Origin of the sequence: Acinetobacter sp. Ac_5812 (genome assembly GCF_013072695.1) — a bacterium.
Taxonomy (GTDB): Bacteria; Pseudomonadota; Gammaproteobacteria; order Pseudomonadales; family Moraxellaceae; genus Acinetobacter.
In genome coordinates, this window is sequence record NZ_LXUK01000012.1 from 115,888 (window position 1) to 577,260 (window position 461,373).

At 39.8% G+C, this 461,373-nt stretch carries 399 protein-coding genes, 7 tRNA genes, 1 other RNA gene and 7 pseudogenes (2 of these 414 cut by a window edge); 258 read left to right on the forward strand and 156 right to left on the reverse strand.

The window, feature by feature from the left end; all coding sequences use genetic code 11:
* Window positions 1–529, forward strand: the end of a protein-coding gene (locus tag A7P55_RS09685; protein WP_171551939.1) for a trypsin-like peptidase domain-containing protein. It extends 659 nt beyond the left edge of the window; the window shows 529 of its 1,188 coding nt (coding positions 660–1,188); its start codon lies beyond the left edge, outside the window; it ends in the stop codon at window positions 527–529.
* A 328-nt stretch (window positions 530–857) separates the two neighbouring features.
* Here the strand turns inward: A7P55_RS09685 and A7P55_RS09690 are convergent, their stop codons facing one another.
* Window positions 858–2,072, reverse strand: a complete 1,215-nt coding sequence (locus A7P55_RS09690) for an MFS transporter (protein WP_171551940.1) — start codon at window positions 2,070–2,072, stop codon at window positions 858–860.
* 177 nt (window positions 2,073–2,249) lie between these two features.
* Between A7P55_RS09690 and A7P55_RS09695 the strand changes: the two genes are divergently transcribed.
* Window positions 2,250–2,837, forward strand: a complete 588-nt coding sequence (locus A7P55_RS09695) for a TetR/AcrR family transcriptional regulator (protein ID WP_171551941.1) — start codon at window positions 2,250–2,252, stop codon at window positions 2,835–2,837.
* Window positions 2,838–2,939: 102 nt separating this feature from the next.
* Here the strand turns inward: A7P55_RS09695 and A7P55_RS09700 are convergent, their stop codons facing one another.
* The 4 genes from A7P55_RS09700 to map all read right to left on the reverse strand — a co-directional run bounded on the left by A7P55_RS09700 (window position 2,940) and on the right by map (window position 7,972).
* Window positions 2,940–4,076, reverse strand: a complete 1,137-nt coding sequence (locus A7P55_RS09700; protein WP_171551942.1) for a porin — start codon at window positions 4,074–4,076, stop codon at window positions 2,940–2,942.
* An 81-nt stretch (window positions 4,077–4,157) separates the two neighbouring features.
* Window positions 4,158–5,504, reverse strand: coding sequence for an MFS transporter (locus tag A7P55_RS09705; protein ID WP_171551943.1), 1,347 nt, complete (start codon window positions 5,502–5,504; stop codon window positions 4,158–4,160).
* A 381-nt stretch (window positions 5,505–5,885) separates the two neighbouring features.
* A complete protein-coding gene (locus A7P55_RS09710; protein WP_171551944.1) occupies window positions 5,886–6,941 on the reverse strand; it encodes an OmpW family outer membrane protein in 1,056 nt (351 codons plus the stop codon).
* A 206-nt stretch (window positions 6,942–7,147) separates the two neighbouring features.
* Window positions 7,148–7,972, reverse strand: coding sequence for a type I methionyl aminopeptidase (gene map / locus A7P55_RS09715; protein ID WP_005202497.1), 825 nt, complete (start codon window positions 7,970–7,972; stop codon window positions 7,148–7,150).
* Window positions 7,973–8,185: 213 nt separating this feature from the next.
* On the opposite strand from map, the gene rpsB reads away from it, so the two are divergent.
* Window positions 8,186–8,938: a 30S ribosomal protein S2 gene (gene rpsB, locus A7P55_RS09720; protein ID WP_004652723.1), complete on the forward strand. Its 753-nt coding sequence runs from the start codon at window positions 8,186–8,188 to the stop codon at window positions 8,936–8,938.
* A gap of 140 nt (window positions 8,939–9,078) precedes the next feature.
* Window positions 9,079–9,954, forward strand: coding sequence for a translation elongation factor Ts (tsf, locus tag A7P55_RS09725; RefSeq protein WP_004652724.1), 876 nt, complete (start codon window positions 9,079–9,081; stop codon window positions 9,952–9,954).
* Window positions 9,955–10,056: 102 nt separating this feature from the next.
* Here the strand turns inward: tsf and A7P55_RS09730 are convergent, their stop codons facing one another.
* From A7P55_RS09730 to A7P55_RS09750, 5 genes and pseudogenes are all read right to left on the reverse strand, one after another.
* The gene (locus A7P55_RS09730; RefSeq protein ID WP_171551945.1) at window positions 10,057–10,521 is read right to left on the reverse strand and encodes a copper resistance protein NlpE; all 465 of its coding nucleotides are present in this window, start codon (window positions 10,519–10,521) and stop codon (window positions 10,057–10,059) included.
* Window positions 10,522–10,629: 108 nt separating this feature from the next.
* Window positions 10,630–10,755 (reverse strand): type B 50S ribosomal protein L36, encoded by a 126-nt coding sequence (gene ykgO / locus A7P55_RS09735; RefSeq protein ID WP_010590029.1) that lies wholly within the window; start codon window positions 10,753–10,755, stop codon window positions 10,630–10,632.
* Between the two features lie 147 nt (window positions 10,756–10,902).
* A tRNA-Gly gene (locus A7P55_RS09740) sits at window positions 10,903–10,978 on the reverse strand.
* 62 nt (window positions 10,979–11,040) lie between these two features.
* Window positions 11,041–12,462: a cysteine--tRNA ligase gene (gene cysS / locus A7P55_RS09745; RefSeq protein ID WP_171551946.1), complete on the reverse strand. Its 1,422-nt coding sequence runs from the start codon at window positions 12,460–12,462 to the stop codon at window positions 11,041–11,043.
* A gap of 102 nt (window positions 12,463–12,564) precedes the next feature.
* A pseudogene (locus A7P55_RS09750) lies at window positions 12,565–13,974 on the reverse strand (cytosine permease).
* Window positions 13,975–14,377: 403 nt separating this feature from the next.
* Here A7P55_RS09750 and A7P55_RS09755 point away from each other — a divergent pair.
* The 11 genes from A7P55_RS09755 (at window position 14,378) to A7P55_RS09805 (ending at window position 25,244) form a co-directional block, all read left to right on the forward strand.
* A complete protein-coding gene (locus tag A7P55_RS09755; protein WP_171552243.1) occupies window positions 14,378–15,355 on the forward strand; it encodes a KpsF/GutQ family sugar-phosphate isomerase in 978 nt (325 codons plus the stop codon).
* A gap of 3 nt (window positions 15,356–15,358) precedes the next feature.
* Window positions 15,359–15,898 (forward strand): HAD-IIIA family hydrolase, encoded by a 540-nt coding sequence (locus A7P55_RS09760; RefSeq protein WP_005202504.1) that lies wholly within the window; start codon window positions 15,359–15,361, stop codon window positions 15,896–15,898.
* A 39-nt stretch (window positions 15,899–15,937) separates the two neighbouring features.
* The gene (gene lptC / locus A7P55_RS09765; protein ID WP_171551947.1) at window positions 15,938–16,489 is read left to right on the forward strand and encodes an LPS export ABC transporter periplasmic protein LptC; all 552 of its coding nucleotides are present in this window, start codon (window positions 15,938–15,940) and stop codon (window positions 16,487–16,489) included.
* Complete coding sequence (gene lptA, locus A7P55_RS09770; protein ID WP_171551948.1) at window positions 16,473–17,021, forward strand: lipopolysaccharide transport periplasmic protein LptA; 549 nt, start codon at window positions 16,473–16,475, stop codon at window positions 17,019–17,021. Before lptC ends, lptA begins: the two co-directional genes overlap by 17 nt.
* Entirely contained in the window at window positions 17,021–17,767 is a 747-nt protein-coding gene (lptB, locus tag A7P55_RS09775) for an LPS export ABC transporter ATP-binding protein (RefSeq protein ID WP_171551949.1), read from the forward strand. Before lptA ends, lptB begins: the two co-directional genes overlap by 1 nt.
* Window positions 17,768–18,102: 335 nt before the next feature.
* Window positions 18,103–19,593 carry a TolC family protein gene (locus tag A7P55_RS09780; protein WP_171551950.1) on the forward strand — a complete coding sequence of 497 codons (1,491 nt, stop codon included), beginning with the start codon at window positions 18,103–18,105 and terminating at the stop codon, window positions 19,591–19,593.
* Window positions 19,593–21,716: a type I secretion system permease/ATPase gene (locus tag A7P55_RS09785; protein ID WP_171552244.1), complete on the forward strand. Its 2,124-nt coding sequence runs from the start codon at window positions 19,593–19,595 to the stop codon at window positions 21,714–21,716. Before A7P55_RS09780 ends, A7P55_RS09785 begins: the two co-directional genes overlap by 1 nt.
* A 17-nt stretch (window positions 21,717–21,733) precedes the next feature.
* Window positions 21,734–22,924: an HlyD family type I secretion periplasmic adaptor subunit gene (locus tag A7P55_RS09790; protein ID WP_016163106.1), complete on the forward strand. Its 1,191-nt coding sequence runs from the start codon at window positions 21,734–21,736 to the stop codon at window positions 22,922–22,924.
* Window positions 22,925–23,016: 92 nt separating this feature from the next.
* Window positions 23,017–23,604 carry a YigZ family protein gene (locus A7P55_RS09795; protein WP_171551951.1) on the forward strand — a complete coding sequence of 196 codons (588 nt, stop codon included), beginning with the start codon at window positions 23,017–23,019 and terminating at the stop codon, window positions 23,602–23,604.
* A 74-nt stretch (window positions 23,605–23,678) separates the two neighbouring features.
* A complete protein-coding gene (locus tag A7P55_RS09800; RefSeq protein WP_171551952.1) occupies window positions 23,679–24,296 on the forward strand; it encodes an acyltransferase in 618 nt (205 codons plus the stop codon).
* Between the two features lie 105 nt (window positions 24,297–24,401).
* Window positions 24,402–25,244: a universal stress protein gene (locus A7P55_RS09805; protein WP_171551953.1), complete on the forward strand. Its 843-nt coding sequence runs from the start codon at window positions 24,402–24,404 to the stop codon at window positions 25,242–25,244.
* 119 nt (window positions 25,245–25,363) lie between these two features.
* On the opposite strand, the gene A7P55_RS09810 is transcribed toward A7P55_RS09805, so the two are convergent.
* The 5 genes from A7P55_RS09810 to mutS all read right to left on the reverse strand — a co-directional run bounded on the left by A7P55_RS09810 (window position 25,364) and on the right by mutS (window position 30,972).
* Window positions 25,364–26,032 carry an O-methyltransferase gene (locus tag A7P55_RS09810; RefSeq protein WP_171551954.1) on the reverse strand — a complete coding sequence of 223 codons (669 nt, stop codon included), beginning with the start codon at window positions 26,030–26,032 and terminating at the stop codon, window positions 25,364–25,366.
* Window positions 26,033–26,168: 136 nt separating this feature from the next.
* On the reverse strand, window positions 26,169–26,882 hold the full coding sequence (locus A7P55_RS09815) for a D-Ala-D-Ala carboxypeptidase family metallohydrolase (RefSeq protein ID WP_216078017.1): 714 nt from the start codon (window positions 26,880–26,882) through the stop codon (window positions 26,169–26,171).
* 124 nt (window positions 26,883–27,006) lie between these two features.
* Window positions 27,007–27,336 carry a ferredoxin FdxA gene (fdxA, locus tag A7P55_RS09820; protein WP_004652744.1) on the reverse strand — a complete coding sequence of 110 codons (330 nt, stop codon included), beginning with the start codon at window positions 27,334–27,336 and terminating at the stop codon, window positions 27,007–27,009.
* 327 nt (window positions 27,337–27,663) lie between these two features.
* Entirely contained in the window at window positions 27,664–28,239 is a 576-nt protein-coding gene (locus A7P55_RS09825) for a GNAT family N-acetyltransferase (protein ID WP_171552246.1), read from the reverse strand.
* A 93-nt stretch (window positions 28,240–28,332) separates the two neighbouring features.
* Window positions 28,333–30,972 (reverse strand): DNA mismatch repair protein MutS, encoded by a 2,640-nt coding sequence (gene mutS, locus A7P55_RS09830; RefSeq protein ID WP_171551955.1) that lies wholly within the window; start codon window positions 30,970–30,972, stop codon window positions 28,333–28,335.
* A gap of 667 nt (window positions 30,973–31,639) precedes the next feature.
* Here mutS and A7P55_RS09835 point away from each other — a divergent pair.
* The 11 genes from A7P55_RS09835 (at window position 31,640) to A7P55_RS09885 (ending at window position 47,543) form a co-directional block, all read left to right on the forward strand.
* A complete protein-coding gene (locus A7P55_RS09835; RefSeq protein WP_171551956.1) occupies window positions 31,640–33,166 on the forward strand; it encodes a TerC family protein in 1,527 nt (508 codons plus the stop codon).
* A gap of 205 nt (window positions 33,167–33,371) precedes the next feature.
* Window positions 33,372–34,316: a DUF4424 family protein gene (locus A7P55_RS09840; RefSeq protein WP_171551957.1), complete on the forward strand. Its 945-nt coding sequence runs from the start codon at window positions 33,372–33,374 to the stop codon at window positions 34,314–34,316.
* A 106-nt stretch (window positions 34,317–34,422) separates the two neighbouring features.
* Entirely contained in the window at window positions 34,423–35,334 is a 912-nt protein-coding gene (mumR, locus tag A7P55_RS09845; protein ID WP_171552247.1) for a LysR family transcriptional regulator MumR, read from the forward strand.
* 332 nt (window positions 35,335–35,666) lie between these two features.
* Window positions 35,667–36,920, forward strand: a complete 1,254-nt coding sequence (locus A7P55_RS09850) for an NRAMP family divalent metal transporter (protein WP_171551958.1) — start codon at window positions 35,667–35,669, stop codon at window positions 36,918–36,920.
* A 35-nt stretch (window positions 36,921–36,955) separates the two neighbouring features.
* Entirely contained in the window at window positions 36,956–37,720 is a 765-nt protein-coding gene (locus A7P55_RS09855) for a 5-oxoprolinase subunit PxpA (protein ID WP_171551959.1), read from the forward strand.
* A gap of 2 nt (window positions 37,721–37,722) precedes the next feature.
* Window positions 37,723–38,538: a putative hydro-lyase gene (locus tag A7P55_RS09860; protein ID WP_171551960.1), complete on the forward strand. Its 816-nt coding sequence runs from the start codon at window positions 37,723–37,725 to the stop codon at window positions 38,536–38,538.
* Window positions 38,539–38,571: 33 nt separating this feature from the next.
* Window positions 38,572–40,155, forward strand: coding sequence for an urea amidolyase family protein (locus A7P55_RS09865; RefSeq protein ID WP_171551961.1), 1,584 nt, complete (start codon window positions 38,572–38,574; stop codon window positions 40,153–40,155).
* A complete protein-coding gene (locus A7P55_RS09870; protein WP_171552248.1) occupies window positions 40,155–41,873 on the forward strand; it encodes a biotin carboxylase N-terminal domain-containing protein in 1,719 nt (572 codons plus the stop codon). Before A7P55_RS09865 ends, A7P55_RS09870 begins: the two co-directional genes overlap by 1 nt.
* Window positions 41,874–43,117: 1,244 nt before the next feature.
* Complete coding sequence (locus tag A7P55_RS09875; RefSeq protein WP_171551962.1) at window positions 43,118–44,134, forward strand: AraC family transcriptional regulator; 1,017 nt, start codon at window positions 43,118–43,120, stop codon at window positions 44,132–44,134.
* Between the two features lie 552 nt (window positions 44,135–44,686).
* The gene (locus A7P55_RS09880) at window positions 44,687–47,029 is read left to right on the forward strand and encodes a TonB-dependent hemoglobin/transferrin/lactoferrin family receptor (RefSeq protein WP_171551963.1); all 2,343 of its coding nucleotides are present in this window, start codon (window positions 44,687–44,689) and stop codon (window positions 47,027–47,029) included.
* Window positions 47,030–47,255: 226 nt separating this feature from the next.
* Window positions 47,256–47,543, forward strand: a complete 288-nt coding sequence (locus tag A7P55_RS09885) for a hypothetical protein (RefSeq protein WP_171551964.1) — start codon at window positions 47,256–47,258, stop codon at window positions 47,541–47,543.
* Window positions 47,544–47,608: 65 nt separating this feature from the next.
* Here the strand turns inward: A7P55_RS09885 and A7P55_RS09890 are convergent, their stop codons facing one another.
* Window positions 47,609–48,535, reverse strand: a complete 927-nt coding sequence (locus tag A7P55_RS09890) for a LysR substrate-binding domain-containing protein (protein WP_171551965.1) — start codon at window positions 48,533–48,535, stop codon at window positions 47,609–47,611.
* A gap of 118 nt (window positions 48,536–48,653) precedes the next feature.
* Here A7P55_RS09890 and A7P55_RS09895 point away from each other — a divergent pair, with 118 nt between their 5' ends.
* From A7P55_RS09895 to A7P55_RS09910, 4 genes are all read left to right on the forward strand, one after another.
* Window positions 48,654–49,634 carry an MBL fold metallo-hydrolase gene (locus A7P55_RS09895; RefSeq protein WP_171551966.1) on the forward strand — a complete coding sequence of 327 codons (981 nt, stop codon included), beginning with the start codon at window positions 48,654–48,656 and terminating at the stop codon, window positions 49,632–49,634.
* A 157-nt stretch (window positions 49,635–49,791) separates the two neighbouring features.
* On the forward strand, window positions 49,792–50,697 hold the full coding sequence (locus tag A7P55_RS09900) for a LysR family transcriptional regulator (RefSeq protein ID WP_171551967.1): 906 nt from the start codon (window positions 49,792–49,794) through the stop codon (window positions 50,695–50,697).
* Between the two features lie 139 nt (window positions 50,698–50,836).
* Complete coding sequence (locus A7P55_RS09905) at window positions 50,837–51,166, forward strand: hypothetical protein (protein WP_171551968.1); 330 nt, start codon at window positions 50,837–50,839, stop codon at window positions 51,164–51,166.
* Between the two features lie 131 nt (window positions 51,167–51,297).
* Complete coding sequence (locus tag A7P55_RS09910; RefSeq protein WP_171551969.1) at window positions 51,298–51,927, forward strand: class I SAM-dependent methyltransferase; 630 nt, start codon at window positions 51,298–51,300, stop codon at window positions 51,925–51,927.
* Window positions 51,928–51,960: 33 nt separating this feature from the next.
* Here A7P55_RS09910 and A7P55_RS09915 read toward each other — a convergent pair whose 3' ends face one another.
* Window positions 51,961–52,896, reverse strand: a complete 936-nt coding sequence (locus A7P55_RS09915) for an alpha/beta hydrolase (RefSeq protein ID WP_171551970.1) — start codon at window positions 52,894–52,896, stop codon at window positions 51,961–51,963.
* A gap of 19 nt (window positions 52,897–52,915) precedes the next feature.
* Window positions 52,916–53,515: a Crp/Fnr family transcriptional regulator gene (locus tag A7P55_RS09920; RefSeq protein WP_171551971.1), complete on the reverse strand. Its 600-nt coding sequence runs from the start codon at window positions 53,513–53,515 to the stop codon at window positions 52,916–52,918.
* Window positions 53,516–53,859: 344 nt separating this feature from the next.
* Here A7P55_RS09920 and A7P55_RS09925 point away from each other — a divergent pair, with 344 nt between their 5' ends.
* On the forward strand, window positions 53,860–54,087 hold the full coding sequence (locus tag A7P55_RS09925) for a hypothetical protein (RefSeq protein ID WP_171551972.1): 228 nt from the start codon (window positions 53,860–53,862) through the stop codon (window positions 54,085–54,087).
* 187 nt (window positions 54,088–54,274) lie between these two features.
* Here A7P55_RS09925 and A7P55_RS09930 read toward each other — a convergent pair whose 3' ends face one another.
* Window positions 54,275–54,505 (reverse strand): hypothetical protein, encoded by a 231-nt coding sequence (locus tag A7P55_RS09930; RefSeq protein ID WP_004652770.1) that lies wholly within the window; start codon window positions 54,503–54,505, stop codon window positions 54,275–54,277.
* Window positions 54,506–54,798: 293 nt separating this feature from the next.
* On the opposite strand from A7P55_RS09930, the gene umuD reads away from it, so the two are divergent.
* Together umuD and A7P55_RS09940 are read left to right on the forward strand one after the other, a co-directional pair.
* Window positions 54,799–55,410: a translesion error-prone DNA polymerase V autoproteolytic subunit gene (gene umuD / locus A7P55_RS09935; RefSeq protein WP_171551973.1), complete on the forward strand. Its 612-nt coding sequence runs from the start codon at window positions 54,799–54,801 to the stop codon at window positions 55,408–55,410.
* A 4-nt stretch (window positions 55,411–55,414) separates the two neighbouring features.
* Window positions 55,415–56,713 (forward strand): Y-family DNA polymerase, encoded by a 1,299-nt coding sequence (locus A7P55_RS09940; protein ID WP_171551974.1) that lies wholly within the window; start codon window positions 55,415–55,417, stop codon window positions 56,711–56,713.
* A gap of 149 nt (window positions 56,714–56,862) precedes the next feature.
* Here the strand turns inward: A7P55_RS09940 and A7P55_RS09945 are convergent, their stop codons facing one another.
* A complete protein-coding gene (locus A7P55_RS09945; protein ID WP_171551975.1) occupies window positions 56,863–57,786 on the reverse strand; it encodes a LysR family transcriptional regulator in 924 nt (307 codons plus the stop codon).
* Window positions 57,787–57,884: 98 nt separating this feature from the next.
* Here A7P55_RS09945 and A7P55_RS09950 point away from each other — a divergent pair, with 98 nt between their 5' ends.
* Window positions 57,885–58,481, forward strand: coding sequence for an NAD(P)H-dependent oxidoreductase (locus A7P55_RS09950; protein ID WP_171551976.1), 597 nt, complete (start codon window positions 57,885–57,887; stop codon window positions 58,479–58,481).
* Between the two features lie 160 nt (window positions 58,482–58,641).
* Here the strand turns inward: A7P55_RS09950 and A7P55_RS09955 are convergent, their stop codons facing one another.
* Window positions 58,642–59,742: an MBL fold metallo-hydrolase gene (locus tag A7P55_RS09955; protein ID WP_171551977.1), complete on the reverse strand. Its 1,101-nt coding sequence runs from the start codon at window positions 59,740–59,742 to the stop codon at window positions 58,642–58,644.
* A gap of 261 nt (window positions 59,743–60,003) precedes the next feature.
* On the opposite strand from A7P55_RS09955, the gene A7P55_RS09960 reads away from it, so the two are divergent.
* The 7 genes from A7P55_RS09960 (at window position 60,004) to A7P55_RS09990 (ending at window position 65,428) form a co-directional block, all read left to right on the forward strand.
* Window positions 60,004–60,651: a hypothetical protein gene (locus tag A7P55_RS09960; protein WP_171551978.1), complete on the forward strand. Its 648-nt coding sequence runs from the start codon at window positions 60,004–60,006 to the stop codon at window positions 60,649–60,651.
* A gap of 16 nt (window positions 60,652–60,667) precedes the next feature.
* A complete protein-coding gene (locus tag A7P55_RS09965) occupies window positions 60,668–61,633 on the forward strand; it encodes a D-glycerate dehydrogenase (RefSeq protein ID WP_171551979.1) in 966 nt (321 codons plus the stop codon).
* Between the two features lie 111 nt (window positions 61,634–61,744).
* Window positions 61,745–62,332, forward strand: coding sequence for a 1-acyl-sn-glycerol-3-phosphate acyltransferase (locus A7P55_RS09970; RefSeq protein WP_004808338.1), 588 nt, complete (start codon window positions 61,745–61,747; stop codon window positions 62,330–62,332).
* A gap of 125 nt (window positions 62,333–62,457) precedes the next feature.
* Window positions 62,458–63,900 (forward strand): M48 family metalloprotease, encoded by a 1,443-nt coding sequence (locus A7P55_RS09975; RefSeq protein ID WP_171551980.1) that lies wholly within the window; start codon window positions 62,458–62,460, stop codon window positions 63,898–63,900.
* Window positions 63,901–63,930: 30 nt separating this feature from the next.
* Window positions 63,931–64,296, forward strand: a complete 366-nt coding sequence (locus A7P55_RS09980) for a GFA family protein (protein ID WP_171551981.1) — start codon at window positions 63,931–63,933, stop codon at window positions 64,294–64,296.
* Window positions 64,297–64,336: 40 nt separating this feature from the next.
* The gene (locus A7P55_RS09985) at window positions 64,337–64,696 is read left to right on the forward strand and encodes a hypothetical protein (protein WP_171551982.1); all 360 of its coding nucleotides are present in this window, start codon (window positions 64,337–64,339) and stop codon (window positions 64,694–64,696) included.
* 60 nt (window positions 64,697–64,756) lie between these two features.
* Window positions 64,757–65,428, forward strand: coding sequence for a hypothetical protein (locus A7P55_RS09990; protein WP_171551865.1), 672 nt, complete (start codon window positions 64,757–64,759; stop codon window positions 65,426–65,428).
* A 52-nt stretch (window positions 65,429–65,480) separates the two neighbouring features.
* On the opposite strand, the gene A7P55_RS09995 is transcribed toward A7P55_RS09990, so the two are convergent.
* The gene (locus tag A7P55_RS09995) at window positions 65,481–65,927 is read right to left on the reverse strand and encodes a GatB/YqeY domain-containing protein (protein ID WP_005295570.1); all 447 of its coding nucleotides are present in this window, start codon (window positions 65,925–65,927) and stop codon (window positions 65,481–65,483) included.
* 29 nt (window positions 65,928–65,956) lie between these two features.
* Window positions 65,957–66,172 carry a 30S ribosomal protein S21 gene (gene rpsU / locus A7P55_RS10000; RefSeq protein WP_004652785.1) on the reverse strand — a complete coding sequence of 72 codons (216 nt, stop codon included), beginning with the start codon at window positions 66,170–66,172 and terminating at the stop codon, window positions 65,957–65,959.
* A 145-nt stretch (window positions 66,173–66,317) separates the two neighbouring features.
* On the opposite strand from rpsU, the gene tsaD reads away from it, so the two are divergent.
* From tsaD to A7P55_RS10015, 3 genes are all read left to right on the forward strand, one after another.
* Complete coding sequence (gene tsaD, locus A7P55_RS10005) at window positions 66,318–67,325, forward strand: tRNA (adenosine(37)-N6)-threonylcarbamoyltransferase complex transferase subunit TsaD (RefSeq protein WP_171551983.1); 1,008 nt, start codon at window positions 66,318–66,320, stop codon at window positions 67,323–67,325.
* 182 nt (window positions 67,326–67,507) lie between these two features.
* Window positions 67,508–68,011 (forward strand): hypothetical protein, encoded by a 504-nt coding sequence (locus A7P55_RS10010; RefSeq protein ID WP_171551984.1) that lies wholly within the window; start codon window positions 67,508–67,510, stop codon window positions 68,009–68,011.
* Window positions 68,012–68,126: 115 nt separating this feature from the next.
* Window positions 68,127–68,450 carry a hypothetical protein gene (locus A7P55_RS10015; RefSeq protein ID WP_171551985.1) on the forward strand — a complete coding sequence of 108 codons (324 nt, stop codon included), beginning with the start codon at window positions 68,127–68,129 and terminating at the stop codon, window positions 68,448–68,450.
* 8 nt (window positions 68,451–68,458) lie between these two features.
* Here A7P55_RS10015 and A7P55_RS10020 read toward each other — a convergent pair whose 3' ends face one another.
* The 3 genes from A7P55_RS10020 to A7P55_RS10030 form a co-directional block, all read right to left on the reverse strand.
* Window positions 68,459–69,385, reverse strand: coding sequence for an EamA family transporter (locus tag A7P55_RS10020; protein ID WP_171551986.1), 927 nt, complete (start codon window positions 69,383–69,385; stop codon window positions 68,459–68,461).
* On the reverse strand, window positions 69,382–69,960 hold the full coding sequence (locus A7P55_RS10025; protein ID WP_171551987.1) for a TetR/AcrR family transcriptional regulator: 579 nt from the start codon (window positions 69,958–69,960) through the stop codon (window positions 69,382–69,384). The genes A7P55_RS10020 and A7P55_RS10025 overlap by 4 nt, the downstream gene beginning before the upstream one ends.
* A 149-nt stretch (window positions 69,961–70,109) precedes the next feature.
* Window positions 70,110–70,649, reverse strand: coding sequence for an HPP family protein (locus tag A7P55_RS10030; RefSeq protein ID WP_171551988.1), 540 nt, complete (start codon window positions 70,647–70,649; stop codon window positions 70,110–70,112).
* 91 nt (window positions 70,650–70,740) lie between these two features.
* Here A7P55_RS10030 and A7P55_RS10035 point away from each other — a divergent pair, with 91 nt between their 5' ends.
* Window positions 70,741–71,301, forward strand: coding sequence for a TetR/AcrR family transcriptional regulator (locus A7P55_RS10035; protein ID WP_171551989.1), 561 nt, complete (start codon window positions 70,741–70,743; stop codon window positions 71,299–71,301).
* Window positions 71,302–71,365: 64 nt separating this feature from the next.
* On the opposite strand, the gene A7P55_RS10040 is transcribed toward A7P55_RS10035, so the two are convergent.
* Window positions 71,366–72,466, reverse strand: a complete 1,101-nt coding sequence (locus A7P55_RS10040) for a DUF6670 family protein (RefSeq protein WP_171551990.1) — start codon at window positions 72,464–72,466, stop codon at window positions 71,366–71,368.
* 101 nt (window positions 72,467–72,567) lie between these two features.
* Complete coding sequence (locus A7P55_RS10045) at window positions 72,568–73,458, reverse strand: ATP-binding protein (RefSeq protein ID WP_171551991.1); 891 nt, start codon at window positions 73,456–73,458, stop codon at window positions 72,568–72,570.
* 174 nt (window positions 73,459–73,632) lie between these two features.
* Here A7P55_RS10045 and A7P55_RS10050 point away from each other — a divergent pair, with 174 nt between their 5' ends.
* The 6 genes from A7P55_RS10050 (at window position 73,633) to A7P55_RS10075 (ending at window position 76,640) form a co-directional block, all read left to right on the forward strand.
* Complete coding sequence (locus tag A7P55_RS10050; RefSeq protein ID WP_171551992.1) at window positions 73,633–75,141, forward strand: DUF3336 domain-containing protein; 1,509 nt, start codon at window positions 73,633–73,635, stop codon at window positions 75,139–75,141.
* Window positions 75,116–75,934, forward strand: coding sequence for a serine/threonine-protein kinase (locus tag A7P55_RS10055; protein WP_171551993.1), 819 nt, complete (start codon window positions 75,116–75,118; stop codon window positions 75,932–75,934). The genes A7P55_RS10050 and A7P55_RS10055 overlap by 26 nt, the downstream gene beginning before the upstream one ends.
* Window positions 75,935–76,040: 106 nt before the next feature.
* Window positions 76,041–76,125 (forward strand) — tRNA-Leu (locus A7P55_RS10060).
* Window positions 76,126–76,193: 68 nt separating this feature from the next.
* A tRNA-Trp gene (locus A7P55_RS10065) sits at window positions 76,194–76,267 on the forward strand.
* Window positions 76,268–76,414: 147 nt separating this feature from the next.
* Window positions 76,415–76,499, forward strand: a tRNA-Leu gene (locus A7P55_RS10070).
* Window positions 76,500–76,566: 67 nt separating this feature from the next.
* A tRNA-Trp gene (locus tag A7P55_RS10075) sits at window positions 76,567–76,640 on the forward strand.
* A gap of 44 nt (window positions 76,641–76,684) precedes the next feature.
* On the opposite strand, the gene A7P55_RS10080 is transcribed toward A7P55_RS10075, so the two are convergent.
* Together A7P55_RS10080 and A7P55_RS10085 are read right to left on the reverse strand one after the other, a co-directional pair.
* Complete coding sequence (locus A7P55_RS10080) at window positions 76,685–77,878, reverse strand: outer membrane protein transport protein (protein ID WP_171551994.1); 1,194 nt, start codon at window positions 77,876–77,878, stop codon at window positions 76,685–76,687.
* 83 nt (window positions 77,879–77,961) lie between these two features.
* The gene (locus A7P55_RS10085) at window positions 77,962–79,326 is read right to left on the reverse strand and encodes a hypothetical protein (RefSeq protein WP_171551995.1); all 1,365 of its coding nucleotides are present in this window, start codon (window positions 79,324–79,326) and stop codon (window positions 77,962–77,964) included.
* Between the two features lie 248 nt (window positions 79,327–79,574).
* Between A7P55_RS10085 and A7P55_RS10090 the strand changes: the two genes are divergently transcribed.
* From A7P55_RS10090 to A7P55_RS10130, 9 genes and pseudogenes are all read left to right on the forward strand, one after another.
* Window positions 79,575–80,477, forward strand: a complete 903-nt coding sequence (locus tag A7P55_RS10090; RefSeq protein WP_171551996.1) for a LysR family transcriptional regulator — start codon at window positions 79,575–79,577, stop codon at window positions 80,475–80,477.
* A 389-nt stretch (window positions 80,478–80,866) separates the two neighbouring features.
* Window positions 80,867–81,910: an arginine N-succinyltransferase gene (astA, locus tag A7P55_RS10095; protein WP_171551997.1), complete on the forward strand. Its 1,044-nt coding sequence runs from the start codon at window positions 80,867–80,869 to the stop codon at window positions 81,908–81,910.
* 452 nt (window positions 81,911–82,362) lie between these two features.
* Complete coding sequence (locus A7P55_RS10100) at window positions 82,363–83,826, forward strand: amino acid permease (RefSeq protein WP_216078019.1); 1,464 nt, start codon at window positions 82,363–82,365, stop codon at window positions 83,824–83,826.
* A gap of 239 nt (window positions 83,827–84,065) precedes the next feature.
* Window positions 84,066–86,830: pseudogene (locus A7P55_RS10105) on the forward strand (type VI secretion system Vgr family protein).
* Window positions 86,831–87,134: 304 nt separating this feature from the next.
* Window positions 87,135–88,094 carry a hypothetical protein gene (locus tag A7P55_RS10110; protein WP_252727848.1) on the forward strand — a complete coding sequence of 320 codons (960 nt, stop codon included), beginning with the start codon at window positions 87,135–87,137 and terminating at the stop codon, window positions 88,092–88,094.
* Window positions 88,095–88,454, forward strand: coding sequence for a hypothetical protein (locus A7P55_RS10115; RefSeq protein ID WP_171551998.1), 360 nt, complete (start codon window positions 88,095–88,097; stop codon window positions 88,452–88,454).
* Between the two features lie 488 nt (window positions 88,455–88,942).
* Complete coding sequence (locus tag A7P55_RS10120) at window positions 88,943–89,713, forward strand: hypothetical protein (RefSeq protein ID WP_171551999.1); 771 nt, start codon at window positions 88,943–88,945, stop codon at window positions 89,711–89,713.
* 16 nt (window positions 89,714–89,729) lie between these two features.
* A complete protein-coding gene (locus tag A7P55_RS10125) occupies window positions 89,730–90,542 on the forward strand; it encodes a hypothetical protein (protein WP_171552000.1) in 813 nt (270 codons plus the stop codon).
* A gap of 119 nt (window positions 90,543–90,661) precedes the next feature.
* On the forward strand, window positions 90,662–91,123 hold the full coding sequence (locus A7P55_RS10130) for a hypothetical protein (RefSeq protein ID WP_171552001.1): 462 nt from the start codon (window positions 90,662–90,664) through the stop codon (window positions 91,121–91,123).
* 145 nt (window positions 91,124–91,268) lie between these two features.
* On the opposite strand, the gene purB is transcribed toward A7P55_RS10130, so the two are convergent.
* The 4 genes from purB to A7P55_RS10150 all read right to left on the reverse strand — a co-directional run bounded on the left by purB (window position 91,269) and on the right by A7P55_RS10150 (window position 95,142).
* A complete protein-coding gene (gene purB / locus A7P55_RS10135; RefSeq protein WP_171552002.1) occupies window positions 91,269–92,657 on the reverse strand; it encodes an adenylosuccinate lyase in 1,389 nt (462 codons plus the stop codon).
* 108 nt (window positions 92,658–92,765) lie between these two features.
* On the reverse strand, window positions 92,766–93,497 hold the full coding sequence (gene hflD / locus A7P55_RS10140) for a high frequency lysogenization protein HflD (RefSeq protein WP_004652818.1): 732 nt from the start codon (window positions 93,495–93,497) through the stop codon (window positions 92,766–92,768).
* 18 nt (window positions 93,498–93,515) lie between these two features.
* On the reverse strand, window positions 93,516–94,649 hold the full coding sequence (mnmA, locus tag A7P55_RS10145; RefSeq protein ID WP_171552003.1) for a tRNA 2-thiouridine(34) synthase MnmA: 1,134 nt from the start codon (window positions 94,647–94,649) through the stop codon (window positions 93,516–93,518).
* Window positions 94,650–94,653: 4 nt separating this feature from the next.
* Complete coding sequence (locus tag A7P55_RS10150) at window positions 94,654–95,142, reverse strand: NUDIX hydrolase (RefSeq protein WP_171552004.1); 489 nt, start codon at window positions 95,140–95,142, stop codon at window positions 94,654–94,656.
* 300 nt (window positions 95,143–95,442) lie between these two features.
* On the opposite strand from A7P55_RS10150, the gene fmdA reads away from it, so the two are divergent.
* Complete coding sequence (fmdA, locus tag A7P55_RS10155; protein ID WP_171552005.1) at window positions 95,443–96,618, forward strand: formamidase; 1,176 nt, start codon at window positions 95,443–95,445, stop codon at window positions 96,616–96,618.
* A 42-nt stretch (window positions 96,619–96,660) separates the two neighbouring features.
* Window positions 96,661–96,957 (forward strand): FmdB family zinc ribbon protein, encoded by a 297-nt coding sequence (locus A7P55_RS10160; RefSeq protein WP_171552006.1) that lies wholly within the window; start codon window positions 96,661–96,663, stop codon window positions 96,955–96,957.
* Window positions 96,958–97,055: 98 nt separating this feature from the next.
* Here the strand turns inward: A7P55_RS10160 and A7P55_RS10165 are convergent, their stop codons facing one another.
* The 4 genes from A7P55_RS10165 to A7P55_RS10180 form a co-directional block, all read right to left on the reverse strand.
* Complete coding sequence (locus A7P55_RS10165) at window positions 97,056–97,826, reverse strand: DUF4262 domain-containing protein (protein ID WP_171552007.1); 771 nt, start codon at window positions 97,824–97,826, stop codon at window positions 97,056–97,058.
* A 65-nt stretch (window positions 97,827–97,891) separates the two neighbouring features.
* On the reverse strand, window positions 97,892–98,434 hold the full coding sequence (locus A7P55_RS10170) for a gamma carbonic anhydrase family protein (protein WP_171552008.1): 543 nt from the start codon (window positions 98,432–98,434) through the stop codon (window positions 97,892–97,894).
* Between the two features lie 92 nt (window positions 98,435–98,526).
* Window positions 98,527–99,675, reverse strand: a complete 1,149-nt coding sequence (gene dacC / locus A7P55_RS10175; protein WP_004808276.1) for a D-alanyl-D-alanine carboxypeptidase PBP5/6 — start codon at window positions 99,673–99,675, stop codon at window positions 98,527–98,529.
* 127 nt (window positions 99,676–99,802) lie between these two features.
* Window positions 99,803–100,204: a hypothetical protein gene (locus A7P55_RS10180; RefSeq protein ID WP_171552009.1), complete on the reverse strand. Its 402-nt coding sequence runs from the start codon at window positions 100,202–100,204 to the stop codon at window positions 99,803–99,805.
* Between the two features lie 335 nt (window positions 100,205–100,539).
* Here A7P55_RS10180 and A7P55_RS10185 point away from each other — a divergent pair, with 335 nt between their 5' ends.
* Complete coding sequence (locus A7P55_RS10185) at window positions 100,540–100,902, forward strand: hypothetical protein (protein ID WP_171552010.1); 363 nt, start codon at window positions 100,540–100,542, stop codon at window positions 100,900–100,902.
* 99 nt (window positions 100,903–101,001) lie between these two features.
* On the opposite strand, the gene A7P55_RS10190 is transcribed toward A7P55_RS10185, so the two are convergent.
* Window positions 101,002–101,376: a hypothetical protein gene (locus A7P55_RS10190; RefSeq protein WP_016163203.1), complete on the reverse strand. Its 375-nt coding sequence runs from the start codon at window positions 101,374–101,376 to the stop codon at window positions 101,002–101,004.
* 337 nt (window positions 101,377–101,713) lie between these two features.
* Here A7P55_RS10190 and surE point away from each other — a divergent pair, with 337 nt between their 5' ends.
* The 3 genes from surE to A7P55_RS10205 all read left to right on the forward strand — a co-directional run bounded on the left by surE (window position 101,714) and on the right by A7P55_RS10205 (window position 104,495).
* The gene (surE, locus tag A7P55_RS10195) at window positions 101,714–102,484 is read left to right on the forward strand and encodes a 5'/3'-nucleotidase SurE (protein WP_171552011.1); all 771 of its coding nucleotides are present in this window, start codon (window positions 101,714–101,716) and stop codon (window positions 102,482–102,484) included.
* 119 nt (window positions 102,485–102,603) lie between these two features.
* Window positions 102,604–103,428 (forward strand): peptidoglycan DD-metalloendopeptidase family protein, encoded by an 825-nt coding sequence (locus A7P55_RS10200; RefSeq protein WP_171552012.1) that lies wholly within the window; start codon window positions 102,604–102,606, stop codon window positions 103,426–103,428.
* A gap of 137 nt (window positions 103,429–103,565) precedes the next feature.
* Complete coding sequence (locus tag A7P55_RS10205) at window positions 103,566–104,495, forward strand: LysR family transcriptional regulator (RefSeq protein ID WP_004808267.1); 930 nt, start codon at window positions 103,566–103,568, stop codon at window positions 104,493–104,495.
* Window positions 104,496–104,540: 45 nt separating this feature from the next.
* On the opposite strand, the gene A7P55_RS10210 is transcribed toward A7P55_RS10205, so the two are convergent.
* Window positions 104,541–107,171 carry an AAA family ATPase gene (locus A7P55_RS10210; RefSeq protein ID WP_171552013.1) on the reverse strand — a complete coding sequence of 877 codons (2,631 nt, stop codon included), beginning with the start codon at window positions 107,169–107,171 and terminating at the stop codon, window positions 104,541–104,543.
* Between the two features lie 186 nt (window positions 107,172–107,357).
* Between A7P55_RS10210 and A7P55_RS10215 the strand changes: the two genes are divergently transcribed.
* The 4 genes from A7P55_RS10215 to rpmE all read left to right on the forward strand — a co-directional run bounded on the left by A7P55_RS10215 (window position 107,358) and on the right by rpmE (window position 111,744).
* Entirely contained in the window at window positions 107,358–109,532 is a 2,175-nt protein-coding gene (locus A7P55_RS10215; RefSeq protein ID WP_171552014.1) for an MFS transporter, read from the forward strand.
* A gap of 2 nt (window positions 109,533–109,534) precedes the next feature.
* Window positions 109,535–109,936 (forward strand): lactoylglutathione lyase, encoded by a 402-nt coding sequence (gene gloA, locus A7P55_RS10220; protein WP_004808260.1) that lies wholly within the window; start codon window positions 109,535–109,537, stop codon window positions 109,934–109,936.
* Window positions 109,937–110,352: 416 nt separating this feature from the next.
* On the forward strand, window positions 110,353–111,321 hold the full coding sequence (locus A7P55_RS10225; RefSeq protein WP_171552015.1) for a bile acid:sodium symporter family protein: 969 nt from the start codon (window positions 110,353–110,355) through the stop codon (window positions 111,319–111,321).
* 198 nt (window positions 111,322–111,519) lie between these two features.
* Window positions 111,520–111,744, forward strand: coding sequence for a 50S ribosomal protein L31 (gene rpmE / locus A7P55_RS10230; protein WP_004808257.1), 225 nt, complete (start codon window positions 111,520–111,522; stop codon window positions 111,742–111,744).
* 88 nt (window positions 111,745–111,832) lie between these two features.
* On the opposite strand, the gene A7P55_RS10235 is transcribed toward rpmE, so the two are convergent.
* From A7P55_RS10235 to epmB, 3 genes are read right to left on the reverse strand one after another with little or no spacing between them, the layout of a single operon-like run.
* The gene (locus A7P55_RS10235; RefSeq protein WP_171552016.1) at window positions 111,833–113,923 is read right to left on the reverse strand and encodes an EAL domain-containing protein; all 2,091 of its coding nucleotides are present in this window, start codon (window positions 113,921–113,923) and stop codon (window positions 111,833–111,835) included.
* Window positions 113,905–115,659: a hypothetical protein gene (locus A7P55_RS10240; protein ID WP_016163211.1), complete on the reverse strand. Its 1,755-nt coding sequence runs from the start codon at window positions 115,657–115,659 to the stop codon at window positions 113,905–113,907. Before A7P55_RS10240 ends, A7P55_RS10235 begins: the two co-directional genes overlap by 19 nt.
* Window positions 115,660–115,672: 13 nt before the next feature.
* Window positions 115,673–116,689, reverse strand: coding sequence for an EF-P beta-lysylation protein EpmB (gene epmB, locus A7P55_RS10245; RefSeq protein ID WP_171552017.1), 1,017 nt, complete (start codon window positions 116,687–116,689; stop codon window positions 115,673–115,675).
* Window positions 116,690–116,775: 86 nt separating this feature from the next.
* On the opposite strand from epmB, the gene efp reads away from it, so the two are divergent.
* From efp to A7P55_RS10280, 7 genes are all read left to right on the forward strand, one after another.
* A complete protein-coding gene (gene efp, locus A7P55_RS10250) occupies window positions 116,776–117,345 on the forward strand; it encodes an elongation factor P (protein ID WP_004808248.1) in 570 nt (189 codons plus the stop codon).
* A gap of 194 nt (window positions 117,346–117,539) precedes the next feature.
* Window positions 117,540–119,642, forward strand: coding sequence for a carbon starvation CstA family protein (locus A7P55_RS10255; protein WP_216078020.1), 2,103 nt, complete (start codon window positions 117,540–117,542; stop codon window positions 119,640–119,642).
* The gene (locus tag A7P55_RS10260; RefSeq protein WP_171552018.1) at window positions 119,642–119,947 is read left to right on the forward strand and encodes a CstA-like transporter-associated (seleno)protein; all 306 of its coding nucleotides are present in this window, start codon (window positions 119,642–119,644) and stop codon (window positions 119,945–119,947) included. Before A7P55_RS10255 ends, A7P55_RS10260 begins: the two co-directional genes overlap by 1 nt.
* A 78-nt stretch (window positions 119,948–120,025) precedes the next feature.
* The gene (locus tag A7P55_RS10265; protein ID WP_171552019.1) at window positions 120,026–120,985 is read left to right on the forward strand and encodes a MoxR family ATPase; all 960 of its coding nucleotides are present in this window, start codon (window positions 120,026–120,028) and stop codon (window positions 120,983–120,985) included.
* Window positions 120,986–120,998: 13 nt separating this feature from the next.
* Window positions 120,999–121,916: a DUF58 domain-containing protein gene (locus A7P55_RS10270; RefSeq protein ID WP_171552020.1), complete on the forward strand. Its 918-nt coding sequence runs from the start codon at window positions 120,999–121,001 to the stop codon at window positions 121,914–121,916.
* Window positions 121,917–121,918: 2 nt separating this feature from the next.
* Window positions 121,919–123,904: a DUF3488 and transglutaminase-like domain-containing protein gene (locus A7P55_RS10275; RefSeq protein ID WP_171552021.1), complete on the forward strand. Its 1,986-nt coding sequence runs from the start codon at window positions 121,919–121,921 to the stop codon at window positions 123,902–123,904.
* A gap of 35 nt (window positions 123,905–123,939) precedes the next feature.
* A tRNA-Val gene (locus A7P55_RS10280) sits at window positions 123,940–124,016 on the forward strand.
* 143 nt (window positions 124,017–124,159) lie between these two features.
* Here the strand turns inward: A7P55_RS10280 and A7P55_RS10285 are convergent.
* Window positions 124,160–125,296, reverse strand: coding sequence for a phage integrase Arm DNA-binding domain-containing protein (locus A7P55_RS10285; protein WP_171552022.1), 1,137 nt, complete (start codon window positions 125,294–125,296; stop codon window positions 124,160–124,162).
* A 105-nt stretch (window positions 125,297–125,401) separates the two neighbouring features.
* Between A7P55_RS10285 and A7P55_RS22800 the strand changes: the two genes are divergently transcribed.
* Window positions 125,402–125,524 carry a hypothetical protein gene (locus tag A7P55_RS22800; protein WP_289847026.1) on the forward strand — a complete coding sequence of 41 codons (123 nt, stop codon included), beginning with the start codon at window positions 125,402–125,404 and terminating at the stop codon, window positions 125,522–125,524.
* A 69-nt stretch (window positions 125,525–125,593) separates the two neighbouring features.
* Here the strand turns inward: A7P55_RS22800 and A7P55_RS10295 are convergent, their stop codons facing one another.
* The 11 genes from A7P55_RS10295 to A7P55_RS10345 form a co-directional block, all read right to left on the reverse strand.
* Window positions 125,594–125,944 (reverse strand): hypothetical protein, encoded by a 351-nt coding sequence (locus A7P55_RS10295; protein WP_171552024.1) that lies wholly within the window; start codon window positions 125,942–125,944, stop codon window positions 125,594–125,596.
* An 11-nt stretch (window positions 125,945–125,955) separates the two neighbouring features.
* Window positions 125,956–126,240, reverse strand: a complete 285-nt coding sequence (locus tag A7P55_RS10300) for a hypothetical protein (protein WP_171552025.1) — start codon at window positions 126,238–126,240, stop codon at window positions 125,956–125,958.
* Window position 126,241: 1 nt separating this feature from the next.
* A complete protein-coding gene (locus A7P55_RS10305; RefSeq protein WP_171552026.1) occupies window positions 126,242–126,463 on the reverse strand; it encodes a hypothetical protein in 222 nt (73 codons plus the stop codon).
* 7 nt (window positions 126,464–126,470) lie between these two features.
* Window positions 126,471–128,135, reverse strand: a complete 1,665-nt coding sequence (locus A7P55_RS10310) for a hypothetical protein (RefSeq protein WP_171552027.1) — start codon at window positions 128,133–128,135, stop codon at window positions 126,471–126,473.
* Between the two features lie 4 nt (window positions 128,136–128,139).
* On the reverse strand, window positions 128,140–128,733 hold the full coding sequence (locus A7P55_RS10315) for a hypothetical protein (RefSeq protein ID WP_171552028.1): 594 nt from the start codon (window positions 128,731–128,733) through the stop codon (window positions 128,140–128,142).
* Window positions 128,734–128,747: 14 nt separating this feature from the next.
* Window positions 128,748–128,936, reverse strand: coding sequence for a hypothetical protein (locus tag A7P55_RS10320; RefSeq protein WP_171552029.1), 189 nt, complete (start codon window positions 128,934–128,936; stop codon window positions 128,748–128,750).
* Window positions 128,926–129,144, reverse strand: coding sequence for a hypothetical protein (locus tag A7P55_RS10325; protein WP_216078022.1), 219 nt, complete (start codon window positions 129,142–129,144; stop codon window positions 128,926–128,928). The genes A7P55_RS10320 and A7P55_RS10325 overlap by 11 nt, the downstream gene beginning before the upstream one ends.
* 80 nt (window positions 129,145–129,224) lie before the next feature.
* Entirely contained in the window at window positions 129,225–129,650 is a 426-nt protein-coding gene (locus tag A7P55_RS10330) for a hypothetical protein (RefSeq protein ID WP_171552031.1), read from the reverse strand.
* A 206-nt stretch (window positions 129,651–129,856) separates the two neighbouring features.
* A complete protein-coding gene (locus A7P55_RS10335) occupies window positions 129,857–130,888 on the reverse strand; it encodes a hypothetical protein (RefSeq protein ID WP_171552032.1) in 1,032 nt (343 codons plus the stop codon).
* A gap of 79 nt (window positions 130,889–130,967) precedes the next feature.
* A complete protein-coding gene (locus tag A7P55_RS10340) occupies window positions 130,968–131,270 on the reverse strand; it encodes a hypothetical protein (RefSeq protein ID WP_171552033.1) in 303 nt (100 codons plus the stop codon).
* A 16-nt stretch (window positions 131,271–131,286) separates the two neighbouring features.
* Window positions 131,287–132,048 (reverse strand): S24 family peptidase, encoded by a 762-nt coding sequence (locus A7P55_RS10345; RefSeq protein WP_171552034.1) that lies wholly within the window; start codon window positions 132,046–132,048, stop codon window positions 131,287–131,289.
* A gap of 125 nt (window positions 132,049–132,173) precedes the next feature.
* On the opposite strand from A7P55_RS10345, the gene A7P55_RS10350 reads away from it, so the two are divergent.
* The 12 genes and pseudogenes from A7P55_RS10350 (at window position 132,174) to A7P55_RS10405 (ending at window position 139,701) form a co-directional block, all read left to right on the forward strand.
* Window positions 132,174–132,365, forward strand: coding sequence for a transcriptional regulator (locus A7P55_RS10350; RefSeq protein WP_171552035.1), 192 nt, complete (start codon window positions 132,174–132,176; stop codon window positions 132,363–132,365).
* Window positions 132,362–132,637 carry a hypothetical protein gene (locus tag A7P55_RS10355; RefSeq protein ID WP_171552036.1) on the forward strand — a complete coding sequence of 92 codons (276 nt, stop codon included), beginning with the start codon at window positions 132,362–132,364 and terminating at the stop codon, window positions 132,635–132,637. The genes A7P55_RS10350 and A7P55_RS10355 overlap by 4 nt, the downstream gene beginning before the upstream one ends.
* Window positions 132,638–132,685: 48 nt before the next feature.
* Window positions 132,686–133,174: a hypothetical protein gene (locus A7P55_RS10360; protein WP_171552037.1), complete on the forward strand. Its 489-nt coding sequence runs from the start codon at window positions 132,686–132,688 to the stop codon at window positions 133,172–133,174.
* A complete protein-coding gene (locus tag A7P55_RS10365) occupies window positions 133,171–133,344 on the forward strand; it encodes a hypothetical protein (RefSeq protein ID WP_171552038.1) in 174 nt (57 codons plus the stop codon). The genes A7P55_RS10360 and A7P55_RS10365 overlap by 4 nt, the downstream gene beginning before the upstream one ends.
* A complete protein-coding gene (locus A7P55_RS10370) occupies window positions 133,341–134,780 on the forward strand; it encodes a DNA cytosine methyltransferase (RefSeq protein WP_171552039.1) in 1,440 nt (479 codons plus the stop codon). The genes A7P55_RS10365 and A7P55_RS10370 overlap by 4 nt, the downstream gene beginning before the upstream one ends.
* A gap of 165 nt (window positions 134,781–134,945) precedes the next feature.
* Entirely contained in the window at window positions 134,946–135,815 is an 870-nt protein-coding gene (locus A7P55_RS10375) for a DNA-binding protein (RefSeq protein ID WP_171552040.1), read from the forward strand.
* 2 nt (window positions 135,816–135,817) lie between these two features.
* Entirely contained in the window at window positions 135,818–137,215 is a 1,398-nt protein-coding gene (locus tag A7P55_RS10380) for a DnaB-like helicase C-terminal domain-containing protein (protein ID WP_171552041.1), read from the forward strand.
* Between the two features lie 88 nt (window positions 137,216–137,303).
* Window positions 137,304–137,462 carry a hypothetical protein gene (locus A7P55_RS10385; RefSeq protein ID WP_171552042.1) on the forward strand — a complete coding sequence of 53 codons (159 nt, stop codon included), beginning with the start codon at window positions 137,304–137,306 and terminating at the stop codon, window positions 137,460–137,462.
* Window positions 137,459–137,680: pseudogene (locus A7P55_RS22585) on the forward strand (hypothetical protein); the annotation flags it as partial. The gene A7P55_RS10385 and the pseudogene A7P55_RS22585, both read left to right, overlap by 4 nt.
* A 447-nt stretch (window positions 137,681–138,127) precedes the next feature.
* Complete coding sequence (locus A7P55_RS10395) at window positions 138,128–138,571, forward strand: hypothetical protein (RefSeq protein ID WP_171552251.1); 444 nt, start codon at window positions 138,128–138,130, stop codon at window positions 138,569–138,571.
* 13 nt (window positions 138,572–138,584) lie between these two features.
* A complete protein-coding gene (locus A7P55_RS10400) occupies window positions 138,585–139,136 on the forward strand; it encodes a hypothetical protein (protein WP_252727849.1) in 552 nt (183 codons plus the stop codon).
* A 283-nt stretch (window positions 139,137–139,419) separates the two neighbouring features.
* Window positions 139,420–139,701, forward strand: coding sequence for a hypothetical protein (locus tag A7P55_RS10405; RefSeq protein ID WP_171552044.1), 282 nt, complete (start codon window positions 139,420–139,422; stop codon window positions 139,699–139,701).
* Window positions 139,702–139,905: 204 nt separating this feature from the next.
* Here A7P55_RS10405 and A7P55_RS10410 read toward each other — a convergent pair whose 3' ends face one another.
* Both A7P55_RS10410 and A7P55_RS10415 read right to left on the reverse strand, forming a co-directional pair.
* Window positions 139,906–140,322 carry a type II toxin-antitoxin system HicB family antitoxin gene (locus A7P55_RS10410; protein WP_171552045.1) on the reverse strand — a complete coding sequence of 139 codons (417 nt, stop codon included), beginning with the start codon at window positions 140,320–140,322 and terminating at the stop codon, window positions 139,906–139,908.
* A gap of 69 nt (window positions 140,323–140,391) precedes the next feature.
* Window positions 140,392–140,559, reverse strand: a complete 168-nt coding sequence (locus A7P55_RS10415; protein WP_171552046.1) for a type II toxin-antitoxin system HicA family toxin — start codon at window positions 140,557–140,559, stop codon at window positions 140,392–140,394.
* Between the two features lie 215 nt (window positions 140,560–140,774).
* Between A7P55_RS10415 and A7P55_RS10420 the strand changes: the two genes are divergently transcribed.
* The 18 genes from A7P55_RS10420 to A7P55_RS10505 all read left to right on the forward strand — a co-directional run bounded on the left by A7P55_RS10420 (window position 140,775) and on the right by A7P55_RS10505 (window position 154,882).
* Window positions 140,775–141,302 (forward strand): hypothetical protein, encoded by a 528-nt coding sequence (locus tag A7P55_RS10420; RefSeq protein WP_171552047.1) that lies wholly within the window; start codon window positions 140,775–140,777, stop codon window positions 141,300–141,302.
* An 11-nt stretch (window positions 141,303–141,313) separates the two neighbouring features.
* Window positions 141,314–141,553 carry a hypothetical protein gene (locus tag A7P55_RS10425; protein ID WP_171552048.1) on the forward strand — a complete coding sequence of 80 codons (240 nt, stop codon included), beginning with the start codon at window positions 141,314–141,316 and terminating at the stop codon, window positions 141,551–141,553.
* Between the two features lie 77 nt (window positions 141,554–141,630).
* Complete coding sequence (locus tag A7P55_RS10430; protein WP_171552049.1) at window positions 141,631–142,200, forward strand: hypothetical protein; 570 nt, start codon at window positions 141,631–141,633, stop codon at window positions 142,198–142,200.
* Window positions 142,184–144,145 (forward strand): terminase gpA endonuclease subunit, encoded by a 1,962-nt coding sequence (locus A7P55_RS10435; RefSeq protein ID WP_171552050.1) that lies wholly within the window; start codon window positions 142,184–142,186, stop codon window positions 144,143–144,145. The genes A7P55_RS10430 and A7P55_RS10435 overlap by 17 nt, the downstream gene beginning before the upstream one ends.
* A 37-nt stretch (window positions 144,146–144,182) precedes the next feature.
* Complete coding sequence (gene gpW / locus A7P55_RS10440) at window positions 144,183–144,452, forward strand: gpW family head-tail joining protein (protein ID WP_171552051.1); 270 nt, start codon at window positions 144,183–144,185, stop codon at window positions 144,450–144,452.
* Between the two features lie 2 nt (window positions 144,453–144,454).
* On the forward strand, window positions 144,455–146,131 hold the full coding sequence (locus tag A7P55_RS10445) for a phage portal protein (RefSeq protein ID WP_171552052.1): 1,677 nt from the start codon (window positions 144,455–144,457) through the stop codon (window positions 146,129–146,131).
* On the forward strand, window positions 146,131–147,003 hold the full coding sequence (locus A7P55_RS10450) for a S49 family peptidase (protein WP_171552053.1): 873 nt from the start codon (window positions 146,131–146,133) through the stop codon (window positions 147,001–147,003). Before A7P55_RS10445 ends, A7P55_RS10450 begins: the two co-directional genes overlap by 1 nt.
* Window positions 147,004–147,615, forward strand: a complete 612-nt coding sequence (locus A7P55_RS10455; protein WP_171552054.1) for a hypothetical protein — start codon at window positions 147,004–147,006, stop codon at window positions 147,613–147,615.
* A 12-nt stretch (window positions 147,616–147,627) separates the two neighbouring features.
* Window positions 147,628–148,047: a head decoration protein gene (locus tag A7P55_RS10460; RefSeq protein ID WP_171552055.1), complete on the forward strand. Its 420-nt coding sequence runs from the start codon at window positions 147,628–147,630 to the stop codon at window positions 148,045–148,047.
* 62 nt (window positions 148,048–148,109) lie between these two features.
* Window positions 148,110–149,171 (forward strand): major capsid protein, encoded by a 1,062-nt coding sequence (locus A7P55_RS10465; protein ID WP_216078023.1) that lies wholly within the window; start codon window positions 148,110–148,112, stop codon window positions 149,169–149,171.
* Window positions 149,172–149,182: 11 nt separating this feature from the next.
* Window positions 149,183–149,392: a hypothetical protein gene (locus A7P55_RS10470; protein ID WP_171552056.1), complete on the forward strand. Its 210-nt coding sequence runs from the start codon at window positions 149,183–149,185 to the stop codon at window positions 149,390–149,392.
* Between the two features lie 2 nt (window positions 149,393–149,394).
* Complete coding sequence (locus tag A7P55_RS10475; protein ID WP_171552057.1) at window positions 149,395–149,784, forward strand: hypothetical protein; 390 nt, start codon at window positions 149,395–149,397, stop codon at window positions 149,782–149,784.
* Window positions 149,781–150,425 (forward strand): hypothetical protein, encoded by a 645-nt coding sequence (locus A7P55_RS10480; RefSeq protein WP_171552058.1) that lies wholly within the window; start codon window positions 149,781–149,783, stop codon window positions 150,423–150,425. The genes A7P55_RS10475 and A7P55_RS10480 overlap by 4 nt, the downstream gene beginning before the upstream one ends.
* Window position 150,426: 1 nt before the next feature.
* Window positions 150,427–150,609, forward strand: coding sequence for a DUF2635 domain-containing protein (locus A7P55_RS10485; protein WP_171552059.1), 183 nt, complete (start codon window positions 150,427–150,429; stop codon window positions 150,607–150,609).
* Window positions 150,606–152,105, forward strand: coding sequence for a phage tail sheath subtilisin-like domain-containing protein (locus tag A7P55_RS10490; RefSeq protein ID WP_171552060.1), 1,500 nt, complete (start codon window positions 150,606–150,608; stop codon window positions 152,103–152,105). The genes A7P55_RS10485 and A7P55_RS10490 overlap by 4 nt, the downstream gene beginning before the upstream one ends.
* Window positions 152,106–152,115: 10 nt before the next feature.
* Window positions 152,116–152,490, forward strand: coding sequence for a phage tail tube protein (locus tag A7P55_RS10495; protein WP_171552061.1), 375 nt, complete (start codon window positions 152,116–152,118; stop codon window positions 152,488–152,490).
* A 3-nt stretch (window positions 152,491–152,493) separates the two neighbouring features.
* A complete protein-coding gene (locus tag A7P55_RS10500; protein WP_171552062.1) occupies window positions 152,494–152,793 on the forward strand; it encodes a phage tail assembly protein in 300 nt (99 codons plus the stop codon).
* A 139-nt stretch (window positions 152,794–152,932) separates the two neighbouring features.
* Entirely contained in the window at window positions 152,933–154,882 is a 1,950-nt protein-coding gene (locus tag A7P55_RS10505) for a hypothetical protein (RefSeq protein WP_171552063.1), read from the forward strand.
* A gap of 131 nt (window positions 154,883–155,013) precedes the next feature.
* On the opposite strand, the gene A7P55_RS10510 is transcribed toward A7P55_RS10505, so the two are convergent.
* Entirely contained in the window at window positions 155,014–155,823 is an 810-nt protein-coding gene (locus A7P55_RS10510; protein WP_171552064.1) for a hypothetical protein, read from the reverse strand.
* A 316-nt stretch (window positions 155,824–156,139) separates the two neighbouring features.
* Between A7P55_RS10510 and A7P55_RS10515 the strand changes: the two genes are divergently transcribed.
* From A7P55_RS10515 to A7P55_RS10580, 14 genes are read left to right on the forward strand one after another with little or no spacing between them, the layout of a single operon-like run.
* Window positions 156,140–157,468 carry a DNA circularization N-terminal domain-containing protein gene (locus tag A7P55_RS10515; RefSeq protein ID WP_171552065.1) on the forward strand — a complete coding sequence of 443 codons (1,329 nt, stop codon included), beginning with the start codon at window positions 156,140–156,142 and terminating at the stop codon, window positions 157,466–157,468.
* Window positions 157,465–158,553 (forward strand): phage baseplate assembly protein, encoded by a 1,089-nt coding sequence (locus A7P55_RS10520; protein ID WP_171552066.1) that lies wholly within the window; start codon window positions 157,465–157,467, stop codon window positions 158,551–158,553. The genes A7P55_RS10515 and A7P55_RS10520 overlap by 4 nt, the downstream gene beginning before the upstream one ends.
* Window positions 158,550–159,083, forward strand: a complete 534-nt coding sequence (locus A7P55_RS10525; protein WP_171552067.1) for a phage baseplate assembly protein V — start codon at window positions 158,550–158,552, stop codon at window positions 159,081–159,083. Before A7P55_RS10520 ends, A7P55_RS10525 begins: the two co-directional genes overlap by 4 nt.
* Before the next feature lie 54 nt (window positions 159,084–159,137).
* On the forward strand, window positions 159,138–159,584 hold the full coding sequence (locus A7P55_RS10530; protein WP_171552068.1) for a phage GP46 family protein: 447 nt from the start codon (window positions 159,138–159,140) through the stop codon (window positions 159,582–159,584).
* Complete coding sequence (locus tag A7P55_RS10535) at window positions 159,584–160,690, forward strand: baseplate J/gp47 family protein (RefSeq protein WP_171552069.1); 1,107 nt, start codon at window positions 159,584–159,586, stop codon at window positions 160,688–160,690. Before A7P55_RS10530 ends, A7P55_RS10535 begins: the two co-directional genes overlap by 1 nt.
* 1 nt (window position 160,691) lies before the next feature.
* Window positions 160,692–161,378 (forward strand): putative phage tail protein, encoded by a 687-nt coding sequence (locus A7P55_RS10540; RefSeq protein ID WP_171552070.1) that lies wholly within the window; start codon window positions 160,692–160,694, stop codon window positions 161,376–161,378.
* A 15-nt stretch (window positions 161,379–161,393) separates the two neighbouring features.
* Window positions 161,394–162,488, forward strand: coding sequence for a hypothetical protein (locus tag A7P55_RS10545; protein ID WP_171552071.1), 1,095 nt, complete (start codon window positions 161,394–161,396; stop codon window positions 162,486–162,488).
* Between the two features lie 3 nt (window positions 162,489–162,491).
* Window positions 162,492–163,454 carry a hypothetical protein gene (locus A7P55_RS10550; RefSeq protein WP_171552072.1) on the forward strand — a complete coding sequence of 321 codons (963 nt, stop codon included), beginning with the start codon at window positions 162,492–162,494 and terminating at the stop codon, window positions 163,452–163,454.
* 59 nt (window positions 163,455–163,513) lie between these two features.
* Complete coding sequence (locus A7P55_RS10555; RefSeq protein WP_171552073.1) at window positions 163,514–163,837, forward strand: hypothetical protein; 324 nt, start codon at window positions 163,514–163,516, stop codon at window positions 163,835–163,837.
* Window positions 163,827–164,999 carry a hypothetical protein gene (locus tag A7P55_RS22470; protein ID WP_216078024.1) on the forward strand — a complete coding sequence of 391 codons (1,173 nt, stop codon included), beginning with the start codon at window positions 163,827–163,829 and terminating at the stop codon, window positions 164,997–164,999. Before A7P55_RS10555 ends, A7P55_RS22470 begins: the two co-directional genes overlap by 11 nt.
* 59 nt (window positions 165,000–165,058) lie before the next feature.
* Window positions 165,059–165,334, forward strand: a complete 276-nt coding sequence (locus tag A7P55_RS10565; protein ID WP_171552074.1) for a holin — start codon at window positions 165,059–165,061, stop codon at window positions 165,332–165,334.
* Complete coding sequence (locus A7P55_RS10570) at window positions 165,318–165,827, forward strand: glycoside hydrolase family protein (protein ID WP_171552075.1); 510 nt, start codon at window positions 165,318–165,320, stop codon at window positions 165,825–165,827. Before A7P55_RS10565 ends, A7P55_RS10570 begins: the two co-directional genes overlap by 17 nt.
* The gene (locus A7P55_RS10575; RefSeq protein ID WP_171552076.1) at window positions 165,827–166,123 is read left to right on the forward strand and encodes a DUF6527 family protein; all 297 of its coding nucleotides are present in this window, start codon (window positions 165,827–165,829) and stop codon (window positions 166,121–166,123) included. The genes A7P55_RS10570 and A7P55_RS10575 overlap by 1 nt, the downstream gene beginning before the upstream one ends.
* A gap of 2 nt (window positions 166,124–166,125) precedes the next feature.
* Window positions 166,126–166,494 (forward strand): hypothetical protein, encoded by a 369-nt coding sequence (locus A7P55_RS10580; protein ID WP_171552077.1) that lies wholly within the window; start codon window positions 166,126–166,128, stop codon window positions 166,492–166,494.
* Between the two features lie 258 nt (window positions 166,495–166,752).
* Here the strand turns inward: A7P55_RS10580 and A7P55_RS10585 are convergent, their stop codons facing one another.
* Together A7P55_RS10585 and A7P55_RS10590 are read right to left on the reverse strand one after the other, a co-directional pair.
* On the reverse strand, window positions 166,753–166,977 hold the full coding sequence (locus A7P55_RS10585) for a hypothetical protein (protein WP_171552078.1): 225 nt from the start codon (window positions 166,975–166,977) through the stop codon (window positions 166,753–166,755).
* 897 nt (window positions 166,978–167,874) lie between these two features.
* A complete protein-coding gene (locus A7P55_RS10590) occupies window positions 167,875–168,252 on the reverse strand; it encodes a DUF6232 family protein (protein WP_171552079.1) in 378 nt (125 codons plus the stop codon).
* 230 nt (window positions 168,253–168,482) lie between these two features.
* On the opposite strand from A7P55_RS10590, the gene A7P55_RS10595 reads away from it, so the two are divergent.
* Complete coding sequence (locus tag A7P55_RS10595; RefSeq protein WP_171552080.1) at window positions 168,483–168,701, forward strand: hypothetical protein; 219 nt, start codon at window positions 168,483–168,485, stop codon at window positions 168,699–168,701.
* Window positions 168,702–169,087: 386 nt separating this feature from the next.
* Window positions 169,088–169,318 carry a hypothetical protein gene (locus A7P55_RS10600; protein ID WP_171552081.1) on the forward strand — a complete coding sequence of 77 codons (231 nt, stop codon included), beginning with the start codon at window positions 169,088–169,090 and terminating at the stop codon, window positions 169,316–169,318.
* A gap of 46 nt (window positions 169,319–169,364) precedes the next feature.
* Here the strand turns inward: A7P55_RS10600 and A7P55_RS10605 are convergent, their stop codons facing one another.
* The 3 genes from A7P55_RS10605 to A7P55_RS10615 form a co-directional block, all read right to left on the reverse strand.
* Window positions 169,365–170,048: a pirin-like bicupin family protein gene (locus A7P55_RS10605; RefSeq protein WP_171552082.1), complete on the reverse strand. Its 684-nt coding sequence runs from the start codon at window positions 170,046–170,048 to the stop codon at window positions 169,365–169,367.
* A gap of 196 nt (window positions 170,049–170,244) precedes the next feature.
* Window positions 170,245–171,588, reverse strand: a complete 1,344-nt coding sequence (gene argG / locus A7P55_RS10610; RefSeq protein WP_171552083.1) for an argininosuccinate synthase — start codon at window positions 171,586–171,588, stop codon at window positions 170,245–170,247.
* Between the two features lie 263 nt (window positions 171,589–171,851).
* A complete protein-coding gene (locus tag A7P55_RS10615) occupies window positions 171,852–172,703 on the reverse strand; it encodes a LysR substrate-binding domain-containing protein (RefSeq protein WP_171552084.1) in 852 nt (283 codons plus the stop codon).
* 166 nt (window positions 172,704–172,869) lie between these two features.
* Here A7P55_RS10615 and A7P55_RS10620 point away from each other — a divergent pair, with 166 nt between their 5' ends.
* From A7P55_RS10620 to A7P55_RS10635, 4 genes are all read left to right on the forward strand, one after another.
* A complete protein-coding gene (locus tag A7P55_RS10620) occupies window positions 172,870–173,787 on the forward strand; it encodes an EamA family transporter (RefSeq protein WP_171552085.1) in 918 nt (305 codons plus the stop codon).
* A gap of 289 nt (window positions 173,788–174,076) precedes the next feature.
* On the forward strand, window positions 174,077–176,107 hold the full coding sequence (locus A7P55_RS10625) for an NADPH-dependent 2,4-dienoyl-CoA reductase (protein WP_171552086.1): 2,031 nt from the start codon (window positions 174,077–174,079) through the stop codon (window positions 176,105–176,107).
* 85 nt (window positions 176,108–176,192) lie between these two features.
* Window positions 176,193–176,282 (forward strand) — tRNA-Ser (locus tag A7P55_RS10630).
* A gap of 168 nt (window positions 176,283–176,450) precedes the next feature.
* On the forward strand, window positions 176,451–177,671 hold the full coding sequence (locus A7P55_RS10635) for an integrase arm-type DNA-binding domain-containing protein (protein ID WP_016541152.1): 1,221 nt from the start codon (window positions 176,451–176,453) through the stop codon (window positions 177,669–177,671).
* A gap of 275 nt (window positions 177,672–177,946) precedes the next feature.
* On the opposite strand, the gene A7P55_RS22595 is transcribed toward A7P55_RS10635, so the two are convergent.
* A complete protein-coding gene (locus A7P55_RS22595) occupies window positions 177,947–178,426 on the reverse strand; it encodes a hypothetical protein (RefSeq protein WP_016660198.1) in 480 nt (159 codons plus the stop codon).
* 450 nt (window positions 178,427–178,876) lie between these two features.
* Between A7P55_RS22595 and A7P55_RS10645 the strand changes: the two genes are divergently transcribed.
* The gene (locus A7P55_RS10645; RefSeq protein ID WP_032860717.1) at window positions 178,877–179,977 is read left to right on the forward strand and encodes an MBL fold metallo-hydrolase; all 1,101 of its coding nucleotides are present in this window, start codon (window positions 178,877–178,879) and stop codon (window positions 179,975–179,977) included.
* Window positions 179,978–180,076: 99 nt separating this feature from the next.
* Here the strand turns inward: A7P55_RS10645 and A7P55_RS10650 are convergent, their stop codons facing one another.
* Window positions 180,077–180,334 (reverse strand): AlpA family phage regulatory protein, encoded by a 258-nt coding sequence (locus A7P55_RS10650; protein WP_016541154.1) that lies wholly within the window; start codon window positions 180,332–180,334, stop codon window positions 180,077–180,079.
* A 193-nt stretch (window positions 180,335–180,527) separates the two neighbouring features.
* Between A7P55_RS10650 and A7P55_RS10655 the strand changes: the two genes are divergently transcribed.
* The 3 genes from A7P55_RS10655 (at window position 180,528) to A7P55_RS10665 (ending at window position 185,276) form a co-directional block, all read left to right on the forward strand.
* The gene (locus A7P55_RS10655) at window positions 180,528–181,427 is read left to right on the forward strand and encodes a hypothetical protein (RefSeq protein WP_016541155.1); all 900 of its coding nucleotides are present in this window, start codon (window positions 180,528–180,530) and stop codon (window positions 181,425–181,427) included.
* A 225-nt stretch (window positions 181,428–181,652) separates the two neighbouring features.
* Entirely contained in the window at window positions 181,653–184,076 is a 2,424-nt protein-coding gene (locus A7P55_RS10660; RefSeq protein ID WP_016541156.1) for a hypothetical protein, read from the forward strand.
* Window positions 184,077–184,358: 282 nt separating this feature from the next.
* Entirely contained in the window at window positions 184,359–185,276 is a 918-nt protein-coding gene (locus A7P55_RS10665) for an inovirus-type Gp2 protein (protein ID WP_016541157.1), read from the forward strand.
* Window positions 185,277–185,393: 117 nt separating this feature from the next.
* Here A7P55_RS10665 and A7P55_RS10670 read toward each other — a convergent pair whose 3' ends face one another.
* The 3 genes from A7P55_RS10670 to A7P55_RS10680 all read right to left on the reverse strand — a co-directional run bounded on the left by A7P55_RS10670 (window position 185,394) and on the right by A7P55_RS10680 (window position 187,360).
* Window positions 185,394–186,158 carry an NYN domain-containing protein gene (locus tag A7P55_RS10670; protein ID WP_016541158.1) on the reverse strand — a complete coding sequence of 255 codons (765 nt, stop codon included), beginning with the start codon at window positions 186,156–186,158 and terminating at the stop codon, window positions 185,394–185,396.
* 166 nt (window positions 186,159–186,324) lie between these two features.
* Window positions 186,325–186,894, reverse strand: coding sequence for a hypothetical protein (locus A7P55_RS10675; protein WP_016541159.1), 570 nt, complete (start codon window positions 186,892–186,894; stop codon window positions 186,325–186,327).
* A 49-nt stretch (window positions 186,895–186,943) separates the two neighbouring features.
* A complete protein-coding gene (locus A7P55_RS10680; RefSeq protein ID WP_016541160.1) occupies window positions 186,944–187,360 on the reverse strand; it encodes a hypothetical protein in 417 nt (138 codons plus the stop codon).
* A 681-nt stretch (window positions 187,361–188,041) separates the two neighbouring features.
* Between A7P55_RS10680 and A7P55_RS10685 the strand changes: the two genes are divergently transcribed.
* The 5 genes from A7P55_RS10685 to A7P55_RS10705 all read left to right on the forward strand — a co-directional run bounded on the left by A7P55_RS10685 (window position 188,042) and on the right by A7P55_RS10705 (window position 192,955).
* Window positions 188,042–188,275: a hypothetical protein gene (locus A7P55_RS10685; RefSeq protein ID WP_016541161.1), complete on the forward strand. Its 234-nt coding sequence runs from the start codon at window positions 188,042–188,044 to the stop codon at window positions 188,273–188,275.
* Between the two features lie 36 nt (window positions 188,276–188,311).
* On the forward strand, window positions 188,312–189,361 hold the full coding sequence (locus A7P55_RS10690) for a DUF932 domain-containing protein (RefSeq protein WP_016541162.1): 1,050 nt from the start codon (window positions 188,312–188,314) through the stop codon (window positions 189,359–189,361).
* 165 nt (window positions 189,362–189,526) lie between these two features.
* Window positions 189,527–190,639: a lambda-exonuclease family protein gene (locus tag A7P55_RS10695; protein ID WP_016541163.1), complete on the forward strand. Its 1,113-nt coding sequence runs from the start codon at window positions 189,527–189,529 to the stop codon at window positions 190,637–190,639.
* A 225-nt stretch (window positions 190,640–190,864) separates the two neighbouring features.
* Window positions 190,865–191,761, forward strand: coding sequence for a hypothetical protein (locus A7P55_RS10700; RefSeq protein ID WP_016541164.1), 897 nt, complete (start codon window positions 190,865–190,867; stop codon window positions 191,759–191,761).
* A 438-nt stretch (window positions 191,762–192,199) separates the two neighbouring features.
* The gene (locus A7P55_RS10705) at window positions 192,200–192,955 is read left to right on the forward strand and encodes a hypothetical protein (protein WP_016541166.1); all 756 of its coding nucleotides are present in this window, start codon (window positions 192,200–192,202) and stop codon (window positions 192,953–192,955) included.
* Here A7P55_RS10705 and A7P55_RS10710 read toward each other — a convergent pair.
* From A7P55_RS10710 to xseA (A7P55_RS10735), 6 genes are all read right to left on the reverse strand, one after another.
* The gene (locus A7P55_RS10710) at window positions 192,938–193,423 is read right to left on the reverse strand and encodes a Mov34/MPN/PAD-1 family protein (RefSeq protein ID WP_016660199.1); all 486 of its coding nucleotides are present in this window, start codon (window positions 193,421–193,423) and stop codon (window positions 192,938–192,940) included. The genes A7P55_RS10705 and A7P55_RS10710 overlap by 18 nt on opposite strands.
* Complete coding sequence (locus tag A7P55_RS10715; protein ID WP_016541167.1) at window positions 193,420–195,183, reverse strand: ThiF family adenylyltransferase; 1,764 nt, start codon at window positions 195,181–195,183, stop codon at window positions 193,420–193,422. Before A7P55_RS10715 ends, A7P55_RS10710 begins: the two co-directional genes overlap by 4 nt.
* Window positions 195,176–196,360 (reverse strand): hypothetical protein, encoded by a 1,185-nt coding sequence (locus A7P55_RS10720; protein WP_016541168.1) that lies wholly within the window; start codon window positions 196,358–196,360, stop codon window positions 195,176–195,178. The genes A7P55_RS10715 and A7P55_RS10720 overlap by 8 nt, the downstream gene beginning before the upstream one ends.
* 1,034 nt (window positions 196,361–197,394) lie before the next feature.
* The gene (locus A7P55_RS10725; RefSeq protein WP_016541169.1) at window positions 197,395–200,130 is read right to left on the reverse strand and encodes a UvrD-helicase domain-containing protein; all 2,736 of its coding nucleotides are present in this window, start codon (window positions 200,128–200,130) and stop codon (window positions 197,395–197,397) included.
* Between the two features lie 93 nt (window positions 200,131–200,223).
* Window positions 200,224–200,418: an exodeoxyribonuclease VII small subunit gene (gene xseB, locus A7P55_RS10730; protein ID WP_016541170.1), complete on the reverse strand. Its 195-nt coding sequence runs from the start codon at window positions 200,416–200,418 to the stop codon at window positions 200,224–200,226.
* A complete protein-coding gene (xseA, locus tag A7P55_RS10735; protein WP_171552087.1) occupies window positions 200,411–201,670 on the reverse strand; it encodes an exodeoxyribonuclease VII large subunit in 1,260 nt (419 codons plus the stop codon). Before xseA (A7P55_RS10735) ends, xseB (A7P55_RS10730) begins: the two co-directional genes overlap by 8 nt.
* A 312-nt stretch (window positions 201,671–201,982) precedes the next feature.
* Here xseA (A7P55_RS10735) and A7P55_RS10740 point away from each other — a divergent pair, with 312 nt between their 5' ends.
* The 4 genes and pseudogenes from A7P55_RS10740 to A7P55_RS10760 all read left to right on the forward strand — a co-directional run bounded on the left by A7P55_RS10740 (window position 201,983) and on the right by A7P55_RS10760 (window position 205,602).
* Complete coding sequence (locus A7P55_RS10740; protein ID WP_016541172.1) at window positions 201,983–202,345, forward strand: DUF2513 domain-containing protein; 363 nt, start codon at window positions 201,983–201,985, stop codon at window positions 202,343–202,345.
* Window positions 202,346–203,003: 658 nt separating this feature from the next.
* Entirely contained in the window at window positions 203,004–204,110 is a 1,107-nt protein-coding gene (locus tag A7P55_RS10750; RefSeq protein ID WP_016541174.1) for an ImmA/IrrE family metallo-endopeptidase, read from the forward strand.
* Complete coding sequence (locus tag A7P55_RS10755) at window positions 204,103–204,609, forward strand: DUF4411 family protein (protein WP_016541175.1); 507 nt, start codon at window positions 204,103–204,105, stop codon at window positions 204,607–204,609. The genes A7P55_RS10750 and A7P55_RS10755 overlap by 8 nt, the downstream gene beginning before the upstream one ends.
* Before the next feature lie 106 nt (window positions 204,610–204,715).
* Window positions 204,716–205,602, forward strand: a pseudogene (locus tag A7P55_RS10760) (IS5 family transposase).
* A gap of 550 nt (window positions 205,603–206,152) precedes the next feature.
* On the opposite strand, the gene A7P55_RS10765 reads toward A7P55_RS10760, so the two are convergent.
* Genes A7P55_RS10765 through A7P55_RS10775 form a run of 3 tightly spaced genes read right to left on the reverse strand, consistent with a single transcriptional unit; the run spans window position 206,153 to window position 207,867 of the window.
* Window positions 206,153–206,743: an MBL fold metallo-hydrolase gene (locus A7P55_RS10765; RefSeq protein ID WP_016660200.1), complete on the reverse strand. Its 591-nt coding sequence runs from the start codon at window positions 206,741–206,743 to the stop codon at window positions 206,153–206,155.
* Window positions 206,744–206,791: 48 nt separating this feature from the next.
* Window positions 206,792–207,439, reverse strand: a complete 648-nt coding sequence (locus A7P55_RS10770; protein WP_016541178.1) for a peroxiredoxin — start codon at window positions 207,437–207,439, stop codon at window positions 206,792–206,794.
* A 32-nt stretch (window positions 207,440–207,471) separates the two neighbouring features.
* Window positions 207,472–207,867: a rhodanese-like domain-containing protein gene (locus tag A7P55_RS10775; RefSeq protein WP_016660201.1), complete on the reverse strand. Its 396-nt coding sequence runs from the start codon at window positions 207,865–207,867 to the stop codon at window positions 207,472–207,474.
* Window positions 207,868–208,567: 700 nt separating this feature from the next.
* Here A7P55_RS10775 and A7P55_RS10780 point away from each other — a divergent pair.
* On the forward strand, window positions 208,568–210,001 hold the full coding sequence (locus A7P55_RS10780; protein ID WP_016541179.1) for a cytochrome ubiquinol oxidase subunit I: 1,434 nt from the start codon (window positions 208,568–208,570) through the stop codon (window positions 209,999–210,001).
* Window positions 209,998–211,002 (forward strand): cytochrome d ubiquinol oxidase subunit II, encoded by a 1,005-nt coding sequence (gene cydB / locus A7P55_RS10785; protein WP_016541180.1) that lies wholly within the window; start codon window positions 209,998–210,000, stop codon window positions 211,000–211,002. The genes A7P55_RS10780 and cydB overlap by 4 nt, the downstream gene beginning before the upstream one ends.
* Before the next feature lie 122 nt (window positions 211,003–211,124).
* Here the strand turns inward: cydB and A7P55_RS10790 are convergent, their stop codons facing one another.
* Window positions 211,125–212,519 (reverse strand): ATP-binding protein, encoded by a 1,395-nt coding sequence (locus A7P55_RS10790; protein WP_016541181.1) that lies wholly within the window; start codon window positions 212,517–212,519, stop codon window positions 211,125–211,127.
* The gene (locus tag A7P55_RS10795) at window positions 212,516–213,187 is read right to left on the reverse strand and encodes a response regulator transcription factor (RefSeq protein ID WP_016541182.1); all 672 of its coding nucleotides are present in this window, start codon (window positions 213,185–213,187) and stop codon (window positions 212,516–212,518) included. The genes A7P55_RS10790 and A7P55_RS10795 overlap by 4 nt, the downstream gene beginning before the upstream one ends.
* Before the next feature lie 109 nt (window positions 213,188–213,296).
* Here A7P55_RS10795 and dsbD point away from each other — a divergent pair, with 109 nt between their 5' ends.
* The 3 genes from dsbD to dsbG are packed head-to-tail and all read left to right on the forward strand — an operon-like array spanning window position 213,297 to window position 216,796.
* Complete coding sequence (gene dsbD / locus A7P55_RS10800; RefSeq protein WP_016541183.1) at window positions 213,297–215,204, forward strand: protein-disulfide reductase DsbD; 1,908 nt, start codon at window positions 213,297–213,299, stop codon at window positions 215,202–215,204.
* Window positions 215,201–216,037 (forward strand): TlpA disulfide reductase family protein, encoded by an 837-nt coding sequence (locus A7P55_RS10805; protein WP_016660204.1) that lies wholly within the window; start codon window positions 215,201–215,203, stop codon window positions 216,035–216,037. The genes dsbD and A7P55_RS10805 overlap by 4 nt, the downstream gene beginning before the upstream one ends.
* 12 nt (window positions 216,038–216,049) lie before the next feature.
* Complete coding sequence (gene dsbG, locus A7P55_RS10810) at window positions 216,050–216,796, forward strand: thiol:disulfide interchange protein DsbG (protein ID WP_016541185.1); 747 nt, start codon at window positions 216,050–216,052, stop codon at window positions 216,794–216,796.
* A 199-nt stretch (window positions 216,797–216,995) separates the two neighbouring features.
* Here the strand turns inward: dsbG and A7P55_RS10815 are convergent, their stop codons facing one another.
* From A7P55_RS10815 to A7P55_RS10840, 7 genes and pseudogenes are all read right to left on the reverse strand, one after another.
* Window positions 216,996–218,453: a GMC oxidoreductase gene (locus A7P55_RS10815; protein ID WP_016541186.1), complete on the reverse strand. Its 1,458-nt coding sequence runs from the start codon at window positions 218,451–218,453 to the stop codon at window positions 216,996–216,998.
* A gap of 2 nt (window positions 218,454–218,455) precedes the next feature.
* A complete protein-coding gene (locus A7P55_RS10820) occupies window positions 218,456–218,803 on the reverse strand; it encodes a rhodanese-like domain-containing protein (RefSeq protein WP_016541187.1) in 348 nt (115 codons plus the stop codon).
* 52 nt (window positions 218,804–218,855) lie between these two features.
* Window positions 218,856–219,608, reverse strand: coding sequence for a glutathione S-transferase N-terminal domain-containing protein (locus tag A7P55_RS10825; protein ID WP_016541188.1), 753 nt, complete (start codon window positions 219,606–219,608; stop codon window positions 218,856–218,858).
* Window positions 219,605–220,126 (reverse strand): hypothetical protein, encoded by a 522-nt coding sequence (locus A7P55_RS10830; RefSeq protein ID WP_016541189.1) that lies wholly within the window; start codon window positions 220,124–220,126, stop codon window positions 219,605–219,607. The genes A7P55_RS10825 and A7P55_RS10830 overlap by 4 nt, the downstream gene beginning before the upstream one ends.
* Before the next feature lie 92 nt (window positions 220,127–220,218).
* Entirely contained in the window at window positions 220,219–221,109 is an 891-nt protein-coding gene (locus A7P55_RS10835) for a LysR substrate-binding domain-containing protein (RefSeq protein WP_228129634.1), read from the reverse strand.
* Between the two features lie 195 nt (window positions 221,110–221,304).
* Window positions 221,305–221,700, reverse strand: a pseudogene (locus tag A7P55_RS22605) (integrase); the annotation flags it as partial.
* Window positions 221,701–222,229: 529 nt separating this feature from the next.
* Window positions 222,230–223,213: a hypothetical protein gene (locus A7P55_RS10840; RefSeq protein ID WP_171552088.1), complete on the reverse strand. Its 984-nt coding sequence runs from the start codon at window positions 223,211–223,213 to the stop codon at window positions 222,230–222,232.
* A gap of 336 nt (window positions 223,214–223,549) precedes the next feature.
* Here A7P55_RS10840 and A7P55_RS10845 point away from each other — a divergent pair, with 336 nt between their 5' ends.
* From A7P55_RS10845 to A7P55_RS10855, 3 genes are all read left to right on the forward strand, one after another.
* Window positions 223,550–223,882, forward strand: coding sequence for a hypothetical protein (locus A7P55_RS10845; RefSeq protein WP_171552089.1), 333 nt, complete (start codon window positions 223,550–223,552; stop codon window positions 223,880–223,882).
* A 288-nt stretch (window positions 223,883–224,170) separates the two neighbouring features.
* A complete protein-coding gene (locus A7P55_RS10850) occupies window positions 224,171–224,437 on the forward strand; it encodes an AlpA family transcriptional regulator (protein WP_005159374.1) in 267 nt (88 codons plus the stop codon).
* 361 nt (window positions 224,438–224,798) lie between these two features.
* Window positions 224,799–225,902 carry an inovirus-type Gp2 protein gene (locus A7P55_RS10855; RefSeq protein ID WP_252727851.1) on the forward strand — a complete coding sequence of 368 codons (1,104 nt, stop codon included), beginning with the start codon at window positions 224,799–224,801 and terminating at the stop codon, window positions 225,900–225,902.
* A gap of 69 nt (window positions 225,903–225,971) precedes the next feature.
* On the opposite strand, the gene A7P55_RS10860 is transcribed toward A7P55_RS10855, so the two are convergent.
* The 3 genes from A7P55_RS10860 to A7P55_RS10870 form a co-directional block, all read right to left on the reverse strand.
* On the reverse strand, window positions 225,972–227,096 hold the full coding sequence (locus tag A7P55_RS10860) for a hypothetical protein (protein ID WP_171552090.1): 1,125 nt from the start codon (window positions 227,094–227,096) through the stop codon (window positions 225,972–225,974).
* Between the two features lie 131 nt (window positions 227,097–227,227).
* Window positions 227,228–227,392, reverse strand: a complete 165-nt coding sequence (locus A7P55_RS10865) for a hypothetical protein (protein WP_171552091.1) — start codon at window positions 227,390–227,392, stop codon at window positions 227,228–227,230.
* A 51-nt stretch (window positions 227,393–227,443) separates the two neighbouring features.
* Window positions 227,444–227,719: a hypothetical protein gene (locus A7P55_RS10870; protein WP_171552092.1), complete on the reverse strand. Its 276-nt coding sequence runs from the start codon at window positions 227,717–227,719 to the stop codon at window positions 227,444–227,446.
* 111 nt (window positions 227,720–227,830) lie between these two features.
* Between A7P55_RS10870 and A7P55_RS10875 the strand changes: the two genes are divergently transcribed.
* From A7P55_RS10875 to A7P55_RS10890, 4 genes are all read left to right on the forward strand, one after another.
* Window positions 227,831–228,082: a helix-turn-helix transcriptional regulator gene (locus tag A7P55_RS10875; RefSeq protein WP_286401082.1), complete on the forward strand. Its 252-nt coding sequence runs from the start codon at window positions 227,831–227,833 to the stop codon at window positions 228,080–228,082.
* Window positions 228,083–228,193: 111 nt separating this feature from the next.
* The gene (locus tag A7P55_RS10880) at window positions 228,194–229,258 is read left to right on the forward strand and encodes a DUF932 domain-containing protein (RefSeq protein ID WP_171552093.1); all 1,065 of its coding nucleotides are present in this window, start codon (window positions 228,194–228,196) and stop codon (window positions 229,256–229,258) included.
* Window positions 229,259–229,423: 165 nt separating this feature from the next.
* On the forward strand, window positions 229,424–230,548 hold the full coding sequence (locus tag A7P55_RS10885) for a lambda-exonuclease family protein (protein WP_171552094.1): 1,125 nt from the start codon (window positions 229,424–229,426) through the stop codon (window positions 230,546–230,548).
* Window positions 230,549–230,630: 82 nt separating this feature from the next.
* Window positions 230,631–231,527, forward strand: a complete 897-nt coding sequence (locus A7P55_RS10890) for a hydrolase or metal-binding protein (RefSeq protein ID WP_171552095.1) — start codon at window positions 230,631–230,633, stop codon at window positions 231,525–231,527.
* Between the two features lie 104 nt (window positions 231,528–231,631).
* Here A7P55_RS10890 and A7P55_RS10895 read toward each other — a convergent pair whose 3' ends face one another.
* The 3 genes from A7P55_RS10895 to A7P55_RS10905 form a co-directional block, all read right to left on the reverse strand.
* Window positions 231,632–231,904, reverse strand: coding sequence for a hypothetical protein (locus tag A7P55_RS10895; protein WP_171552096.1), 273 nt, complete (start codon window positions 231,902–231,904; stop codon window positions 231,632–231,634).
* A gap of 15 nt (window positions 231,905–231,919) precedes the next feature.
* Window positions 231,920–232,801, reverse strand: a complete 882-nt coding sequence (locus A7P55_RS10900; protein WP_171552097.1) for a CopD family protein — start codon at window positions 232,799–232,801, stop codon at window positions 231,920–231,922.
* Between the two features lie 67 nt (window positions 232,802–232,868).
* Entirely contained in the window at window positions 232,869–233,249 is a 381-nt protein-coding gene (locus A7P55_RS10905; protein WP_171552098.1) for a copper resistance protein CopC, read from the reverse strand.
* A 281-nt stretch (window positions 233,250–233,530) separates the two neighbouring features.
* Here A7P55_RS10905 and A7P55_RS10910 point away from each other — a divergent pair, with 281 nt between their 5' ends.
* Window positions 233,531–235,891, forward strand: a complete 2,361-nt coding sequence (locus A7P55_RS10910) for a heavy metal translocating P-type ATPase (protein WP_171552099.1) — start codon at window positions 233,531–233,533, stop codon at window positions 235,889–235,891.
* A gap of 78 nt (window positions 235,892–235,969) precedes the next feature.
* Here the strand turns inward: A7P55_RS10910 and A7P55_RS10915 are convergent, their stop codons facing one another.
* On the reverse strand, window positions 235,970–237,346 hold the full coding sequence (locus A7P55_RS10915) for a heavy metal sensor histidine kinase (protein WP_171552100.1): 1,377 nt from the start codon (window positions 237,344–237,346) through the stop codon (window positions 235,970–235,972).
* Entirely contained in the window at window positions 237,336–238,019 is a 684-nt protein-coding gene (locus A7P55_RS10920; RefSeq protein WP_004722337.1) for a heavy metal response regulator transcription factor, read from the reverse strand. Before A7P55_RS10920 ends, A7P55_RS10915 begins: the two co-directional genes overlap by 11 nt.
* Window positions 238,020–238,169: 150 nt before the next feature.
* On the opposite strand from A7P55_RS10920, the gene A7P55_RS10925 reads away from it, so the two are divergent.
* The 3 genes from A7P55_RS10925 (at window position 238,170) to A7P55_RS10935 (ending at window position 241,457) form a co-directional block, all read left to right on the forward strand.
* A complete protein-coding gene (locus tag A7P55_RS10925; RefSeq protein WP_171552101.1) occupies window positions 238,170–238,520 on the forward strand; it encodes a hypothetical protein in 351 nt (116 codons plus the stop codon).
* An 89-nt stretch (window positions 238,521–238,609) separates the two neighbouring features.
* Entirely contained in the window at window positions 238,610–240,577 is a 1,968-nt protein-coding gene (locus A7P55_RS10930; RefSeq protein WP_171552102.1) for a multicopper oxidase domain-containing protein, read from the forward strand.
* Complete coding sequence (locus A7P55_RS10935) at window positions 240,564–241,457, forward strand: copper resistance protein B (RefSeq protein ID WP_018679569.1); 894 nt, start codon at window positions 240,564–240,566, stop codon at window positions 241,455–241,457. Before A7P55_RS10930 ends, A7P55_RS10935 begins: the two co-directional genes overlap by 14 nt.
* 154 nt (window positions 241,458–241,611) lie before the next feature.
* Here A7P55_RS10935 and cadR read toward each other — a convergent pair whose 3' ends face one another.
* Window positions 241,612–242,016 carry a Cd(II)/Pb(II)-responsive transcriptional regulator gene (gene cadR / locus A7P55_RS10940; RefSeq protein WP_004880426.1) on the reverse strand — a complete coding sequence of 135 codons (405 nt, stop codon included), beginning with the start codon at window positions 242,014–242,016 and terminating at the stop codon, window positions 241,612–241,614.
* Window positions 242,017–242,100: 84 nt separating this feature from the next.
* Here cadR and A7P55_RS10945 point away from each other — a divergent pair, with 84 nt between their 5' ends.
* From A7P55_RS10945 to A7P55_RS22870, 16 genes are all read left to right on the forward strand, one after another.
* Complete coding sequence (locus A7P55_RS10945; protein ID WP_171552256.1) at window positions 242,101–243,381, forward strand: cation diffusion facilitator family transporter; 1,281 nt, start codon at window positions 242,101–242,103, stop codon at window positions 243,379–243,381.
* Between the two features lie 10 nt (window positions 243,382–243,391).
* Entirely contained in the window at window positions 243,392–243,649 is a 258-nt protein-coding gene (locus A7P55_RS10950; RefSeq protein ID WP_004655745.1) for a FeoA family protein, read from the forward strand.
* On the forward strand, window positions 243,639–245,477 hold the full coding sequence (locus tag A7P55_RS10955; RefSeq protein WP_151822001.1) for a ferrous iron transporter B: 1,839 nt from the start codon (window positions 243,639–243,641) through the stop codon (window positions 245,475–245,477). Before A7P55_RS10950 ends, A7P55_RS10955 begins: the two co-directional genes overlap by 11 nt.
* Before the next feature lie 51 nt (window positions 245,478–245,528).
* A complete protein-coding gene (lspA, locus tag A7P55_RS10960; RefSeq protein ID WP_151822000.1) occupies window positions 245,529–246,140 on the forward strand; it encodes a signal peptidase II in 612 nt (203 codons plus the stop codon).
* Window positions 246,141–246,218: 78 nt separating this feature from the next.
* Entirely contained in the window at window positions 246,219–246,623 is a 405-nt protein-coding gene (locus A7P55_RS10965) for a hypothetical protein (RefSeq protein ID WP_005198552.1), read from the forward strand.
* A gap of 80 nt (window positions 246,624–246,703) precedes the next feature.
* Window positions 246,704–248,008, forward strand: a complete 1,305-nt coding sequence (locus tag A7P55_RS10970) for a TolC family protein (protein ID WP_151821999.1) — start codon at window positions 246,704–246,706, stop codon at window positions 248,006–248,008.
* Window positions 248,008–249,498, forward strand: a complete 1,491-nt coding sequence (locus tag A7P55_RS10975; RefSeq protein WP_171552103.1) for an efflux RND transporter periplasmic adaptor subunit — start codon at window positions 248,008–248,010, stop codon at window positions 249,496–249,498. The genes A7P55_RS10970 and A7P55_RS10975 overlap by 1 nt, the downstream gene beginning before the upstream one ends.
* A 14-nt stretch (window positions 249,499–249,512) precedes the next feature.
* Window positions 249,513–252,647, forward strand: a complete 3,135-nt coding sequence (locus A7P55_RS10980) for an efflux RND transporter permease subunit (protein WP_171552104.1) — start codon at window positions 249,513–249,515, stop codon at window positions 252,645–252,647.
* A 33-nt stretch (window positions 252,648–252,680) separates the two neighbouring features.
* The gene (locus A7P55_RS10985) at window positions 252,681–253,043 is read left to right on the forward strand and encodes a copper-binding protein (protein WP_113996873.1); all 363 of its coding nucleotides are present in this window, start codon (window positions 252,681–252,683) and stop codon (window positions 253,041–253,043) included.
* Between the two features lie 146 nt (window positions 253,044–253,189).
* Window positions 253,190–253,624 carry an arsenate reductase (glutaredoxin) gene (gene arsC, locus A7P55_RS10990; RefSeq protein ID WP_113996874.1) on the forward strand — a complete coding sequence of 145 codons (435 nt, stop codon included), beginning with the start codon at window positions 253,190–253,192 and terminating at the stop codon, window positions 253,622–253,624.
* 59 nt (window positions 253,625–253,683) lie between these two features.
* Window positions 253,684–254,004 (forward strand): metalloregulator ArsR/SmtB family transcription factor, encoded by a 321-nt coding sequence (locus A7P55_RS10995; protein ID WP_113996875.1) that lies wholly within the window; start codon window positions 253,684–253,686, stop codon window positions 254,002–254,004.
* Between the two features lie 6 nt (window positions 254,005–254,010).
* Window positions 254,011–254,484, forward strand: a complete 474-nt coding sequence (locus A7P55_RS11000) for an arsenate reductase ArsC (RefSeq protein ID WP_004699737.1) — start codon at window positions 254,011–254,013, stop codon at window positions 254,482–254,484.
* 7 nt (window positions 254,485–254,491) lie between these two features.
* Window positions 254,492–255,532, forward strand: a complete 1,041-nt coding sequence (arsB, locus tag A7P55_RS11005; RefSeq protein ID WP_004699740.1) for an ACR3 family arsenite efflux transporter — start codon at window positions 254,492–254,494, stop codon at window positions 255,530–255,532.
* Window positions 255,533–255,537: 5 nt separating this feature from the next.
* Window positions 255,538–256,242, forward strand: a complete 705-nt coding sequence (gene arsH / locus A7P55_RS11010; protein ID WP_004699742.1) for an arsenical resistance protein ArsH — start codon at window positions 255,538–255,540, stop codon at window positions 256,240–256,242.
* An 18-nt stretch (window positions 256,243–256,260) separates the two neighbouring features.
* On the forward strand, window positions 256,261–257,211 hold the full coding sequence (gene trxB, locus A7P55_RS11015) for a thioredoxin-disulfide reductase (RefSeq protein WP_171552105.1): 951 nt from the start codon (window positions 256,261–256,263) through the stop codon (window positions 257,209–257,211).
* 157 nt (window positions 257,212–257,368) lie between these two features.
* Window positions 257,369–257,527, forward strand: coding sequence for a hypothetical protein (locus A7P55_RS22870; RefSeq protein WP_324097330.1), 159 nt, complete (start codon window positions 257,369–257,371; stop codon window positions 257,525–257,527).
* A 21-nt stretch (window positions 257,528–257,548) separates the two neighbouring features.
* Here A7P55_RS22870 and A7P55_RS11020 read toward each other — a convergent pair whose 3' ends face one another.
* The 3 genes and pseudogenes from A7P55_RS11020 to A7P55_RS22875 all read right to left on the reverse strand — a co-directional run bounded on the left by A7P55_RS11020 (window position 257,549) and on the right by A7P55_RS22875 (window position 259,851).
* Window positions 257,549–258,820 carry a tyrosine-type recombinase/integrase gene (locus A7P55_RS11020; RefSeq protein ID WP_171552106.1) on the reverse strand — a complete coding sequence of 424 codons (1,272 nt, stop codon included), beginning with the start codon at window positions 258,818–258,820 and terminating at the stop codon, window positions 257,549–257,551.
* A 179-nt stretch (window positions 258,821–258,999) separates the two neighbouring features.
* Window positions 259,000–259,385, reverse strand: a pseudogene (locus tag A7P55_RS22610) (site-specific integrase); the annotation flags it as partial.
* 358 nt (window positions 259,386–259,743) lie between these two features.
* Window positions 259,744–259,851, reverse strand: coding sequence for a DUF3606 domain-containing protein (locus tag A7P55_RS22875; RefSeq protein WP_171552107.1), 108 nt, complete (start codon window positions 259,849–259,851; stop codon window positions 259,744–259,746).
* Window positions 259,852–260,842: 991 nt separating this feature from the next.
* On the opposite strand from A7P55_RS22875, the gene A7P55_RS11035 reads away from it, so the two are divergent.
* Both A7P55_RS11035 and A7P55_RS11040 read left to right on the forward strand, forming a co-directional pair.
* A complete protein-coding gene (locus A7P55_RS11035) occupies window positions 260,843–298,933 on the forward strand; it encodes an Ig-like domain-containing protein (protein WP_171552108.1) in 38,091 nt (12,696 codons plus the stop codon).
* 82 nt (window positions 298,934–299,015) lie between these two features.
* A complete protein-coding gene (locus A7P55_RS11040; RefSeq protein ID WP_171552109.1) occupies window positions 299,016–300,272 on the forward strand; it encodes a hypothetical protein in 1,257 nt (418 codons plus the stop codon).
* Window positions 300,273–300,312: 40 nt separating this feature from the next.
* On the opposite strand, the gene A7P55_RS11045 is transcribed toward A7P55_RS11040, so the two are convergent.
* Genes A7P55_RS11045 through A7P55_RS11065 form a run of 5 tightly spaced genes read right to left on the reverse strand, consistent with a single transcriptional unit; the run spans window position 300,313 to window position 308,280 of the window.
* The gene (locus A7P55_RS11045) at window positions 300,313–301,119 is read right to left on the reverse strand and encodes an efflux RND transporter periplasmic adaptor subunit (RefSeq protein WP_171552110.1); all 807 of its coding nucleotides are present in this window, start codon (window positions 301,117–301,119) and stop codon (window positions 300,313–300,315) included.
* Window positions 301,120–303,120: a DEAD/DEAH box helicase gene (locus A7P55_RS11050; protein ID WP_171552111.1), complete on the reverse strand. Its 2,001-nt coding sequence runs from the start codon at window positions 303,118–303,120 to the stop codon at window positions 301,120–301,122. It abuts the gene before it with no gap.
* The gene (locus A7P55_RS11055; protein ID WP_171552112.1) at window positions 303,113–305,281 is read right to left on the reverse strand and encodes a site-2 protease family protein; all 2,169 of its coding nucleotides are present in this window, start codon (window positions 305,279–305,281) and stop codon (window positions 303,113–303,115) included. Before A7P55_RS11055 ends, A7P55_RS11050 begins: the two co-directional genes overlap by 8 nt.
* A gap of 4 nt (window positions 305,282–305,285) precedes the next feature.
* On the reverse strand, window positions 305,286–306,965 hold the full coding sequence (locus A7P55_RS11060) for an efflux RND transporter periplasmic adaptor subunit (RefSeq protein WP_171552113.1): 1,680 nt from the start codon (window positions 306,963–306,965) through the stop codon (window positions 305,286–305,288).
* Window positions 306,966–306,969: 4 nt separating this feature from the next.
* Entirely contained in the window at window positions 306,970–308,280 is a 1,311-nt protein-coding gene (locus A7P55_RS11065) for a TolC family protein (protein WP_171552114.1), read from the reverse strand.
* Between the two features lie 601 nt (window positions 308,281–308,881).
* Here A7P55_RS11065 and A7P55_RS11070 point away from each other — a divergent pair.
* From A7P55_RS11070 to A7P55_RS11095, 6 genes are all read left to right on the forward strand, one after another.
* Window positions 308,882–309,034: a hypothetical protein gene (locus tag A7P55_RS11070; protein ID WP_171552115.1), complete on the forward strand. Its 153-nt coding sequence runs from the start codon at window positions 308,882–308,884 to the stop codon at window positions 309,032–309,034.
* 129 nt (window positions 309,035–309,163) lie between these two features.
* Window positions 309,164–309,613, forward strand: a complete 450-nt coding sequence (locus A7P55_RS11075; RefSeq protein ID WP_171552116.1) for a hypothetical protein — start codon at window positions 309,164–309,166, stop codon at window positions 309,611–309,613.
* A 320-nt stretch (window positions 309,614–309,933) separates the two neighbouring features.
* Window positions 309,934–310,143, forward strand: a complete 210-nt coding sequence (locus tag A7P55_RS11080; RefSeq protein ID WP_016541994.1) for a hypothetical protein — start codon at window positions 309,934–309,936, stop codon at window positions 310,141–310,143.
* 38 nt (window positions 310,144–310,181) lie between these two features.
* Window positions 310,182–312,059, forward strand: coding sequence for a potassium transporter Kup (locus tag A7P55_RS11085; RefSeq protein WP_171552117.1), 1,878 nt, complete (start codon window positions 310,182–310,184; stop codon window positions 312,057–312,059).
* Between the two features lie 526 nt (window positions 312,060–312,585).
* Window positions 312,586–314,247 (forward strand): phosphoethanolamine--lipid A transferase, encoded by a 1,662-nt coding sequence (locus tag A7P55_RS11090; RefSeq protein WP_171552118.1) that lies wholly within the window; start codon window positions 312,586–312,588, stop codon window positions 314,245–314,247.
* A gap of 245 nt (window positions 314,248–314,492) precedes the next feature.
* Complete coding sequence (locus tag A7P55_RS11095) at window positions 314,493–315,113, forward strand: thiol:disulfide interchange protein DsbA/DsbL (protein WP_171552257.1); 621 nt, start codon at window positions 314,493–314,495, stop codon at window positions 315,111–315,113.
* A gap of 215 nt (window positions 315,114–315,328) precedes the next feature.
* Here the strand turns inward: A7P55_RS11095 and xseB (A7P55_RS11100) are convergent, their stop codons facing one another.
* From xseB (A7P55_RS11100) to A7P55_RS11110, 3 genes are all read right to left on the reverse strand, one after another.
* A complete protein-coding gene (gene xseB / locus A7P55_RS11100) occupies window positions 315,329–315,526 on the reverse strand; it encodes an exodeoxyribonuclease VII small subunit (RefSeq protein ID WP_171552119.1) in 198 nt (65 codons plus the stop codon).
* Window positions 315,519–316,778, reverse strand: a complete 1,260-nt coding sequence (gene xseA, locus A7P55_RS11105) for an exodeoxyribonuclease VII large subunit (RefSeq protein ID WP_171552120.1) — start codon at window positions 316,776–316,778, stop codon at window positions 315,519–315,521. The genes xseB (A7P55_RS11100) and xseA (A7P55_RS11105) overlap by 8 nt, the downstream gene beginning before the upstream one ends.
* Window positions 316,779–316,936: 158 nt before the next feature.
* Window positions 316,937–318,295, reverse strand: coding sequence for an amino acid permease (locus tag A7P55_RS11110; RefSeq protein ID WP_171552121.1), 1,359 nt, complete (start codon window positions 318,293–318,295; stop codon window positions 316,937–316,939).
* 285 nt (window positions 318,296–318,580) lie between these two features.
* Between A7P55_RS11110 and A7P55_RS11115 the strand changes: the two genes are divergently transcribed.
* The 9 genes from A7P55_RS11115 to A7P55_RS11155 all read left to right on the forward strand — a co-directional run bounded on the left by A7P55_RS11115 (window position 318,581) and on the right by A7P55_RS11155 (window position 332,378).
* Entirely contained in the window at window positions 318,581–320,284 is a 1,704-nt protein-coding gene (locus A7P55_RS11115; RefSeq protein WP_171552122.1) for a ShlB/FhaC/HecB family hemolysin secretion/activation protein, read from the forward strand.
* Between the two features lie 32 nt (window positions 320,285–320,316).
* Window positions 320,317–326,295 carry a DUF637 domain-containing protein gene (locus A7P55_RS11120; protein WP_171552123.1) on the forward strand — a complete coding sequence of 1,993 codons (5,979 nt, stop codon included), beginning with the start codon at window positions 320,317–320,319 and terminating at the stop codon, window positions 326,293–326,295.
* A 19-nt stretch (window positions 326,296–326,314) separates the two neighbouring features.
* The gene (locus A7P55_RS11125; protein ID WP_171552124.1) at window positions 326,315–327,694 is read left to right on the forward strand and encodes a hypothetical protein; all 1,380 of its coding nucleotides are present in this window, start codon (window positions 326,315–326,317) and stop codon (window positions 327,692–327,694) included.
* Between the two features lie 229 nt (window positions 327,695–327,923).
* Entirely contained in the window at window positions 327,924–328,583 is a 660-nt protein-coding gene (locus A7P55_RS11130; protein WP_216078026.1) for an amino acid ABC transporter permease, read from the forward strand.
* The gene (locus tag A7P55_RS11135; RefSeq protein WP_171552125.1) at window positions 328,573–329,244 is read left to right on the forward strand and encodes an amino acid ABC transporter permease; all 672 of its coding nucleotides are present in this window, start codon (window positions 328,573–328,575) and stop codon (window positions 329,242–329,244) included. Before A7P55_RS11130 ends, A7P55_RS11135 begins: the two co-directional genes overlap by 11 nt.
* Window positions 329,241–329,972 (forward strand): amino acid ABC transporter ATP-binding protein, encoded by a 732-nt coding sequence (locus A7P55_RS11140; RefSeq protein ID WP_171552126.1) that lies wholly within the window; start codon window positions 329,241–329,243, stop codon window positions 329,970–329,972. The genes A7P55_RS11135 and A7P55_RS11140 overlap by 4 nt, the downstream gene beginning before the upstream one ends.
* Before the next feature lie 18 nt (window positions 329,973–329,990).
* Window positions 329,991–330,893 carry a transporter substrate-binding domain-containing protein gene (locus A7P55_RS11145; protein WP_171552127.1) on the forward strand — a complete coding sequence of 301 codons (903 nt, stop codon included), beginning with the start codon at window positions 329,991–329,993 and terminating at the stop codon, window positions 330,891–330,893.
* Window positions 330,894–330,923: 30 nt separating this feature from the next.
* Complete coding sequence (locus A7P55_RS11150) at window positions 330,924–331,790, forward strand: cysteine ABC transporter substrate-binding protein (RefSeq protein WP_171552128.1); 867 nt, start codon at window positions 330,924–330,926, stop codon at window positions 331,788–331,790.
* 141 nt (window positions 331,791–331,931) lie between these two features.
* A complete protein-coding gene (locus A7P55_RS11155; RefSeq protein WP_171552129.1) occupies window positions 331,932–332,378 on the forward strand; it encodes a VOC family protein in 447 nt (148 codons plus the stop codon).
* An 87-nt stretch (window positions 332,379–332,465) separates the two neighbouring features.
* Here the strand turns inward: A7P55_RS11155 and A7P55_RS11160 are convergent, their stop codons facing one another.
* Window positions 332,466–333,245 carry a TorF family putative porin gene (locus A7P55_RS11160; RefSeq protein ID WP_171552130.1) on the reverse strand — a complete coding sequence of 260 codons (780 nt, stop codon included), beginning with the start codon at window positions 333,243–333,245 and terminating at the stop codon, window positions 332,466–332,468.
* 251 nt (window positions 333,246–333,496) lie between these two features.
* The gene (locus tag A7P55_RS11165) at window positions 333,497–335,155 is read right to left on the reverse strand and encodes a GMC family oxidoreductase (RefSeq protein ID WP_354667321.1); all 1,659 of its coding nucleotides are present in this window, start codon (window positions 335,153–335,155) and stop codon (window positions 333,497–333,499) included.
* A 349-nt stretch (window positions 335,156–335,504) separates the two neighbouring features.
* Here A7P55_RS11165 and A7P55_RS11170 point away from each other — a divergent pair, with 349 nt between their 5' ends.
* Window positions 335,505–336,908 (forward strand): molybdenum cofactor biosysnthesis protein MoeA, encoded by a 1,404-nt coding sequence (locus A7P55_RS11170; protein WP_171552131.1) that lies wholly within the window; start codon window positions 335,505–335,507, stop codon window positions 336,906–336,908.
* Window positions 336,909–336,994: 86 nt separating this feature from the next.
* Here the strand turns inward: A7P55_RS11170 and A7P55_RS22615 are convergent.
* Both A7P55_RS22615 and A7P55_RS11175 read right to left on the reverse strand, forming a co-directional pair.
* A pseudogene (locus A7P55_RS22615) lies at window positions 336,995–337,136 on the reverse strand (copper resistance protein CopD); the annotation flags it as partial.
* A gap of 20 nt (window positions 337,137–337,156) precedes the next feature.
* Window positions 337,157–337,606: a helix-turn-helix domain-containing protein gene (locus tag A7P55_RS11175; protein WP_171552132.1), complete on the reverse strand. Its 450-nt coding sequence runs from the start codon at window positions 337,604–337,606 to the stop codon at window positions 337,157–337,159.
* A gap of 97 nt (window positions 337,607–337,703) precedes the next feature.
* Between A7P55_RS11175 and A7P55_RS11180 the strand changes: the two genes are divergently transcribed.
* Window positions 337,704–338,945, forward strand: coding sequence for an MFS transporter (locus A7P55_RS11180; protein ID WP_171552133.1), 1,242 nt, complete (start codon window positions 337,704–337,706; stop codon window positions 338,943–338,945).
* Between the two features lie 69 nt (window positions 338,946–339,014).
* Here A7P55_RS11180 and A7P55_RS11185 read toward each other — a convergent pair whose 3' ends face one another.
* The 4 genes from A7P55_RS11185 to A7P55_RS11200 form a co-directional block, all read right to left on the reverse strand.
* The gene (locus A7P55_RS11185; RefSeq protein ID WP_171552134.1) at window positions 339,015–339,896 is read right to left on the reverse strand and encodes a CopD family protein; all 882 of its coding nucleotides are present in this window, start codon (window positions 339,894–339,896) and stop codon (window positions 339,015–339,017) included.
* A gap of 76 nt (window positions 339,897–339,972) precedes the next feature.
* A complete protein-coding gene (locus A7P55_RS11190; protein WP_171552135.1) occupies window positions 339,973–340,344 on the reverse strand; it encodes a copper resistance protein CopC in 372 nt (123 codons plus the stop codon).
* A 118-nt stretch (window positions 340,345–340,462) separates the two neighbouring features.
* Window positions 340,463–341,650 carry a TCR/Tet family MFS transporter gene (locus A7P55_RS11195; RefSeq protein WP_171552136.1) on the reverse strand — a complete coding sequence of 396 codons (1,188 nt, stop codon included), beginning with the start codon at window positions 341,648–341,650 and terminating at the stop codon, window positions 340,463–340,465.
* Window positions 341,651–341,969: 319 nt separating this feature from the next.
* Entirely contained in the window at window positions 341,970–343,193 is a 1,224-nt protein-coding gene (locus tag A7P55_RS11200; protein ID WP_171552137.1) for an MFS transporter, read from the reverse strand.
* Window positions 343,194–343,342: 149 nt separating this feature from the next.
* On the opposite strand from A7P55_RS11200, the gene A7P55_RS11205 reads away from it, so the two are divergent.
* Window positions 343,343–344,119: a helix-turn-helix transcriptional regulator gene (locus A7P55_RS11205; RefSeq protein ID WP_171552138.1), complete on the forward strand. Its 777-nt coding sequence runs from the start codon at window positions 343,343–343,345 to the stop codon at window positions 344,117–344,119.
* A 95-nt stretch (window positions 344,120–344,214) separates the two neighbouring features.
* Window positions 344,215–345,366, forward strand: coding sequence for a crosslink repair DNA glycosylase YcaQ family protein (locus tag A7P55_RS11210; protein WP_171552139.1), 1,152 nt, complete (start codon window positions 344,215–344,217; stop codon window positions 345,364–345,366).
* Between the two features lie 55 nt (window positions 345,367–345,421).
* Here the strand turns inward: A7P55_RS11210 and A7P55_RS11215 are convergent, their stop codons facing one another.
* A complete protein-coding gene (locus A7P55_RS11215) occupies window positions 345,422–346,612 on the reverse strand; it encodes an acyl-CoA dehydrogenase (RefSeq protein WP_171552140.1) in 1,191 nt (396 codons plus the stop codon).
* A gap of 319 nt (window positions 346,613–346,931) precedes the next feature.
* Window positions 346,932–350,405, reverse strand: a complete 3,474-nt coding sequence (locus A7P55_RS11220; protein ID WP_171552141.1) for an indolepyruvate ferredoxin oxidoreductase family protein — start codon at window positions 350,403–350,405, stop codon at window positions 346,932–346,934.
* Between the two features lie 201 nt (window positions 350,406–350,606).
* Between A7P55_RS11220 and A7P55_RS11225 the strand changes: the two genes are divergently transcribed.
* Window positions 350,607–351,545, forward strand: coding sequence for a LysR family transcriptional regulator (locus tag A7P55_RS11225; protein WP_171552259.1), 939 nt, complete (start codon window positions 350,607–350,609; stop codon window positions 351,543–351,545).
* A 231-nt stretch (window positions 351,546–351,776) separates the two neighbouring features.
* Here A7P55_RS11225 and A7P55_RS11230 read toward each other — a convergent pair whose 3' ends face one another.
* From A7P55_RS11230 to A7P55_RS11250, 5 genes are read right to left on the reverse strand one after another with little or no spacing between them, the layout of a single operon-like run.
* On the reverse strand, window positions 351,777–352,679 hold the full coding sequence (locus A7P55_RS11230; RefSeq protein WP_171552142.1) for a hydroxymethylglutaryl-CoA lyase: 903 nt from the start codon (window positions 352,677–352,679) through the stop codon (window positions 351,777–351,779).
* Entirely contained in the window at window positions 352,676–354,667 is a 1,992-nt protein-coding gene (locus A7P55_RS11235) for an acetyl/propionyl/methylcrotonyl-CoA carboxylase subunit alpha (protein WP_171552143.1), read from the reverse strand. The genes A7P55_RS11230 and A7P55_RS11235 overlap by 4 nt, the downstream gene beginning before the upstream one ends.
* 11 nt (window positions 354,668–354,678) lie before the next feature.
* The gene (locus tag A7P55_RS11240) at window positions 354,679–355,482 is read right to left on the reverse strand and encodes an enoyl-CoA hydratase/isomerase family protein (protein ID WP_171552144.1); all 804 of its coding nucleotides are present in this window, start codon (window positions 355,480–355,482) and stop codon (window positions 354,679–354,681) included.
* Between the two features lie 9 nt (window positions 355,483–355,491).
* Window positions 355,492–357,093: a carboxyl transferase domain-containing protein gene (locus A7P55_RS11245; protein ID WP_171552145.1), complete on the reverse strand. Its 1,602-nt coding sequence runs from the start codon at window positions 357,091–357,093 to the stop codon at window positions 355,492–355,494.
* Between the two features lie 24 nt (window positions 357,094–357,117).
* Window positions 357,118–358,290: an isovaleryl-CoA dehydrogenase gene (locus A7P55_RS11250; RefSeq protein ID WP_171552146.1), complete on the reverse strand. Its 1,173-nt coding sequence runs from the start codon at window positions 358,288–358,290 to the stop codon at window positions 357,118–357,120.
* A gap of 148 nt (window positions 358,291–358,438) precedes the next feature.
* Between A7P55_RS11250 and A7P55_RS11255 the strand changes: the two genes are divergently transcribed.
* From A7P55_RS11255 to A7P55_RS11280, 6 genes are all read left to right on the forward strand, one after another.
* Window positions 358,439–359,056: a TetR/AcrR family transcriptional regulator gene (locus A7P55_RS11255; protein WP_016541043.1), complete on the forward strand. Its 618-nt coding sequence runs from the start codon at window positions 358,439–358,441 to the stop codon at window positions 359,054–359,056.
* Between the two features lie 113 nt (window positions 359,057–359,169).
* The gene (locus tag A7P55_RS11260) at window positions 359,170–360,864 is read left to right on the forward strand and encodes an AMP-binding protein (RefSeq protein WP_171552147.1); all 1,695 of its coding nucleotides are present in this window, start codon (window positions 359,170–359,172) and stop codon (window positions 360,862–360,864) included.
* Between the two features lie 87 nt (window positions 360,865–360,951).
* Entirely contained in the window at window positions 360,952–361,944 is a 993-nt protein-coding gene (gene bioB / locus A7P55_RS11265; RefSeq protein ID WP_171552148.1) for a biotin synthase BioB, read from the forward strand.
* A 24-nt stretch (window positions 361,945–361,968) separates the two neighbouring features.
* On the forward strand, window positions 361,969–362,694 hold the full coding sequence (locus A7P55_RS11270; RefSeq protein WP_171552149.1) for a class I SAM-dependent methyltransferase: 726 nt from the start codon (window positions 361,969–361,971) through the stop codon (window positions 362,692–362,694).
* A gap of 277 nt (window positions 362,695–362,971) precedes the next feature.
* Window positions 362,972–364,258: a DcaP family trimeric outer membrane transporter gene (locus tag A7P55_RS11275; RefSeq protein WP_171552150.1), complete on the forward strand. Its 1,287-nt coding sequence runs from the start codon at window positions 362,972–362,974 to the stop codon at window positions 364,256–364,258.
* A 90-nt stretch (window positions 364,259–364,348) separates the two neighbouring features.
* Complete coding sequence (locus A7P55_RS11280) at window positions 364,349–365,716, forward strand: MFS transporter (protein ID WP_171552151.1); 1,368 nt, start codon at window positions 364,349–364,351, stop codon at window positions 365,714–365,716.
* Between the two features lie 41 nt (window positions 365,717–365,757).
* Here A7P55_RS11280 and A7P55_RS11285 read toward each other — a convergent pair whose 3' ends face one another.
* On the reverse strand, window positions 365,758–366,705 hold the full coding sequence (locus A7P55_RS11285) for a LysR family transcriptional regulator (protein ID WP_171552152.1): 948 nt from the start codon (window positions 366,703–366,705) through the stop codon (window positions 365,758–365,760).
* 96 nt (window positions 366,706–366,801) lie between these two features.
* Between A7P55_RS11285 and A7P55_RS11290 the strand changes: the two genes are divergently transcribed.
* The 3 genes from A7P55_RS11290 (at window position 366,802) to A7P55_RS11300 (ending at window position 371,298) form a co-directional block, all read left to right on the forward strand.
* Entirely contained in the window at window positions 366,802–368,184 is a 1,383-nt protein-coding gene (locus A7P55_RS11290; protein WP_171552153.1) for an aminotransferase class III-fold pyridoxal phosphate-dependent enzyme, read from the forward strand.
* A 61-nt stretch (window positions 368,185–368,245) separates the two neighbouring features.
* Window positions 368,246–369,808: a CoA-acylating methylmalonate-semialdehyde dehydrogenase gene (locus tag A7P55_RS11295; RefSeq protein ID WP_171552154.1), complete on the forward strand. Its 1,563-nt coding sequence runs from the start codon at window positions 368,246–368,248 to the stop codon at window positions 369,806–369,808.
* Window positions 369,809–369,906: 98 nt separating this feature from the next.
* Complete coding sequence (locus A7P55_RS11300) at window positions 369,907–371,298, forward strand: amino acid permease (protein WP_171552155.1); 1,392 nt, start codon at window positions 369,907–369,909, stop codon at window positions 371,296–371,298.
* 33 nt (window positions 371,299–371,331) lie between these two features.
* Here A7P55_RS11300 and A7P55_RS11305 read toward each other — a convergent pair whose 3' ends face one another.
* On the reverse strand, window positions 371,332–372,192 hold the full coding sequence (locus A7P55_RS11305) for an EamA family transporter (RefSeq protein ID WP_171552260.1): 861 nt from the start codon (window positions 372,190–372,192) through the stop codon (window positions 371,332–371,334).
* Window positions 372,193–372,312: 120 nt separating this feature from the next.
* Between A7P55_RS11305 and A7P55_RS11310 the strand changes: the two genes are divergently transcribed.
* Window positions 372,313–372,780: an Lrp/AsnC family transcriptional regulator gene (locus A7P55_RS11310; protein ID WP_171552156.1), complete on the forward strand. Its 468-nt coding sequence runs from the start codon at window positions 372,313–372,315 to the stop codon at window positions 372,778–372,780.
* A gap of 90 nt (window positions 372,781–372,870) precedes the next feature.
* On the opposite strand, the gene A7P55_RS11315 is transcribed toward A7P55_RS11310, so the two are convergent.
* Entirely contained in the window at window positions 372,871–374,379 is a 1,509-nt protein-coding gene (locus A7P55_RS11315; RefSeq protein WP_171552157.1) for a PLP-dependent aminotransferase family protein, read from the reverse strand.
* A 161-nt stretch (window positions 374,380–374,540) separates the two neighbouring features.
* Here A7P55_RS11315 and A7P55_RS11320 point away from each other — a divergent pair, with 161 nt between their 5' ends.
* The 4 genes from A7P55_RS11320 to A7P55_RS11335 all read left to right on the forward strand — a co-directional run bounded on the left by A7P55_RS11320 (window position 374,541) and on the right by A7P55_RS11335 (window position 380,209).
* The gene (locus A7P55_RS11320) at window positions 374,541–375,851 is read left to right on the forward strand and encodes a 4-aminobutyrate--2-oxoglutarate transaminase (protein ID WP_171552158.1); all 1,311 of its coding nucleotides are present in this window, start codon (window positions 374,541–374,543) and stop codon (window positions 375,849–375,851) included.
* Entirely contained in the window at window positions 375,848–377,296 is a 1,449-nt protein-coding gene (locus A7P55_RS11325) for an NAD-dependent succinate-semialdehyde dehydrogenase (protein WP_171552159.1), read from the forward strand. Before A7P55_RS11320 ends, A7P55_RS11325 begins: the two co-directional genes overlap by 4 nt.
* A gap of 248 nt (window positions 377,297–377,544) precedes the next feature.
* Window positions 377,545–379,260: an amidohydrolase gene (locus A7P55_RS11330; RefSeq protein WP_171552160.1), complete on the forward strand. Its 1,716-nt coding sequence runs from the start codon at window positions 377,545–377,547 to the stop codon at window positions 379,258–379,260.
* A 193-nt stretch (window positions 379,261–379,453) separates the two neighbouring features.
* Window positions 379,454–380,209 (forward strand): TorF family putative porin, encoded by a 756-nt coding sequence (locus A7P55_RS11335; RefSeq protein WP_171552161.1) that lies wholly within the window; start codon window positions 379,454–379,456, stop codon window positions 380,207–380,209.
* A gap of 240 nt (window positions 380,210–380,449) precedes the next feature.
* Here A7P55_RS11335 and A7P55_RS11340 read toward each other — a convergent pair whose 3' ends face one another.
* The gene (locus A7P55_RS11340; RefSeq protein ID WP_228129633.1) at window positions 380,450–380,827 is read right to left on the reverse strand and encodes a hypothetical protein; all 378 of its coding nucleotides are present in this window, start codon (window positions 380,825–380,827) and stop codon (window positions 380,450–380,452) included.
* Window positions 380,828–380,831: 4 nt separating this feature from the next.
* A complete protein-coding gene (locus A7P55_RS11345) occupies window positions 380,832–382,190 on the reverse strand; it encodes a hypothetical protein (protein ID WP_252727853.1) in 1,359 nt (452 codons plus the stop codon).
* A 567-nt stretch (window positions 382,191–382,757) separates the two neighbouring features.
* On the opposite strand from A7P55_RS11345, the gene A7P55_RS11350 reads away from it, so the two are divergent.
* From A7P55_RS11350 to aguA (A7P55_RS11370), 5 genes are all read left to right on the forward strand, one after another.
* Window positions 382,758–384,017, forward strand: a complete 1,260-nt coding sequence (locus A7P55_RS11350) for a Zn-dependent hydrolase (protein ID WP_171552162.1) — start codon at window positions 382,758–382,760, stop codon at window positions 384,015–384,017.
* Window positions 384,018–384,093: 76 nt separating this feature from the next.
* A complete protein-coding gene (locus A7P55_RS11355) occupies window positions 384,094–385,494 on the forward strand; it encodes an aminotransferase (protein WP_004808078.1) in 1,401 nt (466 codons plus the stop codon).
* A 207-nt stretch (window positions 385,495–385,701) separates the two neighbouring features.
* Window positions 385,702–387,117: an aldehyde dehydrogenase family protein gene (locus A7P55_RS11360; protein ID WP_171552163.1), complete on the forward strand. Its 1,416-nt coding sequence runs from the start codon at window positions 385,702–385,704 to the stop codon at window positions 387,115–387,117.
* A 116-nt stretch (window positions 387,118–387,233) separates the two neighbouring features.
* Complete coding sequence (locus A7P55_RS11365; protein ID WP_016541065.1) at window positions 387,234–388,562, forward strand: APC family permease; 1,329 nt, start codon at window positions 387,234–387,236, stop codon at window positions 388,560–388,562.
* 67 nt (window positions 388,563–388,629) lie between these two features.
* Entirely contained in the window at window positions 388,630–389,715 is a 1,086-nt protein-coding gene (gene aguA, locus A7P55_RS11370; RefSeq protein ID WP_171552262.1) for an agmatine deiminase, read from the forward strand.
* Between the two features lie 65 nt (window positions 389,716–389,780).
* Here the strand turns inward: aguA (A7P55_RS11370) and A7P55_RS11375 are convergent, their stop codons facing one another.
* Genes A7P55_RS11375 through aguA (A7P55_RS11385) form a run of 3 tightly spaced genes read right to left on the reverse strand, consistent with a single transcriptional unit; the run spans window position 389,781 to window position 391,538 of the window.
* Window positions 389,781–390,095, reverse strand: a complete 315-nt coding sequence (locus A7P55_RS11375; RefSeq protein WP_016541067.1) for an SMR family transporter — start codon at window positions 390,093–390,095, stop codon at window positions 389,781–389,783.
* Between the two features lie 3 nt (window positions 390,096–390,098).
* A complete protein-coding gene (locus A7P55_RS11380; protein WP_016541068.1) occupies window positions 390,099–390,407 on the reverse strand; it encodes an SMR family transporter in 309 nt (102 codons plus the stop codon).
* Window positions 390,408–390,458: 51 nt separating this feature from the next.
* Entirely contained in the window at window positions 390,459–391,538 is a 1,080-nt protein-coding gene (aguA, locus tag A7P55_RS11385; protein WP_252727854.1) for an agmatine deiminase, read from the reverse strand.
* A gap of 668 nt (window positions 391,539–392,206) precedes the next feature.
* On the opposite strand from aguA (A7P55_RS11385), the gene A7P55_RS11390 reads away from it, so the two are divergent.
* The 3 genes from A7P55_RS11390 to A7P55_RS11400 all read left to right on the forward strand — a co-directional run bounded on the left by A7P55_RS11390 (window position 392,207) and on the right by A7P55_RS11400 (window position 394,113).
* Window positions 392,207–392,479 (forward strand): hypothetical protein, encoded by a 273-nt coding sequence (locus A7P55_RS11390; RefSeq protein WP_016660359.1) that lies wholly within the window; start codon window positions 392,207–392,209, stop codon window positions 392,477–392,479.
* Between the two features lie 250 nt (window positions 392,480–392,729).
* Window positions 392,730–393,185, forward strand: a complete 456-nt coding sequence (locus A7P55_RS11395) for a hypothetical protein (protein WP_016541070.1) — start codon at window positions 392,730–392,732, stop codon at window positions 393,183–393,185.
* A gap of 118 nt (window positions 393,186–393,303) precedes the next feature.
* A complete protein-coding gene (locus tag A7P55_RS11400) occupies window positions 393,304–394,113 on the forward strand; it encodes an SDR family NAD(P)-dependent oxidoreductase (RefSeq protein WP_171552263.1) in 810 nt (269 codons plus the stop codon).
* Between the two features lie 55 nt (window positions 394,114–394,168).
* Here A7P55_RS11400 and A7P55_RS11405 read toward each other — a convergent pair whose 3' ends face one another.
* Window positions 394,169–394,981: an IclR family transcriptional regulator gene (locus A7P55_RS11405; RefSeq protein WP_171552165.1), complete on the reverse strand. Its 813-nt coding sequence runs from the start codon at window positions 394,979–394,981 to the stop codon at window positions 394,169–394,171.
* 266 nt (window positions 394,982–395,247) lie between these two features.
* Between A7P55_RS11405 and A7P55_RS11410 the strand changes: the two genes are divergently transcribed.
* The 14 genes from A7P55_RS11410 (at window position 395,248) to A7P55_RS11475 (ending at window position 408,682) form a co-directional block, all read left to right on the forward strand.
* Entirely contained in the window at window positions 395,248–395,553 is a 306-nt protein-coding gene (locus A7P55_RS11410) for a non-heme iron oxygenase ferredoxin subunit (protein WP_004808056.1), read from the forward strand.
* 25 nt (window positions 395,554–395,578) lie between these two features.
* Window positions 395,579–395,878, forward strand: a complete 300-nt coding sequence (locus A7P55_RS11415) for a recombinase-like helix-turn-helix domain-containing protein (protein ID WP_005316479.1) — start codon at window positions 395,579–395,581, stop codon at window positions 395,876–395,878.
* Window positions 395,879–395,895: 17 nt separating this feature from the next.
* Entirely contained in the window at window positions 395,896–396,963 is a 1,068-nt protein-coding gene (locus A7P55_RS11420) for an aromatic ring-hydroxylating dioxygenase subunit alpha (RefSeq protein WP_171552166.1), read from the forward strand.
* Window positions 396,956–397,720: an SDR family oxidoreductase gene (locus tag A7P55_RS11425; RefSeq protein WP_216078029.1), complete on the forward strand. Its 765-nt coding sequence runs from the start codon at window positions 396,956–396,958 to the stop codon at window positions 397,718–397,720. The genes A7P55_RS11420 and A7P55_RS11425 overlap by 8 nt, the downstream gene beginning before the upstream one ends.
* An 11-nt stretch (window positions 397,721–397,731) precedes the next feature.
* Window positions 397,732–398,664 carry a VOC family protein gene (locus A7P55_RS11430; protein WP_171552167.1) on the forward strand — a complete coding sequence of 311 codons (933 nt, stop codon included), beginning with the start codon at window positions 397,732–397,734 and terminating at the stop codon, window positions 398,662–398,664.
* Window positions 398,665–398,691: 27 nt separating this feature from the next.
* Window positions 398,692–399,903 carry an FAD-dependent oxidoreductase gene (locus A7P55_RS11435; protein WP_171552168.1) on the forward strand — a complete coding sequence of 404 codons (1,212 nt, stop codon included), beginning with the start codon at window positions 398,692–398,694 and terminating at the stop codon, window positions 399,901–399,903.
* Between the two features lie 40 nt (window positions 399,904–399,943).
* Window positions 399,944–401,167: an MFS transporter gene (locus A7P55_RS11440; protein ID WP_171552169.1), complete on the forward strand. Its 1,224-nt coding sequence runs from the start codon at window positions 399,944–399,946 to the stop codon at window positions 401,165–401,167.
* Window positions 401,168–401,201: 34 nt separating this feature from the next.
* Entirely contained in the window at window positions 401,202–401,723 is a 522-nt protein-coding gene (locus A7P55_RS11445; RefSeq protein WP_004652930.1) for a cupin domain-containing protein, read from the forward strand.
* 32 nt (window positions 401,724–401,755) lie between these two features.
* Window positions 401,756–402,571: an alpha/beta hydrolase gene (locus tag A7P55_RS11450; RefSeq protein ID WP_171552170.1), complete on the forward strand. Its 816-nt coding sequence runs from the start codon at window positions 401,756–401,758 to the stop codon at window positions 402,569–402,571.
* A gap of 22 nt (window positions 402,572–402,593) precedes the next feature.
* Entirely contained in the window at window positions 402,594–403,388 is a 795-nt protein-coding gene (locus tag A7P55_RS11455) for an SDR family oxidoreductase (RefSeq protein WP_171552171.1), read from the forward strand.
* Window positions 403,389–403,397: 9 nt separating this feature from the next.
* Window positions 403,398–404,189 (forward strand): aspartate dehydrogenase, encoded by a 792-nt coding sequence (locus tag A7P55_RS11460; protein ID WP_171552172.1) that lies wholly within the window; start codon window positions 403,398–403,400, stop codon window positions 404,187–404,189.
* Window positions 404,190–404,200: 11 nt separating this feature from the next.
* Window positions 404,201–405,667, forward strand: coding sequence for an aldehyde dehydrogenase (locus tag A7P55_RS11465; protein ID WP_171552173.1), 1,467 nt, complete (start codon window positions 404,201–404,203; stop codon window positions 405,665–405,667).
* A gap of 38 nt (window positions 405,668–405,705) precedes the next feature.
* The gene (locus tag A7P55_RS11470) at window positions 405,706–407,346 is read left to right on the forward strand and encodes a thiamine pyrophosphate-binding protein (protein WP_171552174.1); all 1,641 of its coding nucleotides are present in this window, start codon (window positions 405,706–405,708) and stop codon (window positions 407,344–407,346) included.
* Window positions 407,347–407,488: 142 nt separating this feature from the next.
* Complete coding sequence (locus tag A7P55_RS11475; protein WP_171552175.1) at window positions 407,489–408,682, forward strand: hypothetical protein; 1,194 nt, start codon at window positions 407,489–407,491, stop codon at window positions 408,680–408,682.
* Between the two features lie 72 nt (window positions 408,683–408,754).
* Here A7P55_RS11475 and A7P55_RS11480 read toward each other — a convergent pair whose 3' ends face one another.
* Window positions 408,755–409,750, reverse strand: coding sequence for an AraC family transcriptional regulator (locus A7P55_RS11480; RefSeq protein WP_171552176.1), 996 nt, complete (start codon window positions 409,748–409,750; stop codon window positions 408,755–408,757).
* A gap of 349 nt (window positions 409,751–410,099) precedes the next feature.
* Here A7P55_RS11480 and A7P55_RS11485 point away from each other — a divergent pair, with 349 nt between their 5' ends.
* Window positions 410,100–411,581, forward strand: coding sequence for an NAD(P)/FAD-dependent oxidoreductase (locus tag A7P55_RS11485; protein ID WP_171552177.1), 1,482 nt, complete (start codon window positions 410,100–410,102; stop codon window positions 411,579–411,581).
* A 99-nt stretch (window positions 411,582–411,680) separates the two neighbouring features.
* Here the strand turns inward: A7P55_RS11485 and A7P55_RS11490 are convergent, their stop codons facing one another.
* The 3 genes from A7P55_RS11490 to A7P55_RS11500 form a co-directional block, all read right to left on the reverse strand.
* A complete protein-coding gene (locus tag A7P55_RS11490; protein ID WP_171552178.1) occupies window positions 411,681–412,610 on the reverse strand; it encodes a metal-dependent hydrolase in 930 nt (309 codons plus the stop codon).
* A complete protein-coding gene (locus A7P55_RS11495) occupies window positions 412,600–413,463 on the reverse strand; it encodes an alpha/beta hydrolase (protein ID WP_171552179.1) in 864 nt (287 codons plus the stop codon). The genes A7P55_RS11490 and A7P55_RS11495 overlap by 11 nt, the downstream gene beginning before the upstream one ends.
* 182 nt (window positions 413,464–413,645) lie before the next feature.
* The gene (locus tag A7P55_RS11500) at window positions 413,646–414,503 is read right to left on the reverse strand and encodes a LysR family transcriptional regulator (RefSeq protein ID WP_065342847.1); all 858 of its coding nucleotides are present in this window, start codon (window positions 414,501–414,503) and stop codon (window positions 413,646–413,648) included.
* Window positions 414,504–414,670: 167 nt separating this feature from the next.
* Between A7P55_RS11500 and A7P55_RS11505 the strand changes: the two genes are divergently transcribed.
* From A7P55_RS11505 to A7P55_RS11515, 3 genes are read left to right on the forward strand one after another with little or no spacing between them, the layout of a single operon-like run.
* The gene (locus tag A7P55_RS11505; RefSeq protein ID WP_171552180.1) at window positions 414,671–415,357 is read left to right on the forward strand and encodes an ankyrin repeat domain-containing protein; all 687 of its coding nucleotides are present in this window, start codon (window positions 414,671–414,673) and stop codon (window positions 415,355–415,357) included.
* Between the two features lie 4 nt (window positions 415,358–415,361).
* Window positions 415,362–415,823 (forward strand): nucleoside deaminase, encoded by a 462-nt coding sequence (locus tag A7P55_RS11510; protein ID WP_171552181.1) that lies wholly within the window; start codon window positions 415,362–415,364, stop codon window positions 415,821–415,823.
* A gap of 19 nt (window positions 415,824–415,842) precedes the next feature.
* On the forward strand, window positions 415,843–417,018 hold the full coding sequence (locus A7P55_RS11515) for a cyanate transporter (protein ID WP_171552182.1): 1,176 nt from the start codon (window positions 415,843–415,845) through the stop codon (window positions 417,016–417,018).
* A 112-nt stretch (window positions 417,019–417,130) separates the two neighbouring features.
* On the opposite strand, the gene thiM is transcribed toward A7P55_RS11515, so the two are convergent.
* Both thiM and A7P55_RS11525 read right to left on the reverse strand, forming a co-directional pair.
* Window positions 417,131–417,946, reverse strand: coding sequence for a hydroxyethylthiazole kinase (thiM, locus tag A7P55_RS11520; protein WP_171552183.1), 816 nt, complete (start codon window positions 417,944–417,946; stop codon window positions 417,131–417,133).
* 24 nt (window positions 417,947–417,970) lie between these two features.
* Window positions 417,971–419,131 (reverse strand): hypothetical protein, encoded by a 1,161-nt coding sequence (locus A7P55_RS11525; protein ID WP_171552184.1) that lies wholly within the window; start codon window positions 419,129–419,131, stop codon window positions 417,971–417,973.
* A 229-nt stretch (window positions 419,132–419,360) separates the two neighbouring features.
* Here A7P55_RS11525 and A7P55_RS11530 point away from each other — a divergent pair, with 229 nt between their 5' ends.
* The 3 genes from A7P55_RS11530 to A7P55_RS11540 all read left to right on the forward strand — a co-directional run bounded on the left by A7P55_RS11530 (window position 419,361) and on the right by A7P55_RS11540 (window position 421,143).
* Window positions 419,361–419,834 carry a DUF2147 domain-containing protein gene (locus A7P55_RS11530; protein ID WP_171552185.1) on the forward strand — a complete coding sequence of 158 codons (474 nt, stop codon included), beginning with the start codon at window positions 419,361–419,363 and terminating at the stop codon, window positions 419,832–419,834.
* 143 nt (window positions 419,835–419,977) lie between these two features.
* Window positions 419,978–420,454: a DUF2147 domain-containing protein gene (locus A7P55_RS11535; protein ID WP_004808019.1), complete on the forward strand. Its 477-nt coding sequence runs from the start codon at window positions 419,978–419,980 to the stop codon at window positions 420,452–420,454.
* A 215-nt stretch (window positions 420,455–420,669) separates the two neighbouring features.
* On the forward strand, window positions 420,670–421,143 hold the full coding sequence (locus A7P55_RS11540) for a DUF2147 domain-containing protein (RefSeq protein ID WP_171552186.1): 474 nt from the start codon (window positions 420,670–420,672) through the stop codon (window positions 421,141–421,143).
* A gap of 58 nt (window positions 421,144–421,201) precedes the next feature.
* Here the strand turns inward: A7P55_RS11540 and A7P55_RS11545 are convergent, their stop codons facing one another.
* Window positions 421,202–421,459 (reverse strand): hypothetical protein, encoded by a 258-nt coding sequence (locus tag A7P55_RS11545; RefSeq protein WP_004652954.1) that lies wholly within the window; start codon window positions 421,457–421,459, stop codon window positions 421,202–421,204.
* Window positions 421,460–421,892: 433 nt separating this feature from the next.
* Here A7P55_RS11545 and pepN point away from each other — a divergent pair, with 433 nt between their 5' ends.
* The 6 genes from pepN (at window position 421,893) to A7P55_RS11575 (ending at window position 429,526) form a co-directional block, all read left to right on the forward strand.
* Entirely contained in the window at window positions 421,893–424,499 is a 2,607-nt protein-coding gene (gene pepN / locus A7P55_RS11550) for an aminopeptidase N (protein ID WP_171552187.1), read from the forward strand.
* 111 nt (window positions 424,500–424,610) lie between these two features.
* Entirely contained in the window at window positions 424,611–425,297 is a 687-nt protein-coding gene (locus tag A7P55_RS11555; RefSeq protein ID WP_171552188.1) for a dienelactone hydrolase family protein, read from the forward strand.
* Window positions 425,298–425,362: 65 nt separating this feature from the next.
* Window positions 425,363–425,800, forward strand: a complete 438-nt coding sequence (locus A7P55_RS11560; RefSeq protein WP_171552189.1) for an RDD family protein — start codon at window positions 425,363–425,365, stop codon at window positions 425,798–425,800.
* A gap of 310 nt (window positions 425,801–426,110) precedes the next feature.
* Window positions 426,111–426,803 carry a hypothetical protein gene (locus A7P55_RS11565; protein WP_171552190.1) on the forward strand — a complete coding sequence of 231 codons (693 nt, stop codon included), beginning with the start codon at window positions 426,111–426,113 and terminating at the stop codon, window positions 426,801–426,803.
* Window positions 426,804–426,859: 56 nt separating this feature from the next.
* Window positions 426,860–427,579, forward strand: coding sequence for an MgtC/SapB family protein (locus A7P55_RS11570; RefSeq protein ID WP_065342838.1), 720 nt, complete (start codon window positions 426,860–426,862; stop codon window positions 427,577–427,579).
* 114 nt (window positions 427,580–427,693) lie between these two features.
* Window positions 427,694–429,526 (forward strand): monovalent cation:proton antiporter-2 (CPA2) family protein, encoded by a 1,833-nt coding sequence (locus tag A7P55_RS11575; protein ID WP_171552191.1) that lies wholly within the window; start codon window positions 427,694–427,696, stop codon window positions 429,524–429,526.
* Between the two features lie 35 nt (window positions 429,527–429,561).
* Here the strand turns inward: A7P55_RS11575 and A7P55_RS11580 are convergent, their stop codons facing one another.
* The 4 genes from A7P55_RS11580 to A7P55_RS11595 all read right to left on the reverse strand — a co-directional run bounded on the left by A7P55_RS11580 (window position 429,562) and on the right by A7P55_RS11595 (window position 433,571).
* Window positions 429,562–430,740 (reverse strand): benzoate/H(+) symporter BenE family transporter, encoded by a 1,179-nt coding sequence (locus A7P55_RS11580; protein ID WP_171552192.1) that lies wholly within the window; start codon window positions 430,738–430,740, stop codon window positions 429,562–429,564.
* A 108-nt stretch (window positions 430,741–430,848) separates the two neighbouring features.
* Complete coding sequence (leuE, locus tag A7P55_RS11585; protein ID WP_171552193.1) at window positions 430,849–431,499, reverse strand: leucine efflux protein LeuE; 651 nt, start codon at window positions 431,497–431,499, stop codon at window positions 430,849–430,851.
* Window positions 431,500–431,571: 72 nt separating this feature from the next.
* Entirely contained in the window at window positions 431,572–432,561 is a 990-nt protein-coding gene (gene tal, locus A7P55_RS11590; RefSeq protein ID WP_171552194.1) for a transaldolase, read from the reverse strand.
* 116 nt (window positions 432,562–432,677) lie between these two features.
* Window positions 432,678–433,571: a LysR family transcriptional regulator gene (locus tag A7P55_RS11595; RefSeq protein ID WP_171552195.1), complete on the reverse strand. Its 894-nt coding sequence runs from the start codon at window positions 433,569–433,571 to the stop codon at window positions 432,678–432,680.
* Window positions 433,572–433,658: 87 nt separating this feature from the next.
* Between A7P55_RS11595 and aceI the strand changes: the two genes are divergently transcribed.
* From aceI to A7P55_RS11625, 6 genes are all read left to right on the forward strand, one after another.
* Complete coding sequence (gene aceI / locus A7P55_RS11600; protein WP_171552196.1) at window positions 433,659–434,090, forward strand: chlorhexidine efflux PACE transporter AceI; 432 nt, start codon at window positions 433,659–433,661, stop codon at window positions 434,088–434,090.
* Window positions 434,091–434,275: 185 nt separating this feature from the next.
* Window positions 434,276–434,671, forward strand: coding sequence for a tautomerase family protein (locus A7P55_RS11605; RefSeq protein WP_004652967.1), 396 nt, complete (start codon window positions 434,276–434,278; stop codon window positions 434,669–434,671).
* 164 nt (window positions 434,672–434,835) lie between these two features.
* A complete protein-coding gene (locus tag A7P55_RS11610) occupies window positions 434,836–435,339 on the forward strand; it encodes a hypothetical protein (protein ID WP_171552197.1) in 504 nt (167 codons plus the stop codon).
* Between the two features lie 138 nt (window positions 435,340–435,477).
* Entirely contained in the window at window positions 435,478–438,936 is a 3,459-nt protein-coding gene (mfd, locus tag A7P55_RS11615; RefSeq protein WP_171552198.1) for a transcription-repair coupling factor, read from the forward strand.
* Window positions 438,937–439,134: 198 nt separating this feature from the next.
* Complete coding sequence (locus tag A7P55_RS11620) at window positions 439,135–439,569, forward strand: HIT family protein (RefSeq protein ID WP_004807988.1); 435 nt, start codon at window positions 439,135–439,137, stop codon at window positions 439,567–439,569.
* Window positions 439,570–439,620: 51 nt separating this feature from the next.
* Window positions 439,621–441,057, forward strand: a complete 1,437-nt coding sequence (locus A7P55_RS11625) for an adenylate/guanylate cyclase domain-containing protein (RefSeq protein WP_004807987.1) — start codon at window positions 439,621–439,623, stop codon at window positions 441,055–441,057.
* Window positions 441,058–441,080: 23 nt separating this feature from the next.
* On the opposite strand, the gene A7P55_RS11630 is transcribed toward A7P55_RS11625, so the two are convergent.
* The gene (locus A7P55_RS11630; RefSeq protein WP_171552199.1) at window positions 441,081–441,527 is read right to left on the reverse strand and encodes an Rrf2 family transcriptional regulator; all 447 of its coding nucleotides are present in this window, start codon (window positions 441,525–441,527) and stop codon (window positions 441,081–441,083) included.
* A gap of 107 nt (window positions 441,528–441,634) precedes the next feature.
* On the opposite strand from A7P55_RS11630, the gene A7P55_RS11635 reads away from it, so the two are divergent.
* A complete protein-coding gene (locus tag A7P55_RS11635; RefSeq protein WP_171552200.1) occupies window positions 441,635–442,516 on the forward strand; it encodes an NAD(P)/FAD-dependent oxidoreductase in 882 nt (293 codons plus the stop codon).
* A gap of 57 nt (window positions 442,517–442,573) precedes the next feature.
* Here A7P55_RS11635 and fdx read toward each other — a convergent pair whose 3' ends face one another.
* The 8 genes from fdx to A7P55_RS11675 all read right to left on the reverse strand — a co-directional run bounded on the left by fdx (window position 442,574) and on the right by A7P55_RS11675 (window position 448,694).
* The gene (fdx, locus tag A7P55_RS11640; RefSeq protein WP_004652975.1) at window positions 442,574–442,912 is read right to left on the reverse strand and encodes an ISC system 2Fe-2S type ferredoxin; all 339 of its coding nucleotides are present in this window, start codon (window positions 442,910–442,912) and stop codon (window positions 442,574–442,576) included.
* A gap of 17 nt (window positions 442,913–442,929) precedes the next feature.
* A complete protein-coding gene (hscA, locus tag A7P55_RS11645) occupies window positions 442,930–444,789 on the reverse strand; it encodes a Fe-S protein assembly chaperone HscA (protein WP_171552201.1) in 1,860 nt (619 codons plus the stop codon).
* A 38-nt stretch (window positions 444,790–444,827) separates the two neighbouring features.
* A complete protein-coding gene (gene hscB / locus A7P55_RS11650; RefSeq protein ID WP_004807979.1) occupies window positions 444,828–445,346 on the reverse strand; it encodes a Fe-S protein assembly co-chaperone HscB in 519 nt (172 codons plus the stop codon).
* Window positions 445,347–445,430: 84 nt separating this feature from the next.
* Window positions 445,431–445,751 (reverse strand): iron-sulfur cluster assembly protein IscA, encoded by a 321-nt coding sequence (iscA, locus tag A7P55_RS11655; RefSeq protein ID WP_004807977.1) that lies wholly within the window; start codon window positions 445,749–445,751, stop codon window positions 445,431–445,433.
* A 29-nt stretch (window positions 445,752–445,780) separates the two neighbouring features.
* Window positions 445,781–446,167, reverse strand: coding sequence for a Fe-S cluster assembly scaffold IscU (iscU, locus tag A7P55_RS11660; RefSeq protein ID WP_004652980.1), 387 nt, complete (start codon window positions 446,165–446,167; stop codon window positions 445,781–445,783).
* Window positions 446,168–446,246: 79 nt separating this feature from the next.
* Entirely contained in the window at window positions 446,247–447,464 is a 1,218-nt protein-coding gene (locus A7P55_RS11665) for an IscS subfamily cysteine desulfurase (RefSeq protein ID WP_004807975.1), read from the reverse strand.
* 1 nt (window position 447,465) lies between these two features.
* Window positions 447,466–447,939 carry an Rrf2 family transcriptional regulator gene (locus A7P55_RS11670; protein ID WP_004807972.1) on the reverse strand — a complete coding sequence of 158 codons (474 nt, stop codon included), beginning with the start codon at window positions 447,937–447,939 and terminating at the stop codon, window positions 447,466–447,468.
* A gap of 107 nt (window positions 447,940–448,046) precedes the next feature.
* A complete protein-coding gene (locus tag A7P55_RS11675; RefSeq protein ID WP_171552202.1) occupies window positions 448,047–448,694 on the reverse strand; it encodes a hypothetical protein in 648 nt (215 codons plus the stop codon).
* A gap of 208 nt (window positions 448,695–448,902) precedes the next feature.
* On the opposite strand from A7P55_RS11675, the gene A7P55_RS11680 reads away from it, so the two are divergent.
* From A7P55_RS11680 to A7P55_RS11690, 3 genes are all read left to right on the forward strand, one after another.
* Window positions 448,903–449,358: a phasin family protein gene (locus A7P55_RS11680; RefSeq protein WP_004807968.1), complete on the forward strand. Its 456-nt coding sequence runs from the start codon at window positions 448,903–448,905 to the stop codon at window positions 449,356–449,358.
* 168 nt (window positions 449,359–449,526) lie between these two features.
* Window positions 449,527–449,799: an HU family DNA-binding protein gene (locus A7P55_RS11685; RefSeq protein WP_004639426.1), complete on the forward strand. Its 273-nt coding sequence runs from the start codon at window positions 449,527–449,529 to the stop codon at window positions 449,797–449,799.
* 139 nt (window positions 449,800–449,938) lie between these two features.
* Window positions 449,939–451,810 (forward strand): SurA N-terminal domain-containing protein, encoded by a 1,872-nt coding sequence (locus A7P55_RS11690; protein WP_171552203.1) that lies wholly within the window; start codon window positions 449,939–449,941, stop codon window positions 451,808–451,810.
* A 62-nt stretch (window positions 451,811–451,872) separates the two neighbouring features.
* On the opposite strand, the gene A7P55_RS11695 is transcribed toward A7P55_RS11690, so the two are convergent.
* The gene (locus A7P55_RS11695; protein WP_171552204.1) at window positions 451,873–452,718 is read right to left on the reverse strand and encodes a YbgF trimerization domain-containing protein; all 846 of its coding nucleotides are present in this window, start codon (window positions 452,716–452,718) and stop codon (window positions 451,873–451,875) included.
* A 324-nt stretch (window positions 452,719–453,042) separates the two neighbouring features.
* Here A7P55_RS11695 and ffs point away from each other — a divergent pair.
* Window positions 453,043–453,139, forward strand: an RNA gene (gene ffs / locus A7P55_RS11700) — signal recognition particle sRNA small type.
* Between the two features lie 10 nt (window positions 453,140–453,149).
* On the opposite strand, the gene A7P55_RS11705 is transcribed toward ffs, so the two are convergent.
* The 4 genes from A7P55_RS11705 to A7P55_RS11720 form a co-directional block, all read right to left on the reverse strand.
* Window positions 453,150–453,632 (reverse strand): regulatory protein RecX, encoded by a 483-nt coding sequence (locus tag A7P55_RS11705; protein ID WP_171552205.1) that lies wholly within the window; start codon window positions 453,630–453,632, stop codon window positions 453,150–453,152.
* 39 nt (window positions 453,633–453,671) lie between these two features.
* Complete coding sequence (recA, locus tag A7P55_RS11710; RefSeq protein ID WP_171552206.1) at window positions 453,672–454,718, reverse strand: recombinase RecA; 1,047 nt, start codon at window positions 454,716–454,718, stop codon at window positions 453,672–453,674.
* A 169-nt stretch (window positions 454,719–454,887) separates the two neighbouring features.
* Entirely contained in the window at window positions 454,888–455,316 is a 429-nt protein-coding gene (locus tag A7P55_RS11715; protein WP_171552207.1) for a S4 domain-containing protein, read from the reverse strand.
* Window positions 455,300–456,004 carry an HAD-IA family hydrolase gene (locus A7P55_RS11720; RefSeq protein ID WP_171552208.1) on the reverse strand — a complete coding sequence of 235 codons (705 nt, stop codon included), beginning with the start codon at window positions 456,002–456,004 and terminating at the stop codon, window positions 455,300–455,302. The genes A7P55_RS11715 and A7P55_RS11720 overlap by 17 nt, the downstream gene beginning before the upstream one ends.
* An 11-nt stretch (window positions 456,005–456,015) precedes the next feature.
* On the opposite strand from A7P55_RS11720, the gene A7P55_RS11725 reads away from it, so the two are divergent.
* Together A7P55_RS11725 and A7P55_RS11730 are read left to right on the forward strand one after the other, a co-directional pair.
* Window positions 456,016–456,873 carry a 3'(2'),5'-bisphosphate nucleotidase CysQ gene (locus tag A7P55_RS11725; RefSeq protein ID WP_171552209.1) on the forward strand — a complete coding sequence of 286 codons (858 nt, stop codon included), beginning with the start codon at window positions 456,016–456,018 and terminating at the stop codon, window positions 456,871–456,873.
* Between the two features lie 51 nt (window positions 456,874–456,924).
* Window positions 456,925–457,656: a phosphoglycerate mutase family protein gene (locus tag A7P55_RS11730; RefSeq protein WP_171552210.1), complete on the forward strand. Its 732-nt coding sequence runs from the start codon at window positions 456,925–456,927 to the stop codon at window positions 457,654–457,656.
* Between the two features lie 147 nt (window positions 457,657–457,803).
* Here A7P55_RS11730 and A7P55_RS11735 read toward each other — a convergent pair whose 3' ends face one another.
* Complete coding sequence (locus A7P55_RS11735; protein ID WP_171552211.1) at window positions 457,804–458,220, reverse strand: hypothetical protein; 417 nt, start codon at window positions 458,218–458,220, stop codon at window positions 457,804–457,806.
* 315 nt (window positions 458,221–458,535) lie between these two features.
* On the opposite strand from A7P55_RS11735, the gene A7P55_RS11740 reads away from it, so the two are divergent.
* Window positions 458,536–461,373, forward strand: the 5' portion of a protein-coding gene (locus tag A7P55_RS11740) for a M66 family metalloprotease (protein WP_171552212.1). The gene runs 276 nt beyond the window's last position; the window shows 2,838 of its 3,114 coding nt (coding positions 1–2,838); its start codon is at window positions 458,536–458,538; the stop codon falls past the right edge of the window.

Below are 461,373 nucleotides of genomic sequence, written 5' to 3' on the forward strand. Positions count from 1 at the left end.
TCAAACCGATGCTGCAATTAACCCAGGTAACTCAGGCGGTGCATTGATTGATGTTGCGGGTAATTTGATTGGGGTGAATACGGCTATCTTCTCGCAATCGGGTGGTTCACTTGGAATTGGTTTTGCGATACCTGCCAAAGTGTGTCAGCAAGTTCTTAATTCAATCTTGAAAGATGGGCGTGTGGTACGTGGTTGGTTAGGGATTAGCTTAATTCCAAATAACATTGATGAAGATGTTTTGACCGCTAAACCGATTGGTGTCACTGTTGCAGATGTATTGCGTGGCGGACCATCTGATTCTGCAGGTATTAAGCGTGGTGATAAAATTATTCAAGTGAATAATGAGCAGATTTCCTCAGCATCGCATTTGATCAATTATGTTGCGTTACAAGCACCAGAAAGTTTAATTGATGTGGTGATTGAGCGTGAAGGTAAACAGCAAACTTTACAGGTTAAAGTTGGAGAGCGTAAAGTGCAACAAAATGCACAATCGCAATATATTCCATTGCCTAAGCGTCAACAACAGTAAGGTCGCTTTGATGACAAATAGAGGCTGCCGATGAGCAGCCTTTATTTATTTAAAGTCATAAAAAAGCGTGTTGATCCACTGATCAACACGCTTTTTGCATTTTATCGACGTTTTTATTTTTCATTAAAGCATCTAAATTTGATGGTTTGATGACGGCGCTTTGATGTTTATATGACAAAGATAAAGCACGAGCGATCTGCTTTAATGTGCACAAAATGCTTGATTAAAGTACTCAAATAAATCAGGGGTTTGAAACCAGATTAAGATTGAAAGACTCATCAAACACAGAAGGGTGACAAACAATAGCAACTTAAAATGACGTTCTATATTAGTCATGAATCACAGCCTCTTCATTCACGAAAAGATGGATGACAACACCAAAAGCACTCAGCACTAAACAGGCGAGCCAGATCATATTATAGTTGCCTGCAATATCATGATTGACCCCACCGAGCCAGCCACCAAAGAATGAGCCGATTTGATGGGTAAAGAACACAATACCACTGAGCATGGATAAATATTTGACCCCAAACATATTGGCCACGATCCCGTTAGTGAGCGGGACAGTGGAAAGCCAGAGTAGTCCCATAATGATCCCAAAACTATAAACGGTCAATGTACTGAGTGGGAGCAAGAGAAAAGCAATAATGGCAATGCCACGTAAACCATAAAGCAGCATCAGCAATCTTGGTTTTGAGTAGCGATCACCTAACCAACCAGCACCATAGGTGCCCACAATATTAAATAGACCGACCAGTGCCAGAAATATCGTACCTGTTGTGGCATCAAAGCCATGGTCAATTAAATAACCAGGTAGGTGTACGCCTAAAAATACTACTTGGAAACCACAGACCAGAAAACCGAGGGATAACCACCAAAAAGGTTTATGTTTTCTTGCGATGTGTAAAACTTGTTTAAAGCTAAGGCTGGGTTGATTCAGCGCTTTAGGTGCTGTGGAAGAAGGGGATTTCAATAACCAAGCCAAGGGAACAATGAATGCAATAGCAAAGGCACTCACCAGTAAAGCAGAAGACCAACCGATGGTTTTAAGAAGTAACAGAGTTGAAGGCAGCATAATAAACTGGCCAAAGGAACCCGCAGCACTGGCAATCCCCATCACCATACTGCGTTTCTCTGGTGGCGCAGCGCGACCAACTGCAGAAAGCAATACTGTAAAAGAGGTCGCAGATAGGGCAAGTCCAATCACGAGCCCTAAGCTGAGGTTAAGTAATAGTCCCGTAGAGCTAAATGCCATAAGGACTAAGCCAATAGCATAGAGTACGCCCCCCGACATCACGACTTTCTTAGTACCGTACTTGTCAGCAATCGCACCGGTAAAGGGTTGTGCTGCCCCCCAGATCAGGTTTTGCATGGCAATCGCAAAACTAAAAATATGATGGCCCCAACCAAAACTATCGCTCATGGGCACCAGATATAAACCAAAGCCATGGCGTACACCCAAGGAAAGTGCAAGAATCAGCGCACTTCCGATCAGCATCATAATTAAGGTTTTAGAGAAATTAGAATCTTGCTTGATGCTCATACACAGTCCATATTTATCATTCGAGACAACGGTAATTTTTGGTGTAATGATTTAATAATATAAAATAGATTATAATCATAATCTATAAAAAGTGTATTGTGAATTCAAGAATAGCTTTTATCATGAGTTATAAAATGTTGTTTCTTTTATTTTCTATTGAGATAAGAAGGTTGATTTATGCCACGTGTATCCAAACATTTAGCCATTGAAAATAGAAAGAAGATTGAACATACGACTTCTCGCTTGATTAGGGAGAAGGGTTTTGCAGTCAGTGTTGCTGATTTAATGAAGGCAGCAGGCTTAACACATGGTGGATTTTACAAACATTTTCAAAACAAAGATGAGTTGATTGATATCGCCTGCAAAGATATTTTTTTGCAATCTGTAAGTAAGTGGGAGCTCATCATAGATGGGACTGATGATGAAAAAACCGCATTGCATGAAATTTTTAAAGCTTATTTATCTGAACGAAACTTGGAAAATCCTGGATTAAGCTGTCCTTTATCTTCTTTAAGTAGTGATGTTGCAAGAGAACCTAATGACAAACCTGTGAAGCAGACATTTCATCAAGGTGTGGAATCATTGCTTTCTATTTTAAGTGGGCTGAACGCTTTAAATCGTAAAGATCAAGCACAGATGTCTGAGCGTGCTATTATTCAGTTGAGTTTGTTATCAGGCGCACTCACATTGGCTCGATCTGTAGACCATGCTTTGGCATTAGCTATACTTGATACCGTCAAGCGTCACTTATTAGAACAATATTAACTATGAATTTTTGATCAATAAGCATGGATTGGTTTTATGACGAATCAATAAAACAGAAATAACTTAAAGTTACTCCTGTTCTATGCCTTTTGATTAACTACCTTAGAATTTCAGTTCCAAGCCTAATCCGACAACAGGTTGTTTGTCTTTTTTATCTGCTTGTTCAAGTGTTAAATAACCTACATAGCCATAGCTTTTCACCTGCTTATTAAAGGCATAGTCAGCGCCAACCATGATTTGCTTGGCTTTAAAATCAGTTGTGTTATTTTTAAAACGGGTATCATTTTGGCTATATTGTGCTTTGAGCATCCATTTTTTTGCGCTTGGAAGAATATATTCGGCACCCAATAACCAGCCTTGAGCATCATCAATATTATTGGCTTTTGTGGCCCATTTTGTTGCTTCAGCGGGGTCTGCATAGCTGGTTTGTTCAACATCGGAACGTTGATATAAGCTTTTAATTGCCAAACCTTCAATTGGATTTAAACGTCCGATGGCACGGATGGTATTTGCTGCGGCAAACGTTTGTGTGTCGGTGGTATAAGCCTGTCCTGTGGCAACATTGAGGAAACCACGTCCTGCAAAAGTACTTGGAATGGCTTTGTCATAGCCAAGACCTGCGACAAAAAATGGATGTTCATAAACCAGACTGGCAGACCATGCATCGCCTAAACCACGACCTGCGACTTTTGCACCGCCGCTGGACGTTTTAATTCCAGAGGATTCTCCAGTGGCGAGCAGAGCATTGAGTTTAAACACACCTTTAGAGAGGTTAATGACTGGCGATTCATATAGAACGACGTTATCGATACGGTTTTCTCCAATTAGAATCCCACCAATATCTGCTTTATTTGCCACATAGTTATTGAAAATATCAACTGTACTTGAGAGCTGTTTGACCGGCGTATCATGTTTTCCTACTTTGAGCGTACCGAATTGACTGTCCTTTAAGCCGACAAAGCGGTTTCGTTGTGTCCAGTCTGTTCCATCTCCGTCAGCACTCAATCCCCATTCAATCGCATAGACCGCACTTAGACGCTCAGTCAGTTTCTCATCTCCTTTAAGACCGAGATAGGAACTATTGGAGCTCACTTCCCAGACATCTTTATCCGAACGATGAGCATTTTTTTCTGGTAAGTAATCGATACTTGCATCAATTTCCCCATAAAGTGTAGGTGCTGCAAAAGTAGTCGTGGTTAAGCATCCAAGCATGGCAAAGCCAAGAAGATTCAATTTCATATTGAGACCCCTGAAAATAGTAAACAGTATTTAATTTAAAATGGGTGTGGAAAGAGCTATCCCACACCGAAATTGATGTAATTAAGCAAGAGAATTGCGTTCGAGTACGGCCTGTTCAAACAGTTGTTGTTCTTTGGCTTTATGCTCGACTGAGAAGCGGATCAAGATGACACTAAATGCTGCAACGGTGACCAGTGCTCCTAAAATCATTAAACAGGTTTGTACGTCGAGTAAGCCTTTCAATAAGAAGCCTGCTGCAACCGCACCGACATTACCACCAGCACCAATGATGCCAGCGACACCGCCCAAAGCATTGCGGTCAATAAAAGGTACAAGCGCGTATGTTGCACCACAAGACATATGGGTAAAGAGAGCAAAAACGGTCATGCTGATAATTGCCAGTGCAACCGTATTCATCTGAGAAAAAAGTATGAGGAATAAGCCTTCACATAGGATCATGATAAACAATACTTTTGTTCGACCATCTAAACCTTTTGATATTGCAACTTTATCTGAAAGATAACCACCTAATGCGCGGGCAAACAGGGCGAGCAGACCAAAAATACCAGCAGTCAAACCTGCTTCTTTAAGCCCCATATTGAAGTGATCGACATAGTACATTGCAGCAATGTTGTGAATGAAAATTTCAATACCAAAGCATGCAGCATAAGAGACAAATAGAATCCAAACACGGTAATTACGGGCTGCTTGCATTAGAATCGCAACACCGCCTTTTTTGCCAGCACCAACTTCGATACCTTGCTCACGAAGCTCTTTAAAGTTTCCTTGCGGGCAGTCTTGAGTGAATTTCCAGTACAACACACCTACGATCAGCATCATAATGCCTGGCACAAGTAACGCAATTCTCCAACCCATTGTTTGTTCTACGCCAAACATGACGATTGCACCAAGGATCAAAGGCATAATCGCTTGGGTTGCGCCGCCACCTGCATTACCCCAACCTGCAGAAGCAGCATTGGCTGTACCTACTACATTGGGTGCAAACATCACACTGGTATGGTATTGAGTGATGACAAAGCTTGCGCCAATTGCACCAATCAATAGTCGGAAGAACAGAAAGGATTCATAGGTATTGGCAGCAGCAACACCAAACACAGGAAGGCTGCCGAGAAGTAGAAGTGCGGTATAGGTTTTGCGTGGACCATATTTATCACAGAGTGGGCCAACAATCAGTCGAATTAAAATGGTAATAGCAACTGCTGCAATATTGATATTAGCGATTTGGTCTTTGGTTAAATTGAACTCGCCTTTGATGACTGGCATAAGTGGTGCGCAGGCAAACCACGCGAAGAAACAGACAAAGAATGCCAGCCATGTCATATGGAATGCACGCATGGCAGGTGTAGAAAAGCTAAATAATTTAATTTCGGTGGCTTTTTTTGCATCAATATTCATTGGTGAAGACATAACTTTCTCCTGAACTGCACGTCATTTATTTTGCTTAGTCATTACGCTGATTAAGCAAATCGAACAGAACGGACGTCGTTGGCCGTCATCAAATATGTTTATGAATCTTCATTGATTCAATTTGTTTGATATATAGCAAGTGCCGTGCCAGAAAAATAAATTAACCAAATGAATAATTTAAAATGTTAATCATCAAGGTATTTATGAGTAGAGTAAGTTAAGCAATAACATTGTTATTCATGTGAAGTCGTTGGGAGTAGCGATCTGTGTCAGACAATCTCCTGAAAATTGCGTTCTTGTAGTGCGTAATTTTTAATCATTCTGCTTTGAAAGATTGCACAATAAAAAAGCAGCGAGTGCTGCTTTTTTATTAAGTAGAATTTAGAAACGGTAACCGACACCGACATAGGTAATCAGTGGATCAATATCAATTTTAGTATTTGCTTTGATGAGTTCTTTACCTGTGTTGCGGTCAGTCACAGAGATTTTAGCCTCATTATTCATTTTGGAATAAGAAACCGAACCGACAGCAAACCAGTTTGGATTAAAATCATAGGTTGCACCTATAGTCACAATCGGGGCAAAGGTGTCCGTTGCTTTGAGTTTAACTACAGGGTCTGCTGAAGATGTTTTACCATCTAGGGCTGCACCTGCTTTTCCATCATGAATGTTTTGAATCATATGACCTGCTTTAATTAAATTTGACTCAATCCCTGAGTTGATTTTTAAATCATTAAAATAAGCATACATGACACCTGCGCCAACATAGGGGCGGAACTTATTCACCCCAGATTTACCAAACTGGTAATGTAGTTCTACAGCGGGTAACCAAGCACGTGCAGTTGCAGCTTTGTCACCTTGGGTTAGATCAGTGATATGGATATCTTGTTTTAAACCAATGGTTCCTAATGCAGTCTCTGCCTGACCTGTTAAGGGTGCATAGATATCACCTTTACCTTTGATATCAACTTTCGGTGGAATACCAGCCTTAACCTCTAAAGAGATGTTATCGGTAAAATGGTAATTAGCCATAATACCAACAGTGTCGACATTATCTGCTTCTAAGCCTGTTCCTTGGCTTTGCCAGTTAGATAGACCGTTGACAGTTGCAGTGCCTGTTAATAGGCCAGGTACTGGGTCAAGGGGTTGTATTTTAATCGCATCATAAAGAAGCTTATTGGAGTCTCGGTCTGCTGCTGCAAGTACAGCTTGTTTAGAGACATCTCCAACCTTGGCTTTAGTCCCTTCAGCAACACTCGTGTTGATATTGACTGGATTTGCAGATCCTTGCGGCATGGCATGTAACCAGCCTGCGGAAACAGAAAAACGTTTAAACCCATCTCCATCTTTCAGACTGAAATAAGGTGAGTCTGCGAAAGTAAGTGTAGGTAGGGCACATACACCTGTAATCAGGCAAGCGAATGATTTCTTCATCATTGTGGGACTCCATGTCCAAAACGTTTGTTAGGATTTTTCTTGCGCCCACCATAACGCTATTTTTAAATAGGCTTTGTTTAGTTAAATTTTATAATTGTTATGCTTATGAATTTTTTTGTTTGATTTAAATAAATTGATGAAGAAAATGTGGATGCGTAAAAAAAGCCACCGGAGTGACTTTTTAAAAATAATTCAAAGGGAATGAATTACATAAAGCGAGATAGATCTTCTTCAGGGCGTGCAGTTAAAACTTCGATGCCTGTTTGTGTTACCAAAATCGTATGTTCATATTGAGCAGATAACTTGTGATCTTTTGTGACAACCGTCCACTTATCACCTAAAAGTTTAGTCTGCCAAACACCTGCGTTTACCATTGGTTCAATAGTAAAGGTCATGCCTGCTTCTAAGCGCATACCAGTTCCTTTTTGACCATAGTGTAGAACTTGTGGTTCATCATGGAACACATTGCCAATGCCGTGACCACAATATTCACGGACAACACTGAAACGCTCAGATTCAACATACTGTTGAATGGCATAGCCAACATCACCTAGATATGAACCATCTTTTACCGTTGCCATACCGCGATACATCGCTTCCTGCGCCACTGAACATAAACGATTTGCAAGAATAGAGGTTTCACCACCCACGATGTACATCATGTTGGTATCACCGTGATAACCATCTTTAATCACTGTTACATCAATATTCAGAATGTCGCCGTTCTTTAATGTTTTATTTTCAGATGGGATGCCGTGACAAACCACATGGTTCACCGAAGTACAAATAGAATGTTGGAACGCAGGGCGGCCAGGTGCAGCACCGTAACCTACACAGGCAGGAATCGCGTGTTGAACATTTTCAATATGATTGCGACAGATTGTATCGAGTTCTAGTGTGCTCACACCCGCTTTAATATGCGGTTTAATCATGTCTAGAACTTCAGCCGCCAATTTCCCTGCAACACGCATCTTTTCAATTTCTTCAGGTGTTTTGATTAATCGGCGTGGGGCTGTATAAGTTGTATTCATGATCTCTAAAAACTTTTGGTAATTTGCAAGTGTCTATGGTATAAATAGCCGCCTATTTTATCAAATGCTTTTCGTGAATATATTTTACGAAAATATCTGATAACAATAGTCGTAAAAAATCCGCACATATATCGACACATTACTCTGGGTGCCTAGCAATAGGTGGAGAATGCGGATATATGGAGGCCTAACCCAAACTTTAAGGTAAAGAAAATGGCAGATTACAACGTAAGCATGCGCGACCTTCTTCAAGCAGGCGCACACTTTGGTCACCAAACTCGTTTCTGGAACCCAAAAATGCGTCAATACATTTTTGGCGCGCGTAACAAAATTCACATCATCAACCTTGAGCACACTGTTCCTGCGTTAAATGATGCTTTGAACTTTGTTAACAATCTTGCAAGCAAAAAGAACAAAGTATTGTTCGTTGGTACTAAACGTGCTGCTTCTAACATCATCCGTGAACAAGCTCAACGCGCTGGTCAACCATATGTAGATCACCGTTGGTTAGGTGGTATGTTGACGAACTGGAAAACACTTCGCCAATCTATCAACCGTTTAAAAGACCTTCAAACTCAATCTCAAGACGGTACTTTTGCTAAGCTTACTAAACGTGAAGCTTTAGAGCGTACTCGTGAGATGGAAAAACTTGAACGTGCTTTAGGCGGCGTTAAGAACATGGGTGGTTTACCTGACGCATTATTTGTAATCGACGTTGATCACGAAGCGATTGCAATCAAAGAAGCGAAAAACTTAGGTATTCCTGTAATCGGTATCGTTGATACAAACTCTAACCCAGACAACGTTGATTACGTTATTCCTGGTAACGACGATGCGATTCGTGCAGTAACTTTGTATGCTTCAGCTATGGCTGATGCGATTCTTGCTGGTAAAGAATACGCTCAATCACAAGCTAATGCACAAGCAAAAGGCGATGATGCTGCGAAAGACGCATCTGAGGCTTAATGCGTTTTTTGACGCAAGCTTGTCATTTTTGCGACATGTAATGGTGGCAAATTAAAGCGTCGAGAGTGCAAACGGCCCAGAGTTTCTTTGGGCCGTTTTTGTTGAACAGATTTATTTTCTACCGATTTTAGGAGATCAACATGACTGCAGTTACTGCGAGCATGGTAAAAGAATTACGTGACCGTACTGGTCTTGCAATGATGGAATGCAAAAAAGCATTAACAGAAGCAGGCGGTGACATCGAACTTGCGATTGATAACCTTCGTAAATCAGGTCAAGCAAAAGCTGCTAAAAAAGCAGGTAACATTGCTGCTGATGGCGCGATCACTATTATTCAAAACGGTAACAAAGCAATTCTTGTTGAAGTTAACTGTCAAACTGACTTCGTTGCTAAAGACGAAAACTTCAAAAACTTCTCTGATAAAGTTGCTGCTGCTGCACTTGCTGCAAACGAAACTGATGCTGCAAAAATTGCTGAACTTAAACTTGAAGACGGCGCAACTGTAGAAGAAGCGCGTGTTGCACTTGTTCAAAAAATCGGTGAAAACATTCAAGTTCGTCGTGCTCAAATCGTTGAAGGCGAAAACTTGGCTGTTTACAAACACGGTTTAAAAATCGGTGTTGTTGTTTCTTACACAGGTGATGCTGACACTGGTAAAGGTATTGCAATGCACGTTGCTGCGTTCAACCCAGTTGCTGTAAATGCAGAAGCTGTTCCAGCTGACTTGATCGCTAAAGAGAAAGAAATTGCTGAAGCGAAAGCCTTAGAATCTGGTAAGCCAGCGAACATTGTTGAGAAAATGGTAACTGGTTCAGTTGAAAAATACTTGAACGAAGTTGCGCTTGATCGTCAAATGTATGTTATCGACAATGATAAGAAAGTTGCTGATGTATTGAAAGCAACTGGTACTGTTGTCGCTCAATTCGTTCGTTTCGAAGTGGGTGAAGGTATTGAGAAGAAAGCTGAAATGAGTTTTGCAGAAGAAGTTGCTGCTGCTCAAGCTGCTGCGAAGTAATTCGTATCTTCTAAAAAAAAACCCAGTCATTTAGACTGGGTTTTTTTATTGCCTGTAGAAAAAGCCCACTATATTGAGTGGGCTTTTTCCGGTAGAAATAACTTATTCAGCTTCTTTCTTGAGTTCGTATTTGTCAGCTAATTCGCCTGTAATCTCTTTGCCTTCCGTGTCGAGGGCTTTTAAGTAGCCTTCAGCAACAAAGTATTTGCGACCATCACCAGCTTTGTCGAGTTCAATAATAGAGGTATTCTTGCTGTCAAAAGTAAAGCTACCTTTGCTTTCAAATGCTTTGCCATCACCTTTGCCAAGATAAGTCTCTTTGAGCTCGTAAGTTTTATCTAGATTAAGTTCAAGTTCGGTTTTAATTCCTTCGCAATCTGCACAAGGAAGTACACCTTTATATGTGCCATTCCAGTCTAATGAGTTTTCTGCTGTGTGTGCACTATCAACAACTTCAGTGCTGCTCGTTGCAGGTGGGGCCTGTTCATCAGTTTTTGGTGTTTCTGCTTTATTGCATGCAACTAAAAAAATAGAAGCTAAAGAAATGGCGATAATTGATTTTTTCATCTTAGATATAACCTTGTGAAAACATTAATATCCAAGTTATTAGATTTTAAAAAGAAATGGTAGTAAAGGAATGTAAGGGTTATTTAACCTTTGGTAAAGCAAGACAAGTTAACCTTGTCTTGCTTTGAAGCGAGGGTTTGATTTGCAAATGACAAATAACTTGCCACGACGTTTGACAATTTGGCAGTCACTGCTGCGACGTTTAGCACTTTTAAGAGATGAGCATACTTTCATTTTGGTTCCTGATTTTGTTTGTAATGTTATAATATTACATTTGATTTTTACTGTAAAGTTTGTCTTATTGTTTAAGGAATAGATGTGGTGAGATAAATAGGGGAAATAAAAAAAGCCCTTATCTTTCGATAAGGGCTTTTTTGAATCTGGAGCGGGAAAGGAGACTCGAACTCCCGACCCCAACCTTGGCAAGGTTATGCTCTACCAACTGAGCTATTCCCGCAATAGGACGCATTATAGAGAGTTTCATTCAAGTGTCAACTCTTTATCATGCTGAGTGTTGAATTAATCAGCACGTCGCCAAATTGTACCTTGACGCGTATCTTCCAAAACAACACCTTGATCTAATAAAGACTGACGAATGCCATCTGCTTGAGCAAAGTCTTTGGCCTTTTTCGCATCAACACGCTGTTGGATAAAGTTCTCAATTTCAGCATCAGAAAGGCTAAGAGCTTCTTGTCCAATATCTGATTTGAGGAATTCATCCACATCATGCTGAACCAGACCAAGAATGTTAGTTAAATGACGCAGAGTAGAGTAAAGCTTTGTTGCTTGTTCCGCTTGCTCTTCTTTCACCGCGCGATTAAGTTCTTTATTCAGTTCGAACAGTACCGCCATGGCTTCAGCGGTATTGAAATCATCACACATCGCACTGTTAAAGCGTTCAACAAAGCTATGTTCTAAGCTCTCAACAGTTTTTTGACCATACGCCTGTTGATAGGCTTTAAATGAATGATAAAAACGGCTCAGGGCTGTTTTAGCTTCTTTTAGGGCCACATCAGAGAAGTTTACTGGACTACGATAATGTGAAGACACAATGAAGTAGCGAATCACTTCGGGATGGAATTTCTCCATGACATCGCGAATGGTAAAGAAATTGCCTAAAGACTTAGACATTTTCTCGCCATCAACATTGATGAAACCAACATGCATCCAATAATTGACATATTGTTCGCCCGTTGATGCTTCACTTTGTGCGATTTCATTTTCATGGTGCGGGAACATCAGATCTGAACCGCCACCATGAATATCGAAATGATTGCCTAGGCAGCAGGTCGACATTGCAGAACATTCAATATGCCAACCTGGGCGGCCATTGCCCCAAGGTGAAGTCCAAGCAGGTTCATTTGCTTTAGCATGTTTCCACAATACAAAGTCAAAGGGATGTTTCTTTTCAACTTCAACATCCACACGCTCAGATGCACCCGCTTGCATATCATCCAATTTACGACCTGATAAACGACCGTATTTATTGAACTTACCCACCTCAAAATAAACATCACCATTGGCAGCAGGGTATGCAGCCCCTTTATCAACCAAGGTGCCGATCATATTTTGCATTTGATCAATATATTCAGTTGCTTTAGGTGCTTCATCAGGTTCAGCACAACCTAAGTTAGCCGCATCTTCATTCATTGCCTGAATAAAACGAGCAGTGAGCTGTTGAATGCTTTCGCCATTTTCATTGGCACGTGCAATGATTTTGTCATCAATATCGGTAATGTTGCGAATATAGCGAACTTTCCAACCTTGGCTGCGTAGGAAGCGAATGATGTAGTCAAATGCAACCATAACCCGAGCGTGCCCGATATGACAGTAATCGTAAACCGTCATACCACAGACATACATATCGATTTGACCTTCTTTGCGTGGGACAAATTCAACTTTTTTACGTTGCTCAGAGTTATATAGAACAAAAGGTTGCATAAGGGTTTTCAAACACTCTACAAAAATCGTTATTCATCATAACGTATGCACCATATTTCATAAAGTTATCAGCAGAAAAAAGATGGCTTTCATTTGCAATATTCATGATTCAAAACCAATTTGACCTGCCATTCGAAGTTGAGCCTTTTTGGCAAAGTAATAATAAATCACCGCTGTTGCTAAAATACCGACCAGCCAAGAGATATCAATACCACCTAATGCTGTGGCGATTGTACCCGTAAAAAACTTACTGTGAATAAAGGGAAGTTGTAGCAAAACACCCATCACATAGCAGCCAATACCAATACTATTCCAGCGCCCATATTTCCCATCTGGATCGTATAACGCATCAACATCACATTCTTCTTTAGAAATGAAGTAGTAATCTACGAGGTTAATTGCACTCCAAGGAATGAAGAAGGTGAGTAGGAACAGAATGAATGCTTTAAAGCTGTTTAAAAAAGTATGTTCACCAGCAATTGCGATGATTGTAGAAATGGCAACCATAGCCAGTACAATACTTAAACGCGTTATTCTTGAAATTTGATAGTGCGGTTTGAAGCTATTCCAAATGGTTGCAATACACATGAAGCATCCATAAGCATTCAGCGTGGAGAGAGTGACCTTACCAAAGGCGATGCTGAAATATAAGAAAGTAATGATCAGTGCGATGGCATTCATCCCCACGACATATTGCACCTCATTTCCGACAAAGCCGCCTTGTGAAATCTGTGCAATCAATACACCCAAAGTCATGGAAAATTGCGAACTGAGGAGTGAACCTAAACCAACAGCCAAAAAGACACGGGTGGAGGAGGTGTTTGACGGTAGGTATCTGGAATAATCGGCTACATAAGGACCGAATGAAATTTGCCAAGAGGCCGAAAGCGAAATTGCTAACAAAAATGAGGACCAGCTAAACTTTTGAACGGCAATTAATGCTGAAAAGTTTGAATGAGTTAAAATTTGAGTCAAAATAATGATAAAGGCAACTATGCCAATAACGCTTGCAACTTTTCCGACTCAGTGGATTAAGCGATAACCAATGGTGGCAAATATCACAATAAACGCCGCATAGATTAAAATTCCAGTGCTATTGCTGACATTGATGAGTTGTGCGATCGCTTTACCTGCGAGGACTTCACCAGTGGCTGTAAACCCAATGTACATCAAGCAAACTAAGAGAATCGGAATGCAAGCACCGTACACGCCAAATTGCACGCGGCTTGAAATCATTTGCGGAAGGCCAAGTTTGGGACCTTGTGCTGCATGTAATGCCATTACGATGGCGCCAAAGCATTGCCCAATCAATAAACCAATAATCGACCAAAATACATCACCACCAAGTACAACGGCCAAAGCACCTGTAACGATTGCTGTGATTTGTAAATTAGCACCAAACCATAGCGTAAATTGGCCAAAAACACTGCCATGTCGTTCATCTTCTGGAATGAAGTCAATACTGCGGTTTTCAACAAACGGGTGCTTTTCTTTCTCATCCAATGAGCTCATCTTTTACTCCTGATCCTTGAAGCATTGATTGTTATACAAAATACATGATTTGGTTTAGGTGTGGTCATGTGTGATCTTATATGTACATGTACATGTACATGTATATGTATATGTATATGTATATGTAACTAGCTTTAATAATAAGCAAGTTTTTCCTGTGACGTATAGAAGGGATGTGCGATTAAGAATGAATGTACATATGCCTAACTAAATTGGGATTCAAAATATGGGTGATAGCCCAAATATAATGAGTCCGATTCCATACTTCATCTCTTCATTTTTCATGAAAACTTATACATTTAGAAACGTGTATGATTTGCAGATATGTTAGAATCGCCACCATTCTTTTGATTAAAATCATCTACCATCAGGTGGATAGAGTATTATTTTGAGTCAAACTCATATGTCACACACCATAGATTTCCAAAAAAGCGCATTAGAAACGTTGCGTGTCGAACAACAAGCCATAGATGTCTTAACTGCGCAAATTGATGAACGCTTCGATATTGCATGCGGAATCCTTTTGCAATGCCAAGGACGTGTTGTTGTAACTGGTATGGGTAAGTCTGGTCATATCGGTCGTAAAATGGCGGCTACCTTTGCATCGACTGGAACACCATCTTTCTTTATGCATCCAGGTGAAGCAGGCCATGGTGATCTAGGAATGTTAGTGCGTGGTGATGTACTGATTGCAATTTCTAACTCAGGTAAGAGTGATGAAATCATGATGTTAATGCCTTTAATCAAGCATTTAGCTGTACCTTTAATTACCATTAGTCGGGATGATAAAGGGCCAATGCCTCAAAATGCCGATGTTGCATTGACACTTGGTGCTGTTGAGGAGGCATGTCCTTTGGGCTTAGCACCAACATCAAGTACCACTGCAACATTGGTATTAGGCGATGCTTTAGCTGTTGCATTATTAGAGGCTCGTGGTTTTACTGCAGATGATTTTGCACGTTCACATCCAGCAGGGGCGTTAGGTAAACGTTTACTCCTTTATGTTAAACATTTGATGCACACTGGTGCAGAGTTACCTAAAGTGAGCCCAGATACCCCAATGAACAAAGTGTTATATGAGATTTCTGGTAAAAGGCTTGGGTTAACTACAATTGTTGATGAAAATGATACCTTGTTAGGTGTTTTCACGGATGGTGATTTACGTCGTATGATTGATCAGCAACAAGGTTTTGATGTGAACTTAGCTGTATCTGAAGTTATGAGTAAAAATCCTCTAACGATTTCTCAGGATGCTCGTGCGGTGAAAGCTCTAGAAAAAATGCATGACAAAAAAGTCAATCAATTTGTGGTCGTAGATAATGCCAACAAGGTTATTGGTGTAATCACTATGCATGATTTGATTGAAGCAGGAGTAAATTAAGCCATGGCATCTTATGCTTTACAAGAACAAGCTCGCCATTTAAAAGCACTGGTACTTGATGTGGATGGCATCTTAAGCGATGGCTTTGTTACATTAACCAATTCAGGTGATGAGATTAAATCATTTGATATCCGTGATGGCTTGGGAATGAAGCTGGTTCAACAAGCGGGTATGAAAGTAATTATTATCACAGGTCGAAAAAGTCAGATTGTTGAAAAACGGATGTCTGATCTTGGTGTTGATCTCGTCTTTCAAGGGCGCGAGGATAAGGGGGTAGCACTGCGCGAAGCTTGTGCTCAATTGGATCTATTGCCTGAAGATTGTATTTATATGGGGGATGACTGGCCTGATCTATCTGCATTTGCGATCGCTGGTATGAAAGTTACGGTGCCCAATGGACATGAAGAAGTACGTCGTCGTGCTAATTTAGTGACCCAAGCGATGGGTGGTCGTGGTGCTGTACGAGAAGTATGCGATATGTTGTTGATGGCAAAAGGTGTTTACCAAGAACTGCTTGAAAAATATCTTGCTGTACCACATTAATATAGTGTTGATTCGCTTAAAGGTTAGGTAACCCTGTTTATGGATACCAAAGTTTTATATGTTGTTGCTGTTGTAGTCGCTTCTATAAGTGGTGGCTACTATTACTACAGTGGCAAAGCAAAAAAGTTGGATGTTGATTCAGCCAAGAATATGACCTATTCAGCTCAGGGTGTTCATTTAACTCAAACTGACGAGCAGGGCAATTTGTATATGCGAGCTGAAGTTAAACAGCTACAACAGAATATGCAACAAAAAACCTCTCAGCTTGATCAACTGAATGCGGTGATGTACAAACAGGGCAAACTGGATGCAACATTCTATGCAAAACAAGCAAATGGCTATGATGATAATAGTAAAGTCATTTTGCTTGGAGATGTTGTTGCAACGAAATTGTCCGATCAAGGTAACAAATTAGAGTTTCATACGGATGAACTCACGGGTTACCCAAAAACAAGAGAGCTTGAAACACAACATCAGGTGATAGTTCAATCACCATCTGCTGAATTTGTGAGCCAGGGTCTCAAGGCTAATTTAAATAATGGTCAATATGAGTTTTATAAAATTCGAGGAAAGTATGCGCCAAGTTCTTAATTCCAAATCTCGTTTTACTTTCCTGAAACAACTAAGCTGTGTTGCTGTGGTTGCACTTTCTTCTGCAGCTAGTTTTGCTTTGCCATCGGATCGTAACCAACAGCTTTCTTTGGTTGCGGACCGTGCAACTTATAATGATAAAACAGGTATAACGACCTATACTGGCAATGTTGTGATCGAACAAGGCACCATGAAGCTTCAAGCTGATTCACTTGTTGCAAATTTAAATAGTAAAAAAGAAATTCAAATCATTACAGCCAAAGGTCAGCCAGCAAAGTTCCAGCAGCAAATGGATACGAATAAGGGCTTAGCTCGAGGTGAAGCACAGACGATCGTGTACAATGCAGATACAGGTATTCTTACTTTAACGGGTAAAGCATACCTTTATCAGGATGGCTCAAGCATTCGTGGTAATAGCTTAAAATACAGCATGAATAAAGGTGATGTAGAGGCACAAGGATCTTCAACTAACCGTGTGCAAATTATTATTCCACCTTCAAGTTCAAAAAGTTTCCCAGGGGCGCGTGATTAATGGAACAATCAATGCAGCAACCACAGACGCTCTGTATCAAACACTTAGCTAAGAACTATAGTAAACGTTGGGTGGTAAAAGATGTTTCCTTTACTATGCAAAGTGGACAAATTGTTGGTTTACTTGGACCAAATGGTGCAGGTAAAACGACGAGCTTTTATATGGTCGTCGGTTTGGTTCGTATGGATAAAGGCGAGATCCATTTAGATAATCTGGACTTGTCTGATCTTGCGATGCATGAGCGTGCACGTAAAGGTATTGGTTATTTGCCACAGGAAGCATCGATTTTCAGAAAGCTTACCATTGCTGAAAATATCATGGCAATTCTGGAAACACGAAAAGACTTAAATAAACAACAGCGCCAGCAACGTCTCAATGAGTTATTAAATGATTTTAAAATCAATCATATTAAGGATTCATTGGGGATGAGTGTGTCTGGTGGTGAGCGTCGCCGTGCTGAAATTGCACGTGCTTTGGCTGCCGATCCTAAGTTTATGCTTTTAGATGAACCATTTGCTGGTGTCGACCCAATTTCTGTTGGTGATATTAAAGAGATTATTCAAACACTTAAGGATCGTGGTATTGGGGTTCTGATTACGGATCATAACGTACGTGAGACTTTAGCAATTTGTGAGAAAGCCTACATTGTGAGTGAGGGTTCAGTGATTGCAGAAGGAACACCACAAGAAATTCTGGATAATGAGCAAGTACGTAAAGTGTATTTAGGTGATGACTTCGTCGTTTAAATCAACCGATTGTCACTTTTTAAAGAAGAACCGCAAGGTTCTTTTTTTATACCGAAATTTTTAAAAGCTTGACTTGTCTAAATGGAAATATGGAAGTTTTTAAATAATCTATTGATAGATAATTATTTTATAAATTTAATTATCTAGGCATAATCTATTAAAATGTGAACTGTTTTACAAAAATATACATATATCTTGCGATGAAATTATGTGCGGAACGTAGTGTTTTTTATAAAAAAATGCTTAAAATGAAAATGCTGAAATGATAACAATACGAAAAAAATATGAACTTGCACAACGATATAAAAGTGAATAATGGATCATGGAAAAAAAGTATGGATTTTAAGTGGTTACTTTATGTAGCAACATTGTCTATGCCAATGACACATGCAACAACTCCAAGTGAACAGTATCACACTTTAAAGAACAATATTTCTAAGCTTTTTGTCCCAAAAAGTAGTGATGAGTTTAAAGTGGCACAAATGCAGAAATTAAGTAATTTTTCTGTTGATGCTTCACTGGGGAGTGATTTGCCTGTGGTTGGATCAGGCCGCCCTCAAGTCGATACAGTTCCGGCTGCGTTCTGGCAGAATCAGCGAAAAGTTCTCAAAGATGCGGTACAGATTGCGGTGCAGCGGAACCCTGAAATTTCGCAAGGAATTTCATCATTAGCCTCGCAAAATGCCAATATTGATGTTGCTAAATCTGGCTACTATCCACAGATAGGTGGTGGGGTCAGTACAGGTGATTTGGGTAAAAAAAGTACTCGAGGTCAACAGCTACTTACATTAAGTGCTGCACAAATGCTTTATGACTTTGGTAAAGTTAAATCGGGTGTTGATGTCGAAAAAGCCAAAGTTGTGGTTGGGCAAGCGAATGTTCTAGTGAAAATTGATGATATTTCATTAGATGTTGCACAAACAATTGTTAATATTCAGCGTTATCAAAAACTCATTCAAATTGCGAATCAGCAGATTGCTGGAATTAAGCGTATCCAAGAGATGGCTAATCTGCGTGCTAATGCGGGAATTAGTAGTCAGGCTGATCCGATACAGGCTCAATCCTATTTGCAATCTGCTCAATCAGCGATGATCGCGCAACAATCTTTACTGAGCCAATATCAGCAGCATTTGTATACCTTATTAGGTTTTGATACACGAAATGTACAATGGGCGATTTCAGAAGATTTTGTAAAACAATCAGATTTATATGCTGCACCGCAGTTCAATACCATTCCACAAATGATTGCAGCTCAGGCTGGAATTGAGGTTGCTCGTAATCAAAAATTACAGACACAGATTAGTAATTACCCGACACTATCTGTAAAAGGAGAACTGAGTCAAGCTTTACATGGTAGGAACCCAGGAAATGATAAAGAGGGTGGGTTCGATAGTGCGATTATGTTGGAAGCTAGTAGCCAGTTCTATCAAGGTGGGGCAACATCCTCGAAAACTCGTGCGGCAAGTTTTGCTGAAGAGGCAGCAAAAGCACAAGTCAATGCAGTGTATTTAAAAGTGTTGGATCAGATTCGAACCAGCAGAGAACAAATTGAAAATAAACAGCGTCAAATGCAGGTTTTAGCAGGACAACAAGCAACAACAATACGAACAAGAGAACTTTATCAAGAACAATATAAGTTGGGAACACGGACTCTGGTTGATCTGTTAAATGCAGAACAGGCGATTCATAGTGCGAATTCAGAAGCAGAAACAGCACGTTATGACATTTACAGCAGTATTGCTCAATATATTGCTGCAACAGGACGTTCTCGCCAAGCCTATGACCTCAATAATATAAAAATCCAAGGATTTGAGGTACAACCATGATTACGACAAAAATAAACTATCAGCCTTGGTTACAAGCCATACTGACCATTGCAAAGCATTATCGAATTGAACCTTCTGAGGAGCGGATTCGCTTACAGCTTGACTGGAATCAAAACCAGAATCTAGATGAAGTTTTAGTGTTAATCAGCAGACAGGTTGGATTAAACCTTAGAAGAGTTGCTTTTAGTGACGACGTGATTAACCCTTGGCGTTTACCTGTACTGGTGGAATTAGCCGACGGGCAGGTTGGTGTTATTGATAAAGCAGACGGTTCAGGCCATGTCAGTGTTCAACTCAGTGGCGATCAAGGTCTATCCCAGAAATTTGCTGTTGGTGCATTGAAGCATATTATTAAAAATGTATATGTGCTTCGTCCAGAACAGTCAGTGCCTGATGCACGTATTGATGAATACATTAAACCGTATGAACCAAGCTGGTTCTGGTCAATTGTATTACAAGACTGGAAACGCTATATCGATATCATGTTGGCCTCAATGATTGCCAATATTTTGGCTTTGGCCACGATTATTTTTTCGATGCAGGTCTATGACCGAGTTGTTCCATCACAGTCGATTCCAACACTTTGGGTGCTTGCGAGTGGTGTACTAATTGCTGCGATTTTTGAGTTTGTATTAAGACTTTCACGGGTTTATATCTCAGATATTATTGGTAAACGGGCAGATTTACGTATTTCTGATCGCGTATTTGGTCATGCAATTCGGATTAAGAATAGTGAGCGCTCTAAGTCAACGGGAACCTTTATTTCTCAGATCCGTGAGTTAGAAGGTGTTCGAGATCTAGTGACCTCAACGACCATGGGGGCCATTGCCGACTTACCCTTTTTCTTTTTATTCCTGATTATCTTCGCAATCATTGGGGGGAACTTATTTTGGGTCATGTTATTGGTCGTGCCTTTAATGATCTTGCCTGCGATTTTGGCACAAAATAAATTGGCACAGCTTGCACAAGAAGGGATGCGTGAATCTTCGATTCGAAATGCAATTTTAGTAGAAGCAGTGCAGGGTATTGAAGATATTAAATTATTACGCGCGGAGTCACGTTTCCAAAACCAGTGGAACCATATGAACGAAGTGTCTGCTGATATCAGTATGCAGCAACGTAAGATTGTGGGGGTACTGACTGCGTGGACGCAAAAGATTCAGGGGTTAACTTATGCAGCTGTGATTTTAGTGGGTTGTTTTGCAGTCATGAAAGGGGATATGACCACAGGTGCATTGGTGGCGTGTTCGATTTTATCTTCACGGATGTTGGCACCGATTTCACAAATCACGGGCATCTTAGGTCGTTTGCAACAGGCAAAAGTGGCGAAGAAAAGCTTAGATGAGTTAATGCAGAAACCTGTCGATCAACCAGATCAAGCGCATTTGGTACATAAAGAAGTGTTGCATGGCGATTATGAGTTGAAAAAAGTGGTGTTCCAATATACGGAAGATGACCCACGCCCAAGTCTAGTGATTCCACAACTTAAGATTCGTGCAGGTGAGCGTATTGCGATTTTAGGGCGCAACGGTGCAGGTAAATCGACCTTATTACAGATTTTGTCTGCGATGCAGTTCCCTAATTCTGGCTCAGTGTATTTGGATGATCTGGATATTAGTTTGATTGATCCAGCAGATGTACGTCGTGATATGGGCTTACTTAATCAGAATGCACATTTATTTTATGGCACCATCCGTGAAAACTTAACCCTTGGCGCACCTCTAGCACGTGATGAGGATATCTTAAAAGTACTAAAAGTGACTGGCGCACTGAGTTTTGTGCATGAAAAGAAAGAAGGCCTAGATCATTTGGTATTAGAAGGTGGCGTTGGTTTCTCTGGGGGGCAAAGACAAGCTTTATTGTTAGCGCGCTTATTAATTCGTCAGCCGAATATCTTACTGCTGGATGAACCCACGGCTGCAATTGATGATGTAGCCGAAAAACAATTGATTGATCACTTAAAAAGCTGGCTCGGTTATCGGACTTTAGTTGTTGCAACGCATCGACGTGCAGTTTTGGAATTGGTTGACCGAATTATTGTCATGAATGAAGGCAAGATCGTCATGGATGGACCTGTAGATCAAGTTTTACAACAATCATCAATAAAACAAAAAATAGTTTAATACTTTGAGGAAATTTTATGAGTGAACAACAACAGAACAGCAGTCGTCCCATGAACGTAACTTATAATGAACCAAAGTTACCTCGTTCGACGCTTGTTGTTTGGATGATTGGGATTGGTTTACTTTCACTCTTAATCTGGGCATGGTTATTTAATCTAGAAGAAGTTTCAACGGGTACGGGGAAAGTGATTCCCTCTTCAAAAGAGCAGATTATTCAATCGCTTGAAGGAGGGATTCTTACTAAGCTGGATGTGAATGAAGGCGATGTGGTTGAAAAGGGGCAAATTCTTGCACAACTTGATCCAACCCGATTTGCATCGAATGTTGGGGAGTCAAAGTCTTTACTGATTTCAGCACAGGCTACCGCAGCGCGTTTACGTGCTGAAGTGACGGGTTCACCCTTAAGTTTTCCTGAAGATGTGCAAAAGAGTCCTAAATTGGTACAAGAAGAAACAGCGCTATATTTGTCACGACGTGCCAATTTGGAACAGTCAATTGAAGGTTATGAACAAGCAGCAAAACTAGTACGACAAGAACTAGCAATGACAGAACCATTGGTGGCAAAAGGTGCGGCCAGTGAGGTTGAAGTCTTGCGTTTAAAGCGTGAAGCCAATGATCTAAACAATAAAATCAACGATACACGCAACCAGTACTATGTCAAAGCACGAGAAGAGTTATCTAAGGCAAATACCGATATTCAAACTCAGCAGCAGATTGTGAATGGTCGAAATGACAGTCTGGAACGTGCGGTGTTTAAAGCCCCTGTACGTGGTGTTGTGAAAGAAATTGATGTTACGACTTTGGGTGGTGTGATTCCTCAAAATGGTAAGCTCATGACCATTGTACCTTTAGAGGATAAATTGCTGATTGAAGCGCGTATTTCACCGCGTGACATTGCGTTTATTCGCCCAGGACAAGAAGCTTTAGTCAAGATTACGGCCTATGATTACTCAATCTATGGAGGGTTAGACGGTAAAGTGACGGTGATTTCACCCGATACCATTCGTGATGAAGTAAAGCAAGATCAGTTCTATTATCGTGTATACATTCGTACGGATTCTGACCGTTTATATAATAAAGCGGGTAAGGCATTCAGTATTACACCAGGGATGGTAGCGACAGTGGACATTCGTACTGGACAAAAAACCATTATGGATTACTTGTTGAAACCGTTTAATAAAGCCAAAGAAGCTTTACGCGAACGCTAATTTTCCATTAATAAAAAACCTTGCCTAGTGCGAGGTTTTTTATTTGTGCTGTAAAAAGCTATAATCGCGTTTTAAATTTTTATTCATGTTCTATGCCATTCACTCTTGCCAGTTCGGTAACTTTTGAAGAAGACATTAAAAAAAGTCGTTTCCAAGCGATTGCAGCAGTTGTTGAAAATGAACAACAAGTGAAAATTTTTTTAGAACATCACAGAGACTTATCCACGACGCATCAATGCTGGGCATGGAAGATAGGCCATCATGTTCGTTTTAATGATGATGGCGAACCTTCAGGAACAGCAGGGCGGCCAATACTTGCCACCATTGAAGGTAATGATCTAACCAATGTCATTGTATTGGTGAATCGTTGGTATGGTGGGATTAAATTAGGGACTGGCGGTTTAGTGCGGGCTTATGGTGGATGTGCAGGACAATGTTTACTTTTAGCTGAGAAAATTGAGCTGATTGAAAAAAAAGAAATTCGTTTTGCTTGTTTATTCAATGAATGGGCGATTATTCAATATGAGCTGATTCAACAGCAGATCGAATATCAAGAGCAATACACTGAAACAGGGGTGGTCATTGAGGCGCGAGTTCAAGTGCATCAGATTGAAGCATTAAAGCTTAAACTCCAAGATGTGAGTAGAGGACGTGAGAAATTACATGTATGTGATGATTGAAATGTATCTATCCTCTCTTGCGAGGCGATGCCTCTCAGGACGTGAGCAAGTGGTGTTGCTCGAGGAACAACAAGATGATGAATGATCCGTTATTAAAATATCGAGAGCAGCATAAGCAACGTTTGAACTATATGCCGTGGTTATATTGGACTTTAAAACCCAAACATCGAGAATGGGCTGAAGCATGGCAAGCCGAGTACCAAGCCTATTTGATGGATATGGAAACGGTTGAAATCGGTCAGAACTGTTTTATATCACCGTTGGCCCATATCTTTGCTGAACGTGGTCGAAAGATTAGTATTGGCGATAATACTTTTATTGCGGCTGATTGTACTTTGCATGGTCCTTTAGAAATTGGCAATGAAGTGGCCATTAACCACCATTGTATTTTAGATGGTGGTCGTACCGGAATTAAGTTGCATGATCAAGTTCGAATTGCGGCCTATAGTCATCTCTATGCATTTGATCATGGCATGGAAATGGATCGTCCGATCTATCAACAACCCGTGACTTCCAAAGGCATTGAGATTGGTCGAGATGTGTGGCTAGGAGCGCATGTCGGGATCAAGGATGGAATTAAAATTGGCGATCATGCGGTGGTGGGAATGAACAGTATGGTGACTAAAGATATTGAGGATTATGCGGTAGTTGCAGGCAACCCTGCCAAACTTATTCGTTATCGAAGCGAATAAAAAGCGTATGAGATTCGATACATAAATTTAACCCACCATGCTTTTATCTATGTTAAGTTAAAAATAAGTAGAAGACCTAAGGTATATACCTAGAGAGAGGCGAAAATGAACCGTGTAATTGCATGTATTGATTCTTCACCCTGCATTGATGCTGTTGCAGAAGCAGCGGTATGGGTTGCGAAACAAACGCAAAGAGAGTTGGTATTGTTGCAAATCTTGGACTATTACCCAGCTAGCTACCATTTAGGTGAAATCAGTGGCGTGATTGGCTTTGAAAGTAATGCCATGCTACTTAAAGAACTCGCAGAGTTGGAACAAAAACAGAGTGAGTTAGCACTCGATTACAGTAATAATTTGCTGAATCACATTTCTGAGTTGATCGAAAAACAATACGGTCTAAACAGTACCAAAATTCAGGAAAAAGGCGATTTTCTTGAGCAAAGCTTTAATCTTCTCAATGAAAATGATGTGGTCATTATTGGACGAGTGGGTGAGCGAGCTGCTGAGAAGAATAAGCCGATTGGAAGTAATGTCGAAAACTTTATTCGTGGTGCAAATTGTACGGTGATTACCGTTGGGGAACATTTCCAGCCACCGAAACGCTTTATCTTTGCTTATGAATATTCACCGACCTGCCAAAAGATGTTGCAACGCATCGCACAGAGTGACTTGTTGAAAACATTACAATGCCATTTGCTCTATGTAGGTGATCATCCGGAAATGTTGACCGAACCTGAAAAGTATCTAACTGATGCAGGTCTAGAAGTTGTCTCAGTATATCGTTATGGTGATGTGGCGCAAAATATTCTTGAATATCAAAGAGAACACGATATTCAATTGATTGTACTGGGTGCATTTAGCCACAGTAAAATTCATCAATTCTTCTTGGGCAGTATCACGACGACGATCTTCCGTAATGCCAATGTGCCACTATTAGTTGCTAAGTGATTCATTTTATTCCATATAGTTATCCGCAATTCCTGTGGATAACTGTATGGAAAAGCACTGGAGATAAATATAATTTGTTGATATTGCACAACTAAATTAAATAGGTTGTTTTTTAATCTCTATTTTACGATTGCAATGGCAAAACCATCATGACCTTTTGAACCAACCGTTTGCAAAGCCGTGCAAGAAAGCAACTGAGGATGATCTTTCAACGCGGTGAATGCTTCACGGATTCCTTCAATGCTGGGTTTCTTGTTATTTTCATCAATGATCGCACCTGCACGAATCACATTATCTAATACAATGATTGTGCCTGAATGAGACAGTTTTAGACTGAGTTCAAAATACTCTCGGTAGCTTTGCTTATCGGCATCAATAAATATCAAATCAAATGCTTCACTGTCTTCAGCAATCAGCTGATTCATAATATCGGCACCACGACCTTTTTTGAGTTCGATGTTGGTTGGCATATTGGCATAATCAATATTTTCTTGAGCGATAACCACGTGAGTATCGCGCCCCTCAACGGTAAGTAGATAACCGTCTTCTGGTAAGGCTTTGGCAAGCCAAATAGTACTGTAAGCACCGAAGGTGCCGAGTTCTAATACCCGTTTGCATTGATTCATCTGAATCAACATTTGCAAAAACATGCCTTGATTAGGCGCAACAGCCAAATGATTAGAAAAACCCTGAATATCAGTATTGTCTAATGCATGTTGAAGTCTTGGATCTGTGGGAATTAAATGTGAATTGATATAGTCATCAATCTCGGTCCACATCTGTTGCATAATCAAGTTTACCTACCAATTTGTTAGCTCTGCATTTTAAACATTTATGCTCAGAGTGCAATTTGATTGCAGCATCAATCATCATTATGAAACAAAAAAGAGATCATTTAGATCTCTTTTTATGGTGATATCTGTTTTAGAAATTACACATTGAACTATTGCGAGTAAGATCCGGCCCCCAAGTACGGTAACCTTGGGTATCAATATGGATTTGACCAGAACTATATAAACCAATGCCTAAATCTAGGCCTTGACCATGCTGAGCCCAGAACTGACATAGTTTAAACTTGGTTTGTTCAATATAGGCATAGTCTTGCGGTTGAGGATATTCAGGCCCAATACGGAAATCGATTGCCGAGTTGAATAAATGTTTGGAAGAACCTGCACCGCCAGCGCACTGGTTCAGTGGTAAATCACGATAGACAGAAGTCACCTCAAAATCCGTTAAGACTTTTGCTGCGACCAGATATTTAAAGGCACGTAAGGTTGGAAGAGCATTGCCCCATAACTCACGGTTAGGCACCATATATTCTGAACGGCCACATTTTTGCCAGTCTCGTGCAGTACGGAGTAGCTCAAAACTTGGAACAATATGAGCCACATTATTACGGTTTAGGAATTGCTCGTATTCACGGACACGTGCGTAGTTATCGCCTTGATTCAGCCATTGGCGGTAAGAGGCTGGTTCAACTTTATTGGGAATCGGGCGTGTAAAAGTGACTTGTTCTTGTGGGATATAAATTCTTTTACCTTGGTTCTGATTTACTTTTGTCGTTGAGCTGGTACAGCCCGCCATCATCACAGGGATGATAAATAATGATAATAGACCCTGTAATTTATTTCGCATCATAAAAAGGCAGTTCAAAATCTGTAGGCGTACTATTTTAATGCAAAATAGCGCATGAATAATGATGTAATTGCAAAGAAATGTGTGGTTCAGGTATAAAAAAGACCAGTAAAACTGGCCTTTTGAATTATTTTTCTAAATATTGTAGCTTGTCTGGCTTACCATTCCATTCTTCACGGTCTGCTGGCTGTTCACCAATTTGTGTGATGTTGTTACCCGCCCATTTTTCTGATAATTCAGCATTGAGTTCGATAAAGACTTCTTGACCTTCTGGTAATTCATCTTCAGAGAAAATTGCATTTGCTGGGCATTCTGGTTCACATAGAGCACAGTCGATACATTCATCTGGATTGATAACAAGGAAGTTAGGACCTTCGTAGAAACAGTCTACAGGGCAAACTTCAACACAATCTTGATATTTACATTTAATACAATTTTCAGTGACAACAAAGGTCATGGCGACAGCTACCTAAAAATACGGTTTTTTGTTTGGAATGAGGTATTGTAGGCAAAAAAGGGGTAAACAAACAATTGCTTTTATTGATATTGTTTATTTATACATATGAAAAATGAATTAATATATTGATAATAAAGAAAATATTATCGGTTGCTAAGACTTTTTGACTAAAAAATAAAGTGATGATCACCTCAATTGCCCCAATCATTGCAACTGAATCTTATTTTTATTCTCAGTTAAAACATGCAATTAAGACACGGAAAATGGTTTATTCATAACTTTTAGCATTCAATTGTTGTTGAGCTCGGAATCCGGATGCGGAAGAAACTAAAGGGTATAGAGTAGATGGATATCTTCAGGCTCTTTTTTGAATAACTCTAGATCAGGTTGTACTAAAAGTTGAGCACCTTGTTTAAGATAAAAGTCTACAGTGCGTTTACTTGGGGTAGCCGAAATATAGAGTTGTTTTGCATTGATTTGCTTTGCAGATACGATAGCAGCTTGCATCAACTGAGTACCGATACCTAAACCTTGGTGATCGGCATCCACATAAAAATATTGCAGTAACTTTGCTTCAGGATAATCAGCAATGTGCTGATTGGAAACGACCTGTATAGCAATCAGCTGATTAGATTCGTCAAATCCACCTATGCATAAAGCCCCTTGTTGATGTAACTTTTTGATTAAAGGTGGATCATTTTCCAAATGATAGGCATCCCAATTTTGCTCATCATAAAAACAATCAATTAATTGTAAATTTAAACTCTGCTGTATATACATTTGAGTGATAAGTTCACGCCGACTAATCTGTTGCCAGATTAAATCAATTTCTGAGTGTTCTAGTGGCTTAAACAGAATATTAATTGTGCTTTCCCTTAAGTTGGATACTGAACAAAAATCTATTCAGTCTTTTTAGGTTGAGTGATATCAGCCAAAAATAAACAGGAAATGGTTCTGGAACAAGCTGAAATGATCAACTTGTTCCAGAACGTACATTTAAGATTTCAGAGCAGCTTTTAGAGAATAAAGCTGCTCTAATGCCTGACGTGGTGTTAAATCATCGACATCAATTTGATGTAATAACTCTAAAGCAGGTGATGGTTTTTCAACTTCAATCACTTTCTCAACGACTTGAGTTTCGATCTCATGTTCAACAGCACTAAACAAATCATTCTGCACGCTATTTTGCAAATGTTGATGCTGTTGTTTTTCCAGAATCTTCAAGCGTTTTTGAGCTTCTTTAATCACGTTGGCAGGGATTCCGGCTAACTTGGCAACCTGTAAACCATGACTTTGGCTGGCTGGGCCATGTTGAACTTTATGCAACAAAATCAAATTGCCATTTAGTTCTTGTGCGGTGACATGATAGTTATCAATGCCAGCTTCGCCACCCAATTCAGTCAACTCAAAGTAATGTGTTGCGAATAGACAGAGGCATTTCACCCGTTTGGTTAAATCAACAACACAGGCCCAAGCCAATGAAAGACCGTCATAGGTACTGGTACCACGGCCAACCTCATCCATCAAGACTAAAGATTGACTGGTGGCATGGTGCAAAATCTGAGAGGTTTCGGTCATTTCCACCATGAAGGTAGATTTACCTGTCGATAAATCATCAGCAGAACCAATACGAGTGAAGATACGGTCAATCGACCCTAGTTTTGCTGCTTTGGCTGGTACAAAACTACCGCAATAGGCAAGCAGGCTAATCAAGGCGGTCTGACGCATGAAGGTCGATTTACCCCCCATGTTTGGCCCTGTAATAATCGCCATACGATGTTGGCTATCCAGGAAGGTATCATTCGGTGTAAAAGGTGCCTTATTTAAAGCTTCAACAACAGGGTGGCGACCTGCCTGAATTTTGATACTGGTTTCAGGCGTATATTCGGGTCTAGCCCAATTGTTGAGTCGAGCTTGATGGGCAAAGTTTGCCAACACATCAATATAGGCAATTGCAGCACTCATCATCTGTAAATGTGCAATGTTTTGACGTAACTCATCCAGTAATGATTCAAACAACAGTTTTTCACGGGCGAGGGCACGTGACTCGCTAGAAAGAACTTTATCTTCAAAGCCTTTGAGTTCAGGCGTGATATAACGCTCAGCATTTTTAAGGGTTTGACGACGAATATAGTCCGCTGGAGCTTGTTCTGCCTGTGCACGGGTGAGTTCAATATAATAACCACTGACACGGTTATAACCGATTTTCAGGGTATTGATCCCAGTACGTTCGCGCTCTTTAATTTCCAAGTCGATCAAGAATTGGCCCGCATGATCACGGATTTTACGTAACTCATCTAGCTCATCATCATAACCTTCTGCAATTACATTGCCATCACGTAGTAATACGGGTGGACTTTCAACAATTGCAGTCATCAGATGTTGATGCAGACTCTTAAAGTCACCAAGTTCTTCATCTAATTGAGTTAATAACTTAGATTGCTGGGGTTTTAAAATAGGATCTAAGGCGTGGCGTAAGAAAGGGATTTGTGCACAAGCTTGACGCAGCTGTACCAAATCTCGTGGACGAGCACTGCCTAGCGCGACACGACTGAGCACACGTTCAATATCGCCAATCTCTTTTAAAACTAAACGAAGTGGTGATTCATGATAGCCCTTTAACAATTGTTCAGTTGCATCAAGACGCGCATCTAAAACAGCAGTATCACGAATAGGCTGCATTAACGTACGGCTCAGTAAGCGTCCGCCCATGGCAGTTTGGCAATCATTAATCAACTGGAACAGTGATGTACCATGATCAAACAACGGTTCAATAATTTCCAAATTACGACGTGTGATTGGATCCAGTGCAATGAAGTCTGTACTTTGTTCAATTTGAATTGAACGAATATGGGGTAAAGCTGTTTTTTGGGTTTCTTTCGCATAGTGAATCAACGCCGCGGCAGCAGCTTTCGCGAGTGGAATCGGATCTAATCCAAAACCAGATAAGGTTGAAACACTCAACTGATCGCACAACGTTTTTTGTGCATTATTTAAATTAAAATCAACATTTGGACGTTTGGTGATTGGACAGTCCAGATTTTTCTTAATTTGTTCAATAATATTTTTATCAATAAGATCTTCATCAATGAGGATTTCGCTTGGCATTAAACGTGCCAGCTCAATTGCGAGTTGTTCAGGTTTATAGTCTTGTTGTTGAACTTTAAAAATACCTGCACTCAGGTCGAGTAAAGCAAAACCAATTTGATTTTGTTGAATACATAGTGCGACCAAATTTGATGATTGGTAACTACCAAGTAACGCATCATCGGTTAAGGTACCAGGGGTTAGAATACGAACCACTTTACGTTCAACAGGACCTTTACCTGTGACTTCACCCACTTGTTCACAAATGGCGACAGTACGCCCAGCTTTGACTAAACGTGCGAGATAACCTTCTGCTGCATGATAAGGAACGCCAGCCATAGGAATAGGTTGACCGCTGGCTTTGCCACGATGGGTGAGGGTAATACCTAAAAGTTTGGCTGCTAAATGCGCATCTTCAAAGAATAGCTCGTAAAAGTCACCCATACGGTAGAACAGCAATGCATGCTGATAGTCTGTTTTGACTTTGAGATACTGCTGCATCATCGGCGTATGAGATGAAAGGTCAGCCATGATTTCAGCGCTATTCATGTATGTTAAATCCTTAAATTTAAATAATAAATAAGTTTAATTTAAACGTTTGGCTGTCTCGCCAATTCTAACAACCACTGTAAAATTCGACTTAATTGTGAAGGAAGTATACCTTTCTAAGGACTTCTTTTCTGTCAAAATTGAGTCAACAGTGTATGAGAAATTGAATGACTTCCTCAGTAACTCATCTTAACAAATTGAGAAAGATTCACAAAAAGGAATCCGTGATGTGTGAAGAAATAAACAGCAAAAAGAAAATTATTTGATCTGCTTGGATAATCGTCCAAGTGTCGTCATAGCATTCAAGTTGCTAAGCAAAAAGAGTTTAGATTGTTTGCTTAGATCGCGTTTTAATCTAAAAACAATGTCCTCAATTGTCTGGTTAAAGGGGCTTTATTGTGAATCTCAGCGCTTAAAAATATGTAACAAATTATTCTAAACCTAATTGAATTATCAAGCTTAATTCTATTTATTATATTGATATTTAACTAATTTATTTGGATTTATTCAGCTTGTATACGATTCTTAAAAAAATAAACTCGATCCCGAAAGATTAGGCATAATCAGAGCAACTATTGTCAAAAAGGTCAACATAAATGGATCCCTCGCCGGGTACAAAGTTAAAATACAATTTCATGACTCCTTGTTTTTGTTTAAGGAGTAAATAATGGAATTTTTATTAGATCCAGGGATTTGGGTAGGTTTGCTTACTCTGATCGTCTTAGAGATTGTTTTAGGAATTGATAATCTCGTCTTTATTGCCATTTTGGCAGACAAACTTCCTCCTTCCCAACGTGATAAAGCCAGAGTCATCGGTTTATCTCTCGCATTGATCATGCGTTTGGGCTTATTGTTCGCCATTTCTTGGTTAGTTACCTTAACTAAACCGCTTATTTTCATCTTTGACTGGTCTTTTTCGGGTCGAGATCTGATTCTTTTATTCGGTGGTTTATTCCTACTGTATAAAGCGGTCAGTGAATTACATGAACGAATGGAAGGCAAAGCGGAAGTCAAAATTACCACCAATGTTGTGTATGCCAGCTTTACTGCGGTCGTCGCTCAGATTGTGGTATTGGATGCCGTGTTCTCATTAGACTCAGTTATTACGGCCATTGGTATGGTGGATAATATCTACGTCATGATGGTGGCAATGGTTGTGGCCATGCTGGTGATGCTATTGGCGTCTAAACCATTAACTGAGTTTGTGAATCGACACCCAACTGTCATCATTCTCTGCTTAAGTTTCTTATTGTTAATTGGTATTAGCTTAATTGCCGAAGGTTTTGGTTTCCATATTCCTAAAGGTTATATCTATTCAGGTATTGGTGTTGCGATTGTGATTGAGGCATTTAATCAGTTTACGCAACGTAACAGATCTAAACATGAGTCGAAGATTCCGCTACGTAATCGAACCGCAGATACGATTTTAAAGCTCATGGGTGGCAAGTCTGAAACCACTGCGACAAATCCGCTGCAACATTTGGAAGCGCAAGACACATTTGATGATCAAGAACGTTATATGATTGGTGGTGTATTAATGTTGGCAGAACGATCTGTCGCATCAATCATGACGCCACGCAGTCAAATTTCGTGGATTAACATCGATGAAACACCAGAGAAAATTCGAGAGCAGGTTTTATCTGTACCGCATAGCTTATTTCCCGTATGTCGAGGCAGCTTAGATAAAGTTCTGAGTGTGGTTCGCGCTAAGGAAATTCTGGACGTGCTGGATGATGAAACGCAATTAAAATCTTTGATCAAAGCGCAACGACCGATTTTTATTTTTGAAAAAATGAAAGTGATCGATGTGATCAATACATTGCGGACTTCCAAAGGCTCATTGGTACTCGTCAATGATGAGTTTGGAAATGTGCAGGGTGTGATTTCACCTCTAGATGTTTTTGAAGCGATTGCAGGTGAGTTTCCAGATGCAGATGAACAGCTTGATTTGATTCAAGTGGATGAAAGCACTTGGAAAGCTTCAGGTACTTTGGATTTGTACCAACTTGAATTACAGTTAGGCGTCGACTTAGTCGATGAAGAGATGGATTATATTACGGTGTCTGGACTTATTCTGGATAAGAGTAATGGCTTAGTGGACGTTGGTTCAATGCTGGATTATCAAGACTTACAGTTTGAAGTAGTCGAGATGGAGAGCAATCGCATTAAAACCGTCATGATTCGATTAAAGTAAATCATCTTGCTCAAAGTAGGGTTCATAATTTGATAAAGTTGTGGACTTGAATGTCAAGAAGCTGAGCCAAAGGAGTAGTTTGTAATCGACAAGCTGCTCCTTTTTAAATGCGGAATAAATAAAAAAAGTGAACATCTGAGGCCTTGAACAGCTATGATTGCTGATAAATCCTGATAATCACAGTTATAAATTGGACGCTTAAAAAATGAAGAATATCCTCTTGGCATTTTCTTTTTTGATTCAAATACCGAGCTATAGTCTAGCCAATGACTCAACGGGTTATGTCGGCACGGGTGGGGTGGCCTATCTTAAAAATGCGCATGTTGCGATGCAAAGTGAAGATTTATTTATTAGCAAAAAGTTGATTAAGGTCAATTATCTCTATAAAAATTTAAGTTCTAAAGATGTGGCAGAAACTGTTTTGTTTCCCTTACCGCGTATCGATAACTTCTTTGAAGCGGATTTTGCCCATACCGAAGCATTGCTAAAAAGCTTTAAAATTATTGTTGATGGTCAAAATATTCAGCCAGAAATGCATGTGCGTACTTTTATCCAAAAGAATGAAAAGTCGCCGTTGATTGATGCAACAGATCTATTTAAGCGATGTGGTTTTAGCCAAACCGACATGCTTAATCCTTGGATGCGTAGCAATGATGACTATAGCTATTTTGTCGATAAATTAAAGCAATGTAAGCAGCCACAAATGCAGAAGATATTGGCGAATTTTAAAAAAGATGATGAAATTCCATGGTCATCTCAAGTGATTTATAGTTGGAAGCAAACCTTTAAAGCCAATGCTCTGACCAAAATTCAGCATCAATATCAACCTTTGGTGGGAGGCGCGGTTGCTCTATATCCTGATGAATATAATCAAAACTTTTGTATGGATGCACAATTTAAGCAGGGCTTAAAAAAAGCCAAAGCAGAGAATTCACCGTTTAATGCTTTAAGCTATATTCTGACCACGGGGGCAAACTGGGCTAAACCGATTGAAAATTTTAAATTGACGATTGAGCGTGATAAGAATGAATTGGTCTCATTTTGTTGGAATGGCAAAGTCGAAAAAATTAGTCCAACGCAATTTCAGATGACCAAGCGCAACTTCGTTCCCAAACAGGATTTAGATATCATCTTTGTGAATGTGAAATAAGTCGGTTTGCAAATGACTGCAACAAAAATCAATAAATAGGTAGCTTAATCAGGCGGATCACTCTCATACTATGCAGGGCATAGGGATGTGGCAGACAGGGCTAAACGTGAATTTAAAAAATCTGGAAGCATTTTATTGGGTTGTGACGCTAAATAGTTTTAACAAGGCTGCAGCAAAATTACAAACCACCCAGCCTGCGGTATCGCAAAAAATCACTGCTCTTGAAAATGACTTAGGATTTAAGGTCTTAGATCGAAGCTTTCGTCAGCTCAAACCGACGCATAAGGGCATGACTTTATTCAAATATGCCGAAAAGTTAATGCGCTTGGAAACTGAACTCATCGAGGAATTAACGGACAATCAACATCTGACAGGCACAATTCGCTTAGGTGTTTCAGAAACGATTGTTTATACATGGCTAGTGGAATATATCGAAAAGGTGCAACAGGAATTTCCAAAAGTTTCGGTCGAAATTGTCGTTGATCTAACACCTAACTTACAGGAAGGTGTCCGCACAGGCGATCTGGACATGGCCTTTTTACTGGGACCCACACTGGCTTTTGAGTGTATTGAACAGGCACTCTGTGATTTTGAACTCAGCTTCTTGGCTTCGCCTTCATTTAAAGGTGGTGTTGGGCAAATGTCATTTAAAACTTTGATGTCGCATACGATTTTAACCTATCCAAAAATTACCTATCCCTATAAAGAGCTCAAGGCAAAGATGAAGGAACAGGGGCTAGATGAGCCGCTTTCCATAACCAGTTATTCTTTAGCCACACTGCTACGTTTGGCTGAGCAAGGTTTGGGGATCGCCGTGGTACCGACCTTAACCGCTTTAAAAGAAATCACCGATGGTAGACTGGAAATATTAAACACACCAATCCAGTTAAAGACTTTTCATTTTACTTCGATCTACATTCAAGGCAACGATTCGGCTTTAAAAGAAAAATTAACTGATGTTGCCGTGATGGTATCCGAAAGTGCGATGCAAAGACTGAATGAACACATCAAAAAATAGAGGCTTACATACTTTTTAGGGTATTTCTCTATTGTAGAAAAGGGTATTTATTGGATGAGCCATAAAAGCAGCTTATGGAACGTGATAAGTAAAATTTATATTGGAAATTTTAAAAAATAAAAAATAAATAAATTCATGGTCTTAGTTTTAATTATTTCTGTAAAAAGTCGTATTGTTCAGCAGGCTGGCTTATGTTTTTATCTTAAATAGAAGATTTGATTACCCAGCTTTGTGGGAGAACAGGGAATCTTTGTGATTTAAAGGGATTGAAGAAGATCATTTGTAAAAATGGTGTTTCTGGATCAAGTTAAAAATAGCGTTATGAAGCTCAAATGGATGAGGAACGCATTAATATGTCTTTACTGAAATCTTCTTTTCTATCAGATCGCCAATGGGCCATTGTTGCCTCGATCTTTATGATGGCAACCTCGGCAATGGGGCCAGGGTTTTTAACCCAAACGGCTGTCTTTACGGTGAAATTAGGTGCCGCATTTGGTTTTGCCATTTTAGTTTCCATTTTGATTGATTATGTGGTGCAGCAAAATATTTGGCGTGTCGTGACTCTTACGCAAATGCGTGCATCCGATATTGCCAATAAGGCTTTACCGGGCAGTGGCTATTTACTTGCATTTCTGGTGATTCTAGGCGGTTTCTTCTTTAGTATTGGAAATATTGCAGGTGCTGCATTAGGTCTCAATGCACTATTTGGTTTGGACACCAAATGGGGTGGTATCCTCAGTGGTGCATTGGCGATTTTGATTTTCGCTTCAAGAAAAGCAACGCTTGCGATGGATAAAAGCATGATCGTATTGGGATTGCTGAAAATCGTCCTAATCATCATCGTGGCAGTGATTGTGATGCCTCCTGTTGAACAAGCAGTACAACAAACCTTTGCACCAGACCAAATTGATTTTGCCATTATTACCACCATTGTCGGCGGTACAGTGGGTGGTTATATCTGCTATGCGGGTGCGCACCGCCTACTCGATAAAGGTGCTGTGGGCCCTGAAAATATTGATGAAGTAGCCAAAGCTGCAACCAAAGGCATTGTGGTGGTTGGCATCATGCGTTATGTCTTATTTTTAGCGTTCTTGGGTGTGGTGGTGAGTGGTGCAAGCATTGATCTCGCCAGTCATAATGCCAATCCAGCAGCTCAAGCATTCCAATATGCAGCAGGTACATTTGGTTATAAATTATTTGGTTTAATTTTCTGGGCAGCGGGGATCAGTAGCACCATTGGCGCAGCCTATACCTCGGTTTCATTCTTTAGTGCATTTAAAAAGAATTTAACGCCAAAGCAAAGCAACTATACCACCATCACTTTTATTGCCTTGGCTTTATTACTCTATGTGGTATTGGGGGCAACGCCAGCAGGTCTACTCATTTTTGTCGGTGGTTTTAACGGTTTAGTGTTGCCAATTGGTCTTACAATTTTTGTGTATGTTGCGGCTTGCCGTAGAGACTTGATGGGCAATTATAATTATCCAAAATGGTTAATTGTTTTAGGTGCACTCACCTGTGTATTGACGTGGTGGATGGGCTATATGTCATTTACGACCGTGTTTAACTATTTGACCAAACTTTAAGCCAGATAATCGTATAGCGAAAAAGGAATGATGCCATGTTTGTAGATTTAAACAGTGATTTGGGCGAAAGCTTTGGCTCATGGAAAATGGGTAATGATGACCAGATTTTACCTGTGGTGACCAGTGCCAATATCGCATGCGGTTTTCATGCAGGGGATCCTTTGGGGATTTTAAAAACGGTTCGTAAAGCCGTTGAATTGGGTGTCACGATTGGCGCACATGTGTCTTATCCAGATCTGGTTGGTTTTGGTCGCCGTAATATGGATGTGTCACGTGATGAACTGATTGCCGATGTGCTGTATCAAATTTCAGCACTGGATGGTTTGGCAAAAGTGGCAGGTTCAAAAGTGCAATATGTAAAACCACATGGCGCGCTCTACAACACCATTGCACATGACCAAGCTCAGGCAGCCGCAGTGATTGATGCGATTAAAATGTATAACCCTGAACTGGTTTTAGTGGCTTTGGCAGATTCAAACTTGGTGGAGCAGGCACGTGCAGCTGGCTTGACAGTGGTATCTGAAGCATTCGCAGACCGAGCTTATAACAGTGATGGTTCATTGGTGTCTCGCCGCCTAGAAGGGGCTGTTTTACATGACTCTGCCTTTGTTGCGAGTCGTGTGGTATCTATGCTTAAACAGGGTGGGGTCGAGTCAATTGACGGTGTCTTTACCCCAATTCAAGCCGACACCATTTGCCTACATGGTGACACGGATGGCGCTTTAGAAATGTCAGCAGCGATTAAAGCCGAGCTTGTAAAGAACAAGATTCAGATTCGCCCGTTTGTAAATAAAGTATAAGGATGAGCACCATGTATAAGGATATTAAAGTCGACCCAGTTCAGCTTGAAGCCGCTTTCGATGCGCGTTTAAAAATCCGTGCTGGTTTTGATCAACCGACAGCAGGCATGGCTGCGGGCATGACACAGGTGAATATGATTTCGGTGCCGAAAGCGTGGGCCTATGACTTTTTGCTCTATGCACATCGCAATTCGCAAAGCTGTCCAGTGTTGGATGTGCTTGAAGAAGGCATCTATGCAACTAAGCTTGCCGCAGATTCAGACATCCGAACCGATTTCCCGCGTTATCGCGTTTGGAAAGATGGAGAAATGGTCGATGAGGTGACTGATGCCAGCGAGATTTATAATGCCCATCCTGATTTAGTGACTTTCTTGATTGGTTGTAGTTTTTCTTTTGAAACCGCTTTGCAAGAAGCGGGGATTGAAGTTCGTCATATTCATGACAACACCAATGTGCCGATGTATCTCAGTAATATTCAGTGCCAGCCAGCAGGGCGTATTTCAGGAAACATGGTGGTTTCTATGCGACCTATTCCGTCACATCAAATTGGTGAAGCAGTAAAAATTACAGCGCGTATGCCAAGTGTACATGGCGCACCTGTACATATTGGGCATCCTGAAAGCCTAGGAATTTTGGATGTAAATAAACCTGATTTTGGTGAGGCGTCTCGTATTGAAGCAGGTGAGATCCCCGTGTTTTGGGCATGTGGTGTCACCCCGCAAGCGGCAGTTATGAACTCAAAAATTCCTTTTGCGATTAGTCATGCACCGGGTCATATGTTGATTACCGATATTCCTGACCGTGCTTGGATGGGCTAATTGGGCTAAAGAACCATTAAAAAGGATAAGCAAATGCGTTTTTTATCGGTAAACGCCGATTGTTTTCTGATTGAGCTTGCGAGCCTAGAAGAAACTTTGGCGTTGTACAATAAATTGCAACATACGCAATTGAATGGAATTAAAGACTTAGTCCCTGCTGCAAAAACAATTTTGGTTTTCTTTAATGAGATCGAAACCAACTTTAAAACGCTGGTTGCTTCAATTCAGAGTCTCAAAATTGATGCTGGATTTGAGCGTAGCGGCCAAGAAGTGATTGTGCCGATTCGTTACGATGGCGAAGACCTTGCCCAGGTGGCAGAGTTGCAAGGGTTATCGATCTCGGATGTGATTAGAACGCATCAGCAAAGCGTGTGGAATGTGGCTTTTATTGGTTTTGCACCAGGCTTTGCCTATATGAGCAGTCCCGATCGACCATTTACCGATATTCCACGCTTAACGGTTCCGCGTAAAAAAATACCCTCAGGATCTTTGGGCTTGGCTGGAAAATACTCTGGTATTTACCCTAAAGATAGTCCGGGTGGTTGGCAACTGATTGGAACCACATCAGAAAAAATGTGGGATTTAGCGCGTAAAAATCCTGCAATGCTGTTACCGGGTATGACAGTACATTTTGAAGATGTCACGCATCGTCCGACAACTGTGAGTGTAGCGCAGCAAATCACGCGTACAGTTGAGCCTCAACAATCGGTGCCACTGTTTACGATTACAGCGCCAAGTTTACAAATGCTGATTCAAGATGAAGGCCGATTCAACCAGACCAATATTGGGGTTGGCGTGGCGGGTGCAATGGACCTATCCGCCATGCATAGTGCCAACCGTATTGTGGGGAATCCAACTGATACACCCGTCATTGAAGTTTTAAAAGGTGGCTTAAAAGCTAAAATGCAGCATGCCGGCATTATTGCGGTGGCTGGAGCGATCTCAAACATTCGTGTGAAATTTGCCGATGGTCAAACCGCCGACTTTGCAAGCGATCAACCGATTGATCTGGATGACGGCGATGAGTTTCATATTCTACCGCCTACAAAGGGGCAAAGAAATTATCTTGCCGTTCGAGGCGGCATCGATATTGAACCAGTGCTCAATAGTGCTTCATTTGATAGTTTGGCGGTGTTAGGGCCAGAACCGTTAAAGCTCGGAGATACCATTTACCAAGGACAGGTTCAAGCAGCTAACATTAGCGTCAATGAAGTGGGCAAAAGTGATTTGCCCAAAGTTGGTGAAGTGGTTGAGCTCGATATTGTGATGGGGCCACGCACTGACTGGTTTGAACAAGACAGTATTGAACTGCTCTGTCAGCAAGAATGGTTGGTGACCAATGAAAGCAATCGCATTGGGCTCAGATTATCAGGTGAGCAGTCTCTAACTCGCAAAATTACCCATGAATTGGAAAGTGAAGGCACATGCATTGGCGCTTTGCAAATTCCACCCAGTGGTCAGCCAGTTTTGTTTATGAATGATCACCCTTTAACGGGTGGCTATCCCGTCATTGCTGCTGTTGCAAAACATCATTGGGATTTGGTGGCACAGATTCCTGCGGGTTGCTGGATTAAATTTAAAAAAATTGCCGAATTTACAGATTTTGAGAATAAATGATGAAAAATGAAAAACTATTGATTGCCAATCGTGGTGAAATTGTCGTTCGTATTATCCATGCTTGCCGTGATATGGGAATTGCATCGGTCGCGTTATATGCAGATGACGATATGGGTAGTCTGCATGTCGAACTTGCAGATGAAGCATGGGGTTTAGCTGGTGCAACCGCCAGTGAAACCTATTTAAATATTGCTGCCATTATCGAGATTGCAAAAAAATCCAAAGCGACCATGGTGCATCCGGGTTATGGCTTTTTATCCGAACGTGCTGAATTTGCCCAAGCAGTGATTGATGCAGGTTTAAAATGGGTCGGGCCATCTCCAAGAGCCATTGAAAAATTAGGCGATAAAATTGAAGCCCGCAAAATTGCGGCTTCAGTGGGCGCACCTTTGGTTCAGGGGACTCAAGACCCACTTAATAATGCCGATGAAGCTTTAGCATTCGCCAAACAGTTTGGTTTGCCGATTGCGATTAAGGCGGCATTTGGTGGTGGCGGTCGAGGTTTAAAAGTAGCGTGGAAACTTGAAGAAGTCAAAGAGCTTTATGAGTCTGCAGTACGTGAGGCCAAAGCTGCTTTTGGTCGTGGTGAATGTTTTGTTGAGCAATATCTAGACCAACCACGCCATGTAGAAGCACAAGTGATTGCTGACCAGTATGGTAACATTGTGGTACTTGGAACGCGTGATTGTTCATTACAACGTCGTAACCAGAAGTTGGTCGAAGAAGCACCAGCGCCATTTATTAGTGATGAGATCTATCAACAAATCTTAAGCTCGGCAAAAAATATCTGTCAGGCAGCCAATTATGTTGGTGCCGGAACAGTTGAATACTTACTAAGTCGTGACGGAAAGCTTTCATTTTTAGAAGTAAATACCCGTTTACAGGTTGAGCACCCCGTGACCGAAGAAACCTCAAAAGTCGATTTGGTGGTAGAGCAAATCCGTGTCGCACAAGGCCATACCTTGTCGATTCAAGAAACACCAAAAGCACAAGGCCATGCCATTGAGTTTCGTATTAATGCCGAAGATCCAGCGCGTGGTTTTATTCCAGCATTTGGTGTGCTGAGCTTATTTGAAGCGCCGTTTGGTCATGGTGTACGCGTCGATACTGGGGTTCGAACTGGGTCATTGGTCTCCAGTCATTTTGACTCTCTTATGGCAAAACTGATTGTGACGGGCCCAACCCGTGAAGTAGCAATTGCCCGTGCTAAACGTGCGTTAAAGCAATTTAAAATTGAAGGGATTGCCTCAGTTTTAGATTTTCATCGTGCGGTACTCAATGAGCCTGACTTTACAGATGAATTTAAAGTGCATACCCGTTGGATAGAAAACGACTTTAAACAAGAGTTGAAGCCAACTAAACGCAGTATTCCAAACCACCAACAACCAATGTTACTCAGCTATATTGAAATTGATGGCAAGTTACACCGTTTAGGCTTACCTGCAGGCATGTTTGCACAAGGTCCAGCAACCGAAATTCAAGCACAAACTGCCGAGCTTGAAGTGAATGCAGAGCATTTACTGGCACCGATTAATGGTGTGATTAACGCATGGAAAGTTGAATGTGGTGAGCAGGTGACGGAAGGCCAAGTCGTTGCGATTATGGAAGCTATGAAAATGGAAGTGCCCGTTGTTGCACATAGAAGTGGGATGCTTAAAATCATCATAGAGCAGGGTCTAACATGTCAAACAGAAACCAGTATTGCCGAAATTACTTAACAACTGAGCACTAGCCTTCCAGTCAAGCCTAAATATTACCTTAGTATCCCACTTGATGAGGCAATATTTGGGCTTTTATCTGTTTACTTTTTAAAGATCGATATTTTTGGTGATAAGAAAAACATATGTATTTCATGTGATTAACTTAAGATTGAAGCCAGTGAAGTTTATGCGTGTTAGAGAATATTTGAAACAGCCACATTTTCTGATACATCTTCTCTTACATCTGTACTTTTGACTGTATATTCATTTATTAAATGAATATAAATAATGAATCTTTATTTATTTTCTGATCGTTAATGATTCTCTGTTCTTAGACAGAAAGATTCGTATTATGCACAAAAAGATAATTTTTGTGAATTAAATGCTAATTATTTTATATTCAAAGGGGGTACTTTTCGTTTCATATTATATAGCCAAGGTATAAAAGTGGTATATAAAAAAAGACTAGTATCAAGTTTTAATAAATTAAGTGGAAAAAGTAAGGAAGGGGCAAGAAAATTTTATATAAGAAATGAGCTATTTTTTTTGTTAATGATGTGTTTAGGGGGAGTAAATATAGGTTATTTTTCTTTGCTTATGTATTTTATATATTTCGTTTTTGCAAAAATGGTTGATTTTTATATTTTACTTATTTTTTCTTTTATTTTTAGTTTTGTCATAATTTTAATCTTACTTTTATTAAGATTTTTATTAGAGTTATTCTTTATCTAAATTTATGCTCGCTGATAATCTAATATAGTTTTTTGAGTATTTGGTAACTCTCTTCTTTTATTCATAAATTTGAACAGAATGATCCTTTATGGTGCAAGTGATAAAAACATGTAAGAGTCTTTTTTATGATCGCTTTTATCTATTGAAATGCTGAGATTGCCGGTAAGGATAGAAACTAAAATAATTAAAAATCTTACAACAATATAATCTTGTTTAAGGCTTTGAATCTAGAATAAAAAACACTTTTACGCACTTCTTTTGTGCAGACACTTTCACAATCTCAAAACTTTCCTTGAAATGATAAGTTTTTTTATACAAATGATAATTTTTTTCTTGAATTTTAAAGTAGATTTTTAGAATTATCTGTGACTAATATCACAAAAAATGGATTTTTTTGCCGTATTTGTAAGAAAAATGGAAAACTAGATTATCGTTAACTTTTAAGATTGATTAAATAATGTACTTACACTGCTAGTTTTTTTGATTCCTTCTCTGATGTGCGGTTTTAGATATGATATGAGTGGGTAGAAATGGTTTTGAGTAATCCTAATCAAGTTAAATTAGTATCTAGTTCGATGCTTAATTTATTGATTTATTTTTGTGTAAAAAATAACCTTAAAAATGCAAAATATTTGAGTGATTATAAAACGAACGAGCTAATTCCAATTGGGGAATGGACAGAACTGTTGGAGGAAATAAACCAGAAAAAACCCAAACCAACACTTGGATTAGAAATATCAAGTTATGTTCAGCCTAAGCATTTGGGTATTTTGGGTTATATCGCTTCCTCTTGTGAAAATCTATTAGAGGTATTAAATCTTTATATAAAATATCAAAGGCTTTTTTGTGAAACAAAACCTGCGAAGATGTCTATTTCTGATCAATTTATTGTGATTAGTTGGGGAGTCGATCCTTATCTAAAGAATAATCAGTTAGTCGATGAGTTACTGATGGGGATACTTTATACATTTCTAGGAAAGTTGGTACATCCCAATAAAATAGAGGTATGCAAAGTCACATTTAGCTCAGAGAAAACAAAGTTTCTTTATAATTATGAGAGTTTTTTCGGATGTCCTGTTGAGTTCGAAGGTGAAGATGTTGAAATATATATTACGATGGCAAGTCTTGATTTGACCGTATCAAATGCTGATCCAGTATTGAATGATATTTTAATTAAGCAAGCAAATTTATTGCTATCAAAGCGTCCAAAGCTTGATGTTTTTGATGAGCTCATTCATAAAACAATTATCCAAGCTGTGCATAAAGGAAATATCAGTGTGGATTATGTTGCAAATAAATTAGGCTTACCATCTCGCATATTTCAACTGAAATTAAAACAACAAGGATATACTTTTAAAGAAAGACTAAATCAAGTTCGTAGAGACTTAGCTTTTGATTATCTTGCAGATCTTAATCTTAGTATTCTAGATATTTCGATGTTATTGGCATATCAAGAGCAAACATCATTTATTCGTGCATTTAAAAGTTGGACAGGGATGAGTCCTTTACAGTATCGCAAGAAAATAATTTTAAATCATCGCTCTTAATTTTAGTTTATGGATTTATACTGTGATAGAAGTTTAATTTATTGGGCTTAATTTTATATTTTTAAAATTTAAGCCCTGTATTAAAAGTCTTTACTAAAATTGGTTTGAATATATTGCTACTGCTATTTATAAAAATAAATCATGATTGCTGATCAAAACTAAATCGTGGGGCTCAAAATAAAGTGTTATATCGATCAGCACGACAGAGAGAATAGCCTGATTCAACATTGGTCATGGCCTGGGATTTAGTGCTCTTTGAAAAATATGTAACAATCCATTTACAAATACCTAAATGTAAATGATAATTACTATTGTTTGTGCTGTTTTGTTGAATTAATGATCGTTATTTCTTTTGTAGTCTCTCCAGTGCTATTGACTCAAAATCTGTCCTTTAATCATCGTGATAAGGGCTTTATAAATGGTTTAGTCAATCTCTTACAGTAAAATGGTAATACATCGCATGTGTTTATGAGGTGTGCTGTATTGCTTTGATTTCGATTTTTGTTATGGCCTATTTAGGCTTATGGTTCGTGTTAATTCTTAGTGTCCTTTATGTCTAAATCTCTCTCGTCTCAAATGATTATCAAACCACATGTATTGGCAGCTGCAATCTCATTATCAATGGGGCTTATGTCACAAGCATTTGCAGATAGCAGTGCAATATCAACAAATGCAGTGCTAAAAACGCCTGCAAGTGCGACTTTGGTGAATGCGAATGCTTTGAACCAAATTTATCAAATGACACCAATTGTTGTACAGGCGGATAAGGAAGATACCATCCAGTTTGGGCAAAGTGTCTTAAATCAAAAAGCCATTGACCGTTATCAGGCCAACAATGTTGCACAATTGCTGGACCACATGCCGAGTGTGGGGTCAGCAGGTTCACCGCGACCAGGTGGGCAAACCATTAATATCCTCGGTATGGGAGGTGTTGAGGATGTTCCGATTACCTTAGATGACTCGGTCAAAAGTTTTGATAAATATCGACAAGGTTCAGTTTTTATTGAACCCGAACTGTTAAAAAAAATTACGGTCGATAAAGGTCCACATAATGTTGAGGTTGGAAATGGTGGTTTTGGAGGGAAAGTCACCTTAGAAACCAAAGATGCCACTGATTTATTGATAGATGATAAAACTATCGGTGCTTTTTTGAAATATTCGCGATTTTCCAATAATTCACAAAATACCTATACAGGTGCAGTGTATGGAAAGAGTGAAAACGGTACTGTTGATGGGATGTTCTACTATACCAATCGAGATAGTGGCGATGTTAAACGACCTGATGGCAGCAAGTTTTTGTATTCTGCCCAGCAGCAGGATACTTATTTAGCCAAACTTAATTTTCATCCGACAGACAGCCAAAAAATTAGTTTGAATGCGATGCAAAGTGGGCATAAAGGCTGGGAACCTTTTGCAGCAATGCGGGATCAAGATGCTGTTCCAACAGAAGCAGATATTCAAAAATATGGATATGAGGAAGCATGGAAACGGCGTTTGGTCTATCGCGATCAAAATGACAGTAGCTATTCAGTTGGATATGAATTAAACCCTGAATCAAACCCTTATATAAATTTAAAGGCAACAGCATCTTATTCAAAGACCGATCAACATGATCAAAGATTACCGAGTGTGGTTGGATCAGCGGCAACATTGGGCAATGAAAGTTGGGTAACTTATACCAATACTGCGTTTAAGCTCAGTAATATCAGTGATATTACAACTGACTATGGCACACATAAATTAAAAGTTGGGGCACAATATCAAAAGATGGAGCAGAACTCGCTCATTTACGATAAGAACAATGCCAAAAAACCAGACTATAATTTTGGTTATTATGAGCCAAATTATATGCCTTCAGGCAAACAGCAAATGCTCAGTGCATTTGTAGAAGATCAATACCAGATTCATAATTTCACCATTACCCCATCGCTTCGCTATGACCATATTACCAATACAGGCAATCCAAACCGAGCATCACGTTATAATGATCCAAGTGCAGGGCATGATTATTCGAGCAAGACCTATACAGGCTGGTCGCCACGTTTAGCCTTGGCGTGGAAGCAAGCCGATTATCTCACTTGGTTTGCCAATATCAGTAAAACATGGCGTGCCCCTCGTGTTGACGAGCAATATTATGTGCAATCGGCAATAACCTCTGTGCCATCAACCAGTCGTTATTTATTGCCTGAAAAGATGCTGGCAATCCGTCTGGGCAATGAGATGAATTTTGATGATATCTTTGCAGAACAGGACCATGTGCAAGTCCGGTTGACCTATCATCATAATCGGGGTGGTGATGAAATTTTCCGCAACCGATCAACCTTCTGTAAGGAACAAGCGGAAAATAATGCCAATGGTGGAAATGGCAGCATTAATGACTGTAATGGAAACTATAAGCATGGCTTTTATCGTAATGTCACTGACTATACCATCAAAGCCTATGAGGCCGAGATTTTCTACAATCAGCCAACTTGGTTCACAGGTTTAACCTATTCTTATATCCGTGGGCAACGTGATAATTCACCGGTAAATCCATGGTTTGAACAAAAAACATGGATGACGGATATCCCTCCGAAAAAAGCAACAGCAACCTTAGGTGTGAATGTGCCTGAACATCATTTAACGATGGGCTGGCGAGGGATCTTTGTTGCTAAACAGGACCGTAGCCTGTCTGATAACGATAAATCGATTGCAGCATCCTCTTTTTCTTTACCCAAAACCAAGGGCTATTCACTGCATGGTGTTTATGCGGATTGGCAACCTGTTGGAGAAAAAGGTCCTACTTTAAATTTCTCAATCGACAATCTGTTTAATCGAGACTATAAAATGTATTTAGGTGAATATATGACTGGTACAGGTCGTGATTATAAGCTCAGTATTTCGCAGAGATTCTAGTGATTGTGATGCGCTGTATTTCAAATAAACTTTAGCTTTTATCCAGCAGATACAGATGTGACGAGTACTCTGAGCATCTGTACCGATACCTAATAGAAGATAACCATGTCCTAATATGCTTAAATATTTAAATTTTCACTAAATGATAATTTTTTAATGCTTTGATGTTAATTTTTCAGTGAATGCTTTTTATACAATAAAGGGAGCTTTTTGCAGAGCATTGATAATGAAAAAATGGATTTGCTTGACCTGTGGAAAGTACAAAAAAATTGACCCAGATAATTTGAAAACAGGCCAAATTGTTTTCTTTTATCAGTTTAAAATTGATGCAGAAGAAATTCAGAAAATAATAAAACACGGCATTATCTTAAAACGGAAAAACAAAATTTTAACCATATTAGATGAAGGAGAAATTTTCTACTTGCTTGATCGGGATGTATATCCGATCGATGCACCGGTTGACTTTATTTATAATATGTTCGGAAAATGTAGCTGTTCCCTATATGACGAATAAGAATAATAGTAATTTGATATTAAATAACATTATTCGGGATGACTGGGTTCAAAAAAAGGAATCACTTAGTCGCTTAATGCTAGATGTAGTTTGTGCCGTAATCGCGGAATTGAAAAATCTAAAAACAGTTTGGTTGTGAGTAATACATTTTGTCGAGTTGGAATAAGTGCATTCAAAAGAGATGCTTGAGGGAACCATGTTGAATGAGCATCAAATACATTGACAAATTGGCCAGATTTTAACTCATCAATACATAAATATAGAGGCAGAACTGCAACCCCCATGTCTTGTTGTACCACTGATTTAAGCACAGACATATTGCCACAGCGAATATAAGGTTCCAGTTGCACTATATTCAGGTCATTATTTGGGTTTAAGAATACTTTAGATACCATGCTGTTTTGAACCTCAAGTGCGATAAAGTTTAAGTCCTTGAGTTGCTCTGGATGCTGAATAGGTTTTTTACCATTCATATAGTGCTGACTTGCAACCAGCACCATTGCTAAATCACAGACTGGGCGAATAATCAGACTAGAGTCATTCAGCAGTTTGGAGGAAATCCTGAAAACTAGATCGACTTGTGCGCTGATCAAATCAATATTGTGGTCTGATGTATTGATGATCAGACGTACTTTTGGATATTCATGCAGGAATAAATCCAGAATAGGCAGCAATGCTTCTTGGGCAAAGGTTGAAGAGCAACCGATTCTTAATGTGCCTTTAGGCTCGCCTGTTAGATCAGTTGCAACAGCATAAGCATTTTGTGCTGCCTGTTTTAATGCTTTTGCATGAATATAAACTTCTTCACCAGCTGGTGTAAGCGCAACATTCCTTGTATTTCGATGTAATAGACGAACCCCAATTCTATTTTCAAGGTCAGCAATATGTCGACTGAGTTTTGAGCGCTGTAAGCCCAGATTACGTGCCGCAGCAGAAAAACCAGCGTGTTCGACAACTTCAGCAAATAACAACAGATCATCCAATTTTTGCATGACGCACTAGGCCTGTATTGTTGCCAATTTTAGGACAGTATATTGTGATTTTTGCGGGTTTTGTCAGGGGGCGGAACTTGTTAGATTGATCTCCGTGAAATCAAGGCAGGTCTTATCGATGGGCACATTTAAAAATCAAAGGATTAGCGCATTTTGGGGCAATAAATTTTTTGTAGCATTATTGCTGTCATTGCCTCTGAGTTCTGCTTTCGCAAAAGATAATGGAATTTCTGTAGATCATTCGCTGTATCAGAACCGTCCTGTGCTAACTGATTTTACAGCAGCCTCGTGTCCAGATAATCCAAGAAGTTTAGTCCAAGTCAAAGGTAATCTATATCGACATACCACGGGCGCAGGCTTAGCCGTACATAGCGGTTTGGTTTTGATCACTAAAGAAGGTGCTTTGGTGATTGATCCAGCGATGACCTGCACATCGACATGGCTAAAAGATGAAATAAAGAAACGTTTTGATGTGCCTGTAAAATATGTGGTCTATACCCATGCACATGCGGACCATATTAGTGGTGGACAGATATTTAAAGCGGATGGTGCAACCATTGTTGCTAATCAACGTAGTCTTGAACCGATCGTGGGGGAAAAGTTAGCCACAGCATTACCAGATCGCGTTTTTGATCAGGACATGAAGATTAGCCTAGGGGGCGAAGAGGTTTTATTACATTACGTTGCACCAAGCCATTCAGACAGTATGGTCATGGTACTGTTTCCAAAATACAAAGCGTTGCAGTGTACCGATGTGTGTGAAAGTAAAAGCATGCCATACAATGATTTCTTAGATTTTTATTACACTGGCTGGATTGATACCTTGGATTGGGTGATCAAGCAAGATGTCGATTTTATTGATGTTGGGCATTATAGCCCTGCCACACGTGAAGATCAGATCGCATTGCGTCAGTATATTGTCGATTTGCATCAACAAGTTTTGGATTTGGTTCGTGCAGGCCAGTCGTGGGATCAACTCTATCGTAATGTCAAATTCAGCTCCGAAGTTCAGAACTGGATTGGTTTCAGTACGATGAAAATACCGAATATTCAAGGCATGTATCGTTGGGTAACCAATCATCGTCGAGGGAACTGGTAGCCCATATGGCTAGATAAAATAAGGGCTTTTCTGTTGAAGCAGGAGTTTGTATCGAGTCTGATGATTTGGTATGAATGAGCAAATTCATGTGGTGCATTATACTGAAATGTAAAGCCAGTGATGGAATTGATTTTGAGCGCGTCTGAACAACAGATGAATGAGTGTTAAAGTGTTAGAAATTAAAGATTTAGAAACGTTTATATATGCTGTTGAAAACTCTTCTTTAACTGTAACTTCAGAAAAACTTGGTATTGATCAATCCACTGTAACCAAACGCATCAATAATATTGAGAAAAAGCTAAAAGGAAAGCTATTCAATCGTAAAAGCCGACCTTTACAACTCACCCATTTGGGAGAGAAAGTCTACTTTAAAGGTCGCTATATCCTCGAGCAAATGGAACAATTAGAGTATTTTCATCAGCAAGAGGTCCTTACAAATCAAGAAAAAATCAACATCGGTGTTCCAATTACCTTGGTGGATGATCTCTCAGAGTATATTTATGAAAGGTATAAGCACGACCATTATTTAACTAGTGTTGAAATACAAAGCGGTTGGGGGCGAAGTCTGATTCAGCAAGTCGCGGAGAGTGAGTTGCCGCTTGCAATTGTAATGATTCCTTCCAATCTTAATCTTTCTAGCCATTTATTTTTCTTGAATATTGGGACTTTACCTTTAGTTGTGGTTTCAGTCAGAAGTGGCGTTAAAGAACATACCAGTTTGGAGCGATGCAGTCGGAAAGGTTGGGTGATCCACCCTGAAGGATGTTGCTTTAGAGAGTGCTTAAATAAAGAACTAAAAGAACGAAAGTTGTTCCTATATGCAAATAAAGAAATTTTTGGGATAGAACCGCAGTTACACAGTATTTTAAATGGAGATGGTTTGGGAATTTTCCCAAAGCCTTTTATTGATCAGCACCCTGCATTTAACTCGGATCTCGAAATTGTGGCGGTCGAAGATTTTAATGTCAGTTTAAACGTAGGGATTGTTTATGCTGATCGAAGCTATTTAAATGAGGTGAATTATTTTGCAAAAATCCTCAGAGAACGCTATTTTTGCGAATAAGTTGGGATATGAATTGAATCCTTTATATCGAGCAGAACAACGTCATTTTTATACAGCTTTATGGAAAATTTAAATCTCCAAATTCAAACTAACATGCTAATATAACGCATTAAAATTAGAAAACAGCTAGGGCATAAGCATGAGAAGAATACTATGTTTGATGTCGGTTCTGATTGTATCAACGGTCATTTGTGCAGCTGAAATGCCAGTAGACATGAACGAAGAACAAAGCCTTTCAAAAAATCCCTTAACAGAAAAACGTGAGAATTCCCTGATTAAGCAGTCGACCAAAAAAGCGGATATTGATGAAGAAGTTGATACTCAGGCCTTAAAACTAGGTGGAATACATCGTCGAGAAGAAGCAAGACAATACCTTGAGCTAAAAAATGAAATGGAAAAAAGTCGAGAACAGTCGGACGATAATACTAAAAATAAAAAACAGACACCTAATGAGATGACACAGAAGTAGATTTTGTTTGATGTCTTGGGACAAATTAATTCGGTAGCTATCACTCTGTTTGCGCCAGTGCCATAATCACAAGATAATTTTTCATTGTGCTGATGATGGAGTGTCCGATCAGTGCTGAGAAGGACACTCAAATGAGCAGAAATTACTGGGAAGATGTCTATCAATTGAAGCAGGCTGATCAAGTCAGTTGGTATCAGCAACAAGATCATAAAACACTAGCGCTGATCCAATCTCAGAATCTATCCCCTGATGCAAAAATTATTGATGTTGGAAGCGGTGCATCACTGCTCATTGATCAGCTGATCGAGTCGGGTTATAAAAATCTGCATGTGCTTGATCTATCTGAAACCGCATTGAAGACAACTCAAGCAAGATTAATAGAGAAGAATTTAGAGAGTAGTCAAATTCATTGGTTGGTTGCAGATGTTTGTACAGTTGAACTTGCGCCTCAGTTTTTTGATGTATGGCACGATCGAGCAGTATTTCATTTTATGGTGACAGAAGAGCACCAAGCGCAATATCTAAAAAATGTACGGCATGCCTTGAAGCAAAATGGATTTTTGATGATTTCTTCCTTTGCCGAAGATGGCCCAACACAGTGTAGTGGCTTGCCTGTAGAGCGTTATAGTGTGGAAAAGTTAGCACAGAGACTTGGCGAGGACTTTAGGCTAATTCATTACGAAAGCTCAATTCATTTAACACCTTGGGATACCAAGCAAAAATTTATTCATACAATGTGGCTGTTTAAAGAACAGAAGTAAATAGAAAGTAATTTGAGCTGTTAGCCGTTGTATTTATTTATAAGCAAACTCTTGGTTACTCGTTTGCTTTCGACTATGGTCTAACCATTTTCCAGCCTCGATTAATGCGTTTCTACTCTCTGGAACAAATGGAATTTGTGGCCATGCATGCCACATTCCGGTCCAAATCGATAAGGTGACCGAAACATCAACAGCCTTCGCTCTTTTTGCAAATTCACGACTATCATCAAGTAAAACCTCCCGAGAACCGACTTGTACCAGTAGCGGTGGAAGACCTGTAAAATCAGCATACAACGGTGATAATAATGGATCATTCCGGATATGGTCTTTGGCATAATGTCTTGCAAAATCCCGTTCCAAAAAATAGGTGCCCAGAAACGGATCGCGTTTGTCTTGTCTGGCATGACTCAATGAGCTTAAGGTCAAGTCTAACCACGGGGATTGTAAGTAGATTTTTTTAGGCATGTTGAGTTGTTTATCTCTCAGGATAATACTCAATGCTAAGGCCAAGTTTCCACCTGCGGAGTCTCCAGCAAGTAAAATTTCATGCGCTGGAAATTTGTCGGATAAACTTTGCCATGCCAACAAGACATCTTCTAGTGCTGCTGGGTAGGGATGTTCTGGAGCTAAACGATAATCTGGTAAATAGGCAAGTTCTGCTTTGGCAAGTTTGCACAAGGTCCCGACGTAGGCACGATAACTGTGTGGGCTACCGATGACGAAACCACCGCCATGAATATAAAATAAAATGCGGCCTTTGACTTTATTCGTCGATTGATTATGGATGCTAAGAATAGGCAAGTTTTCGATATGGCTATGTTCAAAGCTCAACTGACTGGGTATCGGAACAATGCTGGTACCTTGTTCGAAGATTCTCCGCATCAATTTGGTATTATTGGGATGCAATAACAGTAATTTTTTTTGCCAGCCAAATAATGTGATCGCGGTATATGCTCTTAAACTCACCATGCTTTAAGCCCCAAATAGATTAGTCCGAAAATTTCTTTTTGATTCGTGATAGTGACTCTGCTTCTATCCCTAAATACGAGGCCAAATGATATTGAGCCACTTGGTCGACAAGCCACGGTTCATTCGCCAGCACCCAGTGATATCTCTGTTCTGCATTGGCCGTGAGCAGCATTGCTTCCCGTTGTTCATTACGTATAAATAATTCTTTTGCGACTCGACCAATAAATAGTTCAACTTCTGTCGGATACTTTTCTCTTAATGATTCAATCAGCTCAAGGGGGATTTTATAAAGTCGGACATCACCTAATGCCTGAATGCTAAAAGGAAGCGTCTGACAGGTTAAGTATGCACTTAATGAACCAATGAGTTGACCCTGAGTAAAGAAGGCTTTATTTCGTTCTTTACCATCCAACATTGTGTAGTAGTAGCGGACTATCCCTGAGGTAATGATGCTGAATCCATCGACATTCTTACCCGCATAGGCAATCAACTCTCCATCACTAAATTCCTGGTATTCAAGGCAATGAATGACATGGCTCAATAATTCTTGATTGGATATAAGGTATTTGAAAATGGTATTACTCACAATTTCAATATCCTGATGTCTTCGTGTCGTCATAGCGGACCTAGTACTGGATAAGTGCTGGAATTCTAATGTGCTCATTTTGATATGAGCATCTTGTAAATGGCTGAAAATTTCATTGATAAATGTTAAGCAGCTCATTAATTTCAGATGCCTAGTAAAGAAGCCCTGACGAATTATTTTGATACGTTTTTCAGTAAACTGTAACTGCTTGGTTAAATAAATATTAACGAAATTTATAAATTAAAAGTTAATTTCAATGGTTTAGCAATTTAAAAAATAAAAAGATAATACTTATAATTCTTGTTACAACGATTTTATCGACAAGTTATTGAAAATTTCCCATAGTCCTATGAACTATACATATTAGGAGAACTGTTATGGATAAGATTACAGTCATCGTCAAGGACCAAGAAGAAAATGAATCGATTGTCGTTGCACAGCTGAATGATTTAGAAGACCGTGATATTCCTTTTTTTAAACGGGTTGAACATATTGAAGTAGAAGGAAATATCATTTTTCCAAATATTGACTTATTGTTTGAGAGTGATATCGATGGAAAAATCTATAAGTTGGTTGCACCTGTAAATGACAAAAGATTTATCTGAATTTAAACCGATGATTCAACCTTAAAAAAGACCCACTGATGCGATTACAATCGGTGGGTTTTTATTTGAGAGTATTAAAATAATGTACAAGTTGAAGCGTATTTAAGTTGAAAATAAAGAGCTTGTTAAGTGAGATCATGTACAAGCTCTTTTTATAGTCGGGTCATACTGAATCGATATATTTTTATCAATGAATTGGGTTAAGCCCTTTAACAATGTCATTAAACTCTGAACCATTGAGCCAAAAAGATTTCTTTAAAAAAAGTGTGGTCATAATACTTTCTGCGGCTTCACTATTTTGGTTGTCACAAAATAGTCCGTAGCTATCACCTAACACAGTATTGTTCTCGATTAGCCGAATAAAGAAAGCATGTTGTTCGTCAGCATAACCAAGAATAGCATCACGTCGATTGTTCATTTTTCATGTCTCCACATCAAAAATATTTGAATAAAACCTAACTGCTGAGAGATCAAATAGATTAATGAATTAGATCAATGGCTTAACATTTTTAAATTGATCAAAAATACAATAAGTCATTCATTTGAAACATTAATTTTAGTTTGTCTTATACATCCTTGTCTAAGTGAAACAAGCTAAAATCTGATCTATGGATTTATTGTTATGCAAAATTAATTGTACGTCAACTTGAATTTGTAACTTTTTCAAGTTAAATTATTTGAAAGTATTTTAAGCTTGGGTAGGGGGAAGTTATGTCCAAAAAAACTGAATTTGAGCATGGAGGGGCAAGAACCAATGCTGGGCGGAAGGCACAGTTCACTGAGCCAACCAAAGTCATCCGTGTTCCTGAATCTCAAGTTGATTTCATCAAAAATTGGTTACTGAATAATGTCAAAACGGGGACTCAAACTGATTTGACTGCATCAATGAAAATACAGAATGTCCAAGCCAAGAATGATCGACTTTATCATATTCCACTGGCAACAGAACGTGTAGCCGCTGGTTTTCCGTCGCCTGCCCAAGACCATGTTGAACAAGCTTTAGATTTAAATGAATTTTTAATTCGTAACGAAAATTCTACTTTTATTGTGAAAGCTAATTCTTTGTCGATGTTAGATGCGGGCATTGATATTGATGATCCTCTGGTGGTTGATCGTAGTCTTCCTGCCAAATCAGGGGATATTGTGATTGCCTTGATTGACAATGATTTTACCGTGAAGCGTTTAATGGTTGATCACCATTTCAGCCCGCCTAAAGTGTGGTTGAAAGCTGAGAATCCGGATTACCAGAATATTTATATTAGCGAGGGCCAAGAGTTACTAATCTGGGGCGTTGTGACCTATAACTTGAAACCGATGAGATAAGCCAATGAGTCTACCACAACGTATTTTTGCTTTGATTGATGTGAATAACTGCTATGTCAGTTGTGAGCGCGTGTTTAATCCAAAGCTGGAAAATCGTCCTGTGGTGGTACTGTCCAATAACGATGGTTGTGTGGTTTCTCGTTCCTATGAAGCGAAACAGCTTGGTATTCGGATGGCTGTACCCGTATTTCAGATTGAGGACATTATCCAGCAACATCAGGTTGAAGTTTTTTCCAGTAATTATGCCTTGTATGCGGAAATGTCGCGCCGTTTCATGAATATATTGGGCAGCTTTGTCGATCCATGCGAGCAGGAAGTGTATTCAATAGATGAATGCTTTCTAGAGTTAACTGCCTACCAACAAAGTTATGACTTGACTGTGTACGCTCATCAGATTTTGGATACCATCAAAAACTGGTTGGGCTTGCCGTGCTGTATAGGCATTGGCTATTCCAAGACTCAGGCAAAACTCGCCAATAATCTCGCTAAGACCCATGCCTGTTTTAATAGTGTATGTAATATCGTTGTGGAAGATCCCTGCGTGATTGAAGATTTGTTGCAGCATATGCCTGTGGGGGAAGTGTGGGGTGTGGGTCGTAAGATTCGACAACGCTTGGAAAAAATGAATGTCTACTCGGTGATGGATTTGCTGCAAGCAGATGCAAAAATGATGGGAAAGTATTTTTCAGTGCTGATGGAAAATACCGTCAAAGAATTACAGGGCATGGCCTGCTTAGAGATTGAGGATGTCGTGACTGATCGACGACAAGTGTTGAGTAGTCGTTCATTTGGCCAGCCGATTCAAAAGAAAAGTGATTTAAGTGGTGCACTGACCGAATTTAGTTTACGTGCCATAGAGCGCTTACGCCATCAGAAATTATTATGTAAGGCGGTTGGGGTAAGTATTCGTACTAACCGCTTTAATAAGGAACAGTATTATCGACCTTATACGGTCGTATATTTGTCTGACTATAGTGATGATCGTTTAGAAATTATCAAGGCGGTACAGCAGGGGCTTGATCGTATCTTTCAGGCTGGACATCGTTACAAAAAAGCGGAAGTGATTTTATTAGACATTATTCCACAGCATAGTCATGCTGTTGATTTATTCCATGATACCGATGAACTGATTGCTCGTCGCAACCTCTCTACAACCTTCGATGGAATTAATGAAAAGTTCGGACGAGACACCATGACGTTGGGGCGATTAATCACACCTCATGGGCGGGCATGGCGTATGACTCAAAATCATAAATCACCGAGTTATTTGACTAACTGGGATCAGGTTTTAAAGATTGGATAATTGGCTATTTGGTGTTAATCATTACTAAACCCTTATTTACTCATTTTTTGCTGCGTGATAAATCTTGAGTTAGATAATTTTTACAGCACAGCTTTAAATCCAATGATGCGCATCAAAGGCAGGCTTAAACCTGCCTTTTTTATTACAAATTAGTATTGTTGAAAATGTGAGGTTTTCAATTGAGGTGATAGCACCGTCACCAATTGATCAATCGCCAAACGTGTTTTTAATGCCATATAAGACAAACTCGGCCAGACCACATGAATCGGGAAGTCGACACTGGAAAACTCGGGTAAGACTTGAACTAAACTGCCATCCTGCAGCTCTTTATGAATGAGCCAGTCAGGGAGCCATGCAATACCATGATGTGACAATACTGTATTTTTAATCGCCAACATATCATTTAACAACAATTTTGCTTGAGGTCTGATGGTGTACAGTTGTTTTTGTTCATCTTGAAGATGCCACTTCGGTGGGGACCCAGAATAAGGATAAGCAATGGCCGTGTGCTGTTGTAGATCATCCAAGTCCTTTATTGTGCCTGATTGCTGTAGATATTCTAGCGTGGCACAGAGTAGCATTCGATGATCGCCTAGCTTTCTCGCAATCAAATGATGGCTATCTGGCAAAGCACCGATACGAATAGCTAAATCAAAACCATCTTCGACCAAATCGACAGTTCGGTCATTAAAAGAGAGTTCTACCTGCAAATCAGCATGCTGTTGTGCCAGTTCAATCATGATTGGGGCAACATAGAGTTGTCCAAACAGAACTGGGGCCGAAATTCTTAATAAGCCCGTTGCACTGATTTTACCCTGATCCAACAAGCTTTCAGCAGCATGGATTTCTGCAATAGCACGCTGACTGTGTTCATAAAACAGGGTACCTTCGGCTGTTAAGCTGAGAGTTCGAGTGGTGCGCTTAAATAAAGTCACGCCCAAACGTTGTTCTAAACGCGCAATGCTCTTACTCACCGCCGAGCGGGTCAGATGTAGTTGTTCAGCAGCATTGCTAAAGCTTCCTGCCTCGACCACAGTCACAAAGATTGAAATCGTACTCAGCTCAGTTTGCATAATTGTAGAATTTGGGGAATCAATTGAATGAAATAGTATCACTACTGGAGATTAAAATGTAATAGTAAGATAGCTCTATCAAGATATGGAGAACAAACATGGCGAAAGTGTTGGTATTGAAATCAAGCATAATGGGTGATCAATCACAGACTAGCCGTTTGATCGATGCATTTTTAAAACAACGTGCAGAAACAGGCTTACAGGATGAAGTGATCATTCGTGATTTAACCATGCTTAACTTACCTGTACTAGATGCTGAGATTTTCCATGCACTGCGTGGTGCGGAGCATGTTTCAGCACCGATACAAAAGATTGTCCAGTTATCGGATGAGTTGATTGCAGAACTTAAAGCAACGGATCTATTGTTAATCGGTGCGCCGATGTACAACCTGAATGTACCAACACAGTTGAAGAACTGGTTCGATTTGGTGGCGCGTGCTCGCCATACTTTTAGATATACCGAAACTTATCCTCAAGGTTTGGTTGAAGGTGTCAAGGCAATCGTGATGAGCAGCCGTGGTGGTATTCACCTTGGGCAGGTGACGGATGCAGTAACGCCTTATCTACAGTCCGTTTTGGGCTTAATGGGCATCCATGACGTGCGCTTCGTTTATGCGGAAGGTCTGGATATGCCTGCTTTAAAGGTGGATGCATTAAAAGATGCGCATCTAAAAGCCCAACAGGTTGCTGTTTAAAAAAATACCCCTTACTACCGACACTTGGTAGGATCGGACACGCAGGGTGCCTGTTTGTCCGATTTTTTATGTTTAAATGACCACTTTCTATCTCGTGATTGTGTTCAGTCAATTAAAAAGCCCCATGGAAATGAGGCTAAACATTGTTGAGAAAGTTTAATTAGCGGATGTTATGCCACCATTGTTTAAAGGGTTGCTGTTCATTATCCAGTTCAACCAACTCGCCAATCATAGGGGTGGCAAGGCGATATTTTCTATTTTTTGAATATTCGACAATACGGGTAATTGGTTCATCCCATGCGTGCTTGGCCAAACTGAATTTTGAATGATGTACAGGAATCATATTGCGTGCATTCAGTTCTTCAGTCGCTTGCGCCACTTCATCCGGATGGCAATGCACAGAACGCCATGCGGCATCGTATTGACCATTTTCCATCAGCGCCCAATCAAAAGGACCGTATTTCTGTCCAATCTCGATAAAGTGTTTGTCATAACCACCATCTCCCGTATAGAAAATCTTTTTATTGGGAGACTGAATCACGAAAGACACCCAAAGATTTTTGCCACCGTCAAAAGCCCGTCGAGAATCGTGATGCGTGGTTTCGGTAATAATGCTAATACCATCATCAAACTCGATTCGATCACCCCAATCTCTTTCGATCAGTTTATCTTTAGGATAACCCCAGTACTCAAAATGTTCGCCCACACCTAGACCAGTAATGACATATTTGACTTTATCCTTGAGTTTGAGCGTCGTTTCATAATCCAGATGGTCATAGTGATCATGCGAAATCAGTAGATAATCAATATTAGGTAACTCTTCAACGGTATAGATATCAGTCCCTTTATAGGCACGGGTGCCCCAAGGGAACGGAGAGGCTTTACCGCTCATGACTGGATCAATCAAAAAGGTTTTACCATGCAGTTGCATGAATACGGATGAGTGTCCAAACCAAATAATGACATCTTGTTTGGGATCGAGGCTGAGCAAATTGGTTTTAATTGAGGGAATCGGATCAATTGGATTGCGATGAGGAATGGTTTTGATAAAGGTTTTGTAGAGTTCTACCGCGATACTTGAACCTTCACTCATTCCAGATTTTTCGATCAGGTTACGGAATTGGCCTTGTCGATAATTGGGAGAGTTCTCGATCAATTGGAGGCGTTTACCAGAAGGGATTTTACCGAATAGGGGTTGTTGGGTATAGATGGCACTGCCAGCAATGAGCAGAACAACAGCGATAGCAAAAAGAATAAGCATAGAGAGCGTCAACCTTTTCATTTGAGCATTCGATACAACAGTAATAAAAACTAAAAGCGACAAAATGATGAAATATTGTCTAAAAGTCGATGAATGAAAACTTGCTTATAGTTATTGAATACTTGCCTAAACCAACGAGAATCGAATTTGTATTGATGTGATTGAGCAAAAGGAAGTCATTTAGCGGGGCTTGGTTTATGCTAGACTATGTATTGTTACAGTGTTGCAAGTCACTGTGAGTCAAGACAACGAGTAGGTAACATGATCGGGCAGCAAAGAAACATATTGGCAACTTTAGGAATAGATGTTTGGATTCCTAGAGAAGTGGTATGTCAAAAAAATACTGCACCGAGCCTCTGGCGAGATCAAGTGGTTGAAGAAACCGCACAGCCGTTGATGCCGATATTAGATGTCGCACCAACGCCACAAGAAATTCAAGTTGCATCGCGACAAACATTAGCGATCGCCGAAAAAGAAGCTCCTCAGCCTAAAGACATTATTGCAAAGCCTGCTGTTAAAGAAGTTGTTGCTGAAAAAGAACAAGTTGTGATTACAGCACAGATTCAAGCATTTGAACTACAAATGTATGTGCTGGAGAACTGCGCCATTTTATTAGCAAGTAGCCAGCTCAGCGATGCTCAACGCCAACTCTGGCAAAATATTCAAAAGGCAAAACTCGGGCAATATGCTGAATTGAAATGGCCATTTCCATTGACTGCATTTCAAGAGAGCAGAGGATTGTCGTCTTATATCCAAGGTTTCCTGGATGCGACAGCAAATAACAAAAAAATATTATGCTTAGGTCAACTAGACTTTATTCAGCATTTCAATATATTACATTTAGCGAGTTTAGAAGAAATGCTGGCTCAACCTGTATTGAAAAAACGGTTGTGGCAGCTCATGCAATAAAAATCGGAATTTAATCATGAAGAAAGTCGTTGTATTCAGCCAAATAGATCAGGACGTGATAGCGCAGTTACAGCAAGATTATCAGGTGGTGGTGCTCAATCCAAAGCTTGGTGATATCAATGAGCAGATTCGAACCGAAGTGGTGGATGCTGATGCCATGATTGGTGCAGGGCGTTTACTCAATGAGAGTAACTTAGCGCCTGCACAAAAACTTAAAATTATTTCGACCGTATCGGTTGGCTACGATAACTATGATGTCGACTATCTCAATCAAAAGAAAATTTGGCTTGCCAATACCCCACACGTACTGACAGAAACAACTGCTGATCTTGCGTTTACTTTATTGCTCAGTGCCGCACGGCAAATTCCTTACTTAGATGCATGGACCAAACAAGGTCAATGGAAACGAACCGTATCGACTGAACAATTTGGTGTGGATATTTTTGGTAAAACCTTGGGTATTATCGGTCTGGGGAATATTGGTGCTGCCATTGCCCGTCGTGGTTTTTATGGTTTCAATATGAATATTTTGTACCATAACCGCCGTGAAAAAATTGAAGTAGCGCAAGCTTTCAATGCACAATATCGCGACTTAGACCAGTTATTGCAACAATCTGATTTTATTGTGGTTGCAGTCGATTTAAATAGTGAATCAAAAGCACTGATTAGTGTAGAACAGTTTGAGTTGATGCAAAAACATGCGGTCTTCGTCAATATTGCACGAGGGTCTGTGGTCGATGAAAATGCTTTAATCGAAGCCTTACAACAACATAAAATTTTTGCTGCGGGATTGGATGTTTATGCCAAAGAACCGTTGCAAAGCTCTCCCTTATTTGAACTGGCAAATGCAGTCACCGTACCACATTTAGGTTCAGCGACAGCTGAAACACGCCAGAAAATGGTGAAGCTGGCTTATCAGAATTTGATTGATGCCTTAGAGGATCGTACACCTCGCTATTTAGTGAATCCGAAGTTTGAATAATTGCTTACAATGCTGACCATTTGATTGCTGCATTATTGTGCGGCTCCATCTTTTTAAGTTGATTAATATTGGTACACTTGCGCCCTTTGTGACTTCGTCTTGGGGTGTCTGGTGTTCGAGAAATTAGCTGAACAAAGTTTGGGTTTAATGGGTTGGGAAATTGACAATCATTGGGATTTAAATATTGACCAATGTGTGATGATTGCTGCCCCGCACACCAGCAATTGGGATGCGCTCTATGCCCGTTTGGCATTGAAGGCTTTGGGTGTTAATGTTCGTCTCACCATCAAAGACAGTTATATGAAATTGCCATTTGGTCCTTTTGTGCGTGCCATGGGGGGGATCGGCATTGATCGTCGTGCCAAGCATGAAGGTCAAGAACGTCCAAGTATGGTTCAATTGATGAGTGATCTGTTTAAAACTCATCCTAAGTTAGTCATGCTGGTGACCCCAGAAGGGACACGTGCTAAACAAGAACAATGGAAAACTGGTTTTTATCATGTCGCAATAACAGCTGGTGTGCCGATTGCGCTCGCGTATATGGACTATGCCAAGAAAAAAACAGGTGTAGGAAAAATTGTTTATCCTACAGGGGATTATGAAAAGGATATGACCGAGATCATGTCTTTTTATGCCACGATCAATGCGAAATTCCCAGAGAAATTTAGTGTCGATCAGCGTTACGTCGCGGCAGAGTAATTCATTCACTTGCAAAAATCATAAAGTCAGGCAGGATTTTCCTGCCTTTTATAACACTTTGTTGCAATTTTCTCCTTTTTTCAATGCTATATTAAATTTCTTTATTAAAATCATAGAGAAACCACTTGAGATCGTTCCTGCTCGCCTGTGGCCTTTTCGCCACCACTCAACTGAGTCACACTGAGGTTTTTTTGCCTGCGCATAGTGCTGGGCAAACAGAAGTGCCTGAAATTGGCAGCGGTATAGGTTTACTCGATCAGCAAAAAGAAAAATTTATCGGTGAGAAAGTGTATCGCGAAGTGCATCGTCAAATGCCAACGATACAAGATGCATGGTTGGAAGATCAGTTCTTGCAGGTCTTTTCAGGCATTTTAAGCCAGACCCAACTTGGTCAACCGATTGGTTTAGTCATTATCAAAGACCCCCAAATTAATGCCTTTGCCGTTCCTGGTGGTCTATTTGCCTTGAATACAGGTTTGATTACTTCAGCTAAGAATATGGATGAGATTGCAGGGGTCATGGCGCATGAGATTGCGCACGTTGCACAGCGTCACTATAGCCGTTCTCAAGAAGCATTTAAGGGGCAGGGCTTGCTCGCATTGGCGGGAATTCTTGTTGGGGCTGCTATTGCATCTCAAGCCGATGGCAATGCGGGTGCAGCGGTCATGATGGGGACTCAAGCGGCATTGATGGATAAGCAGTTGAGTTATAGTCGTAATCAGGAGCGTGAAGCGGATCGTATCGGTATGCAGTTTATGTATTCCGCAGGTTATAACCCACAGAGCATGGCAGATTATTTTGAAACCATGCATCGTGCCACCAGCCGTGTTAGCTTCTTACCAGACTTTTGGTTTACCCATCCTTTAACCACCGAGCGTATGAGTGAAGCACGTTTGCGTGCCAATCAATTACCGAAAGTGAAATCAAAAATTTATGATCTCGATTTTGAAATTTTAAAACTCTACACTTTGGTGATTTCAAATCAGGCCACAGAAATCCAATTGCAGTCACTGGCGAATCAAAAGAATACTGCCGCTCAATTGGCATTGAGCAAGTTCTATCTTGAACAAGGTGATTATGCACAAGCACAAGCCAATTTGGATTTAGTGAAGCCGAAACTCAAGAATCATGTGTTAATTCCTTTGATCCAAACTGATATTTATTTGGGTCAAAATAAGTTGGATCAGGCCTATGCCACAATTAATCCGATTCAGAAGACCATGCCGGAGAATAGAGCCTTGTCCTATAAGTTGGCGGAAGTTCTGATTCGCCAAGGGCAAGTTGCACAGGCACAAACTTTGGTACAGCGCTTTATCCATAAAAACCAACGTGATATAGAAGGCTGGCAATTACTGCAACAAGCCACCAATTTAGATAAAAGTTCACCATTACAAGCAGTCAATGTATTAGGTTATCGTGCAGAGGCAGAGTATTGGTCGGGTTACGAAGAAAATGCAATTAAGTCGATGCTACACGCACAACGGTTGGCTAAAGGCAATATTGCGATGTCAGCCAAGATAGATGCGCGTTTAAAACAGATGCAAGATGAGCGCCGTATGCGACTCTAATCCCGATTAAAATAATTCAAGGAAAGACACATGATTCAAGGGCAATGTTTGTGCGGTGCAGTGCGGTATCAATATCATGGAGAAATTGAAAACAGCATTTTATGTTATTGCAGCCATTGCCAACAGGCACAAGGTTCAATTGCAGGGTGGAACAGTCCAATTGAGCAAAGCAAATTTGAGCTAATTTCTGGGAAAGAACAACTTAAAGAATATTTTCATACAGTCAACAAGGCGCGTGTATTTTGTCAAAACTGTGCCAGTCCACTCTATTCTTATCGAAAGGATTTGCCTGATGTAATTCGTTTGCGACTCGGTACTGTGACAGCAGGAGAGATACCTGCACCGACAGAAGAATTTTTTCTGGAGCATAAACCAAAGTTTATTGAATTAAGATAAGATGACGAGTGTAAGGATCTGCTGAGAAGTTAAAACATTTATGAAGAAAATTTTAGTTTTTATTTTTGCGATAAGCAGTGTGGGGATTAGCTCAGCAGCATCAATTGAGCAATATGCAAACTCGGTGGATAAAATTCGTGGTGTATATGCACAGGATATCCGTAGCTTTTTACGGAGTCTGAATCCACAAATCTCACAATTTACGCCTGAGCAGCAAGCAAAGTATTGTCAGATTAATCAGCGTTATATTCAGGATATGTCAGATGCGATTGAGCAAAACCGCTCATCATTACCGCAACAGTACGCAAGTATGACTAAACAGGATTTAATCAAGCAGGTAGTTGAATCAAAAGAAATGCAAATGCTGGCGAAATATAATGTTCAGTGTGATTTTAAATAGGAGTAGCCGTTGGGTTCATTGTTGAAATGAATTCAATTTTAAGAATAAGAGAATAAAAAAATGGCAGGATTTGTTGCGGGGACATTGGTACATACCGAAAGAGGTTTAGTTCCAATTCAGGAGATTAAAGTTGGGGATCGGGTGTTGTCCCGTTCTGAATGGGGGAGAAAAGATGCGCTAACTGAATATAAACATGTAACTAGAGCTTTCTGTTCAGGGGACGATACAATTGTTCAAATACCTCATATTAGAGAATCAAACCCTGATTTAATCAATATTCTATATATGACAGATCATTATTCAGTTTGGCTCGAGAATAAAAAAGAATGGAGTGCTGCAATTGATTTAGTTACATCAGATAAATTAGGTTTCATAAATAGTGATGATTTCTCTTATGTTTGGAAGCCATCTGAAGTATTTAGATTACGTTTAGGTGAGAATACAAGCAATTATGGTGCTTGTAATGGTCTTGGCGAAGAGTTTAAGTATGGCAGTAGTGTTTTACTATTTGATGGTGGTGAACTATGCACTTTCAATATTGATGATTATGGATATTGTGATCAGAAATATGTTGATGGTTTTACAAAAAGTAAAATTTTAAAAAATAATATTTTAGAAAATAAGCTTGAACGTCTTGCGATAGGAAGATTTAAACTTCCTGTATATAATATTGAACTGGAAGATTATCAGACGTTTTTTGTTAGTAAAACGGGATTATGGGTTCATTGTTGAAATGAATCCAATTATTTAATAAAGCGAAATATAGAAAGGAGAGTTAAGCGGCTTAGCTTAATTTTGCTTTGATTTTAGCAGATACTTGTGCAGGATCGGCACGCCCGGCTATGATCGGACGTAGAGAATTCATCACCTTACCCATATCTTTCATGCTAGTAGCTTCTTGAGCAGCAATCGTTTGCTCAATGATGGAATCAAGTTCTTCCTCAGTCATAGCGGCTGGTAGAAATTGAGAAATAACCTCAACTTCGGCTTGTTCCTTACTAGCTAAATCATCTCGACCAGCGCCAGAAAAGGCCTTGATCGATTCTTTACGTTGTTTAATTTGCTTTTCAATGACCGCAAGAACCTGAGCATCGTCAAGCTCAATGCGCTCATCGACTTCGATTTGCTTAATTGCTGCCTGTACACCACGAAGAACCGTTACTGTTGCCATATCTTTGGCACGCATTGAGTTTTTTAATACGTCAGTAATCTGGTTTTTTAAAGTATTCATAGTATTTTCAGCAGTCAATCACAAATTAATTAGTAAAGGCGAGTAGTACGTACAGATTCGCGAGTCAATTTCTTTTGATAACGCTTAACTGCAGCAGCTTTTTTGCGCTTACGTTCTTGAGTTGGTTTCTCATAGAATTCGCGCTTACGAACGTCAGCTAAAACACCCGCTTTTTCGCATGAACGTTTGAAACGACGGATAGCTACGTCTACTGGTTCGCCTTCTTTCAACTTAACTTGTGGCATGTAAAATCCTCTAAGATGATGGATAAGATCTAACGCACTATTGCACTAGATCGCAAGTGAAGGTCAGTATTTTACTCATTTACAACTCAGATCACAAGTCTATAATAGCCCTGATATTACTTTTGATCGTTGTAAAGGCAGTTTAATGATTGTTTTGGGCTTAGAAACTTCGTGTGATGAAACTGGGTTAGCACTCTATGATAGCGAGCTCGGCTTACGTGGACAGGTTCTATATAGCCAGATCAAATTACATGCGGAATATGGTGGCGTCGTTCCTGAGTTGGCTTCACGTGATCATGTTCGTAAGATGATTCCTTTGATTAATCAACTGCTTGAGCAAAGTGGCGTCAAAAAGCAAGAAATTGATGCAGTGGCTTATACCCGTGGTCCAGGACTGATGGGGGCATTGATGACTGGGGCTTTATTTGGCCGCAGTTTAGCCTTTGCATTTAATAAGCCTGCAATTGGTGTACACCATATGGAAGGTCATATGCTGGCGCCATTACTTTCGGAAAATCCACCGGAATTTCCGTTTGTGGCTTTATTGGTTTCAGGTGGGCATACCCAATTAATGGCGGCCTATGGAATCGGTCAATATGAATTGCTCGGTGAGTCGATTGACGATGCAGCGGGTGAAGCCTTTGATAAAGTTGCAAAAATGATGAAACTACCTTATCCGGGCGGTCCCAATATTGCGAAGTTAGCCTTACAAGGTGATGCCAAAGCATTTGAATTTCCGAGACCAATCTTGCATCAAGGTTTGGATTTTTCTTTTAGTGGTCTTAAAACTGCAGTTTCAGTACAACTGAAAAAGTTAGGTGAAGAAAACCGTGATGCGGATGTGGCTGCCTCTTTCCAAGAGGCCGTTGTCGATACGCTCGCTAAAAAATCGGTGAAAGCTTTAAAACAAACAGGTTTAAAACGTTTGGTGATTGCCGGTGGTGTCAGTGCTAATTTGCGGTTGCGTGAACAATTAGAAACTTCACTGGCAAAGATCAAGGCGCAAGTTTATTATGCCGAGCCCGCATTGTGCACAGACAATGGCGCCATGATTGCCTTTGCTGGATATCAACGTTTAAAAGCAGGGCAATATGATGGTTTGGCGGTGACGACAACACCAAGATGGCCAATGACTGAGTTACAGCCGACCTAAAATGCAACGCATTCTTCTAAATTGATCCTTAGATTATGGATCAATTTAGACCATTCTTATATTTAAAAATCAAATTCTTGATTTATGTACATGGCAAAGAGTTAAAGTCGACGCTATCGTATTAGAGTATTGGATAAATTATTTATTTTTGATGAGCTAAAACTCATTGTGGAGTACAAAAGTTGAAAATTTCTTATATTTTTACATGTGGCCGATTAGAGTCTTTATTTAAGATTCTCTGCCTCACTCAACAAGGTGAGAAAAAGGTCGAGTCAAAAGAAAAAGTTGTTGAACAATATAGAAAAGATATCGCTTTAGGGCGTCCTTTTGAAGAAACTGAACTTTATCAAATAATTGAGAAAAGTGAAGAAAAAATTGTCATTAATCGCTTGAGCAATATTCTTCGAGAAAAACCTACTCAACAGAAGAGTAGCTTTGATGCAGATGAATATAAAACAGGTGCATGGTCTGAGTTTAATGATTATAAGCTAGCTGTTCGATTCTCAAATGCGAAAACCGAGTTAAGTGAAAAACACTTTGCGAAAACGGGTGAGTATATGACCAGTCGTGGTATTGCAAAATTGACAGGTTTTAATCCAAGCAACATTAAGAATATGTTGCATCATAAAAGAAGTGTGGTGAGAAAAATGCTCACAACTTTAGAGAAATTAGCAAAAGAGTATTAATCTTTTAAGCTCTCTTGTTGTTGCAGAGAAAATTGATTTCTCTGCAACGATGATAATTGTGGCTTAGCATCAAATTTTAGTTTGTATTCTTAATAATAAATAAAAAGGCAAAATAATGTGGTCGGCTAAAGCAGCAACGATAGTTGCGTGGTTAAGTATAATTATTATTGCTGCGTCGGCAGTGTTTTCTATGTATGTTCTAAGCATTCCATGTGTCCCTGATCGAATCTGTGAAATGCCCCCAATTCATTTATTCTTTTTCTTGGCATTAATCATTGCAGTGATTTGTAATGTTATCGGCATCATTTTATCGGTCATTGGATTGAAGAAAGAAGAACCCATTAAAAAATTAGCCAAAGAGGCATTACGTTTTAATGGGAAAATCATCGCTTTTAGCTTTGTAACAACAATGTTGCTACTTTTGATTTTAATGACTTAGGCAGATTGCTAAGTCAATTGTTGTGAACGATCTGCTTTAGACAGTACTGCTAGACAAACAAAAATCAGAACCATACCAACCCAACCAATCGGAGCCAATTGCTCACCGACTAATAAAACGGCAAACAAAGCGGCAACCAGTGGTTCAAATAAGGTCAGTGTGGTCGCGGTACTGGCTGAAATGGTCTTTAAGGCATAACCAAATAACAGATAACCGAGAAACATTGGGATCAGCATCATATAACCGACAACATACAAATTCACAGGCTCATCAAACAGGTTTGAACCCGTAAAAAATAACGTAGGTAATAGAATTAAAGCACCAAAACCAAAAATTAATCCCATCGAAGCCTTTGAGTCGACCCCACGGTCAATCATCTTCTTTGCAGCCCAAGAATATAACGAATAGGTCAGAGCTGCGATCAGCCCAAGAATAATGCCAATGCTTTTCTGATCTGTCGCAATCGTGTGTGCAGATGTTTGGGAGTGTGATTCACCAATCGAGAGCAATAAGACACCAGCGACACCAAAAATAAAGCTGATAAACCACTTGCCTGAAAGTGCTTTTTTATCAAAGAACTTTTCCAGTAATGCCGTAAATAAAGGGGCTGAACCAATTGAGACGACCGTACCAATGGTAATCCCCGCCATACGCATTGATGAATAGAAAGCCAGTGGATAAATCGCAACTGAGACCATACCAATCAACAGCAAGGGATAGTAAGAGCGAATTTGAGGTAAATGACTACGGATATTTTTATGGGCTAATAAAGCTTGTAATAAACCACCGCCACCCATTGCGATTGCGCCAATCGCTAAAGGACTTAGATTTGGGGCATAAGAGGCGGCTGTGCCTGTGGTTCCCCATAAAATAGAGGCAATGAGGACAGCGATAAAGCCAGAATGAGCACTGAGGCTAAAAGAGGTGGTACTCACTTTGAAACCTCTTGCTCTAATAGATTCTGAACCATTTGTTTTGCAGCAAATACTTTGTCACTGGAACTTTCTAAACCAGCACGAGCAATGCAACCTTCCAAGATAAATGAAAGCAGTAGTGCCAGTTCTTTGACTCGTTGTGGGTCGGTGCTGAGTTGCTGCAAATGACCCGCTAAAATCGCTTCAATTTCATCTTTATGCTGTTTAACAGCTAAACGTTCGGGGCTATGTGCGGGGAATTCTGCGGCTGCATTGAGTAGGCCACAACCACGGAAACCCTTTTCATAAGCGAATTCGGCATGATCTTGATAGGCATCAAAAACCGCCAAAATACCTTCAATTGGGGTTTGGATTTGAGCTTTTCTCTTTTCGTATAAATCTAGCCATTCTTGGTGGCGGGCTTCGATATAGCAGGTGATCAGATCTGATTTGGTAGCAAAGTTATTGTATAACGACATTTTGGCGACGTTGGCTTTCTCTGTAATGCTGTTGATGCCTGTATTGCTAATGCCATCGTTATAGAACAGGGTAGATGCTGCATCCAAGATTTTTTGTTTTGCTGATTTCGAGTTCATAAGAAAATATATTTGTGTATACTGACCTACCTAATTTTATTGAAAAGTAAATTATTTGCAAGGGGAAATTGGAATTTCATTGAATTCTGATGAACAGGATGGCATCGATTAAAACGCTGACACTGCGCTTTAATCGATAGATGGATTATTCAATATTTTTTCTTACTGTGGATAAAAGCTAATCCATACACAGGCCATTTCTTTTCTGATTTTAGATTGTTGACCAGCCATGCGATCAATACCAATGCAATTGAACCGAGCAGCACAGGGAAGAATAAGAAACCCCAATGGTATTGAATGGTATTGGCCGTTAGCAAAATCACCAATGGATTTGCGCCAGCAGGTGGATGAACACAACGCAGAAGTTGCATGGCTGCAATTGCACAACCGACCGACAGAGCAATGCTTAAAGCCGATGTACCAAAAACTTTAAGAAACAGTAAGCCAATAAAGGCTGAGATGAAATGCCCCAAAATAACATTGCGGGGTTGAGCCAAAGGCGATTGTGATACGGCATACAAGATCACACAGGTTGCGCCAAAAGGCGCCATGATAAATAGATTGTGGGTGAATTTGCTGAGCAGGATTAAGATCAAGATGCTTAATGTGCCGCCAATCAAACTTCTTATAATATCAATTGATTGGGGCATGGGAGCAAGATGCTCTCTACCGTTGAATAAAGATAACATGGTGATCTCAGGACTGGGTTGCTTTATGACGATAATAGAACTAAAATTACAAATAGTACAGATCTGTACTATTTTGAATGAGTAAATCTTTATGTCGAAGTCAGCCAATAAAATTTTGCATACCGCAGAAAAATTATTTTATGAGAATAGTTTTGTTGGTGTCGGGGTTGACCTTATTCGAGATGAATCTGGCTGTTCAAAAACCACCATGTACACCTATTTCAAAAACAAAAATCAATTGGTGAAGTCGGTCTTAGAGGCTCGAGATGAAAAGTTTAGGCAGCGTCTGTTGGATTATGTGGCGGAGGCAACAGGACGAGAGGCATTGAACAGGTTGATCGATTGGCACTTATTATGGTTTCAAGAAGATAACTTTAAAGGATGTTTATTCGTCAGAGCTGTGGCTGAGTCGCATGTGGGTGATCAAGACATCATCTCTATATCTAAAGAACATAAAGTTTGGATTAGAAACTTGATTACAAAATATTTGCAATCTTATTCAAAGGCAGCAATGTTGGTTGAAGTGACTTATACGCTGATTGAAGGGCTCATTAGCCGATTCTTGGTCGAAGGTTATGATGCAAACGTGGCAGTGGAGATTAAGGATTCAGTCAATCAAATGATTGATACTTTGAACGCTTCGAGCAATTAGATCGTAAAGGGAAATGATGAGTCTTTGACGTTTCAGCAAAGACTCATCAACTTGTTCAGTTCATTTAATCCTTAAATGCGTTCTGATTTTCTACATCCACATATTCGATATAACCACGACCTTGAACAGGGGCATTTAAATATTCACCTGTGAAGGTATAAGCACTGGCATAGCCAATGCCATGACCATAACGGAATGGACTATCAATTTCCGCGGTGATATCTAAAATTTTCTGATCAGCATCGTCTTTGACAGACCAAGTGAACAATTGCGGTAAGCGCATTTTCTTACCACTTGGGGAAACATAATCATCAATTTGATGAGCAATGACCTTGAATTCGACATTGGTGTAGACTTCAGCAGGCTTATCGGTATGACGGACATGCAGACTATAGGCCGCAGGTTGCCCTAGAATATCGGCTTTGGTGAGCAGTAATTGGGTGGTCTCAGTTAAGTTAATAATTTGATAGGTAAAGAAATCGAGTGGTAATTTATACGGTTCAGGCAATAGTTTTTTCACCACACCATGTGCACCTGCTGCACGGGCATATTCATAGGTACATAAGCCTTCAGCGGGAGTGGTTTTACCTTGATATTCAAGTTGACCTTTAAAGCTCGCCAATAAACTAAAATGATCATAAATCGGGGTTTTGATAAACCATGAAATTTGATCGGTGACATCTAAATCAAATTCAAAGCTGAGTCCATGGTAGGCACCTTTGAGATGAATATTCGGTAATGTGCCTTGAATTGAAACTTCTTCGCCAAGTTCAATAGTTGTTCCATTGTCTTGGATATTAGCTTGTTCTGGGATTATGTAGGCTTTTAAAAGATGCTCATCCACAGCAGCGGTACTGGAAAAGAAAGTTGCTGTTTTTCTCGGGTCACCCAAAGTAATGTCATCATGGTCAAAAGCCAATGCGCCAGGCGTACCCAACAAAATCATAATATTTAAATAACGATGAGGTTCTGGGAGGAGTGGAAAGAAAATTCCATAATGCGTCCATGTATAAAATTTTTCTTCAGTACGTGGGCGAATTATGTCTGGTTCTGAAAATGGTGTTGTTGAATATTTTACGGCTTTATCGAGCGTACCTTGTGCCAATAACAGGCTTTTACCCAAAATTTTGCTGGTCAGGGATGTTGGTGGCAATTGTTTCTTCATCTTGTTTCCTAAACTCAATCCATGCTGTGACAGCTAGATTATGAGAAACAATTGCCAATGCTAAGCGGAAATAAGGACAAAGCTACGGCTTTTCAGGACATTTATGCAGAGGCTTTGTTCGATAATTTTTCTAGATTTTGTGAACCAATCCAGTGTTTTGAGAACTGATAAGCAGCACGTCCAGAACGCTGACCACGTGCCTGACACCATTTCAGACTTTCACCACGAACCAGATCGTTATATTCCAAGCCTGCTTTTACAATGTAGTGCTCTACAATTTGTAAATACAACTGTTGATCCATCGGGTAGAAGGAGAGCCACAGGCCAAAACGGTCGGAAAGCGAAATTTTTTCCTCAATCGCTTCCTGTGGATGTAGCTCTGTATATTGCGGCACATCGACTTTACGCACAGGCGTATTTTCATGCATAAATTCAGGCAGTAAATGACGACGGTTACTGGTTGCATAGATAATAAAATTGCTTGAGCCAGATTGTAGTGAGCCATCCAAGACACTTTTTAAACTACGATAATTTTCATCTTCAGCATTGAAGGCCAGATCATCACAATAAACAATGAATTTTTCAGAACGATGTTCAATCAGCTTTTGAATTTTAGGTAAATCAGATAGATCATCGCGCTCAATTTCAATCAAGCGTAAACCCTGATTTGAATACTCGGTGAGAAGGGCACGTACAATGGATGATTTTCCAGTCCCACGAGAACCTGTCAGTAAGACATCATTGGCAGGCAGGCCATTCAGGAATTGTAGGGTGTTTTGAATAATCTTGTCTTTTTGACGCTCAATCCCTTTTAGGTCTTCCAGATGCATTTTCTTGGGTTGTTGTATGGCGACCAGCTGCTGATTTTCCCAACGGAATGCGATTGCTGAAAAGTCAGTGGGTTGCTTGGGTGCAGGGAGAACTTGCTGAAGCTGTGTTAAAACACTCGATAAAGATTGAAGAATAGATTCGGGTAAATCAAGGATAGCCATACATATAAACCAAACTCAATGATGAATAGGGATACTATCACTGCTATTACCGAAATAAAGAAAATATCATCAGAAATATCGAAATAAATCGATTTTACCCTTGATTGTTGTGGCCGCTTTTTGCATTGTATAGGTGCAAGAATATAAAAAATAAGCTGAAAATCAGGATCGCGAATGTTTAATAGAGTTCAAGAGAAAAAGAATACATATCAGACACATAGGGTTGATGTGTTGCAAGAACGCTTAAGGCATGCCAGTTCTTATACCGAATGGAAAGAAATTGCACTTAAACTGGATGAAGAATCAGGTCATGAAGCATGGAAATATGACAATGAATCGCCTTATTATGATGCGGAAATTTTATCTAAACGCTATAACTTATTAAAAAAGTATCGTATGCAGCATCGGACTTTAGACCTGATCTATGTATTAAGAGAAGGTCTGTCTTATGACTTTGCCAATATTGGGCATCCGATGTTGTTTGCACAGACCTATATTGGTACTAAAAAAATCATCGAAAACTATGTTGAGGAAATGAGTGACTGTCTACGTTACTTGGCTTCGAGTGAATGTATTACCTTTCAATTAAAAGAAAAAATCCAGTTTTTTGAAGAATGTCAAAAGGCCTATGGTCAACCCGCTGTAATGTTTTCTGGAGGCGCAACGCTAGGTTTATTTCATACTGGGGTGTGTAAAGCCTTAATCGAACAAGATCTGATGCCTCAAGTTTTATCGGGTTCAAGTGCAGGGGCAATCATGACAGGAATGTTAGGGGTTTCTACGCCAGATCAAGTTCCTGAATTGCTGCAAGGGGAACATTTTTTTAGTGATGCCTTTAAATTTAGGAAAGTAACTGAATTATTGCGGGCGAATGGTGGTATTGCCGATGTGATGTATTTGAAAAAATTTCTAATGCAAAACTTGGGCGATGTCACGTTTGCAGAATCCTATAAGCAATCCAAACGTCATATTAATATTGTGATTGCACCGTATAACACAGCCCAAAATCCACGTATTATGAATGCACTGACCGCACCGAATGTATTGGTGTGGAGTGCGGTATTGGCTTCTTGTGCGGTGCCTGTGTTATTTCCACCTGTGCATCTGACCAGTAAGCGTTATGATGGGCAACATACGCCATATCTCGCCAATACCAAATGGGTGGATGGCAGTATGCGCAGTGATTTTCCGCAGGAAAAGATGGCTCGGCTCTATAATATTAATTACACCATCGCCAGTCAGGTCAATCCGCATATCGTACCGTTTATGCAAAGTGATACCGAACGTTTCCGTCGAGATGTACTCAGTTGGCCTGAACGGATTGTTCGTCGTCAAGGTAAAGCCATTGCAATGGAAGTCATGGATTTAACACGCAGCCATATGGGCAGTTTCTTCCCGATTCGTCGTGTATTGGATCACGGTTATGGCATTTTGGGGCAACGTTATTATGGCGACGTCAATATTATTGCCAAATATGGACTCAGACATTATAGCTATATGCTGAAAAACCCACGCCCAAAATTGTTTAAAATCTTGCAGCAAGAAGGTGAGCGTGCCACATGGCCGAAAATTGCATCTATCGAAATACATGCACGAATTGGAAAAACCATTGAGCATTGTCTAATATCGTTGCGGAAGCAGGAAGAAAAGCAGCAGAATGAGTTTTACTACGTGGATCTCTAATCCAAAGATTCAACTTAACGATGTAAACTTAGTGACCAAAGCGCAAAGTTATGCCTTTGGGCGACGTGTCTACACCTTTCAAATTGATCAACAACGGTATTGGCTGAAATTCCATAAAACCAATGATCAGCCTGTTTTGGCACAGGCTTTCCAACGAGAGTTAGCTTTTTATCAGCACTGTCAGCAGCTAGAACAACAGTTTTTATTACCATTCCAAATGATTCCATTGCGTCATCTTATAAATGAATTAGATCAGGATGGAATAGGGGTGATCACAGTCGATTCGCATGATTTTTTTGCCGACGCTCCTATTTATGAGAATATTGAACAAATCAAACAAAAGATATTTTTGGTCTTAGATGCGCTTGATACATTGCACCAACTCGGGTGGGTGCATGGTGATTTGAAAGCAGAACATTTCCGTTTCTATGGAAACTCATGTCGGCTGATTGATTTTGAGCAATCTTTTCGGATAGGGCATCCGATTCAAACCTTAGATGCAACACCACATTATATGGCGCCAGAGCTTTTTCAGGGGGCAGAGAAAAGTATTCAAAGTGATTTGTATGCTTTGGGGATTATTGTGTATGAATGGCTCACTCAATCTCGATTAAAGGCGAGGACTTATCACGATTGGGCAGTATTACATTGCCAGCAACTACACATTCAACTTCCATCTACATTGCAATACTTTTTTCCTTTCCTTAATGGCCTCACGCAAAAGCATATTAAACAACGCTTTAATTCAGTTTTAGAGGCAAAAGATTGCCTAAAACGACTTGATATGTTGTAAAAATAAACATAAATGCGTGATTTGAATATTATCTGTTCATTTGAACGGTTTTTTTAATAGAAAGACTTGTCAGAGAGTATGTTTCTCACTAATATGCATACCCATCGGGGGCGTGGCGAAATTGGTAGACGCACTGGATTTAGGTTCCAGCGCCGCAAGGTGTAAGAGTTCGAGTCTCTTCGCCCCCACCATATTTAAAAAGCAAGAGTATCTTGCTTTTTTTATGATTAAACGAAATAGAGTTTAATCATGTGGTTATAGAGGATTGGTGTAATGGTAGCATGACGGTCTCCAAAACCGTTCGTCAAGGTTCGAGTCCTTGATCCTCTGCCAAATTCAAAGGAACTTTATTTAAAGTTCCTTTTTTTGTGTCTGTTGTTTCGATCTGTATATTAAAAAAGCATTAGCTTTCATAAACATAGTTTTTTTATAAAAAGGGCTTGTCAGTAGAAAGGTTTATCTCTAATATACACACCCATCGGGGGCGTGGCGAAATTGGTAGACGCACTGGATTTAGGTTCCAGCGCCGCAAGGTGTAAGAGTTCGAGTCTCTTCGCCCCCACCATATTTAAGAAGGTAAGCATTTCTTATTTTCTTATGATTAAGTCAAATATGATTTAATCATGCAGTTTAGAGGATTGGTGTAATGGTAGCATGACGGTCTCCAAAACCGTTCGTCAAGGTTCGAGTCCTTGATCCTCTGCCAAATAAATAAAAAAGCCCTTGTGAAGACAAGGGCTTTTTTATGGTCTATTTCTTTTGGTATACCAATTTTAAACCTAGAAGCGTGCTTTGATTATCGCTAAAGCTTCCAACTAAATCACCATTTTGACGTTGCGCTTGAGCATCTCCAAGCCATAAATATCTTCCGCCAAGTGAAACTGCCCAGCTGGGTAGAAAATTATATTGCAATCCGAGTCCGAAACCCCAGTAGCCATTGATAGGCCCAAGCGCATTGGCAGGGTCACCAAGACCAGAATCCCAACTGACAGAGGTTGAGACTGAAAATTTATCAGTCAGTTTTTGTGCTATTCCAATTTGTGCTGACCATTGATCTTCTTTATAACTGAGTAGAGGAAGTCCTGATTTATCTGGACTGGCTGGAGCAGTTCGCTCTGCTAATTTGGCGGGTTTAAACTCAAAGTCTTTCCATGGCACCCAGCGGATATTGGCGCTGAATAGTGTTTGCTTGCTTAAGCCTGTTTGAAAATCAAAATTAACTGATTCTGGTGAAGTAAATGTGACAGGCAGAGTATACAAATCATCACTTAATGCTGAAAACTGCTCAGTGGTTCGGGTCTGATGTTTGATTTCTGAGCGATAGGTGAGTGCTGCTTTTAATCCAATTTTAGGTTTTTTCAGGCTAAATCCTGTGACCCAACCCATTGCATAATCAGAGTGTAATTCAGCATTGTAATTGGCTGTTCCTCTATAAATTTGCCCACGTAGTTTGATTTCACCTTGTATTTGTTCAAGTGCTGGGCCTGCATAGATGCTTAGGTTTTTATTGATATTCAAGCCAAACAGTCCTGTTAAATTATGGCTGTCTAAGGTTGCTTGTGTACCTTCTGCGGGCTTATTCGTAAATTGAGAGACGAAATCACTCTGTCCACGATGTTGAAGGTCAATATTGAAAGGCTGATCGTAGATCAGTCCTAAACTCACTTTATCGGTTAAATCTGTTTTAAGGCTGCCACGCAAGGTACTGTTGTTGGCACTGATATTAGGAATGTCATTGGGTTTGCCTTGACTACTCAACCCTTGATCCTGTCCACTCACATTTGGCATAGAATAATTATAGGAGAGGGATGCATAGGTTCCATTTTGAAAAAAATCAGTAATGGATTGGCCAGAGCGATCGAGACCTGCGCCGTATACAGCGCTGATCATAAAGGGTGCCATGATTAACGAGGCTAGGGTGTATTGTCTGATATGTGAATTCATTGCAGCCTCCAAATTCCTTTTGGGGCATACAACACACAAGTTTTTATTATGTTCTTGAGTGTTGTATGGATTGGTTTTATTGATTATTTAAAGCAAGGGTTGAAAATTTCGACTTGATTTGGCATTAGGTAATGGGTTTTGGGCAGGTATTCTCCCATCACCGAAGCTAAATCTTTTTGCTGTTCGACATTGGCAATGGTGTTTTTAAAACTGCTTGATGCAAGCATATGTCTGATCTGGACAATGGTCATATCTGGGTCGACTGCACCATCGCCATCTTCTGCCATAGGTAGCCAACCGATACCACATTCTGGTTTGGCATTACGTGGACGGTCAGCGACTCGACTGACGACAACAGTGTAATAACCATTTTGATCAACTGGAATTTCTTCATCAAATAAGCAATCATTGACGCGTGTATTGGCAAAACCTTGATTTGAACAGATTGACCAATAACGCAAATCGCCCTGTGTCAAAAGCCCTTTATTGTTGAAGGTCTTAGAAACAGTAGGTGCTTTTCCACGAAGGACAAAGACCTTGCCATATTTTCTATTCACAACCGTTCGGATGTATTGATTATCTAAGTTTGGATAAAAGCCACCTTCAGAGCGTCTTGCTTGTTCATTGATCTTGCCCGTAAAGATACCCAAAAGACTTTCGCGATCTAATTGAATAAACCACTGTGCAGGATTCTGTGCTGGCCATGTATCTGGCTTTCCTGCTTGATGGATCAACTGACGATATTGATTGGAAGGAATACTGACTGCAGTAGAAGTCAGTTGTAATGGTTGATTGGTGTTAAGTTGAGCACAGGCTTGATCACCTTCTAAAACACGACCATCTGCAAGCGTTAATTGAGGTGTTGGTAAACTGACGCCTCCTGTGACACTTTGTCCGTTATCAGGTAAGTAGATTCGATATAAAATCATTTGCTGATTTTTGCCGTAAGCAGGCGCATAGAGTTGATGGACACTTTGTGGCTGACTCAATTGGCCAACTTTGCGCTGTGCTGTCACAGGGGTAGCAGATACATTTAAGCTGTACTCACGTTGTGATGGACTACGTTGTTGCCCATAAACGTAGGGATTGCCAGAGTTATTATTTGGCTTGATTAAATAGTCTGCAACGGATTCAACAGGTTTTCCAGCTTCGTCATAACTAATAAAAGACATATAACGTGAACGTGGAAATTCACCTTTGAGTTTAAGACTTGCTCCTTGAGGGATGGTGAAAGTACCTGCCCAATAATAAACATTGGCATCTGGGTAGGCGATATTGATATAGGGGTCAGCACTGACAGGGCCTCGAGCCCAAAAACAAGAGCGTGGACCTGGAATAGCCTCGAGTGTTTGAGGAGTCGCTTGAGTTGTGGTTTCTTGTGCTTGTGTTGCAAACGGGGTGGAAATCACGACGCTGCTGATCAGTAGCGGAATTAAAGTGTGTTTCATTTTACATCCTTGCTCATATGACTTTAATTTCTGAATCGAAACAGAACGGATTAAAGGTGCTTAATCTAGAAGCAGCATAGGAAGTTTGATTTATATTTTGTAATGGATTTTTTGTATGGAAGTTATAGCTTTTAGATATACCCAATAGCATCTAAAATAATAAAATTAGGGTATATTTTTAGGCAAAGGCGAATGGATGTGCTTTTTAATATATTTATGAATCACAATAAAATATTCAGGGATTAGAAATGATTAAACCAAGACATCTACAGCAAATTATGGTGTTAACTGAAATTGGAACGATCAATCAAGCGGCTGAAGCACTTTGTATGACTCAGCCATCGTTAACTAACAGTATTAAAAAATTAGAACATGATTTGGGCGTGACCTTATTTGAAAGGACTAGTAAAGGGGTGAAACCGACTTTATATACTGAGCATATCCTAAAACAAGCCCCACAGATCTTGCAGCAGTTGGATACTTTACATAAAGAAATTAAGTTACTTTCAAGTGGTCAGGTTGGGGAGCTACATATCGGTACAGGGCCTGTCATTATTCATGCGCTAATGAAAGATGTGATTCCGTTATTTTCAAAGCAGTATCCTGAAATTGAAGTGCATTTATATGTAGATCATCCTAAGAACATCGTTGATAAATTGGAAAATGGAACTTTGGATTTAGGCATACTCAGCACTGAATATGTCGATCTCAATGAAGAACTGATTTCAGTATCGTTGTTGCAGGATCCAACTTATTTTATTGTTCGTGCAGGGCACCCATTGTTCGAAGTTGAACAGCTCGAATTTAAGCATCTGTTGGCTTATCCATTTGCATTGCCACGGATTGCAAAACAAAAAATACAATGGTTGAGATCACATACACATGCGGGGCGTTCGGCTCGTATTTGTTTGACAGTCAATGACTATGATTTATTGATTCATCAAGTTAAACACAGCGATGCCATAACGGCAGGGCCCAGCCATCTGTTTCAACCTTTATTAAAACAAAAAGAGATAGCGATTTTGGATTATCAGAATCCTGCTTTCACTTGGCATGCATGTGCAGTGTATAAGTCGATTAGTATTCACTCGATGGGGATGAAGCTGTTTTTAGAGATGATTCAGGATTGGTTTAAACGGAAAAATGCCTAGAATTTTGCTTTTGATTGATCTTCAATATTTTCATATTGTCACTGTCAATAAATAAAATGCTAAAAAACAGCTCATTTTTTGCTTAATTTTAAATTTTTTGTGCCAATTAGTTTTTGAATAATAGAGTAATCAGCACAGCTGTTGATCAGTTCAGTCTATTCAAATTTGATTTCAGCTTGATGAAAAAGTCACAAAAAAACTTAGATAAATAAAGCCAGCTTGGTCATCAATGAGCTGAGGCTAGGGAAAAATTTAAGAATTAAGGAATAACAAATGTCAGTATTGTGCATGGTTCAACACAGATCACATGAATTGAAGGTCTTACTCGAGAGAACAATCAGTGTAGTTTGTGCTGTGTTTGTTTTGGCTCAAAATAAGGGGTAAGTGACATGATGATGATTCGTTATATCAAACAAAAAGATATTCATGATCTTTACCACTTGGCGCAAAAAGCAGGCTTTGGTTTAACTTCTTTACAACCAGATATGGAAATACTGGCCGCACGGATTGATCGAGCGATTAAGACGGTTGAAGGCAAACTAGAAAAGTCGGAGCAGGGCTATTTATTTGTATTGGAAGATACCTCACTACATAAAGTGGTGGGTGTATGTGGAATAGAAGTCGCCTTGGGTTTAAAAGAGCCTTGGTATAATTTTCACGTCGGTACGCAAGTGCATTCTTCAGAGCCACTGAATGTCTATAAATCATTGCCAACTTTATATCTGAGTAATAACCACACCAACTGTAGTGAGTTATGTACTCTATTTTTAGATCCTGACTATCGCTTAAATAAGAATGGCAAGTTTTTGTCTAAAGTTCGGTTTCTATTCCTTTCTGCTTTCAGACAATATTTTGAAGAAACCATTGTGGCTGAAATGCGTGGTTTTTCAGATGCAAATGGCCGTTCACCGTTTTGGGATGCAGTCGGTCATAAATTCTTTGATATGGAATTTACCAAAGCAGATTATCTGAGTGGGACAGGCAAAAAAGCCTTTATTGCAGAACTGATGCCGCGACATCCACTTTATGTGGATATGTTGCCTGATGAAGCTAAAGCTGTGATTGCTGCAGTTCATCCGAATACGGTACCCGCATACAATCTGTTGATTGAAGAAGGGCTACGCTATAAGGGCTATGTCGATATCTTTGATGCGGGAGCAACCTTGCAGGCTGATATTGAAAATTTAAGAGCGATTAGAGACAGTCATGTGGTGACGGCAAAGGTTGAATCATCTGATCGTATTGTGCTTGGTGATGAGCCTTATATTGTTGCCAATGACGATTATGAAAATTTCCGCGCTATTCTGATTTATAGCCAGCCAGATTCCAAGCAAGTGACTTTGAATGAGGAACAAGCCCATCAGTTACATGTTAAAACCGGTGCATCTATACGTTTGCTCAATATCAATATTGCAAATCAGAACAAGCGCTGATGGACTATGTATCAGTAGAAAATCCACAGATTTAGATCTTAATTAACAGCACTTATACTGTATTTTTAGCCATATTTTTTATTCATATCGACGCATAATTTTTTACTATCCTCGATATTCATATCCTTCTAGCTAGAAGGAATTAGATTGGAATAATATAGTATATTTCATGTTAATTGGATATTAATTAAGCGAAAGTGAAAAGCCTCATCTTCAACTCGTTTGGGGATGAGATATGATGTTTGCGGCTGAAATACTTTTGCTCAATAACAACAGATTTTAGTGCGTAGAAAAGGGATCTAATGCGAACCATTACAAGTGAGGTGGGTTAATTAAATTATTAATTTAAAAATAATTTTAGAACAATGGAACTTTTAAATTAAAGCATTTTAAAAATAATTTATTGATATCAGGCAATGATAACGGTTGTTATACATTGGAGTAAGGATGACATGACTCAGAATAATGAAAAGCAACTTCTGCAAGGAGATCTGCTTGGCAGTCAACATATGACGCAGCAGGATGAAGAAAAGTTACAACGTTCTTTGACCAATCGTCATATTCAGATGATCGCCATTGGTGGAGCAATTGGTACAGGCCTATTTATGGGCTCTGGTAAAACCTTGAGTGTTTCGGGTACTTCAATTGTTTTAACTTATTTAATCATTGGTTTTTTCTTTTTCTTTGTGATGCGGGCAATGGGTGAACTATTGCTGGCAAATACTAATTTTAAGACCTTTGCTGATTTTGCCACGGCTTATATCGGCCCGTGGGCGGGTTTCTTTTTGGGCTGGTCCTATTGGTGTAACTGGATTATTACTGCAATTGCTGATGTGATTGTGATTGGGGGATATATGCAATTCTGGTATCCAGACGTCCCCGTTTGGATCCCTGCATTTACCTCGCTGGCAATTTTAACCATACTGAATTTTGTTGCTGTTCGTATGTTTGGTGAGTTAGAGTTCTGGTTCTCTTTAATCAAAATCTCCGCCATTATCCTGTTTATTCTTGCAGGGATTTATTTAATCAGCACTGGCTTTACCTCGCCGAGTGGTGTCAAAGCTTCCATGAGCCATGTATTTGAAACTCAATCGATGTTTCCCTATGGTGTTACTGGATTTTTAGCAGGCTTTCAGATTGCGATTTTTGCCTTTGTCGGTATCGAACTGGTCGGAACCACAGCAGCCGAAACCAAAGATCCACATAAATCATTGCCTAGAGCCATCAACTCGATTCCATTACGTATTTTGTTGTTCTATGTCGGTGCCTTGGTTTGTATTATCGCAGTTAGCTCTTGGGCAAAAATCTCACCAGAAAAAAGCCCATTCGTAGAAATGTTTTCGCTAATTGGATTACCTATTGCTGCTGGATTGGTGAATTTTGTGGTGGCAACTTCAGCATTATCATCTGCAAATAGTGGGATTTTTGCAACCAGTCGCATGCTTTATGGTTTGTCTCTAGACAATGATGCGCCGAAAAGTTTTAGTAAATTGTCAAAAAGAAAAGTGCCGATTCGCGGTCTGATCTTTTCCATGACTTGTGTCACCATCGGGACTTCGATTTTATTTATTGTACCGAATGTCATGACGGCGTTTACCATCATTTCCGCCCTGACGTCGATTCTATGTATTTTTACTTTTATGCTGATTATTCTGTCTTATATCTGCTATCGGAAAAAATTCCCGGAGTTGCACCAACAGTCTAAATTTAAAATGCCGGGTGGTTTGATTATGGCATGGTTCACCATGTCATTTTTGGTATTTACCATTGTGATTTTGGCTTTAGATCATGATACGCTGATTGCGCTGGCTTTCTCACCAGTATGGTTCATTGGCTTATTGATCGCATATCATCGTAAAAAGAAAAAAATGCTGCAACTTGATCTGTTAAAAACCAGAACGGTGGATTATGTCTAAGTTGGAATAATTAGCGCTTATAGGTTGAGACACGTTTAAAAGCAGGGCTTGAAGCTCTGCTTTTTACATTGATGATAAAAAAGTTTTGAATGCCACTTTTATCTTAATGAATAATAAAAGAAATTTAAAAATGACCTGTCGGCGGTGACAAAAATTGTCATAAACAGACCATGCTGTATAGACAGAGGTGGATTAATATCGTTAGAATGCCATAAATTTAAGCAATAAAATCTATAAAAATGTTGAACAACATCTATCAGGCCTTAGAAAGTTTGGGCCTTACTGCACAGAGACGTGCAATCCATATTCTGTTTTCCAATCAAAAGCTAAATTCGCAGGTTTTTCTGCAACGCATTGATGGGCAGCATCAACTGAATGTGGGCTTTAAAGCAGAATTAATTTGCTTATCAACCAATGCGACCATTCCACTTAAACAATTTATTGGTAGCCAAGCTGCAATTGATACGGTGACTGACCAAGGTCAACTCACCCGTGTCACAGGCATTATTACTCAAGCCTTGCAAGGACAATCAGACGGTAGCCTAACTGTCTATAAATTGACTTTAGAAGATCCAACCGCACTGTGGAAACAACGCCGTAACAGTCTTGTGTTTATGAACAAGAGTGTGCCTGATGTGGTCCAGATCATTTTCAAAGAGTGGCAGCAAAAAAGTCCCTTATTCGCTTCCAGTTTGACTTTGGATTTAAGCGGACTCAGTCAAGACTATGATATCCGTCCTTTTATTATGCAATATAATCAATCAGATGAAGCATTTTTAACATCCTTGATGCGTAGCGAAGGGATTAGCTGGTTGATTGATGAAGCTGAACGAACGGCTCCACAAAGCAGTGCTGCGATTCAGCCGCAAAAACTACGCCTGATTGACGACAATAGCCAATACCAAGCGCTAGACAGAAGAACGATTCGTTACCACCGCAGCAGTGCCACCGAACAATACGACAGTATGACCAGTCTGGTGGAGCAACGCAGCTTACAACCGAGCAGCGTACATGTACAGCGTTGGCAAGCTGATGCACTGGAACAGGAAGATGGTGCAGGCAGCGTCCAAAGCACACATAAACACAGTGCTCAATACGACAATGCCAGTTTAGGTCTGGAACAGGCATGGCATTTCTCACCGGCATGGATGCAAGACCTGAATGGTGAAGATGGGGCAACTCAGTCAGGCAATGCCCAGATTGAAAAGTTCAATCAAAACCTAGGACAATACTACGACCTGCAATCGAAACAGTTTGTTGCCCATACCACAGTCCGAGATACCCATGTCGGTTACTGGTTTGAATTGGCAAACACCCTGAAATCGATCAACACAGTGGAGCAGACAAAGAGTTTCTGATCACAGGCAAAAACTTCTACAACCAAAACAACTTGCCCAAAGACCTGAACAAGCAGATTAATCAGCTCTTGGCACAAAGCAATTGGCAACCTAGCCAATACAACAACGCAGAAGAACGCCAAGCCAACCAGTTGACACTGCAACGCCGCAATATCAAAACCGTACCTGAGTATCATCCATTACAACACCGTCCAGCAGCCTCTCCACAACGCGCTAAAGTGGTTGGACCCAGTGGTGAAGAAATCCATGTGGATGAATGGGGACGGATTAAAGTCCGCTTCCTGTTCACCCGCAATGAAGACCATAGCCATGATGGTGGTGCAGGTGCCAACGACAATGACACCGACTCCGCTTGGGTAGATGTACTGACGCCTTGGGCAGGTGAAGGCTATGGTGCACGCTTCTTGCCGCGTATCGATGAAATCGTAGTGATTGACTTCTTTGATGGCAACATTGACCGTCCGTTTGTGGTGGGACGCATTCACGAAGCACACCGCAGTCCAAGCAAGTTTGATAATGCAGGTAAGCTTCCAGACACCAAGAAGCTGGCAGGGATCAAATCCAAGGAATACCAAGGCGAAGGCTATAACCAACTGCGCTTTGATGACACTACAGGACAGATCAGTGCCCAACTACAAAGCAGCCACGCTGCCAGCCAACTTAACTTAGGCAAACTGAGTCATCCCAAAGACAAAGCGGAAAGTGAAGACCGCGGTGAAGGTTTTGAACTACGTACTGATCAATGGGGCGCAGTGCGGGCAGGCGATGGTTTATTGCTTTCCACATATAATCAAGATCCGGCTCAAGGCAAACATCTTGATGCCCAACCTGCTAAACAACAGCTTGAGAGCAATCAAAACAATGCCAAAGCCTTAAGTGAAGTTGCCAAGAATCAGCAAACAGATGAGGTTGAATCTTTAGCACAGTTAAAGGCATTTTTTGAGTCCATCGAATCTGATATAGCCAAATTTAATAAAGCTGTACTTTTACTCAATTCTCCAGAGGGCATTGGTCTGAGTAGCAATGAAGATATTCATTTATCCGCGGATGGACAGATCAATCAGTTTGCAGGCGACACTATTAATCTGAGTACACAAAAGAATCTGATTACACATGCTCAAAACCGAATTAGTGTGTTTGCCGCACAAAATGGCATTAAGCAAGTGGCTGCTAAAGGTAAGTTTGAAATGCATGCTCAAGGGGATGGAATGGATTTACTTGCCAAGCAAGGGATTCAAATTATCTCGACCGAAGATCGTATTGAGATTACTAGTCCGAAAGAGATTGTGATTACTGCTGGTGGTTCTCAGATCAAGCTGAATGGTTCAGGTATTTTTCCTGTGACCAGTGGCAAGTTTGAGGTGAAGGCAGGGCAGCATTTGTTTATGGGGGGAAGTAAAATAACTGTACCAAAATATTCATTACCGAAATTAGGTGAAATAAACCAATATAATTTGAGATATAAAATGTTAGATGATGGTGGTAATCCTTTGATAAATATGAAGTATATTGCTTTTTTAGAATCAGGGGAAACTGCTGAAGGTATAACCGATTCAAATGGCTTTACCCGTGAAATAAAAACAATACAAAAAGAAGATGTATCAATCCATATTTTTTTGGATAAGGAGTTAGATGTTGAGCAATAACTTAAAAGAGTATTTTCCATATGTGAAGTTAAATACTAAAGTAGATATTAATAAACTTAGTTATACTTTATCTATATTTGATACTGTAAATCAAAGGTATAAAAACTCTGATTATAATATTAAGTATTTTTCAAAAAATCTGGTTCTAATCTTAGGACTGAAATGATAACTTTAAAAAATAATAATTCAAGACTTGAAGTCTTGAGAGATTATGTTTTAATTTTTAACCTTTATCGATTAGATAACAGTGGAAAATGGCACAATGTAATAAATAATTACTACGTAAATAATATGATTGAAGAGTTTGAAAAAAAATATTGTAAATGATGTTAAGTTGGATATTGTGAAATATTCAGAAAAAAATGATATAACTCAGGTCGTACAACCAAAGAATCCAAACACAGTTGTAGTCAATATCTCTACAACACCAATATTCGTTTCAGTCGAGCACCCGCCAGGTTCTAAAAAGGATCCTTTTACAAAAGCAGCAGTGGAGGCAAGTTTATTTAATCGGCTAAAAGAACCATATCCTGATCAGAGGTTTACGTATCTGTGTGGGCCTGCTGCTTTTTTTTATTGTGTGTTAAATAGTAATAAGGATATTTATAAAAAAATTGTTAAGGCTTTATGGGAGAAGGGAGAAGTTTTAATTGGTAGGTTAAGCATAAAGCCTGATTTAAAAGGTGCACGTCTTGTTCATAATTTTTATGATGCTAAAGAAGTTGCAAGAATATCTGCCGTTGACTGGATTACAATGGGAAGTTTAAGAGACAGTTCTAATTCGATTACAAAGTATAATCAAGCAGAAGCGGTTGGATGGATACCAGATAAGTTAAATGGTTTAACAGCATTTACAATGCCTGATGAAATAAAAAATTGGTTTTCTTCGATAGGCTATAGTGTTCCTTTATATCAAAGTTTTATTCGACAAAAAGTTCCAAGAAATGTTGATTGGCTTGATGTGTTGAGAAGCCTATCATTTTACCCATCACAAGATTATTATTATGTTCTATTAACTGTCGGAGCTATAACACAAGGTGGATCTGATTTGCCTTCCGTAGCTACTGCTCCATCACATTATATAGTAATTAATTCAGATATAACTACAGTCTCAGGGGTTGTTAATAAACAGACTTCTGAAGATGCTATTGTTAATGCTACTTGTTTTAATTGGGGGAAGCAGGATAGAATTAAATCTGTTAGTTTGAAAACTATGAGCCGGTTTATTTGGGCCATTATTGTTGTGAAAAGAGAGTTGAAATAAATGAAAAAAATCCTGATACTAATATCATTATTTATATTGGGCTGCTCTAATATAAATAATAATGTTTTTTTAACGAAAGAAATTCCAGTAGCAAAAGTCGGAAAACCTTATTTTGCAGAAATAAAAATGAAGGAATATCGTGTGATTGAGGATGATTTTCTTGTACAGTCAAATATAGATCAAGATAGTGGTTTAGTTATTTTGTCTGATCAAGGAGAAAAATATTTCGCCTCTCATGCTTTGACAATAATTAAAGGGACACCCAGAAGATCTGGTATTTATAATATAAATATTTCTGGAACTGTCAGGGATGGATTGAAAGATTTTAATAAGGATTTTGTTTTAAGAGTTGAGGAGTAGTAATGTTTTATATTAATTTTATATTCGGTTATTGAATATAAAGAAGCTAATTATTGTAGGAAAGTAAGCTATTTTATAATAAAGGTGGTGTCTTTGTTTTCTTTTCAATGTGCGGATGTGGTGAAAGATATAAAGTTGAACCCAATGAGCTTTAGTCGTTTATATTGGAAATCCCCATGGTAAATTAATCAGAATTTTGTATGAAAGATTTTTAGATTGGATCTTTGTGTTTTTTGAAAACTATTCAAAGTCTGGATATTAACTATTAATGAATTGGATGCTATCCTACTATAAAAAATACTATGTTTCAAAAAAGTAAAGGATAATATAATATTGATTTTTTATATTTTATGGTGGGAGTGGTGATAAATTAAAAAAAAATCTTGGTGTTTTTGAGTGGTTTTAAAATAATTAAAATTTAGGTGTAATAATGCTTTTGTAGAGGTGTTTTAGTCAGATTATTATAGAAATAGGTGTTGAGCAATAAAATGATAAGTTATTTGAAAAATATTTCATTGGTCTTTTTACCCATTATTTTATGTATCAGTTGTAGTAATGGCCAGTCAGCAGGGCAGCCAAGCGCTGATACAGAAGGATTTATCAAGAAATTAAACCAGCAGCATCGGTTTAAGGTTCATGGCTGTGCAATTAATTATAACGGTACAGATCTTTATATGAATTCTACCGTTGAACCTTGGATCAAAGCCTTGGGGAAAAACTATAGAAAAGTAGATAGTACGGATGGAATTAATTTAACCAATTTATATATCTATGATGATATAGGAGTGCGATTGGTTGAGAGAAAAAATGATAAGCAAATTGATAGTTTTCGATTTCGTTTAGAAAGACCAGAGCACGATATAAAGAAAGAAACAGATGCAGAAATAGAAGAAGAGCTGAAGAAACCTGATACGGAACAAGTGCGAAATATATTTAAAGATGCTATCGATATAGATGGGATACTTGTTGGCGCTTATCCAATGCATGATGAGGTTAGAAATAAATTTCATTCAAAAACACGTGTTAGTTATAACTTAACTATTAGCTGTGAAAATGATCAAAAGGGTAAGCCATTTGGAATCGAGTTAAGTACGAGTTTTAATGATCCCGAAGTGATTGATCATATGTATTTTTATAATTATTTTGATTCTATCAGTGATGAGGAGAAAGCGAGGCAGCGTAAAGAGTTCTGTGAAGGTCCTGATCGCGATCATCCTATTTTAGGAGGAGGCTGTGAAGACTATCCTGTGAAAAAATAAATGTAATATATTGAATATGAATAAATTTAAAATTTTTGGAATTCTGTTTATTAGCTTTTTATGTACCAGTTGTAGTAATAGCCAGTCAGCAGGGCAGCTAAGCGCTGATACAGAAGGATTTATCAAGAAATTAAACCAGCAACATCGGTTTAAGGTTCATGGCTGTGCAATTAATTATAACGGTACAGATCTTTATATGAATTCTACCGTTGAACCTTGGATCAAAGCCTTGGGGAAAAACTATAGAAAAGTGGATAGTACGGATGGAGCTAATTTAACCAATTTATATATCTATGATGATATAGGAGTACGATTGGTTGAGAGAAAAAATGATAAGCAAATTGATAGTTTTCGATTTCGTTTAGAAAGACCAGAGCACGATATAAAGAAAGAAACAGATGCAGAAATAGAAGAAGAGTTGAAGAAACCTGATACGGAACAAGTGCGAAGTATATTTAAAGATGCTATCGATGTAGATGGCGTACTCGTCGGTGCTTATCCAATGCATGATGAAATTAGAAGTAAATTCCATTCAAAAACACGGGTTAGTTATAATCTTACGGTGGATTGTAATGAAAATCAAAAAGGTGAGTCATTTGGAATCGAGTTAAGTACAAGTTTTAATGATCCCGAAGTAATTGATCATATGTTTTTTAATAATTATTTGGATTCAATGACCGAAGAGCAAAAAAAAGCATTAGGACGTAGAACTGATGAAAATGGTAGAGAAATTTGTGGTGATTATTTTGATGTAAAAACTATGAAGGTTGCTCCAAGCTATTGTTCAGTAGAAGAATTGGAAGAGGAAAAGAAAAATGCTAATAAATAGTTTTTTCAGGCTAAAGCATTTTTTAGAAGAGGTTTGCTCTAGACAAAGTATTGGGTCTTATGGCAGATATAATTTTGTAATGAAGTTGCTTGAAAATAAATTAATATAGAGGGCATTTTTTGAGTAAGAATATAGCTATAGTTATACTTGGAATAATATTTTTAATACAATTGGCCCTAAATTTATATTTATTTAAATTTAGGGAAACGCCTAAGATACATGTATTAGATCGGCCATTGCAAATAGCTTCAAGCTTTGATAATTATTCTGAATATACTATTTTGCCAGCGGGTACAGTTTTATATGATGATAGCGATTCTTTAAACAGAAGGGTGATGGTTTATTTTAATCTACAAGGTGTGGATTTCAATTTTGTTGATCAAGATGCTGATATATTAAAGCAACCTAATGAAGTGTCTGCAATTAGAGCTGTTGATTTGCCTAGAGTCTTAAAATCTATTCCTTTAACCAAGAAAGATATATTTTTAATTATTAAATATGATGAAGATATCAATCCAAAGGTTCGTGAAATGCTATTTAAGAAATATAAAATTAAGCCCTCTGAATTTGAGTCATATTAGGAGTGATTCCTAAAGCAAAATCTATTAAATAAAAAAATTAAAACTTTTTTAGGAATAGGCTGTGAAAATTACCCTATAAAAAATAACAATACTGCCGTAAAATAAAAAGCAGAGCCGAAGCTCTGCTTTTTTGAGTCAATCAGTTTTAGATTTTGCTGATCAAATCATTAATTTGTTTTGCTTGTTCTGCTGCATTACCTGTATAGGTTGCAGGTGTTAACTCAGCTAAACGAGCACGTTCATCGGCTGGCACTTGTGCAAGTTCATCACCATTGACAAAGTTCACCATCATGTCACGGGTCATTGCCTGACCACGAGTAAGTGCTTTTAATTTCTCATATGGCTTTTCAACATTATAGCGACGCATAACCGTTTGGATTGGCTCTGCAAGAACTTCCTGTGCTTGATTTAAATCTTCATTTAAACGAGCAGCATTGAGCTCAAGTTTACCAACACCTTTTAAGCAAGCATCAAAAGCAATTAAGCTTTGTGCAAAACCAACACCCATATTACGTAATACAGTTGAGTCAGTTAAGTCGCGCTGCCAGCGAGACACAGGAAGTTTTTCACCGAGGTGACCTAAAACAGCATTGGCAATACCCAAGTTACCTTCTGAGTTTTCGAAGTCAATTGGGTTGACTTTGTGTGGCATAGTTGAAGAACCCACTTCGCCATCTTTTAACTTTTGTTTGAAGTAACCGAGAGAGATATAACCCCAAACATCACGGTTAAAGTCGATCAAGATGGTGTTGTAACGGCGCAAAGCATCAAACAATTCAGCCATATAGTCATGTGGCTCGATTTGCGTGGTGTACGGGTTGAAGCTTAAACCTAAAGACTCAACGAATGCTTGTGCATGTGCAGCCCAGTCAATTTCTGGGTATGCAGAAAGATGAGCGTTATAGTTACCTACAGCACCATTGATTTTGCCGAGTAACTCAACATTTTCAAATTGCTTGATTTGACGTGCTAAACGATACGCAACGTTTGCCATCTCTTTACCCAAGGTCGTTGGGCTTGCAGTTTGACCATGTGTACGAGACAACATCGGTTGTTCAGCATGCGTTGTTGCCAAAGCTGAAATTGCATTGAGAAGTTGCTTCATCGTTGAAACTAAAACTTCACGGCCATTTTTCAGCATCAGTGCATGAGACAAGTTATTGATGTCTTCAGAGGTACATGCAAAGTGAATGAATTCGCCTGCATTTTGTAATTCATCAATGTTGGCAATTTTTTCTTTAAGGAAATATTCAACCGCTTTTACATCGTGATTAGTGGTGCGTTCAATTTCCTTAATGCGATTCGCATCTTCTTCTGAGAAGTTTGAAACGATTGCATCTAAAGCTGCATTGGTTTCATTTGAAAACGGCGCAACTTCAATAATTTCTGCACGATTTGCAAGTGCTTGTAACCAACGCACTTCAACCGTGACACGAGCGTGGATTAAACCAAACTCAGACAAAAAAGGGCGTAGGGCATCGCATTTGCTAGCGTAACGTCCATCAAGTGGCGAGAGTGCGGTTAAAGCATTCATACAGATTCCTTAAAGTTTAGCTCTCCCTTGCGGAACTTTAGTCGTTCCTCAGGAGAGATTTAGAGAGGTTGTAAAACGGTATAAAAATAAATTCGTTGTAGCATCGGTCTATACCACCTGATACTGCAAACGAGCGAGAGCTTGAATATCTTGCAATAATTTGCGTTTACTAAAGATCATACTCCAAGAGCTTCCACCGAGCTGCTTCCATAAATGTGCAAGTTGTAAGCCTGTAAATAAGCATGCACGAATACGGTTGGTATGATTGATGTCTTTAAATGCTTCCGCATTGCCACGCACCAAGATGCGAGGATTGATCTGTCCCGCAGTTTCGACATAGGTTTGTGCGAGGTTGGCAATGATGCTTGGGTGTAAGTAGTTATTATCGAAAAAGGAGAGTTGCTTTAAGATTTTTTGTTGTGAGCTTTCTATAATTTTGACATATTCAGGATTGCTATAAACTTTCTTTTCCAGTTGCAATAAGGCCATCGCATAGGACATGGGTAGTTTTGCTGTCGACATTTTCGGAACACGGGATTTTGGTGCGGTATTAAAAGGCTGAGTAATACAGCCTTCTAATGTTTTTAATCCGAGTGAAATGTCTGCAAGTTGATTAAAAAAATCCAAGGTCTGAGTGGCATTATTTGCTGCAGGACGAATATTTAGACTGGCTTTAATTAATAGCTCAAAATAGAAATTACCACTATCGCCAATACTTTGCTGACCTGCCATTGCAGTCATATGTGTTAACTGAGTTGCCTGAAAGACTGCGGCCAATGCTAGAGCACGGTTTTGTCTAACATTCAACGCTTGAGTGTGCTGAAAGGGTAACTCGACCATGCTTCGCTTCCAATTTCCTTAAATAAAATCTGGTTCAGGTGCATTGGTATGGTGAATGACACCACCACCTAAGCAGACCTCTCCGGAGTAGAACACCACGCTTTGTCCAGGAGTCACAGCTCTTTGCGGCTCATCAAACTCAACACGGATGCCATTTTCAGTCTGCTCATCACGATATATGGTACACGCTTGATCGGGCTGACGATAACGAGTTTTCGCTGTGCAGCGGAATCCAGCCGATGGAATGTGCTGTTCGCCTGCAACCCAATCAATCGACTCGCTCCAAAGTTGCGTACTTTGCATCAATGGATGTTCATGTCCTTGACCAATCACCAGTCGGTTATTGGCAATATCTTTATGAAGTACGAACCATGCACCTTCTTGTACACCTTTCATACCACCGATACCGATACCACCGCGCTGACCCAGCGTATAGTACATCAAGCCATGATGTTCACCAACTTCTTTACCTGATTCCAAAACAATTTTTCCAGCTTGTGCAGGTAAGTATTGTTTAAGGAAGTCTGTAAAGCGGCGCTCGCCAATAAAGCAAATACCAGTGGAATCTTTCTTCTTCGCAGTCGCCAGATCTAACTCTTCTGCAATACGACGAACTTCGGGTTTTTCAATTTCACCCACAGGGAACAAGGTCTTGTTGATTTCACGACCATGTACCGCATGTAAGAAATAAGTCTGGTCTTTATTGTTATCCACACCACGGAGTAATGGCGCATAGGTTTCGCCACGTGAGTTTTGTGTGCTTGCACCACGACGTGCATAGTGACCTGTGGCAATAAAGTCTGCACCCAAGGTCATGGCATGATCGAGGAAGGCGCGGAATTTAATTTCTTTATTGCACAGAATGTCTGGGTTTGGTGTGCGACCCGCAGCGTATTCAGCCAGAAAGTGCTCAAAGACACGATCCCAATATTCCATTGCAAAGTTTGCAGTATGCAGCTTGATGCCAATTTTATCTGCAACGGCTTGAGCATCTGCCAAGTCTTCCAGTGCTGTGCAGTAATCCGTACCATCATCCTCTTCCCAATTTTTCATGAAAAGACCTTCAACTTGATATCCTTGTTGAAGTAATAATGCGGCAGAAACGGAGGAGTCTACACCACCAGACATACCGACGATGACACGTTGTTGCATCTAATTAAGCGTCCAAATGAGAAGTTAATGAGGGAGAGAATGGGTGCTCATAAATAAGCGATAAAGGATATTTTTTGCCAGCTAGGGCATCTTCAACAGCTTTTAAAACCAATGGGCTACGCGCACGAGCTGTTTCTTGTAGTTCATCCAAGTTCATCCATACTGCAGCGACAATGCCTGTATCTAGTTGTGCATTTTCTTCAACTGCAGTCACATGGGCCAAGAAGCAAAAACGATAGTAGGTGCGATCAGGAAACATTGGTGGGGTATAGGTATAGATCCCCAGCAAATGATCAATTTCAACATGATGACCTGTTTCTTCTAAGGTCTCACGGATGGCTGCTTGAATAATGGTTTCGTCGCATTCGACATGACCTGCGGGTTGATTAAACACGGTATGTACAAAGCCTTCGCTGTGTTCTTCAACAAACAGAAAACGTCCGTCTTTTTCGACAACAGTGGCGACTGTGACATGAGGTGTCCAAGCGGTCATAGAAAGCACCATGATTTTAAAAAACGTATTCTACAAAATTTGACTGTTTTTGGCTACATAGGAAGGCTAATTCGCTAAAGCGGAGGAAAAATATTTGCTGTGATCCGTGTGTATTTGATGTGTTGAGAATCAAAAAGGAATTGCTTCAAAAAAAGAGAATATGCTAGTGTATTTTTTGACCGCAAGGTAAAAATAACAATTCCGTCTAAGCGATGCATTATTTGCTCAGGCCTTTCAATAATTTAGAAGTAGAACAGATGACGAATTAGACTCATATACAGCACACGGAGTTGAAGTATTATGCAACATATTAAAATTAAACCAGGTGTCGCTTTAGCAGAACAAGCAGAGATTGGCCATAATCGCTGGCATCCAGATATTCCTTTTTTAACATCGGTGAAACCAGGCGAAGAAATTCTTATTGAAAGTCTGGATTTTCTAGACGCTCAAATTAAAGATACCGATGATGTCTCTGATGTAAAACATGTAGATCTCACTCGAGCACATCCACTGACAGGACCTTTTTATGTTGAAGGTGCTGAGCCGGGCGATTTGTTGGTGATTGATCTTCTGGATATTCAGCCAATTTCCGATGTGGGCTTTTCTGGCGTTTTCGCGAAAGAAAATGGCGGTGGATTTTTAGCGGATTATTTCCCTGAAGCGGATAAGGCAATTTGGGATTTAAAAGGATTATTTGCAACGTCACGTCATATCCCCGGTGTTCGTATTGCTGGCTTAAAACATCCTGGATTAATGGGGACGCTTCCTTCACATGAGCTTTTAAAAGAATGGAACCGCAGAGAAGCATTATTGGTACCTAAAGGGCAGGCAAATCCACCTGATCCAAGAACTGCGGTGTTACGTGGTGTCACGGGTGCAGAGTTTGATCGAATGGCAATTGAGGCAGCCCGTACGGTACCACCACGTGAGCATGGTGGTAATACTGATATTAAAGATCTTGCAGCGGGCAGTCGTATTTATTTTCCTGTGTATCAGAAAGGTGCTGGATTCTCGATGGGTGATCTACACTTCTCACAAGGTGATGGCGAAATCGGCTTTTGTGGTGCGATTGAAATGGATGGGGTAACCCGTGTTGGTTTTGACCTGATTAAAGGTGGAATGGAAAAATATAATATTGATTCACCGATCTTTGTTCCAAGTAATGTCAGACCTAATTACGATCAGTGGCTAACCTTTGAAGGCATCAGTGTTGAAAATGGGGTAAATCATTATCTGGATGCGACGGTTGCCTATCGTCAGGCCTGTTTAAAAGCGATTAAATATCTTGAGAATTTTGGATTTACGGGATCTCAAGCCTATATGTTGCTGACCGCAGCGCCTGTTGAAGGACGTATCGGTGGCATTGTGGATATTCCAAACTGTGCTTGCACAATTTCTTTACCAACCTCTATCTTTGAGAAGAATATTTTGCCGCAAGGTGCCTTAAACGAGAATAAGTTTTGGGGGCATCGTTAGTCTTGGATGAATGCAGATTGATCGTTAAAGAAGGATTTTAAGATGCCACTGTATGATTTTAGATGTGAACATTGTGAAGGGATTTTCGAGCAGAATGTCCCAATGGCTAGTATTGGAAGGGATAACACATCTTGCCCATATTGCCAGCAATCCATATTATTAAGACCGATGATGACAGGGCATCAAAAGATCTCAGTCAAAAATAAATGGCGCCCCTCATCGAGTGCCGAGCAACTGGCGGGGCCCTTGGTTGATGGACCTGGAACCAGCAAAAAAAGTGCTCGGACATCGGTGTTGCATAACTGTCGCGGTGTGAATTGTTCTTTATGTGAGGTTTGAGCTTCTACACTTTAAAAGTAAGAGATATTGCCATCCTGTGATTTTGTTGTGTTGGATGGCTTTTATATAAGCTTGATGATATGCCTTTAGGGATAACGTCATTCTTCCTGATATTCATCAAGATCTAATTTTTTCCATGCATCACCGATGAAATCTCTTTCAGCCACTTGACCGTAACCAAGATCAAAAATGTCATTTAGACTCGGGTCTTTTAAAATCATTTGTTCCAAGGCAACTAAGCGAATATCATCTGGTTCTTGGTCTCCAGTTAAAAACTGCCAATCGCCATCAGTTTCGTGAACAACGCGTAAGATGGGTTGATTATGTTCTAGCCATTGCCGAGTGGTAAAAATACCGAGGTTTTTAGCTTCTCTGAACTTAAAATCAGCATTTCGGTCTAAGAGTGGTTGATCATAAATAAATTCTTCCTCAAATCCATCTTCCCAAGGCAATTTATTATTACGATCTGCCCAAACCAATTGCAAAGCGGAAAAATTGTCGTGTTGATAGTAATTTAAAGCAGCACCAAAATAATCTTCAATATTTTTAATATCTACAGGCAAAAATTGAGCACGAGTTTCTTTAAAAATTTGATCGCCATACTCTTGATTGAGAGCAATTATTTCTCCATTTTTGATCAGATTAGCCACATCATTGATGATGGTATGTGCTAAGTCAGTTGCTAGCCCAAAGCATATAATTTCAGGGTGCTGATAGCTTTCATATAAACCGATACTATAACTAAAAGAGGGTAAATAGTCTGTCGCACTAATTCCTATAACTTGCAGTCCGTACTTTTCAATATTGAGCTTAGTTGTACTAATGAGTGCATCCGGAGTAGGGCAATTATGTGAATGATCAGTGTTCATAAGTTATCCCTAAAAGTTTATTATTTTTAATTGTGTGCAAAATTAAGGAGAAGCATAACGAAGTCTTAAACTTCGCTATTCTTATAATTATCCTTCACTTTCACATAATGACGTGCTGAATAAGGAAGGAATTCCATTTCTTTTTCAGTCAATGCACGAACTTGCTGTACTGGACTGCCGACATAGAGATAACCACTTTTTAGCACTTTACGTGGCGGCACCAGACTACCTGCACCAATCATTACATCATCTTCAATAATCACGTCATCTAACACAACGGTATTAATCCCGATCAAGACACGATTACCAATAGTGCATCCATGTAAAGTCACATGATGTCCAACAGTTACATCTTCTCCAATGACCAGTGGAGAGCCATTCGGTTTAGATTGATTCTTATGGCTGACATGTAACATACAGTGATCTTGCACATTGCTGTTTTTGCCGATTTGAATCGAATTTACATCACCACGAATTACTGCAAATGGCCAAACTGAAACATTCTCTGCTAATTTGACATCACCAACTACAACTGACATCTCATCTACATAGCAGCTTGCATCAACATCAGGTTCTTGGTCTAGATAGGGACGAATGTTCTTTGGCATAGTGGCTTTCGATTGAAAAATTTAGAGTAATTATAAAATAAAAAAGCATTCATACCCAAGAGCATGAATGCTTAATCGTACTTTTCTAAAATTTAGAATAAGTTACTGAAGAACATTTTAATATGGTCAATCATACGTGCAAAGAAGCTAGCTTCTTCAACAGGTTTTAATGCAACCAATGGTTTTTCAGCAATCACTTTGCCATCGAGACTCGCGACTAATTTACCAACAACTTGACCTTTGGCTAAAGGTGCGTTCAGTTTCGGTTGAACTACAAGCTGAGTTTTGATTTTATCTGCTTGACCTTTAGGCATGGTGACATTGAAGTTTTCAGCTAAACCAATTTGAACTTCATCTTGTTTACCAAACCATACTTTTGCTTTAGCAAGAACTTGGTTGGCCGGTTGAACGTTTGCAGTTTCAAAGTTTGCAAAACCCCAAGCCAATAAGGTGCGAGTTTGGCTGGCACGTTCATTCATGCTTGGTGTACCAAAGATCACCGAGATCAAGCGCATTGGACCGCGTTTACTTGATGTGGTTAAGCAGAAACCTGCTTCATTGGTATGACCTGTTTTTAAACCATCAACACTTGGATCTGTATAAAGCAGAGCATTACGATTGCCTTGCTTAATCCCGTTGAAAGTAAATTCTTTTTCAGAATAAATTGGGTAGTATTTCGAGCTATCTTTGATAATGTGCTGAGCAAGAATCGCCATATCTTTTGCTGTTGAATAATGACCATCAGCTGGCATACCTGTTGAGTTGATGAAATGCGTATTCACCATACCCACACGTTTTGCTTCTTGGTTCATCATGTGGGCAAAAGTACCTTCGTTGCCCGCAATGTGTTCAGCCATTGCTTTAGATGCATCATTACCTGACTGGATAATAATACCACGGAGCATTTCTAAAACTGTTGCCGTGCCATTTAATGGAACGTACATACATGATTCAGAACTGCTACCACGACACCACGCAGATTCATTCATGCGTACTTGTTCGTTTTCAGTCAATTCACCCTTTAAAAGTTTTTGCTCAATGATGTAGCTTGTCATCATTTTTGTCATTGAAGCAGGTGCAAGTTTTTCATCTTCGTTTTTAGCAGCGAGAATCTGTCCAGTCTCGTAATCCATCAATACATAAGATTTATTATTTAATTCTGGTGGAGCAGATAGGACAGTTGCTGCATATGAAAAGCTTGGCAAAAGGAGTAATGCAGCAAGAGCGCTTTTTTGAGTCATTCTAGGTGGTTCCAATATCTTGTATGAAGCAGTCGAGCCTAGCATTTTAGGACAAAGCAAAGCCGACTTCTACGGGGGAAGTCGGCTTTTTCATACAGTATTGTAACCTGAAGCTTAATTGGTCGGATTATTTCGAGTAATAATTACGAACATCATCGCAAATCTGACGGTTATCATCATCAGAAGCTGCTTTTGCATCAGCACGTGCTTCTTTTAATGCCTCTTGGTAGTCTTTGCTTTTGACACGTTTGTTGAGGGTTTCAACGGCATTCGCTTCATTGTTTAAATAAGCTTTAACCAGGTTGTCATAGGCTTTATTAAATTTTAAATCTTTGCCAATTAAACTTGGACAAATTTCAGAAAGAACATAGATTGCAGCAAGTTCTTGCTTGGTCACACTATCAGACATCGGCGTGACTTCAATCTTTTCAGGTTCTGACTTTTTTTCAGCTGCAAATGCTGTTGGCGCAAGCGCACTTGAGGCGATGAGGAATGATAAACCTAGTGTTTTAAAAACATTTTTCTTCATAACAAATCAAACTCAAAAACAAGACTTAAAGAATTTGAACAACTTATAGCACAAAAGCATGTTAAAAAATGTATGTTTGCTGTAGGAAGCGTGGAGAAAATGTGGGTATAGACATACAGAATATAAAACGTAGTGATCTTTTTGAGGTTTGATGATCCATGTTTTGACATGCTTGTTTGTACATGGTTTGCTTCAAAAGTAGTCGATTAACGATGAGTTTATCTTAATAGGATTGCGATGAGCGTGGATGAAGCCATTGCGCCACAGGATAGGCACGCAAAGTAGATAAAAATGCGAGAGAAAATAAGAAATCTGTAGATAACAGGAGTAATAAAATGAAAGCAAAATTCACAGGCGGTGTTGATATCGCGCTTAAACTTCCACCGCATCAATTCGAAGCCACTGTTGCATTTTATCGTGATGTGATTGGCCTTAAACAAATTACAGAAAAACTGCCTGATATAGGCTTTGAACTTGGACCCGTTAAATTATGGATCGCTGCGGCACCAGAGATGAGTCAAGCTGAGCTTTGGCTTGAATTATTTACTGATAATTTCTCAGAAGCTGCTGAATATTTGGAAGCGGCGGGTGTAATTCGTTGTGATGCAATTGAACCCTTAGCTGAGGGGTTTCGAGGAGGGTGGATTACCAGTCCAGCCAACATTATTCATATGGTTCGTGAACCGGATGCTTGGTAATGGTTATTCGAGTAATATCAGCACTTTTTATCAATTCGATATAGCGATGTGGTTTTAGCTCATTTAATCGTTAAAACCACATCAGATTTTTAAAAGTGATTAACCTTCAAAATTAAGTACTTCATCACATACTGATTTTTGTTCAGCTTTATCGACTTCTGATGCTGCTTCACGAGCATCTTTTAGCAAAGTTTTAAATTCAGCATCTTTCTGTAAGCTGTCCAAAGAAGCAGATTTATCAGAATAATTACTTAAATATGAACCCATCATTTTTTTAATGTTTTGGTCAAACTTAGCATTTTTACCAATCAAGTTCGGGCACATTTCCACAAGCACTTGTGCATTGGCGATATCATCTTTAATCAATGCATCTGCTTCTTTTACGGAAACCGCTTCATCAGCAAAAACAGTAGGTGCTGCTAAAAGTGTGAAACTCACCCCAAAAATTCGGATAAAATTAGATAAATGTCTCATGGCTGTATAAATTTCTAATACTATGAAGACCTAAATATATATAATTCAAGGAATAATTCAATTGGAAAAACTGTTGAGTAAGCTTAGGTCAGTTGACAGGTCAACGATGTTGATGGCATGAGTCGTATTCAGCTTATTTTCTCAACTTTGTTAAACATTCAAATCAATTTGTGTCAGGTACTTTGCGCACGGTTTGTTAGAATTGACTCTAATTTGAGGATGAAACTTGACAAGGATCGTGTCATTGCCTAGGTTTCATGCCTGATTTAAATTATGTTGGCCTAAACGAAGGGTATGGCTGAAATCCCAGTTATCCCCAAATAGAGAATAGATTCCAGTGAATATTTTAATAGCAAATGATGATGGTGTGTTTGCACCTGGGCTACAAGCTTTAGCGCAAGCATTAAAACCTTTGGGCCGTGTCGTAGTGGTTGCGCCGGAAAGTGAGCGCAGCGGTTATTCTAGCGCTTTAACACTGGATCGCCCTTTGCGGCCTATACAAATTTCTGAAGATGTGTGGGCAGTCAATGGAACACCTGCGGACTGTGTCTATTTATCTATGAATGGGCTATTTGATTTCGAATTTGATCTTGTCGTGAGTGGCATCAATAGTGGTGCAAATCTTGGTGATGATGTTTTATATTCAGGTACGGTGGGTGCTGCTTTTGAAGGGCGCTTGATGAAACATCCTGCGATTGCAGTTTCTTTAGCTGGTTCAAATGTACGCGCTTATGAACATCCACAACATTATGCAGTTGCAGCGCAGTGGGTTCATGATTTTATCGCGAAAGGGCTCCCTGTTTTGCCTCCACGCCATATCTTTAATATTAACATTCCAGATATTGAACAACTTAAGGGCGCACAGGTAACCTATCAGGGGCGTCGTGCTCAATCGAAGCCAATTAGTAGTCATGTTGATCCGCGTGGTCGTCAGGTGTATTGGATTGGGTTGGCAGGAGAGGCGATTACCGATCCACAAGCGGTATCGAGTGATATTCAGTCCGATTTCTTTGCGGTTTCGAACGGCTATGTCAGTATTACTCCAATCCAGATGGATGCAACCAACTATGCTGTGCTTGAAAATTTGCATGCTCATGTAAATGGTTAGCCGTATGAATGTTATAACTTTGTGAATATAGAAAGTGAGAACTCGTTTTTTCTCACTTTTTTGGTACTCTTAGGCGCAAATGTAATAATGAATTAAGGTTTTTTTCGATGAGGGCGAAGATGCACTTAAACCATGTCTCGGTTTTTCTATCACAGAAAATGATTAAAACAATCGTTTTGTCTATGGCGGTTGCAACAGTGGCAGTTATGACGGGTTGTGCATCTAAACCGCAAGTAAATGGTGGTGCGCGTTATGTGCAAGCACCAAATTATTATACGGTTCGCTCTGGCGATACTTTAAGTGCGATTTCAAATCGTTATGGCTTGAACTACTTAGATGTTGCAGCTTTGAATGATATTGCACCGCCGTATCGTATCTATGTGAATCAATCTCTACGTTTAAAAGGTTCTGTCGCACAACGTACAACCTCTACACAAGCAATGACTCAGACAGCACCAATTCAACGTCAAAGCATTAATCTACCGACTCAGCAACCTGTGGCTCCAAAAACACAGCCTGTCATCCCAAGACCGGTTGTTCCAGCCGTGCCTGTGAATCCATCTACGACCTTGGCATCAAGTTTACGTTGGGTGAAACCATCGAATGGACCAATTATTCAAAGCTATAATATGGCGAGTAATGTAAAAGGAACACGTTATGGCGGTAATGAAGGGGATCCAATCTTCGCAGCAGCAAATGGGCAAGTCGTCTATGCAGCAGATGGTCTAAAAGAGTACGGTAATCTTGTTTTAGTCAAACATATCGATGGTTACATCACTGCTTATGCACATAACAGCAAAATGTTAGTCAAGAGTGGCGACACCGTGACAGCTGGACAAAAAATTGCAGAAATGGGTTCATCGGGTGCTTCACGTGTCATGATGGAGTTTCAAGTCCGCTTAGACGGTAAACCTGTGAATCCAGTCACAGTTTTACCAAATTAACCTTAAGATTATTAACAATATTTCAATTATTTATTAATAATCCTCTAGTGCGTAAATAGACTTCCTTGTATACTGAAATGAGATTGCTTTCATTAGAACAATAAGCATATTAATAAATTAAGGTAAGAGGGAAGTCTATGCTAGATCAATTGCGTGCAATGGGGGTGTTCGCCTGCGTTGTGGAAAAAAGCTCTTTTAGTGGTGCAGCAAGAGACTTAGGAATTACAACCAGCGCAGTCAGTCAACAAATCCGTTCTTTAGAACAAGAAATGGATGTTACGTTACTCCATCGCTCAACTCGAAAACTCAGTCTCACTGAAGCAGGACAAGCATTCTTTTTAAGTTGCCAAGAAATGTTAGCTGCGGCTGAACGCGGCAAAATCAGAATCAATGAATTACGCGACGATCTCGTCGGAGATTTACGTATTGCAACTACACCAGAGTTGGGTGCACTACATGTGATTCCTGCACTTTCTCATTGGATGTCAGCACATAAAGGCTTGGCCATCCATTTTGAAGCGGATCATCGCTATATAGATTTAATCGAAGAACGTATTGATATTGCGATTCGTATGAGTCTGAAAGTTGATGATCATCAATTAGCTGCTGTACCTTTGGCTCGTGTAGATCAGGTGCTGGTTGCTTCACCAAGTTATCTCAATCAAGCTCAGCCTATTACACGTCCAGAAGATTTACGTCACCATGAATTACTGCCAATCACGTTAATGCAAGGCTATCAACATTTTGCATTCCGTCATGGCACCAGTGGTGAAGTCGTCAATGTGGATATGAAATCACGTTTAGGTACCAATAATGTCTTTGTCGCAAAATCACTATGCCAACAAGGGCATGGTGTCGCACGTATTTTGTATATGGATATTCAAAAAGAATTGATTAATGGTTCTTTAGTTGAGGTATTACCAGATTGGCAATTGCCAGCGTATACCTTACATGCTTTAACCTCTAAGCGTGAGCAATACCCAATGAAAGTACATCGTTGTATCGATGCGCTGAAGCAATATTTTGCTCAACTCCCTGGTGGGCGTTCCTTGCAGGGCGTAGCCTAATAAAAAAAGCCATGTTCCGTCAGGAACATGGCTTTTTCTTTAGCTCTATTTTCGTTTCTTTTTACTGAGTGGTTTTAAGCTCTTTGCTTCAACCGCTGTTTCTTCAGAAGTCTTCGCTGCAACTTCATCCTTCTTGGTTTTTTTTCGCTTCTTCTTTTTCTTTGGCTCCTCGTCTTCAACTGCTTCGCCATCCTCGATCGCTTGCCAATATTCAAGTTGCTCCATCACTGCAGCATAGATCGAGTTTTTGCTATAGCGACCTTTTTTATCAAGGGTTCCGACTGGACGTGCCATTAAAATTTCTAAAGCTTGATCAATGGTATCAATCGCATGAACATGGAATTGTCCTGCTTGTACAGCATCGCTTACATCCTGACGTAACATCAAGTGCTGCATATTTTGACGTGGAATGATGACACCTTGTTTGCCAGTTAATCCTTGCAATTTACAGGCGTCATAGAAGCCTTCAATTTTGGCGTTGACACCACCAATCGGCTGTACTTGGCCCAATTGGTTCATCGATCCGGTAATTGCCCAAGACTGATCGATCGGGATTTGACAGATCGCAGAGATCAGCGCTGAAAGTTCTGCAACTGTGGCACTATCACCATCGACTTGTCCATAACTTTGTTCAAAGGCCAAAGCAGCAGAGAAATGTAGGATTTGTTCACGACCAAAATGTGCTTTCAAGAAGCTCGACATCAGCAACACGCCTTTGGCATGCAGGGAACCACCAAGCTCAACACTACGTTCGATATCGAGGATATCTCCGCCACCTTGATACACAGATGCGGTCAGACGAGATGGCAGACCAAACTCAACATCAGCATAATGAATGACAGAGAGGGCGTTGATCTGGCCAAGACGATGTCCTGAGGTCTCAATCAACTGAGTGCCACGAGAAAGATCCTGCCAATACAACTCACGTAAATAGCCTAAGCGGTATTGACGATGATGTAGAGCTTGGTTGACATGTTGATCAGTCACAATCTTATCATCAGCTTTAAACGCGTGATGATGTGCTTCGCGAATTAAATCACCTAAGGTAGATGCATGGAGTGACAGTGAGCTTTGGTCTTCAGCTTGGCGACTCGAATCGGTCAATAATGCTGCAAGTGCAGAACGATCAAACGGAAGGAGTTTGTCGGCTTGCACATAATCAGCAATCAGCTGCATATAGGCCTGCTCATTACTGTCATTACGTTGTAATGTATCAGTGAAGTCAGCACGAATTTTAAAGACGCTGCCCAGTTCTGGTTCGACTTCCAAAATTTCATAGTAAATTTCAGGTTCTGCCAATAAAACCACTTTAATATCAAGTGGAACAGAAGCAGGTTCAATCGAAATACTGCCTGTTAAGGTCAGCATATGCTCGAGTGATGAAAGCTTGAGTTGCCCAGATTTTAAGGCACGCTTTAGGCCTTGCCATGCATAAGGTTGTTCAAGTAATTGCTCCGCTTCAAGCATTAGAAAACCGCCATTGGCTTGATGTAAAGAACCTGGGCGAATCAAAGTGAAATCGGTGGTAATGGTGCCATTATGTGTGAGTTGCTCAACGTGACCCAATAAGTTGTAGTGGGTTGGGAAGTCTTCAAAAATAACGGGAGCACCGCTATTCGGTTTATTGGCAACAATAACATTGGCTTGATAACGGGATGGGACACGATTAAATAAGGCAGGGGTAAAGTCATCTTCTTCTTGCTCTAAAATCAGCTCAACATTATCAATAATGTCTTCAGCATAGTGTTTTAGGAACAAATCTAAGCCTTTCACCTCTTTATTCTTATTTAGGATTGACTCAATGCGTGGCATGACCACTTGCGTCGCAATATCTCGATTGAGGCTCGAAACTTGATCGCGTGCATCATCTTCTAAATCACCTAGATGTAAACCTAAGCGCTCTAGCTTTTTCTCCATATAGCGAATATTAGAATTAATCTCTGTGCGTTCTTTGGTTGGCAGTGCATTGAGCTCGTTCGGCGTTAATTCATGATATTCATCATTTCGTAGCTGCATTGCTATAAAGACATGTTTGTCATTGCGAGAAACTAATTTTAAATCGAGTTCTTCGCCTTCTTTCGTGAGTTCAACCAAAGCTTGCTGTTGTACATCTCCAGTATCTTGACGAATACGCTCAATACGATTGTGATAGCTTTCGGCGCTAAAACGGCGTTCCAATTGTTTCAAAATGATTTGCCATGCTTGTTGCAATGTATTTTGAAATTTAGTGCCTTGTCCTGCAGGAAAGTGCAGCGCGATTGGTTGTCTTGGATTTTTGAAATTATTTACATAGACCCAATCATTTGGTGTCGGCATGGTTTTGGCGTGTTGCTGCAGCAAACGCTTGATCATGGTACGTTTACCTAGTCCTGCCGTGCCAACAGCAAAAATATTATAGCCTGAGTAGGGTAATGAAATACCAGCTTCAACAGAGGCGCGTGCGCGATCTTGCCCTAAAAAATTATTCAGTGGCTTGATGCGTTTGGTCGAACTTGGTATTTCAGCTAGGTCTGGAATATGAGTGAGTTGGTCTGCACGTAGTGCGGTTTTAATCAGTGTTGCTTGTATGTCCGTCTGGTCAAATGCGCTTGGTAAAGAGTTTATATTTGCGGTGATAGTGTTTGTTGGTGTTAATGATAAAGTTGTTGCAGTCATTTGATCGAGTTTTTGGGTCACTGTTGCTATCCAACAAATAAACTAAAGTTGAGTAATTAAAGGTATACAGTTTTAGCCCTAAAGATCAAGCGAACTTGTGTTTTTTATCGACAAAACAAAAGAATGATTGCATAAAGCAACTTGCAAGCAAGGACAAGAAACGATTGAATAAGCACATTCACGCATGTTCATGGAAAATAATAACCAATGACAACTCAAGCCTCTGGTTGGGCATCGGCATTTAAAGCATTTTTAGATCGCCGTGCTCTGATTATGTTATTTCTTGGTTTCTCAGCAGGGATTCCAATTTTATTGATTTTTTCTAGCTTGTCGTTATGGCTAGGTGAGGCTGGTATTGATAAAAGTGCGGTCACTTTTTTTAGTTGGGCCGCGTTGGGTTATTCCTTTAAATTTGTTTGGGCACCGTTAATTGATGAATTACCCGTCCCATTTTTAACCAAGAGTTTAGGTCGTCGCCGTGCTTGGTTGCTTATTGCGCAATGTTTAATTATCTGTGCAATTTGTATTATGGCTTTTTCAGATCCTGCGCTTGGGCAAAGTTATTTAATTCAAATGGCATTTGGTGCGGTATTACTGGGCTTCTCAGCTGCAACACAAGATATTGTGATTGATGCTTATCGTATTGAGTTGGCTGAAACTGAAATGCAAACTGTGTTGGCTTCAACATACAATGCGGGCTATCGTATTGGGATGATTGTTGCTGGAGCTGGAGCGTTATTCTTGGCAGCCTATTTAGGGACGGCCAAAGGCAATTATATCTACGAAGCTTGGAAATATACCTATTTAACCATGGCCGCAGTGATGGTAGTGGGTATTATCACCACCTTATGTGTTCGTGAACCGCAAGTGAATCGCGTTTATAAACATTATAAAACCACGGATTACTACCGTTTGGTGTTTGTGTTTTTTATCGCCGTTGCAACCTTTGTGGTGAGCTATATCTATTCAGGTAACGTTACAGAGGCCATTACCAAGGCAGCAGCAATTAAAGACACCGCTGCATTATTTGGTTTAGAAGCGCTGCGCTTTTTAACTGCAACTGCAACTGCCTTATTGATCGGTTTTGGGCTGGTTAAAATGGGGGTTGTCAATCAGCAAATGGCGAAAGAAACATGGGTTGCCCCGATTCTAGATTTCTTTAAGCGCTATGGCGTTAAACTGGCATTGGTTTTATTACTCTTAATTGGTTTCTTTCGTATCTCTGACATTATTGCAGGGGTGATTTCAAATGTGTTCTATCAAGATCTAAACTTTAGTAAAGAGCAGATTGCTGAAGCAGTTAAAATTTATGGTGTAATATTTAGTTTGGTCGGTGGCTTCTTAGGCGGCCTGCTGGCGCAACGTATGAACATTATGAAACTCATGTTTGTGGGTGCGGTGTTGGCAAGCTCAACCAATTTGATCTTTATCGGTTTAGTTAAATCTGGCAAGCCATTGGATCAGGTTGAAGTCCAAGTGGGCGCTCAGCATTATCAAGTGCAGACCGATGAGGTGGGATATTGGAAGTTACACGTCCCAAATGAAGTCTTAGCGAAAGCAAATATGGTTCAGGTCAGTACTCAATATCAAAACCAAGTAGACTCGAAGGCTCAGTTTGAAGTTCCTTATTTGGTGAATGCGCAACACGCCCAGATTCAACTACTACCAATGAGTGGTGATGATCAACTCACGCCGAAAGAGTTAAAACAAAGTCTGGTAATCAAAGGTCAGTTAGCTGGTGTAAAAGCTGAGCAACTCAATGCAGAACGTCCTGTCGTTTTAACATTAGATGGGCAGGAATTTGTAGCGAAAGTTGATCAAAATGGCTTATTCACGGGTGTGATTGATGGCAAAATTCTGCAAGCATCACCGACCAAGACTATTACGGCTTTGGCTAATTTAACCAACAATACGGGCAGTGAGTTGTTGGCAACCAGACAATATCGCGTCGATACGGCATCTCATGCAGAGACGGGTTTAAATGTGGATATTCAACCGATTGCAGTGGTTGATCCAGCTCAATCAGATATGGTTGAATTGTCTGGTAAAGTGATTAAAAGTTATAGCTCGTTATGGTTATATTTTGCCATTATTGTCGATAATTTAGCCTCAGGTTTGGCTGGTGCGGCATTTATTGCCTTTTTATCGAGTTTAACCAGCGTATCATTTACCGCAGTTCAATATGCGATTTTCAGTTCATTAATGACTTTAACACCAAAATTATTGGGTGGTTATTCAGGAACGATTGTCAGCAATATTGGTTATCCGAATTTCTTTTTAATGACGACTTTAATTGGTATTCCAATTTTAGTTTTAGTGGTATGGGTTGCGAAACTGTTACGCGATCATGAAAAGCAAACAACTCAACAGACAGGTGAATAACTATGCGCATGTTACATACGATGCTACGAGTAGGTAATTTAGAACAATCTTTGAAGTTCTACACTGAGGTACTTGGTATGAAATTGCTACGCCAACGTGATTACGAAGAAGGGCGTTTTACCTTGGCTTTTGTTGGCTATGGTGATGAAGAAAACAACACTGTGCTCGAGCTCACGCATAACTGGGACACAGCCAGCTATGATTTAGGCAATGCTTATGGTCATATCGCTATTGGTGTAGATGATGCTTATAAAGCGTGTGAAGAGATTAAAGCGCGAGGTGGTAAAGTCGTGCGTGAAGCGGGTCCAATGAAAGGCGGTGTTACTGTGATTGCCTTTGTTGAAGATCCAGATGGTTATAAAGTTGAATTGATTCAACAGGATCAAAATGCACGTAATAACTAGGGTCTATTGACATTTCACTTTACGAGCTATAGCTCTCATTGCGACAGAGGATGTTTTTTAGACGGTGCAAGGCAGGTTTTGTGAAACCTAGTTATTCTAGGTAAGCAAGACCTAACACAGTAGCGGCAAAAAACATCCCTGTCCCGTAGGGTTATGGCTAAAACTTCCATAAACCGCGTTATTAAACTTGACAAGGGAATGCCATTGCCAGCGTTTCATGCCTTGTTTATGTCATTTTAGCCGATAACGCAAGGCATGGCTGAAATATCAATAGACCCTCTCTTTGGTCTATTTAGTCCAAGATTTCTAATCTAAAGCCCTAGCTTTATTTATATAGCCCAGTATGATGAGTCGATCAAATGGTCAACAAGTCATACTGGGCTTTATAGTTCTTAGAGAATAGTTAGGGATAAGTTATGTTGAAATTATTGGCATTGGACCGCTTTACACTATTATTGGTTGCAATGGTAGCGCTGGCGACTTTCTTGCCAGTCTCGGGGCAGATTGCGCATTATTTTAATATTCTCACCACCGTCGCAATAGCAATACTTTTTTTCTTACATGGGGCGAAACTGTCACGTGAAGCGGTGCTGGAAGGAATGATGCATTGGAAAATGCATGCACTGGTGTTTGCTTTTACTTTCGCAATTTTTCCTGTCATTGGGTTACTCGCTCGACCTGTGTTAGAACCAATGTTAGGACAGCAACTGTATTGGGGCTTCCTGTTTATGTGCTTCTTGCCATCAACAGTACAATCCTCTATTGCATTTACCTCAATGGCCAAGGGAAATGTGGCTGCTGCAGTCTGTAGTGCTTCCTTTTCCAATATTATCGGGATGTTTATTACCCCGATTTTGGTGAGTTATTTTATCTTAGGCCAAAGCCAACATGGTTTTGATCCGACCACATCAATTATTCAAATCACCTTGTTACTACTGGTGCCTTTTATTTTAGGACAATTATTACGTCCTTATGTTTTTCCATATATGGTCAAAGTTCCTAGTATCGTCAAAGCGTTTGATCAGGGATCAATCTTAATGGTGGTCTATGGAGCATTCAGTAGTGCGGTGGTGGCTGGTTTGTGGCATCAAGTCAGTGGTTTAACCTTGTTTTATCTAGTGTTGGCATGTTCGGTGTTATTGACCATCGTGATGCTACTTGCTTTGTATATTCCTAAGTGGTTGGGCTTTAATCATGCTGATCAAGTCACCATCTTCTTCTGTAGCTCGAAGAAAACCTTGGCGAGTGGTGTACCAATGGCACAAATCCTGTTCATTGGACAGCCTTTAGGTATGATCGTACTGCCAATTATGATTTTCCATCAAATTCAGTTGATGGTTTGTGGCATGATTGCGAATCGTTGGTCAAAATCAAATCAAGAATAGTTCGCAAAATTTAATTTTTTGGCATATAATCTTCGGCACTTGTTGGCTTTGCTCTGACCTTTAGAGTCTCGGTGAGTCAAAAGAAATGGTCTGTTGTGGTGTTGATCTGCAAGTGTGAAACACTTTGCTTTCCTCAAATTGAGAGTGATCAATTGCGATAACAGCTTAAGCCTTTCTTACTAAATAGGAGCATCGACCATGCGCGCCGATATTCACCCTAAATATGAAAACTTAGTTGCTACTTGTTCATGTGGTAACGTAATCGAAACTCGTTCAGCTCTTGGTAAAGAAACAATTTACCTTGACGTATGTTCAGCTTGCCACCCATTCTATACTGGTAAACAAAAGAATGTGGACACTGGCGGTCGTATCGACAAATTCAAACAACGTTTCTCTGGTATGTCACGTTCTGTCAAACGTTAATATCAAGAAAGAAAAAACGGGCGATATGCCCGTTTTTTTGTGCCTATATTTTTATCGATAATGTATATAGGCAGCGATGTACAAGACCTTATTGGTCTTGTACATCGGTTAAGCGATCAAGCTTTTTCTGGAAGTAGTTCCCTTGTAAGAAGCGTGCTTCAACATTCCATGCATTGGCAAACAGATTCATGTCATTGAGTTCCATTAAGAAAATTTCCACAGGCTTTTGGCCAATAAAATGCAGGATTTTTTCTTGTAAGTTTGCCATGTCTTTTTCAGAGGCAAGCATTTTGGTCAATTTGCCATGTAGACTCAAATATTGAGCATCAATCTGTTGCAGCATCGAGTCACTATAAAGTGAATCACCGAAACCTCGAATCGAAACTTCAGCACCATGTTGACGCAATAAGGCAATTTGTGGCTGTGCTTGTGACAGGTTCTGTTGCAATGCTTGTTCAGAAAATTGCAGAATTAATGGGTGTGCTTGTTTACTGCCAATAATAGTGAGTAACTTTGCAACTAACTCTGGGAGTTTTTGATCATTCAGTAATACGTGATGGTTCAGGTTAACAATCAGCTTGGCTTTTGGATATTGAGTGATGAAGTTATGTAATTGCTTACAGGCCTCAACAAGAATCCAGCGGTCTAGTTGAATTGATAATTCAACATCATCTTTAAGATCAGCCAGATCACTTAAGTCTTGCCATTGATTATTATAGATAAAGCCGCCAGAAACTTCATAAGTATGTGTATGCTGATCTTGTTTATCATAAAGCTGCTGATATTTAAGATGAATATCACCAGCATCCAGTTTCTGTTTAAGTTCTTGTAACAAGCTTAACTGGACTTTTGTTGGAATGTGTTCGGTAGTTAAACCAATATCAGTATCAATTTTTGGACTATTGAATACTGGTAAAGCCGCAGTGAATGCTTTACTTAAGACTTGCTCAAAAACCGCTTCATCTGGAATAGCTTGCGCAAGTTCGCAATAACCCAATTTCAGATGCAAAGGGAAGGTGTGTTGAGGGGTTGCTAAAAGTTGTGGTTTCTGCAAGCTATTTAAACCGATCAGCAGTGAATTTAAAACATTTTTGGATTCAGCTTGGAACAATGCAACGTAGAGTGTGCTATCGACTGGATAAACAGGAACACTGACTTGTTCTTTGATAAAGTTTTGGATGTTGGCAAAATAAGCTTTAGTGCTTCGCCAATCACTTTGGAAAACCTCATTTGGACAACTGCTCAGGCTAAACAGCACAACCGCATTGGCATTGGCTGGATGATTGGTCAGCTGTCGATTAATTTGTTGTAATGCACTATTTAAACTTGATGCCTTCTCAGATGGAGTGACGGTTGCCGGTGCTGTTACGGCTTGAGATGATGTTCCACATTCAATATTGAGTTGAATTTCCTCTTCATTACCTGAAGGTAAAAACTCAATATGCAATGGGTTGTTCTTCACAGTTGCATTTTGAGTACGCAGCTCAAAACGTCCTTGCTCGAACTGGCCTTGAGAAATCTTTTTAAAGCGCAGTTTAAATTGTGCTAAATCTTCAGGTTGCAGCACATCGAGGATCGGTAGGCCAATAAGGTCATCTTCACTCGAAAATCCAAATAAGTTTGCATATTCAGTATTTGCACTGATGTGAATACCTTCTTGTAAAATCGCAACAGCTTTATGCGTCTCAGCGACTAAGGATTGAGCTTGCGTTTGTGCTGCTTCTAGTTCATTGAGCAAGCGGTGTTCAGCTTGAACCAGTCGGCTATAAGACAATGCTCGGATCATGCTGATATAGAATGTTTCAGCAGCTTTAATATTCAATACATCATAGATGCCTTTGTGAATATAGGTCTGATATTGATCTTGGTTATAGTCATCAGGTTCTAATAGCAGTACAGGCAAGCTTGGCTGTGATGAAGCTTGAATCAAAGAAAGCGTTTGTTCGATTTTCAGATCATAAGCACGACCAAAAATGACAATATCCCACGGTAAATTCAGCTGTTTTTCAAATGTTTTAAGATCATCTAATAAGGTGGCATGAATTTGATGATCTTGTGCCTTAAAGATCGCGGCAATTTGATTATAACGAAGTTGATTGTCGTCAATAATTAGTAAACGGGTTTCTGTCCGTTTGAGTTTCTTAGACAGTAAAGAATTTCTCACTTTAATGCTTCCCATAAATCTTGATCAATTGTGTCCATATTTTTTTGTGCCATATATTTTTGAAGAACAGGATGTTCCTCATCATTTAGCAGTTCAAATTCAAATTGAACAAAACTCTGGGTAATTAATTGTGCGTTTAATAAATACACCTTGACTTCCTCTTTCCCCAATCTTAAATGAACAGCTTGATGTTCTCTAAAAATTTGTGAACCTGGTAAAATTAAAGTTGTTTTTGTTTCATCCAGATTTTGGTTTTTTAATAAAAGTGTTGGATGATAATTGCTGATATGTCGGTCAGCCTGTATACGAACAGCACAAGGGAAGATCTCTTGTGCCAATACTTCTAAACCGAGTTCCAGACTTTTCTCGCTCGATTGTTTGAGCCAACGAATTACGCCTCCACGCCAATGCCCGTGTGATGTTTCTTTGACTAAGATATATTCACCGGTTCTTAGGTTCTTAGGTGCTTCTCCAGACCACTTAATACGATAACCATTGACACTGATATCTAGAATATCTGCTTGATAAACGGCTTTACTTTCACGACTTAACCGTTGAATCGCAGACTCTTGGTTATCAGAAGCACTTTTTTTATCCCAAGCCGACATAAACTTAGATTCATTTTGTAGACCATAACTGTGGTCTAGCAATAAGGTCTCTGCGAAATTCTTGGCTTTGGATAGATAGAAGTGCGCAGTCAGTAAACCAAAACAAATATGTAGTTGCGCTGAGTATTCATAACGCTCATGACGGCGTTCTGCAGTTGTACCTAAAATGGTTTGCACATGAAATTTCAGTGCTGGGGTTAAATAGATTTTTTCATTTTTAGAAATATATTCTGCATTTTTATGCAGCGTCGCTGTGACATGATCCAATAAACTATGTGTGCTGATAAAGATGTTTGGGTTGAAGCCAGAACTTTGCTTTTTATTATAAATAGGTGGATGGTCTTTGCTGGTATCTACCACATACTTGGTTAAATCAGTTTCTTTAGCCAAGATTTGGACCATTTTGGCCCAGTCAAAACTACACTGGAACAGAGCTTGTATTTCAGATTGACGAATTTGATTGGTATTAAAAATATCCATCAAAATCAGTTGGGCGTAGGCCTGAGTAATATTGGTAATCGAACTTGGTTTACCCTGAGACTGATCTAAGTTGGTATGCTGATATTTATGTGTCACTGCTGCATCATAGAGCTGATGGGCAATTAACCACTGTCCAGCAACTGGCTCGCTATACAACATATGTTGTTGATAGAGTAATTGGGTGAGTTGCTGTAAAGATTGAAAGGTGGCAAGTGTTCTTGCGGTCTGCAGATTTTTCTTTTGATTCAGAGCGAAAATAGAAAACTTTTGCTGATCAAGTTGGTCATTACTGCGACGCACAATATTGATATAGATTGCAGCGAAGTAGCAACGCAGTAACATGGCCAGTTCAATAATATGTTCATTACGATCTGAGCTAATCACGCCTTGATTAAAAAAGTTTTTTTCTAAACTACCTAAAACATTTTCAATAGTCGGATGCAGAACCTGAACCAAGTCAAAACGTAAAGTTTCCGAACATTCTAATTCACTCAGCTCTAACAGAGCCGCAAACAGTGCTTTGGAGGTATCACCCAACTGCATAATGGATAGATTTGAAATCCATTCATTGAGACTTTTAGAATTGGTATCACAAAAGCTAAGTTTGTCCCGTCTTAAGACTGTTGGAATTTGAAAAATATCCGAAAAAGCATTGTTCATCATTGTGTTATCAATCTCAGAATGTTTGAACCCCAAAAAGCGGTGTTTTATTTTTTTCGCCCGCAATTTCCCTGACGAGTTTCGGGACGAGATATCCGGGTAAACTCGCTAATACATCACTGTATATCTGATCTATCTCTGAAGATCTTAAATCAAAATGCTGAGCGCCTTTAACTTTATCCAAAACATGAAGGTAATAGGGCATTACTCGTGCTTCAAATAAACGGTTACTCAATGCATTTAAAGTTTCTGCAGAATCATTCACACCTTTGAGCAAAACTGCCTGATTCAGAACGGTTATATGCTGGAATGATAACTGTAGCAACTTCGAGCAAGTGAAATCATCAAGTTCAGCTGCGTGGTTTGAGTGTACCACTACTACAATACGTAGCCTACTGTTTTTTAATATAGAAATCAGCTCTTCATCAATACGATTCGGGATCACAATCGGAACCCGTGAATGAATTCTCAATATCTTAATCTGAGGGAGAGATGCGACTCGTTCTAGCCACAACGAAATTTTTCGATTGTTTAGCGTAAGGGGGTCACCACCACTTAAAATCACTTCATTGATTTGTGGATTCTGCTCAATATACCGTTTAATGTTGAGCCAATCGTCATTTTTAGGAAGATTCTCCTGATAGGGAAAATGACGGCGAAAACAGTAACGACAGTGAATCGCACATGCACCGGTTAAGGTCAGCAAAAAACGTGATTGATATTTATGTAAAACCCCCGCCATTTGATTTGCGGCTTCTTCACCTAAAGGATCTGTCACAAACTCAGGATGTTGTTCCAGTTCGAGATGATGGGGTAAGACTTGCAGTAGCAGAGGGTCAAGCGGATCGCCAACGGTCATTTTTCCGACGAATGCACGTGGGACGCGCAATTTAAACTGTTCAGCGGCGAGGATTGCCCCTGATAATAGCTGATCGGTAGATAACTCAAGCAGATTTAACAGCTCTAAAGGATCAGTAATTAGGTCACTGAGTTGTGATTGCCAGTTTTGCTCTTGATGTAAATAGTTTATCATGCCATACGTAAAAATAGTGTTAGCCGCAGCTGTGTGCCTAGTCTAGCATTAATAGATTTGAGTTTTAAGTTTGGAGTGCGCCTTTCATGGCCTATTATTCTACAAATGATTTTAAAGCAGGCCTTAAGGTTATGCTTGATGGCAACCCATGTTCAATCATGGAAAATGAATATGTAAAACCAGGTAAAGGTCAAGCGTTTAACCGTGTGAAATTACGTAACCTTCGTTCTGGTAAAGTATTAGAAAAAACATTCAAATCAGGTGACTCTTTAGAAGCAGCTGATATTGTAGAAGTTGAAATGGATTACCTCTACAACGACGGCGAAATGTGGAACTTCATGGATCCTGTATCTTTCGAGCAAATCGCTGCTGATAAAACAGCAATGGGTGATGCTGCGAAATGGTTAAAAGACGATTCAAATGAAAAATGTACGATCATGTTATTCAATGGCGTACCTTTAAACGTAAATCCACCAAACTTTGTTGTATTGAAAATTATTGAAACTGATCCAGGCGTACGTGGTGATACTTCTGGCGGTGGCGGTAAGCCAGCGAAGCTTGAAACAGGTGCGGTAGTACGTGTTCCATTATTCGTACAGCAAGAAGAAAGTGTTCGTGTAGACACGCGTACTGGTGACTACCTAGAACGTGCATAATTGTGAATGAGTGGCAGAGCTACTCAAGACATACAATTATCGAAGGGATGATTAAACAATCATCCCTTTTTTTATGCCAAAGTATTAGATAAATAATTGAAGCTAGAAGGTAAACTTACAAAGATATTTCTTCTACAGAAAATATAGAAAGGGAAATCTAAATAACCACGCGTTATGTATTTGAGAGGTTTTGAATGGAGACAACACAAGCAAAGTCAACACTTCCCTCGAAACTCCTTTGGAGTTTGGTTGCCATTGTCGGGGCAATTTCATTTGGGATATTGGCGGTTAGTCGTGGTGAGCATGTTAATGCGGTCTGGTTAGTGCTTGCCGCAGTCTGTGTATATAGCATTGCATATCGGTTCTATAGTTTATTTATTGCAAACAAAGTTTTTGAATTAAATCCTAAACGGTTAACCCCAGCTCATCGTCTCGCAGATGGTCTGGATTATGTTCCTACTAATAAGTTCGTTTTATTCGGTCATCACTTTGCCGCGATTGCTGGTGCAGGGCCTTTAGTCGGTCCAATTCTCGCAGCGCAAATGGGTTACTTACCAGGAACCATCTGGCTCTTGGTCGGTGTGGTGATTGCAGGCGCGGTACAAGATTTTCTGGTTTTATTTATCTCCACACGTCGTGATGGTCGTTCTTTGGGAGAGATGGCAAAACAGGAACTTGGCACTTTTGCAGGTGTGATTGTCATGCTCGGTACATTGGGGGTAATGATTATTATCCTTGCGGTACTCGCATTGGTCGTCGTGAAAGCCTTGGCACATAGCCCATGGGGGGTATTCAGTATTGCAGCCACCATTCCTATTGCATTATTCATGGGCATTTACATGCGTTATCTACGCCCAGGAAAAATTGCAGAGGTATCCATCATCGGTTTTGTACTAATGATGGCGGCGATTGTCTATGGTGGTGATGTTGCAAAAGATCCTTATTGGGGGCAGTTATTTACCCTCAGTGGTACTCAATTGACATGGGCCTTAATTATTTATGGTTTTATCGCCTCTGTTTTACCAGTTTGGCTGTTATTAGCACCGCGTGACTACTTATCGACTTTCCTTAAAATTGGTGTGATTGCAGGCTTGGCGATCGGGATTATCTTTGCGATGCCTGATCTGAAAATGCCAGCAGTGACCCACTTTGTTGATGGTACTGGTCCTGTATTTGCAGGTAGTTTATTTCCTTTCTTATTTATTACCATCGCTTGTGGTGCGATTTCAGGTTTCCATGCTTTAGTTGCATCAGGTACAACGCCTAAATTGGTCGATAACGAAGTCAATATTCGTATGATTGGTTATGGTGGTATGTTGATGGAGTCTTTCGTCGGCATCATGGCCATGATCTGTGCGACAGTACTTGATCCAGGGATTTACTTTGCGATTAATGCGCCAGCAGCAGTTTTAGGGACCTCGGTTGAGACCGCAGCGGAAGCAGTACGTAATCTTGGTTTCGTGGTGAGTCCAGAAATGTTGACCTTATTGGCTCAGGAAGTCGGTGAGAGTTCAATCCTGTCTCGTACGGGTGGTGCGCCAACATTTGCAATTGGTATGGCACATATCATTTCAGAGATTTTCAACAACCGCTCAATGATGGCGTTCTGGTATCACTTTGCGATTTTGTTTGAAGCATTATTCATTTTGACTGCGGTAGACGCAGGAACACGTGCTTGTCGTTTCATGGTGCAAGATACTGTAGGAATCGTGGTGCCAGCGATTAAACAATCAAGTTCATTCTTTGGGAATTTGGTTGGGACCTTTGTTGCAGTAGCGGGTTGGGGTTTCTTCGTTTATCAAGGTGTGGTTGACCCACTCGGTGGAATTAACTCCTTGTGGCCGTTATTTGGTATTGGTAACCAAATTTTGGCATCCATGGCCTTGATCTTAGGTACCGTTATTCTATTCAAGATGAAAAAAGAGAAGTATGTTTGGGTGACCATTATCCCAACCATTTTTCTATTCATTACGTCCATGACGGCGGGTTGGCAAAAGATTTTCCATGAAAATCCAAAAATTGGCTTCCTTGCGCAAGCGAATCGTTTCTCTGATGCAATTGCGCGTGGTGAGGTGCTTGCACCAGCCAAGACGGTTGCTGAAATGCAAACGATTGTGATGTCGAACCAGATCAATGCGGCCCTATGTGGTTTCTTTATGATTGTTGCGATTGTGATGATCATTGCTTCGATTGGTATTGTACGCAGAGCATTAGCGAGTCCAACACCAACAGTGAATGAAGCACCAGCCGTTTATTCAGAAACCCCGATGACTGCGAATAGCATCAAAGGAGAGTAGTGATGGATTTTAAAATTGCTCGACAAGGCAGTGCGGTGATTGTGAAGATTATTAAATTCACCATCATGTCGCAAAAACATTTGCTTTTATCACCCAAGAATTGGTCGCGTATCGCCGTTTTATGGCAGCGTTTGCAGCAGAGTTTTCGTCTAATGGTCGGTGTGCCCGATTACGAAACTTATGTTAAGCATATGAAAGCGCATCATCCTGATCTAACCCCAATGGATGCCAAGACCTTTTATCGTCATTGTATCGATGCGCGTTATCCTTCAGCGGGCGGTAATATGAAAAAATGCCCTTGCTAGAAATCAATTGATTTCGTTGAAAAAAAACCAAAACAGTGTATGTTGAAACATGCACTGTTTTATTTTGGGGATAAAATTATGTGGGGCACGGATCAGGCTTCAGTTCAAGACAAGAAAAGACAAAACCAAGCATTAGAACAAGAGATTAAAAGCTTTGGTCAAAAGATTGAGCAATTTTTAATTGAAGTCAATCAGCTCATTTTAGATAAACCTCAACAAACTAAACTGGCGCTGACCTGTTTGCTGGCAGGTGGTCATGTATTGTTTGAAGATTTACCAGGATTAGGTAAAACAACCTTAGCCAGTGCCTTGGCGCGTTTGGCTGGACTCCATTTTCAACGAATTCAATTCACTAATGATATGTTGGCCAGTGATGTGATTGGCATCAATATTTTTAATCAGAAAGAACATGTCTTTGAATTTAAGCAAGGCCCTGTTTTTACTCAAATCCTACTCGCAGATGAAATTAACCGCTGTAGTCCCAAAACTCAAAGTGCTTTGCTGGAAGCGATGGAAGAAGGGGCTGTTACCGTAGATGGTGTTCATTATGAATTACCACAACCTTTTTGGGTGTTGGCAACGCAAAACCCTCTCTTCCAAAGTGGGACTTATGCATTGCCAGAGTCTCAACTAGACCGCTTTTTGATGCGATTGTCATTAGGGTATCCATCTCGTCAAGCAGAAAAGTTACTCCTACAACAAAGCTCACGCCAAGTCCTGATTCATCAATTAGATGCAGTGTTTAACCAAGCTGATATTTTACATTTACGAAAATTAGCAAAACAGATTTTCCTCAGTGACGCCGTACTCAATTATATTTTAGACTTAGCTGCTGAAACACGTAAGCAACGCCATGGCCTGTCTACACGTGGGGTGTTAGCACTGAAATCCGCAGCACAAGCTTATGCGTTGGTTGAAGGGCGTAGTTTCGTGACCACGGATGATGTACAAACGGTATTTGTGGCTGTGGTTGCGCATCGTTTAAGTTTGGGTGAGGTGGAGGTAAAACAATTGTTGCAGTCCGTTGATGCATTGTAGGTGAGTACAGACCATGCAAACTGGACTTAAACAACAGGTCAATCAATGGATCGCAAAACGTTTCCAAATGGATCACAGTAAAACTCTGCGACAAAAGGACGTTTTGGTTTTTATCTATAAACAAGGTTTTTTATATTTAGTTCTAATTCTGATTACCTTTATAGCTGGAATTAACTATGCAAATAATCTGATTTTAGGATTTTGCTTTTTAATTAGTGCCATTCTTTGTATTAGTTTTTATCTGACCTTTAAGCAATTACATGATTTACAAATTGATGTTGTGATACCTGAAGTCGGACAAGTCGATCAAGCAATCATTTTAAAGCTATTATTTAAACAACCTATTAATTCTGCGCGTTATCTGAGAATCCAGTGGCAGACTCAAGAACAACGAGTTTATCTAGACCAGACTCAACACAGCTTTGAATTACCTTTTGTAGGAGAAAAGCGAGGGTTATATGAATTTGGTGCCGTTAAAATTTATTCTACTTATCCATTGGGATTAGTCCGCGCATGGACTTATTTATATCCAAAACATAAAGTCTGGGTGGCCCCAAAGGGCTATGACTGGCAGAAAGAACATAAAAACAAGCCGACTTCTGCCCAAGATAGCTTAGATGAATTTAAAGAGTTACGTGGCTTTCAACACGGTGATTCTTATCAAAATGTGGCATGGAAACAGGTCGCACGTGGACAGGGATTTCTGATCAAAATGTTTGAAGCTCAGGCCAATCACCAGCATCTGGAAATTGATTATCAGCAAATTCCAGCTCAAAGCCACGAGGATAAACTAAGCTTTATGATGGGTTTGGTCGAGCAATGTGAACAGTTAGGTGATGATTATGCACTTATTTTGCCGCATGCACGCTTGGAAAGCGGGCAGGGACAATCTCAGTTGATTAAGGCAAAACTTTTATTAGCGCAGGCATAATCATGACCAAACAAATCTATTTCTGTGTTTTAGCTGTCTTGGCTTTGGTATTACTTGGGCAAACCGCTTTTGCACCTGCTGCTTTAACGGGATTATGGGCGGTGGTTTGGCTGTTATTGGTTCGGAGATATCGTAAACAAAGCTGGCTGCCTTTTCCTAAATGGTTTTTGGTGATCTTTATTCTCTTGTCCTTGAGTATTGTTTATATCAATTATCAAACCATCCTTGGGGTTGAAGCGGGCGTCGCTTTTTTGAGTACCTGTTTATTTGCCAAATGTTTAGAAGCTAAAAACACCCGTGATTTATTAATCACCTTTAATTTTGCCTTGTTTGTTAGTGCGAGCCTGTTATTACATAGCCAAGCGTTTTGGATGGCTTTGATTGTTCTTGCAGCATTTGTGATGTGTTTATTGGGTTTGTATCGAATACAGACAGGATTATTTAATCAAACGAAATTATCATCCAATCAATTTAAACATGATATTAAACAAATTTTTAAATTTGTTGGCATTGCAGTTCCTTTCTTTCTGATCTTATTTATCTTCTTTCCACGCTTACCGCCACTGTGGGCTGTTCCAATTCAGAGTAATCAAGCCACGACTGGGATTAGTGATCGCATGTCACCTGGGGATATTGCACAATTATCGCAATCTTCGGCTTTGGCCTTTCGGGTTGTGGCGGATATGTCGCAGTTTCCAAGCAGACCAGAATTGTATTGGAGAGCTTTGGTTTTAGATCAATATGATGGAACCACATGGACCAGCAGTTTTTTTAATCAGCAAATTAAAAATGTACGGTCAACTCCAAGAAGCGTGCCTTATCAATATTTAGCAGCAGATGAGCAAGCCAATTGGATTATGGGTTTGGAATATTCGATTCCACAAGAACGTTATTTGCAGTTGTATCAAGATAATAGTATTCGCCCATCTAAGCTGATCAAGCGTAATGTACCTATACAAATGTATTGGCTCGGAAGGACATCGGCTGAAAAAGTTTCCTTGTCGCCGCGACAACTTGAGTTAAATCTTAATTTTGATGGGGGGCGGGATCTTAAAGCGCAGCAATTGGCGCATCAGCTTTTTGAAAAAAGTCAGAAGCAACCTGAACAATATTTACAATCTGTGCTGTCATGGTACCGAAAGAATGGCTTTGTATATACATTGACGCCTGGGACTTTAGGTGGTGATCGTATAGATCAATTCTTGTTTTCTAGTCGCAAAGGTTTTTGTGAGCATTATGCGTCTAGTTTTGTCATGTTAATGCGTTACGCAGGTATTCCAGCACGCGTAGTGACTGGCTATCAAGGCGGTCAACCGGCACCTGATGGGCAAAGTTGGGAGGTTCGACAACTTGATGCACACGCTTGGAGTGAGGTTTATCTTGATGGAAAATGGAAAAGAATTGATCCAACAGCCATGATTGCACCGCAACGGATTGATACTGGCATGCAGGATTATCTGGCACAAGATCAAACTGTATGGGGAGATGAAAGTAAAGCCTGGCGTTTGCAACAATTTAAGTTTCTAAAAAATATGCGGATTTTGAGTGATTATTTAAGTTATCAATGGCAAAGCAAGGTCGTCGGTTATGATGCAGAAAAACAGAAAAACTGGTTGTCTCGATTAGGTCTTGATTCAAGTTATGCATATGCGATTGTTTTGATTGTTGGTGTATTCGCTATTCTGATGGTCTATGTGGGGATTTATTGGTGGAAACAGACAAGGCAGCAACAGAGTTATCAAAAAGCTATATTCAGATTTCAAAAGAGATTGCCCAAAAATCTACAAAAGCAACCAGCAGAAACTTTTCAGGCATGGATGCAGCGTTTAGCGAGTCAGGCTGAAAACAAACAGGTATTTGAACAAACGATTGTGTTATATCAACAAATTGTTTTTTTAGAGCAGCAGGATAGCGCAAATACTCAAGATTTTAAGCGCTTGCTTAAAGACTGTGCGATCGCACTGAAACAGTCACAAAAAAACTTGTGAAGCTGATAAAAAATGAATATGATGCTTCTCATTCTAGGTGTATAGCTCAGTTGGTTAGAGCGCTACGTTGACATCGTAGAGGTCTCCAGTTCGAGTCTGGATATACCTACCAAAATTTACGCTTTATCAGCGATTTACAACCCACCTCAATTGGTGGGTTTTTCTTTTAGTGGCTATTTAGGGGTATTTTCGGGGAACTCATTCACGCTCTAATGTGGATAAGTACGAAAATTAATCAAGTTTAGAATTTAAAAACTAGCGGAAACTAACCCTTTGAGGCTTCGGTTCTTCATGGCCTTGCAAGTAGTGATCAGTCATTTTTTCAGTTGCATGACCTGCCAATGCTTGGGCATAAGGTTTGCCATACTTCTCAGTAATATTATAAATACCGAGTGCGCGTAGATCATGAAATGATGGCCTTTGTCTTGGTTCTAGATGGTCACATGCACCAGACAAATCACGGTACTTTTGAAACTGTTTTGTTAAGTGGTCCTCAGTTACAGCATAAGGGTGTGGTTTAGCAATCCGGTTATGTTCGGTTATACGTTCAGGTCGGGTTGCTATTAAATGGGGGCAATTCAAACGAAATGAATTAGCAATACATTTAACGACTGTTTCAGCCAACTCTGGGTGCATATCTACTTCAATATAAATCGGCTTGTCATAATTCAGGGATTTATGCTGAAGCACTGTAAAAGTGTTTTCTTTTACATTTACCGCCGTACGCAAAAGCATCACCAAATCGCCACGTCGCTGTATAGAATGCAAAGCCAAATCAATAGCAAGCTTTAACCAATCTGGGCAAACTGCATAAATCTGTGACAGCATTTCATTACTTAAACGCTGACGTATTTTTTTTGGCCGAATTGGTTTAAGTGTTTTTTCAGCAATGTTTTCAGTTGCCCAGCCATTGGCAACAAAGTATTTAAAAATATCGATCAACAGAGACCGATGTTTTTCAGCTTGGTATGGTGTTTGCTCTTTTAAATAAGTGGCTAACATATTTAAAGTCATTTCAGTGCAACTGAGGTCACCCCATTTTTCAATGTACTTATCGCAATTAGCGTTAATAATTTCCATTGTTGATACAGCATAAGTTTTCTCGGTCAATCGAAGGTCGAGAAATTCTTTTAGGCCATTCTCAAAAGTTGGAATGTTGTTTTCTACTTTGCGATTTACTTCCAGTATTTTTGAGACAATATCAGGGTGTCTTTTAAGTGCTGCATTCAAAGCCATGGCAGCAATGATGGCTTCGTTACGATCTTTACCAAGTGATTTGCGTTGTCCATTTGGCAGAACATAACGGAAGTAAGTAGTACCATTGGCCTTTTTATCTGTTTCAACATGGGGAGGGAGGTCTAAACTCCCTTTTCCCCTTGGTCGTGGTGTCATGTTAAATCTCAGCTAAAATTCTATCGGCTATAGAGTTCCCTGTGACTGGAGGTGATTGCAGTGCAATCCTCGGTGTTTCACTATTGTAAAATAGAGGTGCGCCCCATGTTGTACATTCAACATACCAGTGGTTCCCGATCTTTTTCCCGCTTAACCATCCTCGCTCAATATGGCTTACCAACGTTTTACGACATGGGCGTGAATCTTCATCGATCCAATACTTTTTAGCGAAGATTGCGAGTTTAATGCGTTTAATATTGCTAGACATATATCCTCCAATCGCAGGGATAAAATTAATTAAGTTTGGGCTTTGGAAGCCGCATCCGCTTTTGCTTCTTTACGATCTAAGCGTTCAATTTCTGCAATTAATAAAGCAGCAGCTCTAACAATATCCGCTCTTGGGTTTTTAGGATTCCAACAATCATTTGCCCAAGGCCAAAATTCTGGTACATCATCGTCTTGGTATGCTTCTGGGCCATAATCATTAAAAACCCAACTTCGACCCACTACATGATCAACATAGCCAGAAGCAGCGCGTGGTAATTGATTCTGCTCATACAGATCATCAAGATCAGTCGAGTAGCCCTTAACATTAACTTGACGCTCGCGCTCAGCAAGAACATCATTGATAGCTTTAGAAAAAGACATTTTTAATTACCTCAGTTGCTCAATTCGCCACGTTCTTTTTTTAGGATTTGCACTAAGTTGTGCGTGACAATATCCATGTGTTTTTTGAAATGTTTGGTGCTGACTAAATCTGCATATTGAGATACAGCAAGTCCCATGATCTGATAAGCAAATACAGCTGCAGCTTGTGGATCGTTTTTAAATAACATTTCGGTGTTTGGGGAAACAATATTTTCAAATATTTTTACAGCCACTTCTTGTGCGGTCCCTTCAATTTTCAACGATGGAAGGATTACATCACCAATAACTTCACTCATTTTAAGCCTCTACATGTTCTTTAAATTCGGCAAATAAGGTTTTTGCTACTTTATTCATTTGACCGTTATGGTGAATGCACCCGCCACGCGGTAGGCTTTTACTCTTATATTTAGGTAAAAGCTCAGAATGCATACCTTTTGGGACAATTCGGTATCCAATGAATCCAAGCCAAATTAAGAAAGCATCCGACACCCACGGTTCAATATATTTAGGTTTTCTCATTGTTCACCTATGCTGGTGATGTAGGGGTAAGTGCAGCTTTTCTTTCCCTGTATGCTTCCATACAGTTGTGTGCATAAGTACCAGTGCCCATTGCTTTCACTTCGCTTAATAAGCAGCTGAGTATTGCGTTACTTGGTGCTGTGCGTATTTGGGTTAGAAGGGATACATCGAGCTCTACCAATCGCTTACTAATCGCCGTTAAAAGTGGAAGTCTTTGTGCATCGGACCACCCTAGTGTTTTAGATGCTGGTTCATTCGCCTCATCAATTGTTATTGCCTCTTGAACCAGTTTAATTAAATTATTCAAACAGTTTTCATATGCAGTTAATAAGTCTCTAGCCTTAGCTAAGTTTAAAAAATGATGGCTTTTATCTGACTCTGTTAGGGTGTTTTCAATTTGTCCTAATTCAACAAGATTTAGTGCATTGTGGATCTTGTCCGCAATAACTTCATGGTGATCAGGCTTTCCAATCTGCAAAGCTTCCGATTCCTTTTTCTCAATATCTTGAAGTCTTATTTCCACATATGCATCTAAATGGCTTTTATGTGTAAAGATTAATCTACGATCTTTATCAATTGATTCTTTAAGTCGATTAACAGCCTTTGCCTCTTGTGCTTCCGTTAGGCTTAGCATGTATTCACCCTTAGCTTGCTCAGAAGCTTCACGGATAGATGCAACGGTTGGAGTATCAGCAGCTGATTCAATAATTTCTGCATCCACTGGTGATGGGGCTGAGCTAGTCTCGGTCTGGTCAATTAAAGACAATTGATTCAATGCTTCGCGCTTTGATGCAATATCAACTAACAAAACATAATAATCCTCATCTAAGTCAGGATGTTTATCTCCAAGACTTTCAATCTTAATTGCCAGTGCATCCAAATCTCCAACTGTACTGGCGTCATAGAAATTATCTTTGAAAGCGTTCAATTCGGTTTCAGCTTTAATTTTTTTAAAAACTTGACGCTTTTGATTGATTAGCTCTCTAAACAGCTTGATTTCTTCATGTGCATATTTGTGTTTGTCATCAATAATGCTGTCTTCGACTTGAACCAATTCAGCATTATTGCGAGCAGCTGCAATAGCATCGGTATATTTTTTGACAGCTGGGTCTGTAAGATCAATTCCCTCTGAGTCATCATCAATAGATGAGGGAGATTTTTGAGAATCTTTTGTATCAGGGTCAGATGTTTCAGGCTTAGACTCTTTCTTCTTGCGTCCACCACCTCGCTTTTTAGGTTCGCCGTCCACAACAAAAAAATCGTAGTCAATAATTTGTGGTAATTCAGCCTCAACATTTAAAAGAGAGCGGAAAGCGTTTAATTGATAAACAGCATTTTCCTCATCACGTTGCACTGAACCATTTTTAACGGCGGATACCAGCATTTCATTTTCAGGATTAAATTTACCCTTCAAAATTGTTCCACTGGCACCCACATAATAAACATCATCATTAAGGGTGAGTTCGTCCAAGCTGTATGGCCGAGTAAATTCATACCCACCTAAAGTGATAGTGTCGATCTGCAAAGCAAAAACAAAATCAGGGTCAAACCATGTATTTGCCGATACATCTCTTAAGCTTTGGAACTCGTCTGCATCAATATGACGACAAACTACATTTTTGCCCGCTTGTTTTGCTTCAAAAGCAAGTTGTACTGAAAGTAATGTATGCATTTTATTACTCCTCATCTGGTTCTAAAATTGAAAAAAACTCCTCAATCGTAGGCAAGGAATTCAAATAAAATGTATGTAGATGCTTAACAGGTTGGTACTCGCTACCTTGCTCTATTGGCAGGTCATAAAACCGCTCATTTTCATCAAGTGGCTCTTTGTTGTAACCCCTGTAAATTTCAAACGTATTTCTGTCGAAATCTATAACATAAGCCCATTCGCAGAAAAGTGAATCTGCAGCGAACTCTTTAAAAAGACGTAGTGGTAAAGGCTGTTCTGATTTTTGAATGATATTTAGAATATCACTCCCAGTATCACGGGATAGGGAAGGGAACATGCTAGAAAAGTTTTTAGCAACGTCATAATCCACCATCCCATCAGTGCGAGTATTACCTGCATCTTTATACCATTGGGTAATTTGATCATCGGTAGGTTCGAAAGTTTGACTAAGCTTTGATAAAAATAATTCTTTATCTAGTTTTGAATTTAAAAATTCTAGAATATCGCTACCTTGACCAGATGGATAACCATCCCATTGGCCATACTGAGCAACTTTGTATTCAGTTTTCGCAACAACGCAGATTAAATGTCTAGTTCCCATATTATTTTCCTTATTTATTGAGGGGTATAGCCTTGACGGGCTAAGGCATCTTGAAGTTTGGTAACGGCGGTTGTCATTTGGAATGCTTCTCCATCATCTGCAGCATTCAAACGAATATCGGACCAACCAATACGCTTTATAAGCTGAGCAAGGGCTTTAGCTTGGACCTCATCAATGTTTTCCAATTGGAGCTTAAGATTCATTGTTATTCTCCTTATGCTCAGGCTCTCTTAAATCCACACCGCAAAACGGGCAGTATGAAAATAGCAGTGAGGTCTTTTCTTTTTTGATCTTTGGTAGTCCAGTTTTTTTAACAATGATCTTGTGATGGATTGCCACAGGCAAATAACCTTTAAGTGTCATGCCGTTGTCGTGTTTATTAAAAACAAATGCATAATTTTCAATTTCCACGGAGTGATCAGTAGATGTTGGGTACTGAGCTTTTACTTGTTCTAGGAACTTTTCAGTAAAAGTTGTTTTGCAATTGCAGCTCATTGGATCACCCCATTCTTTTTAATGTAGGCAACTAGAGCTGCATTGATAGCCTTGTGATCTTCCCAATTTGTGAAGTCGTTAAAATCCTTTCCATATACAGTTGTGATTTGGCCGATCTCTAAATTGGTGATTTCAATTTTAGGATCTGTTTCAAAATCAAATTTAACCGGGATGTTGAAGCCTTCGAGTTTTACCAGTGCTTCACCACTATTTTTATGAATGGCACCAGCTGAAACAAAGAACTCATTTTGAAATGAATATCTTTCTTCTTTAGTAGGAGGAAGGTTTTGTAATGGGGCATTGATGTTGTGCCAGATTGCAGCAAAGATAGCTGCAATTAATAGTGACATTAATACCCAAACGCCTATTGCGCCTGCACCAAAGCGAACAGCGGGATTGCTGAGAATTGTAGTTTGTTCCATAATGGGACCTCATAAGATGCTTTGCATCTGTTGTTGTGAAAAGCCCCTGTTCGCCGTCGGAAGTGAGAAGGGGCTTTTTGTTGTTTATGGTTAATTATTCACTAGTGAATTAAATAATGCAATAGTTAATTATTCAAATATGAATTATTTTTTTAATAGACAAAAGAAAACCCACCGCAGGGGTGGGTTGTAAGTTAGATTATACTTTAAGCTTCAAGTTTTGCAGCACCAACTATCTCTGCATTTTTGAAATTACCATTTAAGGTTAGTGCTCTAATTTTTAAGTAAATATTAGAATAACCCCATTCAGCATTTTTAATTAAATTAAGATTTTTCTGATCTAAAGAGTCATTCTCTAATACGGCTGTTAACTCTTGACCAGTTTCAATATTTTTAATCTTGATTTTACGATTCGCAGCATTAGATGAATCTACATGGATAATTTGATAAAACCCATCTATACGAATAGCTTCCCATTTTGATCTATTTGAAGATGTAATCTCTTTTGCAGCTGCGCCTGAAAATGAGACAGCATGCTGGAACTCAATGTTATCTGCATTTCTAACACTTTTAACCATACTCTCAGTTACTTTTCTTGCATCATTTTGCATTGTCTTAACTTTAGGCTCTTCAAGCACAGCTTTTTCTAAAATTTCTAAAGCTTTATTGCTTGGTTCTTGGAGGGTCTTGATTGTTTCTAGCCGCTCTTTGCTTTCTTGCTCCTTGGCTTTTTGTTCCAACTCAAGTTTTCTAATTTCTGTTTGGCTAGAAATATAAGTTTGATAGAAACTATGCCCCGCATATAAAATAATAGCGGAGAGGACAGCAACTAAAATATGTTTACCTTCCATTCTACCAAACGTCTTATCAATTAAATTATTTAGTAACTTATCCCAATCAACTTCAAAACCTGAGGTTCCATCAATCACTTTGACCTCAAGTTCCAAATCCTCACGATCAAACTGAGTTAGTTTGTTGGGTACTTCGTCATTATATCTAATAAGTGAGTAAGATTTATAGATAGCAGATTGCATTTCTAAAAAACCTTTCATTACAGACGTAGTAATTGTTTGATGGAATTGCTCACCAGAAACATGCATGTTGAATAAAGTGAATTTTTCAACTTTTAAATTTATATGAGCTGTATCTATTTGATTATTTAATATTTTTTCCAGTAAATTAACAGCCTCTAATTCATTGGAAATAATAATCTCATTCTGTATTGCCGTGCTACTCATTTCACCCCCTCCCGAACCGTTGTAATTTCTGTGTCGGGTTCACAGTTTATTACTCATCACGCCAAAATTGATGGTCTGTTTATACCTTTGTATACATTTCTAAAAATTCATCTATCCAGCCTTGCGCCTGCTCTAGATTGCTTATATCTGCAAGTTTTAGATTTATACCTTCAGCTTCATTAAATCCTTCAATGATAGCCTCAAAAATATTGGCTTCATTGATGACTTCTCGTGATATTTCCGCAGCATCATAGCTTTGCTTGGCTTTTTTAAGTGATGTTATCTGTTTATCAATACCTTCACCTATTTTTCCTAATGCTGCTTTAAATTCTTGTTTATTAATAGATAAAGCGGTTTTGGTTTTATTTAGTGTTGCGATCATGATTTTTGCTCTTTAATTAGTAGCTATTTGGGTGCTCTGGCTTGTGTTGACTAGGTGGAACAATGTCTGTAATCGCTGTGATGCTATCAACATCATCCATATCAAATGTGAGTCTCTCACCGCCATTAACAGCGATAAGGCTTAACACATCATTATGAATGCCGATAAACTCTTTAATTGTACAGCGACCATCTTTTAAGCAGACCTGAACGAATTCGGTGGGTACCAACTCAGCGTCAGGATCACACACGACATACCAGCCATTTCTGATAGCTGGAAACATTGAATCACCAGTACCTTTAATACCGTATGCATTCTCACCCGCCGCATGAGTGGGTATATATCCATCTCCTGCATTACCGTCATAACCCATGTCGGTAAAGTACCCATCCATCCCCATTTTGCTATAAGCCTTCACAGGAACCCAGCGCTTAGATACAACGAACGGTTTTTCAATAATCTTGGAAAACAGAACCGCATCATCGCCATCTAAAATATTGTGCTGTTTTTTAAATGCTTCGATATCTAATTTATTGAATGCTGGCTTCGCTTCTTTAGGGCTGGATTCTAATAATCTCAAATCTTTTGTTAGTAAATCGCCAACATCTACGCCAGACCATTCTGATATAGCGCGAAGTGTACTTTGACGAGGGTTTTCTGTAAGACCATTCTGAATCCTAAAAATTGTGGATTGAGGAATACCGTGTTTTTCGCTCAACTCATTTGGATTTGTATTGTGCTTTTCCAGCAGATAGTCAATGTTTGATTTTAAAAACATACGGATAACCTCTAATCGACACACATATATTATTCACAATTGAATATAAATAGATAAATAATTCACTAATGAATTGACATGTATTCATAAGTGAATAATAATTAAAATAAATGGAGGATCAACAAATGGCAGAAATCCCAACTATTCGAGAAATGTTGCAAGCGTTAACACAAAAGCTCACTCAAGTTGAAATTTCAGAACTAACTAGCATTCCGCAAAGTTCTATTTCAAAAATTTTAAGTAAAGAACTCAATGAAGTGACATATAGCCGAGGCTTAAAGCTACAAAAACTATACGAACAAAGAGAAACCCTATGAGCCTTGAAAAAGAAGATCTTCGGACGAAGCACGATCCTGAAATTATGGACAAACTTCGTGATATTTCCGCCTATTACGGTATGGATATGAGTAGACAAGCTGCAATCCTCTTTGAAAAAGCCATCGTTGGTGAGTGGCACATCGTGAGTTTAGGGCTTGAGCGTATCAGAAGAAATGAGCGAATGCGGGCATTGGTGGTCGATGACGGGAGTAACGGGGATCAGTCGGTCAAATATCCGCTCCAAGTTGTTCAAGGCAATAAAAAAGCCTGATTGTACGGATCAGGCTTTTAAGTTCGTCTATCTGGAGAGATTTAGAACATGGCAAATTTAACAAATCAAGACACTAATAACAATGACGATTTCGCCGTTGGGGATTTCGTTGTATTTAATAAATTCGATGATGACGCTCTTTATTTCGTATATGGCTATACAGCATTTGGAATGCTTAATGATGAGATTTGTATTAAAAAATGTACAAGTAACACCACAGCTTTTAGGCGTGTGCATGAGTCTCACCTTAGACATGCCACTACAGCAGAGGAAATTGCTAAACGCCGTTTACCTGCACCAGTAGTTTTTTCCATTTCTAAACAGGTTGAATGGTGTCAACCATATTCACCTGAGGAATTAGCCATTTTAGATATGGGCCATGTCAATGATATTGGCAACCATATCAGCCCATTATGTAAGGTCCAGAATTTTGGTCCTGCAAATCCCTCATTTCGTGACGTTCTAAACAAGTCTTATATGACCGATGTCATTAATCATCTTGTGAGTGCACATAAGGCACAGCAGGAGGTTACATGACGACTTTCCCTATTGGAACAACTCATATTGAAAGTGACGGCACATTTTGGAAGTGTGAAAAAAACTTTTGGGCACATTGGAATATGCATTTTAAGAAATGGTGTCCATATGTTGGCTTGGTAGATAGAAACTTTTTAAATGCGCGTATGCCGTTGGTTGGTGAAGCATGAGATATGGTTCTGTATGTTCTGGTATTGAAGCAGCAACAGTGGCTTGGCATAGCCTTGGCTTTGAACCTGCATGGTTTGCTGAAATTGAAGAAGCACCAAGCTTGATTTTAGGTCACCACTATCCAGATATTCCAAATTTAGGGGACATGACTCTTATTCGAGATAAAGTTCGCCGTGGAGAAGTGGAAGCGCCAGATGTATTGGTGGGTGGAACTCCTTGCCAAGCTTATTCTGTAGCAGGGAAAAGATTATCACTGGATGATGAGAGAGGACAATTAACACTTGAATATGTGAGGTTATTAGATGCAATTGATGATACCCGATCTCTACAAGGCAAAGAGCCATGTATTGCAGTCTGGGAAAACGTACCCGGTGTGCTCAGCCCCAAAGACAATGCTTTCGGCTGCTTTTTGGGAGACCTCGCAGGTTCGGGGTGTGAATTGCAGTCGTCAGGGAGAAAATGGCCAAACGCTGGTTGTGTGCTTGGACCATCTCGACAAGTCTATTGGAGAGTCCTTGATGCTCAATTTTTCGGACTCGCCCAACGACGCAAGCGTGTGTTTGTTGTCGCAAGTGCTCGAGCAGAAAGTATCGGAGAAATACTTTTTGAGCGAAAAAGCTTGCTTGGGGATTCTACGCAGGGCAGCAGCAAGAGGCAAAGTGTTGCCGCCGATCGTGCAGCACACACTACAAGAGCAAGCGAGACTGTTAGCGGAAAAACCTACCTTTCACCCTTACTAGCATCACACGGTGAAAAGAAATGGTTGGGTAACCAGGAAGCTTTTTGCGGTGATTATTACATCAAACATGCGATCGGTGTTGTTCCTCGATCACTTGGGATTCCTTGTACTAATGAGCAAGCTCCAACTTTAACCGCTACAGATTATAAGCAGCCTCAAATGGTAGTTGAATGTATTGGTGTGGGGGCAATGACCGCAAACGCTGCAATTTCAAAAGGTCTATACCCCACATTATTGGCTAGACAAGACCGAGGTTATTTAATCACTTCATACGGTATTCAAGGGACTCTTATAAATCGTACTGAGAAATCAGGTCCAGAGGGATTGGGGTGCAAAGCAGAGTTAAGTTACACACTAACATCAACTACAAAAAATGCAGTTGTTTATTGCGGTACAAAAAATGATGCCTTGCGTGACCTTGGCGATGATATTGCACCAACACTGCGCTGTGGTGGAAAACAAGGTGGACCAATACAGCAAGCAGTTTTTCAATATGTTCCGCCGTATGTTTTCTCATTAGCCCGTTATCTTACAGAAGTTGAATGCGAGCGTTTACAAGGCTTTCCCGACAATTACACACAAGTTCCCAAAGTGGCAGTGGGTAAGCGTTATAAGACACTAGGCAACTCTATGGCCGTCCATGTTATGCATTGGATCGGCAAGCGTCTCCGTACCTATTTATTGGAGGCTGCATGACTATCAATAAAAACTGCCATTTAAAAATCTTAAGTTTAAGTGATCATAATTTGGTCAATCAAAATCAGATTTTATCCAAAAACTCTGACCAATTGAATTTCGACCCCGCAAGATGTCCTGAACAGCAGCACTTTAGAAATTTTAAGACAAACTGGGGAGCACACCATGCAAGCTGATATTAGTTTGATCAGATTGATCGATGCAATGAACGAACGGCCGATTGCGTTCAATCGCCATTACGTCTCACTGGGATGTGGCATCACAGGTGCTTTGATGTTGTCTCAAATGGTCTACTGGTCCAAATATACGAGCAACAGCGGGTGGTTTTATAAGACCAGTACCGAGTGGGAAGAAGAAACGGGCATGACGCGCCGTGAGCAAGAAACTGCCCGTAAAAACTTAGTACGTCTTAAGTTCATTCAGGAAGAATTAAAAGGTGTTCCTGGGCGATTACATTTTCGCGTTGAAAAGGAAAATCTGTATCAAGCTTTGATGAATTTGCACCAAGTTTCAGAGGAAAATCAGTGCACAAATCCGCCAAACTTGAATGCACAAATCCGCCAAACTAGTTTGCACGATACCGCCAAACCTAGATGCACAAATCCGCCATACAGTGATGGCGGAATCCGCCAATCTAATACAGAGAATACACAAGAGAGTACACAAGAGAATAATACTAGTGGCTCACCTGTAAATTTTTCAGCAAAAAAATATTTGTTGAGTATTGGGGTGACTGAGCAAGTTGCCAAAGATTTTATTGACCTGAGAACAAAAAAGAAAAAACCAATTTCTGAACTCGTCATGAAGCTTATCGAGAAACAAGCTGAAAAAGCATCACTGCCTGTTTGCCGTGCATTAGAAATTTGTGTAGTTCGTGGCTGGGAATCTTTCAAAGCTGATTGGAGTTGGCAAGAAACCAATGCTGAGCTTGATCAACTTTTTTCACCAACACAAACAACAGAGCAAGCAGCTCAAGAAAATCAACCTACACGCTTTCAGCCTGAGCGCGTTCAATTTGGAAAAGGATTGGTGTAATCATGGGTGCAGTTGAAAATTTATTAGATGACCGATTAAAAAACCACAACTGTGAAGTTAGTGTTTTGGTGGCGTTGATGACTTACCGAGATTGTTTAGAGCAACTCGGTCACATGACAGAATCGTTATTTACTCTGAAAACACATCAAGTGGTTTTTAAAGCGATTAAAAAATTGCATGAGTCAGGTAAGCCCGTTGATGACGTAACAATCATCGGCAGTTTGCAGACACTTGGTGGCGATGCCTTTGGAGTCAATGAGCGTTATATCATCGACATGATCGGAAACGCACCACGTACACACCTTGGTCATTTCACCGCGTACTTGAACCTTTTGCAGGACCTGCAGGCACGCCGTGATCTACGGGATGCAGCAGAAAAAACTAAGTCTTTAGCAAATGATCTAAGCAACGGATCAGCAGATGATGCGATTGCTAAAGCAACAAGTTTACTCGGTGATATTGGTACTGGTAATGAGGCAGATAGTGTTGAACATATTGTGCATTCAGCAATTAGTGTTTTTGAAGAAGTTGCAAGAATGCAAGAGGAGAAATTGGCGGGTACTTACAAGGTCCGTGGTGTTACCACTGGTTTTATAGGATTGGATTCAAAATTAAATGAAGTTGCACCAGGTGATTTAATTATTATCGCTGCACGTCCATCGATGGGTAAAACGGCGTTTGCTCAAAATATTGCAGCGCACATCTCAACCAATCTTGCCAAGCCTGTTCTGTTTGAATCTTGCGAGATGAAGAAAATAAAAATTGCTCGTCGTTTTGTAGCTTCAATGGGTAATGTTGAATTAAGTCGATTGCAATCTGCTGATATTCGTCCAGAGGATTGGCAAGGTATGCAACAAGCAACAATGATCCTGCAAAAAGCCCCTATCGAAATGCACGATGGTGATGTGACACTTTTTGATATTCGCCGTCACGCACGTCAGACCAAAAAGTTACATGGATCAATCGGAGCAATCTTTGTTGATTACCTTCAATTAATCAAAACACCCAATTTACCTGCAAGCGTATCCGAAAATGATCGCCTTACGCATGTCTCAAATGGTTTGAAAGGCATTGCAATGGAATTTGATTGTCCAGTATTTGCATTGTCTCAGTTAAGCCGTGATGTTGAAAAACGTCCTAACAAACGCCCAAATTTATCAGACCTACGCGGATCGGGTGCTCTAGAGCAAGATGCTGACATTATCTTGTTTTTATACCGAGACGAATATTACAACAAGGATAAATCCAAATTCCTTGGATTACTTGAGGTGAATGCGGCAAAGGTCCGTGATGGCGCCGTTGGTAATACCTTCCTTTGTTCTGAGCTTGAATATAGCCGTTTCTCTAATGTTGCGAGCCACCAGTTGGCAAGCCTTGAAAGTATGGATGGTGCAGCATGATTCAACACGATGTGTCTAAGACAGTGAACAAGGTTCTGTTGTTCATTTTCATTCTAATTTTTTGTGTAGCAGTGAGAGGGTGTGGAGCATGAGTATGTTAGGCGATTGTGATTACTGCGGTGAGTATGACGATTTAAAAATTGATCCACCTTCTGGGAGTTGGATTTGCACAGAGTGCATAGTGATTTTGAGAGAAGAAGAATTAAATCAACAAAATGATGCTGACCTAGAGGAGCCAAAACAATGAAAGCAGCAACTTTAATAGCAGCAAAAGGATTGGCTTACGCCGTAAATATTATTGATAGTGCCCCTGCAAGTGCGACCCAGTGGAATGAAGGGTATGAATTTACTTGTGGTCAGAGCGTCACTATCAGTGCTGAGGATCGTGAAAAATATTTTGTAGATATGGCAGAGCTAAAACGTGTGGTGTGGTCATTACGCCGTATTGATACGTTGGGTGGCATTGCAGAGGCTAGGGAGTTGTTAAAACATGCTGTATATACGGCAGAAAAGTCGATTACTGCTGAGAATGATTTTGTAGTAAAGCGCCTTAAATCAAACATTCAGGACTGGGAAGAAACATTTATTACTGAGGGTGTCTTTGTAGAAGTGGATTTTATTAGTGAATCAAGCACCCAACATTCTGGAACTTATTTTAAGGGACAAGGTGTGGTCGATAAATATGAAGATGGTCGAGTGTTTGGGCGACTGCATGATGGTACACCTTTTATGTGCTTTCCATGTGATGTGATTATTACAGGGAAAGTGATTAATAAGCATCTAGCTGAAACTGAAAAATTAAATCGATTAGGGTGAATAAGAATGAAAAATAAAGTTTTAGTTAAATGTTCACACGGTTATGACGTTGCATGTTTGTTTTGTGGTTTTGGTCAAGATGAACAAGGCAATCGTATTTATCACGCTAATTATAAATCGGATCAAATCATTATCGGGATTGATCCAGATTTAGAAAAATCAGGCGTAGCTGTCAGATGGGCAGATGCATTGAGTCTTAATAACTTTACTTTTATTGAACTAAAAGACTTCCTTGAGGGGAAGCAACCAGTAATTAAAAAGGCAGTAGTGGAAGCGGGCTGGCTTAATCAAAAAGCAAACTTTCATTATCAGCCAAATCAAAAAAAGGCAGTCGGGGAGAATATTGCTAAAAAGGTTGGGGAGAATCACGCAACAGGGAAATTGATCGTACAGCTAATTGAGAGTATGGGTATTCCAGTGCAGTTAATTAAGCCGACCAGATCAAAGCTCAACTCAAAAGATTTTAATCGCATAACGGGTTGGATGAAGCCGTCTAATCAGGAACAACGTGATGCTGCAATGCTGGTATGGGGGATTTGAGATGGGAAGTTCAATGAACAAAGATTTAAAAAAGAATCAACTCTCTAATATCGAATGGCTAGGTATGCAGATGCGTGCCAAGACTGCCAATTTTGAAATGTGCACTCAAGACACGAATCTTGAACCAGTAACATGGGAGGATCGTTGCGGTGCGTATGCAATGATGGACACACAGCATGCGAAAGCTTTGGCCGCTTTGTATGTGTGGGGCCATAAAGAAAAGCAAGCTTATGAACATTTAATAAATTATCTAGCTAACATTATGTTTTCCCAAGCTCAACTTGATGGAAAGGGTGAACCTAAAAGCATTTCATTGCGTGATTTATCATTGTTAATTGCCAGAATGGTTTTAGAGTTTGCACTTGATGAAAAGCTTGAAACTAATTTCACAGCAAAAGGGCGTTTATATTTCGCAGGCATTGGTGAGGACCGTATGTCTTATGATGCATATCGCATGTCATGGATTAAATATGAAAAGGATATGCAACTTGCAATTTACAGCGCACGTTGGGAAGTGGAAACGGCTATTGGAAAATACCGCAAAAACTTAAAGAAATTTGCATAAAAATAGTTACATGATACCTATTTCGTTTAAATGTAAATTGAGCTATAGTTTTTATATTCTGGTCGTATTGCGGTTCAAACCGAGACCATGCCATTAAAGCTCATCGAAAGGTGGGCTTTTTTATTGTTTTAAGAATCATAAGCTAGGTAAGCATTTGCTATTGAGAATTTATGATTTACTAGAATTTACTATTGAGAATCATATACTTATGTTTTAATCAAAGTTGCAATCAAAAAAATAAAGCTATAAAGTAATTAGAACAATTCACTTGGGATAGCAAGTCATGCAAAAAAAATCTGTTGTTTGTATTGGTGGTTTTATGGATGGAATAGAAGTTCCATTCAACAACTTAGAGTTCGCACCAATGAGTGAGACTGATCATCGAGATTATTTTGAACTTCCAGTTAGTGAGATGGTTGTGGCAGAAAAGCCAGTAGCATTTTATCATCCAATAAGTTTTGATTGTAATGGCTACAAACTGAACTTTTACCTTTGGGATAATGACCAAAGTTTGTTAGATTCTTTTATTCAGCCTTATTTAAAAAAACTATTTGATGTTAAATAAAATTCAATTTATGCCCTGCTTCTTCTGGTAATACTTTATGGTTGGTATCAAGACTATAAGTACTGGAAATACCACAAGAACAAACCACGTATTTTAAACCCATGGTCAGATTGGTGAAGTATGGACACAATTGAAGCAAAGAAGAATCTTAAAATCGACAAGAGCAATTAAAAAAACCCGCCAAAGAAAAGGCGGGTTTCTGTATTACGCTATAACAAGCTGTGGGGTTTTACCCAGAACTTTTAATGCTTCAGCAACTGTATCAATTTTAGTTGCGTGGTGAAGATTTACTATACGCGTTACCTCTTGTTTTGGTTTATGTAGAAGTTTAGCTAGTTCAACCTGAGTTACTTTTTTCTCAAGCATTAAGTTTAAAAGATAAACTTTAGAACTAATACTAATTGGAACTTCAATCAGTTCCTCGCCTTTTACTCCCTTACTAGGTAAGGGTATAGACCTTTCATCTTCAAAATAAAAGTCCATAGCAGTTATAAGGGCATCTTGAGCCATATCCTTTGCTTCCTCCAAGGTATCACCTTGAGTGATCGCTTCGGGTATATCTCTGAATGTTACGACATAACTACCATCAGGCTCCTTTATAAAATTAGCTGGATAGAACATTCTTTAACCTCTGTAATATAGTGAATCTACTTTCATCATTGAGTTAAGGTAAGGTTTGAGGGCGAACCCTCAAATACCTAACTGCTTTCTAATTTCCCGTTCTGTCCCTTTTTTCAGTTCAGTGTGACGGGGGATAACGCTTTGCTTGCCGTTTAGATAAACTTTCGTGTGTTTACCACCTTCTTTAAACTCAGCGCCTAATCCTTTTAACTCTTTGATGAAATCGGCGTACTTCACTTTTACCTCTATCTGTTGAACATAGACACATAGTAAACATTTTTGTTTACCAAGTCAACAAAAATGTTTACCATTCGTCAGCTTTAGCCTTATGGTGTTTTATGATTGATTTATCAATTACTTCTGATGTGAGACATCAAATAAGACGAGTAGCTGAGGAACATAAAAAACATGTAGCTTATGTTCTGGCTAAAACAGTAAATGAGTTAGCAAAGATGGCTGTAGTTGAAGAAAAAAAAGGTCTTGCATCGTTCTTTGACAATCCTACTCCGTTCACAGTTAATTCAGTTGCTATCCGTTATGCCAAGAAAGGCAACCCAACAGCAACTATTTACATACGCCCATTGGCTGCTCGGTACATAGCACCGTATGAGTACGGCGGAAAACAATTCCTTGGTAGCAAACCTGCTGATCTAGTACCAATCAGTGTTAATGCTAACCAATACGGCAATCTGCCACGTAATACCATTAAACGTTATCTGAATCGAAAGGACGTATTTCTCGGTAAAGTTGGTTCTGTTTATGGACTATGGCAAAGACCAACTGTCCAGAAAGGTCGCCGTGGTAAAGGTGCCAAGGTAGCAAACAATACAGGAAAGCTAAGATTGCTTGTTGCATTCAGTGAACCAGTAACAACACGCAAGCGCCTAAACTTCGGTAGTAGAGCACAAGTGGTTGTAGGCCGAAACGTTAAACAAGTATTTGAAAGACAATTAGCAGCTGCAATTGCTTCTGCAAGATAGAGAGAATCATCATGAACCCATTAACAGTTTTACTTTGGTTGTTATATGCGTTTGTTGTCGCCGTATTCTTTGGTGTGATTGGATTGTTTGTTTATATGGTTAAAGCAAGAATGAAAGCACTTAAAGAGTTTAATGCACATCGAGCTGCAATGGGATTACAGCCTAGCAATGATGTAAAGGCTGCAATGCACAGCGCTAAACGATCAGCAGAGCACAAGCCATTTACAAAAGGTACTTCCCAAGGGGGTTAGCAAGGCGGGAGATTGCGCACCGTGCTTTGTGACTAGCTACGAAATTTTTTGAAGTGGGTAACAGGGTAACGGGTAACATGAATCAAGCACAATTTGCTCGACTCCATGACGTAAGCAAAAAGACTGTTACCTCATGGAAAAATAAAGGTTGGGTTGTCTTAAACGCAGACGGCTCAGTGGATGTAGAGCTTAGCAATAAAAATTTAGAACTCTACAGAAAAGAAAAAATATCATCAGATGAAGAATTATATTTTGGAGTTACCCAAGGTAACGAGGTAACTGATTTAGGTAACGGTGGGCAGGGTAACGCATCGTTACCTATGGATGACTCAGCAGAAGCCATGCTAGCGGCCAAAGAATTATCACGCCGATTAACTTATGAAAAACTACAAGTCGAGCGAGAGAAGGCGAGAGAGGCAAAGTTAAATGCTGACGTTAGAGAAGGGACTTTATTAGAAGCCGACAAGGTCTATCAACATGACGCAGAGGTTGCGGCCCAATTACAACGAAAGTTACTTTCTTTGCCTTCTGAGCTTGCTGTCAGGTTAGCAGCTATTAATTCACCTGCAGAGATCGAAAGCACATTGAGGGAAGAATTAACTTATTGTCTTAACGAGTTCTTAGATTCTTATGAAATTGAAAATTAGAGCAAGTTTTGCTGAGGCGTTAAGGCCACCCCCATTTTTGTCAGTCAGCAAGTGGGCAGAGCAATACATGGTGTTATCTGCTGACTATTCAGCGAGCACTGGACGATTTAAAGCCTACCCATATCAAAATGGCATCATGGATGCTATGACTGATACAAAAAATAAAACCATCGTAGTAATGAAGTCGGCGCGGGTTGGATATACGCAGGTACTTAATAATGCTTTTGGATATTTTATACATTATCAGCCGTCACCAATTTTGATTGTGCAGCCACGTAATGGTGATGCCGAGGATCATTCAAAAGGTGTCATTGCACCAATGTTGCGTGATGTACCAGTACTGGCTAAGTTGGGTGGTAATGCAAAAAGCAAAGACTCTAACCAGACTATTCTGGCTAAAAAGTTTAACAATGGTTCAAGCGTAAAGCTAATTGGCGCTGATTCACCAGGTGGCTTTCGTCGTGTCACTGTGCGTGTAGTTATGTTCGATGAGATAGATGGTTATCCAATCGGCGGTGCAGGTGCCGAGGGTGATCAAATTTCACTTGGTAAAAAGCGTGCTGAAACCTATTGGAATAGCGTCATTGTTTTAGGTTCGACTCCAACAAATAAGGGTGACAGCCGAATAGAGAAGGCTTGGCTCAATAGCGATATGCGCCGTTATTTTGTTCCTTGTCCACATTGTAAGGAACTGCAAGTTTTAGAGTGGGGCGGCAAAGAAACCCCACACGGCATCAAATGGAGACGTGATGAACTAGGCGAATACATAGAGGATTCTGCTTATTATTCATGTATTAATGGCTGTGAAATAACCGAGGATCATAAGGGTTGGATGATACAAAATGGTGTGTGGCAAGCCACAGCACCTTTTAAGGGTCATGCAGGCTTTCATATCTGGACAGGTTATTCATTACTACCTAAGGCGGGTTGGTCCCGACTTGTAGAGGAGTGGTTGAACGTCCACAAAGACCCATTGCAACGAAAGACCTTTTTTAACCTTGTGTTAGGTGAGCCTTTCGATGATTTAGGTGAAAGTGTTCTACCAGAAGGGCAACTTTTAGACCGATGTGAAACATGGGTTGATGAAGTACCAGATGGTGTCGGTGTTTTAACTGCAGGTATCGACTTTCAGTATGATCGATGTGAGATTGAGGTTGTAGGTTGGGGCCGTTTTGAGGAATCATGGTCAATTGCTTATGAGACAATTTACGGTGAAATTGATGACCCTGCATACTGGGATAAGATTGACGCATATTTAAAGAAGCGATTCTGTAGAGGGGATGGCCGTCCTTTCACTATTGCTGCAGCTTGTCTGGATTCTGGTGGTCAGGAAGGCCACACCCAAAAGGTTTATGACTTCTGTAAAGAGCGATTGGCGCGGCGGGTGTGGGCGATTAAGGGTGAGTCAGCTCGAAATGGTAAGCGCTCACCTGTTTGGCCAACAAAAAAACCAACAAGCCGAACCAAGAAAACATTTAAACCTATCATCCTTGGTGTGAACAGTGCCAAGGACCAGATTAGACGCCGTTTACATCTTGAGGTAGCTGGTCCGGGTTATATGCATTTTCCGAGTGACCGTGATCTAGGTTATTTTCAACAGTTACTAGCTGAAAGATTGATGACCAAGAAGGTTGGTGCTGATACATATCGAGTTTGGGAATTACCTGCAGGTAAGGCGAACGAGGCATTAGACTGCCGTGTTTATGCTTACTCGGCATTATGTGGACTCAACCATTTGGGGCTTAAACTCAATAGCTTGTGTGAGCGAATGGAAAAGCAGGATTTTATACCGATGCAAGAAATTGAGCGAGTTCTTGATGATCCTATGGATGTTAACGAAATTTCGCCAACAACGGATGAACCTGTAAAAGCCGTTACTGTTATCAAAACAGAGGCTACTAAGAAAAAGTCTTTAGCTGAGCGAATGGCTGAAATGAACAATTAACCCTGCATCAAGCGGGGTTTTTTTTGGATAAATATTTATGTATGACCCAAACACCTCACCGCTTGCAGGTATGACTACAGCTCAATTACAAGCAGCGTTAAACACTGCTCAGACAGCTTACACTCAGTTAATGACTGGTACGCGAGGGGTTGAGTTTTCTTATGCTCAAGGGGATGGCTCCCGAACAGTTAAGTACGATCAATTAGACCTACAGCAGCTTTTGCAGTTTATCAATATGCTGAAACTGCAACTTGGAATGCCAATTCAACGTAGACGGCCAGTTCAATTTCGATTCTCACGGAGGTAAGTATGTCTGCAGCTAAAGATAAACCTCATGTAAGTATCATCGTTGATGTACATGGTCAGCCTTTAACCCAAAAAACCAAAGCATTAGCTGGTAATGAGGGATATGCAGCACCGCCGTATGATGCCGCTGGTTATTCCAGTGAACATACCGCAGGTTGGTCACCTTCTTTATGGTCCCCAGATAACGAGATCAATACTGGTCGTGACACTATCGTGGCCCGTGCTCGAGATCTTGTCCGTAACGATGGTTGGGCAAGTGCTGCCATTACTCGTAATCTTGATAATGTTATTGGTCCTGAATTTAGACCTTTGAGTAAGCCAGATTATTACGCCTTGCAGCAAGTGACAGGCAATAAAGGATTTGACCACAAATGGGCAGAAGAATTTGGGCGTGCTGTTGATGCCTATTGGCGTTTATTCGCCAATGATGTTGGCCGCTATTGTGACGTTGAACGCTGCTTAACTGTATCTGAAATGCTTTATCTATCTTATCGACACAAGATTATTGATGGTGATGCATTGGCATACATAAAGTGGCAACCAGAGATGGTTGGTTATGGTCGTGCAAATTTTGCAACAGCAATTCAGGTGATAGACCCAGATCGATTGAGTAATCCAAACAATCAATTTGATATTAAAAACGTCCGTGGTGGTGTTGAAATATCCGAGGATGGTGCACCAATTGCCTACCACATCAGAAAGGCACATCAAGGTGATTGGTTTAATGCCGATAAGTCTGTGGTATGGGAACGTATACCACGAGAAACAGATTGGGGTAGACCTATCATCGTACATGATTTTGATCATGACCGAGCTGCACAGCACAGAGGCACAGGCATTCTAACATCGGTAATAGAAAGACTGAAAATGTTGATCAAATATGATGGTACTGAAATGGATGCGGCCATTGTGAATGCGATTTTTGGTGCATTCATTACAAGTCCTTACGATCCGGGATTTGTAGAAGATGCACTTGGAGGTACTGGTCCAGATTCTGCTGGTTTAGGTGCTTATCAGGAATTCCGCACGGACTTCCACAAAAACAGTCGTATTAAGCTAGGTGGTGTGCGAATGCCAATACTCGCACCTGGTGAATCGATCAATACTGTTGCAGCACAGCGACCAAATTCAAACTTTGCAAGTTTTGAATCTGCAGTGTTGCGTAATGTGGCCGCAGGAACTGGTATGAGTGCTCAACAGATCAGTCAAAACTGGGCAGAGGTCAATTATTCATCATATCGGGCAGCAATGCTTGAAGCTTGGAAAACATTTAATCGTCGCCGTATTAACTTTGCGACTGGCTTTTGTCAGCCCTTATTTGCTGCATGGCTAGAAGAATGTTTTGAAGTTGGAAACCTTCCTTTACCTGCAGGTGCGCCTGACTTTATCCAATATCGGAGCCTTTATGGGCGTTGCAAGTGGATGGGACCAGGGCGTGGCTATGTCGATGATGTTAAGGAGAAACAAGGTGCGATTCTTGGTATGGATGCAGGCTTAACCACTCTTGAGAAAGAAGCAGCTCAACTTGATGGCGCGGATTATCGAGAACTCCTAGACCAACGTGCCAACGAGGTAAGAATGTTTAAAGAGCGTAATTTGCCATTGCCTCAATGGACAGGGAATGGTGAGGAAGCATCACCCCCTGCAAAACAAACAACTCAATTACCAGAGGCCGAATAATGAATCGTTTTAGTTTTTTGGCACAGCGTTTATTTAATGTGCCTCTTGCAATTCACCCAGCCAAGGCTGAGGTCGTGATTGCCGCATTATCTGAGCGTTTGGGCATTAGTCAGATCCAACGAACAGTGATGATGGAAGATGATGATTATGAGTTTTCTTCACCAGCACGTAACTCAAAACCAGTCGGTTATGAGGTGGTTGGTGGAGTGGCAATCATCCAGATAGAGGGCACATTAGTTCAAAAACTAGGTTGTCTTAAGCCATACAGTGGCATGACTGGTTATGACGGCATTCGCCAAAATCTGTATGCAGCTATTAATGACAGCTCAGTCAAAGCTATTGCTTTAGATATTTGCTCACCAGGTGGTGAGGTGTCTGGTTGCTTTGATCTTGTCGATGCGATTTATAACCTACGAGGCAAAAAACCGATTTGGGGCATCTTGAATGAGTATGCCTATTCGGCAGGTTATGCAATCGCAAGTGCATGTGACTATGTGACCGTGCCGCGTACTGGCGGTGTTGGCTCAATAGGTGTGATTACCATGCATGTTGATATGTCTAAAGCCATTGATAGTGCAGGTTTGAAAGTAACTTTCATCAACTACGGTAAACACAAAACTGACGGTGCACCAGAATTACCCTTATCACCTGATGCCTTGGAACGTTACCAAAAAGAAATTGATGCAATGGGTGGGCTATTTGTTGAGACAGTTGCCCGTAATCGTAATTTAGACGCTTCCAAAGTTAAAAACACAGAAGCAATAACTTATATGGGACAGAATGGTGTGGACATGGGGCTTGCTGATGCAGTGATGCCACCTGATGCAGCATTTAACGCCCTTTTTGACAAAGTTAAATCAGGAGAGCTTTAAATGGCTAAGCAACCGAAAGCAAAAAAGAAAACCATGCAGCAAGCAGCACCGTTTGCAAGTTATATGGGCCTTCATCTTGAAGATCAACGTGAAGATGACGAAAAGGCAAAGCGCGCTGAACAAGAAAAAGAATGGGCAAAAAAAGCTGAAACTGATCCAGATCGTGAACAGATGGAAGATGAATCTGATGACGACTATGCGGCCCGCATGGAAGAAATGGACGAAGAAGAAGAAAAGGCAGAGGGGGAAATCAACGATACTGATCCTGATGCGGAAGAAGATGAAGACGACGAAAAGCCAAATGCAAAGGCTGCTCGTGCTTCTGAACGTAACCGCTGTGCGCGCATTATTGCGCATGGTGTTAAAGCGAATAATGTTCATCAAGCCGCCGTTTTTGCATTTGACACCAACTTGACCGCATCGCAAGCAATTTCAGCAATGAATGCTGCAAAAATGTCAGCACCAAATGGTGGTTTAGGCAACCGCATGCAGGGAGTTCCAAACTACCAAGTTGGTACAAATGCTGGTGGTAATGATCAAGGCCCAAAAAATAAATCAACTGCCCAAGCAAATAGCATTTTAGATGCTATGAAAGCTGTTCGTGGTGAATAAGAGGAAAATGCAATGACGAATTACTCAAATAATCCGTGGATTCCGGGAAAGACAACAGATGTATTCATTCCTGATCAGCTAATTGCGGGTGACTTAAAACTTGTCACTGATACAGTTCAAGTTGGTGGCAGTGGAGTTTATGAGCGCGGCACAGTGATGGGGATGATTACTGCCACTGGTGTATGGATTCCTTCTATTAAAACTGCAAATGATGGTTCAGAAAAGCCACGTGGGGTTTTAGTTGATCAAGTTGATGCAACTGTTACCTCACCGCAAACCAGTTCTGTATATGTGATGATTGAAGTTAACTTTAATAAGTTAATTTATGATGCAAGTTGGGGTGTTGCTGGTAGTGCTGCTGCTTTGACAGCATTGAAGGCTGGATTTGGTGCAACAAGCATTTTCTTGAAAACACCTATTTCAGCAACCTAAATACAAATTAAATTTTTTAAAAAGGGTCACTTTTCAGTGGCTCTTTTTTTTGGAGAAAATTAATGCCTGGTCAAAACAATATGACAGTATTTACCACTGCAGCTCTGGTGCAGGTGGTCCCAAATCTTAAGCGTGCTCAAAAATTCCTTTTGGATAAATTCTTTCCAAATATTGTTGAGTCAGATACAGAGGAAGTCGACATTGATGTTGACGTAGGTAAGCGCCGTTTAGCCCCTTTTTGCTCTCCATTAGTGGAAGGCAAACTTGTTGAGTCTCGTACTTATCAAACGGACCGTTTTAAGCCAGCCTACATCAAAGATAAACGAGTACCGGACTTACGCAAACCAGTTCGCCGTCAAATTGGGGAACGTATCGGTGGTGGGGAATTAACACCTGAAAAGCGCATGCAAGCCAATATTGGTTTTGAAATGGAAGATCAGGTTGATATGGTGGATCGTCGCATGGAATGGATGGCGGCCCAAGCCTTAACAACAGGGAAAGTCACAGTAAAAGGTGATGGGTTCCCAACTACCGTTATTGATTTTGGCCGAGCTCCATCATTAACTTTAACTTTAGCTGGCGCAGCAAAATGGGGACAACCTGGTGTGTCGCCTTCAAGTGATATCGAAAAATGGGCCCACGAAATGCTTAAGCAGTCAGGTGGTGTAGGCACAGACCTTGTTTTTACCACGACGTCATGGACACATTTTAAAAATGATGAAACCGTTAAAACAACAATCTGGTATCCGGGTAATGGAGGCAGTGGCAATAATATTAATGTAGGTGCTCAAATTGAGCGCGGTGCAGTTTATAAAGGTCGTTGGGGAAATTACGATCTTTGGGTTTACAACGATTGGTACATTGATCCAGATGATAACCAAGAATACCCAATGATCACTGATGGTACTGTAGTTATGTCTGGTGCTGATCTAATGGGTACTCGTGCATTCGGCATGATTGTTGACCCTGCATTCAATTATGGTCCATTAGCGTACGCGCCTAAAATGTGGCTCAACCAAGACCCTGCACAATTATATCTATTGATGCAGTCAGCACCATTGGTAATACCTTCTCGTGTAAATGCCAGCTTTTCAGCTCGTGTTTGTGATCCAGTCTTAGGTTAAGGAGCATTTAAATGAAATACGCAGTTAGTAAAGGCAATACAGTAGAGTTTGGCGTGGCGAAAAAGTCAGGAAATGATACTACCGTTGTTCTTAAAAGTTATTCGGAAGGTGAGTTGATTGATTTTGATGACAAGGTTGAAATCAATCGCTTAAGTGAAGCAGGCATTATTCGCCCACTTGAGCATACTGCAGCTGTCGAAGAAGACGAGGAAGGTAAATAAAAATGAGCGTGGATTGGCAAAGCAAGGTCTTGTCACCACTTATGGCTGCTTTCGGGCAGCCAATTGTTTATTCACCAGTTAAGGGCAGATACCAAAACCGTTATGAGTTAACAGGGATTTTTGATGAGGCATTTACCGATATAAACATTGTTGATGGTATGTCCATAACGTCAATAAGCCCGTGTATTGGTTTGAACCTTCGTGATTTACCAGTTGAGCCATGCCAAAAAGACCAAATCTTGGTTAAGGCATCATTTGGCGCACCGCTTAAAGATACTTGGTACATCGTCAAAAAAGTGATGCCTGATGGTCATGGAGCGTGTCGATTGCTATTGAATATCGCACCAACACCATGCGACACAACTGATGATAGTGGGACACAGGACCAATGAGTGATGAATCAATGCTATTCCGTCGTCAGATGCGAATATCAGTTTTAAATGCTCTTAAGCGAGCTGATCTTTGGATTGGTGATGATCAAGTCAATATTGATTCACCAGGTGACTGGGATATTCAACATTTAAAAGACAGTAGTTATATCCCTTGTCTTTTAGTTCGTACATCCAACGAGGGGAAGGCTTCAAACATCAAAGCAGGTTTACCGCAGTTTGATACTGCAGTAACGATAGAAGTTTTATGTGCTGTAACAGCAACAACTGCTGAAAAGGCTCAAGACACCCTAGAACAGTTCTGGTTTGCGATCGAGAACATTTTGCTTTGTACACCCTCAATTATTAATCAGGTCCAAAACGTTCAAGCTGTAGATACAGTCTTTAAAGTTGACTCAACTGGAAATGATCATATTGCCGCTGTTTCAGCGGCATTTGTTTATGAAGGTTTTGAATATTTTGAAGGGACTATTAATACCGATGAGTTAAAGAGCATGGGTATTCATATTGATCTAGCCAATGTATTTGACCCCAACGGCACTTATCCAAATCCACCATTCCCAGATTCTGTTGCACCTGCTCCTCGTACAGAAGGACCAGATGGACGAGATGAGGGGTATTTAGAAATCAAATTAGGAGAATGACATGTTTGTTGTTCCTAAAGCCGGCTACAAAATCCCTGATCCAAGTTTTGGTGATTATCTCCCCGAAAATGGGCGAGAAGTTGAAAAAAATTCATATTGGGTTCGCCGTTTACGGGATGGCGATGTAATCCATAAGAATGCGCCAAAACCTCAAGCAAGCACAAAAAAAGAGGTTAAAGAATGATTCCTTTTTCAAATGTTCCAAATGATGTGCGTGTGCCACTGTTTTATGCTGAAGTTGATAATTCCCAAGCAAATACAGCAACAGCAATACAACGCACTCTGATTATCGGTCAGATGACTGATTTAGGTATTGCATCACCAGATATTCCACAGATTTGTGGTGGAGTTGGAGATGCACAAGCTAAATACGGCATTAACTCGCAACTTGCCGCAATGTTTGCTGCTTACCGAAAAAATGATGATTTTGGTGAGGTTTGGTGTTTACCTTTAGCTGATCCAGATGATGCGCCTCAAGCATCAACTACTATTACAATTACAGGTACTCCTGAGAAAAATGGAGTGATCAGTTTATATGTTGGGGCTGGTGGTTACTGGGCCAATGGTACAGGTTTGTACCAAATTCCTGTTTCGACAGTTTCAACAGTCGCATCGATTGCTGCAGCAATTGCGAATACAATCAATAGCGATGTTAAAGCACCAGTTTCAGCAGAAGTTAGCCCCACAAATGTAATTACATTGACTGCAGTTCATGCAGGGGAAACAGGCAATGAAATTGATGTTCGTTTGAATTATCTTGATACTCTCGGCGGTCAGGCAACACCTCTTGGATTAACGATTGTTATTGCATCACAAAATTTGGAAGGTGGTGTAAGTAATCCAAGCTTAAATGATGCATTGGCAAATCTAGGTGATACAACTTTTGATTTTATTGTGTGCCCTTACAAAGACACAGCCTCCTTGGATGCCCTTGATGGCTTTCTCAATGAACGCTGGTCATGGAGTCAGCAGCTTTATGGTGGATATTTCGCTGTAAATAGCGGAACATTTGGTGATCAAACAACTTTAGGTTCATCACGCAACAACCCGCATGGGAGCATCCTTGGTGTTTATGATTCGCCAACCCCATCATGGTTGATTGCAGCGCAATACACAGGTGCAATCGTTCAATCATTAAAGAACGATCCCGGTCGCCCACTTCAAACATTGCCAATCGTTGGAATGTTCGCTCCCAAAGCTGAAAACCGTTTCGAGCTTACAGAGCGAAACGCTCTTTTATATAACGGTATTTCAACTTTCACAGTTGGTGATGATGGGACGTGTCGTATTGAAGCAATTATTACAACATATCAAACCAATGCTTTTGGTTCGCCAGATAATTCCTTCTTAAAAATCGAGACAATGTATCTGCTTGCTTACATTCTTCGATTTATGAAAACGCGAATTACTAGCAAGTATGGACGTGTAAAGTTAGCAGCTAACGGTACTAGATTTGCGCAAGGTGCAGCGATCGTTACGCCGAATATTATTCGAGCTGATGTTATTGCAGCCTATCAAGAACTGGAATTTAACGGTTATGTACAGGATGCAGATGCATTTGCTAAAGGTCTGATTGTTGAGCAAAACGCGCAAAACAAAAATCGTGTAGATGTGTTGTGGCCCGGCACGCTGATTAACCAATTAAACATTTTTGCGCTACTTGCGCAGTTCAAACTGTAAAGAGGGTTCTATGGCTAATAATACAAATAGACTTGCAGGTATTGCCAATATCTCTGTGGACGGGATGACGTATCTGCTAAGTGGTGAATTTACATATTCACCGGGTGATGTAGAACGAAAATCTTTAATTGGTCAAGATCAGGTGCACGGTTATTCAGAGATGCCTCGTGCTCCTTTTATCTCGTGCACTTTACGCGATGCGGGAAGCTTAACAGTTAAAGACTTTAATGCCATGACTGATGTCACTATTCATGCTGAATTAGCAAACGGGAAAACTATCATTGGCCGCAATATGTGGACAATTGATCCGCAAGAGGTAAAGACTCAAGAGGGCACATTTGAAGTGCGTTTTGAGGGTATGTCAGGTTCAGTAACGGAGAATTAATAAATGCAAAATCAAGAAATTCCAGAAAATGAAGTTGTTGAGTATCCAACTCCTTACGATTACACCTTGGTTGCACCAGTAGTAGATGCTGGTGGTATTTCAGTCACCTCTATTAATCTTCAAGAGCCGACAATTGCAGAAATTGAATCATTAAGTGACAACACTAAAAAGTTTGGATCGATGAAGGCTTTTAAAACTATGTTGGCCAATCATACAAAAGTAGATGTTGCGACCATCAACAAGATGGGGGCCCGCGATCTTAATGGTATCCAAAAGTACTATGACTATTTTTTGGGCGTGTAGACCAACACAATATAAAACCAATCATTTTCTATGTGACTTGGTTTTATAAATGGGGTCCACAAGATGCTGAAAATCTCACCCTTACAAAACTTTTGTTTTGGGAGGAGGGGGCGAAAATGCTAAAAGAGGCGGGAGTTGAATGAGGCCAATTCAATACACGATAACTGCTGTAGACCGTGCAACCCAGATCATTGATCGAATCAGCGAAAGAATAGAACGGCTATCACAGCCGTTCTCCCGTTTAGGTCGTTCAGTTCAAAGATTAGGTGACTTAACGGGGGTTAATAAGCTAGCCAAGGGTGTTAGTTGGCTAACCACGAAAATGATGTCGTTGCTGGGTATTGTTTTAAAGTTGGGAGCACCACTTTTAGCATTGTTTGGTGGTGGTTCCCTTATGGGAATCTACCAGATGACCGAGCGATGGTCTCAACTTGGGTTTGCTGTTTCTACAACATCTCAGATCATAGGTATCAGCGCCCAAAAGTTGATGAATTGGCGGGGTGTGGGGGATCTGGTAGGGATAGGGGCTGAGACCATGACCAAAGGGTTACAGGGATTTCAGCAAACCTTGCAGGATGCGAAGTGGGGTCGAAACCAAGCTGTTTTTGGCATGTTGAAAATGCTGAATATCGATCTTAAACAGACTAAAGATGGGGTGGTTGATACTGAAGCAGTTTTATATGAACTTGCAGATCGTATTCAGAAAGTTCAAAAGAAAGATCCAGCAGCAGCGCAAAAACTTGCTGATATGTTTGGTGTGTCTGAACTTTTACCAGTATTAATGAATGGTGGTAAGGTAATCAAATCATACCAAGCTGAAGTTGAAAAACTGCAAGGCGAAGTCACGCCTGCGATGACAGAGCGTGCAAGCAAATTTGCTGAAAAATTGAATGCGATGAAAGCTGCTTCTGATGGAATGAAAGTGTCAATTGCCGATAAGCTTATTCCCGTATTTCAGCCCCTAATTGAGAAATGGACTAATTTCCTCACTTTAAATCGAGAAAATGTAAGTGATAAGATCGCTAAGCTTGCAGAGCGTTTAGCCAATTGGTTGGATGAAATCGATTTTGAAGAAACACTGAAAGGCATTAATAATTTTATTGATGGTTGTGTCGATATAGTTAAGTGGACTGGAAAGACTGTTGATAAGTTCAAGGAATGGGAAAGTTTTTTTGGTGCGGTTGGTAAATCTTTTGAAATTGCGGTTTTGGGCAAGTTTAAAATTTTATACTCTGTCGTGACATGGACTTATGACAAGCTGAAACAAATTATTGATCTAGCCAATAAAGTTAGAGTAAATATACCCGATTTTCCTGGCTCCAAGGTTCTGAAACGCGGTCTAGATGTTTTGGGGCTTAATTTTGGAGGTAGTGATGCAACTGAGAAAAATACCTCTCCAACTGACAAGCTTCCACCAACAATTGTCAGATCCAACAGGGGTGTTACTGGTACTACAGCAGAAATCGAGAAAATGACTAGCAAAACTCATGGTTCGCTGTCATTTGATCGGTTTAAGAAAAGCATAATTGCTCAAGAGTCAGGACATAAGTATTGGGAGGTTAACAAACGAACTGGTGCATTAGGTTTAGCTCAGATAATGCCGCAGAACCTAACAGGATGGGGGAAAAATGCTGGTAAAAAAAACCACGGTTGGGATTTCGAGGCACTCGGATATGACATAACGCCAAAGCAATTTATATCAAACCCTGAATTGCAGATGAAAATCATTGATTACAAGCTTAAACAGGTATTTGATAAATATGGTCCTGAGAGAGGGGCACGGGTGTGGTATTCAAACAACCCAAATCCTTCAGATAAAAAGCCAGCGCCAAATGAGCCAAGCCCCAACGAGTATTCCAACAAAATTCTTGAAAGAATGCAAAGCCCACAACAGAATGAGAGCAGTCAGGATTATCTTAAAAACCTGTTTGGTAAAAGTGAAGATAAGGGCAAAAGCAATCAGCCTGCATCAATGAATGTTTTAGTCAATACTGTTGTTCATCCGACTGGCGCAACCACAACAAGGGTTGAGACTCCGCAGGGGGTTAAGATCAGCCACAACCAGCCAGGTAATGGGTATTTAGCATAACCATTCACCAATAATAGCAAAAAGCCAAGAATTTTCGGTTCTTGGCTTTTTTGTTTCAAACTTAATAATATGGATAAAACAGATTAATGAGTCCTTAAGATACCAAGTTTTAGTCAAATTTCTAGGGTGACTTAGTAATGGGTATTAATGTATTCTAAATCGATAAGTCTGTTGTTATAAGATGTGAGCAGACAGGCTTTGTTCTTACATTTATTACGTTCTTCCAACCAGGAGTTTTGACCAACTTCAAGATACGCTTTTTGATCATTAGGGATTTTTTTATAGGCTTGTTTAACAGCTTTAGATATCTCTAAATCTTTTTGAGATAATTCATCATCGTTACAGATGAGCTTTTCAACGCTTGTTTTTGATTTTAAACATTTGGATGAGGATCGTTGATTTTGGATAGGTGGGGTATTCACTTTTTTGGATTTATTTTTACAAACTAATTTTTCAATTTCAGTTTCCACCTTTGTGCAATTCAATTTATCATCGCTCTGGGTGTCTATAGGCATAGAATTAGAGGACTGGTCGCAGTCTAAAGCATAAAGCCCAGCCCAACCTTGATTTCGGTATATGGTTTTTTTCCCTAGATACTCGCCATCATGGGAATATTGATCAATCTTAAAACCGATATTGTTTTTGGTTTGGATGTATACTAGTTTTGCGGTGTACTGTTTAGTGCGGAAATCTCTTTTGTTACCGATCTTAACTTGTAGATTTGATGGTGCAACCCAGCATTGGTTAGCAAGCAGGATATCCACCATTCTTGATAAACTTCCTGCGTTTGAGAAACTATTTTGATAAAGCGGATACATTTGTACAAGATAGTTTGGATCTTGGCAAACTAATGAATATGCTCTAATTGTCGAACATGTATTAGCATTTGCTAAAGTGATTTGGCTTAAAAGTAGCATAAATAATGGAATTTTTTTGAGCATACCTAAATGTCCGTTTTATTTTGTGTTAATAATATTTCATTCTGTATTTGGCTTTCATTAAAAAAATAATTAATTTGATAAAAGGTGCTTAAAAACACTTGTCAAACAGCGTAACCACAACGTCATCGTGGATATTTTACAATGCCATGAATATAATAGAGACTGAAATTGCAGATATTATTGCCAAAAGAGAGCAGTTGCCTCGGAAAGTCTTATCAGAGATAGCGGATGCAGCACTAAAACGTTTAGCAAAATATACAAAGTTTTAAAACCGACTTTTAAAAAGTCGGTTTTTTATTGGCTAAAGGAAAATAAAATGTTTGAAATTACTGAAATGACATCTCCACCCAAACCGGCTTTTTTTAAAGATTTACAACGTGCATCTTGGCGTAATATCTCATTTGGTGTGACATCTTCAACATTATCACTAGGTCGTAAAATCGCAGTACATGAATACCCTTATACAGATGGGGTTTATGCCGAGGATCTAGGTACGAGGGGCAAGGTATTTCATATCATGGGCTTCATTGTAGAAGGTGGTGGTGCATATGGTGGAAAAGGGACGTTAAAAGAACAAATAGAAGCATTTGAAAAAGCGGCATTACAATGGGGAGATGGGGAATTTATTCACCCTACACTAGGCATGTATCCCAAGATGCGCTTACAGAATTTAGAGATTGAGCAGGAGTTGCAAGGGCGTGTAGCTACACTTCGATTTAATCTAGTCGAGAATAATATTAACCCGACAATCTTTGTTGTGCTTGATACACCTAATGATACTAGGAAAAAAGTTGACATTGCAAAAAAGGCTTCAATTCTAGATGCTTTGATTAGCGTCAAAGGCTCGGTAAGAAGTCTTAGATCTGGAATTTTGTCTAAGGTGAATCAGTTTACAACAATGATCAGGCAGGTCACTTTCACTGCAACCAGCCTATTTTCAATGATCACAGGGTTGCCGGGTGAAATTGGTCGCTATATCGGTTCAGCAATATCTGATGCTAAAAAATTAAATAAAACGGTTTCCCAGCTAATTGGTATAGGCTCAGCAAGTCGTGTAAATGTTTTAAATAAGTTGGATGATTTATCCAGAGCTACTGCTGATGTGGATATCGAAAAAATTGTAAATGGAATTTCTGACACAATCACTGCTGTTTATAAAGCAAATCCAGATCCTGTACAGGCGATCAACGCTATGTTGCCACTAATAGCTATGCAACCCATGCCTGAGGGAACAGATGAAGCAAAAGGTTTTAATCTTTTAAATGATCTGATACATCGCATTGCTGTTATTTGTATTGCTGAATCAACAGCTAATAGGGTGTTTACTTCTTATGATGATGCTCAAACTACCCGGACATTTACCTGCAAGTTAATTGATAAGGAATTGGAAAAGGCAGGTGATCAAGGACTGGATAACACATACAACGCATTGATGGATCTAAGAACATCAGTTTCTAAGGATCTCACCAGACGTGGTGCAGATCTAGCACAGTTTGAGGATGTTGAAGCGGCTGCAAGCTTACCATCATTAGTTTGGGCACAAACACTTTATCAGGACACTGGGCGCGAAAAAGAGTTAGTGAAATCAGCAAACCCTATTCATCCAGCCTTTATGCCAATTAAATTTAAGGCCTTATCATCATGAATCAAGATGTAGTTAAGCTAAAAGTCATAAGTGGTACTGATCAATTGGAAATTACTGGGTGGACAAACTTAAGTATTACACGGGGCATTGAACGCATCCCAAATAGTTTTGATTTGCGGATGTCAGAGAAAATTCCTGATCTAGATTACATTGAGGTGATCGAGGGGAGTAAATGCCAGGTACTGATTGGCGATGAAGTTGTGGTAACAGGTTATATAGATCGTGTTATTCCTATAATCTCGGGTGAGCAGCATACCATTCAGATTGTTGGCCGTGGTCTTTGTCAGGATCTGGTTGATTGTTCTGCGGTTTATAAGGGTATGCAGTTTATGAATATGTCTGTTGAGTCTATTGCACGATCGCTCTGTGAAGATTTCCTTATTGGTGTTATTTCAGAAATTGAACCTGATCCTATCTCAACACAGAATATCAATTTCGGTGAAACATCCGCTGCAGTGATTGAGCGCATATGCCGTATTGCACAAGCACTTTATTATGAAGATGAATTTGGCAATCTTGTTTTGAGTCGTGAAAGAAATGATGTTGCAAGCGGAGTTTTAATGCAGGGCGTAAATGTTGAAAATGCAACTTATGTTAGAGGAATGGACCAGCGTTACTCTCATTATACAATCGTTTACCCAAATGCTCAGTTGACCCCTGATATTACAAATGGTATTTCATTCGGCCATTACACCCTTGAGGATAAGACAGTTCCGCGATATAGACCCCTATATATCATCCCTGAAGATGGTGATGCTGGTTTTTTAGTAGCTGAGAAACGTATTTTCTGGGAAGCAAAAAGGCGCTATGCACGAAGTTATATGTTGAGAGCTACAGTTACAAATTGGCGTGATTCAGATGAGAAGCTCTATAAACCTAACACTCAAATCAAGATCAATATTCCAAAACTAAAGCTTGAAAATGAAAACTGGTTGATCGGTGAAGTTACATATCGTATTGATGAAACAGGTACACGTTGTGATCTGTTGGTCATGCCAGTAGGTGCATTTTCTCTACAACCAATTGTTCCGTATCAAGGGTTACCGGTGGATGTGTTAAATGCAGCAGGAGCAGGTAAGCAATGATAGATAAAATTTTTCACGGTCTTATGAATCTGCTGAGTTCGGGTCGAGGCATTGTCTCAGATGACAGTAAGGAAGTGCAGTTAGTCCAAGTTCAATTTAATAATGAGGAAATCAAAGATGATATTCCGCGTTATACCGAATATGGTTTTCAGTCTTACCCGCCTGATGGTCACAATGCTTTAACTCTATTTTTTGGCGGCAATAAAAGCAGTGGTGTAGTTGTGGCAACCCATCACCCTAAAAGTCGAAAGCGAGGATTAAAGAAGGGTGAGGTGTGTATTTCCGATGACCAAGGTCAAGAAGTTTTTTTGAGTCGAAATGGCATAACTTTGATTGATAAGTCTGGGGCAATCATTAAATTAAATGGAGATGGTACAGGTTCAATTAGCAGCTCAAGCACATTCACAATAAACGGTGTTGAGTTTAAAGATGGAATTGCCAAAGGCGTTGATTTCCAGTCAAGTGGAAAATCAGGTCTCAATCACAAGCATACTGATTCTAGGGGTGGAGATACGTCACCTCCGCAGTAAATTTTCAATTAAAAACGCCTCATTAAGTGAGGCTTTTTTTATGGGTGATATTTAATGGCAGATATTCAAACAGTCTGGGATACAGTCACCGCTAGAGGTGAGTATCAAATTAAAGATGGTTCGCTGCTAGCTGGCAAAGATGTAGAAACTGCAGTCCTAATCAGCCTATTCACTGATCGCATAGCTGACATTAATGATGATTTACCAGATTCCACATCAACAACCCGTCATGACCGCCGTGGTTGGTGGGGTGACACAGGCCAACAATATCCAATTGGTTCCCGCCTATATCTATTGGAGCGTAGAAAAGCACCGTTACTTGTGGAGAAAGATGCTGTTAATTACGCGATTGAGGCACTGCAATGGATGATTGATGATTTGGTGGTTGCCAGATTCGATGTTAAGGCCATGTTTGTACAGCCCAACCAATTAAGGCTCACTGTTGATGCATTTCGGCAGGATGGTAGCGTCATAAGTAAAATTTCAGAGGATCTTTGGTAATGGCATTCAAGAGACCAACATTAACAGCACTAATTCAACGTGCTCTGCAAAATATCACATCAAGCCTACCACAGTCTGATGCACTTTTACGATTTTCCAACCTGAATGTATTGGGCACCACACTGGCTGGCATGAATCATCAGCAGTACGGCTATCTTGACTATATTGCATTGCAGGCAACACCTTACACAGCCACGGATGAATATCTTGCAGCCTGGGGTGCATTACGAGGGATATATCAAAAGGCAGCAACACAGGCAACCGGACCTGTTTCATTTAATGCTGTTGCTGGTTCAGAAATCGCTAACGGAACCACGATTATTCGTAGTGATGGCAAGCAATATACTGTTATCAACTCTATCTATGCTGCTGGAGTAGTCACTACAACCATTCAGGCGGTGGCGGATCCTGATGGTATTAATGGGGTAGATGGTAACTGTAGCGCAGATACTCAATTCGCATTAGGTCAATCTATATCCGGTGTTAATTCTTCAGGCACATCAGGTCTTATTACTGGTGGTGCCGATTTAGAGAGTGAGGCAGATTTTAAGGCCCGAGTGATTGCTGCATATCAATCTACACCCCAAGGCGGTGCAAAGAATGATTATGAAGAATGGGCAACTCAAGTTTCGATTGTCTCACGTGCTTGGTGTGTTCCTCTAATATATGGCCCTCCAACAGTTGGTGTGTATTTTTTAGTTGAACCAACTGCAGCAAATCCGCACGGGTTGCCACAAGGTACAAATGGGGTCGCTTCAAGTGAGTGGCGTGGTACACCAGCAACAGGTGATCAGCTTATTGTTGCGGATTATATTTACCCAAAGCGGCCCGTCACCGCACTTGTTCATTTACTTTCACCAACAATTGAAACGATCAATATGAACATTACCGGTGTTAGACCAATAGATCGAGCCGCCGTGACAGTTTCTCTACATGAGGCATTTTTAAATAATTCTGCACCAGGTAAGAAGGTGGTGCTCGCAAACTTATGGGCGGCTATCAACAAAGTGGATGGGACTGATGACTTTAAGATCATAACCCCTAATGACGACATCCCAGTTGCACCAAGTTCAATTGCAGTGCTCGGTAATATCACATGGAGTTAGTATGGCCGCATCAAAATACACGGTCTTTCAATACACATCGGCACTAAAAGCTTTATTACCTCGTGGACGTGTGTGGTCCCGTGAAAACACAGGCATTCAGCACGGTTTAATTGAAGGGCTTGCAAAATCATTTCAGCAGATGGACGAAGAAGCACAGCAGCTATTAGTCGATGCTTTTCCTGCAACAACCACTGCTTTAATTGATGAATGGAATGCAACACTTGGTTTACCTGACTTCTGTTTTGGTGCACCAGATAACATTGAACAAAACAGGCAATACATTGTCGCAAAACTGATTGCTGATGGTGGTCAGACTGTTAATTACTACAATTCAATTGCAGCATCTTTAGGACTTAACACTTTAATTCGTGAGTTTTCTATTGATCATTATGACGCTGATGCGCCACCCGGAATGATCAATCAACTTGAGGATTGGTGTCACACATGGAAAGTGGTAATTGACTCAAATAGCCCTGCATTGGTTGAGTTTAATGGTGATGAAACCACCATTAGAAACTCATCAGCTTTCAATGCCTTGTCATGCCTTTTGGGGCGATATAAACCAGCGCACACACAATTTTATATGACCGTTTTTGATTTTAATGAGCTTGGTAAAGATCCTGTTTTTGGATTCTCAGGTGCCACTGATTATGCAGAGCCATTTGGTCAAGGTCGGTTTTATCGTTAATTTTTGGAGTAAAAAATGTCACTTACTCAACCAGTATTGAATGCAGTAGCGTTTGCTGTGAATAGCGCCCATATAAATCAAATTCCAATTTCAACCACTGATCGAGGTGCCGCCTCGTTTCAAATGGGTTTTCCATACGAAACAATGGTAGATAAATTAGCAGGTGGTGTACCCCCAAATGGTGAAGATTTTAATGGGATTTTTAATTACTTATCTAAACACCAAGTTTGGTTAAATGCCGGTGGCACTTATAAATTTAATGGCCCACTGGCAGATGCACTAGGGGGATATCAGAAAGGCGCAATTCTTGCATCAAATGATGGTTTGCGCCTATATGTCTGTACAGTGGATGGCAACACAACGGACTTAAACAGTGACATGACGGGTTGGAAGTTGATAGGCACAAGCGAATTACAGACGCTTCTCGATACACTTCAAACCAATATTGATCAAGAAAGAGGTTGGCGTGAAACTGCAGATGCAGATCTCTTACAGCGGATAGGGTGGGAGAGCGATGCTCGCATTACAAATGACAATGCTTTGCAAGCAAATATTGATCAAGAAAGAGGTTGGCGTGAAACCGCCGATGCAGATTTATTGCAGCGAATTGGCTGGGAAAGTGATGCACGCATAACAGCAGATAACAATGAACGTGATGCTCGCATTTATAGTGACAATCTACTAAATGACAAAATTGATCTGAAGTTAGACAAGGCTGGAGGTACTATAACTGGATCACTAACAGTAAATAGTCAAATAACAACACCATCATTGTCATTAAGCACTTTCTCTACTTCGAATCCTGGATTCACAACACTTCCTAATGGTTTTATCATGCAGTTTGGGTTTGTATCTTATTCTGATATGACCCCAATGGACTCAGGGAATGCGTTTGAAAGATATGCACATGTAAACTTCCCAACAAACTTCCCAAATGCTTGTTTGTCTACACAGGCAACAATCTGCATTGGTCCAACCCAACTCGTATCTTATGACACTTGGGCGCAAGTAAAAGAGATTAGTCGGTTTGGTATGGACGTTTTAAATCAATCGAATGCAGGTGCATTAACACCACCACAGGGTATTTATTGGCAAGCTATTGGGTATTAAACAATGAAAAGCAATATACCAATGGGGCTTCGAGTCCCTATTTTTTTTAGTGACACTTCTGTGAATGGAAATAACCTTTCAGGCGGTTCAAGCTCAAGTTCTAGCAATTTATTGAAATTAACAGTTAATTACCCCACCGCAGTTTTAGGAAAAATAACCTCAGTTTCAGGTGGTGTGATTGACGTTTTAGGCAATAGCGTTGGTACTGTTTATGAGCCGGATCCTGCTAAAGCTTGGGGATTAGGTGCATTGTGGGCTATACGTTTTGTCTATGTTGATCAAAACAATTCTGCAAACAATTTCAATATAACGAAAACAGGTCGAGTTACTACTGACATTATCGTTAATGGCTGGCTTCTGTCTTCAAATATTGATGCAAGTAATATGCAAAATGGTACTTTAACTTCTACGTTTGTATTGTCATTTGATGAAGAAACGCCAGTACAAACAATTGAAAATTTATCAAAATTTGTCGGTGGTAAGAGTGTTGGGTCGCCCGCTTGGTATGGTGAAGATTCGCCATTTGGTGATGTTTTAGCTTATTTCGGTCAACCTAAATCTGTCGAGATTGCAATCTCAAATCTGATTAGTTGTGATGGAGCAACAAGCACATGTGAACTTCCAAATGATCCTGATGGTTCAGCATCTCTGATCACATCTATTGTCTTGAATGGTGTTAATTACCCGATTCATGAAGACACAGGTTCGTTTAATTTACCGCCTGACACGATCACAATTAGTTATAAGAGAAGGGAGAAACCTAACGAAGAAGGTGGATATCACTGGGGTTACTATATTGAAGTTGCGAACGCCGCTAGTGAAGACATGAGAGTTGAGCTTGTCGGTTATCAAAATGGTGTTGTTGAAGAGTATTGGGATGGTTCACAGAATACCAATCCCACTTTAGATTTCGTTGCTGGAGATTTACCAAAGGCGATCGTGTGTTTATCCCCTACAGGAAGCTAAAACATTACTTATCACAATCACCACCTTCGGGTGGTTTTTTATTTTCTAGAAGGTAGCTTATGAATGAAATTCGACCAACATTAATAATAGGCGATACACTTTTTGGAACATGGACTCAAGTAGACGAATCTGGAAACCCAGAAATTATTACACAAGAAATGCAATTCAGCAGCGCGATAAAACTCAATAATGTAAAACACCAAGTTCAATTACAAATACTTGATCAAAATCTTTATCCAGGTGAAATAGCATTTTTAGTGCAAACGTTGGGCTGGCAAAAAGGTGTTGCGGAAATGGACATTCTTGCTGTCTCTGGCATTTATAAAGGGCATTCTGAAAAGTATTGTTTTTTAGTGGTTGAGGGGGTGACTGATGCAATTTAAATTAACTTTTGGCCGCCTTCCAAATAATGGTGATGCTTTTGGCGCCGTTCAATCAGTGAATGGGAAAACGGGAGCAGTCACACTAGATGCAAACGATGTTGTTGCAGAGCCATTAGGGAGTATTGCTAATTTAAAATCTTATGTTGATGACCAAAATGCCCTAAAAGCCAACATCACTTATGTTGATTCTGAAGTTGATTCATTACAGATTGTTCTTGAAAATCTTGCAGATGAAGTTGATACAAAAGCCAATGCACAGGCTGTTAATCAAGCCTTGTCTCTAAAAGCTGATTTAGATGAATCAGGAAAAGTTCCAGCTTCTCAACTGCCATCTTATGTGGATGATGTGCTTGATGGCCGCTATGTAAATCCTAGCCAATTCAACGACCTTAATGGTAATCCCTACACACCTGAAACTGGGAAAATTTACGTTGATGTAGACACAAATAAGACTTACCGATGGAGTGGAATGCTTTATGTGGTAGTGGGTGGCGGGGGTGTAGCACTTGGAGAAACTTCATCAACAGCATACAGAGGGGATAGAGGTAAGATTGCATACGACCACAGCCAATCGCAGGGTAATCCACACAACTCGACTACAAGTGATATCCCAGAGGGTTTAAGGTTTTATTTTACAGATGCTAGAGTGCGATCAACTGCACTAACTGGATTGAATGCAACATCAGGTAGTATGCAGTCTACTGACACTTTAATTGAAGGTTTAAGTAAGGTTAAGTACACACTGGATAGCCTTCCAGTTCCTGCCGTTTGGGTATCAATAACATCAGTCGGAAGTGTGGCAACTAATGTTGTAAACAGAGATATACAGTTTGCAAAGATTAATGGCATGGTTTGGATTAGAGGTAGCTTTACACTGAATGGGGGCATTACAGCAAATACCCCATTTTTATTCATCACAAATAAAAACTACAAGATTGTAGCATTTAGACCTAACAGCTCAACAAAACAGTTAGCAGCTTTGCAGATGCATACCGACAATTTCACTATCCGACAAGCACTATATTTCTCTGATCACAATGTTACGTCTGATTATGAAGCGGAGACAGTTTCTCAAAGTATACAAACGGGATCTGCTGGTATTGGAGTAGCTGATGGTGTGATTGTAATTCAGCCCACCCCAATCGGAATTTCATATTTTTAATTTTTAACAAAACTTTTAGCGGCCATTGAGCCGTTTTTTTCATATCTGGAGTAAGTGAAATGTCTGAAACTTCGGCAGTAGAGGCAAGTGCTGTAGCAATAAGTCAGAAAATTACAGTTAGCAGTGGAGGGGTATCATTTTTGGGATTCATGGCAAAAGTTGATGTTTTTGCATGGGGTGGCTTAATCATTGCAGCACTCGGCCTCGGCATTCAATTGTTTTTTGCTGTACAGAAAAACCGCCGTGAAAAATTGGAACACGAGATGAGAACAACTGAATCTAAGTTACGTATTAAAAAATTGACTGAGGATTGTAGCAATGCAAAACAAGACTAAAATTGCAGCGGTTTTATTGGCAGCTTCGGCTGCTTTTTTTTCGACCGTAAAATTAGATGAGGGTTTTACTGCAAAACCGATTATCCCTGTGAAGGGGGATAGGCCGACTCAAGGTCATGGGGCAACGTTCAAGCCCGATGGTACTGCCGTCAAAATGTCTGATACAGCTATTACGCGAGCTACTGCAGATAAGTGGTTACGTCATGATGTGTCCAAGCGCGAAATCCCTTTTAAGAATGCATTGAAGGGCGTAAAGCTCTCGCAAACTGAATATGACGTGTATTTGGACTTTTCATATCAGTACGGCACAACAGCATTTGCGAATTCTTCAATGCTTCGCAACTTAAAAGCAGGCAATTATAAAGCTGCGTGCGACTCATTGCTGAAATACAAGTATGTGGCTAAGCGCGATTGTTCAATCCGCTCAAATCGCTGTTACGGCGTTTGGACACGGCAATTAGAGCGACATAAGAAATGTATGGAGGCACAGTGATGGCTGAATTTACTAAAGTAAGCAAAGTGTTGCTTGAGTCAAATGGCATTTACTTTATTGAATGCCCAGGTTGTAAAACCTTGCACCCTTTGCATGTTGGTCCACATCACAAAGTTCGATGGAATTTTGACGGGAATTTACAACAGCCAACTTTCTCGCCGTCTCTGATGGTTAATGGTGGCCATTCAAGCCAATGTCATTCTTTTATTCGTAATGGCCAGATTCAGTTCTTATCAGATTGTCACCATGCATTGGCAGGGCAAACTATTGAATTGCCAGAGGTGGAGGAGCTTTAAAAATGTGGATAGTCATGGCGGCAAAATTCTGGCGAGAGATCATTATTGGTTTTCTCGCCGTTTTTTTAATTACAGCTTTAGCTGTGCTCAATCATAAGTCTGGCCAACTTAAAGCGGCAGATCAAAAGTGTTTTGAGCAGATCCAGAAAATTGAACGTACGCAGGTTTTGGCTTTGGCCAAAGCGCAGGACAAAGTAAATAAAGCGAGTGCTGATTATGAAAAACTCAGGTCTGAACAAAGAACAGAAGTCGAAACAATTACACGTACAGTGCAAAAGATCGTTGAGCGTCCTGTTTATTTCAATCGCTGTATTGATGATGACGGCGTGCAGCAAATCAATAGCCTTATCGAAGCCGGTAATACCAGCTAACCTATTAGAGCCTTGTCCTAAATTTAGCTATCTGGAAGGCGGCACAGGCAAGAATGCATTGCTTTGGGCAGTTGATACATTGGCGAAAGGAAACGAGTGTGCAGCGCGGCATGCGGCATTGGCAAAGGCGGTTGAGTAAAAAAACAGTGGCAAGTTTTGGCTTGCCACCTTTTAATAATAAGTTCTTAAAGAGTGATTTGGGCTTAATAATAAATATAGAAACATTATGTCGTAGAGATGACACTTTCAAAATGCATTTTATTCCATTACCACGGCAAAGCCTTTAAGCTTGCGCTTGTTTAAAAACAAATAACGCTCAGCTGCAGTTTTGGTTTGGAACTCCATTGCACCTTCTTTCTTTTCTGAAAAAACATATTTTTGATTGTATATGCCACTTACATCGGAGTAATCCTGATGTTGTTCAAATAGATCAGTTTGAATATGAACATAGAGTTTACCAGTCTTTAGATAGTGAAGTCTCATAAGGCGAATCCATTTTGAAAAAGTTACAAATTCAAGTTTAATGTTAAATCCAACCAAAAATGTTTTCAAATTTAAAACTTGTGGATAAACAAAGAGGCGTTAATTTTTGATGCTTGGCTGAGTGTGTTTGGTCGGAAAATAAGCGGCTATAAATTTAATTTAATACCGAAGGACAATTAAAAAGTGTAGGGGAATGGTTCCGTAAAGGTCTGATTATATTGATGTTAGTTTTATAGTTTTAGAGTGTTTTTATAGGTTTAAAAAAGACACTATTTTTAATAAATTCAGTGTCTTGAACCGTTTAGGGCGCAATCTTGACATCGTAGAGGTCTCCAGTTCGAGTCTGGATATACCTACCAAGATTTATCAAGGACTTATAAGTAAATCAGCGGCTTATAGGTCTTTTTTTATGCCTGTTTGTTGCATTACATACTTGGAGTAATTGGAACTTATGGCTAAAAATGGCAATATTTTCAAGAATTCTGCGACAAATTTGCGATAAGATGAAAATACCGAAACCAATAAAAAGAGGGGCTTATAACGAGCTTATGTCTAAAAGCTATCTTCGGATTTCAGTTATTTTCAACTTTTAGTCTACCGATTTTATAATCAAAAAAGTATTAAACATCTTTTGAATAATGTTGATGCATTTTATTAAAAGAGTTGAACACCTTGGCTCTATTGTTTGATTTGGGCCAATATTTATGAGCCAATTTCATTATTATTCAAATATTTTAGCTGCCTGAAAATTGAAGCACTTAGCGTTTTTGGGCTTTGTGTTTTAGGTTAAATTATTGAAAACATTGAGGTTAGTACGGATTTATATAATATGTGAATAAAAGGAATACTTAACTTGGCGCATAGAAAAGCCCAGAAGGGCTTTTCTATGCTTTCATTTTAATGATAAAGAATGGCCTGATTTATTGCATGAATTACTTCATCAATATAATTCTCATCTTCGCTTTCAAGCGCTTGTAGCTCAGAAGCGGATGTTTTAAGAACCACATAGTATTTATGTTTAACTAAAAATCCAACACCAATAAGAATAAGACCGACTATTATCACAGCAGTTAAATTATTGCCTGAAATACCAGCGAGAAGAAAGATTACACCGCAAATCCACCACCCGAGTTTTGGCGCTTTCTTAAGCCTTTTATCTACAGAAGTGATATTACGGACAGCATACGTTTGATTGTTTACAATAAATCTTGCATTTGTAACACTTACATTACCACTTGAAAAAAGCGTTTGTTCTGGTTTTTGTACTGCTGACAATTTTTAGTACCCATTGTAAAGTTATGTAAGAATGTATTTTATTGAAAAAAATTAATCAAGCAAGGTTTTTAATAAACGACTTTTAAATCAACTTTATATTGATAGAAATATACCAAAATACCCAAGTATTAATGTAAATGATAATGACTGTTGCCTGACTCTTATACTGTGCTTCAATCTCTGATTTATTTAGTTATTTTAGTTCAATTTTAATTTATTGAGTAATCATTATGGACCAATTAAAAGTAGGCGATACTGTGGAGTTGGAATTAGCTCCTAACCCAATAACTATGATTACTATTCATGACGAAAAGACAGATGTGAATGGAAAGATTAAAAGGAGAAAAAGTGATAAATTTCGCTTACAGGCCATAATAATATTTGAAATGATGTTACTTTTTAATCTAAAAAATAGAACAGCTTCTTTTATTGAGAATAACTTTTCTTGAATATATAAGTAAGTGGGATTAGAGGGGAGTTTGAGAAGAATTCCTCATATGTATTAGAAAATAAAATACGATGCTCAACACTTTTTAGTGAAAGGCGCTGTAATTTTTGTGAGATATTTGGCCCTTGACTCACTCAGTGGTTGGTGCTAATTTAATCAATAAGGAAGTCATATACTATTTGGGATTTAAGAGAAATCTTGCCTAAATGAATAAAGATATGACAACCTGAACACACAGCTAACAACGAACGAAACGATTCAGGTCGTTTTTAAAAATGTTCAAGGTTGTAGAAAAGCCCGTTAATCGGGCTTTTTTAATGCCGATTATTTTTGGATAAAATTAAGCTATAGTGTGAAATAAAGATTGGGTCACAATAGGGGATAGTGATGCTGATGTTTATTGTTTTAGTCATTGCGATTGGCTTGGTTTTATTATTTTTCTTTGCAAAGAAAACAGATGCCACGTCAGATTCTTCAGATTATAGTCATCCATATTCATCAACAATCTCAAACTACGATTCAGTCCAGAATAATAATGATCAGCGTGTAGATGATTGTGGTTTTAATGCTGACTCGAGTTCTGACTCAAGCAGTTGTGATAGTGGTAATAATAATTAAAAAAGCTTGTACCCCTTGAGGGTAAGAGGTACAAGTTAAACCGAGTTTAAGGTAGGTCAAACCAGATCATTTGACTGTCTTGCAATGCAGTAATGGTTGCAGTTTCATCAAACAGTAGAGCATCACCTGCTTTAACCAAATGATCGGCAATCATGACTTCGCCTGAAATCACATGCACGTAGTTCACTTTTTTCTGTGCTGTAATCTCTAAATGTTGATCTTTCTCAATCACTGCAGTTTTCACTTCAGCATTTTGACGGATCGACATTGGCGCAGACGCATCACCAGCAATCAAGTGCCATTGGTTTGGATGATCTTTCGGATTGAGTTGAATTTGCTGATAAGTCGGTTCAGCATCTTGCACATTCGGTTGAATCCAAATCTGTAATAGATGCACCGCTTTATCATGCTTATTCATTTCACTGTGGGTTACGCCTGTACCCGCACTCATTAATTGCCATTCACCCGCATTGATCTGGCCTTCGTTACCCATGCTGTCTTTATGGGAAATGGTGCCATCAAGTACACAAGTTAGAATTTCCATGTTGTCATGGGGATGAGTACCGAAACCATTATGCGCAGCAACTGTATCGTCGTTAATCACGCGAAGCGCGCTGACGCCCATATATTTTGGGTCATACCAGCTTCCAAATGAAAAGCTATGGTAGGTATCTAACCAACCCGCTTTGACATGACCACGGTTTTCACTACGATGTAGATAAGCATTCATCTTTCATCTCCCAAATTATTGTGTTTTGCTTAATGCTTATATTATCGATTCATAATGACGATAAATAGTCTTTAAGTGCGACATATTGTTCTATAAATGCAATGATTCAATAATGGGTATTTTCTTGGATAAAATAAAAAAGGCTGAATAAAAATATTCAGCCTTTTCAAATGGGTAAATTAATTTACCCATCTTTTTATTTAGATTTGTTTTCCAATTGAGGAATTGCAGAGCCTTGGCCAACTGCAAGCAAACCTGTTTCTGTATAGATACCTAATTTTGCACGGGTATCGGTAATATCGAGGTTACGCATGGTTAACTGACCGATACGATCCATTGGCGTAAACATTGAATCACCTTTCTCCATCGTTAAACGCTCAGCTTCATACGTGAGGTTAGGAGATTCAGTATTCATGATGGTGTAGTCATTACCACGACGTAATTCTAAAGTCACCGTACCTGTAATCGCTTTAGCAACCCAACGCTGTGAAGTTTCACGAAGCATGAGCGCTTGTGAATCGAACCAACGGCCTTGGTAAAGTAAACGACCTAAACGTAAACCGTTAATGCGGTATTGTTCAATCGTATCTTCGTTATGAATACCCGTAACCAAACGCTCATAAGCGATATGTAACAAAGCCATACCCGGTGCTTCATAGATACCACGAGATTTCGCTTCGATGATACGGTTTTCGATTTGGTCAGACATCCCTAGACCATGACGACCACCGATACGGTTCGCTTCAAGAATGAATTCAACAGGATCTTCGATACGTTGACCATTCAGCGCAACTGGCATACCTTGTTCAAAAGTAATGCTCACTTCTTCTGGTTGGATTTCAACTTCGTCTTTCCAGAACGCAACGCCCATGATTGGGTCTACGATTTTAATACCAGCATTCAAGTATTCTAAATCTTTGGCTTCGTGTGTCGCGCCCAACATATTTGAGTCTGTTGAATATGCCTTTTCTTTTGACATTTTATAGTCAAAACCGTTGTCGATTAAGAATTGTGACATTTCGGCACGGCCGCCTAACTCATCAATAAAGGTTTGGTCTAACCACGGCTTATAGATTTTAAGCGCAGGGTTGGTCAATAAACCGTAACGATAGAAACGTTCAATATCGTTACCTTTATAAGTCGAACCGTCACCCCAAATATTGACGTCATCTTCTTTCATCGCGGTAACAAGCATTGTACCTGTCACTGCACGACCTAAAGGTGTGGTATTGAAGTAAGGAACACCGCCAGTGCTGATGTGGAACGCCCCACATTGAATCGCAGCAATACCTTCAAGCGCAAGTTGTAAACGACAATCTATTAATCGAGCTTTGACTGCGCCGTACTGTTCAGCTTTCTTTGGAATAGCATCATAGTCATCTTCATCAGGCTGACCCAGATTTGCAGTATATGCATAAGGCTCTGCGCCTTTCTGTTTCATCCATAATAAAGCTGCTGAAGTGTCTAAACCACCAGAGAAGGCAATCCCAACTTTTTTACCTACTGGTACATGCTGCAAGATCGTTGCATTATCAGTCATTGCTAGTCCTAACTATTTCGAAATAGGCACCCTAATACATCGGTGACCAAAGAGAATTTATACGCTCAGTACTATATCACTTTTCAAATCGATTTTTTTTGTGTTAGGAAAGGAATTCTTTTTTTTTCATTTGAAAAATAGATTAACATCGGAAAAATATAAAGTTTTACGATAAGTATTCAGCATAAGGTGTTAACAGGCGTCGAACTTTAAAAGGTCTTCAGTGAAAAGTAGGCAAATACCATTGATAAAAAGTATCTCATTTAAAGCGAATCATTTAAGCCAATAAATTGTTTCTCAATCGGTGTGAACACATGATCATGGCGTGCAATCAGATAAAGACCGATATCCCGATACTGTTCAGGCGTTTCACGGTAGTACTGAATGTTATATTTTCCAATCAAGGATTTGGCGATCATCGAAATGCCCATCCCTAATTGGGTAAAGTGAATTAGAGCTTCATGATCGTAAATATGGGTGAGTTCACCTTTTTTAAGCTTATAGTCCGCATAGATACTGTCTAAAGTGGTGGCATAACAGCATTGTTCGGAAGCCAGCAAGATATTTTGATGATTCAGACATTCTTCCAGACTGTCATGGTTGATCATGTTTTTACCAATAATCACCAGTTGATCTTCTGCCTTTTGAATATATTGCAGATTTTTATGTTTGGGATGTCCTAGGGCATAAGCGATATCCAAATTACCCGCTAAAATCTCGTCTTCAATATAACCTGTTGGGCCTGTTTTCATGGTAATCGAAAGGTCAGGGTAAGCTTCATAGAGCTGGCTAAAAGAGGGGTAGAAACGCATTCCACCTAAACTGGTATTGGTGCCAAAGCGTAAAACGCTTTCTTGTTGATAGATTTTATTTTCAGTTTCTTCCCAAGTGAAAATCATTTTTTTATATTGGGCATATAAATTCATGCCAGATTCAGTCAGTTCGACGCCTTTAGGCTTACGAATAAACAGTTGGCGCTTATAGTGATTTTCAATCTTTTTAATTTTTGCAGTCATATTAGACTGTAAATAATTGAGCTTATTTGCCGCTGCGGTAATACTTTTTAGCTCGGCTACAGTGACAAATGATCGGATATCACTAATATCAATATTCACGGCAAGTCCTCAATATTTCAGTTTAATGCGATAATCAAGGTTTGGCTGTAAAGCTATCACTTCATTAGGCATCAAAAAAAATGATGTATCTATTAAAACATAGCATTATTCATGATGTCATTTATTTTATACACTAAGCTTACTTTTTGTCGGTTGAGTACAACACGTGAATATTCGAGTCGTCAGTGCCATTGCATTGCTATGCTTGGTGTGGGGGTCTTTATGGGGTTTGGTTAAACATAGCCTACAAGTGTTTCCACCCTTCTTATTTATTTCTACTCGATTGATTTTAGCGGCATTGACATTAATGCTTGTACAACGGATTTTAAAAAAATCCATTTTACCTGAGCAGGATGAGTGGAAGCCCTTAATCATTTTAAGTGTATTGATCTGTTTTGGTTTCTATGCCACGCAGACCTTTGCCATGCAATTTGTTGATTCAGGTTTATCAGCAGTTTTGGTCTTTACCATGCCAATTTTTATTGGTGTCTTGGCACACTATTTTCTGAATGAGCGTTTAAATCGTCAGAAAATGACGGGGTTGGTGCTTGGCACATTTGGTTTAATCGCCATTCTGTGGCCTCAATTACATCATGTACATTTGAATATGTCATTGCTGGGGCAGGTGTTATTAATTGGTTCAGGATTTTTTTGGGCATTATCGACGGTTTACATCAAAAAGAATTTTGCCACATACGACAAAATTAAATTGACCATTTGGCAGCTTTTGCTAGGTGGAAGCTTAATGTTTGTTATGGCCTTATTGTTTGAGCCTGTAGATACTCAGGTTTGGTTAAATCCTGTGAATGAATCTGCGTTATTTTATATTGCAGTGGTAGGAACAGGTTTTGCATTTGTGCTTTGGAACTGGATTGTCAGTCAGGTGGATACCTTTGTGGCTTCGATTTCAATTATGTGTATCCCGATTCTGAGTCTATTTTTTGGTTCGTTGATCTGGCATGAGCCGCTGACCCTCAATATCCTGATTGGTGCCGCTTTTATCTGTATGGGTATTGTGATGAGTTCGCTTAAAATGAAGGTACAAAAAAATCCACTTGCGTATTCTGCCAATCAGCAGCATTAGTTCATTTATATAAGTATTTGATTGGGTCGATAATCAGCTTGCAAGCTGGATGCCTTGAATGATTTAAGCTTGCATCACATAAGCAGCCATATGGATATGGCTGTTTTTTATAAGTTCGGTTTTAATTGGTGTGCAACGATTTATATGCATCATCATGATGATTGTTGCTGTTTTAAGTTGAATTGACAATTTCAACCATTAAATTCTTATCTCGGGTCATCCCAAATCAATAAAAAAGTATTAAAGTACTATGCAACAAGTTGCAAAGCCAAAATTAAGAAGGAATATCATGACTAGCTATGCAAATATCTTAAAACCATTACATTTGGGTTTTACTACTATTAAAAACCGTGTGGTAATGGGTTCGATGCACTCCGGTTTAGAAGATCGTTTCTTTAACTATCCAAAGCTCGCTGCTTATTTTGGTGAGCGTGCAAAGGGTGGTGTCGGCTTAATCATCACAGGTGGTATTTCTCCAAACCGTCAAGGTTGGTTGTTGCCTGCTGGTGGCACTATGAATAGCTTGGCGGATATTCCTCATCATCGCTTAGTCACCCATGCAGTACATAAGCATGGCGCGAAGATTTTGATGCAAATCCTGCATTCTGGTCGCTATGGTTATCATCCGTTTTCAGTATCTTCTTCACCGATTCAAGCACCGATCAACCCATTTAAACCACGCCAAATGTCTGATTCTCAGATATTGGCGACCATTGAAGATTATGCACGTTGTGCCAGCTTGGCGAAAAAAGCAGGCTATGATGGCGTCGAAATCATGGGTTCAGAAGGTTATTTGATTAACCAGTTCTTAAGTAGCCATGTGAATAAGCGTACTGACCGTTGGGGCGGTGATATTGAAAATCGTATGCGTTTCCCCGTAGAGATTGTCAAAGCGATTCGCGCTAAAGTGGGTGAAAAATTCATTATTGCATTCCGTTTGTCTTTGCTGGATTTGGTACATGACGGTAATACTATGCAAGAAGTGATTGTGGTTGCCAAAGCATTAGAAAAAGCAGGGATTACGCTATTAAATACAGGGATTGGCTGGCATGAAGCCCGTGTTCCTACCATTGTGACTTCAGTACCACGTGCCGCATTTGTGGATTACACCGCAGCAGTAAAACAGCACGTATCTGTTCCTGTGATTGCATCGAATCGTATCAATATGCCTGATACTGCGGAAGAAATTATTGCTTCTGGTAAGGCCGATATGGTGCAAATGGCACGTCCATTCTTGGCCGATGCGTATTGGGTAAATAAAACCGCGACCAATCGTGTTGATGAAATTAATACCTGTATTGCATGTAACCAAGCGTGTTTAGATCATGCATTTAAGAATGAACGTGTTAGCTGTTTAGTCAATCCACAGGCTTGTCATGAAACAGAACTGGTTTATATCAAAACTAAAAAACCAAAACGTATCGCGGTTGTCGGTGGTGGTGTCGCTGGTATGTCTGCTGCCACGGTTGCTGCTAGTCGAGGTCACGCCGTAACTTTATTTGAAGCAAATAATGATGTTGGCGGTCAGTTTAATTTGGCTAAAGTTGTACCTGGTAAAGAAGAATTCCATGAGACAATTCGTTATTTTAAAGTACAACTCAAACAGACAGGTGTAGATGTCCGTTTAAATACACGTGTAAGTCGCGAGCAGTTAGAACGTGAAGGCTTTGATGAAGTAATTGTGGCAACAGGTGTTGTACCACGTGCATTAAAAATTCAAGGCAGTACCGCACCTCAAGTGTTGTCATATGCTGAAGTATTACGCGGCGCAGAAGTGGGCCATAAGGTCGCCGTGATTGGTGCAGGCGGGATTGGCTTTGATGTATCAGAGTTCCTGTTAAAACCACCACACCAACCTCAGCCGCAACCCTTAGCAGAATGGCAACGTGAGTGGGGTGTAGACCCAGATCCAAACTATATCTCTGAAGGTGGAATGCAACGCCCAGAAGTTGAAATTCCAGTACGTCAGATTTATTTAATACAGCGCAAAACTACACCACTTGGAATCGGTTTGGGTAAAACCTCTGGTTGGGTGCATCGAGCACAGTTGAAAAAGCATGCCGTACGTATGTTGCGTGGTGTGCAATATAAAGCGGTAACTGATGAAGGATTATGGGTAGAACATAATGGTCATGATCAGTTATTGCGTGTCGATACGATTGTGGTGTGTGCAGGGCAAGAGTCGGTGAAAGATCTCATGCCTAAAGACGGTGAGAATACGTCGGCGAACTACCATATTATTGGTGGTGCGAAGCTTGCAGCTGAGCTTGATGCCAAGCGTGCGATTAGAGATGGCGCTGAATTAGCCGCAAAACTCTAAAATTGATGAAACATTATGCATTTGAATACATTGCAATTAAATTTCTCTTGTATAAAGAGGGCAAGCTTTGTATTCTTACGCACATGGAAGCGTGGCAGAGCGGTTTAATGCACCGGTCTTGAAAACCGACGAGGGTGTGAGTCCTCCGTGAGTTCGAATCTCACCGCTTCCGCCAAATTCAAGTTTCTGACACTGTTTAACACGATATAAGTTTATGATTTATAAGGTTAAAGTTGGAGATTTACAATATAACAAGCCGTGACGCACTACGCCAATCGGTAGTTATAAAGTAGTAAAAAATGCAGTAAGATTATTTCTTACTGCATTTTTTTATGTCTGAATTATGGCAACTCGTGGAATAAACAAGCTTAGTGCTTTACAGGTTAAAAAAGCTAAACCTGATCCTGATAAGATGTATAAACTGTCAGATGGTGGAAACCTTTATCTGCGTATAGACCAGAGTGGTAGCAAGTATTGGATCTTCAATTACACACGTCCGTTCCTAGGCAAGCGTAACGATTTATCTTTAGGTACTTACCCAGAAGTTTCGTTAGACGACGCTCGTACTATTCGTGATGAATATAAGAAACTCATCAAGCAGGGTATTGATCCAGCAATGGAGCGGATTGAAACCAAGTCTCAGAAACAGAAAGAAGCAGAAAACACCTTTCGTATCGTCGCTGAAGCATGGCTGTATAAACGTGAGCTAGAGCAAAAACAAGATGAAGAGACGATCCGTCGTTTAAAGCATGATGTCTATCCATACGTTGGTGATTTAACCTTTCCACAGCTTACCTTAGAAATTCTTGAGATTAAGGTCTTTAAGCGCATTATTGAGCGTGGAGCTTTGTCTGTTGCCAAGCGCCTTAAATCAGACCTCAACCAAATCTTTAAATCTGCGCGTAAAAAAAAGCTCATCCAATATAATCCGATTGAAGATATTGAATTACCAAAACCACAGAGTGGAAATTTTGCAGCTGTGACAGAAGAGCAAGACCTAGCCCCAATGCTGAATAAAATTTGGAATTACTCTAAGCTTTATACACGTTGTTTGCTGACCACACAGGTAGCATTAAAAATCTCGGTCCTGACTTTTCAGCGACCTGGGGAGATTCGCAAGCTGAAAAAGGATTATTTCTATCGTGAGGAACGCTGCTTTAAATTTACAGCCAGTAAAACCAAGCAACTTCATATTGTGCCTCTGTCAGATCAAGCTTTTAACTTGATTGAGTCAATTATTGATCTGCATCCATACAGCGAATACATTTTCGTAGGGCGGGATGGTAAAACCTTTATTTCTGACAATACCATTAACTCCGCTTTAAAACGCTTGGGCTATGGTGGTGAACAGACAGCACATGGCTTTAGGGCAACTGCACGTACCATGCTGGATGAAATTCTGGAGCAGCGTGTGGACTTTATTGAGCACCAGTTAGCCCATAAAGTAAAAGACAATAATGGTACAGCCTACAACCGAACTAAGTTTCTGAATAATCGTAGGGAGATGATGCAGGAATGGGCTAACTATTTGGAATCATTGCTTGAATATAGTGAACTGAAGTGAGAAGAATGCTGATCTTGTAATTAAATTGCTAGGAAAAAATATTAAAGACAAGTCTAAGAGAAGCCAATTTTTTTCAAATTGGCTCTGTTTATTTTAAAGAAATGAGGTGTTTATGCATAAGTAATTAATTTTATATAATGACCATTGTCTTAAATAGCAGTTGTAATGAGTGCTGAGTGAGTAATTTTTTAAGCTATCTCTTCACAAGAGGATAAAAGACATTTTGCATATGCATATGCTCTAACTTTTACCCATGTTTCATTTATCATGAAACACTAAATTAATAGAAAAATAACGTGTAGGATGATTAGAACATAGTATTCAGATGGTAATAAGCTTAGAGAGTTTATATCAACATATTTATCTTTGAATTTAACAAAGATTATTGAAAGACTTATTAGTAAGGAGGCTAAGATAATTACTATAGCTGTGGTTTTAAAAGCTAATAGATTTCTGCTAAATCCACAATTCATATTTTCTTTAAGAATTAAAGGATATTTTTTACTATCTCTTGTTTTTTCTTTTAGGTAGTTAATTGCTGAAATATAGTATTGATCAGCATTAGCAGGATTAGACCTTTCAGCTCTTTCAGTAACATTTTTAAAATTTGATACTAGGGAAACTAGCTTTTCTCTATATCTTTGTTTTGTAAATTTATCAAGCTCATTGTTTGAATGGCGTAAAATAAGAGTTGTAGGGGCACCACCCCATTTAGTAAATAATGTCTGTTGAATTAAATTTCCTTTTGATGACATTTGGTTGGAAAAAAATTAACTACTCCACAAGTCAATAAGATTGTTAACAGAGAGCCTAATAGTGTTCTAAGTGGTTCAAACAGTATATATGCCGTTAATATAATTGGTAACACAATAAAGAGTGCAGGTCTTACTCGTGCAGAAAGTGAGTATTGATCAAAATAGTCGGATAGTTTCACTATATTTTCTCATTCTATAAAGTATATGTAGTTTCGGTAGGATGCAGGTTTTTTAGTATTAGGCGTTTAGATACTCCTATACAGGAATTCTAAAGACTTACTCTCGCACTCCCAAGGTTATCAGTAAAATTTATAGCTAACTTCAGGGATGGAGAAATTCAAAAAAGTCCAACAACGCATAACTTACTAACTAAAAGAAATCATTAAATTTTAATTGAAATATAAAAAATAGCTACCACTTACTATACAAGAATGGTTTTGGGGTTTTAAGTTGATTACAAGTTATGAGATAGAGTTTTTGCCTGTTGGAAATGGGGAAAAAAGTGGAGATTGCATACTTTTTCATTACGTTGAAGATAATGTAGAAAAAATCATTGCCTATGATGGTGGAACTCAAACATCTGGCAAAGCTATGGTTGAACATATTAAAAAATACTATGGTATGGATAAGATTGACTATCTTATCAATTCACATCCTGACGGTGATCATGTTTCTGGATTAACATATGTGCTGGAAAATATGAAAGTTGGTGAAGTTTGGATCCATCAACCGTGGAAATATAGTGCAGAGATTCTAGATCTATTTCATGATGGACGTATGACTGCAAATAGTCTTAGTGAACGTATGAAAACTAAATTGAGACTTGCACATCGTGTGTATGAACTAGCTATACAGCAATCTATTCCAGTGTATGAACCTTATGCAGGCGCACAAATTGGACCATTTACAGTTCTGTCTCCTGATGAAGATTGGTACAAAAATACATTAGTACCAGACTTTTCAAAAACTCCACCAAAAGCAAAAATGGTTTTTGAAAATATTATGGATGGCTTAGAAAATCTTGTTGAAACAGTTGCGAAGCTACTAGAGGAATCATGGACTGATGAGAATCTTCCTAATAACGTTCAAACTTCAGCAGAAAATAATAGTAGTGTAGTGCTATATGCAAATTTATTAGGACGCGGATTCGTACTTACTGGTGATAGTGGTGTCGAAGCTATTGATAGAGCTTGTATTTTTGCTGAACAAAACAATTTAAGACTGAAAGAGGATTTAAAGTTTGTTCAAGTACCACATCACGGTAGTCGGAGAAATGTATCTACTACTGTACTAAACCGTTTATTAGGTGAGCCGATCAATTTTGATGCGCATAATCTTATTTTAAATAAGACGGCATTTGTATCAGCATCCCAATCCTCTAAAAAGCATCCAAGAGATCGTGTTGTGAATGCTTTTATGCGTAGAGGGTTTAAAGTTATTGCAACTAAAGGAAGTACAAAACGACATTATAATGGAATGCCTGAACGAGCTGGCTGGGGTTCAGTAACCCCATTAGAGTTTTCCTATGAAGTAGATGATACTGATAATTAAGTTTTCTAAAATTAACTACAACAAAGCTTATGCAAAATCTCATGATTTAATTCGCGATAAAAAAACAGCCTGTCTATGACAGGCAGTTTTTTATACTGCTTAATTATTTTTCTGCTCAAGCCACTCATGGATCTGGCTTTCAGTCCAAGTCGGCATACTTGAGGTCAGGTATGTCGGTGCGGGAAAGTCTCCTCGACGTACCATCTTCCAAAAAGTAGATTCTGCAATATTTAACAAACCTTTGCTGGCAGACTTATTTGAGAGTCTTCTTCTGCGGCCACCACGATCCACATAGTCCTTTGCGGGACGTTCAGGATAGTTGACCAAATCTCTAACACGATAACGATGCTCTAGCATGGTATATGATTCCAGTAATAAATTGACATTTAAGTTATGAATCTAATTGGCTAGATCCTTTCTAACTTGCTATGCCACAATCATATCGATCCATGTCCATGATTTTAATAATTCTAGTTAAGTAAAGATTTACTATACTATAGTGATATAAAACGTATCTGATAAATAACAGAATAATTGAGGTGGAAGTTTTATGGCTTATGTAGATCAAAATGAATTATTTGTATTTGTTTTTGAGGTATGCCAAGGGTTTCTTAACTACTGTACGAAAGCTACATATGAGCATGATATCGAAGCACCCGATAGGGATGATTTGGGGCTAGCTTATTTGCAAGAGATTCAGAGGAATTTTAAGGAAGAGGAGTTACAACAAATTGTTGAACTCATGGAGCAGCCTATTATTGTTAAAAGATATAATAAAACGTATTCAAGTCATGACTTTTTAGAAGTTTTAAGTCTCATCTTTGAGCTGATAGAACAATTTGATGAGCTCTCAGATAAAGAGATAAAAAAAGCGTATAAAGAAATAATTATTCAGTATGCTGAGATGGATGTAGATATTCTTTTTAGCAAGAAAATTCATACTAGAATAAGAGGAGTGCGTGGAGCAAATAAACGGTATCAAAAGAACCTATATAAAAAGCATCAAGTGATTTTTGACTTTATGCTGAATAAAGCTCAAGCCCAAGGCAAATGGGATAATCTGAATACAGCTGTAGACAGTGTCTTACCAGAATTAGACCTTGTACTTAAGCAATTTGATAAAAAGTGGATAGAAACCCAATTAGAAGAAAAAATGAAAACTCTAGAAGAGCTTCAGCAAGAGTTCAAACAATTTAAAGTAAATCCGCCAAGCTACAAACTAGGTTCAGGCTTAATCATAACTGCAACTCGAGAGCAGACCTATATCAATAAAATTAGACAACTTAGAGTTACATGCCGAGAGCTTCAAAACGCCTTGCAGATTGATGACCCATCAATTTTGCTGAAGAAGCAGCTTCCATTTAATACAGCTTATCAGCCTGAAGTGATCAAAAATTTATTACGTAAACAACCTGACTTTCTCACTCAAATATTAGACATGCCAAAGTAATCTTGGCCTAAATACATTAGAAAACTGCAAACGGAAGTGAGGAGTTTAATAGCAGGGGGCTGCACATTTTTGTACAGATTTTTTTGATTAGGACTAGATAGGGCTCTGTTATTTTAGTTAAAACTCGTGTGATTCTATTTGAAAATAACTGTGATTAATAGGAAGTTGTAATGTAGTATTAAATTAAATTAGCCTTTGCTATGAAAGCATTTGAATAGGATTTATATGGATTTTCAAGAAAAAATTTCTAATGATGATTTTTTTAAGTTGATGAAACATCGAATCTTCTCATGCTATTCAAAACGTACTACCTCGACTTTGCGGGAAGGTATAATTTTCAAAGAAACCATAGATGCTTTAAAGCTGTTAGAGAACTTTGCTTTTGAGATTAAAGATAGTGTGTGGGAGAAAGATTCATTAGTTTTAAAATGTGTATACCCAGAGATTAAAAAGCAATTTAATGATCTACGTTTGAAAGCATATTTATTCCCACACCCCGAAATGTTCAATCATTTATTTTTTCAAAGTGTGTATGGGGCATATAGACTTTTTGATCAAATACTAGAGAGCGAAATTCGAAAAGACAATTCTCTTAATTCTTCCGCCCAGATGCAAAAAAAGATTGAATTGGTATATTTAAAGAGAGCATTTGTTGTAGATAAACCTAGGGGTGTCGACACTACGACTTTTGGAATTATGCTAGAACAGAATAAATTTCTTGAAGATTTATTGTGGGTGATTTCTCAAATTCAGAATCGAATTGATCGAGGTATCCATAGGCAGTTAGCACAAGAGGAAAATGTATTTAATAATTTCAATCAGCAGACGAGAGTTTTTGATGACTTATTACGAAAACATAAGTCTGTTTATGTGTTGGTGTTAGATATTTACTTTGAGAGCTTCTTCAAGTCATTATCAGAGCCGACTTCGGTATCAGGGGAGTTGAAAATACATCAGATTGAACAGATTCGTATGATTCTGGCCCAGCTTGCTCCCCTCCATGGGATCATTAAGATCGAGACCCATTTCAAAGAAGGGCTGAATTTACATTGTGTTTTAATGTTTGAACCTACTAAAGGTTTTTCAGAAAAAAATACAATAGAGATGTTAAGGCGGTATCTCCAACAGGTTATAGGAAATTTAAATCATATTGATATTCGAAATTGGAATACAGTAATCAAAAAAAATTATTCTAAAACTGCTGTAGGTCTTATCAGGGCCTCACAACCCAAGAATGTTGCAGCATTCAAATACTGGATCTTAAGCTTTTTCTATACGCTTGATTTACATATTGAGCCCTATTTGCCAAGGCAATTAAAAAATCATTTGGCTATTAACGCAAATTTAGACTTCTACATCAATGCGGTTGTGGCGCAGAGTGAGAATCAGAGTCGCAAGCATGACATTACCGTGGAGAATGCCTTAAAGGATTTAGAAAAAGCGAATAAAGCTTTGCAGAAAATAGTTCAGCCCTTTTTCTCAGAGAAAGATGAAAAAAATGTTTGGAACACTAAGAGCTTATCTAACGTAAGTAAAGGCTATATAGAAGCAGTAATGCACTACTATCGAGAGATTGAATCTGATGAGCAAAAGCTTCAATCTATGATGCATATTGAGATTTTTATTGAAACATTGATAACTGCCCAATTTAAGGCATTTGATCTAAATGATTCTTTAGATCAAGATCAACTGACAGTGCAGCTTTTACGTCGGGCAATAACTCGTCTTGGTCAGAGATTTCTTTTACTAGGAAAAATTCAGGTAGAAAATGAATACTTTATTAAAACAATACATTATTCAAAGCTGTACGAATCTGAGGCTTTTCAAATAAGTAAGCAAATTTTCACGCAAATCGTAAATGGGCATAATCCTAAAGAGATAGTTGTTTACACACAATCTTATGTATCTGCCTTGCGTAATACTTTTACACAAGATTATGTCTGTTATGACAGAAAGACAATTAAAGAAATGAGAACGGATGCGTACTGGAAATATAAAAAGCGAATAAATGCAGCGAATGTCTTGTTCAAAGAATTGATGAAACAAGATTGTTTAATTTATAGAATGACTGTTGAATTGATTCCAGAAGTTGGACATATTCCTCAAGCTGAGTTAGCTGTTTTGTGGACTGCTTTTTTACATCAAGCACAACGGGCAGAGCCCCTATCATGGAAGACAGGCTACTTTGGATTATGGAGTAAAAATAATGAAGGACATTTTTATGCTGATGTCTTTTTTGTGCTGGATCATCGAGCATTTGCTGATAAAAATTCGATACCTCGATTGTTAAATAAAAAGTGGTGTAACTTTGTAAAGGATAAAGCTCAGTCAAAGCTAAATTGGGATGAAAATCCTAAGTTTAAAATTTGTAAAGTAGAAGGCAAACCAATGATGCAGGCCAATAAGGAGTATTTTTTGGAGCACTTGCTTATTGAGTCAACCAATAAAGAAAGGAAGATAGATTTCTTAAAAAAAGTTATTCCAACTTTCTTAAGCCATAGTGTTTTTATAGAAAATACTATGGCAGCTGAAGAACATAGACAAGCAGAAACAGACTCAAAACTTTTGATAAAAAGTAGTATCGCTGCGACGAAGAAAAAGAGGGCTACATCCAACAAAAAACTGGAAAAAATTTCCAGCTCATCTTAAGTGAGCCATAAGAATGCAGATGAACCATAACGTAACTTAAGCTTGTAAGATTTATTATAGACTTCTGTGATATGTGGGAATGCATATAGTTTAAGTGCTCGTGTACTACGGTCTTTTACTTTATGGAATTTACTGGGTTATTAATATAATGAATATATCTCTTTAATATCTTAAGTAATATTGCTTTATTCATAATCAATTCATTACATATCATAAGTACATTCTGTAAAACTTCAATAACTTCCTAGTTGTATGTAGTTCAAAACAAACTAGGAAGCATCAATGAATACATCTACTCCTACTCTTAATGAATCTAAAGTATTAATGGATATAGATAACTTCATTACCTCTATGTCGTATAAGAGATACACTGAGCAAGGTTTTAAAGATGGTTTAATACAACTCACTACTCAATTTAAGGCAATCTATCAATCCCACTTACGATATGCCCAAAGTATTGAGACTTTTCATTCTTTGACGAAAGCTATTGATAAAATGTTGAATGGTGAAGATATCTCTGCTGTAAAGCATCTTAATCCTATGCAAATGTCTCGTTTATTAGAGTTGCTACATTACGGGAAGTTAAATTTTGCACTTGAGATGATAGGGTTAAAAGCCCAAGAGCAACGTAATCAGCGTAGTCTTCGCGAGTATCTACAACAACTAACTCAACATTACTCCAAACTATTATTTATTCGTATAGATTTGAGTGTTGAGCTTAAACATCAGCATACTGTAGATATTGAGCAATTTAATGCCTATCTACGCACTTTTATAAATAGAGTGCAAAACCAAGATACTTGTTTTAAAGGTCTACAAGGTTATGCATGGGCTTTAGAACAAGGCGCAACTAAGGGTTATCACTGTCATGTCTTACTGATCTATGATGGACATAAACACCAAAAAGATTTTGGTATGGCAATACAGGTTGGACAGTGCTGGAGTGAGATAACAGCGAACAAAGGTTATTACTTTATCTCTAACTCCCCTGAGTACAAGGAGCAATTTCAAAAAAAGGGTAAATTGGGAATTGGTATGATCCATAGGAATAAGCCTGAGCAAATTCAGAACGCCATCAATGCAGCTATGTATTTGGTAAATCCAGAAAAAGATAACCAACATCTTCGAGCTAGAACTCCAAGGATGCGTAGCTTTGGCAAAGGGCAGTACGAGCTTAATAAGCGTAGAGGGACTATTTAAGCTGAGTAAAAGCGTTCAACAGGAAAGATGGTAAGAAAGTAGGATGTGTAATGTATTACTGCAATACGCATCCTATGTAATAATAATTAATCTAATCAATACAGCTATCTTTGGGAGTTAGGAAGCTTTAAGCCGAATATACATATGATAAATTTGAGATGAGTCATTCGGTTTACGTTTATCTATTTCCAGATAATTTAAATTTTCTACTAATGCACTTAGTTTCTCATAGCCGTAACTACGAGGGTCAAAGGAAGGATCACTTTTAATCATATATCCGCCTACTCCAGATAGAGCAGCCCAGTCTGAATCTTTCGATGAAGCATTAATGGCAACTTTTAGTGCATCTTTTAACTTTTTATCTTTAGATAAGGTAACTTTTTTAGGTACTTTGGGCTGTTTCTGATCCTCTGTTTCAGTTGATGCTACTTCTTCAACTTTAGGTGTAAGATTTTCAACAAAAATAAATTGATCACATGCAACTATGAAGGCATTCGGAGTCTTTTTTTCTCCAAACCCATATACAACTAATCCATTTTCTCGAATTCTTGTTGCTAATCTTGTAAAGTCACTATCTGAAGAGATCAAGCAGAACCCATCTAAATGACTTTGATGCAGTAGGTCCATTGCATCAATGATTAGAGCAGAGTCGGTTGCATTTTTCCCTGATGTATAGCTGAATTGTTGGACTGGTTGAATTGCATGTTTATGTAATTCTTCTTTCCATGATTTTAAGTTTGGTTTAGTCCAATCACCATAGATTCTTTTGATGTGGGCTGTGCCAAAACGAGCGATTTCTTTTAGTAAGTTTTCACAAACAGAAGCTTGAGCATTGTCAGCATCGATCAAGACTGCAAGTTTTAAATTATTTGTTTCAGACATTGATTGATTTTCTATCAAGAAATTAATCAAATCTATAATGAAATAATAATAAATACAACAACTTGTTGTTTCTATTGTTTCAAATATATTTTTGTACTATGTTAATTTTATAAAATTAACATAGTCTGGATTAGAGTTTTATTGGCGTGCGCCTATTATCATAAAATCATTCTTCGGCAAGGGCTTGATAAGTAAGTTTGCCATGTGTGGTATACAAATAAACTTCTTTGATTTCTTCAGCAGTACACCCCTTTAAAACAAGTTTAAATACATCTCCGTAATAAGACACATTTGGAAATTTAGCTGTAAATGGTTCTAGACCAACGACTTTACAGTTTGGATTGTCCATTTCAACCTTATCAATGACATCGTTTACCTCAGAGACCACTTTCAAACGAGTGGTGTCATAAATGGTTTGTGTGACTACGATAAAGTTTGGAGGAGAACCAATAGGGCGGAACTTAACTTCTACAGCTTCACTTGGTAGCAGTTCGCGCTTAAGTTGAGGTGGGGGAATATCAGTATTATCAGCTCCTGTATAAATACTGTCTGGATCATAACGATCATGGGCAATTGCAGCAGCTTCGGCTTCCTGCTCTTTCAATTGCTGCTTGGAATCATCTTGGATAGGAGTATTAGTTGATTCGCTTGTAATATCTGGCGAGGAAGGTTCTGGTGTTTTATGACAGGCTGTTAGAGTCACTAGAATGACAGCCGTAATGAAGATCTGTTTCATGACAGAATTTCCTTTTAATTCGAGAATGGATGACACAAAGATTGCTTGTTTACTGAGAACTAAACTGGGTACGTTGGACGTACTTCAGAACAGCTATACCTTTGATGTACAACCATCTGTCATTAATATTCTCGGCATGATAATCAAAGACCTGATAAGCAAAGTCATCAATATCAATTAACCTCTGTTCCTTTAAATCCTTACCTTCTCGAATAAGGGCATTCAGATCACCGCTATAGATGTAATAACGTAATCGATCATCTTTAGGAATAATTTGCCATTCTCTGCTAATTGCCACAAAAGCATTGCAATTTACATTGCCTTCGCAGCGTTTAATTGTTGGAGCAGAGGAAGGCTCATTAATGAGTGACATGACTTTATTCATATCAGCATGACAAACTGAGGCGATGGATAAGCATGCTGTGACAGCACTGTATTGTAAAAATGCTTTGATTCGGTTGTTCATTAAATTAAATCCTGATTATTGTTGTTTATTGATTTTTAGAACGTGCAGACAGACAGCATTGCTACATTTCAGACATAGAAGTACTTCAATGACTAAAGTTTCATTGAGGAATTAGAAAAGTAAATGCCTGATCAGCGTTAAAAATGCTGTGATGCAGATCGCTTTAGTCTGTTAAATGATCTGTCTTATGTGGCGATGAGCCATGACAGAAAGGGAAAGGCGAAGAATATTTAGAAATATAAAAAACAGTCATGATTGACTCCTTTGGGTATAAAGAAGTTTCACCACATCACTGTCAAATAATGGTGGCGAAACGAAAAGGGGTTGACAGACTGATACCCAAAAAGATCAGCACACCCGAAGGTGTCCCCCTCCCGTTCCGCCGCAGAGGGGGAGACGCAGGGTCGCCCACCAAAAAGTTAGACTTTTTAGTGTGCTTTGGGTAAACGGTCTGTCAAAACCGACTGACCATGTGGGTCAGCAGGCCCATCATAATCATAACGATTTCATAGGTCAATTCGATTTGTCCTGATGTTCTGTATAACCCAGTAAAAAATGAACAGGCATACGATTCTAAATTATTTCAAATACATATTACTGAAATGAAGAAATGCCAAGCAGCATCGTAATGAGATCTGCAACAGCGTTTTAAACAGTCATTTCTAACATTGGAGAACGTCCATGTCGTATTTGGAAACAGAAGAAGAACCGTATAGTCCTCGCTTTCGCGAACCACAACCACCGCAACTCAGCCTAGCCAGTGCACCCACAACTTTGGCGATATTAGGCATGAACCTTGCCAAGTCGATAGGTTTTTCACCGATGTTGGGTGGTGTGGCAGGCGCAGCCTTAGGTGGTGTGATTTTAGTGCTGGCAGATCAAACCCGATCCAATATCAGCACACCTAAATACTGAGTATGCAATTAACAACAGAATTAAAGGACATATCTTATGGCACATTTAGTTGAAACAATGGCATTCACTGGACAAACCCCTTGGCATGGCTTAGGCAATCAACTGACACCAAACCAACCTTTAGAGGTTTGGGCACAGCAGGCAGGGATGGACTGGCGGATTGAATCGTCAGATGTCAGTTACATAGCTCAAAACCAACGTGGGCAAAGTATCATCATGCCCTTTGAAGAACAGCGAGTTTTATACCGTTCCGATACCCATGCACCGTTATCCGTAGTCAGCCAGCGCTTTCAGGAAGTCCAGCCAATGGAAATTCTGGAGTTCTATCGAGACTTAACTGAACAATCAGGTTTTGAACTGGAAACCGCAGGTGTACTCAAAGGCGGCAAGAAATTCTGGGCATTGGCAAAGACTGGACAAACAACTGCCTTAAAAGGAAAGGATGTGAGTAATGGCTATATTCTCTTGGCAACAGCCTGTGACGGCACATTGGCAACCACAGCTCAGTTCACATCCATTCGAGTGGTTTGTAACAACACTTTGGCGATCGCTTTACGTGGACAGCAAGGGAATACGGGTGTGGTAAAGGTTCCGCACAGCACCCGATTCAATGCAGAGAAAGTCAAACAGCAACTTGGTATCTCAGTTCGTGCATGGGATGAACACATGTATGAAATGAAACAATTGAGTCAGCGTAAAGTGACGCAGCAAGAAGCTGCCGCTTATTTTGATGCAGTGTTTAACAATACTAATTTAAGCATGGCTGAGCAGGATGAAAGTATCATTCAGTTCTATCGAAATGTTGCTATGCCGAGTCCAACCAACTCATCTCGATCAGACAATAAGACAGAACCGAATGGACGTGCCATGTCTAAGGTGATGACCATGTTTAACGGGCATGGACGTGGGGCAGAGCTGAGTTCAGCCAAAGATACGGCGTATGGATTATTATGCTCAATCACCGAGTTCTGTGATCATGAACGTCGTGCCATGAGTAGAGATCATCGTCTGGACTCTGCATGGTTCGGTATGGGAGCAGCCATTAAACAACGAGGACTTGAACAGGCATTGAGAATGGTGGCTTAAATCAAGGCATCTATTCAGTTTTAATTAAGCTTAACGTCCTAATCTAAAACTACGGTAACAACCGTAGCAAGCAAAGCAATACCCTTTTGGCCACTTCCTCAGATGTGGCTTTTTTTATGCCCGAAATTCAGCATTTACAATTTTACCGATACAGGAATATTCTCTATGAATAGTCATACCCAAATTCAGAACACTCTAAATCATCCACCGTTACAACCTTATCCCATCAAGATTGAAACTGAACATAAGGTTGAGGTGGGCACCCGAACCAAGAAAACGCCAAAGAAAACCAATCATCTACCTTCAGCAAAACGTCTTGCCAACACTAAAAAGCTGAACTACCAACAATGGATAGAAGTCAGAAAACAGGGCATTGGCAGCAGTGATGCAGCAACCGCATGTGGCCTCAATCCCTATATGTCGATGCTGGAATTATGGATGATCAAGACCGGTCGTATGCAGCAAAATATTGAAGATGAAAGTGCTGGCCATGCACCTTTATATTGGGGTAAGCAGCTGGAACCTCTAGTGGCCCAATACTACAGTATGCATACCAACCATAAAGTCCGTCGGGTTAATGCCGTGCTACAGCATTCTGACGAAGACAAACACTTTATGCTGGCTAACTTGGACTATGCCGTGGTGGGTAATGAAGAAGTCCAGATATTGGAGTGTAAAACAGTAGGTGAGTATGGTTCAAAACTATGGCGGGACGGTGTACCGCTGTATGTTTTATGCCAGGTACAACATCAACTGGCAGTCACAGGCAAACAAGCAGCGCATATCTGTGCCTTGATCTGTGGACATGAAACCCGGATCTTTAAGGTAACCCGCAGTGAAACGGTGATCAAATACATTGTGGATGCAGAGCGTTACTTCTGGGAATGTGTGGAAAAAGATGTACCACCTGATGTCGATGCATCTGATTCAGCAGCCAAAGCCTTACAGCTTTTATATCCAGCCCATATACCACTCAGTACGACGGATCTATCTGAGGATGTCACAGCCAATCAATGCTTTGAGCAATTACTGCAACAACGTCATTTGCTGGAGCAACACCAAAGAAGTTTTGATCAGTTGAAGCATCAAATCCAAATCAAGATGCAGGATTCAGAACGGGCCATATTTAAGGCCGGTTCAGTCACTTGGAAGAAGTCGAAAGATTCGATCAGCTTAGACAGTAAAGCCTTATTGCAGCAGCATCCAGAGTTTTTACAACAGTTCCCACAAAACAAACAGGGCACACGTAGATTCCAGATTTATACAGATGCTGATTAATCCAACCGAATTAGCCTAAGCAAATCTTCTGAACTTCCACATCACTTCCCCAAATCCCATTTCATCAAAAAAGCGCAAAACAGCCCCCGTCACCAGCAAGTACCGTGAAGTACTTACTGATGACTAAATGGACTGTTCTGCGCTGAATTTATGCATTTAAAAAATGTTTGCTTCTTACACATATCAAAGGGGCAACCGTAAAAAATTACCGTAGAGGAAAGCAACATGATTAAAGGTTTAGCAATCACGCCACCCGTATTAGGACGTATCAGTATCGGCAAGATCGTCGAGAAGAATGGCAAACGTATACCTGAAAAAGATGATCAATTTACCATTACCAGCCAGATCCAGAATAAGGATGGATGGGTGAAACACCCATTGGATGAACAATTACGTGCTAGGGCACAAAACCAGAAACTCAGAACCATTCCTGTCAGGATGATTTTTAATGATCCTGAACTCAACTTGCGAGCCGAGTACACCTTGTTTGATAGACAAACTGGTCGGCCAATTTGTACCGGTAATGGAGATACTTGTCAGCGACATGGACCAAATGGAGTTGAGCAGCATCCATGTCCATCACCTGATTTATGTCCTTTGGCCCAAGGTGGGCAGTGCAAGCCTTATGGCAGACTGTACGTCAACTTAGATGAGTCGGATGAGTTGGGTACATTCATTTTTAGAACCACAGGTTTTAATAGTATTCGTACTTTGGCAGCAAGGTTGCGTTACTACCATGCCGCATCAGGTGATCTACTTTCATGCCTGCCACTGCAACTCACTTTGAGAGGAAAAAGTACTACCCAAAGTTACCGTACCCCCATTTACTACGTGGACCTGACACTTCGGGATGGCGTTAATTTGCAAGAAGCAATTGTCTCAGCGAAACAGATTGAGGAACAAAGCAAGGCAGTAGGGTTTTATCAGGAGGCATTAGATTATATTGCACGACAGGGCTATGGAAATGCTAGCTTTGAGGTGGATGGTGAAGAGGGACTAGATATTGTTGAGGAGTTTTATACGGATGAAGCGAATACAGAGCAGCGTCAGCAATCTAATGATTTAACTCATGTGCAGGATATCCAGAAAGGGTTGCAGCAGTCGGTACAGGCTTTGAATTGATGAGGTGAGAGCAGTACATTTTTTATTATAGCGAGCTCTACTATTTGATTAAATTACTGCTCGCATCAATGATTAGGAGAATGAATCATGAATGTGCCAAAAAGATCAAGATTTCCAGATGAATCAATTATTCAAGATTATATAAGTATGAGAAATTACTGGTCTAAGCTGACCAATAATTTACCTAATGATGGACTCAATGTCTAAGAGGTATGATGAAAGTTTTCCTAAATCTATCAAACTTTCTGTAAATCAAATGGCCTGACTGGCTCGAAAGTTAAATGGTTGAATTGAGCCTAAACCTACTGAAAAATAAAAAGAGAGTATAAGGCTCTCTTTTTTAACTGAAAGAATTATCATAGCAGTTAAGTTATCAGGGCTTTTAAACAATGCGCAGCATGCTAAAATTAGTAAATTACTTCTAGAATATATTAACTTATGAAAGACTATTTAGGTTTTTTTGATGCTTATACATTAAAGGCGAGGTTTCTACCAGCTTTTTTAGCCACCTTACCGCTGATAGCTTTGATTGGATGTTACTTCAATTTAAATCAAGCTTTTGTGTCAAATGTTGTAGTTGGTGGTTTAGTTGTTTTTACTGCCATTTTTGTTTTATCTAACTTTGCAAGATCAAATGGTTTAAAGGTTCAAGAAAAACTATTGAAGAAATGGAAGGTTTTACCTACCACCCAATTTTTGAGACACAACGACTCAACTTTAAGTAAGCAAAGAAAGCAACAAATACATGCCAAGATTTCGGCTAAAACTTCTATTCTTCTTCCAACTGCTGTTGAGGAAAGTAATGATCCACAAGAAGCTGATTTACAATATGATGAAGCTGTAACTTGGATTAGAGAGAATACGAGAGGCAATGATTTCAATGTTTTATTAACTGATAATATTAATTATGGTTTTATCAGAAATTGTTTAGGGTTAAAGTTTTATGCAATTGGCATCTGTATATTAGTTCTATTGGTTTTTATTATTCTTTTTTTTCTTTTCTATCCTACAGATAGTTTTAGTAGAGAAGCTATTTTAGCATTTTTAAAGGTGCAAAAAATGGCTATTTGGCTTACGGTAGGATTAACATTAGTCATGTTGATTTTATGGATAGCTGTTGTAACAGAATTCAAAGTTACAAAAGCAGCTCACAAGTATGCTAACTCTTTATTAAATTCAACATATAAACTTTAATTTATAAGAGTGCGTTGCAGTGTGGAAGGAAACATATAACCCTTCAGGAAATGTTTTTCTTCCAACTATGATCATGAGAAAACCAACGAAATCATGAATACTTTCTTTGACTAGCTTTTTCATTGAGTTCTCATCTGTAGATGAAGGAAAGGGGATATCTTGTGGATGTGTATGCCAGTCCCCTAAGAAATGTAAACCTAACTTATAATTTTCTTTAATTTCTGCTTGCTCGGCTTTAGCATTAGGTACATACCCGAATCTTGTTCGCCAATCTTGCGGACGAGGGCCTGTAATACCGATTATTTTAGTTGTATTGTGACCATTATACGAACCGAATAGTTGGCCTCCTGCTTCTCTAGAAAAGCAGGATTTTTGCTTATATTTTTCTAAATGTTCTAAAACTTCTGGTGAGAACTCGACAAAACCTAAATTTTCAGGTAATTCAAATGTCATTTTATTGTATTTCATTTCTTTTTCTTACATTGATTGCAAATATTACAGTTGAAAAGAGCTGTTTTTTCATACTCGAAAGCTCCATTAAAACCATTAGGCCTATACTTTAAGTGTTCTTGACTCCATTCTCCATGATGTTCTTTAATTTGGGAGGTAGGGCCAGCATATACACGATGCACTGAATTCTTAACTTTGTGGGTTAAAAAATCAATTGATAGACGGGTAACTATGAATTCTGCTCGACTAGCATCCAATGGGCCATAAGGTTGAAAAAGTGTGCCACATGCTGGTTCTGTTTGCATATAACCGCCTTGATCCCATTTTGTTTCTGGATTTTTTAGGATACCATTTTCATCCAATATACATTTTAATGAAATTTCTTGATCAAGTATGGCAACAGCATGTGAAGCCACCCCATTTTCATCTAACCAGCCATAAATTATGGGTTGTGGGAGGGAATAACTGTCTTGCCAATCAGAGAGTTGCCCTTCAGCACTCCACTCACCCATACAAGATATAATAAGATTATTATCATTAATTATATTAGAATGCTCTTTGAATACTTGTTGCCAAGTTTTAGGATAGCTTTCTACTTTGAGATGAGGGTATTTTTTTCCTATTTCTAATTTTAATTCGTCAGATTTATATTTATTTGTTGAATTGATACCTAAAGCATGTCTACCTATATTTGAAGGAACTAAGATTTCAGGATCAATAAGAATTAAGTTACCAATACCAGACTGGGCAAGACGCATAGCAACCTGTGATCCTAATGAGCCACACCCCAAGATTAATACTTTTGCATTCTCAAGATACACTAAACTTCCATTTTGATCCCTACCATGTACCCATTGTGCATCAAGTCGTTGAACATCCTTATTCTTCAGCATTCCTCTTTTTCTTCGTAATAATAAGTTGATCCTTTGATTATATACTTTCTTTCTTCTGAAGCCATTGAGACTTTGTGCACTTAATTCTGTTGCAATAAGGCCTATCCCATTAGGTGACTGAGCACCTAATACAATTAATGCTTTTTCATTAAAAGGAATGTTTGAAAGAACTCTAATAATCTCATTTGAAGTATTACGTAATAGCTTTAAAAGGGCTCTTGGATTTTTAGGAAACGGTGGCGTTGGTGGCGTGCTCAGGAAACCAAAAACTCCAACTTTAATATCCGAAATATCAAAATAAATATTTTCATTTTTTAACCAAGATTCTATCTGTTCTATATTTTCTCCAACCAATTGATATTTTTTAGAGGTCCATATATAAGTTAAACGAGCGGTACGGTTATTAATATTTAATAGTGATTTAATCGCGATAGATTTATTCGAATGATCCCAGTAAGATAAAAATTCTTTACTAAATTCTTCTTTTATATAATTTTCATCATTTTGACATCGTTCTATTAACTCAATTGCGTTTAGAAGACATTGATGAATATTAGCTTCAATTTCAATTGTATTTAAAAGAGGTAAACACAAGAGTCCATTAGGTTCAACATGAGGCCATTTTAAGAAATTATCCGTATCTTTATATGCTATTCGGATAGGGGAGTAAGGAAAGTATTCATCTAATAAAATATGGAAATTGAATATTTGATTTGAGGTTTGCAAACTTATTGCCCACCCACAAATGAAAATCTTACCTGTGTAAGAAGAAAGTACTTTAGTTGCTAATGTCTTAACGACATTAGCATTAGCCTGTAACCATTTCCACAACAGCGTTTTGGATGAATCAAACGTACTTCCAGAACTTTGAAGCGATTTAAGCATATCTACGACCACTAGCTTTTTCTGTTTCTCTTGGTGTTACACCTGGTTCTGCACCGAAGAATCCTCCACTTTTCTTAGTACCTAATTGTGGCCCTGTTGAAGTAATTTCTATTGTTAGGACATCTTCTTTACATTCCTCAGCTACACATAGAAATTTTCCATTAACTCCATTTAAAATCTCCTCGTATTCTTCTTTTGCTCGAATACATGGAGGATCATTTTCATCATCTTGTATCGTTTTGCTACTTGCGATAATAAATGCTTGATTCTTAGCTTGTGCTAATGCTTGACGAGCATCTACATCTACCACTGCTTCACGTTTCTTTTCTGACCAACTATCATGCGATAAAGAATGCCATGAACAATGATGAGGAGAAAGTAATACATTGTACTCTAATCTTTCTTTTTTCAATGAGTTACGACGCCAAACTCGTTCCCAATTCTGTACTTCTGCGTCTCCTCCAACTAGAAATAAACCAGCTTCATTATTATCGTTTGCTTTTATGCTAAAACGAATAATAGTACTTGATCTATTTTTTCCAGTAAGTTCTTTAGCTTCTTCTTCATTAACTAAAAGAGGGGCAATTAACCAAGCAGTAAAGGTGTTATCAATAATTCCACAAATTTTTCTAATTTGATCATCTGTTTTAACTAAAATGTCCGAAATATCATTTGTTTTACCATCTTTATCTTCACCTAAAACTAGAATACGATCACCATCTTTAATTGAAGATTTATTAGTGGTTTGTTTGTAAAGATTAACTCTACGACGTGCTTCTTTCCACCAAGCATTTGCATCTTCACATAAACCAGTCTCACTAACCTCTTTCTTTCGACGGAAAATAATTGGGGATGACCACATTTCACGAATAATAATTTTTTCATTATCATCATTTTTCCAGTCATCTGGTTTGCCTAAATGGAAATGTCTTTCAACACCTCTACAGTGATCCTGATCAGGGTGAGTCAATAAAAATGCATCAACATATAGTCGACCTTCTGCATCTCTCTGAAGCTTTTCTTTTAATAAAGTTGCGACATCTACAATGTCTTCTTGATTTTCATCATCTGCAGATTTTCGAATGTTTACGTCAATGAGTATAGTCCGCCCACTTTCAAGTGTTACTAATACCATATCCCCGTTATCGACAGGGAAGAAGTCAATTTTAGCTGTCATGAGTTAAGTCACATTACTTAATTAATATTTAGTTTGTTTCACAAGTTTCAATAAATTTTATTTCTTGCTTAAAAAATGATTTGGAGGTTTTTATTTTTATTTCAAGGCCTTAATTGAAAATATAAATTTAAATATTATTAATTAAATTTAATCATTGTTATTAATTTTTTTAAATATATAGGTGGGCTTGTTTTGATTTAATTTATAGGAATTCTTATTAAGGGGGTATAAATGGCCATATTTTAATAACCTCTAAACCAATTTTTATATAAATTTGTATTAACTTAAAATCTTAATTGATCACGATAGTTGGCTCAAGCCTGCATCATTTCAATACGTTTATTTAAGTGTTTGGTACGATTGTAGAATTTTCTGTGCATATCTCTGACGTGATGAGCTAGTTGCTACTCAATCTACGCCATAGGGTATTGAAATAGTCCAAGCTAATGCTTTGAAATTATGTCCGCATGCTTATTTTATGTATAGCCTTAGCGATGTAATGCCTGATTAACTGTATTCTCTGACATTGGGCGTTATCATGAGGTGAGGGAGAGGAAACATCTTGATGAAGAGCTACGAGCCAAAGTATCAAATCAAAACCAAAAGCTAAGAATTATTCTTGTCCGCATGATCTTCAATAATCATGGGCTGAATATAAAGGCAAATTGCAATTTTATTTGACTGTCAAATAGATCGACTATTCCCCTTAGGAAACATAAAAACCAGCTAACAACTTGGACATAACGAAGTTGAGCAACACACTGATTTAACAGTAGATATTATTTCATCAAATCCTGAATATCTAGGTTCTAGAAGTAATTTTATAATATTAAAAGAAATATGTGATCTAAAAGCTACAAACCCTAAAATTCAAGAAATATTAGATAGAACATATTGATCAGTTTATTCAAGGACTTTAGAGTAAGTGAAACAAGTGGATTTAAATATTATTAATTTGTAATATCTTTTATATTTCCTTTCAAACAACTGTCTGAATAGTTGAATAGCCATCAATTTTCTCAGCATAAATATGGTTAACGTTGTTTTAAATTTCTTTTATAGTCACAATTTGGATAACGGTTACAAGCCATAAAGTCACCATATGGCCCTGTTCTTTTCCACATACGTCCCTGATTACATTTCGGGCATCGCCATTTTTCTGGAATATCATGGTTAATGGACGTATTTTCATCTTGAGGTATATGAATAAATTCCTTGATGCTTGAGTCTTTGGTAATTTCCTCTAGGAATACTGAATTACGTTCACCAATAAGAAAGACTTTCTCTTTTGCCCGAGTCAATGCAACATAGAACAGACGGCGTTCTTCAGCATAGGCATGTGTTTCTGGTTGTGGCAAGACTAAGTTGATAAGAGGGTCATCTTCTTTTTCAGAAGGGAATGCACTACTGCCAGTATTTAAACCTAAAAGAATCACATAGTCTGCCTGTAGGCCTTTGGATGAGTGGATGGTTTTAAACTCAATGCTGCAATTTCTAAGAAAGGGTTGAATACTGTCTAGATTTGGTTTGTGATGTCTGTAGCGACCTAAAATATAAATGGATTTCTTTTTCCCTGAACCTGAATTGGCATTATTAATTTCCATAATGGTTTTCATCAGGTACTCATTAATTTCCTGAGTCTTAGTTAAAAAGCTTATCTCAACCACTTTACTAATGGTCTTATCAACAGCATTGACGACTTTTTGAAGCTGGGACTTATTTTTTTGGATAAAGCCACTGGCGACATTCGCAATGCCCTGATTGGAACGGAATGTCTGGGTAAGCTGTGTCTGCTTGGTATAGCCAAAGACCTTTTCAAATTGAGTAAAAATACTGATGTCTGAGCCTGCAAAGCGGTATATGGCTTGCCAGTCGTCCCCAACACAAAAAAGTTTAGCTTCAGGCATCTGATTCAGTAAGGATAAAATGAGTCTGGCCCTAGCTTGTGAAGTATCTTGAAACTCATCCACGATAATAAGCTTGAAAGGGCTTTTATATCTATTTTCATTGATTAATTGGGCAGACTCAATCAGCAGGTCATCAAAGTCATGTTCTTTACTGGTTTTTAATAATTGATCATAGCGCTGGTAAACCTTAGAAAATAGCTGTAAAAAAAGACTCTCTCGTTGGCTAAGTGATGGTTTGGCTAATAGACTAGCAATATTTGCTTGATTAGATTTGTAATGACTTAAAAAACTGACATAAAGTTCATTAGTATCATATTCATAGATGGACTGTGCTTTAACGTTGATCTCGGCAAGACTACGCGGCTTAAAAATTTGTCCTCTTGATTTAAGCTCTTTTTCCAACTTCTGAAAGATGGAACCTGTAATAAACTCATGAAAGGTGGTAGTAATTAAATCCGACTTATATTGTTGATGGATTCCTGATTTCCATTTCATGTCTTCCAGATACTTTTGCCCAAAATGCGCAGGCGGTTTGCCATGCTGGTCTACAGCATAGTGTTCTAGATATAGGTTGATTTCAGGTAGGTAAAAGTCAGGCTTGTATTGGCGGTGGTGTTCATTCGCTGTGTCATGCTCGTAGTTTCTTTCGTACTGATAGGGAACCCCCTGACTGTATAACCAGTTTGCTATCGCTTTTTCACCATGTGATTTAACGATTTCTCCCTGATAAGTTTCAAAACCATCCTTGAACCTGTCAAATGAACGTCTGCGAGCCTTTTCCCATTCACTTTGAGTTTTAAATGCAAATGGTGATAAGGGAGGTCTTAGGTAGGCCGTTTTAAATAAAAGATATTTTGCCTGAAAGTCTGGATCTGTTTCGATCAGTTGTTGAATAATCTTATTCAACAGGGACTGCGGTTTTCCTGCATCATTGGAAACAGAGGGGCTTTTTCCAGTGGCCTTACCAATCACCTTTACGCCAAACTTATGGAAATTAAGTGCTTCAACACGAGTATTAAACTGGGCGAGAATGTCTTTTAATCGAAAGTTAATACGTTCACTGAGTTCCTCACCTGCATTTTTATTAAATGCGAGAACCAGAATCTCTTCAGGTTTGTAGAGTCCAGTTAAGAGGGCATAGCCCACCTTTCCAACAATCGTGGATGTTTTGCCTGAACCAGCCGCAGCAACCAATAGGTTACGGTCTTCAAAGATAATTGAGGAAATACGCTGTTCATCGGTTAGAGGCGTACTCTCTACCTGATCAAAGAACTGCTTAAATACCTTTAACTCACTTTCAACAAAACGCTTATTCTTTGCATCGATGGCATAGTTTGCTTCAACTGGCAATTCAATAAACTGTCGCAATTGCTCAAACAGGTTCTGTAGAGGCGGTTCAAATGCAAAAGAACTATCCCTTTGAATCAGGCTGTTAAATTGTTCAATAGAGACTTTTGATCTTTGTGATAAATCTGACCTAAACAGCTTGCTGAGGCGATGGGAGAGGTAAATGTTTTGCTGGATAAATTTGTGATATTCCAGTAAGTACGGTTTTAAGGTTTCTTTGATCTTTTCAGCGTTTCTTTTATTTCTCAGGAATTCCGCGTCATTACGGATTTCAGCTTGAAACTGTTCAGCCTGTGTATTGAACATACCCTTGAACTGAAAGTTTTGATCAATGGTCTTGAGCATTAAAGATGACCATATCCAGCCTTTCTGGATATGCGTTTCCAGTACCTGTTCAGGATTGAGCTTTACGGTTCTGGTATCCAGTTCAAGTACCAGCTCAGGAAATGTATAGCTGAGTCGCCATTTGCTGGAACCTGCAAAAATGAAACTGAGTAAACTTGGTCGGATATTCATATTGCCCTAAAATGTTTTTTTAATAATTGAAGATTTATAAGTGGTTATAAAGTTTACAGAAATTTTAGCTAATTGTTTTTATTTCTTTCACAACTACTCCTTGAATGTTTCATTTAATGCTTGCTGTACAGCATCCACGCGTGACTTACATGCCTTGTAAGCAGTCATTGACTCTTCCACAATCTTCATTAGGTTGTCGATGTCTGGTTCTTCCTGAGATTCCAGTAGGGCAGCATTCTTTTTTAACAGTTCATAACCCTCTTTAAAGCTTAACTCATTTTTACTCATGATTTGTTACCTCACTTACACTGGCATGAATATAGCCATCCTGCATCTCAATTGAAACAGTTGAACCGACCTGTTGTACAGAGCGAATAGCTTTATTTTGACTCCGTACAATAGCATAGCCCTTAGCAAGCACATTCTTTGGATTCTGCAATAAAGTTTCACGCACTAAGGACTCAATCTGAGTGGAGGCAAGCTTAAGCTGCTGCTGGGAAAAATATTGTGTTGTTGACTTAACCAAATCAAGATTTCTATTAGCTGTATTAATCTGATTCTGGGCATGAGTCTTGATGGTATTCATCAACTGATCATTTTGGCCCTGATATGCTGTGATTTGATGCTGTGACAGCAGTTTGATAGTTTGCAGGTAACCCATCACATCCTGAGAACGTTCTGAAATCACATTGCGAATACCTGTAATCACTTTACTTGGTGTATCAAAAGAACGATGGGCGATTTCATCCAGAATGGTTCGATCTTTTTCATGACCTATGCCCACCCAAATCGGCACTTTTCGTTTGCAGAGCAGGGCGGCAAGATCATAGTCATTTAAATAAGCTAAATCATTTACGGCACCACCACCACGAATGATCACAATGAGGTCAGGTGGAATAGCATAATCTTTAGCCCACTGGCGAAGTCCTGAACTTAAAGACTCCATAATGCTGTTTGCCGCAGTATTACCCTGAAATGTGGCTGTACAGTAAACAAAGTGGCAAACACCAGCTTTATTTAAGGCATCAGCATCTTTCCTAAAGTCACCCAATCCAGCAGCATTTTCTGGTGCAATCACTAGAACATTTTCAATATCAAAAGGAGCAGAAAGTGACTTGTTCAGATTCACCAAACCCTCGGTGCTTAGGCGGGAAAGAATCTGTTGATAGCGTTTGGCGATATCACCCAGCGTAAAGCTGGAGTCGATGTCCTCAATGTTGACTGAAAAGCCATATTGGGGATCAAAACGGGCTTTAATCCTAATCAGTACGTTTAAGTCTTTTGAAAGCTCAATGCCACTTTCACGCTCAAACTTAAGTACAATTTTTACGGCAGTGGATTTCCAGATCGTTGCTTTACAGCTTGCAATGACTTTATCTGTATCCTCTTCCTTTTCAGCCAACTCAAGGTAGTAGTGTCCGCCCTTGATACTAAGGTTTCGTATCTCAGCTTTTACCCAAACAGGTTCATCAAATGACAGGCGAATGATTTCCTGTACGGTTGATAAATAGTCACTTAGGGAAAATTGAGGTTCAGACATTATATAAGTCAAAAGAGCTGATGGTTTTATAGTATCAAAGTGAAAAGAACTTGAATATTGTGCTAAGAGGTTTTTAAAGAGATGAATCCAAATCAGAGTAGTAAAGCATTCCGATGATTTGACTCATGTTCAGGATATACAGAAAGGCTTGTAGCAGTCGGTGCAGGCTTTGAATTGATAGTAGCTAAATACATGAGCAAAGTTATAATTCAGATTTAAGCGACACTCAATGTCTCTAAATCTTAACTAGGAAGACTTTTTATTTAATTTAATGGTAGTGTTGGGTAATCCAATCATAGCGAGCTAAATACAATGAAAAGGGATTGGGATGTAATTCGTAGTCTGCTTATAGAGATAGAAGCGTTAACTTATTCAGATAGCTTTGATATCGATACTCATGCAATTGATAATCCGCAAGAAAAAATAAGATTAGAAATGGCAGACTTGTTACTCGCTAAAGGATTCTTTACTGGAGAACGGGTACCATATCTTGATGGTGGATTAGGTCTATATAGCTTACAGCTTACTTGGGATGGACATGAATTATTAGATACGCTTAGGGATCAGAATGTTTGGAATCGTATTAAAGAGATTTCTAAAGAAAAAGGTGTAGATATAACTTTTGAGTCTATTAAGGTCATGCTTGGTTTGGCTTTAACGAGTTTGTTAACTTAGAGCATTTTTAGCAAACAGATATATGGATTTTTGTATATATTAAAATTCGTATATAAAGGTGTTGTAAAATCTCAAAAGAGCTTAATTTGATGACAACTTCATCAAAAGGTGGAGCTAGTTTTTCTATATTGTTTTTTCATCAAGTTACTTAAAGCGTTAGGCCAGCGTTTCTTTATTTCGGATTTGCTTACTTAACAGGGTAAGCATAATCTACGGATAACGTATCGCGTTTGACTGATGAGTTGAATGTGACATTCGGTTCAGATTTTAGTGTAGCTGAACAATTGTTCTTTGATCTGGTTGACCTAGCCGCTATCGAAAATGAAGAAATTGTGTGTGAGGAGTAAATGCAAACTCTTTATATCGCTTCATTGAGTACTTATCTGGAGAGTTAATAGACTTGTTTCTTACCTGAATTGTAGGGAATGAGGAAACCTGTGATAAGGTCATGAGTATGGAAAAATTGCGTAAAAAGTTGCTAAGTGATTAGCGAAGCAAATTTATACACGGACGGAAAAAAGAAGGCTTTAAAATATTTCTAATAAAAATTTCACGTCAAATTGTACCGTTCTGTTGTGAGTATTTATAGACAGAATTGCACAGTTAATTTATGTTAGCATAAGACAAGGTCAAATGGGCATATAGAGGAGGGAATGTAATGTCAATGCGTATCGACACTAACACATTGAATTATTATGTTCAAAATGCCCAAATTTCTTTGAGTGTTTTAAGAGCGAAAATTAATAATTTAGATCAGTTTTTAAGTGGAGAAAAACAGCCAACTTTTAATCAGTTATCTGAAATAGCAAAAAAAATTAATGTTCCAACAGGTCTCTTATTACTGAATAAAACTCTTGATATTGACATCAAGCGATTGGACTTCAGGACACTAGAGTCAGATTCAATAGATGAAGCAAGTGAAGAGTTAAGAGATACCATTGCGGAAATGGAAGTCAAACAAGAATTTTTGAAGAATGAAATTACTGAAAATTTAGATTTTGTTGGTCAATTTTCTATTGATTCCAATTTCTTGGAGGTAGCTAAAAAAATACGTGATAAGCTAGAAATTCCTTTGTTTTTTCAGAATCAAGCTGATAATCCATTAAATTATCTACGTGATAAGATTAATGGTATAGGCGTATTTATTTTTTTTAATGGTAAAGTGAAAGACAATACATATCGTCCTCTTAGTGTGAAAGAGTTTCGAGGTTTTGTATTGCTTGACCATAAAGCACCTATAATTTTTATTAATCAAAAAGATACTAAGAATGGTCAGCTTTTTACATTAGTACATGAGTTAGTACATATTTTTGTAGGTACTGAAGAAATATTTAATATTGTTGATACTGGTGATTATCGATTTGATCGAACTGAAGCATTCATAAATAAAGTAACGGCAGAAATTTTAGTTCCTCAAGAGATTTTTTTGCAGCTCGATTCAACTGATAGTAATTTTTTAGCTAAAAAATTTAAAGTTAGTGAGTTTGTAATCGTTAGAAGATTATTGGATTTAAATAAAATAACCCGTCAAGAATATCAAAATCGCATTATTGAGCTTGAAAAGAACATTAAATATCTCTTACCCAGTGATTCTTCTGGCGGGAGTTATACGAATAATATTAGATTTAGAATTGATAATAAATTTTTCAAATATGTTATGAATGCTGTTAATCATGATCGTATTTCATATACGGATGCATTTAATATTGTAGGTGTTGGATTCAAAGGATATAAAATTTTGATGAATAGAGGTGGCAATGACTAAGTATCTATTGGACACTAATATTTATATCAATTTTTATGAAAGATATTATCTATTTGATTTTTTTCCAAGTTTTTGGCAGAAAATAAAACTAATCATCAATTCACAAGTAGTACTTCCTGATATTGTTGTTAATGAACATTATCAAGATGAAACTTTTAAAAAGTGGCTTGATGAAAACTTTATAGGAGCTTCTTGTAAATACAAGGATTATGCTGATTTATGGGGTGAGGTTATACAGCATATTGCAACACATGAATGTTATAGTGACAAGGCTTTAACCAATGATAAAAGTTGGGCACGTGAAAAAATAGCAGATGGATGGTTAGTCGCAATTGCAAAAAAAGATAATTTAGTGATTGTAACAAGTGAAACAAAAAATATTAATTTAAACAGAAATCAACCTACACAAAATCCTAAAGTTCCTGATATTGCTAATGATCTTGGTGTTCGCTGTATAGATATGAACACTTTTTTTCAAGAGATTGGTTTAAAAATTTAGAGATAATTTATTTATAAATAGTCAAATTAATATGCTGTTTTTAAAATAGTGTGGCTTTGTTGCACAAATCTATTCTTTAAGGTTTCTTCAGCAATATAATTTCCAGATGAAGAAGCTTGTTCCTAAAATCTACCGTACAACCAATTGGTCCTCGTATAACCAAGCTTTAATCAAGCGAGGAAATATTTCAATCTGGTTTGATCCCAAGACCCAATGGTATGCACAGCCACAAGGCAAGCATGGACAAAATCAAACTTATTCCGATACAGCGATTCAATGCTGTTTAATGATCAAATCTCTATTCCGTCTTTCTTTACATATGGTCACTGGCTTTGCTCAAAGCCTGATTAAACTCTGTGGTTTGAATTGGACAGCATCAGATTACTCCACCCTCTGTAGACGACAAAAGCATATTGATATTGCGATAAGCTATCAAAAAAGTCGTGATGGGTTAGACCTACTCGTCGACTCTACGGGGTTAAAATTTTTAGGTGAAGGCGAATGGAAGCATAAGAAACATCAGCCCGAATATCGTCGCCAATGGCGTATACTGCCTATTGGTATAGATGCTAAGACCCTTCAAATACGAGCAGTTCAGCTTACAACAAGTAATATCGATGAACAGATTGATTCAGTCTATACAGACGGGGCTTATGACACAAAACAATGCCGTCTGGTCATTGCAGATAGGAAAGCGTATGCAGTGAATCCACCTAGAAAAATGCAAAGCCTTGGAAATATAATAAAGTTCATTCGCGAGAGCGAAATGAATTACTTCGAACAGTTAAACGTTTCGGCAGGACACTATGGAAACAATGGTCAGGCTATCATCACCGAAGTTTAGTGGAAACAAAGATGCCTTGCATCAAATTATTTAGCGATAAACTCAGTGCTAGGAACTTTCAAAGCCAAGTCAATGAGGTACATGCAGGTATAGCCATTTTAAATAAATTTACAGAATTAGGCCAACCTCACACTCGAGTTGTGCCTTGAATTTGATAGGTTAGGGGGAAACCAGTCTATGAAATGTTTGTGCAACAAAGCAAGCTAAATATAGAATGTTTCGCCCATCTCCCTCAGCAATAGCAAGCGTATTACCATATATACGATAATTTTCACTAGCCTATTGTATAAATTTATTTGGTTCAGAACCATATAAGTGTATTGATTCACCATATCTTTGATCCCAAATATTTCTCATTGTAAAGACTCCTGCGTTCAAACATTCATGTTGTAAATTTTAACTCTTAAGAAATAGATAAATGTCATAATAAATTAATTGGTACTTTTAAATAGGTTTTTCCTTTTTCATCCCTAGGTGGCATTTGACCTGCACGAATATTGACCTGTACTGATGGTAGAATTAACCGCGGCATTGCGAGAGTTGCATCTCTTGCTAGCCTTTTTTCGATAAATTTTTCTCGTGTAGTATTCTTACTAATGTGAATATTATTTTGTTTTTGATCAGCTACAGTTGTTAAGTATGTATGCGAGCGATGGTCGGGTGGATAATCATGGCAAATATATATTTCTGTATCATTATTTAAGCGCAATATTTTTTTATTGAATCATAGAGTTGTCCAGCATCACCACCTGGGAAATCACATCGTGCTGTTCCGATATCTGGCATAAACAAAGTGTCACCGACGAAAGCTGCTCGCTCATTGATAATGTAAGCGATATCAGCGGGTGTATGCCCTGGTGTGTGCAAAATACGAATCTCCATTGAACCAATTTTCAAAATTTCATTTTCTTGGAATAAATGATCAAACTGGTTACCATTTGGTAAAAACTCTTTTTCAAGGTTGAATATATCTTTAAAAATTGCTTGAACTTCTTGAATATGAGCTCCTATACCGATTTTTGAATTTAGAGTATCTTTAAAAAAAGGTGCTGCTGATAAATGATCTGCGTGTGCATGAGTTTCTAATATCCACTCAACCTGAATATTCTCAAATTTCACAAAATCAAGAATTTTCTGAGCGCTAGTGGTTGAAGTCCGCCCTGACTTATAGTCAAAGTCAAGTACGGGATCAATGATGACCCCGACATAGTTCACAGCATCAAATACAACATAACTGAAAGTTTCACTATCATGATCTAAGAATGCTTTGACATTAAAAGATTTATTCATGTTTTATCCTCGATGTAGTTTGGGGCTGTGAACTGAAAAACTGATAAACTAAAGTGATTTAGTGCTGTAATACCAGTCTACATAATTATAACCTTCTGATTTGCGTGCTTCTGCTGCTTCCATAGTAGCTGGTGGTGGAACAATGACTTCTTGTCCAGGTTGCCAGTTTTCAGGAGTAGCTACTTTATTATTGTCAGAAGTTTGAAGTGCTTTTAGTACACGTAAGAACTCGTCAATGCTTCGCCCATTACTCATAGGGTAGTAAACCATCGCACGCATAATTCCTTCAGGATCAATAATAAAAGTTGCACGTACAGCGGCTGTGTCGCTTGCTCCTGGTTGTATCATGCCATATGCTTTTGCAACATCCATAGAAAGGTCTGCAATTATAGGAAATTCAATTTTGACACCAAAATTTTCTTCAATACTACGGGCCCAAGCTATGTGAGCGTGAACACTGTCAATTGAAAGACCTAATAATTCACAATTTAGTTCTTTAAATTGTTCAGCACGTGTAGCAAATCCCATAAATTCAGTAGTACAAACTGGGGTGAAATCTGCTGGATGTGAAAATAAAATCAACCATTTCCCTTTGTAGTCTTCAAGGCTTTTCATACCGTAAGTGGTTTTAGCATTAAAGTTTGGAGCTGGTTTATTTAATTGTGGGAACATTACAGTTTCATTTGTATTAGACATGATAGTCTCCTTTGATGATGGAATAACAACAATTAATTAATAGGAAGATTTTCATTCAACCAAGTTTGTATACCTCCTTGGACTGAAAATAATTTTGTAAATCCCATTTTTTGTAGACTTAAAGTTGCTAGGGCAGAGCGTCCTCCAGTCTTACAAATAATATAAATATCCTTTTGAGAAAGTTCCTTTAACGAAATGTCCTCATCACAGTGATGATTGACAAGAGGATGTTGAGCAATTTTCATTTCAAGTAGACCTCTTGGAAAATTGACTGATCTATCTATTGAGGCTTCTTGATATTCTTCCGGTTCACGAACATCTATAAGAATTAAGTCATTGTTTGTAGTCCAAATTTTATGAAAATCTTTAACACTAATTTCTTGAATGTGCTGTTTTGCATCTAGGATTAATTGATCGGCTGTTTTCATTTTTTTACCACTTAATGGAATATGTTTTTATAATATATATTTTTTAAATATATTATATAGAGTGTTGATTGTAATTTTTTTTATTTTAATCGTTTTTTTAGATAAGTTTTGATTTAATCATTAGCTCTGAAAAATAAGACTTTGTTTCATTTACGTTGGAAATTATGAGAACAAGACTGGTTAAATGGTATATATAATTTAATAGGTTAGCCTTAAAGTGAATGCAAAACATTTGAATTTTAGCGAAAAAATTTTAAGCAGTAATTAAAATTTTTTACACAATATTATTGACTATGGTTAGTAAATACAAAGTTTAACCTAACAAACAATGTTAAGAAGAGCCATCATCATACCTTATGTAGCGTTGATTAATTTTTATACAAAGAAAGTTGCTCTTTACTTTATAAAACCAGGTTGGAATCATGTTTCATGTTTCATGTTTCATGTTTCATGTTTCATGTTTCATGTTTCATGTTTCATGTTTTAATTGAAACGTGAATTTGAAACAAAAATCTAAATTCAGAAAAAATTCAGTTGTAATATATAAAATAACTTATTGTTTTAAAATATTTTTATAATTTTAAACTTTATTGGCATTCTCTTTGCTGTGTCCTATACATGTTGCATTTTTTAACTTCTCATATGGGTATTTAAATTTGTTAGTTGAGTACTCTTCTATTAATTTTTATCGGGAGTTCTTATGAATCTAGGACTAACCGCCTTAGAATTGGCTCGAATCCAATTCGCCTTCACTGTATCTTTTCATATCATTTTTCCAGCCATATCGATTGGCTTAGCCAGTTTCTTAGCCGTCTTAGAATGGCGATGGCTAAAAACCAATGATCCTATTTATAAAGATCTATTTAAATACTGGGTCAAAATCTTTGCCGTCGCTTTTGGAATGGGCGTGGTGTCTGGTGTAGTCATGAGTTACCAGTTTGGCACAAACTGGAGTGAGTTTTCCCGATTCGCAGGTGGTGTAACTGGCCCCTTATTAGCATATGAGGTGCTCAGTGCTTTCTTCTTAGAGGCTGGCTTTCTTGGCATCATGTTATTTGGTTGGGGACGTGTCGGCAAAAAAGCACATTTCTTTGCCACCCTGATGGTCGCAGTCGGAACATGTATTTCTATGTTCTGGATTCTGTCATCAAATAGTTGGATGCAAACACCTCAAGGTTTCACCATCGAAAATGGCATTGTTGTTCCGCAAGATTGGTTTGCAATCGTCTTTAATCCATCATTTCCTTATCGCTTAGCACACATGGCAATTGCAGCCTTTATGGTTGCCGCACTCCTTGTTGCTTCAACAGCCGCTTGGCATTTGCTAAAAGGTCGACGTGATGAATTGGTCAAGAAATCATTTTCAATGGCTCTGTGGTTGATTCTGATTTTAGCACCACTACAGGTTTTCGTGGGTGATGCGCATGGTCTTAATACGCTAAAACACCAACCTGCCAAGCTTGCAGCAATGGAAGGTCATTGGGAAACCAATTACGACGAGGGAATGCCACTCTATCTATTTGGCATACCAGACATGCAGGAAGAACGTACCAAATATGCAATTGCAATTCCCAACTTGGGCAGTTTAATCCTAACCCATTCTATGGATGGTACGGTTAAAGGATTAAAAGATTTTGCGCCTGAAGATCGTCCTAACTCTACAATCGTTTTTTGGAGTTTCCGCATTATGGTCGGCTTAGGCATGCTGATGCTTTTGCTTGCAGCGATGGGTTTATGGCTCAGAAAAACAGGTAAGTTTTATGAAAACAAATGGTTTCATCGTTTCGCTTTGATTATGGGACCATCAGGATTTATTGCATTACTTGCAGGTTGGTTTACTACAGAAGTAGGTCGTCAGCCGTGGGTGGTTTACGGTGTCATGCGAACTAAAGATGCCTTATCACCGGTTTCGGCTGAACAAGTAGGTTTAACGCTGATTATTTTTGTAGTGGTGTACTGCATTGTATTTGGTGTGGGCATTTATTACATGCTGAAACTGATGCATAAAGGTCCAGAGTTTATTGATAGCAAAGCTGAACAAGTGGGTGGTGTCGGTCATTTTAAAACACCAATGCGTCCGTTAAGTGCAGCTGATGAAAAAATTGATGATCGTGATCAAGGAGCTTCATCATGATTGATTTATCTCTGATTTGGATTGTAATCATTGCCATTGGTGTTTTTATCTATATTGTACTTGATGGTTTTGACTTAGGTATCGGGATTCTTTTTCCGTTTATCAAAGATCAGCAAGAACGCGATGTCATGATGAATACTGTTGCTCCTGTTTGGGATGGCAACGAAACATGGATGGTTTTGGGTGGTGCAGGTTTATTTGCAGCTTTTCCAATGGTTTATGCAGCAGTTCTATCTGCTTTTTATATGCCTATCATTTTGATGGTCATTGCGCTGATATTCCGTGGTGTCGCTTTTGAGTTTCGTTTTAAAGCAAATCGTACGAAGCATTTGTGGGATGCTGCTTTTATTGGTGGATCTGTACTTTCTAGCTTTTTGCAAGGTGTCATCTTAGGTGCTTATATTCAAGGGATTCATATTGTTGATGGACGATATGCAGGCGGTGGCTTAGATTGGCTAACGCCATTCTCTCTTTTCACTGGGGTCGGTGTTGTCGTTGTGTACGCTGCACTTGGTTGTGGATGGTTGATTATGAAAACAGATGATCGACTACAAATCAGCATGTACAACCTGATGCCAAAATTGATTATCGGGCTATTGCTTATCTTTGCATCGGTCAGTATTTACACCCCATTAGCGCATCCAATGATAGCTGAACGTTGGTTTACGCAACCTCAAATTTTATATTTCAGCCCTGTACCGATTTTAGTTTTAGTCTTTACTTATTTAACGATTAAAGCATGTCAAAAACGACAAGAATCAATGCCATTTTTATACACCTTGGCGTTGGTATTCTTGGCATATACAGGTTTTTTAATCAGTATTTTTCCTTATATTATTCCACCTTCTGTCACCATTTGGGATGCAGCCGCACCAGCCAATAGTCAATTATTCGCGCTTATTGGTGCACTTATTTTGATTCCGATTATTATCATTTACACCATCATGGCGTATTGGGTATTCAGAGATAAAGTTCGGATTGGTGATGAAGGTTATCACTAGGAGTTACGGATATGAAATTATCACAAACACAATGGTTTATCTTGCTGTGGTTAGGTGGTTTCTTCGGGCTACTACTGATCGCAATGCTGTTTAGGCTTTTACTCAAACTTGCATATTAATTGCTAAGGAGAATCACAAAGTGTATTTTTGTGATTCTCTTTGTTTGAAATCTTTACTTTTAAACCTTGCGGTAGATTTTGTAAAAACTGTATTGAAAATCCATATTTATCTAATAGTAATTTGACTAAAGATAAGCCTAGACCATGACCAATATTTTGTGAAGATTTTCGCCAAAACCGTTGTGTCAGTAAACCAAGTTCAGCATCAGTCAAACCAAAACCTGAATCTGTAATCATTAAATCCCCTTTATCCATATACACTTGAATCGAGTCTGTAGATTGTGCATGTAAGTAAGCATTCTCAATCAGGTTTTTAAGTACAATTGCTAAAGTAGGATGAGGTAATCCGATAGTGGAGAGATTTTTCCAATCGATATCAAGATGTTCTTGTATGTCATTGTATTTCTGCCCAAGTTCAAAAATGACCTGTTGCAAAGTTTGGGAAACTTCTGTGGATTCCATCGAAACATGCTCTGGTTGTATTTCAGTTTTGCTCAGTAATAGCAGTTGTTCAAGTAATTGCTCATAACGCTGAATACTTGCTTCTGCCTGTTGGAGATTGAAATCAATTTTGCTTTGTGTTTGTCCAGACTTGTTCAGCATAAGCTGACTTAGTTGAACATTGGTCTTAATTGCGGTGAGTGGACTGCGTAACTCATGAGCAGCAAAGGCACTAAAGCTTTTTTCATTTTCCAGACTTTGGTGCAGATTCTGAATAAGTTCCAGTAAACCATCGACAAAGGGTTGAATTTCTTTGGGAATATTCTGTGTTTTTAATTCTATTAAATAGGTGGCCGCATCTGATAAATTCTGTTTTTTATGACCTAGGTGTTGTGCAATTTGGTCTAAAGGTTGAAACTCAACCCGAATAATCCATAGAATTAAAAAAATACATAAAATCAAAGTAATGATTAAAGGGATTAATACTGATTGTAAAATCTGTTTGAGTAATGAATAACGTAATTGTAATTTCTCCGCTGCAACAACCTGTATTTGTCCTTTTTGCAAGACATAGCTACGCCATTCCACCCCATTTTCCGACCATGTACTTAACCCTATTTTTCGTGTGCTTAGACTTTCAGGTGAACCCAATGTCTTGGCAATCACCTGATGGTTGGCTGAGATATTGGAACTAAATAATGACACCTGACAGGCAATCAAATTTGGGGTGCTATGGTCTTGTTGTACTGCATTAACAGTATTGGCAATCTCATCTACTGGGAGTTGCTGAATTAAACGGGCAACCATGTGGGCAGACGCAGAAAGGCGTTCATCCAATGTATCTTGCAGGCGTTTTTCCAGTTCAAAATAAAGCCAGCAAAATACCAGTGACCACAAGATAACAAAGACTGCTAAAATGGTGGAAACCAGGCGCCATTTTAAACTATAACTTTTCATGTACTTTGCTCTGGTACTTTAAGCATATAACCTACACCCCGAATGGTCTGAATTATATCAGGATGAATCTTTTGTCTAAGGTGATGGATATGTACATTCAGTGCATTGCTTTCAATACTGTCCTGATAGCCATAAATTTTATCAAATAGTTGTTCTGTTTTTAACACTTGATTGGGATAAAGCATAAAGGCTTCTAGCAAACTGTATTCCCGTCTGGAGAGCGTAAGAAGTTGTCCTTGATAATGTGCCTGTTGAGTGTCCTGATGAATCTCTAATTCGCCCATATGCAATATATTTGAGGAATATCCACGATTCCGCCTAGCCAAAGCATGAACTCTTGCAATCAGTTCATTTAGCTCAAACGGTTTGGTTAGGTAATCATCTGCACCTAAATTTAAGGCATCCACACATTGCTGGGTTTGATTACGTGCTGTGAGTACCAGAATAGGTACATGAATTTGATCTTTACGCCATGTATTTAATAGGTCAAGACCATCCTGATCAGGCAGACCCAAATCAAGTAAACATAGGTCTACTGCACTGTTACGAATGAAATAATCCGCAGCTTTGGCTGTATCAACATGCTCAACTGAAATATTCAGGTAATCGAGTGCAGCAACAATACTCTGGGCAATATAGGGGTCATCTTCAACAAGTACAACAAACATGGTATTTCCTCATCTAGCCTACCTATTTTACAAACAAAAACAGCCCTTAATGTTCTGTTAATTTTGCACCCTTGATAATGCTCTGAATGTTAAGTTTAGATAAGCTCGTATGTTGATGAAACCATTTATAGCGATTGCACTGGGTATGGCCACAGCATCGTTATATGCAAATCATGATTTTCTGCCACCAGGTCAAGCATTTAAATTTCAGGCAAGTTCTGTTTCTGACAAAACCGCCGAGTTAAAATGGGATATTGCTCCTCATTATTATTTATATCATGATCAGTTTAAGGTGAGTCTAGAGCAACAGAACTTAGCTTTAAATCTACCTAAAGGTCAGGAAAAAGATGATCCAACCTTTGGTGTAACCAATGTGCATCATAATCAGGTGCTGACGCAACTGGATGTAAAGCCAAATAGCCAATATACAGTCAGTTGGCAGGGCTGTTCAGAGGATGGCTTATGTTACCCCGTACAACGAACTACAATCACAACGGATGCTACAGGTCTACTTCCTCAACAGAATTCTGAGGCAAGACACTCTCATCTTGCAACTTTAGTCACTCAGGAAAATACGCCTGAGGTGAAGTCAGAATCTGAAAGTGAAACTAGCCAGCAATCTATTCAACCAGCGCAAGAGAAAATCAGTCCAGAACCCTCTTTAAATGTACAGCAAGATAGTACAGATAGTCCTCATCAAGACAAGCGACAAGATCAGGTCAAAGCTCAGCCACAAACGGCATCATTGAGTGATGACTGGAATAATGACCAATTCTTTTTAAACCTTTTGTCCAGTCAAAGTGTTGTTTTTAACATTATCCTGTTTCTAGGGTTAGGCATTCTGCTTGCCTTTTTACCTTGTTCATTACCTCTGATTCCAATTCTTTCAGGCATTTTGGTGCAGCGTAAAAAGGGTTATAAAGCCGCCATTATCGCATTGACCTTTGTCCTGAGTATGGCATTGGTTTATGGGGTGATGGGGATTGTGGTTTCACAAATTGGTTACGGTATTCAGCGCTGGTTTCAAAATCCTGTATTCATTGGCATATTTGCCCTGATGTTTATTGTATTTGCGTTGAACTTATTCGGTTTATATCAACTGTCCTTACCACAAGGTCTTTTACAGCGTTTAGATCAGATACAACAACGCCAAAAAGGGGGAACACTGTTGGGTGCTGGCATCATGGGAGCAGTTTCAGCCCTGATCGTTGGCCCTTGTATGAGTGCACCATTGGCAGGGGCTTTGCTCTATGTCTCTCATCTGGAACATAGCCTGCTTGGTGGTTTCTACCTGTTCTTGCTGGGTTTGGGGATTGGGATACCGCTATTTATTGCCAGTGTCTTTGGAGCTAAATATTTACCCAAGCCAGGTTTATGGATGGATCGGTTAAAGTATAGTTTTGGTTTTATCATGCTGGCAATGGCCGTCTATTTTGCTCGTCCTTTATTGCCTCTAACTTTGTACTATGTAGGACTTGCCTTAATTCTGATCGCAATGGCGGGATATTTACTGGCTATTTTGCGCCATATTGTTCACGTCCCTTATAAAGCTGCCGTTCTGGTCTTGGTCTGTATCTGTGCTGTGAGTGGGATCTGGCATGTGAATCAGGCGATTGCGAATGTGAATACCACTGAAAGCGAGACACTTCATTCATGGATTGTTGTTAAAAATCAGCAGGAACTGAATCAGGCATTAGCTACACATGCCAAAGATACTATTGTACTGGACGTTTACGCTGACTGGTGTGTTGCCTGCCAGCCGATTGAAAGAGAGCTTTTACCAAGAGCTGACGTTCAGGATGCATTAAAAAATGTAACCCGTATTAAACTGGATTTGACCCAGTATGAAGCTTCGCAAGACATCATTTTAAAACAATGGCAAATTCTTGGCCCACCAACGGTATTGTTTCTTGCACCTGACCAGAAAGAACAACGTGATCTTCGTCTCACAGGGACTTATACCGCATCACAATTAATTCAGAATATTCAAAAATTAAATGAGGAGAATCAACCTTGATTTCTTCCCAAGCACTACATCTAGGTATGTTCATGCTGCCGTGGTCATTATTGATATTACTGTCAGGACTTGTTGGCGTATGGTTCATTGGAAAATATTTTAAGCAACGTTATCAATGGGATGATTCAGCTTGGCAGTGCTATAAGGATTCTTTATGGACAGCAATATGGGTGGGCTTACTTGCCGCAAGAGTTGTATTTGTGCTGATTAATGCTGATCTGTATCTGGCTCATCCTGTTGATATTCTGAAAATTCAGGATAAAGGATTTAACCTTTATGCAGGCATCATTGCGGGTAGTGGCTGGTTTATCTGGAAAAATCACCTATTAAAAGTGCCTGTATTGGTCAGCAGTTTTCTATTGTTTATCACAATACAGTTTGTGGGAATCAATCTACTCAACCATTGGAATGCACAACAACACTATCCAGATTTAGCATTTAACGACCTTAAACTGCAACCACAATCTCTTACTCAATTTATGGGTAAACCTACTGTGGTGAATTTATGGGCGAGTTGGTGTCCGCCTTGCCATCGTGAAATGCCTGTGTTGTATCAGGCACAGCAAGATTATCCAGATGTTCAATTTGTCATGCTTAACCAAGGTGAAACACCTGAAGCGATTGTGTCCTATCTACATCGTTATCAATTGAATTTTAATAATGTCCTGTTTGATCCTTATGGGGAAATGCCTCAACACATGAATATGTATGGCTTACCCAGTACCTTGTTTTTTAATGCACAAGGACAACTTGTGGAACGTCATCTTGGTGAATTAAGCCAAGCCATGCTTAAGCAATACCTGCAAAAAATTACTCATCCATCAAATCAATAGAGGTGCAACTTGATGAACACTCATTTAAAGTTAATGTCTGGCTTAGTACTATCCCTGAGTGCTGCTCAGGCATTTGCCGCTGTACCGACCATTAAGCAGAAACTGGAAAAAGAGGGCTTTAGCTTTGTAAAACAGATCGAAGCCCCTGCACAAATGACGGGTTGGGCAGGACATATGCAACAGAACCCTGCAACAGTCTTTATCTCCAATGACCAGAAATATTACATTATTGGTGACTTACATAATGCCAAAGGAGATAACCTTACTGTTGATGCCCTAAATAAGCATGTTAAACAATCTGTATTGGATGATGTCTGGAAAAGTCTGGGTAAATCCGCTTATATTCAGGACGGTAATGTTAATGCACCCCGTATTATTTACGTGTTTTCAGATCCAAACTGTCCATACTGTCATATGTTCTGGGAAAAAGCCCGTCCTTATGTGAAATCAGGAAAAGTCCAGTTACGTCATATTCAAGTGGCAGTGATTCGCCCTGAAAGTAAAGGCCAAGCGGCAACTTTACTTGCTGCTGCAAATCCAGCCAAGGTTTTTGAAGAATTCAATGCGACCAAAGGGAAGCAGAAGTTAAAGGAGATGAAACCAATCCCAGCAAACATTGCTCAAAAAATTGAAAATAATGAGGAAATGATGACCAAGTATGGGTTTTATGCCACACCAGCCATGATCTGGAAAAATAGCAAAGGGCAAATGGAGACAGCCTCTGGACTACCAAAAGATTTGAAAGGGATTTTTGAATAACTTTATTGCACTTATTATAAACTATTATGTTTTCATATCTGAGGGCTTAGTCAACAACTAAATTTATATATGATTAAGCCCACATCTAAAATCATGTTACTTAAGGTTTTATTAACCTTTAGTTATGGTGGCTAATGGTATAACAGCAATAATATTGCTTACAAATGTCAGAGACAGTATATATGGGGGGGGTAGTTACTCATTCATTGGACTCCTGTAATTTTTGTAAAATGGCCTGACTTACATGACTTGACCATGCCGCAATCGTCATGGATGGTGGCGTACCTGTTGCTGCTGGTAGTGCACTACCATCGGTGATATAGAGGTTAGGATGTCCAAAAACTTCTCCGTGTCCATCCACTACGCCTTGTTCTTCGTTTATACCAACACATGCGCCACCTAAGGGGTGTACAGTCATGGGGACTTGAGGCAAAAACCATGCACGACGTTTCGATATGATTTTTAGTTGTCGGAGTGACTGGTAAAGACTTTTAAAAATAGGGCTTTTGCTTTGTTCAAATTGTAAAGATATATCGTGCTGCCCCCAACTTATGTTGCCATCAGCCGCATCTTGACCCATTCCCACCAAAATCAACCAATGTTTTAACTGGCGTTGTAGCATTGTAGGCAGTAATGGAATTTGCTGCAAAATATTCAAACCTGTCGCATATAAGAACGGCGCATCTGGTTGATGACCAACTTGAAAGCGTCCCATGCTCGGTGGTGACTGACGGAAATCTTGTGTATCTCGACCTGCACGCCACAATGCAAATACATCGCCATTACCGGAAAAGCCTTGACCAAGCGCGGATAACCCAGTCAGTCCACCTACCTGTCGTGAACGGAATAAAATACGCATGCTATTAATGACACCTGCGCCTAGTACCACAGTTTTGGTGACAAAAACTTTGTCTTGCTGTTTTTGGTGATCAACGCTATGCACATGATAATAGGCGCCAACGCGTCGTATCGTCAGGCACTCATGCTCAGCATAGACGGTTAATCCTTGGGATAATCGTGGCAATAACAGTTGCTCGTCTAGTCCAACTTTATGATTTGCAGCATCACCGAGCATACCGTGATTGCTGTATTCGCCTCTAAAACGAAAACCTAAAGCTGGCTGCTCACACTGTGTATTGAGTGATGGATACTCTGCCAGTGCTTGATCAATTTTATTGGGTGCAACAGTCATCTGCTCTAATGGCTGAGAGCCCATTTGTGCCAAAATCCAATTGTAATGTGGTGCCATTTGCTTGGCACTTAATCCAATTGCACGATTATCCCAATACTGTGGATCTGTTGGGCGCATATTCATAGACCAGTACACATGACTACCACCACCGACGCCAGCCGAGCAAAGTACGCTCATTTGCGGATGTAGACTTAGATCAAATAGTCCATGCCGATTAAGCATTTTAGGACCATTTAATAGACCAATGCTCACTTGACGTAAAAAATGGCTAGGCAGCTGCCGTCCATGTGGGAATGGTTGTAGTGTTACGCCTTGTTGGGGCAAATCCGACTGTCGATTCGACTCACTATCTCGCCAAGGGCCACGCTCCAATAAGCTAACTTTTTTTCCCGCATCAACCAAACGAGCAGCACAAACAGCACCACCAAAACCACTGCCAATCACTAAAATATCAGTCTTGATCATGTTTAATCCCCCTTGACACAAGGTTGATCTCGCCGCCACCATTCGCGCATACCACCCTGTAATTGACTGGCATTGAAATTCATTTTATTTAACTGACGAGTTGCAGGAATACTACGATGTGCCGACAAACAAATCGTTACCACAGGCCGAGTTGGATCTAGATTAAGTTTGGCAATATGTGCTGAGTTAAACTGTGTGATTGGCAAATTAATCGCACCTTTGATATGGCTCTGCCGAAACTCTAGTGCTGTTCTAACGTCTAAAATTTGTACATGATCTATGGTTTTATTAAGCTGTTTTACTGTGATTTCTGGTACTTTGCCAAAAGGCAACCAATTTAAAATATTCATTAGGGCTTCCTCAAATGACGGGTTTTTCGATAGCACAGTCGAATTGCTTCCCTTAGGTGTATTGCTGCTCTAAATAACGAATAATTGCTTTGGACTCGAACAACCCTGTACCTGTGTTTGGGTCGTATAAGTATGGAAATTGTACTTTACCAGTACGAGCGAGTAGTTCAGCGCGCTTAGTCCCTGCGATCGGCTGATATGTCCCTAGATTGGGGCGAAGCCATGGTAGCCCTTGGTCTGCAAGTTGTTGCTTGCCAGAGTTTCTCAACACATAAGCAATACTGAGTTCAGATAATTTTTCTCGTACTAGTCTAGAAAAAGGACTGGCTTCAAAACTAAATAATTCTAATGGCTGTACTACCGCCTTGGCAGCTGAGCTATTCTGATGTGCTTTAAGTCCTGCTTTGAGTCGCAAAGCAGTCGCCAATTGTGACTGACGTAAGCCCAAATTTTGAGGAGCTCGTAGTGTCTTTTCTGGCATATAAGTTTGAAATAAATAGTCGATAATTTGACGTGCGTCATACAGGTAGCGACTGGTGTTGGGATCATATAGAAAAGGAACTTGTGACTTGCCACCGAGTGCGGTTAGCCGATCCCAATAATGATTACTGCCTTTGGGGCAAGGATAAATCAAGACATCCAGATCTAATTGAGTTAATGCCTCACGAACAGGACGACAATAAGGACAGCCCTCAATATCATAAAACTCCAGTAGTTTGGCTGGTTGATCTAGACGAACAATGGCAGATAAGCCTTTCCCTCCACGAACACCAGATGCTAACGCCGAGGTCAGTAATGTCATCATGGCGCAACTCCTTTTGACACAGTTTTTGGGCTGCTTAAACTAAAGTACGCCACACAATAAAATTGATCATTGGCTAACCAGTTCATTCTAGCCAAAAACTGATTCTCGCCTAAAACGCGTACCTCACCTCGGATATGCCTTAACAATGACGGATTACTAACAACATTATAATCTAGCCAAAGACAGGGTTGCTGATCAACTAGGCTATCTTGTTCTAACATGGTGTATTGGCCAAATTGTTGCCCCCACAACCATAAATTGGCACCTGTATCGTCCACATTAAAAGCCTTTCCTTTCCAAGGGTTTATTGCTGCGCTGAGTACGGTGGCCACTGATTTTCGAACCAGTGTTGGCATTTTTTCTACTTTAATCAGTGCATAGAGCTTACCCACCCATGCGCGACCTGCAAGCTGATCGGATGTTGCACTGGGTAATGTCGAGAAATACTCTACCAGTTCTGATTGTTGCTTTAACACCAATTCAGATAACGGCAGCGCTGCTGTGGTCGCGTTTAACATTCCTAACACTCACTAAATAAGTTGTATAGTTAGTGTGCTTAAATGTTGATTGGCTGACAAACGATATAAATTATGTCTGCACATTAGAAAAACTAATTTAAATCTTGCAAGCGCTGTATAAGCCATGCCAAGAAAGTTTGAATGGCTTGCTCTTGTAAACGCCCTTGCTTGGTCACTGCATAAATTTCGCCATATCCTGAAATTGCAGGTCCAACAGCGACCAGCTGCTCATTTTTGATCGCAGTATTCTCAATTGGATACAAAGCGAGTGCCACACCAAGGTTGTTTGCAGCATCAATCGCAGCGGGGTAATCATCAACATAGATCGATTCATTTTTATCGGGTAAGGACAATCCTAAATAGTCAAACACCAATGTCCATGCTTCTGGTCTGGATGTCATATGAATTAAAGGGGCTTGAGTTAAGCGTTCAGGATGTGATTTTAAGTTGAGCTGAGAAGCAATTTTTGGCGCACATACAGGCTGAATATCGAGATCCACTAATTTTTGATGCTCACAACCAGACCATGGTGGCTGGCCAAAACGTATAGCAACATCTGCTGTATTATGTTGCAAGTCTATATATTTTAATGAAACATCAAACCTAAGCTCAATCTCAGGCCAAGCTTGTTGAAATGTGCGTAAATGAGGAAAAATAACCCGACTCGCCACGGGTGGCATACAGCTAATTTTCAGCACTGTACTGTTATATCTCTGCATGAGCTGAACTGTATGATCTTGAATCAACGATAATTGCGGCTGAATTTTTTGCCAGTACCATTGTCCTGCTTCAGTCAGCTTGAGTGACTGATGTTGGCGCTCGAACAACAAAATACTCAGATTGGCTTCAAGATTCTTAATTTGCTGGCTAACGGCTGAAGGAGTGACACATAATACTTCAGCAGCTTTTTTAAAACTTTTATACTCAGCAGCAATATTAAAAACCCATAAAGCATTAAATGAGTCAAATTTTTGATGTTGCACAGAAATCACACTTATCCTGTTTTGATTTAGTTACACAGAAATACTAAGTCTTTATTCACTCCTAATTTATTGATCTATAAGATAATAGTTTTTTGTTAACACAGTCTCTAGCCGAGTAATGGTACAGTAATGTTTTGTATATACATCATTTTCAACTATTTATATTTTAACAGATAAGCTTGTTATTTGATCATCTTAAATACAAGTTAAAAGTTGCGAATCAAATTTGATTATATTGCAAAACTTTGCCCAATCTTTCATTAATCCTTTACGTTTTTCAAGATATGCCCCACGCAAATAAGCAGCTTCAACCTCATCTAGTAGCTTATGTACTAATACATGCTCACAAACTTCACGTGGATATCCAGTCTTATCAACTGACTAGTCATGAAAAGTAGAGCGAAAACCATGTGTTGTAATTACTCGGTTTTGTTTAGGATCGATATAGCCTAAGCTATTTTCCTTCAATTTCTGTTGATGCATGAGCTTAATCAAAGCAGTTATTTACATATCAGAAAGCATGCTATCACTACGAGGTTCAGTGGAAATGTAACCTTATGATTGTGTATCAGACTGAAAAGATTTCAATAATTCACTGGTTGGCTCTCAAAGTGAAACCAGATTTTCTTTCTATATGTTTGTATTTTAATATATTAATTTCGTTTTAATATTGGTTGAGACGCAGTATATTAGTCTTAATTTCTATCTTATTGTGGTAATAGGAGTTCGAAAGACAGACTTTCTATAAAGCAGGAATCGAATTCTAAGATGTGTAAATATATGGGATTTAGTGCTGAAACAAAGAAAATGTGATGTAGTAAAAATAGTAGTAAAAAATTATATTTAAAATATTTAATTTTTTACTATCAATAATTTATATTTTTAATTCGACTGTCACCGCTTCCGCCAAATATCTAAATAAGCCCTTGTTTTTACAAGGGCTTATTTTTTATCTATGTGCTTACCCCTCAACCTACCCCTCATCAAACTTTGGATTGAGTCGAATGATTTAGTACTCCATAGGATACGAACAATGAGTAATGATCTGTACTTTCAGTGTAAGCTTTAAAGATCATAGCGTAATAAAGAAAGCCAAATTTCATACCTATTTTCGTTAATATTAGGATATATAGTTATCAACATCATCAACAATTTTAGGTTGGAGTGTTGAGACGGGTATTTTTGACTGTTTAGGTGTTTCATTCTTTTTTTCGATTTTTTTCCTGTTTTCTACTGGTCTTTTGTCAAAGTTTCTTTTATTCCATGTGCTTTGTATTTTTTCTAAAACCTTAGAATATGCTTTTGAATCAATAAAAAACCAAAAGTTTAATTGTAAAAGCACTAGTTCTTTTTTTTCTTCTAAGGTGATTGGTATATAAGGAAACTGTGTTTTTTTATCAAGGTAATTGTATAGCCATTCAATAAAGGTCTTATTTGATATCTTTTTATTGATAATGATATGTGATATTTTTTGTATTTCATCATAATATTCTATTATTACTTTTAAGTCATTAATAAATTCTAAAGATAGGGATATAAGTTCATGTTTACTAAAATTTAAAATAATTTCTTTACTAGCCTGAATGATGGGGTTTTTAAAAAAATCTTTATTTTGAAGTGAAGGGAGTTTCTGGTAGAGATCACACTTGTAATTGTAATCTCCAGACAAAAAATTATTTATTTCTAATCGAATTCCCCTTAAATTAGATATAGGATTTTGAGTAATAGCTAAATAAAAAATAGCAAAATTTTTATCATTATTTATTAGGGTTAATAACCTTTTTAATTCTAGGTCAAATACAATATCAACCTCCAATTTCATATACTCAATCAACTTTTGGAAAAAAAATTCTCGGTCCAATTCGGTTGATATATTTTGATGAATTAACCTTGTGAGGTTTGTTATTGTAATTTGCCTGACTTCTTTAAGAGAGGTTAGATTTTCTAGTTCTATCAGTATTTCTTCAAAATCTCTAATTGAGTGGCGACCTATGATGCGTTCTGCATGGCGGATTAGATGACCATGAATCCAAATGTTCATGACAGGATCATAGCTGTTGAGTTTCTTCTTGAACTGCTCTGAATAAGATGGTTTGGTCGTCATTTTTATATTGCTATACAGTGTCTAAATTGCTAATAGAGTAGTAAGAATTTTTTAAGAAAATGGTATGAAATTGGTTAGAGTAGCGTAACTTTTAAGTAAGAAATAAGTAAGAATTTATCTGGCCTGCCACTTATGAAACATGGGGGTTTCCCATCAAAAGAAGCTTTAAAGTGAAAAAATTTTCTCTTAAGCATATTTTTATATGCTCTTATGTCAGAAAAGTCAATCATGGTTTATCTGCATTATAATTGGTCGTGAAGAATTCCAGATACATTGAAATACATATCATCTCCATGAACACGCCTAGGTGTTCTATTTATTACAGGAGATAATTATATGTCAGTTCAATGCCCTTCGTGTCAATCGACACACATCAGTAGTAAAAATTATGGTCGTAAAATAGGAGGTACGGTAGGTACAACTGCTGGAACAGTGGGTGGTGTAACCACAGCTTTATCTACTGCTCAGGTGGGAGCAACGCTTGGTATGTTTGCAGGACCTGTTGGGTCAATCTTTGGTGCTCTTGCAGGTGCAGCAATTGGTGGCTTAGTGGGTGGAGTTGCAGGTTGTACTGCGGGTACAGCATTAGGAGAAATGGTTGATGAAAATATTCTGGATAACTTTCAGTGCCTAACGTGTGGTCATTGTTTCAACCATACAGCGCAATGATTCATATCCTTTATGCAATTCCTAGAGGATTGAACGATACTTCTATCTAATACATGACCAGCCCTTTTAGGGCTGGTCATGTTGTATAGCCAGTTTTAAGTTTTGGTTTGAAATGCTGCTTTGGAACAAGTCATTTACCTAAGCCTACCAATGCCATGTTAAAAAATGATTCCAATGCTAGTTGTTATAGAGGAGTACGCAGAATAGAGGATTCATAACTTTCCCAATACGAATCCCACTGTTGTAGTCCTTGAAATTGAAGCAATTTAATCTCAATGGAGAACCGCTATGAACAACTTGGCAACCACACATAATATAGAGCCTGTAGCTACAGTGAAGAAGATCATCCGTTTAAAACGAGTGATTGAGCTGACAGGACTTTCACGTTCCACCATATATGATCGGATTAATCCAAAGTCCAAACGTTATGACATCAGTTTTCCAAAGTCCATCAAGCTAGGGACATCACATCTCAGTACAGGAGCGGTGGGATGGATTGAATCAGAGGTTCAGGATTGGATTCAGCAACGTATCCAAGCCAGTCAATCAGCATAGCCATCTCATTATCACTGCATAATTCAACAGCAGTATTTGATCCCCACATTCTAAATTAAAAAATCCTCCAATGTAGTGTGATGTCTAGTGGTTAAGGCTATTCTCTTTAATCAATTCATAATGTAAAAGTACCCAAAGTATTCTGGTACTTATATTATTATTAATATACTACTACTCTAGTTACTATAATAAGACCATCTAGTTATTCTTATGAAGTAATCTTATATCTACTTATAAGCCAGCCTGTTTATAAATCAATTATATTAAATATAGTTGATGGAATAGTTGTGTCTGATAAAAAGTAGATTTTAATAGGAAAGAGTGGGCATCACGTTACTTGGTAATAACCGAGTAAACAAACATGATTAATCTATACAAGCAAGATCTGCTAAATCAATTAAGTGATGATGAATACCAACTTTGGTGTCATGATTTGGCTGTGATTAAGCGAGTGGTTACAATGATCACATCATTCAAATCATTTGAAGAAGTATTCCTCAATACAAAGAGTTATTACATTCCTGACTATTGGAAAGATGGAAATCTAAAATATGTAGATCATTACCAGCCCTATAGAAATTTGGCAGACTTAGCTGATAATTTTCTTTATGGCATCTCTGTAATGGATCGAGTTGAGAAGTATTATCCACTGGAATATTACCCCTTACACTTACGTGTGTTTATTGAGTGGATTGAGCGATATACCTTTGAACGTACGCAATATAATCCAAAAAACTTATCTAGGACTTTGGTAGAGCGATTGAATGACTGTATCTATGATATTCGTCAGGATATGAAGTCATTAAGGCATACAACTGAATTAAAAAGGATGAGAGAACAGAGTTTGCGGCAGAAAAGAAGTATGGAAAAGTACATTGATCAGCTACTGCTACGTTTTTCCCGTTTAATTGCAATAAGGGTTGACTTTGGTTATCGGGAGGATGCAGAGGCGAGCTATGAACTGATCAGCGAGCACCGTGAGAAACTGCTTCGCTATCTACGAGAAAGACATTGTGGCGATGCCTTTGCAGGCTTTATCTGGAAACTGGAATATGGGCTGAGAAAATCTTATCACCTCCACACAATGATTTTTCTGGATGGTTCCAAGGTACAGGAGAGCATTTCACATGGCAAACTGATTGGACAGCACTGGATTGATGAAATTACTGAGGGAGAGGGCGTTACCTACAACTGCAATGCCCATATGGATAAATATCAGCATTGTGGGCTAGGACGTGTGGACTATCATGATCGAAGAAAGGTTGAGAATTTGAAATATGCCTGTCGTTATTTGACTAAATATGATGAATTTCTCGAATTGGTTCATTATGGTTATCAGGCAGAGCAACACTATCATCAGGATGATCCCTTGAGTCAGCAGATCACTTCCAAGCTAGGTCGTGTATTTGGAACAGCAAGACTGCCACCTTATGTTCCACAGTTGGGACGACCAAGAACTAAGTAATTTATATCCAAAAAATAAAAGAGGATTAGGTATGATGCCTAATCCTCTTTTATCATCATAGGTCGAAATTTATTTGATAAAAGCTAATAATACAGCCCTTGCCTGATTAATTTCCTGAGCTTTGGTTTCCAATAGAGTACGAACAGCTTCAGGTAAAGTTTGATAAAGGTCAGGATGGAATTCTTTGATCTTTATTCGGAAAGCCTGTTGAATAATTTCCTCAGATAAAGTTGGTGCCGTGATTTCAAGTATTTCTTTAGCTCTTGTGATTTCATGTAAGTCAGATTGAGTATGAGCATTTTGATATTTCGCTTGTTGAGCATTCTTTTTGATCGTATCAAACATATACTCTATATCTTGATCTGAAACACCCAGTTTTTTAGCCAGTGGGGAAATGGTGTTATAAATTTTTGCAAACTGATAAGGATAAGCAAGATTAACGAGTTGAGCAGCTCTCATGACGAGCATAAGTCTAAGTTCAATTTTAGGGGCGTACTTCAACAATCGCTGTATTGCATCATTTATATTGGCGTGTTGTAAATGCTCAATATAATCTAGGATACGCTTTTGTTGATAAGGTGATTGCAATACATCTTCAGATAAAGAACGCATCAATAAATCAATATGTTGATCATTCCATTCTGTAGGTTCACAAAACGTAAAACTGGATAGGATATCAAGTACAATAAATGATAAATCTAGTTCAATGATGTGTTTATCCTGTTCAGTAACTTTTGAAAAATCATAGGTGGAATCAGAATCAGATTGGTGATTGCGTTGTGACTCATTGGATTGATGGAAAGATTGTTGTGGCTGATCTTGAGATTTGGACATATCCAGATAGCGTTGAAGTGTTGTACACAGCATCATCATGTCTTTTTTATTTATTTGTGATAATTCAATGATTTTATTGCCATTAAAATATAGATTAGTGGAAAATAGTGTACTCTCCCAACTTATCATTTTAATGTCTTTTAGAAAAGTTAAGCTAGGGTCTTCAAAAGCAGCTTTTACAATAATAAAATTTTCAGTGAGAACAAAACCATCTTTGGCACTCCCAAATACCGTATCATCAAATAACAAGACGATTTGTTCAGGTTGAAAAGACGTTGTTTGTCCTGCTCTGATTAAAGCAAGATGGACATAGGACTGTAGGGCATTTGTCAATTTCTTGGATGGAATATTTGGCTTCATAAAAAGCTGTGAACATTGCGCTAACTTTTGATAGTTCTCTGGTAACTTTAAAAATTCTTCCAGACGATTGTTCATGTGTAGCTGATCTCTTGAAAGTATATAAGGATGGATGTCAGTGGTTGTCTTGCTAATCAAAAATAGTCATCAATAAAAATTCCAATTGGCCACATAAACGCACGGCCAAGGTTATAACTAAACCCTCGATGGGCATGATCCCCAAAGAAATAGAAATAAATAACAGAGATGATTAAGCCAAGCACATAAACACCCAAAGCGATCTGTTTTGTATTGTTCATTTTGATACCTATAAAATAAATGGGATTAATAGATTGATATTTTAGGATTGTTTAGTGTGGCGCACATTTGTATACAGACTGGGTAAATACATCTCCAAAGTCGGCAGGCAGCATATTGGGGTTAGCAGCCGCATTAATATTTTGGTTCATCATTTTTTCTAATTTGTCTACGCCATAGTGATCTTCTAAAGCATCGTAAATACATGAACATGTTGAACGATCCATTCCACCAGATTGACAGCTTGATTTAAAACCTCGCTCGGCTTTACTTGAACAGCCTGTTATTGTGATTAATGCAATAACAGTAATAAAAGACAATATTTTCATGTATATAGCCCCTAAAAGAAATTGAGATGTTATTACAAAAATCATTATGTTGATTGCGAATGTGACTTTAACACTGGTGACGTATATAGATCAATAGTCAAAAATTAAAGGGTGAATACATTTATTAAACCTCGCCCTGAAATTAGAGAAATTCTTGCGTTAAACTTAAAGTTTCTACGTGCGGAGAGAGGTTTGTCTCAGGATGCACTAGCATTAGTTGCTGGATTGGATCGGACATTCATTGCTCATGTTGAGCGTTTAAAGAGAAATATTTCTTTGGATAACTTAGAAAAAATAGCTGTGGCACTAGATGTGCCCACAGCTACTTTGTTGGATGAAAATTTACGAAATCAAAAACTTTAATAAGAGTTTCAATTACTTTAGTTCTTTTAATAATATTATTCCATTAAAAATCAAATACATATTATCGCCATGAACATTCAACAACTTAACCTTAAATTAAGGAGAACATTCATGGCACATTTAGTTGAAACAATGGCATTTGTAGGACAAACCCCTTGGCATGGACTCGGTAATCAGTTAATACCGAATCAACCTTTAGAGGTCTGGGCAGAGCAGGCAGGCATGGATTGGCGGATTGAATCCTCAGATGTCAGTTACATGGCTCAGAATGAAAAGGGGCGAAGCATCATTATGCCGTTTGAAGAGCAAAGGGTTTTATATCGCTCGGATACCCATGCACCCCTAGCGGTAGTGAGCCAACGCTTTCAGGAAGTCCAGCCGATGGAGATTTTACATTTCTATCGTGACCTGACTGAACAATCAGGTTTTGAACTGGAAACCGCAGGGGTGCTGAAAGGCGGTAAGAAATTCTGGGCATTGGCTAAGACAGGACAAAGCGCAGCCTTGAAAGGCAAGGATGTCAGCAACGGCTACATTTTATTGGCAACCGCCTGTGATGGCACACTTGCCACAACAGCACAATTTACCTCAATCCGTGTGGTGTGTAACAACACGCTGGCGATTGCTTTTAGAGGACAAAATACTAGTGCAGGTGTGGTAAAAGTTCCGCATAGTACCCGATTTGATGCGGAGAAAGTCAAACAGCAACTCGGCATCTCGGTTCGTGCATGGGATGAACACATGTATGAAATGAAGCAACTGAGCCAGCGCAAGGTCACCCAACAGGAGGCAGCCGCCTACTTTGACGCAGTATTCAACAACACCAACCTGAGTACGGCAGAGCAGGATGAAAGCATCATTCAGTACTACCGCAATGCGGCGATGCCAAATCAGGGCATACCAGTCACATCCACAACCAACAAGGCTGACAATAAAACTGAACCCAATGGACGGGCCATGTCCAAGGTGATGACCATGTTCAATGGACATGGGCGAGGTGCGGAACTCAGCTCAGCTAAAGACACGGCTTATGGTTTACTATGCAGTATCACCGAGTTCTGTGACCATGAACGTCGAGCGATGAGTACCGACCACCGACTGGATTCTGCATGGTTTGGCGCTGGAGCAGCCATTAAACAACGAGGTTTGGAACAGGCATTGAGAATGGTTGGTTAAGAAAACCATACCATTCATTCAGTTTTATTTAAGCTCATCCATTTAGCCTAAGCATATGGTAAAACCGTATATGTACAGCAATACCCTTAGCCACATTCTCCAGATGTGGCTTTTTTATGCCCAAAATTCAGCTTTTACGATTTTACCCATATAGGAATAATTGCAATGAATAGCAATACTCAGATTCAAAACACCTTAAATCGTCCACCTTTACAACCCTATTTACCGAATCAAAACCAACCGACTCAACTAGTTGAAGTAGGCACCCGAAAACGAGACCGACCGAACAAACAGCCACGAAAAACCAAAGCCCCTGTAGCGAAACGTCTCGCTAATACTAAACAACTGAATTACCAACAATGGCTGGAAGTCAGAAAACAGGGCATTGGTAGCAGTGATGCAGCCACAGCATGTGGGCTTAATCCTTATATGTCGATGCTGGAACTTTGGATGATCAAGACAGGACGGATGCAGCAGAACATTGAGGATGAAAGTGCAGGTTACGCACCTTTATATTGGGGCAAGCAGCTTGAACCCTTGGTCGCTGAATACTACAGCATGCACACCAACAACAAGGTGCGTCGGGTCAATGCAGTGCTGCAACATCCAGATGAAGACAAACACTTTATGTTGGCGAACTTGGACTATGCAGTGGTGGGCAATGAAGAAGTTCAGATATTAGAGTGTAAAACCGTAGGGGAATACGGCTCAAAACTATGGCGAGATGGTGTACCACTGTATGTACTATGTCAGGTACAGCATCAACTCGCTGTGACTGGTAAACAAGCAGCACATATTTGTGCCTTGATCTGTGGGCATGAAACCAAAATCTATAAAGTGACTCGTAATGAAACGGTGATCCAGCACATCATTAATGCCGAACGACACTTCTGGCAATGTGTCGAAACAGGCATTCCACCGAGTGTCGATGCCTCTGAGTCGGCGGCCAAGGCCCTGCAACAGCTTTATCCTGAACAGGTGCCGTTACTGGTGGAAGACCTGACCCAGAATGAACAGGCCAACTACCTATTTAACCAGTTACTAGAGGAACGGCACAGGGTTGAACAGCACCAGCAGTATTTTGATGAACTGAAGCATCAACTGCAAATGCTGATGAAAGATGCAGAAAGGGCCGTGTTTATTGGAGGCTCGGTGACATGGAAAAAGGCACAGGACTCAATCAGCCTAGATAGCAAATCACTCCTTAAACAGCATCCTGAATATCTCCAGCAGTTCCCACAAACCAAGGCAGGAACACGAAGATTCCAGATTTATCCGAATGGTGGATAACGAATATCCCCAAACAAACTGATCCCATACCCAGCAGGTATGGGATTTTTTTATACCCAATTTTTAATTAAAGGAAATCATCATGATTAAAGGCTTAGCAATTACACCACCCGTTTTAGGTCGTATTAGTATCGGCAAGATTGTGGAAAAGAACGGCAAACGACTCCCTGAAAAGGATGACCAGTTTACCATTACCAGCCAAATCCAAAATAAGGATGGCTGGGTCAAACACCCACTGGATGAGCAACTACGTGCCAAAGCGCAAAACCAAAAACTCAGAACTATCCCAGTCCGTATGATCTTTAACGATCCTGAATTGAATCTACGGGCAGAGTACAGCCTGTTTGACCGCCAAACGGGACGATTAATCTGCTCAGGCAATGGGGAAGCCTGTCAGCGACTCGGACAGAACGGCATTGAACAACATTCATGCCCATCACCTGATTTATGTCCATTGGCTCAGGGTGGATTGTGTAAACCCTATGGCAGGTTGTATGTCAATTTAGATGAATCGGATGAGTTTGGTACATTTATCTTTAGAACTACAGGCTTTAATAGCATTCGAACTCTGGCAGCAAGGTTGAGTTATTACCATGCCGCATCAGGTGACTTACTTTCATGTTTACCGCTGCAACTTATTTTGAGGGGTAAGAGCACCACCCAAAGCTATCGTACCCCAATCTACTATGTGGATCTGACTTTACGGGATGGTGTGAATTTGCAGGAAGCGATTAGTTCAGCCAAGCAGATGGATGAGCAAAGCAAGGCAGCAGGGTTTTATCAGGAGGCCTTGGATCATGTGGCACGGCAGGGCTATGGCAATGCCAGCTTTGAGGTGGGAGGTGAGGAGGGACTGGATATCGTTGAGGAGTTTTATACGGAGGAAGCGAAATCTGAGCAACATCAACAGGCTCATGACTTGCCCCATGTTCAAGATATTCAGAAAGGGTTGCAGGGGAGTGTGCAGGCTTTGAATTAAATACTGTTGGAGGCTTTTAGTCTCCAACAGTATTATTGTTACATATTTTTTATTCAGAAAACTAGAACCACTTATTGAATTAATAAATATTACCTAAGTGTCGTTTATTTGGAGGATGGTAGTGCGCTAGACTCTTGTAACATTAATCCATTTATAACTTTTTGTTGTCTACTATCCTCATTACGCAGTTGTTTATCTTTGGAATGATGGTCATCTTTATTCCCATCAGCTTTGGTATCGCCATGGTTATGATCAGTAATATTACGTAATTCAGTATCATCTAAGGAGCGAATCGTTTTTGAAGTACTAGGTTCAGCCCAAGATATCGTATTAAAAAACATGAGAAATAATAAATTGTACTTCATCCATGAAGTCATAGCGTGATCCTTTTTTTACTCAATACCGACTACAGTGGTGATATAACCAGTGGCTAAAAGAATTGATAGACCTAATGACATTTCAAATATAATGGCATAGCCCAATTGTTTCGCAAATTTCGGGTCTTGTAAGCGAGGTGTGAAATACCATTTGTTAAAGGCTGCTAACAATAAAATACTTAGGGCAAATAAAATTTTAATAATAAATCCATGCCCATAAGGTGTATCGATTAGAGTACTAAAATCTTTAAAGAGTAATAAAGCAATGCTAAGACCACAAGCGATGAGTATTCCTACAATAAAGGCTGCTATTTGACCAAATAGATGCATACGTTCTTTGAGTGGTAAGCCATTAATTTTTTTGCTTGTTTTCCATAATGGATAAAGCGATCCCATCCATAAGGACATTACAAGTACATGTATTGATAATAAAGCTTGAGCGAATAATGGTAAATTCGTGACGTGTCCGAGTTGTGAAAAACTTAAAACGATTGGTATGAGCAGTATGGTAAAGATTGCCCCTTCAGTTTTGGAAATATTAATTGTCCCTTTGCTAAGTTTTACTATCATAAATAGGAGTAAAAGTGAAAAACTGATCGATCGAATGATATAGACATGCCCTGTAGGAGTATTGACTAGTATATTTATATAGTTGCTATCCCACATACCTGAAAGGCCAGTGTTGGCAAAACTTCCTATAAGAATGAAGAAGCCGAGAACACTTGAAAAAAGGCCTAAACCTGTACCAATAGTCATGTATTTTAGAATAGTCTCCTTGATTTCAACATAACGTCCAATTAAGAAATAGCAGAAAGCACCGCCAATAACAAATGCAATCCCTAAATATAAAATGACTTTAACCAACCATGTTGCATATATCCAAGTCTCAGGAATCATATTTTTCTCCCTTTATTATAGCAACATGCCAGCAAGCTGCTGGCATGTTGACTATTTTCACTCATTGTTATTTTGCCGATTTAATAGTGAAATTATATTCACCATTCATGTTATGACCATCGGTACCCATTGTGGTCCAAACCACCGTATATTTTCCTTTTTTTAGTTTAGGAACCACTACGTCAAATGATTTTTTCATATCATGAGTTACTTGGTAGTTCAAAGGGATGTCCTTACGTTGGGCATCAAGTAACTTAATGTTCATTAGCATGACTTCTTCACCAAAATTGAGTGTTATGTTTTTTGGTTGACTTGCTACAGAAGCATTGATCGCAGGAATTGCACTTTCAAGTTTCACGTGTGCAAATGCACTTGAAGCAGCAACAATTAGTGTTGCACCTACGAGAGTGTTACGTAGAGCTGACATTTTATTTTGGAAAATTTTCATTACTTCATCCTCTTTAAACTAATCTTGGGCTCAGTAATGACCGAATGAAATGTATCAATTGGTTGCTTGGTCATCACCTTTCTCATGCTTATTATTAAAGGATGAGAGAAACATCCCGATGACTTCAAAATTACATTTTTGTCATTTTAAAAATTAAAAAACCACAAGTGATACACTGACTTTAAATAAAACAATGATCATTAAACAAACTAATAAGAGGGAGTCTATTTCCATCTTAATGAAATTATTAATTTAAAAAATTAAATATGAAGGAGGTTTTTATGGACTATCACCATCATGAAAACAAAGTACTCAATAACAGACTTACTGACACTGTCTGTGGTATGGCCGTTACAGAAGCATCCAACTTTTCTGAAGAAGTTAAAAATAGAACTTTTTACTTTTGTAGTGAAAAATGCCACATAAAGTTTAAAAGTGATCCCCATTTTTATATTACTAAAGTTGAGAATGCAGTTACGTTAAAAGAACCACAAAAGAGGGATGGTGAGGATTCAAATGAAGTTAATCAACCTGTTAATGTCTTCACTATATACACTTGTCCAATGCATCCTGAAATTAGACAGAACCATGCGGGAAACTGTCCGATCTGTGGCATGTCGTTAGAGCCTTTACTTCCTGACTTAGATGACGCTGATGAAAACCCAGAACTCAAGAATTTTAAGCATAGATTTTGGTGGACCTTACCGCTAACCATTATTGTGGTTTTCTTAGCAATGTTTGGACATCAGTTGAATTGGTTTGAAATGAAGGTGCAAAGCTGGATTGAACTGGTACTGACTTTACCAATTGTTCTGTGGGCAGGAATGCCATTTTTTGTGAGATGTTGGCAGTCAATCCTGAATCAGAGTCCAAATATGTGGACCTTGATTGGAATTGGTACAGGAGCTGCTTTTATATACAGCCTTGTTGGAACAATAGTACCTCAAGTATTTCCAGACTCATTTGTATCTATGGGGCGTGTTGCTGTGTATTTTGAGGCGACCGCAGCGATTATTTCTCTCACATTGTTAGGTCAAGTGCTAGAGTTAAAAGCACGTTCCCAAACTTCAGCGGCAATTAAATCCCTACTTGGGCTAGCACCTAAAACAGCAAGAAAAATCAGTGTTGATGGTATAGAAGAAGATATTCCGCTATCTCATGTACACGTAGGCGATTTATTACGGATACGCCCGGGTGAAAAGGTTCCTGTTGATGGAATCATTACAGAAGGTTCAAGCTCTGTAGATGAGTCTATGTTAACTGGTGAACCTGTGCCTATTACAAAACGTGTGGGTGATCAAGTCATTGGTGCAACAATGAATATGAATGGTTCATTGTTGATGCGATCAGAAAAAGTTGGATCATCAACCGTACTTTCTCAAATCGTGCAAATGGTTGCTCAGGCGCAACGTTCAAAAGCACCTATGCAGCGGATGGCGGATCATGTTGCAGGACGATTTGTTATGGGGGTTATTGGCATTGCTGTTCTAACTTTTTTGGGGTGGGGATTATTGGGGCCCGAACCTAGTTGGGTTTATGGGTTAATCAATGCGGTAGCAGTTCTAATCATCGCATGCCCATGTGCTTTGGGATTAGCTACGCCAATGTCAATTATGGTAGCAACAGGGCGAGGTGCATCAAATGGAGTACTTTTTCGAGACGCTGCCGCAATAGAGAATCTACGTAAAATTGATACATTGATTATTGATAAAACAGGAACTTTGACAGAAGGACAACCATCATTCAATAAAGTAGTAGCCACGTCAGGATATGAAAAGAATGAAGTCCTCCGTTTAGCTGCGAGTTTAGATCAGGGCAGTGAGCATCCTTTAGCAAATGCAATTGTACGTGCCGCCCGTGAGCGAAATCTTACTTTAAGTAAACCAACTTCATTTGAATCAGGTTCAGGTATTGGTGTTAATGGAGAGATAAATGGGCAAAAATTAGCGCTAGGCAATGCGGCATTGATGAAGCAATTAGGGATATCTGTTAACACTCTTATTCCACAAGCAGAGGTATTAAGAGCTGAAGGTGCCAGTGTTATGTATTTGGCAGTTGATGGAAAGCTGGTAGGTTTTCTAGCAGTTTCGGATCCAATCAAAGCAAGTACTCCAGAGGCCCTTTTATCGTTGGAAGACTCCGGTTTAAGAATCATAATGGCAACAGGTGATGGGCTAACTACAGCAAAATCAGTTGGGGCTAAACTAGGAATTAGTGAAGTTTATGGTGAGGTTAAACCTGTTGATAAATTAGATTTAGTCAAAAAATTGCAAAAAGAAGGGAGAATTGTTGCTATGGCTGGTGATGGAATTAATGATGCACCAGCCTTGGCTCAAGCTGATATTGGAATCGCAATGGGCACGGGTACTGATGTAGCAATGAATAGTGCCCAAGTTACATTAGTAAAAGGTGACTTACGTGGTATTGAAATTGCTCGTTCTTTATCAGAGGCAACTGTTAAAAATATGAAACAAAACTTGATGTTTGCTTTCCTCTATAATGGATTAGGTATCCCTTTGGCTGCTGGCGTACTGTATCCATTTACTGGCTGGTTACTCTCGCCTATGATTGCTGCATTAGCAATGAGCCTGAGCTCAGCATCGGTAATTGGTAATGCCTTACGATTACGTCATCAAAAATAATCACGACTTACCACTCATTAGCGTAAGTTAATGAGTGGTAAGCATCATTAGAATGAGTGCTTAATAACCGAGATATCACTAATTTTTAAAGATAATTTTAAAAGAAATATGTCCCTCGTTATAAGTCGCTTGAATGGAAGCTCCATGCACATCAAGAATAGATTTGGTAATTGCTAAACCAAGGCCAGTACCTTCTTCAACTCTCTGTCTAGATACATCTGTTCGATAAAAACGATCGAATAACCGATTAAGTTGTTCTGATGATAGTGGGGAGCTTTCATTTTCAATGATGAATGTTGTTGTATCAAAGTTTTGTTGGCATGTGATTTTGATGACCGAATCTGATTTGCCATATTTAATTGCATTCGATAACAAGTTACTTAAAGCGCGGCGTAGCATTAAAGGATCACCTTTTATACTACCTGAACCACTCTGTTCGAGTGACATTCCCTTTTCAGCAGCGATAGCATCATAAAAATCAAATAATGCTGAAACTTCTTTAACTAAATTAACCTGTTGTAGGTTAGGTAAATGTAGACCATGTTCTGCTTTTGCCAAAAATAGCATATCAGAGACCATGCGAGCTAAATGCTCAAACTCTTCTAAATTTGAAAATAGAACTTCCTGATAAGTATTAATATTTCGACTACGAGATAAACATACTTGAGTTTGAGTCATCAAATTGTTAATAGGTGTTCTTATTTCATGAGCAAGATCAGATGAAAAATCTGAAAGTTTTTCTACTGCGGCTTTTAGCCGATCTAACATATCATTAAAAGCGACAGCCAGTGATTTAAGTTCGGTTGGAGTATTTTCGACTTCTAAACGTTCAGAAAGATGTTGGGCTGAGATACCCTCTGCTACTTTTGCCATTTGTTGTACTGGACGTAGTCCTCGCCATGCTGCGAACCACCCTAAGAACATTAAACAAATTGTACCCACAAATCCAATGTATAAAAGTTGACGTCTAAAGTCATTTAAGAAATGTAGATGCTCAGAGGTATCGATTCCAACAATAATCTGAGCTGATATAAACGAGTCATTATGATCAAAAGTCTTTTTATAAATTAAGCCACGATAAGTCTTATTTTTAATTTCCCATTCAAGCCATGGATCTTGTTTTGATTTGTTGAGTGCTCGGGGGTGAATTACTGATGGTGCTGAGCTAAAAATAACTTGACCTGTTGGACGTTCAATCTGAACAATCAGATCGTGATGTCCAATTAAGGCATCTTTTAAGTATAAATTTAGTTCTTGAGAGTTAGATGGGTTCTGTTCAAGTAGATTCTCTATAAGTTGAATTTTGCCTTCTAATTGAGTTCGGTCTTGAACTTCAAAATGATGCATTACGAGCTTGTGAATAACCAACCCCATAATCATTAAGATGATAACAGTAGAAAGAGAAAAGATGATTGCTATACGAAAGCTGATCGCATTAAACAATTTACGAGTCATCTTCTACCTCTAAAACATAACCCATTCCACGTATGTTCTGTATCAGCTTTGGGCTAAAATTACTGTCAATTTTACTTCTCAAACGTTTGATAGCGACTTCTACAACGTTGGTATCGCTATCAAAATTCATGTCCCATATTTGAGAGGCAATGAGCGTACGAGGTAATATTTCACCACGTCTACGCATAAATAATTCCATCAGAGCGAATTCTTTAGCTGTTAAGTCAATACGTTGCCCAGCGCGAGTGACGCGGCGTTTACGAAGATCAAGTTCAAGATCAGCAATTGTAATAAGGTTACTATCTTCTTTTTGTTGTCCCCGTCGGAGTAAGCTTTTAATTCGTGCTAATAACTCAGCAAAAGCAAAAGGCTTGACTAGATAATCATCAGCACCTAAATCCAAGCCTTTCACACGATCTTCAATTTGATCACGTGCTGAAAGAAAAAGAATAGGCATGGTTTTGCCACTTTTTCGGATATCATAAATGATATCCCAACCATCTAGCTTTGGAAGCATCACATCCAAAATGATAAGGTCATATTCTTCGGAAAGCGCTTGATGTTTACCAGATAATCCATCCGTTACCCAATCCGTAATATACCCAGCTTCAGATAGACCTTGTTTAAGGTAGTCACCGGTTTTTTGTTCATCTTCAACTAGTAAGATTCTCATTGATAAAAATCCCATATCACTCATTAAGAACATAATAACGTTATAAATACGTGATTCGTTGTAGATTACAAAAATGTCATTTTCATGTCACATAGATGTTTAGTGAAGGCCTTTAAGGTATTTACATAAAGTTAATTTTTGGAGCAAAACATGAAAACTCTATTCAGCCGTAGCTTAACTACTCTTGTATGTATTGGTACTTTAATTGTAGGAACTCAGTCTTGGGCAGCAGATGCAAAACAAGGAACTAATGTTGTGTCTGAAATTAAAGCTGATTCAAAGACGCAAGAGAAATGTCAAAAACCTTGTAATATGAAGAATGATGAGAAAACCCAACAGGATCATAGTCAGCATGAGCATGGCAATATGGCTGATATGTCTCAGATGGATCACTCTAAGATGATGAATATGGATCAGTCTAAAATGGGTAATATGGATCATTCAAATATGATGAACATGGACCACTCAAAGATGAACATGTCAAATACATCAAATAAATAACAAATACGATAAATGAAAAGATTGGGGAGATTAAAGCGAATAATTGGTTTGCTTGAGCTCCCCATCTTTATATTAGATAGGTGAAATAAATGTCTAAAAAATTAACGCATGTCCTTTTAATAGGAGTCGGTTTATTTTCATCAACTTGGGTTGTGGCAGCGGTTAAAGAATATGATTTAACAATCGCTGAGCAAACGGTGAATATCACAGGTAAGCCTTTAAAACGAATTACGGTCAACGGGAAATTTGTTGCACCTCTTCTTGAATTTGAGGAAGGTGATGATGCTATTATTCGTGTCCATAACAAGCTAAAAAAACAAGATTCTTCTATTCATTGGCATGGTTTAATTTTACCGGGCATCATGGATGGCGTACCCGGATTTAATCAGTTTGATGGTATTGCCCCTAGTAAGACCTATGAATATAAGTTTAAGGTACGCCAAAATGGTACCTATTGGTATCATTCGCATAGTAAAGGTCAAGAGCAAGAGGGCTTGTATGGTCCGTTAGTCATTTACCCAAAAAATAGGACACCTTTAACTGTAGCTGAGAAAACAGATAAGGATTATGTCGTATTACTTTCAGATTTTCATGATTCAACTAGTGATAAAATCATGAATAATCTAAAGAAAGAAGCTGACTATTATCAGAACCGTCGTGAAACTGTTTTTGATGTTTTTAAACAAATTAAAAAAGATGGTTTAAAAGCAACATGGCAAGACCGTTCGATGTGGAACCAGATGCGAATGCTCAAGACAGATATGTCTGATGTGACAAAATATACTTTTTTGATGAATGGTAAGACTCCAGAACAAAATTGGACTGGCAATTTTAAGATGGGTGAAAAAGTACGTCTTCGGTTTATTAATGCCTCAGCAATGTCATTCTTTGACGTCAGAATCCCTAACTTGAAAATGATGGTAGTCAGTGCAGATGGGCAACCAGTGAAACCTGTTCCGGTTGATGAATTCAGAATAGGGACGGCTGAAACGTATGATGTTATTGTAGAACCCAAACAATCAAATTATCAAATTGAAGCAGAATCAATTGATAGGAGTGGTTTTTCAGTTGGTTCCTTACATGATGAGAATACTCCTCCAATAAATCAAATCAAAATGCCGAAGTCACGTCCTCGTTCTTTATTAACTATGGAAGATATGGGGATGGGGCATGATATGTCTTCTATGGCGGGCATGAATCACGACATGTCTTCAATGAAAGGCATGGATCATGATATGTCGTCTATGACAGATAGCTCAAAAGATCAGTCAATGTCTGGAATGAACCATGACATGTCTTCAATGAAAGGTATGGATCACGATATGTCATCTATGACAGACAGCTCAAAAGATCAGTCAATGTCTGGAATGAACCATGACATGTCTTCAATGAAAGGTATGGATCACGATATGTCGTCTATGACAGACAGCTCAAAAGATCAATCTATGTCAGGTATGAACCATGGCATGCAAATGACTACATCTAATGCACCTACACAAGAAAAGAATGGTGATGTTGTATATGGCTGGGCAAATGCTTCAACACCTGTTGGTCAAAAAGCACTTCAATATAGTGACTTACAATCTTTAAAGCCTCAACCAGATACTCGTGCCCCTGAACGTGAAATGGAAATCCGTCTTGGTGGGAACATGGAGCGCTATATTTGGACAATTAATGGTAAGAAGTTTAATGAAACAGAACCATTCAAAGTGAAATACGGGGAACGTATACGCTTGAAATTTGTGAATGACAGTATGATGGCTCACCCAATGCACTTGCACGGTATGTTTATGCAGCTTGAAAATGGTCAAGATCCAAGTAATATGCCGAATAAACATACCATCATTGTGCCACCGGGGAAAACAGTTACAACTTTACTTACTGCTGATGAATTAGGTGAATGGGCTATCCACTGCCATTTGTTATATCACATGGCCGCTGGAATGATGAACAAACTCATTGTGGCAAGTGTAGATAGCAATGATGATGATACGAAAAGTATCGTTGCCCAACCTCAAACTAGCCATGAGGGAGTGAATCAACATGCACATCACTAAACAGTTATATTCAAAAACAATTTTATCTGTTGCTTTATTTAGTTTAGCAGGTATGGCATTTGCGAATGATAATTCGACTGAAAATTTAAATAAGAGTACGTCAAGTATGAATGTGCTTTTAAGAGAATCAGGCGGATTAGGCTATGTTGAACGTAATACTGATCAAAAGTCTTCAAACAGCAAAGAACTTGAAACTTTAGCTTTTAGCCAAAATCATAAAAAACATTTGAACGAGCATGGTGGGCAAATCTATCAAACAACTAAATTTTCCAATGAGTGGATAGTTGATAAAGATGGAAAGGGCAGCTTAGGTTCGAGTTTCGAGGCATTGATTGGAACAGATGAAAATCGAATGTTTGTTGAAGCTAATATGAATAAAGCGGAGAGTAATGACCCCAAATATGATGTATCAGCTCTTTACAGTAGAAATGTTGCAGCATTTTGGGATGTACAAGCTGGGGTAAGGTATAGTGAGGACAAAAATAACCGTAATAGTAATCGCATTGATGGCGTTATTGGATTATTAGGTCTTGCTCCTTATTTCTTTGAGACAAAAGCTTATCTTTATGGTGGTGAAAATAATTTTTGGGGAGCCAGTTTTGAGTTTGATCGAGATCTATTACTCACTCAAAAGCTAATTACTCAGCCATATATTGCAGCAGATATTGTGCTTAATGATAATTCAGATTTTGCTGCAAAGTCAGGTTTGTCTGAGTTAAAGACAGGTATAAAAACTCGTTACGAGATTAATAAGCGTATCAGACCATTTGTTGATGTCGCTTATCAATATGAAAAAGGGCAGAAATTAACGACTTTTCAAGAAGCTACAGATTCTGAAAAAGGGTGGTTATACGGGGCAGGTATTGAATTAGTTTTCTAAATATTTCATTAAGAATGAATAATGGTGATATTCCATTGTTCATTAGACCTCTTGCAAAAGTCAAAAAATAATCAGATGTAAGTATTGATTTTATTAAGTTTGATCAATTCTAAAATCATTGAAAATAGCACTTACGCAAGAGGTCTAATCTTAATTATTTTAAACTTACGGATAACCCTTCAAGTACTTTACAAGAGTTAATTTCCAAAAAACCAGAGCATTTACTTCTTAAATCAGAAAGTTGTTGCTTAAGCTGAATCTGTTTTTGGATATTTTGTTCTAATTGATGAATATGTTTATCAACTAAGATGTTAATAGAATTACAGTTTCCACAAGGTTTGTCTTTGTATGCTAATAAAATTTTAATTTCGTCCAAGCTCATATTCAAAGTTCGGCAATTAAGAATAAATAGAAGCCGCTCTAAGTGGTCCTTGTTATAAAGTCGATAATTAGCTTCCGAACGATTAGGGGCTAGTAATAAAGCTTCTTTTTCATAAAACCGTATTGTAACAACAGGGCAACCAGATAGCTGGGATAATTCACCAATTTTTAAGTTCATTTCAAGTCACCTAATCTATTGACTCTATAGTAGCTATAGGGATTTTAATATGCAATACGTGAAGATATGACTATAGGCACATCAATGAGTGGTTGCGGTTGTAATCAAGAAAGTTCTTGTGAAGACACTAAGCAAAAACAAAATGAATCAAAAACAGATTCTTGTAAAATTAAAGATTTAGCTACAGAAGAAAGTGAAAGTTCTTGTTGCGATAATGAGGTACAGCAAGAACCTAACCCTGATGAAAAAGATTCATGCGGTAGTAAGCAGTCGAATTCATGCTGTGGTTCAGATTCGATAACTTCACCTGAAAAGATTAGGGGGAGTGAAGATACAGCGACTTTCATCAGTGACTATAGCATCCCGAAAATGGATTGTTCCGCAGAGGAACAAATGGTTCGGATGACTTTATCTTCATTGGTAGATGTTAATAGCTTGGTTTTTGATTTGCCGAACCGGAACCTAAAAGTTCTGCATAATGGTGAAAGTAATGAAATCACTGCAAAACTTGAAGCTCTTGGATTTGGGGCAAAATTAAATAAAACTGAAGCTTATGAAAATAAAGAGCAAGCACAAGAAGCTAGTACTTTTCTGATTCCGAAGATGGATTGTTCGGCAGAAGAGCAAATGGTAAGAATGGCACTTTCTCCCTTGCATGAAGTTAAAGGTTTATCTTTTGATTTGGCACAAAGACGGTTAGTTGTTTTCCATACCAATGGGATTAATGAAATTACCACAAAACTTGAAGCCCTTGGCTTTGGTGCAAGGCTTGTGGAAACGGTAAAAGCTACGGAGGAATTGCCTGAAGCACCTGATCCAACTAAGCAGGCGGAAGTCCTAAAATTATTACTAACGATTAATGGTGTTCTTTTTTTTATTGAGTTCATAAGCGGAATCATAGCCGCATCGACGGGGCTTATTGCGGACTCTCTTGATATGTTTGCTGATGCAGCCGTTTACGGTATAGCACTTTACGCGGTAGGGAAAGCGGCTAAATACCAATTAAAAGCAGCTCATTTTGCAGGATGGATTCAACTTTTATTAGCTTTGATCGTTATTATTGATGTTGTCAGACGTTTCATGTTCGGTAGTGAACCAGAGTCAGATTTGATGATCATTATTGGCTTCTTAGCACTTATTGCCAATGTGACGTGCTTGTATCTCATTTCTGGGCATAAAGACGGCGGAGCCCATATGAAAGCGAGTTGGATCTTTTCAGCTAATGACGTAATAGTAAATATGGGGGTTATTTTAGCAGGCGTACTTGTCGCATGGACTGGTTCAGCTTACCCGGATTTGATTATTGGTATTCTTGTTTCACTGTTTGTACTGAATGGCGCTCGAAAAATTTTGGCGTTGAAATAGGGTGCAGACAATGAATTTATTTCAAGTAAAGCAAGATCAGACTGTAAAAATTATTGATCTTAAAAAGGGTGAACAGTATCAAGATAAAAATGATCCTGTTCTGGAGCGTTTAGAACTGCTGGGCTTTAGAGTAGGTGAATCCTTACAAGTGCTTGCGAAAGGGCTTTTTGGTGGTGATCCTGTGTTGGTTCAAATCGAAACCTCACGTTTCGCCTTAAGAAAAAATGAAGCAGAACGAATTTTTGTAGAGATTACCAATGGAAACTAAAAATATTGCACTTGTTGGTAATCCTAATTGCGGTAAAACATCACTTTTTAACACCCTCACAGGGACTCGTCAAAAAGTTGCAAATTATGCTGGGGTAACGGTAGAACGGAAAGAGGGATTTTTTAAACTACCTTCTGGTGATACCGTTCGAGTATTGGATTTGCCTGGGACTTACAGTTTAAAGCCAAGTAGTTTAGATGAAGAAGTAACTAGAGCAGTCTGTTTTGGCGAGTTAAAAGGTGAAGTTATACCTGATATTTTTGTATGTGTTGTGGATGCTACGAATCTTCATCTTCATTTAAGTCTTGTACTTGAAGTCAGAGCTTTAAACAGACCAATGTTACTTGTTCTTAACATGATGGATGAGGTTAGAAAACGTGGTATCTCGATTGACACATCAAAATTATCTCAGCTCTTAGGTATTCCTGTTGTTGAATCGATAGCTGTAAAGACAAAAGGGATTCAGGGTTTATTAACTCAGTTAGACCAAAAAAATTTGTTTGTTGCCCCTTATCATTCTGATCTGAGTCACTTTGACCAAATCAAATATATTACAAAACAAGTCATCTTGAAAAATGATAATGGTGATAAACGAACGGCTTTCTTGGACAAAATGTTCTTACATCCAGTTTTTGGATTATTAATATTGACCTTTACCATGTTTGTAATGTTTCAGGCTGTCTTTATTTGGGCTCAACCATTAATTTCCTTTGTTGAGGATTCGATTTCATGGTTTGGTGGGGCGATAGGACCTCTGATCACTCATCCACTTTTAAGAAGTTTGGTCGTTGATGGTGTAATTGCAGGTGCTGGTAGTGTACTCGCGTACATGCCTCAAATTCTGATCTTATTTTTCTTTATTTTAATTTTAGAAGAATCGGGATACTTACCTAGAGCTGCTTTTTTGTTAGATAAGCTGATGTCTAAAGCTGGTTTAAGTGGGCGTTCATTTATTCCACTACTTTCAAGCTTTGCTTGTGCAATTCCCGGAGTCATGGCGACTAGAAGTATTAGCTCTGAAAGAGATCGTTTAGCAACGATTATGATTGCACCTTTGATGACGTGTTCTGCACGATTACCTGTATATGCTTTGCTGATCGCTGCATTCATTCCAAACAAGTTGGTTTATGGTTGGCTCAGTTTACAAGGTCTAGTTCTGTTCGGGCTTTACATGTCAGGAATCGTATCCGCTTTATTGGTTTCTTTATTCCTAAAATTAGTAAGAAAAGATAAAACTGAAAGTATTTTCATTTTTGAATTACCTACATACCGTATTCCAGATGTTCGAAATGTAGCTTTGGGGCTTTATGATAGAGCGACTATATTCTTAAAAAGAGTCGGTGGAATTATTGTCGCACTGTCTATTCTATTATGGTTCTTGGTAACGTTCCCATTACCACCCGATAACCCAACAATGCCACCAATCAATTACAGTATAGCTGGGCAGTTAGGGCATTTGATTCATCCAATATTTGCTCCGATTGGATTTACTTGGGAAATTTGCATTGCTTTGATTCCTGCAATGGCAGCTCGTGAAGTGATTATTGCTGCATTAGGCGTGATTTATGCAATGTCTGGCGATGAGGATGCAGTTACCCAAACTCTATTATCTCAAATATCAGGTCCTGATGGATGGGGATTAGCAACAGGTATGTCACTATTGGTTTGGTTTATTTTTGCCCCACATTGTTTAGCGACATTAGCGACGATCCGAAGAGAAACAGGGAGTTGGAAACAACCAACCATAATGGCTGTTTATCTCTTTTCGTTGGCTTATCTATTCGCTTTTATCACTTATCAAGTTGTTAGTCGTTTAACGGTTAATTAAAGATGAGTATGACTGAAATCACGTCACAAATAGTGGTAAAGCGAGAGAAGTATGCCTAATACTCTACAAATGAATTCAACCAAAAAAATGTTTCAGTTTTATCCTCGCAATTTATTTTGGCTTGGGCTTTCCGTTCTTGCCATTGTTTTGGATCAATGGACAAAATGGATTGCCTTAGAAAAAATTTCTCACATAGATTTACCATGTCAGGATGGCGTAGAAAAAATTTGTGCTTATTCTGATTCTATTCAGGTCATTCCACAAATTCTTGATTGGACATTGGCATATAACCACGGCGCAGCGTTTAGCTTCTTATCTGATGCAGGTGGTTGGCAACGTTATTTGTTTACAGGTTTAGCTGGTATCTTTTCCCTGATCTTTATTTTTTGGCTGATGCGTATCCCAAAGAAATTAGTCATTTTACCTATTGCTATTTCGCTGATTTTAGGTGGTGCGATAGGTAATTTAATTAATCGAATGGTTTTGGGCTATGTGGTTGATTTTATACATATCTACTATGAGAAAATTTGGAGTTTTCCAGTATTTAATTTAGCAGATTGTTCGATTACTTTAGGCGTGATTTTTTTGCTGATTGATACGTTTTTTTTGGAAAAGAAGCGTAACCAAAGCACGGAGATGAACATGGTTAGCATTTTGAAGTAATCGCTTATATTAATTAGGGGTTGTTATTTCGCTAAGAATCTGTAAAACTGAAAAAGCTTAAATTTTGGTCATGACATTATGCACTGGTTAAAAACATGCCTTTCGCTGTTTTTATCATTTGCTATCCTCATCGTAGGATCGGCAGCAGCAGCTGCATCTGTACATAGTCCATGTTTAATGTCATCTCAAGATATGCAATCTATGCAAATGATGAATTCTGAAGATCATGAAAAAGCAAGTGCTATGCACATGGATTGTATGAAAGCTGAAGTAAAGATTAAGAAGCAATTACATGATCCATCATGTATGTCTAAGCAAGATTGTATTATGTCATTTTCTAAAATTGCATATACATCTACAGCACTAGGTGTTTTGCAATCTATGGTTTCTTCCCCTGTGGAACAGTCTGCTTTTTCTCCATTAAATCAAAATTTCACCTCATCTGATCCTTCCAATTTATGGAAACCCCCACGCTCTAATTAATTTGATGACTAATCATCATTCATAGAGTTTTCTATGGATGTTCTGCACGTGCGCGTGTACATCATTTTAGAGCTAAAAATATGAACTTTAATAAAGAAAAACTGTCCCTAAAATGGGGTGGATGCTCAATTGTGACGATCTGTTTTTTCTTGAGTTATGGTCATGCTTATGCCCAGCCATTGACTTTGGATACAGCGTTGAAGCTTGCTGAGCAATATGCACCTACTCTAAGAGCTAATAGCGCTCAGATTGAAGGCGCTGAGAATATGGTTTCAGCCTCTGGTATCTTACCCAATCCTAAACTGTTTGTGGGCCTCGATAACTACCCTGTATCAGGTGATGCTGCATGGTCTGTCACACAAGAGGGGATGACGATGCAAAAGATTGGCATCATGCAAGATTTTCCAAATCGTGCCAAAAGATTAGCTGAAGTTGAATTAGCAAAAGCTGAATTGGGTTCAGCAAATGCTCAAACAGAAATTCTGCGAATTGAGTTACGTCAAAAAGTAGCATCGGCATGGCTTAAACGTTTTTATCTTGAGCGTAAACTGGCGTTATATGATGACCTTCTTTCAGAAAATGGATTGCTATCCCAGATTACACAAACACAGGTTGCGTCTGGTCGAACCATGGTTGCTAATACAATTTCCCCTAGGCTGGACAAAACTATTTTACTTGATCAAAAAGATGATTTGCTTCGAGATATAAATAAGGCAAAACTAGAATTACACCGATTAATCAGTGAGGACTCTAGTGGTACAACTGAAATAGAAAGTTTGCCTACCCAAGAACCTATAATTAATTTTGATACATCACGTTTATATCATCATCTGCATCAACACCCTGAACTAAAAGCATTCCAAGCAGAAAAGCAAACTGTTGAAGCAAAGCTTAAGCAAGCCCAAGCCCTTCAAAAACCAGATTGGGGTATTGAGCTTGCCTATCAGCATCGTGCTCCTGAATTTGGAGATATGATTGGTGTACAACTGACAACAGAACTACCAATATTTTCAAAAAAACGTAGTGGTCCGCTCATTCAGGCAGCATTAGCTGAACAAAATCGGATTACAGCAGATCAGGAGATAAAATACCGCGACCATCTCACCATGTTAGATGAGGGGCTGTCGGATTTAAAAGCTCTTGAAAGACAAATCCAACGTACCGTTCAAAGTACACTTCCTTTGGCTAAAGAAAAAGTAACTTTACAGTTAGCAAGTTATCAGGCTGGTAAAGCCAATTTGTCAGATGTCATTGAGACACGACAAGCATTACTAAATCAGCGATTACGTCTCATCGATTTACAACAACAGCAAGCAATTATCAAAGCCCAGCTCTATTTTTCTTTTGTAGAACCCACCTTAAACCATGCTGAGGAGTCAAGATAATGTTAAAAAATAAATTGGCATTTGTAATTGCTGGCTTGATTGTGGGCAGCTTGGGAGTCGGTAGTGGGGTTGGATATTGGTATGCGCATCAAAATGATAAAAAGCAAACTGTAAGTGATCAGGCAACTGCTAATGTGTTGTACTGGTACGATCCAATGAAACCAGAACAGCATTTTGATAAGCCGGGGAAATCCCCTTTTATGGATATGCAATTAGTCCCTAAGTATGCGGATGAAAGTACTTCTGGAATAACTGATAGTGCAGGAGTAAAGATTGATCCAGCTCTTCAACAAAATCTAGCCATCCGTTATGCCACAGTCGAACAGGCTGTAATGGGCAATACCTTGTTAACCAATGGCATATTACAAGCGAATGAGCGACAGGTGGCAATTCTGCAAACACGGGCAAGCGGTTTTGTCCAACGTGTCTATGGTTATGCAGTCGGGGATATAGTTACTCAAGGGAGTCCGATTGCTGATATTTCCATCCCTGAATGGACTGGGGAACAGACTGAGTTTTTGGCCGTACTCAAAATAGGAGACCGTTCTCTTATTCAAGCAAGTCGACAACGCCTACAGCTTCTAGGAATCCCACCAAATGTGATCCATCAAGTCGAACGGACACATCAAGTACAGTCTAATATGACTTTGAGTGCTCCTTTGAGTGGATTCATTGACTCACTAGAAGTTCGTAGTGGAATGGCTTTAGCTATGGGGCAAACACTTGCCACCATTAAAGGCGTTAATCCAATTTGGTTAGAAGCAGCAGTGCCTGAAACGCAAATTGCTGGGATAAAGCGAGGAGATAAAATCGAAGCAACTTTTGCTGCGTACCCTCAAAAAGTGTCTGGCAAAGTCATTGATATTTTACCGACATTAGATACTACAAGCAGAACCATAAAAGTTCGTATTGAGTTACCTAATAGAGAGGGACAACTCAAGCCCGGAATGTTTGCTTCTGTCAAATTTTCCAACAATCCTCAAAGCAGTTTAGTTGTGCCAGAGCAAGCTGTTATACGTACAGGTACTCGTAATATTATTATTGTCGCACATGAAAAAGGGCGTTTCGAACCTGTTGTTGTACAGTTAGGACAGAGTGACGGAAATAAAATAGCAATTCTACAGGGTTTGAACGCTGGTCAGAAAATCGTGATTTCGGGACAATTCCTAATTGATTCTGAGGCCAATTTACAGGGTGTACTGGATAAGTTGAACACTGGACAATCGATTACATCATCTCAAGTGACTAAGGCATCAATATACCAAGGCATTGGTAAAGTGGAAAAAGTTACAGCTCAAGACATTACCATTTCACATCAGGCAATTGCTGAATTGGGTTGGGGGGCTATGACCATGAGCTTTAAACAACCAGTACAACCATTTACCCAAATTCAGCAAGGCGAGCAGGTCAGTTTTAGTTTTACACGTGTTGGGGATGCTTATGTTATTTCTGACATTTCCAAGATGTCTATGACATCTATGCAGAACTAAACGGGAGAACCATTATGATCGCCCGTATTATTCGTTTTTCAATTGCAAATCGAGTATTTGTCTTATTAGCTGCTGTAGTTCTTGCCGTTTGGGGAACTTGGGCTGTCAATAATACTCCGGTTGATGCTTTGCCAGATCTGTCTGATGTACAAGTGATTGTGCGAACTAATTTTCCCGGTCAAGCACCACAAATTGTTGAAAATCAGGTGACTTATCCTTTAACAACGACCATGTTATCAGTACCCGGTGTTAAAGCTGTTCGGGGCTATTCTTTTTTTGGTGATTCGTTTGTTTATGTCATTTTTGATGAACATACTGATCTTTATTGGGCACGTTCTCGTGTATTGGAATATCTCAATCAAATACAAGAAAGAATGCCTGCAAATGCAAAATCTTCATTAGGACCAGATGCTACAGGTGTTGGTTGGATCTACGAATATGCTTTGGTTGATCCAACAGGACAACATGATCTCTCACAACTGCGAAGCATACAAGATTGGTTTTTGAAGTATGAACTGAAGACAGTACCAAATGTGGCTGAGGTCGCCACAATTGGGGGGATGGTTAAACAATATCAAGTTGTTTTAGACCCAACCAAAATGGCAGCATTCGGTATTTCTCAGCGAAGCATAATTGAAGCAATTCAAAAGGCAAATCAGGAAACTGGCGGTTCAGTCCTAGAAATGGCTGAAACTGAATATATGGTGAGAGCTTCAGGTTATTTAAAAACATTAGAAGATTTTCGGCAGATTCCGTTACGTACAAACGATTTAGGTGTTCCAATCACTCTTGGAGATGTTGCAACGATTCAACTCGGTCCTGAAATGCGTCGTGGAATTACTGAACTCAATGGACAAGGGGAAACTGTTGGAGGTGTTGTGATTTTACGTGCTGGTAAAAATGCACGTGAAACCATTACTGCTGTAAAAGAAAAACTTGCTGAATTACAACAAAGTCTACCGAAAGGTGTACAAGTTGTTCCTGTATATGACCGCAGTCAATTGATTGATCGGGCGGTAGAGAATCTCAGCCATAAATTAATTGAAGAGTTTATTGTAGTGGCTTTGGTTTGTGGGCTATTCCTCTGGCATTTACGTTCAGCAATGGTTGCGATTGTTTCTTTGCCTTTGGGAATCTTGTCAGCCTTTTTATTGATGTATTATCAGGGACTAAATGCCAATATCATGTCATTGGGTGGGATTGCAATCGCGATTGGTGCTATGGTTGATGCATCTGTGGTTATGGTCGAAAACGCACATAAGCATATTGAAGCTTGGCAACATGAACATCCTGATCGAGTTTTAGAAATACAAGAGCGTTGGGACATCATTACACGTTCTGCCAGTGAGGTTGGGCCTGCTTTATTTTTCTGTTTACTCATCATTACTTTATCCTTTATTCCCATTTTTACTTTGCAAGCACAAGAAGGACGATTGTTCTCTCCATTGGCATTTACTAAAACTTATGCCATGGCTGCTGCTGCGGGGCTATCTATTACATTGATTCCAGTTTTGATGGGATACTGGATTCGCGGGAAGTTACCATCTGAACAACGGAATCCATTAAACCGGTTTCTCATCAAAATATACCATCCTATGTTAGATAAAGTCCTAGCTTATCCAAAGACAACGTTATTAGGTGCATTACTCATTTTTCTTATCAGTCTTTTTCCTTTAACGCAATTAGGCGGAGAGTTCCTGCCTAATATGGATGAAGGTGATTTACTGTATATGCCTTCAGCTTTACCGGGATTGTCCGCAGCAAAAGCTTCTGAATTACTTCAACAGACTGATCGAATGATTAAAACTGTTCCAGAGGTTGCCACTGTATTTGGTAAAGCTGGGAGAGCAGAGTCGGCTACAGATCCTGCACCTTTAGAAATGTTTGAAACCACGATTCAGTTTAAACCGCGATCTGAATGGCGTTCAGGTATGACATCCGACAAGTTGGTAAAAGAACTGGATAAAGCGGTTCAAGTACCGGGTTTAACAAATATCTGGGTGCCACCTATTCGTAACCGAATTGATATGTTGGCAACTGGGGTTAAAAGCCCAATCGGGATTAAGATTTCAGCAAATGATTTGCAAGATATTGATCGGGTTGCACAACAAATTGAACAGGTTGCCAAAAAGATACCCGGTGTTAGCTCAGCTTTAGCTGAACGACTCACTGGTGGGCGATATGTTGATATCGATATTAATCGAAAGCAAGCTGCACGTTATGGTCTTAATATCAACGATGTACAGCAAATTGTGTCATCAGCAATTGGTGGGGAGAATATTGGGGAAACTATTGAGGGATTAGCTAGATATCCTATTAATGTACGTTATCCACGAGAAATCCGAGATTCACTTGAAGCCTTAAGGAATTTACCAATTCTGACTGAATCAGGTCAGCAAATTGTTTTGAGTAGCATTGCCAATATTCAAATCACTGATGGCCCCCCAATGCTAAAAAGTGAGAATGCTCGCCCAAGTGGCTGGGTCTATGTTGATGTACAAGAGCGTGATTTAGCTTCTGTTGTTCAGGATTTGAAACGATCTATTGATGAACAAGTGAAACGCTCTGCGGGTATGAGTATTAGTTATTCAGGTCAATTTGAGTTTATGGAAAGAGCAAATGCTCGTCTAAAGGTGGTGATACCAATCACTTTGATGATCATTTTTCTATTGCTTTATTTGATTTTTAGACAAGTACAAGATGCTGCTCTGATTATGCTGACTCTACCATTCGCTTTAATCGGTGGTATTTGGGCAATGTATTTCAGTGGCTATAACTTTTCAATTGCCATAGCAGTAGGCTTTATTGCACTTGCGGGTGTTGCCGCAGAGTTTGGTGTGGTCATGTTGTTTTATTTAAAGCAAGCCATACAACAAACGCAGTCTTCTGAAAAATCCTTAACTGAACAACAGCTCAATGACGCACTTCGTACAGGGGCTGTTCTACGTGTTCGCCCAAAAGCGATGACTGTAGCTGTAATTTTAGCCGGGCTACTTCCTATTCTTTTGGGGACCGGAACAGGTTCTGAATTGATGAGCCGTATTGCTTTACCGATGGTTGGGGGCATGATTTCAGCTCCACTTTTATCAATGTTTGTTATTCCCGCTGCATATCAACTTTTAATCAAAAGAAAACTATCAAAATCTTGATAGTTTTCTTATTTCGTTCAAAGAGGTTTTATTATGTTTAAATTTATTAAAATTGTCGCTCTTGTTGGCACTGTTACTGCGTTAAGTGCATGTAGTAAAAATGAGGCGTCAGAGCAAAAGAAAGCGGAAGCGCCTATGGAGCAGATGAGTAAAGAATCATCTACAGCAACGACAACTCAAGCAGTTGGAGTGATTACGGCTATTGATACGAAAGAAAATATTTTGACACTCGATCATGAGGCAATTCCTGCGATTAAATGGCCTGCGATGACCATGGGCTTTAAAGTTGCTGATCCTGCATTATTGAATGGGCTTGCAGTAGGGCAAAAAGTTGATTTTGAATTAAAGGCTGAGGGAGAAACATACACAGTCGTAGCTGCTAAGTTAAAAAAATAGGATGATTTAGTAGATAGAATTTTGATAGTAATGAGGTTCTTTTCAAAAGAGCCTTATTCTCTAATAAAAAACAAAACATATGGTATTGCATATATATGGTAATTCGAATATAAAGATATTATAAATTATCAAAAGAGCTTAACTCAATGGCAACTTCATCAAATGTGAAGATTTATCACAACCCTGCTTGTGGGACATCTCGCAATACTTTGGCTTTGATCCGTAATACAGGGATTGAGCCAACTGTGATTGAATATCTCATTACACCACCTAGTCATGACGAATTAGTTAAATTGATTCAGGATGCAAAATTAACAGTAAGAGAGGCCATTCGCCAGAATGTAGATCCATATCGGGATTTAGACCTTGATCGTAGTGATTTAAGTGATGAGCAGTTACTTGGTTTTATGCTTGATCATCCAATATTGATTAATCGACCATTTGTTGTTACTGAATTAGGCACTCGCTTAAGCCGTCCCTCAGAAGTTGTCTTAGATATTCTACCATTACCTCAGAAGGGTGCCTTTACGAAAGAGGATGGTGAAAAAGTGATTGATGAAAATGGTCAACGAGTGAATTAAAAATTTTACTTTTTGTATATGATTATCCGTATATCCAAATAAGTGAATAGGAATTAAGAATGGACCAAGTTAATTTTTTTAAATGCTTATCAGATGAAACTCGACTCAATATCGTGACTTTAGTCGCTGAGAATAAAGAATTATGTGTTTGTGATTTGACTGAAAAGTTGCAACTGAGTCAGCCAAAGATTTCTAGGCATTTAGCGTTATTGCGTTCTTCTGGTCTCTTACAGGACAGAAGACAAAGTCAATGGGTGTATTACAGCATTAATCCGCAGTTACCAACGTGGTGCCATGACGTTCTGAATCTTTTGGTAAGCAGTCAAACCATAGTAAATAAAGATTCCCAAAATATCCAAATAAATAGCTATTGTGAGTAATAGAATATGAAATTTCTTTTTTTGTGTACTGGAAATAGTTGCCGTAGCATCCTCTCAGAAGTCCTTTTTAACAGTCGTGCGCCTGAAGGATGGAAAGCATACAGTGCAGGTAGTAAGCCATCAGGGCAAGTACATCCATTGACTATAGAAACTTTAGAAAATCTTGGTCTCTCAACAGATGGTTTGTGGAGTAAAACCATTGATGACTGCGAACAATATCAACCTGACGTCGTGATTACTGTTTGCGATTCAGCAGCTCAAGAAGCGTGTCCACTTTATTTAGGTGGAGCGATTAAGGCACATTGGGGCTTGGCTGATCCTTCACATTTAGATTTGCCGAAAGAAGAAAAATTAAAAGCATTCCAAGTTACTGTTGATCATATCAACCGCCGCTTAGACGCTTTATTGGCACTAGATACAACTCATATGTCTCGCCCAGATTTGATTGCAGCAATCAATCAAATTTCGCATATTGAATGAGAACATCATGGCTCAACAAAGATTATCTTTTCTAGATCGTAACCTCACTCTATGGATTTTTATCGCCATGGCATTGGGGATTGCGATAGGTGTGTTCTTTCCGCAAGCTTCCGTTACTTTAGACAAAATGAGTGTGGATTCCGTCAATATTCCAATTGCGATTGGTTTGATTCTGATGATGTATCCACCTTTAGCCAAAGTGGACTATGCTACTTTGCCACAAGTGTTTAAAGACAAGAAAACCTTAACTTTGTCTTTGGTGCAGAACTGGGTGATTGCGCCTGTATTAATGTTTGCATTAGCAATTATTTTTTTACATAGCTATCCAGAGTACATGACAGGCTTGATCCTGATCGGTTTGGCTCGCTGTATTGCAATGGTCTTGGTGTGGAATGGTTTAGCCTGTGGTGATAACCAATATGTAGCAGCGTTGGTGGCATTCAATAGTATTTTCCAGATTCTGTTTTTTAGTACCTATGCTTGGCTGTTCCTCACATTCTTGCCACCCTATTTCGGTATTGCAGGGCAAGTGATCAATGTTGATTTCTGGACGATTACCCATGCGGTGTTGGTTTACTTGGGGATTCCATTTCTTCTTGGTTTCTTGACTCGTTTGGTTTTGGTCAAAGCCAAAGGCTTAGATTGGTATCAAAATGTCTTTTTACCCAAGATCAGCCCACTCAGTTTATTGGCACTTCTTTTTACCATCGTGGCAATGTTTAGCCTAAAAGGTGGTGATGTAGTGAGCTTACCATTGGATGTTCTGCGTATCGCAATCCCACTCACGATTTATTTTATTGTGATGTTTTTCATCAGCTTCTTTATGAGTAAATGGATGGGCAATGACTATCCTAAAACCACAGCAATTTCTTTCACGGCTGCTGGTAATAACTTTGAGTTGGCTTTGGCTGTAGCGATTGCAACCTTTGGTTTGGCTTCACCTGTGGCATTTACCACCGTGATTGGTCCTTTAGTTGAAGTACCTGTATTGATCGCTTTAGTGAGTGTGTCTCTATGGCTCAGAAAAAAGTATTTTAAATCGGTGTAATTGTAATGAATCTTCCTAATGTTGATATGGAGCTACTTGAACAGCCAACTTTGGAAAAAGTTCAAGCTAAATCGTTAGATCATGCGCCACGTATTTTGTTGTTATATGGTTCTAACCGTGAGCGTTCGTATAGTCGTTTAGCCGTGATGGAAGCAGGTCGAATCTTGGAACAGTTTGGTGCTGAGGTTAAAATTTTTCATCCGAAAGGGCTACCTTTGCCAGAAGATGCGGATATGGAACACCCAAAAGCAAAAGAACTACATGAGCTTTTGGCATGGTCAGAGGGCATGGTGTGGTGTTCGCCTGAACGTCACGGTTCAATGAGTTCGATCTTTAAGTCACAGATAGATTGGATTCCATTGGCAGGTGGTGCGATTCGTGCCACTCAAGGAAAAACACTGGCACTAATGCAAGTCAGTGGTGGTTCGCAATCTTTCAATAGTGTCAATCAAATGCGTATTTTAGGGCGTTGGATGCGGATGATCACGATTCCGAATCAGTCTTCAATTCCAAAAGCATTTTTAGAGTTTGAAGAAGATGGGCGAATGAAAGCATCATCGTATTACGACCGTATCGTGGATGTGATGGAAGAGCTGTATAAATTCACCTTGCTGACACGGGGGCAAAGTCAGTATTTAACTGATCGTTATTCTGAGCGTAAAGAATCTGCTGAAGAATTATCAAAACGTGTTAATCAGCGAAGTTTGTAGAATGCTGGAGAAAATTAAATGCAAAATCAACATTCTCGTTTAATTATTTTAGGTTCGGGACCTGCGGGTTATAGTGCAGCCGTATATGCAGCTCGTGCCAACCTCAAACCAACATTGATTGCTGGACTACAATTAGGCGGGCAATTAACAACAACGACTGAAGTTGATAATTGGGTTGGCGATGCTGAGGGCTTAACTGGTTCTGTACTCATGGAGCGTATGCAGGCGCATGCAGAACGCTTTGGTACAGAAATGGTCTATGATCACATCAATGAGGCGGATCTCAAAACTCGCCCATTCGTACTCAAAGGTGACATGGGTGAATATACTTGTGATGCACTGATTATTGCAACAGGTGCAACGGCTCAATATCTAGGTCTTGAGTCAGAGGCAGCTTTCATGGGGCAGGGTGTGAGTGCCTGTGCAACCTGTGATGGTTTCTTCTATAAAAACCAAAATGTCATGGTGGTTGGTGGTGGTAACACTGCGGTTGAGGAAGCTTTATATCTGTCAAATATCGCTGCACATGTGACACTGGTACACCGTCGTGACAGTCTGCGTTCTGAAAAGATTTTGCAAGACCATCTTTTTGCCAAAGAAAAAGAGGGCAAAATCAGCATTATTTGGAACCATCAAGTTGATGAGGTTTTAGGTGACAACACAGGTGTAACGGCGGTACGTATTAAATCCACTCAAGATGCAAGTATCCAAGATGTTCAAGTGCAAGGCTTGTTTGTTGCGATTGGACATAAACCCAATACAGGAATGTTTGAAAGTCAATTGAACCTACGTGATGGCTATATCCAAGTCCAAAGTGGAACTACGGGTAATGCAACAGCTACATCTATCGAGGGTGTATTTGCTGCGGGTGATGTGGCAGACAGTATTTATCGTCAAGCGATTACCTCGGCTGGTTCGGGTTGTATGGCAGCATTGGATGCTGAAAAGTATTTAGACAATCAAGAATAATCAATACATTCACTGAAATAAATCAAGCTAACTCCACCTCTCATGGGTGGAGTTAGATTTTCTATATTGTTTTTTTATTTAGCTACTTATAGTGTTACGCCAGCGTTTCTCTATTTCGGATTCGCTTACTTAAAGCGAGTGTGGGATAAGTAAGCAGATCCTTTTTAGTAATTGGTATGCTCATTACAAATTCTTTTGGGAACATCAAATTAGTTGGATGGATGAGCAATTAAAATTCAGATTTATAAGAGATAAAATTCCTTTATCTCTTATTTTTATATTAAGTGTTTTTGTAATTGGGATTGTACTTTTTTGAGCTGTACCACATGGCTTCAGGCTATTTGTGCATGATATATGTTGCCCAATCAGCCATTAAGCCTTTACGTTTTTCTAAATAGCCTCCACGTAAATAAGAAGCTTCAACCTTATCTGGAAGTTTGTGTGCGAGAACATGTTCACACACTTCTCTACGGTAATCTGTTTTGTCTGCCGACCAATCACGGAAAGTAGACCGAAAGCCATGCGTTGTAATGACTCGGTTTTGTTTGGGATCAATATAGCCTAAGCCATTTTCTTTAAGCTTTTGCTCATGCAGTCGTTTGATTAGGGTCGTCAAAGACATATCAGAAAGCATCTCACCACTCCGTGGCGCAGGGAAGATGAAATCTTGAATTAGAGTATGATTTTGAATTGATTCAAGCAAACTTATCGCTTCTTTCGACAAAGGCACATGATGTTCCTTTTCTGCTTTCATACGTTCTTTAGGAATAATCCAGACTTTATTCTTAAAATCAATTTCCTGCCATTTCGCCCCAAAAATCTCACCAGAGCGACAGGCGGTTAAAATTGCAAATTCCAGAGCTTTTGGTGAAATTCCTTTTTTCTGTCTTAAGTGTTGGATAAACTCAGCAACCTGTTCATAGGGCAGGGATGGGTGAGGGCGTGATTCCTGCTTTAAATTACCTAATATAGGTTCAAGATTGCCTTTCCATTCGGCAGGGTTGTCACCCTCAAAATATCCCATTGCTTTGGCATAATCAAAAATGGTTTCTATACGACCACGGATACGTTTGGCTGTTTCGTTTTTCTCAACCCAAATAGGTCTTAAAACTTCAGCAATATCGGCTTTGGTAATGTTACTAATAGTAAGATTGCCCAAAGTTGGGTAAATATAAGTTTCTAGTGTTGATGACCATTGTCCAATATGTTTTTCATTTTTGAGTTCACGGGTTTTATTGGCAATAACAACTTTTGCACATTCCATGAATGTTTTGTTCCGTAGTTGCTGAACATGAAGCTTTGCAATCTGTTCCTGTTGATGGACAATTGGATCAATACCACTTCGTATTTGTAATTTTAATTCAGTGGCTTTAGCACGAGCTTCAGCTAAAGAAACTTCAGGGTATGGACCAATACCAATATCACGTCGATGAGGTTTTAATTTTCCATCTTTATCCAGATGTTTTCCCACCACCGCACGTAAAATCCAGACACGGGAAGTTCCTTCGACGTTTAAACAAAGACCATCAACACCACCTACGTGATATCGACCAGTCTCTTTAATTTTTGCTACACTAAGCGCAGATAGCTCTTTAGCTTTCTTTGGCATGTTATTGTCTACCCCTCAAATTACCCCTCATAAAATACTGGAAATAGTCGGATTAGACAAGACTGAGTTGGATGGGTGTAATTGTAATTAATTGAAAAATATTAATTTATAATATTGGATTGGACTTCTTAGGATTGGTGTTAGACGGACACCGCTTCCGCCAAATATCTAAAAGGGAATCAAATACATAGTTTGATTCCCTTTTTCTTTGGCACAATTTTGGCATTATTCGAAATTTTAGCGATCTCTTCTTTGTTCTTATCTGAATTAATCCACTTCGCAAAACGCTTCATGAGCATCACCAAACTATGCCCTAGCTGTGAAGCTACATAAACTGGATTGAGTCCATTCATTAAGCATACAGTCGCATAAGTATGACGAGTGTTATAGGCAGGGCGATAGCGGATGCCATTCGCTTTCAGTGCAGCCACAAACTTCTCACTCAATGATTTTTGCGTAGTAAATTCCTGACCTGTTTCATCACAGATAAAACATGCTCATATTTGAGATATGTTAAAGACCTAAGCTGTTGGAATGCCTCAAAAGCAAAATCATTTAAATCTACAATCAGGCCTTTTGGTTTTAGGCGTTTCTTGTTGAACGCATTCACATGACCTTAATTGATATGGAGATTTTTTATTCAAAATCTAATAGGTGCTGATTTAAAAAATTAATTATCTATCAACAGCTTTTTTTTATTTTCTTCATTTGGTTGAATATAAGAACAATCCTTTAAAACTTCGTGTTGTATGAGGTACTCGCTCGCCTGAACAATGGGATGGTATTCAATCTAGAATGTGGCTACAAGCTTAAAGCACAATAGAAAAGAGTCGTAAAATAAAGATGAGAGAATTTTACGCTTTTATCTCTATTTAAAATTGAAAAGTTAGGAATAAAAAGTTTATTCCTAACTTTAGAGTTTTTTACTTGTTAAGGTGTTTTTTATCATCATCAATCTGTACTCCTACAGTTTTTACTGCTGCTTTTAACTTATCCTCACTAACGCCTAACTCCAATGCTCTAATTCCCATGGTTCATGACAGTATATTTTAAAATGTTTAAGAAGGTCATTATTCAAGACTGGATAAATTTGAATTTTGAGTAAAATAAAATCCAAATAAAAACATGATGTTATTTTGTATGTATCTACTGATACCTCATCCATAAGAATTCGTTATATAAATCAACCACTTTTTAAGTTACTTTTTTTATTGCCATGTTTTCCCAGCATTTAAATGGGAAGATACAAAAGAGATCTATAACGGTCTCATTCAGTAAATTCAGTTTTTAGTCAACTTGCAGCTTTGTAATTTCAACCTTATTTTTATTGCTATGCATTATATGCTCGGCAGTGACGCATGCTGCATGCCTTCATTGCTAGTACAAGTTTGTCACGTGATCGTTTCTCTTGTAAAACGGTTCATCAGTTTTCGGGAAAGTCATCATATAATCATGGCTAAGTTTTAATTTTCTAAAGCTTGTCTAGACCTGTCATTCATTTAACTTTGCAAATAGTATGCGTTTGAGTGCACATTTTCTCATTATCATATAGACGATTTTTATTGACTTTAAACACTTCGCTAAAAAATTAAAATTATTTCATTCAATGATAGTAATGCATAGCAAGCTAACAATAGATTCTTATAAATCTAGTCAGAATCCCTTTGTTAAATCTGGTCGAAAATAAGAAGTATAATTTTTAACCATGAAGAGAGAAAAGTTGGACTCAGGAAAATTTAAAAAAGTAAATTGAAGTTTGTTATTAAATAAAATTCTATACAGGCTTTGAAAAGTAATTAAGTGAATATATTTATAAACAGTTAATATTATTAAAGAATATACCTGAAAAGTTAAGTTGATCTAAATAAAATAAACATCTTTTAATTCAACGAATTAATAATCGAAATTATGAATAATAAATAGAAAAAATGAATTGCTACCACACTAAACAAGCACTAATATCAAAGAAATTTTATCTATTTAACAAAAACACACAAATTAACAACAATCCGGGGTAGTGTCATGAGTAATAAAGAGTTTAATGCAAATACACAAGAGCAAATGTGGACAGTAGAGCAACTTGAACCAAAGCTTTTACTTTCAGCAGATTTGATGCCGGGAGTGCATGAAATATCAGGAAATATTGAAAAACCAGGTGAACAAAAACAATATGAATTTGTCGTCACCGAGAAAACTAAATTCTTCTTTGATGGCATCAATGGAGAAAAATTTAATTGGTCGTTAAAAGGTAAAGAGAAGGGGTTAAATTTCTCACCAATGTCTTTAGAAGTTGATGCACATAAATTTCTTGAGCTTTTACCAGATACATATCAATTAACAGTCGATGGTGAAGATGATAAGACCGGTGATTATTCTTTTCGGATTTTTGGTGAAAGTGCTGCACTTAATCTGAACTTGAATGAAACAACTGACCTAAAACTCATACCATCGACCCAAGCAGTACTATATAAAGTACAACTTGATCAGGGGGATCGTCTTTACTTTGATAGTCAAACGTCAGCAGTGACTTGGAGTGTGTTTGATTCAAATGCTAAGCTAATTATTAATAAATCAAATCTATCCAAAGGTTTTGAAGCAACTCAATCGGGTGCATACTGGTTATCAGTAGAAGGAAAAAATTCTCAAAATAATGTAAATAGTTCTTTTACGCTGTATTCAACCAAAGACTCAATAGATGTTTTAAAACTAAATGAAAAGCAAAAGGTTATATTTAATAAACCATATGAGTCTAAAAAATATACATTTGATTTAAATCAAGATCAATGGATTGCTTATGATCAGCTTACGCAAGGAATTCCAGATACAGAATGGTTGATTGAAGATAATACTGGACAGCTCATTTTTTCGAATAAACAAACTGAAAATGCAGAAGCAGCGCCTAAATTTTTGAAAGCAGGAAGTTATAATTTAGTATTTAATAGTCTAGCGAATATTCAGGGTGAGATTACTTTTGAGTTGAAAGATAGCTCAGTTTTAGAAGGGAATATAGATGAAAATAATCCTAATCTAACCGTAGGCATAGACAGTTCGAAATTTATCAAGATAAAAAATAAGGACAATGATAGCTTAGCCTTGATATTTGATAATTTAGTTGAAAACGTTGAATTAAAAAGAGAAGGAATAATCTCAAAGGAGGTATTCTTTTCAAACACTGGGGTGCAGTATTATAAAGTATATCTAACGAAAGATGATGTTGTTAAAGTTGAGAAAAAAAACAATTTATCCTTGTTAAGAATATTTGATGAAAATGGTGTTGAAGTAGCTAAATCAAATGGAAATAATCTTCAGTATTTTTCAGAAAAATCTGGATATTACTATTTAGGTGTAAGTTATTCTGAAAATGATAATTATATATATTTTGAAGAGGCTGAAAATTTAAAAGATAAAAAAGACAATATTATTTTTTCATATGTACCATATTTAAATAAGATTAAAGAAGTTGGTGATGCGGGCGGATCGATAGCAACTGCAAAAGAAATAAAACTTCAAGCCTATAATAGTTTAAAAGTAGAAGTTGGAAATAACAATACAAGTTATGCAGATGTTGATTTCTTTAAAATAAACGTAAATTCAGGTGATCAAATAAGTATTTCGACACCAAATGGACCCGCTATAGATGGTTATCTAAAGATATTCGATAAAAATGGAAATTTATTAAAATTAACAGATGACTCTCCATTAACATATGATTTTAACACGAAAGGAGATTATTACTTAGCTTTTGGTTCATATAGTAATCGTAATTATAATCCATTGGTGGAAAATAGTGCCGGGACAGGAGGGAGTAAAGGAGTAATAGACGTATATATTGATCTTAAAAAAGCTATGTCTTTACCAAAAGTATATTTGGTTGATAATCAAGGTGATTTAATATTAGAAGAAAATGTCACTCAGTTAGGACTTATAAAACAGAGAATAAATAAGGAACAAGAATATTTTCTCTGGGTAAAAATGCCAGAAACTAAGAAAAAAACGCTTTCATATAGTGTTGGACTTTCTAAAACAGTAAAACATGAAATTGATATTTTAGGAACAGTTGAGCAAGAATATAATTTTAACAGTATCTTAAAAAAATATGATATCAATTTGAATGTCAAAAAAGCGGGTACATATTTTATAAAAGCAGGTGTGAATTCTGGAGACTTTTCTTGGATGCTTAAGGGGTTTGGAATTGAAACGATAGAATCTAATATTAATGAAGCTGAAAATTTAGGTGCTTTAAAACCAATTTATTTGGCAGAAGGTATATATCAACTCACGGTTGAAAATTATGATGCTATTGGTAAATTTAATTTAGACTTTATTTCAACAGATACAATCTTAAATCTAGACTCGGGCTCAGAAATATTAATAAATAAACTAGAACCAAATGAAGCAGTTATCTATAAGATCGAATCAAAATATTTAGATGAGTATTTATTCAATGTAGATAAAAATAATCCGAGTCTAAATATTTCTATTTGGGATCAATATGGGAAACTTATAGTTGGTGATGTAAGTAATGATCTAAATTTATATCAAGATTATAAGCAAAGTAATCTTTATATATCAATAGTAAATAATAGTATAAGCGATACACTTCATGATATAAAATTTAAATATGTAAGAACAGAGCATACTCAGCCCATTGTCGTTGCTAAACCAATTTATTTAAATCAAGAAATCTTAGAGACTGCTGAGCAACTTCCACGAGATATCAAATATAGCTTTAATGCTGAACATGATGGCCTAGTTACTTTTGAATTAATTAACAATATTTATGAAACAGTAAGAATAGTTGGACCAGAAGGCGAAATTTTCTCTGGATTTTCTGGTGATGCTGACATAATACATGCTAAATGGCTTGTTTCAGGTCAATACTTTATAGAATTTAATAATAAGCTTGAAAATACACCATTTAATTTTAAAATTAATGATATAAATCAATATCCAGTTTTAGATCAAAATGTATTAAAAAATCTAAGTTTAAATGTGGATAATTCTTTTCAAATTTATCATTTTAATATGGTTGATGATTATGATTATTCATTAAAGTTTGATGGTGGTTATGGGGGTTTTAACTTTAAAATATTAAGTTTGGATGGGATTGAAATTGCTCGTGGTGGTGGGGAATTAAATAAGGTTGATCTTCTTAAAAAAGAATTGGTTGGTGATTATTTATTAATAATTGAAACTAATAACGAAGTGGATTTTAATTTTAATTTTATTTTAAATTCAAGTAAGAAAACATTGAACCTAAGTGAGGATAATAGTTTCAATTATAGGTTTGATCATTCTTATCAATACAAAGAAGTTGAAGTAGTTGTTGATGAGGCTGGTTTATATTTCTTTAATGCCTCGATTTTTAATGGTGGACATTGGACGCTTGTTGATAGTAATGGTGGAAATGAGTTTTTGCCTAATCCTTCTATGCCAAGCCGTTTGTCTGAAATGAAAGAGAATGCATTTAATGAAACTAGATCATTTTATTTAGGTAAAGGGGTTTATAGATTAATTCTTAACGGATCATCTAATAGTGATGCAAGAATTAAAATTGAAATAAAACAGGAAAAATATGTTTTAGAGCTTGGTTTATTGAATGGTGAGCTAGTTATACCTAGTATCAAAGCCAATGGAGGTGAATGGTTTAAGATTTCAGAAAATATTTATAAAGAATTTCTTCTAAAGTTGAAACAAGAAACACCTGATTTAAGTTTGAATTTCTTTGGTGAAAATGGTGATTTAATAAATAGTGGTTTAAATCCAAATGAAGTATTTAGTTTGGATTCGGATTGTAAATATATTTATGTGGTTGTGATTAATAGTGCTTCAGAAGAAAAGTTAAATGTGGTTTTTGAAATAAAAGATAAAAGAAGAACTGTGAATTTGAATGAGGACCTGCAATTTAAATATGATGATATTTTAGATAAATCTGATTTTGTATTTGATGTAATTGAATCTAGTTGGGTTACTTTTAGATTTGATTCAGGTGATTTTGAGGGTTTGAGTTTAAGTAAAGGATCTATTTCTATATTTGATGGTAGTGCTGAATACTTTAATCATAATGATGGATTCGGTTTGAAAACATTATGGTTGGAGCAAGGAACTTATGTTCTTAACTTTAGAAAACCCGAACCTAGATTTTTAAATGAAACAAGTTTGGAAGATGAACTTAATTGGTTTAAATTTTCTATTTCTACCAATGAAAATGTTGAAAACATAGAACTAAACAATAATGTTGAAATTGATTTTTCAAATACAGATGCGTATAGAGTTTATGAATTTAGTGTCGATCAATTTAAGGATTATAATTTAAGTCTGATTGAAGGAAGCAGTGTTGAATATGCATTGTATACAAGCAGTGGAATTCAAGTATTTAATGGTCAGCTCGATTTTGGTGGAAAAATAGAAAATATTGCTGAATTCAATCGATATTACGATTATAAAAATTATATTTTGGTTCTATGGAGTGAGCAGCAAAAAATTTCTATTCTCCTTGAGGAGGTTGATAGTACTTTACCAGAAATCCCAGTGGTTTCTACGACTTCAGTTGGAGAATCAGAACTTGTTATTTCAGGTGTGAGTAGTACTACTGAGAATTTTGAAAAAATATCCTTAAATATTGAACAGGATGGAATGTATTTTATTACCAATCTTAAGGATGATGGAAGATTATATTGGGGAATAGTAGGTGCATCTTTTATTTCAAATAATGATTTAGTGAACCAAGTTTACCTTAAGAAAGGGATATATAATCTTATTATTGTAAATCCGGGATTGGTTGAAATTGGTTATGAATTTAAGATATTACCAGTTTTAAAAATCAAAAGTGAAATTAATAAACAAGAAGAAACTGTTGTTGATTCATTGGCTGCTGGTGAAACAGTATTTTATAAGCTTACACTAGATCAAACAGATGAATTGTTTTTTAGAAATTTGAGTCAATATAATGACTTAAAAGTAAGTTTGTGGATGGAAGATGGTTCATTTACTGATTATTTTGGTGATTCTATAAAGCTTTTTGAAATTTATGGAGATGCTAAAAAACAAAAAGAGATCATATATTTAACAATTACAAATATTTCAGCTGAAAGTATCCAAAATTTTAACTTTATTGTTGAAGATAAAACAAAAAAAATTATTCTAAATGTTGATAATGTTTTTAATGTACAAGATGGTCAACAGTTTTTTTCTTTTAATTTTAATGTCGAAAATGATGGTTGGTATAGCCTGAATTACAATGGTTTAAATAATTATTCTGCTAATATTTATCAAGTTGTAAATGGATGTCGGTTGCCTGTAAGCCGCTCTTTATATACTGATGTAGATTTTTATAAATTAGAAAGCGGTAATTATGTTATTCAGTTTTATTACAATTATGTGCCAGCTTTTACTATGAGAAGTAGTCCATCTGATTTAGGAGGTGGTCGTAATTTAACAGTTAATATTTCGGATGTTGAAGAGCCGAAAAAAATATCTATAGAAAACCAAAATGTAGCAGCAAGTGAACATACACAAGTTTATGAGTTTCTTGTTGATCCAGATTTTAATTATTTTATTGATATTCCAGAGCTAAATGGTAGCGAAGTTAGTAATTTTACTTTTAAATTATTCGATGAATATGGTAGAGAGCTTGTCTATGAAAATTACTATGCTATGTGGAGGCTTCCATTAAATGAATTTGGTAAAAATTATTGGCTAGTTATTGAAAATAATAATCAGACAGAAATTTTATTCAATATTGTGAAGCAACCAAAGCAGATTCATTTGTCAGTCAATGCAAATGAAAATACTGCTTATGAACTTGATTTGTTAAATGATTATCAAGGGCAAAATATTATTTTAAATATAGAAAAGTCAGGAACGTATTTCTTTGAATTGCCAATCGATGAAAATTTGCAATGGGATTTAATCGGTCTTGGCCAACAAAATGGTTTCCCTAATAGAGAGTCTGTACTTTCACGTAGTGAGGAGTTTAATAGTAATAATGCTGTGCTAGCTTTCCATTTATCAGCGGGAACTTATAAACTCGTATTACGACCATCACAAGCGATGCATGTTGCATTTAATATTATTCCGGCAGCACAAGCTGTGAATGTATTAACCAATACGCATACTGTTATTGACCAATTAGCTGCTGGTGAGGTTAGGTTATTCCGTGTATATCAGGACTACTTTGCAGTTTATACTGATAATTATAATCAATTCTGGTTAAGTTTGATTTCTGAAAACCTTTATCTTGAATTTGATTTCTGGACGCAAAATGGTGAACGAATTTTCTTAGATTATGCTAATGAAAATGGAATTATTAAATTATTAAATACGCAACCTTACTATTATATTTCAGTAAAAAATAATGGCCCTGACGTTCAAGAGAATATTGAATTTATTGTCACCAAAGAAGAACATGTTGCTGAAGTCGAAACGATTCATTTAGACCAATTTGTTTCAATTGCTGGGAATGCGCTAAGTGACCAGTTAACATATGAATTTTCAACTACAGAAGATGGTTTTATCCGTTTTGATTTCAAACAGTTGGCTTATCAATATATAAAAATAACAGGTTCGGATGGTTTTATTTTTGAGGGAAGTCCTAGAACACTAAATAGTTTAACAGGGCAGTCTTTAGAAGCATTCTGGTTGAGAGCAGGCCAGTATAAGCTTGAGTTCAAAAATAAAATATTTGGAAAAAATTTAGAGTTTGTCGTTCAAAATCAGTCAAAGCTTGCCAGTATTATCGCTGATGAAACTGCCCTTGTAACTTTAGCGGCTAAAGGAGGGTATCAATTCTTTAACTTAACGTTAAACAATCAGAATGATACTGAATATTGGTTACATCATGTCATTACTAGTGGACAAAATTTATCCGCTTTACGATACACACTCTATAGTCAGGATGGAAAGAAACTTTCAAATGGTACTCTTTCGACGCTGTATCAAGCTTTAACTACACAGGGTCCAAATAGCCAATATATTTTATTGATTGAAAATTCTAGTAACTCTCAAATTGAATATCAACTTAATTTACTCAAGAAGCAAAACCCGCAACCACTAGTAATTGAGCTTAATAAAACTGTAAATGATCAGTTTTTGGGACTTGAGCAGCAGAAAAGCTATACTTTTACAATCAATGAGATGACTACACTGAAGTTGGAGCAGCTCTCATTAAATAGTTCAAGTAATAATTATAAGCTAGTAAATAGTAAGGGCTTAGAAGTTATTCTTAATAAGAATAATTACCTTCTCATTGCAGATACATACTATTTAACTGTAGTGAATGATAGTCAACCAAATGATCGTGCAAACCCATTTAGCTTTAAGACGGTTGCCGTGAACAAATCGATTGACTTGAATTTAAATATATTGACACAGATTTCATATAATCAAGGAATACCAGATAAGTTTTTGAAAATTTATTTGAGTGAAGATCGACTTTATGATTTGAGTAGAAATAATTATCAGCATGGGGGATTTATTATATATGATTTACAAGGTAATTATATAAAAACAATTGAGCCAAGTTATTATAATTATGGTGTTGGTTTTGAAGTTAACCAAACAGGTAATTATTTGATTCGACCTACTTCTTATTCAGATTATAGTGGAAGTATAAGTTTTACTTTGATAGATAAAGCTAAATATTTAAATCTTGCTGAAAGTGATTTTGTTAGTGGGATTTTAAATACTTATAATAGTCAGCAAAAGTATAAGATAAAAATTGAAAATCAATCTTTGTACAAAGTTAATGGGAATAATTCAAATATTGTTTTTTCAATTAAGAAAAAAGATGGGGCTGGTAATGTTTATGAAACTCAATTAAATGGAGGAGGCTATTTTTCTTTAGAGTCTGGTGAATATGAAATTACACTCTCTAATACTTCATCAAGTGCCAGTGGGTACTATTTACAGTTTTTGGATTTACTAAAGCCAAATGAAAATGAACTTCAACTGAATCAAAAAATTACAGTAAATTCAGCGAATGGTCAAAAAGCAAATATACAAAATTTGGATGGACAAGCAGGTGAAACTTGGCTCATTGATTTAAGAAATACTGGCTCAAATTACCATGATGTTCTTTGGGAGTTATATGACCCATCTGGAAATAGAGTTATTTCCTCTTCCCAATCAGGAGGTCAAGATAACTCTGTTAAATATACTTTAACACAATCAGGTCAATACACCTTGTTGATTTGGGGATATTCATCCAATTCAGCTAGAACAACTTCTGTCTTAGTTACTCAACCTGCTGAAGTTAAACAAACCCTTAATATTGGTGACCAGGTTTCAAGTCAAATAGTCAAAGCTGGAGATGTACATACATACACACTGAAATTGGATAAATCAACTGCTTTTATTATTGATGCTGTATTAGGCAATACCAATTTTAGTATTATTCGTGAAGATGGGACAGTAATTGATACAAATAACTATTCAATACAATATTTGACAGCGGGGAATTATCGTTTCGTATTTAGTGGTTATCGGTCTGATACACCTACTTATTCATTTAAGTTAGTTGACTATATTGCAAAGTCCTCAGTAGTGAATCTTGTTGAAAATATTAGCTCTGAATTAAAAGTTGGTGAGAATCTGGCCTTCATTGAATTGAATACAGAGCCAAGTCAAAAATATAGTTTAGATTTTACTACCAGTACGGGGCTTTCGTATCAGATTGTAGATGCATATGGGCGGATTTTAATCTCAGGCAATGATTATAATAACAGTAATACATTTATTGCACCTGACGGTCAAGCTTATTTGATCGTTAGAAGATCAAGCACAAGTACGGTTAATGCTTTCAACGTACAAGTGGTACCTGTTTTAAATACTGTGTCAGTATTACAGTCTAGTCAGACGGTAAGTGTATCTATGTCAAAACTTGCTGATCGGGCTGAGTATACTTTCAGTATGGCAAGCGAGGGGTGGTTGGTTCTAGAGAACATTGCTTCTAGCGACACTGGTATTACACTGGCTTTACGGAATCAAAATAACAGTCAAATTTTTAGTCATAACAACTTAACATTTGCGAATGGGCTTGCCAGAATTTATCTTGCAGCTGGACATTATACGCTCAGTGTAAACTCCAATAGTGATCAGGCCGCTGCATTACAATTTGATGCTCGTATTGATCAAACAGGTGCATATAGCAATGTAGGCCAAACACTCAATACTGCTCAAGAATTGTTCCTGAAAAACGGTCAAACTGAAATAAACCTGCTCCAACCAGCGACCAATCAGCCTTATCTCTACAGATTTATACTGACTCAGGGAGATACTTTTAATGCAATACTTTCTGAGGCTCAAGCAGGACAAATCCGTCTGCTAGATTCATCAGGAAACGAAGTCGTTAAAGGAGCAGCAGGTTCCATACAGCATAATGCAACTTTAACAGGTATTTATTATCTTGAACTTAAAAATAGCAGCGCTGGTACACAGCATATTACACTGAACCGCAGCAAAGGAAATCTGACTGAAAGCACGGATGTTGGCAATACGTTTGCTACAGCTAAAGAGTTGAGTTTTAAAGCGGATACGCAATTTAAAATTACGACCACAATTGGCGATGGTACTAATGCCAGTAAAGACGTTGACTTATATAAAATTATGTTGGTTGCTGGAGAGCATTTGAATATCTCCTCATACACCAATAGTAACTTCCTAACACGAATTTTTGATTCTGCTGGTAATGCAGTTTATTCTACTTCGTATGGCGGAGATGGTTATTATTATACAGCGATTACAACAGGTATTTATTATATTGGATTAAGTGGTAATCAAAATAATAGCTATAACCCGTTAACGGGTGAGAATGCTAAGGATGCCTATACAGGAAATAATACTGTTGTTTTAGGTCGTCAGTCAGGATTGATCCGCCCAATTACACAATTTTCTGAAAAAATTAATATACCAGAAAATATGACTTCTACGGAAAATTGGTCTGGAATTATCAATACAGGTTCATCTCAGGAATTTTATTTTGAAGTAAAGTCTGATGGCTTATATTATTTAGATCGTATCCAGTCAACTTATAATTCTTCATATAATTACGGCGTTTCTGTGTTGGATTCGCAATCAAGAGTTATTGGGACTGGTTTTAACGTTGCTTATTATTTAAAAGCTGGTGTATATAAATACATCGTCAATAATGCATCGTATGCAGAAAATTTCCAATTCAAATGGATGAATCTGTCAGCTCAAGCGACAGCGATCCAACAGGGTCAATCTGTAACTTTAAATTATTCAAAAAATGCAACAGCCAATCGTGTATACAAATTTTATGCAGAAGTTGGTCAAAATATACAGTTCAATAGTTTAGGACAAGTATCTGGTACTGTTCCTCCTTATAGGATTGTGAATGAATTTGGTCAAGCTGTTACTGAAAATAATTTGAGCTCATCATTAGATGGTTCATTGATTAGTCTGAAACATAGTGGATATTATTATATTGTTTTTGATGATACATCGAATGGATATAGTTCAGAATATTATCAATACTCTGGTTCGGTTTCGTTCCAAGTTGATAGTATTGATTTAAGAAATATTCCTCAGCTTCATTTAAATGACAAAAAATCTGGAATTTTAAATGCAGCTAGTCAAGAAGTTACCTATGATCTAAAAATAGATAAAAAATCGACAATACTCTTTGACCTCTTAACTGCGACAGATTCAAACCTTTTATTTACGATTATTGATCGTTCGGGGAATACAGTTTTTTCTGATTATTCAAATAATCTGATCAATAGCAGATTGTTATCATTAAATGCAGGTATTTATAGAGTTAAGGTTCAAACAGCTTCTTTTAGTCAGCAGGTCTATGGCTTTAAACTTCTAGATTTAACTCAGGCACAGCAACTCAGCAGTGGGCAAATTGTTGAAGATCGTCTTAAACCCGAAGGGGAGCTATCTGCATATCAGATTACAGCAAATGCTGGAGATCGTATATTTATCGATTTTGATGAGTTAATTGCACAAAGTTATAACTATTACAATGGACAATGGAAACAAAACTATACCACCCAATTGATCGTGATAGATCCATATGGTCGTCAGCAAGTCATTTCAAGAAATGATATCAATAATCTGGGCTCAGAGTTTGTTGTCACCGTTTCAGGTGTGTATACGATTCTATTTGATGAACTCAATCGTGATGATATTGAACTACCATTCCGTATGGCGGTATATGTTCATGCAGCCTCTAATCCAGTCGTTATTGATTTAGAAAACAATGCTTCGCGAGTTGATCTATCGATAAACGAGCTAAAAGTACGTAGTACGGATGGTGATACGATCAAATCAGGCAGTCAGTTGGAGATAAGCTGGACTGCAACAAATATCGGAAACAGTAATTCTTTTGGAGATTTTACTGATCGAGTTTTGATAAAAAATAAAAGTACAGGGGAAATTATCGCTGAGAGCTTAGTTTCATATTCTGAACAAAGTTCTGGTGCCCTTTTAATTAATCAATCTATTAACCGTACTGTACTTATTAAGTTACCAGAGGGCCGCCTTGGTGTTGGTGATTTTGAAGTCATTGTTGAAGCGGACTTCTATAATCAACAAAAGGAAACATCTGAATCGCGGAAAAACAATCAAGCTGTCATATCGTTTAGTAGTGAGTTTAGAAATTATCCTAATTTATCGGTAGATCACATCACATTGACACCAGCACATAATTGGCAGTCTGGTGATTCCGTTACATTAAATTGGGATGTTAAAAATTCTGGACAGGCGCCTGCATCTGGTTCATGGATAGAAAGAGTTGAAATAATTAATATTACGACAGGGTCGATTGTTGTAGCCCAAGATATTTTAATGTCTGCGCAAAGTTTAGCTCAGAATAGTGAAATCAAACGTCAATTCAATTTTGTTTGGCCATCGGATATTTATGCGATTGGACAGTTCTTGATAAAAGTTAAAGTCGACGCTTTAAATTCGATTCCTGAATTCAGTCAAGACGGTTCATTAGAGAATGATAACGAAGCTCGGATTGAGGTGATTGCTGGACCAGATTTAGTGGTTAAAAATTTACAATTTTTGCAATCAAAAATTCAGGCTGGAGATCTTGTCACCGTTTTATGGCAAGATGTTAACCAAGGAAGTGTGGCAACGCCTACAAATTATCAAGATCGACTGACTGTCCGTACAAAAAATCCAGATGGTAGCGCTGGTAAAGTGATATTAAATTTTGCCGTTGCATTTAATGGGCAGGATGCTTTGCCGATCATGGCTGGTGAGATACGTAATCGTAGTTTCAGCTTCACGATGCCTGAAGGTGTAGATGGTATTGGCCAATTTATTATTGAAGTTACTGCAGATAGTAATATTGCTGGGCAGGGTATTGTCTACGAAGTCAATTCTGTAGGTAATGCTGAAGCGAATAATAGCTTAGCCGCAACATTTAGTTCTACAGCGCAAACCTATGCAGATCTTAGAGTCTCGCAAGTTATTGTTCCAACAAATGTGGGTGCAGGAAATACAGCTAAAATTCAATGGACTGTAACAAACCGTGGTGATGAAGTCGCTGAAGGTCAATGGGTTGATCGTATTATTTTAAGCCGAGATGCGATTATTGGGAATGCCGATGATATTATTTTAGCAAACTATAATCGCGTCAAAAATCTAGCGGTTGGCGAAAGCTATCAACAGGATATCTCGCTTACAATCCCACCTCGTCTGCAAGGCAGTTACTATATTGCTGTAGTGACTGATGTTAATCAAAACATCAAAGAGCCAGATACCAGAGCAAATAATCAGGTGATTTCTGCTCAGTTTAATATCATAAAAACATATGCTGATCTGAGTCCTGAAATTGTTCAACTCCCGACAGTATTAGGTCGTAATGAATTAGGTCGTGTGAGTTGGAAAGTTTCCAATAATGGTAATTTGACAACAGATATTAATCGTTGGGTCGACACAGTTTATATGTCAACCAAGCCAACATTGGACTCAAGTGCAACGGTATTAGGTTCTGTTACGCGTACGGGTGCTTTGGCGGTTGGAGAGTCTTATCAGGCTTATCTTGATTTTTCATTAAATGGAAGCCTTGGACAGTATTATTTATTTGTTAAAACAGATAGTTATGGTGCTGCTTATGAGCCAGAGCACACGCAAAATAATATCGTTGTCTCTCAGCCGATTGTTTTGGAGGGAGAGAAATTACCCGATCTTCAAATTTCTGATGTTCAGGTTCAATCGCAATGGCAATCCGGGAACCAAGTAAAGCTCACATATACCTTAAATAATACTGGAACAGCAGATTTTACTGGTTTGGTCTATGACCGTGTTCGATTGATTAATAGCAATAACCCTAGCCAGATATATAATTTATCAATCTCTCCTGCCTCTTTTAATCGTGATGTTGCAAAAGGGGAAAAATTTGTTCAGGAAGTGTGGGTTAACGTACCGAATATTGCCTTAGGACAATGGAAGCTAGAGGTGGCTTCTGATGTTCATAATTACGTGCGTGAGTTAGATGCGGTTAGCCATACAGCAAATACTGTAATTGAAATGGTGAGCCCTGATCTTGTTGTTGGTAATTTGAAAACGACGGGAGTTCTACAAGGTGGTCAGAATATTGATATCTCATGGACAACCTACAATCAAGGGAGTGCAAAAGCTGCTCAGGTGAAGGATATTGTTTACCTATCACTTGATGATGCAATTGATGGTAGTGACATTAAAATTGGTGAAGTACTCCATACCGAAATCGGCAGCTCATCATCTATTTCATCTGTACTGAATTATAAAATTCCACAGCACTTATCTGGTCGTTGGCGTCTCATTATTGTTACTGATGCAAGTAATAAAAATGCTGAATATAATGCGGAAGATAATAATCAATACTCACAAAGTCTTGAAATTGCGAAGGCAGAATATGCTGATTTAGTTGTTAAAAATATCAGTGTACCAACTCAAACAATTGCTGATCCTGCAACCTTAAAAGTGGAATGGACTGTATCAAATATTGGCACTGGCGTTGGACTCAATACAACGTGGACAGATACGGTGATTTATTCTAGCGATGATATCCTAGGTAATTCAGATGATATTGTTTTAGCTAAAGTTATCCATGATGGAACACTTGAAAAAGACGCAAGTTATACTTCATCTGTTCAATATCGATTTGGTCCAAACTTTACTAAACATGGTTATATCTTTGTTCAAACAGATAGCTTAAAACAAGTTTGGGAAAATGATTTAGAGGCGAACAACACCGCAAAATCCGATCATATCGTTGACGTAATGCCAAAGGCTTACGCAGATTTACAGGTCAATAGTTTATCAATTGACAATACTCAGCAATTAATCAGTGGTTCAACAACCACGGTAAAATGGTCTGTTTCCAACCAAGGGATTGGTATTACAGATAAAGATACTTGGGTTGACCGTATTTGGTTAAGTAGTCAGGCTGATGGCAAAGGGCAAATCTGGGAATTGGGATCCATTCAACATTTGGGCTATTTAGCTGCAAACCAAAGTTATGAACATTCTTTGGCAATTACCCTACCAAATGGATTGTCTGGTACTTACTATATAAATATGAGTACAAATACAGGGAATAGTGTATTTGAGTTTATATATGGGGACAATAATCAGAAGTTAGGCTTAACGACCCAAGTCCAACTGGCAGAATATCCTGATCTTATTGTAGAAAATATCACACTTCCAGAAACTGCATATGAGGGGACGGAAGTAGAGTTTAGTTGGAGTGTCCGTAACCAAGCAGGTAAAAATGCAACAGGCAACTGGATTGATAGTGTTCGGTTAATTTCTTTAGATGGTAGTAAATCTCCAATCTATTTAGGAAATTATAGTTATACACAAGGCTTGGAAATCGGCAAAACCTATACTCGAACAGAAAAAGTAGGTCTACCTTCTCGTTTAGAGGGGGCATGGCGTTTAGAGGTGGTGACCAATGCCGATTTAGGCAAAAACACGAACAGTCAAATTTATGAACATGCAGCTGCACGTTTAAATAATCGTTTAATTTCTGATGATATCTTACGGGTGGATTTAAATCCTCGTCCAGATCTACGAGTTACGAAGATAGAGGCACCAGAAAAAATCATTGCTGGTGGCAAAGGCAGTGTCAAATTTACGGTCAGCAATGTGGGACCATTGGTTACCAGTAGTCAATGGAAGGACTCTGTTTACTTATCTCTTGATGGTAAGTTGAGTTCTGATGATATGTTGATTGGGCGCTATGATAGCGGATCAGCATTAGCTCCAACTCAAAGCTATACCACTATTACCGATGAATTTACCGTGCCATTACGTTATCGCGGTGATGTTTATATTATTGTCGTGTCTGATTCTGGCAACAGCATCGATGAATATCCAAACGAAAATAATAATATTCGAGTAGAAAAGCTCTATGTCGAGCCGACACCTTTTGCGGATATTGTGACCAGCGATGTGATTGCACCAGACCAAGCGAGTCATGGTAGTAAAATTACGGTTGATTATAAGGTAAGCAATAAAGGTTCTGCCAAGACACAGGGTGATCAAAGTAGTATTAATAGCTGGATCGATAGTGTTTGGTTGACGGTAGATAAGCGTCAACCAGATCCATCTAAAGGTGATAAAAAATTAGGTGATATCCGTCATACCGGGTTGCTTGAGGTTGGAGAAGACTATTTAGGGCAAATAACGGTCACAATACCTGAAGGGACGTATTCTGGTCGGTATTATATTACGGTCTGGAGTGATACCTATGATGCTATTTTAGAAGATACGCTTGCAACCAATATTAATTTGGATGATCCAACACAGGTTGATAATAACAACTATAAAGCAAGAGCAATTGATATTTTAGGTTTCTCACCACCAGACTTTACTGTAGTTGATATTCAAGCGCCAGTTCAGGCTGTTGCTGGGGGAAGTTATCAATTTAGCTATACCGTGAAGAACCGTGCCGATGAGTTTGAAGGCACTTGGACCGATGAAGTTTGGTTAGCTGATAATGCAGATCTCTCTAAAGCCACTATTCGTTGGAAACTCGGTGTTTTTAATCAAACTAGAAAGTTAGGTTACAACGAAACCTATACTGTAGAGCAGGTCATTCCTTTATTGGCTCCATCAGTGACAGGTTTACAGTTAGTTGTTCAAACCAATACCAAGCAACTGAAAGATATAAATGACAAGGTCAAACTAGAGAAAGTTCAAGAAAACAATACTGCTGCAGTGGCTTCACGTGTGACGGCCTTAGCATCTGATTTAGTTGCGACACAAGTTATTGTTGATCCACAAGTATTTTCTGGTGAGACGGTCAATGTTTCTTGGACTATCGAAAATAAAGGGGCGGATGTTTGGACTGGTACACGCTCGTGGATGGATTATATTGTTATTAGTGCATATCCAGAATATCGTCCAGAGTATTCTACACTGATTGGTTCTGTGGAACACTCCAATGCACAAGGATTAAAATCAGGGGCAAGCTACACCACGACAGGCCAATTCAGCATTCCTGCAGGCTATGATGGACAATACTATATTTATGTGTTCAGTGATGCAGCTTTAAGTCTTGGTGGTAAGCCATTTATTCCTTTGGATGCTCTCAATGGCGGAGATAATCAACATGTTTTAGAAGCTTATCAAAAAGCAGTATTTGAAAATAACCTCATACAAAATAATGTTATTTCAACGTCATTTAATGTTGTATATCGAGAGCCTGATTTAGTCATTCAGGATATCCAAATTTCCAACGCAAACCCGAATTCAGGTGAAACGGTTACGGTGACGTGGACTGTTAAAAATACGGGGACTCGTGATACACGAGTGAAGAGTTGGTATGATGGGGTTTATTTATCGATCGACAATACTCTGGATGCCTCTGACTATCCAGTCATAGATCGTGGTGAATATACCGAAATAACAGGTAAAGTGAGGTTGGTGGCTTTAGACGATGTTCTGAAAGTTGGGGAAACTTATACGAGATCAGCAACATTTACCGTACCTGCTGCAATTGGTGGTCATTTTAATCTGATTATTAAAACAGATACCAATTATTTCAATGCCGGTAAAACTTCAAATGATCGTCCATCTAGTATCCGTAAAAATCTAGATACCATCAAAAAACCAAATGGGTTAGATCAAGGAACGGTTTTAGAATTTAAAGATGAAGGTAATAACGAAAAATCGATTGCTCTAACAATCAACTTTGTCAGCCCACCTGATTTACAAGTAAGCACTGTAACTAGCCCAACTAGTGTGATTTCAGGTCAAAAAGTCGATATCTCATATATCGTAAAAAATCTTGGTGGAAAAACGCCATCAGATCAAGGTTCGTGGACAGACTTGATTTATTTGTCTACTGACCGAGTACTTGATTTAAATAAAGATAAACTTTTAGGCTTTGTGAATCATAGTGGCGGCTTAGCAGCAAATGCTGAGTACTCGGCATCAATTCAAGCCCAGATTTCAACTGAGATGAGCGGGACATATTATGTCTTCGTAGTGACAGATCCTGCTTATTATCGCGATGGAGCAACAGGTAGTGTTTTAGAGTTTGAAAATGATCTGAATAACACCCTTGCTGCCGAACAGCCATTACTCATTATTCAACCTGACCCTGTTGATTTACAAGTCAGCGATATTGTATTGCCAGCGCAAACGAAAACGGGTGAGAAGATTCGCGTTGAGTATATCGTTAAAAATGTCGCAGACTATCAAGCACATGGTCAGTGGTCTGATGCCGTTTATCTATCTCGAAATAATACTTGGGATAATCAGGATATTTTATTGGGGCGTTTCACTCATCAAGGTGGATTAGCAGCGCAGCAACAATATACAGGTTTCATTGAAGCGCTATTACCGACTGTTCAAGATGGCCAATGGTATATTGTTGTCCGTCCAGATATTTATAATGAAGTGTATGAGGGGAGCATTGTTTATACCGAAACAGGTTTAAATATTGCACCAGCAGAAGCAAATAATGAAGCTGCGTCAGCCTCAACATTTACGGTGACGGTACCTAAATTATTACTCAATACCAATACGGATTTGACACTCAGCAGTGGTGATCAGTATCTCTATAAACTTGAGGTTGGTTTAGGTGAAACTTTACGTGTACGTTTAGATTCGAGTGCGCTTAGTGGCTCGAATGAAATATACATTCGTTATGAAGGCGTACCGAGCACGGGGCAGTATGATTATGCCTATACTTTAGCCAATTCGCCTGACCAAGAATTATTGGTACCAACGACGAAAGCGGGTACTTATTATATTCTAGTGAAATCAAGCAATTCTGCTAAAAATACACCAGCAAAAATTATTGCAGAAACACTACCTTTATCGATTACGAAAGTCACACCAGATCAAGGTGGAACAGGGACGAATGATTATCGCTGGGTCACTATGGATATTTATGGGGCGCAGTTCTCGGCTGGTGCTTTAGTTAAACTGAGCCGTCCAGGTGTATTTGAAATAGAACCAGAGCGTTGGCAAGTACTTGATGCTACACATATCAGAGCTGTATTTGATCTTCGTCAAGTTCCACATGGCTTGTATGATATTGTAGTGACGAATCCGAATGGTGATCGAATTGTAGAGCCATATCGTTACTTGGTCGAGCGTGCCATCGAGCCTGATGTGACCATTGGCTTAGGTGGCGCGAGTCAAATTGCTCCAGGTGAGACGGGTAATTATAGTGTTTCTCTGCAAAGTCTCACCAACGTCGATACACCATATGTTCGTTTGGATATTGGTGCGGTGGAGATGGGCTATAATGAATCATTAATTGAAGGTTTAAATCTGCCTTTCATTATTTTTGGTTCAAATGTTGGTGGTCAACCTTCGGGTGTGATCCTTGGTGATCAGGCTAATACCCAACAATATGGCACCACACCAACCGATAAAAATAAACTGAATCAAATTGCTTGGGCGAATTTAGACGGCACATTAAATACCTCAGGTATTAACCTAGCACCCGGCTATGCTTTTGACGTCAATGCTTCAGGGTTCACTGGCTTTACTTTCAATATCAAAACCTATCCGGGTCTGAAAGAATGGATCAATATGGATTTTGAAGGGTTGCGTGAACAACTCTATATGATCCATCCTGATTGGAAAGCACAAGGTTTGCTGAACAATGGGGTTTATGATCTCAATAAAATTGCAGCTGGTTTAGCGACTCGCTTCTTGGATCCAGAAGAGCGTTTAACCAAAAACGAGCTTTTAGCCCTAGATTTCCGCTTTAATATTGCCGCTGCCGCCACACCAATTACACGTGCTGAATTTATTCAGGATCAAATCAAACATGCATTAAAAATGCGTGATGCGATTTTAAAAGACACGTCTGCCAATGTGAGTTTGAAAGCCTTGGCTGCGGATGAAACACAATGGGTGCAAGGTTGGCTTGCCGCCTTAGAAGAAGGCGGATTATTACGTCCTGAAAATCAGGCACCCGCAATTCGAGAGGGCGTTCAGGTTCTGAGCCTCACCGCAAACTTAGCAACAGGGATTCTGTTGGCCAAAGCGGGCGAAAATTATCAAACTAAAGCAAGTGTCTTGTCATTCTTTGAGCAAATGCAAAAATGGTATGGTGATACCTCGAAATGGGCGGGTGATCCGGAGGCGCTTAAAGCACAAATTGAGTATTATGAAGTACGCACAGGTGAAGATGGTGGTTTTGCATTAAGTCCAGTGCCTAAGAATATTAAGCCAGAAGATCTGATTTTAAATAGTGAAAACAATAAACACTTCATTAATTTTAATATTTTTGCAGGTGGTAAATCACAACTCGAATATTTACGTCATTTGGGCTTATTGGATGAAGACTTTAATCCTATTGGGGCACAGGCACTTGCCTTAACGCAATATCTAGAGCAAATTGCGGCTGTAAATACGGATGCTGTACATGTACAAGGTCCAACCGTGATGCCGCATACCGATGGTAAAAGCTATGTTCCGAGTGAAACTGCATTACCATTTATGATCAGCTTCCAGAATACATCTGAACAATCATTGCATCAAATTCGTCTAGTGACGGCAATTGATGAACAACTGGACCCATATACACTCCGTTTAACGGATATGAAGATTGGGGATATCAATATTCATGTTCCAGAAAATCGAAGCAGTTTTAGCAGTGATTTTGATTTCACTGGCAGTCTTGGTTTTATCTTGCGTGTAAGTGCAGGTATTGATGCAGAAAATCGCGTTGTTACTTGGTTGATTCAAGCCATTGATCCAAATACAGGCGAGCTTTCAATTCAGAACTTACACCGTTTATTAAAATTGGATGGAAATAGTAAAGGTTTTGTTGGGTATACTATTCAGTCGATTGAAACGGCGAAGTCGAATGAAGAGATTGAGACAAAGGCGCGTATTTACCTCAATAATACCCCACCTGTAGATAGCCAAACCACATTATATGTTTTAGATAATCAACGCCCAGTAACAACGCTACAAGTTGTTTCACAGCAAAGTACAGATGCAAGCCAAGTTCATTACCAAGTACAGTGGTCTGCGCAAGATGATAGCAGTGGTATCAAACATGTTACCCTTTATGTTGCTGAAAATGGTGGTGATTTCAAAATCTGGCAAAAGCAATTGGTGCAAGCGAAAGGTGAGTTGCTGTTTATTGGAAAGGCGGGTGTTCAATATGAATTCTTGGCAGTGGCAACGGATATTGCAGGAAATCAAGAGGTCGCTAAAGTAACCAATTCAGTTTTACCTGATGATGGTTCTAGACAACAATTATTGACAGAAATAGGTAGCAATGAATCTCTACAGCAAACAACACAAATCCCTCAAGCAACACCAGATCGAAGTTATTTAAATAACGCTATTTTTGTCGAAGCGCAAAAAGGTTTAACGGGTCAAATTGATAAAAATCAAAGTACAGACCTAAACTCAATTTTATCGCCGTTTAGTCTCAATGCTTTTGCAAGTGGTTTTAATGCGAGTCAAGGTGAAGTCGGCGCAATGGCCATGGTCGAGTTGCCAGACCAGCGCATTCTGGTGAGTGCTGGTCAGTATCGTAATCAACTCTTTATTTATGCAACAGACGGCGGCACACAACAAAAACCACTCTATACCTTTGATCAACCGATTATGGATATGGCGATCGACTCAAAAGGTCAATTATGGGTATTGACGGGTCAAGAGCTCTGGTTACTGGATTACTCGACTGGCCAGATTATTGAGCGAATTAAAGGTCCTGCCAAAGAACCATTGACCCATGCTTTAGCTGTTGAACCAGAAACAGATCGAATTTATGTTTCATCTGGAAATGGGATTGAGATTTTTGATCTTCATGCGCCAGTAGGACAGCAATGGACGCACTTCTCTAATGCATTGGTCTCTGATTTAAGTTTTGCACCAGATGGCCGCTTATGGGCTGTCCGTTGGACAAGTTCGAATATTCTTTCTCATATTGGTAAAACCGATATCATTAGTTTACCGCTTACAGGTAAAACCAAAGGGCGGGCGGAGATTGAATACAGCTTAAATGGTTTAATTGATAGCTTAGTCTTTGGACAAAAAGGCACAGCATTTGAAGGCTTATTATTTGCTTCTGCCAATAACAGTCAACAATTCACCAGTAGTAGCAAATCACTGCTCAAACAAGACAATGCTGCTGTTTGGATGATCAGCTTAGCCAAACGTCAGGCCATTCAACTAGCGCAAGGTGGTTCTCGTGGTGAGTCCATTATTATCACTCATGATCAGCGAATCTTGGTGGCTCAAACCAATCGTATTGACGAGATTGCACTGATTAAAGCACCAACAGTGATTGCCAGCTCAATTCAGGATGGGGCATATTTACCTCTTCCGTTGAGTCATGCGACTTTAAGCTTTGATCAGGCGATGTGGTTGGGCAACAATGGCAGTGATAGCACAGATGTTGCAAGTGTATTGAATCCAGCGAACTATCGTATTGTCGGAATGGGTAAAAATATCAATCAAGTTCTGCTGCCTGAATCCGTGCACTGGGATAAAGCAACCAACAGCGTGACTTTGACTTTACCAAATATTGCAGCAGGTCAATGGCGACTTGAGGTCTCATCGAACTTACAAAGTGCGAAACAGACTCGTCTTGAGGGTGTTTATACCGCAGCATTTACTACAGTCACTGATTACAGCGCATTTGTTCACATTGAATTTGAAAAAACGCGTGCCGATCGTCTCAATGGGACGGTCAGTTATGATGTGAAACTGACCAATATTGGTCAGGATAGTATCCAAGGCCCATTATTATTGTTGCTTGATCCGGGTCACTACTTTAATGGTGGCATTGTTTCGGCAACACAAGGTCAAGGACTACAGAGTGAATTGTGGTTATTGGATATTGGTAGTTATTTACAAGCACATGGCGGCAGTTTAAAAGCTGGTGAAAGTTTAACGGGTATCACGGTCTCTGTGGTGAAAGCAGAAGACTTAACCGTGTCTAAAGATGCTGCACGTTTATTAAAATTCGATTTAGCACATCAGATTTATGCACTTCCTTATGATAATCAACCGCCAGTGATTCACTTTGATGAGACGAAGCTTAAGGCTAAAGTGAATGAAAGCTGGACTTTAGATTTAACCGCGATTGATCAAGATGGTAATCAGTTCTATTGGAGCATTGTTGAGGCACCTCAAGGTGTCAGTATTGATGCAACCACAACGGGACAACCTTCTGATCAAGGGTATCAAGCACATGCGCAACTTCGTTGGACAGCAACAACTCAAGATCGAGTGGATAGTGAGATCTTGTTGAAAGTTGTCGACAGTCGAGGAGGCGTTGCGCTTAAACGTCTCAAGCTTCAAGTGGATGGGGCAAATCATGTCCCTGTTATTGCCGCAATCAGAGATATTGTTTTAACAGAAGGTCAAAGCCTGAGCCAACAATTGTTAGCTACGGATGAAGACAGCGATAGTTTGAGCATGACGGTGCGTAATTTACCAGCGGGTGCCGAATTCGACGTTGCAACTGGAAAGTTGACATGGACACCTGCGTTTGACCAAGCGGGTTATTATGAAAATGTTGAGTTGGTCGTTTCAGATGCCAAACATGAAAGTCGTTACCAGTTTAATATTACGGTCAAGCAAGGATATGAAAAACCTGTGCTCTTGCCTGTGGCAGCACAGCAATTACGGGAAGGTGAACGTTTTAGTTTACAACTGGCAGGTAATCTACCTCATGGGCTGATGCAGTATTCTGGACAGGAAATCAAACTAAGCTATAGTGCAGAGTGGCTACCAAGTGGTGCTATCCTGAACAAAGAAACCGGATGGTTAGAATGGACCCCAGGTTATGCTCAGGCGGGTAACTATGAGATCCCAATTCGTTTAGTGGCAACTTATACCCCAACTAATGGGGGCATTCCTGTACGGACTATTGCAACTCAAACACTAATATTGGTGGTAAACAATGCCAATGCTGCGCCACAGTTCGAATCTAGCTCGATATGGACGGTATTGGAGGGGGCAAGTCTCCGTTTAAGTGTTTTTGCATTTGACCCGGATAACCCAGGCTTTGAACCCGCGTTTAAATCACACCCTCAAAGCCAGGCTGTTCAGATGTCTGATGTGCCTGTCTCGGTCACATATCAAGTGACAGGTTTACCTGAAGGTGCGACATTTGATCCTGAAACCTTGGAAATTTACTGGAATCCGACCTACCAACAGGCGGGTATTTATAAGGTAAAGGTCATTGCAACAGATGATGGCAATGGAACAGGTCAAGCACTGTCGACAGAGCGTACCTTTAGCATTAATGTGCTCAATGCAAACCGTACTCCAGAGATCGGTGCACTTGAAAGTGTAATTGTGGATAAAGGTGCTGTCATTGAGATTCCTGTCTCTGCAACGGATAAAGACGGTAATCCAATTGAATTACAAATTGAAGACTTACCAAACTTTGCCACCTATACCCAAGTCCAGTCTGGTAGTCATGTTAAAGGGGTGATTCGTTTTGCACCTCAAGCTGGACATCGTGGTGATTACACCATTACCGTAACCGCAAAAGACAATGGCGATGGTGATATTAATCAAGTTCAGATTGAGCGTAAGAGTTTTGTTGTGACGGTAAGAAGTTATAGCGAAGCACCTAGCCTCAGTGTGCCGACACGAAATGTCGCCGTGGTTGGGCAACAAATTCGTATTCCAGTCGCAGTAATTGATTTAGATCAAGATACCCTGAATTATATCGTGCAGGGTCTACCAACAGGTGCTCAACTTCTGCAAAGTACCACTTATGGTTATGCTGAAATTGTTTGGACTCCAACTGCGAGCCAAATTGGCCAATATGATTTAAGTGTCCAAGTTTCTGATCAGGGCTTACCACCTAAAGATTTAGGCTATGCCGTGCCTGAAGGCTTTGTTGCTGTACCGAATGTAGTAGCACAAGATATTCGTATTGTCGTGCGTGCAAATAATCTTGCACCAGAATTGCTTGATGTTCAGGTACAACAAGGTGGTAGCGTAGAACAGCAAGCTGATCAAATTATTCTGAAGGCCCAAGAAGGTCAGCAGTTGACATGGACGATGACGGTCAAGGATGCCGACTTAGATCAATTGTATTGGTCCTTTAGTGCCTTACCTCGAGGGGTCAATGTTACAACGCAAGCACTAGGGAATGGTCAAAGCCAGCTTGTATTTAAGTGGTTGCCATCCATGTTTGCTGCACAAAGCAGTTTAGGGACAACGCAATTAGGTCAATATAACTTTAGTGTTCGCGTGACGGATGGGAGTGCGCAGCTCAATCGTAATATTCAAATCCAAGTTGCCAATGTCAATCAACAGCCTGTATTTACCAGCGTACCATTACAACTGGTATATGAAGGTGAAACCCTTTCATTTAATTTATTGGCCCAAGATGGCGATAATGATGCGTTACGTTATCAGTTAGTACATGATGCGAATACACCAGCGGGCATCTATGTCGAGGCAACCACAGGTTATGTTGAATGGACACCTGCACAAGACACGGTAAATAATGCTTTAAGTGATCAGAAAGCGTTTGATCTTACTTTTATGGTGAGCGATGGTCAGCTTTCAGTACTTAAAACGGTTCAAGTCCGTGTATTGGATATTAATAAAGCACCTACCATTCAGAGCAGTAATCGAACACTATTGGTCGGCCAAGCGTTCCAATTAGATGTGCTGAAAGCTGCTCAAAATAGCCTAAGCGATAAACGTAATATCTATGTTTCAGATGTAGATGGTACAGTACAAACCCAAGCGCTTACGGTCAGTTTTGAACAGTTACCGCAAGGTGCTTACTACGATGCGACTTCAGGGCGTTTGTCATGGACACCAAGTGCGGGTCAAGTTGGAAAATTTGTATTCTATGCACGTATTTCAGATGGTTATGATACGGTCCGCCAAGCGATAACCTTCAATGTTGTTGCAGAGCAAAAAGCTTATCAACCTGACCTACATATCGAAACGACCCCAGCTATTCCTGTTGTTGCAGGACAAATTGTGACAGCAACAGTCCGAGCAGATAGCTTCAGTGCCATTGTGAATACTGTGATTGAAGTACGTGGTAGTGCATTAGGTACGGATCAATGGCAGGCAGTCACTTTAGATTCGACCGGTCGTATTAAACTGACTGGACAGCAACCAGGATTGATTGAAATTCGGGCGACAACTATTGATATTGATGGATTTAGTCAGCAACGAACTGAAACAATCCGAGTCAAAGATCCATCGGATAACGTCGCGCCTGTTTTAACATGGCAAGGCCAGCTGAGTGGTGCTGCAATCACTACAGCACCGATTGTGATTGAAAGCACGACTGAGCTGATGGCGTTTATCAAAGAACAGCAGTTGATGGGCTATAAGCTAGAAATAGCGCGTAACAGCACTGGGACATTACAATGGCAGAGCCTACAAGAGATTGCACTTAAAGCAGTACAAACTAATCAAAACCTCAATATTTTTGCTTTAAATCCAGCATTACTTGCGAATGGTGTTTATCAGTTACGTTTGACAGCGTGGGACCTCGTTGGTCGTGTTGAAGAACTTTATGCCAATATTGAAATTAGCAGCAGTGCAAAACAATTGAATCAAGCCAGTCATGTGGATGCAACGTTACAGCTTGGGTCACAAACACTTGATTTAGTTCGTTCAATTACCGCAGGTGTACAGGGCGATTTCTCTAACTGGAGCAGTGCATTATTTGATACTCAGTTGACACATAACCAACGGTTAACCAATAGTGTGGGCGGCGTTGCAGCATGGCAAATTGGAGCAAAAGTCTGGCTGCAAATTCCGCAAGCAATGACAGGTGCCCATGCAATACAAACGCAATATCTAAGCTTTAGCTTGAATTTACAGACCCAATATGTAAATGGGACAAGTACTGGTATTCGTCAACTCACCCCACAATTTAGTAATGACCAAGGCTGGCGTTTAACCGCACATACAGCATTTGACTTACATACAGATACGCTTGTTCAACAAGGACAAAGCTTATATAACGAAACGACAGGACTCGCATGGGCACCAAGCTATTTCAGCTTAACTGCACCAAATGGTACGCGTTATGTACTGGATCAAACTGGCAAAGTATTGTCTGTCACATTCACCAATGGTGAACAATGGTTGGTGAGCCAAAACAATATCGTATTGGTCGGTGGTCAAAGCTCACAAAGCATTGAGTTTAAACGTGACAGCCAAGGGCGTGTCAGCCAAGTGATCGGTCGAGATGCACAAGCGAAGGCGATCAGCTTGGTCTATAAATACAATCAATCGAATCAGCTGGAATTGGTGCGTAACCTGATTACAGGTGAAGTAGTTCAACGCTATAGTTATTCATCTACAGGCGAAGTCCGTCTGGAAAAAGCCACCGCTTATTTGGGTGCAAGTGTAGATTGGCTCAACCAAAACCAATCTTTACCGCAATGGCAGGGTGAGTTGACCAGTCAAACACAGTATTTTGATTTTGCGATTCGTGAGTCAGAATTGGCATCTACCATTAAAGCAATGGGTGCTACTGGTGCTGTGTTAGTGGCAATAGAAACACAAGGCAATGTTCAAGACATTGGTGTTGCAGATACAAGTATTGTGTCGCAACAGCGACATGGTGATCGTACCATTACCTTGGTTCGAATCACTTCGGCAGGCTTTAAACAGTTGGCTGTAAAAGGAACGGGTTCTGTTGCGGTTCGTTTATCTATAGTGGGCGATTTAAATCGTGATGGCTATGTCGATGGTTTAGATAGTGCGTTGTGGCAACAAGCACAAGCAGGGCAACAGCAATTTGATTTAAATGGTGATGGCGTTGTCAATAATACCGATTTACAAGTTCTCTATGCTAACTATGGTTGGAAATCAAACCAAGCACCAGTTAATGTGGTCGAACATGGCAAACAAGCTTTAAAAACGCATACAGATTTATCGGTCAGTGGTGCATTGGAGCAGATTGCAGTTGATCGTGAGGGGGATACGGTTTATTGGAATATTTTAGGTAATACACATGGTATTGCTCAACTTTCACCAAATGGTAAGAATCTTAGCTTTAAACCAGAAGCAGGCTTCTCAGGTTATGCGACAGTAACGCTACAAGCAGATGATGGTTATAGCAAAGGTCAGCCAATTGAACTGAAAATCTATGTGAGTGATGCCAAGTTAGTTTTAATTCATGTTGAACGTTTGGCGGCATTGGCGTTGGGTAATGGTGCAACCTTACAAGTCAAAGGTGATTTTGAAGATGAAAGTGGCGTTATCTTAACGGCTGATTATTTGCAATTTGTCAGTGATAACCCGAATGTGCTCACTGTAGATGGGCAAGGTAATATCACGACCAAGAAAGCTGGTATCGCAACAATTCATGTATCTGCTCGTGGTATTGAAGGGGTGAATGCAATTTCAGTCAGCTTATATGGTGATGAACCTGAGCTGGATGACAATGGCTTTGAAGTTGATGTTTATCCAAAAGCAGTAACCTTGCCACTCAATGGTGAGCGTCAACTTAAAGTGACCGATATTGATGGGAATAAGGTTTCAGCGGCTTCTGCTGGTACTAAATACTATATCAGCGATAGCAGTATTGCAGAGATTAGTGTTGATGGTCTGATTCATGCCAAAGCAACAGGTATTGCACAAGTTACTGTGATCAATAAAGGCCACCAATATACCTTTAGCCTGATTATCCAACAACCTGAAATTGGTTCTGCGGTCGTAGATGCCAAGAAAGGTGCTGTGGTTCAGGATGAACAGGGCAATATCTTAATGGTTGCGCCAGGTGCTGTAAAAGAAGGTACTGAAGTTTCGATCAAGGCTAAATCATTGGATGATGTGGGTATGCCATTGCCTGCACCTGATGTTTTAACTTCATTGGTTGCCTTTGATATTAATGTTGGCGATGAAAAAACGGGCTTGCCGTTACAACTAGCGATAAAAGTTCCACAGCAAGCTAGAAATCCAAAAACAGGCGAGATTGAGACCTTAAAAGCTGGAACAGAAGTTTTCTTTTTCAAAAAAGGCATTATTCGTGATGTAGATGGTTCTGAACACGAAACTTGGTGGTTGGTTGACAATGGTATTGTTGGTGATGATGGTGTTGCTAGAACATCAAGCCCACCTTATGACGGTGCAAACTGGAGCGGGTCTTACTTAGTATCATATTCAAATGTTGATCCAACGACAGGTGAAGCAACTGTTAGAGGGGTACATTATGAAAGATATATATGGGCAGCTAATGCAAGTCTTGCACTAGCAATTGGCGGAGCTGTCTATGGAAATCCTTATCTGTTAAGTTCTGCTGTAGGGTTGTTTGCAACTATGGCCAGTCCTGCTGTGATGTTGAGTTATACCATTGCAGGAGCTTATAAACAGGCGATTCCTAAAGAAGACTTTAAGTTAGCAAACTCAGAGATTACATTCCCTGATGTACCAAGTTCTCCGGTATCTGAACCAGTAATTACTAAATTGGAATATGATGCTGAGAATAGAAAATTGTCAATTACAGCTAAAAATTTCATTCCAGAAGGGCAATCAGCTAATAATTTTGAGATAAAAGTATGGCTCGTGCCAAGAGGTAGTCAAATTGATAAACCGACTAATAACACTATTGATCCTGATCGGGGACTGATTTGGCAAGGTTTCACTGTTACCCCAGCATCTTCTACTCTAGAACGGGTAACAATTGATCTGCCAAAAGGTGTCGCGTTATCTATGCATCTCATCTATATCGAACGAATTGCTAAAGCAAGTACAGATGGTGGGCAAGAACTTGTAGGACTACCTGTTGATAGTAATCCTATTCAGGCATGGAAGCTTGGCACAGAGGATGTAATTGTTACTACACCAAATTCAATTGATATATTCCGTGTAGATAAAGTTAAAAATACAACGACTCTAGTCAAAACTATTACAGACTATCAATTAGGAAATAGCCAGTCAGAAAAGACTGTAAAAATGCAGGGTCATGTTGCTGATCCAATTACTTATAATAATGATGGAACTTTAGCATTTATTATTAGTCGTAATGTTTTAACTGGTGATAAAATTCTAGTTTTAGATACTCAGACCCTTGAAATTGTACATGAGTTGGGTGTGTTTGGTGCTGGAGAAAATTTATCATCTTTAGTTATGGATAATAACTGGTTGTATATCACAACTGGTGGTTATTTCTCAGGTAGTGCAGGGCGATTAATCAGAATTAATGTTGATCCACTAGATAATAATTTTTTATTGCAGCAGCAAACGATTGACTTAGGATTTACACCTAAAAATGGTTTTTGGGATTCCGCGATTAATAATGGAAGTTATTTAGCTTTAACATCTCCAACTGCAAATTCAAGATATAACTATAGTTCATCTCTTTCTGGGGGGGATGTTTATATTGTTGATCTTAATGATATAAATGAGGATGGTGAATATGCAGGAAAAGTTGTTACGTTAAAAGAAGAAGACTTTTTAGTTAATGCGAATACTAAAGGTAAATTGCCTCAATATATATCTTCAGGGACAGGCAATGCTGAGTTTATTTTATCAAATACTCGTGATAGAAATAATGGTTTAGCGACTATTACCTTAAAGACAGATAAGAAAGGTAAACTTTTAGAAAGTGGAGCAGTTATAAAGAGTCATTCTTTATCGGCAGTACAAAAAAGTTATTCACCTTATAACCAATTCCGTCAGGAGGTACAATCAGCAGCTGGAAATGTAATTGTGCTCTACACGGATGAGAAAGGTGTTACGACAGAATATGCAATTGTCGCTGATGACTATAGCTTATTGGAAGATCCACTTTGGAATTGGGATAATAATTTCGGGGCAGGAAAGCAATCAGGGGGTAAGCTTGGAATTATTCGAGATCCATTTGGTAAACAGGGTTCACCTACTTTCCTTGGTTCAACAACGCCACTTGCCAGTCTAGGAATTATGCTAGTCCCAGGCTCTATCTCTCAATTAACAATAGATGCGAATGGGATGCTATATGGCAATGTATGGATGGATGAATATATTGATGATGGTCATGGTGGTGTCGCTGGTACACGATTAAATAAAAATTTATTTGTATGGAATGCAACAGCATTGATTGAAATGGCTGAAGTTGCATATGAAACAAATAAAGGAGACACTTCAAAACCATTTGATTTGAAAAAAGATGGTAATAAGTATACACAAATAGCGCCACCACAAATGCTTAAGGGCAACTCAACAAATGATTTGTTCGCATGGATTTATGGGATAGGAACATATGCTTCGACTACTCAAATAGCACATTTAAAGTCAACTGGTAATAAAGAAGATCTGAAATTCATCATGAGCCCATATAATGACTTGGGTAAAGAGGATAATGTCTATACGGGGGCATTAGGAATCTCACAAGCTGAAATTGCAAAGAAAATTAAGGCAGGTGATTTTAGCGCATTAGATGCAGGATTATATTACTTAAAATCAGGGCTTTATAATGGATGGGATTTCGCCACAATGGGATTTGTGGGGCGTTATGCTGAATTGCTTAAGAAAAATGAAAAGGGGGAAATAAGTGATAGTGATTTAATCCAAGCTGCAGGTGTTGATGCTTTTGGCTCAACTTTAGCAATGGCTCTTGGTGCCAGAATTGGTTTAGCAGCAGAAGCACGATTTGGAGCAGGTGCTAAGGCTATGCTAACAGAATCAATTACATATGCAGCTGTAGATACTGCTACACAAGCCTATATTTATAAAGTAACAGGTGGTAAGGCAGGCAATAATGATGAATATGCACTCTTAACTTCGGTTGGTATGGATATGGCTGTTGGAGCAGGCTTACATTTAGCGGGACGAGTCTTCTTAGGTGCTAAAACGATGTGGAAAACACCGACTGAAGCAAATCGTCTTGAATATAAGATTGTTATGCCAACAGCAAGAGCGGATATTGAAGCCAAATATTTATTTACTAAAGCAGATACAACTGGTCGGAGTTTAATATTAGGAGATGGAGGGAAATATACCTCGGCAATTTCTGGGAAAGAAATAGAAATTCCTAAAGCACGAACTATGACTTCACAACAGGCAACGGATTGGTTAGCTGCTCAAGCAAGAGAAATGAAAGCAATTATAGACAAGATTAAACAAATTGATCCGTCTATAAGTACAGAGAATCTTGCGATAGCTGCGGTACATATTCGAAATTCTTTTGTAAATGCAGCTCGTCAGTCTATAGCGGACACCCGTGTATTTGCAAAGTTAGAAGAGAATAGACCACTTTGGGATTATCGTTATAAAGAAAGTGAGTTAGCGAAACAGGGATATGGTGGTAATAAATTAAATCAAAAAATAATTGATGATGCATTAGATATAGAGGCGTTAAAGCTTGAAACTAAGCATATCCAATGTTTCCCCGCAGGAACATTGGTACATACGGATAAAGGTTTAGTACCGATTCAGGATATTAAAGTTGGAGATATGGTTTTATCACGTCCTGAGTGGGGTGGTAAAGATGCGCCAACCGAATATAAGCGTGTTTCAAGGGCATTTTGTTCGGGTGAAGATAATATTATTCAGTTACCTTATATATGTGAGTCTGAGCCTGAAGTTATAAAAGTTACCTACTTAACAGATTATCACCCTGTCTGGAATGAAATTAAACAAGAGTGGATACCTGCCATAAAACTAGAGGATGGCGACGAACTTTGCTTTATTGAAAATGAAAAGATTTTTTTTGTTTATGGAGCATCTAAAGTTTTTAATTTTAAAGATGATGGAAGTATTGGTTTTTGTAATCATTATTTACATAATTCACTTGGATATAGTGTTGGACATTCGTTTGTGTATAATGGAAAGCACTCTATAAAAACTGATTATTTGCAGAATAATGATTTATCTAATCAATATTCTAGATATATTGATGACTTTGAAAATTTTGATATAGAAAACAATGACTATCCTGATGATTTTGATGGAGTGACTAGGTTTAAAACAAAAGTATATAATATTGAAGTAGAAGACTTTCATACCTATTTTGTTGGTAATGAAGGACTTTGGGTACATAACTCAAACTGTTTTTATCAGTATGATCCTAATCTAAAATTAGGTAGTGCTCCAATACCTACAAATATTGTCGCCAGAGATACTTTAAGATCAGATGTTCTGCCTAATTTTGTACATTGGACTCCAGATATCAAAAATGTTAAGGAAATTTTTTCCAAACCATCTGATGGGGGAGTTTTCTTGAAACCTTCAAGCTTCAGAGAACAAGGAGGCGATTTTGAAAGAAAAGCTTGGGGAACAAGAACAGATGCAAATGTACCAGATAGTCATATGGAAATAGGTGTAGTATTTCAGCATCCATATAATCTATCTACAAATATAAATCCTAAAACAGTTAAAGAAAATTTTAGGATGTATGAGGGAGTAAAGGTTGATAAAAATGGTCTTTTAGAAGTCATAGATCGTAAGGATTATAATTGGGTAAATCAAACTGAGCGTTTTAGAAATGAATTTCAAATGCCAAAAATGATAGATGCTCTTTATAGAGATGCTTTAGGCTTATTCGCAAATACAGATAAAGTTAGTAAAGTAGTTTATTTGATTGATAGAAAACCATCTAATTTAGATGCACAAGGAAATAATAAAATTATCAATTTTTTTAATTCTGAAATTGTAGATAAACTTAAGTTACCAGATTTTGGAGGAATTAACGTCACAGAATTAAAAGATAAAGATGGAAATATCATTGTATCTAGACAAGAGATATTAAGTAAAATTAAGGATGCTTTTGATCAAGGTAAAATTAAGTTTACGGATGATTCTATTAATTATCAACTTGTTGCCTTTGAAGGAAATTCTACAACTACTATTACTCAAACAGAAATAGATACACTTCTACCAATTGCCAAAAATTATTGGTTAGAAGCAGGGGCATCCCAAAAAGTTCTTGATAGTGCACAGTTCCATATTGCGGACTTAGGTACAAATGTTGCAGCAATCACGGAAGGTGCGCAAATTACTTTAGATGCCACAGGCGCAGGCTGGGGGTGGTTTATTGATACTACGCCATTAGAAAGTAGTGAATTTACACTTGGTGGTAGTTTAAGCATGAAGGCCACAGAGGGTAGTTCCGCACATGGAAAACTAGACCTGCTTACTGTCTTGATTCATGAGTTAGGCCATGTACTTGGGCTTGATCCTCAATTACAAAATGATGTCATGACCCGTGTACTGGATACAGGCGAAAGACGTTTACCAAGTGCGGCTGATATTGCTTTCCTTAAAAATCGTCATAACGATGCTCCAATGGTGAATTCAACCTTAACGGTTCAATCTGCAGCATGGCAGACACCAAACTTGTTGAATGATCAATTTGCAGAAGTGATTGCGGGTAATCAAGTCAGTGGAAGCTGGTTTACTCAAGGTGAAATTATACTTTCAGGACAGGAGTTACAGCTTAAAGAAAGTAGTACTCAACATACCAATCTATCCCAAGCCTTTAAACTCGGGGCACAAGATCGAGTCCTTACATTTACGGTAAAAGATCAGCATCTAACAGACTATAACAATGGTCCAGATGATGCATTTGAGGTTGCGCTGCTTGATGCAAAAACAGGTGAAGCACTATTTAAAGTGAATGATCTGAGTCAATCAGATGCACTCTTTAACCTGCAAGCCAATGGTCAAAACTATTTGGCACAAGGAATTGAGCGAGTTATCAACAGTGATGGTAGCCAAACATTCTTTATCAACCTTGACCAAGCTTTAGTTGGCAGAGAAGTTCTATTATCTTTTGATTTACTTGGCTTTGGGGCAGCAGATAGTTCAGTCACGCTTAGCAATATCCGTTTAGTTGCTGAAGCATTGGCGATGAATGATCGCTACCAGTTCGATGAAGATACAACCCTCACGGGCAATGTGTTGGATAATGACTTACTGATTGGTAAATCAATTGAAAACGTGGTGCTCGTGGCTGCACCGCAACATGGTGAGTTGGTCCTGCTTGCCAATGGTGAATTTAGCTATGTACCGCATGCCAACTATTTTGGTGCGGATCAATTTAGCTACTACTTTGTCACTGTCGATGGGCAGCAGTCTAAAGTTGCGACTGTACAATTTGATATCAACCCAGTAAATGATGCACCGATTTTTAGCCAACAACCAAATTGGGAAATTATTGCAGGTGAACCACTGGTCTTAGATTTTGATAGCTACGTTAAAGATGTCGAAAGCAATCCAGTTACAGTACAAATCACCCAACAGCCACAATACGGCACAATTAGCTACGATGCTGTGACAGGTCACTATGTCTATTTGGTTGATAAGGATTTTGTGGGTGATGATACATTTACGGTTGTACTCAGCGATGGTACAGATTCTTCCCAACCTTATACCTTTAGTATTCATGTTTTGGCATCAAATACGGCACCTGTATTAAATACACAAGATATAGAGATCGATGAAGATCAAGCGGTGATCTTTGATCCATTGGCAAGTGCTTATGATGCAGATGGTGATGTACTTGGCGCGCATATAACGCTACAGCCGCTATATGGACGTTTAGAACAATTGGCGGATGGGCGTTATCAATACGTACCAAATGCCAATTACTTTGGTACAGACAGCTTTAGCTACTATGTCACAGATGGAAAAATGGATTCACAAGCGGTCAGCGTGACGATTCATATCAAAGCTGTGAATGATGCTCCGATGCTACAAGCACAAACGCTGATCACAGACGAAGATACAGCGGTCTTCATTGATTTACTGGCGACAGCACAGGATATAGAAGGCGATGTATTAAATGCCGTCATTGTGACGGAACCTGTCCATGGACAACTGGTACGATTGACGGATGGACGTTATCAATATGTGCCACATGCAAATTATTACGGTACGGATAGCTTTAGCTATTATGTGATTGATCATGCGCTAAACTCGCAGGTTGTAACCGTATCGATTACTGTAAATGCAGTAAATGATGCACCGACATTGTTTGCACAACAGATAGTGACGAATGAAGATAGTGCGGTAACGATAGATCTTCTTTCAACAGCTCAAGATGTAGAGCATGATATCTTAACGCTTGTACTAGTTTCACAACCTCTCAATGGTCAGTTGAAACCATTAGCAAATGGACAATATCAATATGTACCGAATGCCAACTACTTTGGTGCAGACAGCTTTAGTTACTATGTAACGGATGGTGAGCTTAAATCTCAGACGGTTGTGGTTGCTATTACGGTTAACTCTGTAAATGATGCCCCAACTGCAAACGCTCAAACTGTTCAAGGTTTAGAAGATCAAGTCCTGATTTTAAAATGGTCTGATTTTGCTGTGCTCGATACAGATGGCGATGTCTTAAGCATAGAAATTAGCGCTCTCCCTCAAACTGGTTTATTACAACAGTTTATCCATGACCAGTGGGAGTTAGTGAGTGTAGGCACACGTTTCAATCAAGCCGATTTTAATGCTGGGCATATTCGTTTTGTGCCAAGTTTGAATGAGGCCAGTGATCGTGCAATAGCGGGTATTGGTAATCAAAAAGCAATTTATGCACAAGTTGGTTATAAAGCTTTTGATGGACAGCTTTATAGTGCGATGACCTGGTTGAATATTGAAATTGAGGCTGTTGCAGATCAACCGATTCTAAATATTGGTTCGACTACTAATCAAGAAGTTCTGTTCCAGACCAGTTGGGAAACCGCAGTAAACCCAGACCTGACTTCAACCCTGATCGAACAGAATATGTTTGAGGGTTGGACATTACTTAAAGGATTGGATTGCAACCTGTTTGGTACAGATGGTTTTGAAATCTGGGGCAATGGCGACCGCATGGAGAATGCCTATGGCCAGCTTAAAACAGTTCAAGCAAAAGCTGGTAATGGCAATAACTGGTTAGAGCTCAATGATGCAGGCTTGTTCCAAGCTCAAACCTTGGGGATTGCGCGTAATGTACAAACTGAATTCGGGCGTAGCTATAATCTCAGTTTCGATTATGCAGGGCGTTTAGGCTTTAGCGAATGTTTTACCCAAATTGGTATTTATGTTGATGGTAAACGTATTGCGACTTATGCCAATACCAGTCCGAATGATCAGCTGAATTGGCAAAATATCCAATTTAGTTTTGTGGGTACGGGTAAACTGCAAAATATCCAAATTCGTATTGATGCACCATTGACACATTTAAGTGGGCGAGGTGCGATGATTGATAACATTGTACTTTCGACCAATAAGCCACTGAATCGAGGCAAAGAAGACTTGGCAATGCAGTTGTCTAGTATCTCAGCTCAGTTGCAGGACAAAGATGGTTCAGAACAGCTTAAACTTGCGATTGCAGGAATGCCATTAGGCAGTAAGTTAACTGATGGTTCACACCAGTTTGTGGTGACCGATCAGCATACGGTTGCTGACATCAGCACTTGGAATCTCAACACACTACAGTTCACACCACCTAAAGACTTTAGCGGTGAACTGAAGTTACAAGTGGTGGCAAGCAGTATTGAAAAATCTAATGCAAGTGTTGCGTCAGCGATTCATGAGTTAACGGTATATATCGAAGCTGTTGCAGATGCGCCAAGTTTAGAAACTCATCAATCACAAAATGCTTTAACGAGCCGTGAGATTTTCCATACTGAATGGGGAGGTGTTTATAATGCCATTCTCAATAAAAACCCGTCAGTGGTGTATGGCTGGAGTTTAGATGGTTGGATGACTCAAAAAGATCAGTTACTTAAACTCGATGCTTTTGAAGTATGGCACTCTGGCGATCAAATGAAGAATGCTGCGAATCAAAATATAAGCTTACAAGGCGCGGGTTCAAATGCTTGGATTCGTTTGAATGATGGTAAGGATACACTGTATCAGCAAACTGCGATTGAACGTCAGGTAAATACGGTCAACGGGACGACTTATACCTTAAGCTTTAATATGGCAGGCTTGTTAAGCCAAACTGCAAATATGGGGCGTGTCGGGGTATATGTTGACGGACAACAGATCGCTGTGTTTGACGCAGCGAGTGGACAAACCGCATTGAACTGGCAGGAGTATCAAATTAGCTTTGCGGGTAATGGATCTGACCGAACTATCCGTTTACAGCTTGAAGGAAATCAGAGTGGTCGTAGTGCCTTTATCAACGATATTCGTTTAGTTGAAACCTATACGTCAACTGCGAACCAAGTCTATGCTGTTGTCGGCCAGACTACGTATTTACCAATTATTGTGGCACGTAGTAATGATCTCGATGGCTCTGAGCGAATGAAATTAGAACTGACAGGTTTTAGTCAAGGTACGGTCGTGACGGATGGAACAAACTACATCACGATTAACTCAACTCAGCAGTGGATTGATATTAGTACATGGGATTGGGCGCAGTTACGCTTTGCAAGTAGCCGTAATCAAGATATGGCGATTCAAGTAAAAGCGACGGCAATCGAGCAGAGCAACCAGCATAGTGCGAGTAGTCTCAAGATGATTGCAGTGAAAATGTTGGATGGACAAGCGTGTATCAACCCTTGGCGATTGGTCAACGGTTTTGTATCGACATGGGTCAACCATATCGCATCGATCCCTTTGACGGTGAAAGCACAGTGGGCTTGTTCAATCCCATTGCTTTCAACTCAGTTAGAGTTGAGCATCTTACCAAAAGACGAAGATGAGGATCTGATTCTACTCCGTCAGGAAGAACAATCAGATGCATGGTTGAAATCTTTGGAACAAACTGCACAACAGAACTGGAAACAGTTGTTTTAATTGGAGCATTTGACCTCATACCTAAAAGATGGGTATGAGGTCTTCTAGAATTTAAAAAATCATTTAATTTAAGGGCAGTGGAATGTCATCAGGTGCAATTTATTTATGGGAACCTGAGATTTTTACAGCTCAGATTCCTTCGCTGAATGAATCTGAGCGCGTAGCGTATGAGTTATACCAACAGCATCGAGATACGCCTGCAGCGGGTAAAAAGCTGCAAGATTGGGCGGAATATATGGTTCAAAAAGTCACCAATTCTGACTACAGCGAATATTTTTCAAAGGAAGTTCAGCAGTGGTGCATTAATTTACAGCATGGTCTCACCGCTGAGCCATGTGCGATATTAGAATTAGAACATTTTGATATTGTTGCACAGGGCGATGCTTTGTACAGGGTATTTTATGAGGCTGTCCAGAATTCAGGGGTTGGTTTTTATGAACCACGCTTTTCAGTGTGGGGAGTCAGTCTTGTACAAGTCCCTGATCATGCAGTCACAGCTGTTTTAAGGTCTTTTCTAAAACCTCTGAGTGCTGAGCAGCAGTATTTTGAGCTAGACAAAATTGAAGCACCTCGCAATATAAAGAAAGCGGAAGAATTGTTTAAGTTATGGTGTTTACATCATCCTATTTTAAAAAATCTAGAGTTACATCGGTTTTATAGCAAATATGATTTTATTGAACCACGTTGGAATGAGCCTGATGCCGAAACTTCTATAAATAGTGGGATGCGATATTTTATATTTATTAATAAAAAACAAAATATTTTTTACCAATTAAAATTTTCTCTCAAGAGTTTAAGTAAATTTCCAAACATTGATTTGACTTTGGATCTTACAAATCATTTCTTAACAGAGGAAATGAAACATAAATTTGCGAAGAAACTTAAAATTAGAATAGATATACCAGATATTAGAAATAATAAAATAAAATCAGTTGGAACGAAATATCCATATGGATTAGACTTTGATTTTGTCCGTAGATGGGAAAATAGCTATGACATCAAAATATTTTTTCAGGAGTTTGATCGATTTATAAACTTTTTGCATCAGCATTTTGCAAATGGCAATTTAAGAAGTCTACAAACCTGGGCATATGGAGATGTTATTGATCATATTCTCGTGCAAATGCATTGGTCACAGGAGCTGATGATTATTGCACTTGGGTTAGATAAAGATTATCTCGAAAAACGCTATCAATATCATTGTGAAATTCTTCGTAATGAAAAAAAAGACTCTGAGCTTGATTATTTAAACAATAGTTATGCAGAATATAAAGTATTAATGATTCTTGTTGAAGAGGCGGGTACTGCATTACCTCCATATCAGAAAATAGTTGGTTAAAGTTTTTAGAAAAATAATCATTCTTGTGTAAGATGTATTTTTATAAATACATCTTACAACGAATCCCACTCGGGAATTTAACACTGCTACTTTTGATGGTTGCACCCGCACTAAATGTACCAGAGCTTGCATCAATGACCTGATCGACATGGTCAAGCTGAATGATTGCTACATATTTTTCAAATGGCGCTTCGGGAATCAATTTTAGCTTTTGCCCTTTTTTAACTGTATTAAAATACTTTAATGGAATAATTGCATTAATTTTAAATTGATCAGTTTGCGCAATTTTTAAAATTGGATTTTTCCCTTCAGTTGGATTTACCAGACTTCCAGCATAAATATATTGCTGTATCACGACGCCGTTAAAAGGACTATAAATGGTTCTACGATTTAAATCGGCCTGGCTTTGTTTGTATTCATATTCAGCCTGTTTAATATTTTCCTGTGCAGTCTGTAATTCTGAACGGGCTTGCTGTAGCTCACTATATGCATCGTCATAGGCTTGTTTTGAGACAAAATTTTCCGCCAGTAGTTGTTTCATACGATTTACTTTGCTTTCGGCATGTTCGATTTTAGAACGTGCCGTATTGGCTGAACCGCGTAATTGCGTTCGAAAATATGCAGTTTGCGTAGCAGATTTTTCTACACTTGATTCGATTTGTGCCAGAACTTGTCCTTTTTTAATTGGCGTACCGGCTTTAACCGGAATATTTTGCAAAATACCTGTAATCGGGCTGCGGATTTCAACAATTTGTGCAGGCTGTATCATACATGCAAAATTTAATGAATCTGCAAGCACTGAGGTAGAGCAGCTGAGGGTGGCGAAGAAAACAAGTGCGTATTTCATTTAATAAATTTTTCCAGCAAAGCCAATTTGAGAGTTTAACTTTTTATCTTGTTTAAACATTGAGATACGATTGCGATAAGCTCGTTTCTGACATTTCTTCTGCATATGTTTTACTGCAAGGCTTAAAAAATAGTGTCTAAGTAGATAAATGGGGATGAGATTGAGTAGATAGATCAACCCTTGGATATTTTGTTGCATGAGTTGATCTTCACCTGAAACATAGGCAACGCATGAGCCTTGATCTCCCTGACGTCCAGCTCGACCATAGAGTTGACGGTCAATACGAGCGGATTCATGAAATTCAGTTAAAATGACATGTAGACCACCAGCTTGTTTGGTTTCTGGGCGTAGCTTAATATCGGTACCACGCCCAGCCATGTTGGTCGCTACTGTAATTTTTCCGCTATGACCTGCTTCTGCAATGATGGCAGCTTCCTGTGCATCTTGGCGCGCATTTAACACAATATGCTCAATGTTGAGTTGCGTCAGGGCCTCGGAAATAGCTTCTGAGGCTTCGATACTACGTGTACCCACCAAAACAGAACGATTTGCATCTGCCATTGTTTTTGCATGCTGGGCAATAGCGATATATTTCTGTTGATTATTTTTAAAATAATGATGTTTAAATTGCTTACGCTTAGATGGAATATTTGGTGGGATTTGGCAAACTTTTAAGCGATAAATCATCCAGAGTTCTTTTGAAACTTCTAAACCAGTTCCTGTGAGCCCAGATAACAGTAAATATCGTCTAAAAAAACGCTGAAAGGTCATGCGCGCTAACGTATCTCGACCTTTAGTCAGTTCTACCTTTTCTTTTGCTTCAATCAGTTGGTGTAGACCTTGCTCCCAAGAACGATCAGCCATGATTCGTCCTGTGGATTCGTCTACAATCTGAATTTTATTGTCTTGAATAATGTAATGTTGGTCTTTATGGTAGAGGTGTAATGCCGTCAACGCTTGTTTAATCAGCAGCATTTTCCAAGCATGGTTATACCATATTGGGCGTACATTCTGAGGAAGTGGAATTTCTTTATTGACAGGGATTTTTTCAATATCAACATGATGCTCAGCTTCGAGTATTGAAAAATCAACGTCTGCAACAAGCTGCTGTGCTTGTTCAATTGCCCAGTGAATTATGGCTGCTTCAATAAGCCCTTCAGCTTCTTGAGAGATAACCATAGGGGTTTGAGCTTCATCAATAAATACGCTATCCGCTTCATCTACGATACAGAAGTGCAGTGCAGGAACAATCATCCCGTCGTCAGAAGTTTGTCCCGTTGCCAATGCACGTAAGTTTTCAATCTGGCGAGGTTGAGTACCTTTGCCTGAAATATGGTCTTTTAGATAATCAAATACAATTTCATTGGCACTCACATAGCAAATTTGCTTGTGATAATTTTCCTTTCTTTCTGGAATTTCCATTTCACCATAAATGGCAGCGCTACTCAGTTGAAAAAACTGAAATAAAGAACGTAATTCCTCTTCATCGCGTTGTGCTAAATATGCATTGGTCGTGAGGACATGAACAAAATTTCCTGTTGCCGCCATAATAGTTGCTGCCATACCAGCAACCAGCGTTTTACCTTCTCCAGTGGGCATTTCAGCAAGGCGGCCCGTTAGTAGAATATAGGCACCCATAAATTGAACAGGATGTGGGTAAATATTAAAAACACGGGAAATACCTTCTCCTACGCAAGCAAAAATTACAGCGATTGCGGTATCATGTGAGGGCCGTGTTGATAAGTCGTGAATGGCTTGTTGAAATTTTTGTATGAGCTGTTCTTGATCAAGCTGTTTTAATGCTTCTCGGTGCGGTGAAATTGCTTGAGCAAACTTTTGAATATGTGTTCTGGAAATTTTTTTTGCGGGAATCCAGCCTAAAAGGTTGGCAAAGAAAATTTCTAATTTATGCAATTCCTGATCTTTTTGTTCTACACGGGCAACGTTGGAGAGATGAAAAGGGCGCAATGAGAGGCTTTGAACCACCCGCAGATTAGACATAGAACTGCTCCAAAAATAATTGATGCAATTTTCTGATCCACTGCCATGCCAGTGGCGAATAACCTAAATCATAACGAACGTATGCGACATCCCCAAATACGGAAGAGTCCAAAGGTTGTGATAATTGAATATCGAGATCGAAATAGTTTTGTAAAGCTGTTGTGCCTTCCTGATCATTGGGGTCAACGGTGATGTTTCCTCCCGCCTGACTGCCTAATGCTGAGGAGAGAAGTTTCTTTTGTGTTTGTGGCGTACTTCGAATAATTTTGCCTGTATAAACCACATCAAAATGGTTTTTAAATCGGATTTCGATTCCTTTTAACCTTGTTTGAATCAAATCATAATCTTGTTGTAAAACGGCACTACGAACAATCTGGGCGGGTTGATTGATGACATAACCAATGATATCCCCGCGCTTGTAATATCTTTGATTGAGTTCAATGCTATCTTTAGCAAACCAGTGACCAGCAAGTGGACTATAGACTTGAAGTTGTTCAAATTTGGTCTGATATTGTTGGAGTTGCTGTACGGCACCTTGCTTTTGATACTCCAATTTACGTTGCTGTGATATATCATCAAGTGAAGCTTGTCTGAGTTTATAATCTAACTCTTCAACCTGTAGTTTTTGTAGTTCATATTTTTCGCTGAGTTCAGCATTAGAGAGTTGAAAAAGCATTTGGTTTTGCTGAATTTGATTGTTTTTTAAATTGATTGTTGCAATATGACCTGATTCATTGGCTCGAATGATTGACTCTTCAGGCATCCATACGATGGCCTGCTGAGTACTAAAATAAGGAAAGGGAAGAATAAAAAAAATCACGATAAGCGTGGCAAGAATTCCCCAGAAACGTCGGACAGCCTGATCACGATATTTTGACAATGTCGCTCCTTGATAGATATGTTTAATGCCCTTATAGAGAGGTAAAACAATGGTCATAAATCCAGAAATAAAAGCCAGAATGACACCAAAGAAAAAATATTTCTGAGCCACAAACCAAATTAAGCTCACCATGATGGTGATACGGTAGATTGGAGAGATAAAGCCATAACTAATCAACCAAAATTTTTCATTTTCAGCTGCATAGGGAGGCTGCGCTGTTTTAGCACCCAAAAGATAATGGTCAGATAAATAAACCCAATATTTTGTTGCTCGACCTGCTAAATTGGGAATTTCAAGTAAATCAGACAAAATATAATAACCGTCATAGCGCATCAGTGGATTACCATTGACCAATACGGTGGAAACAGTCGCGATAAAGATGACGTTATAGGCAAAAGCATGAATGAGTCCAGATTCGGTGGAAACCCACAGGTAAATGGCAATTGCACCCAATAATAATTCTGTCAATATGCCTGCAATAGATACCGCAATTCTTTGCCACTTGGAAATAAAGTGATAGGACGAAGTGGCATCAACATATGGAATGGGAATAAATAGAATGAACATCAAGCCCATTTCTCGAACATTGCCATTCCATGCTTTTATAGCTAAACCATGAGCAAATTCATGAATTAATTTAACAATTGGGTAGGTAAACCAAAGAATTAACAGGTTACTTGTCGATAGCACACGATCTGACAAATTATTGGTTAAGCTTTGCCAATGTTCGGCAAGCAATAATAAGGCAGGGCATACGATCATCAACCATATGAGTAAGCCCCAAATGCTAAAAACTGATTGAGCGACTTTCTGTAATTTGTTAAATAACTGATCAGGATAAACCAACGGTATTTTGAGGCTCATCGGATTTAAGAAGGATTGCTTTAATTTATTGAATTTATGCTTCTTAAACCGCTTAAACATTTCCTCTGCATCAAAAGATACTTCAGTTTGTAGCAGGTCGTTGTTATAGAGCTGAGTCAGAAGCTGGACTAATTCATTTTGGCTAATTGCTCGATATTGTTTATTTAAATTAATATTTTGTTGTTCGATATATTCTGCTGCTTTATCCCAAATTTGTTCTACATTGGATTGGCCGTCTAATAAGGTAATGACATACCATGTTTCAGGGTTAACTCGCACAAACCGCTGCGACATGGGTTCAAACAACAGAAACCACGCACGACCTCTTAGCGTGCGTGGTAGAACCTCAATATTCTGGCGTAATTGGGGTCTAAGATGCCGCACCAGATGCCAATGTTCAGAGAATAAGCTTTGCATCGCTTTACCAGTTCGCCCAGATTTTTAATTTCATCCAGTTGATGAAATCTCGTGACCAGCGAAGCAGTAGGTTGGTTTTACCAACCGTAATTTTTCCAACACCTTGCATACCTGGGGTCAGAGCAGGGGGAGAATCTAACCAAGCAGCCTCAACTTTAAAGCCATTCACATTACTTTGAACAGAAGCGACTGGTATAATACGGGTAATACGAATCGGGAAAGTTTGATCTGGCAAACCTGTCAGTTTTAAATTTCCCTTTTGCTCTTTTTCAATCAAATGAATGTCTTTATCTGCAACATGTAAGATCACTTTATAGGCATCTTGTGATGCAATCTGGAAGAGTTCTTTACCATCTTCAACAGGTGTTCCAATTTGTTGAATCCAGTCTCCATCAATGACTGTTCCTGTTATTGGGGCGGATACTCGCGTTTGGTTGATCTTTCTTTGTAGTGTTTGGATTTTAGTTTCTTGTTGCTTAATTTGATTGGCGGCTAAACCACTATCTGTTAAATTTTGATCTGCCATTGCGACACGAAATTGATGCTGTGCCTGATCAAGTAAGCTCTGTTGTTCAGCAAATTGAATTTTTAAATCAGTATTATCGAGTTGAATCAAGGCTTGATCTTTTTGGACTTTATCTCCAGGACGAACAAATACTTTTTGTATAAAGCCCTGTGTCGGTGCAGGAATAATCCAACGAGTTTTACCTTCTACATTTAGGTTGGCAGTGACGAGTTTGTCGACAGGAATTAAGGTGATACAGAGTAAAAATAAAATGAGAAGGCTAGTGAGAATTTTCCAAGTATAGTGGCCATCCGAACTGTATTTTTTGAATAAATTACGACTAGATTGAAGGCTATGCCCAATTAAACTCTGTTCTGATTGATACCAATGTTGAAGCATCGGCTGGATTAAATCACTGTTACTTTTTAAATAGATACCCAACTCCGCTTGAGTATTCTGATGTTCAAGTGCACGGTCTTTTGCCACAAGTATCGCTTGGATCTTTCCTTGGTTAAAAATGGGGTAACCAAACCAATTATGCTCATGTAATTCATGTTGTAAAAATAAGGTTTGCAGCGCAATTTCATTTAATTTTTGCATATCGGCAGCGCCTTTTTCTGTCCAAGACAGCTCAGACGAGACGACCCATTTGACTTTATGCGTACCTTCGACCATTAAATAATTTAATTGAATGTTCGTATGCTGGGGAAACCGATGCCGAATATAACTTGTTGTTTGATTAATCCATTCTTGTGCGGCAACCCGAAATTGATCTTGATTCACGACATGAGCAAAAATCTCAAGTAACTGTTCTGCTTGAAAAGCATGCTGTAGTTTTTGGCTTTGCTGTTCGTAGAATAACCAGCCCATACTGGTACGTATTAGTTCCAGTGTGACTTCATTGATAGGAGGGGCTATTGATAAGCCAATAATGGATGATGTATTGGAATATGTTAATAAATAGCCAATGATGTAAGTCGACTCATTTTTTTGAATAACAACAGGCTTTTCTGCTGTTAATTGTAGTTTGAGCGATGCCCATAACTCATGTAGCTTCTGATCCTGAAAAGCATGCGTACCTAGATCGATTAAATTTTCAAAGCATATATCTAATACATTGACGTTTAAGCGTTTTAAGTTAAGTATCCAAATTTGAATAGAATTAGGTAAGTTATTCATTTTATTATCGAGCATGGTTATAACTTAATTCTGTAGAGTGAGTTGCGGTGTAGAAAATTTGATCAAGATCAAAGATTTCTTGTTCGATTAATGTGCCTGTCGTTATTTTTAACTTGAGATAATTTTGCCATGCTTCATACCATGCAGATACGCGTTCTTGTCTTGCTTCAAAATATTTGGCTTGCGCTTCTAAAACCTCAGCATTAACACGCATTCCTACCTCATACGCCCTTTTGTTGGCTATCCATGCTTTTTGAGATGAAGATTCAGCATCTTGCATGCCTTTAGTTTTTGAAATAGCAGACAGGGCGCTGAAAAAGTTATCCAGCATTTGGGCTTTCTGCTTTTGAGTCGTTAACAATAACTCATTCTTATTTTTTTCTAATGTCGCTTTTTGCTCTTTAATTTTGAAATAGTTTTCGGAATTATACATCGGAATGTTTAATTCAAGACCATATAAATAATCCAAGCCATTCTGTTTGTTGGTAAATGCAGAGTCTTGCGAGTCAAAATTTCGACTCATTTTTGCGGAAAAATTAAGTACAGGATATTTTTCAGCTTTGGATTGTTTTATTTCATTTTGAGATACTTTTAAGTTTAGTTCAGAGATTCGAATTTGATGATTGTTTGTCAGTAGAAATTGGTTATATAAGGATTGATCCCCATAAGATAATGGTGGCAGTGTTTCAACGGGAATCTTATTTTTAGTAAAAGCAACGTCATTAGTACCTATAAATTCAGCCAGAATACTTAATTCCTTATAGATCTCAAAATTGATACTTTGCTCTTGACTTTGTAAGGTTGAAAACTTGGCTTCTGCTTCCTTTAGATCGGTAATGGACACCATACCTTGATTAAAGTTTGCAATTGCCATTTGCTTTTGTTCTAGAACTAAAACTTTTTGTTGCTGTATCAGTTCAAGTTTAGACTTTAGGCTGAGTATTTTAAAATACTGATCTACAATATTTTGCAGTAACTCGTCATAGCTCACTTGGAATTGTTCTAAAGAAATTTCTTCCCCAATTTTGGCTGTTGAAATCGTTTCATCTTGAATTTTATTGTAAACAGGAATTGAAAACTGTATTGCATAATTACGTACACGGTAATCTATTTCACTTTGCCCTGGGCGTTTATTTTGTCCCATTTTTTCTTGAGCGCTGAAATTAATCTTAGCCTCTTTACTTGCTCGCGCCTGATTTAATTTTTGCTTGGCTATTTCCTTTTGCGCTTCAGCAATAGGTAAATGAGGAGAATATAGTTTTGCTTTCTGGAAGAGTATAAATAAATTATCAGCACATGCTTGCTGTGTAAACAAGATTGTCGTCATTGCACAGAGGAGACTTTGTGAAAAAAAATGTCGGTTTTTATTCATGATGTAATGATTTGTATGTTTTTGTAATTTTTGCATAAAAACAAAGAATTGAATAGAGGGCTTTAAAAAGATTTACTAAATTTGTGATCATGGATGAATTTCTATGATGGTTTCTTATCTTTGAATTAATTTGATAATTTAACTATTATAATTGTTTGTATAATCTTAGATTCTTTTAAAAATTAAATAGTTGCAGTCAGATAGCCTATTAAGTAATTTATTTGGTGGGAGTTGTCATTATTTTTATCAATTAGGGGGGTAATATCAAATTTCTGCAAGGAGTTATTCAGTTGTATAACTATCAGGTGAATAAGCAGTATCAAAAACTTATTAGAATAGGACAACTAGTTGCCTTTCTTTAAAGATCTGATTGATTTTTAATCAAATATGATATTTTCAAAATATCCATCTAACCTATTTTTAGTAACTTAAGTTAATAGCTATACCAATAAGTTTTTAATTTTGTAGATCAATATAGGGTGGAAAAAATTATTCTAAGAATAAAATTTAAATAAAACATAGTGTTATTGTGCTGGTTAAGTTGATGCCATTTGTACTAAAATTCTTATTTTTAAAAGACTTTGTCACAGATGAAATGAATAACATGCTCAATACAGTGAAGTGTTTGGTTCGACCTGAAAAGGAACGTCAGTATTTACCTGTCAAGTGTAAGAAGTGGATACGGATGTTTGGTTAAGAATAGTTGTCAGTCGCAGTCCAGTTGGCTTGGGGCTATCTAAGTTGTGTAGTAAAAAAGTATTTTAGAAATGCAGGCACTGTTTATCTGATATTCTGATTCTGGAGCCCATTAGAATAATGATAACCTATGAAAATAATCCATGTAGTTAATTTAAGCCTGATTCTTTCCATGGGGTTGTTTGCGATGCAGACCAATGCCAGTCTGTCAGAGGTTATGCTTCGAGAAAAGGTTCAGCAAAAAGCTCAGCAAATGCAAAACAGAATGCAGAAAGTCAAAGAAACATTTAAGCAGGGGCTGGGGAACTGGAACGCCACCTTGACTGCTGAAGATATTCAATATGATAATGGACACCAACAGCTCAGCAAACTGAAGCAGAAGCAGGGCTGTGATGTATTTCAGACGACGATAAATGAACTGGATAGCATATTTTCGGACTTGAAACACTTTTATGTTCAGAATGGTATTCAGCGTGAGGGTTTGCCTGATAGGCAAGAAATCATCAAAGATTTTCTTCGGAAACTGAATGACCCTAATTCTGAATTGAGTAATTTAGAACTGAGATGCAGTTTTCAGTAGTAGGAAATATTTTACTAGAGAAGATTATATGCTTAGAACAGCATGAATCCTGAGAATAAAAGCAATCTCAAACCTACATTGTCTACTTGAATATGGATGTATACCGATCCAATATCGGGTGCTTTATGTATGAAGCCCTTTTTAATTCTTGAGGGGGATTCAATTTATTTCTTAAAAAAATTGCACTTCGAATATGGTTGTAGGTGGGTTGGGTCATTTAGGGATTAGGATAAGCCGAGTAAAAATTTACGCAAATTTTACGCGGCCATTTTTTTAAGTTTATTAAAATACACTTTGCAATCATTCTTATGGATAGGTTAATGGGTTTCTTTAATACATCTGATCAAGACAATCATGTTCATAACCTGCTTCTTAATAAAAAAGACATACTGATGGGGGATAGCTTAGATGTGCTGGTCGAAAAATATGTCGGTGCATCGAAAGAAATACAGCAGATTATTGTTCAGATTCTTAAAGAGAGAGGGTATTCTTCACGAGAAATAGAGCATATGCTTAAAGAAAATAAATGACCAAAGTCTTGCCCTATAACAGTTAAAGAAAGCTCATTATGCAAAATACTACAAAAAAAGCAGCATTGCCTGCCACGGCGTTGGCAGCGCTTGGGGTGGTCTTTGGAGATATCGGAACAAGTCCTCTATATGCGTTAAAAGAATCTTTCCATGCTGCTCATGGTTTGGGGATTCAACCTGAAAATGTATTAGGTATTTTGTCTATTATCTTCTGGTGCTTAATGCTGATCATCAGTATTAAATACATCGCAATTGTCATGCGTGCAGACAATAATGGTGAGGGTGGGATCATGGCTTTATTGGCCTTGAACCTGCGTAAAGCGAAATTATCAGAAACAAAAAAGATCTATCTGATTGCAATTGGTTTTATCGGGGCATCTTTGTTCTTTGGCGATGGGATTATCACCCCAGCCATATCCGTTCTTTCCGCAGTTGAAGGCTTATCCATTGCTACCAATGTACTTGATCCCTTCATTGTGCCAATTGCGATTGTGATTGTGACCACGCTGTTTTTGATGCAGAAACATGGCACAGCCTTTGTCGGTAAGTTTTTTGGACCAATCACCTTAGTCTGGTTTTTGTCACTTGGCATTTTAGGGATTGCTAGTGTGATACAGACACCAGTTGTACTAGGGATGGTGAGTCCACATTGGGCAATACAGTTTATCTTTACTCATCCGGTTCAGTCTTTCTTTATTATGGGGGCCGTGGTGTTAACGGTCACGGGTGGGGAAGCGCTGTATGCTGATATGGGGCACTTTGGGCCACGTCCAATTCGTTTTGGATGGTTCAGTGTCGTGTTACCTTGCTTGGTTTTAAACTATGCAGGCCAAGGTGCATTATTACTACGAAATCCAACAGCGATTGAAAACCCATTCTATTTATTGGTGCCAAGTTGGGCGTTATATCCGATGATTATCTTGGCGACTATGGCGGCAGTGATTGCTTCACAAGCGGTTATTTCTGGAGTGTTTTCCTTGGCACGCCAAGCAATTCAATTGGGTTATTTACCAAGATTAGGGATTAAACATACCTCTGATTCAGAAGAAGGGCAGATTTATGTGCCTTTTCTAAACTGGCTATTGCTGATTGCAATTTTGATTCTGATTTTAATCTTTCAGACCAGTTCAAACCTTGCCAGTGCTTATGGTCTAGCTGTCACATTAACCATGCTGTGCGATACGATTTTGGTTGCAGTCTTTATTTACTATGCTTGGAAATGGAGCTTACCGAAGGTATTTTTGCTCATTATCCCATTTTTCATACTCGAGTCAGTTTTGGTTGCGGCTGCATCATTAAAAATATTCTCAGGTGGTTGGGTGCCATTATTAATTGGTGCTGTAGCAATGATCATACTCATGACTTGGAAGCGAGGTCGAGAGCTCACATTTGCTAAGCTTGAACATGACACATTGTCACTCGACTTATTCATAAGAAGTATTGGCGATAATGTACATCGTGTGCCAGGTGATGCGGTATTCCTAACGGGTACGCCGAATGTGGTTCCACATGCCATGTTGCATAATATTAAGCACAATAAAGTGTTACATGAGCGGAATATTCTGGTGACTGTGGTGATTGAAGATGTCCCTTATGTCCCGCAAGAAGAACGCATTGATGTTGAAACCTTAGATAATCATTTCTATCGGATTAAAATTTTCTATGGATTTAAAGATGAGCCGAATGTTCCACGCGCATTGGCTCAAGCCTATGAGCAGCTAGAGTTTGAATACGATTTGATGCAGATTAGCTTCTTTATCTCACGTGAACGTATCATGCATAGTGTCGGGGATGGCATGGCGCCTTGGCGGGAGCATTTATTTATTTCAATGCAACGTAATACCAGCCCAGTCAGTGATTTTTATCAAATCCCGACCAATCGTGTAGTGGAACTGGGGAGTCAGATTGAAATTTAACAATGTGTTCTAAGCGTTTTTTAGCTGTAATTGTTTTAGCAAAATTCAGACAGCCTTTGTGAATACAAGGGCTTTTTCTTGCTTGAGCTCTCCAATTATTATGGGGTCCTACATGGCCCTGACTGAATAACATGATATTCAAGATCAAAATGTCCAAGCATGATGTCTTCATTTCAGCTTCATTTAAGCAAAACGTTCTACTCTAAAGCCATAGTAAAGCCGAACAAGCATCGCTACACTTTTTACCACATCCTCAGATGTGGTTTTTTTTTGCTGTTTTGACTTTGTTTATATAGCTCGGTGCACATTACATTATCATGCTTAAATTAATCGGTGTATAAATTTTTTATTCCTTCTTATATTTTATTTTATAGTTAATTTTTTAAATTATGACGTGTAAATTACATTTTTGTCATATTTAAAATATAGATTAAATTTGAGATATACTTTTGAAATTAGAGTGATGTGATTTTTATTTCGGGTTTTATTTTTTTAAAGGCTGGGGTGTCTTTTTGGAAGTTTGGAAATGCTTTGGTTTAAAAAAATATTTTGTAAGGATGTTTTATTATTAAAGTTTAATTTTATATTAGCCATCTGGTTGGGTCTATTTTTAAACTTTTCGTTCTTTATAAAAATTCAAGATCTCACCCCTTATTCAGGTGTCAAAAGTTTTCTGTTTTTGATGGCTTCTATATTGGTGGTTATCTTTACATATAATTTTATATTTCAGATTTTTAACTGGCGTTGGTCAGCAAAACCCATTGCGATTTTTCTGATCTTAATTGGCGGATTTGCATCCTATACCGTAACTTCACTTGGTGTATGGATTACTTCTGATCAAATCCAGAACATGATGCAAACCAACTTTACAGAAGCACGAGATCTTTGGTCTTGGTATCTTTTGGTTTGGGTATTGGGAATGATCATTCTCCCTATTTTTGTTGTTGCTATGGTTAAAATTAGACTTGAAACCAAGCCTTTTATTTTTCAAATTACCAGAAAAATTCTAACTGCTGTTGTTTCTTTATCCATCGTCATCATTATGTTGTTTATTTTCTATGTCGATTTTGCCGCTATTTTTCGTGAAAATCGCAGCTTAAAAGGAATGATTTCACCACAAAATATGATTGCCTCTTTTGTTTCATATTACAAAAAGAAAGCGCCCAAAAAGAACCAACCCTTAATCATTTATGGTGAAGATGCAAGGCTTTTACAGCGCGAAAATGCATTACCCAAGCTGATGGTGCTTGTGGTGGGTGAAACAGCCAGAGCTGAAAATTTCTCTTTAAATGGATATAACAAACCTACCAATCCAGAAATGGCTCAACAGGACATCTTGAATTTCTCTAAAGTGAGTTCGTGTGGCACGGCAACAGCTGTTTCTGTTCCATGTATGTTTTCTGGAATGCCCCGTAAATCCTATGACGAACGATTAGCCATTCGTAGAGAAGGATTACTCGATATTGCGCAACGTGCTGGTTATCAGGTGACTTGGATTGAAAATAATTCAGGCTGTAAAGGTGTCTGCGATCGGGTTGAGATGTTTAAGATTGCAGAGCCGATTCAGAAAAAGTGGTGTAAAGGTGGGGAATGTTATGATGAGATTTTAATTGATAGTTTGAAATCCTATCTAGAATCTATTCCTCAGGGGGATACTCAGCCTCGTTTGCTTGTATTGCATCAATTAGGCAGTCATGGCCCAGCGTATTACAAGCGCGTCCCATCCCAATTTAAAGTTTTTAGGCCCACATGTGATACCAATGCCATTCAGGGGTGTAGTCGAGAAGCTTTGCTAAATACCTATGACAATACTTTATTATATACCGATTATGTATTGAGCCAACTTGTTGAAACTTTAAAATTAAATACACAGTTTGAAACAGGCTTATGGTATTTGTCTGATCATGGGGAATCCACGGGTGAAAGTGGTATGTATTTACATGGTGCACCTTATATGATTGCACCTGAACAGCAAACGCATATTCCGATGATCATGTGGTTTTCTACGCTTTGGAAACAGTCTAATCCAGAGCAGATAAAATGTTTGTCAGAACAAAAAAACAAACAATTGAGTCAGGATAATTTATTTCCAACCATGTTAAGTTTACTGAATATCAAAACGAAAGTTATCAATGCTGAAATAGATATGCTAGCAGCTTGTTCATATATAGATAATAATGTGAATTAAATAGATGGATATGTGTATTTTTGTGATGTGGTATTTATTTCAAGGATAAGTGTGTGGTAAAAATAACGGCTTCACGATATACATTCCTCCAGTGAAATATTTATATCGTCATCCCATTCATTTTTCGAAATGTTTGGGATTTTTTAAATGAGTCATCATTAAATCGGGGTTGATATCTGATTAAAGTATTTATTTTGATGGGTATATTAACTAGATTAGAAGTGACTGTAAGAGCTATAAGTTTAATGAAAAATTTTATTTTAACCAGTGCGGCTGCAATTGTAGCTATATGTTCTACACATAGCATGGCCGCAGATTTTATTGCTGGTAAAGATTATACCGTGGTTCAAAATCCAGTAAAAACATCAGCTCCCGCCAATACAATCGAAGTGAGAGAATTCTTTTGGTATGGATGTTCTTATTGCTTTAAATTAGAACCGCATATGCAGTCTTGGTTAAAGACCATTCCTAAAGATGTTTACTTTCTGCGTACACCAGCGGCAATGAATCCAATGTGGGAACAGGGTGCTCGTGCATATTACGTCAGTGAAGCGCTAGGTGTGCGTAAACGTACCCATCTACCATTATTTCACGTCAATTTTTCAGGTAAGCAACAGGTTTTACAAAAAGAAGCTTTTGCCAAGTTTTTTACTCAATATGGTATTCCTGAATCAAAATTTAACAGTACCTATGATTCTTTTGCAATTTCGGCAAAAATTGCAGAATCAAACCAATTGGCGCAAAAATATCAACTTACCGGCGTTCCAGCTGTTGTGGTAAATGGTAAATATATTGTCCAAGGTGGGGATAATAAAGTTATTCAAGTTGTTGAATATTTAGTGAATAAAGAGCGTAAGGCTCAGTAATTTTGGTGTATAAATCGATGGCAGACCTATAAAGTTTATGCCGTAAATCAATAGCGTAAGTAGGTGTTGTCAGTATGGTTGCGACAACACTTCTTCGTTCATGAAAGTGTTCAAGATTTAAAATAAAATGCCGAGATCAGTGCAGCATAATTTTATCGCGACATGGTCATCGTTTCTTAGGATTCATTATAGAACTGACTTCTTTACACTAGAAATTAATTCTCTTTGAAGGTCTCATTCAATGCTTGTTGCACAGCATCCACGCGTGATTTACACGCTTTGTAGGCTGTCATTGATTCTTCAACAATCTTCATCAGATTATCTATATCAGGCTCATCTTGCATTTCAAGTAGATCGGCATTCTTTTTTAATAGTTCGTAACCTTCCTTAAAGCTTAACTCTTTCTTAGTCATGATCAATTACCTCATTTACATTAGCATGGATATAGCCATCTTGCATTTCAATGGAAATTGTCGAATGCACCTGATGGATTGAGCGAACGGCTTTATTTTCACAACGGACAATGCCATAACCTTTTGCTAAAACATTTTTAGGATTTTGCAATAATGTTTCCCGCATTAAAGATTCAATATGTGCCGAAGCGGTTTTAAGTTGTTGTTTGGCAAAGTATTGCAGTGTTGATTTGGCAACTTGAAGGTGTAAATTACTGGCACTGATTTGATTCTCAGCCAGTGATTTGATGATATTCATCAGCTGATCATTTTGACTTTGATAGGCTGTAATCTGATGTTGAGACAGTAGTTTGATGGTTTGTAGATGAGTGACGACATCTTGTGAGCGTTCTGCAATCAGATTCCGAATTCCTGCAATGACTTTACTGGGTGTATCAAAGGAACGATGCGCAATCTCATCTAAAATGGTTCTGTCTTTTTCATGCCCAATTCCCACCCAGATAGGGACTTTGCGTTTACATAGCAAGGCAGCCAGATCATAGTCATTTAAATAAGCTAAATCGTTGACTGCACCACCACCGCGAATGATCACGATCAAATCTGGTGGTAAGGTATAATCTTTTGCCCATTGGCGTAGCCCTGAGCTTAAAGACTCCATAATACTGTGTGCGGCAGTATTCCCTTGAAAGGTTGCGGTGTGATAAACAAAATGACAGACACCAACTTGATGTAATGCATCGGCATCTTTTTTGAAATCACCTAAACCTGCTGCATTTTCTGGGGCTATCACCAGTACATTTTCAATATCAAATGGTGTTGGTAGTTGTTTATTCAGATGTACCAATCCTTCACTGCTTAATCTAGCTAAGATCTGCTGATAACGTTTTGCGATATCGCCCAAGGTAAAGCTTGAGTCGATATCTTCAATATTGACCGAAAAACCATATTGAGGATCAAAACGAGCCTTAATTTTAATCAGTACATTTAAATCTTTTGAGAGTTCAATACCACTTTCGCGCTCAAATTTAAGCACCATTTTAGCCGCAGTGAATTTCCAAATTGTGGCTTTACAGCTTGCGATGACTTTATCGGTATCTTGTTCTTTTTCAGCCAGTTCAAGATAGTAATGCCCACCTTTAATATTTAAATTCCGAATCTCGGCTTTGACCCATACTGGCTCATCAAAAGACAGGCGAATGACTTCCTGTACCGCTGAGAGATAATCGCTAAGAGAGAATTGAGGTTCGGACATTGGATTGAGTGATAAAGGGGACAGCACTATAGTAGCAAATAGAGTCAGCTGATAACAAATCAGGCCTAAGATGTTGAAATTTGTGCTTTAGGTCGGCAGATAACGCATCTACAGCGTATTCGTGTTGAATCTTGTAGATGCGAATGAGTCGTCATGCTTTAAAGAGATTTATTCCATTTCAAGACTTTAAATAATCCAAACATAAACATGATCCAAACCGGAATTAGAATTACAGACTCTTTAAAGCCTTGGGTCCACATGATGTACAGAATCATGACAATAAAGGCGAGAACCAGATAGTTGCTAAGTGGCGAGAACAAGGCTGGAAATTTTACAGTCTTGCTTTCTAATCGAACGGCACGCTTAAATTTTAAATGAGTAAAGCTAATAATCGCCCAGTTTAGAACCAAGGCAGCGACAGCCATATACATCAGATGGCTGAGCGCTTGTTCTGGCACAAAATAGTTCAGTAAGACACAGCCAAAAATCAAGATAGAAGAAAAAATCACTGCAGGCATTGGTACGCCTTGCTTGCTGACTTTGGCAAAAATCTTAGGCGCATTACCTTGTACCGCCAATCCAAACAACATACGGCTATTGGCATACATGCCGCTGTTATACACCGAGAGTGCTGCGGTCAGAATAATAAAATTGAGTAAATGCGCGGCCCAATCAATGCCCAATTGACTGAAAATCATCACGAAAGGACTCTTGTCTAAACCACCCAGATCAAGTTGATTCCAAGGAATCAATGACATGATGATTGCCAGCGATGCCACATAAAAAATCAAGATTCGGAAAATCACTTGATTAATTGCTTGAGGAATACTTTTTTCTGGATTTTCAGCTTCAGCTGCAGTCATACCGATCAATTCAATGCCGCCAAAGGCAAACATTAAAAAGGCCAGCATATAAAACAAGCCTGAGAAGCCATGTGGAAAAAAGCCACCGTGTTGCCATAAGTTAGTGAAACTTGCAGTCGAATCTGCTCCAGCGGTCAGTAATAGGTACAAACCAAACAGGATCATTGAAATGACAGCAACAACTTTGATAATGGCCAACCAGAATTCAGATTCGCCATAAAACTTCACATTGCCCAGATTTAAGCAGGTGACGACAATGAAGAAAAATAAAGTTGAGATCCATGCAGGTATATGTGGCCACCAATAATGGATATATTTGGCAATCGCTGTCAGCTCAGTCATTGCCACTAAAATATAAACCACCCAGTAATTCCAACCCGATAAGAAGCCAGCAAAGTTCCCCCAATATTTTTGTGAGAAATAGCTGAACGAACCTGCTACAGGTTCTTCTACAATCATTTCACCCATTTGTCGCATGATCAAAAATGCGATCAAACCGACAATGGCATAGCCCAAAATAATCGAAGGGCCTGCGGACTGAATTGCCTGAGCTGAACCTAAAAATAGGCCTGTACCCACAGCACCACCCATCGCAATCAATTGGATGTGGCGGTTTTTTAATCCACGTTTTAATTGGGGAGAGGAATTACTCAAAATACGCTGCGCTGAACAAAAAAGAAGTGATTGTAATGGATCGCGAGGGGATCGACTAGTTTGGGAAGAGGAATAGGCTGTGATTTTATAGACCTATTTAGGTGGGGATATTTTTTGATCAACCTTATTAGATAAATCATCTACTGGTATTGAAAATCATAGCCATATAGTGACTTAGTTATCTATTAATTTAAAAAACCACACATAATTATTCTTTTAATTAAAGTGTAATATTATTTATACACAATACATGCCTGTCTGTATTGTGTATAAAAAATGTAGAAAATGTATAAAAAATATTTAATCCTTCCTCTGATTCTACATTCAGGTCTTAGCTATGCAGAAGATCAGGTGAGTCAACAACAGACTAGAGATTATCTTTCGCAGAAACAGCAGATTGATCAATTAACACAATCCGCTGCACCTTTTATCCAGTTGCAACAGACGAATGTTGATTCAAGTTATCCTTGGTTACAAAAAGAACCGATATGTTTCGGCATCACGACTTTAGACGTTGATGTTCCAAGCACACATCCCAGTATAAAAACAGCAGATTTTAATCGTATCTTTAAAGAACTAAAGTATTCAGACAATAAAGTTCTAGGTCGATGTATTGGTGAAAAAGGGCTTTCAGGTCTTGTGAATTACATCAATGAGCGACTGGTGCAATTGGGTTATGTGTCAACTCAAGTCATCGTACCTGAACAGGATCTTGCCACAGGACATTTACGCTTAACTTTAATCCCTGGATTGATTGGGGAAATCCGACTTAAAAACAGTAAAAACCAAACTTTGAATTATCCTTTGCCCATGCATGCAGGCGATATTCTTAATATTCGTCAACTGGAACAAATTCTAGAAACCTTTGCCCGTTTACAAGGCATGCAGACCAGTTTTGATATCTTACCCAGCCAAAAAAGTGGTGAAGATGCAGGTTATAGCGATGTTGAGATTGTATGGGAGATTCAGGAGCGGAACTTTATCACTGCTGGATTGAATGATGCAGGCAGTAAAAGCTCTGGAAAATACCAAGGCTATGCCAGCTATGCTTTAGAAAACCCACTTAATTTTGCGGATAGCCTTTTTGTTTACTATACCAAGTCACTCAATGACTGGAATGCCGACCATACCGATTTTAATAATGTCTTTGTTTCCTACGAAATTCCTTATCAAAACTGGCTGTTTAATATCAATGCCAGTCAATATACCAATACCCAAGAACTAGAAGGCTTTGATCAGTGGTTTGATTATAAAACTATTAACAAGGATTTTAACTTCCAAGCACAACGCGAACTCAGCCGCAGTAAATCCTACCGTCTCTCAGGCTACGCACAACTGTACCGAAAATCGGCATCCAGTTTTATTGAAGATGTCGAAATTGAAGTACAACGCAAACGGACTGCAGGTTGGGAGCTTGGCAGCAAATACCAGCTACGCCTTGGACAGCAAACCATTAATGCTCAATTTAGCTACCGCAAGGGTACAGGCATCTTAGGGGCCAGCCAAACTGCTGAAGATATTACGGGTGAGGGTGATTCTCGCGCAGGGATTTGGAATGCTGCTGTTCAATATGCAGTGCCATGGCAGACCGCTAACAATAACTTTATGTATCAACTGAACTGGCAAGGACAGTGGAGTCCGCAGAAAGTGGTCAGTCAGGAGACTTTTAATATTGGTGGACGCTACAGCATTCGCGGTTATCGACCTGAGCAAAGCATCGTGGGCAGTAATGGACATTATTTACAACAGACTGTGCATTGGCTCAATCCCATTCCTAATTTCTCACTCTACGCAGGGCTAGATCAAGGGTTGGTGACAGGTGAAGGCACTCAATATTACTCCGACCGTTATCTATTAGGCAGCGTGGTGGGGCTAAGAACTCAATTCAAACATATCAATGGCGAGTTTTTCGTGGGTCGGGGGCTGGTTGCACCTCAGCATATCCAGAAAGACCTCATCACTGGTTTTAATCTCTCATTTAACTATTAAGCAAATCTATTCATAGAAATATAGGTATAAAGATGAATAAGCAATTTTACCGCACAAAATTTAACGCCAAACTCGGGACTTATGTCGCAGTATCTGAATTGGCAAAATCCCATCAGGGCGATACCTCCCCACGTATCAAAGCTTCAATCCACAATAATGATGTGACAGGCTCAGGCATTGCAGCAACTGGGCAACGAACCTTAAAACAATTGGTACTGGCGCTTTCAGCCTTGATGGCGATTAGTCCGATTTATGCCAATGTTGTGGTGAATAATAATGCAGCAGCTGCGCATAAAGCGACCGTGCTCAAAGAAGGCAATGCAGCCAATGTCTGGATTACGGCTCCTTCAGCATCAGGTGTGTCACGTAATAGCTATACCCAGTTTGATGTCAATCAAAATGGCGTGATCCTGAATAACTCACGCGGGGCAGCAACCAGCCAAATTACCAAAACATCCATTGCAGCGAACCCAAATCTGGCAAAAGGAGCTGCGACGACTATTGTGAATGAAGTGGTTTCAAGCAACCCAAGCTTATTACAGGGTAATCTTGAAGTCTTAGGATCACGAGCAAACGTGGTGATTGCCAACCCAACAGGCATAACAGTGAATGGTGGTGGGTTTATCAATGCCAATCAGGTCACGCTCTCTACAGGGGTACTGGGTTATAACAGTGATGGTTCAATTAAAGACCATACCGTTAAACAAGGTGCAATCACGATTAATCCAGATGCGAATAACAGAGGCTTAGGTGGCAATGCCAATAATCCTGTTGCATTAGAATTACTAGGTCGCTCCATTGTCATTAATGCACCAGTCAATGCCACAACCATTACTGCTGTTACAGGGGCAAACACAATTGCGACTGATACGGATGGATTTACTACAACGACAGGAACAGGGACAAAACCCACAGTTGCGATTGATGTCGCACAGTTGGGAGGGCTCTATGCAAATAGTATTTTTTTATATGCTAATGAAGCAGGGGTAGGGGTAAACAATGCGGGGATAATCCAAGCGCTAAATAATGTAGTGCTGAATAGTAATGGTAAAATTGAACATAAAGGGACAATCAGTTCAACTAGCAAAACTCAGGGGCTAGTGAGTATTAATACGACAGGTACAGGAGTTGCAGGAGACATCAACTCATCTGGAAGTATCAATAGTAATAGTATGATCAGTATTGATTCAGGTAACAACCTGAATGTAAATGCCAAAGAAATTATGGTCAACCTTGGAGGTGTTACAGCATCTCCATTATTGATCAATGTCAAAGGTAATTTAAATTTAGCTGCGAATAGCCGAATTTTTAATGATTCACAGAGTGGGGAGTTATATGTAGATGCAGCGAACATCAATTTAGCTACAAACTCTGGTCTTACAAGTAACCGTGCTTCCGCATATATCCAGTCGCAAAAGGATATCGTTACAGCCCAAGGTGCAAGATTAATTGCAGCACAGGATTTGAATGTGTCGGGTAAGGGCAAATTATCTTTAACAGGCAATACGCTGTATGCAACTTTAGGTTCTATCAACTTACAAACAGACTCATCTAATACCCAAGGTTTAATTGATATTCAAGCTGGTACTATCTATGCAGGAAAAGACTTAAATTTATACAGTACGGGCGATATTAACTTAAAAAATTTAGGTTTGGCTGTAGAAAATTCAGCGAGCCGGGTAAAGAATATCAAAGTCAATAGTGGGCAGAATTTAAAATGGGATAATACTGGTATTGCTTTGCCGCAGATTACTGGGAAAGTTCAATTAGATGCAGCAAATCAACTTGATTTAGTTGGCAGCACAATGTCCAATAAAGAAGACATCTCGCTACAAGCCAATAAGATCAATTTGGGTACAGCACTGAGTTCTCAAAAAAATATTAATATTACATCCAAAGTCAGTGATCTTAGCTTAAATACCGCCTTAACAGCACAGGGTGATATCAATGTTTCTGTGTTAGTTGGTGGTATCACGGTTAATAGCTTACAAGCCACATCGACTAGTGGAAAAATTTCAATACTAGCGAAGAAAGATTTATTAATTAACTCGCCACAGATGGTGGTTCCTAAATGGCCTACTGATCAGTTAACTACTAATGTAATAACTAAAATCAGTGGGCAAAATGGTATAGATTTAGGCTCTATTGGTGATGGTAGTGTATCGATCATAGCGAGTGGGTTAGAAGCAAAGCAAGGTGATATTCAGATCATTAGTGGTAATGGTTTGAATATATTACCTAATTATGATGTTCGAGTTAGTGCTGATGATTGGTATGAAACTCCAATTAGAAGCTCATTGAATGCACTCAGTATAGGGATTAACAATAAAAAAAGTGACTTAAGGATAGAAGAAGCTGATGTAATAACAACTTTGGGTAACTTGTCTTTAAATAGTGAGGGGAAAACAAAATTAAGAGCTGTTTCATTGAATTCTAAGGGAAATCTAGAGTTATCTTCTAAGGATAATTTAACATTGCAAGCAGTGACAGCTAACTCTGATAAACATATGGCATTGAATAGCCAAAAAAATATTTATCTGAATAGTGAACAAGGTTCTACAGCAACAGCAATCATTTGGGATTCTTATGGTTTACTTAATTTAAAGGCTGCTGGACTATTATCATTGAAAAGTAAAGGATCGCAAGCTCTTAATTACATCAATCTGAAGGGGGGGGCGATCAATATCGAGACAGAAGGAGCATTTAACGTAAATAAGGATGTTCAACTGGACTCATCAAGAAATATATTATTTAACCAAGAGGCCAATAAATTTTTAGCGAGTGATCCTGAATTAAAAAAAATACAAGGGAATCTTTCTATTCAGACAAATGATTCACTTATACTCGATCCAGAGAAAATTAAAATCCAAGGAGATAATAATATTGAATTTATTTCAAAAAAAGGTGATTTACAGTTATTAGGATATAGTGGTAATAACGGTAATGGTTCTGAGAAAAAAATTGTTCTTGGAGGTGCAGGAGATATTAATTTAGAAGGAAAAAAAGTAGAAGTTCAAGGGGCTTTTATTTCTGGTAGAAATATAAATGTTGTTTCTAGTGAGGGTGATATTAGTATTGATGGAGTTAAGAATAACTTTAATAATTATGTAAGTAAAAAATATAGCTCTGAATTATTTGAAAAAATTTTTAACTTGACAATGATCTTGTCAGGGACTGAAGTTTCCAAAAAATACAGTGCTTCAAAAATAAATCAAATGCAAGAAGAATTAGAGGATCTAAAAAGCGCCGCAAACTTTTTAGAAAATGGAACGAATGGATTCGAACATGCGGAAAGTACACTTAGAACAACTCTAGGTGATGGAAGTATTAATCTTATTTCTAAAAAGGGCATAAATATTACTGGAGCTGCGATCCAAGCTGGATATGCTGGGAAAGTAAATATTGAAGCTCAAGGTGTAAGTGATAAAATTTATAAGTCTACAGTCTTAAATAAGAATAACCAACCTGTGAGTATGAATGCCAGTATTATTATATCTGGACATAATGATTTTTATGATCAGGGGAGAGATACAGACCCTAACTATAAAGCAATTTCATATGTAAGCCCTACTACTATTGAAGGTGCTGATATAAAAATAATAACAGTAGGAAATAGCATAAGTGATAACCTTGTACTTCAAGGAGTGGGTATTTCTGCAAAAAATGATGTAAAGATTGAAACGAAAAAGAATATTTTATTTGATGTTGCACTTGAGCAAAGTTTTGATCGTTCTACGAAAGTTCAAAAGAAAAGATCGTGGGGTGGGTTAAAGAAAAAGACAATCACAACTGTAACAGAGAGTGAGCTACTAAAACCCGCTTCAGTTGATATTGAAGCAAAAAATATTTATATAGAAAGTAAAGAGATAAACCCACAAAATAGTATAGAAATTTATGGTGGTAGGCTCACAGCGGGTGGAGGAGTAATTTCAATTCGTTCAGGTGGAAATTTGAATTTTTATACAGCTCCAGAATCCTCCAAAACAACTGTTGATGTAAATAGTAAATCATCGGTTATGGGAATCAAATATAATAGTGCAAAGACAAATTCAACTTATGATGTAGTAACACAAATACCAACAAAATTAGTTGCTGATTATATTGGTACAAAATCAGGCTTTGATACGCGATTAGTAGGCACTGATTTTGAATATTTGAAAGCTGCAACTATAGAATCTGGAGGTAAGATTTTTATTGAACCTGCTATTACGAATATTTCTACTAAACTAAAAAAAGAGAGCAATTCAGTCGTATGGCAATCTATGCAAGACAAGGGTTCAATCACCGAAACAGCAAAACTTCCAAGTTTTAATGGGCCAGTTGCACCAACGTTTATTGCCAATGGTGGACTGACTGTACAAGTGCCAGTTATTTCTGGTCAGAATAATGATGTTCGTGCGGAAGTGATCAAACTTTCTAACCAGCCTGGTAATGAATATCTGAAAGATCTTATTGCCCGAAAAGATGTGAATTGGGAGGCGGTAAAACTTGCTCAAGAGAATTGGGATTATAAACAGCAAGGTTTGACAGGAGCTGGTGCTGCGATCATTGCTATTATCGTAGTAGCCGCGACTGCTGGTGCTGGAGCTACAGCCGTAGGTGCATTAGGTGGTACAGCATCTACTTTGGGTGGATCGGCAGTTGCAATGAGTCAGGCAGCAATTACGACTCTAGCGACACAAGCGAGTGTAAGCCTGATTAATAACGGAGGGGATATTACCAAAACTTTAAATGAGCTAGGTAGTAAAGAATCGGTAAGAGGTTTAGCCACAAGTATTGTAACTGCAGGTTTATTGAGCCAAGTAAGTACAGCTTTAAACCTTAAGCCTGATAGTACTTATTTTCCTGATCGTTTAATGAATAACTTTACAAGTTCTATTGGCTCAACTTTAGTACAGACAGCGATTAATGGTGGAAATTTACAAGATAATCTCCAAAAAGCCTTATTAGCTGGATTGGCAGGTGCGTTACAAGGTGAATTAGCGAGTCAAATTGGAAATAGTTTAGATAAAGTTGATCCTAATACATTTGAATATGTTCTTCATAAAGTTGCTCATGCTGCTGCTGGCTGTGTAGCAGCGGCTGCAACGAAAGCTAGTTGTGAAGCAGGCGCTATTGGGGCTGGTGTAGGAGAAATCGTTGCAGGATTAATGCCTGATCCAGCCAATGGCATCGAATACACAGATGCAGAAAAACTAAAAATCCGGAATATTGGTAAATTGGTTTCAGGCACTGTCGCAGCATATGCTGGTTATGATGTAAATACTGCTGCTAATAGTGCTGATACTGCAATTCAGAATAATTCTTTAGTTAAATTAGCAACCACGACTGGTAAAGTTTTAGTTAAGACTTTGGATGAGTTTAATGCATTAAGAAAAGCAGGAAAACAAGTTACAAAAGATGATATTGTGGCATCGCTAAAGAAACAGAGTGCCGATGAGCTGATAGGCATTGCAGATGATTTATTAGCAGTATTTGGTAGAGGTACCTCATCATTTGACCGTGCTTTAGCGGCAATAGACTTAATTGTTGGAACTGACTTAAAACCTGGTAAGGGAGATTCACTGAAACTTGCGAAGACTGAGCTTGATAAATTAAAAACAGATCGTTCTTTTGTTCAAACAGTTTACCAAAATAAAATTGATGTTATTACACGCAATAGATTGAATGGTAAGGAGTTTGAAACGAGCGCTGCTAGTAAGTTAGGAATACAACGTAATACTGATCGACAAATGATTACTGTTAAAACAGAAAAAGATGGACAGATCAATATTATTCCAGATGCTTTTGGGGATGGTGGTACATTAGTTGAGTTCAAAAATTTAAAGTATATTACTGATACAAAACAATTTAGAGGCTATGCAGCGACTAAAAAACCTGTGAAATTAGTGATTAATCCAGATACAAAATACTCAAGTACGATTGAGCAAACGATTAGAGAATCTAAAGGAACTATTTATACATTTGATCAAAAGACACAAGCTCTTAAAATATTAAAAGATTTCAGTTAAATTTAGGAACATCATCGATATGAAAATTAGTACTGCCATTCGTACAAATATTTATACTCATCAGAATTTAGCTGATCCAGAGAGTTTTTTCCGGCGCGTAAAGTTTAGGTGTGAAAATCACCCTGAATTAGTTCCCGAAAAATGTGGTTTTTGGGAGCCGTTTAAAATTAAATTCTCTCCAGACATCATTGAAACATTAATTCCTGATGACCGTGGTGGACAGGCTGGTAGCCTGTATTGGTCTAGAGCTAAGAAAACCAAAGCTTGGGGAGCCTTTAGTGTTCCTATGCATAGTAACATGCATGCTAATGAAGTAATTCATAGTGAGTTACAACAAACTGATCAAAATAAGCTAACCGAATATGTAAAAAAAGTTTGTCTAGAGTTTAATGCTGACTTAGCTATTATTGATATAGAGGTTAATGATACTTGGAGTCTTGCTAACCCACATATTGGTGGAGTTGAGCCAACAACGGATCAATTGCGTAATTGGCTACCTGATATGTATTGGGGAGTCGTATTTGGTAAGCCATATATTGATTTGTGGGGAGAGAAATTATTATTAGATGCACCAGCCTTTAAAGTTGAAAAATTATCAGAAGAATTAATTTTTATACAATTAACAGAAAGTATTAGTGATGTTGTAGAAAAAACTGAAGAAGTTCGAATTAAGCGTGAAGAAGTTAAGAGTTTTTTAAATAACTATGTATTTTATACGCCAGATAAAGGATACAGATCTGGTAATACTTTATGGTTTTTTTCAGGGAGATCTGAAAATGATCTAATTCGTATTCCAAAAGTAGAATATAGCACTAAAGTCTTTAATATACCGCATTTTAAACTTGAAAATTCAGTGCAACATGTTGAAAGTGATGATATTCAAAATGAACCTAAAAAATTAAATCAATCTAGACTCATTGACACAGATATGTGGAAGGTTGCTTTATCACAGGAATGGTTTGTACAAGCTTATCCTGAAGAAAAAGCCGACTTATCAACTGGAACAGTTGAAGAAATTAGATTTTTTTATCAGCTAGAGTATTATGATTCACCAATTGAAAAAGAGTTGTTTATTGGTGCATGGGATAGACCTGACCAAGGTAAAGAAACTCGTCAGGAGTATGCTGAATCTAGTATTCAAGATTTGATGGAAAGCTATCCGCAAGCGGTATCAGAATGGCAGACAGTAGAAAGTAAGATTGAACATTTTGAAGAATATTCAGTGGTTTATTTGGATCAAACAGACCAACAGGATTTCAACTCATTTCGTATTGCAATTAAATTAATTATCTTCGATAGTTACTTTGTTAAGCTGACTTTTATGGATTATTGGTGTAACGATTTGAATGAATCTAAACAAATCTCTGATCCAATTTTTAGTTCGTTTCAGGTTAAATAATTATTTATAATTTATATGATTTTAATTGGTAAGCTCTTGATAAAGTAAGAGCTTACTTACTTGTGCTTATGTTTTGATAAAATAAAGAAGACATTTATCATCCAAATTTCAGCAAAGCTTAGCAAATAATAATATTTCATGTGAAATTTCAATCAGCATAGACTCATCCAAAGATAAATAACAACAACGTATTTATCAAAAGAATCAATTTTTCATTCGGATGTTTTCTTTGGATTGGCAGTATATACAGAGTGTGCTGCCGCAGTTCTATGCGGCCACCCTCATGACCTTAAAAATCTCCTTCATTGGTATTGTGTTATCTATTTTATTGGGGCTGATCTGTAGTGTGATTAGCACTTATCAGGTTCGAGTACTGAATAAAATTGTCAAAGTCTATATCGAGGTTTCCCGCAATACACCTTTGCTCATTCAGTTATTTTTTCTGTACTACGGCTTGCCCAAGATTGGCATTAAACTCGATGGATTCACCTGCGGCGTAATTGGTCTAACTTTTCTAGGCGGTAGCTATATGGCAGAAGCCTTTCGTGCAGGCTTGCAGTCAGTTGCGCAAGGGCAGATTGATTCTGCCCGAAGTGTGGGATTAAACGCTGTTCAAGTTTTTCAGTATGTGGTGTTTCCGCAAGCATTGTCATTGTCTATTCCAGCCATTGGTGCGAACTGCTTATTTCTAATCAAAGAAAGCTCGATCTTGAGTGCCATTGCAGTGGTGGAACTTCTGTTTGTGACCAAAGACTTGATTGGGATGGATTACAAAACCACAGAGGCTCTATTTCTATTAATCATCGCCTATCTGATTATCTTGTTACCTGTTTCGGCACTAACAAGTTATCTGGAATACCGCAGTCGGAAGGTGAGCCATGGGACTTGAGTATTTATTTCAACCGAGCCATATCGAACGTTTGCTGTATGGTTTGTTGCAAACCATCGAAATTGCCTTTCTATCCGTGTTTTTATCCGCCATCTTCGGGACAATTTTTGGGGTGATCATGACCTCAAAAAATATGCTGGTTAAAATCCTGTGCCGTTTCTATCTGGAAACCATACGGATTGTGCCCATCCTCGTCCTTTTATTCGTTTTTTATTTTGGTTTTGCGACATGGTTTAACTGGCAGTTGTCATCGTTTTGGGTCTGTATTTTTGTATTTACCTTATGGGGAACTGCGGAAATGGGCGATCTGGTTCGCGCCTCGATTACTTCGATCGATCAGCATCAACGTGATTCTGCTTATACCGTAGGTTTAAATCATGTGCAGGCATTGATTTACGTGATTTTCCCGCAAAGCCTAAAAAGAGTGACACCTGGAGCATTGAATCTGTTTACCCGCATGATCAAAACCAGTTCATTGGCGGTACTGATCGGGATGGTGGAAGTTCTGAAAGTGGGGCAGCAGATTATTGAAAACTCATTATTGACCGTGCCAAGTGCATCACTGTGGATTTACGGTTTCATCTTTATTCTTTATTTCCTGATTTGTTATCCATTATCGCTTTTAGCAGCGCATTTAGAAAAAGTGTGGGAGAACGCATGACTTTGTTATCGATACAGCATTTACATAAGTTTTATAAACAAAGTCATATTTTGCATGGCATTGATTTGGAGGTACAACAAGGTGAAGTGGTGGTGATTTTGGGGCCATCTGGTTGTGGAAAAAGTACCTTGTTACGCTGTATCAACGGATTGGAACCGATTCAGGAGGGGGAGATTCATCTCAAAGATGTGGGTGTGCTGGGGCAGGATTTGCCATGGGATAACGTGCGCCAGCAGATCGGCATGGTGTTTCAGAACTATGAATTATTCAAGCATATGAATGTGATTGATAACATTTTGCTGGGCCCGCTAAAAGCACAAAAGCGTCTACGTGCGGAAGTAGAACAACTGGCAGATCAATTGTTACAGCGTGTGGGTTTGCTCGATCGTAAATACGATTATCCCTCCAATTTATCCGGTGGACAGAAGCAGCGGATTGCGATTGTTCGAGCTTTGGTGATGCAACCAAAAGTGATTTTACTGGATGAAATTACCGCAGCGCTTGACCCTGAAATGGTGCGGGAAGTCCTAGATGTGGTGCTGAAATTGGCACATGAAGGCATGACCATGCTGATCGTCACCCATGAAATGGGCTTTGCCCGTAAAGTAGCAGACCGCATTATTTTTATGGATAAGGGCAAGATCATTGAACAAAGCTCGCCAGAAGCATTTTTTCAGCATCCGCAGACGGAACGCGCCAGAACCTTTCTCAATATTTTGAATTATTAAAAACGATAAGAGGACTTTATGAGATTGAATTTAGCAGTTGGGCAATATGACCATTCTTCAAAAATAAAAATGTTTGGTTTGGGAATGGTCTGTGTATTGATGGCAGGCGTGTTGACGGGCTGTAATCAACCAACACCCTCTGAAGCCAAAGCTACGGCACACGATACTTCACTGGAACAGATTCGGAAAAATGGTGTCTTGCGGGTTGGTGTATTTGCGGACAATCCACCGTTTGGATATGTCGATAGTGCAGGCAAAAATCAGGGCTTTGATGTGGCACTGGCTAAGCGTGTCACTCAAGATCTACTTGGCGATGAAAATAAAATTCAGTTTGTGATTGCGGAAGCTGCCAATCGGGTTGAGTTTCTAAAATCAGGAAAAGTTGATGTGGTTTTTGCCAGTTTTTCAGTGACACCAGAACGGCAACAGGTGGTTGATTTTTCCGAACCTTATTTAAAAGCCTCCTTAGGGATTGTCTCACCCAAAGCCAAAGCCATTACCGATGTTAAAAGTCTTGAAGGCAAAACCTTAATTGTAAATAAGGGCTCAAGCTCGGAGATCTATTTCAGTAAAAACTATCCCAAAGTCAAATTGTTGAAATTTGGACAAAATACCGATGCTTTCAATGCGTTGATTGATGGTCGGGGGGATGCCATCTCCCAAGACAGTACCTACGCACTGGCATGGGCAGCCAAGAATCCGAATTATGTGGCGGGTATTCCTCAGATTGGCAATCAAGACTTTATTGCAGCAGGTGTGAAAAAGGGCAACACCCAATTGTTGAACTGGTTGAATGATGAAATCAAGCAGCTCAGGACGACAGGCGAGGTACAGAACATTTATGACCAAACCTTGAAACCGATCTACGGTGAAAAAGTGAATCCCAATATCTTTTTAGATGTTGATACCACGAAGCAATAACAGATTTTAAAACACAAAAAAGGTGAAATTATGCAAACAATAACATTTTCAAATATTCAAAAATTATTGCTGGCTTCTGTATTTAGTTTAGGACTGACAGCATGTAATAAAAATCCACAGACGACTGAAAAGCCCGCAGATACTTCAGCGCAGGTTTCCAGTATTGAACAGATCAAGAAAAACGGTGTGGTTCGTATTGGTGTATTTAGCGACAAGCCGCCGTTTGGTTATCTGGACGCACAAGGTAAAAATCAGGGCTTTGATGTGGAAATTGCCAAACATGTGGCCAAAGATTTATTGGGTGATGAAAATAAAGTTCAGTTTGTACTGACAGAAGCGGCCAATCGAGTGGAATATCTGAAAGCCAATAAAGTGGATATTATTTTTGCCAATTTCACTGTGACGCCTGAACGTGTGCAAGTGGTGGATTTTGCCAAACCCTATCTAAAAGTCGCTTTAGGTGTGGTCTCTCCTAAGAACAAACCAATTACTGATATTGCTCAGTTAAAAGATCAAACCTTATTAGTGAATAAAGGCACCACAGCGGATTCTTTCTTTAGTAAACAGCATCCTGAAATCAAACTGCAAAAGTATGAGCAAAATACTGAAACGTTTGATGCTTTAAAAGATGGTCGAGGCGTGGCCTTGGCCCATGACAATCTTCTAGTCTTAGCTTGGGCAAAAGAAAACCCAAATTATACCGTGGGGATCACCAATCTAGGTGAGCAGGATTTAATTGCACCCGCTGTTCAAAAAGGTAATAAAGAATTGCTGGATTGGTTAAATCAAGATTTGGAAAAACTCGCCAAACAAGGCGTGATCCATCAAGCCTATGAAAAAACTTTAAAACCTGTTTATGGTGATGGCATTCCTGCTAAAGATTTAATTATTGAATAATCATTTTCTATGATCTAAGGGCCAAGCGAGGTTGAATCTTGCTTGGCTTTTTTATAGCTGTAAATCGGTGTTTATTACAAAGTATAGACAGTGATCAAAAAACTGCCGATTAGAATAAAAAAAAACACAGAGAAAAAGCAGATGCAAAGTACAGAAATAGATTTTATTGTTAAAGACACCATGACTGCATTGGCGTTTTATGAGCGGGTTTTTGAGGTCGAAAGAATTGAAGTTGGTGATTTTGTCGTTGGACAAAATAGTGTGATTATGAGTATTCATGGCGTTCATTTTCATATGCTAGATGAAAACCCTGATTTCCAATTGCTTGCACCTACCCAAGAAAGCTATATCCCGATTTGGTTTAATATTACGGTCAATGATATCGAGCAAACCTTACAGCAAGCAGTTGATGCGGGTGCCGCGGTGATTCAAGCAGTGCAGGATATGCCTAAAATGGGCATCAAAAACGCGATGTTTAAAGATCCTTTTGGCTATATGTGGTTATTACATCAGGTGCTCGAAGTGGTTGACTATGAAACACGGGCTCAGTTATTGGCACAACAAGGCTTTCAGCGTAAATCCAGTTAGAGCAAATCAGTCAAATAAAGGCGATCTGATACAGCAAGCGATAAAGTGTATTCGTGCTTGCTGTACTTCAGCTATCTTATCTTTATTCTAAAAAGACTTGGTCAGACTAAACACTGCGGCGGTTTTAACACCTTTTTGATTGCTATCGGAATAACCTGTGTGGTCTAGGTCAGTTCCAATCGCAGCTAATTCAGCATTTAAGTTCATCGGTCTATAATTATAATTCGCTGCAATTTTCCAATCGAAGAAATGATCTTTGGCGGTTCCACCATAAATAGCTTGGCTGGCTTTGGAATAGCCTAAGCTTGCAACTGTAGCAAAGTTGGTTTGTGCAATCGGACTACTATATAAAAAGTTAAAATACCAATTATTGACATTTTCACCGACGTTTTGACGCGTTGCTTTTCCGCCGTATTGAGGGGTATAACTGATACTTGGTGTGAAGCTATCACTATCGTTCAAGACATTGCTTATGATCATTTTGAGATAGTATTCATTATAATTTAAATCACTTTTGCCGATGTAATTATAGCGCAACATACCGAGATCGAGAGTTGGTTGGAACTTAGCTAGATGAATCGGAATTGTGTAACCGATATAAGGATCTAGTTCCAAATGCGCTTCATCACCGAAATCGACATTTGATGCAAATGCCGCGGCATAAAATCCAGAGGAATGGTTTACAACAAAGTTTCCTTGTAATGCTGCATCATTTTTAGTCTGCGTTTGTCCACGCCAGCGATAGTCACTCGCCAAAGCAACATTCCCACTCAGATTGAAATTTGATCCAGTGGTCTGATCGGTTGCCAAAGCATAGCTTGAGCAGAACGTTGTTGTTAAAAGTAGTATATGATGCAAAGCTTTCATGACATCCCTAAATGATGAGTTAATTTAGATGTCATGAATATTATGATTTAATTGATTGATAAATAATAAAATTATCGTAAATTATGCGTAAAAAAAACATAAATTTTGACTGATGATCATATTATTTTGTAGCGTCCTGCACGCTATCTAAACTGATTGCACAACTTAAATAGAGTTGGATAGGTCTAGATAAATTGTATTGGTTAAAACATTGAAGTTTCAACGTTTTAACCTAAGTTTTTAGTGGTCTGTTAAACACAATCTGTCTGGCTTGATCGAATTTCTGGTTGAGAACTTGATATCCAGCTTTGTTTATCTGGAATAAATGACATCGCCCGTTCAGCCAAAGCCGTAATGGTTAGACTTGGATTTACACCCAGATTTGCACTGAGCATTGACCCATCAATCACATATAAATTTTTATAGTTAAAGATACGATTTTGACTATCAATTACACCTTGGTCTGGGGTAGAGGCAATAGCACAGCCTCCCATACAATGGGCGGTAAAGGGCACATTGAATAAGATTTCAGTGAGTGTCGTCATAGGTTGCCCATTAAACATTTTTGCGACTTTCTCAGTAAAAGTATTTGCTTGAGGGATGTAGACAGGCAGGGTTTGGCCTTCACTGGATAAAACCTTGCCAAAAGGCCACCACCAAAGACGTTTTAAGCGCATGTTGATTGAGGCATCTGCAGTTTGCATTACTAGGAAGATGAGGGTTTGCCGTGCGAAACCAATGGGATTACTCATTTTTAAGAAAATAAATGGATGGCAAATTAATGCCCATAACCAATAAAAAATACGTGTCCAACCTGGTTTTCCTTTGGCCATGTAGGTACACATCAAACCCATTGCATCTGAACCATTTTGATATCGGGTCGCTTCAATATGCGTGTCATGGTCAATATAAATACTTGAACCAATGGCAACACCTTTACTCATATCAATATCTTTTCCAAAAAAACGTACACCCAAGATAGATTCGGCATTGGTACGCACACGATTACCTAAATCAGCGGAAATATTGGGTAAAGAGCCTGATTGTTTTAAACGGAACAGCAGTTCTTGAGTTCCAAGTGATGAGGCCGAAAAAATGACATGACGAACCCGCCATGAACGGCGTTGTTTGTTGAACCATGAACTTGAACATTCCGTAATCACTTCATAACCCTCGCTACCATCAACCTTGCCATTTAAAGGTTTAACATCCACGACTTTGGTTTCTGCGTACACTTTTGCCCCATTTTTCTCTGCAAAATATAGATAGTTTTTATCGAGTGTATTTTTTGCATTGTGCTTGCACCCTGTCATACATCCACCGCAGGCGGTGCAGGTGGCTCGTTCGGGACCTGCACCATTGAAATAAGGATCTGGGTAGATTTTTCCACCTTCCTCACCTTGTGGCGGAAAGAAAGTAGCGACACGAGTAGGTTTAAAGGTGTGACCTACACCAACAGCCTCTCCCATTTGTTTTAACATATGGTCAGCTGGACCAAAAATTTTATTGTCAGTTACGCCGAGCATTCGTTCTGCTTCAGCATAGTGTTGCGGCATATCTTCTTTCCAGTTGGCTGCTTCAGCCCAAGAACCTTCATCCCAAATGTGCGTTGGTGGTATGAGGAGGGTATTGGCATAGGTGATTGAGCCTCCGCCCACGGCATTACCGCAAATGATGGTGACATGGCGAAAAAAACGCATATTGAAATAACCAAAAAGTTTCATGCCAGGTCGCCAAATCCAGCGACGGGTGTTCCAGTTAGTTTTTGCAAAATCTTCTGCTTGCCAGCGGCGTCCCATTTCCATGACGGCAACGGAATAGCCTTTTTCAGTTAGACGACAAGCAGAAACACTTCCACCAAATCCTGAACCGATAATGAGATAATCATAGTCATAATTGTTTGTTGTCATGCCGAGAACTCCTTTCAGGCAATATTTTGTATGTTCGGTCGTGCATATCATGCTTTATCTATTTTTACTTTATGCTGCTCCAAGTGTAGGGTCGATGTGAAATAGAGACAATCTGAGGTAATTTAGTGCCATTTTAGATTGGCTTTGTTTATCTTGACGAGAAGTTCATATTTGATTTTGAAAAGAATGATTATAATTTCCATGATAATATAAAGCTATTTTTAGCTTATTTGTTTTATAAACATACAGAATAAAATTATGCTTTGGAGGGGTGTGTTGTTTTGTATACAGAAATAAGTGGTTCTCATATTATTAATCTTATTGTTAAAATCATTATTTAATTATACTTATGCACAAGCGACTACCCGTACCTGAAAATCTTCCCTGTAGATTAACCGATGCTTTTTATCGTATTTATCAGCATTTACCGAAAGGTCATTTAAAAACGTTAGTTGAGTTGGATGATGCTCTGAATCAAGTGAATGCAAGTGATGTCTATGCTCTACAAAACTTCCCACAGAATAATTTTTCAGCATATGCAGGATGGGGTGTTGACTCCAAGCTGACTCAACATGCCAGCCAAAAAAATCCAGTTGTAGTAAAAGATTTGTATTTCTGGAAACAACAATTATATCGCTCTATTAACCCTTATAAATTGAATTTAGCTGGCTGCTTAACAAAGATACCTGAATTTACCAAACTTCCAGAAGGGATGGATGCAATTATTTTAGAAGAGGATAAGCGCTTAGATTTTTCTGATATTGAAAATGTAAAAGTAAAAACTCCTATTGCTGTCATGCATGGTGTTATTCAACAGAGTAGTGTATTTAAGCAAGGTGATTTAATTCTTGAAAAAAATAATAAGATTACACCTGAAAAATTAATTGCATTAAGACGTGCGGGAATTAAAACACTATCGATTTATCGACACCCTAAAATACTGATCGTGAATATGCATCCTTTTGATCAAGAGGATGAGATCAGTGAAGAATGTTTATATATCAAAGATCTGTTAAAAACTTGGGGATATCATCAGGTAGAAATTAAATCACACAAACCAGCACGTTATGATTGTGCTTTTGAAAATCTAAAAAAAGAAAATCATCCCGCATTAGATGAGAGATTGACTGCGGACTGGGAAGAACATCAGCAGTTTTTTGACCAGAAAATACCTGAATTTGACCTGATTTTGTGTTGGTCTCCTTTTAATAGATATTCTTCTGAACTTAAGCTTTCAAGGCTGCCTAATTTTTATCAGGGTATTGGTGAGAGTCCACTGAATACATGTTGTATTCCAGCCAACGAATTCCGAATTTTTAATAGTAATGACCGAAGTCCAAAGATCAGCCAAACTGTGCAACTGTATGATGAAAATGGCAATCATAAAGGATCTCGTGTAGAGATTACTGAAGATAGAACAACGATTATCAGCCTAGCAGGCGATATGCAAGATGTTGCCATGCTAATGCATATGTTTGTGAAATATATTTTAAATAAGCATATTCCCGATTTTTTTGACCATCTATATTTAAAAGGTAAAATCAATCAGCAAATCCAGCCTGACTTAAAGCATCGAAAGTTGTTGTGGGGTCGTTATCAAATGGAGGCAGATGGTCAATATGCGTTACAGTTGATTGAACAACATCCTTACCAGATAGACGCTTTCATTGCAGCCAATTGCATTATTATTCTGCCATTTGCAGAGCATCCGATTCCATCGGGTGAGGAACTTGATTTTATCAAAATAGATTAAATTGGATACTCAGTTGATATTGACTAGGCGCTGGACTATTCAATCCCGACAACAGTCGTAATAAAGGCTGTTGTCATTAAAATGATTCAGCCAAGCGACATTTCAAACAGGATGGCATAGCCCAGCTGTTTGGCAAATTGGGGCTGTTCTCCATGCGAAGTAAAGTTGCATTTATTGAAAGCAGTCAATCGTGATGCTGATCGAAAATCACAATCTAATCATAAAACCTTTTAGGTAGAGAATAATCTCTATGGATTGACCTTTAATACTTCAGTGCTTGCTGTGCTCAATACTGTACCCTCATTTGAGATGGGGATCATCAAGGGGACAGGCTGCCTTGTCGTTTTTTCAATCAGGATGGAATGAGGTTCATTGTTCTCAAAAAGAAATTGTTCCCCCCATTGGCGCAATGCCACCACGATTGGAAACAGCTGTTCGCCTTTGTCCGTCAGAATATATTCTTGATAGCTTGTGCCATCGGAAGCAGCACGTGTTTGCAGAATCTCAGCAGCAATTAATTTATGTAGTCTGTCTGAGAGAATGTTACGCGCGACATTGAGGCTTCGTTGCAGATCACCAAAGCGGTGTAGTCCATCCATTATATCGCGCACAATTAATAAGGACCAACGATCTCCAATCACTTCAACACTCCGTGCAACAGGGCAGAATTCTGGACTCGAAATTTTAGGGTTTGGCATCGCATTCTCAGCAGATTAAGATTGACCTAGTTGCATTTTAAAACTAGATCAATTAGGATTCAACTGGTTTTAATTTGAAACTGGTTTGGGTATATATATGAATATTCCCTGTAGGTCTTGTTTATCCAAAAAGGAAAAACATCTTTTAATTCAGTCAAAAAAATTGCCGACCAGTTTGGTGTGGCTATTTGCCATTGCTAGTGGTCTTAGTGTTGCCAATGTTTATTATGCGCAACCATTGCTTGCTGCAATTGCAACGGATTTGGCAATAAGTTATGCCGCTGTTGGTAGTGTCATTCTCGTGACTCAAATTGGTTGTGCGATCGCTTTAATGTTGTTAGTTCCATTGGGCGATCGAGCCGATCGCAGGCAGTTAATGCTATTACAGCTATTCGGATTGGTGCTTGCATTGACTGCTGTAAGCATCACTAAAACGGCTGTAGGCTTATTTGCAAGTATGTTTGCTGTTGGCATGTTAGGGACTGCCATGACGCAGGGGCTAATTGCCTATGCTGCAAGTGTTTCCGAACCACATGAGCGCGGATACGTCGTTGGCACAGCACAAAGTGGCGTGTTTATCGGATTGTTATTAGCACGTGTTTTTGCTGGCGGTGTTAGCGATTTGGCTGGATGGAGGAGCGTATATTTTTGTGCAGCAACACTGATGTTGATGCTTGCATTCCCACTTTGGAAATCCTTGCCAGTACGATCCAATACACAGAATACGTTGGGTTATCCTCGTTTGATTTTGTCGATGTTAAGTTTGCTTTATCACAATAAACTATTACAAATACGAGGCATATTGGCATTGCTGATGTTTGCAGTGTTTAATATTTTTTGGAGTGCACTGGCTTTATTGTTGAGTTCTCCTCCTTATCAGTATTCACATACCGCTATTGGTGCATTTGGTTTGGTTGGGGTACTGGGTGCTTTGATGGCGACAAAAGCTGGGCAATGGGCAGATCAAGGTTTTGCGCAAAGAACCAGTGGCTTTGCCTTGCTGATTATATTGTTGTCATGGGTTGCATTCGCTCAAATTGAATATTCAATTGTTGCGTTAATCATTGGTATTTTATTACTGGATTTGGGTGGGCAAGCTTTACATGTCACCAATCAAAGCATGATTTTCCAAACCCAACAAGACAACCAAAGCCGCTTGGTTGGACTATATATGTTGTTTTATGCGGCTGGGAGTGGTTTGGGAGCAATCAGCAGTACCCTGACGTATGCACGAGCTGGATGGCAAGGGGTGTGCGTGCTCGGTGCCTGCATCAGCATCATGGCTTTGTTATTTTGGTGGATCACGCGACATGCTAAACAAGACAGCATGTCTGTTTAACGCGCTTGAGTGAATCAGGGCTTTATTCAAATGGCCATGATTCACATCGAGTAGCAGTTCCATGTGATTTTATTCAATTCCGACAACTGTGGTGATATAGGCAGTGGTCATTAAAATCATGAAGCCGAGTGACATTTCAAACAAAATGGCATAGCCGAGTTGTTTTGCAAATTTAGCCTGTTGTAAACGTGGGCTAAAGTACCATTTGTTAAAAGCGGCCAACAGTAAAATGCCAATAACCAAGACGAGCTTAATGATAAAATCTTGTCCATAAGGTGTGGCGATGAGCACATCAAAATCCTTAAACAGGAGTAGTGCAATAGTGATACCGCATGCAATCAGAATACCGACGATAAATGCGGCAATCTGTCCAAATAAATGCATAGATTGTTTTAACGGTAGCCCACTGATAATGTGGCTGGTTTTCCAAAGCGGGTAGAGCGACCCCATCCAAACAGACATTAAAAGCACATGGATCGTCAATAAAAGCTGGGCGAAAGTGGAGAGGTTGGTGACATGGCCGAGTTGAGAAAAACTATAGGCGATCAGCAATACAGGGATCGGCCAAATGCATTTTTCAAACAGGCTAATTTCTGTTCTGTGCATTTTGAGTTTAAAAATCAGCAACGCCAGCAGTAATGCAAAGCTGATCATACGAAGCAGATGGGCATGTCCCGTCGCAGTGTTGATCAGAATGTTGATATAGTTCCAGTCAAACATGCCGAGCAGGCCTGTATTGGCAAAGCTTCCAACTAAAAACAAGAAACCCAGCGTACTGGACATAAAACCAAGGGCGGCCCCAATGGTGATGTAATTGACCATCCCTTTTTTGATTTCAGCATAGTGTCCGAGGAGGAAATAGCTGAATGCACCTCCAATGACAAAAGCAGTACTTAGATATAGGCTAATTTTTATTATCCAAGCGGCGAATATCCAATATTCAGGCATCATTTTTATTCCTAACACCGAGCAACTGGTCAAGGGATGAGATTGGCAAGTTGCTCATCTATTCCAAGTTTGATTTGGCTTATTTCAAAGTAAAACTATATTCACCGTTCATGTTGTGCCCATCTTTGCCCATGGTGCTCCAAAGTACGGTGTATTTACCTTTTTTCAGTGTAGGGATGGCAATATCAAAGGTTTTTTTCAGGTCATGGCTGACCTTGTAATTCAATGGAAGCTCTCGGCGCTGTTCATCTAAAACTTGAATCTTCATTAACATCACCTCATCACCAAAATTAAGGTTTAGATTTTTAGGCTGGGTTGAAACTGTGGTATTTGCTGCAGGTGTAGCACTGATCAAGCTGACATGAGCAAAAGCGGTTGATGTTGCAATCGTTAGGGTTGTACCGATGATCAGGTTGCGCAACATGATTTTACTGTTTTGCACAAAACTCATTTTTTATCCTCTTTTAAAGCATGATGTGGGACTGATGACACAATCGGCGCCATCAGCTTTCATCTTTATTATCCAAGTTGCATCAGTACTTCTGAGCAACAGGAAAATTACGTTTTTGTCATTTTGAGGGTTGTATGTTTGGCTTGAGACTGCGAATCAGAATAGGCAGCGCAAGTAAATAAATAATGACTACACTTAGCCAGATTGCACCCGGCCATTTGGATTGAAATTGAAAATACAGTGTAGAAAATAACAGTGGTGCAAACATGGAGGCCAAGCTGATTGTAGAGGCAATAATGCCTTGAAATTGGCCTTGTTGTTCTGGTGAAACTTTTTGCGAAGCCAAGGCTTGTAATGACGGGGTACCGATACTGCCTAAGGCGAAAAGTGGCATGATGATAAAAATGATCCAAGCTTGTTGAGCAAAAGCCATGATGGATAATGCAATACAAGAGCAACTTATTCCGATAAGGACGGTGTTTCGATCCCCAAATCGTCTGGAGGCATGTTGAGGAATAAAGGCTTGAACCAGCATTTGAGATAAACCAAAAGCAGCTAAAGATAGACCCACCCAAAAACCGTTCCATTGAAAGGTAGCATGTCCCCAAAGCGCCCAGCACACTGCATAAGCTTCACCTGTGCCACTCAAGATAAAAAAGGTGGCAATTAAGGGACGTATATTCGGGATTGATCGAAGCGAGGTAAAGGCTTTAAATGGATTCAGACTCGAAACAGCATTGTTTGAGAGCCCGGTTGTTTTTGACTCAGGCAATGCCCAATAGGCCAGTAAAAAGTTGAGACCTGAAAGAGTGGCTGCGATGATAAAGGGCAGCCTGAGCCAGTAGTCACCCAGCAAACCTCCAAGGATTGGTCCAATAATAAAACCTGCACCAAACATCGCGCTCATGAGCCCAAAGTATTTGGCACGTTGATCTGGTTTGGTTATATCAACAAGATAGGCGGAAGCAACTGACATATTGGCACTGCTCATGCCTGCAATGATTCGACCGATCAATAGCAGCACCAGACTATGTGAAAAGGTCAAGAAAGTGTAGTTGATTGTTGAACCTGCCAATGACAGCAGCAGAATCGGTCGCCGTCCAAATCGGTCACTCAATGCGCCGAGTACAGGTGAAAAGAGGAATTGCATGGCGGCATAGAGACTGCCGAGCAGACCAATGTATAATGCAGTCTGATGACTATGTGTAATATCTTGAAGTAAGGCGGGTAAGATTGGAAAAATCAGCCCGATGCCAATTGCATCTAAAGCAATGGTCGAAAAAATAATAAATAGAGAGCGATTCATAAAGCGTCCTATCGAAAAAGCAGGCACAGAAATACTGTGAGAACCTGTTAACGATGCCTGATAACAACTCAAGCCCTGATGAACGCTGACCGAATCTTAATGATTGGGATATGTGTTGATGTGATATTTTTCGCGAATGAAAAAATATCAACATCAATTTTTCGCGGTTTTTTTTATCGTAACAATGAAAACGAAGGAATCTAGCAAGTTCCAACGATGGCTAAAATTCTAGCACTTAAACGTGCAGAGAAACAAGATCATGTTGATCACTCAGAACTGCAGCAGGCCTGTTGCTATGCTGCAGTTATTGAGTGATGGATTATTTTTTAGTATTCGGCAAGAACGCAGTCATAAAACCTAATAAAGGCAGGAATGAGCAGAGTTTATAGACCCAAACAATACCATGAGTATCGGCCAAATGCCCCAGTCCCGCTGCCCCAATCCCGCCGATCCCGAACATCAGTCCAAACATCAAGCCAGCAACCATACCGACACGACCAGGCAAGGCTTCCTGAGCATACACCACCAAGGCAGAGAAAGCAGAGGATATGACTAAACCAATCACAATTGCTAGGATCGCTGTTCCAGTAAGACCAACATAAGGCAACATCAAGGCAAATGGTGCAACACCCAAGAAGGACACCCAAATCACAGCTTTACGACCGATCCGATCACCGATAGAGCCGCCCGCAAAAGTACCCAGTGCCACTGCGCCTAAAAATATAAATAGATACAGCTGAGAGGTTTGAATAGAAACATTAAAACGTTCAATCAGATAGAAAGTAAAATAATTGGTAATGGCCGCGATATAGATAAATTTGGCAAACATCAACACACAAATCACGGCCATGGCCTGAATCACTAGTTTACGGGTCAAGGTAGAAATGGCCGGTTGACTGGCAGCACGTTGTACAGGTGCTTGATTGACCACCCATTTGGTGACACGTAATAAAACGAAAATCGCCAAAGCAGCAACTAAAACAAAGAGGCCAATAGCACCTTGTCCATTTGGAATAATCACAGCCGCAGCCATTAATGGCCCAATCGCAGAACCGGTATTGCCGCCAACCTGAAACATCGATTGTGCTGTACCAAAACGTCCGCCAGACGCAGTACGGGCGATGCGAGAGGCTTCAGGATGAAAAGTCGATGAACCTACCCCAATCAGTGCAGCAGCAAATAATAAGCTGTGGAAGCTTGCTGCAATCGCCATCAAGCCAATGCCGATGAGTGTGGCTGCCATACCCATCGGCAATAAATAGGGTTTTGGATGTTTATCGGTATATAGCCCAATCCAAGGTTGTAATAAGGATGCGGTAATTTGATAGACCAAGGCAATCCAGCCGATTTGAGCAAAACTTAAGGAAAATTCGGCTTTTAACATCGGATAACTTGCAGTGACTACGGCTTGAATTGAATCATTTAATAGATGGGCAAAAGCAACTGCGCCGACAACACGTAACACGAATTTCTGCGGTTGATCATTGGGGGGAAATTGCTCTTGCGGAAATGCATTCTCAAGAGTGCCTGTATTGCTTGCCATGATTGCTCCAACACGTTATATCAGCTTGAAATGGTGCTGCTGAAAGAGGTTTGTTTTTCAGTGTTTTTATCCTAAACTGAATAGAAATCGGCCCACAATCATATTTGGGACAGATAGTGTCGAGTTCAGGCCATTTTTAAGGAAGGGCAATGCGTAATATTCAGGTCAACGATTATCAGGATGTGGCGCGTGAAGTGATGGCCACGGGCAATGATTATGCTGATGGTCATCTGCTGGCGAGTCATCGCCATCGTCGAGGTCAATGTCTGTATGCGATTACAGGGGTCGTAACGGTCATTACCGCTACTGGCAGTTGGGTGGTGCCACCGAAACGTGCACTTTGGATTCCAGCAGGGATTGACCATGAAGTACACATGGGTGGGATCACCAAAACCCGTAGTGCCTATATTCTCCCTGAAATCGCAAATGCGGCAGGCTTGCCAGCCTATTGTGCAGTGATCAACGTGTCCCCTTTATTGCATGAGCTATTATCGACCGCGGTTGATTTGCCTGTTGAATATGTGTTGGGTAGCCGAGATGATTATCTCATGCGATTAATCATTGCAGAAATTGCACTGATGCCTGAACTGCCTTTAAATGCGCCCTTGCCGCAAGAACCACGGTTAGCCGCCTTATGCCTGCAATTGTTAAAAGCACCTAACTTGGACGATGATCTTGATCAAATTGCAGCACAGGTTGGCATGAGCCGCCGTAACTTTACACGAATTTTTCGGCAGCAAACGGGGATGAGCTTTAGTAACTGGCGCCAGCAAGCCTGTTTACTCAATGCGTTGACCCGTATGGAGTTGGGGCAATCCATTACCTGCGTCGCAATCGAGTTGGGTTATAGCAGTAGCAGTGCTTTTACCGCAGCCTTTAAACGTTCTTTGGGTGTGGCGCCTCGTTTTTATATACAAGGAAAATAAACAAGGGATTGGCATAATTGTGTTAATTTGAATAACTGCATTTATTGCAGCTTCATCTCTCTTGATCGATAAAATATGATTTAAATGACAATATTATGATTTCATTATTAAAACGCTTGGCTTTATCTCATCAAGGTTTAGAAAAAAACAATCGATTTGGTGGGGGCTTATTTGGTACACAACAAGCCATTGAACATCTGGGCTATGTGCAAATTGATACCATTTCAGTGGTGGAACGCGCCCATCATCATGTGCTGTGGAGTCGAGTACCCAATTACCAATTGGGTCATTTAAATCAACTGGTACAAGATCAACTGATTTTTGAACATTGGGCCCATGCAGCATCCTATTTACCGATGCGGGATTATCGCTATGCCATGCCGTTAATGCATTCTATTCGTAATGGAGAAAGCCGTTATTTTTCAAGAGGTGATCAGAAACTGATGCATGAAATTCTGGCTCAGGTGAAAGCCGAAGGCAGAATCCGACTCAGAAATATGCAGAAGGAAAAACGGGAAGGATTAGCAAGCTGGTGGAATGCTGGACCGAGTCGCAAGGCAATTGAACAGTTATTCATGCAAGGTGATTTAATGATCTGTGAACGTAATGGCATGGAGAAGGTGTATGACCTGACCGAACGTTGTATACCGCAAGGTATTGATGTAAGCACACCGACTTTACAGGAATATGCACAGTATTTATTAGATACCACCATACGTGCCCATGGCGTATTTACCTGGAAGCAATTGCTGCATTTAAAAACCAATAAAGATTTACGTGACATCATGCGTAAACTCTTGGACGAACAGATTGATGCAGGTGTGATCAATATGATCAAGCTGGAAAGTGGGCAAACGGTTTATGTGGCCAGCGCCGTGTTGGAACATGAACCCAAGATTGAAGCGGAGGTTAAAATCTTATCTCCGTTTGATAATCTGGTGATTCATCGGGAACGTTTAAGTCGCTTATTTGACTTTGATTATCGCATTGAATGCTATGTACCTGCGGTCAAACGACAATATGGTTATTTTTGCTTACCGTTGCTTTATGCAGATGATTTTGTTGGACGAATCGACTGTAAAGTGCATCGTCGTGAACAAAGATTAGAAGTGATAAGTTTGCATTTAGAAGATGCCAATATGCGAAATCGAGATGAGTTTTTGCTTGCATTAGAACGAGAATTACAATGTTTCGCCCAATTTAATCAGTGTACAACTATTGACCTAGATAAGATCAAGATGCGATAGGGCGAGCCATCTAACGTCGATGCTCGCCGTTTTATTTTAGTCGTCACTTAGCGCTTTAGAATGCTGCGAGCCCTGTCTGGGCGCGACCTAAGATCAAGGCATGCACATCATGGGTGCCTTCATAGGTATTCACAACTTCAAGATTAACCAGATGACGGGCGACACCAAATTCATCACTGATTCCGTTTCCGCCCAACATATCTCGCGCCAAACGGGCAATCTCCAAGGCCTTACCACAGTTATTACGTTTAATCAGAGAGGTCGCTTCAACTGAGGCAATACCATCATCTTTCATTCGACCAAAACGAAGGGCAAGCTGTAGGCCGAGCGCAATTTCTGTTTGCATGTCGGCTAATTTTTTTTGAATCAGTTGGTTGGCAGCCAGTGGCTTGCCAAATTGCTTTCGATCCAGTGTGTATTGGCGTGCAGTATGCCAGCAAAACTCGGCTGCACCCATGGCGCCCCAAGCAATACCATAACGGGCACTGTTCAAGCAGGTGAAAGGGCCCTTTAAACCACGAACGTCTGGAAATGCATTTTCTTCAGGAACAAAGACTTGATCCATCACAATTTCACCTGTAATAGATGCTCTTAAGCCGACTTTACCGTGAATTGAAGGCGCAGAAAGCCCTTGCCAGCCTTTTTCTAAAATAAAGCCGCGAATCGGGCCGACATTGCCTTCAGGCGAAAGCTCTTTGGCCCACACCACAAATACATCCGCAATCGGACTGTTGGTAATCCACATCTTGGCGCCAGTTAAACGATAGCCACCTGCTACTTTTTTGGCGCGACAGGCCATACTGCCTGGATCTGAACCATGATCTGGTTCGGTTAGACCAAAGCAGCCAATCCATTCACCTGACGCAAGTTTGGGCAAGTATTTTTGCTTTTGCTGTTCAGTCCCGAATTCATGAATGGGAACCATCACCAACGAACTTTGCACACTGGCCATTGAGCGATAGCCCGAGTCCACGCGCTCAATTTCACGGGCAATCAGACCATAACTCACATAATTTAAGCCAGCACCGCCATATTGTTCTGGGATGGTGGGTCCGAGCAGGCCTAATTCACCCATTTCCTTAAAGATGTGCGGATCGGTTGTTTCATGACGGAATTGATCAAGTACCCGTGGCATTAACTGGTCTTGGCAGAAAGCATGGGCTGTATCACGAATCATGCGTTCTTCTTGACTTAGTTGTTGTTCAATTAAAAAAGGGTCATTCCACTGAAACTCGAGGCGGCTCATTGTTTATTCCTTGATCATTGTTTTTTGCAATTTCTTGTCAGTAGTTTTTTTAACTTGAGCGTTCAAGTGCATTCAAGTTAAGTAGAGATACTTTAACTTATTTGGGGAATGCATCAATTAAATTTCTATTCGATGCGTGCTCTATTCTGGGTTTATCGTCTATTGAATTTAGGGTTTGTTAGCTCTGGGATTTTTACAATGCGTCTGGATTAACATGCCATCAAACAGATGCGATACCGATCCAGAGCGATGTTGATTTTTAATCAGCTGACTGAGTAGATCTTTTCTTGAATATACTCAGTCAGTGAGGTATTAGATTTTAGCCTTTATTACTGAGCTCTTTTGATAGCTCATCCCAGCGTTGGTTTGCGACTTGCATGGCCTGCATTTTGATATGTCCAAAGCCACGCACTTCAGCAGGTAGTTCGGAAATCTGTTCTGCAATAGCCAAATTATAACTATTTGGCGATGAGATCAGGGTTTCAACAAAGGCGATGTAACGATCACGCCATGCTTGCTCTTGTTGACGCTCTTGCTGACGAGTAAATGGATCGAAGAAGCTTTCTCTTAGCCATTGTAAGCGTGCCAGCAACATCATTGGAAAGCGCATCCAGTAGCCAAAGATACGTTTACGGATCTTTTGATCGGTCCCCAAGGTCGGTGGTGCAAGATGATAGGAGAGACGGACACCACTTCCGAATTGTGATTCGATTGATTTTTTAAAGTTTGCACCTGTTAACAAGCGGGCAACCTCGTATTCATCTTTATAGGCCATGACTCGATACAGTTGGGTTGCAATGGTAGTTGCCAATGCTTCAGGTAGCAATTTAGCCACTTGTTCTAACAGCATTCTGTAGCGATCCGCATAGGCTTCATTCCAATAGCCTTGCAGACGCGTAGTACGGTCATCGATGAGTTCACTGAGTGTTTGCGGCGCATTGCTTTTTGGCAGACTGGCGAGTAAAGCAGTGACTAAGTTTGGATCGCTGGCGAGATGACAACCAATACGGAAGGCTTCAAGATTTTTGTCAATCGCCGTTCCATTCAGTTGAATGGCTTTTTCAATACTTTCACGTAACAGTGGAATTTGCCCTGATTGCCAAGCCATCCCCAAGAGCAGTTGATTGGCATAGATGGCATCACCTAAAACCTGTGTTGCAATGCGAGCAGCGGGTAGAGAGACCAGTTTCCCTTGTTGGACACGGCCGCGCAGACGATCGATTAAATCATTAATCGGTGCGTACCAGTCACGTTTGTTAATAAAGTCAGAGGTCGGTGAACCATCTTCATTGACGATCACCATTGCATCTTGTTTTAAGCGAGATAGTGCGGCATTGCTGCCCGCCACAATGGCATCGGCACCAATTAATAGATCACATTGATGTTCTGGAATTTTAGTTGAGGAAATTTGCGTATCATCTGCGGCAATTTGAATATAGGAATACACCGTACCGCCTTTTTGCGCCAGTCCCGCCATGTCCATGACACGGGTGGCTTTGCCTTCCAAATGGGCTGCCATCCCCAGTAAAGCACCGACAGTGACTACGCCTGTACCGCCAACACCACCGACCATAATACGATTCGGCATATCAACAAGTTGAGGAATGACGGGGCGTTCAGGCCAACCTGTCGCAAAACCTTCAAACTTGGCGGGGCGTTTCATATCACGGGTATGCACGGTGACAAAGCTTGGGCAGAAGCCTTCGACACAGGTGAAGTCTTTATTACAGCTGCTTTGATTGATCTGACGCTTGGTACCCAAAGCGGTTTCGACAGGTTCAATCGATAGGCAATTCGATTTTTTAGAACAATCACCGCAGCCTTCACAAATGTCACTATTGATATAAAGGCGTTCAGCTGGGTCAGGGTAAGCATCACGTTTACGGCGACGGCGTTTTTCACTGGCACAGGTTTGCACATAAATTAAAGCGGTGACACCCGAAATATCACGTAACTCACGTTGTACTGCATCAAGATCATTGCGATGGCGGATTTCGACATGTGGCGCAAGGTGCTCTTCAGCATGGATCAGCTCAGGTTCATCCGTGACAATCACTTGTTTTTTAATACCTTCTGCATCGAGCTGGCGAGTCAGTTGCGCGACACTGAGGTGTCCATCTACATGCTGACCACCAGTCATAGCGACCGCATCGTTATAGAGGATTTTATAGGTGATGTTGATATTGGCTGCAATGGCTTGTCGAATCGCGAGATAGCCTGAATGGAAGTAGGTACCATCACCGAGATTGGCAAAAATATGCTTTTCATTGGTGAAATGTGATGCACCCGCCCAACTGACACCCTCACCGCCCATTTGCGAGAAGGTTTCGGTGCCGCGATCTAGTGACACCGCAATATAGTGACAACCGATGCCACCCAGTGCACGACTACCTTCTGGTACGACTGTCGAGGTATTATGTGGACAACCGCTACAGAAATACGGTTTACGCTCGGCCAAATCTAGTACGCGGCGTGATTCTTGCTCAGCTTTATGCAGTAAATCGACACGACTCTGGATTTGCTGTCTTAAACTTTCAGGCAAATCTAACTGTAAAAACCGTGCTGTCAACATTTTGGCAATCGGTTCAGGTTGGAACTCGTAATGACCAATCAATGGAGCTTCCTCAAATGAGGTACTCCATTCACCTTTACCGTGAGGTGCTTTGCCGATCACATGTGGACGCTGTTCATCAGGTAGGGAATACAATTCGTCTTTAATTTGTGCTTCAAGAATTGGACGTTTTTCTTCGACCACAATCAGTTCTTGTAAACCTTCGGCAAATTCACGCAGACCTTGGGGTTCTAATGGCCAAATCAGTGCAACCTGATAAACCCGTAATCCCAGTTGTTGCGCGGTTTCATTTTCAATGCCGAGGATGCGCAAGGCTTCAATGGTATCGAGATAGCCTTTACCACTGGCTGCAATACCGATACGAGCATGCTCACACGGCCATGTGATCTGATTCAATTGATTGGCGCGGGCATAGGCCAACACCGCAGGTAAGCGATATTGATATAGCCGTTGTTCTTGTTGAATGCCATGATCTGGCCAGCGAATATGGATGCCGTCGGCGGGTAGCTCGATTTTGGGTAAAACAGGGGTGACACGATCGAGGTCAACAATGACCGAAGCCGAAGTTTCCACAATTTCACTGACCAGTTTCATTGAGGTCCATACACCAGCAAAACGTGACATGGCCACCGCGTGGACGCCGAGATCGAGAATGTGTTGCACCGAAGTTGGATAGAAAATTGGAATACCACAACCCATCATTACATGTTCAGATTGGTGGGGAACGGTAGACGATTTACAGGAATGATCATCCCCAAACAGGGCAACTACGCCACTATGTTCGGCAGTCCCTGCTAGGTTGGCATGGCGAAGTACATCGCCTGAACGGTCTACACCTGGACCTTTACCATACCACCATGCAGTAACACCATCATATTTGCCCTGACCTGCGAGGTTGGCTTGTTGTGTGCCCCAAATGGCAGTCGCCGCGAGGTCTTCATTGATACCGGGTTGAAAGACGACATTGTGATCTTTAAGTATGCCTCCAATTTGCCAAAGAAAATTATCATAGTTGCCGACAGGTGAACCACGATAACCCGAAATAAAACCAGCAGTGTGCAACCCATTCAGCTCATCACGGCGAGTCTGTGCCAGAGGTAAGCGAACCAGTGCTTGTATGCCTGTCATGTAGGCTGAACCGTGATCACTGATATATTTATCATCCAGTGATACATCTTTAGTAGCGATCATTTTTGGAGTAACTTTTGTCGCTATATTCATTTATGTCTCCTTAGAATTGTATGTAGTTTTGACTACTTTCTTTTTTCAACATCCGGTTGAATATTTGGAGTAAGTACATCTGAAGCAAAAGATTAAGTGGCTGCGTAATTAAAAAAACTGCTCAATCAATGTACATATTTGTCATTGTGGTTGATCCAGACTGGTGCAACAATGCGTAATTTAGAAAAAGATATTTACGTTATGCGCAAAAATCTTGATGGTGGATTGCTACATGCCATGCATGCCTTCCTGAAAGTGATTGATAGCGGGAGTTTCACGGCTGCCGCGGAGCAGATGGATCTCACAACAGCGCAGGTTTCTCGATTAATTAGTGAATTAGAAGGGCGTTTAGGTACAAAACTCCTACAACGCTCGACCAGACAGCATGCCTTGACTGAAATTGGTGCAAACTATGCCGAGCAGTGTCGCCAAGTACTGGCGATGGTCGAGGAATCCGAAGCACAAGCCATGGGTATGGCTGCCAAACCGCAGGGGCGGTTGCGGGTGCTGAGTATGGCCAGTTTTGGCCATCATTATCTGGCACCGATGATGGCGGAGTTTTGTCAAAGCTACCCTGAACTGACTGTTGAATATCGCACTTCGCAAAATGTACCTGATCTATTAGGCAAAGGGATTGATGTCAGTTTGTATCTCACCGAGTCATTAGCTGACTCAAGATTTGTCGCGCGTCGAATTGGTACGATTTTTTCGGTGTTATGCGCATCGCCTGCCTATCTGGAAAAGTATGGTGTACCTCAATCCTTGGATGATTTGCAAAAGCATGCCTGTTTACGTTTGGTCAATCCGTCAATTACGCCACAATGGCATCTGGTCAGTGAAAACAGCTGTTCTTATCAGATTGATATCACTGGGCCGTTAATTGCGGATACACCTGAATTGCTGCTGGATGTGGTACAGCAAGATATGGGCATTGCTTTATTGCCAACCTTTTCATCGATTGATGCAATTCGGGCAGGGCGATTGCGCCGTATTTTACCTGCTTGGCGATCACCTGATATTGGGGTGTATACCTTATTGCCATCTCGTCATTTTGTGGATGCAAAAACACGGGCATGGTTGGAATGGGTCGAACAGCATATTTCACCAAAAATACAGCAAGATACGGATTATTTTTTATAAGTAATTTGATAAAGGGTTAGAAAAAGAATAATAAGAATTAAAATTAAAAAATGCTTCTTTAGGAAGAGGCATTTTCTACAGAGAGGAATAATATATTTTTAAATAAATTGCATGAGGAATTTAATCTCAATTCTTAAATAGAACGAGATAAAGATGTGACCTGATCCGTTGTACAAGCTGAATTGAGTAAGTCTGTTGCCAAACGATAAGTGAATCCGAATCTAGATTTAACTAAGCACATTTTGTCTGCCAATACGCATTGGCATAATTCGATAAGCTTTTTCGGTTGAGTACATGACTAATATTTTGGCTGGCCTGCATCAGCTTTTCTAAATCAATGCCTGTTTCAAAGCCCATATGCGAGAGCAAATAGAACAGATCTTCGGTAGCGACATTGCCTGAAGCACCTTTGGCATAAGGGCAACCACCCAATCCAGCTAATGAAGAATCAAATACACGAATGCCTTGTTGTAAGGACTGATAAATATTGGCAATCGCCATGCCATAGGTATTGTGAAAATGTCCTGCCAAAATCTTACTGTCGAGTTCAGCTAGACAAGCTTGCCAGACTTTTGCGACACGATCTGGTGTGGCGGTCCCAATGGTTTCACCCAAAGAGACTTCATAGCAGCCCATGTCATACAGTCGTTTCACCACATTCGTCACTTGCTCAGGCGCAATCGCACCTTCATAGGGGCAATCCACGATACAAGAGACATATCCACGGACACGAATATTTTGTGCTTTGGCTGCACTCATGACATCGGCAAACTTTTCAAAGCTTTCATCAATCGAGCAATTAATATTTTTACGGGTAAAGCTTTCAGAAGCTGCGGTAAACACTGCAACTTCTTTGCATCCTACCGCTTGAGCAGTTTCAAAACCTTTGATGTTCGGTGTGAGCAAACTAAATTGCACATCGGTTGTCTGGGGCAGCTGCTTAAACAACTCATCGCTTTGCGCCATTTGCGGCACCCATTTGGCAGACACACAGGAACCGACCTCAATCGATTTCAAGCCAGCAGCAATCAAATCATGAATAAAATTCAGGCGTTGTTCGACGCTTAACGCCTGTTTTTCGTTTTGCAGACCGTCTCGGGGTCCAACCTCCACGATTTTGACAAATTCACTCATGCAACTTCCTCCTGTACAGGCTGAAATTCCACCAGTTCATCGCCAGCTTTGACCTGATCACCCACTTGAAAATAGGCATCCACAATTACGCCATCTTGCGGTGCTCGAATGGTGTATTCCATTTTCATGGCTTCAAGTGTCATCAGGATATCGTCTTTTTTCACGTTATGATTGGCACCGACCAAAACCTGAGTCACCACACCCGGCATGGGTGCTTTGAGGTGTCCTTGGTCTGCTTGGCTATCGTCCTGATGATAATTTTGGTGAATATAGCCAAATTTATGGCTTTGTCCGTTATGGAAGAGGGTGATGCCTTGCGGACTCTGGTTAAAAGACAATTTCTGTTGGGTACCATTCAGATGAATTACTGCTGTATGTGCATCCAGCAATTGTCCAGAAATCTGATAACTTTCGCCGTTATATTCAGCATTAAAACCATGCTCAGCCGAACTCAGCTTGATGTGAATGTTTTGGTCTAAATAGTTCAGTTTAATTTTTTGCTGGAACGCAATATTTAAACGCCATAACGCTTGTGCTTGCCATAATTGTTTTTGGCTAGCGCGATTGTTGTCGAGTTTACTCAGGAATTCGATAAAGGCGGTGCTGACCACCAACTCAGGCTTAATTTGCTCTGGATGGAACAAGAAATCATGTTCACGCTGAATCAGATTGGTATCCAGTTTGGCCTGTTTAAATGAATCACAACGAACAATCTTTTGCAGAAAGGCAATGTTGTTCCCTAGACCATCAACGTGGAATTGACTGAGTGCATGTTGCATTTGGATCAAAGCTGCTTCACGGTTTTTACCCCAAACGATCAATTTGGCAATCATTGGATCGTAATAGGTGGTGATTTCATCACCTTCTACAATGCCACTGTCGACCCGCACAAACTGGTTTTGCGTTGGGTAATGTAAATAGTCAATTTTGCCGATGGCAGGTAAGAAGCCTTTTTCGGGTTCTTCGGCATAAATACGTGCTTCAAGTGCATGACCATGAATCTGTAATTGATGTTGCAGTTTTGGTAGCGGTTCACCATCAGCGACACGCAGTTGCCACTCCACCAGATCTTCACCGGTAATCATTTCGGTGACAGGATGTTCGACTTGCAGGCGAGTGTTCATTTCCATGAAATAGGCGGTACCATCCTGTTCCACAATAAACTCGACTGTTCCTGCACCGACGTAATCCACTGCACGGGCAGCATCAATCGCAGCCTGACGCATGGCATCCAGTTTTTCAGCTGGCATTTGCGGTGCAGGAGCTTCTTCAAGTACTTTTTGATGACGACGTTGTACCGAACAATCACGTTCAAATAAATGTACATAGTTCCCGTGCGTATCGCCAAACACTTGTACTTCAATATGCCGAGGCTGAATCACATAGCGTTCAATCAATACATCGTCATTGCCAAAACTGGATTTGGCTTCACGTTTACACGAGGCTAAGGACTGTAAGAAATCTTCACTACGTTCAACCAAGCTCATACCTTTGCCACCACCGCCAGCACTGGCTTTGATCAGCACAGGATAGCCAATTGCATCGGCTTGTTGTTTTAAAAACTCGGCCTCTTGATTGGTTCCGTGATAACCCGGTGTTAATGGCACACCTGCTTTTTCCATCAAGGCTTTAGAGGTCGCTTTGAGACCCATGGCTAAAATCGCATCGACAGGTGGGCCAATAAAGCAAATATTATGTTGCTGGCAAGCGAGTGCAAACTGGTCATTCTCAGAGAGGAAACCATAACCTGGGTGAATCGCTTGGCTGCCTGTATCAATCGCCGCCTGAATAATACGATTTACCTGTAAATAACTTTGTGTGGCAGGGGATTGCCCAATATAAATCGCTTCATCCGCCATTTTGACATGTTGTGCATTGGCATCTGCATCAGAATAAACCGCAACCGTTGCAATACCAAGTTTTTTTGCGGTACGAATCACACGGCAGGCAATCTCGCCACGGTTCGCAATTAAAATCTTTTCAAACATGATGATCGTCCTTAATTGTTGTTATTCGAGTGTGAAACCCATGCAGGCTGTTGTTTATTTAAAAAGGCATTCAAACCTTCTTTGGCTTCGCTGCCTTGACGAACTTGAGCAATATGCTGTGCTGTCTGTTGCAGCAAGTCATTGTTCATGGTCTGGTTACTCACCATTTGAATCAATTGTTTTGATGCAGACTGAGCCTGCGGGCCACCGAGTAACAGTGCATCAATAATTTCTTGAACTTTCTGGTCTAAGTCTTCTGCATCTGCGACTTCATGAGCCAAGCCAATCTGTTTAGCTTCCCGTGCTGAGATCCGTTCCGCAGTTAAGAAATAACGCGAAGCCTGTCGTGCTCCAATCGCACCAATCACATAGGGACTGATGGTAGAGGGCGCAAGGCCAAGTCGAACTTCTGAGGTGGCAAATTTGGCATCAGTACTGGCGATACAAATATCACAAGCCGAGGCCAACCCCATGCCACCACCAAAGGCAATGCCATGCACACGCGCAAGTGTCGGTTGCTTTAAGGTCGCGAGTGCATTTAGCATTTGTGCAAGTTTGAGCGCGTCGGCTTCATTTTCTGCTGACGAAGCTTGACCTGCCTGTTTCATCCAGTTTAGGTCAGCACCTGCTGAAAAGCTTTTACCCCGTCCTGCCAAGACCACCACACGCACATCATCACGCGTATTTAAGCTGTTAAAGCAGGCATGTAATTCTTCAATCACCGTCGTATTAAACGCATTGTGCAGTTCTGGTCGGTTTAACCACACATAAGCCACTTGACCATGTTGTTCCAGTTGTAAAAATTGATAGCTCATAGACACCTCTTACATGCGGAACACGCCAAATTTGGTTGGCTGAATTGGTGCATTTAATGCGGCAGCAAGGCTTAGCCCCAGCACATGACGAGTTTGAGCAGGGTCAATCACGCCGTCATCCCAGAGACGGGAAGAGGCATAATACGGATGGCCTTGGTGCTCATATTGTTCACGAATCGGTTGTTTAAACTCATCTTCTTCCTGTGCTGACCACTGTGCACCTTTTTGCTCAATCTGATCACGTTTCAAGGTTGAGAGTACACTGGCAGCCTGTTCACCACCCATCACCGAAATACGAGAGTTTGGCCATGTCCATAAAAAGCGTGGCGAGTAAGCGCGGCCACACATGCCATAGTTGCCTGCACCAAAAGAACCCCCAATAATCAGAGTTAGTTTCGGTACATTGGCTGTGGCAACTGCCATCACCAATTTGGCACCATTTTTGGCAATGCCTTCATTTTCATATTGACGACCCACCATAAAGCCGGTGATGTTTTGGATAAATAACAATGGAATATTGCGTTGGGTACACAGCTCAATAAAATGTGCCCCTTTTTGCGCAGACTCGGAAAACAGAATGCCGTTATTGGCAATAATGCCAACTGGCATCCCGTAAAGCGAAGCAAAACCTGTAATCAGGGTCGAACCAAAACGGGCTTTAAATTCATCAAAACGTGATCCATCAACAATACGCGCAATCACTTCACGGACATCGAAAGGTTTACGTGCATCACTCGGGACAACGCCATAAAGTTCCGATGCATCAAATAGTGGTTCATCAATCTGTTTGTTTAATTCAGTTGGTTTTTTATTCAGATTGGCGACGATGTTACGGGCAATCGCAAGCGCATGTTCATCATTTTCAGCCAAATGATCGGCAACCCCTGACAGGCGGGTATGTACATCACCACCACCCAAATCTTCACTGCTAACTACTTCACCTGTTGCTGCTTTGACCAGTGGCGGGCCACCGAGGAAAATCGTACCTTGATTACGCACAATAATGGTTTCATCCGACATGGCTGGCACATATGCACCACCAGCGGTACAGCTGCCCATCACTACCGCAATTTGGGCGATACCTTGGCTCGACATCCGTGCTTGATTATAGAAAATACGGCCGAAATGATCGCGATCAGGAAACACCTCATCTTGCATCGGTAAGAATGCACCGCCTGAATCCACCAGATAAATACACGGCAAATGATTTTGCTCAGCAATTTCCTGCGCACGTAAATGCTTTTTCACCGTCAATGGATAATAGGTACCACCTTTGACGGTTGCATCGTTGGCGACGATCATGCAGGTCACACCATTGACCTGGCCAATCCCTGCGATCACGCCCGCAGCAGGAATGTCATCTTCATACACCTTATAAGCAGCCAACTGACCAATTTCTAAAAAAGCCGTGCCGACATCAATCAGTTGGTCAATACGGTCACGTGGTAAAAGTTTGCCTCTGGCCAAATGTTTTTGACGGGCATTTTCGCCACCACCTAAAGCTACTTTTTGAGCCACTTGTTTCAGATCGCTGACCAATGTTTGCATGGCGTGTTGATTGGTTTTGAAGTCTTCACTTCGAACATTAATTTTGCTGTGTAATTGGTTCATAAGCTGCATCCTGATTTATGGTTATTATTTGGTTTCATTAAACAGTTCGCGGCCAATCAGCATGCGGCGAATTTCTGAAGTTCCTGCACCAATTTCATAAAGTTTGGCATCACGCCATAAACGACCAGCCGAAAATTCATTGATATACCCATTGCCACCGAGGGTTTGAATGGTTTCACCTGCCATCCATGTGGCTTTTTCTGCTGCATATAGGATTGCACTGGCAGCATCTTTACGTAAGCTACGGTCATGGTCGGCTTTGTCACAGGCTGCACCAACCGCATAAACCAAGGCTTTACAAGCCAGCCAAGTGGAATACATATCGGCCAGTTTGCCTTGCATCAATTGAAATTCACCCAAGGCCTGACCAAATTGTTCACGTTCATGTAGGTAGGGAATCACTACATCTAGGCAGGCGTCCATAATGCCTAGCGGGCCAGCACTTAAAACCGCACGTTCATAGTCCAGACCACTCATCAGTACTTTGGCCCCGTTGCCAACACCACCGAGTACGTTTTCAGCAGGGACTTCAACATTGTCAAAAAATAGTGGATAGGTATTAGAACCGCGCATACCCAACTTATCTAGGTGCTTACCATGGCTAAAGCCCGGCATGTTTTTTTCGATCAGGAAGGCAGTCATGCCTTTGGCACCTGCATGTGGATCCGTTTTGGCATAAACAACGAGTACATCAGCATCACCGCCATTGGTGATCCACATTTTTGAACCATTGAGAACAAAATGATCGCCTTTTTGTTCAGCACGTAGTTTCATACTGACCACATCCGAACCTGCGTTGGGTTCAGACATGGCTAAAGCACCAACAAAGTCACCTGAAATCAGCTTGGGTAAATACTTTTGCTTTTGTTGCTCGCTACCATTGCGGTTAATCTGGTTAATACACAAGTTAGAATGTGCGCCGTAAGAAAGACCAATAGAGGCGGATGCACGCGAAATTTCTTGCAACACGATGATATGTGCTAGATAGCCTAGATTGGTGCCGCCATATTCTTCAGAAACGGTTAAGCCCATCAATCCCATATCGCCAAATTTCTTCCAAAGATGGGCAGGGAATTTATTGTCTTGATCAACTTGCTGAGCAATTGGTGCAATTTCTTTGGCACAAAATGCAGCAACTGAATCTTGTAGAGCAATTAACGTTTCATCTAGTCCAAAGTTCAAGCTACGTAGGTTCATTATGTTGTCATCCCAGTGATTATATTTGTTGTTCCATTAAGCGTTGTTGTGTGTGCTTATGAACTACCTTACAATGAATTTTTAAAAAAGTGAATAGAGATTCATAAAATGATTTACAATTCACTTTATTTGTTAGAGAATAAAATTTATGAGCTATAAACGATCAACTTTAATGCAGGAGCGGATGGAACAAAATCGCAAATCGATTTTGAGTTCAGCCAGAAAATTAATTTCAGAGGGAGGATTCAAAGACGCACAGATACAAACCATTGCTGAGCAAGCAGGAGTCTCAAGTGGTTTGGTTTATCGCTACTTTGACAATAAAAGTCAGGTACTGATTGAAGTCTTGTCAGAAGCCATCAACACCGAGTTGTTGGTGATTGATGCCATTACAGAAAGTGATCTGACCGCGCAACAGAAGTTGCATAAAGCAGTTGCAACCTTTGTCAAACGGGCCTTGAACAGTCCGCAGTTGGCCTATTCACTGATGTTTGAACCTGTGGATTCAAGTGTGGAACATGAGCGTTTTCGGGTAAAGCAGCTGATGAAACAAAGTATTAAAAAAATCCTTGCAGATGGAAATGCAAGTGGCGAGTTTGTTTTGGATGACTTAAACACAACCGCCATGTGTGTGGTCGGTGCGATGACCTATGTGGTGGTTGAACCTCTAGACCCTGCTCAAAATACCAAGTTTGATCAGACGCACAAAGACTATTTTTCTAAACAGATTGCTGACTTTTGTGTGGATGCAGTACAGAAAAAGTAGGGCAGACAGAACGGTTTAGCATCACAACAATAGGCAGTTTGAAGAGTAGTTGCAGTCACAACAATTAGATCAGGTAAGAACAGAATTAAAAAAGAATCAAGGAGAATGATTCAATGCAACACGTACGGTTAAGCTATGCCTCTGGAACCAGCTCGCAGCCCTTGTTGGGGATGACGATTGGAGATAAATTTGATCAAGCCTGCCAGCAATATGCTGAGCAAGAGGCGATTGTCAGTTCACATCAGAACCGACGCTTAAGCTACAAAGAACTACAGCATGAAGTGAATGCATTTGCCTGTAGTCTGCTCAAGCTGGGTTTGAAAAAAGGGGATCGCTTGGCGATCTGGTCGCCGAATTGTGCGGAATGGACCGTGACCCAATTTGCCGCGTTTAAAGCTGGCATTATTTTGGTGAATCTGAATACCGCCTATAAAAGTCATGAACTGGAATATGTACTCAATAAAGTCTCCTGCAAAGGCTTGATCATTGCCTCACAGTTCAAGACTACAGATTATCAAGAATTACTCACTAAGATTGCACCTGAGCTGACATCTAGTTCCGATGAAGTGCTCCATTCAGCCCGTTTACCACATTTAAAATATGTGATCAAAATTGATGAGCAGCAGCATACCGGCATCCATCGTTTTCGTGATTTGCTTGAAACACCGAATCAATCTCAGCTCGATGAGTTGCAGCGCTTAGCCAAACAATTGCAGTTTGATGAAACCATCAATATCCAATTTACCTCAGGCACAACAGGCAATCCGAAAGGAACCATGTTGACCCACCATAATATTCTGAATAATGGTTATTTTGTTGGTGAAGGGATTGGCTTAACGCCCCAAGATCGCGTCTGTATCTCAGTGCCTTTATTCCATTGTTTCGGCATGGTGATGGGCAATCTGGCCTGTATTACTCATGGTGCAACCATGGTTTATCCTGCGTCCGTGTTTAATCCGTTGGAAAGCTTAAAAACCATTGAGCAGGAAAAATGTACGGCGGCCTATGGTGTGCCGACCATGTTTATTGCCATTTTGGAACATGAGCAATTTGCCGAATTTGATTTGAGCAGTTTGCGTACCGGTATCATGGCAGGCAGTCCATGTCCGAGAGAAATCATGCAGCGTGTGATTGACCGCATGCATATGTCAGAAATTACCATCTGTTATGGTATGACCGAAACCTCTCCAGTCAGTATGCAAAGTTATATTGATGATTCAATTGATAAACGAGTCAGCACGGTGGGGCATGTTCATCCACATTTGGAAGTCAAAATTGTTGATTTAGAGGGTGAAATCGTTCCGCTAGGGACACTCGGTGAACTTTGTGTACGTGGTTATTCAGTCATGGCGGGGTATTGGGATGAGCCTGAAAAAACCAAAGAAGTCATCGACGCAGCGGGTTGGATGCACACGGGTGATATTGCTGAAATGGACGATGAAGGCTTTGTCAAAATCAAAGGCCGAATTAAAGATGTGGTCATTCGCGGGGGGGAAAATCTATTTCCAAAAGAAATCGAAGACTTTTTATATACCCATCCCGATGTCTGCGATGTGCAAGTGATTGGTTTGCCCGATATGCGTTATGGGGAGGAGCTCTGTGCCTGCATCATTTTACACGAGCATCATCAAAGCAATGAAGACAGTATCCGCAGTTTCTGCAAAGAGCATATTTCACATAATAAAGTGCCACGTTACGTTAAATTTTTTGCTGAGTTCCCGATGACCGCATCAGGCAAAGCACAGAAATTTAAATTGCAGGAAATCATGCGGGCAGAGCTGAATTTGACTGCTGAAATTTTTGATTAAAAACGTATTCCTCCTTTGTACATTGAGATTGAGGAGGAGCTTTGATGTCGTGGTTGTTATCTAAACATAGGATGTCAGGATCAAGAAATGAAGATTAGAAATGATTGGTCACGTGCGGAAATACAGGCTGTGTATGAGCAGCCTTTTTTAGATTTGCTGTTTCAGGCGCAACAGTTACATCGACAATATTTTGCTGCGAATACGATTCAGGTCAGTACTTTACTCTCTATTAAGACTGGCAAATGCCCCGAAGATTGCAAGTATTGTTCGCAATCAGCGCGTTATGATTCAAAACTGGAAGCAGAAAAACGCGTTGCGGTCGAGAAAGTCATTCAAGAGGCACAAAAATCCAAGGCTTCAGGCGCATCTCGTTTTTGTATGGGTGCCGCATGGCGCAATCCGCATGAGCGCGATATGCCTTATGTATTGGACATGGTGCGCGAGGTCAAAGCTTTAGGGTTGGAAACTTGTATGACCTTGGGCATGCTGAATGCCTCTCAGGCGGAGCGTTTAAAAGAGGCTGGTCTAGATTATTACAACCATAATCTGGATACCTCGCGTGAATATTATTCCCACATTATCAGTACCCGAACTTTTGATGATCGACTGGATACACTAGACCATGTTCGTCAGGCAGGGTTGAAAGTCTGTAGTGGTGGTATTGTCGGTTTAGGTGAAAGCCGAGAGGATCGGATTGGTCTTTTACATGAGTTAGCGACTTTGCCGCTACATCCAGAGTCTGTACCGATTAATATGCTGGTCCCGATAGAAGGGACACCTTTGGCTCAAGTAGAAAAACTGGATGTAACTGAATGGATTCGGACCATTGCGGTGGCACGACTGCTTATGCCGCAAAGTTACATTCGACTTTCGGCTGGGCGCGAAGCATTAACCGATTCCGATCAAGCCTTGGCTTTTGTGGCCGGTGCTAATTCTATCTTCTCTGGTGAAAAGTTGTTAACCACTGCCAATGCCGGTGAAAATCGTGACCAAGCTTTATTTCAAAAACTAGGCTTAAAAATAGAAGCAAGCAAACCTTCTATAAAGCAGTTATCAGTTGATGCGATGCTAACCGTTTAAAGCTTTTTAAAAGTAGAGGATCAAATGGCAAAAGATTTTAACAGTCAGAAAGTGGTGGAACGCTATGACGATCATATCCGTCGTCTGATTCCAGGTTATGCGCTGATGCATCAACAAGTCGATGCGATTTTACAGTCCGCTTTAAGTGCAGATGCACAGATTTTAATTGTCGGTTGTGGCACAGGCTATGAGCTTGAATATTTACTGAATAGGCATCCAACTTGGAGATTTACGGCAGTTGATCCTTCTTTAAGTATGTTGCAGAAAGCCCAAGCACTGATTCAGCAGCTTGGACAGTCAGAGCGTGTGCAATTCATTCATGGCGAAACAGCAGCATTGCCTACACAGCCAAAATTTGATGCAGCACTGTCGATCTTGGTTGCGCATTTTGTACCGCATGCGCTGAAATCAGATTTTTTTGCAGAGATTTCAAAGCGCTTAAGAGCCAAAGGACTTCTAATTACTTACGATCTAATGGCAGTTGAAGACCCTCTGCAATTTCAAGCCTTGCCATTGCTATGTCAAAGCAATGGCTTAAGTGTAGAACAGAGCCAAGCCATGATGGAGCGTTTGGGACAAGACTTTTTTACGCTCGCTTTTGACGATTATCAGCAACTGCTTCAGCGGACAGGTTTTGCACAGGTGCATTGTTTTAGCCAAGTTTTAATCTATCAGGGACTGATTGCCCAGAAAAAACAGGACGATATCTTGACCTCGGAACATTCTGGCAAGGTCGTTTTCGCTCAATAAGGAATTCAACAGAAAACAGCAATTTAATATTTTTAGTTTAAAAACCGTTTTTTAATAGTGGCCCATATCGCTGCTGCTAGGCTTCGCTGTCTTGAAAAAAAGTCAAAGTGAACGAAAGTAGATTGAAAATAGGAGGTGAAGATTAAATAAATCAATGGTTTGAGGTTTTTAGAATAAAAAATGTGATGTGGTACTTCTGTACGACAAAGGATAAAACACAAACAAAGAATGATCTTAAAACGGGTTTTAAGATCAGTTGAAAAGGAAATTGATTTCAATGAAAAATTTTATTTTAACGGTACAAAAAAGCATGTTGGCTGTGGGTGTTTTAACGGCCATGTCCTCTGCTTATTCGGGAACTGAAAGTACTGAAATTGCCCAGCTCCGACAGGAGGTTCAAGAGTTGCGAGCGATGCTGCAACAGTATGTAAAGCAGCCTGTTCCAGCCCAGTCGACGGCTCCAGTCACCGTAGCTGCTACACCGCAAGTGACTGAAACACAGGCGCCTAAACTGAATATCAGTAAAGCGGGAGCAGAAGTTAGTTTATATGGTTATATCCGGGCCGATGCCTCTTATCAGGCCAAAGGTGCATCGACCATGTATAACAATATCAGTGGCGTACCACTGGAACATACTGCCGAGGAAGCTCAACAAAAAGATCGTTTGCATTCAACGGTTAACGTCACCCGTTTAGGTTTGAATTTTAAAACGCCGACAGCCGCTGGCGATGTCGGTGGCAAGTTGGAAATGGATTTCTTTGGTGGCAGCACACGCGATCAATTCCGTATTCGCCATGCCTATTTAACCTTTGATAAATGGTTGATTGGTCAGACTTGGTCAACTTTTATTGCCCCTGAATACTATCCAGAAACGATTGATGCAGGGACTTATGTCGGTGGCGCATTACAACGCTCTCCGTTGATTCGTTATAGCGATAATCTATCAGCCAATACCAGTTTTGCTGTGGCGATTGAGGATCCAAAATACACCGCAACTTCAGACCCTGATAATGAAATGCGATTGCCTGCTTTAGTTGGGCGGTTGAACCATAAATTTGAAAATGGTTCCTTGTTGTCTGGCCGAACCTTTATGGCTGAGAAAAAAACCAGTAATGATGAAGAATGGGCATGGGGTGTGGGGCTCGGCGGTAAATACCAGTTAACACCACAAACCTTCTTGAAAGCCGATTATTACCATGTCAAAGGTGATGGCCGTTTCCTGCTTTGGACCAATAACAGCTATGTGATTGATGACAAAAATCATATTCATAGCAATGAATTCGATACTATTTCAGCAGGTTTAACTCATCAATTTAATTCACAGCTTCGTTCTACCTTGGGATACGGCTATATGAAAGCCAAGGATGACAACACCTTTGCCCAAATCCAGAAAACCAACCTGACTCAAAACAAAGAACTTTGGCAGGGCTGGATCAATGCCATGTACAACCCCTATAAACCGATTACCTTGGGGGTGGAGTATGTCTATGGCGAACGTGAAACCTTTGAGGGGCGTAAAGGGATTGATAACCGCTTCAATATGATGGCGAGTTACGATTTTTAATCAAGACCTTGAATAATCTGTTTTTTCTTTAGGGTGCAGTATGTCTTTTTAAAAATGAACAAGAATTTATCTCATAGAGGAGATGATTAAATGGCAACATCGACGTTGAATGTCAATGCAATTATTGACCACGCAAAATTTACCCCTTTTCACTGGAGCATTTTGCTTTGGTGCTTACTGATTATTATTTTTGACGGTTATGATCTGGTTATTTACGGCGTGGTTTTGCCTGTCTTGATGCAAGAGTGGTCACTCACAGCGGTACAGGCGGGTATGCTGGCCAGTACGGCTTTATGTGGGATGATGTTTGGTGCCATGCTATTCGGGGCTTTGGCAGATAAAATTGGCCGCAAAAAAGTAATTTTAATTTGTGTGACTTTCTTTAGTGGTTTTACTTTCTGGGGCGCATTTGCATCGACTCCGTTTGAGTTTGGTCTGTTACGCTTTTTAGCGGGTTTGGGGATTGGTGGCGTCATGCCAAATCTGGTGGCGTTAACCTCTGAATATGCCCCAAAGCGGATGCGCAGTACTTTGGTCGGGAGTATGTTTAGTGGCTATGCGATTGGCGGGATTATTTCCGCGTTATTAGGAAGCTATCTGGTGGAAAGCCAAGGTTGGCAAATCATGTTCTTGATTGCAGGCATTCCATTATTGCTATTACCGATTTTATGGAAATTCTTACCTGAGTCACTGACCTTTTTAGTAAAAAGTGGCAAGACCGCGCAAGCCCATGCCATTATCAAAAAAATTGCCCCAGAGCAGGCCTTAAGCCCTGAGACACGCTTATGCTTGAATGACGATAATTTAGGGACAGGCAGTTCTGCAAAAGCCTTATTTCAACAGGGTCGTGCTTTAAGTACTTTGATGTTCTGGCTGTTATTCTTTATGTGTTTGCTGATGGTCTATGCATTAAGTAGTTGGTTGCCGAAACTGATGCTGGCAGCAGGTTATTCATTGGGTAAAAGTATTTTATTCCTGCTAGCATTGAATGTGGGTGCCATGATCGGAGCAATTTTGGGTGGAATTCTCTCGGATAAATTCCATTTAAAACCCGTAATTTTAACCATGTTTATTGCAGGGGTGTTTGCACTGGTTGGTTTGGGCTATAACTCTCCAGCCTATATTTTATATGGTTTGGTGACGATCGCAGGGGCTGCAACCATTGGGACTTCAATCTTGCTATATAGTTATGTAGCACAATACTATCCATTGAGTGTACGCTCGACAGGGATTGGCTGTGCGTCTGCGGTTGGTCGAATCGGTGCCATTGTCGGGCCGATTCTAACAGGGATGCTGTTGACCTTAGGTCTGCCTCATAAGCTGAACTTTGTGATGATTGCTATTCCAGCCATTATTGCGATTTTTGCGGTGTTGGTGCTGAAACGTCATGAGTCAGATAGTGGCAGTAAAAGTACGGTCAATCCTGCGACAAATATTGCTGAAACAGGTGAAGCATAGCAGTGCATCATGATTGATAAAACAAAGTCGATGAGCACAGTTCATCGACTTTTGTCTTCAGTCTTTGCCTCAGTCAATGGCATGATTCGGGTTTTTAGGATTTCCATAAAGGTTTTTAAAATCATATTGTAGTTTTTGCCTTTATGGGTGATCAGGCAGATCGGGGTACTGTAATGCATCACGTCCTGCAAAATAGGCTGCATAAAACCATCTTCTACCCATTTTTTTGCATAATGATCGGGTAAAAAACCCAGAAACTTACCTGTTAAGATCAGAAAGGCGATGCCTTCACGGTCACTGGCAGTGGCCGAACAATCAAGCAGTTGGTGCAATTTCGCCGCTTCTGCTGTTGTTGCATAATTGGGTAATACTGCTTGCCAGTTTTTTAAATCCGCAGTGTGAATATCACCTAAATGTTGAAACAGCGGGTGATTTTTACCGCAGTAGAGCAAAGACTTTTCGCTATATAAATCAAAATAATCTAAGCCAGACAATGGGGTGACGAGGGGAATGGCACCTGCATGTAAGCGATTGTCTAAGACACGACATTCAATATCCGACAATGTGCTCATACTGATATTAATCAGCACTTCGGTATTTTCTTCGGCCAGCACAGCAAGTGTATTGGTGATATAGGCACTGGGCATGGTGACCAAGTTATTAATAATCCCAATATTAAACTCACCTTTGAGTTGATTATGCATTTGATTGATCTTGGCACGAAAGTCTTCAATCGAAGCATTCAACACTTCAATATATTCTAGAATTTCTCGGCCTTCATCGGTCAGGGCGAAGCCTGCTCTACCTCGTTGGCATAACCGAATTCCGAGCCGATTTTCTAGATCACTCATGTGCAGACTAATTGCTGAACGACTGATGCCAAGCATACTTTCCGCAGCGCTAAAGCTGTGGCAGTCACACACCGTTTTAAAAATTTTAAGAAGTTTTATATCAAAATCAGTCACTTGATTTAATTTTTTCGGTTTCATTTAGTTTTGCTTTTTTATATCTAAACTCAAGATAATTTGAATTTATCAAAACTATATCGCGCTGTACACTCCAACAATAACCCCAAAACAAGAAGAGTGATTATGTTTGATATCGACACCGCAAATGACCGTGATGATGCATTGGAAGCCAGTCCGTCAGAAGTCCCAATGCGCTTAAATTACCAAGCACATTGGATGCCGTTTACTGCCAACCGTAATTTTCATCAAGATCCACGCATCATCGTGGCGGCCAAAGGCTCATCTTTAATTGACAGTACAGGACGTGAGATTTATGACTCTCTGTCAGGTTTATGGACCTGCGGTGCAGGGCATAGCCTGCCTGAAATCCAGCAAGCAGTAACGCGCCAATTGGCAAAACTGGATTATTCACCAGCCTTCCAATTTGGACACCCATTGTCTTTTCAATTGGCTGAAAAAATTGTGCAGCACATGCCTGAAAAACTCCAGCATGTTTTCTTTACCGATTCGGGTTCTGAGTCAGCAGATACTGCGATCAAAATGGCGCGGGCGTATTGGCGGATTAAAGGTCAACCGAGCAAAACCAAGCTGATTGGGCGGGCGCGTGGCTACCATGGTGTCAACGTGGCAGGCACCAGCCTAGGCGGGATTGGTGGCAACCGTAAAATGTTTGGTCAATTGATGGATGTCGATCATTTACCGCATACCTTACAACCGCATCTAAGCTTTAGCAAAGGCTGTGCTGAAACAGGTGGAATTGAGCTGGCAGACGAAATGCTCAAACTGATTGAGCTACATGATGCATCCAATATCGCTGCCGTGATCGTTGAACCTGTTTCGGGTTCGGCAGGTTGTATTGTACCACCGACAGGTTATTTAAAACGTCTCAGAGAAATTTGTGATCAACACAATATCCTGCTGATTTTTGATGAGGTGATTACGGGCTTTGGCCGAATGGGTGCATGGACCGCAGCTGAATATTTTGGTGTGACGCCTGATTTACTCACATTTGCCAAACAAATTACCAATGGTGCCATTCCATTAGGGGGCGTTGTCGCAAGCCACGAAATTTATGATGCCTTTATGCAACAAGACTTGCCTGAACATGCGGTTGAGTTTACTCACGGTTATACCTATTCAGGGCATCCCGTTGGCTGTGCTGCTGCTTTAGCCACTTTAGATGTACTGGAACAACAGAACTTGATTACTCAATCTGCGGCTTTGGCCCCAAGTTTTGAAAAACTGATACATGAATTAAAAGGTGCACCGAATGTGATTGATATTCGCAATTGCGGTTTGATTGGGGCGTTACAACTGGCACCGCGTGAAGGAGATGCCACCATTCGTGGATTTGAAATTGGTATGAAGTTGTGGAAAGCCGGTTTCTATGTGCGTTTTGGCGGAGACACCATTCAGTTTGGCCCAATGTTCAATAGCACCGAAGCGCAATTATCAAGGTTGATCAATGCTGTGGGTGAAACCCTTTATCAAGTGAAATAAAGCTTGGGTGGGGACTTGCCAAAAGCAAATGGAAAATAAGACACAGAGACAAGGAATACAAATGAATAATTTAGAACATTTTAATGCCAATGCGTTCAGCGATACGGATTCAGCTCAAACACCAGCCACTCATTTGATTGGGCATTTTATCCAAGGTGGTTTGGTCACCAAGTCCAACCGAAAACAAGCGGTTTATAATCCTGCAACTGGTGAGATCAGCAAAGAAGTTGCCTTGGCGGATACACAGTTGGTGAATCAAGTGGTGCAGATTGCAGAGCAGGCATTCCCTGCATGGCGCGATACGCCGGTGATCAAACGGGCGCGGGTGATGTTTAAGTTCAAACAATTGCTTGAAGAAAATGTTGAAACCCTGTGTGAATTGATTGGGCAAGAGCATGGCAAGATTTGCCATGATGCCAAAGGTGAATTACAGCGTGGCATTGAAAATGTGGAATATGCCTGTGGTGCACCTGAGTTTTTAAAAGGCGAGTATTCTAAAAATGTTGGCCCAGATATTGATTCTTGGAGTGAGTTTCAACCTTTAGGTGTGGTTGCAGGCGTTACCCCTTTTAATTTCCCAGCAATGGTGCCGTTGTGGATGTTCCCAATGGCGATTGTGTGTGGTAATTGCTTTATTTTAAAACCCTCTGAGAAGGCGCCTTCAGCGGCACTCTATTTAGCTGAATTACTTAAACAGGCGGGCTTGCCCGATGGGGTGTTTAATGTGGTCAATGGCGACAAAGAAGCTGTCGATGCCTTACTACATCATTCTAAAATTCAAGCCATCAGTTTCGTCGGTTCAACACCAATCGCGGAATATATTTATCGAACAGCGACCTCGACAGGCAAACGCTGTCAGGCACTAGGTGGTGCAAAAAACCACGCCATCATTATGCCTGATGCGGATATTGATAATGTGGTGACCTCTTTACTGGGTGCTGCCTTTGGTTCATCGGGTGAACGTTGTATGGCCTTGTCCGTTGCGGTGGCCATTGGCGATGAAGTGGCTGATGTGGTGATTGCCAAGCTTAAACAAGAGATGCAGCAATTGAAGTTTGGACATTATGCCGATGCCAGTAATGACTTTGGACCGCTCATTTCGCAAGCACATAAAGATAAGGTACAAGCCTATATCCAAAGCGCCGAGCAACAAGGTGCTAAAATTGTGGTGGATGGACGTGATGCCAAAGCCGTCGGTTATGAACATGGATTCTTTGTCGGACCGACCTTGGTTGATCAAATCTCAGCCGAGATGACCAGCTATCAACAAGAAATTTTTGGGCCAGTATTACAGGTGATTCGCGTCGAAACGATGCAAGAAGCTATGCAACTGATCAATGATCATGAATATGGCAATGGCACCTGTATTTATACCCGAGATGGTGAGGCGGCGCGTTATTTTACCAATAATATCCAAGTGGGCATGGTTGGGGTGAATGTACCATTACCTGTACCGGTTGCTTATCACAGTTTTGGTGGCTGGAAACGTTCGCTGTTTGGAGATCTGTATGCCTATGGCCCAGATGGCGTGCGTTTTTATACACGACGTAAAACTATCACGCAACGTTGGCCATCTGCACAGATTCGTGAGGCGAAACAATTTGCTATGCCAACTTTAAATTAATTTTTGTTGGAGGGAAGACCGTTGGTTTTCCCTTTTTATTTTTGTAGGAATTGAAACATGTAATTAACGGTTTGATAAGTATTTTTAAGGAATAAAATATGAATAGTGATAAAACAACAAAATTAGGTGAAGGACTTTCGAATCGCCATGTCACGATGATCAGTATTGGTGGTGTTATTGGTGCAGGTTTATTTGTCGGTTCATCTGCGGCAATTGCCAAAGCAGGTCCCGCTGCGGTATTGGCTTATATTATTACCAGTATTCTGGTTTTTCTGGTGATGCGCATGCTCGGTGAGATGGCCGTAGCGCAACCAGATACAGGTTCATTTTCAACTTATGCACGCAAAGCAATCGGCCCTTGGGCTGGTTTTAGCGTAGGGTGGCTGTATTGGTGGTTTTGGGTGTTGGTGATCCCAATTGAAGCCATTGCAGGCGCCGAAATTTTACATGCTTGGTTTCCACAGGTATCCAGTGCCATTTACGCTTTTGCATTTATTATCTTACTCAGTTTGGCCAACTTCTTTAGTACCAAAAGTTTTGGTGAGTTTGAGTTTTGGTTTGCGCTGATTAAAGTGATTGCGATTCTCGTGTTTATTGTGATTGGTGCATCAGCCGTGTTTGGACTGTGGCCTTTAGCCAAAGATGTCAGCGGTGTAGGCAATCTCTTTTCCAATGGCGGCTTTATGCCACATGGTATGGGCGGTGTTCTGTCTGCGATTTTGATCTCGGCATTTTCCTTCTTTGGCATTGAAATTCTTTCGATTGCTGCGGCAGAGTCTAAAAATCCTGAAGAGAAAATCAAACGGGCAACCAATTTAGTCCTGTATCGGATTATCTTATTCTTCGTGGTTTCAATTTTTCTGGCGGTTGCCTTGGTGGATTGGCGTTCACCTGATTTACAAAAATTGGGTACTTTTCAGTATGTCTTGGTCAGTCTGAATATTCCTCAAACCAAGTTAATTATGGACACTGTAGTATTTATTGCAGTGGCGAGTTGCATGAATGCGGCTGTTTATACCTCTTCACGCATGCTATTTGCTTTAGGTGCCCGTCAAGAAGCACCAAAAATGGTCACGAAAATTAATGCCGCAGGTGTGCCAACCATCGCAGTATTTGCATCGACTTTGATCGGATTGATTTGTTGTGCGGTGAATTACTTATTTCCTGGACAGGTATTTGGATTTTTATTGTCAACCACCGGTTCGATTGCATTGGTGGTTTACTTGGTGATTGCAGTATCACAACTCCGTTTGCGCATTCAATTAGATAAAGTTGGGGCTGCTGTGCCTTTTAAAATGTGGTTATTTCCGTGGCTGACTTGGTTTGTGATTGTGGTGATCATGAGCGTGCTGGGCTATATGTTCCTGTCACCTCAATATAGCTATGAAACCACTTTATCTTTAAGTGTCACCTTCATTGTCGTGATCTGTGGACTGATCGTGACCCGAAAGAAGAAAAGTAATCGAACAGTCGCACTACATCTAGACTGATCAAACATCATCATAAGGCCTATGCTTTGAAGTTTAGGTCTTATTACTTTTATAGGAAAAATAGGAGCAGCCCGCGCATGAGAGCATGATGATGGCAATGCCCGTGATTTGATATAGATTGAGGTGTTCTTTTAAGATCAACCAACCTGCAAGGGCACTGACCGCAGGAGAGGCGCTCAGTAAAATTCCAAATACTTTCGGTTCGAGTTTTTTCATGGCAAAGATATCCAGTAAGAACGGAATGGTACTGGAAAGCAGCGATACCAAAACACAGAGCAGTAAAATCCAATAAGAATGAAATAGCTGATTCAGATCAGAAATACCAAAGGGTAGTGCAAATAGAGTTGCCACCAACATGCCAATCGCTACTGTATTGCTGCCGCCTTTTGCGACTTTCGTACCGAAAATGATATATAAGCCCCAACATAATGCTGCGGCAAGCGCATAAAACATGCCGATATAACTAAAATGCTGATTGCCACTGCCCAAAGGTAATAACATCAGACCGATAAATGACAAGACGCCCCAGAGTAAATCCTGTTTCTGTTTTGACATGACAATGGCAACGGTGAGTGGACCCAAGACTTCAATTGAAATGGCAATGCCAATCGACAAATGGGAAAAGGACTTATAGATCAAAAGATTCATGAGACTCAGAATCAGTCCATAAATGATCAGATTCTTCCATTCCATTTGAGGAGGAAAGCTGCGCCAAGGTTTGAAGATCATCCAGAGCAACAGCGCTGAAAAACTTAAACGAATCAGGGCAACCCCTTCAGCGCCAAAGATGGGAAATAGGGTTTTCGCAATCGCAGCCCCAATTTGTACTGATGCAAGTGATAGACATGCTGCAGCCAAGGCCAGTTCTTGTTTATTTTGAGCAGAAGCATGCATATCGATGACCCATAGAGTGATCATGAGATTTTAATTCTAGAACGATGATTAAATCGTGCTAATTGATTGAGCTGAAGGAGTGATTCACTCTATTATTGGAAAAATATGAGGAATTAATTCATGGCTGAGCTATCACTTGATCATTTTGATTATGCAATTTTAAGAATATTGCAGCAGGACAATAAAATTTCACATCGGCAGATTTCGGAGCAGATCGGGCTGTCTCAAGCATCGATACAACGGCGTATTGTTCGAATGGAACAGGAATCCATTATCGAAAAAAATTGTGCAGTACTGAATCCAAAGCGATTTGGAGAAAAGGTGACTTCGATTATTGAAGTGCGTCTTGCTGAAGATCGTTCTGTGGTGATGGATCGGGCTAAACAATACTTTGCAACAGTGGATGAAATTCAGCAATGCTATTTCGTCAATGGTGGGGTATCTTTTATCATCATTATGATTTCAAATAATTTATCGCATTTTGAAGCTTTGGTGAGAAAGCATTTTGCAGATAATCAAGATGTCAAAACCTATCGGACTTTAATCGTTTTAGATCGGGTCAAAGTCAGTTTAGATCTTTGCTTTTAGTTTGGAATATATCAATGAATAAGCTTCACTTGGTTTAGCGATGGCTCAAGAAAAGACGTACGCCCTAAACCAAGTGTTATTCTGCTCTAATCAACGGCTCTGGGGGAACAGCTCAAGACCGTTTTCAATCAGACATTGACGTAAAATACTAAAAGCAAAAGTCATATCCTGTTCCTGAACACAGGCAAATCCAAGCAATAGGCCCGATTGAATTGGGGTATCGACACCTGAATAATATTGTGACAATGGGCGAACATTGACCCCGCGCGAAAGTGCGAGTGCAGATATTTCAACATCATTGGCGTGATCAGGTAATTTGAGTACCAGATGCAGCCCCGCATCATGATTAAATTCATGGACAAACACATCGCCCAGATAACGGTGAATCAGTTCAATCAGAAATTTACGTCTTTTACTATACAGTAGGCGCATCCGTCGGATATGCGCTGCATAATGTCCTTCACGAATAAATTCGGCTAAGGCGCGTTGAGTAAGTAAGTGACCGCCTCGATACAGTTCAGCCGAAATCGTTCGTAAGGGCTGTACCAATTGTTTTGGAACCACCATATAGCCAATGCGCAAGGCGGGATAAATGGTTTTACTAAATGTTCCAATATAAATGACCGGTGGATTTTCTTCTAAACCCTGTAATGAAGGATAAGGCTGACCTGAAAAACGGAACTCACTGTCGTAGTCATCTTCAATAATCCAGCTGCCGTGCTGTTTAGCCAAATCCAGCAATTTTCTGCGTCTAGGTAAACTGAGATGAGAACCTAAAGGGTATTGATGAGACGGGGTGACGAAGATTAGGCGAGGTGGGGTAGACGAATGTTCTTCTGGAATAATGCCTTCGGCATCGACAGACATCGGAACAATATTGAGGCCGTTGATACGCAGAATATTCTTGGCACCCCAATAGCCCGGATTTTCAATCCAGACATGATCATTTAAATCACATAAAGCCCGTGACACCAGATCAACCGCCTGATGGATGCCTTCGGTAATAATAATCTGGTCTGTTTCACAATTGACTGAACGGGCAATGCGCAAATAATCCGCCAATGCATGGCGTAATTCCATACATCCTCCAGCATTGCTGTAGATCAAATTGGCAATTTCAGGCTGGCGACTGAGACGCGATTTGATCCGATTAAATTCGGCATGCGGAAATTCGGTGACATCAGGCGCACCGGGTACAAAGGCACCCCACTGATACGGGGATGCAGCGGCATGTTGCAGCAAACTTGCCCCACGATGAGAAAGCGTTCGTGCTGTATCTTCTTTGCTTGCAGCAGCATAGCTTGGTGCTGTGCTGACCTGAATATAGCTTTCAGGTAGTGTCTCTGAGACCCAAGTGCCTCGACCAGTATGAGCTTGAATATAACCTTCAGCACGTAATTGCTCATAGGCATTGAGGACAGTATTACGTGAAACGTGCAATTCATTGGCCAAATCACGTGATGCTGGAAGACGAGTATTGGGTGCAAGAATGCCTTCCAAAATGGCATCTCTTAAACAATGAAAAACCCGAGCGGGTAAAGTCCCTTCACTGGCCTGTTGTAAATGCTGTAACAGGTAGTCTCCTAACAGGGTACGCAATTGGCTCTCTCCTTTAGTCCAAAAGTGGCTCTCGTCTATTCCTTATAAAAGGTACACATTAAGTACCCAAAGAGCATTTTAACCTTGCTTCAGCCAGATGTGGTCATGAAGCAATTTAAATGCCCAAAAAGATGATTGTTTTGTCGTATAGAGGTAACAAAATGGATGCAAAGCATATTGCAATAAATGCTCGTAAACAGCAAGCAACGCCACGCGGGGTTGGCGTGATGTGCCAATGGTATGCCGAACGTGCGTGCAATGCGACTTTGTGGGACACGGAAGGAAACGAATATATTGATTTTGCTGGTGGAATTGCCGTTTTAAATACGGGGCATCGCCATCCAAAAGTCATTGCGGCTGTTGCTGAGCAACTGAATAAATTTACCCATACGGCGTATCAAATTGTACCGTATGAAAGTTATGTGTCTTTGGCTGAGCGAATCAATGCCCGTGCACCGATTGAAGGTCCTGCGAAAACCGCGTTTTTTACTACAGGTGCAGAAGCGGTTGAAAACGCAGTGAAGATTGCACGAGCAGCAACAGGCCGTCATGGCATTATCACTTTTGGTGGCGGTTTCCACGGCCGTACGTTTATGACTATGGCGATGACAGGCAAAACAGCTCCTTATAAACGTGACTTTGGTGTCATGACAGCAGGTGTATTCCATGCCCGTTATCCAGTTGCGTCTAAAGGAATCAGTGTTGAAGATGCACTGATTAGCTTAGAAGAAATTTTTAGTGAAGATATTGCGGCGCATGATGTGGCAGCTATTGTGCTCGAGCCTGTCCAAGGTGAGGGCGGATTCAACGTTGCACCAGTTGAATTTATGCAACAACTGCGCAAGATTTGTGATGAGCACGGCATTCTTTTAATTGCGGATGAAGTGCAAACCGGTTTTGCCCGTACTGGCCAATTGTTTGCCATGCAACATTATCCAGTTAAAGCCGATTTAATTACCATGGCGAAGAGCTTAGGCGGTGGTTTCCCACTGTCGGGTGTGGTTGGTCGTGCCGAAGTAATGGATGCACCGAATCCAGGTGGTTTAGGCGGTACTTATGCAGGTAACCCGCTTGCCATTGCTGCAGCCAATGCCGTGATTGATGTGATTGAAGAGGAGCAATTGTGTCAACGTGCCAATAGCTTGGGTGAAGAACTCGTGACCATGCTCAAAGCGGCACAAAAATATTCAAACGATATTATTGATATTCGTGCATTGGGTTCGATGGTGGCGGTTGAGTTTGGTGATCATGTCACGGGTCAACCGAAACCAGAAGTGGCGAAAGCCATTCAGCAATATGCGATGGATCAGGGCTTATTGCTTTTAACCTGTGGCAAGCATGGCAATGTAATTCGTTTCTTGTATCCATTGACGATTCCTGTGGTTCAGTTCAATCAAGCGCTGGTGATTATCCAAGATGCAATTGCAGCGCAACAGCCTGCACTGCAAAAGCTCGCAGGAGCTGAAGCATGATTGATATCAACTTGCAGGCGCTATTAAAGCATCCAGATATTCGTTTTGATGCAGCGCCAACTGAAGATTATTTTGTAGTGGACGATGCAGCGACAGGACAAGCTTTGGCTTGGGTCAAAGCCTCTGACCAAGCAGAGGTTGAAGCTGCGATTGCACGTTCAGCCATTGCTCAAGCCCAGTGGCAGCAGCAAACTGCTTTGGTGCGTGCTGATATTTTGTTGGCATGGCATCAGTTGATCTTGCAGCAACGTGAAGGCTTAGCCCAGATTCTCACGGCAGAACAGGGTAAGTCACTGGCGGAAGCGCGTGGAGAAATTGCTTATGCGGCTTCATTTATTCGTTGGTTTGCAGAGCAGGCGCGTCGTGTAGATGGTTCAGTATTAACGCCTGTTCAATCAGAACAGCGCTTGATTGTACTTAAGCAAGCGATTGGGGTCACCGCAGCGATTACGCCGTGGAATTTCCCAGCAGCGATGATCACCAGAAAAATTGCACCTGCTTTGGCGGTGGGGTGTTCGATGCTGGTTAAACCTGCGGAACAAACCCCATTAACCGCTTATGCTTTAGGGGTACTGGCAGAGCAGGCAGGCTTACCCGCTGATCTATTTATTTTAATCAGTGGTGATGCGGTTGCGGTCGGGCAAACCCTATGTGCCAGTGATACGGTGCGTAAACTCAGCTTTACCGGTTCAACCGATGTCGGTCGTATTCTGATGAAACAATGTGCGCCCACCATCAAAAAGCTTTCTTTAGAGCTGGGTGGCAATGCGCCTGTGATTATTTTTGATGATGCAGATGTTGAGCGTGCCGTACAAGGGATTATGGTCAGCAAGTTCCGTAACAGTGGTCAAACCTGTGTCTGTGCCAATCGGATCTATGTGCAAGCTGGGATTTATGACACGATTTGTGAGCGCTTAAAAATAGCAGTTGAACAGCAACTTCGTGTTGGTGACGGGCGTGAAGAAGGTGTAACCCAAGGCCCATTGATTGACCAAGATGCAGTTGAGAAAGTGCAATCCCATATTGCTGATGCGGTGAGTCAAGGTGCTTCAATTGTGGTCGGTGGTCAGCCGCATGCATTGGGGAAAACCTTCTTTGAACCGACCATCTTAAGAGATGTCACTCAGCAGATGAAAGTTGCCAAAGAAGAAACTTTTGGTCCATTAGCACCGTTGTTCCGTTTCAATGATGAAGCTGAAGCCGTTGCGATGGCCAATGACACCGAATTTGGCTTGGCGAGTTATATCTTTACCAAAGACATGGCACGCCAATGGCGCGTAGGCGAAGCATTGCAATATGGGATGGTCGGGGTGAATACAGGATTGATTTCTAATGAAGTCGCACCTTTTGGTGGAATTAAACAGTCTGGCTTAGGGCGTGAAGGTTCACAATTTGGGATTGAGGAATATCTGGAACTGAAATATATGTGTGTCGATATTTCTTAATGTAAATGGTTGATGGTCTGAACGAGCGTACTCCTTTCTTCAGACCTTTTTATCCATAAAGCACTTCAGAGATGAGGTGCTTTTTACTTGGAAAATTTTAACTAATTCTGGAAAGATCCATTCCATCTCGATATACGTTTTTATTGAAATGGTACCTATGTTTTCAGCCAAATTGGTTCTCGGTTTTATTGCAAAAGTACGGACAATAAAAATACAAAAATAATCATGGATAATGGAATAAAGGACTTATGAAAAAGAAACTGTTGTTGTGTGTGAGTGCTTCGATGATTGCTTTCAGTGTACATGCACAAATGCCGCAAGCAGATGTGATTGTGGTGAATGCAGATATTCGCACTTCAAACCCAGCAAAGCCTACAGCACAAGCTTTTGCCGTAAAAGACGGTAAGTTTTTGGCCGTTGGCAATAATGCATTTATCCAAAATTTGGCAAGTCCAAAGACGCAGGTGATTGATGCACAGGGTAAAACAGTCCTTCCTGGTTTGACCGATGCACATACCCATCTACTGGGTGGTTTAGAACTGTGGGAAGGTGTGGATTTGTTTGGTATCACGGATCGACAAGAATGGTTTAAATTGATTGCCAAACGCGATAAAGAACTCGCCAAAGATGCGTGGTTGGTCGGTGGACGTTGGGATGTCAGCGCGATGAAGGACAATCGCATGCCAACACGTCAGGAGCTGGATGCTATTGTTCCTGATCGACCTGTGGTGTTGCAAGATATTGATTATCATACTGTGTGGGTCAATACAAAGGCGATGCAATTGCTGGGGATTGATAAAAATACAAAAGCACCAGAAGGTGGTGAGATTGTCAAAGATCCCCAAACAGGTGAGCCGACAGGAATTTTTAAGGAAACGGCAGCCAATCAGCTGGTATTAGCAAGCCCGCAATATACAAAAGCATTACTCTCAGGCAAAGCGGCAATCCCCGTGGTTGAAAAAATCGTTGCCCATTTTAACAGCTTGGGAATCACCTCCGTGCATGATATGTGGGCTGAGCTCGCTACAGTATATCCAGCTTTGCTTGAGTCACCGAAACAGTTGCCGATGCGGATTCGTTTTGGATTAATGGCTGGGGAAGATCAGGCAACGCTGGCACAACTGCAAAGCTATGCCAAACAACGGGATCAGTTGAATCAACATTTTATCCAAAAAGAGCAGCAGTGGCAGAAAGGGCCACAGTTCCGTTTTGGTTATATGAAGTATTTTGTTGATGGTACGCTAATGAGCTATACCGCTGCACTGAATGAACCTTATGCAGATCGACACCATTTCAACATCGAGCCCATTACCTCACAGCCAAAATTGAATGACATCGTGAAAAATGCCAATGACGTGGGCTTTCCTGTGGCGATCCATGCCATTGGGGATAAAAGTGTCGATATGGCATTGAATGCAATTGAAAACAGCCCGAAACATCGCCAACTGCTGAATCGGATTGAACATATTGAAGTCACCACTAAAACGGCAATTCCTCGCTTTGCTGAATTAGGCGTTGTCGCTTCCATGCAGCCAGACCATGCGATTGCTGGTAATTATCAGGAGTCGCGTCTCGGTGAAGCACGAATGCCGTATAGCTATGCTTGGCAGTTGTTATTGAGTAGTGGTGCGTCGATGGTGTTGGGCAGCGACTGGCCAACGGCCCCTGAAAATCCAATGCTACAGTTAAGTGATGTCGTGTTCCGCGAATATAACGGCAAGACCCGTTATAGCGATAATGCCTTGAGTTTAGATGAAGCCTTGTATGCCTATACTCAAGCACCCGCCAATGTTGCAGGTTGGGGCAACGAAATTGGCAGCATTAGTGTAGGGAAATGGGCTGATTTTGTGGTTTTACAAGGGGCTTTGCAAACGCCATTAAATAAAGATATTAAGGATTGGAAAGTGGCTCAAACTTGGTTTGCAGGTGAAAAAGTTTATGACGGCAAGCTGAACAGTAAATAATAAATTGAGTGAAATAAGAAAAAGCCTGCGGGCTTTTTTTTATTTTTAGCCACTTGATTTTAAATCATGACTAAACGCATTTTGCTTAAAAAAAAATGGTTCCTATATTTTTATTTAAATTGGTTCTCGGTTTTATTTCAAAATTAAAGACAATGAAAATTCAAGAATAATCATGTACTAATGGAATAAGTGAATGATAAAAAATACAGTGATGTTAGCGATTTCGACATCGGCAATATTTTCAACAATCAATGTGCAAGCCGCAGAAACGAAAGCATTTAAAGATCAGTTTGCTGTGAGTGGTTCGCTGGCATTTCTAACGGAATACTACTGGCGCGGCACAACCCAGACGCAGGGTAAGCCTGCCGTTCAGGGGACCTTAAGAGCAGATCATGATTCAGGTTTATACGCACAGCTTTTTGCCTCGAATATACAACTCGATATCGGTAGCAGTATCGAGTTCGACTATTACCTTGGCTATGATTACCAATTCAATGATCACTTAAAGTTGAATCTACAATATTTGGATGTCAATTACCCCGGTGAAGATAAAACCTTACCACGGGTCGACTTTGAGGAGTATTCAATTGGGTTGTTTGCATCAGGGTTATTGAATCAACAAGATCAACTGAATCTCTCATTTTATTATTCACCAGACTACACTCTAGAAACAGGGAAGATGCTGCGTTATGAGGTCGGTTATCGCTATCCTGTCGCTGACCAATGGCATGCTTATGCACAGGCTGCCTATAACCAGTTCTCAAGTAACGAGGCTTATGAATTATTGTGGGCGACTGATGAAAAGAAACATTTTTATGATTATAAAGTAGGCGTCGATTTTAACTATCAGGATTTTATTTTTGATCTGTATTATGCCGATGCCAATGTGAATAAGGCCTTGAAAAATGCCGATTCAACTGTGGTGTTTAGCTTGACTAGAACATTCTAATTATTGCAATCAGTCTTATCGTTGATTCCAAGCTAGCCATTTTATAAAAATGGCTAAGACATACTCAGTCTGCAATTGATTGAGCTTGTTGAAAGCCAAATATTGCATGTTTATTTTATATAATGAACTTATGGCAAAGAAAAAGCCTCCATCATTTCGATGAGGGCTTTTTTTAAATTTGGAACAAGGAAGTAGACTCTAACTTAGTAAAATAGTTTAAATGTCTAGTTCTGGATCATATTAGCCAGCAAACCAAAGAGATTGTTGATCACATAAAGAGCTCAAGTTTTTAACTGGTCGGGTCTCTGCTCCAAGTTGGCCAAAGCCACCAGCAATATCTAACTCTTCACCTAAGGTAATTTTTTTACCTTTATAAGTTAAAGTGTGATTTTGATCATCCCACTGTGCAGACTGATCGGGAAAAATAATGAGCGTATCATTCACATAGAGACAGTTACCTTTGAGTTGTAAAGGTCCTTTTAACCGTGCAGAGGCAGAGAGTCCATTGGATGAATAACTCGGTATTTTTACAGCATTTAAGGATTCATTTTTTTCCTGCTCAGAGGGTAGTTGCCGTTGACATGCGACAAGTAGCCCGACAGTGGCAAGTATGAACAGTGTTTTATTGATAGACAAGTTGTGCTCCTAGATCGTTCAGATAACCCACACTGGTATAAACAACGGTATTTGTGATGGTTTCACCGCTATCTTTCCATGAGCATGAGGACTGAATACCAAAAGCTGTATTTAATGCAAACCATGGACCACCACTATCTCCACGTACGCAACGCAAAGTACCTAAGCCTGATGTATGGTTAGTGCCTGCTCCACTTTGAGTATTGCTAACGACTATATAGGTGTTACCACCGTTATGATTTGCTCCTGTAATTGATATTACCTCACCACAGCTTTGTATCAATGCTGAATTTGTTGGTGAAGTTTGTCCAAGGTGACAAACATAAGATCCCTTTACTGTTCCACTTTTTACTACTGTACTGGTTCTATTGCGTTTGCCTGTTAAAGCACGGGCAGGTGATGTTGTATCGGCGTAAAATTCTGGTACAGCCTGTTGGGCTGTGGTTGAACCTGCTTTCATAAAGGCAAGATCCATTGCAGTATCATTACGATACATACCTGTAACTGGTGAAATTGCATATTGAGTTCCATCTTTGTCTTTATAATTTAAAGGAGTTGATGAATTAATACAGTGACCAGCTGTAATTACACCGAGTTCACCTGTTGAGTTTCTTTTTGCTGTAAAGCCTGTCATACAATGATTGCTGCCAGAATTATTGACTAACCAAGAACCACCACGGGTTTTAGTCGGTTGAATCCCTGTTGGAATTTCAGATAATTCCACTTGCATATTAAGTAATTTTTCTAGGGCCAGTTGATCGATTTGTTTTAAGGATTTTACATAGATTAAGGCTTTTGCATTTTGCTCATCATCCACAATCATTTCGACGGTTGGATAGGCTTGTTTAATGGCTGAAAATGATTGTTTAAGTTGATTGACGCGTTGTTGCTTGGTATTTGTAGCTCCTTGAATCAAGCTAATCGGTGCACTTACACCACGTTCAATGGCTCTATATGCCGACTCAACTTCAGTTTCAGTTAAATTGGCGAGTTTCCTAACTTGGATACGCTCTTGAACATTTTCATTTTTTAAAAGTTTGATGCTGCTATCAGGTTTTCTTTCTAATTTAAAAATCTGTTGAGCATGGTTGTTACCTACAACATTTATTTTTAAACCAAAGTCTGAACCATTATCAAAATAAATGCCTGAAAGAACACTTTTATATTGATCATTTAAACTGGCGACTTGATTATTTGTATCATGCATAATTAATAATCTTCGCATCGCCTCATCTAAGGTGACGCCATAAGATGCTGCATAATATTTTGCATCAAACGCTAAGGTCTCTGCGACATTCATTACTGGTTTTGCAATATTATCTGCTGCGAGTGTATGGGTGGACATAAAGATAATCAAGAGGCTGCTTAATCGTTTATTAAATCTCAATTCCTTGTACTTAAATCTCATTGTTATCTCACTATAATTGTTTTGAGATTTGAAACTAGCATATGATTTTTTCTGATTTTAATCTTCGATATTTAGATTGTTTATCATAATTTTATTCAAGGTTTTGATGTTTTTATAAAAAATAGGCTTTTAAAAGAATTGTTTTATTGTGTAATTAAACATTTGATACGGTTTTAATTGTTTAAAAAGCTGATCATATTTTCGCCCAATGAGACCAGCATGTTTTACCTATAAAACAGAAAAATAAGGGTGGGAGCCAATTCAAATTTCAAGCTGATTTACAGTGGTTTAATAATAGGCAATTGAGCACTTTAAAAAATATAATTTTATCCTTTTTTGTGTTGTTTATTTAATTGAAAAATAATGCTTTTTAAAGTTTTTCTGAGTCGCTGTGAAATTGGTTCCTAAAGCAGTGCTGAAATTGGTACTCGTCTTTTCTTGAATTATTTATCAAAGTGGATGCTAAGGCGACTCTAAAGATATTTAAAAGGGATGTGCAAAACAATGAGAGTGAATGCAGAGCGATTATGGCAAATGCTCATGGAAATGGCAAAAATTGGTGTTACTGATCAGGGTGGCAATACCCGTTTAGCACTCAGTGATGAAGATATTGCAGGTCGAGCTTTATTGCTGGAATGGGCAGACAAAATCAATCTTTCCGTTCATTATGATGAAGTCGGAAATCTGATTTTACGCCGTGCAGGTCGAAATGAAAGTGCGTTACCGATTGTGATGGGGAGTCATCTCGATACACAACCTAAAGGCGGTCGCTTTGATGGAATTTATGGCGTGCTGGCAGGCATGGAAGTTTTACAGCGTTTAGCTGAAGAAAAAATAACTACGGAACATCCACTTGAACTTGTAGTTTGGATGAATGAAGAGGGTGCACGTTTTACCCCAGCGATGATGGGTTCTGCGGCTTTCGCGGGTGTTATTCCCAAGCAACAAATTTATGACAGCACAGATAAGCAAGGTGTTTCCGTTTTTGCGGAACTGGTGCGTACAGGTCAACTTGGTAATTACCCACTGGCTCGTCCATTCCAAGCCTATTACGAAGCCCATATCGAGCAAGGCCCAGTACTGGAAAAAAATGAGATTTCGATTGGTGTGGTGACGGGTGGACAAGCGATTCTCTGGTTAGATGTTGAAACCAAAGGTCGAGCAGCACACGCAGGCACCACGCCAATGAATCTGCGGAAAGACACCATGGTCGGTACGGCTGAAATGATTGTGGCTTTAGAGCAATGTATTTTGGAGCAATTCCCTGAAGGTCTGGTGACTTTTGGTGAAATACAAGTGGCGAATTCATCACGTAATACCATTCCTGGTCAGATTCAGTGGACCATTGACTTACGCAATCCTGATGATGCCCAGCTCAAAGCGATGGAACAAGCAACGCACAAACTATTGCATTCACTCGCAGCACAACGAGATTTAGAGATCACTATTTCACAACATTGGTTAAGCCCAGCGACTTATTTTGATCGCACTTGTGTTGCAACCGTACAAGATGCGGTGGACAACTTGGGATATAGCAATCAGACCATCGTCAGTGGTGCAGGCCATGATGCAATTAATATTGCCAAACACTGCCCAACCACCATGATTTTTATTCCATGTATCAATGGGCTGAGCCATAACGAAGCAGAAGACATTTATGCGAATGACGCTGCACAAGGTGCCGATGTATTGCTGAATGCCATTCTAAATTACGACAAACAACATGCTGCGCAAGATTCATCAGCGCATGCAGCAACTATTTAACGATTATAGCCAAGAGCAAAATGTAGGAAATGCAGACTTCTAACAGAAGTACTGCGAATATTGAGGACGGACAACGATGAACTCTAAATTACCAGTAGAAATTGATATTCAAGATATCTGGCAAAAAGATAAAGACCATGTAATTCACCCATGGACCGATTTTTCGACATTTAAAGACGAAGGTTCTTTAATTATGTCTAAAGGTGAAAATGTCTATGTTTATGATGCACATGGCAATAAATATCTAGATGGTATCGGTGGCTTATGGTGTGTCAATGTCGGCTATGGACGTAAAGAAATTGCAGATGCGGTTGCTGAGCAAATTATGCAATTGCCTTATTACTCTCCATTTGGACATCAAACCACTGCACCAGCAGCAAAGTTGGCGGCCAAACTGGCAGAGTTAGCACCGGGTAACTTAAACCATGTGTTCTATGGTTGTGGTGGTTCGGTTGCCAATGATACCGCTGTGCGTTTGATTCATCATTATTTTTATCAAATTGGCAAGCCATCTAAGAAAAAGCTGATTGCACGTAAAGATGCGTATCACGGCAGTACTTATATCAGTATGACGTTGACTGGGATTGAAGCGGATCATGTGGGATTCGAAATCCACAATCAACTGGTTCATCATGTGTCATGCCCGAACCCGTATCGTAAGCCTGAATCTCAATCGATGGAAGATTTCTGTAATGAAAAAGTGCAGGAACTGGAAGATACGATTTTGGAGTTAGGCCCAGATAACGTTGCAGCATTCTTTGCTGAGCCGATTATGGGTGCAGGCGGTGTGATTGTTCCACCTGAAGGTTACCATGCCAAGACCTTAGCCGTGTGTAAGAAGTACAACGTGTTGTATGTGTCTGATGAAGTGGTGACTGCATTTGGTCGTTTGGGGCATATGTTTGCTTCAGAGGCGGTATTTGGCATCGTTCCAGACATCATTACCTGTGCCAAAGGTCTTTCTTCAGGTTACTTACCTTTAGGCGCGACTATTATCTCTGATGAGATTTATGATGCGATCAGTAAGCCACATCATGAAGGTGGTTTGTTAACTCATGGCTTCACTTATTCAGGTCATCCTGTGAGCTGTGTTGCTGCACTGAAAAATATTGAAATCATTGAAAAAGAAAATATTTGCGAGCATGTGCAAGACATGGGCGCTTATTTCGAAGAACAGTTAAAAACCTTGGCTGATCTTGAAATTGTCGGTGAAGTGCGCGGCAAAAAGTTCATGATGTGTATTGAAAACTTACGTAATAAACAAACCAAAGAGCTATTTGATCGCTCAGTGGGTGTTGGAAAACGTATTGCCAATCATTGTCAAAAATTAGGACTGATCGTGCGTCCGGTTGGTCACATGAATGTGTTGTCTCCACCACTGATCTTGACCCGTGAGCAAGTTGATTTTGCCGTGAAGACTTTACGTCATGCAATTCAAAACACCATTCAAGAACTGAAAGCCGAAGGGCATTTATAAACTGAAAGATCATTGTTTATTTCCTATCGCTTCAACTTGCCCTTAGGGGTGAGTTGAAAGTCTCAACCTAAAAATAGGGTGAGGTGAAATAAAAGACATGGACCGAGATGACTAAGTCATAAAGGTTTAGACCGTTGTGGAGTCGTTCTGAAGTAATTGCTGTCAGAGCACTTTAAATGGATGGATGAGCTGAAGGCGAGCAAGCAGATGAAGAATTATATCAATGGACAGTGGCTGGCAACCACAGGTACAGCGCAGATTGCGCTGATCAACCCGAATAATGAAGAGCAGATCCTTCATTATACTGCTGCTTCTACACACGATGTTGATGCGGCGGTCAATGCTGCCAATCAGGCGCTCGATGCGTGGAGTACGACCACGCCTCAACAACGAGCAGCATGGCTAAACAAAATCGCTGACCAGCTAGAAACTGAGAAAACTCGCCTGATTGAACTTTCGCATCGAAATAATGGAAAGTCATCTGAGCAGGCGCGGGTGGATGTTGAAAATAGTATCAAATGCTATCGTTATTATGCAGATTTAGTACAAAACATGGCGTTTAGTCAAACCACACAATGTGAAGATGGGACTGAACTGACCCATCAACAGAACCCTGTGGGTGTGGTTGCACTGATTACGCCGTGGAATTTTCCGTTAATTACCAGTGCATGGAAAATTGCGCCAGCGCTGGCAGCGGGTTGTAGCATTGTTTTTAAACCGTCTGAACTGGTGCCGTTACCTGAATATGCCTTTACTGAAATTTTAGATCAAATTCAGTTTCCTCAAGGAGTGTTTAACCTGATCCTTGGGGATGCTGTTGCAGCGCAACATTTAGTGCTGCATGCGGATGTACAAAAAGTCTCATTTACGGGCAGTACTGAAGTGGGAATTCATGTAATGCAGGCTGCTGCACCCTCTGTCAAACGTGTCACTTTGGAACTCGGTGGAAAATCACCGATTTTAATTCTGCAAGATGCCGATTTAGATGAAGCAGTCGATAAAGCTTTAGGTGGAATGTTCTATAACAGCGGTCAAATGTGTTCTGCAACATCACGCTTGTTGGTGCATCAATCTATTGCTAAGGCTTTCTATCAAAAATTGAAATTAGCTGTGGAGTCGATGCAGCTTGGCACGGACCTTATAGGACCCTTGGCGATGGGGCCGATGACCACAGAAAAGCAATTCAAGAAAGTGCATGAATATTTAAATATTGCGCAACAAGAGAAACTTCAATCCTTGATTGATCTAAATCAAATTGCTTTACCGCATAAAGGCTTCTTTATCAGGCCGTATGTTTTTATTAATGTGCCTACCGACAGCCGACTGTGGAAAGAAGAAATTTTTGGTCCAGTGATGTGCTGTCGTAGTTTTGCAACCGAAGATGAAGCAGTGCGTCTCGCCAATGATTCTGAGTTTGGCTTGGCTGCAACCATCATCACAGGCTCTGTGGAGCACGGTAAAAAAATTGCTAAACGCTTGCGTTCTGGTCATATCTGGATCAATTCACATCAAATGATTCAGCCTGGCTCATTGTGGGGTGGTTTTAAAAAGAGTGGCATTGGGCGTGAACTCGGTGAGTCTGGCATTCAAAGTTATTTAGAGGAAAACGTCATTACGATTTAACCCATTTTATACAGGTTATTGGATCGAGAAAGGGACTTCTCTTTTCAATACAACGCCGATTCGGTGAAAAAACAATGCACTAAATAAGAGTTTGCATTGATGTAGGAGAAATATGCATGGAAAGCGAGAATAATCGGAAAGGACTTTCACTTTGGCAAGTCGTTGTCATTGGCGTAGCCTATATGGCACCCGCAACGGTATTTGATACCTTTGGTATTATTTCCAGAGTGACAGAAGGACGTGTCCCACTGGCCTATGTTTTGGCGTTAATCGCCATGCTGTTAACGGCTTTCAGTTATGCTCGTTTTAGTAAATTATCGCCAAAATCAGGTTCTGCCTATACTTATACCACGGAGACCTGTGGCAAGACCGCTGGCTTTTTTGTGGGCTGGTGTTCTCTGATTGATTATCTGCTGATTCCGTTGGTCAATGTGCTATTGGCATCGTTTTACCTGAATGCATTAATGCCAGATATTTCCTATACCGGATGGGTACTTATCATGGTGGGGCTGTTAACCCTGATTAACAGTTTCCGCATCAATATTCTCGCCAATTTTAGCTTTGTATTTATTGCTGCCACGATTGCAATGATGTTGGTGTTTATCTTTTTGGTGGTCACAGGCATTGGTAATTCTCACGGCTATGGCAGTGTGATGACGCTCACACCACTGTTTAATGGTAATCCTGAATATCTGACTTTACTCACAGGCGTCTCACTGGTTTGTTTCTCATATTTAGGCTTTGATGCTGTTTCTACCTTGGCCCATGAAAGCAAGAATCCAACCAAGACCATTCCGCGCGCAATCATACTTACCACGGTATTGGGCGGGATTATCTTTATTACCGTCTCTTGGTTTGTGCAATTGTCTTTCCCATCCCTGGAACAGTTTAAAAATCCAGATGAAGCTTTACCTGAAATTGCATTGTATGTCGGTGGAGTGTTCTTCCAATCTGCCTTGTTGACGGTACAAATCATGAATGCATTTGCGTCAGGTTTGGCCTCGCATGCCAGCGCATCGCGGTTGCTGTATATCATGGGGCGCGATGGGGTATTTAACCAAAAAGTTTTTGGTTCGGTGAATGCCAGATTAGGCACACCTTTATATTCGATCTTTTTTGTCGGCATGATTTCTTTGTTGGCGATTGTCGTCGATTTAGCAACAGTGGTGAGTTTGGTGAGTTTTGGTGCCTTGATTGCCTTTACCATGGTGAACTTTTCGGTCTTTATGAAATTTTTCGTGATCCGCAAAGAACGAACTGGATTTAAAAATATTTTCTTTAATTTATTGCTGCCATTGGCCTCAGTGCTGTGTTTGTTAGGGTTGTGGTTACACCTCGAAAAATCAGCATTGCAGTTTGGTGGAATATGGCTCGTCACAGGTATCTTGCTACTACTCTATAAAAAAATGAGAAAGCAGCCGATCTCCTTTGGTGCAACCACCTAATCAAATCGAAGATTTGCTGAGTTAAAAAATTATTGCTAAGGATTTAAACGTTGTGGAAAAACAGGATATGCAACAGAAAATGAACACACCGAACCAAGATGGTTTTCAAATGCCGGGTGAATGGTCACCTCAAGAAGCTGTATGGATGATTTGGCCTTACCGTACTGATAACTGGCGCGCCAATGCTCAACCTGCTCAACAGGCTTTCGCTCAAGTTGCTGCGGCAATTACTCAAACCACACCTGTATTTATGGCAGTTCCATCCGCTGAAATGGATAAAGCACGTCAAGTGATGCCAGCACAAGTAACGTTGGTTGAAATGGAAAGTGATGATGCGTGGACGCGTGATACGGGGCCAAGTATTGTCAAGAATGCTGCAGGAGAGCGAAAAGGGATTAATTGGGTGTTTAATGCGTGGGGCGGAGAGAACGGTGGTCTGTATTTTCCATGGGACCAAGATCAATTAATTGCCCAAAAGATTTCAGCACGACATGATCTTGAAACCTATTCGACTTCTCTCATTTTGGAAGGTGGTGCTATTCATGTCGATGGCGAAGGCACGTTGTTGACGACTTCAGAGTGTTTGCTTAATCCAAACCGAAACCCAGATCTGACCCAGACTGAAATTGAAAATATTCTCACAGAATGTCTTGGTGTAAGCCATTTTATCTGGTTACCTGAGGGGGTGTTCAATGATGAAACCGATGGGCATGTCGATAATATGTGCTGCTTTGTTCGTCCTGGGGAAGTGGCATTGCATTGGACGGATGATCCTAATGATCCCCAATATCCACGATCTGCCGCGGCATTAACGGTGCTTGAAAATAGCAAAGACGCACAAGGGCGAAATTTAAAAGTATGGAAGTTACCTTCACCGGGGCCTTTATATGCCAGTGAAAATGAAACGATTGATGTTGAAAAGGGCAATGCGATTGAACGTTTTGAAGGTAATCGTTTAGCGGGATCATATGTGAACTATCTGATCAGTAATCGACAGATCATCTTTCCTTTATTAGATGAAAGAACGGATGAGGAAGCTAAAGAATTGTTCCAGCAAATGTATCCTGATTATTTAATTACTGGTGTTCCTGCACGAGAGATTTTATTAGGCGGTGGTAATATTCACTGTATTACCCAGCAGATCCCAGCATAAATGCATTCTAGACAGCTATCTGTTTGTAGCTGTCTAGAACACTCTAAGTTTCTATTCAATTGGGCTTAACTGGCGAGTTTTAAGGTAATCACACCCGTGACAATGACACCAACATAAAAAAACTTTTCAATGCTTTTCCGTTCACCCCAAAAGAAAATACCCATTAAAATGGTGCCGATCACACCGATACCGGTATAAACAGCATAGGAAATCGAGACATCAATAGTTTCCATTGCGAGATGTAATAAAAAAAGCGAAGAAGAAAGAGACAGAAGATAGAGTGGGATCGCCGTTCTGTATTTTTTATGAATCAGATCGCGAATACTTTTTACTACAAAAATCTCTAACAGCCCTGCAGCAATCAACAGCAACCAACCCATGAACTAGTCTCCAATTTGCTTTAATTTAACAACGCCAATGATGATCATCACAATTGCCAGCACTGAAATAAAATTCACTGGGTTTTCTATAACATAGGTGTCAAAAACAAAGGTGCCTAAGGTGCCGAGCACCACAAAAAAAACATAAGCATAAGAGGGCTTCATTCTTTTTGCTGCTAACAGTAAAAACAGGAAACTTCCGACAATAAAGAAAATCGTAAATGACCATTCAAATAAGTTTCGAGAATACTTCAGACCAATGGCCCAAAGTATTTCGAATGAACTCGCAATGAATAAATATAACCAAGCCATAAAAACTCACCGTAAGTAGATTAATGAACAAATAAGCAATCTAGATAGATGCTATTTGGGAATTTGTTGGGTAATGCAATGAATATTTCCGCCACCTAATAAGATTTCTCTCGCAGGCACGCCAGTAATTTGATAATCGGGATACATCTTGTGGAACAAAATATAGGCTTGATCATCGGTTCTTTCATCTAATAAAGGAAAGATAATCTGTTGATTACTGATCAGATAATTCACATAGGAGCCCGCTAAACGATTGCCCTCAAAGCGCTCAATGGCATTGCCTTTTTCAACATCAACCGTTTCATTTTCACTGGCATATAAAGGCCCTGGCGCGGGTAATTTCCAAACTTTCAGTTTTCTGCCTTTTGCATCGGTAACGGACTCAAGGATGTCTAATGCTTGCCTTGAACTTTCATATTGTGGATCATTAGGATCATCTGTCCAATGTAAGGCGACTTCGCCTGGACGGACGAAACAACACATGTTGTCGATATGCCCATCGGTTTCATCGTTATACACACCGAATGGCAACCAAATGAATTTCTCAATACCGAGTAAAGTGGAGAGTTCATGCTCAATCTGAGCCTGCGTCATTTCTGGATTCCGATTGGGATGGAGCAAACACTCGGCTGTTGTCAGTAATGTCCCTTCGCCATCCACATGAATCGCACCACCTTCTAACACCATGCCTGATTGATGTAATGGGATGGAATGAAATTGAGCAACTTGGTTGGCGACCTCAAGATCTTTATCCCAATTGGAATATAAGCCGCCATTTTCTCCCCCCCATGCATTAAAAACCCAATCGACAGCGACATTGTTTCCTGTATGATCTTGAACAATGGTTGGGCCTGTATCACGCATCCATGCATCATCACTCTCCATTTCAACTAAGGTGACATGTGCGGGAATCGTCGCTTTTGCTTTATCCATTTCAGCATGGGGAACAGCCATAAACACAGGTGTGCTTTGAGATATAGCTTCAGCAACTTTGGCAAAAGCTTGCTGTGCAGGTAATGCACCTAGTCTCCAGTTATCAGTACGATAAGGCCAAATCATCCAAACACATTGTTGTGGAGTCCATTCAGCGGGCATTTTATACATATGATTTTTCATTTGCTTAAACTTCATATCAGGTTTCATTGATCCGATATTAGTTCAGATATTTTGAATGTTAAATAAAGGAGCTATCAGTTTTTTTGAAATCTCAAGGTTTAAATGCTGGTTAAATTGCCAATTTAAAGAGAATTGAAAAATAAAATAAATAAAGATATGAATGAGTTGATGTGAGTTCGGTTAAGCATAAAAACAGAGTTTGTTTTCTAAGTAATGGAAAATAACTTATAAATAAATGGCCTAAACTGTATAAAAAATAAAGAAAATAGAACTATTTCCCTCTCACCCATATGGAGGGGGAGAACGCATTTACTGACAGAGCAGAAACAATGACGGCGGATTGTATACATTCATAATGTGTACAAAAAAACGATTTATCGGTTATCCAATCTGATTGTGGACTGAATAGCAGTTTGGATTGGATATTCTAGCATTATGATCAATATGTATATGTGGTCTATTTATGTTTATTGAATGGATTTTGAATTTTATATTTAACTCTAAAAATAAATTTATAATTTTGTCCTAATCTGTTTTTATTTTGCGTTTAATTTGTTAGATCGGCATTTAGAGGGTTTTATTATATAAAGAAAAGACTGTTTTGTTAATTTATTAGGTTTTTTATGTCCACTTCCTTGGGGTGATTTTTAATATGATCTTCCTTTTGCTCTAGAGAATTGATAGTGAAGAAATGGGTATGTAAGAACTGTGGTTTATATAAGAAAGTTATTCCAAGTAGTATTAAGTCAGGACGAAAAGTTTTTTTTATACATGACGCTGATAATATCGGTAAGCCAAATAAAATAATAAGTAAAGGGACAGTTGTTAGCCGTAATCAAGATGTTTTGATCATACTGAGTGAAGGCGTTTTGTTCATGATTAAAGACAGCGATGTCTATCCAGAAGATGCACCTGTATATTTTGTTTATAACATGTTTGGCACTTGCGAATGTTAAGCAGGTTATTTGCTTTATTTTAGTTAAAATTATGCTGCTTATATTGATAGGAATTGGCACAAAAAGTCAAAATAAAGATGCAACGTCAAGATAAATCATAGGTCATCTATATAATGATCAGGAAAGCGGTCCCGAAAATTATATAAATAAGCTGCTCATAGCGTGCTATTCAGGTTTTGATTTAAATCTGAGAGAAGTTGGCTTTTATATCACCTAGTTTTCGGGTGAGACGATGAGAAGGATGATGTGAATGCCAAAATTTGTTGTAATGAAACAAAGCTTTAATGCGCCAGTAGATCTTATTTTTCATCTTTTTTCTAAACACCAAACCTTTAATACGGTTTTATGGCCCTTGCAATCAGTTGTGATTAAAACCGCTACGGATGATCATAATACAGATGGTGTGGGTTCAATACGAAAGATGGGCTTCGGTGTATTTAAACCGATTCAAGAACAAATCATGAAAAGTTTGCCCAATCAGATGATTGAATATCAAATGCTAAAAAATTGCTTATTCAGTTATCATTTGGGTCGGTTGGAGTTTGAAGAATTAGATGGGCGTACACATTTGACCTATACCATCTGGTTAGAGAGCAAAGTCCCATTGCTTACAGAAATAACCTTGATGAAGTTGAAGACATCGGCAAACCATGGGCTAAAGAAAATTGCAGCTAAAATTAACCAGTTTCAAATTAAAGCCTTATAGTGAAGTGAGCATCTAATAAAAATAGAATACAACATAAGTTTGATCAGGGTAGGCTACAGTCACGGTAGGATAAGAAAATCAACAGATGTGGAGTGCTATTGTGTTCAAGGAGAAAGCAATGGATGTAATGGGTAAGACGATCATTATTACGGGGGCTTCAAGTGGAATCGGAGAAGAGGCTGCAATGCAACTGGCGCAAGCGGGAGCAACGGTTTGCTTGATTGCACGTCGTTTAGATGAGTTGCAACGCATTCAAAGCAATATTCAGGCACAAGGTGGACAAGTCTCCATTTACCCAGCAGATCTGACGGATGTAGAACAAGCGCAAAGCTGTATTGCTCAGATTTTAGCTGAACATCAGAACATTGATGTTTTAGTCAATAACGCAGCGCGTTCGATTCGACGCCCGATTCTTGAATCACTTGATCGTCTGCATGACTATACCCGTACCATGCAGATTAATTATTTTGCCGCAGTGAATATGACACTACACCTATTACCTCATTTCTTGGCTAACGGTTCTGGGCATATTGTCAATATTTCGACCATGTCTACACAAGTGCCGATTCCCTTATTCTCGGCTTATTTGGCCAGTAAATCTGCATTAGAATCTTTCTCGCGTTCCTTGTCGATGGAACTGAAAGGCAAAGGCATTGATGTCAGTATTGTATATTTTCCAATGGTCAGAACACCGATGTCATCTAAGACAGCAATTTACAAACATATGAAAATGTTGGATACACCTGCCGCTGCAGGCTGGATTGTGAAAGCGATTCAAGAAAAATCCTATCGTGTTAGCAGTAAATCAGGTCTGGTTGCCAATGCGTTATTAAATACAGCACCGACATGGATGATGAATCTGTCACGTCCTTTATTCGATGCAATGGACAAACGTTTAAAAAATAAATTAAAGACAGATCAAGCTTGATGATTGAAGTCTGAAAATCTGAAAAAAGCAGCTTTAGCTGCTTTTTTGTTATCCCTTAATAGATAAATTTAGAAATTTTATCTGCACTCTGAATCACTGTATCCGCAATTTCATTTCTAAAATAATGTTCATCATAACTGCCTAAAGGGCAACTGACAGAGAGTACCGCCGCCATTTGATGGGTAGATTGTTTAAAAATCGGTGCAGCACAGGCCGCCATATCGTGATTGTAATGCCCCCAACTGACCATGGAACGTTGAGTTTTGACAAAACTGAGGCGTTGTAACAGCTCCTTGAGGTTTTTAGGGGTGAGTTCTGAGAATGTATCCCATTGATTAAAGTTTTTATAACGGTCACGAATTTCCGTTTCGCTGAGATCGGCCAACATCATTTGTCCAATCACGGTGGCATGTGCGGGCCAGCGTGTGCCTAGGCCAATATTACTGGTAAAGGTGCCATTCGATTGAATGTTATTGATAAAGACAATATGCGTGCCTTCCAAAATGGATAAATGCACCGCCAGTTGGGTTTGATCACGCAGTTCTTTCATCAACGGCGTGGCTAAGTCTAATAAAGATTGTTTAGATAAACTATTAAAGCCGAGTTCCATCACCTTTGAATCGAGTGCATAGGTCTTTTGTGACGCCTTGCGTAGAAAGCCGCATGATTCCAGTGTGTAGATCAGTCGAAAGGCACTGGAACGGTTGACATCGAGAACTTCGGCAATTTCAGTAATGGTCATTTCTTGGGTTTGTTGATTAAAGGCTTGCAAAATTGCCAAGCCACGCACTAAGCCAGGGACTAAATAGCGATCATCATTTTTTGTCAGTTCAGATTCTTGAGAGTCTGTTTCAACGCTTGAATTCATCAGTTTAATTTTCCTACAAAAAACGCAAATCATAAAAATTTAATTTTCTTAGAATTCTATTCTAACTGCAAAGCATAACGAAAAGATAGTTTTATATATGAAACAAAATTTCCTAAGTAAAACGTAAAAGAATGTGTAATAAATATCAAATTAATGATTTTTAAAGATTTATATTGTTTGACATAAAAAACAGCATCGGAGTATTCTTTATTAAAGTTTGTTATATCAAATATTGTTTTATATATAAAACAAATGAGGATGCAAGGATGAGTTGGATCTCAGTTTGTCAGCAAGACGACGTGACCGAAGACGAGCCGAAAGCCATTGAAGTCGACGGTAAGAAAATTGGCGTATTTTTCATCGATGATCATTACTTTGCCATCGAGAATGTTTGCCCACATGCCTTTGCCTTGTTAACAGAAGGCTTTATCGAAGATCAAACAGTGGAATGTCCATTGCATGAGGCGATCTTTGATATCCAGACAGGTGAGTTGAAGAGTGGACCAGGATGCCGTGATTTGTGCACCTATCCCGTACGTGTTGAAGGGCAGGACGTTCAAATTCAACTATAAGTCTTATTTATAAGGATGGAATCTCATGGAAACATTTAATAGGAAGCTAGCGAACTGGATTCATGCCACGCCAGCGACTGAAGCAGGGATTAACAATATTCAGATACCAGGTCAGGCAGAGCTTCTGGTTTGGCAGACACGGTATAAAGCGCCAACGGCCTATGAGCAAGATTTTGTTCAGTACTTAATTAAAGCCTTTGCAGCAGGTGTAACAGAACTTGGTGATTTAGTGCAGTCTTTAAATCAACAAGGATTCCGTTGTGAATCTGGTGAGCTTTGGACTTCTGAAACCTTCTCAGAAGAAATGCAACGTTTAGGTTATTAATTCAAGGAAGAATAGTGATGAACGCAGCAGTATCAGTAACACCGAGTGTAGAAGAATATTTGGATTTGGGTTTACGTGACCAATGGCATCCAGTGCTGGCAAGCTGGGAAGTGGCAGCGAATCCTGTCGGGATTACCCGTTTAGGCGAAAATATCGTGGTTTGGCGTGATGCGGAAGGTCAGGTTCATGCCTTGGAAGATCGCTGTCCGCATCGTGGCGCACGTCTTTCTTTAGGTTGGAATCTGGGCAATCGTGTGGCTTGCTGGTATCACGGTGTTGAAGTTCGCCATGACGGCGTGGTGGAAGATGTGCCTGCGGTACATGACTGTCCAATGAAAGGCACGTCATGTGTCAAAAGCTATCCTGTGATTGAGCAACATGGTGCAATTTTCATGTGGTTCGGTATCGATGCCAATGAAGCACCTAAGCCGCTAGATTTTCCTGAACAACTGGCAAATGAAGAATGGAGTTCATTCTTATGTCAGGCGGACTGGAAAGTGAATCATCAGTATGCGATTGATAATGTGATGGACCCAATGCATGGTAGCTATTTGCATTGTACTTCGCATTCGATGGCAGAGGGCGACCGCACGGCAGAAATGAAACATCGTTCGACTGAGCATGGTTTTATTTTTGAAAAAGAAGGCCAAGTCGGTGTGAATTTTGACTGGGTTGAATATGCCAATACCGGTGCAAGCTGGTTACGTCTCTCAATCCCGTATCGTAAAGATTTTGGTCCAGGCGGTGAATTCTGGATTGTCGGTTATGCCACACCAATTGATGAAAAAAATACCCGTGTATTCTTCTGGCGCTGCCGTAAAGTCAGTGGCTGGCAACGCAATGTGTGGCGTTTCCTGTATCGTAACCATTTAGAAAAATTGCACTGGGATGTGTTGGAGCAAGATCGCATTATTTTAGAAAATCTTGCACCGAATGCCCGTCAACATGAATTTCTTTATCAGCATGATGTTGGTCTTTCTCGTTTACGCCGTTTAATGAAAAAAGAAGCGGAAAAACAGTTAAAGAAAATTGCAGCATTGAATACCTCAAATCGTATTGAAATGCAGGAACAAGTTCATGGTTAATGTCGCATTGTTGCAGGACAAAAAAGTCCTTGTCACAGGTGCGGCAAGAGGCTTGGGTCGAGACTTTGCACAGGCGATTGCGGAAGCAGGTGCGCATGTGGTGATGGCTGATATCTTGACTGATCTGGTGCAACAAGAAGCTGTTGCTTTGCAAGCACAAGGCTTAAAGGTTGATGCGGTAAGCATTGATCTGGCCAATGCCGACTCCATTCAGCAGGCCGTACAGCAAGCAGCTGAACGCATGGGCGGCATGGATGGTTTGGTGAATTGTGCGGCACTGGCAACCAATGTTGGCGGTAAAAGCATGATGGATTATGACGCTGACCTTTGGGATCGGGTCATGAGCATCAATGTCAAAGGCACGTGGTTGGTGACCAAGGCATGTGTGCCTTATCTAAAGCTGTCTCAGGCTGGCAAGATCATTAATGTCGCTTCGGATACCGCTTTATGGGGCGCACCGAATCTGATGGCTTATGTGGCGAGTAAAGGGGCATTGACTGCGATGACGCGTTCCATGGCCAGAGAGCTTGGGCCATTCAATATCTGTATTAACACGCTATCACCGGGTTTAACTCTGGTTGAAGCAACAGCGTATGTGCCGCAGGAACGTCATGATTTATACGTGAATGGGCGTGCGATTCAACGTCAGCAATTACCGCAGGATTTGAACGGAACAGCCCTTTATTTACTGTCAGAGTTGTCCTCATTCGTGACTGGACAAAATATCCCAGTAAATGGCGGTTTTGTCTTTAATTAAGGAGTCATTTCATGATTACAGGGATTGAGATTTTAAAGTTTGGCGTTGAAGATAGAGCTGCTTCGAATAAATTTTTAGCAGATTTTGGTCTCAAGCAAAGCCAGTCAGATATTGAAGGGACGGATCTTTATCAAACCCAAAATGGTAGCAAGATCTATTTATTTGATTGCGATGATCAGCGTCTACCCAAAGCGATTGAATCAGGTTCAACTTTACGAGAAGTGACTTGGGGTTTAGATGATACAGCACAGGATTTGGCAAATTTAGCATTAACACTAAATGATGTTGATGGCTATCAAGCCAGTGTTGATTTAGTGCAATGCATTGATCCGAATGGGATGACCATTCGTTTTCAAAAGAGCTTTACCCAAGAGTTACCTGCATTACAGACAGAAGGCATTAACCAATACGGCAATGTACAACGTATCAATGCAGCAAGCCCTGTGTATGACAAAGGACAACCTGTTGCGATTGGGCATGTGGTGTTTTTCACCCCAGATTTAGCAAAGACTGAAAATTTCTATCGTGAGAAACTTGGTTTCTTCTTATCAGATGCTTATCGCAATCGTGGCGCATTCTTACGCTGTCGCGGCAAAGGTTTCCACCACGACCTGTTCTTGCTTTCGGTGCCAAATAAACCTGCTGGACTCAATCATGTGGCATTCGTTGTGCGTGATATTCACGAGGTGATTGGTGGTGGATTGCACATGAACCGTTCTGATTGGTCAACCTTTATTGGTCCTGGACGTCATCCGATTTCTTCGGCTTATTTCTGGTATGTCAATTCACCTCTCGGTGGTGCGTTTGAGTATTACACCAATGATGATTATCTGACCGAAGAATGGCAGCCACGTATCGAAGAACATCGTCTGGAACTCTTTACAGAGTGGGCGATTGAAGGCGGTCTGGATGATCATACCCGTCGTCAGGTTAAACCTGCATAAGTACAGATCAGGCAGGGAGAACAAGCTATGGAAAGAATCGTAATTGTGGGTGCTGGGCAAGCCGCGGGTTGGGCGGTGAGTACCTTACGCCAAAATGGATATTCGGGTGAAATTCATGTGGTCTCCAATGAGGATCGGGTATTTTACGAACGTCCACCTTTATCCAAACAAGTATTGTCCAAAGAGGCTAGCTATGAAAGTTTGCATCTGTTTTCTTCAGAGCAGGTGCAGGACTTTAACATTCAATGGCATAAACCTGCGCTAGCAACCCAAGTGGATCGCCAGCGCAAGCAGGTGGTTCTGGAAAGTGGTCAGGTTTTAGCCTATGACAAATTGTTGATCGCAACGGGTAGTCGTGCCCGTGTTCCAGTCAATACATGGCAGTTTATTCCCAATGTGGTGACTTTACGTAATGTTCAGGATTGTGAACGTTTATCTGAGATCTTGCAGCATTCGCAAAAGTTAGCGGTGATTGGTGGTGGCTGGATCGGTCTTGAAATTGCAGCGACAGCGCGTAAACAAGGCAAAGAAGTTCATATTTTTGAATATGGCGATCGTCTTTGTGCACGTAGTGTTAGCCCTGATGTATCTGCTTTTCTAAAAAGCATGCATGAGCAACAAGGGACACAGATTCATTTAGACAGTAAAAATCTGCATTTGATTGAAGCAGGTCAGCAAAAAGTTGAAGTGGTCAATCATCCGAATGCAAGTGAGCTGTTTGATTGTGTGGTTGTAGGCACTGGTGCAGATATTGCCAAAGAACTGGGCGTCAATGCGGGTTTGGACGTCAAAGATGGCATTGTGGTGAATGGTTTTGGTCAAACCTCAGATCAGGACATTTATGCTGCAGGTGATGTTGCGATTCATCCAGGGCTTGGTTATTGCATCCAGTCTTGGGCCAATGCGCAGAATCAGGCGATTGCTGCTGCAAAATCGATGTTGGGTATTGAAACCGAATATAGCGATATTCCGTGGTTATGGTCAGATCAATATCACTTCAATATTCAGATCTTAGGCACTTATCAAGCTGAAAAAACTGCCCAGATCGTGGTTCGGAAAAGCGCAGATGATCAATGCAGTTATTTGTATCTGGATAATCAAAACCATTTACTCAATATGATCGCCATCAATGATTCCAAACTGGTCAAACTGGCAAAGCGCTGGATGCAGTCCAATACCGTGTTAGACCCAAACTTATTAGCAGACCCAGAATTTAATGTGATGAAATTAAAACCATAAACATTAAATCCGGTTCATGACTCAATCGAAGGAATGAAGTATGAGTAATGAAGAGAAAAGTGGATTAAAGCATTGGGTTCCTGCTTTTGTCCTGATGGTATGTGTCGTACTGGCATTCTTCGACAAAATTAGTATCGCAGTGTTATTTGCTGACCCGCACTTTCAAGGTGCGATGGGGATTGCAGAAGACAAGGCAAAACTCGGATGGTTGATGACCAGCTTCTTGCTGGCTTATGGCTTCTCTTCGGTGTTTTTAAGCTTTCTGGGCGATATTTTCAATCCGAAGAAAATGCTGTTTTGGAGCGTCGCATCATGGGGTTTGCTCATGTTTTGTATGGGTTTTACCACCAACTATACAGGCATGCTGATTTTACGAGTATTACTTGGTCTGGCTGAAGGACCCTTGTTTGCATTGGCCTATGCCATCGTCAAACAAACCTACACCGACCGCCAACAAGCACGTGCTTCGACCATGTTCCTGTTAGGCACACCGATTGGCGCATTTTTGGGTTTTCCAATTACCGCCGCGGTCTTAGCAAAGCATGATTGGCATACCACCTTCTTTGTAATGGCGGGTTTAACGGTGATCGCATTGCTTGCGATTGCATTCGGCTTGCGTAATTTACAACTCAAGAAAACCATTGAACTGGAATCGACCAGCAAACGTGTCAATTTCAAAGGCCATATTCATAACACTAAAGTACTCTTACAGAACCGTGCGTTTTGGTTGGTGTGTATTTTCAATATTGCACTTATGACCTATCTCTGGGGCTTAAACAGCTGGGTGCCTTCTTATCTGATTCAGGATAAGGGCTTTAATCTGAAAGAGTTTGGGGTTTATTCAAGCTTCCCATTCATTGCCATGCTGATTGGCGAAGTGATTGGTGCATTCCTTTCGGACAAATTAGGCCGCCGCGCTGTTCAGGTCTTCAGTGGCCTGTTGGTGGCAGGCATCTTTATGTATGTCATGGTGATTATGACTGACCCAATTCTGGTGATTGCTGCAATGTCTTTAAGCGCCATGGCTTGGGGCTTTGGGGTCGCCGCAGTATTCGCTTTACTTGCCCGTGTCACAACTGCCGATGTCGGTGCAACTGCGGGTGGAATTTTCAATGGAATGGGTAATTTTGCCAGCGCAATTGCGCCTGTTCTGATCGGCTACATCGTGATGCAAACCCACAGTTTTAATTTAGGAATTACCTTCTTGGCAGCCGTCGCTGTGATTGGATCGTTCTTCTTGCTTCCTTTATTAAAACGTTATTAATCAAACGATTTATCGAAAACCTAGGAGTTAAAACATGACTACTCAACAATTCGAATCATGGACACAACCTGAAGGTACAAATTTACAAGATTGGTTGAATACCCGAATCGCACGTTTTGAAACACGTAAATATGATTTTGATGCTTTGAAGTTCCAAGCGGACTACGACCCGAAATATCGCCGTGCACAAATGCGTTATATGGGGACTGGTGCAACAGGTGTGGTCAATGATGGCAATACAGTTCCAGCTGAAAACTTTACCTTCTCAACTATGGTATTACCTGCGCAGTGCGAAGGGCCTTTGCATATTCATCACGATGTTGAAGAAGTATTTTTCATGTTACGTGGCGAGATTGATCTGTTCATTGAACATAACGGTGAAAAGTTCGAGACCAGACTGAAAGAGCGTGATCTGATTTCAATTCCACCAGGTATTTACCGTGGCTTATTTAATCCAGGGCAGGAAGATGCCTTGATGTGTGTGATGTTAGGTGCTGGTAAACCGACTATTCCGAACTATCCACCTGAGCATCCGTTGTCGCAAATCAAACGTTAATTCGACAGATTAGAGCAAATACAAGGAAGGACATGATGACGCTGATTGAATCTTTAGCCAAATATCCAGTGAAAACCATTGCAGTGCATGGGCAGGTGCAAGCCTATCGTGAAGCAGGCCAAGGTCAGCCGTTGATTTTATTGCATGGGATTAGTTCGGGTTCAGCTTCTTGGATCAATCAGCTAGAAATACTCAGTCAGCACTTTCATGTCATTGCTTGGGATGCACCAGGCTATGGCTTATCTGACAACCTAGATACAGAACAACCGAATGCAACTGATTATGCAGAACGTATCTTGGGCCTGATGGATGTGTTGAACATTTCAAAAGCCATACTGATTGGTCATTCATTGGGTGCCTTACAAGCCAGTGCGTTTGCTCATCTTTATCCTGAACGGGTACAGACCTTAATCATTGCCAATGCAGCACAAGGCTACCAGCGTTCCGATGAAGAGACCAAAGCACAGGTCTATCAAAAGCGCCCGAATCTGTTGAAAAGCTTGGGCAATGCAGGCATGGCTGCCAGCCGTGGACCGCATTTGATTTATAAACAAGACGCTCAGGCACTGGCTTTGGTCAGTGCGGTGATGGGGCAACTGACATTAGAGGGTTTTACTCGAGCTTCTTATTTGTTGGCCTATGACGAAATTCGAAATTATTTAACAGAAATTACGGTTCCTTGTGTGGTGATTGCAGGTGACAAGGATGGCATTACGCCTGTGCAAGCAATCGAGGAATTAGCGGTAGAAATGCGATTGAGCCGATATCATCTCATTACAGATGCCGGTCATCTAAGTTATGTCGATCAAGCTGAACAGTTTAACGACATTGTTTTATCGGCACATTAAGACTTAAACGAGAGATATGGATATGAGCTTCCAAGTTGAAGGAAAAGTAGCAGTTGTCACAGGTGGCTCGTCAGGCATTGGTTTGGCTGCAGTCGAAATTTTAGTTGCAGAAGGTGCCAAGGTAGCGTGGTGTGGTCGAGATGAGCAGCGTCTGGCGGCATCAAAACTATCTATTTTAGAAAAATATCCGCATGCCAATATCTTCACCAGTATTTGCAATGTTTTAGATAAAGAAGATGTCAAACGCTTTGCACAACAGGTGAAGCAGAATCTGGGCAATGTTGACATGCTGATCAATAACGCAGGTCAGGGGCGTGTGTCTAATTTTGAAAATACCCAAGACGAAGACTGGATGAAAGAAATTGAACTGAAGTATTTCAGTGTATTACATCCAGTACGTGCCTTTTTAAATGATTTAAAACATTCAGCCTGTGGCTCGATTACCAATGTCAACTCGTTGCTGGCCCTGCAACCTGAACCGCACATGATTGCAACGTCATCTGCACGTGCGGCATTGCTGAATCTAACCCATTCACTGGCACATGAATTTACTCAGTACGGTGTTCGGGTCAATTCGATCCTGTTGGGCATGGTGGAATCAGCACAGTGGAAACGCCGTTTTGAAACCCGTTCAGACCCAAATGCAACATGGGAACAGTGGACAGGCAATATTGCCAAAAACCGTGGCATTCCCATGCAACGTTTAGGCAAGCCAGAAGAGCCAGCACGCGCCTTGGTGTTTTTAGCATCGCCTTTGGCATCGTATACCACAGGTTCGACACTGGACGTTTCTGGTGGATTTAACAAACATTTATAAGGTGTGCACATGAAACAGTTGATGATGATTGGTTTTGGCGCGATGGCGGCAGAAGTGTACGCCCACATGCCCCAAGACCTGCAACTTAAATGGATTGTGGTGCCTGCTCGCAGTGTCGAAAAAGTACAGGCGCAGGTTGCTGCTGATGTACAGGTGATTTCTTCAATCGATGAATGTCAGGGTACACCTGACTACGTGATTGAAGTGGCAGGTCAGGCTGCGGTGAAAGAACATGCACAAAAAGTCTTGGAAAAAGGCTGGACCATTGGCCTGATCTCAGTGGGCACTTTGGCCGATAACGAATTTTTAATTCAACTGAAAACCACTGCTGAACAACATGATGCACATCTGCACCTTTTAGCGGGTGCCATTGCCGGGATTGATGGCATCTCCGCAGCCAAAGAAGGTGGCTTAGAAAAGGTCACCTATAAGGGCTGTAAGAGTCCGAAAAGCTGGCGTGGTAGTTATGCCGAGCAATTGGTTGATTTAGAACACGTTAATGAAGCAACGGTTTTTTTCCGTGGTACAGCCAGAGAAGCAGCCTTGAAGTTTCCAGCCAATGCCAATGTGGCAGCCACAATTGCACTGGCAGGACTGGGTATGGATGACACCATGGTGGAACTGACGGTTGATCCAAATATCAACAAAAACAAGCACACCATTGTGGCAGAAGGTGTATTCGGTGAAATGACCATTGAACTGGTGGGTGTGCCGTTGGCAAGTAATCCAAAGACTTCAACCTTGGCTGCATTGAGTGTGATTCGCGCTTGCCGCAATAGTGTTGAAGCAATTCAGATTTAAAGGATTTGATCATGATCAAGGAAATTTATATCGCTGGTGAATGGCGATTAGGTAAAGGCGGGATGATTCAAAGTGTATTTCCAGCAGATCAATCGGTGAATGCGGAAATTTCAACGGCGAGTCTGGAAGATGTTAATGAAGCGATTGAAAAGGCTGATGCCGCTTGGCGTAAGGCCGAGTGGCGTAACAGCATGCCGCATGAACGGGCCCGTATTTTATATAAAGTGGCTGATATCATTGAAGCGCGTGTGGATGAACTTTCAAAGCTGCAAACCCGTGATAATGGTAAGCCCTTGGCTGAAACCCGTGCCTTGACCCTAAGTGCTGCGGCAACAGCGCGTTATGTAGCAGCAGCCTGCGAAACCTTGAATGACGAGTTGACCACGCAACGTGCCGCAGACTTTATGACTATGAGTGTGCATGAACCTGTAGGTGTAGTCGCTGCAATTACACCGTGGAACTCACCAATTGCCAGTGAAGTGCAAAAATTAGCACCTGCGCTTGCAGGTGGTAATGCCGTGATTCTAAAACCTGCGGAAGTGACTTCTTTGATTGCATTGGAACTCGCCAAAATTTTTGAAGAAGCAGGTTTACCGAAAGGTTTGCTCAGTGTATTGGTTGGACGCGGTTCGGTGATTGGTGATGCAATCGTAAAGCATCCTTTGGTGCGTAAGATTTCATTTACGGGGGGAACCACCACGGGTCGTCATTTGGCACATTTAGCAGCCGATAAACTGATCACAACATCTTTGGAGCTTGGTGGAAAGTCTCCAACGATTGTATTGCCAGATGCAGATATTGAACTAGCAGCCAAAGGTGTGGCTTACGGTATTTTCAGTTCAGCAGGACAAGCCTGTATTGCCGGTTCACGTTTGTTTGTACACAGCAGCATCTATGATCAATTTCTCAGTCGTCTGGTTGAAATCACCAAAGGCTTACGCGTTGGGCATCCTGAAACCGCAGGTGTACATCTCGGCTCTTTGATTAATCCGAAACATTTGGCTTCTGTCGATGACTATGTACAGCTCGCGAAACAAGAAGGTGGGCAAGTCCTAGTTGGTGGTCATGCCTTAACCGAAGGTGAGTTGGCCAAAGGTAGTTATTACTTGCCAACCATCATCACAGGTTTAAGTAATTCAGCACAAACCTGTCAGGAAGAGATTTTTGGCCCTGTGCTGGTGGTGATGAAATATGACGATGAACAAGATTTGCTTGCACAAGCCAATGACAGTTGTTTTGGTCTTGCCGCAGGCATCTGGACTGAAAACTATCGCAAGGCATGGCAAATTGCGCGTGCATTAGAAGTCGGTACGGTCTGGATCAATACCTATAAGAAATTCTCGATTTCTGCGCCATTTGGCGGCTTTAAAGAAAGTGGGATTGGGCGTGAAAAAGGTCGTTTAGGCATTTTGTCTTACATGCAACAAAAAAGCATCTATATGGGATTAAGCGAGCAGCCAAATCCTTGGGCGAATTAATACATTCATGGAATGAACAGTTTTTGAGGAATATAGCAATGACAGAACGTGTAAATGTCGGCGAAGCCATCGCCCGTGTTTTAGAAGCACACCAAGTAGACAGTATCTATGGGGTGATTTCGATCCATAACTTACCGATTGCCGATGCAGTCGGTCGCCGTGAAAAAATCCGTTTTGTAGCGGCACGCGGTGAAGCCGGTGCGGTCACGATGGCAGATGGTCACTCGCGTTTTAAAGGACTCGGTGTAGCGCTCACCAGTACGGGTGCGGGTGCAGGCAATGCAGTCGGTTCACTGATTGAAGCGATGAATGCAGGCAGTCCTGTATTGCATTTAACAGGGCAAGTTGAGCGTGAATATTTGGATCGTGATGCCAGCTTTATTCATGAAACCAAAGATCAGCTGACCTTCTTACGTGCATCGAGCAAAGCTGCATTTCGTATTACCAGCCCTGACAATGCGGTGGGTGTGATTCGTGAAGCGATTCGTGTAGCAACGACAGTACCAATGGGGCCAGTGAGTGTTGAGTTACCGATTGATGTGCAAGCAGCAGAAATCGATTTACCGTTGAACTTAGGGCCAGTAAAAGCCCTTGAATTGCCACAAGCTGAACAGATCGAAGTCGACTTAATCGTTGAGGAACTGAAAAAAGCCAAACGCCCCGTGTTCTGGATCGGTGGTGGGACGCTGAACAGTGTTGCGGAAGTTAAAGCCATCGCTGATCTCGGCATTCCTGTGGTGTCATCAACACATGCGCGTGGCGTATTGGCCGATGATCATCCACGTAGTCTAGGTGCATTCCATAACTCGGCTGGGGTTGAGCAGTTGCTTAAAGAGGCTGATCTATTGGTGGTGGTAGGGTCACGTTTACGCAGTAATGAAACCAAAACCTATTCCGTGCAGTTCCCTGACAATATTATTCAGATTGATGCCAATCCTGTGGCACAACAGCGTAATTACAAAGTTCGTAACTTCATCTGTGGCGATGCCAAAGATGTATTACAACGTGTATTGAAAGGCTTGCAAGGCGTATCCAAAGTTGATGCGGAATATGATGCAGCGGTGGTGAAAGCAAAACAGGCTGCGATTGATGCGCTACGTACTCAATTGGATCAATATGCCTTGATCTGTGATCATTTACGTGCCGCATTACCGCAAGACGGTATTTTTGTACGCGATATTACTATGTCAGGCAGTACCTGGGGCAGTCGTTTATTCCCAGTACAGGCACCGAATCAAAATATTCACTCTTTAGCAGGTGCGATTGGTTTGGGTCTAGCAACGGCAATTGGCGCGTCGATTGCTAATCCTGACAAGAAAGTGATTGGTTTGGTCGGTGATGGCGGTTTGATGCTAGGCATCGGCGAAATTGCAACCATGGCGCAAGAAAATACCAACATGGTGCTGATGATCATGAATGATGGTGGTTATGGTGTGATGCGTGGTATCCAGAAGAATTACTTCGGTGGTCGCCAGTATTTCAATGAATTGCATACCCCAGATTATAAAGTTCTAGGCGAAGCCATGGGTGTGAAGAGCTGGAAAGTGGGCAGCGCTGAGGAATTCAAGACCGTGATTCAGGAAGCCGTTGCATTCCAAGGGCCAAGTGTGATTGAGCTAGACATGCATTCAATTGGGCCATTGAACTTTGCCGGCCCACCACAGAAAAAATTGTATTAATCCCGCTGAGCATTGGCAGTCCGTACTGATGTGAAGACCGTTTTATGGGCAATTTTTTTTGCCCATAAAACAATAAAAACTATGTTTTACAGGTAAAACAAAAACAAGACCAACAGGATCGTTGGGATGAAGGGAAGTAGATATGAAAAAGACATCAATGGTCGCGATGCTTGCTGCACTGTATTTGGGTATGACATCCCATGCTTTTGCGCAAAGCTCAGCCCTCGAATGGAAAAGTGAAGATGGAACGGATTCGGTAAAATTGGGTGGCGTGGTGCGTTTGAACCAACGCTATGAAAATTGGGAGGGACCTAATGGTGGTTTTGGTAAACTTTATTTTGATATTTTCAGGGTCGATCTGAAAGGCAAATTTGACGATGCCTATTTTAATGCCAGTTATTTATTTCAAGATCAAGAGAAACGTTCGATTGAGAAAGCTTATGTTGGCTATAATCTCAATGAAAATAATAGTATAGAAGCTGGTTTTGTCTATAAGCCATTCACCATTTATCCTTATCCGCAAAATGGCTGGACTTATCATATTCCATTTTTCTTGGGCTATGGCAATAACATTGCACCAGGTTTGAACTGGAATTTTCACAACAAGGATTGGGATGTGAAACTCGGCTATTATCCGCAAATGTTGGAGACCAGCCTACGTTACTCGCCTGAAAGTGCCACCTATGATGACCTAACGGACAATGCATTTCCCACTCAGCAAGCCTATCAAAATGAAAAACGCCATCAATTTAACACCCGTATTGTACGTAAGTTAGAAACCGAGTTTGGTAAGCAAGAATTTGGTGTATCAGGGGCAATCGCGCAATTGCATAATAAAACGACTGATAAAAATGGTCAGTATTATGCGATCGGTTTGCACACCGATAATAATTACAAACGCTTTAATTTACAAAGCTCTGTGATTCATTATCAATATGATGCCAAAAATCCTGATGGGGTCAATAAAGACATCACCTTGATGGGCAATAATGGTTTTACCCCTGCCTATTTCATTGCTTCAGAAGCAACAGTGGCTAGCTTAAACTTGGCTTATACCTTACCTGTACAGGATATGGGCAAACTCAAAGCAATCCGTTTTTATAATGACTATAGTTATATGGACAAGAAACGTGATGATTGGTCAGATTCACAAATGAATACCACAGGGATGATGTTTATTGCTTCACCATTTATGCTTTGGGCTGATTATACTTGGGGTAAAAATGCCAATATTATTGGTGGGGCATCTAATGCAACGGGGTTCACCTCAGCGGTTTCTCCATATAGCGATCAATGGTTATACCGCATCAATTTAAATATTGGATTTAGTTTTTAAATTTCCAGTCAGTATTTTTCTAAAAGGAGTGAGTCATGTTGATGATTCGCTCTTTTTGCTTTTAAGCGGCTTTTAGTTGAGATGACTTTTGCGATATTCTGACGGCGTCTGATTTTCCCAGTGTTTAAAGGCACGGCTAAAGGCACTTTGTTCGGCATAGCCGAGTAACAGTGCAATTTCAGTGAGTGACAATTCGGATTTGACCAAATAGCTTTTCGCTAATTCTAAACGAATGCTTTTTACGAGATCACTATACTGCAGGTTATAACCGCTCAGCTTACGATAAAAGCTTCTTAACGACAGATTCATCTGCTTGGCAATATGCTCCGCCGAGGGTTCACCAATCTTGAGCATATTCACAATCAGTCGCTGTAAATCTTTTAAGAAAGTATCAGGATTTGGAATGCTCTTGAGTAATGCCTCTGCCTGTTGATCCAAAAGTTTTTTAAGATGCGGATCATGACTTGGAACAGGAAGATAAAGAATTTCGAGTGGTAGCCATAATTTTAAAACATCAGCATCAAAACTGACGGGGCAGCCATAGGCCTGTGGATAGGGTGTGGTATCCGCAGGCGCAACAGCCGAGAACTCAATCTTTAATGGTTGAATATTTGGTCGATGTAAAATCTTTCGGATGGTACTCAACACGCCTGAAAGCAGCACTTCATTGGAAAGCTGAGAATTTTTATGTACCACGGGCGTCCAACACATACAAAAACGATCTTCTTTCTGCACAATCGAAAATGAAGCAGAGTTTTGCAAAAGGGGTTGGAAATTCTTAAAACAATTCAAAAAGCTGAGTAGATTAGGGCTGGATAAGGCCAAGTAACCTAAAATATGAATATGGTGAGGTTCCGATAGTTCACCAATATAATGACCCAAAACAGGTGTTGGATGTTGCTGGTAGATTTCTTCGAGCAGATTCCACCATTTGTGTAATGGCATTCTTGGCTGATTGGCATACTGCTGCACAAGTTCATTGAGCTGATGATTCGAAATATTTTGTTGCTGAAGATACTTGTCGATGAGTTCTAACAGCACCGATGGAATACTTGGAATTTCAGTCATAATTACTCTACTAGTTTTGAAGTCAAATCCTTTAACCCAATTATAGATAAATCATCGTAGCGATAACGTTGTTGATTTACCTCTTTATCTTAGCTGATCCATTTCAAAGTTTTTGTATCATCAAGGGACAGAATCATGAGCTTTGATCTCAAAATCTCTCATTAATAATCAATAAAATAAGACATGATTTAAGCGTAGTTCATTCATTTGACTTTGGTTATTTCACGGTGGCATTCAAGGTCAAGCCTTTAGTGCTGAATCTTATTATTTTCCACAGATATGTTTTTCAATTCATTAAAAAAGGATTGAGAGATTCTACTGACAAGGTTTTATCAGTTTGGAGTGGGAAATGTCAGATTTAGATCGAGATACAGTTGTGGATGATTATTCACTGGATGTTGTGATTATTGGTGCTGGATTTTCAGGGATTGCAGCAGGAGTTAAACTTCAGCAAGAAAAAATCAATAATTTTATTATTATTGAAAAATCACATGAGGTCGGTGGTGTTTGGCGAGAGAATACCTATCCAGGTTGTGAGTGCGATGTACCATCTTCTATTTACTCCTATTCATTTGCACCTAATCCCAATTGGAGTCATGTTTTCGCAAAGCAGAAAGAGATACAGCAATATATTAAAGATGTCGCAAGACGTTTTAAAATGGATCAGCATATTCTATTCAATACAGAGCTGCATCAGGCTGCTTGGTCACAGGAACAGCAGGCTTGGCTGATTGAAACCAGTCATGGAAGATATAAGGCGAAATTTATTTTTTTTGCCACAGGTCCTTTAAGTGAACCGACCACACCTGATGTCATTGGCTTAGATCGTTTTCAAGGACATATTTTTCATTCTGCACAGTGGGATCATTCAGTTGACCTGAGCAACAAACGTGTTGCCGTGATTGGTACAGGTGCATCTGCAATTCAAATTATTCCTGCGATTCAGCCGATCGTGAAGCAGCTCTATGTTTTTCAGCGAACCGCACCGTGGGTAATTCCGAAGCCGAATATGGTGATGAATAACACCTCTAAAAATCTACAGCAAAAAATACCGTTTACCCTGAACTCCATTCGCAAATTGACCCATATTTCGATGGATATGTTTAGTTCAAGTGTCAATCAACCAAAGACTTTAGACGTATTAGGCAAAGGTTTGATTCATTGGATGCATTATCAGATTCAGGATCCTGTATTGCGTAACAAAGTGACGCCTACATTTACATTGGGCTGCAAACGGATTTTATTTTCAAATACCTACTATCCAGCACTGGCAGCCCAAAATGTGGAGCTGATCAATCAAGGAGTAAAGGAAATTACACCGAATGGAATTTTGGTTGATGGTCAAGAAGTTCAAGTCGATATCATCGTTTGGGGAACAGGGTTTGAAGTGGCAAAACCACCAATTGCCAAACGGATTGTGACTAAAAAGGGAATTTTGTTAGATGAGGTGTGGCAAAAAAATACGGTACAAGCCTACAAGGGCTGTGTTGTGAAAGATTTACCGAATGCATTTATGTTACTTGGACCCAATAGTATTAGTTATAATTCATTAATTACTGCAGCTGAAAATCAAATTGACTATGCACTTAAAGCAATTCGATTTGTCTTGGATAATCAATTAAGTAGTTTTGAAATCTCTACTTTTGCTGATGATCAATATAATCAAAAACTGCAAAATAAGTTGAATGGAACTGTATTTAATCAAGGTGGCTGTGCCAGTTATTATTTAGATGCTCAGCAAGTGAATGTTGCGAATTATCCGTGGACGATGCAGTACATGAAAAAAGATATGACAGAATTCGACAGCTATAGTTATCGCTTCCATCGCTAAAACTTAAAAAGCCTTATATAAATAAGGCTTTTTTATGTCTGTCTTTCTCTAAAATAAAAAAAGGCACATCATGTGCCTAAAAGAGGAAAGTGTCAGATATTAGCAGGCACGAAGTTTGGTTAAGGCTTTAACGGCAGGAGAGTGGTTTAACACCTGTAAGGCTTTGTTAGTATCACCTTCATAAAATGGGTGATAGTTGGGTTTAACCCAATGTCTTAAGCTAGAAATCATCGCGAAAAAACTGGGTACTTGTTTGCTACGGGCGTTTTCAATCGCTGTGTGCCTTAACGCCCGAATCAGTCCGTAGTTTTTATAAGGATCTGCACGTTGGTCTTGTTGCGCCAGTTTCTTAAAGCAATGATAAATGGCAAAGGTGAATAGAGGAGCAATAGCCAACATAATCGTTTGGCGTTGCAGATAGGCAAAGGCTTTGTTATTTTCGCCGCATAAATGCATATATAGATCGAACGCCACACTGCGGTGTTCAACTTCTTCAGCCAGATGCCAAATCATTAAATCCGCCATCATTTCATCAGCAGTTTTATTTTGCCATGGTTGGTCATCGAGACACCACGTGCCTAACATGGTGGTGAAGTGTTCAACCGCAGCAGCAATACCCACACGAATGGTTAGCCAACGATATTCTAGATTTTTGGAAAGGGCTAAACCAAATGGTGCTGTATTGATTTGTTTAAACATGCTGTCTAGAGAGAGAAGAAATTCATCAATCTCATAATCATAGTGGCGCAAATAGTCTTGAGCGACTTTATGAGCGGAGGCATGGTGCGCTTCTTGATGGACAAAACCTTTTACATCGGCACGTAGCTTTTCATCTTTGACGTAAGGCAAGGCTTCATTAAAAGAACGGCACATCCAAAGTTCACCCACAGGTAAAATTAAATGAACTGCATTAATTAAATGAGTGGCAAAAGGATTGTCATAGATCCAATGCTCGGGCGTATGGCTAAAATCGAATTGCACACGGCGTTGCTCAAGATAGTGATTTTCCAGTCGTTGTTTAGGATGCATGGTGTTCTCCCTCATTCACGGCATTGATAAAATAATGGCTGAGTTGCTCGGCATTCTGGGCTGGAATCCAATGCGTGGCATCTAGATAGATTTCTTGATATTGACCCGTAAAAAACTGTTTATTCAGCTGCGCACTTTTTTTGCCAACCGCAATATCTTTATTGCCCCAAATAAATAGGGTGGGGACTTTTACCTTTTTAAAGCTGGAGCCAATAGGCGCCAAAGGCATGCTGCGATACCAGTTAATGGCTGTACCGATCCGGTTTTCTTGAATGAAATGCTGCTGAAAATCTCTGATTTGTTCAGTATTCATCCCTGAATTTTTCAGCAATAACTGGCTCAGTGATTTGGCTCTTTTAAACAGCAGTTCAGGTATAAAAGGGAGTTGAAAAAAGCCAATATAGTAGGAGGTGAAAATTTGCGTACTGCTGAGCATGGATTTTAAAAACGCACCTGTATGTGGTACTGAAACCAAGGTCAAATGTTTGACTAGATTGGGATATTGTTGGGCCAATTCACAGGCTACAATTGAACCCCAATCATGACCTATCACATAGACGGGTTGCCCTAACAAATCGATGAAAGTTTTGACATCAGTAACCAGTTCCGCAATTGCATACTGAAAACGACCCTTGGGAGAGGCTGCTAAGCTGTAGCCACGTTGTTCAATGGCAAAGGTACGAAAGTTCTGCTGATTGAGAATGGTACTGGTGGCTTGCCAACTGTGTGCGGTTTCAGGAAAACCATGTAAAAGAATAACCGGTTTTCCATCGATTGGACCCGAATCAATCACATTAAAAATCAGGTTATTACGACAATACTGGCTGTATCGTTTTTCTGTCTGTTTTGCCATGCTGACCTACTTATCAAAGATGTCTATTTCAATTGATAGTAATCAGCGCTATAGGCATAGTCTTGACAGTAGAGGATGGAATTTAACTTGTTGTGCCATGGCATATATTTTTGGCGCATGCAGCATATGACTTGGCACTTAAAGACGGTTGATTGCAAGATTGAGCGGGTATTTCTGTTTAATCATTCGGCTTTGCTTTGTTCAAAGCGATGTTGCAGCACCGTGGTCATCTGCTGCAATAGAATTGCGACCAGTCCTTCTTTATCCCAAGCATAGATGGAAACGGTCATGGCTTGCGCCTTACCCAAAGGTAAATATTCCCGTACCCGATGACCTGTGGTGGTGGCGACGGGTAATAGTGATAAACCGAGACCTGTTTCAACCCCGACCAATACGCTGGCTAAACTGTTGCTGGTAAAGGCGATATAGCCATGTAGGCGCTCGCGCTCAATCCGTTCAAACATTTCATCACGATAGAGCCCACCTTGAGGGAAGGTCACCAAGGGTAAGGGATCAGACCAATCCCCGCCATGATCGATACTTTCAAACCAAGCCATTTCTTCGGGGAAACTGGCATGATGGTCTGAACTGGCCGCTGTTTCTTTAACGATCACAATATCAAGTTGTGCATTGCGATAACGTTCCATCAAATCACGGCTGAGTCCAGCGGTCACATCTAGCCGTACCGTACGGTGTTGTTTGCTAAAAGCACTTAAAGCCAAAGCCATATCTGTATTCATAATATCTTCTGGCAAACCAATACGAATGGGAATCGTACCTGAAGGATCACCCAAAACGGTTAGTGCTTCGTGTTGCAAGGCCAAAATCCGCCGTGCATAGCTAATCAGATATTCACCTGAATTGGTCAGTTGTAAGGGGCGCGAATTACGGTCAATCAAGCTCTTACCCACAGACTCTTCCAATCTAGCGAGTTGTTGGCTGATTGTGGATTGGGTCATATGCAAGCGCTCGGCAGCTAAGGTAAAGCTGCCTGCGTCAAAGATACTGACAAAGGCGCGGAGTAAACGTGGATCAAACATATCGAAATACTCAGAAAACCGAAGTTTGAAATGAGATTGAACTTTGTATTCATAATCTTAATACATTGGATTAAATAATTTAATTTTTAAATAGTAATAAAGCTGATTATCCTAAGCATAGATCTTATTTTTGATTCACTAATTTGGGCTGATTTATGGAGGGCTTTATGCACAAATCATTTCTGTCGGTTGTATGTGCGCTGGCTTTGACCGCATGTAGCCACGCAACTTCAGGAGATGCTATGCCAGACGACGCCTTACATAATGCGGCTGCGCGCAATGATGTGGCACAAATCCAACAATTGCTCGCTAAAAATATTCAGATTGATGCACGTGATGCGTCAGGTTCGACCGCTTTAATGCTTGCAACACGTGCCAATAATCTCGATGCCGCACAAGCCTTGATTAATGCAGGTGCGGATGTCAATGCCAAAGATCAAATTCAGGACAGCCCTTATCTTTATGCAGGGGCACGTGGCTATTTAAAAATATTAAAGCTGACCTTACAGCATGGTGCTGATTTGAAAAGTACCAACCGCTATGGTGGCACAGCCTTGATTCCTGCGGCTGAACGAGGTCATGTCGATACCGTACGGACACTGATTGAGGCAGGTGTTGATGTCGATCACATCAATAACTTGGGCTGGACCGCTTTATTAGAGGCGATCATTTTAGGTAATGGTAGTCAACCCTATCAGCAGATTGTTGATTTACTCATCGCAGCAGGGGCGAATGTCAATATTGCTGATGGCGATGGAATTACGCCGCTTGAGCATGCCCATGCACGTGGTTATACCACTATCGAAAAAGCTTTATTGCGTGCAGGCGCAAAAGCAACGTTATTGGAGCATTAAAAAAATGCAGCAGGATCATGATTTTCTGCGTCAGGCAATTGAACTGGCGTATCAAAATTGCAAGCAAGGTGGGCGGCCATTTGGTGCAGTCTTGGTGAAAGATGGCCAAGTGATTGCGTCAGGTGTAAATGAAATACTGAAAAGCAATGATCCAACAGCACACGCAGAACTCTTGGCCATACGCGCGGCAAGCCAACAATTAGGAACAGCTAATTTAGAAGGCTGTGCTGTATTTGCTAGTGGGCAGCCTTGCCCCATGTGTTTGGCAGCCATGCACATGGCGGGAATTAATCGTGTGATTTATGCACACTCCAATGATGATGCTGAGGCATATGGCTTATCGACAGCAGCAATTTATGCGGATTTAGCAAAACCCTTTGCAGAGCAGTCTATGATGATTCGCTATGTTCCTGTAAGAATTGAAGCCAAGCCAAATTTGTATGGCTATTGGAAGTCTATCTCATGATTGATATACGGTTAAAACCATGAGTGCGATCAAGCATCGATCATTGTTGATCTTCACCGTTGCTTTGGTTGGATTAAATCTTCGGCCATTTATGACTAGTGTCGGGCCGGTTGCCAATCAGATTCGTGCGACTACTGGTTTGAGTCTGCAAGGCATTGCTCTATTAACTCTGGTACCGATGTTATTGATGGGACTAATCGCCTTCGTTGGTCCAGTTCTGCAAAACCTGTTTGGTGAACGTCGCGCGATTGTTGGCGCATTGCTGATGATTTGCGCGGGCTGCGGTTTACGCTTTTTTACTGTACATGGCTGGGCTTTGATCTTCACCGCTGCCGTAATAGGTTTTGGCGTCGCTATGATCCAAGCAGCTTTCCCAAGTCTGATTAAAAGAGAGTTCCATGAACATCTGAGTCCGATGATGGGGCTTTATTCAGCCACGTTAATGGGCGGTGGAGCGCTTGGGGCATTGCTTGCACCCGTGGTGACAAATAGCAGTGGTGACTGGAAAATCGGGCTGGCTGTTTTTGTATTGCCTGCATTGCTGGCGTTGATCTTTGCAAGGTGTGTTTTGACTCAGACCGCACAGCAGCATAAAAAAATGCCTTCGGTGATGCGGTTGTTCAAGCAGCCAAGAACATGGTTGCTGATTTGCTGTTTTGGTTTAATCAATGGCGGCTATAGCTCGATTGTGGCTTGGCTTGCACCTGCTTTTCAAGCACACGGTTGGGCCGCAACGGCCAGTGGCAATCTGATGGCTGTGTTGACACTGAGTCAAGCAGGGGCCGCATTGCTGTTACCGTATTTATCCCGAAAACAGCGAGATCGTCGAATCTGGGTGGGATTAACGTTAATCTTGCAACTGATTGGCTTTTCAGGTTTGGCTTTTTGGGCAGATGCTTTGCCTTATCTCTGGGCAATCACCGTAGGAGCGGGTTTAGGGGGATGCTTTGCTTTGTTGATGATTGTGGTGCTTGACCATTTACCTGATCCTGCACATGCGGGACAACTTTCAGCCTTGATGCAAGGTGGTGGATTCCTACTGGCTGCTATCGCACCTTGGTGGGTTGCGGTATTACATGACATGACAGGGACTTATACTGCAGGATGGATCTGGCATTTATGTATGGTGGTGATTGTTGCAGGATTGATGATTCGGCTTAATCCACAACATTATGAGAAAGCGATCGATTTTTAGATGAGCAAAGCAAGTCAGCATATTGCTGTAATTGAGCTTGATAATAAAAAACACATCTTTTGATGTGTTTTTTATTAAACATAAGTGGAGAATTTTGACTGTATAAAATGACTTAAAGCAATTCAATATCGACATATTGCTGAATTAAATTGTCATCCAACATATGCACATAATCCAAAAACGCTACATTAAAACTGCCCACCGTTTGTGCATGGTCATAGGCCAATTTACCTGCAATGGCAAAATGAACATGTGAAGCGAGTGCAGCAATACTTGGGCTACTGACCGCATGATAGGCTGCGGTTAATGCACCTAGGGCACAACCTGTTGCGGTAATTTTAGGTTGTAAATAACAGCCACCATTGACTTGAATTACTGCATCGAGCTGTTTCGAGATAATAAAGTCTGATTCACCTGAAATCGCAATACATTCAGCATGTTGCAATAGGCTTTTCGCCTGCGCATAAACATCATGGCTATTTAAAGTACTATCTACACCTTTAGACTGGGTTTGGCTGCCAGCTAAAGAACTGATCTCAGAGGCATTACCACGGATAATACTCGGTTGGAACCTTAACAGTTGATTGACCGTTTCACTGCGCCACTTTAACACTGCCCCATAACCAACTGGGTCAAGTACCCAAGGCACCTGATGTTGTTGGGCTGTTTGAGCCGAAATCAACATCGCTTGGGTTTGTTCTGTGGTCGGTGTCCCGATATTGATACTTAAGGCAGCACTAATTTTGGTGAAATCTTCAGCTTCAAATGGATTATCAATCATGGCAGGTGAGGCACCTGCTGCAAGCAAGATATTCGCCACATAATTATTGGCAACGCTATTGGTCATACATTGCACTAAAGGTGTTTGTTGTTGTAAGGCATGCCAAGCCTCGATGACCTGATCAATCAATTGTTGTTTATGTGACATGAGATATCCAGAATAAAGTCTTTATTAACGAGTGAAATAATGGTCTTGATGCTTACATCGGCGACAAATCAATGACACATAATCTGTCGCATCATAATCCACGATCAAGTCATTTGAGCCGCAATACATACAACGTTTAACCGAGTAAAAACTTAAGCGAGGTTCGATTTTTCGCCAAGACTTCCAGACAGGCTGAATAAATATACTCTCGTCGTAACCCAAAAATTTAAACAGCAGGACTTCACTCATTTTACTAAATGGAATCATATAAGGCCTTGGCAACGTCGTGGTTTCCCAACGCTCGGTCAAAGCACGTTCACGATATTGTTCCAAAGTCTTTTTGAGCAAACTGGTGTTGATAAATTTATCATTTCTGGGTTGCAACGCATTTTGTTTATGTAAATATTCTAAAGCGGTTTGGATCAGGTAAAAAATCTGTCCTACAGCTAAGCCTTCCATCAAGCGGTAGCAAAAGGCTTGAAATGGTCGATTACCTGCAATTTGAATGCCCCAAGTCCGACAATAGAACTGCATAAACTGCACAATTTCTTGATAGAGTACAAGGTACAGCGCATCTTTGACTTCATCGGTATTTTTAAATGGAATCCCTTGACTCAGGTTTTCATAGAACCAGTGGCGTAATTGCTGAGTTACACTAAATAAGCTCGGGTCGGAATAACCATCTAGTCGGATGTTGAGATAGAAATGCTCAGTTTCTAAGCTCGTATCTTTTGGCTTAAACACGCCTAATTTAATTAATTCTTGAACTAAATGGTTCTGAAATAAGTAATTGGGGGTAAATTCGCGATATTTAATATTCTGCCAATGAATCAGTTCATCATGCTGTACATCCTCACGTGCATAGCTATCTAAAAGGCTCAATAAGAATAATTTATGTAAAAAACTAAGTTGATTCAGGCTATAAATCACTTCGTCTTTGATTTTATATTTGCGTTGTTCTTGCAAAATTGTTTGTTGGGTCTGTTTTTTCCGTAGAGCCGTACATTGAGCACAGTGACAATTCAGCTTGCTATCACTTTTAAAGACACGATGCTGGCAGTGGCTGCATTCGTGAAATTGAAATTCTTGGTTGTATTGCTCTGCTTCAACCCAAAACATAGAGGCTTGGCATAGAGGGCAATGGCTACTTTCATCTAACTGTTTTTGTAGAATCTGTAAATCCATTGATATTAAGCCTATAACCTTTAAATAGAGAATTATACATGCTGAATCCAAGGAGTGATGCAAAGATTATATACAGATAAAATTTAAGACTAAAATGAGACTTAATTGACTGAATTTTATATAAAAGATAATCCTACAACTTTGCTTTTTTTAAATTATGGTAAATTTCTGCGCCAATTAGAATCATAACTCAATATGAATTGAGCAAAGTAAAAGCAAAGGGGAAAACATGAATAATCGGATTTGGATACAAACTGTTGTTGGCGTAATGATGTGTTTGGGCAGTATTTTCACATATGCAGACTCAATCGAAGGGTATTGGAGAAGTATTGATGATCGAACCGGAGAACAACTGACCATCATTGAAATAAGAAAAGCCCCTGACAATACTTATCGTGGCAAAATTGTTTATATTTATCCCAATGCACAAGGTGTCGTGGTCACACATTGTGTGAATTGCCCGCCGCCATATACAGGGAAGCCGCGATTAGGCTTAGAAGTGTTAACAGGACTGATTGAGGACCCGAAAAAACCAGATAACTTTATCAATGGGCGGATTGTCGAAAGTAAAACCGGCAAAGTTTATAAAGGTAAAGCACGTTTAACGGCCGATGGAAAGCGTTTGCATATGCGTGGTTATGTCGGAATCTCAGCTTTAGGCCGTACTGTGGTGTGGATTCGCAAGGACAGTGCCAATCCCTAATCATTTATTTTTAATTATGTGAATTGCTTAAAATTTTGTTTGATTTTAAGCAATTAAATATGCTTTGGTTGTGTTGACTGTTTCTGTACATTCGCATAAAAATGAAGTGATAGACGGATCAATTTTGCATTACGGAGCGAATTATGCAAAAAAACTCACTCATGAAAGGAATCATGGGCATCTCTTTGGTTGTATTCACCACAACGAGCTTTGCTTCAACTCCTGAAGGATTTTGGAAAAGTATCGATGATCGTACAGGCGAGCAACTGTCAATCGTAGAAATTAAGAAAAAACCAGATAATACTTACACTGGGACTATCGTATATCGTTATCCCGTTTTAGGTGGCGGGACGGTACTGACCAATTGCGTGAAATGTCCTGAACCTTTTAAAAATAAACCGATTCAAGGACTACAAATTGCGTGGGGATTGAAAGAAGACCCGAAGAATCCAAATCAATATATTGATGGTCGAGTACTAGAGCCTAAAACAGGTAATATCTATAAAGGAAAAGCACAACTGAGTTCGGATGGAAAACGTCTGCGTATGCGTGGTTATATGGGAATTTCGGCCTTGGGGCGTACCCAAGTCTGGATTCGTACCGATAGTGCCAATCCTTAAATAATAGTTGTTTTTTTAGAAAGCCTAAACGACTCGTTTGGGCTTTTTTATTTGAGCTAAAGAATGTATAAGACGCACTGAAATGAAGCAGCTAGATCAGCTACTTCTTATACAAATGAACGCTAGCGTACAGTGTAACTTGGATAAAAGTGTGATAATTTCCGTGCATTAAACCTATAAAGATGAATAGGTTACTTTTTTAAGACGGGGTTAATATGCTAAATCGTATGCTCATGAACGGAATCATGGGGCTGACTATCGCTTGTGCAAGCGCAACGACTTTCGCTGCATCGATTGAAGGCTACTGGAAAAGTATCGAAGAACGTACTGGTGAACAACTCTCAATCGTAGAAATCCGTAAGGGAAATGACGGCCGTTATCATGGGAAGATTGTCTATCGTTATTCAAACTCACATGGCATTGCGCTGACGAACTGCACTAAATGTGCAGCGCCAAATACCAATAAACCGATTCTTGGGCTGGAAATTTTATCGGGCTTTAGAGAAGATCCAAACAAACCTGATTCATATATTGATGGTCGTGTCCTCGAGCCGACTTCTGGTCGTGTCTATAAGGGCAAGGGTGTCGTGACTGGAGAAGGAAAACGTTTACGTATGCGTGGTTATATGGGCGTTTCAGCCCTCGGTCGTACTGTCGTTTGGTTACGTACCGATAACGCAACACCATAATCGAAAATAAAAAAACCTCGAATTGGCTTCGAGGTTTTTTTATGGTTAAAGTAAGTGATTAAACAGGGCATGGTAAGTTTTCGTCCTCCTGACCGATTTTTTTGGCTGCAATAAGTGCCTGGACTTTTTTACTCGGTAATTTCTCTTTACCAAGCGCATCATACGTATTCACAATGTTGGTCACTTCTAAGGTTGTCAGTTCAATTCCCTCTGCTGTTAAAAAAACGGAGATTACATGATGATCCACGCCAGCTTTAGCCAGATCATGGATTGCTTTGATATTTTCTAAACGATATAGATGTGCTTTTAATTCCATCGTCATAACCCTCACTTGTTTTATTGTATTGACCTAGATTGGCATATTAGGTTAAGCAATAACCGTGCACAAAATGTAAAACTCAGGAAAAAAATGTAAGTTGAGCGATAGAACGCAATTGGTTCTGTAGTTTTTATTTAAGATTGGAAAACGATGTTGTAATTTTGTCTAAATGATCGGGTAATTTGCAGATCAGATTTGAAAACCTGAAGAGTAAACCCAATAAAATTATTAAAACTGATACCGAGCCGTAAAGACAGGTTTTATAAGTTGGCGTATGATCTGATAGAGTCTCACCGATGCTTATGACAAAAGTGATTTGTCACAAGAATTTAGGCGAAACAAGGCATGATTTGTGCAACCGAATGACTTTAATCAAGAAGTCTTGCCAACAAGACCATCTAAACGACATGATGAAAGATAAGGAATACTGATGAATATTGCGGCACAACCTCCCGTACAAGCAGATCAAACCATTTACCTCAAAGATTATCAAAAGCCATCTTTTTTGGTCGAATCAATTAACTTAGATATTCAAGTCTATGATGATCATACGATTGTTGACTCAACCTTAGTGATGAAACGTCAAACGACTGGTGCTTTGGTGCTTTTGGGGCGTGATCTTGAATTGAAGTCGATTCAACTGAATGGGCAAATCCTGAGTGCAGCGCAATATGATTTAGATGATGAGCAATTGGTGATCACAGATGCACCAGATCAGGTCATTTTGCAAATTCAAGTGATCATTCATCCAGAATCGAACACGCAGCTTGAAGGTTTATATCAGGCGGGTGATTTATTCGTGACTCAGAATGAGCCTGAAGGTTTCCGTAAAATTACCTTCTATCCTGACCGTCCTGATGTATTGGCTGAATTTACCACGCGTGTAGAAGCAGATAAGAAATATCCAGTATTGCTCGCAAACGGGAACTTATTGGAAACAGGTGATGCAGGTAATGGCCGTCACTTTGCAATCTGGCAAGACCCAACCAAAAAGCCAAGCTATTTATTTGCTTGTGTGATTGGTGATTTGGCGGTATTGAAAGATCGTTACACTACGTCGGAAGGTCGTGATGTTGCGCTAGAAATTTATGCAATCGAAAAAGATATTCCGAAATGTCATATCGCGATGGAGGCTCTAAAGCACTCAATGCGTTGGGACGAAGAACACTATGGTCGCCCGTATGATCTCGATAACTATATGATTGTCGCCGTCAGTCAGTTCAACATGGGTGCGATGGAAAATAAAGGTTTAAATATCTTTAATACGTCTTGTGTACTTGCTGATGAAGAATACACCACTGATGCTGCGATTATGCGAGTTCAGTCAGTCATTGCACATGAATATTTTCATAACTGGACAGGCAACCGAATTACCTGTCGTGACTGGTTCCAATTGTGTTTAAAAGAAGGTTTAACGGTTTTCCGTGACCAGTCTTTCTCTGAGGATTTACAATCAGCAGCCGTACAACGGATTGATGATGTAGCGGTATTGAAATCGCATCAATTCCCAGAAGATGCTGGCCCCTTATCGCATCCGCCTCGTCCAGACCATTTTGTTGAAATCAACAACTTCTATACCGCGACAGTGTATGAGAAGGGTGCTGAAATCAACCGCATGATGGCAACTCTATTAGGTAAAGAAAAATACCGTAAAGGCACAGATGAATATTTCCTGCGTCATGATGGGCAAGCGGTTACAGTTGAAGATTGGGTTGCGGCATTGAGCGCAGGTTCAGGTGTTGATCTATCTAACTTCCTCACGTGGTATAACCAACCCGGTACACCAAAGTTAGAAGCTAAAGGTGAATATGATGCTGCTGCACAGACGTATCGTTTAAGCTTCAAACAAAGCTTGAAAGCACATCCAAAATATCCAAATCTCAAAGCAGTACCTATTCCGGTGGCTCTGGCATTATTTAATGCCAATACAGGTGAACAATATACCTTGCACAGCACTGATCTGTTTGTGAATGAGGTCAAAGATGGCGTGTATTTATTTGATCAAGATGAAGTAACAATTGAATTTACAGGAGTGACTGAGCAACCTGTAGCTTCGTTATTACGTAATTTCTCGGCACCTGTGAATTTAGTCTTTGATTATTCTAATGATGATCTTGCCTTCTTGATTCAGCACGAAACCAATGGCTTTAACCAATGGCAAGCGACACAAACCTTATTGGAACGTATTCTTTTAGAAGACCATAAGGTGGATACCTATATTCAGGCAATTAAAAATACCTTGCCAGACTTAGTGAATAAAGATCCGTTATTGGCATCGCGTTTATTTGATGTACCAAGTGAAAACTATTTAGGCAGTCGTATTGATCAAGACTATGAGCCTGAACTGATTCGTGAAAAGCGTGAAGCGGTGCTGGATCGTTTAGCACGTGATTTAGGTTCATTCTGGAAAGAGACTTATTTGGCCTTAGATCCAGACCAGCAAAAAGAGTTTTCTTTGGCGATGGGCGTACGTTCATTAAAAAATATCACTCTGAATATGTTGGCGCGTCAAGGCGATGAATCTGTATTTGAGTTGGCTTATGCACAATACCAACAAACGGGCAATATGTCTGAGCGTTTAGGTGCATTACGTGTTTTGGTCTGGAATGACGCGCCCCAAGCACAAGCGGCACTTGCAGATTTCTATAAACGTTTTAAAGATGAAGCTTTATCTTTAGATCAATGGTTTAGTATTCAAGCATCGAACCCGTGTGCAACAGCAGAAACCATTGAATATCTGACCAAGCACGCCGATTATGATTTGGGAACACCGAACCGTATCCGTGCCGTAAGTGGCGGTTTGGCGGCAAATCCAGTCAATACGTGGAGCTTTGGTGTCGATCATTTCATTGAGCTTGCCGCTTATCTGGATGAGAAAAACCCAATCTTAGGTTCGCGTTTATTACAAGTGCTATCACGTTGGTACACTTTGGCTGAACCACAACGTAGTCAGGTACAACAAGCCCTTAAAGCATTGCAACCTAAAGTAAAATCGAAAAATGTAGCAGAAACATTGAACAGTCTACTTAGTATTTAATTTAGTGATTGAATGAATAGGAAAAGGATGTCGTCAGACATCCTTTTTTATTTGACAATTAGTATTGTCAGAAATAGTATGGAAATCATTCGAATGTAAGGGATGACTGCAATGGAAATAAAAACAATCACACTACCAACACGTCAAATTGAAGTTGAAGTGTATGCGCCCACACAAAGCTCTGAAAAAACGCCTGCTATTTTATTGTTACATGAGTTATTCGGTATTCTCGATGTCTATCGTGAAGATGCCCAAGACTTGGCGGATCAGGGCTATTTGGTTTATGTACCTAATCTATTTAGTGGCGGTGCAGTTAAATATTGTATTCGTGCCATGGTGAGCAAAGCTGGCCGCATCAATGCTGCGGATAGTGAAGTTAATCAAGAAATTCATGTATTACTGGATGCTTTAAAGGCAGATCCTCGATCCAATGGTCGCTTAGGCATGTTAGGGCAGTGTTTAACGGGGGGCTATGTGATTCAGATGGCGAAGCGCGAAGATATGTTAGCGCCTGTGGTTTATCATCATTCTTTAGGTATTCAAGGTGCTGGTGTTCCAAACAAAGAATCTCTGGATGAGGTTCGTATTCTACAAGGACATTGGTCTACGGTTGATCCATTTTGCCCAGCGACCAAGCGTAATAAATTAATCCAGCAATTGGGTGATCGGGTAGAAGCTTATACTTATAATATGCCACATGGCTTCCGTAGCGTGAGTCGAGGATTGCCTGAAGCCCAAGTCGTGTGGCAGCGGACGCTTGATTTTTTTGAGCGAGAATTAAAACAAAACACAATATAAATCATTGGAAAAACAGCGTATTATTCAATTGAACTAAATTTCTACAATTAAAAAATGAGGGAAATATGTCTCATAAATATGAATATGCAGGCTTCTGGATACGTGTGGGTGCCGCCATTATTGATTCCATCATTGTGATTGTTGCCATGATTCCATTAACCATGATTTTTGGTGGCGGCAATACCACAGTTGCCTCTGATGGTTTTTCATCATTCCAATTTATGTCTACGGCAGATTGGATTTGGCAAATTTTCGCCGCAGTCTTTTATATTTTTTGCTGGATTAAATTTGCTGGTACACCAGGTAAGCGTCTGCTTCGATTAAAAGTGCTGGATGAAAAAACAGGTGAAAATGTGACTATTGGACAGGCTATCATTCGTTATATTGGTTATATCCCAGCAACATTAGTATTTTTTATTGGTTTAATCTGGGTGGCATTTGATGCGAAGAAGCAAGGCTGGCACGACAAAATGGCAAAAACTGTCGTAGTAAGAGAGCTTTAATTTAGCGCGAAATTTTATCATGTAATAAAAAATTCATACGATAGGGCTTGTGAATCAGTTCGCATGTCCTATAATGCCGTTGAGTTTATTCACGGAGATCCTAAATGGGAAGTTGTTCGAGGTTCGGGTTTAATAAGGGATTAAGCCAAAGCGAATACTGAGCAAGTGAGCTATTTAGGTCGGCTATCTTGCAATGAGATAGCTTTGCTAAAAATTATCTAAACCCTCCTATAAAATTTTGCTGTATCCACAAAATTTATTGTATTGACTGCATCCTGTTTAGTTTCTCACCTAAAATGGGGAGAAGCCTATGTTTTTTCACGCTTCCATTCAATGGCTTGCTATTGTTAACGTATTTATTTTATGTGGATTATTGCTGACTCAAAAGAGTAAGGCGGGTCCACTCATCAACACCGATGATGTCTCCATTACAGCAGCGCAGCAATGTCAGCTAGAAAGCACTTATAGTTATAACAAGGATGGAACTTGGTCTTATCAAGTTGTCCCTGCTTGTAATCTCAATCAAAATTTAGAAGTATCGTTGGGTTATCACTCCAGTAAAGATCAAGACCAGATTCATGGCTTTTCGGTTCAAGCGAAAAGCATTTTAAAGCCAATGGACAATGACTGGGCTGTTGCCAGTAGTTTACAGCTATCACGTGATGATGTTGCTCATCATGGAGATTTAAACTGGTTTTTGAATGTTCCTGTCAGTTTTCAACTCTTAGATCAACGTTTAGCTTTGGATACCAATCTCGGTTATCAACAGGCCGATGAGCGCCTAGTTCGCTGGGGAGTCGCTTCAACTTATACGCTGACCGAGCATGTCGGTGTAACAGTTGAAACGTATAATCAAGATCGCCAAGCGCCATTCTTCCAAACAGCATTACAATACAGTTTGATTCCCAATGTTCTGACTTTAGAAGCATCCTTTGGTGATCGCTTACATCGCCTAAAACAACATTGGTTTGGACTCGGCTTAAGTTATACGCCTTCATCCTAATTGTTTCAAATCTAGTTAATCTGTCATTAAAAACATTGATAATAAATAGGTGTAAGATGCAATTAAAATTTTTACAAAATGTTGATTTATCGAATATTGCTGACACGCTGGTCAGCTTATCCGTTGCTTTTATACTGGGTGCATTGATTGGCGTAGAGCGCCAGTATCGACAACGCACGGCTGGACTCAGAACCAATGTACTGGTTGCTGTCGGTGCTGCAATTTTTGTCGATATTGCGACCAATTTAACGGGTGCAGAAGGCGCAGTCCGCGTGATTGCCTATGTGGTTTCAGGGATCGGTTTCTTGGGTGCGGGTGTGATTATGCGCCAAGAAGGTAATATTCATGGTCTAAATACCGCAGCGACTCTCTGGTGCTCCGCAGCTGTGGGGGCTTCGGCTGGTTCAGACCTCATTATTGAAGCAATACTGGCAACTGGATTTATTTTGGCGGCAAATACGTTATTAAGACCCATTGTCCATGTCATTGACCGCCGTCCGATTGATGATGACACCGAAGTTTTACATGTCATCTATATTATTTGTGACCGTAGTCAGAGTAAGGTGGTGATGGATGAGTTGAATTTAACCTTGCAACACCATAATTATCCGGCCAAAGATATTGAAGTCACACCGTTTGGTGAAAAAGAGGTCGAGATTGAAGTCACTTTGATTGCAACCTCCATTGATGCAGAAGAAGCGCAGCATATTATTAATCATTTGAATGCCATGCCACAAATTAGACAGGCATTTTGGGATAAAAATACCATCAATTAAGCCTTGGAAATAGTTTCTATATCATGTAGTTGAGATAGATTGTCCCAAAAATGATATATAAAATGTCTATTGTTTCACATAAAATGAAGCCAGCTTGATAACAATGAGAACTGTATGAGTTCAGAAGCACATTCAATTAGCTTAATTGCACCCGTGGTTTTATTGGCTGCGGCAGTGATTGCAGTACCTATTTTTAAACGGATTGGCTTGGGTTCCGTCCTTGGTTATTTAATTGCAGGTCTGATTATTGGACCCTTTGGTTTTGCTTTTTTTCATGATTCGGCTTCGATCTTACACATTGCAGAACTTGGGATCGTGATGTACTTATTTGTGATTGGTCTGGAGATGCAGCCCTCACATTTATGGAGTTTAAGACGTGAAATCTTTGGACTAGGCACCTTGCAAATTGTTGCCTGTGCTTTGGCATTGACTGGCGTAGGTTTATTGTTTGGTTTTACTTGGCAAGTTGCCTTTATCGGTGCGGCGGGTTTTGTCCTGACTTCCACGGCTATTGTGATGCAACTGTTGGGCGATCGCGGTGATATCGCTCAGCCACAAGGGCAAAAGATTGTGGCCATTTTATTATTTGAAGATTTGTTGATTGTACCTTTACTGGCAATTGTTGCTTTTATGGCGCCGAACCATGTGGTGGAAAGTACTTCGACACGCTTGGAAAGTATCGGAATTGGTTTGATTGCGATTGCAGGTCTGATTGCCGCAGGGTATTGGTTGCTGAACCCATTATTTAGATTGCTTGCCGCGGCAAAAGCCCGAGAGGTGATGACTGCGGCAGCGCTGCTGGTGGTTTTAGGTGCCGCATTGTTGATGCAAGTCAGCGGTTTATCCATGGCGATGGGGGCTTTCTTGGCAGGGGTATTGTTATCTGAATCGACTTTTAGACATCAGATTGAAGCAGATATTGAACCTTTCCGTGGCTTATTATTGGGCTTGTTCTTCCTCGGTGTCGGGATGTCACTGGATTTATCGGTGGTTGCTCAGAATTGGCAACTGATTGTCAGCGGTGTTTTAGCGATGATGTTTGCTAAGGCCCTGATGATTTATATCGTGGCGCGTGTGACCAAGAGTCCGCATACTGAAGCTTTAGATCGTGCATTGTTGATGGCACAGGGTGGTGAATTTGCCTTTGTCCTGTTTGCAGCTGCAGTCAGTGCTCAGGTCATTGATAATTCAGTCAAATCGAATCTGACCGCGATTGTGGTGTTGTCCATGGTATTGACCCCGATTTTAGGCATTGTGTTTAAACGTTTTACCGAAACCAAAGATCAGATCAATTTAGACAATGTCAATATTGCTGAAGGCTTGAGTGGCAGTGTACTGATGATTGGCTTTGGTCGTTTTGGTCAAGTGACCAGTCAATTACTATTGGCAAGAGGAGTCGATGTCACCATTATTGACAATGACATCGACATGATTCAAAACGCAGAAAAGTTTGGTTTTAAAATCTATTATGGGGATGGCTGCCGTTTAGATATTCTGCATGCTTCGGGTGCATCTACAGCTCAAGCCATCGTCGTTTGCGTAGACAGTAAAGAAACCACCAATCGGATTGTCGAGTTGGTCACCCATGAATTTCCATTGGCTAAGCTGCTGGTTCGTTCTTATGATCGTGAACATTCACTCTATTTAGTCAAGCATAAAGTGGATTATATGATTCGAGAAACCTTCGAATCAGCGATCAAGTTTGGTGGGGTGATTTTACAAGAATTGGGTGTTGATGAAGATGAAGTTCAACGCATCAGTGATGAAATTCGTGATCGTGATGATGAGCGTTTTGAAACAGAGATCGCTGCGGATGATGTTTATGCAGGTGTAGGCTTACAATATACACATTCACATCCGCGTCCAACAGCGCCATTAATTCGTCCTAAAAAAGCAGCACGTATTTTAAATGATGAGGAAGCACAAAAGGATTTAGAGGAAAAGTAAGAACTGATTCTATTCTCCAATAAGCCTTAGTCAATCTAAGGCTTATTTTTTGCTTTAAATCTAAATAAGATCAGCACGAAGATACCCAATAACAAACCCCAAAACGCTGAGCCAATGCCCCAGAATTGGACACCTGAGGCACTACATAAAAAGGTGAGTAGCGCAGCTTCACGTTCTTCTACATTTGAAAAAGCGACTGCAATGTTATGGCTAATCGTTGCAAATAAGGCAATCCCTGCAAGCGCCACAATAAAGATTTGTGGGAATGACATCAGCAGGCTGACCAGCGTCGCAGCAAAAAGCCCCATTAAGATATAGAACAGACCACAGCTAATGCCTGCAATATAGCGTTTGCTTGGATCTGGATGCACTTGATCATCTAGACTTACCGCTGCACTGATTGCTGCTAAATTGATTGAGAAACAGCCGAAAGGCGCAAAAACAGTATGTGCAACACCAGTCCAACCGACCAACTGATTCACATGCGGGTGGTAGCCATAGCTTTTAATCATGGCAATCCCGGGCAAGTTTTGTGAGGTCATGTTGATCACAAACAGTGGCAAAGCTAGGCCTAAGACGGCAGACCAAGAAAAAGAGGGCTGCATCCATACCGGTTGGGTTAGTGACCATGTGATCGACTGGAGTTTAAAGTCGATAAATAGTGGGCAAATTGCTGCGCCTAAAATCACGGTCAGTACAATGCTATAACGTGGGAATAAGCGTTTTGAAACCAAATAGATCACAAGCATACTGAGAATAAAGCCAAGATGGCTTTCTAAGCTGCTAAAAATCTGAATACCAAATTTTAATAAGATTCCTGCCAGCATGGCACAGGTCAGACTTTGTGGAATATGTGCCAATAGTTTTTGGAAGATTCCTGAAAAACCAACAATTGCAATGGCAATACCACAGACCAAGAAAGCACCAATCGCTTCATACAAATCATAATGTCCAGTCGATGCAATGATCAGTGCAATCCCTGGCGTCGACCATGCGGTGGCAACGGGATATTTATATTTCCAAGATAGAATCAAACCCGAGAGACCAATGGCAAGTCCCAATGCCCAAAACCAAGAACTGATTTGAGCAGTATTGGCACCTAAAGATTGCGCACCTTGAATGACGAGGATGGCGGAAACACTAATCCCGATTAAGAAAGTAATAAAGCCAGCAAAAACTGCTGGAATTGAAAAATCTTGGAGGAGACGTTGCATCTATGCATCTATACTTGTTTAAAATTTGTTGAAAAGTATATCGTTAATGCGACTTAAATCGTAGTTCTAAAATGATTGGATAAATTGATCATTCGATCAATTTTATGCTTAGCTAAGCGTCGAAGTTGCCAATCTTAAACCGAAACCAAAGAATAAGATCCCAACCAGACAAATTCCCGCAGCTGCAATTTTATAGTTATGTCTGAAAAAGCCAGCCAGTTTAATTCCAGAGAAAATCAAGGCGGTTAAATAGCTAAAACTTACAATTTGCACAATCAATGCCAACACTAAAAAGCTTAATGCCGGATAGGCATAATCTGGTTCCACAAACTGCACAAAGAAAGAGAGGAAAAATAAGATTGCTTTCGGATTCAGTAAGCTGATACTGAGTGCCGTACGATAGGGATGAACTTGATCAAGTTTAGGTAAATCAGCTAGCTCGGCATGGTGAGGCGGCTTATTCCAAGTTTGATAAGCACCTTGTAATAATTTAAAACCTAAGTAGGCGAGATAACAAGCCCCTGTTAATTTAAGAATAATAAACAGGATCGGGAAGGCTTTGAGTAAGGATGCTGCACCTAATACTGTACACAGGATTAAAATAGAATCGCCTGTAAATACACCACAAGCTGCCGCGTAACCCGTACGAATGCCATAACGAGAAGCTACGGACATGACATAGAGAGAGTTCGGGCCAGGTAATAACACAATTAAGATTGTACCAATAATATAAGTGGTTAAATCTGTTATACCGAACACAGTGAACTCATTAAAAAACCGATTTTCGCTAATATAACAAAAATCGGTTTTTATTGGTGAAAAATCGACTAATTATGGTTTGATTTCAGCATCAATACCAAAAGACTGACGTAACAACAAACTAAGCTGATCACGGGCTTTGATAAAGCCATCAATACCCCCTTGTAGTAATTGGAAAGCCATCAAATCTTGCTCAAGTTCAGCTTTAAAACTCTCTTTGCTTTGTGCTGCACGTTCAATTTTTTCTGCGTGTTGCGCAAATTCAGCACTCAGTTGAGGTTCAACAAGCTGTTGGTCTTGTTCCAACTGAGCCAACAGATTTGGGGCAATTGTAAGTAAGTCACAACCTGCTAAACCAAGTACTTGTGCAGTACTGCGGAAGCTTGCACCCATCACTTGAGTCGGAATGGCATGCTGTTTGTAGTAATTATAAATCTTTTTCACAGACAGCACGCCTGGGTCTTTGGCAATTGGATATTGCTCGACACCTTCAGCTTTTTTATACCAATCTAGAATACGACCTACAAAAGGTGAGATCAGCGTGACTTTCGCATCAGCACAAGCCTGAGCTTGATGTAAACCGAATAACAAAGTGAGATTACATGGAATACCTTCAGCTTCAAGCACTTTTGCAGCTTGGATGCCTTCCCATGTAGACGCGATTTTAATCAGGATACGAGATTGCTCAATACCGTAACCTCGATAGAGCTGAGATAACTCACGTGCTTTGGCAATTGTCGCTTCCGTGTTGTAAGAAAGAGAAGCATCGACTTCGGTAGAAACACGACCATCGATCAATTTTAAAATTTCGACACCAAACTTCACAGTCAAAATATCAATAGTGCGTTCGATTAGTTCATCACGTTGATAGCCTTCCTGCTTAGCTTGAGTATAAGCATCTTCTATCAGTTCTCGGCTTTCTGGTTGTTCAGCTGCAGCTGTGATCAGAGATGGATTGGTTGTTGCATCAAGTGGACGAAATTTTTCAATCGCTTCTAGATCACTACTATCGGCAACAACGGTGGTTAAATTTTTTAATTGGTGTAATGCGTTCTGAGTCATTGAGATAGCGTTCTTACATAAACAATATTATTGGTAACTTCTGTTATAACACAATCTGGGTGAAAGCAAAGCCCTGCATTTGTTTGCAGAATTGTTCATCCTGTCTGTACTTGCAGTTATGTCTCATTTTTTTTGCGTTGCTGTCGGATATGATCAATTAAGTATTTTGCAGCAAGACCTAACTCACTTTCACGGCTCCAAACAAGATCGACGTAGTATTCAAATTTGGGCGTGAAGTCATACATTTCTAAAATCTTAAGCTTCTTTTTAAGCTCTGGATTCTCATTGAACATTTGTAATGGGAGAACGCCCCAACCTAAGTTACGAATAATCATCATACAAGCGGAATGATGATTATCAGTACGCCAATAGTCTTTTGAATAAAGCAATTCAGGCTTGATGCTATGATCACGGCTTGCAACTACAATTTGGCGTGTTTGTACGATTTGTTCAAAAGATACGTGATCGAGTTGTGCTAAAGAATGATTTTTAGCAATGACAGGAACAAGCGCCTCTCTTTTTAGTTCCACAAATTGTTCACGGCTATCTAATTGTTCACGTTCAAACATCAATGCAAGTTGTGCAGATTGATCGAGCAGCATCTGCAAGGCATCTTCTTGTGGAGCAGAAAAGATATTAATAGCCAGACTTGGAAACCGCTGCTCCAGTAAGGTGATATAGTCAGTCCAGTTGGTATACAGCAGCTCAGACACTACCACGATATTGAGAGTCGATTCCAAACCCGTACTCAAAGCATGCGCATGTTGTTTCCATTGATTTATTTCAATCAATAATTGTTGCGTCTTTTCGTACAGGACGATGGCTTCTGCTGTTGGAATGGGTTCACGTCCGACGCGTTCAAACAAATTAAGATTGAGGTCAATTTCTAAATTGGCAATCGACATGCTTACCGCAGAGGGAACCTTGCCTAATTTACGGGCTGCGGCAGAAAAAGAGCCTGTTTCAATCACGGTTTGAAACACGATGAGTTGTTCTTGATTAATATTCATCTGTCAAAAATACTGAAAGAATCTGATTGGATTAATCAAAATTATAAAAATAAAATAGCCTCCATCCAAATAAAAGAGTGTTATGAAATGTTGATTTCCAAAAGAAGACTCGTTCATGCAATTAGCTATGAAGTGATTTTATTGGTCATCATCGCAATTGCGTTAAGCTTTATTTTTAGTATGCCACTAGAAGTGACTGGGATTCTGGGTACGATCATGGCTGTAATTTCCGTATTCTGGAATATGATCTTTAACCATTACTTTGAAAAAGTGGAACATAAATATCAGTGGGAAAGAACCATTCCAGTCCGCATTCTGCATGCCATTGGGTTTGAAGGTGGTTTGATGCTGGCTACCATTCCAATTATTGCATATATGATGAAAATGAGCTTTATCGAGGCTTTAATTCTCGATTTCGGTTTGACCATGTGTATTTTGGTTTATACATTTATCTTCCAGTGGTGTTATGACCTTGTAGAAGGTCGTTATTTCCCAAATGCAAAACTTGCTTCTTCATGATGATGAAACAAAAGCATTCTTCGGAATTTTCTGAAGAATGCTTTTTTATGGTTTTAGAAAAAAAGGTTTGATTACAGTATTGATAAAGTCAGAACAATAAAGTTTATTTAATATTGTGTAAGAAAGTAGCAAACATAGTAAAAATAAATAGATATCACAACGCAAGATCGTAGGAGAATAACAATATGCCAAGTGTGCTGATCGAAGTCAGGCAGCAATATCCAGTCGCAGTTGAGCTGGAGATTATGGAAGCGGTGCATACTGCGCTTAGAGATGCGTTTAAAATCATGGCCAGTGATCGAAATGTGCGTTTAATTGTCCATGAAGCACATCGTTTTCAATGTCCGCCAGAAAAGGCAAAACCTGAATGTTATACCTTGATCAGTATTGATGCTTTTCTTGGACGTTCCTTAGATGCCAAGCGTCAGCTGTATAAATTGATTGTGCATAATCTTGAACCAATAGGCATTCCTAAAGATCATGTGAAAATTATGCTTCGAGAGTTGCCTTCGGAAAATTTTGGTGTTCGTGGTGGACAAGCAGCTTGTGATGTTAATTTAGGATTTAAGATTGATGTTTAGGACAAGGTTTAAAGAGGAAAGCTCGATCAGGGCTTTCTTTTATTTGAATATGAAAATAGCCTAAGTAGAGAAAAACTTAAAATTCAGCTTCACATGAAAACTAAGATCTACATTGTTAAAAGAAATATATACTTAGTCTTTAGAATTAAAGCACAGGGATTTTCATGACTTTTAAAGAACTCTTTGTCGAAATTTATTATGGTGATTATCCTAAAGAAATGGTCTTAAAAAGAATTAATGAGTATATAGAAAATAATGAAATTATAGAGGTTAAATTTTTTGAGCTACTGGATAGCGCAGTAGATCAGGAATCTTTACTGCTTCAATTGATTCAAACCACCGATTCTAGTTTTTCAGCAGACTCAGTTGAGGCTGAAATTTTAACGGCTCGTTATTTTCTAAATATTTTAGAGCATTATGAAAATGGTCAGATAAGACCTTTAGATTTATGCCGAATTTTTAACAATATCGAAATCGGTTTTATGGGGGCTCAGAGAAACCTCCCCCTAAACATCGCATATTATCCGTTATGGATGGGGAGTTTATATCATGCGTGTGATTGGTGTGATGAAACGTGGGCACTTGAAAACAGTCCTCATCTTGGCATCGAAGTAAAAAAGCAAATTCATATCATCAAAGACTGGTTGGCAAATCCTTCTTTTAAGTAACACTGCTACTTTGTGGAACCTTGATGTAATCTTTTATAAAGACAATTTTGCATTCAGGATGAGGCAAAAAATTGCTATTCACAAAAAACATCATGCTAAAATAGGGAACTTATCTTTTTAGATTGCATGATTTTCTCTATGTTTCAACAAGAAATTTCTCAATTAAACTTACAACAATTCAAAGCGGGTGAAAAACGCTGGATCGGTTCCTTACTTGGATCATCAGCAGCCCTATTATTCAAAGAAATTGCTACCCAAAATTCGAATCTATATGTCATTGTTGCCAGAAATAATCAACATCTTGCTCAGCTTGAGAGCGAACTCGAATTTTATGGCATCAAGCCCATTATTTTCCCGGATTGGGAAATTTTGCCTTATGACCGCTTGTCTCCGCATCAAGACATTGTTTCTGAGCGTTTGGCAATTTTATCGAATATGCCACAAAAAGGGATTTTACTGGTTTCAGCCAGCACTTTAGCGCAACGCGTTGCACCTTATTCGTGGGTCGTGGGCGAGCACTTTGATATTAAAGTGGGGCAGAAACTCGACCTTGAAGCGCAAAAGAAACAATTGGTTCAAGCAGGTTATCGCTTAGTTGACACAGTTTATGATCACGGTGAGTTTGCAGTTCGCGGTAGCATCATGGATATTTTTGCATCTGGACAAGATCAACCGATTCGAATTGACTTATTTGATGATGAAATTGACAGCCTAAAATTCTTTGACCCAGAAACACAAAGAACCACCGAATCCTTAAAAAACTTTACTGTTTTACCTGCAAAAGAATTTCCTCTGAAAGAGGGGCGTTCGACTTTTAGAGACCGTTATGCAGAAAGCTTCCCAACTGCAAATCCGAAGAAAAATCCGATTTATCAGGATGTATTAGAAGGAATTGCAACCCCGGGCTTAGAGTTTTATTTGCCATTATTCTTTGATAAGCAGGTGATGGAAGCACAAAGTATGCTGACGACATACTTACCAAAGAATTGCGTTGTCATTACAAATAGTGAAATTGAAGATGATTTTGTTCACTTCTGGAAAGAAGTGATGCGTCGTTATGAAGATCGACGCCATAACATTGATCAACCGATTCTACCGCCAGAAGACTTATTTTTAATGCCCAACCATGTTTTACAGGCATTAAATCAATTCCCTCGAATTTTGGCTTCAGCTGAAGCTTTCGATGCCAAGGCGGGTGTACTCAACATCACTGCTGAACAGCCACCTAAATTGGCTGTTGATCCGAAAAAAGAACAACCTTTTGAAGCAGTAAAACATTATATCGACCAAGCCAAGCATCCTGTTTTATTGGTGGCAGAGAGTGCGGGTCGTCGAGAAACGCTAAAAGATGCGCTGCGTGGTGTGTTGGGTGAAATTCAAAATGTAGATAGTTTTGCTCAATTCCAAAAAGATAAGTTACAGGTTGCGATTACCAGTGCTCCACTGGATCGAGGGTTGTTGCTGAGTAATCAGCTGTCGGTGATTTCGGAAAATCAACTTTATGAACACCGTGTGGTCCAGCGCCGCCGTAAGCGTCAGCAAGAAGTATCTGAAGAGTTCTTGATCCGTAGTTTAACCGAGCTGAGTATTGGTGCACCTGTCGTACATATCGATCATGGTGTAGGGCGTTACGCGGGTTTAATTACTCTAGAAATCGATGAGCAGGATCATGAGTTCTTGCAGCTTGATTATGCTGATGGCGCTAAAGTCTATGTGCCTGTAACCAATTTACACCTGATCAGCCGTTATAGTGGGGGTGATCCTGATTTAGCCCCATTGCATAAGTTGGGTACAGATACATGGAGTAAAGCGAAGCGGAAAGCTTTGGAGCAAATCCATGATGTTGCCGCAGAGTTATTGCATATTCAGGCCCGTCGTCAATCCAAACCTGGTTTTGCTTTTGAGCTTGATCATACCGGCTATATGCAATTCTCCAGTGGCTTTGCTTATGAAGAGACTTTAGACCAAGCCAACGCCATTGAAGCAACCATCCATGATATGCAGCTTGCGAAACCGATGGATCGTTTAGTTTGTGGTGATGTGGGCTTTGGTAAAACCGAAGTGGCGATGCGTGCAGCCTTTGTTGCGGTACAAAATAATAAGCAAGTTGCAGTTCTGGTGCCCACGACATTGTTAGCACAGCAACATTATGAATCTTTTAAAGACCGTTTTGCAGATACGGCAGTACGCATTGAAGTATTGTCTCGCTTTGGCAGCAATAAAACCCACCTAAAAATCATTGAAGATCTTGCCGAAGGCAAAGTCGATATCGTGGTGGGAACACATAAAATCCTGCAAGAAAACATCCAGTTCAAGAATCTTGGACTCATGGTTGTCGATGAGGAGCATCGTTTTGGTGTCCGTGATAAAGAACGGATTAAAGCCTTACGTGCCGATGTGGATATGTTGACCTTAACCGCGACGCCGATTCCACGTACCTTGAATATGGCATTTTCTGGGATGCGTGATCTCTCGATCATTGCAACGCCGCCCGCACGCCGTTTAGCAGTAAAAACTTTTGTACAAGAGCACACTGATGATTCTGTCAAAGAAGCGATTTTACGTGAGTTATTACGTGGTGGTCAGGTGTACTTGTTGCACAATGAGGTAGATACCATTGAGCGTGCTGCTGAAACCATTCGTCATTTAGTCCCAGAAGCACGGGTTGCTGTTGCACACGGACAAATGCGAGAACGTGAACTAGAGCAGGTGATGCAGCAGTTCTATCACAAAGAATATAACGTATTGGTCTGCTCAACCATTATTGAAACGGGTATTGATGTTCCGAATGCCAATACCATCATTATTGAGCGTGCAGATAAATTAGGGCTTGCGCAATTACATCAATTGCGTGGTCGTGTCGGACGTTCTCATCATCAAGCCTATGCCTATTTATTGGTTCCATCTATTAAGCATCTCAAAGGTGATGCTGAAAAACGTTTAGATGCTATTCAACGTGCTTCAACTTTGGGTGCTGGTTTTATGTTAGCAACTGAAGACTTAGAGATTCGAGGCGCGGGTGAATTACTTGGTGAACAGCAAAGTGGTTCAATGCAGGCGATTGGTTATAGCCTGTATATGGAAATGCTCGAAAAAGCGACCAAAGCCATTCAAAAAGGCAAAACACCTAATTTTGATGCGCCGTTGTCATTAACTGCTGAAATTAACTTGCATATGCCTGCGTTGATTCCAGATGATTACTTGGGTGATGTACATCAACGTTTGTTGTTCTATAAACGTATCAGTAATACCGATAGCCAAGAGAAGCTCGACAATATCCGTATGGAGTTGATTGATCGTTTTGGTATTCCTCCACAACCAGTGAAGCAATTGTTTAGTGTGCATCAGCTGCGTTTGCGTGCAGAGCAGTTGGGTATTACCAAAATTGACATCAATAGTAATGGGGGATATATCGAGTTTGCACCTGATACCCCCGTACAGGCGATCAGTATCATTCAACTGATGCAGAAAAATCCGACCTATTACCGAATGGAAGGCGGTCAACGCTTGAAAGTTATGGTGCAATTAGCAGAGTACGATAAACGGATTCAGTTTATTGTGGATTTGTTGAATAAGTTATTGAGTGAGTTAAATTGAGGCTTTTAAGCACTTGATTTGATGGTTAATTGAGCAAGTTCTGTTTTTTAGCAAATGCATTTCTGTTTTTGATCAGATGTTCATGCAATAAATGAGGAAAATCATTGTTATTTGTAATCAAACGGGTTACTAATAATATTCACATCAAAACTGATGTGATAGTATTGATCATCATTATTCTGCATCATTTATAAAGATATGTTTAGTTTGCATCCACAACTTGCTCAAGATACATTTTTTGTAGGCGACTTCCCGCTTTCAACATGTCGTTTAATGAATGATATGCAATTTCCTTGGTTGATCCTGATTCCGCGTGTTCCAGGTGTCACAGAATTATATGAATTAAGCCAAGCAGACCAAGAACAGTTTTTACGTGAATCGAGCTGGTTATCAAGTCAATTGTCACGTGTATTCCGTGCAGACAAGATGAATGTAGCCGCTTTAGGAAACGTTGTTCCGCAGCTTCATTTTCATCATGTGGTACGTTATCAAAATGATGTTGCATGGCCTAAGCCAGTGTGGGGAACACCAGCGGTGCCTTATAGCAATGAAGTACTTGCGCACATGCGTCAAACGTTAATGCTGGCATTGCGTGGACAGGGTGATATGCCATTTGATTGGCGTATGGACTGATCCAGAAAATAGAATAAATACAGTATTCTATAATAAAAAAAGGAGGATAGAGTGCCACTAGATAGGTTGATTGATAAAGAACCTAGACAGTTTGCTTATTTTCATCGTTTGATGGGATATTCGATTCTGTCACTAATTCTGGTAATTTATACATTTACCTCAACTAGTGCTAGCTATCAACTCTACCTTCTTCCTTTATTACTCATTTATTTTCTGTTTTGTCCCCGTTTAGAAAAATGGCTGCAATATAAATTTGATAAAAAAATAGAAAAAAATGTTCTTTTCGGCAATGAGGCTGTGATCATTGCGCTGGTTCTCGCTGCATTGCATCTGAGTTTAGTTCCCACCTTTACGATTCTATTTGGATTGCTGTATGTAGGATTGAACAATAAAATTTCTCTGCCAGTCTCCTGTTTAATCGGTTTGATTGGCGTCATTGTTTTCTATTTCAGTACTTTTGTCATTTTTGGCGCGGAAGAATATTTCGAACCAACTAATCCAGAATTAACAGTCGTTAGTTTGCTTGGTTTGATGATGTTTATCGTGATTGGTAACTATTACCAGCACCGTCGTTTGAATATTCTAGGTCAACAACGCCAGCATTATCATAATCAAATGACGCGTTATATTGCTTTTGCAAACCAGTTGAGTCGCTATGCGCCACTGCAGTTATGGCAGTCAATCATGCGTGGTGAGGCTGAGGCAAAAATTGAATATAAACGTAAAAAACTAACCATTTTCTTCTCGGATATTCAAGGCTTTACTGAGCTTTCTGAAACCCTAATTCCTGATGACTTAGCCTTCCTGCTGAATGATTATTTGAGTCATATGACTGAAATCGCAAAACAGTATGAAGCGACAGTCGACAAGTTTATGGGCGATGCGATTCTGATTTTCTTTGGTGACCCAAACTCGCAAGGCGTTGAACAAGATGCAAAATCTTGTGTAGAAATGGCCATTGCGATGCGTCAACAAATGAAATTGTTGCGTGAACGCTGGAAGAAAATGGGTTATCCGGCCTTGCATATTCGTATGGGCATCAGTACGGGTTATTGCCACGTCGGTAACTACGGTGCTTCACATCGTATGGCCTATACCATTGTTGGTCGTGACGTAAACTTGGCAGCACGTTTGCAGTCTGCTGCGGAAGTTGATGAAATTTTGATTGCAGATGATACTCATCAACTGATTAAAAATGAGTTTTTATGTGTACCGAAAGTGCCGATCTACTTAAAAGGGATTCAAGGGCCAGTTAAAACTTGGCAGGTGATGGAGAAATTCACAGGTAAGAAATCAGATACGCAAAAATGGTTTGATTTCGATTATAAAGGCTTTCATTTGGTCTTAAATCTGGAAGAAGTGCAGAACTATGAATATCCAGAATTGGTCGAAATTCTGGAGAACATGGTGCAGCGTATTAAGACCCAGCAAAAAATTACCAATGCGCAAGGCATTCCTAAACTGACTTTGGATGACGAAGTCAGATAATAATAAGCAGTATATCTAATTAGTTAATCAGTCGTTTTATGTGCATGAACTTCATATAAATGATCAAACTCAGCAGCTAGGGATGCCAATGTCGTGGCTTTAAGTTGTTGTGTCAGAATCTTTTGAGCATCTTGTATTGCATGATCTAAAGCGGCATTCACCACGCGTTCTACCAAACATTCTGGATTTTCCCTTTCATTTCCAATCGCAAAAATAGTGGGTTCACCCACAGCTTGATAAATATCCCAAAGCGTAATTTTCTCTAAATCACCTGTGAGTTGCCAACCACCGCCAGCGCCTTTTTCTGAATGTACAAAACCAGCTTTTTTTAGACCCGACATGGTTCGTCTAACCACCACAGGATTGGTGGAAAGCATCTGCGCGATTTCATCAGAGGTAAAGATCTTATTTTGTCTTGCCATGTGCAGTAATACATGAAGCATTCGCGAGAGTTTGCTGTCTGTACGCATTGAGTCCATAAGTAAAAAAGGAGTTAAGTTAAATGTAACATCAAAAGTTGCAAATTAAAATAAAAAGTATTAATGTAACTTTTAAAGTTACATATAGGGTTTATCTTATGCAGTACGATGTTGCAATTATTGGTGGGAGTTATGCAGGCTTGTCAGCAGCGATGCCATTGGCGAGGGCACGCAGAAAAGTAGTCATTATTGATGCTGGAGAGCGCAGAAATCGTTTTGCAGCGCATTCACATGGCTTCTTAACCCAAGACGGCAGTCGGGCCAGTGAGATTGTTCACATTGCAAAACAGCAGGTTTTGGCTTATCAGACTGTGGATTGGGAAGGAGGACGGGTGAAGCGTGTAGAAAAAGTTGATGGTGGCTTTGCTGTCTGTATTGATGCAATTCGGTTTATCACAGCAAAACGATTGATTATTGCCGCTGGAATCACGGATCAGCTTCCTGAAATTTCGGGGTTAGCTGAGCGTTGGGGCAAAAGCATTTTTCATTGTCCTTATTGTCATGGTTATGAGCTGAATCAAGGCAAGATCGGGATTATTGCTAGTTCTGAGCATGCAGCACATATGGCAATGATGTTGCCTGATTGGGGCGATACCACATTGTTCTTAAATGATTATCCTATAGCCGAGGAATTGCTTGATCAATTAGCCACTCGAGGTGTCCGCGTAGAAAAACGATTGATTCAAGAAATCATCGGACACAGCGATGTTTTACTCGCAGATGGTTCTGTTATTCAGTTGGCTGGTATTTTTGCAACCACAAAATGTAGCATCGCTCAGGACTGGATTTTCAAGTTGGGTTGTGAGATTGAACAGAATGCGATGGGTGAGGCAATAAAGACCAATGCTATGAAGGAAACATCAGTGACAGGTATTTTTGCCTGCGGTGATGTTGCTCGTTTAGGCGGTTCAGTGTCGTTTGCAGTTGGTGACGGCAGCATGGCAGGCGCTGCAGCGCATCGATCTTTAATTTTCGCTTAGCAAATAAAAAAGCTAGAGATTGACTCTAGCTTTTTATGTCTGAGAAAATCAGTTGAATTAATGATTTTCCGAAGCATGGTTGATGGTGTATTTAGGAATTTCGATTTCTAAATCTTCATCAACAATCTCTACTTGGCAAGATAGGCGAGAATCTGGCTCTAAACCCCATGCACGGTCAAGCAAATCTGCTTCAACGTCATTCATTTCCTCAAGGCTATCAAAGCCCTTACGCACAACTACGTGACAAGTGGTGCAGGCTGCTGACATGTCACAAGCATGTTCAATTTTAATGCCATTTTTTAATAAACTTTGGCATAAATTGGCGTTATGTTCGACTTCAAATTCTGCACCTTCAGGGCAAATTTGTGCATGAGGAAGAACTTTAATACGTGGCATATTGATCACCTATACCTTTAGTTTGAGTTTGACCAATCTTCAAGTTTCGTACCTTTTAAGGCATGGTCAATATGTCGGTTCATACGAAGCGCAGCAAAGGCATCGCTATGAATTTTAAGCTGTTGAACAGCGTGTTCAATCGCTGCAAGCTCATCTGTCTTAAGACGGGCTTTTAACGCTTCAGCAGCAAGAATTAAGTCGCGAGCCTGTTGCTGAGAGAGTAAATCAGTATCTGCTTTTAAGGCTTGCTCCAATGCTTCTAGCTCACGTTGTGCCTCTACTTTGGTTTCTTGCAAATGACGAAGATGTTTGTCTTCTTCGGCATATTGAAAGCCTTCTACCAGTAAGCGTTCAGTATCCGCTGATGATAGACCATATGAGGGTTTAATATCGATTTGCGCTTGAACACCAGAGGTGGTTTCTTTAGCTGAGACTGTCAATAAACCATCGGCATCGACTTGGAAAGTCACTTCAATACGTGCTTGACCTGCAGTCATTGGTGGGATGCCATGTAATACAAAGCGGCCCAATGAACGGCAATGCTCAACCAGATCACGTTCACCTTGAACCACATGGATCAACATCGCGGTTTGACCATCTTGATAAGTGGTAAATTCTTGACGGCGTGCCACAGGAATCGCTGTATTACGTGAAATCAGGCGTTCAACCAAACCGCCCATGGTTTCAAGGCCAAGAGAGAGCGGGGTCACATCAAGGAGTAAAGAACCATCTTGGCTATTGCCAATGAGCTGGTTTGCAGTAATTGATGCGCCAATCGCAACCACTTCATCTGGGTTGATGGTGCAAAGTGGTTCACGTTCAAATAATTCACGAACTGCTTTCTGTACTGCATAAGAGCGCGTAGAACCGCCAACAAGAACCACATGTTCAATGTCATCGAGTTCAAGCTTAGCATCGCGTAATACACGTTTGCAGACACTCATGGTTTTATCGAGTGCAACTTGAATAATGGATTCAAAAGTTGAACGATCTAAAGTGAGTCGATCATCCAATAGTTTTAATTCAGCAGAATCATGGTCTGTTAAATGTTCTTTGGCTTGACGTGCGGCCATGATGAAGACAGCATATTCTTCGTCGCTTAAGGTCTCGATATTGAGCTGTTTTTTCGTCCATTTTACGATTAAGCGATCAAGATCATCACCACCAAGTGCAGTATGTCCACCTGTTGCCAGAACTTCAAAGACACCTTGTGAGAAACGTAAAATCGATACGTCGAAGGTACCACCGCCTAAGTCGTAAATGACATAGTTGCGATCCGTGCTGAGATTGGTGTCTTGATCCAATCCATAAGCTACAGCAGCAGCAGTAGGTTCGTTAAGTAAACGTAGAACATTTAAGCCCGCAAGCTGTGCAGCATCACGTGTAGCTTGGCGTTGTGCTTCATCAAAATAGGCAGGCACAGTAATCACCGCACCATTCACAGGATTGCTTAAACTTGCTTCAGCACGATCTTTTAACTGTTTTAAAATTTCAGCAGAAATTTCGACTGGTGTTTTACGACCAGCAGCGGTTTCAAATGCAGGCATTTCATTTTCCGCACCAACGAGAGTGTATGGATGCTGGAATTTGATATCTGCTTGTGAGCGACCCATAAAGCGTTTTACTGAAACAACTGTATTTTTAGGATCAGTCAGCATAAAAGGTTTAGCTTCATAGCCAAACGTCGTTGCATCCTTTGCGTAATGAACAATAGACGGCAATAATACTCGGTCTTTGTCATCTTGTAGGACTTTCGGTTTTCCCGATAGCACTGTCGCCACTAAAGAGTGGGTTGTCCCTAAGTCAATGCCGATCGCAATACGATGTTGATGCGGGGCAGTAGCTTGACCAGGTTCAGCAATTTGCAAAAGCGCCATGCGTGCGGTATCCCTTGAAAATAATCGGTAACAGCGGATTAAAAATCATCATCGAGGTCGAAGCTTTCTTCTTCGTCCAACATGCGATCTTCAGCTTTATCAATATCATTCATAACACGTTGGAAAAAACGTAGTTTACGAACAGTATCACGTGCTTCTGCCCAGTCTTCGTCAGCAAAATCAATTTTAAATTCGCGAACTAGACCATCGATCCACTGTTGAATTTCAACTTTTAACGTATTGAGTTGCTCTGTAGATGTTGCTTCATCCAATTGTTCACGCATTTCGAGTGCAGATTGCAAAAATTCAAAATCACTAATGGATTGGTCCAAATGATGATCTTGTTTTTTTAAGGCAAGCAGGTACGCAGCACGGCTATCAACTTGTGAAAGTACTTTAAATGCTTGATTGATTTCGCTCGACTTGATCAATGCCTGATCTTTGTCAGTGGCTTTATCTGGGTGATATTGCTGTTGCAAACTTAAAAACTGTTTTTTTAAAGCTGCTAAATCTATATCGAGTGCTTCGGGTAATTGGAACAACTCAAAATGATTCATGGGAGATGAATTCCGCTATTGATAAATACGTTAAAACAGTGCGGAACACACTGTTTTGACGAAAAGAAAGAGGGGTGTTGCCAGTTAAACAGTAAATGATTCACCGCAACCACATTCACCTTTTTGATTTGGGTTATTAAACTCAAAGCCTTCGTTCAGACCATTTTTGACATAATCCATCTCTAAACCATTGAGATAAACTAAGCTTTTCGGGTCAACAAATACTTTAACACCGAGTTGTTCAAATACTTGGTCATGCGTGTCGACATCATCGACAAACTCAAGTACATAAGCCAACCCAGAACAACCCGAAGTTTTCACGCCAATACGAATGCCTTCACCCTTACCACGATTTTGCAGGTAATTGCTGATGTGACTCGCAGCATTTTCAGTTAAATGGATCATGAAAACTCCAATGTTATTTCGTTCATCAATTAAGCTTTCGCTTTCTTGCCACGATAGTCTTCAATCGCAGCTTTAATTGCATCTTCAGCCAATACAGAGCAGTGTACTTTTACTGGTGGAAGTGCAAGCTCAGTCGCGATATCAATATTCTTGATTGATTGAGCTTCATCAAGTGTTTTGCCTTTTAACCATTCGGTTACAAGAGAGCTTGATGCAATTGCAGAACCACAGCCATAAGTTTTGAAGCGAGCTTCTTCAATTACGCCATTGTCGTCGACTTGAATTTGTAAACGCATCACGTCGCCACACGCTGGTGCACCGACCATACCTGTACCTACGTTTTCTGCATTTTTGTCTAAAACACCAACATTACGAGGGTTTTCGTAATGATCAATTACTTTTTCGCTATAAGCCATGTTGCTTCTCCAAACCTCGGGGTCAGCCTAATATTAATATGAGGGTAAAAACACGTTTTTCAATTGAGGGTTCAATGAATTAGTGTTCAGCCCATTCAACTGTTGAAAGGTCGATACCTTCTTTGTACATATCCCAAAGCGGAGAAAGTTCACGCAATTTCTCAACTGCAGCTTTGGTAATTGTTAACACGTGATCAATATCAGCTTCAGTTGTGTATTTACCAAAACTGAAACGGATTGAACTGTGTGCTAACTCATCAGATAAACCTAAAGCACGTAAAACGTATGAAGGCTCTAAAGTTGCAGATGTACATGCTGAACCGCTTGAAACAGCAACATCTTTCAGTGCCATCATCAGTGATTCACCTTCAACAAAGTTGAAGCTGACATTTAGATAGTTTGCAACGTTTTGAGTTGGGTGGCCATTCAAGAACACTTGTTCAAGGTCTTGTAAACCATTCCAAAGCTTGTCGCGTAATTTACGGATACGCTCTTGCTCTGCTTGCATAGTTTTGCCAGCAATTTCAAAAGCCTCACCCATACCAACAATTTGGTGTGTCGCTAAAGTACCAGAACGCATACCACGCTCATGACCACCACCGTGCATTTGTGCTTTTAAGCGAACACGTGGGCTACGGCGAACAAAAAGTGCACCAATACCTTTAGGACCATAAATTTTGTGACCAGAGAAACTCATCAAGTCGACTTTCATCGTTGAAAGATCAATTTCAACTTTACCAGCTGCTTGAGCAGCATCGACATGGAAGAATGTTTTATTGGCACGAGTTAGTTCACCAATTGCAGCAACGTCTGTTACGGTACCGATTTCATTGTTCACCATCATGAGGGATACAAGAATGGTATCAGGGCGTAAAGCTGCTTTAACCATCTCAGGTGTAATTAAACCTGTACGTGGTTCTGGCTCTAAATATGTAATTTCGAAACCTTGTTCTTCAAGCTCACGGCAAGGATCTAACACAGCTTTGTGTTCGATTTTACTTGTAATGATGTGTTTGCCTTTTGAGCCGTAGAATTGAGCAATCCCTTTTAATGCAAGGTTGTCAGATTCAGTCGCACCTGAAGTCCAAACGATTTCACGAGGGTCTGCTTTGATTAGGTTTGCAACTTGTTCACGCGCATACTCAGCTTTTTCTTCGGCTTGCCAACCATAAGCATGTGAACGTGACGCAGGGTTACCAAAAGTCCCTTCGAACGTTAAACACTCCACCATACGTTCTGCAACTTCAGGCAGTACAGGAGTGGTTGCTGCGTAATCAAGATAAATTGGACGTTTCATGTCAAATACCTGTAACCGATAGAAGGGCTGAATCTAAGCTTGGTGAATTTTGGCGTAGAGCAACAGTTTGAACGTTGTCACGCGCAATTAAATCAGCAAGCGTGATTTTTGCGAGATAATCGGCAATATGGTGGGAGAGTTCTTGCCATAAGTCGTGCGTTAAACACATTGCGCCATTCTGGCAGTTGCCTTTGTGGTCACAACGAGTTGCATCAACAGTTTCATTTACAGCTTCGATGATTTCTAGCACGGTGATTTCACTTGCAGTGCGCGCAAGGTGATAGCCACCATTTGCACCACGAACGCTTGAAACTAACCCATGACGTTTAAGTTTTGCGAATAACTGTTCTAAATAAGCGACTGAAATGGATTGGCGAGCTGCTATTTCCGCAAGCGTGATCGTTTGTTCAGTTGGCTGCAAAGCTAAATCAAGTAGAGCAGTCACTGCGTAACGACCGCGAGTTGTAAGACGCATGATTCGGTACACATGGTTAGACTAGATATGTAAATTTTATGAATTCCGACTAAAATAGTCAAGTTTTAAATTGTCATTATCAGTGTGAAAAGTAAAATATATTGGAATTATTGTATCCACGTATTATATACAAAATAGGCGATGAAAATAAAGCTCAATACTGCAAAGCTGATATTGATCAAGCGCTGGCGTTTTTGTAGGCGGTGAATACGGTTTTGATATTGTTTTACTTCAACCAGCAAAGTGTTGATTTCAGAGCGCTGCTGATCAATTTTATCTAAGAGAGGGGCAATGCGTTGTTGAGATGCAACGGCTTCAGCTTCATCGTTAAATAGATTTAACCATTGTTTCCAGTTTGCCAGAATACTGGAGAGCGTTAGATGTGGAAGTAAATCTAAAAACTCTTCAGCGAGTACGGCATCACCAAGGATACGCATATTGCTAATGCTACGCTGATTGTTAAACACAAAAATCTTAATCAGATCGATGAGTGTGCTATTAATCTCTAAATCGATGTTCCGATCCAGTGCTTTCATATCGAACAACAGACCTTTTTCGGTAAATTGGATATAAAAGTCAAAGAACGGAATGTAGCTATTGATCCGAATCGTCATCTTTTTATCGATGAGCTTTTTTGCTTGCAAGCGCAATCCCGCATCATGCGTAAGGACGAAGGAGAAAAAAGTTTCTAAAACAATGATGACAATGTTTAGCAACAAATGGGGATGTTTATGTCTTTGTTGCGTATCACTCATAGATCTCTTTTTCCTTACCAATAACGTTAAAACAATAAAATCTGTAAACTTTGAGTATCCTTACTCAATTGTTAAAAATAATTTACATGACTTTATTGCTTTGTAGAACAGTTTTTTAAAACGATCAAGTCTTAACTTTGATATTATAAAAACATTTTTATGGTTAAATACGACATACTGTTTGTAAAGAGCTTAGGAGTAATGGTCAATGGATAACTCAAACATAGAAAATCCTAACGAAGAAGCTGAAGTAAAAACTAAGCCAAAATCAAAGAGTTCTAAAAAATCTGCACTGGATTTCAAAAAATATACACAACAAATTTGGCTTGCTGGTTTGGGTGCTTTTTCACGTGCTGAAGAAGAAGGAAATAAATTGTTTGACTCACTGGTCAAGGTCGGTGAAGAGCTTGAGTCGAAAACAGTCGATTTTGCAGACAATACTGTAGGTAAGGTCACAGAGAAAGCCAAAGAGTCTGTAACAGATACCAAAGACAAAGTTGAAAAGATTTTAGATACGGGCGTGAATCACTCTTTGAATCGTATTGGCTTAGTGACGCCGAAGGATCTTCAGCATATCGAACAGCTGCTTGTGCAGTTGCATATCAAAGTGGATGCTTTGATTGAAGAAAATAATCAATTGAAGGCCAAATTGAATAAAAAGTAAAAAAAATGCAGGTAACTGGTCCGTTTATGTCGTTTTTCAGTATTTATTTTAATTAAAAGGTCTTTCTAGTATTGCGTTCTCCCCCAAAGCATTGCTATAAAGGCGTCATGGCCTTTTAAACTATAGCCTTGGATCTTAACAAACGATATTAAGAGGATATTTTTTATCATGAATAAATCAGAATTAATTGATGCGATTGCTGAAAAAGGGGGAGTGTCTAAATCGGATGCTGGTAAGGCACTCGATGCGACAATTGCATCAATCACTGAAGCACTTAAAAAAGGTGACACGGTTACTTTAGTTGGTTTCGGTACTTTCAGCGTGAAAGAACGTGCTGCTCGTACTGGTCGTAACCCTAAGACTGGTGAAGAACTTCAAATCAAAGCAAGCAAAGTACCTAGCTTCAAAGCTGGTAAGGGTTTAAAAGATTCGGTTGCGTAATCTTTTTAAATCAATAAACGCACCATTTAGGGTGCGTTTTTTATTTATTGAATGAAAAAGTTAATTTGATCTTTATTCTCCATTCATTCGTCTTTGTTTTTCAGTTAAAATTGCCCCGAAATAAAATATTGGAATTCTTATGGAATCGTTTCGTACTCTCATTAAGGGTTGGTTGGGTAAAGTCCTGCTCGTTTTGTTTTTGACCCCTTTAGCACTTGTAGGGATTGAAGGATATTTTAGTGGTAGCAATAAAGCAGACGTTGCGAAATCGGTAAACGGTCAAGATATTTCTAATAAAGAATTAGAAAGTGCCACCAAGAACTATAAAGACCAATATTTATCTTTGGTCAAGGGTGATGAATCACTTTTAAATTTACCTGTTATTCAAGAAAAAGCATTAGATGCACTGATTGCACGTAGCTTATTACAGCAACAAGCTGAAAAGTTAGGTATGACTTTAAGTGATGTACAGCTTGAGCAAATGTTAGCTCAGCAGCCAAGCTTCCAAGAAAATGGACAGTTTTCACAAAAATTATATGAAAACTATTTACGTTCAGTGGGTATGACGAATCAGGCGTTGATTGCGAGCTTGCGTCAAGACCATGCACTTAAAATGATTTCAACATCATTAATGGATTATGCATTGGTGAGCAAGTCTGATGTACAGCAGTTAGCTAATTTGCAAACTGAACAACGTACTTTGCACTTGGCAAGTATTAAGTTAGATGATTATAAAAAAGGCGTGACTGTATCGAATCAAGAAATTGCTGACTATTACAACAAGCATAAAAACGAGTTTAAGCAAGTTGCTAGTGTTGATGTTGATTATGTCGTACTTACACCAGCATTATTGCCGAAAGCAAACCTTGCGGTAACTGAGGCTGATTTACAGCAAGCTTATACTGCATTTGTGGACAAGCAACAAAAAGATGTAAAGCGTGAAGTTAAGCATATCTTAATTACCACGGACGCGCGTGATGACGCGGCTGCTCAAAAGCTTGCGAATGAAGTTTACGCTAAAATTCAAGCAGGTGAGTCATTTGCTCAAGCAGCAGCTCAGTACTCTGAAGACCCAAGCTCTAAAGCAAATGGCGGTTTAGTTGAAGCCTATGCACCTGGTGTATTCTCAGCTGACTTTGATAATGCGGTTACGGCATTGAAAAATGGCCAGATTTCTAAACCTGTTAAAACACAATATGGTTATCACATCATTGAAGCCAATGCACCAGTTGCCAATATTCCTTCATTTGAGGCTGAAAAAGCACGTTTAACGGCTGAGGTTGAAAAATCTAAGGCAGCGAATTTATTCAGCGATACAGTGAATAACTTAAACGAAATGGTTGTCGGTGGCGATTCACTTGATGTTGTTGCGCAAGAAGTGAAAGGTGCACGTATTGAATCTGCGAATGCTGTAACCTTAACAACCGATAATCCATATTTAAGTGATTTGAGCGTTAAAGCAAAATTGTTCAATGATGATGTGAAAAACGGTGATCGTAATGCATCTTCAAATATTCAAATGGCGAATGGTGATACGATTTGGATCAAAGTACGTAATTACCATGCAGCAGGTATAAAACCTTTAAACGAAGCAACTGCTGATGTCAAAGCGAAAGTAATTGAAGCAAAAGCATATAAAGCAGCTCAAGCGAAAATTGCAACAATCCTTGCTGACTTTAAAACTCAGCCAGCTGCTCAGGTGGTTGCTAAATCTCAAGTCACTTTTGAAAATGCAGGCACATTCGCTCGTTCACAAGGTTTAAAACGTCCTATTGAACGTGCAGCATTCAGTATTCCTGCACCAAGCAAAGATGGTTTATGGTCTGCAACGACTGCCAAATTGCCAAATGAACTTGTGATCGTTGCAGTTTCAAATGTGAATAGCAGCGTAGCAAGTACTTTACCAGCAGAACAGTTACAAGAGTTGAATAAGCTTTATCAACAGTTCCGTGGTCAGCAGGTCTTGGAAGACTATACTGAATACTTAAAATCACAAGCAAAGATCAAATAAGTTTGTTCTAAGCATAAAAAAGCCAGTTTGTTTAAACTGGCTTTTTTATTGGAGGCGATAAACTATTTTTTCTGAATAAATTTAGCTTCTTCAGATTGAGGGTATTGGCTGAGCAGCTTGCTTTTATATTGATTTGCTAAAGCAGTGTTTTTGTCTACTTCTTTGGCAATACTATAGAGCTGATAAACCGCACGAGACGCTTTAGCAGAATTTGGATAGCGTGTTGCTACAATATTATAGTTCTGTTTGGCAGCTTTATAGTCTACAGGCTCAACGGCCAAGTAAAATTCAGCTAACCAAAAATATGCATTACCAACATAAATACCATTCGGATGGTTTTTAATGAAGTTTTGCATTGGTTGAATGGCTTTTTTTGCACCGCCTTGTTTATAGGCATCAAGTGCAACGGTATAGGCTGCTTTTTCTAACTCGATTTGATTGGTGGTATTGCTGGTTGTCGCTGTATTGGGTTGTGGTTGGGAAGTAGGTTGTTGTGCTGTTTGTTGCTGCTGTGCTGGAGCAATTGGTGCAATCGTTGGTGCTGCAGCTTCTGTATTGGCTGTTGCGGTTGTAGCAGTTCCGTCTTGGGCTTCAGGGTTTTCTTCTGGTGGATCAATTTTTTGCGAAAGCAGTTCTAAGCGTTGATCAAGATCAGTATAGCGATTGCTAAGCTCTTTCTTTAATTGCTCTATCGCATTGTCATGTTCTTCAAGTTGACCACGTAACTTGCGAATTTCCTCTTCAAGTTTTTGGTTCTTTTGCATGATCTCCCAGTTCAAGCTTGGAGAACCTGCAACAACATTATTGGCTTGTTGTTGGCTTAAAGCGCGCGATTCAATAGGAACATTGGCATATAAATGTGCACTGCTGAGTAGGGCAATAAAAAGTACGGAATGCTTTTTTAGCATAAAAATTCATCCATAAGTTGAAATATAAAGCTGTGGTCGAACAAGTCTTCATCTTTTACTTGCAACACACCAGATATAGATTTTTGATTAAGCCATTAAAACAGCAACTCATTTAAATGCAATAAGCATTTACAATCTTCAAGCACTTTTGAAGGGAATTGGTTGGTTATTGTTTAATGTTTAAACACAACTAAAATAAATAGATAACAAATATATAGAGATTGATGAGGAATTAGGCAGTTGAGTTGAAAACTCACTGAAAAACAGAGACAAGGCTTGCAACTCAGATAAAAATCTCTATACTTTGTCAGGCAATGGTAGCCCTGCTGGTAGCTTCGCAATTGTACTCTACGAACCCCGCCAGGACCGGAAGGTAGCAACGGTAGTAGAACTATGATGTGCCGAAGTCATGCTGGTAGGGCTGCCACCATTTATTCTTCTTCGCTCGTTCGAGCAATCGCTTTCATAATTACCCCCATATCAAAACCACGATATTGTAAAAATCGAACTTGTTTTGCTTTGATTTTAGGGTCAGTTGCGACTTCTTCTCCAAATTTTTTGACCTTAAGCTGATAAGCTTGATCGAGCCAGTCTACTTCTTGAAGTTCTTCAGTAATCAGCTCCGCATCCAGTTGCTTTGCTTTGAGTGCCTGTTTGATTCGTTGTAAGCCTTTGCCTTTTCTGATTTGACTGGCGAGCGTCAGTTCAGCGACACGTTGATCACTCTGATAGTTCTGTTGTGCTAATTCTTCGACAAGGTTGGCCACTTCATCTAGATTGATTGCATAGAGATTTAGTTTGGTGATTAATTCAGCTTTTGAATAATCACGGCGCGTGAGCAGGGCAAAAGCATAGGAACGTAATCGTTGTCCAGTCAGTGTTTTAGGTTTCTCGGTTTGGTCTGAATTAAACATGCCTTCCTCATTAAAAAACGCCCCGAAGGGCGTTTCAGTTTAGCTTTCTAAGAAATCGGGTTCTTCTTCTTCAACATTTGTATTTTCAGTTGGTTTATTCTTGGTGAGAAGTTGTTCACGAATGATTTTTTCAATTTCTTGAGCCATCAATGGATTCTCTTCAAAATGACGAATCACATTATTTTTACCTTGCCCAATTTTGTTACCTTGGTATGAATACCAAGCACCTGCTTTTTGAACGATATCTTGTTGAACGGCTAGATCAACGAGTTCGCCCAATTGGTTGGTACCTCGACCATACATGATCTGGAAGACCGCTTCTTTGAACGGAGGCGCCATTTTGTTTTTAACAACTTTGACGCGTGTTTCGTTACCTGTAATTTCATCGCCTTCTTTTACTGCACCGATACGACGAATATCTAAACGTACAGATGCATAGAATTTAAGTGCATTACCACCAGTCGTTGTTTCTGGGCTACCAAACATGACACCAATCTTCATACGGATTTGGTTAATGAAGATCACCATACAGTTTGAACGTTTTGCATTACCTGTGATCTTACGCAGCGCCTGACTCATCAAACGCGCTTGTAAGCCCATGTGTGAATCACCCATTTCGCCTTCAATTTCAGCTTTAGGTGTCAATGCAGCAACGGAGTCGACAACGATGAGGTCAATTGCACCTGAACGAACCAACATGTCAGCAATTTCTAATGCTTGTTCACCGTGGTCGGGTTGTGAAACCAATAGGTTGTCAATATCTACACCAAGCTTACGTGCATATTCAGGATCTAAAGCATGCTCTGCATCGATAAATGCACATGTGCCACCATTCTTTTGACATTGTGCAATCGCTTGCAATGTCATGGTGGTTTTACCTGAAGATTCAGGACCGTAAATTTCAACAATACGACCCTTAGGTAATCCGCCAATCCCTAATGCGATATCTAATGTTAAAGAACCCGTAGAAACAGCTTCAACTGCTAATACAGTGTTATCGCCTAAGCGCATCACGGTATTTTTACCAAATTGCTTTTCAATCTGACCTAAGGCAGCTTGTAGCGCTTTACTTTTATTATCATCCATCTCAAAACCTCAAAACTTTATTTCTTAACGACTAACCCAAGTGGATGTATTGAATCTCAACTTGTTGGGACTTGAGTATAGTGGCAGATTCTAGTTGTTTATTCTACATCTGATCTGTGTCTATGCGACACGAGATGACGCATCCAAAAATAGAAAATATTCATCCGATCTATTCATCATGATAAGACCAGGATTGGACATTTTCTTGTTTAAAACGATTGATATCACGACGATCTTTTTTACTTGGTCGGTGATCAGGTCGGGCTAGATTATGCAATTTTCGTTGTGAGGCATGCAACTCTCTGCGAGTAATACTTTCTGCGGTTTCTTCATAAAGCAGTTGCGCCATCGGTGCACCACCACGGATGGCGGAAAGTGCTTTCACGACCACAGTTTTTTTATCGAGACCCTGTTGAATGGTGAGTTCCATTCCAACACGCACATCTCTAGAAACTTTGACGCGATCATTGTTGTGATGGACTTTGCCACCTTCAATCGCAGCTTTGGCAATTGAGCGTGTTTTAAAAAAACGAGCTGCCCAAAGCCATTTATCAATGCGCATGGCATCCATGCTTTCTGCTTCATGCTGTTTTGGCATCTGTTACCTGTTGGTTGGTTTCAAGATAATCAAAAAGTTCGGTTAAATGATCAAGTGCAGGGTATGGCAGCTCAGTTGTATCTCTCGCAGCTTTGCTACTAGAGGGCTGTAGAATACTGAATAACTGGCGGATACCAAAGTTTTCTGCACCTTTGAGCACGGCAACTGTGTCGTCAATAAATACTGCTTGTGCGGGATCAAATGGGTGCAACTGTTGTAGCTTTTGCCAAAAAGCGACTTCTTCTTTGGCATGCCCTAATTCTTCGCTACTGATCATAAGTTCAAAATAGGGGCTCAGTTCTACATTTTCAAGTTTGAGTTGTAAGCCTGCACGATCTGCATTGGTCAATAACCAACAGCGATAACCTTGGGCATTGAGTTGCTGCAAGAGTTGATGGCAGCCGACACGAGCACGAATTTTTTCGCGGTGCTCGTACTGTAGTTGCAATACATCAACTCCAACTTTAGCCGTCCAGTACGCCGAAGAATACCAAGATAGTGTATGCTTATGTTGTTGGTAGAATTGAAACAGTGTTTGTTGGCTTTGCTCCAGCGTACATTGATGTACTTGAGCGTGTCGTTCAGGCAAACAATGATTCCAAATAAAATCATCAAAGGCTAAATCGAGTAAGGTGCCGTCCATGTCAAACATGGCGATTGGTTGCTGCTGTAAATCTGAATATGACATAAGGTTGGTCTATGTTTATTAAAACGCTTGCCCCACAAGATCAGTTAATTTCACAACTTGTTCCGATCATGGCGCAGGCAAGTAAAATATTGTGGGAAGAATACCAAAGTTATTGTGCAGGTTGCGAGTTTAATATTCAGGAAAAAAGTGATGATTCACCAGTTACCCAAGCAGATTTAAAAGTAAATCATTTTTTATTAAAGCACTTAGCGACAGTTACGCCACAATTACCCGTATTGTCTGAAGAAAGTGATTATTCAGCGCGCGCGGCATGGCAGCGCTGTTGGATGCTTGATCCACTGGATGGGACTAAAGAGTTTATTCACGAGCGTGACGAGTTCACGATTAATCTGAGTTTGATTGACGGTCACCAGACCATATTTGCGATTATTGCTGTGCCATGTGAGCAGGTGATGTACATCGGACATACCTCGCAATTACCGTATAAATATGGTTTTAGTCGACAAGAATGGTTCCAATATCAGCTTGAAGAGCATGATCTGACGGCTCCGCTACAAATTGGTTTAAGCCATAACAGTAAAAATCCAAAGTATAAAAACTTTATCGAGCCAATCTTGCAGAATCGTCAGGTGGAACGTCGTGAGGCAGGCAGTGCTTATAAGTTTTGTATGATGCTGGAAGGGGAAATTGATATTTACCCTCGTTTCCATCCAACTTCAGAATGGGATACTAGTTCGGGGCAAGCCCTACTAGAAAGTATAGGAGGTGGTCTGATGACTTTGGATCAAAAACCATTTCTATATAATCAGCGTGAAACGGTTTTAAATGGCGGCTTTATCGCTTATCGAGATCAGCATTGCAAAAATATTGCATATGATGCGCTTAGTCGTTCTGGCATTTTAGATTGAGTGTTATCTGGCTCATGCTATAGTGAGTTAAATTAAAGCCTGTATGTGAATATGACTCTGCATTTATTGCCTAAAAGTATGTTTGAAGCAATTGATTTACTTCCAGATGCTTCTACACCTGTGACTTTGTTTACGCGTCATTCTTTGCGCGAATTGGTGAATGGACAAGGTTTGGCTGGTTATGATCTACAGTTGACTGAGCAGGGACGAGATTTGGCGTATGCTTGGGGACAATATTTAATTCAAAATACCGATCGGGCGATTCAGCATTGTATTTCCAGCCCGATTCAGCGTTGTGTAGATACAGCAGCCCTAATGATTGAAGGGGCGGATGAAACACGCAAAGCCGTGAATACTCATCAGATTGAAATTGTTGAACAGCGTTTATTGGTTGAGCCAGGTAGCTTTGTTTTAGACATACAACAGGCAGCCCCTTATTTCCGTAAACAAGGTGCATTAGGTTTTATTAATAGCTTCGTTAATAATGCTTTGCCAGGGATGAAACATCCCATTACGGGCGTATTTGATGTATTGGAGTTGCTTTATCATACCCATCCTACACAACAGAATGGTTTAAGTTTGGCTGTAAGTCATGACACGATTCTTGCTGCAATTGTTGCGGTGATCTCAGGTAAAAATCAAATTGAACAAACGGATTGGCCTGACATGATGGAGGGTTTGTTTGTATGGTTTGAGGGTGAGGACTTTGCGGAAAGTCAATTAAAATGGATTTGGCGTGGTAAGCGGCAAGCGTTAGAAATAAAGCAGTTTTTGAATCGCTAGTTCTAATCGATCATAGAAATGTTGCTTTGAAATATTAAAATCAAATCGGATAGTCACTCAGCTAATCAATAGAGTTCGATTGCTGTTGATGTGAATCCAAACAGATCATTTGGATTCAGATATCAACATGATTGGATTAAAGTCTGATTAAACACATTTTCCAATTTTTTGTCCTTCGATCGTACTGAGATTTGTTTGCAACTTAGTTGAAGTTGAACAGTGAATATTCCCTGAAATTATAGACTTATCTAAACTTAATGTTGTCGCAGCTTGTGCAATATGTATATCACCACTGACACTTGAGTTGATTAATTTGATTGCTTTTGCTTGCTTAGCTTGAATGCTGCCTTGGATAGACGAGCTATTTAAAATCAAACTGCCACCTTTCCCGATATTTACATCACCTTCAATTGACGAATTGTTGAGTGTGCAATGTGCACCTGCGGGAACAGTGAGAGCACTGACCGTGTTGTTCTCGATCGTATTTGTGCAGCTTGCAGCAAAACTGAGACTACTGCATGAAAAAAGTGCGACTGCGATGATCAACTTCCCATTCTTATTCATTTGGCTCTCCAGTTTTGTAGATTGATTGTTGCTCAAAACTTAAATTTAAATGAATTCTATATGCCTGAAATAGGTCGTTTGAGTGAGGGAAATGTAGTGCTGGTGGAGGATTTATGTTCAATTTAGAAATCTAAATAAAATTGAATTAGATTAAAAGTGTAATAAATCCAGTATTTTTTGTTTTTGCGATAAATTAATTTCCTTCCTGCTATTTAAGTTGTTAGTATATGTAAATACATGATTTATATTAATTTTAACCAATTAACTTAATTTTTCATTAACGATAATTTATCAAGTTTTTCTTGGGGAAGTGTGATGCAATTACAACTTAAACATTTAACGGTTTGTTTGTTATCGGCCATGCTCGTCGCTTGCGGTAGTGGTGGTGCAGATCATTCCAATGCAACAAATAATACTGAGCCGCCAAAAAATGAACATGGTGCAGGAGGAAATACCAACCTTACACCTGGTGATGGAACCAACGAGCTACCAGGAGATGGAACGCCAGAAACACCAAATAATGGTTCGGGGACTACTGTACCCGAACTCCCGAATGGCGGTAATACAAGTTCAGGAGGCATTACACCAGAAGTGCCTAATACCGGTAATAATGGTTCAGGAACGACAACTCCTGAAACACCGAATAATGGTAATAACAGTTCAGGGACGACAACACCTGAAACGCCAAATGGTGGTAATACTGGTTCGGGTGGCGTTACGCCAGAAGTGCCTAATACTGGCAATAATGGTTCAGAAAATACAACACCTGAAACACCGAACAATGGCAATAATGGTTCGGGTAACACAACACCAGAAACACCGAACCAAGGTGGGGGTGGAAATACAGAAACACCGTCTATTCCACCTGTGGTAGAAAAGTATCCAGAACCTCGTAAAAATAAAATAGATGAATCGGTGCTTGGTTTTTATGATTACGATAAGCTTGGACTGCCACGTCTACTGCGTAATGATTTAAATGGCAGTTTTGCTGCAATGCTGCAATTTGCACAAAGTCATGTGGTCAATCCTAAGAATAATGAAAAAGACTCAATGCCGCGTCTAACAACAGAAAAAGATGCCTTGTTGTTGGTGACACCATTGGCAGAAATGGGTGATCTACAGAAGCTACATGTCGAAATTTATCAAGGTAATCAACTGCTTAGAATGGTTAAATTGAAAGAGCCGTCAAGAATTGCAGCCTCTGATCAATCAAATACTGATGGGCGTCCGCCTGTGAGTTACTCTAAAAGAGCATGGACGGTTGCTTTAAAATGGAGTGAAATTCGTGCCGGTTTACATCTTCGCGTGGTTGATCCGCTGAATAATCGTAGTGGAGATTTAACTGCGGACAATATTGATTTGGCTGCACCAGGTGAGCTGGTGGTACAAAATATCCGTTTGGGCTTATTAACCGATCCGCCGAAGTCAACAGGCCACTATATGTTGCTTGAACCTGCCAAGGCGGGGACAGATTATTTTCAGACCATTCCTGCTGCACGTATGATCGTCACCAAATATGAGGATTTAAAGCTGAATAAAGTCATGGTCGCAAGTGGTGTGATCTACGACTCGGCAAGTGCAACCACAGGTGATGTCTATAGTGGTGATATGCGTGAAAATACGGCTAAATCGACTTTTGGTGTGGGTATTAATTTAGCCAATTGGGGCATCACCAGTGCTTCAATGGCGAGCCAAGAACAACCACAAATCACGCAAAGTGTGGTGGCCCATTATGCACGCGGCAAATATAGTAACGGTGAGGCAACCCATGGGCTAAGCGGCGGTAATGGCATGCTGACCTTGATTGACTCTGTCGGTAATGAGTTTAGTCATGAAATTGGCCATCATTATGGGCTGGGGCATTATCCAGGTTCTGTTGGGGATAATATGTTCTGGGCAGCGCATCATGCAGATAGTGGCTGGGGCTATATTGCGTTTAGAAATAAAATGCGCGGTAATCTCAATTGGACGACGACCAACTTAGGAGATGGTGCAAATGGTGTACCGAATTTTCTGAATAAATATGCTTATGGTTGGGATGCGATGTCTGGTGGTGCGACGGCAAGTAGCATTTCTAAATATACTCATTACACCGGCTATAGTATCTATTTAAAAATTCAGCCTGCATTTGACCGTTATGTTTGGGATGCAACTTCTCCAACGGGTTATAAAAAATGGAATGCAATAACTCGTGTGATGGAAGTTGCTCAGCCTAAAACACCAAACTCAAGTAATGTTTGGTATAACCGTGCTGATGGTAATTACTTGAAACCAAAAATGTTTGGTGTGCCAGTCTATACCATCTTGGGTGGATATGATCCAGAGGCGCAGGTTGGCTTGGTTTATCCTGCTGCGAAAGGTAACTGGGGTAATGTATTTGATCTACCACAAGCCAATCCAAATGCAGTAACAGCAAGTTGTTGGCTGAATGTGCAGTTTGCCAGTGCGAGTCAAAATATTGCTTTAGCACCGCAACGAATGAACTCGAATAGCAACGCCAATAAGTTCCATGTCAACCTTGCGCAAAGTGAAGCACCGCAGCAAGTGAATTTGTATTGTAAAAAGGCCAATCAAGCAGCAGTGCTACTTTCAAGTACATCTATTCCTGTGAGTACAGTGGCTCTAGCACCTGCAGTTGAAATTGGTAAGGAAGCAGAATACTCAGCTCTTAGAGCGATTGAGTTGCCTCAATTAGAGCAGGCCTTAGTCGAGAATAAAAACAAGCCAGTTGTAAATCTTTCGACAGATGCAAAGTTACTATTTGATTCATATAGAACTTTTAAAGATCAACTATCGCCTGATGCTCAAAATGAGATGGTGCGTTATACCCAGCAGCAAATTAAACTTTATCGACTCAATCGCTGGATCAATGTCTATCGTTCAGATTTGACCAATTTAAATGCCGATGCATTAAGTGCATTCCATGCTTTTGTTGAGAAGTTAGAACTCAAAGGTGATTTGAATTTTGCATCAAGTACTAGTTTATTAAACAGAACAAATTGTTTAAAAGCTGAGAAGTTGGCGAATGGTGATTTAAATGCATTTATTAGTGGATCAACAGGCTGTGTTAGTGATGACTCAGAGAAATGGATTTATGATGCATTGGGTAAAATCCATAACAAGCAATATATAGATCAGTGCTTAACGACTACA

Excerpts from the sequence above, each read along its gene's own strand:
- A7P55_RS09690 (WP_171551940.1), bottom strand. The coding sequence starts at position 2,072 with ATGAGCATCAAGCAAGATTCTAATTTCTCTAAAACCTTAATTATGATG.
- A7P55_RS09695 (WP_171551941.1), top strand. The coding sequence starts at position 2,250 with ATGCCACGTGTATCCAAACATTTAGCCATTGAAAATAGAAAGAAGATT.
- A7P55_RS09700 (WP_171551942.1), bottom strand. The coding sequence starts at position 4,076 with ATGAAATTGAATCTTCTTGGCTTTGCCATGCTTGGATGCTTAACCACG.
- A7P55_RS09705 (WP_171551943.1), bottom strand. The coding sequence starts at position 5,504 with ATGTCTTCACCAATGAATATTGATGCAAAAAAAGCCACCGAAATTAAA.
- A7P55_RS09710 (WP_171551944.1), bottom strand. The coding sequence starts at position 6,941 with ATGATGAAGAAATCATTCGCTTGCCTGATTACAGGTGTATGTGCCCTA.
- map (WP_005202497.1), bottom strand. The coding sequence starts at position 7,972 with ATGAATACAACTTATACAGCCCCACGCCGATTAATCAAAACACCTGAA.
- rpsB (WP_004652723.1), top strand. The coding sequence starts at position 8,186 with ATGGCAGATTACAACGTAAGCATGCGCGACCTTCTTCAAGCAGGCGCA.
- tsf (WP_004652724.1), top strand. The coding sequence starts at position 9,079 with ATGACTGCAGTTACTGCGAGCATGGTAAAAGAATTACGTGACCGTACT.
- A7P55_RS09730 (WP_171551945.1), bottom strand. The coding sequence starts at position 10,521 with ATGAAAAAATCAATTATCGCCATTTCTTTAGCTTCTATTTTTTTAGTT.
- ykgO (WP_010590029.1), bottom strand. The coding sequence starts at position 10,755 with ATGAAAGTATGCTCATCTCTTAAAAGTGCTAAACGTCGCAGCAGTGAC.
- cysS (WP_171551946.1), bottom strand. The coding sequence starts at position 12,462 with ATGCAACCTTTTGTTCTATATAACTCTGAGCAACGTAAAAAAGTTGAA.
- A7P55_RS09755 (WP_171552243.1), top strand. The coding sequence starts at position 14,378 with ATGTCACACACCATAGATTTCCAAAAAAGCGCATTAGAAACGTTGCGT.
- A7P55_RS09760 (WP_005202504.1), top strand. The coding sequence starts at position 15,359 with ATGGCATCTTATGCTTTACAAGAACAAGCTCGCCATTTAAAAGCACTG.
- lptC (WP_171551947.1), top strand. The coding sequence starts at position 15,938 with ATGGATACCAAAGTTTTATATGTTGTTGCTGTTGTAGTCGCTTCTATA.
- lptA (WP_171551948.1), top strand. The coding sequence starts at position 16,473 with ATGCGCCAAGTTCTTAATTCCAAATCTCGTTTTACTTTCCTGAAACAA.
- lptB (WP_171551949.1), top strand. The coding sequence starts at position 17,021 with ATGGAACAATCAATGCAGCAACCACAGACGCTCTGTATCAAACACTTA.
- A7P55_RS09780 (WP_171551950.1), top strand. The coding sequence starts at position 18,103 with ATGGATTTTAAGTGGTTACTTTATGTAGCAACATTGTCTATGCCAATG.
- A7P55_RS09790 (WP_016163106.1), top strand. The coding sequence starts at position 21,734 with ATGAGTGAACAACAACAGAACAGCAGTCGTCCCATGAACGTAACTTAT.
- A7P55_RS09795 (WP_171551951.1), top strand. The coding sequence starts at position 23,017 with ATGCCATTCACTCTTGCCAGTTCGGTAACTTTTGAAGAAGACATTAAA.
- A7P55_RS09800 (WP_171551952.1), top strand. The coding sequence starts at position 23,679 with ATGATGAATGATCCGTTATTAAAATATCGAGAGCAGCATAAGCAACGT.
- A7P55_RS09805 (WP_171551953.1), top strand. The coding sequence starts at position 24,402 with ATGAACCGTGTAATTGCATGTATTGATTCTTCACCCTGCATTGATGCT.
- A7P55_RS09810 (WP_171551954.1), bottom strand. The coding sequence starts at position 26,032 with ATGCAACAGATGTGGACCGAGATTGATGACTATATCAATTCACATTTA.
- A7P55_RS09815 (WP_216078017.1), bottom strand. The coding sequence starts at position 26,882 with ATGATGCGAAATAAATTACAGGGTCTATTATCATTATTTATCATCCCT.
- fdxA (WP_004652744.1), bottom strand. The coding sequence starts at position 27,336 with ATGACCTTTGTTGTCACTGAAAATTGTATTAAATGTAAATATCAAGAT.
- mutS (WP_171551955.1), bottom strand. The coding sequence starts at position 30,972 with ATGAATAGCGCTGAAATCATGGCTGACCTTTCATCTCATACGCCGATG.
- A7P55_RS09835 (WP_171551956.1), top strand. The coding sequence starts at position 31,640 with ATGGAATTTTTATTAGATCCAGGGATTTGGGTAGGTTTGCTTACTCTG.
- A7P55_RS09840 (WP_171551957.1), top strand. The coding sequence starts at position 33,372 with ATGAAGAATATCCTCTTGGCATTTTCTTTTTTGATTCAAATACCGAGC.
- A7P55_RS09850 (WP_171551958.1), top strand. The coding sequence starts at position 35,667 with ATGGATGAGGAACGCATTAATATGTCTTTACTGAAATCTTCTTTTCTA.
- A7P55_RS09855 (WP_171551959.1), top strand. The coding sequence starts at position 36,956 with ATGTTTGTAGATTTAAACAGTGATTTGGGCGAAAGCTTTGGCTCATGG.
- A7P55_RS09860 (WP_171551960.1), top strand. The coding sequence starts at position 37,723 with ATGAGCACCATGTATAAGGATATTAAAGTCGACCCAGTTCAGCTTGAA.
- A7P55_RS09865 (WP_171551961.1), top strand. The coding sequence starts at position 38,572 with ATGCGTTTTTTATCGGTAAACGCCGATTGTTTTCTGATTGAGCTTGCG.
- A7P55_RS09870 (WP_171552248.1), top strand. The coding sequence starts at position 40,155 with ATGAAAAATGAAAAACTATTGATTGCCAATCGTGGTGAAATTGTCGTT.
- A7P55_RS09875 (WP_171551962.1), top strand. The coding sequence starts at position 43,118 with ATGGTTTTGAGTAATCCTAATCAAGTTAAATTAGTATCTAGTTCGATG.
- A7P55_RS09880 (WP_171551963.1), top strand. The coding sequence starts at position 44,687 with ATGTCTAAATCTCTCTCGTCTCAAATGATTATCAAACCACATGTATTG.
- A7P55_RS09885 (WP_171551964.1), top strand. The coding sequence starts at position 47,256 with ATGAAAAAATGGATTTGCTTGACCTGTGGAAAGTACAAAAAAATTGAC.
- A7P55_RS09890 (WP_171551965.1), bottom strand. The coding sequence starts at position 48,535 with ATGCAAAAATTGGATGATCTGTTGTTATTTGCTGAAGTTGTCGAACAC.
- A7P55_RS09895 (WP_171551966.1), top strand. The coding sequence starts at position 48,654 with ATGGGCACATTTAAAAATCAAAGGATTAGCGCATTTTGGGGCAATAAA.
- A7P55_RS09900 (WP_171551967.1), top strand. The coding sequence starts at position 49,792 with ATGAGTGTTAAAGTGTTAGAAATTAAAGATTTAGAAACGTTTATATAT.
- A7P55_RS09905 (WP_171551968.1), top strand. The coding sequence starts at position 50,837 with ATGAGAAGAATACTATGTTTGATGTCGGTTCTGATTGTATCAACGGTC.
- A7P55_RS09910 (WP_171551969.1), top strand. The coding sequence starts at position 51,298 with ATGAGCAGAAATTACTGGGAAGATGTCTATCAATTGAAGCAGGCTGAT.
- A7P55_RS09915 (WP_171551970.1), bottom strand. The coding sequence starts at position 52,896 with ATGGTGAGTTTAAGAGCATATACCGCGATCACATTATTTGGCTGGCAA.
- A7P55_RS09920 (WP_171551971.1), bottom strand. The coding sequence starts at position 53,515 with ATGACGACACGAAGACATCAGGATATTGAAATTGTGAGTAATACCATT.
- A7P55_RS09925 (WP_171551972.1), top strand. The coding sequence starts at position 53,860 with ATGGATAAGATTACAGTCATCGTCAAGGACCAAGAAGAAAATGAATCG.
- A7P55_RS09930 (WP_004652770.1), bottom strand. The coding sequence starts at position 54,505 with ATGAACAATCGACGTGATGCTATTCTTGGTTATGCTGACGAACAACAT.
- umuD (WP_171551973.1), top strand. The coding sequence starts at position 54,799 with ATGTCCAAAAAAACTGAATTTGAGCATGGAGGGGCAAGAACCAATGCT.
- A7P55_RS09940 (WP_171551974.1), top strand. The coding sequence starts at position 55,415 with ATGAGTCTACCACAACGTATTTTTGCTTTGATTGATGTGAATAACTGC.
- A7P55_RS09945 (WP_171551975.1), bottom strand. The coding sequence starts at position 57,786 with ATGCAAACTGAGCTGAGTACGATTTCAATCTTTGTGACTGTGGTCGAG.
- A7P55_RS09950 (WP_171551976.1), top strand. The coding sequence starts at position 57,885 with ATGGCGAAAGTGTTGGTATTGAAATCAAGCATAATGGGTGATCAATCA.
- A7P55_RS09955 (WP_171551977.1), bottom strand. The coding sequence starts at position 59,742 with ATGCTTATTCTTTTTGCTATCGCTGTTGTTCTGCTCATTGCTGGCAGT.
- A7P55_RS09960 (WP_171551978.1), top strand. The coding sequence starts at position 60,004 with ATGATCGGGCAGCAAAGAAACATATTGGCAACTTTAGGAATAGATGTT.
- A7P55_RS09965 (WP_171551979.1), top strand. The coding sequence starts at position 60,668 with ATGAAGAAAGTCGTTGTATTCAGCCAAATAGATCAGGACGTGATAGCG.
- A7P55_RS09980 (WP_171551981.1), top strand. The coding sequence starts at position 63,931 with ATGATTCAAGGGCAATGTTTGTGCGGTGCAGTGCGGTATCAATATCAT.
- A7P55_RS09985 (WP_171551982.1), top strand. The coding sequence starts at position 64,337 with ATGAAGAAAATTTTAGTTTTTATTTTTGCGATAAGCAGTGTGGGGATT.
- A7P55_RS09990 (WP_171551865.1), top strand. The coding sequence starts at position 64,757 with ATGGCAGGATTTGTTGCGGGGACATTGGTACATACCGAAAGAGGTTTA.
- A7P55_RS09995 (WP_005295570.1), bottom strand. The coding sequence starts at position 65,927 with ATGAATACTTTAAAAAACCAGATTACTGACGTATTAAAAAACTCAATG.
- rpsU (WP_004652785.1), bottom strand. The coding sequence starts at position 66,172 with ATGCCACAAGTTAAGTTGAAAGAAGGCGAACCAGTAGACGTAGCTATC.
- tsaD (WP_171551983.1), top strand. The coding sequence starts at position 66,318 with ATGATTGTTTTGGGCTTAGAAACTTCGTGTGATGAAACTGGGTTAGCA.
- A7P55_RS10015 (WP_171551985.1), top strand. The coding sequence starts at position 68,127 with ATGTGGTCGGCTAAAGCAGCAACGATAGTTGCGTGGTTAAGTATAATT.
- A7P55_RS10025 (WP_171551987.1), bottom strand. The coding sequence starts at position 69,960 with ATGAACTCGAAATCAGCAAAACAAAAAATCTTGGATGCAGCATCTACC.
- A7P55_RS10030 (WP_171551988.1), bottom strand. The coding sequence starts at position 70,649 with ATGTTATCTTTATTCAACGGTAGAGAGCATCTTGCTCCCATGCCCCAA.
- A7P55_RS10035 (WP_171551989.1), top strand. The coding sequence starts at position 70,741 with ATGTCGAAGTCAGCCAATAAAATTTTGCATACCGCAGAAAAATTATTT.
- A7P55_RS10040 (WP_171551990.1), bottom strand. The coding sequence starts at position 72,466 with ATGAAGAAACAATTGCCACCAACATCCCTGACCAGCAAAATTTTGGGT.
- A7P55_RS10045 (WP_171551991.1), bottom strand. The coding sequence starts at position 73,458 with ATGGCTATCCTTGATTTACCCGAATCTATTCTTCAATCTTTATCGAGT.
- A7P55_RS10050 (WP_171551992.1), top strand. The coding sequence starts at position 73,633 with ATGTTTAATAGAGTTCAAGAGAAAAAGAATACATATCAGACACATAGG.
- A7P55_RS10055 (WP_171551993.1), top strand. The coding sequence starts at position 75,116 with ATGAGTTTTACTACGTGGATCTCTAATCCAAAGATTCAACTTAACGAT.
- A7P55_RS10080 (WP_171551994.1), bottom strand. The coding sequence starts at position 77,878 with ATGAATTCACATATCAGACAATACACCCTAGCCTCGTTAATCATGGCA.
- A7P55_RS10085 (WP_171551995.1), bottom strand. The coding sequence starts at position 79,326 with ATGAAACACACTTTAATTCCGCTACTGATCAGCAGCGTCGTGATTTCC.
- A7P55_RS10090 (WP_171551996.1), top strand. The coding sequence starts at position 79,575 with ATGATTAAACCAAGACATCTACAGCAAATTATGGTGTTAACTGAAATT.
- astA (WP_171551997.1), top strand. The coding sequence starts at position 80,867 with ATGATGATGATTCGTTATATCAAACAAAAAGATATTCATGATCTTTAC.
- A7P55_RS10100 (WP_216078019.1), top strand. The coding sequence starts at position 82,363 with ATGACTCAGAATAATGAAAAGCAACTTCTGCAAGGAGATCTGCTTGGC.
- A7P55_RS10115 (WP_171551998.1), top strand. The coding sequence starts at position 88,095 with ATGAAAAAAATCCTGATACTAATATCATTATTTATATTGGGCTGCTCT.
- A7P55_RS10120 (WP_171551999.1), top strand. The coding sequence starts at position 88,943 with ATGATAAGTTATTTGAAAAATATTTCATTGGTCTTTTTACCCATTATT.
- A7P55_RS10125 (WP_171552000.1), top strand. The coding sequence starts at position 89,730 with ATGAATAAATTTAAAATTTTTGGAATTCTGTTTATTAGCTTTTTATGT.
- purB (WP_171552002.1), bottom strand. The coding sequence starts at position 92,657 with ATGAATGCTTTAACCGCACTCTCGCCACTTGATGGACGTTACGCTAGC.
- hflD (WP_004652818.1), bottom strand. The coding sequence starts at position 93,497 with ATGGTCGAGTTACCCTTTCAGCACACTCAAGCGTTGAATGTTAGACAA.
- mnmA (WP_171552003.1), bottom strand. The coding sequence starts at position 94,649 with ATGCAACAACGTGTCATCGTCGGTATGTCTGGTGGTGTAGACTCCTCC.
- A7P55_RS10150 (WP_171552004.1), bottom strand. The coding sequence starts at position 95,142 with ATGACCGCTTGGACACCTCATGTCACAGTCGCCACTGTTGTCGAAAAA.
- fmdA (WP_171552005.1), top strand. The coding sequence starts at position 95,443 with ATGCAACATATTAAAATTAAACCAGGTGTCGCTTTAGCAGAACAAGCA.
- A7P55_RS10160 (WP_171552006.1), top strand. The coding sequence starts at position 96,661 with ATGCCACTGTATGATTTTAGATGTGAACATTGTGAAGGGATTTTCGAG.
- A7P55_RS10165 (WP_171552007.1), bottom strand. The coding sequence starts at position 97,826 with ATGAACACTGATCATTCACATAATTGCCCTACTCCGGATGCACTCATT.
- A7P55_RS10170 (WP_171552008.1), bottom strand. The coding sequence starts at position 98,434 with ATGCCAAAGAACATTCGTCCCTATCTAGACCAAGAACCTGATGTTGAT.
- dacC (WP_004808276.1), bottom strand. The coding sequence starts at position 99,675 with ATGACTCAAAAAAGCGCTCTTGCTGCATTACTCCTTTTGCCAAGCTTT.
- A7P55_RS10180 (WP_171552009.1), bottom strand. The coding sequence starts at position 100,204 with ATGAAGAAAAATGTTTTTAAAACACTAGGTTTATCATTCCTCATCGCC.
- A7P55_RS10185 (WP_171552010.1), top strand. The coding sequence starts at position 100,540 with ATGAAAGCAAAATTCACAGGCGGTGTTGATATCGCGCTTAAACTTCCA.
- A7P55_RS10190 (WP_016163203.1), bottom strand. The coding sequence starts at position 101,376 with ATGAGACATTTATCTAATTTTATCCGAATTTTTGGGGTGAGTTTCACA.
- A7P55_RS10200 (WP_171552012.1), top strand. The coding sequence starts at position 102,604 with ATGCACTTAAACCATGTCTCGGTTTTTCTATCACAGAAAATGATTAAA.
- A7P55_RS10205 (WP_004808267.1), top strand. The coding sequence starts at position 103,566 with ATGCTAGATCAATTGCGTGCAATGGGGGTGTTCGCCTGCGTTGTGGAA.
- A7P55_RS10215 (WP_171552014.1), top strand. The coding sequence starts at position 107,358 with ATGACAACTCAAGCCTCTGGTTGGGCATCGGCATTTAAAGCATTTTTA.
- gloA (WP_004808260.1), top strand. The coding sequence starts at position 109,535 with ATGCGCATGTTACATACGATGCTACGAGTAGGTAATTTAGAACAATCT.
- A7P55_RS10225 (WP_171552015.1), top strand. The coding sequence starts at position 110,353 with ATGTTGAAATTATTGGCATTGGACCGCTTTACACTATTATTGGTTGCA.
- rpmE (WP_004808257.1), top strand. The coding sequence starts at position 111,520 with ATGCGCGCCGATATTCACCCTAAATATGAAAACTTAGTTGCTACTTGT.
- A7P55_RS10235 (WP_171552016.1), bottom strand. The coding sequence starts at position 113,923 with ATGGGAAGCATTAAAGTGAGAAATTCTTTACTGTCTAAGAAACTCAAA.
- A7P55_RS10240 (WP_016163211.1), bottom strand. The coding sequence starts at position 115,659 with ATGATGAACAATGCTTTTTCGGATATTTTTCAAATTCCAACAGTCTTA.
- epmB (WP_171552017.1), bottom strand. The coding sequence starts at position 116,689 with ATGATAAACTATTTACATCAAGAGCAAAACTGGCAATCACAACTCAGT.
- efp (WP_004808248.1), top strand. The coding sequence starts at position 116,776 with ATGGCCTATTATTCTACAAATGATTTTAAAGCAGGCCTTAAGGTTATG.
- A7P55_RS10255 (WP_216078020.1), top strand. The coding sequence starts at position 117,540 with ATGGAGACAACACAAGCAAAGTCAACACTTCCCTCGAAACTCCTTTGG.
- A7P55_RS10265 (WP_171552019.1), top strand. The coding sequence starts at position 120,026 with ATGTGGGGCACGGATCAGGCTTCAGTTCAAGACAAGAAAAGACAAAAC.
- A7P55_RS10270 (WP_171552020.1), top strand. The coding sequence starts at position 120,999 with ATGCAAACTGGACTTAAACAACAGGTCAATCAATGGATCGCAAAACGT.
- A7P55_RS10275 (WP_171552021.1), top strand. The coding sequence starts at position 121,919 with ATGACCAAACAAATCTATTTCTGTGTTTTAGCTGTCTTGGCTTTGGTA.
- A7P55_RS10285 (WP_171552022.1), bottom strand. The coding sequence starts at position 125,296 with ATGACACCACGACCAAGGGGAAAAGGGAGTTTAGACCTCCCTCCCCAT.
- A7P55_RS22800 (WP_289847026.1), top strand. The coding sequence starts at position 125,402 with ATGTTGTACATTCAACATACCAGTGGTTCCCGATCTTTTTCCCGCTTA.
- A7P55_RS10295 (WP_171552024.1), bottom strand. The coding sequence starts at position 125,944 with ATGTCTTTTTCTAAAGCTATCAATGATGTTCTTGCTGAGCGCGAGCGT.
- A7P55_RS10300 (WP_171552025.1), bottom strand. The coding sequence starts at position 126,240 with ATGAGTGAAGTTATTGGTGATGTAATCCTTCCATCGTTGAAAATTGAA.
- A7P55_RS10305 (WP_171552026.1), bottom strand. The coding sequence starts at position 126,463 with ATGAGAAAACCTAAATATATTGAACCGTGGGTGTCGGATGCTTTCTTA.
- A7P55_RS10310 (WP_171552027.1), bottom strand. The coding sequence starts at position 128,135 with ATGCATACATTACTTTCAGTACAACTTGCTTTTGAAGCAAAACAAGCG.
- A7P55_RS10315 (WP_171552028.1), bottom strand. The coding sequence starts at position 128,733 with ATGGGAACTAGACATTTAATCTGCGTTGTTGCGAAAACTGAATACAAA.
- A7P55_RS10320 (WP_171552029.1), bottom strand. The coding sequence starts at position 128,936 with ATGAATCTTAAGCTCCAATTGGAAAACATTGATGAGGTCCAAGCTAAA.
- A7P55_RS10330 (WP_171552031.1), bottom strand. The coding sequence starts at position 129,650 with ATGGAACAAACTACAATTCTCAGCAATCCCGCTGTTCGCTTTGGTGCA.
- A7P55_RS10335 (WP_171552032.1), bottom strand. The coding sequence starts at position 130,888 with ATGAGTAGCACGGCAATACAGAATGAGATTATTATTTCCAATGAATTA.
- A7P55_RS10340 (WP_171552033.1), bottom strand. The coding sequence starts at position 131,270 with ATGATCGCAACACTAAATAAAACCAAAACCGCTTTATCTATTAATAAA.
- A7P55_RS10345 (WP_171552034.1), bottom strand. The coding sequence starts at position 132,048 with ATGTTTTTAAAATCAAACATTGACTATCTGCTGGAAAAGCACAATACA.
- A7P55_RS10350 (WP_171552035.1), top strand. The coding sequence starts at position 132,174 with ATGGCAGAAATCCCAACTATTCGAGAAATGTTGCAAGCGTTAACACAA.
- A7P55_RS10355 (WP_171552036.1), top strand. The coding sequence starts at position 132,362 with ATGAGCCTTGAAAAAGAAGATCTTCGGACGAAGCACGATCCTGAAATT.
- A7P55_RS10360 (WP_171552037.1), top strand. The coding sequence starts at position 132,686 with ATGGCAAATTTAACAAATCAAGACACTAATAACAATGACGATTTCGCC.
- A7P55_RS10365 (WP_171552038.1), top strand. The coding sequence starts at position 133,171 with ATGACGACTTTCCCTATTGGAACAACTCATATTGAAAGTGACGGCACA.
- A7P55_RS10370 (WP_171552039.1), top strand. The coding sequence starts at position 133,341 with ATGAGATATGGTTCTGTATGTTCTGGTATTGAAGCAGCAACAGTGGCT.
- A7P55_RS10375 (WP_171552040.1), top strand. The coding sequence starts at position 134,946 with ATGCAAGCTGATATTAGTTTGATCAGATTGATCGATGCAATGAACGAA.
- A7P55_RS10380 (WP_171552041.1), top strand. The coding sequence starts at position 135,818 with ATGGGTGCAGTTGAAAATTTATTAGATGACCGATTAAAAAACCACAAC.
- A7P55_RS10385 (WP_171552042.1), top strand. The coding sequence starts at position 137,304 with ATGAGTATGTTAGGCGATTGTGATTACTGCGGTGAGTATGACGATTTA.
- A7P55_RS10400 (WP_252727849.1), top strand. The coding sequence starts at position 138,585 with ATGAACAAAGATTTAAAAAAGAATCAACTCTCTAATATCGAATGGCTA.
- A7P55_RS10405 (WP_171552044.1), top strand. The coding sequence starts at position 139,420 with ATGCAAAAAAAATCTGTTGTTTGTATTGGTGGTTTTATGGATGGAATA.
- A7P55_RS10410 (WP_171552045.1), bottom strand. The coding sequence starts at position 140,322 with ATGTTCTATCCAGCTAATTTTATAAAGGAGCCTGATGGTAGTTATGTC.
- A7P55_RS10420 (WP_171552047.1), top strand. The coding sequence starts at position 140,775 with ATGGCTGTAGTTGAAGAAAAAAAAGGTCTTGCATCGTTCTTTGACAAT.
- A7P55_RS10425 (WP_171552048.1), top strand. The coding sequence starts at position 141,314 with ATGAACCCATTAACAGTTTTACTTTGGTTGTTATATGCGTTTGTTGTC.
- A7P55_RS10430 (WP_171552049.1), top strand. The coding sequence starts at position 141,631 with ATGAATCAAGCACAATTTGCTCGACTCCATGACGTAAGCAAAAAGACT.
- A7P55_RS10435 (WP_171552050.1), top strand. The coding sequence starts at position 142,184 with ATGAAATTGAAAATTAGAGCAAGTTTTGCTGAGGCGTTAAGGCCACCC.
- gpW (WP_171552051.1), top strand. The coding sequence starts at position 144,183 with ATGTATGACCCAAACACCTCACCGCTTGCAGGTATGACTACAGCTCAA.
- A7P55_RS10445 (WP_171552052.1), top strand. The coding sequence starts at position 144,455 with ATGTCTGCAGCTAAAGATAAACCTCATGTAAGTATCATCGTTGATGTA.
- A7P55_RS10450 (WP_171552053.1), top strand. The coding sequence starts at position 146,131 with ATGAATCGTTTTAGTTTTTTGGCACAGCGTTTATTTAATGTGCCTCTT.
- A7P55_RS10455 (WP_171552054.1), top strand. The coding sequence starts at position 147,004 with ATGGCTAAGCAACCGAAAGCAAAAAAGAAAACCATGCAGCAAGCAGCA.
- A7P55_RS10460 (WP_171552055.1), top strand. The coding sequence starts at position 147,628 with ATGACGAATTACTCAAATAATCCGTGGATTCCGGGAAAGACAACAGAT.
- A7P55_RS10465 (WP_216078023.1), top strand. The coding sequence starts at position 148,110 with ATGCCTGGTCAAAACAATATGACAGTATTTACCACTGCAGCTCTGGTG.
- A7P55_RS10470 (WP_171552056.1), top strand. The coding sequence starts at position 149,183 with ATGAAATACGCAGTTAGTAAAGGCAATACAGTAGAGTTTGGCGTGGCG.
- A7P55_RS10475 (WP_171552057.1), top strand. The coding sequence starts at position 149,395 with ATGAGCGTGGATTGGCAAAGCAAGGTCTTGTCACCACTTATGGCTGCT.
- A7P55_RS10480 (WP_171552058.1), top strand. The coding sequence starts at position 149,781 with ATGAGTGATGAATCAATGCTATTCCGTCGTCAGATGCGAATATCAGTT.
- A7P55_RS10485 (WP_171552059.1), top strand. The coding sequence starts at position 150,427 with ATGTTTGTTGTTCCTAAAGCCGGCTACAAAATCCCTGATCCAAGTTTT.
- A7P55_RS10490 (WP_171552060.1), top strand. The coding sequence starts at position 150,606 with ATGATTCCTTTTTCAAATGTTCCAAATGATGTGCGTGTGCCACTGTTT.
- A7P55_RS10495 (WP_171552061.1), top strand. The coding sequence starts at position 152,116 with ATGGCTAATAATACAAATAGACTTGCAGGTATTGCCAATATCTCTGTG.
- A7P55_RS10500 (WP_171552062.1), top strand. The coding sequence starts at position 152,494 with ATGCAAAATCAAGAAATTCCAGAAAATGAAGTTGTTGAGTATCCAACT.
- A7P55_RS10505 (WP_171552063.1), top strand. The coding sequence starts at position 152,933 with ATGAGGCCAATTCAATACACGATAACTGCTGTAGACCGTGCAACCCAG.
- A7P55_RS10510 (WP_171552064.1), bottom strand. The coding sequence starts at position 155,823 with ATGCTCAAAAAAATTCCATTATTTATGCTACTTTTAAGCCAAATCACT.
- A7P55_RS10515 (WP_171552065.1), top strand. The coding sequence starts at position 156,140 with ATGTTTGAAATTACTGAAATGACATCTCCACCCAAACCGGCTTTTTTT.
- A7P55_RS10520 (WP_171552066.1), top strand. The coding sequence starts at position 157,465 with ATGAATCAAGATGTAGTTAAGCTAAAAGTCATAAGTGGTACTGATCAA.
- A7P55_RS10525 (WP_171552067.1), top strand. The coding sequence starts at position 158,550 with ATGATAGATAAAATTTTTCACGGTCTTATGAATCTGCTGAGTTCGGGT.
- A7P55_RS10530 (WP_171552068.1), top strand. The coding sequence starts at position 159,138 with ATGGCAGATATTCAAACAGTCTGGGATACAGTCACCGCTAGAGGTGAG.
- A7P55_RS10535 (WP_171552069.1), top strand. The coding sequence starts at position 159,584 with ATGGCATTCAAGAGACCAACATTAACAGCACTAATTCAACGTGCTCTG.
- A7P55_RS10540 (WP_171552070.1), top strand. The coding sequence starts at position 160,692 with ATGGCCGCATCAAAATACACGGTCTTTCAATACACATCGGCACTAAAA.
- A7P55_RS10545 (WP_171552071.1), top strand. The coding sequence starts at position 161,394 with ATGTCACTTACTCAACCAGTATTGAATGCAGTAGCGTTTGCTGTGAAT.
- A7P55_RS10550 (WP_171552072.1), top strand. The coding sequence starts at position 162,492 with ATGAAAAGCAATATACCAATGGGGCTTCGAGTCCCTATTTTTTTTAGT.
- A7P55_RS10555 (WP_171552073.1), top strand. The coding sequence starts at position 163,514 with ATGAATGAAATTCGACCAACATTAATAATAGGCGATACACTTTTTGGA.
- A7P55_RS22470 (WP_216078024.1), top strand. The coding sequence starts at position 163,827 with ATGCAATTTAAATTAACTTTTGGCCGCCTTCCAAATAATGGTGATGCT.
- A7P55_RS10565 (WP_171552074.1), top strand. The coding sequence starts at position 165,059 with ATGTCTGAAACTTCGGCAGTAGAGGCAAGTGCTGTAGCAATAAGTCAG.
- A7P55_RS10570 (WP_171552075.1), top strand. The coding sequence starts at position 165,318 with ATGCAAAACAAGACTAAAATTGCAGCGGTTTTATTGGCAGCTTCGGCT.
- A7P55_RS10575 (WP_171552076.1), top strand. The coding sequence starts at position 165,827 with ATGGCTGAATTTACTAAAGTAAGCAAAGTGTTGCTTGAGTCAAATGGC.
- A7P55_RS10580 (WP_171552077.1), top strand. The coding sequence starts at position 166,126 with ATGTGGATAGTCATGGCGGCAAAATTCTGGCGAGAGATCATTATTGGT.
- A7P55_RS10585 (WP_171552078.1), bottom strand. The coding sequence starts at position 166,977 with ATGAGACTTCACTATCTAAAGACTGGTAAACTCTATGTTCATATTCAA.
- A7P55_RS10595 (WP_171552080.1), top strand. The coding sequence starts at position 168,483 with ATGGACCAATTAAAAGTAGGCGATACTGTGGAGTTGGAATTAGCTCCT.
- A7P55_RS10600 (WP_171552081.1), top strand. The coding sequence starts at position 169,088 with ATGCTGATGTTTATTGTTTTAGTCATTGCGATTGGCTTGGTTTTATTA.
- A7P55_RS10605 (WP_171552082.1), bottom strand. The coding sequence starts at position 170,048 with ATGAATGCTTATCTACATCGTAGTGAAAACCGTGGTCATGTCAAAGCG.
- argG (WP_171552083.1), bottom strand. The coding sequence starts at position 171,588 with ATGACTGATAATGCAACGATCTTGCAGCATGTACCAGTAGGTAAAAAA.
- A7P55_RS10625 (WP_171552086.1), top strand. The coding sequence starts at position 174,077 with ATGACTAGCTATGCAAATATCTTAAAACCATTACATTTGGGTTTTACT.
- A7P55_RS10635 (WP_016541152.1), top strand. The coding sequence starts at position 176,451 with ATGGCAACTCGTGGAATAAACAAGCTTAGTGCTTTACAGGTTAAAAAA.
- A7P55_RS22595 (WP_016660198.1), bottom strand. The coding sequence starts at position 178,426 with ATGTCATCAAAAGGAAATTTAATTCAACAGACATTATTTACTAAATGG.
- A7P55_RS10650 (WP_016541154.1), bottom strand. The coding sequence starts at position 180,334 with ATGCTAGAGCATCGTTATCGTGTTAGAGATTTGGTCAACTATCCTGAA.
- A7P55_RS10655 (WP_016541155.1), top strand. The coding sequence starts at position 180,528 with ATGGCTTATGTAGATCAAAATGAATTATTTGTATTTGTTTTTGAGGTA.
- A7P55_RS10660 (WP_016541156.1), top strand. The coding sequence starts at position 181,653 with ATGGATTTTCAAGAAAAAATTTCTAATGATGATTTTTTTAAGTTGATG.
- A7P55_RS10665 (WP_016541157.1), top strand. The coding sequence starts at position 184,359 with ATGAATACATCTACTCCTACTCTTAATGAATCTAAAGTATTAATGGAT.
- A7P55_RS10670 (WP_016541158.1), bottom strand. The coding sequence starts at position 186,158 with ATGTCTGAAACAAATAATTTAAAACTTGCAGTCTTGATCGATGCTGAC.
- A7P55_RS10675 (WP_016541159.1), bottom strand. The coding sequence starts at position 186,894 with ATGAAACAGATCTTCATTACGGCTGTCATTCTAGTGACTCTAACAGCC.
- A7P55_RS10680 (WP_016541160.1), bottom strand. The coding sequence starts at position 187,360 with ATGAACAACCGAATCAAAGCATTTTTACAATACAGTGCTGTCACAGCA.
- A7P55_RS10685 (WP_016541161.1), top strand. The coding sequence starts at position 188,042 with ATGTCGTATTTGGAAACAGAAGAAGAACCGTATAGTCCTCGCTTTCGC.
- A7P55_RS10690 (WP_016541162.1), top strand. The coding sequence starts at position 188,312 with ATGGCACATTTAGTTGAAACAATGGCATTCACTGGACAAACCCCTTGG.
- A7P55_RS10695 (WP_016541163.1), top strand. The coding sequence starts at position 189,527 with ATGAATAGTCATACCCAAATTCAGAACACTCTAAATCATCCACCGTTA.
- A7P55_RS10700 (WP_016541164.1), top strand. The coding sequence starts at position 190,865 with ATGATTAAAGGTTTAGCAATCACGCCACCCGTATTAGGACGTATCAGT.
- A7P55_RS10705 (WP_016541166.1), top strand. The coding sequence starts at position 192,200 with ATGAAAGACTATTTAGGTTTTTTTGATGCTTATACATTAAAGGCGAGG.
- A7P55_RS10710 (WP_016660199.1), bottom strand. The coding sequence starts at position 193,423 with ATGAAATACAATAAAATGACATTTGAATTACCTGAAAATTTAGGTTTT.
- A7P55_RS10715 (WP_016541167.1), bottom strand. The coding sequence starts at position 195,183 with ATGCTTAAATCGCTTCAAAGTTCTGGAAGTACGTTTGATTCATCCAAA.
- A7P55_RS10720 (WP_016541168.1), bottom strand. The coding sequence starts at position 196,360 with ATGACAGCTAAAATTGACTTCTTCCCTGTCGATAACGGGGATATGGTA.
- A7P55_RS10725 (WP_016541169.1), bottom strand. The coding sequence starts at position 200,130 with ATGAATATCCGACCAAGTTTACTCAGTTTCATTTTTGCAGGTTCCAGC.
- xseB (WP_016541170.1), bottom strand. The coding sequence starts at position 200,418 with ATGAGTAAAAATGAGTTAAGCTTTAAAGAGGGTTATGAACTGTTAAAA.
- xseA (WP_171552087.1), bottom strand. The coding sequence starts at position 201,670 with ATGTCTGAACCTCAATTTTCCCTAAGTGACTATTTATCAACCGTACAG.
- A7P55_RS10740 (WP_016541172.1), top strand. The coding sequence starts at position 201,983 with ATGAAAAGGGATTGGGATGTAATTCGTAGTCTGCTTATAGAGATAGAA.
- A7P55_RS10750 (WP_016541174.1), top strand. The coding sequence starts at position 203,004 with ATGTCAATGCGTATCGACACTAACACATTGAATTATTATGTTCAAAAT.
- A7P55_RS10755 (WP_016541175.1), top strand. The coding sequence starts at position 204,103 with ATGACTAAGTATCTATTGGACACTAATATTTATATCAATTTTTATGAA.
- A7P55_RS10765 (WP_016660200.1), bottom strand. The coding sequence starts at position 206,743 with ATGAATAAATCTTTTAATGTCAAAGCATTCTTAGATCATGATAGTGAA.
- A7P55_RS10770 (WP_016541178.1), bottom strand. The coding sequence starts at position 207,439 with ATGTCTAATACAAATGAAACTGTAATGTTCCCACAATTAAATAAACCA.
- A7P55_RS10775 (WP_016660201.1), bottom strand. The coding sequence starts at position 207,867 with ATGAAAACAGCCGATCAATTAATCCTAGATGCAAAACAGCACATTCAA.
- A7P55_RS10780 (WP_016541179.1), top strand. The coding sequence starts at position 208,568 with ATGAATCTAGGACTAACCGCCTTAGAATTGGCTCGAATCCAATTCGCC.
- cydB (WP_016541180.1), top strand. The coding sequence starts at position 209,998 with ATGATTGATTTATCTCTGATTTGGATTGTAATCATTGCCATTGGTGTT.
- A7P55_RS10790 (WP_016541181.1), bottom strand. The coding sequence starts at position 212,519 with ATGAAAAGTTATAGTTTAAAATGGCGCCTGGTTTCCACCATTTTAGCA.
- A7P55_RS10795 (WP_016541182.1), bottom strand. The coding sequence starts at position 213,187 with ATGTTTGTTGTACTTGTTGAAGATGACCCCTATATTGCCCAGAGTATT.
- dsbD (WP_016541183.1), top strand. The coding sequence starts at position 213,297 with ATGTTGATGAAACCATTTATAGCGATTGCACTGGGTATGGCCACAGCA.
- dsbG (WP_016541185.1), top strand. The coding sequence starts at position 216,050 with ATGAACACTCATTTAAAGTTAATGTCTGGCTTAGTACTATCCCTGAGT.
- A7P55_RS10815 (WP_016541186.1), bottom strand. The coding sequence starts at position 218,453 with ATGATCAAGACTGATATTTTAGTGATTGGCAGTGGTTTTGGTGGTGCT.
- A7P55_RS10820 (WP_016541187.1), bottom strand. The coding sequence starts at position 218,803 with ATGAATATTTTAAATTGGTTGCCTTTTGGCAAAGTACCAGAAATCACA.
- A7P55_RS10825 (WP_016541188.1), bottom strand. The coding sequence starts at position 219,608 with ATGATGACATTACTGACCTCGGCGTTAGCATCTGGTGTTCGTGGAGGG.
- A7P55_RS10830 (WP_016541189.1), bottom strand. The coding sequence starts at position 220,126 with ATGTTAAACGCGACCACAGCAGCGCTGCCGTTATCTGAATTGGTGTTA.
- A7P55_RS10840 (WP_171552088.1), bottom strand. The coding sequence starts at position 223,213 with ATGACGACCAAACCATCTTATTCAGAGCAGTTCAAGAAGAAACTCAAC.
- A7P55_RS10845 (WP_171552089.1), top strand. The coding sequence starts at position 223,550 with ATGTCAGTTCAATGCCCTTCGTGTCAATCGACACACATCAGTAGTAAA.
- A7P55_RS10850 (WP_005159374.1), top strand. The coding sequence starts at position 224,171 with ATGAACAACTTGGCAACCACACATAATATAGAGCCTGTAGCTACAGTG.
- A7P55_RS10855 (WP_252727851.1), top strand. The coding sequence starts at position 224,799 with ATGATTAATCTATACAAGCAAGATCTGCTAAATCAATTAAGTGATGAT.
- A7P55_RS10860 (WP_171552090.1), bottom strand. The coding sequence starts at position 227,096 with ATGAAGCCAAATATTCCATCCAAGAAATTGACAAATGCCCTACAGTCC.
- A7P55_RS10865 (WP_171552091.1), bottom strand. The coding sequence starts at position 227,392 with ATGAACAATACAAAACAGATCGCTTTGGGTGTTTATGTGCTTGGCTTA.
- A7P55_RS10870 (WP_171552092.1), bottom strand. The coding sequence starts at position 227,719 with ATGAAAATATTGTCTTTTATTACTGTTATTGCATTAATCACAATAACA.
- A7P55_RS10880 (WP_171552093.1), top strand. The coding sequence starts at position 228,194 with ATGGCACATTTAGTTGAAACAATGGCATTTGTAGGACAAACCCCTTGG.
- A7P55_RS10885 (WP_171552094.1), top strand. The coding sequence starts at position 229,424 with ATGAATAGCAATACTCAGATTCAAAACACCTTAAATCGTCCACCTTTA.
- A7P55_RS10890 (WP_171552095.1), top strand. The coding sequence starts at position 230,631 with ATGATTAAAGGCTTAGCAATTACACCACCCGTTTTAGGTCGTATTAGT.
- A7P55_RS10895 (WP_171552096.1), bottom strand. The coding sequence starts at position 231,904 with ATGACTTCATGGATGAAGTACAATTTATTATTTCTCATGTTTTTTAAT.
- A7P55_RS10900 (WP_171552097.1), bottom strand. The coding sequence starts at position 232,801 with ATGATTCCTGAGACTTGGATATATGCAACATGGTTGGTTAAAGTCATT.
- A7P55_RS10905 (WP_171552098.1), bottom strand. The coding sequence starts at position 233,249 with ATGAAAATTTTCCAAAATAAAATGTCAGCTCTACGTAACACTCTCGTA.
- A7P55_RS10910 (WP_171552099.1), top strand. The coding sequence starts at position 233,531 with ATGGACTATCACCATCATGAAAACAAAGTACTCAATAACAGACTTACT.
- A7P55_RS10915 (WP_171552100.1), bottom strand. The coding sequence starts at position 237,346 with ATGACTCGTAAATTGTTTAATGCGATCAGCTTTCGTATAGCAATCATC.
- A7P55_RS10920 (WP_004722337.1), bottom strand. The coding sequence starts at position 238,019 with ATGAGAATCTTACTAGTTGAAGATGAACAAAAAACCGGTGACTACCTT.
- A7P55_RS10925 (WP_171552101.1), top strand. The coding sequence starts at position 238,170 with ATGAAAACTCTATTCAGCCGTAGCTTAACTACTCTTGTATGTATTGGT.
- A7P55_RS10930 (WP_171552102.1), top strand. The coding sequence starts at position 238,610 with ATGTCTAAAAAATTAACGCATGTCCTTTTAATAGGAGTCGGTTTATTT.
- A7P55_RS10935 (WP_018679569.1), top strand. The coding sequence starts at position 240,564 with ATGCACATCACTAAACAGTTATATTCAAAAACAATTTTATCTGTTGCT.
- cadR (WP_004880426.1), bottom strand. The coding sequence starts at position 242,016 with ATGAACTTAAAAATTGGTGAATTATCCCAGCTATCTGGTTGCCCTGTT.
- A7P55_RS10945 (WP_171552256.1), top strand. The coding sequence starts at position 242,101 with ATGAGTGGTTGCGGTTGTAATCAAGAAAGTTCTTGTGAAGACACTAAG.
- A7P55_RS10950 (WP_004655745.1), top strand. The coding sequence starts at position 243,392 with ATGAATTTATTTCAAGTAAAGCAAGATCAGACTGTAAAAATTATTGAT.
- A7P55_RS10955 (WP_151822001.1), top strand. The coding sequence starts at position 243,639 with ATGGAAACTAAAAATATTGCACTTGTTGGTAATCCTAATTGCGGTAAA.
- lspA (WP_151822000.1), top strand. The coding sequence starts at position 245,529 with ATGCCTAATACTCTACAAATGAATTCAACCAAAAAAATGTTTCAGTTT.
- A7P55_RS10965 (WP_005198552.1), top strand. The coding sequence starts at position 246,219 with ATGCACTGGTTAAAAACATGCCTTTCGCTGTTTTTATCATTTGCTATC.
- A7P55_RS10970 (WP_151821999.1), top strand. The coding sequence starts at position 246,704 with ATGAACTTTAATAAAGAAAAACTGTCCCTAAAATGGGGTGGATGCTCA.
- A7P55_RS10975 (WP_171552103.1), top strand. The coding sequence starts at position 248,008 with ATGTTAAAAAATAAATTGGCATTTGTAATTGCTGGCTTGATTGTGGGC.
- A7P55_RS10980 (WP_171552104.1), top strand. The coding sequence starts at position 249,513 with ATGATCGCCCGTATTATTCGTTTTTCAATTGCAAATCGAGTATTTGTC.
- A7P55_RS10985 (WP_113996873.1), top strand. The coding sequence starts at position 252,681 with ATGTTTAAATTTATTAAAATTGTCGCTCTTGTTGGCACTGTTACTGCG.
- arsC (WP_113996874.1), top strand. The coding sequence starts at position 253,190 with ATGGCAACTTCATCAAATGTGAAGATTTATCACAACCCTGCTTGTGGG.
- A7P55_RS10995 (WP_113996875.1), top strand. The coding sequence starts at position 253,684 with ATGGACCAAGTTAATTTTTTTAAATGCTTATCAGATGAAACTCGACTC.
- A7P55_RS11000 (WP_004699737.1), top strand. The coding sequence starts at position 254,011 with ATGAAATTTCTTTTTTTGTGTACTGGAAATAGTTGCCGTAGCATCCTC.
- arsB (WP_004699740.1), top strand. The coding sequence starts at position 254,492 with ATGGCTCAACAAAGATTATCTTTTCTAGATCGTAACCTCACTCTATGG.
- arsH (WP_004699742.1), top strand. The coding sequence starts at position 255,538 with ATGAATCTTCCTAATGTTGATATGGAGCTACTTGAACAGCCAACTTTG.
- trxB (WP_171552105.1), top strand. The coding sequence starts at position 256,261 with ATGCAAAATCAACATTCTCGTTTAATTATTTTAGGTTCGGGACCTGCG.
- A7P55_RS11020 (WP_171552106.1), bottom strand. The coding sequence starts at position 258,820 with ATGCCAAAGAAAGCTAAAGAGCTATCTGCGCTTAGTGTAGCAAAAATT.
- A7P55_RS22875 (WP_171552107.1), bottom strand. The coding sequence starts at position 259,851 with ATGGGAATTAGAGCATTGGAGTTAGGCGTTAGTGAGGATAAGTTAAAA.
- A7P55_RS11035 (WP_171552108.1), top strand. The coding sequence starts at position 260,843 with ATGAGTAATAAAGAGTTTAATGCAAATACACAAGAGCAAATGTGGACA.
- A7P55_RS11040 (WP_171552109.1), top strand. The coding sequence starts at position 299,016 with ATGTCATCAGGTGCAATTTATTTATGGGAACCTGAGATTTTTACAGCT.
- A7P55_RS11045 (WP_171552110.1), bottom strand. The coding sequence starts at position 301,119 with ATGAAATACGCACTTGTTTTCTTCGCCACCCTCAGCTGCTCTACCTCA.
- A7P55_RS11050 (WP_171552111.1), bottom strand. The coding sequence starts at position 303,120 with ATGTCTAATCTGCGGGTGGTTCAAAGCCTCTCATTGCGCCCTTTTCAT.
- A7P55_RS11055 (WP_171552112.1), bottom strand. The coding sequence starts at position 305,281 with ATGCAAAGCTTATTCTCTGAACATTGGCATCTGGTGCGGCATCTTAGA.
- A7P55_RS11060 (WP_171552113.1), bottom strand. The coding sequence starts at position 306,965 with ATGAATAACTTACCTAATTCTATTCAAATTTGGATACTTAACTTAAAA.
- A7P55_RS11070 (WP_171552115.1), top strand. The coding sequence starts at position 308,882 with ATGCCATTTGTACTAAAATTCTTATTTTTAAAAGACTTTGTCACAGAT.
- A7P55_RS11075 (WP_171552116.1), top strand. The coding sequence starts at position 309,164 with ATGAAAATAATCCATGTAGTTAATTTAAGCCTGATTCTTTCCATGGGG.
- A7P55_RS11080 (WP_016541994.1), top strand. The coding sequence starts at position 309,934 with ATGGGTTTCTTTAATACATCTGATCAAGACAATCATGTTCATAACCTG.
- A7P55_RS11085 (WP_171552117.1), top strand. The coding sequence starts at position 310,182 with ATGCAAAATACTACAAAAAAAGCAGCATTGCCTGCCACGGCGTTGGCA.
- A7P55_RS11090 (WP_171552118.1), top strand. The coding sequence starts at position 312,586 with ATGCTTTGGTTTAAAAAAATATTTTGTAAGGATGTTTTATTATTAAAG.
- A7P55_RS11095 (WP_171552257.1), top strand. The coding sequence starts at position 314,493 with ATGAAAAATTTTATTTTAACCAGTGCGGCTGCAATTGTAGCTATATGT.
- xseB (WP_171552119.1), bottom strand. The coding sequence starts at position 315,526 with ATGACTAAGAAAGAGTTAAGCTTTAAGGAAGGTTACGAACTATTAAAA.
- xseA (WP_171552120.1), bottom strand. The coding sequence starts at position 316,778 with ATGTCCGAACCTCAATTCTCTCTTAGCGATTATCTCTCAGCGGTACAG.
- A7P55_RS11115 (WP_171552122.1), top strand. The coding sequence starts at position 318,581 with ATGTATAAAAAATATTTAATCCTTCCTCTGATTCTACATTCAGGTCTT.
- A7P55_RS11120 (WP_171552123.1), top strand. The coding sequence starts at position 320,317 with ATGAATAAGCAATTTTACCGCACAAAATTTAACGCCAAACTCGGGACT.
- A7P55_RS11125 (WP_171552124.1), top strand. The coding sequence starts at position 326,315 with ATGAAAATTAGTACTGCCATTCGTACAAATATTTATACTCATCAGAAT.
- A7P55_RS11135 (WP_171552125.1), top strand. The coding sequence starts at position 328,573 with ATGGGACTTGAGTATTTATTTCAACCGAGCCATATCGAACGTTTGCTG.
- A7P55_RS11140 (WP_171552126.1), top strand. The coding sequence starts at position 329,241 with ATGACTTTGTTATCGATACAGCATTTACATAAGTTTTATAAACAAAGT.
- A7P55_RS11145 (WP_171552127.1), top strand. The coding sequence starts at position 329,991 with ATGAGATTGAATTTAGCAGTTGGGCAATATGACCATTCTTCAAAAATA.
- A7P55_RS11150 (WP_171552128.1), top strand. The coding sequence starts at position 330,924 with ATGCAAACAATAACATTTTCAAATATTCAAAAATTATTGCTGGCTTCT.
- A7P55_RS11155 (WP_171552129.1), top strand. The coding sequence starts at position 331,932 with ATGCAAAGTACAGAAATAGATTTTATTGTTAAAGACACCATGACTGCA.
- A7P55_RS11160 (WP_171552130.1), bottom strand. The coding sequence starts at position 333,245 with ATGAAAGCTTTGCATCATATACTACTTTTAACAACAACGTTCTGCTCA.
- A7P55_RS11165 (WP_354667321.1), bottom strand. The coding sequence starts at position 335,155 with ATGACAACAAACAATTATGACTATGATTATCTCATTATCGGTTCAGGA.
- A7P55_RS11170 (WP_171552131.1), top strand. The coding sequence starts at position 335,505 with ATGCACAAGCGACTACCCGTACCTGAAAATCTTCCCTGTAGATTAACC.
- A7P55_RS11175 (WP_171552132.1), bottom strand. The coding sequence starts at position 337,606 with ATGCCAAACCCTAAAATTTCGAGTCCAGAATTCTGCCCTGTTGCACGG.
- A7P55_RS11180 (WP_171552133.1), top strand. The coding sequence starts at position 337,704 with ATGAATATTCCCTGTAGGTCTTGTTTATCCAAAAAGGAAAAACATCTT.
- A7P55_RS11185 (WP_171552134.1), bottom strand. The coding sequence starts at position 339,896 with ATGATGCCTGAATATTGGATATTCGCCGCTTGGATAATAAAAATTAGC.
- A7P55_RS11190 (WP_171552135.1), bottom strand. The coding sequence starts at position 340,344 with ATGAGTTTTGTGCAAAACAGTAAAATCATGTTGCGCAACCTGATCATC.
- A7P55_RS11195 (WP_171552136.1), bottom strand. The coding sequence starts at position 341,650 with ATGAATCGCTCTCTATTTATTATTTTTTCGACCATTGCTTTAGATGCA.
- A7P55_RS11200 (WP_171552137.1), bottom strand. The coding sequence starts at position 343,193 with ATGGCAAGCAATACAGGCACTCTTGAGAATGCATTTCCGCAAGAGCAA.
- A7P55_RS11205 (WP_171552138.1), top strand. The coding sequence starts at position 343,343 with ATGCGTAATATTCAGGTCAACGATTATCAGGATGTGGCGCGTGAAGTG.
- A7P55_RS11210 (WP_171552139.1), top strand. The coding sequence starts at position 344,215 with ATGATTTCATTATTAAAACGCTTGGCTTTATCTCATCAAGGTTTAGAA.
- A7P55_RS11215 (WP_171552140.1), bottom strand. The coding sequence starts at position 346,612 with ATGAGCCGCCTCGAGTTTCAGTGGAATGACCCTTTTTTAATTGAACAA.
- A7P55_RS11220 (WP_171552141.1), bottom strand. The coding sequence starts at position 350,405 with ATGAATATAGCGACAAAAGTTACTCCAAAAATGATCGCTACTAAAGAT.
- A7P55_RS11225 (WP_171552259.1), top strand. The coding sequence starts at position 350,607 with ATGCGCAAAAATCTTGATGGTGGATTGCTACATGCCATGCATGCCTTC.
- A7P55_RS11230 (WP_171552142.1), bottom strand. The coding sequence starts at position 352,679 with ATGAGTGAATTTGTCAAAATCGTGGAGGTTGGACCCCGAGACGGTCTG.
- A7P55_RS11235 (WP_171552143.1), bottom strand. The coding sequence starts at position 354,667 with ATGTTTGAAAAGATTTTAATTGCGAACCGTGGCGAGATTGCCTGCCGT.
- A7P55_RS11240 (WP_171552144.1), bottom strand. The coding sequence starts at position 355,482 with ATGAGCTATCAATTTTTACAACTGGAACAACATGGTCAAGTGGCTTAT.
- A7P55_RS11245 (WP_171552145.1), bottom strand. The coding sequence starts at position 357,093 with ATGAACCAATTACACAGCAAAATTAATGTTCGAAGTGAAGACTTCAAA.
- A7P55_RS11250 (WP_171552146.1), bottom strand. The coding sequence starts at position 358,290 with ATGAACCTACGTAGCTTGAACTTTGGACTAGATGAAACGTTAATTGCT.
- A7P55_RS11255 (WP_016541043.1), top strand. The coding sequence starts at position 358,439 with ATGAGCTATAAACGATCAACTTTAATGCAGGAGCGGATGGAACAAAAT.
- A7P55_RS11260 (WP_171552147.1), top strand. The coding sequence starts at position 359,170 with ATGCAACACGTACGGTTAAGCTATGCCTCTGGAACCAGCTCGCAGCCC.
- bioB (WP_171552148.1), top strand. The coding sequence starts at position 360,952 with ATGAAGATTAGAAATGATTGGTCACGTGCGGAAATACAGGCTGTGTAT.
- A7P55_RS11270 (WP_171552149.1), top strand. The coding sequence starts at position 361,969 with ATGGCAAAAGATTTTAACAGTCAGAAAGTGGTGGAACGCTATGACGAT.
- A7P55_RS11275 (WP_171552150.1), top strand. The coding sequence starts at position 362,972 with ATGAAAAATTTTATTTTAACGGTACAAAAAAGCATGTTGGCTGTGGGT.
- A7P55_RS11280 (WP_171552151.1), top strand. The coding sequence starts at position 364,349 with ATGGCAACATCGACGTTGAATGTCAATGCAATTATTGACCACGCAAAA.
- A7P55_RS11285 (WP_171552152.1), bottom strand. The coding sequence starts at position 366,705 with ATGAAACCGAAAAAATTAAATCAAGTGACTGATTTTGATATAAAACTT.
- A7P55_RS11295 (WP_171552154.1), top strand. The coding sequence starts at position 368,246 with ATGAATAATTTAGAACATTTTAATGCCAATGCGTTCAGCGATACGGAT.
- A7P55_RS11300 (WP_171552155.1), top strand. The coding sequence starts at position 369,907 with ATGAATAGTGATAAAACAACAAAATTAGGTGAAGGACTTTCGAATCGC.
- A7P55_RS11305 (WP_171552260.1), bottom strand. The coding sequence starts at position 372,192 with ATGCATGCTTCTGCTCAAAATAAACAAGAACTGGCCTTGGCTGCAGCA.
- A7P55_RS11310 (WP_171552156.1), top strand. The coding sequence starts at position 372,313 with ATGGCTGAGCTATCACTTGATCATTTTGATTATGCAATTTTAAGAATA.
- A7P55_RS11320 (WP_171552158.1), top strand. The coding sequence starts at position 374,541 with ATGGATGCAAAGCATATTGCAATAAATGCTCGTAAACAGCAAGCAACG.
- A7P55_RS11325 (WP_171552159.1), top strand. The coding sequence starts at position 375,848 with ATGATTGATATCAACTTGCAGGCGCTATTAAAGCATCCAGATATTCGT.
- A7P55_RS11330 (WP_171552160.1), top strand. The coding sequence starts at position 377,545 with ATGAAAAAGAAACTGTTGTTGTGTGTGAGTGCTTCGATGATTGCTTTC.
- A7P55_RS11335 (WP_171552161.1), top strand. The coding sequence starts at position 379,454 with ATGATAAAAAATACAGTGATGTTAGCGATTTCGACATCGGCAATATTT.
- A7P55_RS11345 (WP_252727853.1), bottom strand. The coding sequence starts at position 382,190 with ATGTCCACCCATACACTCGCAGCAGATAATATTGCAAAACCAGTAATG.
- A7P55_RS11350 (WP_171552162.1), top strand. The coding sequence starts at position 382,758 with ATGAGAGTGAATGCAGAGCGATTATGGCAAATGCTCATGGAAATGGCA.
- A7P55_RS11355 (WP_004808078.1), top strand. The coding sequence starts at position 384,094 with ATGAACTCTAAATTACCAGTAGAAATTGATATTCAAGATATCTGGCAA.
- A7P55_RS11360 (WP_171552163.1), top strand. The coding sequence starts at position 385,702 with ATGAAGAATTATATCAATGGACAGTGGCTGGCAACCACAGGTACAGCG.
- A7P55_RS11365 (WP_016541065.1), top strand. The coding sequence starts at position 387,234 with ATGGAAAGCGAGAATAATCGGAAAGGACTTTCACTTTGGCAAGTCGTT.
- aguA (WP_171552262.1), top strand. The coding sequence starts at position 388,630 with ATGCAACAGAAAATGAACACACCGAACCAAGATGGTTTTCAAATGCCG.
- A7P55_RS11375 (WP_016541067.1), bottom strand. The coding sequence starts at position 390,095 with ATGGGTTGGTTGCTGTTGATTGCTGCAGGGCTGTTAGAGATTTTTGTA.
- A7P55_RS11380 (WP_016541068.1), bottom strand. The coding sequence starts at position 390,407 with ATGGCTTGGTTATATTTATTCATTGCGAGTTCATTCGAAATACTTTGG.
- aguA (WP_252727854.1), bottom strand. The coding sequence starts at position 391,538 with ATGAAGTTTAAGCAAATGAAAAATCATATGTATAAAATGCCCGCTGAA.
- A7P55_RS11395 (WP_016541070.1), top strand. The coding sequence starts at position 392,730 with ATGCCAAAATTTGTTGTAATGAAACAAAGCTTTAATGCGCCAGTAGAT.
- A7P55_RS11400 (WP_171552263.1), top strand. The coding sequence starts at position 393,304 with ATGGATGTAATGGGTAAGACGATCATTATTACGGGGGCTTCAAGTGGA.
- A7P55_RS11405 (WP_171552165.1), bottom strand. The coding sequence starts at position 394,981 with ATGAATTCAAGCGTTGAAACAGACTCTCAAGAATCTGAACTGACAAAA.
- A7P55_RS11410 (WP_004808056.1), top strand. The coding sequence starts at position 395,248 with ATGAGTTGGATCTCAGTTTGTCAGCAAGACGACGTGACCGAAGACGAG.
- A7P55_RS11415 (WP_005316479.1), top strand. The coding sequence starts at position 395,579 with ATGGAAACATTTAATAGGAAGCTAGCGAACTGGATTCATGCCACGCCA.
- A7P55_RS11420 (WP_171552166.1), top strand. The coding sequence starts at position 395,896 with ATGAACGCAGCAGTATCAGTAACACCGAGTGTAGAAGAATATTTGGAT.
- A7P55_RS11425 (WP_216078029.1), top strand. The coding sequence starts at position 396,956 with ATGGTTAATGTCGCATTGTTGCAGGACAAAAAAGTCCTTGTCACAGGT.
- A7P55_RS11430 (WP_171552167.1), top strand. The coding sequence starts at position 397,732 with ATGATTACAGGGATTGAGATTTTAAAGTTTGGCGTTGAAGATAGAGCT.
- A7P55_RS11435 (WP_171552168.1), top strand. The coding sequence starts at position 398,692 with ATGGAAAGAATCGTAATTGTGGGTGCTGGGCAAGCCGCGGGTTGGGCG.
- A7P55_RS11440 (WP_171552169.1), top strand. The coding sequence starts at position 399,944 with ATGAGTAATGAAGAGAAAAGTGGATTAAAGCATTGGGTTCCTGCTTTT.
- A7P55_RS11445 (WP_004652930.1), top strand. The coding sequence starts at position 401,202 with ATGACTACTCAACAATTCGAATCATGGACACAACCTGAAGGTACAAAT.
- A7P55_RS11450 (WP_171552170.1), top strand. The coding sequence starts at position 401,756 with ATGATGACGCTGATTGAATCTTTAGCCAAATATCCAGTGAAAACCATT.
- A7P55_RS11455 (WP_171552171.1), top strand. The coding sequence starts at position 402,594 with ATGAGCTTCCAAGTTGAAGGAAAAGTAGCAGTTGTCACAGGTGGCTCG.
- A7P55_RS11460 (WP_171552172.1), top strand. The coding sequence starts at position 403,398 with ATGAAACAGTTGATGATGATTGGTTTTGGCGCGATGGCGGCAGAAGTG.
- A7P55_RS11465 (WP_171552173.1), top strand. The coding sequence starts at position 404,201 with ATGATCAAGGAAATTTATATCGCTGGTGAATGGCGATTAGGTAAAGGC.
- A7P55_RS11470 (WP_171552174.1), top strand. The coding sequence starts at position 405,706 with ATGACAGAACGTGTAAATGTCGGCGAAGCCATCGCCCGTGTTTTAGAA.
- A7P55_RS11475 (WP_171552175.1), top strand. The coding sequence starts at position 407,489 with ATGAAAAAGACATCAATGGTCGCGATGCTTGCTGCACTGTATTTGGGT.
- A7P55_RS11480 (WP_171552176.1), bottom strand. The coding sequence starts at position 409,750 with ATGACTGAAATTCCAAGTATTCCATCGGTGCTGTTAGAACTCATCGAC.
- A7P55_RS11485 (WP_171552177.1), top strand. The coding sequence starts at position 410,100 with ATGTCAGATTTAGATCGAGATACAGTTGTGGATGATTATTCACTGGAT.
- A7P55_RS11490 (WP_171552178.1), bottom strand. The coding sequence starts at position 412,610 with ATGCATCCTAAACAACGACTGGAAAATCACTATCTTGAGCAACGCCGT.
- A7P55_RS11495 (WP_171552179.1), bottom strand. The coding sequence starts at position 413,463 with ATGGCAAAACAGACAGAAAAACGATACAGCCAGTATTGTCGTAATAAC.
- A7P55_RS11500 (WP_065342847.1), bottom strand. The coding sequence starts at position 414,503 with ATGTTTGATCCACGTTTACTCCGCGCCTTTGTCAGTATCTTTGACGCA.
- A7P55_RS11505 (WP_171552180.1), top strand. The coding sequence starts at position 414,671 with ATGCACAAATCATTTCTGTCGGTTGTATGTGCGCTGGCTTTGACCGCA.
- A7P55_RS11510 (WP_171552181.1), top strand. The coding sequence starts at position 415,362 with ATGCAGCAGGATCATGATTTTCTGCGTCAGGCAATTGAACTGGCGTAT.
- A7P55_RS11515 (WP_171552182.1), top strand. The coding sequence starts at position 415,843 with ATGAGTGCGATCAAGCATCGATCATTGTTGATCTTCACCGTTGCTTTG.
- thiM (WP_171552183.1), bottom strand. The coding sequence starts at position 417,946 with ATGTCACATAAACAACAATTGATTGATCAGGTCATCGAGGCTTGGCAT.
- A7P55_RS11525 (WP_171552184.1), bottom strand. The coding sequence starts at position 419,131 with ATGGATTTACAGATTCTACAAAAACAGTTAGATGAAAGTAGCCATTGC.
- A7P55_RS11530 (WP_171552185.1), top strand. The coding sequence starts at position 419,361 with ATGAATAATCGGATTTGGATACAAACTGTTGTTGGCGTAATGATGTGT.
- A7P55_RS11535 (WP_004808019.1), top strand. The coding sequence starts at position 419,978 with ATGCAAAAAAACTCACTCATGAAAGGAATCATGGGCATCTCTTTGGTT.
- A7P55_RS11540 (WP_171552186.1), top strand. The coding sequence starts at position 420,670 with ATGCTAAATCGTATGCTCATGAACGGAATCATGGGGCTGACTATCGCT.
- A7P55_RS11545 (WP_004652954.1), bottom strand. The coding sequence starts at position 421,459 with ATGGAATTAAAAGCACATCTATATCGTTTAGAAAATATCAAAGCAATC.
- pepN (WP_171552187.1), top strand. The coding sequence starts at position 421,893 with ATGAATATTGCGGCACAACCTCCCGTACAAGCAGATCAAACCATTTAC.
- A7P55_RS11555 (WP_171552188.1), top strand. The coding sequence starts at position 424,611 with ATGGAAATAAAAACAATCACACTACCAACACGTCAAATTGAAGTTGAA.
- A7P55_RS11560 (WP_171552189.1), top strand. The coding sequence starts at position 425,363 with ATGTCTCATAAATATGAATATGCAGGCTTCTGGATACGTGTGGGTGCC.
- A7P55_RS11565 (WP_171552190.1), top strand. The coding sequence starts at position 426,111 with ATGTTTTTTCACGCTTCCATTCAATGGCTTGCTATTGTTAACGTATTT.
- A7P55_RS11570 (WP_065342838.1), top strand. The coding sequence starts at position 426,860 with ATGCAATTAAAATTTTTACAAAATGTTGATTTATCGAATATTGCTGAC.
- A7P55_RS11575 (WP_171552191.1), top strand. The coding sequence starts at position 427,694 with ATGAGTTCAGAAGCACATTCAATTAGCTTAATTGCACCCGTGGTTTTA.
- A7P55_RS11580 (WP_171552192.1), bottom strand. The coding sequence starts at position 430,740 with ATGCAACGTCTCCTCCAAGATTTTTCAATTCCAGCAGTTTTTGCTGGC.
- tal (WP_171552194.1), bottom strand. The coding sequence starts at position 432,561 with ATGACTCAGAACGCATTACACCAATTAAAAAATTTAACCACCGTTGTT.
- A7P55_RS11595 (WP_171552195.1), bottom strand. The coding sequence starts at position 433,571 with ATGAATATTAATCAAGAACAACTCATCGTGTTTCAAACCGTGATTGAA.
- aceI (WP_171552196.1), top strand. The coding sequence starts at position 433,659 with ATGTTGATTTCCAAAAGAAGACTCGTTCATGCAATTAGCTATGAAGTG.
- A7P55_RS11605 (WP_004652967.1), top strand. The coding sequence starts at position 434,276 with ATGCCAAGTGTGCTGATCGAAGTCAGGCAGCAATATCCAGTCGCAGTT.
- A7P55_RS11610 (WP_171552197.1), top strand. The coding sequence starts at position 434,836 with ATGACTTTTAAAGAACTCTTTGTCGAAATTTATTATGGTGATTATCCT.
- mfd (WP_171552198.1), top strand. The coding sequence starts at position 435,478 with ATGTTTCAACAAGAAATTTCTCAATTAAACTTACAACAATTCAAAGCG.
- A7P55_RS11620 (WP_004807988.1), top strand. The coding sequence starts at position 439,135 with ATGTTTAGTTTGCATCCACAACTTGCTCAAGATACATTTTTTGTAGGC.
- A7P55_RS11630 (WP_171552199.1), bottom strand. The coding sequence starts at position 441,527 with ATGCGTACAGACAGCAAACTCTCGCGAATGCTTCATGTATTACTGCAC.
- A7P55_RS11635 (WP_171552200.1), top strand. The coding sequence starts at position 441,635 with ATGCAGTACGATGTTGCAATTATTGGTGGGAGTTATGCAGGCTTGTCA.
- fdx (WP_004652975.1), bottom strand. The coding sequence starts at position 442,912 with ATGCCACGTATTAAAGTTCTTCCTCATGCACAAATTTGCCCTGAAGGT.
- hscA (WP_171552201.1), bottom strand. The coding sequence starts at position 444,789 with ATGGCGCTTTTGCAAATTGCTGAACCTGGTCAAGCTACTGCCCCGCAT.
- hscB (WP_004807979.1), bottom strand. The coding sequence starts at position 445,346 with ATGAATCATTTTGAGTTGTTCCAATTACCCGAAGCACTCGATATAGAT.
- iscA (WP_004807977.1), bottom strand. The coding sequence starts at position 445,751 with ATGATCCATTTAACTGAAAATGCTGCGAGTCACATCAGCAATTACCTG.
- iscU (WP_004652980.1), bottom strand. The coding sequence starts at position 446,167 with ATGGCTTATAGCGAAAAAGTAATTGATCATTACGAAAACCCTCGTAAT.
- A7P55_RS11665 (WP_004807975.1), bottom strand. The coding sequence starts at position 447,464 with ATGAAACGTCCAATTTATCTTGATTACGCAGCAACCACTCCTGTACTG.
- A7P55_RS11670 (WP_004807972.1), bottom strand. The coding sequence starts at position 447,939 with ATGCGTCTTACAACTCGCGGTCGTTACGCAGTGACTGCTCTACTTGAT.
- A7P55_RS11675 (WP_171552202.1), bottom strand. The coding sequence starts at position 448,694 with ATGAGTGATACGCAACAAAGACATAAACATCCCCATTTGTTGCTAAAC.
- A7P55_RS11680 (WP_004807968.1), top strand. The coding sequence starts at position 448,903 with ATGGATAACTCAAACATAGAAAATCCTAACGAAGAAGCTGAAGTAAAA.
- A7P55_RS11685 (WP_004639426.1), top strand. The coding sequence starts at position 449,527 with ATGAATAAATCAGAATTAATTGATGCGATTGCTGAAAAAGGGGGAGTG.
- A7P55_RS11690 (WP_171552203.1), top strand. The coding sequence starts at position 449,939 with ATGGAATCGTTTCGTACTCTCATTAAGGGTTGGTTGGGTAAAGTCCTG.
- A7P55_RS11695 (WP_171552204.1), bottom strand. The coding sequence starts at position 452,718 with ATGCTAAAAAAGCATTCCGTACTTTTTATTGCCCTACTCAGCAGTGCA.
- A7P55_RS11705 (WP_171552205.1), bottom strand. The coding sequence starts at position 453,632 with ATGTTTAATTCAGACCAAACCGAGAAACCTAAAACACTGACTGGACAA.
- recA (WP_171552206.1), bottom strand. The coding sequence starts at position 454,718 with ATGGATGATAATAAAAGTAAAGCGCTACAAGCTGCCTTAGGTCAGATT.
- A7P55_RS11715 (WP_171552207.1), bottom strand. The coding sequence starts at position 455,316 with ATGCCAAAACAGCATGAAGCAGAAAGCATGGATGCCATGCGCATTGAT.
- A7P55_RS11720 (WP_171552208.1), bottom strand. The coding sequence starts at position 456,004 with ATGTCATATTCAGATTTACAGCAGCAACCAATCGCCATGTTTGACATG.
- A7P55_RS11725 (WP_171552209.1), top strand. The coding sequence starts at position 456,016 with ATGTTTATTAAAACGCTTGCCCCACAAGATCAGTTAATTTCACAACTT.
- A7P55_RS11730 (WP_171552210.1), top strand. The coding sequence starts at position 456,925 with ATGACTCTGCATTTATTGCCTAAAAGTATGTTTGAAGCAATTGATTTA.
- A7P55_RS11735 (WP_171552211.1), bottom strand. The coding sequence starts at position 458,220 with ATGAATAAGAATGGGAAGTTGATCATCGCAGTCGCACTTTTTTCATGC.